The 461373-nt window shown below is 37.2% G+C and carries 427 protein-coding genes, 7 tRNA genes, 11 pseudogenes and 2 CRISPR repeat arrays (2 of these 447 only partly in view); of the genes and pseudogenes, 168 read left to right on the top strand and 277 right to left on the bottom strand.

Features of this window, described 5'->3' with window-relative positions:
* The 3 genes from metE to dxs all read right to left on the bottom strand — a co-directional run.
* A protein-coding gene (metE, locus tag OOL07_RS03410) for a 5-methyltetrahydropteroyltriglutamate--homocysteine S-methyltransferase (protein WP_264695021.1) crosses the window boundary here: on the bottom strand, window positions 1–2233 show its 5' portion. It extends 41 nt beyond the left edge of the window; 2233 of the gene's 2274 nt are visible here — the first part of the coding sequence; it begins with the start codon at window positions 2231–2233; the stop codon falls past the left edge of the window.
* A gap of 118 nt (window positions 2234–2351) precedes the next feature.
* Window positions 2352–3665, bottom strand: a complete 1314-nt coding sequence (locus tag OOL07_RS03405; RefSeq protein WP_264695020.1) for a DUF1295 domain-containing protein — start codon at window positions 3663–3665, stop codon at window positions 2352–2354.
* Between the two features lie 107 nt (window positions 3666–3772).
* The gene (dxs, locus tag OOL07_RS03400) at window positions 3773–5698 is read right to left on the bottom strand and encodes a 1-deoxy-D-xylulose-5-phosphate synthase (protein ID WP_264695019.1); all 1926 of its coding nucleotides are present in this window, start codon (window positions 5696–5698) and stop codon (window positions 3773–3775) included.
* Window positions 5699–5876: 178 nt separating this feature from the next.
* Between dxs and ispH the strand changes: the two genes are divergently transcribed.
* The 7 genes from ispH to lpxA (OOL07_RS03365) all read left to right on the top strand — a co-directional run bounded on the left by ispH (window position 5877) and on the right by lpxA (OOL07_RS03365) (window position 14356).
* Entirely contained in the window at window positions 5877–6824 is a 948-nt protein-coding gene (ispH, locus tag OOL07_RS03395) for a 4-hydroxy-3-methylbut-2-enyl diphosphate reductase (protein WP_264695018.1), read from the top strand.
* Window positions 6825–6850: 26 nt separating this feature from the next.
* Window positions 6851–7969 carry an adenosyl-hopene transferase HpnH gene (gene hpnH / locus OOL07_RS03390; protein WP_264695017.1) on the top strand — a complete coding sequence of 373 codons (1119 nt, stop codon included), beginning with the start codon at window positions 6851–6853 and terminating at the stop codon, window positions 7967–7969.
* Between the two features lie 107 nt (window positions 7970–8076).
* Entirely contained in the window at window positions 8077–8712 is a 636-nt protein-coding gene (locus OOL07_RS03385; protein ID WP_264695016.1) for an ABC transporter substrate-binding protein, read from the top strand.
* Window positions 8713–8739: 27 nt separating this feature from the next.
* Window positions 8740–11454: an MMPL family transporter gene (locus OOL07_RS03380; RefSeq protein ID WP_264695015.1), complete on the top strand. Its 2715-nt coding sequence runs from the start codon at window positions 8740–8742 to the stop codon at window positions 11452–11454.
* A 119-nt stretch (window positions 11455–11573) separates the two neighbouring features.
* Window positions 11574–12719: a flavodoxin/ferredoxin-dependent (E)-4-hydroxy-3-methylbut-2-enyl-diphosphate synthase gene (locus OOL07_RS03375; RefSeq protein ID WP_264696317.1), complete on the top strand. Its 1146-nt coding sequence runs from the start codon at window positions 11574–11576 to the stop codon at window positions 12717–12719.
* Window positions 12720–12738: 19 nt separating this feature from the next.
* Window positions 12739–13527 carry a hydroxyacylglutathione hydrolase gene (locus OOL07_RS03370; protein WP_264695014.1) on the top strand — a complete coding sequence of 263 codons (789 nt, stop codon included), beginning with the start codon at window positions 12739–12741 and terminating at the stop codon, window positions 13525–13527.
* 43 nt (window positions 13528–13570) lie between these two features.
* The gene (lpxA, locus tag OOL07_RS03365; protein WP_264695013.1) at window positions 13571–14356 is read left to right on the top strand and encodes an acyl-ACP--UDP-N-acetylglucosamine O-acyltransferase; all 786 of its coding nucleotides are present in this window, start codon (window positions 13571–13573) and stop codon (window positions 14354–14356) included.
* A 6-nt stretch (window positions 14357–14362) separates the two neighbouring features.
* Here the strand turns inward: lpxA (OOL07_RS03365) and lpxB are convergent, their stop codons facing one another.
* From lpxB to OOL07_RS03345, 4 genes are read right to left on the bottom strand one after another with little or no spacing between them, the layout of a single operon-like run.
* Window positions 14363–15517 (bottom strand): lipid-A-disaccharide synthase, encoded by a 1155-nt coding sequence (lpxB, locus tag OOL07_RS03360; RefSeq protein ID WP_264695012.1) that lies wholly within the window; start codon window positions 15515–15517, stop codon window positions 14363–14365.
* Window positions 15507–16610, bottom strand: a complete 1104-nt coding sequence (locus tag OOL07_RS03355; protein ID WP_413774101.1) for a DegT/DnrJ/EryC1/StrS family aminotransferase — start codon at window positions 16608–16610, stop codon at window positions 15507–15509. The genes lpxB and OOL07_RS03355 overlap by 11 nt, the downstream gene beginning before the upstream one ends.
* A 32-nt stretch (window positions 16611–16642) precedes the next feature.
* Window positions 16643–17590 carry a Gfo/Idh/MocA family protein gene (locus OOL07_RS03350; protein ID WP_264695011.1) on the bottom strand — a complete coding sequence of 316 codons (948 nt, stop codon included), beginning with the start codon at window positions 17588–17590 and terminating at the stop codon, window positions 16643–16645.
* A 16-nt stretch (window positions 17591–17606) separates the two neighbouring features.
* Complete coding sequence (locus tag OOL07_RS03345; protein ID WP_264695010.1) at window positions 17607–18365, bottom strand: alpha/beta fold hydrolase; 759 nt, start codon at window positions 18363–18365, stop codon at window positions 17607–17609.
* A 91-nt stretch (window positions 18366–18456) separates the two neighbouring features.
* On the opposite strand from OOL07_RS03345, the gene OOL07_RS03340 reads away from it, so the two are divergent.
* The 5 genes from OOL07_RS03340 to OOL07_RS03320 are packed head-to-tail and all read left to right on the top strand — an operon-like array spanning window position 18457 to window position 23395.
* Entirely contained in the window at window positions 18457–19116 is a 660-nt protein-coding gene (locus OOL07_RS03340) for a DedA family protein (RefSeq protein ID WP_264695009.1), read from the top strand.
* Window positions 19117–19139: 23 nt separating this feature from the next.
* The gene (locus OOL07_RS03335; protein ID WP_264695008.1) at window positions 19140–20348 is read left to right on the top strand and encodes an efflux RND transporter periplasmic adaptor subunit; all 1209 of its coding nucleotides are present in this window, start codon (window positions 19140–19142) and stop codon (window positions 20346–20348) included.
* A gap of 11 nt (window positions 20349–20359) precedes the next feature.
* Window positions 20360–21025: an ABC transporter ATP-binding protein gene (locus OOL07_RS03330; protein WP_264695007.1), complete on the top strand. Its 666-nt coding sequence runs from the start codon at window positions 20360–20362 to the stop codon at window positions 21023–21025.
* Window positions 21026–21047: 22 nt separating this feature from the next.
* A complete protein-coding gene (locus tag OOL07_RS03325; protein WP_264695006.1) occupies window positions 21048–22214 on the top strand; it encodes an ABC transporter permease in 1167 nt (388 codons plus the stop codon).
* Window positions 22215–22228: 14 nt separating this feature from the next.
* Window positions 22229–23395, top strand: coding sequence for an ABC transporter permease (locus tag OOL07_RS03320; protein ID WP_264695005.1), 1167 nt, complete (start codon window positions 22229–22231; stop codon window positions 23393–23395).
* Between the two features lie 22 nt (window positions 23396–23417).
* Here the strand turns inward: OOL07_RS03320 and OOL07_RS03315 are convergent, their stop codons facing one another.
* Complete coding sequence (locus OOL07_RS03315) at window positions 23418–23933, bottom strand: hypothetical protein (protein WP_264695004.1); 516 nt, start codon at window positions 23931–23933, stop codon at window positions 23418–23420.
* 196 nt (window positions 23934–24129) lie between these two features.
* Between OOL07_RS03315 and relB the strand changes: the two genes are divergently transcribed.
* Together relB and OOL07_RS03305 are read left to right on the top strand one after the other, a co-directional pair.
* Entirely contained in the window at window positions 24130–24354 is a 225-nt protein-coding gene (gene relB / locus OOL07_RS03310; RefSeq protein WP_264695003.1) for a type II toxin-antitoxin system RelB family antitoxin, read from the top strand.
* A pseudogene (locus OOL07_RS03305) lies at window positions 24338–24541 on the top strand (type II toxin-antitoxin system RelE family toxin); the annotation flags it as partial. The gene relB and the pseudogene OOL07_RS03305, both read left to right, overlap by 17 nt.
* A gap of 71 nt (window positions 24542–24612) precedes the next feature.
* Window positions 24613–25721: direct repeats of the CRISPR family, unit length 28 nt; unit sequence TTTCTAAACCGCCTATCCGGCGGTGAAC.
* Window positions 25722–25900: 179 nt separating this feature from the next.
* Here the strand turns inward: OOL07_RS03305 and OOL07_RS03300 are convergent.
* From OOL07_RS03300 to OOL07_RS03285, 4 genes are read right to left on the bottom strand one after another with little or no spacing between them, the layout of a single operon-like run.
* Window positions 25901–26500 (bottom strand): type I-F CRISPR-associated endoribonuclease Cas6/Csy4, encoded by a 600-nt coding sequence (locus OOL07_RS03300; RefSeq protein WP_264695002.1) that lies wholly within the window; start codon window positions 26498–26500, stop codon window positions 25901–25903.
* 12 nt (window positions 26501–26512) lie between these two features.
* Window positions 26513–27574 (bottom strand): type I-F CRISPR-associated protein Csy3, encoded by a 1062-nt coding sequence (csy3, locus tag OOL07_RS03295; RefSeq protein WP_264695001.1) that lies wholly within the window; start codon window positions 27572–27574, stop codon window positions 26513–26515.
* Window positions 27575–27618: 44 nt separating this feature from the next.
* Window positions 27619–28527: a type I-F CRISPR-associated protein Csy2 gene (locus tag OOL07_RS03290; protein ID WP_264695000.1), complete on the bottom strand. Its 909-nt coding sequence runs from the start codon at window positions 28525–28527 to the stop codon at window positions 27619–27621.
* Window positions 28528–28535: 8 nt separating this feature from the next.
* On the bottom strand, window positions 28536–29903 hold the full coding sequence (locus OOL07_RS03285; RefSeq protein WP_264694999.1) for a type I-F CRISPR-associated protein Csy1: 1368 nt from the start codon (window positions 29901–29903) through the stop codon (window positions 28536–28538).
* A gap of 155 nt (window positions 29904–30058) precedes the next feature.
* On the opposite strand from OOL07_RS03285, the gene cas1f reads away from it, so the two are divergent.
* Together cas1f and OOL07_RS03275 are read left to right on the top strand one after the other, a co-directional pair.
* The gene (gene cas1f / locus OOL07_RS03280; protein ID WP_264694998.1) at window positions 30059–30946 is read left to right on the top strand and encodes a type I-F CRISPR-associated endonuclease Cas1f; all 888 of its coding nucleotides are present in this window, start codon (window positions 30059–30061) and stop codon (window positions 30944–30946) included.
* Entirely contained in the window at window positions 30943–34446 is a 3504-nt protein-coding gene (locus OOL07_RS03275) for a helicase (RefSeq protein ID WP_264694997.1), read from the top strand. The genes cas1f and OOL07_RS03275 overlap by 4 nt, the downstream gene beginning before the upstream one ends.
* 1 nt (window position 34447) lies before the next feature.
* Here the strand turns inward: OOL07_RS03275 and OOL07_RS03270 are convergent, their stop codons facing one another.
* Window positions 34448–35308, bottom strand: a complete 861-nt coding sequence (locus OOL07_RS03270) for a DUF4743 domain-containing protein (protein ID WP_264694996.1) — start codon at window positions 35306–35308, stop codon at window positions 34448–34450.
* A gap of 67 nt (window positions 35309–35375) precedes the next feature.
* Window positions 35376–35579, bottom strand: coding sequence for a hypothetical protein (locus OOL07_RS03265; protein ID WP_264694995.1), 204 nt, complete (start codon window positions 35577–35579; stop codon window positions 35376–35378).
* Window positions 35580–35649: 70 nt separating this feature from the next.
* On the opposite strand from OOL07_RS03265, the gene OOL07_RS03260 reads away from it, so the two are divergent.
* Complete coding sequence (locus tag OOL07_RS03260) at window positions 35650–36504, top strand: RibD family protein (protein WP_264694994.1); 855 nt, start codon at window positions 35650–35652, stop codon at window positions 36502–36504.
* 4 nt (window positions 36505–36508) lie between these two features.
* Here the strand turns inward: OOL07_RS03260 and OOL07_RS03255 are convergent, their stop codons facing one another.
* Window positions 36509–37153 carry a hypothetical protein gene (locus tag OOL07_RS03255; RefSeq protein ID WP_264694993.1) on the bottom strand — a complete coding sequence of 215 codons (645 nt, stop codon included), beginning with the start codon at window positions 37151–37153 and terminating at the stop codon, window positions 36509–36511.
* 23 nt (window positions 37154–37176) lie between these two features.
* Window positions 37177–39093 (bottom strand): DCC1-like thiol-disulfide oxidoreductase family protein, encoded by a 1917-nt coding sequence (locus OOL07_RS03250; protein ID WP_264694992.1) that lies wholly within the window; start codon window positions 39091–39093, stop codon window positions 37177–37179.
* An 86-nt stretch (window positions 39094–39179) separates the two neighbouring features.
* Between OOL07_RS03250 and OOL07_RS03245 the strand changes: the two genes are divergently transcribed.
* From OOL07_RS03245 to OOL07_RS03235, 3 genes are all read left to right on the top strand, one after another.
* Window positions 39180–39842, top strand: a complete 663-nt coding sequence (locus OOL07_RS03245) for an HAD family hydrolase (protein ID WP_264694991.1) — start codon at window positions 39180–39182, stop codon at window positions 39840–39842.
* A gap of 505 nt (window positions 39843–40347) precedes the next feature.
* The gene (locus tag OOL07_RS03240) at window positions 40348–43143 is read left to right on the top strand and encodes a valine--tRNA ligase (protein ID WP_264694990.1); all 2796 of its coding nucleotides are present in this window, start codon (window positions 40348–40350) and stop codon (window positions 43141–43143) included.
* Between the two features lie 21 nt (window positions 43144–43164).
* Window positions 43165–44076 carry an AEC family transporter gene (locus tag OOL07_RS03235; protein WP_264694989.1) on the top strand — a complete coding sequence of 304 codons (912 nt, stop codon included), beginning with the start codon at window positions 43165–43167 and terminating at the stop codon, window positions 44074–44076.
* A gap of 21 nt (window positions 44077–44097) precedes the next feature.
* Here the strand turns inward: OOL07_RS03235 and OOL07_RS03230 are convergent, their stop codons facing one another.
* The 14 genes from OOL07_RS03230 to OOL07_RS03165 form a co-directional block, all read right to left on the bottom strand.
* Complete coding sequence (locus tag OOL07_RS03230; protein ID WP_264694988.1) at window positions 44098–45960, bottom strand: DUF3300 domain-containing protein; 1863 nt, start codon at window positions 45958–45960, stop codon at window positions 44098–44100.
* Window positions 45961–46207: 247 nt separating this feature from the next.
* On the bottom strand, window positions 46208–46618 hold the full coding sequence (locus tag OOL07_RS03225) for a nitrosocyanin (protein WP_264694987.1): 411 nt from the start codon (window positions 46616–46618) through the stop codon (window positions 46208–46210).
* Window positions 46619–46901: 283 nt separating this feature from the next.
* Window positions 46902–47324, bottom strand: coding sequence for a hypothetical protein (locus OOL07_RS03220; protein ID WP_264694986.1), 423 nt, complete (start codon window positions 47322–47324; stop codon window positions 46902–46904).
* A 272-nt stretch (window positions 47325–47596) separates the two neighbouring features.
* A complete protein-coding gene (locus OOL07_RS03215) occupies window positions 47597–48016 on the bottom strand; it encodes a hypothetical protein (RefSeq protein ID WP_264694985.1) in 420 nt (139 codons plus the stop codon).
* Window positions 48017–48107: 91 nt separating this feature from the next.
* Window positions 48108–48779, bottom strand: a complete 672-nt coding sequence (fghA, locus tag OOL07_RS03210) for an S-formylglutathione hydrolase (protein WP_264696315.1) — start codon at window positions 48777–48779, stop codon at window positions 48108–48110.
* A complete protein-coding gene (locus OOL07_RS03205; protein ID WP_264694984.1) occupies window positions 48776–48916 on the bottom strand; it encodes a hypothetical protein in 141 nt (46 codons plus the stop codon). Before OOL07_RS03205 ends, fghA begins: the two co-directional genes overlap by 4 nt.
* Before the next feature lie 23 nt (window positions 48917–48939).
* Window positions 48940–50046: an S-(hydroxymethyl)glutathione dehydrogenase/class III alcohol dehydrogenase gene (locus OOL07_RS03200; protein ID WP_264694983.1), complete on the bottom strand. Its 1107-nt coding sequence runs from the start codon at window positions 50044–50046 to the stop codon at window positions 48940–48942.
* Window positions 50047–50154: 108 nt separating this feature from the next.
* Window positions 50155–52311, bottom strand: coding sequence for a CotH kinase family protein (locus OOL07_RS03195; RefSeq protein ID WP_264694982.1), 2157 nt, complete (start codon window positions 52309–52311; stop codon window positions 50155–50157).
* 102 nt (window positions 52312–52413) lie between these two features.
* A complete protein-coding gene (locus tag OOL07_RS03190) occupies window positions 52414–54573 on the bottom strand; it encodes a CotH kinase family protein (protein ID WP_264694981.1) in 2160 nt (719 codons plus the stop codon).
* Window positions 54570–55385 carry a VTC domain-containing protein gene (locus OOL07_RS03185; protein WP_264694980.1) on the bottom strand — a complete coding sequence of 272 codons (816 nt, stop codon included), beginning with the start codon at window positions 55383–55385 and terminating at the stop codon, window positions 54570–54572. The genes OOL07_RS03190 and OOL07_RS03185 overlap by 4 nt, the downstream gene beginning before the upstream one ends.
* 3 nt (window positions 55386–55388) lie before the next feature.
* A complete protein-coding gene (locus tag OOL07_RS03180; RefSeq protein ID WP_264694979.1) occupies window positions 55389–55961 on the bottom strand; it encodes a DUF4956 domain-containing protein in 573 nt (190 codons plus the stop codon).
* 168 nt (window positions 55962–56129) lie between these two features.
* Complete coding sequence (locus OOL07_RS03175) at window positions 56130–56765, bottom strand: CotH kinase family protein (protein ID WP_264696314.1); 636 nt, start codon at window positions 56763–56765, stop codon at window positions 56130–56132.
* 14 nt (window positions 56766–56779) lie between these two features.
* Window positions 56780–58333, bottom strand: coding sequence for a CotH kinase family protein (locus OOL07_RS03170; protein ID WP_264694978.1), 1554 nt, complete (start codon window positions 58331–58333; stop codon window positions 56780–56782).
* A gap of 119 nt (window positions 58334–58452) precedes the next feature.
* Entirely contained in the window at window positions 58453–60708 is a 2256-nt protein-coding gene (locus tag OOL07_RS03165) for a CotH kinase family protein (protein ID WP_264694977.1), read from the bottom strand.
* A gap of 624 nt (window positions 60709–61332) precedes the next feature.
* Here OOL07_RS03165 and OOL07_RS03160 point away from each other — a divergent pair.
* Window positions 61333–62178 carry an ATPase gene (locus tag OOL07_RS03160; protein ID WP_264694976.1) on the top strand — a complete coding sequence of 282 codons (846 nt, stop codon included), beginning with the start codon at window positions 61333–61335 and terminating at the stop codon, window positions 62176–62178.
* 13 nt (window positions 62179–62191) lie between these two features.
* Window positions 62192–63280: a homoserine O-succinyltransferase MetA gene (gene metA / locus OOL07_RS03155; RefSeq protein ID WP_264694975.1), complete on the top strand. Its 1089-nt coding sequence runs from the start codon at window positions 62192–62194 to the stop codon at window positions 63278–63280.
* On the opposite strand, the gene OOL07_RS03150 is transcribed toward metA, so the two are convergent.
* Window positions 63270–64061 (bottom strand): tetratricopeptide repeat protein, encoded by a 792-nt coding sequence (locus OOL07_RS03150; RefSeq protein WP_264694974.1) that lies wholly within the window; start codon window positions 64059–64061, stop codon window positions 63270–63272. The genes metA and OOL07_RS03150 overlap by 11 nt on opposite strands.
* Before the next feature lie 170 nt (window positions 64062–64231).
* Here OOL07_RS03150 and OOL07_RS03145 point away from each other — a divergent pair, with 170 nt between their 5' ends.
* Window positions 64232–64612 (top strand): hypothetical protein, encoded by a 381-nt coding sequence (locus OOL07_RS03145; RefSeq protein ID WP_264694973.1) that lies wholly within the window; start codon window positions 64232–64234, stop codon window positions 64610–64612.
* An 88-nt stretch (window positions 64613–64700) separates the two neighbouring features.
* Here OOL07_RS03145 and OOL07_RS03140 read toward each other — a convergent pair whose 3' ends face one another.
* Window positions 64701–64934, bottom strand: coding sequence for a hypothetical protein (locus OOL07_RS03140; RefSeq protein ID WP_264694972.1), 234 nt, complete (start codon window positions 64932–64934; stop codon window positions 64701–64703).
* 311 nt (window positions 64935–65245) lie between these two features.
* On the opposite strand from OOL07_RS03140, the gene OOL07_RS03135 reads away from it, so the two are divergent.
* Together OOL07_RS03135 and OOL07_RS03130 are read left to right on the top strand one after the other, a co-directional pair.
* Entirely contained in the window at window positions 65246–66085 is an 840-nt protein-coding gene (locus OOL07_RS03135; RefSeq protein WP_264694971.1) for an arylamine N-acetyltransferase family protein, read from the top strand.
* 83 nt (window positions 66086–66168) lie between these two features.
* Entirely contained in the window at window positions 66169–66528 is a 360-nt protein-coding gene (locus OOL07_RS03130) for a DUF1523 family protein (RefSeq protein ID WP_264694970.1), read from the top strand.
* Here OOL07_RS03130 and OOL07_RS03125 read toward each other — a convergent pair.
* The 5 genes from OOL07_RS03125 to OOL07_RS03105 form a co-directional block, all read right to left on the bottom strand.
* On the bottom strand, window positions 66525–67187 hold the full coding sequence (locus tag OOL07_RS03125; protein WP_264694969.1) for a class I SAM-dependent methyltransferase: 663 nt from the start codon (window positions 67185–67187) through the stop codon (window positions 66525–66527). The genes OOL07_RS03130 and OOL07_RS03125 overlap by 4 nt on opposite strands.
* Window positions 67188–67195: 8 nt before the next feature.
* Entirely contained in the window at window positions 67196–68215 is a 1020-nt protein-coding gene (locus tag OOL07_RS03120; RefSeq protein ID WP_264694968.1) for a ChuX/HutX family heme-like substrate-binding protein, read from the bottom strand.
* 99 nt (window positions 68216–68314) lie between these two features.
* A complete protein-coding gene (locus tag OOL07_RS03115) occupies window positions 68315–69106 on the bottom strand; it encodes an ABC transporter permease (RefSeq protein ID WP_264694967.1) in 792 nt (263 codons plus the stop codon).
* Window positions 69103–69702: an ABC transporter ATP-binding protein gene (locus OOL07_RS03110; protein ID WP_264694966.1), complete on the bottom strand. Its 600-nt coding sequence runs from the start codon at window positions 69700–69702 to the stop codon at window positions 69103–69105. The genes OOL07_RS03115 and OOL07_RS03110 overlap by 4 nt, the downstream gene beginning before the upstream one ends.
* A gap of 11 nt (window positions 69703–69713) precedes the next feature.
* Window positions 69714–70814, bottom strand: coding sequence for a PepSY-associated TM helix domain-containing protein (locus tag OOL07_RS03105; protein ID WP_264694965.1), 1101 nt, complete (start codon window positions 70812–70814; stop codon window positions 69714–69716).
* A gap of 173 nt (window positions 70815–70987) precedes the next feature.
* Between OOL07_RS03105 and OOL07_RS03100 the strand changes: the two genes are divergently transcribed.
* The 3 genes from OOL07_RS03100 to OOL07_RS03090 are packed head-to-tail and all read left to right on the top strand — an operon-like array spanning window position 70988 to window position 76992.
* On the top strand, window positions 70988–72292 hold the full coding sequence (locus OOL07_RS03100; RefSeq protein ID WP_264694964.1) for a TolC family protein: 1305 nt from the start codon (window positions 70988–70990) through the stop codon (window positions 72290–72292).
* A gap of 13 nt (window positions 72293–72305) precedes the next feature.
* Window positions 72306–73829 carry an efflux RND transporter periplasmic adaptor subunit gene (locus OOL07_RS03095; protein WP_264694963.1) on the top strand — a complete coding sequence of 508 codons (1524 nt, stop codon included), beginning with the start codon at window positions 72306–72308 and terminating at the stop codon, window positions 73827–73829.
* Complete coding sequence (locus tag OOL07_RS03090; RefSeq protein ID WP_264694962.1) at window positions 73816–76992, top strand: efflux RND transporter permease subunit; 3177 nt, start codon at window positions 73816–73818, stop codon at window positions 76990–76992. The genes OOL07_RS03095 and OOL07_RS03090 overlap by 14 nt, the downstream gene beginning before the upstream one ends.
* Here OOL07_RS03090 and OOL07_RS03085 read toward each other — a convergent pair.
* Entirely contained in the window at window positions 76975–77382 is a 408-nt protein-coding gene (locus tag OOL07_RS03085) for a DUF4870 domain-containing protein (protein ID WP_264694960.1), read from the bottom strand. The genes OOL07_RS03090 and OOL07_RS03085 overlap by 18 nt on opposite strands.
* A gap of 211 nt (window positions 77383–77593) precedes the next feature.
* Here OOL07_RS03085 and OOL07_RS03080 point away from each other — a divergent pair, with 211 nt between their 5' ends.
* The 5 genes from OOL07_RS03080 (at window position 77594) to OOL07_RS03060 (ending at window position 86158) form a co-directional block, all read left to right on the top strand.
* Entirely contained in the window at window positions 77594–79528 is a 1935-nt protein-coding gene (locus OOL07_RS03080; protein WP_264694958.1) for a cytochrome c/FTR1 family iron permease, read from the top strand.
* A 38-nt stretch (window positions 79529–79566) separates the two neighbouring features.
* Window positions 79567–80076, top strand: a complete 510-nt coding sequence (locus OOL07_RS03075) for a hypothetical protein (RefSeq protein WP_264694957.1) — start codon at window positions 79567–79569, stop codon at window positions 80074–80076.
* An 89-nt stretch (window positions 80077–80165) separates the two neighbouring features.
* The gene (locus OOL07_RS03070; RefSeq protein ID WP_264694956.1) at window positions 80166–81617 is read left to right on the top strand and encodes a TolC family protein; all 1452 of its coding nucleotides are present in this window, start codon (window positions 80166–80168) and stop codon (window positions 81615–81617) included.
* A 4-nt stretch (window positions 81618–81621) separates the two neighbouring features.
* Window positions 81622–82839, top strand: a complete 1218-nt coding sequence (locus OOL07_RS03065; protein WP_264694955.1) for an efflux RND transporter periplasmic adaptor subunit — start codon at window positions 81622–81624, stop codon at window positions 82837–82839.
* A gap of 25 nt (window positions 82840–82864) precedes the next feature.
* Complete coding sequence (locus OOL07_RS03060) at window positions 82865–86158, top strand: efflux RND transporter permease subunit (protein WP_264694954.1); 3294 nt, start codon at window positions 82865–82867, stop codon at window positions 86156–86158.
* On the opposite strand, the gene OOL07_RS03055 is transcribed toward OOL07_RS03060, so the two are convergent.
* From OOL07_RS03055 to OOL07_RS03020, 8 genes are all read right to left on the bottom strand, one after another.
* Window positions 86053–86691, bottom strand: a complete 639-nt coding sequence (locus tag OOL07_RS03055) for a DUF599 domain-containing protein (RefSeq protein ID WP_264694953.1) — start codon at window positions 86689–86691, stop codon at window positions 86053–86055. The genes OOL07_RS03060 and OOL07_RS03055 overlap by 106 nt on opposite strands.
* A gap of 20 nt (window positions 86692–86711) precedes the next feature.
* Window positions 86712–87692 carry a magnesium/cobalt transporter CorA gene (gene corA, locus OOL07_RS03050; protein WP_264696313.1) on the bottom strand — a complete coding sequence of 327 codons (981 nt, stop codon included), beginning with the start codon at window positions 87690–87692 and terminating at the stop codon, window positions 86712–86714.
* A 67-nt stretch (window positions 87693–87759) separates the two neighbouring features.
* Complete coding sequence (locus tag OOL07_RS03045) at window positions 87760–88140, bottom strand: HPF/RaiA family ribosome-associated protein (protein ID WP_264694952.1); 381 nt, start codon at window positions 88138–88140, stop codon at window positions 87760–87762.
* A 176-nt stretch (window positions 88141–88316) separates the two neighbouring features.
* On the bottom strand, window positions 88317–89114 hold the full coding sequence (locus OOL07_RS03040; protein ID WP_264694951.1) for a PEP-CTERM sorting domain-containing protein: 798 nt from the start codon (window positions 89112–89114) through the stop codon (window positions 88317–88319).
* 452 nt (window positions 89115–89566) lie between these two features.
* Window positions 89567–90373, bottom strand: coding sequence for a sterol desaturase family protein (locus tag OOL07_RS03035; protein ID WP_264694950.1), 807 nt, complete (start codon window positions 90371–90373; stop codon window positions 89567–89569).
* 95 nt (window positions 90374–90468) lie between these two features.
* Complete coding sequence (locus OOL07_RS03030; protein WP_264694949.1) at window positions 90469–90738, bottom strand: hypothetical protein; 270 nt, start codon at window positions 90736–90738, stop codon at window positions 90469–90471.
* A gap of 388 nt (window positions 90739–91126) precedes the next feature.
* The gene (locus OOL07_RS03025; protein WP_264694948.1) at window positions 91127–91978 is read right to left on the bottom strand and encodes a DUF642 domain-containing protein; all 852 of its coding nucleotides are present in this window, start codon (window positions 91976–91978) and stop codon (window positions 91127–91129) included.
* 497 nt (window positions 91979–92475) lie between these two features.
* Window positions 92476–93309 (bottom strand): pirin family protein, encoded by an 834-nt coding sequence (locus OOL07_RS03020; RefSeq protein WP_264694947.1) that lies wholly within the window; start codon window positions 93307–93309, stop codon window positions 92476–92478.
* Between the two features lie 244 nt (window positions 93310–93553).
* Between OOL07_RS03020 and OOL07_RS03015 the strand changes: the two genes are divergently transcribed.
* Together OOL07_RS03015 and OOL07_RS03010 are read left to right on the top strand one after the other, a co-directional pair.
* Complete coding sequence (locus tag OOL07_RS03015; protein WP_264694945.1) at window positions 93554–94174, top strand: glutathione S-transferase family protein; 621 nt, start codon at window positions 93554–93556, stop codon at window positions 94172–94174.
* Window positions 94175–94323: 149 nt separating this feature from the next.
* Window positions 94324–94989 (top strand): DUF2959 domain-containing protein, encoded by a 666-nt coding sequence (locus OOL07_RS03010; RefSeq protein WP_264694944.1) that lies wholly within the window; start codon window positions 94324–94326, stop codon window positions 94987–94989.
* Window positions 94990–95051: 62 nt separating this feature from the next.
* Here OOL07_RS03010 and OOL07_RS03005 read toward each other — a convergent pair whose 3' ends face one another.
* The 4 genes from OOL07_RS03005 to OOL07_RS02990 form a co-directional block, all read right to left on the bottom strand.
* On the bottom strand, window positions 95052–95462 hold the full coding sequence (locus tag OOL07_RS03005; protein WP_264694943.1) for a hypothetical protein: 411 nt from the start codon (window positions 95460–95462) through the stop codon (window positions 95052–95054).
* Between the two features lie 132 nt (window positions 95463–95594).
* A complete protein-coding gene (gene cbbX, locus OOL07_RS03000; protein WP_264694942.1) occupies window positions 95595–96500 on the bottom strand; it encodes a CbbX protein in 906 nt (301 codons plus the stop codon).
* A gap of 76 nt (window positions 96501–96576) precedes the next feature.
* A complete protein-coding gene (locus OOL07_RS02995; RefSeq protein ID WP_264694941.1) occupies window positions 96577–97011 on the bottom strand; it encodes a ribulose bisphosphate carboxylase small subunit in 435 nt (144 codons plus the stop codon).
* Window positions 97012–97034: 23 nt separating this feature from the next.
* A complete protein-coding gene (locus OOL07_RS02990; RefSeq protein WP_264694940.1) occupies window positions 97035–98504 on the bottom strand; it encodes a ribulose-bisphosphate carboxylase large subunit in 1470 nt (489 codons plus the stop codon).
* Between the two features lie 399 nt (window positions 98505–98903).
* Between OOL07_RS02990 and OOL07_RS02985 the strand changes: the two genes are divergently transcribed.
* Window positions 98904–99800 (top strand): hypothetical protein, encoded by an 897-nt coding sequence (locus OOL07_RS02985; protein WP_264694939.1) that lies wholly within the window; start codon window positions 98904–98906, stop codon window positions 99798–99800.
* Window positions 99801–99851: 51 nt separating this feature from the next.
* Here OOL07_RS02985 and OOL07_RS02980 read toward each other — a convergent pair whose 3' ends face one another.
* Window positions 99852–100184 carry a hypothetical protein gene (locus tag OOL07_RS02980; RefSeq protein WP_264694938.1) on the bottom strand — a complete coding sequence of 111 codons (333 nt, stop codon included), beginning with the start codon at window positions 100182–100184 and terminating at the stop codon, window positions 99852–99854.
* 122 nt (window positions 100185–100306) lie between these two features.
* Here OOL07_RS02980 and purB point away from each other — a divergent pair, with 122 nt between their 5' ends.
* Window positions 100307–101674, top strand: coding sequence for an adenylosuccinate lyase (gene purB / locus OOL07_RS02975; RefSeq protein WP_264694937.1), 1368 nt, complete (start codon window positions 100307–100309; stop codon window positions 101672–101674).
* 14 nt (window positions 101675–101688) lie between these two features.
* On the opposite strand, the gene OOL07_RS02970 is transcribed toward purB, so the two are convergent.
* Window positions 101689–102906 carry an argininosuccinate synthase gene (locus OOL07_RS02970; protein WP_264694936.1) on the bottom strand — a complete coding sequence of 406 codons (1218 nt, stop codon included), beginning with the start codon at window positions 102904–102906 and terminating at the stop codon, window positions 101689–101691.
* A gap of 68 nt (window positions 102907–102974) precedes the next feature.
* Window positions 102975–103796 (bottom strand): ferritin-like domain-containing protein, encoded by an 822-nt coding sequence (locus tag OOL07_RS02965; RefSeq protein WP_264694935.1) that lies wholly within the window; start codon window positions 103794–103796, stop codon window positions 102975–102977.
* Window positions 103797–103948: 152 nt separating this feature from the next.
* Between OOL07_RS02965 and OOL07_RS02960 the strand changes: the two genes are divergently transcribed.
* Complete coding sequence (locus OOL07_RS02960; protein ID WP_264694934.1) at window positions 103949–104602, top strand: glutathione S-transferase family protein; 654 nt, start codon at window positions 103949–103951, stop codon at window positions 104600–104602.
* Between the two features lie 112 nt (window positions 104603–104714).
* Window positions 104715–105230, top strand: coding sequence for a 3-hydroxyacyl-[acyl-carrier-protein] dehydratase FabA (gene fabA, locus OOL07_RS02955; RefSeq protein ID WP_264694933.1), 516 nt, complete (start codon window positions 104715–104717; stop codon window positions 105228–105230).
* Between the two features lie 85 nt (window positions 105231–105315).
* Here the strand turns inward: fabA and pnp are convergent, their stop codons facing one another.
* The 8 genes from pnp to OOL07_RS02915 all read right to left on the bottom strand — a co-directional run bounded on the left by pnp (window position 105316) and on the right by OOL07_RS02915 (window position 113833).
* Entirely contained in the window at window positions 105316–107403 is a 2088-nt protein-coding gene (pnp, locus tag OOL07_RS02950; protein WP_264694932.1) for a polyribonucleotide nucleotidyltransferase, read from the bottom strand.
* A 69-nt stretch (window positions 107404–107472) separates the two neighbouring features.
* Window positions 107473–107742: a 30S ribosomal protein S15 gene (gene rpsO / locus OOL07_RS02945; protein WP_264694931.1), complete on the bottom strand. Its 270-nt coding sequence runs from the start codon at window positions 107740–107742 to the stop codon at window positions 107473–107475.
* 41 nt (window positions 107743–107783) lie between these two features.
* Window positions 107784–108710: a tRNA pseudouridine(55) synthase TruB gene (gene truB / locus OOL07_RS02940; RefSeq protein ID WP_264694930.1), complete on the bottom strand. Its 927-nt coding sequence runs from the start codon at window positions 108708–108710 to the stop codon at window positions 107784–107786.
* A gap of 4 nt (window positions 108711–108714) precedes the next feature.
* On the bottom strand, window positions 108715–109083 hold the full coding sequence (gene rbfA / locus OOL07_RS02935; RefSeq protein WP_264694929.1) for a 30S ribosome-binding factor RbfA: 369 nt from the start codon (window positions 109081–109083) through the stop codon (window positions 108715–108717).
* A 2-nt stretch (window positions 109084–109085) separates the two neighbouring features.
* Window positions 109086–111689, bottom strand: coding sequence for a translation initiation factor IF-2 (gene infB, locus OOL07_RS02930; protein WP_264694928.1), 2604 nt, complete (start codon window positions 111687–111689; stop codon window positions 109086–109088).
* Between the two features lie 31 nt (window positions 111690–111720).
* Window positions 111721–113211, bottom strand: coding sequence for a transcription termination factor NusA (gene nusA / locus OOL07_RS02925; protein WP_264694927.1), 1491 nt, complete (start codon window positions 113209–113211; stop codon window positions 111721–111723).
* A gap of 18 nt (window positions 113212–113229) precedes the next feature.
* On the bottom strand, window positions 113230–113685 hold the full coding sequence (rimP, locus tag OOL07_RS02920) for a ribosome maturation factor RimP (protein WP_264694926.1): 456 nt from the start codon (window positions 113683–113685) through the stop codon (window positions 113230–113232).
* 71 nt (window positions 113686–113756) lie between these two features.
* Window positions 113757–113833, bottom strand: a tRNA-Met gene (locus OOL07_RS02915).
* A 218-nt stretch (window positions 113834–114051) separates the two neighbouring features.
* On the opposite strand from OOL07_RS02915, the gene OOL07_RS02910 reads away from it, so the two are divergent.
* From OOL07_RS02910 to dapE, 3 genes are read left to right on the top strand one after another with little or no spacing between them, the layout of a single operon-like run.
* Window positions 114052–114939 carry an ATP-binding protein gene (locus tag OOL07_RS02910; protein WP_264694925.1) on the top strand — a complete coding sequence of 296 codons (888 nt, stop codon included), beginning with the start codon at window positions 114052–114054 and terminating at the stop codon, window positions 114937–114939.
* A gap of 22 nt (window positions 114940–114961) precedes the next feature.
* On the top strand, window positions 114962–115783 hold the full coding sequence (dapD, locus tag OOL07_RS02905) for a 2,3,4,5-tetrahydropyridine-2,6-dicarboxylate N-succinyltransferase (RefSeq protein WP_264694924.1): 822 nt from the start codon (window positions 114962–114964) through the stop codon (window positions 115781–115783).
* A 16-nt stretch (window positions 115784–115799) separates the two neighbouring features.
* The gene (gene dapE / locus OOL07_RS02900; protein ID WP_264694923.1) at window positions 115800–116933 is read left to right on the top strand and encodes a succinyl-diaminopimelate desuccinylase; all 1134 of its coding nucleotides are present in this window, start codon (window positions 115800–115802) and stop codon (window positions 116931–116933) included.
* A gap of 4 nt (window positions 116934–116937) precedes the next feature.
* On the opposite strand, the gene OOL07_RS02895 is transcribed toward dapE, so the two are convergent.
* The 3 genes from OOL07_RS02895 to OOL07_RS02885 are packed head-to-tail and all read right to left on the bottom strand — an operon-like array spanning window position 116938 to window position 120361.
* Window positions 116938–117987, bottom strand: a complete 1050-nt coding sequence (locus OOL07_RS02895) for a chorismate transformation FkbO/Hyg5 family protein (protein WP_264694922.1) — start codon at window positions 117985–117987, stop codon at window positions 116938–116940.
* A gap of 22 nt (window positions 117988–118009) precedes the next feature.
* Window positions 118010–119191, bottom strand: a complete 1182-nt coding sequence (locus OOL07_RS02890; RefSeq protein ID WP_264694921.1) for a pyridoxal-phosphate-dependent aminotransferase family protein — start codon at window positions 119189–119191, stop codon at window positions 118010–118012.
* A 57-nt stretch (window positions 119192–119248) separates the two neighbouring features.
* Complete coding sequence (locus OOL07_RS02885; RefSeq protein WP_264694920.1) at window positions 119249–120361, bottom strand: kinase; 1113 nt, start codon at window positions 120359–120361, stop codon at window positions 119249–119251.
* Window positions 120362–120401: 40 nt separating this feature from the next.
* Here OOL07_RS02885 and OOL07_RS02880 point away from each other — a divergent pair, with 40 nt between their 5' ends.
* A complete protein-coding gene (locus tag OOL07_RS02880; protein WP_264694919.1) occupies window positions 120402–121886 on the top strand; it encodes an FAD-linked oxidase C-terminal domain-containing protein in 1485 nt (494 codons plus the stop codon).
* 34 nt (window positions 121887–121920) lie between these two features.
* On the opposite strand, the gene OOL07_RS02875 is transcribed toward OOL07_RS02880, so the two are convergent.
* Window positions 121921–122535, bottom strand: coding sequence for a DUF6655 family protein (locus OOL07_RS02875; RefSeq protein WP_264694918.1), 615 nt, complete (start codon window positions 122533–122535; stop codon window positions 121921–121923).
* A 273-nt stretch (window positions 122536–122808) separates the two neighbouring features.
* Between OOL07_RS02875 and OOL07_RS02870 the strand changes: the two genes are divergently transcribed.
* The 9 genes from OOL07_RS02870 (at window position 122809) to OOL07_RS02830 (ending at window position 134847) form a co-directional block, all read left to right on the top strand.
* Window positions 122809–123861 (top strand): phytoene/squalene synthase family protein, encoded by a 1053-nt coding sequence (locus tag OOL07_RS02870; RefSeq protein WP_264694917.1) that lies wholly within the window; start codon window positions 122809–122811, stop codon window positions 123859–123861.
* Window positions 123862–123896: 35 nt separating this feature from the next.
* Window positions 123897–125828, top strand: coding sequence for a squalene--hopene cyclase (gene shc, locus OOL07_RS02865; RefSeq protein ID WP_264694916.1), 1932 nt, complete (start codon window positions 123897–123899; stop codon window positions 125826–125828).
* Window positions 125822–126592: a phosphorylase family protein gene (locus tag OOL07_RS02860; RefSeq protein WP_264694915.1), complete on the top strand. Its 771-nt coding sequence runs from the start codon at window positions 125822–125824 to the stop codon at window positions 126590–126592. Before shc ends, OOL07_RS02860 begins: the two co-directional genes overlap by 7 nt.
* Window positions 126593–126612: 20 nt before the next feature.
* Entirely contained in the window at window positions 126613–127374 is a 762-nt protein-coding gene (locus tag OOL07_RS02855; RefSeq protein WP_264694914.1) for a phosphocholine cytidylyltransferase family protein, read from the top strand.
* A gap of 8 nt (window positions 127375–127382) precedes the next feature.
* The gene (gene aepX / locus OOL07_RS02850) at window positions 127383–129044 is read left to right on the top strand and encodes a phosphoenolpyruvate mutase (protein WP_264694913.1); all 1662 of its coding nucleotides are present in this window, start codon (window positions 127383–127385) and stop codon (window positions 129042–129044) included.
* Window positions 129045–129063: 19 nt separating this feature from the next.
* Entirely contained in the window at window positions 129064–130212 is a 1149-nt protein-coding gene (aepY, locus tag OOL07_RS02845) for a phosphonopyruvate decarboxylase (RefSeq protein WP_264694912.1), read from the top strand.
* 1 nt (window position 130213) lies between these two features.
* Window positions 130214–131287: a 2-aminoethylphosphonate aminotransferase gene (locus OOL07_RS02840; RefSeq protein ID WP_264694911.1), complete on the top strand. Its 1074-nt coding sequence runs from the start codon at window positions 130214–130216 to the stop codon at window positions 131285–131287.
* A 63-nt stretch (window positions 131288–131350) separates the two neighbouring features.
* Entirely contained in the window at window positions 131351–133999 is a 2649-nt protein-coding gene (pepN, locus tag OOL07_RS02835) for an aminopeptidase N (RefSeq protein ID WP_264694910.1), read from the top strand.
* Window positions 134000–134010: 11 nt separating this feature from the next.
* Window positions 134011–134847, top strand: a complete 837-nt coding sequence (locus tag OOL07_RS02830) for a M48 family metallopeptidase (protein WP_264694909.1) — start codon at window positions 134011–134013, stop codon at window positions 134845–134847.
* A gap of 24 nt (window positions 134848–134871) precedes the next feature.
* A CRISPR array of direct repeats spans window positions 134872–136703; the repeat unit is 28 nt; unit sequence TTTCTAAACCGCCTATTCGGCGGTGAAC.
* 237 nt (window positions 136704–136940) lie between these two features.
* Here the strand turns inward: OOL07_RS02830 and OOL07_RS02825 are convergent.
* Complete coding sequence (locus OOL07_RS02825) at window positions 136941–138683, bottom strand: NADPH-dependent assimilatory sulfite reductase hemoprotein subunit (protein WP_264694908.1); 1743 nt, start codon at window positions 138681–138683, stop codon at window positions 136941–136943.
* 13 nt (window positions 138684–138696) lie between these two features.
* Window positions 138697–140520, bottom strand: a complete 1824-nt coding sequence (locus OOL07_RS02820) for an assimilatory sulfite reductase (NADPH) flavoprotein subunit (protein ID WP_264694907.1) — start codon at window positions 140518–140520, stop codon at window positions 138697–138699.
* 248 nt (window positions 140521–140768) lie between these two features.
* On the opposite strand from OOL07_RS02820, the gene OOL07_RS02815 reads away from it, so the two are divergent.
* From OOL07_RS02815 to OOL07_RS02785, 7 genes are all read left to right on the top strand, one after another.
* Window positions 140769–141041: a DUF2024 family protein gene (locus OOL07_RS02815; RefSeq protein WP_264694906.1), complete on the top strand. Its 273-nt coding sequence runs from the start codon at window positions 140769–140771 to the stop codon at window positions 141039–141041.
* Between the two features lie 128 nt (window positions 141042–141169).
* Window positions 141170–145084, top strand: coding sequence for an ATP-dependent RNA helicase HrpA (hrpA, locus tag OOL07_RS02810; RefSeq protein ID WP_264694905.1), 3915 nt, complete (start codon window positions 141170–141172; stop codon window positions 145082–145084).
* Window positions 145085–145106: 22 nt separating this feature from the next.
* Window positions 145107–147002, top strand: coding sequence for a RelA/SpoT family protein (locus tag OOL07_RS02805; RefSeq protein WP_264694904.1), 1896 nt, complete (start codon window positions 145107–145109; stop codon window positions 147000–147002).
* A gap of 1 nt (window position 147003) precedes the next feature.
* Window positions 147004–147495 carry a YchJ family protein gene (locus OOL07_RS02800; RefSeq protein WP_264694903.1) on the top strand — a complete coding sequence of 164 codons (492 nt, stop codon included), beginning with the start codon at window positions 147004–147006 and terminating at the stop codon, window positions 147493–147495.
* A 149-nt stretch (window positions 147496–147644) separates the two neighbouring features.
* Window positions 147645–148577 carry an HBL/NHE enterotoxin family protein gene (locus tag OOL07_RS02795; protein ID WP_264694902.1) on the top strand — a complete coding sequence of 311 codons (933 nt, stop codon included), beginning with the start codon at window positions 147645–147647 and terminating at the stop codon, window positions 148575–148577.
* A 57-nt stretch (window positions 148578–148634) separates the two neighbouring features.
* Window positions 148635–149936, top strand: coding sequence for a tetratricopeptide repeat protein (locus OOL07_RS02790; protein WP_264694901.1), 1302 nt, complete (start codon window positions 148635–148637; stop codon window positions 149934–149936).
* A gap of 102 nt (window positions 149937–150038) precedes the next feature.
* Window positions 150039–151070 carry a hypothetical protein gene (locus OOL07_RS02785; RefSeq protein WP_264694900.1) on the top strand — a complete coding sequence of 344 codons (1032 nt, stop codon included), beginning with the start codon at window positions 150039–150041 and terminating at the stop codon, window positions 151068–151070.
* Between the two features lie 63 nt (window positions 151071–151133).
* Here the strand turns inward: OOL07_RS02785 and lpdA are convergent, their stop codons facing one another.
* The 3 genes from lpdA to aceE all read right to left on the bottom strand — a co-directional run bounded on the left by lpdA (window position 151134) and on the right by aceE (window position 156640).
* Window positions 151134–152549, bottom strand: coding sequence for a dihydrolipoyl dehydrogenase (gene lpdA, locus OOL07_RS02780; protein ID WP_264694899.1), 1416 nt, complete (start codon window positions 152547–152549; stop codon window positions 151134–151136).
* A gap of 62 nt (window positions 152550–152611) precedes the next feature.
* Window positions 152612–153955, bottom strand: coding sequence for a 2-oxo acid dehydrogenase subunit E2 (locus OOL07_RS02775; RefSeq protein WP_264694898.1), 1344 nt, complete (start codon window positions 153953–153955; stop codon window positions 152612–152614).
* 15 nt (window positions 153956–153970) lie between these two features.
* On the bottom strand, window positions 153971–156640 hold the full coding sequence (aceE, locus tag OOL07_RS02770) for a pyruvate dehydrogenase (acetyl-transferring), homodimeric type (protein ID WP_413774100.1): 2670 nt from the start codon (window positions 156638–156640) through the stop codon (window positions 153971–153973).
* Window positions 156641–156902: 262 nt separating this feature from the next.
* Here aceE and OOL07_RS02765 point away from each other — a divergent pair, with 262 nt between their 5' ends.
* The gene (locus OOL07_RS02765; protein ID WP_264694896.1) at window positions 156903–157931 is read left to right on the top strand and encodes an NF038132 family protein; all 1029 of its coding nucleotides are present in this window, start codon (window positions 156903–156905) and stop codon (window positions 157929–157931) included.
* 61 nt (window positions 157932–157992) lie between these two features.
* On the opposite strand, the gene gdhA is transcribed toward OOL07_RS02765, so the two are convergent.
* From gdhA to OOL07_RS02750, 3 genes are all read right to left on the bottom strand, one after another.
* Window positions 157993–159336: an NADP-specific glutamate dehydrogenase gene (gene gdhA, locus OOL07_RS02760; protein ID WP_264694895.1), complete on the bottom strand. Its 1344-nt coding sequence runs from the start codon at window positions 159334–159336 to the stop codon at window positions 157993–157995.
* A gap of 23 nt (window positions 159337–159359) precedes the next feature.
* Window positions 159360–159436 (bottom strand) — tRNA-Arg (locus tag OOL07_RS02755).
* 55 nt (window positions 159437–159491) lie between these two features.
* Window positions 159492–159568, bottom strand: a tRNA-Pro gene (locus OOL07_RS02750).
* 140 nt (window positions 159569–159708) lie between these two features.
* Between OOL07_RS02750 and folD the strand changes: the two genes are divergently transcribed.
* Window positions 159709–160572 (top strand): bifunctional methylenetetrahydrofolate dehydrogenase/methenyltetrahydrofolate cyclohydrolase FolD, encoded by an 864-nt coding sequence (gene folD, locus OOL07_RS02745; RefSeq protein WP_264694894.1) that lies wholly within the window; start codon window positions 159709–159711, stop codon window positions 160570–160572.
* An 11-nt stretch (window positions 160573–160583) separates the two neighbouring features.
* Here folD and cysS read toward each other — a convergent pair whose 3' ends face one another.
* Entirely contained in the window at window positions 160584–161999 is a 1416-nt protein-coding gene (gene cysS / locus OOL07_RS02740) for a cysteine--tRNA ligase (RefSeq protein WP_264694893.1), read from the bottom strand.
* Window positions 162000–162019: 20 nt separating this feature from the next.
* Complete coding sequence (gene gltX, locus OOL07_RS02735; RefSeq protein ID WP_264694892.1) at window positions 162020–163423, bottom strand: glutamate--tRNA ligase; 1404 nt, start codon at window positions 163421–163423, stop codon at window positions 162020–162022.
* A gap of 110 nt (window positions 163424–163533) precedes the next feature.
* Here gltX and OOL07_RS02730 point away from each other — a divergent pair, with 110 nt between their 5' ends.
* Window positions 163534–164124: a peptidylprolyl isomerase gene (locus tag OOL07_RS02730; protein ID WP_264694891.1), complete on the top strand. Its 591-nt coding sequence runs from the start codon at window positions 163534–163536 to the stop codon at window positions 164122–164124.
* Between the two features lie 16 nt (window positions 164125–164140).
* Window positions 164141–164854: a UDP-2,3-diacylglucosamine diphosphatase gene (gene lpxH, locus OOL07_RS02725; protein ID WP_264694890.1), complete on the top strand. Its 714-nt coding sequence runs from the start codon at window positions 164141–164143 to the stop codon at window positions 164852–164854.
* Here lpxH and OOL07_RS02720 read toward each other — a convergent pair.
* The 9 genes from OOL07_RS02720 to ffh all read right to left on the bottom strand — a co-directional run bounded on the left by OOL07_RS02720 (window position 164851) and on the right by ffh (window position 170910).
* Complete coding sequence (locus OOL07_RS02720; RefSeq protein ID WP_264694889.1) at window positions 164851–165588, bottom strand: DsbC family protein; 738 nt, start codon at window positions 165586–165588, stop codon at window positions 164851–164853. The genes lpxH and OOL07_RS02720 overlap by 4 nt on opposite strands.
* A gap of 21 nt (window positions 165589–165609) precedes the next feature.
* The gene (locus OOL07_RS02715; protein WP_264694888.1) at window positions 165610–166092 is read right to left on the bottom strand and encodes a YajQ family cyclic di-GMP-binding protein; all 483 of its coding nucleotides are present in this window, start codon (window positions 166090–166092) and stop codon (window positions 165610–165612) included.
* Window positions 166093–166142: 50 nt separating this feature from the next.
* Window positions 166143–167066 (bottom strand): site-specific tyrosine recombinase XerD, encoded by a 924-nt coding sequence (xerD, locus tag OOL07_RS02710; protein WP_264694887.1) that lies wholly within the window; start codon window positions 167064–167066, stop codon window positions 166143–166145.
* Entirely contained in the window at window positions 167038–167526 is a 489-nt protein-coding gene (locus OOL07_RS02705; RefSeq protein ID WP_264694886.1) for a methylated-DNA--[protein]-cysteine S-methyltransferase, read from the bottom strand. Before OOL07_RS02705 ends, xerD begins: the two co-directional genes overlap by 29 nt.
* 2 nt (window positions 167527–167528) lie before the next feature.
* On the bottom strand, window positions 167529–167894 hold the full coding sequence (gene rplS, locus OOL07_RS02700) for a 50S ribosomal protein L19 (protein WP_264694885.1): 366 nt from the start codon (window positions 167892–167894) through the stop codon (window positions 167529–167531).
* Entirely contained in the window at window positions 167887–168648 is a 762-nt protein-coding gene (trmD, locus tag OOL07_RS02695; protein WP_264694884.1) for a tRNA (guanosine(37)-N1)-methyltransferase TrmD, read from the bottom strand. Before trmD ends, rplS begins: the two co-directional genes overlap by 8 nt.
* Window positions 168649–168679: 31 nt before the next feature.
* Window positions 168680–169192, bottom strand: a complete 513-nt coding sequence (rimM, locus tag OOL07_RS02690; protein WP_264694883.1) for a ribosome maturation factor RimM — start codon at window positions 169190–169192, stop codon at window positions 168680–168682.
* Window positions 169193–169221: 29 nt separating this feature from the next.
* On the bottom strand, window positions 169222–169476 hold the full coding sequence (rpsP, locus tag OOL07_RS02685) for a 30S ribosomal protein S16 (protein WP_264694882.1): 255 nt from the start codon (window positions 169474–169476) through the stop codon (window positions 169222–169224).
* Window positions 169477–169551: 75 nt separating this feature from the next.
* The gene (gene ffh / locus OOL07_RS02680) at window positions 169552–170910 is read right to left on the bottom strand and encodes a signal recognition particle protein (RefSeq protein WP_264694881.1); all 1359 of its coding nucleotides are present in this window, start codon (window positions 170908–170910) and stop codon (window positions 169552–169554) included.
* A gap of 184 nt (window positions 170911–171094) precedes the next feature.
* Between ffh and OOL07_RS02675 the strand changes: the two genes are divergently transcribed.
* The 4 genes from OOL07_RS02675 to mutY all read left to right on the top strand — a co-directional run bounded on the left by OOL07_RS02675 (window position 171095) and on the right by mutY (window position 179500).
* Window positions 171095–171934, top strand: a complete 840-nt coding sequence (locus OOL07_RS02675; RefSeq protein WP_264694880.1) for a cytochrome C assembly family protein — start codon at window positions 171095–171097, stop codon at window positions 171932–171934.
* A 190-nt stretch (window positions 171935–172124) separates the two neighbouring features.
* A complete protein-coding gene (locus OOL07_RS02670; protein WP_264694879.1) occupies window positions 172125–174419 on the top strand; it encodes an AsmA family protein in 2295 nt (764 codons plus the stop codon).
* 112 nt (window positions 174420–174531) lie between these two features.
* Window positions 174532–178341: an AsmA family protein gene (locus tag OOL07_RS02665; RefSeq protein WP_264694878.1), complete on the top strand. Its 3810-nt coding sequence runs from the start codon at window positions 174532–174534 to the stop codon at window positions 178339–178341.
* Window positions 178342–178411: 70 nt separating this feature from the next.
* Entirely contained in the window at window positions 178412–179500 is a 1089-nt protein-coding gene (gene mutY, locus OOL07_RS02660; protein ID WP_264694877.1) for an A/G-specific adenine glycosylase, read from the top strand.
* Here the strand turns inward: mutY and thiO are convergent.
* The 5 genes from thiO to OOL07_RS02635 form a co-directional block, all read right to left on the bottom strand.
* Window positions 179475–180551: a glycine oxidase ThiO gene (gene thiO / locus OOL07_RS02655; protein WP_264694876.1), complete on the bottom strand. Its 1077-nt coding sequence runs from the start codon at window positions 180549–180551 to the stop codon at window positions 179475–179477. The two genes, mutY and thiO, sit on opposite strands and share 26 nt — an antisense overlap.
* Window positions 180552–180624: 73 nt before the next feature.
* On the bottom strand, window positions 180625–181131 hold the full coding sequence (locus OOL07_RS02650) for a type IV pilus modification PilV family protein (protein WP_264694875.1): 507 nt from the start codon (window positions 181129–181131) through the stop codon (window positions 180625–180627).
* Window positions 181132–182340: a hypothetical protein gene (locus tag OOL07_RS02645; protein ID WP_264694874.1), complete on the bottom strand. Its 1209-nt coding sequence runs from the start codon at window positions 182338–182340 to the stop codon at window positions 181132–181134.
* A gap of 24 nt (window positions 182341–182364) precedes the next feature.
* A complete protein-coding gene (locus OOL07_RS02640; RefSeq protein WP_264694873.1) occupies window positions 182365–182991 on the bottom strand; it encodes a prepilin-type N-terminal cleavage/methylation domain-containing protein in 627 nt (208 codons plus the stop codon).
* Window positions 182992–183005: 14 nt separating this feature from the next.
* A complete protein-coding gene (locus tag OOL07_RS02635; RefSeq protein ID WP_264694871.1) occupies window positions 183006–183581 on the bottom strand; it encodes a GspH/FimT family pseudopilin in 576 nt (191 codons plus the stop codon).
* 136 nt (window positions 183582–183717) lie between these two features.
* Here OOL07_RS02635 and OOL07_RS02630 point away from each other — a divergent pair, with 136 nt between their 5' ends.
* Window positions 183718–184122, top strand: a complete 405-nt coding sequence (locus tag OOL07_RS02630; RefSeq protein WP_264694869.1) for a type IV pilin protein — start codon at window positions 183718–183720, stop codon at window positions 184120–184122.
* A gap of 53 nt (window positions 184123–184175) precedes the next feature.
* On the opposite strand, the gene lspA is transcribed toward OOL07_RS02630, so the two are convergent.
* A complete protein-coding gene (gene lspA / locus OOL07_RS02625) occupies window positions 184176–184634 on the bottom strand; it encodes a signal peptidase II (RefSeq protein ID WP_264694867.1) in 459 nt (152 codons plus the stop codon).
* Window positions 184635–184647: 13 nt separating this feature from the next.
* Window positions 184648–187476, bottom strand: coding sequence for an isoleucine--tRNA ligase (gene ileS, locus OOL07_RS02620; RefSeq protein ID WP_264694865.1), 2829 nt, complete (start codon window positions 187474–187476; stop codon window positions 184648–184650).
* Between the two features lie 100 nt (window positions 187477–187576).
* Here ileS and OOL07_RS02615 point away from each other — a divergent pair, with 100 nt between their 5' ends.
* A complete protein-coding gene (locus tag OOL07_RS02615) occupies window positions 187577–188032 on the top strand; it encodes a hypothetical protein (RefSeq protein ID WP_264694863.1) in 456 nt (151 codons plus the stop codon).
* A 15-nt stretch (window positions 188033–188047) separates the two neighbouring features.
* Window positions 188048–188749 (top strand): DNA/RNA nuclease SfsA, encoded by a 702-nt coding sequence (sfsA, locus tag OOL07_RS02610; protein ID WP_264694861.1) that lies wholly within the window; start codon window positions 188048–188050, stop codon window positions 188747–188749.
* A 1-nt stretch (window position 188750) separates the two neighbouring features.
* Here sfsA and OOL07_RS02605 read toward each other — a convergent pair whose 3' ends face one another.
* The 19 genes from OOL07_RS02605 to OOL07_RS02515 form a co-directional block, all read right to left on the bottom strand.
* Window positions 188751–189863, bottom strand: coding sequence for a glycosyltransferase family 4 protein (locus tag OOL07_RS02605; protein WP_264694859.1), 1113 nt, complete (start codon window positions 189861–189863; stop codon window positions 188751–188753).
* Between the two features lie 21 nt (window positions 189864–189884).
* The gene (locus OOL07_RS02600) at window positions 189885–190649 is read right to left on the bottom strand and encodes a glycosyltransferase (RefSeq protein ID WP_264694857.1); all 765 of its coding nucleotides are present in this window, start codon (window positions 190647–190649) and stop codon (window positions 189885–189887) included.
* A gap of 9 nt (window positions 190650–190658) precedes the next feature.
* A complete protein-coding gene (locus tag OOL07_RS02595) occupies window positions 190659–191591 on the bottom strand; it encodes a GDP-L-fucose synthase family protein (RefSeq protein ID WP_319804039.1) in 933 nt (310 codons plus the stop codon).
* Window positions 191584–192429 carry a glycosyltransferase family 2 protein gene (locus OOL07_RS02590; protein WP_264694853.1) on the bottom strand — a complete coding sequence of 282 codons (846 nt, stop codon included), beginning with the start codon at window positions 192427–192429 and terminating at the stop codon, window positions 191584–191586. The genes OOL07_RS02595 and OOL07_RS02590 overlap by 8 nt, the downstream gene beginning before the upstream one ends.
* A gap of 1 nt (window position 192430) precedes the next feature.
* A complete protein-coding gene (locus tag OOL07_RS02585) occupies window positions 192431–195559 on the bottom strand; it encodes a sulfotransferase (protein WP_264694851.1) in 3129 nt (1042 codons plus the stop codon).
* Window positions 195552–196253: a sulfotransferase family protein gene (locus OOL07_RS02580; RefSeq protein ID WP_264694849.1), complete on the bottom strand. Its 702-nt coding sequence runs from the start codon at window positions 196251–196253 to the stop codon at window positions 195552–195554. Before OOL07_RS02580 ends, OOL07_RS02585 begins: the two co-directional genes overlap by 8 nt.
* The gene (locus tag OOL07_RS02575; protein WP_264694846.1) at window positions 196253–196855 is read right to left on the bottom strand and encodes a sulfotransferase family protein; all 603 of its coding nucleotides are present in this window, start codon (window positions 196853–196855) and stop codon (window positions 196253–196255) included. The genes OOL07_RS02580 and OOL07_RS02575 overlap by 1 nt, the downstream gene beginning before the upstream one ends.
* On the bottom strand, window positions 196852–197481 hold the full coding sequence (locus tag OOL07_RS02570) for a sulfotransferase family protein (RefSeq protein ID WP_264694844.1): 630 nt from the start codon (window positions 197479–197481) through the stop codon (window positions 196852–196854). The genes OOL07_RS02575 and OOL07_RS02570 overlap by 4 nt, the downstream gene beginning before the upstream one ends.
* A 6-nt stretch (window positions 197482–197487) precedes the next feature.
* Window positions 197488–198699, bottom strand: a complete 1212-nt coding sequence (locus OOL07_RS02565) for an ABC transporter ATP-binding protein (protein ID WP_264694842.1) — start codon at window positions 198697–198699, stop codon at window positions 197488–197490.
* A gap of 11 nt (window positions 198700–198710) precedes the next feature.
* Window positions 198711–199514 carry an ABC transporter permease gene (locus OOL07_RS02560; RefSeq protein WP_264694840.1) on the bottom strand — a complete coding sequence of 268 codons (804 nt, stop codon included), beginning with the start codon at window positions 199512–199514 and terminating at the stop codon, window positions 198711–198713.
* Window positions 199515–199531: 17 nt separating this feature from the next.
* Window positions 199532–201079, bottom strand: coding sequence for a fused MFS/spermidine synthase (locus OOL07_RS02555; protein WP_264694839.1), 1548 nt, complete (start codon window positions 201077–201079; stop codon window positions 199532–199534).
* A gap of 30 nt (window positions 201080–201109) precedes the next feature.
* Window positions 201110–202054, bottom strand: coding sequence for an FAD:protein FMN transferase (locus OOL07_RS02550; RefSeq protein WP_264694837.1), 945 nt, complete (start codon window positions 202052–202054; stop codon window positions 201110–201112).
* 11 nt (window positions 202055–202065) lie between these two features.
* Window positions 202066–204708: a DUF3570 domain-containing protein gene (locus OOL07_RS02545; RefSeq protein WP_264694835.1), complete on the bottom strand. Its 2643-nt coding sequence runs from the start codon at window positions 204706–204708 to the stop codon at window positions 202066–202068.
* Between the two features lie 70 nt (window positions 204709–204778).
* A complete protein-coding gene (locus OOL07_RS02540) occupies window positions 204779–205018 on the bottom strand; it encodes a DUF4266 domain-containing protein (RefSeq protein WP_264694833.1) in 240 nt (79 codons plus the stop codon).
* A 20-nt stretch (window positions 205019–205038) separates the two neighbouring features.
* Window positions 205039–205536 carry a TlpA family protein disulfide reductase gene (locus tag OOL07_RS02535; protein ID WP_264694831.1) on the bottom strand — a complete coding sequence of 166 codons (498 nt, stop codon included), beginning with the start codon at window positions 205534–205536 and terminating at the stop codon, window positions 205039–205041.
* Window positions 205537–205553: 17 nt separating this feature from the next.
* Window positions 205554–206000 carry a hypothetical protein gene (locus tag OOL07_RS02530; protein WP_264694829.1) on the bottom strand — a complete coding sequence of 149 codons (447 nt, stop codon included), beginning with the start codon at window positions 205998–206000 and terminating at the stop codon, window positions 205554–205556.
* Between the two features lie 163 nt (window positions 206001–206163).
* Entirely contained in the window at window positions 206164–206616 is a 453-nt protein-coding gene (locus tag OOL07_RS02525; RefSeq protein WP_264694826.1) for a hypothetical protein, read from the bottom strand.
* Between the two features lie 9 nt (window positions 206617–206625).
* On the bottom strand, window positions 206626–207519 hold the full coding sequence (locus OOL07_RS02520; protein ID WP_264694824.1) for a HEAT repeat domain-containing protein: 894 nt from the start codon (window positions 207517–207519) through the stop codon (window positions 206626–206628).
* A gap of 12 nt (window positions 207520–207531) precedes the next feature.
* Window positions 207532–208401 carry a hypothetical protein gene (locus OOL07_RS02515; protein WP_264694822.1) on the bottom strand — a complete coding sequence of 290 codons (870 nt, stop codon included), beginning with the start codon at window positions 208399–208401 and terminating at the stop codon, window positions 207532–207534.
* Window positions 208402–208684: 283 nt separating this feature from the next.
* On the opposite strand from OOL07_RS02515, the pseudogene OOL07_RS02510 reads away from it, so the two are divergent.
* Window positions 208685–209035 (top strand): annotated as a pseudogene (locus OOL07_RS02510) (DUF29 domain-containing protein); the annotation flags it as partial.
* 174 nt (window positions 209036–209209) lie between these two features.
* Entirely contained in the window at window positions 209210–209890 is a 681-nt protein-coding gene (bamJ, locus tag OOL07_RS02505; protein WP_264694820.1) for a BamJ family beta-barrel-assembly machinery protein, read from the top strand.
* A gap of 64 nt (window positions 209891–209954) precedes the next feature.
* On the opposite strand, the gene OOL07_RS02500 is transcribed toward bamJ, so the two are convergent.
* Window positions 209955–210569, bottom strand: coding sequence for an arylesterase (locus OOL07_RS02500; protein ID WP_264694818.1), 615 nt, complete (start codon window positions 210567–210569; stop codon window positions 209955–209957).
* Between OOL07_RS02500 and OOL07_RS02495 the strand changes: the two genes are divergently transcribed.
* Together OOL07_RS02495 and OOL07_RS02490 are read left to right on the top strand one after the other, a co-directional pair.
* The gene (locus OOL07_RS02495) at window positions 210568–211272 is read left to right on the top strand and encodes an ABC transporter ATP-binding protein (RefSeq protein WP_264694815.1); all 705 of its coding nucleotides are present in this window, start codon (window positions 210568–210570) and stop codon (window positions 211270–211272) included. The two genes, OOL07_RS02500 and OOL07_RS02495, sit on opposite strands and share 2 nt — an antisense overlap.
* Before the next feature lie 13 nt (window positions 211273–211285).
* Window positions 211286–213775 (top strand): ABC transporter permease, encoded by a 2490-nt coding sequence (locus OOL07_RS02490; RefSeq protein ID WP_264694813.1) that lies wholly within the window; start codon window positions 211286–211288, stop codon window positions 213773–213775.
* A 97-nt stretch (window positions 213776–213872) separates the two neighbouring features.
* Here the strand turns inward: OOL07_RS02490 and OOL07_RS02485 are convergent, their stop codons facing one another.
* The 12 genes from OOL07_RS02485 to yut all read right to left on the bottom strand — a co-directional run bounded on the left by OOL07_RS02485 (window position 213873) and on the right by yut (window position 224663).
* On the bottom strand, window positions 213873–214481 hold the full coding sequence (locus OOL07_RS02485) for a hypothetical protein (RefSeq protein WP_264694811.1): 609 nt from the start codon (window positions 214479–214481) through the stop codon (window positions 213873–213875).
* A 172-nt stretch (window positions 214482–214653) separates the two neighbouring features.
* Window positions 214654–216792, bottom strand: a complete 2139-nt coding sequence (locus OOL07_RS02480; protein WP_264694808.1) for a TonB-dependent receptor — start codon at window positions 216790–216792, stop codon at window positions 214654–214656.
* Between the two features lie 60 nt (window positions 216793–216852).
* The gene (locus OOL07_RS02475) at window positions 216853–218055 is read right to left on the bottom strand and encodes a hypothetical protein (RefSeq protein ID WP_264694806.1); all 1203 of its coding nucleotides are present in this window, start codon (window positions 218053–218055) and stop codon (window positions 216853–216855) included.
* Between the two features lie 18 nt (window positions 218056–218073).
* Window positions 218074–218658, bottom strand: coding sequence for a HupE/UreJ family protein (locus tag OOL07_RS02470; RefSeq protein WP_264694804.1), 585 nt, complete (start codon window positions 218656–218658; stop codon window positions 218074–218076).
* 12 nt (window positions 218659–218670) lie between these two features.
* Window positions 218671–219285, bottom strand: a complete 615-nt coding sequence (gene ureG / locus OOL07_RS02465) for an urease accessory protein UreG (RefSeq protein ID WP_264694802.1) — start codon at window positions 219283–219285, stop codon at window positions 218671–218673.
* 12 nt (window positions 219286–219297) lie between these two features.
* Complete coding sequence (locus OOL07_RS02460; RefSeq protein WP_264694800.1) at window positions 219298–219972, bottom strand: urease accessory protein UreF; 675 nt, start codon at window positions 219970–219972, stop codon at window positions 219298–219300.
* Entirely contained in the window at window positions 219972–220466 is a 495-nt protein-coding gene (gene ureE, locus OOL07_RS02455; RefSeq protein WP_264694798.1) for an urease accessory protein UreE, read from the bottom strand. Before ureE ends, OOL07_RS02460 begins: the two co-directional genes overlap by 1 nt.
* A 10-nt stretch (window positions 220467–220476) precedes the next feature.
* Window positions 220477–222180, bottom strand: a complete 1704-nt coding sequence (gene ureC, locus OOL07_RS02450; protein ID WP_264694796.1) for an urease subunit alpha — start codon at window positions 222178–222180, stop codon at window positions 220477–220479.
* A complete protein-coding gene (locus OOL07_RS02445) occupies window positions 222177–222482 on the bottom strand; it encodes an urease subunit beta (protein WP_264694795.1) in 306 nt (101 codons plus the stop codon). Before OOL07_RS02445 ends, ureC begins: the two co-directional genes overlap by 4 nt.
* Window positions 222483–222506: 24 nt before the next feature.
* Complete coding sequence (ureA, locus tag OOL07_RS02440; protein ID WP_264694793.1) at window positions 222507–222809, bottom strand: urease subunit gamma; 303 nt, start codon at window positions 222807–222809, stop codon at window positions 222507–222509.
* Window positions 222810–222822: 13 nt separating this feature from the next.
* The gene (locus OOL07_RS02435; RefSeq protein WP_319804020.1) at window positions 222823–223668 is read right to left on the bottom strand and encodes an urease accessory protein UreD; all 846 of its coding nucleotides are present in this window, start codon (window positions 223666–223668) and stop codon (window positions 222823–222825) included.
* Window positions 223668–224663 (bottom strand): urea transporter, encoded by a 996-nt coding sequence (gene yut, locus OOL07_RS02430; protein ID WP_264694792.1) that lies wholly within the window; start codon window positions 224661–224663, stop codon window positions 223668–223670. The genes OOL07_RS02435 and yut overlap by 1 nt, the downstream gene beginning before the upstream one ends.
* Before the next feature lie 137 nt (window positions 224664–224800).
* Between yut and OOL07_RS02425 the strand changes: the two genes are divergently transcribed.
* Entirely contained in the window at window positions 224801–225001 is a 201-nt protein-coding gene (locus tag OOL07_RS02425; protein WP_264694791.1) for a hypothetical protein, read from the top strand.
* 6 nt (window positions 225002–225007) lie between these two features.
* Here OOL07_RS02425 and OOL07_RS02420 read toward each other — a convergent pair whose 3' ends face one another.
* Together OOL07_RS02420 and OOL07_RS02415 are read right to left on the bottom strand one after the other, a co-directional pair.
* Window positions 225008–226522, bottom strand: a complete 1515-nt coding sequence (locus OOL07_RS02420; protein ID WP_264694790.1) for an ABC transporter permease/substrate-binding protein — start codon at window positions 226520–226522, stop codon at window positions 225008–225010.
* On the bottom strand, window positions 226495–227337 hold the full coding sequence (locus tag OOL07_RS02415; protein WP_264694789.1) for an ATP-binding cassette domain-containing protein: 843 nt from the start codon (window positions 227335–227337) through the stop codon (window positions 226495–226497). The genes OOL07_RS02420 and OOL07_RS02415 overlap by 28 nt, the downstream gene beginning before the upstream one ends.
* 170 nt (window positions 227338–227507) lie before the next feature.
* On the opposite strand from OOL07_RS02415, the gene OOL07_RS02410 reads away from it, so the two are divergent.
* From OOL07_RS02410 to OOL07_RS02395, 4 genes are all read left to right on the top strand, one after another.
* On the top strand, window positions 227508–228227 hold the full coding sequence (locus OOL07_RS02410) for a sulfite exporter TauE/SafE family protein (protein ID WP_264694788.1): 720 nt from the start codon (window positions 227508–227510) through the stop codon (window positions 228225–228227).
* A gap of 225 nt (window positions 228228–228452) precedes the next feature.
* Window positions 228453–228989 (top strand): hypothetical protein, encoded by a 537-nt coding sequence (locus tag OOL07_RS02405; RefSeq protein ID WP_264694787.1) that lies wholly within the window; start codon window positions 228453–228455, stop codon window positions 228987–228989.
* Window positions 228990–229305: 316 nt separating this feature from the next.
* Window positions 229306–230265 carry a sigma-54 interaction domain-containing protein gene (locus OOL07_RS02400; RefSeq protein ID WP_264694786.1) on the top strand — a complete coding sequence of 320 codons (960 nt, stop codon included), beginning with the start codon at window positions 229306–229308 and terminating at the stop codon, window positions 230263–230265.
* Window positions 230266–230282: 17 nt separating this feature from the next.
* On the top strand, window positions 230283–230774 hold the full coding sequence (locus OOL07_RS02395) for a DUF411 domain-containing protein (protein WP_264694785.1): 492 nt from the start codon (window positions 230283–230285) through the stop codon (window positions 230772–230774).
* Here OOL07_RS02395 and OOL07_RS02390 read toward each other — a convergent pair.
* From OOL07_RS02390 to OOL07_RS02380, 3 genes are read right to left on the bottom strand one after another with little or no spacing between them, the layout of a single operon-like run.
* Window positions 230771–230989, bottom strand: coding sequence for a GDCCVxC domain-containing (seleno)protein (locus OOL07_RS02390; protein ID WP_264694784.1), 219 nt, complete (start codon window positions 230987–230989; stop codon window positions 230771–230773). The genes OOL07_RS02395 and OOL07_RS02390 overlap by 4 nt on opposite strands.
* Window positions 230990–231853, bottom strand: a complete 864-nt coding sequence (locus OOL07_RS02385; RefSeq protein ID WP_264694783.1) for a YcgL domain-containing protein — start codon at window positions 231851–231853, stop codon at window positions 230990–230992.
* A 56-nt stretch (window positions 231854–231909) separates the two neighbouring features.
* Entirely contained in the window at window positions 231910–233259 is a 1350-nt protein-coding gene (locus OOL07_RS02380) for an alkaline phosphatase family protein (protein WP_264694782.1), read from the bottom strand.
* 158 nt (window positions 233260–233417) lie between these two features.
* Here OOL07_RS02380 and hsdR point away from each other — a divergent pair.
* The 6 genes and pseudogenes from hsdR (at window position 233418) to OOL07_RS02350 (ending at window position 238566) form a co-directional block, all read left to right on the top strand.
* Window positions 233418–235829 (top strand): annotated as a pseudogene (gene hsdR / locus OOL07_RS09250) (EcoAI/FtnUII family type I restriction enzme subunit R).
* A gap of 18 nt (window positions 235830–235847) precedes the next feature.
* Window positions 235848–236075: a hypothetical protein gene (locus OOL07_RS02370; RefSeq protein ID WP_264694781.1), complete on the top strand. Its 228-nt coding sequence runs from the start codon at window positions 235848–235850 to the stop codon at window positions 236073–236075.
* Between the two features lie 110 nt (window positions 236076–236185).
* Window positions 236186–236551, top strand: coding sequence for an HsdM family class I SAM-dependent methyltransferase (locus OOL07_RS02365; RefSeq protein WP_264694779.1), 366 nt, complete (start codon window positions 236186–236188; stop codon window positions 236549–236551).
* Window positions 236530–237261, top strand: a pseudogene (locus OOL07_RS02360) (N-6 DNA methylase). Before OOL07_RS02365 ends, OOL07_RS02360 begins: the two are co-directional and overlap by 22 nt.
* Window positions 237261–237488 carry a restriction endonuclease subunit S domain-containing protein gene (locus tag OOL07_RS02355; RefSeq protein ID WP_264694778.1) on the top strand — a complete coding sequence of 76 codons (228 nt, stop codon included), beginning with the start codon at window positions 237261–237263 and terminating at the stop codon, window positions 237486–237488. Before OOL07_RS02360 ends, OOL07_RS02355 begins: the two are co-directional and overlap by 1 nt.
* 565 nt (window positions 237489–238053) lie before the next feature.
* Complete coding sequence (locus OOL07_RS02350; RefSeq protein ID WP_319804038.1) at window positions 238054–238566, top strand: restriction endonuclease subunit S; 513 nt, start codon at window positions 238054–238056, stop codon at window positions 238564–238566.
* Here OOL07_RS02350 and OOL07_RS02345 read toward each other — a convergent pair.
* From OOL07_RS02345 to msrB, 5 genes and pseudogenes are all read right to left on the bottom strand, one after another.
* Window positions 238548–239282: a DUF4276 family protein gene (locus OOL07_RS02345; protein WP_264694775.1), complete on the bottom strand. Its 735-nt coding sequence runs from the start codon at window positions 239280–239282 to the stop codon at window positions 238548–238550. The two genes, OOL07_RS02350 and OOL07_RS02345, sit on opposite strands and share 19 nt — an antisense overlap.
* Window positions 239246–239608, bottom strand: a pseudogene (locus tag OOL07_RS02340) (AAA family ATPase); the annotation flags it as partial. The gene OOL07_RS02345 and the pseudogene OOL07_RS02340, both read right to left, overlap by 37 nt.
* A gap of 18 nt (window positions 239609–239626) precedes the next feature.
* Window positions 239627–240214, bottom strand: a complete 588-nt coding sequence (locus OOL07_RS02335) for an AAA family ATPase (protein WP_264694774.1) — start codon at window positions 240212–240214, stop codon at window positions 239627–239629.
* 208 nt (window positions 240215–240422) lie between these two features.
* Window positions 240423–241433, bottom strand: coding sequence for an FAD:protein FMN transferase (locus OOL07_RS02330; protein ID WP_264694772.1), 1011 nt, complete (start codon window positions 241431–241433; stop codon window positions 240423–240425).
* Window positions 241434–241832: a peptide-methionine (R)-S-oxide reductase MsrB gene (msrB, locus tag OOL07_RS02325; RefSeq protein ID WP_264694770.1), complete on the bottom strand. Its 399-nt coding sequence runs from the start codon at window positions 241830–241832 to the stop codon at window positions 241434–241436. It lies immediately after the preceding gene.
* A 139-nt stretch (window positions 241833–241971) separates the two neighbouring features.
* On the opposite strand from msrB, the gene OOL07_RS02320 reads away from it, so the two are divergent.
* The 6 genes from OOL07_RS02320 to OOL07_RS02295 all read left to right on the top strand — a co-directional run bounded on the left by OOL07_RS02320 (window position 241972) and on the right by OOL07_RS02295 (window position 247299).
* Window positions 241972–242136: a cysteine hydrolase family protein gene (locus OOL07_RS02320; RefSeq protein ID WP_264694769.1), complete on the top strand. Its 165-nt coding sequence runs from the start codon at window positions 241972–241974 to the stop codon at window positions 242134–242136.
* Window positions 242137–242273: 137 nt separating this feature from the next.
* On the top strand, window positions 242274–242483 hold the full coding sequence (locus OOL07_RS02315) for a hypothetical protein (protein ID WP_264694768.1): 210 nt from the start codon (window positions 242274–242276) through the stop codon (window positions 242481–242483).
* Window positions 242484–242597: 114 nt separating this feature from the next.
* Window positions 242598–243164 (top strand): cysteine hydrolase family protein, encoded by a 567-nt coding sequence (locus OOL07_RS02310; RefSeq protein WP_264694766.1) that lies wholly within the window; start codon window positions 242598–242600, stop codon window positions 243162–243164.
* 226 nt (window positions 243165–243390) lie between these two features.
* Window positions 243391–245220, top strand: coding sequence for an ATP-binding cassette domain-containing protein (locus tag OOL07_RS02305; protein WP_319804037.1), 1830 nt, complete (start codon window positions 243391–243393; stop codon window positions 245218–245220).
* 110 nt (window positions 245221–245330) lie between these two features.
* Window positions 245331–245780 carry an Hsp20/alpha crystallin family protein gene (locus OOL07_RS02300; protein WP_413774099.1) on the top strand — a complete coding sequence of 150 codons (450 nt, stop codon included), beginning with the start codon at window positions 245331–245333 and terminating at the stop codon, window positions 245778–245780.
* Window positions 245781–245868: 88 nt separating this feature from the next.
* Window positions 245869–247299, top strand: a complete 1431-nt coding sequence (locus tag OOL07_RS02295) for a DUF4139 domain-containing protein (protein WP_264694764.1) — start codon at window positions 245869–245871, stop codon at window positions 247297–247299.
* Window positions 247300–247320: 21 nt separating this feature from the next.
* Here OOL07_RS02295 and OOL07_RS02290 read toward each other — a convergent pair whose 3' ends face one another.
* The 3 genes from OOL07_RS02290 to OOL07_RS02280 all read right to left on the bottom strand — a co-directional run bounded on the left by OOL07_RS02290 (window position 247321) and on the right by OOL07_RS02280 (window position 250045).
* The gene (locus OOL07_RS02290) at window positions 247321–248016 is read right to left on the bottom strand and encodes a hypothetical protein (RefSeq protein ID WP_264694762.1); all 696 of its coding nucleotides are present in this window, start codon (window positions 248014–248016) and stop codon (window positions 247321–247323) included.
* Between the two features lie 298 nt (window positions 248017–248314).
* Window positions 248315–249124: a DNA-methyltransferase gene (locus OOL07_RS02285; protein ID WP_264694760.1), complete on the bottom strand. Its 810-nt coding sequence runs from the start codon at window positions 249122–249124 to the stop codon at window positions 248315–248317.
* An 87-nt stretch (window positions 249125–249211) separates the two neighbouring features.
* Window positions 249212–250045: a type II restriction endonuclease gene (locus OOL07_RS02280; protein ID WP_264694759.1), complete on the bottom strand. Its 834-nt coding sequence runs from the start codon at window positions 250043–250045 to the stop codon at window positions 249212–249214.
* 332 nt (window positions 250046–250377) lie between these two features.
* Between OOL07_RS02280 and OOL07_RS02275 the strand changes: the two genes are divergently transcribed.
* A complete protein-coding gene (locus tag OOL07_RS02275; protein ID WP_264694758.1) occupies window positions 250378–250938 on the top strand; it encodes an NADPH-dependent FMN reductase in 561 nt (186 codons plus the stop codon).
* A 317-nt stretch (window positions 250939–251255) separates the two neighbouring features.
* Here OOL07_RS02275 and OOL07_RS02270 read toward each other — a convergent pair whose 3' ends face one another.
* The 4 genes from OOL07_RS02270 to icd form a co-directional block, all read right to left on the bottom strand.
* The gene (locus OOL07_RS02270) at window positions 251256–252485 is read right to left on the bottom strand and encodes a carboxylate--amine ligase (protein WP_264694757.1); all 1230 of its coding nucleotides are present in this window, start codon (window positions 252483–252485) and stop codon (window positions 251256–251258) included.
* Complete coding sequence (locus OOL07_RS02265) at window positions 252482–253108, bottom strand: arsenate reductase/protein-tyrosine-phosphatase family protein (protein ID WP_264694756.1); 627 nt, start codon at window positions 253106–253108, stop codon at window positions 252482–252484. The genes OOL07_RS02270 and OOL07_RS02265 overlap by 4 nt, the downstream gene beginning before the upstream one ends.
* Before the next feature lie 28 nt (window positions 253109–253136).
* Window positions 253137–254102 (bottom strand): polysaccharide deacetylase family protein, encoded by a 966-nt coding sequence (locus tag OOL07_RS02260; protein WP_264694755.1) that lies wholly within the window; start codon window positions 254100–254102, stop codon window positions 253137–253139.
* Between the two features lie 75 nt (window positions 254103–254177).
* Window positions 254178–255434: an NADP-dependent isocitrate dehydrogenase gene (gene icd / locus OOL07_RS02255; RefSeq protein WP_264694753.1), complete on the bottom strand. Its 1257-nt coding sequence runs from the start codon at window positions 255432–255434 to the stop codon at window positions 254178–254180.
* 130 nt (window positions 255435–255564) lie between these two features.
* On the opposite strand from icd, the gene OOL07_RS02250 reads away from it, so the two are divergent.
* From OOL07_RS02250 to corA (OOL07_RS02235), 4 genes are all read left to right on the top strand, one after another.
* A complete protein-coding gene (locus tag OOL07_RS02250) occupies window positions 255565–256956 on the top strand; it encodes a PhoH family protein (protein WP_264694751.1) in 1392 nt (463 codons plus the stop codon).
* 66 nt (window positions 256957–257022) lie between these two features.
* Window positions 257023–257478: a hypothetical protein gene (locus OOL07_RS02245; RefSeq protein WP_264694749.1), complete on the top strand. Its 456-nt coding sequence runs from the start codon at window positions 257023–257025 to the stop codon at window positions 257476–257478.
* A 38-nt stretch (window positions 257479–257516) separates the two neighbouring features.
* Window positions 257517–257768 carry a hypothetical protein gene (locus OOL07_RS02240; RefSeq protein WP_264694747.1) on the top strand — a complete coding sequence of 84 codons (252 nt, stop codon included), beginning with the start codon at window positions 257517–257519 and terminating at the stop codon, window positions 257766–257768.
* A gap of 146 nt (window positions 257769–257914) precedes the next feature.
* A complete protein-coding gene (gene corA / locus OOL07_RS02235) occupies window positions 257915–258874 on the top strand; it encodes a magnesium/cobalt transporter CorA (protein ID WP_264694745.1) in 960 nt (319 codons plus the stop codon).
* Window positions 258875–258921: 47 nt separating this feature from the next.
* Here the strand turns inward: corA (OOL07_RS02235) and OOL07_RS02230 are convergent, their stop codons facing one another.
* The 6 genes from OOL07_RS02230 to OOL07_RS02205 form a co-directional block, all read right to left on the bottom strand.
* On the bottom strand, window positions 258922–259287 hold the full coding sequence (locus tag OOL07_RS02230; RefSeq protein ID WP_264694743.1) for a hypothetical protein: 366 nt from the start codon (window positions 259285–259287) through the stop codon (window positions 258922–258924).
* A gap of 162 nt (window positions 259288–259449) precedes the next feature.
* Window positions 259450–261243 carry a glycoside hydrolase family 15 protein gene (locus tag OOL07_RS02225; protein ID WP_264694742.1) on the bottom strand — a complete coding sequence of 598 codons (1794 nt, stop codon included), beginning with the start codon at window positions 261241–261243 and terminating at the stop codon, window positions 259450–259452.
* Window positions 261244–261379: 136 nt separating this feature from the next.
* The gene (locus OOL07_RS02220) at window positions 261380–262000 is read right to left on the bottom strand and encodes a 2OG-Fe(II) oxygenase (RefSeq protein ID WP_264694741.1); all 621 of its coding nucleotides are present in this window, start codon (window positions 261998–262000) and stop codon (window positions 261380–261382) included.
* Window positions 261990–263003 carry a mitochondrial fission ELM1 family protein gene (locus tag OOL07_RS02215; RefSeq protein ID WP_264694740.1) on the bottom strand — a complete coding sequence of 338 codons (1014 nt, stop codon included), beginning with the start codon at window positions 263001–263003 and terminating at the stop codon, window positions 261990–261992. Before OOL07_RS02215 ends, OOL07_RS02220 begins: the two co-directional genes overlap by 11 nt.
* Window positions 263004–263038: 35 nt before the next feature.
* Entirely contained in the window at window positions 263039–264175 is a 1137-nt protein-coding gene (locus OOL07_RS02210) for an NnrS family protein (protein ID WP_264694737.1), read from the bottom strand.
* A 90-nt stretch (window positions 264176–264265) separates the two neighbouring features.
* On the bottom strand, window positions 264266–264799 hold the full coding sequence (locus OOL07_RS02205; RefSeq protein WP_264696308.1) for an SMI1/KNR4 family protein: 534 nt from the start codon (window positions 264797–264799) through the stop codon (window positions 264266–264268).
* A 163-nt stretch (window positions 264800–264962) separates the two neighbouring features.
* On the opposite strand from OOL07_RS02205, the gene OOL07_RS02200 reads away from it, so the two are divergent.
* A complete protein-coding gene (locus tag OOL07_RS02200; protein WP_264694735.1) occupies window positions 264963–266132 on the top strand; it encodes a YncE family protein in 1170 nt (389 codons plus the stop codon).
* Window positions 266133–266158: 26 nt separating this feature from the next.
* Here OOL07_RS02200 and OOL07_RS02195 read toward each other — a convergent pair whose 3' ends face one another.
* On the bottom strand, window positions 266159–267250 hold the full coding sequence (locus tag OOL07_RS02195; RefSeq protein ID WP_264694733.1) for a LecA/PA-IL family lectin: 1092 nt from the start codon (window positions 267248–267250) through the stop codon (window positions 266159–266161).
* A 108-nt stretch (window positions 267251–267358) separates the two neighbouring features.
* Here OOL07_RS02195 and OOL07_RS02190 point away from each other — a divergent pair, with 108 nt between their 5' ends.
* Entirely contained in the window at window positions 267359–267979 is a 621-nt protein-coding gene (locus OOL07_RS02190; RefSeq protein ID WP_264694731.1) for a DsbA family protein, read from the top strand.
* A 336-nt stretch (window positions 267980–268315) separates the two neighbouring features.
* Window positions 268316–268918, top strand: coding sequence for a tellurite resistance methyltransferase TehB (tehB, locus tag OOL07_RS02185; RefSeq protein ID WP_264694729.1), 603 nt, complete (start codon window positions 268316–268318; stop codon window positions 268916–268918).
* 13 nt (window positions 268919–268931) lie between these two features.
* Here the strand turns inward: tehB and OOL07_RS09300 are convergent.
* The 3 genes and pseudogenes from OOL07_RS09300 to OOL07_RS02175 all read right to left on the bottom strand — a co-directional run.
* Window positions 268932–269111: pseudogene (locus tag OOL07_RS09300) on the bottom strand (hypothetical protein); the annotation flags it as partial.
* A gap of 18 nt (window positions 269112–269129) precedes the next feature.
* Entirely contained in the window at window positions 269130–272207 is a 3078-nt protein-coding gene (locus OOL07_RS02180) for a M20/M25/M40 family metallo-hydrolase (RefSeq protein WP_264694727.1), read from the bottom strand.
* Window positions 272208–272294: 87 nt separating this feature from the next.
* Window positions 272295–273911 (bottom strand): peptide chain release factor 3, encoded by a 1617-nt coding sequence (locus OOL07_RS02175; RefSeq protein ID WP_264694725.1) that lies wholly within the window; start codon window positions 273909–273911, stop codon window positions 272295–272297.
* An 83-nt stretch (window positions 273912–273994) separates the two neighbouring features.
* Between OOL07_RS02175 and dcm the strand changes: the two are divergent.
* A pseudogene (gene dcm, locus OOL07_RS02170) lies at window positions 273995–274402 on the top strand (DNA (cytosine-5-)-methyltransferase).
* Between the two features lie 42 nt (window positions 274403–274444).
* Window positions 274445–274876 (top strand): BsaWI family type II restriction enzyme, encoded by a 432-nt coding sequence (locus OOL07_RS02165; protein ID WP_319804036.1) that lies wholly within the window; start codon window positions 274445–274447, stop codon window positions 274874–274876.
* 43 nt (window positions 274877–274919) lie between these two features.
* On the opposite strand, the gene OOL07_RS02160 is transcribed toward OOL07_RS02165, so the two are convergent.
* From OOL07_RS02160 to OOL07_RS02105, 12 genes are all read right to left on the bottom strand, one after another.
* Window positions 274920–276329: an SEL1-like repeat protein gene (locus OOL07_RS02160; RefSeq protein WP_264694723.1), complete on the bottom strand. Its 1410-nt coding sequence runs from the start codon at window positions 276327–276329 to the stop codon at window positions 274920–274922.
* A 160-nt stretch (window positions 276330–276489) separates the two neighbouring features.
* On the bottom strand, window positions 276490–277818 hold the full coding sequence (locus tag OOL07_RS02155; RefSeq protein WP_264696306.1) for a tetratricopeptide repeat protein: 1329 nt from the start codon (window positions 277816–277818) through the stop codon (window positions 276490–276492).
* Between the two features lie 261 nt (window positions 277819–278079).
* Window positions 278080–278607 carry a hypothetical protein gene (locus OOL07_RS02150; protein ID WP_264694721.1) on the bottom strand — a complete coding sequence of 176 codons (528 nt, stop codon included), beginning with the start codon at window positions 278605–278607 and terminating at the stop codon, window positions 278080–278082.
* 157 nt (window positions 278608–278764) lie between these two features.
* Complete coding sequence (locus OOL07_RS02145) at window positions 278765–278917, bottom strand: hypothetical protein (protein WP_264694719.1); 153 nt, start codon at window positions 278915–278917, stop codon at window positions 278765–278767.
* 435 nt (window positions 278918–279352) lie between these two features.
* Window positions 279353–280003 carry a ribonuclease HII gene (gene rnhB / locus OOL07_RS02140; protein ID WP_264694717.1) on the bottom strand — a complete coding sequence of 217 codons (651 nt, stop codon included), beginning with the start codon at window positions 280001–280003 and terminating at the stop codon, window positions 279353–279355.
* Window positions 279993–281102 carry a bifunctional 3,4-dihydroxy-2-butanone-4-phosphate synthase/GTP cyclohydrolase II gene (gene ribBA, locus OOL07_RS02135; RefSeq protein WP_264694714.1) on the bottom strand — a complete coding sequence of 370 codons (1110 nt, stop codon included), beginning with the start codon at window positions 281100–281102 and terminating at the stop codon, window positions 279993–279995. The genes rnhB and ribBA overlap by 11 nt, the downstream gene beginning before the upstream one ends.
* Window positions 281103–281125: 23 nt before the next feature.
* Window positions 281126–281719, bottom strand: coding sequence for a riboflavin synthase (locus OOL07_RS02130; RefSeq protein WP_264694712.1), 594 nt, complete (start codon window positions 281717–281719; stop codon window positions 281126–281128).
* 12 nt (window positions 281720–281731) lie between these two features.
* Window positions 281732–282841, bottom strand: a complete 1110-nt coding sequence (gene ribD, locus OOL07_RS02125) for a bifunctional diaminohydroxyphosphoribosylaminopyrimidine deaminase/5-amino-6-(5-phosphoribosylamino)uracil reductase RibD (protein ID WP_264694710.1) — start codon at window positions 282839–282841, stop codon at window positions 281732–281734.
* A 27-nt stretch (window positions 282842–282868) separates the two neighbouring features.
* The gene (gene glyA, locus OOL07_RS02120) at window positions 282869–284125 is read right to left on the bottom strand and encodes a serine hydroxymethyltransferase (RefSeq protein ID WP_264694709.1); all 1257 of its coding nucleotides are present in this window, start codon (window positions 284123–284125) and stop codon (window positions 282869–282871) included.
* Window positions 284126–284208: 83 nt separating this feature from the next.
* Window positions 284209–285189: an L-histidine N(alpha)-methyltransferase gene (egtD, locus tag OOL07_RS02115; protein ID WP_264694708.1), complete on the bottom strand. Its 981-nt coding sequence runs from the start codon at window positions 285187–285189 to the stop codon at window positions 284209–284211.
* Window positions 285186–286505 carry an ergothioneine biosynthesis protein EgtB gene (egtB, locus tag OOL07_RS02110; protein ID WP_264694707.1) on the bottom strand — a complete coding sequence of 440 codons (1320 nt, stop codon included), beginning with the start codon at window positions 286503–286505 and terminating at the stop codon, window positions 285186–285188. Before egtB ends, egtD begins: the two co-directional genes overlap by 4 nt.
* 181 nt (window positions 286506–286686) lie before the next feature.
* Window positions 286687–287025: a DUF1820 family protein gene (locus OOL07_RS02105; protein ID WP_264694706.1), complete on the bottom strand. Its 339-nt coding sequence runs from the start codon at window positions 287023–287025 to the stop codon at window positions 286687–286689.
* A 113-nt stretch (window positions 287026–287138) separates the two neighbouring features.
* Here OOL07_RS02105 and OOL07_RS02100 point away from each other — a divergent pair, with 113 nt between their 5' ends.
* Window positions 287139–288101: a 2-hydroxyacid dehydrogenase gene (locus tag OOL07_RS02100; RefSeq protein ID WP_264694703.1), complete on the top strand. Its 963-nt coding sequence runs from the start codon at window positions 287139–287141 to the stop codon at window positions 288099–288101.
* A 48-nt stretch (window positions 288102–288149) separates the two neighbouring features.
* Here the strand turns inward: OOL07_RS02100 and ribF are convergent, their stop codons facing one another.
* Window positions 288150–289088 carry a bifunctional riboflavin kinase/FAD synthetase gene (gene ribF, locus OOL07_RS02095; RefSeq protein ID WP_264694701.1) on the bottom strand — a complete coding sequence of 313 codons (939 nt, stop codon included), beginning with the start codon at window positions 289086–289088 and terminating at the stop codon, window positions 288150–288152.
* Between the two features lie 131 nt (window positions 289089–289219).
* On the opposite strand from ribF, the gene OOL07_RS09245 reads away from it, so the two are divergent.
* The 4 genes from OOL07_RS09245 to folE2 all read left to right on the top strand — a co-directional run bounded on the left by OOL07_RS09245 (window position 289220) and on the right by folE2 (window position 291537).
* A complete protein-coding gene (locus OOL07_RS09245; protein WP_413774119.1) occupies window positions 289220–289321 on the top strand; it encodes an exodeoxyribonuclease VII small subunit in 102 nt (33 codons plus the stop codon).
* Between the two features lie 111 nt (window positions 289322–289432).
* Window positions 289433–290323 carry a (2E,6E)-farnesyl diphosphate synthase gene (ispA, locus tag OOL07_RS02090; protein WP_264694698.1) on the top strand — a complete coding sequence of 297 codons (891 nt, stop codon included), beginning with the start codon at window positions 289433–289435 and terminating at the stop codon, window positions 290321–290323.
* A 22-nt stretch (window positions 290324–290345) separates the two neighbouring features.
* Window positions 290346–290729, top strand: coding sequence for a 6-carboxytetrahydropterin synthase QueD (gene queD / locus OOL07_RS02085; RefSeq protein ID WP_264694696.1), 384 nt, complete (start codon window positions 290346–290348; stop codon window positions 290727–290729).
* Between the two features lie 10 nt (window positions 290730–290739).
* Window positions 290740–291537, top strand: a complete 798-nt coding sequence (folE2, locus tag OOL07_RS02080) for a GTP cyclohydrolase FolE2 (RefSeq protein ID WP_264694694.1) — start codon at window positions 290740–290742, stop codon at window positions 291535–291537.
* Here the strand turns inward: folE2 and der are convergent.
* From der to rpsB, 15 genes are all read right to left on the bottom strand, one after another.
* Window positions 291534–292919 (bottom strand): ribosome biogenesis GTPase Der, encoded by a 1386-nt coding sequence (gene der / locus OOL07_RS02075; protein WP_264694691.1) that lies wholly within the window; start codon window positions 292917–292919, stop codon window positions 291534–291536. The two genes, folE2 and der, sit on opposite strands and share 4 nt — an antisense overlap.
* Window positions 292920–292940: 21 nt before the next feature.
* Window positions 292941–294077 carry an outer membrane protein assembly factor BamB gene (bamB, locus tag OOL07_RS02070; protein ID WP_264694689.1) on the bottom strand — a complete coding sequence of 379 codons (1137 nt, stop codon included), beginning with the start codon at window positions 294075–294077 and terminating at the stop codon, window positions 292941–292943.
* A gap of 164 nt (window positions 294078–294241) precedes the next feature.
* Window positions 294242–294889, bottom strand: coding sequence for a YfgM family protein (locus OOL07_RS02065; RefSeq protein ID WP_264694687.1), 648 nt, complete (start codon window positions 294887–294889; stop codon window positions 294242–294244).
* A gap of 18 nt (window positions 294890–294907) precedes the next feature.
* Window positions 294908–295678: an acyl-ACP--UDP-N-acetylglucosamine O-acyltransferase gene (lpxA, locus tag OOL07_RS02060; protein WP_264694685.1), complete on the bottom strand. Its 771-nt coding sequence runs from the start codon at window positions 295676–295678 to the stop codon at window positions 294908–294910.
* Window positions 295678–296124, bottom strand: coding sequence for a 3-hydroxyacyl-ACP dehydratase FabZ (fabZ, locus tag OOL07_RS02055; protein ID WP_264694683.1), 447 nt, complete (start codon window positions 296122–296124; stop codon window positions 295678–295680). Before fabZ ends, lpxA (OOL07_RS02060) begins: the two co-directional genes overlap by 1 nt.
* A 207-nt stretch (window positions 296125–296331) precedes the next feature.
* Window positions 296332–296802 carry an OmpH/Skp family outer membrane protein gene (locus tag OOL07_RS02050; protein ID WP_264694681.1) on the bottom strand — a complete coding sequence of 157 codons (471 nt, stop codon included), beginning with the start codon at window positions 296800–296802 and terminating at the stop codon, window positions 296332–296334.
* 138 nt (window positions 296803–296940) lie between these two features.
* A complete protein-coding gene (bamA, locus tag OOL07_RS02045; protein ID WP_264694678.1) occupies window positions 296941–299247 on the bottom strand; it encodes an outer membrane protein assembly factor BamA in 2307 nt (768 codons plus the stop codon).
* A 153-nt stretch (window positions 299248–299400) separates the two neighbouring features.
* Window positions 299401–300756, bottom strand: a complete 1356-nt coding sequence (rseP, locus tag OOL07_RS02040) for an RIP metalloprotease RseP (protein ID WP_264694676.1) — start codon at window positions 300754–300756, stop codon at window positions 299401–299403.
* A complete protein-coding gene (ispC, locus tag OOL07_RS02035) occupies window positions 300757–301932 on the bottom strand; it encodes a 1-deoxy-D-xylulose-5-phosphate reductoisomerase (RefSeq protein ID WP_264694674.1) in 1176 nt (391 codons plus the stop codon).
* Window positions 301919–302698: a phosphatidate cytidylyltransferase gene (locus OOL07_RS02030; protein ID WP_264694672.1), complete on the bottom strand. Its 780-nt coding sequence runs from the start codon at window positions 302696–302698 to the stop codon at window positions 301919–301921. Before OOL07_RS02030 ends, ispC begins: the two co-directional genes overlap by 14 nt.
* A gap of 26 nt (window positions 302699–302724) precedes the next feature.
* A complete protein-coding gene (gene uppS / locus OOL07_RS02025) occupies window positions 302725–303486 on the bottom strand; it encodes an undecaprenyl pyrophosphate synthase (protein ID WP_264694670.1) in 762 nt (253 codons plus the stop codon).
* Between the two features lie 18 nt (window positions 303487–303504).
* Window positions 303505–304062: a ribosome recycling factor gene (gene frr / locus OOL07_RS02020; RefSeq protein WP_264694668.1), complete on the bottom strand. Its 558-nt coding sequence runs from the start codon at window positions 304060–304062 to the stop codon at window positions 303505–303507.
* 6 nt (window positions 304063–304068) lie between these two features.
* Window positions 304069–304797 (bottom strand): UMP kinase, encoded by a 729-nt coding sequence (pyrH, locus tag OOL07_RS02015; RefSeq protein ID WP_264694665.1) that lies wholly within the window; start codon window positions 304795–304797, stop codon window positions 304069–304071.
* A gap of 6 nt (window positions 304798–304803) precedes the next feature.
* Window positions 304804–305688 (bottom strand): translation elongation factor Ts, encoded by an 885-nt coding sequence (gene tsf / locus OOL07_RS02010; RefSeq protein ID WP_264694663.1) that lies wholly within the window; start codon window positions 305686–305688, stop codon window positions 304804–304806.
* A gap of 72 nt (window positions 305689–305760) precedes the next feature.
* Complete coding sequence (gene rpsB, locus OOL07_RS02005) at window positions 305761–306561, bottom strand: 30S ribosomal protein S2 (protein ID WP_264694661.1); 801 nt, start codon at window positions 306559–306561, stop codon at window positions 305761–305763.
* Between the two features lie 221 nt (window positions 306562–306782).
* On the opposite strand from rpsB, the gene map reads away from it, so the two are divergent.
* Complete coding sequence (map, locus tag OOL07_RS02000; protein WP_264694659.1) at window positions 306783–307550, top strand: type I methionyl aminopeptidase; 768 nt, start codon at window positions 306783–306785, stop codon at window positions 307548–307550.
* 35 nt (window positions 307551–307585) lie between these two features.
* On the opposite strand, the gene thiL is transcribed toward map, so the two are convergent.
* From thiL to OOL07_RS01935, 13 genes and pseudogenes are all read right to left on the bottom strand, one after another.
* Window positions 307586–309154: a thiamine-phosphate kinase gene (gene thiL, locus OOL07_RS01995; protein ID WP_264694657.1), complete on the bottom strand. Its 1569-nt coding sequence runs from the start codon at window positions 309152–309154 to the stop codon at window positions 307586–307588.
* Window positions 309147–309629: a 6,7-dimethyl-8-ribityllumazine synthase gene (gene ribH / locus OOL07_RS01990; protein ID WP_264694654.1), complete on the bottom strand. Its 483-nt coding sequence runs from the start codon at window positions 309627–309629 to the stop codon at window positions 309147–309149. The genes thiL and ribH overlap by 8 nt, the downstream gene beginning before the upstream one ends.
* Before the next feature lie 63 nt (window positions 309630–309692).
* A complete protein-coding gene (gene cysM / locus OOL07_RS01985) occupies window positions 309693–310583 on the bottom strand; it encodes a cysteine synthase CysM (RefSeq protein WP_264694652.1) in 891 nt (296 codons plus the stop codon).
* Window positions 310584–310595: 12 nt separating this feature from the next.
* Window positions 310596–310796: pseudogene (locus OOL07_RS01980) on the bottom strand (holo-ACP synthase); the annotation flags it as partial.
* Entirely contained in the window at window positions 310796–310978 is a 183-nt protein-coding gene (locus OOL07_RS01975) for a holo-ACP synthase (protein ID WP_264694650.1), read from the bottom strand. The pseudogene OOL07_RS01980 and the gene OOL07_RS01975, both read right to left, overlap by 1 nt.
* Window positions 310975–311712 (bottom strand): pyridoxine 5'-phosphate synthase, encoded by a 738-nt coding sequence (gene pdxJ, locus OOL07_RS01970; protein WP_264694648.1) that lies wholly within the window; start codon window positions 311710–311712, stop codon window positions 310975–310977. Before pdxJ ends, OOL07_RS01975 begins: the two co-directional genes overlap by 4 nt.
* Before the next feature lie 18 nt (window positions 311713–311730).
* The gene (recO, locus tag OOL07_RS01965) at window positions 311731–312453 is read right to left on the bottom strand and encodes a DNA repair protein RecO (protein ID WP_264694646.1); all 723 of its coding nucleotides are present in this window, start codon (window positions 312451–312453) and stop codon (window positions 311731–311733) included.
* Between the two features lie 15 nt (window positions 312454–312468).
* Entirely contained in the window at window positions 312469–313953 is a 1485-nt protein-coding gene (gene lysS / locus OOL07_RS01960) for a lysine--tRNA ligase (protein WP_264694644.1), read from the bottom strand.
* 19 nt (window positions 313954–313972) lie between these two features.
* Window positions 313973–315071 (bottom strand): peptide chain release factor 2 gene (gene prfB, locus OOL07_RS01955; protein WP_264694642.1). Its coding sequence is split into 2 segments (ribosomal slippage): window positions 313973–314995 and window positions 314997–315071, totalling 1098 coding nucleotides; the frame shifts between segments, so codons are not numbered across the junction.
* 24 nt (window positions 315072–315095) lie between these two features.
* Complete coding sequence (locus tag OOL07_RS01950; RefSeq protein ID WP_264694640.1) at window positions 315096–315812, bottom strand: peptidoglycan DD-metalloendopeptidase family protein; 717 nt, start codon at window positions 315810–315812, stop codon at window positions 315096–315098.
* 50 nt (window positions 315813–315862) lie between these two features.
* Window positions 315863–316603, bottom strand: a complete 741-nt coding sequence (surE, locus tag OOL07_RS01945; protein WP_264694637.1) for a 5'/3'-nucleotidase SurE — start codon at window positions 316601–316603, stop codon at window positions 315863–315865.
* Window positions 316584–317492: a UTP--glucose-1-phosphate uridylyltransferase GalU gene (gene galU, locus OOL07_RS01940; protein ID WP_264694636.1), complete on the bottom strand. Its 909-nt coding sequence runs from the start codon at window positions 317490–317492 to the stop codon at window positions 316584–316586. Before galU ends, surE begins: the two co-directional genes overlap by 20 nt.
* A gap of 15 nt (window positions 317493–317507) precedes the next feature.
* On the bottom strand, window positions 317508–319343 hold the full coding sequence (locus tag OOL07_RS01935) for a nucleoside-diphosphate sugar epimerase/dehydratase (protein WP_264694634.1): 1836 nt from the start codon (window positions 319341–319343) through the stop codon (window positions 317508–317510).
* A 255-nt stretch (window positions 319344–319598) separates the two neighbouring features.
* On the opposite strand from OOL07_RS01935, the gene OOL07_RS01930 reads away from it, so the two are divergent.
* The gene (locus OOL07_RS01930) at window positions 319599–319754 is read left to right on the top strand and encodes a class I SAM-dependent methyltransferase (protein WP_264694632.1); all 156 of its coding nucleotides are present in this window, start codon (window positions 319599–319601) and stop codon (window positions 319752–319754) included.
* Between the two features lie 416 nt (window positions 319755–320170).
* Here the strand turns inward: OOL07_RS01930 and cysN are convergent, their stop codons facing one another.
* The 4 genes from cysN to OOL07_RS01910 are packed head-to-tail and all read right to left on the bottom strand — an operon-like array spanning window position 320171 to window position 323901.
* Window positions 320171–321445 (bottom strand): sulfate adenylyltransferase subunit CysN, encoded by a 1275-nt coding sequence (gene cysN, locus OOL07_RS01925; RefSeq protein WP_264694630.1) that lies wholly within the window; start codon window positions 321443–321445, stop codon window positions 320171–320173.
* A 2-nt stretch (window positions 321446–321447) separates the two neighbouring features.
* Window positions 321448–322353: a sulfate adenylyltransferase subunit CysD gene (gene cysD / locus OOL07_RS01920; protein ID WP_264694628.1), complete on the bottom strand. Its 906-nt coding sequence runs from the start codon at window positions 322351–322353 to the stop codon at window positions 321448–321450.
* A gap of 33 nt (window positions 322354–322386) precedes the next feature.
* Complete coding sequence (locus OOL07_RS01915) at window positions 322387–323082, bottom strand: phosphoadenylyl-sulfate reductase (protein ID WP_264694626.1); 696 nt, start codon at window positions 323080–323082, stop codon at window positions 322387–322389.
* An 18-nt stretch (window positions 323083–323100) separates the two neighbouring features.
* Window positions 323101–323901 (bottom strand): sulfite exporter TauE/SafE family protein, encoded by an 801-nt coding sequence (locus OOL07_RS01910; RefSeq protein WP_264694624.1) that lies wholly within the window; start codon window positions 323899–323901, stop codon window positions 323101–323103.
* 117 nt (window positions 323902–324018) lie between these two features.
* Here OOL07_RS01910 and OOL07_RS01905 point away from each other — a divergent pair, with 117 nt between their 5' ends.
* Entirely contained in the window at window positions 324019–324939 is a 921-nt protein-coding gene (locus OOL07_RS01905) for a CysB family HTH-type transcriptional regulator (RefSeq protein ID WP_264694621.1), read from the top strand.
* A gap of 34 nt (window positions 324940–324973) precedes the next feature.
* Window positions 324974–325681, top strand: a complete 708-nt coding sequence (gene ubiG / locus OOL07_RS01900) for a bifunctional 2-polyprenyl-6-hydroxyphenol methylase/3-demethylubiquinol 3-O-methyltransferase UbiG (RefSeq protein WP_264694619.1) — start codon at window positions 324974–324976, stop codon at window positions 325679–325681.
* Here the strand turns inward: ubiG and rplQ are convergent.
* The 45 genes from rplQ to OOL07_RS01675 all read right to left on the bottom strand — a co-directional run bounded on the left by rplQ (window position 325678) and on the right by OOL07_RS01675 (window position 356999).
* The gene (gene rplQ / locus OOL07_RS01895; RefSeq protein ID WP_264694617.1) at window positions 325678–326058 is read right to left on the bottom strand and encodes a 50S ribosomal protein L17; all 381 of its coding nucleotides are present in this window, start codon (window positions 326056–326058) and stop codon (window positions 325678–325680) included. The two genes, ubiG and rplQ, sit on opposite strands and share 4 nt — an antisense overlap.
* Window positions 326059–326083: 25 nt before the next feature.
* Entirely contained in the window at window positions 326084–327070 is a 987-nt protein-coding gene (locus OOL07_RS01890) for a DNA-directed RNA polymerase subunit alpha (RefSeq protein ID WP_264694615.1), read from the bottom strand.
* A 53-nt stretch (window positions 327071–327123) separates the two neighbouring features.
* Window positions 327124–327750 (bottom strand): 30S ribosomal protein S4, encoded by a 627-nt coding sequence (gene rpsD / locus OOL07_RS01885; RefSeq protein ID WP_264694612.1) that lies wholly within the window; start codon window positions 327748–327750, stop codon window positions 327124–327126.
* Window positions 327751–327764: 14 nt separating this feature from the next.
* Window positions 327765–328148: a 30S ribosomal protein S11 gene (gene rpsK, locus OOL07_RS01880; protein WP_264694610.1), complete on the bottom strand. Its 384-nt coding sequence runs from the start codon at window positions 328146–328148 to the stop codon at window positions 327765–327767.
* Window positions 328149–328162: 14 nt separating this feature from the next.
* A complete protein-coding gene (gene rpsM, locus OOL07_RS01875; RefSeq protein ID WP_264694608.1) occupies window positions 328163–328513 on the bottom strand; it encodes a 30S ribosomal protein S13 in 351 nt (116 codons plus the stop codon).
* Between the two features lie 35 nt (window positions 328514–328548).
* Window positions 328549–328662, bottom strand: coding sequence for a 50S ribosomal protein L36 (gene rpmJ, locus OOL07_RS01870; RefSeq protein WP_264694606.1), 114 nt, complete (start codon window positions 328660–328662; stop codon window positions 328549–328551).
* A 45-nt stretch (window positions 328663–328707) separates the two neighbouring features.
* Window positions 328708–330084, bottom strand: coding sequence for a preprotein translocase subunit SecY (secY, locus tag OOL07_RS01865; protein WP_413774098.1), 1377 nt, complete (start codon window positions 330082–330084; stop codon window positions 328708–328710).
* Window positions 330085–330086: 2 nt separating this feature from the next.
* Complete coding sequence (gene rplO, locus OOL07_RS01860) at window positions 330087–330527, bottom strand: 50S ribosomal protein L15 (RefSeq protein ID WP_264694604.1); 441 nt, start codon at window positions 330525–330527, stop codon at window positions 330087–330089.
* A 2-nt stretch (window positions 330528–330529) separates the two neighbouring features.
* The gene (gene rpmD, locus OOL07_RS01855; RefSeq protein WP_264694602.1) at window positions 330530–330718 is read right to left on the bottom strand and encodes a 50S ribosomal protein L30; all 189 of its coding nucleotides are present in this window, start codon (window positions 330716–330718) and stop codon (window positions 330530–330532) included.
* Complete coding sequence (gene rpsE, locus OOL07_RS01850) at window positions 330718–331227, bottom strand: 30S ribosomal protein S5 (RefSeq protein WP_264694600.1); 510 nt, start codon at window positions 331225–331227, stop codon at window positions 330718–330720. Before rpsE ends, rpmD begins: the two co-directional genes overlap by 1 nt.
* A 12-nt stretch (window positions 331228–331239) precedes the next feature.
* Window positions 331240–331587: a 50S ribosomal protein L18 gene (gene rplR / locus OOL07_RS01845; RefSeq protein WP_264694598.1), complete on the bottom strand. Its 348-nt coding sequence runs from the start codon at window positions 331585–331587 to the stop codon at window positions 331240–331242.
* 13 nt (window positions 331588–331600) lie between these two features.
* A complete protein-coding gene (rplF, locus tag OOL07_RS01840; RefSeq protein WP_264694596.1) occupies window positions 331601–332134 on the bottom strand; it encodes a 50S ribosomal protein L6 in 534 nt (177 codons plus the stop codon).
* A 16-nt stretch (window positions 332135–332150) separates the two neighbouring features.
* Window positions 332151–332543: a 30S ribosomal protein S8 gene (gene rpsH / locus OOL07_RS01835; protein ID WP_264694594.1), complete on the bottom strand. Its 393-nt coding sequence runs from the start codon at window positions 332541–332543 to the stop codon at window positions 332151–332153.
* Between the two features lie 41 nt (window positions 332544–332584).
* On the bottom strand, window positions 332585–332890 hold the full coding sequence (gene rpsN, locus OOL07_RS01830) for a 30S ribosomal protein S14 (RefSeq protein ID WP_264694592.1): 306 nt from the start codon (window positions 332888–332890) through the stop codon (window positions 332585–332587).
* A gap of 12 nt (window positions 332891–332902) precedes the next feature.
* On the bottom strand, window positions 332903–333442 hold the full coding sequence (gene rplE / locus OOL07_RS01825) for a 50S ribosomal protein L5 (protein ID WP_264694590.1): 540 nt from the start codon (window positions 333440–333442) through the stop codon (window positions 332903–332905).
* 43 nt (window positions 333443–333485) lie between these two features.
* Window positions 333486–333803, bottom strand: a complete 318-nt coding sequence (gene rplX / locus OOL07_RS01820; protein WP_264694588.1) for a 50S ribosomal protein L24 — start codon at window positions 333801–333803, stop codon at window positions 333486–333488.
* Window positions 333804–333811: 8 nt separating this feature from the next.
* Window positions 333812–334180 carry a 50S ribosomal protein L14 gene (rplN, locus tag OOL07_RS01815; protein ID WP_264694585.1) on the bottom strand — a complete coding sequence of 123 codons (369 nt, stop codon included), beginning with the start codon at window positions 334178–334180 and terminating at the stop codon, window positions 333812–333814.
* A gap of 35 nt (window positions 334181–334215) precedes the next feature.
* Window positions 334216–334470: a 30S ribosomal protein S17 gene (gene rpsQ, locus OOL07_RS01810; protein ID WP_264694583.1), complete on the bottom strand. Its 255-nt coding sequence runs from the start codon at window positions 334468–334470 to the stop codon at window positions 334216–334218.
* 10 nt (window positions 334471–334480) lie between these two features.
* Window positions 334481–334666: a 50S ribosomal protein L29 gene (gene rpmC, locus OOL07_RS01805; RefSeq protein WP_264694580.1), complete on the bottom strand. Its 186-nt coding sequence runs from the start codon at window positions 334664–334666 to the stop codon at window positions 334481–334483.
* Window positions 334666–335079, bottom strand: coding sequence for a 50S ribosomal protein L16 (gene rplP / locus OOL07_RS01800; protein WP_264694578.1), 414 nt, complete (start codon window positions 335077–335079; stop codon window positions 334666–334668). The genes rpmC and rplP overlap by 1 nt, the downstream gene beginning before the upstream one ends.
* Before the next feature lie 14 nt (window positions 335080–335093).
* The gene (rpsC, locus tag OOL07_RS01795; protein WP_264694576.1) at window positions 335094–335762 is read right to left on the bottom strand and encodes a 30S ribosomal protein S3; all 669 of its coding nucleotides are present in this window, start codon (window positions 335760–335762) and stop codon (window positions 335094–335096) included.
* 24 nt (window positions 335763–335786) lie between these two features.
* Window positions 335787–336113 carry a 50S ribosomal protein L22 gene (gene rplV, locus OOL07_RS01790; protein WP_264694574.1) on the bottom strand — a complete coding sequence of 109 codons (327 nt, stop codon included), beginning with the start codon at window positions 336111–336113 and terminating at the stop codon, window positions 335787–335789.
* A gap of 17 nt (window positions 336114–336130) precedes the next feature.
* On the bottom strand, window positions 336131–336403 hold the full coding sequence (gene rpsS / locus OOL07_RS01785) for a 30S ribosomal protein S19 (protein ID WP_264694572.1): 273 nt from the start codon (window positions 336401–336403) through the stop codon (window positions 336131–336133).
* A 24-nt stretch (window positions 336404–336427) separates the two neighbouring features.
* A complete protein-coding gene (gene rplB / locus OOL07_RS01780) occupies window positions 336428–337252 on the bottom strand; it encodes a 50S ribosomal protein L2 (protein ID WP_264694570.1) in 825 nt (274 codons plus the stop codon).
* 30 nt (window positions 337253–337282) lie between these two features.
* A complete protein-coding gene (rplW, locus tag OOL07_RS01775; RefSeq protein ID WP_264694568.1) occupies window positions 337283–337576 on the bottom strand; it encodes a 50S ribosomal protein L23 in 294 nt (97 codons plus the stop codon).
* Window positions 337573–338199 carry a 50S ribosomal protein L4 gene (rplD, locus tag OOL07_RS01770; RefSeq protein ID WP_264694566.1) on the bottom strand — a complete coding sequence of 209 codons (627 nt, stop codon included), beginning with the start codon at window positions 338197–338199 and terminating at the stop codon, window positions 337573–337575. Before rplD ends, rplW begins: the two co-directional genes overlap by 4 nt.
* Window position 338200: 1 nt before the next feature.
* Window positions 338201–338848, bottom strand: a complete 648-nt coding sequence (gene rplC, locus OOL07_RS01765; protein ID WP_264694563.1) for a 50S ribosomal protein L3 — start codon at window positions 338846–338848, stop codon at window positions 338201–338203.
* A gap of 29 nt (window positions 338849–338877) precedes the next feature.
* Complete coding sequence (gene rpsJ, locus OOL07_RS01760) at window positions 338878–339192, bottom strand: 30S ribosomal protein S10 (RefSeq protein ID WP_197744716.1); 315 nt, start codon at window positions 339190–339192, stop codon at window positions 338878–338880.
* Between the two features lie 3 nt (window positions 339193–339195).
* Window positions 339196–340386, bottom strand: coding sequence for an elongation factor Tu (tuf, locus tag OOL07_RS01755; protein WP_264694535.1), 1191 nt, complete (start codon window positions 340384–340386; stop codon window positions 339196–339198).
* 33 nt (window positions 340387–340419) lie between these two features.
* Window positions 340420–342510, bottom strand: coding sequence for an elongation factor G (fusA, locus tag OOL07_RS01750; protein ID WP_264694558.1), 2091 nt, complete (start codon window positions 342508–342510; stop codon window positions 340420–340422).
* 46 nt (window positions 342511–342556) lie between these two features.
* On the bottom strand, window positions 342557–343027 hold the full coding sequence (rpsG, locus tag OOL07_RS01745) for a 30S ribosomal protein S7 (RefSeq protein WP_264694556.1): 471 nt from the start codon (window positions 343025–343027) through the stop codon (window positions 342557–342559).
* 26 nt (window positions 343028–343053) lie between these two features.
* Window positions 343054–343428 (bottom strand): 30S ribosomal protein S12, encoded by a 375-nt coding sequence (gene rpsL, locus OOL07_RS01740; RefSeq protein ID WP_264694554.1) that lies wholly within the window; start codon window positions 343426–343428, stop codon window positions 343054–343056.
* Between the two features lie 93 nt (window positions 343429–343521).
* Complete coding sequence (rpoC, locus tag OOL07_RS01735) at window positions 343522–347772, bottom strand: DNA-directed RNA polymerase subunit beta' (protein ID WP_264694552.1); 4251 nt, start codon at window positions 347770–347772, stop codon at window positions 343522–343524.
* Window positions 347773–347812: 40 nt separating this feature from the next.
* On the bottom strand, window positions 347813–351922 hold the full coding sequence (gene rpoB / locus OOL07_RS01730) for a DNA-directed RNA polymerase subunit beta (RefSeq protein WP_264694550.1): 4110 nt from the start codon (window positions 351920–351922) through the stop codon (window positions 347813–347815).
* Between the two features lie 197 nt (window positions 351923–352119).
* Window positions 352120–352497 carry a 50S ribosomal protein L7/L12 gene (gene rplL, locus OOL07_RS01725; protein ID WP_264694548.1) on the bottom strand — a complete coding sequence of 126 codons (378 nt, stop codon included), beginning with the start codon at window positions 352495–352497 and terminating at the stop codon, window positions 352120–352122.
* A 52-nt stretch (window positions 352498–352549) separates the two neighbouring features.
* Window positions 352550–353074 (bottom strand): 50S ribosomal protein L10, encoded by a 525-nt coding sequence (gene rplJ, locus OOL07_RS01720; RefSeq protein WP_264694546.1) that lies wholly within the window; start codon window positions 353072–353074, stop codon window positions 352550–352552.
* Between the two features lie 83 nt (window positions 353075–353157).
* Window positions 353158–353847 carry a 50S ribosomal protein L1 gene (rplA, locus tag OOL07_RS01715; RefSeq protein WP_264694544.1) on the bottom strand — a complete coding sequence of 230 codons (690 nt, stop codon included), beginning with the start codon at window positions 353845–353847 and terminating at the stop codon, window positions 353158–353160.
* Window positions 353848–353849: 2 nt separating this feature from the next.
* Complete coding sequence (gene rplK / locus OOL07_RS01710) at window positions 353850–354281, bottom strand: 50S ribosomal protein L11 (RefSeq protein WP_264694542.1); 432 nt, start codon at window positions 354279–354281, stop codon at window positions 353850–353852.
* A gap of 65 nt (window positions 354282–354346) precedes the next feature.
* Complete coding sequence (gene nusG / locus OOL07_RS01705; protein WP_264694540.1) at window positions 354347–354901, bottom strand: transcription termination/antitermination protein NusG; 555 nt, start codon at window positions 354899–354901, stop codon at window positions 354347–354349.
* A 1-nt stretch (window position 354902) separates the two neighbouring features.
* A complete protein-coding gene (gene secE, locus OOL07_RS01700; RefSeq protein ID WP_264694537.1) occupies window positions 354903–355250 on the bottom strand; it encodes a preprotein translocase subunit SecE in 348 nt (115 codons plus the stop codon).
* Between the two features lie 94 nt (window positions 355251–355344).
* A tRNA-Trp gene (locus tag OOL07_RS01695) sits at window positions 355345–355420 on the bottom strand.
* Window positions 355421–355446: 26 nt separating this feature from the next.
* Window positions 355447–356637: an elongation factor Tu gene (gene tuf / locus OOL07_RS01690; RefSeq protein ID WP_264694535.1), complete on the bottom strand. Its 1191-nt coding sequence runs from the start codon at window positions 356635–356637 to the stop codon at window positions 355447–355449.
* Between the two features lie 43 nt (window positions 356638–356680).
* Window positions 356681–356756 (bottom strand) — tRNA-Thr (locus OOL07_RS01685).
* Window positions 356757–356821: 65 nt separating this feature from the next.
* Window positions 356822–356895: transfer RNA gene (locus OOL07_RS01680), tRNA-Gly, on the bottom strand.
* 19 nt (window positions 356896–356914) lie between these two features.
* Window positions 356915–356999, bottom strand: a tRNA-Tyr gene (locus OOL07_RS01675).
* 131 nt (window positions 357000–357130) lie between these two features.
* Here OOL07_RS01675 and galE point away from each other — a divergent pair.
* The 7 genes from galE to ubiB are packed head-to-tail and all read left to right on the top strand — an operon-like array spanning window position 357131 to window position 363539.
* A complete protein-coding gene (gene galE, locus OOL07_RS01670) occupies window positions 357131–358120 on the top strand; it encodes a UDP-glucose 4-epimerase GalE (protein ID WP_264694533.1) in 990 nt (329 codons plus the stop codon).
* Between the two features lie 49 nt (window positions 358121–358169).
* Window positions 358170–358709 (top strand): ATP-dependent protease subunit HslV, encoded by a 540-nt coding sequence (gene hslV, locus OOL07_RS01665; RefSeq protein WP_264694531.1) that lies wholly within the window; start codon window positions 358170–358172, stop codon window positions 358707–358709.
* A gap of 15 nt (window positions 358710–358724) precedes the next feature.
* A complete protein-coding gene (hslU, locus tag OOL07_RS01660; RefSeq protein WP_264694529.1) occupies window positions 358725–360050 on the top strand; it encodes an ATP-dependent protease ATPase subunit HslU in 1326 nt (441 codons plus the stop codon).
* A gap of 22 nt (window positions 360051–360072) precedes the next feature.
* Complete coding sequence (locus OOL07_RS01655) at window positions 360073–360459, top strand: gamma-butyrobetaine hydroxylase family protein (RefSeq protein WP_264694527.1); 387 nt, start codon at window positions 360073–360075, stop codon at window positions 360457–360459.
* A gap of 15 nt (window positions 360460–360474) precedes the next feature.
* Entirely contained in the window at window positions 360475–361221 is a 747-nt protein-coding gene (gene ubiE, locus OOL07_RS01650) for a bifunctional demethylmenaquinone methyltransferase/2-methoxy-6-polyprenyl-1,4-benzoquinol methylase UbiE (protein ID WP_264694525.1), read from the top strand.
* A 21-nt stretch (window positions 361222–361242) separates the two neighbouring features.
* Entirely contained in the window at window positions 361243–361854 is a 612-nt protein-coding gene (locus tag OOL07_RS01645) for a ubiquinone biosynthesis accessory factor UbiJ (protein WP_264694524.1), read from the top strand.
* Window positions 361851–363539 carry a ubiquinone biosynthesis regulatory protein kinase UbiB gene (gene ubiB / locus OOL07_RS01640; RefSeq protein WP_264694522.1) on the top strand — a complete coding sequence of 563 codons (1689 nt, stop codon included), beginning with the start codon at window positions 361851–361853 and terminating at the stop codon, window positions 363537–363539. The genes OOL07_RS01645 and ubiB overlap by 4 nt, the downstream gene beginning before the upstream one ends.
* A 2-nt stretch (window positions 363540–363541) precedes the next feature.
* Here ubiB and OOL07_RS01635 read toward each other — a convergent pair whose 3' ends face one another.
* From OOL07_RS01635 to OOL07_RS01625, 3 genes are read right to left on the bottom strand one after another with little or no spacing between them, the layout of a single operon-like run.
* Window positions 363542–364156, bottom strand: coding sequence for a flavin prenyltransferase UbiX (locus OOL07_RS01635; protein ID WP_264694520.1), 615 nt, complete (start codon window positions 364154–364156; stop codon window positions 363542–363544).
* On the bottom strand, window positions 364156–365532 hold the full coding sequence (gene mpl / locus OOL07_RS01630) for a UDP-N-acetylmuramate:L-alanyl-gamma-D-glutamyl-meso-diaminopimelate ligase (protein ID WP_264694518.1): 1377 nt from the start codon (window positions 365530–365532) through the stop codon (window positions 364156–364158). Before mpl ends, OOL07_RS01635 begins: the two co-directional genes overlap by 1 nt.
* 13 nt (window positions 365533–365545) lie before the next feature.
* Window positions 365546–366019: a hypothetical protein gene (locus tag OOL07_RS01625; RefSeq protein WP_264694516.1), complete on the bottom strand. Its 474-nt coding sequence runs from the start codon at window positions 366017–366019 to the stop codon at window positions 365546–365548.
* 215 nt (window positions 366020–366234) lie between these two features.
* Between OOL07_RS01625 and OOL07_RS01620 the strand changes: the two genes are divergently transcribed.
* Window positions 366235–367470, top strand: coding sequence for an SAM-dependent methyltransferase (locus OOL07_RS01620; protein WP_264694514.1), 1236 nt, complete (start codon window positions 366235–366237; stop codon window positions 367468–367470).
* Here OOL07_RS01620 and secD read toward each other — a convergent pair.
* The 3 genes from secD to tgt are packed head-to-tail and all read right to left on the bottom strand — an operon-like array spanning window position 367459 to window position 370821.
* Window positions 367459–369309 carry a protein translocase subunit SecD gene (secD, locus tag OOL07_RS01615; protein WP_264694511.1) on the bottom strand — a complete coding sequence of 617 codons (1851 nt, stop codon included), beginning with the start codon at window positions 369307–369309 and terminating at the stop codon, window positions 367459–367461. The two genes, OOL07_RS01620 and secD, sit on opposite strands and share 12 nt — an antisense overlap.
* Before the next feature lie 17 nt (window positions 369310–369326).
* Window positions 369327–369671: a preprotein translocase subunit YajC gene (gene yajC, locus OOL07_RS01610; RefSeq protein WP_264694509.1), complete on the bottom strand. Its 345-nt coding sequence runs from the start codon at window positions 369669–369671 to the stop codon at window positions 369327–369329.
* 34 nt (window positions 369672–369705) lie between these two features.
* Window positions 369706–370821 carry a tRNA guanosine(34) transglycosylase Tgt gene (tgt, locus tag OOL07_RS01605; RefSeq protein WP_264694507.1) on the bottom strand — a complete coding sequence of 372 codons (1116 nt, stop codon included), beginning with the start codon at window positions 370819–370821 and terminating at the stop codon, window positions 369706–369708.
* A 67-nt stretch (window positions 370822–370888) separates the two neighbouring features.
* Between tgt and pyrF the strand changes: the two genes are divergently transcribed.
* The 3 genes from pyrF to OOL07_RS01590 are packed head-to-tail and all read left to right on the top strand — an operon-like array spanning window position 370889 to window position 373151.
* The gene (gene pyrF / locus OOL07_RS01600; RefSeq protein ID WP_264694505.1) at window positions 370889–371644 is read left to right on the top strand and encodes an orotidine-5'-phosphate decarboxylase; all 756 of its coding nucleotides are present in this window, start codon (window positions 370889–370891) and stop codon (window positions 371642–371644) included.
* Complete coding sequence (locus OOL07_RS01595) at window positions 371641–372285, top strand: hypothetical protein (protein WP_264694503.1); 645 nt, start codon at window positions 371641–371643, stop codon at window positions 372283–372285. Before pyrF ends, OOL07_RS01595 begins: the two co-directional genes overlap by 4 nt.
* Before the next feature lie 20 nt (window positions 372286–372305).
* Entirely contained in the window at window positions 372306–373151 is an 846-nt protein-coding gene (locus OOL07_RS01590; protein WP_264694501.1) for an SDR family NAD(P)-dependent oxidoreductase, read from the top strand.
* On the opposite strand, the gene OOL07_RS01585 is transcribed toward OOL07_RS01590, so the two are convergent.
* The 8 genes from OOL07_RS01585 to OOL07_RS01550 form a co-directional block, all read right to left on the bottom strand.
* Window positions 373152–373535: a SirB2 family protein gene (locus OOL07_RS01585; protein WP_264694499.1), complete on the bottom strand. Its 384-nt coding sequence runs from the start codon at window positions 373533–373535 to the stop codon at window positions 373152–373154.
* 90 nt (window positions 373536–373625) lie between these two features.
* Window positions 373626–376199: an ATP-dependent chaperone ClpB gene (clpB, locus tag OOL07_RS01580; RefSeq protein ID WP_264694497.1), complete on the bottom strand. Its 2574-nt coding sequence runs from the start codon at window positions 376197–376199 to the stop codon at window positions 373626–373628.
* A gap of 142 nt (window positions 376200–376341) precedes the next feature.
* A complete protein-coding gene (locus OOL07_RS01575; protein WP_264694495.1) occupies window positions 376342–376818 on the bottom strand; it encodes a glutathione peroxidase in 477 nt (158 codons plus the stop codon).
* A gap of 32 nt (window positions 376819–376850) precedes the next feature.
* Window positions 376851–377870 carry an Eco57I restriction-modification methylase domain-containing protein gene (locus OOL07_RS01570; RefSeq protein ID WP_264694493.1) on the bottom strand — a complete coding sequence of 340 codons (1020 nt, stop codon included), beginning with the start codon at window positions 377868–377870 and terminating at the stop codon, window positions 376851–376853.
* Window positions 377870–381124 (bottom strand): DEAD/DEAH box helicase family protein, encoded by a 3255-nt coding sequence (locus OOL07_RS01565; protein ID WP_264694490.1) that lies wholly within the window; start codon window positions 381122–381124, stop codon window positions 377870–377872. Before OOL07_RS01565 ends, OOL07_RS01570 begins: the two co-directional genes overlap by 1 nt.
* A 10-nt stretch (window positions 381125–381134) precedes the next feature.
* Entirely contained in the window at window positions 381135–382106 is a 972-nt protein-coding gene (locus OOL07_RS01560; protein ID WP_264694487.1) for a hypothetical protein, read from the bottom strand.
* Between the two features lie 98 nt (window positions 382107–382204).
* Window positions 382205–382888, bottom strand: a complete 684-nt coding sequence (locus OOL07_RS01555) for a lysophospholipid acyltransferase family protein (RefSeq protein ID WP_264694484.1) — start codon at window positions 382886–382888, stop codon at window positions 382205–382207.
* A 22-nt stretch (window positions 382889–382910) separates the two neighbouring features.
* Window positions 382911–383741, bottom strand: a complete 831-nt coding sequence (locus OOL07_RS01550) for a PHP domain-containing protein (RefSeq protein WP_264694482.1) — start codon at window positions 383739–383741, stop codon at window positions 382911–382913.
* 73 nt (window positions 383742–383814) lie between these two features.
* Between OOL07_RS01550 and OOL07_RS01545 the strand changes: the two genes are divergently transcribed.
* Both OOL07_RS01545 and OOL07_RS01540 read left to right on the top strand, forming a co-directional pair.
* On the top strand, window positions 383815–384429 hold the full coding sequence (locus tag OOL07_RS01545; protein ID WP_264694480.1) for a septation protein A: 615 nt from the start codon (window positions 383815–383817) through the stop codon (window positions 384427–384429).
* A gap of 3 nt (window positions 384430–384432) precedes the next feature.
* Complete coding sequence (locus tag OOL07_RS01540; protein ID WP_264694478.1) at window positions 384433–384732, top strand: YciI family protein; 300 nt, start codon at window positions 384433–384435, stop codon at window positions 384730–384732.
* On the opposite strand, the gene OOL07_RS01535 is transcribed toward OOL07_RS01540, so the two are convergent.
* The 6 genes from OOL07_RS01535 to OOL07_RS01510 all read right to left on the bottom strand — a co-directional run bounded on the left by OOL07_RS01535 (window position 384729) and on the right by OOL07_RS01510 (window position 392766).
* Window positions 384729–386156, bottom strand: coding sequence for a sulfatase-like hydrolase/transferase (locus tag OOL07_RS01535; RefSeq protein ID WP_264694476.1), 1428 nt, complete (start codon window positions 386154–386156; stop codon window positions 384729–384731). The genes OOL07_RS01540 and OOL07_RS01535 overlap by 4 nt on opposite strands.
* 21 nt (window positions 386157–386177) lie before the next feature.
* Entirely contained in the window at window positions 386178–386891 is a 714-nt protein-coding gene (gene phoU / locus OOL07_RS01530; RefSeq protein ID WP_264694474.1) for a phosphate signaling complex protein PhoU, read from the bottom strand.
* Between the two features lie 19 nt (window positions 386892–386910).
* Window positions 386911–387768, bottom strand: a complete 858-nt coding sequence (gene pstB, locus OOL07_RS01525) for a phosphate ABC transporter ATP-binding protein PstB (protein WP_264694472.1) — start codon at window positions 387766–387768, stop codon at window positions 386911–386913.
* A gap of 19 nt (window positions 387769–387787) precedes the next feature.
* Entirely contained in the window at window positions 387788–389449 is a 1662-nt protein-coding gene (gene pstA, locus OOL07_RS01520) for a phosphate ABC transporter permease PstA (RefSeq protein WP_264694470.1), read from the bottom strand.
* 11 nt (window positions 389450–389460) lie between these two features.
* On the bottom strand, window positions 389461–391716 hold the full coding sequence (locus tag OOL07_RS01515; protein WP_264694469.1) for an ABC transporter permease subunit: 2256 nt from the start codon (window positions 391714–391716) through the stop codon (window positions 389461–389463).
* A gap of 69 nt (window positions 391717–391785) precedes the next feature.
* Window positions 391786–392766, bottom strand: a complete 981-nt coding sequence (locus tag OOL07_RS01510; RefSeq protein ID WP_264694468.1) for a PstS family phosphate ABC transporter substrate-binding protein — start codon at window positions 392764–392766, stop codon at window positions 391786–391788.
* Between the two features lie 121 nt (window positions 392767–392887).
* On the opposite strand from OOL07_RS01510, the gene OOL07_RS01505 reads away from it, so the two are divergent.
* Together OOL07_RS01505 and OOL07_RS01500 are read left to right on the top strand one after the other, a co-directional pair.
* Window positions 392888–394264, top strand: coding sequence for an OprO/OprP family phosphate-selective porin (locus OOL07_RS01505; RefSeq protein ID WP_264694467.1), 1377 nt, complete (start codon window positions 392888–392890; stop codon window positions 394262–394264).
* A gap of 117 nt (window positions 394265–394381) precedes the next feature.
* The gene (locus OOL07_RS01500) at window positions 394382–395785 is read left to right on the top strand and encodes an OprO/OprP family phosphate-selective porin (protein ID WP_264694466.1); all 1404 of its coding nucleotides are present in this window, start codon (window positions 394382–394384) and stop codon (window positions 395783–395785) included.
* Between the two features lie 4 nt (window positions 395786–395789).
* On the opposite strand, the gene cysQ is transcribed toward OOL07_RS01500, so the two are convergent.
* The 7 genes and pseudogenes from cysQ to OOL07_RS09200 form a co-directional block, all read right to left on the bottom strand.
* Window positions 395790–396629, bottom strand: a complete 840-nt coding sequence (cysQ, locus tag OOL07_RS01495) for a 3'(2'),5'-bisphosphate nucleotidase CysQ (RefSeq protein ID WP_264694465.1) — start codon at window positions 396627–396629, stop codon at window positions 395790–395792.
* A gap of 9 nt (window positions 396630–396638) precedes the next feature.
* The gene (nudE, locus tag OOL07_RS01490) at window positions 396639–397193 is read right to left on the bottom strand and encodes an ADP compounds hydrolase NudE (protein WP_413774117.1); all 555 of its coding nucleotides are present in this window, start codon (window positions 397191–397193) and stop codon (window positions 396639–396641) included.
* Between the two features lie 23 nt (window positions 397194–397216).
* Window positions 397217–398041 carry a M23 family metallopeptidase gene (locus tag OOL07_RS01485; RefSeq protein WP_264694463.1) on the bottom strand — a complete coding sequence of 275 codons (825 nt, stop codon included), beginning with the start codon at window positions 398039–398041 and terminating at the stop codon, window positions 397217–397219.
* Between the two features lie 5 nt (window positions 398042–398046).
* Window positions 398047–398289, bottom strand: a complete 243-nt coding sequence (yidD, locus tag OOL07_RS01480) for a membrane protein insertion efficiency factor YidD (RefSeq protein ID WP_264696304.1) — start codon at window positions 398287–398289, stop codon at window positions 398047–398049.
* A gap of 67 nt (window positions 398290–398356) precedes the next feature.
* Window positions 398357–399007 (bottom strand): outer membrane lipoprotein periplasmic chaperone LolA, encoded by a 651-nt coding sequence (lolA, locus tag OOL07_RS01475; protein WP_264694462.1) that lies wholly within the window; start codon window positions 399005–399007, stop codon window positions 398357–398359.
* Window positions 399008–399018: 11 nt separating this feature from the next.
* Window positions 399019–400497 (bottom strand): annotated as a pseudogene (locus OOL07_RS09205) (DNA translocase FtsK); the annotation flags it as partial.
* A gap of 1239 nt (window positions 400498–401736) precedes the next feature.
* Window positions 401737–402324 (bottom strand): annotated as a pseudogene (locus OOL07_RS09200) (DNA translocase FtsK 4TM domain-containing protein); the annotation flags it as partial.
* A gap of 417 nt (window positions 402325–402741) precedes the next feature.
* On the opposite strand from OOL07_RS09200, the gene trxB reads away from it, so the two are divergent.
* From trxB to ada, 3 genes and pseudogenes are all read left to right on the top strand, one after another.
* Complete coding sequence (gene trxB, locus OOL07_RS01465) at window positions 402742–403704, top strand: thioredoxin-disulfide reductase (protein ID WP_264694460.1); 963 nt, start codon at window positions 402742–402744, stop codon at window positions 403702–403704.
* 314 nt (window positions 403705–404018) lie between these two features.
* Window positions 404019–404408, top strand: a complete 390-nt coding sequence (locus tag OOL07_RS01460) for an ester cyclase (protein ID WP_264694459.1) — start codon at window positions 404019–404021, stop codon at window positions 404406–404408.
* A gap of 333 nt (window positions 404409–404741) precedes the next feature.
* Window positions 404742–405804 (top strand): annotated as a pseudogene (ada, locus tag OOL07_RS01455) (bifunctional DNA-binding transcriptional regulator/O6-methylguanine-DNA methyltransferase Ada).
* A gap of 138 nt (window positions 405805–405942) precedes the next feature.
* Here the strand turns inward: ada and OOL07_RS01450 are convergent.
* On the bottom strand, window positions 405943–407196 hold the full coding sequence (locus tag OOL07_RS01450; RefSeq protein WP_264694458.1) for a M48 family metallopeptidase: 1254 nt from the start codon (window positions 407194–407196) through the stop codon (window positions 405943–405945).
* Between the two features lie 86 nt (window positions 407197–407282).
* Between OOL07_RS01450 and orn the strand changes: the two genes are divergently transcribed.
* Window positions 407283–407837, top strand: coding sequence for an oligoribonuclease (gene orn, locus OOL07_RS01445; RefSeq protein WP_264694457.1), 555 nt, complete (start codon window positions 407283–407285; stop codon window positions 407835–407837).
* A gap of 1 nt (window position 407838) precedes the next feature.
* On the opposite strand, the gene OOL07_RS01440 is transcribed toward orn, so the two are convergent.
* A complete protein-coding gene (locus OOL07_RS01440; protein WP_264694456.1) occupies window positions 407839–408696 on the bottom strand; it encodes a sulfurtransferase in 858 nt (285 codons plus the stop codon).
* A 199-nt stretch (window positions 408697–408895) separates the two neighbouring features.
* On the opposite strand from OOL07_RS01440, the gene OOL07_RS01435 reads away from it, so the two are divergent.
* The 14 genes from OOL07_RS01435 (at window position 408896) to mutL (ending at window position 425936) form a co-directional block, all read left to right on the top strand.
* Complete coding sequence (locus OOL07_RS01435) at window positions 408896–410416, top strand: NAD(P)H-hydrate dehydratase (RefSeq protein ID WP_264694455.1); 1521 nt, start codon at window positions 408896–408898, stop codon at window positions 410414–410416.
* Window positions 410388–410864 (top strand): tRNA (adenosine(37)-N6)-threonylcarbamoyltransferase complex ATPase subunit type 1 TsaE, encoded by a 477-nt coding sequence (gene tsaE / locus OOL07_RS01430; RefSeq protein WP_264694454.1) that lies wholly within the window; start codon window positions 410388–410390, stop codon window positions 410862–410864. Before OOL07_RS01435 ends, tsaE begins: the two co-directional genes overlap by 29 nt.
* A 108-nt stretch (window positions 410865–410972) precedes the next feature.
* The gene (locus OOL07_RS01425; RefSeq protein ID WP_264694453.1) at window positions 410973–412271 is read left to right on the top strand and encodes an N-acetylmuramoyl-L-alanine amidase; all 1299 of its coding nucleotides are present in this window, start codon (window positions 410973–410975) and stop codon (window positions 412269–412271) included.
* 384 nt (window positions 412272–412655) lie between these two features.
* Window positions 412656–413363 (top strand): hypothetical protein, encoded by a 708-nt coding sequence (locus OOL07_RS01420; RefSeq protein WP_264694452.1) that lies wholly within the window; start codon window positions 412656–412658, stop codon window positions 413361–413363.
* Window positions 413364–413365: 2 nt separating this feature from the next.
* On the top strand, window positions 413366–415150 hold the full coding sequence (locus tag OOL07_RS01415; RefSeq protein WP_264694451.1) for a WD40/YVTN/BNR-like repeat-containing protein: 1785 nt from the start codon (window positions 413366–413368) through the stop codon (window positions 415148–415150).
* A gap of 97 nt (window positions 415151–415247) precedes the next feature.
* A complete protein-coding gene (locus OOL07_RS01410) occupies window positions 415248–416795 on the top strand; it encodes a type I restriction-modification system subunit M (RefSeq protein ID WP_264694450.1) in 1548 nt (515 codons plus the stop codon).
* Window positions 416792–417412, top strand: a complete 621-nt coding sequence (fic, locus tag OOL07_RS01405; protein WP_264694449.1) for a protein adenylyltransferase Fic — start codon at window positions 416792–416794, stop codon at window positions 417410–417412. Before OOL07_RS01410 ends, fic begins: the two co-directional genes overlap by 4 nt.
* On the top strand, window positions 417409–418593 hold the full coding sequence (locus OOL07_RS01400; protein WP_264694448.1) for a restriction endonuclease subunit S: 1185 nt from the start codon (window positions 417409–417411) through the stop codon (window positions 418591–418593). Before fic ends, OOL07_RS01400 begins: the two co-directional genes overlap by 4 nt.
* A gap of 316 nt (window positions 418594–418909) precedes the next feature.
* A complete protein-coding gene (locus OOL07_RS01395; protein WP_264694447.1) occupies window positions 418910–419182 on the top strand; it encodes an endonuclease domain-containing protein in 273 nt (90 codons plus the stop codon).
* A gap of 76 nt (window positions 419183–419258) precedes the next feature.
* Window positions 419259–419492 carry a hypothetical protein gene (locus tag OOL07_RS01390; RefSeq protein ID WP_264694446.1) on the top strand — a complete coding sequence of 78 codons (234 nt, stop codon included), beginning with the start codon at window positions 419259–419261 and terminating at the stop codon, window positions 419490–419492.
* The gene (locus OOL07_RS01385; protein WP_264694445.1) at window positions 419476–419895 is read left to right on the top strand and encodes a type II toxin-antitoxin system VapC family toxin; all 420 of its coding nucleotides are present in this window, start codon (window positions 419476–419478) and stop codon (window positions 419893–419895) included. Before OOL07_RS01390 ends, OOL07_RS01385 begins: the two co-directional genes overlap by 17 nt.
* Before the next feature lie 59 nt (window positions 419896–419954).
* A complete protein-coding gene (locus tag OOL07_RS01380; protein ID WP_264694444.1) occupies window positions 419955–422933 on the top strand; it encodes a type I restriction endonuclease subunit R in 2979 nt (992 codons plus the stop codon).
* Between the two features lie 191 nt (window positions 422934–423124).
* On the top strand, window positions 423125–424063 hold the full coding sequence (locus tag OOL07_RS01375) for a hypothetical protein (RefSeq protein WP_264694443.1): 939 nt from the start codon (window positions 423125–423127) through the stop codon (window positions 424061–424063).
* Between the two features lie 175 nt (window positions 424064–424238).
* A complete protein-coding gene (gene mutL / locus OOL07_RS01370) occupies window positions 424239–425936 on the top strand; it encodes a DNA mismatch repair endonuclease MutL (protein WP_264694442.1) in 1698 nt (565 codons plus the stop codon).
* Here mutL and OOL07_RS01365 read toward each other — a convergent pair.
* On the bottom strand, window positions 425926–426849 hold the full coding sequence (locus OOL07_RS01365; RefSeq protein ID WP_264694440.1) for a LysR family transcriptional regulator: 924 nt from the start codon (window positions 426847–426849) through the stop codon (window positions 425926–425928). The genes mutL and OOL07_RS01365 overlap by 11 nt on opposite strands.
* Window positions 426850–426944: 95 nt before the next feature.
* On the opposite strand from OOL07_RS01365, the gene OOL07_RS01360 reads away from it, so the two are divergent.
* From OOL07_RS01360 to trxA, 6 genes are all read left to right on the top strand, one after another.
* Window positions 426945–427736, top strand: coding sequence for a PA14 domain-containing protein (locus tag OOL07_RS01360; RefSeq protein ID WP_264694438.1), 792 nt, complete (start codon window positions 426945–426947; stop codon window positions 427734–427736).
* A 272-nt stretch (window positions 427737–428008) separates the two neighbouring features.
* Window positions 428009–428623 (top strand): hypothetical protein, encoded by a 615-nt coding sequence (locus tag OOL07_RS01355; protein ID WP_264694436.1) that lies wholly within the window; start codon window positions 428009–428011, stop codon window positions 428621–428623.
* Between the two features lies 1 nt (window position 428624).
* The gene (locus tag OOL07_RS01350; RefSeq protein WP_264694434.1) at window positions 428625–429341 is read left to right on the top strand and encodes an MDR/zinc-dependent alcohol dehydrogenase-like family protein; all 717 of its coding nucleotides are present in this window, start codon (window positions 428625–428627) and stop codon (window positions 429339–429341) included.
* Window positions 429342–429413: 72 nt separating this feature from the next.
* A complete protein-coding gene (locus tag OOL07_RS01345) occupies window positions 429414–429761 on the top strand; it encodes a hypothetical protein (RefSeq protein WP_264694431.1) in 348 nt (115 codons plus the stop codon).
* Between the two features lie 99 nt (window positions 429762–429860).
* The gene (locus tag OOL07_RS01340; RefSeq protein ID WP_264694429.1) at window positions 429861–430682 is read left to right on the top strand and encodes a DUF3466 family protein; all 822 of its coding nucleotides are present in this window, start codon (window positions 429861–429863) and stop codon (window positions 430680–430682) included.
* 273 nt (window positions 430683–430955) lie between these two features.
* Window positions 430956–431288 (top strand): thioredoxin TrxA, encoded by a 333-nt coding sequence (gene trxA / locus OOL07_RS01335; protein ID WP_264694427.1) that lies wholly within the window; start codon window positions 430956–430958, stop codon window positions 431286–431288.
* A gap of 37 nt (window positions 431289–431325) precedes the next feature.
* Here the strand turns inward: trxA and OOL07_RS01330 are convergent, their stop codons facing one another.
* Genes OOL07_RS01330 through OOL07_RS01305 form a run of 6 tightly spaced genes read right to left on the bottom strand, consistent with a single transcriptional unit; the run spans window position 431326 to window position 441350 of the window.
* Window positions 431326–432078 carry a lysophospholipid acyltransferase family protein gene (locus tag OOL07_RS01330; protein WP_264694425.1) on the bottom strand — a complete coding sequence of 251 codons (753 nt, stop codon included), beginning with the start codon at window positions 432076–432078 and terminating at the stop codon, window positions 431326–431328.
* A gap of 2 nt (window positions 432079–432080) precedes the next feature.
* The gene (gmhB, locus tag OOL07_RS01325) at window positions 432081–432623 is read right to left on the bottom strand and encodes a D-glycero-beta-D-manno-heptose 1,7-bisphosphate 7-phosphatase (RefSeq protein WP_264694423.1); all 543 of its coding nucleotides are present in this window, start codon (window positions 432621–432623) and stop codon (window positions 432081–432083) included.
* Window positions 432624–432629: 6 nt separating this feature from the next.
* A complete protein-coding gene (gene glyS / locus OOL07_RS01320; protein ID WP_264694421.1) occupies window positions 432630–434705 on the bottom strand; it encodes a glycine--tRNA ligase subunit beta in 2076 nt (691 codons plus the stop codon).
* A 1-nt stretch (window position 434706) separates the two neighbouring features.
* The gene (glyQ, locus tag OOL07_RS01315; RefSeq protein ID WP_264694419.1) at window positions 434707–435642 is read right to left on the bottom strand and encodes a glycine--tRNA ligase subunit alpha; all 936 of its coding nucleotides are present in this window, start codon (window positions 435640–435642) and stop codon (window positions 434707–434709) included.
* Window positions 435643–435675: 33 nt separating this feature from the next.
* Entirely contained in the window at window positions 435676–439494 is a 3819-nt protein-coding gene (locus tag OOL07_RS01310) for a translocation/assembly module TamB domain-containing protein (RefSeq protein WP_264694417.1), read from the bottom strand.
* On the bottom strand, window positions 439491–441350 hold the full coding sequence (locus OOL07_RS01305; RefSeq protein ID WP_264694415.1) for an autotransporter assembly complex protein TamA: 1860 nt from the start codon (window positions 441348–441350) through the stop codon (window positions 439491–439493). Before OOL07_RS01305 ends, OOL07_RS01310 begins: the two co-directional genes overlap by 4 nt.
* A 277-nt stretch (window positions 441351–441627) precedes the next feature.
* Here OOL07_RS01305 and OOL07_RS01300 point away from each other — a divergent pair, with 277 nt between their 5' ends.
* From OOL07_RS01300 to OOL07_RS01230, 15 genes are all read left to right on the top strand, one after another.
* Window positions 441628–442341 carry an energy transducer TonB family protein gene (locus tag OOL07_RS01300; RefSeq protein ID WP_264694413.1) on the top strand — a complete coding sequence of 238 codons (714 nt, stop codon included), beginning with the start codon at window positions 441628–441630 and terminating at the stop codon, window positions 442339–442341.
* Window positions 442342–442362: 21 nt separating this feature from the next.
* Complete coding sequence (locus OOL07_RS01295; protein WP_264694411.1) at window positions 442363–442929, top strand: YqgE/AlgH family protein; 567 nt, start codon at window positions 442363–442365, stop codon at window positions 442927–442929.
* Window positions 442926–443366 (top strand): Holliday junction resolvase RuvX, encoded by a 441-nt coding sequence (ruvX, locus tag OOL07_RS01290; RefSeq protein WP_264694409.1) that lies wholly within the window; start codon window positions 442926–442928, stop codon window positions 443364–443366. The genes OOL07_RS01295 and ruvX overlap by 4 nt, the downstream gene beginning before the upstream one ends.
* Window positions 443367–443433: 67 nt before the next feature.
* Window positions 443434–444375 carry an aspartate carbamoyltransferase catalytic subunit gene (locus OOL07_RS01285; RefSeq protein WP_264694407.1) on the top strand — a complete coding sequence of 314 codons (942 nt, stop codon included), beginning with the start codon at window positions 443434–443436 and terminating at the stop codon, window positions 444373–444375.
* Between the two features lie 19 nt (window positions 444376–444394).
* Complete coding sequence (locus tag OOL07_RS01280; RefSeq protein ID WP_264694406.1) at window positions 444395–445654, top strand: amidohydrolase family protein; 1260 nt, start codon at window positions 444395–444397, stop codon at window positions 445652–445654.
* Window positions 445651–446526 carry a dihydroorotate dehydrogenase electron transfer subunit gene (locus OOL07_RS01275; protein WP_264694404.1) on the top strand — a complete coding sequence of 292 codons (876 nt, stop codon included), beginning with the start codon at window positions 445651–445653 and terminating at the stop codon, window positions 446524–446526. The genes OOL07_RS01280 and OOL07_RS01275 overlap by 4 nt, the downstream gene beginning before the upstream one ends.
* An 87-nt stretch (window positions 446527–446613) precedes the next feature.
* Window positions 446614–447042, top strand: coding sequence for a cupin domain-containing protein (locus OOL07_RS01270; RefSeq protein WP_264694403.1), 429 nt, complete (start codon window positions 446614–446616; stop codon window positions 447040–447042).
* An 87-nt stretch (window positions 447043–447129) separates the two neighbouring features.
* Window positions 447130–448077 (top strand): hypothetical protein, encoded by a 948-nt coding sequence (locus OOL07_RS01265; protein WP_264694402.1) that lies wholly within the window; start codon window positions 447130–447132, stop codon window positions 448075–448077.
* Window positions 448078–448222: 145 nt separating this feature from the next.
* Window positions 448223–448669, top strand: coding sequence for a carboxymuconolactone decarboxylase family protein (locus tag OOL07_RS01260; RefSeq protein WP_264694400.1), 447 nt, complete (start codon window positions 448223–448225; stop codon window positions 448667–448669).
* Between the two features lie 9 nt (window positions 448670–448678).
* Window positions 448679–449770 carry a site-specific DNA-methyltransferase gene (locus tag OOL07_RS01255; RefSeq protein WP_264694398.1) on the top strand — a complete coding sequence of 364 codons (1092 nt, stop codon included), beginning with the start codon at window positions 448679–448681 and terminating at the stop codon, window positions 449768–449770.
* On the top strand, window positions 449767–450642 hold the full coding sequence (locus OOL07_RS01250) for a HinfI family type II restriction enzyme (RefSeq protein WP_264694396.1): 876 nt from the start codon (window positions 449767–449769) through the stop codon (window positions 450640–450642). Before OOL07_RS01255 ends, OOL07_RS01250 begins: the two co-directional genes overlap by 4 nt.
* Before the next feature lie 15 nt (window positions 450643–450657).
* Complete coding sequence (locus OOL07_RS01245; RefSeq protein WP_264694393.1) at window positions 450658–451008, top strand: hypothetical protein; 351 nt, start codon at window positions 450658–450660, stop codon at window positions 451006–451008.
* Between the two features lie 283 nt (window positions 451009–451291).
* Complete coding sequence (locus OOL07_RS01240; RefSeq protein WP_264694391.1) at window positions 451292–451861, top strand: COG4315 family predicted lipoprotein; 570 nt, start codon at window positions 451292–451294, stop codon at window positions 451859–451861.
* 262 nt (window positions 451862–452123) lie between these two features.
* Entirely contained in the window at window positions 452124–452486 is a 363-nt protein-coding gene (locus tag OOL07_RS01235) for a DUF302 domain-containing protein (protein WP_264694389.1), read from the top strand.
* Between the two features lie 103 nt (window positions 452487–452589).
* Window positions 452590–453138 carry a COG4315 family predicted lipoprotein gene (locus tag OOL07_RS01230; protein ID WP_264694387.1) on the top strand — a complete coding sequence of 183 codons (549 nt, stop codon included), beginning with the start codon at window positions 452590–452592 and terminating at the stop codon, window positions 453136–453138.
* Between the two features lie 78 nt (window positions 453139–453216).
* On the opposite strand, the gene uvrA is transcribed toward OOL07_RS01230, so the two are convergent.
* Window positions 453217–458739, bottom strand: coding sequence for an excinuclease ABC subunit UvrA (gene uvrA / locus OOL07_RS01225; protein ID WP_264694385.1), 5523 nt, complete (start codon window positions 458737–458739; stop codon window positions 453217–453219).
* 142 nt (window positions 458740–458881) lie between these two features.
* Between uvrA and OOL07_RS01220 the strand changes: the two genes are divergently transcribed.
* From OOL07_RS01220 to OOL07_RS01205, 4 genes are all read left to right on the top strand, one after another.
* Entirely contained in the window at window positions 458882–459376 is a 495-nt protein-coding gene (locus OOL07_RS01220) for a PH domain-containing protein (protein WP_264694383.1), read from the top strand.
* Window positions 459377–459627: 251 nt separating this feature from the next.
* On the top strand, window positions 459628–460062 hold the full coding sequence (locus tag OOL07_RS01215; protein ID WP_264694380.1) for a hypothetical protein: 435 nt from the start codon (window positions 459628–459630) through the stop codon (window positions 460060–460062).
* A gap of 5 nt (window positions 460063–460067) precedes the next feature.
* On the top strand, window positions 460068–460682 hold the full coding sequence (locus OOL07_RS01210; protein WP_264694378.1) for an exopolysaccharide biosynthesis protein: 615 nt from the start codon (window positions 460068–460070) through the stop codon (window positions 460680–460682).
* Window positions 460683–460692: 10 nt separating this feature from the next.
* Window positions 460693–461373, top strand: the 5' portion of a protein-coding gene (locus OOL07_RS01205) for a DMT family transporter (protein ID WP_264694376.1). It continues 222 nt past the right edge of the window; 681 of the gene's 903 nt are visible here — the first part of the coding sequence; the start codon lies at window positions 460693–460695; its stop codon lies beyond the right edge, outside the window.

The following is a 461373-nucleotide window of genomic DNA, read 5'->3' as shown; positions in this document are numbered from 1 at the left end:
AAGCAGTTTCCACTTCTTCCCAGCCTCGGGTTTTTAGCCCACAATCTGGATTAACCCAAAGCCGCTCTGGTGGTACATATTTTGCTGCTTTTCGCATTAAATCTACAATTTGCTCTGAGGTAGGTACGTTGGGTGAGTGAATATCATAAACACCGGGCCCTACTTCATTAGGATAATTAAAGGTAGCAAAGGCTTGTAATAATTCTCCATCTGAGCGAGAAGTTTCAATAGTAATGACATCCGCATCCATAGCAGCAATGGATGCAATAATATCATTGAATTCTGAATAGCACATATGGGTATGAATTTGAGTGCTATCCTCAACTCCAGCTGCAGAAATTTGGAAACAACGTACTGCCCAATCTAAGTATTTATTCCAATCTGCTTTCCTCAGGGGTAACCCTTCCCTAAAGGCAGGCTCATCAATTTGTATGACTTTAATACCTGCTTTTTCTAAATCTACCACTTCATCTCGAATAGCAAGGGCAATTTGTAAGCATGTATCTGAACGAGGTTGATCGTCCCGTACAAAAGACCACTGTAGAATAGTAACCGGTCCGGTCAGCATTCCTTTAACCCATTTGTTGGTTAGTGATTGAGCATATTTAATCCAATCTACCGTCATAGGATTGGATCGGGCTATGTCTCCATAAATAATGGGTGGTTTAACACAGCGAGAGCCATAACTCTGTACCCATCCATATTGGGTAAATGCAAATCCGTCAAGTTGCTCTCCAAAGTACTCCACCATATCATTACGTTCAGCTTCCCCATGAACTAGCACGTCTAAGCCATATTTTTCCTGCTCGACAATCGCTTTTTTAATCTCTTCTTTCATGTGCATATCATATTCTGCTTCAGAAATGATATTTTTCTTAAATTCTTGTCGTGCTTTACGAATATTAGCTGTTTGAGGGAAAGAACCGATAGTAGTGGTTGGATATGGTGGTAGATTGAGTGCCTCCTTTTGAGCTTTAGCCCGATCGGCATAGGCACTTTGTCGTTGAGTTAATTTATCATTTACTCCAGCTACTCTCTCTCTAACATTGGTTTGATGAGTACGAGTAGATTGACGGCGGCTTTGCTGGGCAGCAGTAGAAACCTGTAAATCATGAACAACAGCCTGTTTACCCTCTGTTAAAGCACGTTTTAGAGTAGCAACTTCTTTAATTTTTTGGGTAGCAAAAGCAAGCCATGATCTTAGTTCATTGTCTAATTTGGATTCTAAACTTAAGTCTGCTGGAGTATGTAGTAAAGAGCAGGATGGGGCTACCCATAAACGATCCCCTAATCGTTCTTTGATAGACTCAAGTGTTTTAAAGCTTGCTTCAAGATCATTGCGCCAAATATTTCGACCATCCACAACACCAGCTGAGAGTATTTTATAAGCAGGGAGTTCATCAAGTACTTTAGTCAGCTGATCTGGAGCACTGGTTAAATCAATATGCAATCCTTCAGTGGGTAAGCGACAAGCAAGCTGGGTATTATCACCTAAAGCTCCAAAATAGGTAGCTAAAAGTATTTTTAATCCTGAATTAACTAACTGAGCATAGGCTTTTTCAAATCCAGCTTTCCAGTCATTAGGTAAGTCTAAAACTAAAATTGGTTCATCAATTTGAACCCACTCTACCCCTTGAGATTTTAATCTTTCTAGTATTTGCCCATAAACTGGCAAAAGTTTATCAAGTAAGGAAAACTTATCAAAATCTTCTCCCTTAGCTTTTCCCAGCCATAAGAAACTTAATGGACCTAGAATTATGGGTTTTACAGGTACACCAAGATTTTGGGCAGCAGTTACTTTCTCAAAAAGCATGTTACTGGATAGAGAAAAATCCTGATGATCTTGAAATTCTGGTACAATGTAGTGATAGTTAGTATTAAACCATTTAGTCATTTCACAGGCAGCCGCTTCTGTACCATGGATACTACGGCCTCTTGCCATTCTAAAATAGGTATCCAGATCTACACCCCCACCTGGGTGACCAAATCGAGGAGGAATTACTCCAAGCAAAACAGACATATCAAGTACATGATCATACCAAGAAAAATCACTCACTGGGATTAGATCCAATCCAGCGTCTTTTTGTCTTTGCCAGTGTAAGTTTTGTAACTCATGACCAATTTTTATCAAATCTTCCTGGCTTAGCTGTCCTTTCCAATAGCTTTCTAAGGCCCATTTCAGCTCTCGCTTATCTCCCATTCTAGGAAATCCTAAATTATGTGCTAAAACCACAAATAAACTCCTATTTGTTATTTAAAGAAATAAATATAGTTTGGCTTAGGTAATTTATTAATTCAATTTAATAATTTTAAGATTAGTATGAATTTTATTCATATTAATGAAGAGAGAGCTATTTTATGAAGAGTAATCGTTTTAATCTTGCAAATAATCCATACTCTGCAATCCATGCAGCGTAGGCACGATAGATTGGATCTTCATTTAAATGCCGCTCTTCGGTAACTGCACGCATATAGTAAATGAAATTTAACACAGCTAATAACATACAATTTCGTACAGCCATCCAAGGGTTATTTATAGGAATAAAGGGAACCCATATAAGCCACCAAGAAATGCTTTTACAAATATAATCCGGATGCTTGCTGTACTTGAAAAGCCCATCTGTAACGATTCCTCGATTGGTTAGATTAGAAAAACGTAATCCAAGGGTTAATATACTTAAAACATGAATAGTAATCATGCTAAGGATCATTAGCCCCCAAATAATCTGTATGTATGGATGATTATGTAACCATGGTCCCCATCCCCAATGATCAGTCTGATAAGGTAACAACTTATCAAGGATAAGGTTGAATGGTGCATAACATATTAGAGTAACTAACCAGCCAAGCGTTGTTGGCTGGACTGTACGAGTGTGGGCATCTAAAATACGAAGAGACATGGTATAACCAATAACAGCAACCATTATATCCACAAGATACAGCCAATGATAAAAAAATGTATACACTGAAAGCCAATGCTTTACTTCCATGCTTTTAAAACTATGAATTGCAGTTTCGAGATTAGCATTCACACCAACCAAATAGCAAAACATTGAAGGTAAGAAAAATCCTTTTATTATCCATCCGCCCCAGTGATGAGCAATACGATTCCAATCGGGGTTTTCTAAACAGCAAAATACAGCTCCAAGATGCCAATAATCATCGTATGGGTCACGTTGCAATCCATCTATCCACCAAAAATAGATAGGGGATAAAATAAGCAGTGGAATCCCGATTATTTTCAATACTTCCCACCAAGGCTGATAGAATGTATCTTGGTATTCTGGAAAAATAAGATAAGCTAATGTAGGCACAGCAAGACTAAATGCAAGACCTACTAATTTAACGAGTACTCGCTGCAATGATGCTTTCCGAGGTTTTAATCCAACTAATCCTGCCGAATCCCGCTGCCAAACTTTAGCAACAAACAAATCATAAGCACTAATAATAGTAGCTATTACTATACAAGCAATGACTCCATTACGAAATGTAGAAAATGGCCACCACCACTGAAGAATAGCTAATATAGCTAATCCTACTGCCAATGCTAAAAAATTAACAGTAAAATTACTTGCTGAAGGAGGTAGAGATATTTTAGGAGTATTTTTGTTTAAGAAGATATTCTCTTTTTGGTTTTTATATTGGAGCTTTTTAAAAAATTCCATTTCTTATCTAAGCTTACTTTAATTTTTTTATATTGGATATTTAGATACTTCTTTGCCGCTTGTGTTAGATTAAGGTAGCAATGAAAGGATGAACCAGATCTGAAATACTAAGAAATAGCTTTAGCTATTTCTTGTGCATTTGATTTCGTATTATTCAGTTTATTTTGGCAAGATTGAATTGCCGATAAGATTCCTTTTGAGTTTAGATCACAACTAGCAAGGATTTCTTCTCTTGAACCATGCTCTTGAAAATAATCAGGAAGCCCCTGATGTAATATTGGAATGAGTATTCCATGTTTTGCTAGGCATTCGCTTACTGCACTTCCAGCACCACCTGCAATAACATTATCTTCTATCGTAACTAATAATTCATGAGTTCTCGCCATTTCTATAATGGCTTTCTCATCAATAGGTTTTACAAATCTCATATTAATTACTGTAGCATTTAATTTTTCCGCTACTTCTAGAGCAGACGTAAGCATGGCACCGAAAGAGAGAATAGCAACATTTGATCCGGAGCGTTTAAGTTCTGATTTACCTAGCGGAATTTGAGTCATTTCTTCTTTTATTTCTATCCCAATTCCTTTTCCTCTAGGGTAACGGACTGCAGCTGGTTGATTGAGCATAAATCCAGTATAAAGCATTTGCCGGCACTCATTTTCATCGGCAGGTGCCATAACAATCATATTCGGAATGCAACGTAGGAAACTTAAATCAAAACTTCCTGCGTGGGTAGGTCCATCAGGACCTACAATACCTGCTCGATCAATAGCAAATAATACGGGTAGGTTTTGAATTGCTACATCATGAATGAGTTGATCATAAGCTCTTTGTAAGAAGGTAGAATAAATAGCTACTACAGGTTTTAAGCCATCACATGCCATTCCTGCAGCTAAAGTAACGCTATGCTGCTCTGCGATACCTACATCGAAGTAGCGCTTCGGAAATTGTTCCGAAAATTTTACAAGCCCTGAACCTTCTCTCATAGCAGGGGTAATTCCTACTAAGCGGCTATCTAAATAAGCCATGTCACAGAGCCATTGACCAAATACTTGAGTATAAGTAAGTGTTGGCTTTGTTTTTGCTACGCTCTTTGGCTTTTCCATGCCTACTTTAGGATCAAAAGGCACTACTGCGTGATAAGTGACTGGATTATTCTCAGCTAATGAATATCCTTTTCCTTTTTTAGTAACAACATGCAGTAACCTAGGCCCGCCTAGTTTATATAGATTACGTAATGTGCTAACCAAGACAGGCAGATCATGCCCATCAATAGGGCCAAAGTAGTTAAACCCCATTTCTTCAAATAGTGTCCCTGGAATAACCATACCTTTTACATGCTCTTCGGTACGCCGGACTAGTTCCCACATGGGTTGAGGCATCCGCTCTAGTACTTTTTTACTACCCTCCCTAACTGTAGCATAAAAACTGCCTGTCATTAACCGGGTAAGGTAACTTGAAAGTGCCCCTACGTTTGGAGAAATAGACATCTCATTGTCATTTAGAATGACTAGCAAATCTGAACCACAAGCTCCTGCATGATCTAAGGCCTCATAGGCCATGCCAGCAGTCATACCTCCATCACCAATAATGGCTACTGCCTTACGGTTACTACCACTTTGATCTGCAGCAATAGCCATACCTAGAGCTGCCCCAATGGAAGTACTAGAGTGTCCTACACCAAAAGTATCATAAGGACTTTCTAATCTAGAAGGAAAAGGTGCTAGCCCATTAAGCTGCCGGATAGTCGTTAATAAATCCTTTCTTCCAGTTAAAATTTTATGAGGATAGGCTTGATGTCCTACGTCCCAAACTAGTCGATCTTCTGGTGTATTAAACACATAATGAAGCGCGATGGTAAGATCTATTACACCTAAGCCTGCGGCGAAGTGACCCCCACTTTGAGAAACTGAATGGAGTAAGAAAGATCGTAATTCCTCAGCAAGTACATGTAATTCTGCTTCTGATAAAGAGCGTATTTGTTCTGGTGTGTGAATACGGTTTAATAAAGGGTAATTTGCTGTAGCAGTCATATTAAAAATTGGTAATCAGGAGGTTTTCGTTCTCTAATTTCAGGGCAATATTGAAGATATTAGACTAATTAATTATAGTAGTCTATGAGTAGATTATTTTGTATATAATATATAAGTTTTTATTTTTATCTAAAGTTAATTATTAACTGTACACTACTAAAGGCAATAGATATAACTTATGGAAGTTACCCTTTCTCAGCCTCGGGGCTTTTGTGCTGGTGTAGTGCGTGCTATTGAAGTTGTTGAGCGTGCATTAGAAATTCATGGTGCGCCTATTTACGTGCTACATGAAATTGTCCATAACCAACATGTGATTCAAGATTTACAGCAAAGAGGAGTTATTTTTACTGAAGATTTAAGCTCTATCCCTTCAGAATCAGTCGTCATTTTCAGTGCCCATGGGGTTGCTACAGCTGTGGTAGAAGCTGCAAAACTTCGTAACTTATACGCAATTAATGCAACTTGTCCGTTAGTCACTAAAGTTCATTTACAAGCTCAAAAATATCACCGTCAAGGAGATGAACTTATAATTATTGGACATGTAGGTCATCCAGAAGTAGAAGGTACTCGTGGACGAGTTAACGGCACTGTTTATATAGTAGAATCTGTTGAAGAAGTTGAAAAATTAGAAGTTAAGGATCCAAAGCGGATCGCTTATGTGACTCAAACCACTTTAAGTATTGATGATACTCGAGATGTGGTAGAAGCACTTAAAAAACGCTTTCCTGATATTAATGGTCCAGGGCTTGATGATATCTGCTATGCGACCCAAAATCGCCAAAATGCAGTTCGAGAAATAAGTAAAGGGATAGATGTCCTTTTAGTCGTAGGAGCACGAAATAGCTCAAATTCTAATCGCCTACGGGAAGTAGGTGAGCAAAATGGGGTTGCTTCTTACCTTATCCAAGATAGCCAAGATATAGATTTCGGTTGGTTTACTCCTCAATCTAGAGTAGGAATTACTGCCGGAGCTTCAACACCAGAAATCCTTGTACGGGAAGTTTTAGATAAATTACAACATTACGGTGTAAGCGAAGTGAAAAATTGGGATGGAGTACAAGAATCTGTAAGCTTCCGCCTACCTTCATCGCTACTCCGATCTGAAAAAGCTACAAATTCCACCTAAACTCTTTGTAGAGGAACAACACAATTATGGGTATACCTTTAATCCAACAATATCGAGTCGGTAAGTATATATTAGAGCAAAAATTGCGGGGCGTAAAACGCTATCCTTTAGTATTAATGCTTGAGCCTCTTTTTCAATGTAATTTAGCTTGTGCTGGTTGCGGAAAAATAGACTACCCCGATGAAACTTTAGCCAAACGCCTAAGTGTTCAAGAGTGTCTTGATGCAGTAGATGAATGTGGTGCTCCTGTTATATCAATCCCTGGAGGGGAACCTCTACTACATAAGGAAATGCCTCAAATCGTTGAAGGTATTATTAAGCGGAAAAAATTTGTATATTTGTGTACCAACGCTCTTCTTTTGTCTAAAAGATTAAAAGATTATACGCCTTCACCTTATCTTACTTTTTCAGTTCACCTAGATGGTTTAAAAGAAGAACATGATGCCTCTGTATGCCAAGATGGCGTATTTGATCGGGCAGTTACAGCAATTAAATTATGTCTTGAACGAGGGTTTAGGGTCACTATAAATTGTACTCTATTTCAAAATGCAGATTCTAAAAAGGTAGCTGAGTTTTTCGATTATTGTATGGGGTTGGGCGTAGAAGGTGTTACTATTTCCCCAGGATATAGCTATGAGCATGCACCTAGGCAGGATATTTTTCTCCAACGGGCTGCAAGTAAGCGTTTATTTAGAGATATTTTCCGTCTTGGTGAAGGACACAAATGGAGATTTAACCAGTCTAGTCTTTTTTTAGATTTTTTAGCGGGAAATCAAAGCTATCAGTGTACTCCTTGGGGTAATCCTACCCGTAATATTTTTGGTTGGCAAAAACCTTGTTATCTGTTCTCAGAAGGGGGATATGCTCCCACATTTAAGGCATTAATGGAGGAGACAGAATGGGAAAGATATGGCACAGGAAATCATCCTAAGTGTGCTAATTGTATGGCTCATTGTGGCTATGAACCTACTGCGGTGAATGATACTGTGGCACATCCTATAAAAGCACTTTCCGTATTTCTGAGAGGTCCTAAATTAAAAGGTCCCTTGGTCCCAGAGCTACCAATTAAGTATTCACAAAAACAAACGGCTTCTCCAACACCAATAGAAACCCATTTATCTCAGAAGGGAGAAGATATATCTTAATATCTCTTTAATTAAGGGATATTTAATTATTGAAACAGGTACAAGATCTGTAGGCTTTAGCTATACCATTAATAACTGTAATTATATACGGAATTAAAAACAGCATTATGAATCGAAAGTTAGTAGGAATGAGGGTTACATCACTATTTATAGGTATTTTGTTTTTGTTAATAACACCCTCAACCTTTGCGGATGCACCTTCTTCAGTTATTGAAAAGTTACAAGCAGAGCTTTTATCTGTAATGAAAAATGCTAAGAAGCTAGGTTTCGATGGTCGCTATAAACAACTTTTACCTGTAGTAACAGAAACTTTAGATATCCCATTCATTGCTCGTTATACCCTTGGATCTTCTTGGAAGTCCCTTACAGATGAGCAGAGTATTCAATTTGTTGATGCATTCCAAATTTTATCTATTTCGGATTACGCACGTCATTTTGATGGTTATAGTAATGAAGAATTTAATATTGAAGGCGAATATCCCCTTAAAAAGGGAGGGATGCGAGTTAGGAGTAGACTAACTAACCATGATGATACTAATGTTATATTTGATTATCTTCTGAGAAACATAGATGGTAACTGGCGTATCGTCAATGTAATTGCTGATGGGGTAAGTGATTTAGCAGTTAGAAGAACTGAATATCGCCAAGTCATTAAAACACAAGGCTATGATGCGTTACTTGATCAGGTTAAAGAAAAAAGTAAGCAGTATCGAGAAGCTGCGATTGCTAAGGAAAGTAAGTAAAATTTTAATATAAAACCATCTTTTATCATGTTTGATCATTTGCCAAGAGAGAAAGAAAATTCTTTTGCTAAGGCTGCTAGTCATTTTGTTACTCGTTTTATTACCCAATGTATTCATGTAGTGTATCGCTTTTCTCTTTGGGTTATCATGTCTACCCTTTTATTCTCAGGGTGGGTGCTTTTTTACGTATCAGGGCATTTAGGTGTAGATATGGATACAGGAAATATCTTGTCTCCAGATCTCCCTTTCCGTATAGCAAGCAAAAATTATGATAAGTTATTTCCTCAATATCAGGATACTTTACTCATCCTTGTTGAGGGGGATATTCCAGAACATACTTGGGACGCTACTAAGCAGCTTACTAACGCACTTGAGAAAAATTCTCTCATTAAAAGTGTTTATGCACCTGAATCAAATGATTTCTTCAAACGCAATGGATTGATGTATCTAGATCTCAAAGATTTAGATAAAGTATCAGATAATCTAGCTGAGGCACAACCGTTTCTAGGTAAATTGACTCAAGATCCCACATTAAATAATTTCTTTGGGATGCTCGATGATATTATTTCTGCAAAACAGAAAAAAGAAACTACTCTTGATTTAGAATCAATTTTCTCCTCTATTAATGAAACTATAGAAAGTACTTTAAAAGGACAGGCTCACTTGCTTTCTTGGCAAGAGCTTATGAATCGAGGATCTTCTTTATCAAAGAGTGGAGAGCGTCAATTTATTATTGTGCAGCCTCAGATGGATTACAGCCAGATGCTGCCTGCAAAGGATGCCATTGATGAGATTAGAGATGTTGCTAAATCTCATCATTTAGATCCTGAACACGGAGTGAGAATACGGCTTACCGGTGATGTAGATCTTGCCCATGAAGAATTAGAAAGTGCTTTAACAGGAAATACCCTTGCTGGGATTTTAGCCCTGATCATGACAGGGACCTTATTATATATAGGGCTTCGATCAATCGCATTTTCACTTACTATTTTATTAGGATTAGTAGTTGGTCTAACCCTTACCGCAGGGTTTGCTGCATTTTATATCGGGCATCTCAATATTATCTCAACTGCGTTTGGTGTACTTTATGTTGGGCTAAGTACCGAATACGATATTCAATTTTGTATGCGCTATCAGCAGCTTGTAAATCAGGGAGCACATAGACTAAAAGCATTGAAAATAACAGCATCTGAAACTGGGATTGCCCTTATATTATGTGCTGTTACTACTATGATTGGCTTTTATTCATTTATCCCTACTAAATTCTCTGGTGTTGCCGAATTAGGCTTAATTGCAGGCACAGGAATGTTTATTAACCTGAGCCTTACCTTGCTTCTCCTTCCTGCCATACTACGCTATTTACCTGTTAAAAATATCTCAAATATCTACGAATCAAAGACCGAAAGTAAATTTAATTTTATATATAGCTGGCCATTACGGTATAGGAAACAAATTCTCTTAGGAGGCTTAATATTAGGGTTAGCAACTCTACCCTTTCTACCTCAAGTAAGGTTTGATTACGATCCGCTTAATTTGCGCAACCCTAATTCAGAATCAGTTTCTACAATAAGAGAGCTGATGAAAACTGAAACTATTCCTATGTGGAGTGCTATTATACTTGCTTCTAATGCGGAAGAGGCTCAAAAAATTGCCTTGCTGGCTAAAAAAATAGACTCAGTAGACAAGGTAATCACTGCTAAAGACTTTATACCTGATGATCAAGAAGAAAAGTTAGAGACCATTGATGATTTAAGTTTACTTGTAGGTCCACTTTTATTAGATGCATCAATAAAGCCAAGTGCTGATCCTGATCCTAAGCAAGTTCTGCCTACCTTAAATACATTTCTTCATACCTTGGATTCTTATTTAAAAGATCCTTCTCCTAAGGATTTTTTAGCAATTCAACGCCTTGAAGAAGATATCCAATATTTGGTTTCTACTATTGAACAGGAAGATCAAGCTACTCAGAAGCAAACGTTGCTTCGTCTAGAACATAACTTATTAGATACGTTGCCTGAAAACTTAAGTCAGCTACAAAACTCTCTAAAAGCTGAAGCAATTACGATGAATATCCTACCCTCTGATCTTAGGGATCGCTGGATTGCAGCAGATGGTACTCATCGAGTAGAAATTTTTCCTACAAAAGATTTTGATATTGATGATCTTCAGTCTTTACGTAGGTTTGTAAATAAAATTCATGAGATATCTCCTAGTGCAACGGGCCCCTTAGTACTTCAGCTTAGATCTGGAGAAGCTATTGTCGATGCTTTACAGCATGCTTTCTCTTATGCACTTATTGCAATTATAGTTGTATTGTTTCTTTTGCTACGTAGCCTTAAAGATGTTCTGTTAGTTTTGGTACCACTTGCACTTGCGGGTTTATTATTAGGTACTACTATGGCTACATTTCATATTTATTTTAATTTTGCTAATGTAGTTGCTTTACCTCTATTACTTGGAGTGGGTGTAGACAGCGGTATTTATATGGTAGAGAGAGTACGACAAGCCCCTAATGATCGAAATGATTTACTTCGTACCAGTACAAGTCGTGCTTTAGTGTTTACTACGTTAACTACTATGTTTAGTCTTGGTAATTTACTTCTAGTTTCTCATCCAGGAATGGCTAGTATGGGATTAATTCTTACTATTGGTATCGTATTTACTCTACTATGTACTTTAATTTTTCTTCCTGCATTACTTACTTCAAATCCAGAGAAATCTACTTCTTTAAGGGGAATATAGACAATTTTTTTATAAACTCTCTAGCTCTCTTAAACAATTTTGATAGCTATATTAGTAACGAACTATTATTTAATAATTCATAAAAGATATTTAAGTTTAAAGGAGCGTAAACCTTGAAAGTGCCACGTAACCCTACTCGAGCTGTTGCTATTGGCAGTATTACTATTGGTGATGGAAATCCAATTGCAGTACAGAGCATGTGTGCTACTCATACACAAAACATTGAGGCGACTACTAAGCAAGTAAGTAATTTAGTTGCAGCAGGAGCAGATATTATTCGTATTGCAGCAGATACAAAAAAAGATGTAGAAGCACTTGCTAAAATTCGCTCTCAAACGAAAGCTAATCTATCTGTTGATCTGCAAGAGAATTACCGTCTTGCTAAAGATGTAGCACCCCATGTAGATAAAATTCGCTATAATCCTGGTCATTTATACCATCATGAAAAGAATAAACCTTGGCAGGACAAAGTAAAATTTCTTGTAGATGTGGCTGGAGAAAATGACTGCGCTATCCGAATTGGAGTAAATGGCGGATCGGTAGATCCAAATAAAGCAGCAGCATTTCCTGAAGGGGATTCTATTTCTCCCATGCTTGCCAGTGCATTTGATCACTGTATATTTTTAGATAATCTAGGGTTTACTCGATATTGTGTTTCTTTAAAGGATTCCGATCCCAGTAAAGTCATCGAGTTAAATAAGCGTTTTGCCGCTGAACGTCCGGATATTCCCCTTCATTTAGGAGTAACAGAGGCAGGCATGCCACCGGATGGAATTATCAAAACCAGAATTGCTTTCGAGCAGCTTATCAGTCGAGGTATTGGAGACACTGTACGAGTCTCTCTTACTTTACCTTTTGATCGTAAAGGTGAGGAGATAGAAGCAGGACGGAAAATTATTGCTGATATTGCTGCAGGACGAGTACGCAGTGTAGTAGACTATGGGCTTAAGAGTTTAAATATTATTAGCTGCCCAAGCTGCTCTCGAGTGGAAAATGAAGCGTTTATCGAGCTAGCTCATGAAGTAAAAGCAATGACAGAATACGCCGCAGACTATGCAGTAACCATTGCAGTGATGGGATGCCGAGTAAATGGTCCTGGCGAGACAGATGATGCAGATCTTGGGCTTTGGTGTGGTCCTAAAGCAGTAAATCTTAAGAAAGGAACGGAAACTTTAGGAAGTTTTCGATACACTGAGATTCTACCTCGGCTAAAACAAGAGCTTGATTTAATTATTGCTGACAAAACTAAATCTCCAGCAAACTAAACTACTTTAAGAGTAGCTCATGATTGTTGAACAGATTTGGACAGGGAATGCCTATCGTAATTTTAATTACCTTATTGCCTGCCCAGAAACGGGTGAAGCTCTTGCTATTGATCCTCTTGACCACATTAAATGTTTAGCAATCGCTAAAAATCATGGATGGCAGATTACCCAAATATTAAATACTCATGAGCATGAAGATCATACAGGAGGTAACCAGAAACTTATTGCTCAAACTAGAGCCAAGTTACTTGCTCATAGTAATGCAAAGAATAAGATTACAGGTATAGATCAAGGATTAAATGCAGGAGATAAAGTTACAGTAGGTAGAACAGTTGAACTGGAAGTGCTAGATACCCCTGGGCATACCCTAAGCCATATTTGTTTATATGCCCATACAGATATCCCTGCTCTCTTTTGTGGTGATACATTGTTTAATGCAGGTGCGGGTAATTGTCACAATGGGGGGAATCCAAGCGTACTTTATCATACGTTTATTAATCAGCTTGCTAAACTTCCCGATAATACTCAGATCTATCCAGGTCACGAGTATATTGTAAATAACCTAAACTTCACTCTCCATTATGAAACTGATAATAAACAAGCAGTTTCCTTATTGCACAAAGTACAGCACCAAAATCCTAGCAGCCCTTTTGTATCTACCCTAGGGCTAGAGAAAGAAATTAACACATTTTTTCGCTTACATAGCTCATCTATTATTAATAGCCTGCAAATAATTTTTCCAGATTTAGCTGATATTAACCCTGAAATCATTTTCTTAAAACTAAGAGAACTAAGAAATACTTGGTAAATTATATCAATAGATCTCCAACTTTTTCAAATCGCCCTACCCTATGAGTATTCACTCCACCGCAATTATTGATCCAAATGCCACGTTAGGAAAAAATGTTACAGTAGGACCATATACAGTTATCCATGCTCCAGTAACAATAGGAGATGGAACAAGTATTAGCTCTCATGTAGTTATTCATTCCTATGTACAGTTAGGCACGCAAAATAAAATTCATAGCCATGTCGTTATTGGCGATCTCCCTCAAGATCTCTCTTTTGATAAAAATATAGAAACATGGGTCTCCATTGGGGATCGTAATATTTTACGAGAAGGAGTGACTATTCATCGATCAACTCACCCAGATCGCCCTACGAAAATAGGAAATGATGGCTATTTCATGGCGTATAGCCATATTGCTCATGACTGCTCTATTGGCAATCATGTCATTTTGACTAATAATGCTTTACTAGGTGGTCATGTAGAAATAGGCAATCGGGCAGTTTTAGGAGGATCAGCGGTCGTACACCAATATGCAAGGATAGGTGCTTACGCAATGGTACAAGGCAATGGCTCGGTAGGCCAAGATGTTTTTCCATATACTATTGTAGGTGGTCATCCAGTGCACCATTACCGATTAAATGTAGTAGGGCTACGTCGTGGCGGTATTCAGGGTCAGCACTATCGAGTATTAGAGCAAGCTTTTTGGCAGTTACGTAATGGTAATAGAGATTTGAGTAATTTAGAGAATACTCCAGAAATTACTTATCTTAGAAATTGGCTTTTAGTGAAATCGAAGCGAGGGTTTCATCGCTTTGCTGTAGAAAAGGAAGATTCAAAAATAAAATAATTAAATCTAAATAGTATTTAGCATCTCTAAAGCAAGATTACTTATACTTATTTGCGATGGTACCTCTAGTCTATCTTTAACTATTTTGAATTTTTTTTTCATAGTCCCAACTTTATCGTTATTGTGTAGCAAATCTAAAATTTCTTTTGCTATTTGATCAGGCGTAGCCTTCGCTTGAATAAGCTCAGTGACTATTCTATCCTCTGCAATAATATTGCACAGTGCAATATACTTTATTTTAACTAATAATCTACCTACCCAATAAGTCAAAGATTTCATTTTATACACCACTACCATAGGAATTCCCATTAAAGCAACTTCTAATGTCACTGTTCCTGAGGCTGCAACGATACCATTACAAGCTACCATCACATCATAAGGGCGATTAGAAATCACTTGAATAGGCACTGTACTCTGTATCAAGAAAGGTGCTAGTTCTGCTTCAGTCAGTGTAGATGCTAAGGGCAACAAGTACTGAGTATTAGGTATCTTTGAAGAGATTTTCTCTGCAGCTTGAATTAATACAGGTAAAATTAGTTTTATTTCACTTTTTCTACTACCGGGAAACAATCCTAAAGTTGGGTAGCGAGATTCTAATCCAAATTTAATTAGTGCTTCATTACGAGTTAAATTGCTTTTTACCTTATTTTTTAAGGGATGACCTACAAAGCAAACAGGAACCCCGGATCGTTCATAAAAGGGTATTTCAAACGGGAAAATGACTGCCATCATATCTACTAGCTTCCCAATTTGATGGACACGATGCTCTCGCCATGCCCATATCTGGGGGCTAATGTAATATAGAACCTTTATCCCTAGCTGTTTTGCAGTTTTAGCAAGTCGTAAATTAAATTCTGGATAATCTATTAAAATTAATAAATCAGGACGGTTTTCTTTAAGAAATTGCCGCATCTTTCGTAATACACTATAAATTTTTCTAAAGTGAGAAAAAATCTCTACTATCCCTACCACTGCTAGGTGGGCTGATTCATGTAATACTTCTACCCCAGCAGCTTTCATATGGGATCCACCAATGCCACAAAAACGAATCGGTTTAGATGAGGTTTCTCGTATTTTAGAGACTAAATCAGCCCCATGATGATCCCCAGAAGCCTCTCCTGCGACAATAGCAACTAACTGTGAATGCTGATCATTTTCCAAGTAACACACCTTGAACAACATTAAGCACTTGCTCTATCTGAGGCTTGCTCATTTCTGGAAAAATAGGTAATGATAAGCATTGTTTAGCAATTTGCTCACTGACTGGAAAATGTACATCTTGATATTTTTGTTTAAAAACAATCTGTTGATGTAATGGAATAGGATAATAAATAGCTGAAGCAATGTGCTGCTCTGTAAATGCTTTCATTATTTCATCTCGATAGGCAGAGAGTAAGGTATATTGATGATATACATGGGTATTTCCCGCTTCTTTATAAGGAGGAATACAATGAGGTAGATTAATAAGTGTTTGTGTATATTGTTGAGCGATTTGGTTTCTTGCTTGATTAAATTGATCAATATATTTTAGTTTGACTCGTAGAATCACTGCTTGTAATTCATCTAAACGGCTATTAAAGCCTAATTCGGTATGATGGTAGCGCTTTGAGCTTCCATGATTTCTCAGTACCCTAAGGTGTTCGGCAATCTCTTCAGAGGAGGTAGTAATAAGTCCCCCATCTCCATAACAGCCTAAATTTTTACTTGGAAAAAAACTAAAACACCCAGTAAATCCTAGCGTGCCTGTTTTTTTTCCATTAATCTCTGCACCAAAAGATTGGGCACAATCCTCTATGATAAGTAACTCATGTTGATCAGCAATTACCTGTAAACGCTCCATATTTGCCCCCTGCCCAAATAAATGGACAGGCAAGATAGCTCGAGTAGCAGGAGTAATCACTGCTTCTATTTGGTTAGTATCTAAGTTAAATGTTTTTTCATCTATATCGACAAATACTGGATGAGCTCCTACATAACAAATAGCCTCTGCTGTAGCAATAAAAGTAAAGGGAGAAGTAATCACCTCATCCCCAGCTTTAATTCCTGCAGCAATGAGTGCTAAATGAAGGGCATCTGTACCAGAAGCAACGCTGATGGCATATTGTGCACCTAAATAAGCTGCTACTTCTTTTTCAAAATCCTCTACATTAGGACCAAGAATAAATTGACCATTAGCTAAAGTGTGTAATACCGCTTCATTAAGTTCTTCCTTAAGCACCTGATACTGTGCTGTTAAATCTACCATGGGTAGCATAGAATATTTTTCTAAATTAATTTTATTTATTTTTAATTTTTAAGTAGCTGACTAATTTGAAGCGCAACCGCAAGTGCTTCTCTACCCTCTTTTCCACTGACTACTGGTTTACCATGTGTGATGATGATCTGTAAAAAAGAATCAATTTCAGACATAATGGCATCACTGCGATCAAAATAATGCACCTTACTAGTAATTTCTGGTATCCCTGGAAAAGCCTCTCTTGTACCTTTACGGAAGATACTTAATTTCTTTTTAAGAAAGTCTACGGAAATATAAGCATCTTTTTGAAAAATTCTCATTTTACGCTGTATTTTCATACTGATTCGACTAGCAGTTACATTAGCAACACAATCATTTTCAAATAAAATCCGAGCATTAGCAATATCTGTATCTCGAGTAAGCACTGATTCTCCATTAGCGCGAATTTCTTTAACAGGTGCATTGACTATGCTTAAAATAATATCAATATCATGAATCATTAAATCCAATATGACACTAACATCTGTTCCTCTAGGATTAAAATGAGCAAGTCTGTGGGACTCAATAAACTTTGGATCGTCAATAAATTCCTTAAGGGCAAGAGTAGTTGCGTTAAACCGCTCTAAGTGCCCTATTTGAAAAATTAATTTATTTTCTTTTGCGATCCGAATGAGATCATCGGCTTGTTCAAGGGTAGGGGTAATAGGTTTCTCTAATAGGACATGGATACCTGCTTCTAGACAGTCTTTAGTTACTTGATAGTGATACTCGGTGGGAACTACAATACTAACTGCATCTACTTTTCCAAATAAATCATGATAATCAGTAAAAACTAGCACACCATATTCCTGAGCAGTACGATGAGCTGAATCATGATCGATATCTACAACAGCAATAAAATCTGAATGAGGTAAGTGGGCATATTTTTGGGCGTGAAATTTCCCTAAATAGCCTACGCCAATGACTGCTGTTCTTATTTTTTCCTGCTTAAAAGTCATTTTGATAAACAAGATATTATTTTAGAAATGCTAGTATAGTCTCTAAAAATAACTTAGGGGAATCAACATGCACCCAATGGCCTGCATTCGGGATAGAGTAGATAGCGCCATAAGGAAACCAGCAATAAATTTCTTGCTCATCACCTGAGGCAATATAGCTAGAATCTTCCCCTTTTATAAACAAACTTTTACCTTTATACGGATGGTTTCCTATAATAGGTGCGCAAATTTCTTGATAATTATTTCTTAAATTAAACAAATTAATACGCCAAAAATAAGATTCTTTGGTTTTCTCTAAATTCATTAATAAAAACTGCCGTACTTTCACATCCATAATTTTTAAAGAAAGCACTTTATCAATCTCAGATCGGCTACTGTAGTGTGAAAGGTCTAATGAAGCTAAGGCATCAAAAATAAAATTATGAGAGGAATTATAAGCCCTAGGAGCAATATCTACTACAATTAAACTGCTTACCTGATCGGGAAAATCTAAGGCACATTGCATCGCAATTTTTCCACCAAAAGAATGGCCAAGTAAAATGGCTGGACTAAAATTATTTTCAATTAGAAAATAAGCAATATCTTGTGCTAAAGTCCGATAGTTAAAAAAATCCTGTGCAGGGGAATAACCATGGTTAGGTAAATCAAGGGTAATCACCTTGAAATCATTTGAAAATTTAGATGCTATACTACGCCAGTTACTCATAGAACCAAATAGACCATGTAAGATAACTAAAGGAACACCTTCCCCTTGAGATTGGTAATGAAATAGCATAAATATATTTTTTCTCTACTTCCTTAATTTAAGCATAAAAATAAATTAGAATTCATCATCATAACTTTAAAAACAATCTCTAATTTCATTTATGTTAAGCCATTCCTTAAGTTTCTTTCTCCATTTCGATACTCACTTAGGTGCCATGCTTGCCCAGTATGGAATATGGGTATATGCCATTTTATTTTTAATCATTTTTATTGAAACTGGTCTAGTGGTTATGCCACTTCTTCCTGGGGATTCTTTACTATTTACCGTAGGTGTTTTTACAGCCCATGAAGATGGATTAAATATATGGATAGCATTTGTTTTACTAATCACTGCTGCTATTTTAGGAGATACGGTTAATTATACTATCGGCAAATTATTTGGACATAAGGTATTAGATTGGCATTTTAGGGGAAAACCGCTAGTTAATCCTAAGCATTTAAATAAAACTCATAATTTTTTTGAACAATATGGAGCAAAAACAATTATTCTAGCCCGCTTTGTTCCTATTGTAAGAACCTTTGCTCCATTTGTTGCTGGTATTGGCTACATGCACTATAGAAAATTTCTTTCCTACAACGTTATTGGCGGTAGTCTATGGGTTCTATTACTTATCTTTGCTGGCTATTGGTTTGGAAATAACACCTTTGTAAAAAATAATTTTGAAAAGGTTATTTTAGGGATTATTTTCCTCTCTATCCTGCCTATGGTGATAGAAATTGCTAGAGCAAAATGGCAGAGAGTAAAAAAACAAGCTAAGTAAAAATACTTTAAATTGACAATTTCATGGAGGAATTAGAAAAGCTAAAAATTGCTCGCCATAGGGATAAAGATAATAAATCTAAAATAAAATATAAATGGTTAGTTATTTTTTCTTTTTTATTCGTTAGCATTTCCTCATTTTTCTACATTCAATTTTTCCATAAAGGAATTAAAGTAAAAATAAGTACCATTTCTCAAGTTTATCCTGCTCAAAATTACACTTTATTCAATGCTACCGGTTATGTAGTGCCTCAAACCAAAGCAGATATTGCCTCTAAAGGTACTGGGCAATTAGAAGTATTAAATGTTGAGGAAGGCGATCATATAAAAAAAGGGGATATTATTGCTCAACTGGAAAATCAAGATGTACTAGCAGCACAAGCTCAAGCCAAAGCTAATATTGCTGTAGCTAAAGCAGGTCTATTGGAAGCTCAAGCAGAATTAGAAAATGCTCAAATCGAGCTGACCAGATTGGTAGGGTTAGCAAAAAGAAAGTTGGCAACCCAGTCTGCCTATGATGCAGCCGAAGCTCGTTATAATACTGCAAAGGCAGCTATACAAAGTGCAGAAGCAACTATTACTGCTACTAAAGCAGCCTATCAGGCTGCTAAAGTTGCTGTAGAGTATACTTTGATCCGTGCTCCCTTTGATGGGGTGATTTTAGAAAAACATGCCGATGTAGGTGATGTGATTGTTCCTCTCTCCCCAGCTACTCAATCCAAAGGAGCAGTGGTTTCTATGGCAGACATGAGTACCTTACAAATAGAAGCAGATGTATCAGAGGCAAACCTGATGCAGGTAGAAATCCACCAACCTTGCCAAATCCAATTTGATGCCTTCCCAGATAAGCGTATTCGTGGTCGTGTCCACATGATTGTTCCTACCGTAGATCGATCTAAGGCTACGGTACTAGTAAAAATTAGCTTTATTGATCAAGATAAGCGGATTTTACCTGATATGAGTGCTAGGGTTTCTTTCTTATCTCAAGCTCTTTCACCTGAAGATTTAACACCTCGTACTGTCATTCCTAAAACAGCCATTGTGACTAAAAACAATCAAAATTATGCCTTTCAGATTCAAGATAATATTGCTCATTTAACCACCCTAATACTAGGAGAAGCTTGGGGAGATTCGGTAGTGCTTAAACAAGGGCTTAACCTAGATGATGAAGTTGTGATTAACCCACCGGAAACCCTTAAAGACAACGCTCGTATTCTTCCTATTACGGATTAGTATCTATTGGTATGGTAGAAATAAAAGGAATCAGTAAATTCTACCAACGGGGTAATCAAACCGTACCTGTCCTTGAAGACATTAATTTAACTATTACTGATGGAGAATTTATTGCTTTGATGGGGCCATCTGGCTCTGGAAAGAGTACTCTACTGAATTTAATAGCGGGGATTGATACCCCAAGCAGCGGACAATTATATGTAGATGGGGTAGATATTGCTACCTTAGCGGAAAAAGATTTGGCACGATGGCGAGCTGAACATGTAGGGTTTATTTTTCAGTTTTATAATTTAATGCCGGTACTTACCGCACTTGAAAATGTGGAGTTACCTTTATCCCTCACTGATTTAACTCGTAAAGAAAGAAAGGAGCACGCTTCCCTAGTACTTACCATTGTTGGACTTAAAGATCGAATGGATCACTATCCTTCTCAACTTTCAGGTGGGCAACAACAACGAGTAGCTATTGCCCGTGCTTTAGTGACTGACCCTACCCTCATTGTTGCCGATGAGCCTACTGGAGATTTAGATAGGGAATCGGCAAAAGACATTCTTAAATTATTACAACAGCTTAATCGGGATTTAGGAAAAACTATTATTATGGTTACCCACGATCAAGCGGCTGCAGATTGTGCTCACTTGGTAAAACATCTAGATAAAGGAGTGCTGAATCAATAATGATTTCTTAGGCTACTTGCTCATGTCCTATTTACTACTACTCATTACCCGTAATGCCTTTCGGCAAAAACTTCGCACCTTACTTACCGTGATTGGGATTGTGATCGCCATTAGTGCTTTTGGTTTACTACGCACCGTAGTAGATGCCTGGTATGGTAAGGCAGAATCTGCTTCAGCTGCTCGCTTAATCACCCGCAATGCTATTTCTCTACTTTTCCCCCTGCCCCTAAGTTATAAAAATAAAATTCAACAAACCAAAGGAGTGTCGACGATTAGTTATTCCGTTTGGTTTGGCGGTATTTATATCAGTGAAAAAAATTTTTTCCCCCAATTTGCCATTGAACCTAGAAGTTATCTTGATCTTTATCCTGAATATGTACTTCCTGTCGATCAGAAAAAAGCCTTCTTTCTTGATCGACAAGGAGTAGTAGCAGGTGAACGATTAGCCAATAAGTATGGTTGGAAAATCGGGGATACGATTCCAATTCGAGGTGTGATTTACCCCGGAAACTGGAATTTTATCCTTCGGGGAATTTATCGAGGAGAGACAAAAGGGGTCGATGAAACCCTATTTATGTTTCATTGGCAGCTTTTAAATGAGCGGATTAAAGAAGGCAAAGCGACCAATGAAAACGTGGATCACGTGGGAATCTATATTATTGGGTTAGAGGATTCTAGCCAAGCAGCTAAAATTTCTCAGGAAATTGATAGTCAATTTAAAAATTCCCCTGCAGAAACTCTCACTGAAACGGAAAAAGTCTTTCAGCTCAGTTTTGTTGCTATGACAGAGGCCATCGTTACCGTGATTAAAATTGTTTCATTTCTAGTGATTATTATCATTATGGCAATTATGGCAAATACCATGGCAATGAGTGCTAGAGAACGAAAACGGGAATATGCTACCTTAAAAGCACTCGGATTCTCTGGCAATTTTATTGCACTATTGGTTTTCGGAGAATCCTTCATTATTGCTATCACGGGAGGTATTTTAGGGCTTATTCTTCTTTATCCCACGGCCCATATTTTTGTCACTAAAATAGGTACTTTCTTTCCTGTCTTTAGGGTAACTACTCAAACTGCTTGGCTTTCTATTGGTGCTGCCATTATGGTAGGACTAAGTGCAGCGGCAATCCCTGCTTGGCGTGGAGCAACTACCCCTATCCTGAGTGGTTTTCGAGATATTGGTTAGCGCCTTCATTTTTCATGAAGATTCCTTTTATCTACATTATTCGTAATCTTTGGACACGCAAGCTCACTGCCCTACTCACTGCTATTGGCATGAGTTTAGTGGTTTTCGTCTTTGCCACTGTACTCATGCTCTCTGCTGGGTTAAAAGAAACCTTGGTCGCTACCGGTAGTCCAGATAACATGATTGTACTTCGCCATGCAGCAGAAACCGAAGTACAAAGTACTATTGATCGAGAGCAAACAGGAATCATTACTAGCTTACCTAAAATAGCTTATAACTCTCAAGGAGAAAGGCTCATTTCAAAAGAGCTCATTGTACTGATTGTGCTCCCTAAAAAAATGACTAGCAAACCCTCTAATGTGACCGTTCGGGGAATTTCTAGTACGGGATTAGCACTGCGCCCCCAAGTTCATCTTATTGAAGGAAGAATGTTTCGCCCCGGAGCAAGTGAAGTCATTGTAGGCAATAAGCTAGCAGAGAGTTTTAGCCGTACTCATGTGGGGGATCAAATTCATCTCGGTATGAATAAATGGACCATTGTGGGTATTTTTGATGGAGGAAAAACAGGATTTAGCTCTGAAGTATGGGGAGATGTCAATCAACTGATGCAAGCCTTTCGCCGTAATGCTTATTCTTCTATAATTTTTAAATTAGCCGATCCTAGTGCTTTTGAGCAAACCAAAACCCTTTTAGAAAGCGACCAACGGTTGACCATTCTAGCAAAGCGAGAAATTACTTTTTATGCTGAACAATCAGAAATGATGTCACGATTTCTGAAAGTCTTAGGAGTATCTTTAAGTATTATTTTCTCTATCGGTGCCATGATTGGTGCTATGATTACCATGTACGCATCTGTGGCAAACCGTACCACAGAGATTGGCACTCTTCGTGCTCTTGGTTTTCCAAGAAGCAGTATTTTATCTGCTTTTCTTCTAGAATCCCTTGCTTTAAGCCTAATTGGTGGTTCAATAGGTTTACTTATAGCTTCATTTATGCAATTCTTCACCATTTCCACCATGAATTGGCAAACCTTCTCAGAACTTGCCTTTAGCTTTATTTTGACAGAGAAAATTATGGGACAAGCCATTATTTTCTCTTTATTTATGGGATTGATCGGTGGATTTTTACCTGCAGTCCGTGCAGCACGGATGAATATCGTAGATTCTCTACGATCTACTTAATCAAATTAATATCATTTCTATTTTAGAAATTGCAGTATTCTTTAAATTTAGGATAATATTCGCTGACCCCACTAATATCAAAGTCCATAGTTAGTCCCTCTACCTGCATGGTGATTTCTGACTTATCTTTCATTTGACGGAGGATGTCCCAAGGAGAATATCTATCCATAGTCCCACGTAATTTTAATAACCCTATATCGTGGCGAACTATATTACTTCCTGATCGCTCTACACGATTATTATCAATTTTATAGACAATATCTCGATATAATTCAGGCTTCTTTCCATCATAAAACCCTGCATAAGCATCATAGGCAAGATAGCTTGTATAAATTACGGTAATCTTTTCATTAAGCAATAAAGTGCTCTCTACCCCATTTTTACTACAATCAAAAATAAGCTCCTCATCCCCATCTTCACTGATTACCCCTATAGAATAGATGGGATAACCTTCCAAAGAATCATTAGCAAGATTATCAACCCATGCTTTTGCTTGAATATGAATGAAGAGGATAGGTATAAAAAACAGTTTTTTCATTACAGTGCTCTATATATTTATTTTTTTAATTAAGTAATTAACCAGTGATTATACAAGTATTTAGGTTAAATATCTTTCATAAGATTCTCCGAACTTTTTGTTCGGCAGTAAATAGGATTGAGCTGTAATTTATCTTTACGTTTTTTTATAATGGGAAATTTATTAGAGTAACAAGATACTTACGAGAGATTAAATAATGATTAAAATTGAATTACCTAAGAATATTGAAACCCGATTAGCAGTGCTTGCTAAGACAACGGGGCACACTGAAGATTATTATATCCGTGAAGCAATCACAGAGTATTTAGATAGCTTAGAGGATCTGCACTTAGCAGAGCAAAGATTAGCAGAGATACGAGCAGGACATGGTCAGTGGCAGAGTTTAGAGGATTTAGAAAAAAACATTGACTTGGAAAATTAAAATTAGTGATAAAGCAATAAGAGAACTAGCCGATCTTGATCGAATCGCAGTTAAAAGAATCATATCTTTTTTACGGAAAAGACTTACTTTACTAGATAACCCCCGTAGTATCGGTCAAATACTTAAAGGATCAAAGTTGGGAAATTTTTGGAAATATCGAGTAGGCAACCACAGAATAATTTGTAATATACAAGATCAAGAGATACAAATCTTAATCCTTCGTATAGGTCACCGTAAAGAAATATATAAAAATAGATAAATTTAAGCTGCCTATCCGGCGGTGAACTAGGTGTCCAAGTCGCTTGTTCGTATTCACTATTTCTAAACCGCCTATCCGGCGGTGAACCAGATACAACTCGTTGCTGCTTCAAAGTTAATTTTCTAAACCGCCTATCCGGCGGTGAACCGATCATGGTTGCTCTACTGTGCAGCGTGTTATTTCTAAACCGCCTATCCGGCGGTGAACTCAGCGATGCCGATTACTCTATCTGCATCCGTTTTCTAAACCGCCTATCCGGCGGTGAACGTGTTAGTCATTCGTTTTTATTCTCCTAATAATTTCTAAACCGCCTATCCGGCGGTGAACGGGAAACTCGAGCAAGCAGATACGTTTCTGAATTTCTAAACCGCCTATCCGGCGGTGAACTTTGCAGAACGAATTTGACACCGAGATGAGGATTTCTAAACCGCCTATCCGGCGGTGAACGGGTAATCGGTTCTACTTGTGTACAGCTTGAATTTCTAAACCGCCTATCCGGCGGTGAACGGGTAATCGGTTCTACTTGTGTACAGCTTGAATTTCTAAACCGCCTATCCGGCGGTGAACTATGTTATGCCCTGATCCTACACCTCACGAGGTTTCTAAACCGCCTATCCGGCGGTGAACAGGGTTAAGTTAGCACTATACTACTTGCTATATTTCTAAACCGCCTATCCGGCGGTGAACGTGAAATTTCAAACCCCTACGACCTTTATGTATTTTCTAAACCGCCTATTCGGCGGTGAACAATTCTAGGGTTATCAAGCACTTAGCGAAATATTTCTAAACCGCCTATCCGGCGGTGAACTAGATTTTTCTACTGTGCTCTTGTATCTTTGATTTCTAAACCGCCTATCCGGCGGTGAACTTATCAGTCACAGAGTGCTAAATGTATGCCCTTTTCTAAACCGCCTATCCGGCGGTGAACTTGTTTCATGCTACAGTCTTTACTACAGCGAATTTCTAAACCGCCTATCCGGCGGTGAACCTCTTTGATTTCATTGAAGAACTAGGATACAATTTCTAAACCGCCTATCCGGCGGTGAACCACCCCATCCCACTTAAGATTATTTATCCATTTTTCTAAACCGCCTATCCGGCGGTGAACAGTAAAAATTGTTAAAGATCCTGTAAAGCTAGTCAAACATAACCCCACGTTTTATCTGAGAATTCGCTTTAAAAGTAGGATCAGCATACTTAAATTTCAATAAAAAACCTTCCTTTTTTTACTAATTATTTAGTTTATTGTTTTTATTACAAAAAATAAATTCCTTAAAATAGGAAAGTTTAAAAGGAAGGAACTGCTGCGTAGCATTCCTTCATCTTTTTTGCAAATCCATAGGTATTAAATTGGCAAAGATCTAAATCAAGCTTTAGTCTTTCTGTACCAATATGGATGGGTAGCTTTTGCCCATTACGCTCTAAAATTAAATAAGGTGGTCGTTTTATCTTCTCCTTTTCTTCAACGTCATTGATGTTGTTTTTTAAATCAATGGGAGATAAGTGGGGTAGGATCCCTCTTTTCCCATTGCGAAGACTCAGTCGTTTTTTAAAGCTATGGGTTGTTTTTTCTGGATCTCGTAGTCGCCGATAGGCTATTTTGTCATGATTTTTGGGTACACTGGCAATGGGGTTAATTAAAATCATATTTCTCTTTTCAAGCTGAAGTAGCCCATCGTTTTGCTCTAACTGAGCTAAATCTTTAGTAACACCAAAACAACGGATGAGTTTGCCCGGCGAGTATTCTTTTAGATCTGGAAATCCTAAAGCAATGTTTAGAGAGTGGGATTTTAAAATGCCATGAATCCGAGTAAATAGTTTGCCTAAGATAAAGTGAGTGTCTTCGGCTATTCCTTGGGCATGAATTTCAATGTATTCTGAAAACATAGCGAAATGCTCCTATTTTTTCTCTTTCTTACTTTCACCACTAAAGACTCCACCTCGAATAAGTACTGCCATAAAATAGTGAATGTTGCCATTGAGATTTTTGGCGTTTGTGGTGTCTTGAAGTTGTTTTTTCAGTTCTTCAGGATTTTTAAGCAGGCTGTAAAAATCTGACTTTTCCTTATCTGGTAAACGTACTGTGGTGGCTTTACGTTTGTCTACTGTGAAAGGATCTACGGCTAAAAGATGATTGGCATGGGCATCTGGATACCAGTTATCAATGGTGCGAATGGCATTACCAATTTTTTGGCTGTGCATAGCAGCGACTTGTTGCCCATTAACCTTGACTGAAAATAGGGTTTTTGATTTCCCCCCCTTTCCCCCTTGAGATCCTTTATCCACAAACTCTTGGCTGGGGTAAACTTCTTGACCATCGCCTATGGTAATTTTAGCAGTAACATCCAAGATAAAAAATGGAATTTTACCACTGAAAGCATCGGCAATATGATGAATCCAAGGTTGGAATTCAGCTATTTTATCTTCAGGTAAATGAGGTTGATCAATAATATCAAAACTAGCTTCTTTTAAATCTTTATGGAAAGGAGCACTTAACATAATAGTACGCTGAGCACCGTAGCGATTACGCCAGAGAAATTTACCATTGATTAAGTTAGCAAAATAACGCTCGGCAAGGACGCTAAATCCTCCTTTTTCTTGATAAAGTGCAGCAATTTCCTCTAGATCATTTCTAAACTCTGGAATATTACAGCTCTCTGGCGCATTGGCATTGGCCAGAAATTTAAGGCTAAAACGTAGGGTAAAAGTATCAGTACCCGATGGCAAATGGCAGCTATCTATCCGTTGGATATTATTATCCCCTGCTAGCATTTGTTTATTAATTGCCTCTTCGTCTTGTTGTTTGTTTCCTTTATAAACACCGCTGTAATTGGCGATGGTACCTAGTACTGTTTTTTCTTGAATTGTTAGGGGATCATTTGGATTAATCCAGAATGTCCCTTCACTGGGGACAATACTGCGGGTGTAATTAAGTAAAGATGGAATTTCTACAGATGGCATAAGTGCTCCTCAATATAAAATGGTTTTTTTCTAAAAACGAATTGTTATTTGGCAGATAAATAGACAGTTTTACTTTCCCGATGGGTTTTCCAATCCCAAAGTAATCCTTGAAGCCAGTTATCATCAGTATCAGAGGTTTCTTTTGAGAAAAGTGGTAGTAACTTACGCACCCAAATAAGTTCTGCAAGACTATGGGCAGGTTCTGCATAGGCATGATTAACTGGATCGCTATCTTTTACACCATGACTGCGATTGGGGCGATCTTGAGGTTCTTCGAGTAATTGATAACCCACACAAGTAGCATAAAGCCAGCCGGGATAGCGACGTTGCTTAGGTTGTTTTTCTGCTGAGTCTGAATCGGTTTCAGGAGGAAACCAAGCTACTGCATCCATGAGGGCTTTAAAAGGATCTTCTTCTTTAGCAATGAGTTCTGCTCGGTCTTTAATAAACCAGCCAGTAGGTAATTGATTCATGGCTTGGGCGAGCTCTTTTATTTTAGAAAAAATTCGAGGCTTTCCTGCTTGAATAATATCTCCTCCAGCAATTCGGCAAGCATATAGTATCTGATTTGCCCTTTGTTCAATCCAAGCATCCATAGCAGATTTATTGCTTACTTCTAATTTAATGACTAAGCTCAAAATAGCGTGACCTTTGAGTTCAGGAATAATCGGCGGATTTATCAAATCGTCTTCATTTGGTTTATTTCCATTGCCTTTGCATAGGGCTAAGGGGTTTTTTGTCAGTCCGTCATAAATTTCCCCTTCATGAAGGCATACGGCAAATCCTTTTAAATCTGTATTGGCTTCTGGTGCATGCTTATCGAGCTCAAAATTAACTAAGCAATCTGCAAATCCAGCAATGGCAGTCAAAGGAAGGGAACACGTTAAGTGGCTACTCTCCCAATTTATATTGGTAATCTTTATCATAGGTAATAATAAATAGTACTGATCCATGCAACCCCCTAGTGGTGTAAATAATTAATTGAACGGTTGAATGCATCTGTAACTAGCTGGTAGAGAGCATCATCTAGTAGAGATTTAAAATAAAAAGTTAGGGCTTGATACGCATCCTTTTGTAATGCTTGGGTAAACTGTTGGTTACTGATAGGCAAGCTATTTAATCCAAGCAAAACATTTACCCAATGAGGTAATTGTTTAGTTTCAAGATTTTCTCTAGCTTTAATTGCATCCGGGTGATGGCTGGCTATCCAGCTTAGAAACTGATCTTGAGCTTCTAATTCTGGAATAAGCCAAGCTGAAATCTTTTTTTCTAACTGATCTAAGTGATCTTGGCGATTACCATAGGTAGTATTCCAATCGATTTCTAACCATTTTTCTAATTTTTCTGCCTCTTTTTTTGCTATAGGCAAAAATAAATAAGGAGCACTTGAGGCAGTCAATTGTTTTAATCGCCGATAATAATTATTATTTAAGTGAGCACTAGGTATAGTCATTTTTAATAAATGTAAATGCCCTCCTAGTTCATTGATTAAACTGCCTGCATTTTGTGGTTTAGTACCCCCTACTTTTAATGAAGAGGTAACAATATATGCTGATTCTTCTCGTAGTTTTTCCCGATATTGTTTGAAAGCAGCTACCATCCTTGTAGCAGATAGGGGGCTTATCACAAGATAGTCATCTCCACCGCAGGTAGGATCAGGAATAAAAATTTGTTTTAGCTGGCGATCTAACGGGGCATCATTAGAGGTACTGAAGTGATTGACTACAGCTTGATGAAAATAATCCCAGTCTTCTGTAGAAATCCCAAGATCTAATAGAATTTGCTTTAAGATTTGATCTTGTCTTGCTACTCGTTCAAGAATGCTAAGAGTTCCCTGAGAGTCTTCATAGGTAAAACTAAGCCATTGATAGTGCGCAACGTAGGCACCATTGCCTGATCCAGAAAGACTTTTAATATTTTCAAGATGGGCAGAAGTCACTAAGCCTAGTTTTTTAGGAGGTGGGATTAGGTTAGTTGCAGTAATTGATCCAGAGCTAATTTTATCGTTACGGGATTTAGGATGATGAGTGCCTATCTCTGTCACTAATGCAGCCCAAATAAATGTTCCCCCAATAGTTTTATCAATAACTTTTGCTCTTAAAGCTTCTTTTGCCCTCTCCTCCATTGCTTGTTCATTAAGCAGTATTTCCCATTCTTTATCAGAAGGGATGTCTCCATAGCAAAGACTTAAAGCAATTTTAAGTAATAAAGGAATTTCATCCTCAGCTATAAAGAGAGGTACACTACTATGTCTTAATAAAATTGCTTTAAAATCTTTAGTAGATTTTTTATCAATGTTAAGATATTGGTTTAAGTTTTCTATAAACATGGGTGATTATAATTATTATACTTTTACAAAAATTGTCATATTATTTAACACTAAATGTCACTTTTTTGTAAAGTTTTTGTCATATATTGACGTAAATTTTCACCTCTCTGATTAGAGAGTTTTTAATAATCAAGCAAATATCTTAGGGTGATTTTATGTCGATTCTTCCATCTCATCGACAAGGACTCTATTATTTAGAGCACTGCCGAATTATGGCAAAAGACGAACGAGTTGTTTATGCCAGAGACGAAAAGGCACTGACTAAATTTTTTTCGATTCCACCAGAAAACACCAATGTTATTTTGCTAGGTAGTGGTACTTCCCTTACCCAAGCAGCTGCTCGATTATTAGCCAGTGCTCAAGTGATGGTAGCTTTTGTAGGCGGTGGCGGTACGCCTTTATTTTTAGCAAGCTTGAATGAATATCGCCCTACCGAGTATTGCCAAGCTTGGATTACTCTATGGCAAGATGAGCATAAACGATTGGGCGCTGCAAAAATTTTTCAAAGAAAACGGGCAGAATTCTTATTAAAGCGATGGTTTAAGATAGCCGATCCAAAGCCTCCTCAATCTGTAGTTGAAGATTTAGCAAGCTATTATCTTTCTCAAATTGAAACTGCAGAGGATACCCAAGCTATCCTTAGCCGAGAGGCTGAATTTGCAAAAAAACTCTATGGCTTGTGGGCACAATGTACTCAAGTAAAAAACTTTACTCGAGATCCGGGTAAACGGGATTATCTAGATCCTTTTAATAGTTATTTAGATCACGGTAATTATTTGGCTTACGGCATTAGTGCCGTAGTGTTATGGGTGTTAGGAATTCCCCATGCACTGCCTTTGATTCATGGTATGACCCGGCGAGGAGCATTGGTCTTTGATGTGGCAGATATCATTAAAGATACTTGCGTGATGCCTATTGCTTTTCAGCAGGCGGCGGCGGGTCAGTCGGATCAGCAAATGCGCCAAGCTTGTATTGCATGGCTAGATCAAAGTGATGCGATTACTTTTCTATTCCAAGCCATTAAAGAGATTACCCAGCGATGATCGTACTTTTTATCAGTGAATGTGAAAAGGCAGCTTGGAAGCGATCTCGGAGAATTCTATCCCACTATGGTACCCAAATTGGACGGCGAACTTGGCTTGCTCGGATGAGCGAAGAAGGGCTTAGGGATATACGCCAAGCCCTCACTAAAACTGCCAGCCGCCATAGTGCCATTGCCTGTCATCGAATTAAAGGTCGTTATCAAACCGAATTAGTGTGGATTGTAGGGAGTCGGCGACATTTTAATTATGATGGCACCTTTTGTTTTAGCTATAGTGCAACCCCTTTACCAAAGGAAGAAGAAACTCCTCCAGCCATTCGTTTATTAAGCCATCTTTGTATTCTAGCTGGGCTTTTTCATGATTTTGGTAAGCATGGAGCTTGCTTTCAGGCAAAACTACGAGATTCTAAAGTTAATCAGAGCGATCCTATTCGCCATGAGCGGCTTTCTTTACTCTTACTTTTACGGATTATTGAGTTACTTTGCCCACCAGTCATCACAGATACACCGGCAATAGAATCGGAGTCTTCACCTGCTCCCCGTCGCCGTAGACGAAATAAGGTAAATTCAAATAGATCTTTGGATCATATTACTGATAATCAATGGCTCAATGCTCTTGCTGATTCAAAAAATGTATACGAAAAACTAAATCAAATTTGGCAAGAAACCCCAGAATCAGCTTGGCAGCATTTAATGCCGAGCGAAGGCAGTACATTACAGCCGCCATGGGGATCTATAAGAGAGGAAGAAAAACAAGGGTTACCTCTCTTATTAAGCGTCTTGTGTTTTCTCATCCTTTCTCATCATAAATTACCCGATGGCCATGAAGAAAGTTTTAGTCCTCTAGAAGAAACTTATTTAAATCAACCTGAATCGATCTTAAAGGGATTAGCTTTAGCAACAGAATATGATCCTGCTTGGCAGCAATCTCCAAAATTAGTTAATGAGATTATAAAACATGCTCGCCGAGCACATTATCTACTAGAAGAGCATGCACTTCCTGTCCATGATTATGCTCTTTGGTATAGTGCAGCACGCTATCATGCTCGTTGTGCACTAGTGCTAGCCGATCATAAAATTTCTAGTACTGCCTCTAAAGAATATGCCATTGACTCCCAATCTAAACAGGGACAACAATGTTTTGCCAACAGTTATCAAGGTCAGCTTAGGCAAACTCTTGCTAGTCATTTAGAACGAGTGGGCAAATTAGCAGGCAGAGGGTTTAATCATTTATCCCAACTTCAGCAAAACAAAAATGCGAAAACAATTGAATATTCTCCGCCTTCATTAAAAAGTCCTATTACGGTAGATGCTTTTAAGTGGCAGCAAGAGGCAGAGCATAAATTACTTAAAGTAGAAAATTTAGAGCAATCCGGTTTTTTTGGTTTGATTATGGCAGAAACTGGATCAGGAAAAACCCGAGGAAACGCTCGAATTCTAGCTGCACTCCATAAGCATGAAAACTACCGCTTTACTGTTGCCCTTGGATTGCGCACTCTAACCTTACAAACGGGGGATGAATATCGTGATGATTTAGGATTTGGCACCCTCAATGAAAGTAAGGATCAGTGTGCGGTGATGGTAGGTGGTGCGTTAACCATTGCCCTTCATGAGTTAGGCAAAGAGCAAGAAAGTATTGACTCTAATCTTACAGAGCAAGAGCAATCAGGAAGAGAGAGTAGCACATTAGATGATGATTTTTATGGCGGGCTAAGTGGCGTATTTGATTATGATCCAGATAGTCCTTGGCCTGAAGAATTAAATGCACCAAATAATCCTAAGCTCAATCATTTACTACAAGTTCCCATCTTAATTTGTACCGTAGATCATTTAATGCCATTTATTCAAAGCCAAAAGGCTTCTGCGGCATTATTGGGATTTCGGCTAGCAAGCTCAGATCTTATTATTGATGAAATTGATAGTTTTTCCACAGAGGACTTACCTGCCCTATTAAAATTAGCCTATGCGGTGGGGTTTAATGGGCGAAAATTATTACTCTCTTCAGCTACGCTACCACCTGCTATTGCTCATAGCTTTTATCAGGCTTATGAGACAGGATTTCATCGTTGGCAACAATTACAAGGCATAAATCCTACGCCTATTGCTTGTGGTTGGTTTAGTCATCATTCGGAACGTATTAAAATCAGTGAGATTAAAGATAAAAAGGATTTCGTAAATCGTCACCAAGGATTTATCGCTAAATTACTAGAAATAAATAAGCAACAGCCTGTACGCCGTCGTTTACATTCTAATTTAGTGCCCATAACAGATAGCCAAAATAAAGCATATCAAAACGTAATGGCTACTTGTTGGGAGTTACATCAGCAATGGAATCAACAAGATCCCACAACAGGTATTCATTACTCCATTGGCTGTGTACGATGGACTAATACTAAACATACTCGAGGGTTTGCCTATTATTGGCTTAACCATGAGTTTGATTTAAACGAACATGTACAGCTTAAGCTCGTTTGTTACCACGCTAAGCATCTGCCCTTAATTCGCCATCATATGGAACAAACTCTCAATAAGTTATTAAAACGTAGTAATCGACAACCCCATGAGGATTCTGATTTTTCTAAAATTCTGAACGCTTGCCAGCAGCAAGGGAAAAAACATTTATTGGTGGTGGTAAGTACTTCGCCCATTTCTGAAGTAGGCCGAGATCATGATTATGATTGGTCTATTGTAGAGCCTAACTCCTATTGGTCTTTAATTCAAATGGCAGGTAGAGTATGGCGGCATCGGCGAGATTTACAGGTCTCTCAAGGGAATATAGGAATGATGAGTCAAACGATGCGAAAATTAGAATATGGAGATCAAGCCTTAGGGTTTAGTTTGCCCGGTCCAGAATCAGGGAAGTTTGCACTAGATCCTAAACAAAGAAATGATCTTTCTCAAGTATTTGATCTTAACGGATTAAAAAAATCTATTGATTCTCGCTTTACTCTTCAAGCTCCAGAGAAGACTGAAGAGAACATAGAGGCAAAGAAGTACTACTATTCCAATATGAGTCAACTTGAACATGGGCAACTCAAAATACTTCTTGAAGATGATCAGGAGGAGAAAAAAGCTATGTATTTTATTGAAGGCAATAACTCCTCCATGATATTTACCCAAAAACATAGTCAGCTTTGCCCTTTTCGTAAAGATAGGAATTTAAATTTACTGTGGTTTGATCCAGAAGAAGAGGAAGGTTGGAGGTACCTTGATCAAGGTGATAAAAAAGGGGTCGTAAAAAAGGAAAAACAAACTAAAGGGATTAATTACCTAGTAAAAGAAATAAATAAATACAGCTCCCTTCATCAATCTTATTTTGATAATAAGGTGCTTAACTGCCATCAGCTCAATGAGGATTGGCGGGCTCAGTTAGCACAAAGGGGGTTAGAAGGTAAATACTATATTACTAACGCGCTCTCTCTTTCCTCTGGAGATGATTTTCAGGGTGGTAAATGCTTAGAATACAATGATTTAATTGGTTGGCAGTTTGTTAAAGAATAATTTAAGTAGATAAAGGAGATCGTAATCCAGAAACCAAATCAAAATACTCAGGATGATCTGGGGTAATGAAGCCATGGCGAATCAGGAAATCAATAATGACAAGATTGCAATTTTTCTTAAATTCATCTGAATGACACACAATATCTGCAACTTTATCCATTGACCATAAATAAAATTCTTCTACTTCCCCATCTTGGCATTGAGGAGTAAAGTCAGCAGGAAGCTCTAAATCGTAACAATAAATAACATCTGGTTTGAGTAATCCTTTGGCTGACTCCACTTGATAAGAAATGTAGCCTACTGGGTAAGCTTGTTTGCTTAGCTCTAAAGGGATACCGGCTTCTTCCCAGCATTCTTTAGCAAGATTATCTGCTAAGGAAATATCATGAGGTAATCCCCCTGCTACCATATTATCTAGCTTATTTGAATCACTCCATTTGTTTTTAGCACGTCGACCCACCCAGATTTTTAGTTGCCCTTGATCTCTAACAAAGCCATTTAAATGCTGACCAAAAGCTTTTATTCCAAAATGAGGGATTACCCCTCTATCAATAGTAAACAATGCTTTTTTTCGAGAAGAAGATGTGACTGGATAAGCTTCTTGGCGTAAATTAGGAATCACTCCTTTTTCTACCAAAGATTGGGAAACTTCAGCCATTGCTTGAGTCTTAGCGATAAAAGAATCAAGTGTAGGGTTTAGAGAAACTGCAACCGAAGAGACTGTAAATAATTTTGGCCAAGTCTTAAGTATTTCAGCAAAATCATGTTTTAGCTGGCCTACTTTGAGTCCATTCACATAAAAGGAACGAAAGTTGGATAGAGAATACTGATTACAGTCTAGAATGTGTTGTAAGTAACTCATAAAATAAAGGATCAGTTTTAGCTTAAGTGCTCATGGGTAGAATTTTTTATTTATAAGCTAATATAGTTTAATCTATATTCTGAGTAAAGAAACTAAGTCTACCTAACCCTAGCATAGCCTGATCAAACCCTAGTTTATTAGAAGAGGGTTGATAGGCTTGAGTATTTGTTACGTAATTATTTTTTGAATTCTCTCCCGTTAAATCTAAATCTGTGCATAGTTGTTGTAGTTCAGCGCACAGTGCTTCTACCATTTCTTTATCTACACTCATTTTCTAATCCTTTATTATCTATGTTTAAAATGTAAGTAAGTAGATATTAACAAAAATTGTCATATCAATCATGAATTCTAGCAAAAATTGTCATAACCAGCTAATAAAAATTTTTCCTGATTTCAGTGAGAGTATATCGCTAGAAAATCTTTTCTTACATCAAAATTTACGAAAATTAGGTAGCAATTTACGTCCATTTGTTTATGCAAATTTTATTACTAGCTTAGATGGAAGAATCTCCTTAGTGCATTCTAAAACTAAAGCACATGTCGTACCAGAAGCAATTGGGAATAAAAGAGATTGGCGTTTGTTTCAAGAGCTGGCTGCTCAAGCCGATGGCATACTGGTCAGTGGGCGTTATATGCGACAGTTAGCACAAAATACAGCCCAAGATGGATTCCCTATCAGTACAAAATCAAGCTACCAAGATTTGATTAAATGGAGAGTATCTCAAGGACTATCACCACAACCTGCCATTATTATTATCAGTAGTAGCCTTGATTTTACCCTTTCAGAAAAACTATTAGATTCTGATCGATCGATTTATGTTGCTACTGGATCTGATGGGAATTTAGAAAAAATACAAAAATTAGAAGAAAAAGGGGCTCGTATTATTATTGCAGGTAGTGGTGCTCAAGTGAAAGGTCAACAACTCATTACTATGTTAGGGCAAATAGGGATGAAAACCATTTATATGGCAGCTGGATCCCAAGTATTTCATACTTTAGTTAAGAATAACCAAATTGACCGTCTTTATCTTACCCATGCTTTGAAACTGCTAGGTGGTACTGATTTTGATACCCTTTTAACAGGAAAGCAACTCATTATTCCTACAGAATTTAAGCTCCATGCTTTATATTACGATAGTAAAATCAATGAAAATGAAATAAACCAACTCTTTGCGATTTATGACCGATGTTCGTAGTATTTTATATATCTTTCTTTGTAGGTGGGTTTTCTTGTAAATTCTTTTGCAGATCATTAAATAATTTATTTAATTCGTTGGTTATTCCATTTAATCGATCTTTAAACTCAGGCATTTGGGTATTGAGCTTTTCCCGCATAGTTCTCAGCTTTTCCTCCATAGCAGGTAAGGATTGCTGTAATTTATCAACCGAATCATTTAGGTTTTTTCCAAACACATCACTTAAATTCTGAAAGTTTCCAAGTAAATTAGTAAGCTCACGAGCTTCAGTTACTACTCCTATTGATTCTCTATAGAGAACCTTCCACGTTCTACCTTCTTGAATAAGCACAGTAATTGTAGGAATTTCTGTAGTTTTTTGAGTTTTTTCATCTATTAAAGTAATGGTTGTCTTAATTTTTGCCTCATCATCTTCAAGAGTTACCCCTTTGTCTAGCTTAAAGTTTGAGATACTAGGTAGTGGCGATGTGATTTCACCTTCTTTGATAGATTGAGCAGCAGTATATTTAGCCAACGATTTTTCATCATCTGATTTTATAGCTGCCCAAAATTTTTCAGCCACTTCCTGTTGAGGCATTTTTGTAGCACTAAAAGCTATAATGGGAAGACACAAGAGTAAAGATAAAATAAAATTTAATATAGATTTCATTGTGTTATTTTTAATAGGAGATGTTATAAGGATTCTATATTGATCCCTGAGTTAAACTTAATTTCCATCACTTGCTGTTTCCAAACCACTTTACCAATATCTACCCAAGGTTGTTTTATATTTTTATTTCGCAAATCTTTTTCCCAATGCTCTAAAAGTACTGCTATATTCTTTGCTTTAATAATAAAGACTGCATCCTGTAAATCAGCTCCTATGCTAGGTCCCCAAAATGCAGTAACCTTACCAACAAATTTATGAAGACGATAAGCATTAATATGGGGCGTAACTGCTACATTAGCCCACATAGACTGAACTCTTCCCCAGTTAGGAGCAACCAATCGTCCTTCTTGATTAACAAAGGGTAGCCATTGCTCCTTACCTTCTTTATCTAAGTAAGTAAGAGCTAAAATATGGTTGTAGTCTTGAAGATGATCGTGGAGATAAAAAGCATGGGGAGTAATTCCTAAAAAAGCATTAGATAGGGCAAGGATTTGATTGCTGATTTGAGAGGCTAGCTGTCCTATTTCTTCGGTAGCTTTAATATTTAAACGGTAAAAAACACCATAATGAATAGAGCTATTGAGTTGTAATAACAGAATAAGTACTAAGAATTTAGTAATCCTAGTAGACTGTTTTTGCTCTGTTTTTCCATAACGATCATATAACCTATCAATAAAAGAACTCTTTTTTTCAGTTTTATTTAAAGGTAATAAACATTGCTCATCACAGGTAATCCGAGCACGATTATCTGCTATCCTCCGATATATCCAGCTTCCTATATGATAAATACCAGGGATACTTATTATCCAGCCTAAAGGTGCGGTATATTTCATCGCTTTAAAAATCTGAATATAGGTATCGATTCCAAAATAAACTTGGTTATGGGAATCGATACTATAAAGATCTTTAAGAAGCTGATCTTCTGTAAATTGACTGATTTGTGGATATGACTCTCGATGATCCTGCAACCCCTTGAAAGAAACCCCATTGAATCCATCAAAGTGATGAATAATGATAGCGGTACGATTACATAAGGGGCAGTTTTGATCATATAAAACAGTAAGTTCTGAGCTATTAAATTGAGCCCAAGTTTTAATCTTTCGCCACCAAGCAAAAGGCACCATCAGGCAATAGTGGGCAAGCATAGCAAAGCCAAAGGGATAAATATTCAGGGTAAAAATAATCCCTAAATGAAGAGCTGATCCATAAATCAGCACAGGGACACGAAAAATACGGAAATAGCAGATAAAAATAAAGAGAAATTCAAAAATAATAATGGAATAGCTTATGAGTTTTTGTAGCCCCTCAAAGTTTAATAGCCAGTTCATATTGAGGGCAGAAATATAATAAGGCATGATGGCAGGTGCCCATGCTCCAAGTCCATTTTGCCATTGGGGTGCAAAAAATTTATGAATATCAGAATCTAAATAAACTAGCCCAACAGAAATGACCAAGGGCAGGTAATAGCTTAAAACCGAGGTGGTTTGGAGCGGAATATAGTGATTTTTAGGGGTAGAAAGACTTAATTTAGCTCTTAAATTATCTAGAGATAACCCTCTTTCTGCAGGTAGAAAAAGTAACAGAAACCCTGTACCAATCATTAATTGATCAAAGCCACCATCAAAGTTACGCCACATGGGGGTAAAGATAGTAAAAATGACCCAGAAAAAATAATTAACTCCAGCTGCAAATCGAGTACGATAGCCCAATATTAAAAAGAGTGCAGCAAACCCCCAGAGTAATAAAAATAGATGAATAGTAGGAGAGGCAATTTCCACATTTGGAGTAGGATCAAAAATAAGACTACGAAAGTAATAAAGAAAAGCAACTTCTTGAAAAATTACTAACCCTAAAAAAATACGAAAAACAGCAAGCCCAGTGATGGGTACTTGTTTTTGGAGTCCTTGGAAAATGGCAGAGCGTAGTTTTTGATATAACATAAGGAAATGGTAAGAATGAATAAGCAATCTATCTTTTCAAAAAATACTCACTATCATAATACATTAGCCAGAATACCCTTAAAAGAATGAACAAAATAAGCGAAATTATTCATCAATGCCACATCAAAGCAGCTATTTTCGATTTAGATGGCACCATTATTGATAATAATGACTATCATTTAGAGAGCTGGCTTATCTCTTTAAAAAATAAGGGAGTATCCATGACTAAATCCTTTTTTAAGGAGCATCTGAGCGGAAAAACCAATAAAGATACTTTAGAGATTGTATTTAATCGTAAAATGCCAGCCGATGAAGCAATAGCACTTACCCTTGAAAAAGAGGAAATTTATCAAAAAATACATCAACCTCATATTAAGGAAGTATCAGGGCTTACTTCGATTCTAAATTTTCTTAGAGAAAGGCAAATAAAACTGGCTATTGCTACCTCAGGGATACTTACTAATATTAATTTTATGTTTGACCATTTGCCTATCAGGCAATATTTTGAAGAGGTAGTTTATAGTGCAGATATTCAGAGAGGAAAGCCTGATCCTGAAATTTATCTTTTAACTGCTCAAAAATTAAATGTCGCTTCTCAATATTGTTTAGTCTTTGAAGCCTCCATTGCAGGGATTACCTCTGGGCAAGCAGCAGGAATGAAAGTGGTAGCATTAACCACAACTAACACTAAAGAGGAATTATCTGAAGCAGATTATATTGTAAAAGATTTCGCTAGATTATTGTATTAAGCTCTGTCCTTATGCTAAGGGGAGGGATTAATTCTATTTTTCAAGCTATACCATGAATAGTAATACAACAAAATAAATATCCCTAAAGAAAAGGGAATGACAGCTAAATATTTATAAGTAATGGAATAAGCAATTATAGAATCATCAATTTCTAAGAATTCTATGACCATCCAGTAGGAATTAGCACTAATCCAGAAAATAACGGCAAGATTATGGCATAACTCTGCAAATATATTTCTGGTATGCAGAGTAATAATTATTGCGGCTATTAGGGTTGGGAAAATCATCGCAATTCCTAACGGTTTCCAGATCAAACACCAGCTAATATCCTTAAAAAGCCAGAATAAAATATGTAGATTCTCTAGCTTTCTAAACTTAAGAGGAATCGAATAAGTAGATATAGGTTCTTCCACGGCACTATACACCTTAATAGAGGCAAAATAAATTAAATAATATTTTCTATTTCTAAAATTTTTTAACTACTTTATTTAGCAATTTATACTTCATGGATAAAAGTTATCACCCACAAGAAATTGAACAGCGTTGGTATCAACTTTGGGAAGAAAAAGGCTATTTTACTCCCCAAGGAGAGGGTACACCCTATTGTATTATGATCCCCCCCCCTAATGTGACAGGTCATCTTCATATGGGTCATGCCTTTCAGGATACCTTGATGGATATTTTAATTCGCTACCATCGAATGAAGGGAAATAATACCTTATGGCAAGTAGGAACGGACCATGCAGGCATTGCTACTCAAATGGTAGTAGAAAGGCAGCTCAATAAAGAAGGAAAAACTCGTCATGATTTAGGTCGAGAGCATTTTACCCAACGTATTTGGGAATGGAAAGCCCAATCAGGAGGCACTATTACTCGCCAGCTTCGTCGTATGGGGGCTTCAGCAGATTGGGGGCAAGAACGCTTTACTATGGATGAAAGCTTATCTCGAGCAGTCGCTACTGTTTTTGAGCAGCTTTTTGATGAAGGGCTTATTTATCGAGGCAAACGGCTAGTTAACTGGGATCCGGTGCTCCATACTGCTATTTCTGATCTAGAAGTACTTTCAGAAGAAGAACAAGGTCATCTTTGGCATATGCGTTATCCTCTTACTGAAAGCAGTGGCTATATGATTGTGGCGACTACTCGCCCAGAGACTATGCTTGGGGACGTAGCTGTAGCCGTTCACCCAGAAGATCCTCGCTATCAAGATCTTATTGGAAAAACCCTAACTCTTCCTCTTACCAATCGGGTGATTCCTATTATTGGAGATAGCTATGTAGATCCAGAATTTGGTAGTGGTTGCGTCAAGATCACTCCAGCTCATGATTTCAATGACTATGAGGTATGGCAGCGGCATCAAGATAAATTATCTACTCAGCCCCATAGAGGATTAATTAATATCTTTACTATAGATGCTCATATTAGTGCCGATTCACTTATTCCTAAAAGATACCAAGGATTAGACCGGCTTGAGGCAAGAAAGCAGATTGTTGCAGATTTAGAGAATGCTGAGCTTTTAGAAAAAATTGAAGATCACAAATTGATGGTACCTCGTAGTGATCGCTCCCAAGCGGTGGTTGAGCCTTATCTAACAGATCAATGGTTTGTAAATGCTAAAATACTGGCAGCACCTGCAATTAAGGCAGTCAAAGAAGAAAAAATAAAGTTTGTTCCTGAAAATTGGAGCAAAATTTATTTTCAATGGATGGAAAATATTCAGGATTGGTGTATCTCTCGACAAATTTGGTGGGGGCATCGCATTCCTGCTTGGTATGATTCTCAAGGTAAAGTCTATGTAGCCGCTAGTGAAGAAAAAGTAAGGGAAAAATATCGTCTCTCTAGCAATTTTGTGCTTATCCAAGATGAGGATGTGCTAGATACTTGGTTTTCTTCTGCCTTATGGCCCTTCTCTACTCTAGGCTGGCCTGAAGATACGGAACAGCTTCGCTCTTTTTATCCCACCAGCGTATTGATTACAGGCTTCGACATTATTTTCTTCTGGGTAGCCCGGATGATTATGATGGGACTTAAATTTACAGGGCAAGTTCCTTTTAAAGAAGTATATATTCACGGTCTAGTGCGAGATTCAGAAGGGCAGAAAATGTCCAAATCTAAAGGCAATGTGCTCGATCCTTTAGATTTAATTGATGGGATCGATTTAGAATCCCTGCTTGCCAAGCGTACCACAGGGTTAATGCAGCCAGCTCTTGCTAAAGGTATTGAAAAAGCAACTAAAAAAGAATTTCCTCAAGGTATTCCTGCTTTTGGCTGTGATGCACTACGGTTTACTTTTGCTATTTTAGCTACAGGTGGGCGAGACATTCGCTTTGATTTAGGACGCATTGAAGGCTATCGTAATTTTTGTAATAAACTCTGGAATGCCGCTCGCTTTGTATTAATGAATGTGGATTCAAATGTTACCTATTCTGGGCAAGAAATTATCTTAGGTATGCCAGAGCAGTGGATTTATTCCCGCTTTCAGCTGACTATCCAGCAAGTTACTGATAGTTTTGCAACCTATCGTTTTGATCATGGTGCTCAAGCACTCTATGATTTTACTTGGAATGAATATTGCGATTGGTATTTAGAATTTGCCAAACCTATTTTAAATAGCCCTGAAACTTCTGAGGTGCAAAAGCAAGGCACTCGCCAAACTTTAATCGAAATTTTAGAAACTCTATTACGTTTACTCCATCCTATTATTCCTTTTATTACTGAAGAAATATGGCAGCAGGTTTCTCCTTTATCTACTCATCAGGGGGAAACTATTATGAAGCAGTCCTACCCTACAGCAAACCCTAACCAAATTAATCAAAATGCGATTGAAGAGATTAACTGGGTGATTGCCTTTATTACTGAAGTACGCTCAATTCGCTCCCAAATGAATGTTTCACCTAATAAGCAAGTACCTATTTTGCTCCAATCTAAGATAGAGAGCGATCAGATTAAAGTAGATTCTCATGATTCGTTATTAAAAACGTTAGCTAAGATAGATTCTATTCATTGGCTAAATGAGGAAGCTCCTCCCCCTTCTGCAACCGCTTTAATAGGTAATCTTGAAATTTTTATCCCTTTAGCCGGACTAATCGATGCTCAAGCAGAGTTGGCAAGGTTAGATCGGGAGATGGAAAAAATCCGTAAAATCCTAGCACAGATTCAAAATAAACTAGCCAATACTAATTATGTTGAACGAGCACCTGCTGAAGTGGTGGCAAAAGAACGGCAAAAAGCAGAAGAACTTGTAGTATCTCTAAAAGCGATAGAAGAGCAGCACACTAAAATAGCAGCACTCAAAACTTAGTTTTTTAATTCTATATATTTAATGTCAAATTTAATTCTACTTTTCTTATGCCTTTTACTAGGGTTTTTGTTAAGAAAATTTAAAATTTCATCAGAAGAAACCCCAATCGTATTAAATCAATATGTCATATATATCGCCTTACCTATGATGGCACTATATTATCTGCCAAATATTACGGTAAGTCCGAAGTTACTCTTCCCTGTAAGTGTTGCTTGGATAGGGTTTGTTTTTGCTTGGCTATTTTTTACTTTACTAGGTAAGAAACTCAATTGGTCTCGAAACCTGATAGGTGCACTCATTCTCACCAGTGGCTTAGGGAATACCTCTTTTGTAGGTATTCCTGTTATTAGTGCTCTTTATGGGGCAGAGGGATTACAAACGCTTATTATGGTAGATCTTCCAGGATCTTTTGTGGTGCTATCTACTCTAGGAATTATGGTTGCCACCATTCATTCCGAAGGAGGAGCTAATTTTTTTCAAATTGGAAAAGCGGTTTTTAAATTTCCACCTTTCTTGGTTTTTTTAATTGGTTTTACTATGGCACTCTTTGGCTGGCATTTTCCAGAAGTCATTAAGGGTGCTATTAAACCGTTAGCGGATACAGTAGCTCCTATTGCTTTAATTTCTGTAGGCTATCAGTTAAAAATAGAATTAGAAAGTGGGTATTGGCGTTATATTTCTATTGGCTTATTTGTTAAATTAATTTTAATTCCACTTACCATCTATAGTGTTTATAAATTTGTATTTAACCAATCAGGAATCCCTTTTGAAGTTAGCGTTATGGAAGCTGCTACTGGGCCTATGATTACTGGATCTATTATTGCAATCTCCTATGGGCTACGCCCTAACTTAAGCTCTATGATAGTGGGCATCGGAATACTCACCTCTTTTATAACCATGGCTGGTTGGTACTTCATATTAAAGCTGGGATAAAGCTAGTTTAAGTTACTTAAACTAGCGTCCTCTGCCCCAAACACTAGCACCTCTGCCACCAGCATCAGCAGGTGCATTTCCCATTCCTCCACTGCCATTATTGAATGAAGGTGTCGATCCAAATCCACGATTACCACTGTTAAACGAGGGGGCTGCTCTAAATCCTCCTGATCTCATTTGTGGTGCTGGCTGCCTTATCATAGGTGCAGATCTTTGAATTGTCTGAGGATCCGCCTCTCTATTATTCATTGGTCTTTGGGTGTTTTGATTAAATTGAGGTACTTGCTGCTGATTTGTCACGCTAGGCATAGATCTAGGTATAGACGCATTAGATCGTGGGGCTGAGATATTATTGCGATTAAATTGGGGAATACGCTCGGTTGCAGATCTAGGTGGTGTAATTATTTGAGGAGCAAGTCGTGTTCCATCACTACTCTGAATATTTCTATTAAAGTTAGGCACTTGCTGCTGGTTCGTTATGGTAGGTGAAGATCTTTGAATAGTCTGAGGATTAAATTGTTGGTGGCTACCAATTTCAGGTCTTTGGATGTTATTACGATTAAATTGGGGAATACGTTCGGTTGCAGATCTAGGCGGTGTTATCGTTTGAGGAGCAAGCCGTGACCCGCTACTATTCTGAATATTTCTATTAAAGCTAGGCACCTGCTGCCCTTCTATAGAGGGAGGAGTATTTCCCTGAATAGATCTAGGGGCAATAGGTTGACGATTGTTGGTAGTAGGTTTTTGAATATTACGATCAAACTGAGGAATTTGCTGGTTTGTGGTCGAAGGTACAGATCTTTGTATTGCTTGAGGAGCAACACGTCCACCATTATTTAATAACTTTCCTTGAGCATCTTTATTTAAGCTTGGGATTTGTTGACCATTTACAGAAGGCGTACTTCTTTGTATCGCACTTGGGGCTAATTGATTTCCTCTGCTGCCTGCACCCGTAAAAGACCTTCCGCCGTTACTACGATTATTAAGATTAGGAATAGTGCGATCTCTTACTGAAGGGGTATATCTTTGTCCGCCACCTTTATAAGGGATTCTATTGCGATCATACCCGTCAAGCCGCCCATAACTACGATGGTGCCACCTCATAGGTCCCCTATGACTACCATAACCATAGAGTCCATAGGGATAATAAAAACTATTAAAATAGGCTATTTGTGAATAGCCATACACCCAGTTAATTCCGCCAAAAAAGAATCCAGCCCCAATAGAAATTCCAACCCCTCCCCAGGCGAAACCACCCCCCCAGCCAGGGTATAGTCCATAACTAGGCCAAGGATTCCACCAGATAGGTGGATAAGAAGGCCACCACCAAGGACCATATACTATGGATGGATTATAGTAAGGGACATAGACAACTTCAGGATTAGGTGACTGAACAATGATGGTTTGCGCTTTTGTGCTTACCTGATATTTATCATTAGATTTTAAATTACCCGCTTCTTTTGCTTTTTTGCGGAGGTATTGAACCCGATCCCATAATTCTTTTTCTTGATTTATAAACGCATAACCTAATCGTTGTACCCAATCTAGATTATCGTTCATGGTAGATAGGATTTGAGGGAAAGCCACTATGGATTTTACGCTTGGATCCCAGTCTCTATTTTCAACTGCCCTCACTGCCGCTGATCCTTCTAAAGTAGGATTTTCACTTGACCACTTAGCAGCCTCACTAATCGCAGTAGGATAAGTAGAAGCCATCAGTAGCTGGGCTAATAAGCTATCGGGATAAAGAGCGATAGGTGCTAATATTTGATCAAGCTCTTCAGTAGTAAAAGCCTCATTTTCTCCAGCACTAACAGATGGAGAGAAAATTAAAGCAAAAAATATAATTACCATTGTATAAAATAAGTTCGCTTTAACTTTCATAGTACTTTCCCTTATATATTTGTATTTTTGAAGGGGATCATCAAAATAAATATTAAGGCTGCCGAATTAAATTAACCTTAATAATTATTTCTTATGGTTTTAGAGGTGTTTAACCGCTAGTTTAGGATTATTAATCTCTATGTAGTAGGGATTAAATTAACTTGGCTTGATAAGCATAAATAAAAAGAGGCGGTAATATATTACCGCCTCTAATTAAGAGTAGTATTGTACTATACTAAATTTAAGATTAGTCTTCTACTACATTTAAAGAACCGGGTAGGTGAATTCCTTTAGGATGGAGATGGCACCAAATGGTGAAAGCGCCTGTCTTATTTGCAGTTAAATTAATTGTTGCTTTTTCTCCAGCTTTAATGGTTTCTTTAATGCCATAAGCATCAATAGCAAATCCTTCACTAATAGGAGACTTGTTGTCTACGGTAATTTTAACGGTATCACCTTTATGTACTACAAGACCAGCAGGTTCGTTGAGTACATGGAATTCACGAATATTCTTAATAGTTACTCCTTCTACTTTGAGCTCTGGAATATTGATATCATCAGCTTCCATTACTACCGTGAAATCAACTTCCTTTGCTTGAGCAGCACCTACAAATAATGCACTTAAAAAACCAATTAATATTGCTTTAGTTATTTTCATAACTTAATATTCCTCAACCTAAAATTAACAAAAATTTATTATTAAAAACTAAGAGTTATTTCTAACCAAGCTAGAAATAAAGCATAGTTAGCTTTATTACTATATGAATAAAGATTTTTACCCAAATACTTTAGAGAGTAAGTATAGTAATGTCAATCAATATTGACCTATCCTAAATAGGGTTAGGTCTATTTTAGATTCATAAATTAAAGGGATATCCACGCTAATACCTCACTTTAAGCCGAATATCCCTTTAATTCTTATTCTAAAATAAACTACTTCATTAAGTACGATGTCCTTCTAAATTCCGGTTACGGCGAAGTAATTGATCAACCCAGTTACCTATCTTATCAAAAATAGCGGTTATCATAGACGCTCCTTCACCCAAGTGCCAAGATTCGGCATGGGCTAGCCGCACTCCTCCTAATTGATCCTCAATGGAGCGATAATGGTGTTTCATGGCTTCTAAATGGGTATGAAATTCTCTCTCAAATTCCTTGTGACCATCGATAATATTGTGCTCTAGTTGCAGGAATCTCTGATTAAATTCTAGTAATTTTAGCTCTAGATTTTCAATTTTTTCTCTATGAACTGCTCGCTTATCTTGATTACTACCTATATTTAGATTTTGTTCAAGTTGATCGATATCTTGTCCCAATTTTGCTAATTCTCTTCCTGATTCAATTAACCTTTCTTCAATATTCATGGCTCTACCCTCCCGGATAAAATAATTTAAAAAGGTATTTAGAATACATCTATTAATGTACTCCACCTTTCCAGGTAAAGAAAGAGAAATTTTTAACTTTTATGAAAAACTAAAATACATTAAGTCTTAAGCTACTTAATACTTAAATATAAGTATTAAATTTTTATTGCAGAAACGATTGTAATCCTATAAATTAAGAACAAGGGATGCTTATGTTAATAACTAAAAATATAGAAATTAAGGCATCCCTTTATCGATTTTATGATTTAAAGCTAGGTATGATGTTCAAGCTTGCGATCACGGCGAAATAGATGAGTCACCCATTGGCCAATACCGTCAAATATTGCTGTACCAATAGGTAAATTCTCGCCTAAATTCCATGATTCCGCATGAGCTAAATGGACATCTCCTAGCTTATTCTCAAAATGGTGATGACGATGTTTAATCTCTTCTAAGTGGGTATGAAATTCCTTTTCAAATTTCTTGTGTCCGCAAACGATACTACTTTCCAACTGTAAGAATTGATGTTTAAATTCCTTTAATTTTATTTCTAGTTGCTCAATTCTTTCTCCGTGTACGACTCGCTCGTGTCTGTTTTTCCCTATATTAATATTTTGCTCGAGCAGCTCTAAATCCTGCCCTATCCTTGTAAGCTCTCTTCCCGCATCTATTAGTCTCTCTTTAATATTCATTAATTATGCCCTCCTGAAATAATAATTAAATAAAGGCACTTATAAAAGTAGACCAATTTTTTTAAATTAAAAGAAAAATATAATAAAAAAATTAGCGGTTGGAAAAAATATCTAAGTGATGCTTCATATGATCGATAATAAACGTGCTGACAAAATAATAGCCATGATCATAATTTTTATGGTATCTCAAAGTAAGCGGCTGATTTACTACTTTACAAGCGGTTTCTAAACGATCTGGGCATAGTTCTGATAAAAATTCATCATTTAATCCTTGATCAATAAGAGGCTCTGGCATCCGATAACCATCTTCAATTAATGCAGTGGCATCATATCTACGCCAAAGTTGGCGATTTTCTCCCAGATAATGGCTAAATGCTTTTTGCCCCAATGATGAATAAATAGGGGCAGCAAGAGGTGAAAAAGCTGAAACAGAGCAGTATAATTTTGGATGCTTTAAAGCACCATGACCACCTATGGAATGTCCCCAAATTCCTACTTTATTACTATCTACCGGAAATTCTTTAAGTACAAGTGCATAGAGTTCTTGAGTGATATAGCTTTCCATCTTAAAATGTTGAGACCATGGGTTTTGAATAGCATCCAAGTAAAATCCAGCCCCTGCTCCTAAATCCCAGCTATCAGTTTCGCCAATAATTCCTGTTTGTCTCGGGCTGGTATCCGTACTAACCAGTATAATGCCATATTCTGCAGCTAACCGTTGTGCCCCCGCCTTAATCATAAAGGTTTCTTCTGTACTCGTTATACAGGTACTGGACCTTTTTTTGCTTGGGGTGGTATGTAAGCAGAAAATCGCATGGGTAACCCAATCACTTTAGATTGATGCTGATAATAGTATTGAGTACCACCAAAACAAGCATGGGAACTACAAACTTCTAGCATAATATTCCTCCAATACTATTTGATTAATAAACTACCACTGCTCGAATTGATTTACCTGCTTTCATTAAATCAAAGCCTTCATTAATATCCTCTAGTGCTAAGGTATGGGTAATCAAAGAATCGATATTAATCTTTCCTTCCATATACCAATCTACAATTTTAGGTACATCGGTTCGACCTCTTGCACCTCCAAAGGCAGATCCTTCCCATTTTCGCCCAGTAACCAATTGGAATGGACGGGTGCTAATTTCAGCCCCTGCAGGAGCTACGCCAATAATAATACTTCGCCCCCACCCTTTATGCGTGCATTCTAGTGCCTGGCGCATGACTTGAGTATTACCAATACACTCAAAACTATAATCTGCTCCGCCACTGGTGAGTTGAATAATAGTATCTACTACATTTTCAATTTTATTAGGATTAACAAAATCAGTCATCCCAAATTGACGAGCCATCATTTCTCGATTTGGATTAGTATCAATACCAATAATCTTATTAGCCCCTACCATTTTGGCACCTTGAATCACATTCAACCCAATGCCACCTAATCCAAAGACAGCTACATTAGCCCCCGTTTCTACCTGAGCAGTAAAGACCACTGCCCCAATTCCAGTGGTTACTCCGCAGCCGATATAACATACCTTATCAAAAGGAGCATCCTGCCGAATTTTAGCCAAAGCAATTTCTGGGATCACACTATAATTTGAGAAAGTAGAGGTGCCCATATAGTGGAATATAGATTTATCTTTAAAAGAGAATCGAGCAGTGCCATCAGGCATTAATCCTTGCCCCTGAGTCTGGCGAATAGCTTGGCAAAGATTGGTTTTTTTAGATAAACAAAACTTACATTCACGACATTCTGGAGTGTACAAGGGAATGACGTGATCCCCTATTTTGAGGGATTTCACTCCTGCACCCACTTCCACCACTACCCCAGCACCTTCATGACCAAGTATAGAAGGAAAAAGTCCTTCAGGATCGGATCCAGAAAGGGTGTAATAGTCTGTATGGCAAATACCTGTAGCTTTAAGCTCTACTAATACTTCACCCTCCTTAGGACCTGAAAGTTCGATATTTTCAACTACAAGAGGTTTATTTGCCTCCCAAGCAATCGCAGCACGTGTTTTCATGGGTAGTAACTCCTATAAATTTTTCAACAAAGGAATGACTAAGTGTACCTTATAAGGGTTAGGCTTTTAATGGGGGAGAATTTATAGCGTTCGCCTATAAAGGGAAAATTAATTTTCCCTCTCAAATACGGCAACAAGCTTTATATTAGATTTTGGCTGTAACGCTAAAATAGGATGAATCATCTGTGCTTGAGTAAGCCCTTCTCCTTGCCAATGACTAAATTGATAGCCAGATTTAGGAATAGCCTCTAGTTTAAGAGGTAGCTGTTTAAAATACTTACCTTGCCAAGGCAAAGCTAAAACATCTTCCATAAATATGGCAGAATCAGTTGCTGCTATTGGCTTTGTTAATTCATTGTCCTTTAACCCTAACTGAAGCGTATTTACTGTAACTATCCCAGAAGCAGAATCATTGACATCTACTTTAACTTGATAAGTATTATCCAGCTTAAAAAAATCTTGTAGTTGTTCGTACTGAATAGCAGGACGCTGACGAGCAAATCCAATCATAAGATTAATACTATTTTTCCATTCCTCCATACTAGGTGGATATTTCCAGCGTTCAATGTGAAGCAGAATGTCTTTTTCTACTTCTTTTTTCGTATTTTCTATAATTTTTACCATTCGCTCTGGTACGAAAGTGGTATTCATTAAATCGCTAAACCTAGTAATAAATCGTTCTTTAAACTCAGGACTTTTAAGTAAAGTGGAGAACATGAAGGTAAAGGGGTATCGCTCAGAATCGGTAACAGTCGCTCTTTCTAATGATTTATTATTTATTTTCAGAAAAGCGGCATCTAAATCATATATTAGCCAGCGATACCTTCCATCAGAAGTTAGATTATTTTCTACAGCCTTACCTAAATATTTCCAAAAGGCATAGTTATTTTGAGGCCAATCCGTGTTGGCTAAAAAGATCTCGGCAATATAATAATCAATAAAGCTCTCTACATCGATATAGTTTTGAGCAAAATCTAAATTTTGATTTTCTTTTTGCTCAAAGGCTTGGTTAAGTTTATTCCACTCTTCAAAATTTCCTTTTAAAAGCGAAGGGAGATCTTCGTTCGTGGGGACTTCATTATTGGCTTTGTTGAATAATATCTCTATTTTTTTTCGATGGGCTAAATGATAGAAGTGACTAACATAGCGATTATCTTTGGCATCTCTGATATTTCTAATCCCATAATATTCTCCATTCAAGAAGATATTACGATAGCCATAGGAATGTTGGGTACCAAAAGATAATCCTTCTGTGATTCTTTGGGCTGCGGTATCAGTAACAAAATTGCTCGATCTGATAATTCCATGAGGTATCCCATCATGTCTAAAATTTAACCGTAACCCGGTTAACCTCTCTCCATTAGGGACAAAACCTTTTAACGATTGGTTTTCCTCTAAGTAGACCCTAAAGCTCTTATATGAATCCATTCGAGAACCATTACCATGGATTTTTAATTCTACATTTAAACTAGGGGATAATTGATTTTGGTTAAGCTGCTCCATAGCAGCATTTTTTCTTGTAGCGACTTTATCTTTTCTATGCCAATTAGCCGGTGTACTACTTGCCCGAGAAGGTTTAAGTTGCTCTGGTTCAGTGGCTAACCACTCATCATAATCACGACCTACAACAAATATCCCTTCATCGTAGCCAAATAAATCTTTCTCTGGCACAGTCAAAGCGATAATAGGCAAGTGAAACTCTTCTTGACTGCCAATAAAAAAAGTATGGGTAATCATCGGGCTTTTTACTCCAGCCTCATTGACAGCAATAGCACGTACTGGAGTACCTTTAATTATTCTGTTTGTATTATTTGAGCCCTGATTTTTTTGAGGAAAATAATCTGGTTTTTCATCAAAGGTAGTAGAAATTTGAGAAATTCTATCAGGCTCATTTGTTCTATCTTTGATAAGAATGGGTTGGCTATATTGATAGGTTTTATAACGATGGTATAGAAAGTTATCTTTAGGTTTATTAGGTGGTTGCTCATAGTTATTTTTATAGCGATAGGTACTACCCTTTAAGTTGTTGGGATCAGGCTCTGATCCATCTAGGGTGTAATAAATGGTGATGTTGTTATCTGGATGGCTTAGGGTAAGGGTAAAGTCTTCTTTGTAAAATCCTGAAGGTTGAGAAAAGATAACTTCGTTAGGGGTTGTTGGGTTTTTCTCTAGGCTGGCTTGTGCAGTTGTGTCTGCTTTTAGAGATGCTATGTTAAACAGGCTATATATACTTATCAGTAATAGCGCTTGTATTCTAGAGTTCATAATACAGTGGGGTAATTTTGTGAATTAGTTTCTAATGCTAGCTAGATAGTGACTATACAGATCGATCCCCTAAAGATTACTGGTTTCGCTCTCTACTATTATTTACTGTACATAGTTCACTTTTTCAAACATGGCAACAAGCTTTATATTAGATTTTGGCTGTAACGCTAAAATAGGATTAATTGCTTGTTCTTGAGTAAATCCCTCTCCTTGCCAATGACTAAATTGATAGCCAAGTTTAGGAATAGCCTCTAGTTTAAGGGGTAATTCTTTAAAATACCTACCCTGCCAAGGAAAAGCCAGTACTTGCTCCATTAATATAGCAGCACTACTTGCTGCCACTGGCTTTGTTAATTCATTATCCTTTAATCCTAACTGAAGCGTATTGACTTTTACTGTCCCTGCAGCTTGATCATTTATAGCTACCTTAAGCTGATAAGTATCGTCTAGCTTGAAAAAATCCTGTAGCTGTTGATATTGAATAGCTGGACGCTCTCGAGCAAAATTAACCATAATGTTAATATTATCTTGCCAAGCTTCTATGCTAATAGGAGATTTCCAGCGTTTAATGTGAAGTAGGACATCTTTTTCTACTTCTTGTTTCATATTTTCAATCACCCTAACCATTCGATCAGGAACAAACGTGGTATTCATTAAATCGCTAAATCGAGTAATAAATCGCTCTTTAAACTCAGGATTTTTAAGTAACGTAGAAAATATAAAGGTAAATAGATATTGCCGATCATTAATATCAGTAGTCTTTTCTAAAGAATTAGTATTACTTTCTCTGAAAGTAGCATCTAAATCATAAATAAGCCAACGATACCTACCATCTGCGATAGGGTTATTCTCACGATTCTTCCCTGAGTATTTCCAAAAAGCATAATTATTATCTAGCCAGTCTCTATTAGCCAGATAAATTTCAGCGATATAGTAATCAATAAAGCTGTTGATATCGATATATTTTTGGGCAAAGTTTATATTTTGATTTTCTTTTTGTTCAAAGGCTTGGTTAATTTTCCTCCATTCTTGAAAACTTCCTTTTAGAATAGGGAGATGATATTCATTATTAGGAATTTCATTATTGGATCTATTAAAGAGTAATTCTATTTTTTTTCTATGATTCAAGTGGTAAAAATGGTGAATATAGCGAGTATCTTTTACATCTTGGATATTTCTAATGCCATAATATTCTCCATTTAAGAAGATATTCCGATAGCCGTAGGAGTTTTGGGTACCAAAGGATAATCCTGCTATGATTCTTTGAGCTGCAGTATCTGTGATAAAAGTAATAAAATTATTTGTTTTACGTTTTCCTACCTTAAAATTAAAACGTAATTCTTTTAAAGAACTACCATTGGGGACAAAGTGTGCTAAGGATTGATATCTACCTAAATAGATCCTAAAGCTCTTGTCTCGATTCATTCGAGATCCATTTCCATGAATACTTATTTTTACATCTAAATTCGGTGATTCTTGGTTTAAATTAAGCTGCTCCATAGCAGCATTTTTTCTTGTAGCGACTTTATCTTTTCTATGCCAATTAGCCGGTGTACTACTTGCCCGAGAAGGTTTAAGTTGCTCTGGTTCAGTGGCTAACCACTCATCATAATCACGACCTACAACAAATATCCCTTCATCGTAGCCAAATAAATCTTTCTCTGGCACAGTCAAAGCGATAATAGGCAAGTGAAACTCTTCTTGACTGCCAATAAAAAAAGTATGGGTAATCATCGGGCTTTTTACTCCAGCCTCATTGACAGCAATAGCACGTACTGGAGTACCTTTAATTATTCTGTTTGTATTATTTGAGCCCTGATTTTTTTGAGGAAAATAATCTGGTTTTTCATCAAAGGTAGTAGAAATTTGAGAAATTCTATCAGGCTCATTTGTTCTATCTTTGATAAGAATGGGTTGGCTATATTGATAGGTTTTATAACGATGGTATAGAAAGTTATCTTTAGGTTTATTAGGTGGTTGCTCATAGTTATTTTTATAGCGATAGGTACTACCCTTTAAGTTGTTGGGATCAGGCTCTGATCCATCTAGGGTGTAATAAATGGTGATGTTGTTATCTGGATGGCTTAGGGTAAGGGTAAAGTCTTCTTTGTAAAATCCTGAAGGTTGAGAAAAGATAACTTCGTTAGGGGTTGTTGGGTTTTTCTCTAGGCTGGCTTGTGCAGTTGTGTCTGCTTTTAGAGATGCTATGTTAAACAGGCTATATATACTTATCAGTAATAGCGCTTGTATTCTAGAGTTCATGAAGGGGGCTTTACGGATAGAGATATATGTTTAAAACTATCCATAGGTTTATGAAACGCTCGGCGAATAGTTGGGGTAAATTGAGTGTTTTTATGAGTTAATTTAAGCAAACTTACACCTATGCTATATTTTGAGCATTTACTTACAGGGCGATAATGATTGTGTTGTAACCAACGATCTACGCTACTGCGTCCTGTAGTAGATTTTACTTCAATAATATACCGATTGAAGGGTAGGTTATCCTTTTGTTGTTCAAAGGTAAAAAGAAGCTGATGATCTACCGTAATTCGCTCAACACTCTCTTTTGCAACTAGGGTTAAGCGTAGATAACTATTTTGAATACTTGGAATAAAATCATTAGCTAATGTGTAAGCATAATGTTGGTATATTTTTTCACTAAGAAACCTGAACAATGCTTCAGGTAATCTCTTTGTTTGATAAGTTTCTATATCGATAGGTAGTCGATATTTATAAGTAATACTTCGAGCTTCCCTAATTTTTACCTCGAAGAAAAATAAATTACTTTCTAGGTAATAGCGAAAACGCACCTTAAAACGTTTACGTCGATCTTTATTGTGATCGTAAAAAGTACGTAAATTTGGGCTATCCCAATAAATATTATGATAGGTAAAATCTCTAATCTTATTGATTTCTAATATGCAAAAATCATTTTGCATCGCCTCTAGAAAAATAATAAGCGTATTTGTGTCTAAAACATACTTGTTATTAGCACGCTGCATTAATTCAGCACGATCTTTTAGCTCAGCTAAGCTAATTCCTGTAAAGCCTTGAAGAGTATTTTTAAACTCCATAGCTTATGAAATTTTGTAGCTAATTTCTATTTTTACAACTTCAGTCACATAATTTATAGAAAGGACTTTTGCAGAAATTACTTCTACATTAAGTCGTTGCGATAATTCTTTATATAAGAGTTCAGATTCAGCCAGAATATTTTGCGGGATAGAATCTAAAGTAACGTTGATCTGTCCGGTATAACGGAATATCTTAGGGTGGTCTACTAAATAGACTAATCCTAATACAATAGTTAGTATTGTAATTACAAAGCTAAAGCTAGCCCCCCCTATTGAGGTAATAACCGCAATAGAGATACCACCGAAAAAGTAAGCAATACTGGATTTATCTATTGCCTCAGATCGTAAATTAAATAAGGCGAGAATCGCAAATAAACCAAAACCTGCCGCAATACTAAAATCTACATTAGATAAGATAGAAAGAACACCAAAAGTGAAAGTATTAAATAAAGCTGCAGCCAGGGTAATTTCTTTATTTTTGTACCGTGGCCAAAACATACCAAACAGTAAAATAGCTACTGCTAGGGTATTTATAGTGAAACTGATTAAAAGTTTAATAAATTCAGCTTCTAACATAATATTTTTTTCATTAAATTTATATAAAATTAAGTAAGAGGGAGAGAATCTATTCTACTCTACTAATTCCTAATATTATAATAAATAGAGGGACTCAAAGTGCTTATATATAAAAAATTACTGGTTTTGCTCTCTACTATTATTTGTTTAAATATAAATAGAATATAATCAATTCACTTTCTCGAACACGGCGACAAGTTTTATATTAGATTGTGGCAGTAACTCTAAAATAGAATTGATTATTTGCTCTTGACTAAGCCCCTCTCCCTGCCAATAGCTAAATTGATAGCCAAGTTTAGGAATAGCCTCTAGTTTGAGCGGTAAATCCTGAAAATATTTACCTTGCCAAGGAAATGCCAAAACATCTTCCATCAGAGTAGGTAAATGACTAGCTGCTACTGGTTTTGTTAATTCATTATCTTTTAACCCTAAGTGAAGTGTATTAATTTTTATCGATCCAAACCCTGGATCATTTACATCTACCTTAAGCTGATAAATACTACTTAGTTTGAAAAAATCTTGTAGCTGCTGGTATTGAATAGCTGGACGTTCTCGAGCAAAATTAACCATATTTGATACATCACTTTTCCAGTCGTTTATATTACGAGATTTCCAGCGCTTAATGTGAAGTGGGACATCTTTTTCTACTTCTTGTTTCGTATTTTCAATAATCTTAACCATTCGCTCAGGGACAAAGGTAGTATTCATTAAATCGCTAAACCGAGTAATAAATTGTTCTTTGAATTCTAAGTTATTTAGCAGAGAACGAAATATAGAAGTAAATAAGTATTGTTGGGTGCGAATATCAATAGCCTTTTCTAGATAATTAGTATTAATATCTTTGAAAGTCTTTGAGTAGCATCTAAATCATAAATAAGCCAACGATACCTACCATCTGAGGTAGAGCTGTTTTGATTATACTTTCCTAAGTATTTCCAAAAAGCATAATTATTATCTGGCCAGTCTTTATTAGCTAGAAAAATTTCAGCAACATAATAATCAATAAAGCTGTTGATATCGATATATTTTTGAGCAAAATCTATATTTTGATTCTCTTTTTGATTAAAGGCTTGGTTAAGGTCTTTCCATTCTTGGAAGTCCCCTTTTAAAATAGGAGGTAAATCCTTATTAGTTGGAGTTTCATTATCGGCTTTATTAAAGAGCAATTGTATTTTTTTCTTATGCGGCAGATGGTAGAAATAGCGAATATAGCGAGTATCTTTTACATCTCGTATATTTCTAACGCCATAGTACTCTCCATTTAAAAAGATATTTCGATAACCATAAGAGCTTTGGGTACCAAAAGATAATCCTTCTACTATCCTTTGTGCTGCAGCGTCAAGAATAAAGTTATTGCTTACTCTAAAATTAAAATTTAGTCCTTTTAAATCTTCCCCATTAGGGGTGAAACCCACCAAGGATTGATTTTTCTTTAAATAAATTCTAAAACTTTTATCAAATGCACTACGGGAACTATTCCCCTGTAGTTTTAATTGTGTGTCTAAAGAAAGTGATATTTGATCTAGATTAAGTGGCTCTAAAGTTGCGGGCTTTCTATTGGTAGATTTACCTTCTCTACGCCAGTTAGCTGGTGTACTATCAGATCTAGAGGGTTTTAATCTTTCAGGATTAGAGCTTAGCCATTCATCATAATCTTTACCTGCGACAAATATTCCCTCGTCGTAATCAAATAAATCCTTCTCTGGAACAGTTAAAGCAATAATAGGTAGATGAAATTCTTCTCGGTTACCAATAAAGAAAGTATGGGTAGTAATCGGGCTTTTTATTCCAAATTCATTAACCGCAATTGCCCTGAATGGTGTACCTTTATAGCCATGCTTTTTTAAAGTAATTAAGGGTAAAGGAATCGTTTCTTTATGGGTTATTATATTTATTTTTTCAACAATTCTATTGACTTCATATACCCCCCAAGGCTGAGGAAAATAAAAGGGCCATTTATCTGTTGTGGTAGAAATTTGAGAAATTCTATCAGGCTCATTTGTTCTATCTTTGATAAGAATGGGTTGGCTATATTGATAGGTTTTATAACGATGGTATAGAAAGTTATCTTTAGGTTTATTAGGTGGTTGCTCATAGTTATTTTTATAGCGATAGGTACTACCCTTTAAGTTGTTGGGATCAGGCTCTGATCCATCTAGGGTGTAATAAATGGTGATGTTGTTATCTGGATGGCTTAGGGTAAGGGTAAAGTCTTCTTTGTAAAATCCTGAAGGTTGAGAAAAGATAACTTCGTTAGGGGTTGTTGGGTTTTTCTCTAGGCTGGCTTGTGCAGTTGTGTCTGCTTTTAGAGATGCTATGTTAAACAGGCTATATATACTTATCAGTAATAGTGCTTGTATTCTAGAGTTCATAATACAGTGGGGTAATTTTGTGAATTAGAGTCTAACGATTAATGGAGATAGAGCTCTATTATGAGTCCGATATTATAGCCCTAATAAATTTAAAAATTTAGCTTTAAAAGGTAATTAAATCAATTCACTTTCTCGAACACGGCGACAAGTTTTATATTAGATTGTGGCAGTAACTCTAAAATAGAATTGATTATTTGCTCTTGACTAAGCCCCTCTCCCTGCCAATAGCTAAATTGATAGCCAAGTTTAGGAATAGCCTCTAGTTTGAGCGGTAAATCCTGAAAATATTTACCTTGCCAAGGAAATGCCAAAACATCTTCCATCAGAGTAGGTAAATGACTAGCTGCTACTGGTTTTGTTAATTCATTATCTTTTAACCCTAAGTGAAGTGTATTAATTTTTATCGATCCAAACCCTGGATCATTTACATCTACCTTAAGCTGATAAATACTACTTAGTTTGAAAAAATCTTGTAGCTGCTGGTATTGAATAGCTGGACGTTCTCGAGCAAAATTAACCATATTTGATACATCACTTTTCCAGTCGTTTATATTACGAGATTTCCAGCGCTTAATGTGAAGTGGGACATCTTTTTCTACTTCTTGTTTCGTATTTTCAATAATCTTAACCATTCGCTCAGGGACAAAGGTAGTATTCATTAAATCGCTAAACCGAGTAATAAATTGTTCTTTGAATTCTAAGTTATTTAGCAGAGAACGAAATATAGAAGTAAATAAGTATTGTTGGGTGCGAATATCAATAGCCTTTTCTAGATAATTAGTATTAATATCTTTGAAAGTAGCATCTAAATCATAAATAAGCCAACGATACCTACCATCTGAGGTAGAGCTGTTTTGATTATACTTTCCTAAGTATTTCCAAAAAGCATAATTATTATCTGGCCAGTCTTTATTAGCTAGAAAAATTTCAGCAACATAATAATCAATAAAGCTGTTGATATCGATATATTTTTGAGCAAAATCTATATTTTGATTCTCTTTTTGATTAAAGGCTTGGTTAAGGTCTTTCCATTCTTGGAAGTCCCCTTTTAAAATAGGAGGAAGCCTTTTAGTAGTAGAAATTTCATTATTAAATTTATTAAAGAGCAATTGTATTTTTTTCTTATGCGGCAGATGGTAGAAATAGCGAATATAGCGGGTATCTTTTACATCTCGTATATTTCTAACGCCATAGTACTCTCCATTTAAAAAGATATTTCGATAACCATAAGAGCTTTGGGTACCAAAAGATAATCCTTCTACTATCCTTTGTGCCGTAGTATCGGAAATAAAAACAATTCCAGTACTATTAGTACTCTCTCTTCCATCAATTATAAAATTAAAACGTAGTCCTTTTAAATCTTCCCCATTAGGGGTGAAACCCACTAAGGATTGATTTTTCTTTAAATAAATTCTAAAGTTTTTGTCTGTATTTACACGAGAACTGTTGCCATGAATCTTTATCTCTATATTTAAGTTTGGGTATGATTGATTTGAATCAATCTGCTCTAGAGTAGCTTTTATACGTTTACCTTTTCGGCGCCAATTTGCTGGAGCTTTAATATCAGTAATCATCCAATTTGGATCGGTAATAAGCCACTCATCATAATCTTTACCTGCGACAAATATTCCCTCATCGTAATCAAACAAATTTTTTTCTGGTGCGGTGAGTGCGATAATGGGTGAATGAAAAATATTTTTATCCCAGATAAAAAAGGTATGAGTAACTATAGGACTCTTTATCCCTTCTTGACTTACTGCAATAGCTCTAACTGAGGTACCTTTATTACTGTAGTTTTTTGTAGTAATCAGCGGAATAAATGTTTTTGTACCTATAGGGGTTATTTCACCAGTAGTAATTTTGTGAAATTTACGAATTACTCTATTAGGAAAATAATTTATTCTATTAATGACTTTATTAACCTCATACACTCCCCAAGGTTGGGGAAAATAAAAAGGCCATTTATCTGTTGTGGTAGAAATTTGAGAAATTCTATCAGGCTCATTTGTTCTATCTTTGATAAGAATGGGTTGGCTATATTGATAGGTTTTATAACGATGGTATAGAAAGTTATCTTTAGGTTTATTAGGTGGTTGCTCGTAGTTATTTTTATACCGATAGGTACTACCCTTTAAGTTATTGGGATCAGGCTCTGATCCATCTAAGGTGTAATAGATGATTACATTGTTATCTGGATGGCTTAGGGTGAGTGTAAAGTCTTTTTTGTAAAATCCTGAAGGTTGAGAAAAGATAACTTCATGTAGTTCAGTATGCTTAGTCTCTTGTAGGGTTGCAGATGCGTTTACATTTGTTGTATTGAATATAATACTGATGCTTACTATGATTAATAGTAAAGTTTTTATTCTGAAACTCATAGGAGTGGCTTTGAAAATTCTGGTGTATTTTTAGCGAGATTAGCTAATTCATTACAGAGAAGATGTTATTCTCAACGAGTTAACTAGTATGGTCACTGGTAGTTTGAAGAGTAATGCCCATTTTACAGGGTGACACTGAAATCAATAAGGCTCTTCTTGCTATGTATTATAAAGAATTTTTATCTATGATCTAATCTTATACTCTATAGAGATAGAGTCTATTTCATTATTCTATGAATATCCATTTTTTTTCAAGAATTTCCTTAGCAGAATATATAGTTGAGAAATCCTTTAATACTACTAGTTATTAACTTCTATCATTTTTAGGGAAACTACTTTATACGTAAAATTCTACTGCAACAATGATAAGTTAAGTACTGGTAAAGATTGATTTCTCATGATAGATTTTTGGTTAAGATAAGAAATTTATAATAAATTAGCTATAGAAGTCCAATAATAACTATTCAATAGGTTCTTTTTTCATTAAATTATAAGTACTGTATTTCTGAATTTAAGCCCTATTTTTCTATCCTACAACTCAATAATAAGTTGAGTATCTATTACCACATTGGGAACTCATATAATCTTCAATAACATAACAATTGATAGATCAAGTAATATAATATGAAATTTACGGTTAAAAGGTTTAAAGATTGGAAAAATAAGGCAATTACTCTGCTCGGTATGTCCGGGGTAGGGAAAACTTATCTTGCCTCTATGCTCTATAAGCATAATTGGTTTCATTATTCTGGGGATTACCGGATTGGTGCCCGCTATTTAGATGAGTCTATTCTTGATAATATCAAGCAACAAATGATACATATCCCTTTTTTAAGGGATTTACTTCGGTCAGACTCCATTCATATTCGTAATAACATTACCGTAGATAACTTAAGTCCCGTATCTAGTTTTTTAGGAAAATTAGGTAATCCAGAGCTAGGGGGATTAGGATTAAAAGAATTTAAACGCCGGCAAGAATTACACCGGCAAGCAGAAATTGCTGCGATGAAAGATGTGCCTGAGTTTATCCATAAATCTCGCAGTATTTATGGTTACCAGCATTTTATAAATGATGCGGGGGGAAGTATTTCAGAACTAAATGATGCTAGCGTTTTGACTACTCTAGCACAGCATACTTTAATTTTGTATATTAAAACTACTGAAAAAAATGAGCAAGCCCTCATTAAACGTGCTGAAGAATATCCTAAACCTCTCTATTTTAGAGACGATTTTCTAGATGAGCAGCTTGCTCAATATAGTCAAGAAAAAGAGCTCCCATATGTGGCTTTAATAGATCCTGATGAATTTGCTCGTTGGGTCTTTCCTCGCTTATTTTATGCCAGACTCCCACGTTATCAAGCCGTTGCAGATAGTATTGGCTATACTATTACTACAAATGAGCTCGCAGAAGTCAATGATGAAAGAAGTTTTTTACAGTTACTAGAAACCGCAATCGCAAGACAAGCTTAATAATAAACGACCTATGCCTTTAGTTGCTAACTCTGATTTACCCACTTTTGAGCGATTGAGACAAGAGGGGGAAACGATTATTCCCAAGGAAGTAGCTATCCGCCAAGATATTCGTGGTATGCACATTGGATTGTTAAATATGATGCCAGATGCAGCTCTTGCAGCAACTGAGCGACAATTTTTTCGCCTTATTGGAGAGAGTAATCAAATTGCCCAATTTTATCTACATCCTTTTACTCTACCAGAAATTAACCGTAGCCAAGAGGCAACCGAATATATTAAAAAGTACTACCAACCCTTTGAGCAACTTCAAGAAGAAGGATTAGATGCGTTAATCATTACAGGTGCTAATGTTACCCAACCCCAACTTTCTCTTGAACCATTTTGGGAGCCTTTAATTAAGATTATTAATTGGGCTTATGATAATGTCACCTCTACCTTATGTTCCTGTCTTGCAACCCATGCAGTGCTAGAGTTTCGTTATCATCAACCACGTCAAAGACTGCCGGTTAAACGTTGGGGTGTTTTCTCTCATCAGGTTGTGGATCGAAACCACCCTTTAGTTCGGGGGGCAAATACTCGCTTTGATGTGCCCCACTCCCGATTCAATGATATTAGTATGGATCAATTTAAAAAGGCAGGTATTCATATCCTAGCAGAAAGCGAAAAGGGAGGAGTCCATCTGGCAGTTAGCGAAGATCTATTTCGCATTGTATTTTTTCAAGGCCATCCAGAATACGACAGCATTAGTCTGCTAAAAGAATATAAACGTGAAGTATTACGCTTTGTCCATAGACAACGAGAAGATTACCCTCCTTTCCCTAAAAATTATTTTTGCTTAAAAAGCCAAGCAATTTTAGAAGAATATAAAGATCAAATTATCATAGCTAGAGATAATGGTTCATCTATCCCTGATTTTCCCGAATCATTAGTTGTAAACTCTTTAGATAATACATGGCATGACACAGCAGAAACTGTATTAAATAATTGGATTGGTAATGTCTATCAGGTTACTCATCACGATCGCTGCATTCCTTTCAAAGAGGGAGTAAATCCTCATGATCCTTTAGGGTTACGTTGTCGAAATACTGCTATTTCATAGGCAAGCTTGTAGGACTCCATTGTTTTGTTAAAGCAATTGCTTCATCGATTTGTTTTTTTGTCATTTCTTTAGCAATGGAATCTCTAAATTCAGTTGCTTCTTTATTTCCTTGCTCTGCTGCAAGGCTAAGCCAAAAATAAGCCTGTACATTATTTTGGGCAACTCCATAGCCATCGCTATAGAATTCTCCTAGTTTAATTTGAGCCTGTGCTAAACCATGATTGGCTGCTTCTTGATACCACTTAATAGCTTCTTTCAGATCTTCTTCAGCACCATAGCCATTTTCATAGAAATAACCAAGATTGAATTGAGCCTCATAATCTCCATCTTTAGCTGCTTTTTTAAACCAATTGATTGCTATCTCATAATTTTGCGGCACCCCACTTCCTTGGTAGTACATGACTCCTAAATTGAATTTACCATCCATTCCGATTTGTTGAACAAATTTATCAAACCATTGTTCAGCTTTTTTAGTATCTAAGGGTAATCCATGTCCATTAGCATACATTAACCCCATATAATATTGAGCATTTTTATTACCCTTTTCCGCAAGAGGTTTGAGTTCTTTAAGAGCTGTATTGTAATCTTGGCTCTTATAGGCTTTTCTACCCAAATCAAGATGGGCTGAAATTTGCGGATCTTCTTTTTTCTCAATAGGGCTAAGATCTTTAAACTCATAAGTAGGTTCTTGTTCATCAGCTTGAGCAAATGAGAATAGGCTTAGAAATAATATTAAAAATATTATCTTCTGGTGGGTGGAAAATTTTATTGCTTGATACATTAAGCGTGAAATCTCCTGCATGAATTTTTTTAGTATAAAAAAGTAAATTTTTTGCACTTTATGTATAGATTAATTAAACCAAATTAAGTACATTTATCATCCTTGATTTTTTTTAACTCTTCAATTAAATAACCTAGAATTTAAAAATCAATTATATAAAGGGTATAAAAATGAGTATAGATGATAAAGCACTCTGGTATGGATATCTTAATTCTGGAGAGAAAAGTACACCTATTGTTTTAGATTATGAGCTACATACAGGCAGTGATGAAACGATTTATTTATTTAATTTTAAAAAAGGAGCAATTTTAGAATATCGCCGAACTATTGTTGAAGAAAAAATGGAAGAGTTAGATGAAAATGAGGCAGATCTTACTAAAGAGCTAAAGAAAAGCTATTTGGCTGCTAAAGAAAGCTTTAGCCTGCCTAAAATCATTAAAAATATCCAATCGATAGATAAAGGAAAAAATAACTCTGAAGATGAAGATTTAAATGAAATAGATAATTTTTTAAATATAGATGACGAAGAATTCCTTAGAGAAGAAGATTAGGTCAGGAGTTTTAGGACCACCAAACATAAATGCGTATAAATCCCATGTGTTCACATGGGATATACAAAGTTACGCTTGAAATCTATGTTTAATGCCAGATATTAGCATAACCTAAAGCTGATGCTATAAGATAAGCTATACTTGCAAGTGCCATACTTGCCCCTGAAATAACTGCCCAGAAGACCCGCTTTTTAATTCCTAAAATACAAATACCAACACCCACTATTAAAGAGTAAATGGCGGTGACCATCATGATACCTTCATCGGCTCCAGTATCTTGAATACCTACTACATCTTCTGGAGAAGTTTCTCTATAGCGCATTTATTTCCCTCTTTTTTTAAAAAGCATTATTTAGAAAACATAACTAAATATTACACCTTATGCAAGAAAGTAAAAAATAAACTTAAATCTTTAAGAAAGATTTAAACACTTTTAGGCAATTTGTACAGAGATTTATAGCTACCTAAAATACTTAACTGTTAAAATTTCTATACAAACTATTTTTTTCCATAATAATAATTACGGTTTGAGAAATTATCTTTTGCTGTATTAGTATTCTGGATCTTAAATCCTACCAGTTTCTTCTCAAGAAGATTAATATCTAGCTGTGTATTTAAAAACTATTGATCTAAATGAATTTAGAAACCCTAAATAATTACCTAAAGAGAATAAGCTGGCAATACTCAAATCCTACACCAGATTTAGCTACTTTAATTCTGCTGCAAAAACAGCATACCCATCATATTTCTTTTGAAAACCTAAATCCTTTTTTAGGAATCCCAGTAAAATTAGATACTTATTCGCTTCAAAGAAAATTTTTACAAGATCATCGAGGGGGTTACTGTTTCGAGCATAGCCTATTTTTTAAACAAATATTAGAAGCTATAGGCTTTAGAGTAAAAGGGGCGATAGGAAGAGTTTGGAGAAATAATGCAATAGAGGAATCACCTCAAAATCCTAGAACCCATATGATTTTGATAGTAGATATCGATAATACCCTGTTTCATGTAGATGTGGGATTTGGTGGGCTAGTCCCAACGCAACCTTTATTACTGAAATCAAATAGTGTTCAGAAGACTACCCACGAAGATTATAAATTTATCCAAGATAAAGATGAATTCACACTGCTTGCGTTAGTAGAAAACCAGTGGCGTGTTTTATACACATTTAATTTAACACCCCAATATTTTCCTGATTTTGAGATGACAAATTGGTTCACAGCTACCCATCCAAAATCCCTATTTATCAATCATCTTATTGTGGTAAAACGATGTAATAATGGTCACTATGCACTAAAAGATAACAGACTGACTACTTATAACTTCAATAAAGATCCAGAAAGAAAATACTTTGTTTCATCCACAGAAATTAAGGAAGTATTGCAGGATATATTTGCTCTTCCACTTTACAATTTACCGGGGTTAGATGAAAAATTGACCCAAATTATTCATCAAGAGCATCACAAACTGTAGAAAATTGTAATATACTTTAAAGATAATAGTTATTACTTATAATTTATAGTTATTAATACATATTTACTTTTAAGAGTGCTTCAGTGAATACATTAAAGACAGTCTTATTTTCCCTTATCGCTATTATAGCTATCTTATTTTTAAGCTATCAATGGCCGAGAAATGCTATATTTACCGTGGTTAATACTGAAGTAAAACGTACAAATAACAAAGATCAATATCGAATTACTGCGATTAAACAAGCTAATAATAAACAGATGGTTTTTCGGAATGAAGATTCTTTATCTCATTTAAAATTTAATAGTGCAGATATTCAAGGACTAGCTGCTTATGCAGCTCAGGAAAAAACTCCAGTAAAAATACGTTACTATGGCTGGCGATCTAATCTATTTTCTTGGTTTTGGAATGTAACAAAAGTAAAAATTATAAAAGAGAAAGATTAATTTTTAGGAGCAAAAGCCGGTTTTTTTGCAGACCAAAAATTAATTAAGGAAAACCAATACCCCAAAGTTTCCGTTTTTTCAAATCCAGCCTGATTTAGATAATTAGGGATTTCTCCTTTAATATTCGTTGCAATATTAGGAATTATAAGATAAGGCCACAGTACCAACCACCACAAGGAGTATTTAGGCTTTCCAATATCTGCCCCTAAAAATCGTCCATCTGGTCTAAGCACTCGATATATTTCCTGTAACCCTTTTAATTTTAGATCAGTAGGTAAGTGGTGGAACATCAAGCTAGAAAGTACTAGATCAAAAGAGCGATCTGGAAAAGGAAGATTTTCAATAACCTCTAATTTAAATTTAGCAGTACTTTGAAGTTGCAGGGATTTTTTTTGAGCTAAAGAAATCATTTGTGGCGATGGATCAATGCCAATAATTTCACCCGTATCCCCTATTTTCTCAGCAGCTAGTCGAGTAAGTACCCCTGTACCACAGCCTATATCTAACACCTTCATTCCAGCGTTAAGCTGAACATAATTTAAGGTAACTTGACGAAAACTGCTACTTAGTCCTACTAAAGTACATTCAAAATCATAGATATGAGCCTGCCACTTTAATACAGATCCTTTAGTTTTAGGTATCAAATCAGATTTTTCCATTAAAGTTCCTAAATTTTCTCTAAGCTAGTTAATAACCGTTGCCAAATCTTTTTTGTAGTACGTCCATATCCAAGCCGGCTAGAGATCTGAAAAATGAGCGTGCCAAAACGATCATATAAGCTAATGACTGCCCTTTCGTTGTTTCCCTTAAATTTACGAATAATCCATATACTTATTTCTTTTAAAGATCGAATACGGAGAGAAAAACAAGTATCCAAAATAATAATACCGTTTCTAGTTGCTGAATAATATTGAACCTTGCCTTGGTAGGCTTGTATTCCTCCTTGATTATAAGTATGAAATACAACAGGGAGTTTTGATTCTTGCAGTAACCCTAGCATAAATTGTAAATGGACTATAGAAATAGGTATTGCATAATCTGTACCTGCAGATTCTAGCCCTTTAAGCTGGTTTACGCCAAAGTAATGGAAAATTTTGGGTAAATCTTGAAGATCCTGCATTGTTTGCCAACATTGATGTAGTTGGTCTAAGTTTACTTGATTACAATCAGCATAAACTTTACTAGGTAAAGGGGAAATAGATTGGCGAGGAGTTTGATCGGAGCTATGATAATGAGATATTAAGTTTTTATAAGTATATTGATTACTCTTGGAAGTAAGGTATGTTTTATAGACTTCTACCCCATCCCGATCAAAAAATTGTAAGCTCTGAGAAAATTTTCCGTAACTATCCCAATCTTGAACAGCAAATCCATGACGCCAATGATTTAATAGTAGGCATAAACAGGTACTGTTCCCTTGAACGTTTCCTTGATTGCCTAGTAGTGTAGCTTGTTCGTATTGATCAATCTGTCCCTGAATAGCATATGGATTACTCATAACTACTCTTATTTTTCCCAGCTTGGGTAACTCTTGAATTAAATCTTTTAGTCCACTTAGTCGGGTTACTGTACCTCCACATTTTTTAGCTAAAACTTCTACCTCACTTATATTTTTTTGATGCGTAGCACTTTTAAATGTATCTTCTTTTTGTCTTGAAGAGTAAGAAGGGGCGGTCAGAGTAAGCATTTTAAGATAACCTCTTAGTGGTAATTTTATTTCCTTTAAATGATAATGATAATCATTTAATATAAAAAGTCAACTACTAATGGCTCACCCAATAGATAATTAACTAAATCGATCTAGACGCAAGCGATCTCTCGAATCTGTGAGCCAATAAGCTCCCCCAATCACCGCACTCATTGATCCAAAGCCTGTACTACCCGTGATGAAAAACATAATTAATATTTGATATTTTACCGCTTCAGTTGGGTAAACCCCCGCTAATATTTGACCCGTCATCATCCCAGGAAACCACACTAAGCCAGTAGCTGCCATAGCATTAATAGTAGGCATCAACGCACTTTGCAGTGCATTACGGATAATAGGAAGTACAGCTATCCAATAAGTTGCTCCTAAGGCCAGTTGATTCTCAATAGAGATTTTATCTTTGATTAATCCAGAAAAAAGATTATGTAGCCCAAGACTAATTCCAGTCATTGTATTACCTAAGACCATGCCTAGCAGTGGTAATAGGTAGCGTGGATCATACCAAGGATCTGGATGTATGTTTGTAGCTAAGAAAGTGAGTGTTATTAGGCTAGTGGCTAATAATATACTCCCTGCTCCTAAACCATAAAGTCTCCATCCTACCAAACGATGGGTTTGCCGTACTAATATTTCCCAGCCAGCAAAAGCCATCATAATGATGATAATAAAACTTATCCATACTGGAGAATTTAAAGTAAATAGCTTTTTTAGCACAAGGCTAATTATTGCTAGCTGTAGCACCATGCGAAAGCTAGCAATAATTAGAGATCTTTCAAGTTTTAATCCTAAAAAAAAAGATAAACCCCCATTTAGCAATATGAGTATTGAAGCAATTGCTAAATCAAAGTAGCTAGGGGTAATAGAGTTCAAATATTTTCCTCTCGAGTACTACCTTTTTCTAGCCATAAACATCGTTTTGAAATTCGGCAAGCTTGAGCAGGGTTATGAGTCACCCAAAGAATGCTCATACCTGTATCAAGACAGGACATGAGCGTATGTTCTACGGCATAGACACTCTCTGGATCAAGCCCTGAAGTAGGTTCATCTAATAGGAGCACCCGTGGATTTAAAACTAGTGCTCGAATTAAAGCCAGCCGCTGACGTTCACCCGTAGATAGGGATTGTATTGTACGTGCGTAAATAGTCTCCGGTAAATTTAATATCCTTACCCAAGGAAGTGCTGCCTCCCAAGATGAAAAATGCTCAACAACACAGACATTCCACCAACCTAACTCAGGTGATAAATAAATAACTTGTTTTCGCCATTGGTACGCTGGAATAGTCTCTCTCCACTGGTTATCTAGCATTACCCTACCTTCATTTGGATCAAGATCAGCAATAGCTCTTAAGAGTACACTTTTTCCCGACCCTGATGCACCTTGTATGCTAAGACATTCGCTAGAATCAAGTTTAAATGAGCTTGAGGATAATAACCCCGGTCGGCATAGATCATATACGGCAAGCATTAGAATGGTACTTAAGTACTTTTACGCCAATAAGTAATTATTCCGCTTGAGATAAGCCCTAGGGTAATTAGACCTAGAATTGAAATGACCCAAGATCTACCTATTTTTAAAAATTCCCAAGTATGAAACGAGTATAGTGAATAGATCCAGCGGGAAGTGGGTAAAATAACCTTAATAGGCTTGTCTCCATGTAAATAAACTTTCCCATGGTCTTGGAAGCGTAGCTCTACCCAAGTGTGCTTACCTTTAGGGAAATAAATTCGATCTAGGCGTACATCTTTAGAGTAAATCTCTTGCCCTTTTTCAATAGCTTGTACTATTTTAAGAGGTTGATTTATCGCTACTGTACCAATTGAGGGTAGAGGATCTAATCGCTGGCTCAAGGGTTTTTCAAAATTGAGTAACGCACCTAAAATAGCCATAATTCCAATTACTCCACCTAAGGTTAGACCTACTCCTCGATGTAGGCTCCGTAATTTTATTTTCCAAGACTTCCTACGCCAATGATACCCACGGGTAGGGTTACGCCACCAAAGCACAAAACCCATTAACCATAAAAATAATAGAAAAAATCCGCTAGCACTTACAATTATTTTCCCTATTAGCCCAAATGGTTTTCCATGATGTAAAGAATGAATAAAACTAAGCCAGTCTTGATGATTTGCTGGCTGGGATGCAAAAATAAAGCCTGTCGCTGGGTTAATAAAAACTACTTGGTTTTCTCCATCCGCATTTTTAGCTTTTGCAACTACTGCATGCCACAAATTTGAAGAAAGACTAAGTTCGGTAAATTGATACCGAGGGTAATGCTCGTGAATTTTCTCCACTAATGTTTTTGGAGATAAGGAGTGAGTCGCAGGACTATCTAATTTATAGGGAGCAGAAGCATAGCGTAATTGTTGGTAAAAACCTAATAAAATACCCGTTCCTACAATAATGAAAAGAAATAAACTACATAGAATACCTAAGTAACCATGAGCCTTTAAAAGGGTTTTTGTAACTCTCTGGTTGCTGGTTACTCTTGATTGGAGTTGTTTAGAAGCTTGATGGGAAAGTATGATCTCATCGTTTTGAGGTAAGTCATAAGTCGTTTGATAAGTTACTTTTTCCATTGCTTAATAAATCTCCTCTATTTCTATAATTAAGATTAATAATGAGAATCTTTATTATCAGTATAGAAGATAATTATTTTCTGCAATAGCTAGAAATCCATTCATCTATTTTGCTATTTTGGTCCTATTGTTCTATCTTTATTCAGATAATTACAAAATTTCTATTGGATTTTATGGTCCCCAAAAGCCCTATTTTTTTAATATTAGCAATAGGAATATTTGCTCAACTAATTGCTCATCCCCTATACGCTTTACAGGAAGGGTTATCAGAGAGTATCACCATTACCCAGCTTGTAGAGTTAGTGCTTTCTCATAATCCAGGAATCAAGGCACAACAAGCAGCAGTGACCGCAGCAAATTATCGTATTATTCCTTCTGGCAATTTAGACGACCCAACATTAAGTTACTATACAGCACCTGCCACCCTAGGTAATCATCAAAGATTTAGCCAGAAAATTGAGTTTAGCCAATCCCTTCCTTGGCCAGGTAAATTAGCACTTCGCAAACAGGTTGCAGAGGAACAAGCTCAGGAAGCTATTACAGATGAAAATGTCCTACGCTTACAAATGGCAACCGCAGCTAAAACTCTATATGCTGAATGGTTCTATGTACACAAAGCACTTGGTATTAATAAAAAACATCAAAAATTGTTTAAAACTCTACAGCAGGTCAATGAATATCAATATAGAGCAGGGAAATCAGAACAAAAAGATTTTTTACAAGCACAGATGGCTCAAGCTCGACTTAAAGTAAAAGCAGCTACCCTACAACGCAAATTACGGGAAACTCAAGCTCGGATTAATGTGTTATTAAACCGTCCAGTAGAAACCTCTATCCCATCACCCACTGATCTTCATGGTTTAAGTGAATTAACCATACTAAATCAACTTCAACAATCGTCTTTCCGTGAACAGCATCCTGAAATTTTACGAATTTATGCACAGATTACCAGAATAGAGGCACAAAAAGGATTAGCTGAAAAAGATTTTTATCCAGATTTTCAGGCGATAGCCGGCTATAATAATTTTTGGGCAGAACCTAGCCAACGATGGAGTGTCGGTTTAGGAGTTAATCTTCCTATTAATTATGGTAATAAAAGAGGTGCTGCTTTAGATGCAGCTCAAGCTGATCTTAATCGAGCAAGGTGGCAACTTACTGATGAGAAAGAACGCTTACTTGGTCAGCTAGAAATTAGCCAAGCTGCTACAGAAGAGGCTCAGCAAGTTATTCAACTCTATACCAATCAGCTTCTTCCCCTTACTGAAAGTAATCTTAAAACAGCCCAAGCCAATTATCGTACTGGTGCAGGGTTATTCTCAACAGTGGTTGATGCGGAAAACGAACAACTACGTACTGCTGATGAATTAGCCCGAGCAGATGCAGATTATATACGTAGTTTAGCGAATCTGGAGTATTGGTTAGGCGTACCCTTACCTATACTGATAGAGACAAACACAGTAGCAACCGCTAAAGACTAGCTAGCAATATTTTATGGTAAGAAATATTGCTATATGGTTAGTATTGACCATCTTGGCTGTACTAATAATATGGAAGGGCTTCTCTTTTAAAAATTACCAAATAAACCTAGCTTCACCTTCCATTCTACAAAAATATCACTCTGGATCATTACTTGTTGGTATCGATCTTAATCCACAAACTCCCATCGTAGGAGAAAATACACTCACCATTACGATACAGGATAAAAAGTATAAATCTATTAGCTACAGTGTGATTAAAGCAAAAGCCCAAATGCCGGCAATGGGATCTATGGCAAGTATGCAAATACCCATATCTATTCACGAGATCAATTCAGGGCTATATAAGGGTATATTTAAAATCCCTATGGAGGGGAATTGGCCTCTTAGCTTAGAAATTAGTACCCAGAGAGAGCACACTAAATTACGTTTTGATATGACAACGGGTCGATCGGGTCTTACTTTAATTTCAGGTGCATCCCTTACTGAAAAAAAGCATAAAATGGAAGGCATGGAAGGCATGGAAGGCATGGAGGGGATGAAAATGGAGCAACAAAAATCTAGTGCGATTATTATAGACCCTCATCGCCGTCAACTCATTGGGGTAAAAACAACTAAAGCTGAATATCGCCCTTTAATTCGTACTATCCGAGCTTTAGGCCAAGTAACTTATGATGAAACTACCCTCACTGATATTACCTTAAAAGTTGATGCTTGGATTGGAAAAGTATATGCAAATTATATAGGTATTCCAGTTGAAAAAAATACACCCTTATTTACTATTTATAGCCCTGAATTACTCACTGCCCAGCAAGAATATTTAGATCTGAAACGCCAAATACCTCATCACAATGAGTTATCTACTAAAACACTATTAAATGCAGCACACAAACGGCTTTCATTATGGAATATAGAATCTGAGGAAATAAAAGCCTTGGCACAACGAGGTATACCTAATGATTACGTCTCTATCCATGCCTCCCATTCTGGTGTAATTATAGAAAAAAATATTGTTGAGGGGACATCGCAGCAAGCTGGTAAGTTATTAATGCGGATTGCTGATCTTTCTAAAGTTTGGATAGAAGCTGAAATCTACGAAGATGAAATTCCTTTAATTCAAAAAAATACTCCTGCGTTAATCACCTTTCCCTACTTACCTAATCGAGAGTTTCAAGGATACATTGATTATATTTATCCTTATCTTCAAGAAAACGCCCGTACGGGAAAAGTACGCTTAGTATTAGATAATCCTGAAGGAATTTTAAAACCGGGTATGTATGCTCAGGTTAATATTCTTGCTAATTTAGGAAATCGTTTAACTGTTCCTGAGAGTGCAATACTTTTCTCTGGCAATCATCAGATTGTATTTAGAGATCTAGACGATGGGCAATTAGCTCCCGTCGAAGTAAAAACAGGTCAATCTAATAAAGATTATATTGAAATACTCACAGGGTTAAAAGATGGAGACTCAATTATCAGCTCTGGAAATTTTCTTATTTCCTCAGAAACTCAATTAAAAGCAGGTCTTGAGCAGTGGTAAAATCCTTCAGAACATAATGATCCAAAGAATCATTGCTTGGTGTGGAGAAAATTGGCTCTCTACCCTAATAGTAACAACTTTAGTGACTTTTTTAGGCTATCACTCTCTTATCCATGCTCCTTTAGATGCACTTCCTGATCTTTCTGAAACTCAAGTCATTGTTTACACTCAATGGGAGGGACAAAGCCCAGATTTAGTTGAAGATCAAATTACCTACCCTCTTACTACTCTATTTCTTTCCGCTCCTAAAGTCAGCTATGTACGGGGGCAGAGCATGGAAGGGTATTCTTTTATCTACGTTATTTTTGAAGAAAATACAGATATATATTGGGCAAGATCTCGAGTATTAGAATACCTAAATACCACTCAAGCAAAGCTCCCTAAAAATGTACAGCCTACTTTGGGACCAGATGCGACAGGGATTGGTTGGGTATATCAATACGCATTAAGAGATACTAGTGGCACTCACGATCTTTCGGAGCTACGTAGCCTTCAAGATTTTAACCTTCGTTATGCTCTTGCTTCAGTAAATGGTGTAGCAGAAATAGCTTCCATTGGAGGTTATGAAAAAGAATATCAAGTGGATATTGACCCTAATAAATTAGCTGCCTTCAGTATCCCTTTAAATAGAGTAATCAATGCAGTACGAGATTCAAATCAGGAAGTAGGTGGACGAGTACTTGAAATAAGTGGCACTCGACAACTCATCCGTAGTCGAGGATATATTCACTCTATTGAGGATTTAAAAAAAACGGTTTTAGCAATAGATAAAGAAAATATTCCTACTACCTTAAATCAAGTAGCTAGGGTGCATTTAGGACCAGCCTATCAGATAGGGCAAGCAGATTTAAACGGAGAAGGAGTTACCGTAGGTGGCATTGTCATTATGCGTTATGGAGAAAACGCTCTTAATGTGATTAAGGGGGTAAAGCAAAAAATAGAGGAAATTAAAAAAAACTTACCTAAAGAAATTGAAATTATCTCTATCTATGATCGATCTGAGCTGATTAATCGAGCAGTAAATACCTTAAATCATACCTTGATTAAAGAGATAGCTATTGTCTCGCTAGTAATTATTGTTTTTTTACTCCATGTGCCTTCTGCATTAGTAGTGATCATTACCCTACCTATTGCTGTATTGTTAGGGTTTATTCCTATGTATTATCAAAATCTTACTGCCAATATTATGTCTTTAGGAGGGATTGCGGTGGCTATTGGGGCTATGGTAGATGGTGCGATTGCCATGATTGAAAATGTGCATCGTCATTTAGGTCAATGGCAAAATAGTGCTAAAAAAAATCCAACACGTACCCAAGTGATTATTAATGCTTTGCAGGAAGTAGGTCCAAGTATTTTTTTTGCCTTACTTATTATTACTGTTTCCTTTACTCCTATTTTTGCACTTCAAGGGATGGAAGGACGGCTTTTTAAGCCTTTAGCTTTTACCAAAAGCTATGCCATGTTTTTTGCTGCACTGTTATCCATTACTCTAATTCCTGCTTTAGCGGTATTAGTAATAAAAGGGTATATTCCTAATAAGCAGGATTGGTTAAATCAATGGTTAATCACAGGCTATGCCTTTCTCATTCGAGAGATAGTGAAATTAAGATGGATAGTTATAAGCATAACTGGGATTAGCTTAATTGCTATTGTGCCTTTATCTCAATCCCTAGATACAGAGTTTATGCCTCCTTTAAATGAAGGAGCTATTTTATATATGCCCACCTCAGTACCGGGGATGTCTATGCAGGTAGCTACCCAAACTCTACAAACTATGGATCGAGTGCTGAGTCAATTTCCAGAAATAGCGCAGGTGTTCGGAAAGACAGGACGATCTACTAGTCCTACAGACTCTGCCCCCCTTTCTATGTTTGAAATTAATATTCAATTGAAACCTCAAGATCAGTGGTCACAAGGAATGACTTGGGATAAGCTAATTCAAAAAATGGATCAAGCAATGGCATTTCCTGGGATGGCTAATATTTGGTGGATGCCTATTCAAACGAGAATTGAAATGCTCACTACGGGAATTCGCTCTCCGCTTGGCATTAAAGTTTTTGGCTCTGATTTAAACATAATTCAGCAAATTACTACTGAAATTGAGCAAGTTTTAAAAACCGATTCTCGTATTCAGCCTTACACTCGTAATGCTTTTGCAGAGCGTGCCACTGAGGGGTATTTTATAGACTTTGATATTGATCGGGTTAAGGCAGCCCGCTTTGGACTCAATGTAGCTGATGTGGAAAGTGTGATTGCTACGGGTATTGGCGGTAAAGTAGTCTCCCAAACGGTAGAAGGTCGTGAGCGATACAATATTTTAGTACGCTATGAACGATCCTATCGAGATCATCTCCAAACTCTTCAACGAACCCTGATTGATACCCCAAATGGGGCCAAAATTCCTATTTCCCAAGTGGCAGATATTCAATTTCGCACTGGACCAGCAACTATTTATAGTGAAAACGCTCAGCTAATCAGCACGATTACTATAAATGTAGCAGATGATATTGGTATTGTAGATTATGTAGAAAAAGCTAAAGAAATTATTGGCAATAGAGTATCTATCCCTACCGGCTATCATTTGGTATGGGCAGGTCAATTTGAGCACTATACCCATGCCAAGAAAAGCCTTTCTTTACTTGTGCCTCTTACCCTTACGATTATTTTCTTTATGCTCTATCTCCATAGGAAATCTTTGACAGAGACGTTTATTATTATGGGGATTTTACCTTTTTCTTTACTAGGCAGTGTGGGTATTGTTGTTTGGCTTCACTATAAATTAAGTGTAGCAGTTGCCATAGGCATGATTGCTTCAGCAGGTCTAGCAATTGAGTTAGGAATATTAATGATGCTCTATCTTAATATTTCTTATCAAAATTATTGGGATAAGGGAAAGTTAAATAACTGGACTGACCTTATTGATTCAATTGTAGATGGAGCAGCAAAGCGGCTTAGACCTAAACTTATGACTGGTTTTGCCCTTTTTATAGGGCTTATTCCTATCATGTATACCCAAGGTACAGGATCTGAAGTGATGCAACGAATTGCCGCTCCCATGATAGGTGGTGTTATTGTTTCTTTTGTAACAGTATTAATTGTATTTCCTGCAATTTTTTCTATTTGGAAAGGGCAAGAGATAAAAAACTCAGTGAAAAATTCTTAAAGTTAGAGGATAACGATATTGCTCTCCTTGATTGGCTTTAAAAGAGGCAATAATAGTAAAGACTAACCAATAAATTGCCAGCATTACCCATAAAGGTATCGCAATAATCAAACCCAAACCAAAAGTGATGGTAACGAGTAAAAATAAGGCTAAAGAAAAAATACCTAAAGTAATATTAAAGTTAAAAGATTCTTTTCCCTGATCATCTACAAAGGGCATCGTGTTACGCTTAATCAGCCACACGATCAAAGGACCTACAAAACAACCCCATCCTGCGGTAGGACTCGTAAGCAATCCACCAAGAAATGAAGATAAATGAGCCAAAGTTGCCCATAATCGTTCCTCAGGGTTTGGCGTGTTATTACTTATAGCCACATTCATATTATCCATAGCAGTATCACCTACTAGCTTATCTATTTATAATTTAAGATACTTACCATTATATCTACTTATAGTATTTTGTATTTTTCCTCCACGATAAATTAAAAATAATGGTAATTATTATTCATATTTAATTAATCTAATTAAGTTAACTTAATATTTAAGATTAAAATCCTAAAAAAAGGATGGATCAATCTTTATTCAGAAATGAGGAGTTACTATGCAGTGTAGGTTTTTCACATACCCAATTTTTTGGCTAGGGTTACTTAGCTATAGCATTATTAGCTATGGAGCGTTAAACCAACCCGCTCAAAATGCTCTGCATATGTTGGATTACATTAGTGTAGATTACCCTACCTTTGTTCAAAATGAACAAGTACTAGATGATCAGGAGTATCAAGAGCAACAGGAATTTTCCCAAACCGTTGTAAAAACTTTAAAAACCCTCCCTGATAATCCTGAAAAAGATATTCTTCTACAACAAGCACAAAAGCTAGTGATTCAAATAAACAATAAAGAATCTGGAGAAGCTATCACCACAATAGCTAATAAAATCCATGATGATCTTATTCAAGCCTATCATCTTGAGATTGCTCCTAAAAATATACCTGATATTGCGATAGGAAAAACTCTATATCAGGAACACTGTACCAGTTGCCATGGGGTAAGTGGGAATGGAAAAGGTCCTAATGCTGAAAACTTAGATCCGCAACCTACCGATTTCAGAGACAAGATTCGCCAAGATCAACGTAGTATCTATAGCCTATTTAATACCCTAACTTTAGGAGTATCAGGAACGGCTATGCCTAGTTTTCAAGAGAATTTAAGCGAGGATCAACGCTGGGCTATCGCATTTTTTGTCAGCACATTTTCAGCTACTGAGAAAGAAAGAGTTAATGGAAAAACTCTTTGGCAACAAGGAATAAGTAAAGAGATTTTTACTAATCTACAAATCTTAACTAGCCAGACCCCAAAGGAAATAAAAACTCAGTATGGGGAACAAGCTCAGAGTGTTTTAGCTTATTTACGCAGTGATCCTAGCCAAATTAATCGTGGTCAATCTCCATTAGAATTTAGCCAACAACGCCTGAAACAAAGCCTTGAGGCTTACCAACAAAATAACTACCCTAAAGCACAGCAATTGGCTATTGAAGCCTATTTAGAAGGGTTTGAGTTAATCGAAAATAATTTAGATGCCATCAACTCCCAGCTTAGAATCCAAGTTGAACAAGAAATGATGGCCTATCGCCAGATGATTCATAAGAAAGTATCTTTAGATACGTTAGAGCAACAATATGAGTCTTTATATCATCTACTAGAGAAAACCCAGCAGCGCCTACAAGAGACAGAGTTCTCTACTACCGCTGTTGTTTTAAGCGCTTTAACTATCATTGTTCGAGAAGGATTAGAAGCGGTATTAGTCATTGGTGCTCTACTCTCTGTGCTTATCCGTACCCAAAGGCGAGATGGATTGGTTTATGTTCATGCTGGCTGGATCATTGCCTTAATCTTTGGTGGACTTACATGGTTGGCAGCTACCCATTTTATCAAAATTAGTGGAGCAAGCCGTGAAGTTACTGAAGGGATCGCAGCACTCATTGCTATGATTATTCTACTTTATGTAGGATTTTGGCTTCATAGTAAAACTTATGCAGATGGTTGGCAGCGTTTTATTTCTAAACAAGTGCAAGGAGCTTTAAACCAAAGAACCCTTTGGGCACTGGCTTCTTTATCCTTTCTTGCAGTATATCGAGAAGCATTTGAAACTGTATTATTCTACGAAGCACTCCTTACTCAAGTAGGTGCTACGGGAAAAAGTGCGGTACTATGGGGCTTTATTGCAGGTACTGGGTTGCTTATTATTTTAAGCAGTATTATTTTTTACTCAAGCATTCGCCTACCCTTAAAGCTATTTTTTAGTAGCACCTCAGCTATTCTTGCTTTACTCGCTGTAGTATTAGCTGGTAAAGGTATCAGTGCATTACAAGAAGCAGGTTGGGTCTCCCTAGATTCAGTATCTTTCCCAACCATTCCGCTTTTAGGCATATATCCAAGCTGGCAGGGGCTGAGTCTCCAAGGAGTAATATTAGCACTTATTTTCTTAGGATTTTTCTATCAAAATCGAATGGTACAAAACGATAAAGCCGCTCAATAATAAAGATACTCATTAAGTACTCACCATCATTACTAGCCATGTTATTTAGTAAAAATAAAAAACAAGTAATTAGCAAAATATGCCTATTTGTTTATCTGATAAGCTGGCTAGTAAATGCCCAAGTATTACCCTTATTTATAGCAACACTTGGTGATTCTCATCAATTATTTGTAACTCAGCAAAATAATCATTTAGAAATTTCTCTACATCATCCTGGTCATTACGATCAGCGTGAACTAGCTTCTTCATCCATTAATTTAGAGCAAGATTTATTAGATAAATTAATTAATGTATTTGTAGATGAAAACAAGCAAGAAGATCCAGACCATATTTTTTATATTCCTTTAGATAAATCACCCTTTTTAGAAGTAGATAAAATATCTAGTTTTAACCCTACTAAAGCAATTACGGTATTTTTTGCTGCAATCACTCCATTAGTATTTATTATCTATCCAACTAAATATTTATTTACTAGTTTTTTTAGGAAAAAATCTCTAAAGATTTCCTTAACTCCTCCACATCTTGCTACTACAGTATTACAGATTTAGATTGAAAATAAACTTTGTCTACCTAAGTATAATCAATAACGTGTACTTTCTAAGTACCTCTAAATTCAAATCTAGAACTTTATATGGTTTTGAGTGAAAGCATAGAAATGCTTACTAAAAAAATCTCTATCTTACTATTTATAGAATTTATTTTTATATCTACCTTAACTGGGTGTGGTGCGTATTATAGTTCCCGATTCCCCAAAATTGGGTTAGCTTCCGTAAGGGATCAGGAAGTCATTAATGAGAGGGAGATAATTAAAACGCCCCTAGCTCAAGACATTAAAAAAAATTTACAGGAAGATTCTAGTTTTATAATTAATGAGCCAATAGGAAATATTACTTTATCTCAAACATTGGCTTCTGTACTTATGAATAATCCACAGCTTTCTGTATTTTCAAAAGAAATTCGAGCAAGAGAGGCAGAAATTATTCAAGCAGGTTTATTACCAAATCCAGAGTTGCACTTCGACTCAGAAGATCTTGCTAACGATCAGCTCCTACAATTTGGAGATGGTCCCCAAATTATTAGTAGTTTAAGTCAAGTTATCCTCCTTGGGGGAAAACGGATGAAGCGAGTGATTGCAGCTAACCTTACTCGGGATCTTGCCACTTGGGATTATGAAGTGCAGCGAATGAATGTATTAACTCAAGCCTCTAAAAATTTTACTGCCATGCTCAACGCTCAAGAAAAATTGGATCTTGTAAAACAGTTAATGCAACTTGCTGAACAAGTGGTTTATGTTGTTTCTAAGCGAGTTGAAAGAGGAAAAACCTCGCCTGTCGAAGAAACTAAAGCTCGAGTGGCTCTATCTTCTGTACGAATAACACTAATTCACGCAACACAGGATTTTAATGCATCTAAAAAGCGATTAGCAGCACTTTGGGGAAGTACTGATCCTAAATTTGAAAGAATTATAGGTCAGTTTGGAAAAATTGCTCCTATTCCTTCTTTAGAACAATTAACTCAGTTGATTCATCAAAATCCTGATCTTGCTCGCTGGGCTACTGAACTTACTCAGAGGAAAGCTATCGTTGATTTAGAAAAAAGTGAGGCAATTCCAGATATTACTGTGAGTATAGGAGATATACTTTATCCTACCCCAGGGCAAGGAATGAGTAGAAATGTACACGGGCTTGCTGCTGGAATTTCAGTGCCTTTAACTATATTTGATCGTAATCAGGGGAATATTTTAGCAGCATACCATCGTTTAGCTAAAGCTGAAGATGCCCAATATGCTGCTCGAGTACAGATTGTTTCTGATTTGAGTACTGCCTATCAACAATTAGCCAGCGCTCGAGCAGAGGCAATTATTTTAAATACTCAAACTGTCCCAGGGGCACAAAGTGCTTTTGATGCAGCTACTAGAGGGTTTAGTCTAGGTAAATTTGATTTTCTCAGTGTGCTTAATGCCCAACAAACTCTTTTTGATTCTAAAGCCCAATATTTACAGGCACTTACTGAATATCATCAATCTGTCGCAGAGGTAGAACGACTTATTGGAGATCGACTTGAAGCAGCCATGAATCTTGGAGGGTAGTTCTATGAAATATAATACCAAGTATGTTGCAATATTAAGCGTAATTGGAGTAGGTATCATCCTTGGAGTGCTTATATTAAGATCAGGATCTCCTTCAGATTCTGTGTATGATCAACAAAAAATAGAGGATTTTAAAAAAGATTCTCAAAAAGAACAAGGGACAAATAGTAATTACCCTTCTATACATATTACTGCAGAAACACAACAGAAAATAGGTATTCAAATAAAGACTGCTGGTCCTGTAATAATTCAGTCCATCTTAACTCTCCCTGGGGAAATCGAACTTAACCCTAAAAAAGTATCTGATGTAGTCTCTCGGGTGGATGGAATAGCAACTAAAGTCTATAAATTTATAGGCGATAAAGTAATAAAAGATGAGATTCTAGCTATTTTAGAAAGCCAAACATTGGCAGATCTAAGAAGCCAATACTTTGTAGCGTTACGTCAGCTAGATTTTGCTAAAGTAATCGCAGAGCGAGAGGAAATTTTATGGAAAGAAAAAGTTTCTGCAAAACAGGACTATTTAGCAGCAAAAATTGAACTACAGAAAGCAAAAATTTTAGTAGAGGCAGCAACTCAAAAACTCCTTGCTCTAGGCATTCCTAAAGACCAAGTCTTGGATTCTAATATTCCTTATAATCGCTATGAGCTGCGAGCACCTTTCGATGGAGAGGTTATTCAACAAAATCTTGTATTGGGCGAGTCTGCTAGCTCTACCTCAATAGTATTCTCTATTGCCGATCTTTCTACCGTTTGGGGAGAAATCACAATATACACCAGAGACTTGAAAGATATTCAAATCGGTCATTCAGTGATGATTGAAGCTACAGATGCGGGATTTACTACTACTGGTACTGTTTTTTATATTGCCCCCTTAGTAGGGCAAAAAACACGTTCAACAACAGCCTATGTGCAAATCCCTAACCCTGAAGGTTATTGGTATCCTGGTTTATTTATAAATGCCAAAATATCTCATAAAGAAAATCAAACTCCTGTGGCTGTGGATCGTGGTGCAATACAAACCTATCAAGATCATCCAATCATTTTTGTCCAACATGATGGAGATCAATTTGAAGCACGATCAGTAGTTTTAGGCGTAAAGGACGATCAATGGGTTGAAGTACGAGAGGGCCTCTCTGCCGGTGAGTCCTATGTCGCTAGTAATAGTTTTATTCTTAAATCCGAGTTAAATAAGTTCGATACTATGGATGCTGCTGAATAATACTATAAATCAAGAAATCTAAACAATGTTCTCCTACCTATTAAATTTCTCACTCCAGCAAAGATGGTTAGTCATCGCTGTTGTTTTTGCGCTTAGTGCTTTTGGCGTTTTTAGTTTCCAGCATCTACCGATTAGTGCAGTACCTGATATTAGTAACGTCCAAGTGATGGTTGCTACTAATGCCCCAGGTTATTCCCCCTTAGAAACTGAAGAATTAATTACTTTTCCGGTAGAGTTAGCAATGCTAGGAGCTCCTCGGCTTGAAAAAATACGTTCTATCTCAAAGTATGGTCTATCGCAGGTAACGACCATTTTTGAAGATGGCACAGATGTTTATTTTGCACGCCAGCAAATTAATGAGCGTATTCAAGCTGCTACAGCAAATTTACCTCCTGGAATCGTACCTCGCATTGGTCCTATTTCTACTGGGCTAGGGGAAATATTCTTATGGTCCTTAAAGACTACACCTGATGCTCACAAGCCAAATGGCTCTTCTTATAATATTACCGATTTACGTACCCTACTAGATTGGGTAATTAGCCCGCAATTACTGACTACTCCAGGATTGGTAGAAGTAAATAGTATGGGCGGCTATCAGAAAGAATATCATGTGACTCCCGATCCCAAGAAATTAGTTGCCTATGGGCTAAGTTTTCAGGATGTAATCTTGGCACTTACTAATAATAACAATAATATAGGGGCAGGATATATTGAACATAGAGGAGAACAATATCTTATTCGGGTACCTGGGCGAGTACATACTTTGGATGAAATTAGTCATATTCAAGTAGAGCTTTCTCAAGGGATTCCAATTCTTATTAAAGATATTGCTACAGTATTACTAGGCAAGGAGCTGCGTACTGGGGCAGCAACCAAAGATGGTAAAGAAGCAGTAATAGGCATTGCTATGATGCTGATGGGTAAAAATAGCCATGATGTTGCCCACGCAACAAGAAAAAAGCTATTGGAAATAGATTATTCCTTACCTAAAGGGGTGGAAACAGAGCCTTTTTATGATCGCACTATGCTAATCGATAATGCAATTAATACTGTATCTCATAATCTGCTTGAGGGTGCTGCACTTGTTATTATTATCTTAACTTTACTGCTTGGTAATGTCCGTGCTGCTCTCATTGCTGCTACAGTTATTCCTCTTTCTTTATTGTTCACTATTTCTGGAATGACTATTGGCGGAATCAGTGCTAATTTGTTGAGTTTAGGGGCAATCGACTTTGGGGTGATTGTGGATGGGGCAGTGGTCATTGTAGAGAATAGCGTCCGCCATTTAGCAGAGGAGCAACATCGGTTAAAGCGTCCATTAACCTTAGCTGAGCGTATGGAATCAGTTTATAAATCTTCTGAAGAAGCACGACGGGCATTGCTATTTGGGCAGATGATTATTATGGTGGTATACATTCCGATTTTTGCCCTCACTGGGGTGGAAGGTAAAATGTTTCATCCCATGGCACAGACAGTAATTATCGCTCTTTTAGGGGCTATGATTTTTTCAATTACTTTTGTACCTGCAGCTATCGCTCTTTTTATTGGACAATGGGTTTCGGAGAAAGAAAATTTCTTTATGAGCATAGCAAAAAAAGCTTATGTACCCGTACTCAAATTTTCCCTTGAAAACAGATCCCTCATGGTAGTTATTGCTCTCGTTACCGTGATTTTAAGCGGTTTATTAGTGACTCGAGTAGGCACTGAATTTGTACCTAGCCTAGATGAAGGGGATATGTTAATTGCCAATATTCGAATGCCCGGCACCAGCTTGAGTCAATCTATTGAGATGGAAAAGGATTTAGAAAAATTATTATTGTCATTTCCTGAAGTAAAAACCGTTGCTGCTAGAATTGGTACCCCTGCAATAGCCACTGAAGTTATGGGTCCTGAGCGAAGTGATACTTATGTGATGTTAAAACCTCGAGAAGAGTGGCCAAATCCAAAGCTTCTTAAACAAGATTTAGTTGATACCATAGCTAAAAAAGTAGATGCTCTTCCAGGTGCTGCATTTCATGAATATAGCCAGCCAATTCAAGATCGGATGAATATGTTGCTATCTGGGGTAAAGGCAGATGTAGCTATCAAGGTATTTGGAGAGGATCGCTCAATACTATTAGAGACGGCTGATCGTATTGCAGCAATTGTTAAAACTATACCGGGTGCTTCAGACGTACGGGTAGAGCAGGTGACGGGGTTACCTATTTTGAATATAAAAATGAATCAACGAAATTTAGCTCGCTATGGACTCAATAAAGCAGATATTCAAAATCTTGTTCAAGCGGCAACTGGTGGAGTAATCGCTGGGAAAATTTATTTAGGAGATCGACGCTTTAATCTAGTTGTACGACTACCAGAGCAATATCGACAAGATATTTCTGATCTAAGTCGTTTGCCTATTCCCTTGCCTATAAACCCTGTTTCTTCTTCAGAGATTTCTCAACCCTTTTCAGGATTTAGTTTAAGTCTTGGAAAAACTGACTTTAATATTCAGGATAACGATGGAGTGAGCTATATTCCTTTAAGTTCAGTGGCAGAAATAGATATTCATGCAGGACCAAACCAGATTTCCCGAGAGGATACTAAGCGATTAATCGTTGCCACTTTTAATGTTCGGGGTCGAGATATGGGTTCAGTCGTGGCGGAGGCACAAGAAAAAATTAAAGCTAAAATGAAAATTCCTGCAGGTTATTGGGTAACTTGGGGAGGTAATTTCGAGTTGATGATCGCAGCGGCAAAACGGCTTACTATTGTGATTCCTGTCGCACTCCTCCTTGTATTTTTTCTACTATATAGCACTTTTGGTAACTTTAAAGATGGTTTATTAGTCTTTACCGGGATTCCCTTTGCACTCACGGGTGGAATAGTTTCACTTTGGCTACGAGGGATTAACTTATCCATCTCTGCTGGAGTAGGTTTTATCGCCCTCTCTGGGGTAGCTGTTCTTAATGGTCTAGTGATGGTAGCATTTATTAATAAACTCTATAAAGAAGATGGATTATCACTAGAAGATGCTGTTTATCATGGTGCACTTACCCGCCTTCGCCCAGTGCTTATGACAGCACTAGTCGCTTCCTTAGGCTTTATCCCTATGGCATTAGCGGTTAGTGCAGGTGCTGAAGTACAGCGTCCCTTAGCTACCGTAGTGATTGGAGGAATTCTTTCCTCTACTATACTTACTTTATTACTTTTACCTACTTTTTATGCTTGGGCTTACTCAAATCGATCTAGTCTAAAGAGTATAGCAATTAATAGCAGTGAACCTACAAATAGCCATATTGATCCAAATAACCATAGAGATAATGGAATAGAGAAGTAATAACCTCGCATGCCTAAAGTGTAATGATCCGCTCCTCTCTGAAAGATCTTTATTACAGATTCCACACTAATACCTGATTCTTGATGCCCAGAGACTGTAATAATAAAACCTACATGATTATAGTAACGAATAGCCAAGATAAAATTAAAAAAAGCAAAGAAAAAATTGCTGCTTAAAGTGACTAATTTTAAAAACCAAAATCGATTACTAGAATAGCCAAAATAGTCTATGATTTTCGCAAGATCAGGCTGACCTTTTGTCATAAAAGCTACATTTAAAATTCCCAATGCAATTAAAATTGCAGTAGAGGACAATAAAGTGGCTGCCATCGTCCAATTTCTAAGGGTTTGAATAGCAAGTAACGCTTGATTTTCAGCGATAATTTGCTTAACCCATATTTTACGAATCCTGCGAGATAGCCCAATAGCGGTAGATAAGGGCTGATGACGAGTTTTCCAAAGAAGCCAAATATGGTAACCGCTTAATATAATCGCTGCGAGTACAGTAAACCCATAATCCCAGTAAGACATCATGGTTTTTTACTTAAAGTAAGTTAGAACCATTTACGCTTTTTAAAAAATACTAGTAATCCAATCACAATAGAAATCATGACTAGCCACACTATCGGATAGCCATAATGCCATCTTAATTCTGGCATTGCCCAAGGATTATGATTGTTTGACTCAAAATTCATCCCATAAACTCCCACAATAAACGTTAATGGAATAAAGATGGTGGAAATGATAGTCAGTACTCGCATAATCTCATTGGTATGATTACTGATGCTAGAGAGATACAGATCGAGCATATTTCCTGCCATATCTCGATAAGTCTCCAATAGTTCCATGAGCTGGATACTATGATCATAGCAATCTCGAAGATATATTTGGGTATCTGATCTAATTAAATCACTTTCCATATGTAACAATGCGTTAACCACTTCCCTTTGTGGCCAAAATATTCGTCGTAAATGTAATAATTCTCGCTTTAATCGATGTATGTGAGTCAATTCAGTTCGGGTAGGCTGGAATAATAAAATTTCTTCTAAGTTCTCAACCTCTTCTCCTTTACTCTCTAACAAAGGAAAACCCTGATCGATTACAGAGTCAACCAAGGTATAAAAAAGATAATCGATACTGTGTGCTTGAATCGTATTGTTTTTTTTGTGTAATTTTTTTTGAAGTGTTGTAAAGGGGTTATTTACCCCATCACAAAAACTGATTAAATAGTTTTTTCCTAGAAATAACCCTACTCTTCTAATTTTTAAAGTATTGTCTTCAATAGTAGGTAATCCTAGAACAATAAATAATTGCTCTTCATAGGGCTCTATTTTGGGACGCTGTTCTTTTTTAAAAATATCTTCTACCGCTAACGGATGAATATTAAACAATGCCGCAAGGTGCAATAAAGTTTTATAATCTGCTAAATCTTGGATATGAACCCAAACATTCTCAGATTCAAGAATTTTTCCTTGGCATTCAGATACCTCAGAAAACTCCTGCATTTTAAGATGAGATTTCGTATAGTGGGTAATTTGAATAGATTGCAGATTTACAGGCGCCCCAAATAGAAAATTAACCCTAAAAGATTAGGATAAATTATCAGGAAGATTTATCTTGCTCGTCTTCATCAGGTAATATTTTGCTATGCTTTCCCTGATCCCGCTGGCGGCGTACATGATCTTCTAGTTGGCGGCGCATCGCTCGAAAAGAATCTCGAATAGCAATATAGACATCTTCATGGGCATGATTCTTTTCAGGCTCACGACTGACCACAAGCTCTTTTCCCGGAATAGTCAAATCTATCCTTACATGGTAGATATTGCCATGATTGTGGTGTTTATCCCCTTTTTCTACAATCACATGACAGCGAATAATTTCCTCATAGAATTGGTGTAGTTTATCTGCCTGTTCTTTTATATTTTCTTCCACCGCAGGTGAATATTCAGTATCACGAAAAGTTACCTCTAATGGTAATTTCATTCATTACGCTCCAATTTTTAATTTAAATCTTTATATACTATCTAACCTTCCTAATAGTGGGAATATCATAAGAGAATAATTATTTCTTATCTACTGAAATTTCACCATAAAAAAAGGGCATATTACTACGCCCTTATAAATGTGAGGATTAATTTATGAAAAAATAATAAAGATTTCTACCCTAGCGTAACAGCACAGCGGCGGCTTATGAAAGCTAATCCAAACAATCCTGTACCAAATAGCATCATCATAGAAGGCTCTGGCACGCTAGGATTAGCTACCATAGATACATTGGTGAGTAATGCCATAGGAGGAAGCCCACTTGGGGTACCGACAGAAAGAAATGTTAAGGCTTGGCTTGTTGCAGTTGCGGTAAAGGTCATAGTTGCAGACTGCCAACCAGTAAAGCCCTCAGAAGCGTTGTTTAAAAGATCATTACCTGTAGGAATAGTGCTTTGTGCACCATTAGTACCAGTGTATTGTGTATCATCACCAAAAGAAACTTGTAGAAATTCTGTGGTACCACCGGTACGGCTTTGCATTTGAGCTGCACCCCAATCAAAAGTTAGGGTATATTGTTGGCCGGCTGTTAAACCTGTGACTTGTTGGCTAATACTAGATTGGACACCAGCTGTCTGATCACCATCTAGACCTACGAACGAGCCACTCCCACTAGGTGGTGGAGCAACAGGACCCCAGAGCATTTCTTGACCAGTGCTAGTCCATTGTCCAGTAGCATTCATGGTAGTCGCATCTGATGCGCTTGGGTACCAGATCTCATAGCCATCATTTCCAGTCCAATTTGCAATAAAGTTAGATGCTGTATAGCCATTACCGCTTGCAGTACCAAACTGAGTAGGAGTAGTGATACCACCAGCATCAGAAAAATCACCATTTAAAATTAAATTGGCATGGGCACTAGTGGCAAGTACCGTGCTAAAAGCAAGTGCTGTATATATTTTTGATAGTTTCATTGAGATTAACCTCTATATCATTTAGTTACATAAAAAGTTACTTGAGATATAGAGCAACACTCGTGCCATTTACAATATATTACAATATAATTACATACTTAATTATCAATTATAATTGATAACTTATTGATAATATGCGCCTATAAGTACATATTTAGGTATCTATTTTGTCAGTGACGCTCATGGTAACAAAAAGCCAATTATTGAGCTTATTTAAGATAAGATCTAATTATTCATCATAATGATGAGGTTAATATCTTTCTTCTAAGAAAGATATTCTATTGGGTAAGCACGATTGCTTATTTTTGTCAGTATCAATTTTGGGCTATTAGAAAACAGATACCATATATAAAAATACTTAGATAATATATCTAATTGAAAATTATGACTAAAATTTAAAATAAATAAAAAATTAAAATAGAAAATGACTAAAGCTCTTAGAGTTTTTATAGTTAAGAGGTACGGCGGGTAGTTGAAGCGTAAAGATTACGAAAAGGTTTAATGAGTTGGCCAAAAAATGAAACAGGCATAGGAGCATCAATGCCGTACTGAGTAGGCCAGTGTTTAGGGGAAATATAAGTCCCAAAAATATGATCTAAGATAGGTAGCATAGAGGCATAATTTCTATCCCGCTGCCCCATATTAGTATGGTGCCAATGGTGAAAAAAAGGAGAGGCAATAAAATTCTCCAAAAATCCAAAACGCCAGCGGATATTTGCGTGAATAAAAAATCCCCACGTTACCCCAATGACTAAAAACAATGCAGTTACCGTAGATGAATCCCCAGTCAATCCTAAGGAAAGTACAGGTAGAAAAGTACAAATCCGGGTAAAAAGAATATCTACCGGATGAGCACGGGTATTGGTTAAAAAATCTACCTCTTTAGCACTATGATGAATAGCATGAAATCGCCAAAGCAAAGGAACCTTATGAGTCAGACGATGGGCCCAGTAGAAACCTAATTCCCCTACTGTGAGTGATAAAGCAAGGCGAGCACCTCCAGAAAGCCCATTAATGGCTTCATGAATATGGATTGGAATTAGCTGGTAAATAAAGCCGCCCATAATGGCTAAAGGCGGTGTCAGCATGATGCCAGAGACTATTCCATTGACCATATAATAACCAAGATCCACCCAGAATTGAGAGCGAAAAAAAGCTTGTTTCTCAATTTTAAATACGCGCTCTAAGGGAACAAAAATAGCACAGAGTAAAAACAACCAAACAGATAGATGTAAGATGGTAACAGTGAGTTCATTCATAAAATAAGTGATGTTTTATATGAAAAAAGGCTACTTGGAATAGATATTCCAAGTAGCCCCCATCATACAATGGCTTTTTTTAGTAAGGCAAATAGTTATGATAAATCAATGGTACGGCGACGCATAAAGAAGGCTAATCCAAATAACCCAGTCCCAAATAGAGTAACTGTAGCAGATTCTAGCACAGAAGGAGAACCATCATTACTGCTTTTAGAATCAAGCTGCATAGAACCATTGACAGGAATTGAGCTTATCTTAACAGTATCAAAGATATCCCCATTTTGAACTAGAGGAGGAGATATAGCATGTGCACTAGCAAGCATTGTACTCAAAACAAGTGCCACAGATATTTTCGATGATCTCATGGATCCAAGCCTCCTTAAAGTAGTTACATAACTAATTACGTAGCTAAAGCATTGGATAAGACGTAATTTTTATTATTTTATAATCAGCCTAAAGTAAAAATAGGTTATTTCTTTAAAAATTCAAGAAGAAAAAGATTATATAGTAAAGCATTTATACGTTTTGGTAGAGGAAAAATGGCAGGTAAAAAATGAAAAAAAGCAGAATATTAATTTATCGAGAAATTTATACTATTTTTGAAGTCTATCTTCACAGAGAAGGCTAGTAAATTTTATAACCCCTGAAATATAAACAGATATTAGCAATAATAACACCCTCAAGGTATGTACTACTATACGAGAGAAATGGGTTACTAGGGAGTTTTTCCTAGTAACCCATTGAAAATACTGATTATAATAAATTTGCGCTATAGCGACGCATAAAGAAGGCTAATCCAAATAACCCCGTCCCAAATAAAATAATTGCAGCAGGCTCTGGCACATTATTAGGAGGAGTAACATCCGCTACCATAGCTACATTAGCTAATACTGCCATAGGAGGAAGTCCGCCTGGAGTACCTACAGAAAGAAAGCTTAACACTTGGCTAGCACCTTGGGCGGTAAAGGTAAAAGATTGAGATTGCCAGCCAGTGAATCCACCACTAGAATTATCAAGAACAGCTGTAGATTGAGCACCACTTGGGAGAGTCCCACTTGGAGATAGAGGTACATTACCTAGAGAAACTTGAAGCTGCTCAGTAGTTTTTCCAGTACGACCTTGTAGTTGGGCTGCGCCCCAATCAAAGCTAACAGTATAGTTTTGCCCAGCTGTTAATCCATTGATCGTCTGAGAGATAGAAGCTTGAACAGTATTCCCATTAGAAAAGTCTTGATCCTGAGTCTGATCTCCGTCTAACCCGACAAAGGCACCAATATTCATACTAGTTCCATTGGCATCCGTACCTGTCATAGTAGAGTGTAAATTCTGAGCGTTATCTGGAGATGTGCCAGTATCATTAGTAAATTGATTGGCTACTGGTCCGTCAATAGAATCCTGTACGCTAGGATACCAAATGGTATAACCAGTCGCTGTCCAGCCAGCGAGTCCTTGTCCATAAGATGTGGTACCACTATCGCCTACTTGGCTGGCTGTACTATAGGTGGACTGAGAAAAATCTCCATTTGAGACTAAAGGGGCTGCGTGAGCGTTTATTGTAAAAGCTGTACTCAAGGCGAGTGCAGCAGATATTTTCGTTACTTTCATTAATCCAAGTCTCCATAGTGTATTGATACAAAACACTAAAGCGTTGGATAAGATGCACTATTTTGTATTTATTATATCAATTGTCAACTATAGATCATGATCTTAAATAATCAAGGAAGTAGAGAAATTTAACTCAAAAAATTTATTTAAAAGCTAGTTGCAGGCGGAAAATAGGGGAGATTTATTTTTGATAGGAATAAAAAAAGACAGGATATTTTTTTCTGAGCAAAAAAAGGCTCCTAATACACCACGATTAGGAGCCAAAACAAAGGCAATTTATGCTACCTTTGAAAACCATCTTACCAAGTACTTTAGTACTCGATAAAATATAAAGCAATTACCGTGCCAATTTTATCTTAAATAGATTAATCAATTAGTTATGTATTTTATCCCAGAAATACTAGGTATTTTTACTGACCTAAATAGGCAGGTTATGACTAAAAATGTCGTTTTTTGTCATATTGAACTCAGAAAATAAAAATCCCTTATAAAATTTTTTATAAAATACCCGATTGGTAATCTGCAAGTGCCTGTTGGATTTCTTCTTTGCTATTCATGACAAAAGGTCCGTAGCGCACAATAGACTCTTTAAGTGGTTGACCTGCGATAAATAATAATCTGGCAGATTCATCTGTTGTAGTTATGGTGATTGTATTTCCTGAATCAAGCACCGCAAGGGTGCCTTGATTTATCGTTTTAATAGGGTTACCTACTTGAGCAGATCCTACATAAACATAAATAAATGCACTATAGTGATCAAGCAAAGATAAGCTATAGCTAGCTTGAGGTGGTAATTCCATATCCAAATAAATAGGCTGGGTGGTAGGAGCATCTACAGGTCCTTTATAGCCATTGATTTCTCCAGCAATCACTTTTACTTTTACTCCATTTTCTTCAAAAATAGGAATACGCTCTGATTGAATATCTTGATAACGGGGGGCAGTCATCTTATCTTGAGCTGGTAAATTAACCCAAAGCTGAAAACCCCACAATAATCCATCTTCTTGCTCTGGCATCTCTGAATGAACAATACCACGACCTGCTGTCATCCACTGCACATCACCTGCAGTCAACAATCCCTTATTTCCTTGATTATCTTTATGACGCATCCGCCCTGTAAGCATATAAGTGACGGTTTCAAATCCTCGATGAGGGTGATCGGGAAATCCTGCAATATAATCATTTGGATTATCAGATTTAAATTCATCTAATAATAAAAACGGATCTAATTGAAGTAATTGAGATGTACCCATCACTCGATTAATGTGTACTCCGGCACCATCATAAGTGGATCGCCCTTGTACGGTTTGAATGACCTGTCGCTGTTTCATCGCTTTATCCCTTAGCCTAAGAAAATTAAAATGCTATAACATTAAAGTATATGGTACTTAAAGAGTATAAATTCAAGGGATTAAAGACCTTATTAGCCAAGTTTTGTATTTCACTCTATACTTTTATTAAGCTACTTAATAAGTGGCTTCTATTCTGGTTAAACATTCAAAAAGATATTTTTATTGCTTCTTGATGAATATTTAGCCAAAACACATGAATTTGATTTTGGTAAGGAGATTAATAGTGATTAAGCTTTATTATTCACCGGGAGCTTGCTCTTTAGCTTCTCATATTGTGCTTGAGTGGATTGGAGAGTCTTACGGGGCAGAGGCAGTAAAGATTGGTAGTCCACAACTTATTAAATTAAATCCCGCAGGTGCTGTACCGGTATTAGATACAGGAGAAGGCTGGACCTTAACCCAGTCAGGTGCAATTCTTAAGTATTTAACCAATCGTTTTCCTAAATCAAATTTAGGCTCTGACGGTTCTTTACGTGGAAATGCCGAGTTTGATCGTTGGTTGTTATTTATGACGGGGGATTTACATCCTGCTTTCTATCCTTTCTATTTTCCTCAACGCTATACCACTTCTAAGGATGAGGAAGATCTAGAAGTTGTTCGTGCTGCCGCAAGAAAATTAATCGCTAAGCGCTATGAGTTACTCGAAAATCACCTTGATAGTAAAGATCACATTGTAGGCAATAAGCGTACTGCAGTAGATGCCTATGCCCTTCCTATGCTCCAATGGGGCAATAAAGCACTCAAGGATGGGATTAAGCCCTACGCTAACTTACAACGCTTTCATGATACCTTAGTGCAAGATGCTCAAGTGCAACAAGTACTTAAAATTGAAGGATTAGTCTAAAAAATTTAGGGCTATTTTTAAAGTAAATAGCCCTAATATAAAAATTTTTCCCTTTCTATCCATTTTGTTATTATTACTTTAATAGCTTAAATCTAAAAAATTTAAACAATAAGTAAATTGTTACTCTCATAAATCATTTTGTATCCACCATGAATCAAGTTCGCTATTTCAACATTATTATTATCACCTTATTTCTCATGGGTTGTGAGACTGTTTATTACAACACTATGGAAAAATTTGGCGTTCAGAAGCGAGATATTCTTACTAGCCGAGTTGAAAAAGTAAGAGATGCCCAAGTAGACGCTAAAGATCAATTCCAATCAGCTCTCGAACAATTTTCTTCTGTCGTTAATTTTGATGGTGGGGACTTGGAGGTGATGTATAAAAAAATGAATGGAGAGTATGAAGATAGCGAATCAAAAGCTAAAGCAGTCAATAACCGAATTAAATCTGTTGAAAATGTTGCCGATGCCCTATTTGCAGAATGGGAAGGAGAACTAGAGCAGTATAGTAATGCTTCGCTAAAAGCACAAAGCAGGCAGGAACTGATTGAAACTCGAGCACATTACGAAAAGTTGTTGCAATCTATGAAACGGGCCGCAGCAAAAATGAATCCAGTCCTAACTACTTTCCATGATCAAGTGCTTTTTTTAAAGCATAACTTAAATGCAAAAGCGATTGCTTCTTTACAGGGTAGTTTAGATGGAATTAAAACTGATGTGAGCAAATTAGTAAGTGAAATGGAATCTGCGATTGATGAAGCTAATAGCTTTATTCAAACCTATGAAGCTCAAAATAAGAAAGAGAGTAAATAAAATATAAGCTATCTAAAAACGGGCGCTTTAATTAAAGCATATTAGTTTTTTAGTAGAAATAATTAAGCGATAGAGGAAGTCTTTCCTTCTTTGATGGAATGAGGACGTACTTCCTCAAGTTGTTGGGCAAGTGTTTGGCTAAGGTGTTCAATTGCCGATCCCATGATTAATCCTGCGTGCATGTGATAAAAGCTAAGCTTACAGGAGATAGGTTCATGAATCCCTTGCCTATGGCTCGTATCAAAAGAACGCCATGCAAGAATGAGTCGATCTGCATGAAAGCTATCTACGCAGAGCCATTCTTTATTATCTAGGAGCATCAAAAGACCTCGATGCTTAGGTAATGGTATCTGTAGGGGGTTGCTGATTCTTCGTAGTGCTAAGCGAACACGATTAAAATGAACCGCATCAATGGTCTTCGGCATTGTCCGAAGGGGTGATAGTTCGTTGCTGTCATTATCATATATATTCACAACCTACTCCTCCCTATCTATCCTAAATAGCAAAGCTATCTATATTATTAAACGATTATTTCATTTATACCACTTTCTTGAGCTAATGATTATTATTTTTTATCTACAGAAATTAATTATCTTAGTACTTATCTATTTGAAAATACGGCTGGCTCGGATATCTTCTGCTTCAATAGTAATCAAATCAATCTTATTTAATTTTTTACCCCGAGATGCAAATAATCGATTGGCTTGACGAAGACGGGCACGATCAAGGGCGTTACGAATAGATCTAGCATTAGAAAAATGCTCAAGTTTCATTCGTTCTGGAATATATTCTGCAAATGCTTTCTCTCCTTCAGTACTAAAGCGATAATTTTGGTTAGCCAGCATAATTCTAGCAATCGCCATGAGCTCGTCTGGAGTATAATCAGGGAAATCTAGATGGTGGGCAATTCGGGAACGCATTCCTGGGTTACTTAAAAAGAACCGATCCATCTTATCCTTATAGCCTGCGAGAATAACCACGAGATCATCTCGATTATTTTCCATGATTTGCAGTAGGATTTCGATAGATTCTTGGCCATAATCCCGCTCATTTTCTGGCTTATAAAGATAATAAGCTTCATCAATAAACAGCACGCCCCCCATGGCTTTTTTAATAACTTCTTTAGTTTTCGGAGCAGTATGACCGATATATTGACCTACAAGATCATCTCGAGTTACGGTAATTAAATGACCTTCCCGTACATAACCTAGTCTTTTTAAAATTTCCCCCATACGTACAGCAACAGTAGTCTTACCTGTACCTGGATTGCCAGTAAAATTCATATGCAAAGTAGGCGTTTCAGAGAGAAGCTCAAATTGCTTACGTAACCGATCGACTAATAAAAGAGCAGCAATTTCATGGATACGGGTTTTAATAGGTTTTAAACCGATAAGCTCTTTATCTAGCCGATCTAAAACCTCTTGGATATTAGAGGATTTAAATTCAGCATCTAAATCCACCGATGAATTTTCAGCTAAAACCGCACCTGTATTTTTATTATCATGACTCATGATATCTGCTCCTTTGATATCTAACTGAATCACGGGTCTTTTTTATAAGACCCGTGATAAAGAAGTTTAGTAGAAATTAATACCGCTCACCTTCTGGCTTTTGGGCAGAATAACTACTGACGGTATAACGGACTTTACGCCCTTCCCATTCTTGACGTACTAAGCTAAACCCAGGCTCATTCTTAGGACGGTTGACAATATAGGACATAGCAGGAGATTCAGTACCACGAACACTACTATAGGCAGTTACCCGAATATAGTGATTAGGATAAGTTTTACGGCACTCGTTGATCTCCATTAAAATTCCAGCAGGATCTTTAAGATCAAACATAGGTAAGCCAAATAATTCCCAATAGGTGTTACGAGGATGGGGATCGTCGGTGTATTCTATGTTTACTGCCCAATTGTTTTTTAGAGCATATTTAATTTGAGCTAAAATTTGATCGTCAGTTAAATCAGGCAGAAAAGAAAACTGCCCTTGGGTGAGACGATTTCCGTGATTGGTCATCATAATTGAGTATTCTCCTAATCTTATTAAACGCTACCAGTAGCAGTAGGTACAAAGTCTGCAGTATCAGTGGATTCGTAATTGAAGGTAATATCTTTCCAAGTATCTAGAGCAGCTCTAAGGGGTGAACACCATTTAGCAGCAGCTTCAAGAATTTGTGGGCCTTCTTTCATATAGTCACGACCTTCGTTACGGGCCATAATCATGGTCTCAAGAGCAACACGATTAGCAACAGCTCCAGCTTGGATACCTTGTGGGTGACCAATAGTACCGCCACCAAATTGAAGTACCACATCTTCACCAAGATAATGAAGGAGTTGATGCATTTGACCGGCATGGATACCACCGGAAGCAACAGGCATAACCTTGTTTAAAGAAGCCCAATCTTGGTCAAAGAAAATTCCATGTTCAAGGTTTTGTGGAACATAAGTCCCAAGTAGGGTATCGTAGAATCCTTTAGTGATAAGTGGATCACCTTCGAGTTTACCTACCACAGTTCCTGCATGGATATGATCCACCCCTGCCATCCGCATCCATTTGCAGATTACACGGAAATTCATGCCATGATTCTTTTGACGTGAATAGGTGGAGTTACCAGCACGGTGGAGATGGAGAATCATGTCATTCTTACGTGCCCACTTGGCCATAGATTGAATGGCAGTATAGCCAATAACTAGGTCAATCATAATAATGGTAGAGCCTAGTGCTTTAGCAAATTCAGCACGCTCATACATATCTTCCATGGTAGCAGCAGTAACATTAAGGTAATGCCCTTTGACTTCACCAGTAGCAGCAGAGGCTTTGTTTACAGCTTCCATACAGTAAAGGAAGCGATCACGCCAGTGCATGAAAGGCTGGGAGTTAATGTTTTCATCGTCTTTAACGAAGTCAAGACCACCCTTTAGGGCTTCATAGACAACACGACCATAGTTACGGCCAGAAAGACCTAATTTTGGCTTAGTAGTAGCACCAAGCAGTGGACGACCAAACTTATCTAAACGCTCACGCTCTACTACAACACCTGTGGCTGGACCTTGGAAGGTCTTTAAGTAAGCAACAGGAATACGCATATCTTCTAAGCGAAGGGCTTTGACTGCCTTCATGCCAAATACGTTACCAATAATAGAGGCAGTTAAGTTGGCAATAGAGCCGGGCTCAAATAAATCTAAATCATAGGCGATATAAGCAAAATATTGAGCTTCAGTTTTAGTACCTTCTCCAGTGTTAGGTACTTGATCTACTCGGAAAGCTTTTGCACGATAAAGTTCGCAAGCGGTAAGGCGATCAGTCCATACTACCGTCCAAGTAGCGGTAGAAGATTCTCCGGCAACCGCTGCAGCTGCTTCTTCTGCCTCGATCCCTGTTTGAGGGGTAATCCGAAACATAGCGACTATATCAGTATCTTTAACTTGATAGCTTGGTTCCCAATAACCCATATTTTTGTAAGGGATAACACCAGACTTATAACGTTCTTTTCCTTCGGCCATAGTTGCCATAATGTCTATTCTCCGTTAATTAATTAACTAATTAGTAGGTCGCAGCTAAGGATAATAGCTCTTTAACTCAAAACCTAGCCTTTATGTTCCTATAGTTCATCATAAAATGAAACTAAATTTTTTATATTGTCACCATAAGTTTTTATTTATGGTTAGTTTAAAAAATTCCATTTTTTTAATGAATGCAAAATTAGAATTATTTTCAATTAAAATATAGAACTTATTGATTAAGTATCAGATATAATGTGTTTAATCTAATTTTAAGAATAGGTATCTATATCCTGTTTCTTGATCATAAACATGTACCCGTATCTTAGTTATAATGGGGATTTTAAAATTAAGATAGGTATACTATCTAACCGAGTTAAGTTTGTTTTGACTTAATGGAGACTAAAGAGAATGTCCGAGAAAGGAAAATATCGTTCCATTTTTTCACCTGCTTCTCCTGAAGAAATGGAAAAAAACTTTGAAAGTTATTGGGAATATACTCAAGAGCATACTGGGGGGCTTTTAGAAGAAGAAAAAGATTTAGTTAGAAAAAAAGCGAGATTACAATACTTTAAGGATAATCCAGTACGGGCTAAGAACCCTATTGATAAGGAAGCATTCTATCGTAATTATATGAAATTCAAGGATGATCCTAGTAAAGTAGATCGTAAAGTTCTATGGCTTACTAATGTATATAAATTTGCTCGCCATGAATGGGCTGGCATTACAGCTGCTTGGGATGCAGAACCTGTCATGGCAGATTCTAAAAAACTTACCCAGAAAATTAGCCGTCTACATATGGCAGAGGAGTTTTGCCATGCCCGTCTTTTCTATGAGATGTTACAAGTGTTCAACCTAGATAAAGCAGAGTGGGCGCTCTTTGGTCCTTTTACTCAAAAATTCTATTACTATTTTGTTCACCTTCCCGGTCTAATTAAAGATATGCCAGCCTTTAATATGGAGCTTATGGGTACTACTTTTTATAAACATTTAGATGTTTTAATTGATGATGTGTTTGCTGATGAGCCTGAAGCAGCACAACGACTAAGAGAGCTTTTATATGAGATTACTATTGATGAGCTTGCCCACTTAGGCCAGCGGAGAAATTTCCTAAGCCCAATGCAAGTGAAAATCGCAAAAGCAACTACCCCAGCATGGTATCGTTATTTCTTTAGAAGCTGCGTTCCAGAAGGAAAATACTTGTTCAATGTAGAGAAAATGATCCAAGATGGGCTTGATTTTGACTATAGCCTCATGGACGATAAGCTCATCGATCAAAGTTGGGTACCCACTTATTGCCAAGCCTAAGAAGTGAATCTTTAAATTCACTTCTTAAAATAGCTGGGAGAGCTTGTATAGCTAATCATTAGCCAGTAACTGATGATCGCAATTATAAGCTTTCCCATAAGCATAAGGAGATGAATAACTTCTAGGAAGCCGAGTCCATATGATATGCGTTGCATTAAGGTTTGCAGCTTTCTCCAAAGCGATATATTTTGCTTTATTATATTCCTGTCTAGAGATGGTTTTACCCCAGCCTGAAAATCCTTGAACACGACCTAAAAATTCACAACTGCTTACCTCCTGAGATGTTGCTTGCTGGATATCATCTATTTTTCTAGCATAGGAGATTCGCATTGGTAAGATACACATACTTGACAAGAGTAAACTAAAAATAAATAAATAACTCATTCGATTCCTTTTTTATATTAAGTTTCATATCTATTATTTATAAGGATATAAAACGATATTCTTTATATTAGTGCTTTAGTGTAACACCTTAATTTCATATTAAATTTTATTATACACTTTTAATGGATTATTCACTTCTCACTGCCCTCTCTCCTATTGATGGTCGTTATGCTAATAAAGTAGATAGATTACGTCCAATTTTTAGTGAATATGGGTTACTACGCTATCGAGTTATTGTTGAGGTTCAATGGCTAACTTTATTAAGTAGCTGTAATGAAATTCATGAGGTACCCAAATTAAACGAGGAATCTAAGCAATTTCTAGCCTCTATTATTGATAATTTCTCAGAACAGCAGGCACAACGAATTAAAGAGATAGAAACAACCATAAACCATGATGTTAAAGCAGTAGAATATTACTTAAAAGAGCAATTTAAAAATTGTCCTGAATTACTAAATATTAGTGAATTTATCCATTTTGCCTGTACCTCCGAGGATATTAACAATCTTGCTTATGGGTTAATGCTGAAGGATGGGTTAGAACAAGTTATCTTTCCTCAAATGGAATTGCTCATTGGGCAAATTCAGGATCTTACTCATCGCTATCAACAAGTTCCTATGCTTGCACGTACCCATGGTCAACCAGCATCACCTACTACACTGGGTAAAGAAATGGGAAATTTTGCTTACCGCTTATCATTGCAGTATGAAAAGATCAAAGAAATTCCTATTTATGGAAAGATTAATGGGGCAACAGGTAATTACAATGCCCACCAAGTGGCTTACCCTGAAATTAACTGGCTTGAATTAAGCCATGATTTTGTAATTCAGCTAGGGCTTTCTTGGAATAAATACACTACCCAAATTGAGCCTCATGATTACATGGGGGAAGTTTTTCAAGGCATCAGTCGATTTAATACTATTCTGCTTGATTTTTGCCGAGATATTTGGGGATATATTGCATTAGGTTACTTTAAACAAAGAGTAATCGAAAATGAAGTAGGATCCTCTACCATGCCTCATAAAGTCAATCCAATTGATTTTGAAAATGCAGAAGGCAATATCGGTATTGCTAACGCCCTTTTTACCCATCTAGCCGAAAAACTACCTATCTCTCGCTGGCAACGGGATCTCTCTGATTCTACTGTGCTGAGGAATTTAGGGGTAGGGTTTGCCCATTCTTTGGTAGCCTATCAAGCTACCCTTAGAGGGATACAAAAACTAGAAGCCAACCAAATACAAATGGATAACGATCTGGAGGCAAATTGGGAAGTTTTATCTGAGGCAATCCAAACGGTAATGCGTCGCTATGGAATTCCAGAACCCTATGAGAAACTTAAGCAAGTTACTCGAGGGAAAAAAATAACTCAGCACCACCTACAGGAATTTATTGCTAGCTTATATTTACCATTAGATGCTAAAGAGCAACTACTTAAACTCACTCCCCATAATTATATTGGTTATGCAGCACAGCTAGCAAAAGAAATTTAGCTCTACTTTAGACGTTAAGATTGATACTTATTCATTGCTTCAATTCGTAGTCGCAGGGCATTAAGCTTAATAAATCCTTCAGCATCTTGTTGCTTATAAGCGCCTGCATCTTCCTCAAAAGTTGCAATCTGTGGCATAAACAAGCTATGCTCCTTTGATTGCCGTCCTAATACAATCACATTACCTTTATACAATTTTAGAGATACAAGCCCGGTTACAGTGGCTTGAGAAGAATCAATAAGCTGCTGTAATAATTTCCGTTCAGGAGACCACCAATATCCATTGTAAATTAGGCTTGCATACCGAGGCATGAGTTCATCTTTAAGGTGAGCTACTTCCCTATCTAGAGTTAAAGACTCAATTGCTCGATGGGCTTTTAGCATAATGGTACCCCCAGGAGTTTCATAGCAACCTCTGGATTTCATTCCTACATATCTATTTTCCACTAAATCTAACCGCCCGATTCCATGTTTATTTCCTAAGAGATTTAGAGTTTCTAATACTTTAGCAGGACTTAGAGATTCCCTATTAACTTTAATAATATCCCCTTGTCGATACTCAAGCTCTATTTCATCTGGTTGCTCAGGGGCTTTTTCTGGAGAAGTAGTCCAACGCCACATGGATTCTTCAGGAGCACACCAAGGATCTTCTAGCAACCCACCTTCATAGGAAATATGCAATAAATTTGCATCCATAGAATAAGGGGATTTTCCTTTTCGTTTTCCTTCAATAGATATTCCGTGCTGATCTGCATAGGCAAGTAATGTCTCTCTTGATGTTAAGTTCCATTCTCTCCAAGGGGCAATTACTTTAAGATTAGGAGATAGGGCATAAGCTCCCAACTCAAAGCGTACCTGATCATTGCCTTTACCCGTAGCCCCATGTGAAATTGCATCAGCACCAGTTTCATGGGCAATTTCTACTAGTCTTTTAGCGATCAAAGGACGAGCAATAGAGGTACCTAGTAAGTACTCCCCTTCGTATAAAGTATTCGCTCGAAACATAGGAAAAACATAATTCTTAACAAATTCTTCTCGTAAATCTTCAATATAGATTTTTTTTACGTCAAGATTTTCAGCCTTTGTTCGGGCAGGTGCTACTTCTTCACCTTGACCGATGTCTGCAGTGAAAGTAATAACTTCACATTGGTATGTTTCTTGTAACCATTTTAGGATAACGGAGGTATCCAGCCCTCCAGAGTAGGCTAATACAACTTTACGAATAGTAGACATGGGATAGCTATTATCTATATAAAATTATTTAGAGAGTGATTAAGTTTGGTTTATTTTAAACCATTCTTTTATGGTGTACTTAGAATATTCTGATTCTGCACTAGCATCATTAACTCCTGTTTAGAAAATCCTGCCTTAAGTCTTGCATCATAATTAAGTGCCCCCTTAGGGATGCTTTTAAAAAACTGCCTAATCAGACTAGAAAAAGTATCTTCGGGATTTAAATTGCGTATTTTACAAAAATACCGAAACCAATAAGATCCAATAGCGACATGGTTTATCTCATCTCGAAAAATAATTTCCAAAATAGCAATTGCTCTTAGATCTCCTATTGCCCTTAAGCGCTCTATCATACTCGGGGTTACATCTAGCCCCCTTGCTTCCAGCACTCTTGGGACAAGTGCCATCCTAACCATAGGATCATAAGCTGTTTTTTCTGCCATTTCCCAAAGACCATTATGAGCAAGAAAATCTCCATACTGATAGCCTAGTGAATGTAAATGTATATTCAGCAAATAAAAATGATGGGCTTCTTCAGCTGCAACTTGTATCCAATGACTATAGAATGCTTCAGGTAATCCTTGAAAACGGTATATAGCATCCCAAGCTAGATTTATTGCATTGAACTCAATATGTGCGATGGCGTGGATAAAAGCAGCTTTTCCTTCAAGAGAATGTAATTTACGTCGAGATAAGTATTTTGGAGCAACTAAGCGTAAGATCTGAGGTAAGCCTGGAATCAATTGAGCACTATAAGTGGATGGAGAAGAAATAGTTAATTTATCTTCTTTCCAGATCTGTGCTACTTGTTGAGTAGCGTTAATTTTTTCTTCAGGATCGCAAATGGTAAGGCAGTGAAGGGCTGCATCAGCTAGGGATATTCCTTCCATGTTAGAATAAGTACAGTATATTTAAATTTTTACTTAAAAGTAGCGGATACCATCTGAATATATAGTACTGTTATAGAGGAGCATTCTTCTAACGGAAAAATGGAAGTATATAATAAAATTAAGAAATAAAATAATCAGTTAGGGAAAATATTATGCTTGTTTTAGACGCAATTAGCCCAGCACCTAGATGTTTACGTATGTTTCTTTTAGAAAAAAATATTCAATTAGATAGCCAGTTTATTGATGTTATAACTGGGGAAAACCGAGAAACTGAGTATCTATCTATTAATCCTGCAGGGCAAACCCCTAGTTTACAGTTAGATGATGGTAGCTATATTACAGAATCATTAGCAATTGCAGAATACTTAGAAGAGCTCTATCCTCAACCAGTATTAATTGGTAATAACCCAAAGGAACGAGCAGAAACTCGTATGTGGTGGCGACGTGTGGAGCTGAATATTACAGAATTTATTCATAACGCATTTCATTATAGTGAAGGATTAAATCGTTTTAAATCTCGTATTCCTGTTGTTCCAGAGGCTGCACCCGGTTTAAAAATGGTAGCTCAAGATAGAATTCAATGGCTAGATAGTATGATGCATGGTCTTTATTTATGTGGAGATCGTTTTTCAGCAGCGGATATTTGGCTTTATGTCTGGTTAGATTTTGCAAATCAGGTTCAAGTAAACCAACCTATAAATTTTAGCCAATTAAAACACCTATCTAGTTGGTTTGAAGAAATAAGTAAAAGATCAAGTGCTCAATTAAGCCAAAAACCTCTTCATGAAATTAAAAAAAATTCATAAAATATAGCTCTATTCTCATAGTTATGAATTTAATGTAGGTTATTGATTATCCTAGTCTAGAATTCAGTGAAACTATTAATTCGCACTCTCCAATTAAGTAAACATTTATGTAATGGAAAAACCTAATAAGTTTAGCTACGAAAATTTGCTTCAATGCGCCCAAGGCGATATGTTTGGCCTTGGTAATGCACAACTACCATCTCCACCAATGCTTATGGTAGATCGTATCACTCATATCAGTGATAATGGCGGCAAATTTGAAAAAGGGAAAATTATTGCAGAGATGGATATTAAACCTGATTTATGGTTTTTTGACTGCCATTTTAGCGGAGATCCAGTCATGCCAGGATGTTTAGGATTAGATGCCATGTGGCAATTGTTAGGTTTTTATCTCGCTTGGCTAGGGGGATTAGGTCACGGTCGAGCACTAGGATCAGGGGAAGTGAAATTTACGGGACAAGTAACTCCTAAAAATAAACTAGTCACTTATCATATTGATTTAAAAAGAGTAGTAATGCGTAAATTAGTGATGGGAATAGCAGATGGTACTATGTTCGTGGACAATCGTGAAATTTATACTGCTCAGGATCTTCGCGTTGGGCTTTTTACATCAACTGAGAGTTTTTAACTCTACTTAATAATACCAGAGATTCCTTATAGGCATAAGTATAGTTATGCCTATAAGAAAATAAGAGAAACAAACAACTTACTTTTTATTCTTCTTTAATTGCTTTTATACTTAGACGAATTCTGCCTTGCTTATCTACTTCTAAAACTTTTACACGAACTATATCCCCTTCTGAGAGTTTATCACTCACATGATTTACCCTTTCATCTGAAATTTGAGAAATATGAAGTAAGCCATCTTTACCAGGGAGGATAGTCACAAAAGCGCCAAAATCCATTAATCTAGATACTTTTCCCTCATAGATCTTCCCAACTTCTATATCAGAGACAATCTGTTCTACTCTACGCCTTGCTTCTAGTCCATTCGCTTTATCGGTAGAAAATATCTTTACAGTACCATCATCGCTAATATCAATAGTAGCACCTGTTTCTTCAGTTAGAGTACGTATTGTTGCACCACCTTTGCCGATGATGTCTCGAATTTTATCGGGATTAACTTTGAAAGTTACCATTCGAGGAGCATACTCAGACATTTCCCCCCGAGGAGTAGAAATAGCTTTATTCATCTCATTTAAAATATGAAACCGCCCTTCCCTAGCTTGAGATAGAGCAGTACGCATTATCTCTTCGGTAATTCCATCGATTTTTATATCCATTTGCAAGGCTGTTACACCTTTTGCCGTACCCGCTACTTTAAAATCCATATCACCAAGATGATCTTCATCACCAAGAATGTCGCTAAGTACTGCAAACTGACCACCCTCCTTAATTAGCCCCATGGCAATGCCTGCTACAGGAGATTTAATGGGGACACCTGCATCCATCAAAGAAAGGCTTGTACCACATACCGTTGCCATTGAGCTGGAACCATTAGATTCCATAATTTCAGAGACTACCCGGATTACATAAGGAAAATCTATTTCACTAGGTATCACGGCACTAATACTGCGCTTAGCTAGCCTACCATGACCAATTTCTCGCCGTTTTGGTGCACCCACCATACCCACCTCTCCTACACAGAAAGGTGGAAAATTATAATGAAGCATAAACCGCTCTCGGTATTCTCCATCAATAGCATCAATCACTTGAGCGTCTCGCTCAGTGCCTAAGGTGGTAGTTACTAATGCTTGGGTTTCTCCTCGAGTAAAGAGTGCTGAACCATGAGTTCTAGGTAATAGTCCAACCATAATACTAATAGGTCGAACTTCATTTTTATTGCGACCATCAATTCGTTGTTTTCCAGAAATAATTTGCCCTCTTACAAAGTTTTTTTCTAGACGATTAATCGCTACTAATACTTGATCAGAGCCCCATTTTGGGACCTCACCTAGTACGAGTTGTTGTACTATAAGTTCACGTGCCGATGCCAAATTCTCTTGGCGATCCTGTTTTGATTGAATTTGGTAGGCACTTTCTAAATGCTTTTTCCCAATCTCCTCAACTGCTGACTGTAAATCAGTATCCTCTAAAGGTGGTTGCCAATTCCAAGGTGTTTTTCCTATTTCTGCAACTAACTCTGCAATTGCTTGGATCACTCCTTGCATTTCTTGATGACCAAACATCACGGCACCTAACATAATTTCTTCAGGTAATTCTTGTGCTTCTGACTCAACCATAAGCACTGCTTTTGCTGTACCTGCAACTACTAAATCTAGGGCTGATTTTTTAGCCTCGTTAGTGGTTGGATTAATTACGTATTGCCCATCGATATACCCAACCCTTGCAGCTGCAATAGGAGTGCTAAATGGAATACCAGAAATGGCAAGTGCAGTAGATGCGCCGATAATAGCAGGAATATCTGAATCATTTTCTCCATCTGAAGAAAGGACAGTAGCAATCACTTGCACTTCATTAGTGAATCCTTTTGGAAATAAGGGGCGTAGAGGACGATCAATAAGACGAGAAACTAGAGTTTCTTTTTCTGTAGGTCTACCTTCTCGCTTAAAAAATCCACCGGGTATTTTACCAGCAGCATAAGATTTTTCTTGAAAATTTACAGTAAGTGGAAAAAAATCCCGATTTTCACTCACTGCTTTTACACCTACTGCGGTTACTAACACAGTAGTCTCACCATAATGGACAATGACAGATCCAGTAGCTTGCCGTGCCATATAGCCGGTTTCAATAATAAGCGTATGATCGCCATATTCAATTACTTTTTTAACTGGAGTCACATTATAATCCTTATAAATAGTGAATAAATGTTCAAAAGAGAAAATCTATATTTCTTAGAGTGTTTAGTATTAGCGACGTAGTCCAAGCGTGCTAATTAGATCACGGTAACCTTCTAAGTTCTTTCTTTTTAAAAAATCAAGCAGTTTTCTTCTACGGCTTACTGCACGTAATAAGCCTCGTCGTGAATGGTGATCGTGTTTATGTACTTTAAAATGTTCAGAGAGTTGACTAATCCGTTCTGATAGTAGTGCTATCTGCACTTCTGAAGAACCTGTATCGTTTGTGTTATACTGATGTTCTTTGATAATCCGAGCTTTATCTTCGTAACTTAAAGGCATATACTTTCCTATTAATTTCTTAATTTTACTTTAACTAAATGCTAACCATTAGAGGTAAATAATAGCCTATATGGGGCTACTTGGTTACTGTTTACAGCCTTACCTATTCCAAAAAAATCCTTATTATCTTCAACTAAACGTACTAATCCTTGGGGGATCAGCTGAGAAATAAATACTGTTTGTCCCTGCCGGAGGCAATGAGCTAGATGAGGAATAATACTAACTTCAGGTAGGTTTTTAAGAATATCCCTTGGAGGTAAAACTAACGTGTTTAACTGATTATCCATCTCAGCAAGATCTTTCAATTGGGAAAGGGATATCATGTCAACACTATTAAAATTACCTACTTGGATACGCCGAAGCATTGTTGTATGTGCACCACATTCAAGAGCATGGCCAATATCTTCTACTAAAGTACGAATATAAGTTCCTTTAGAACAAAAAACTTCAAGACTTAAATAAGTTTCTGTAGCTTCAGTAAGCTTTATATTATAAATGATAATTTTACGAGGAGATCTTTTAATTTCAATCCCTTGGCGTGCTAGCTTATACAGCGGTTGGCCATGATACTTAATTGCTGAGTACATGGGCGGTATTTGCTCTTGGGCTCCAATAAATCTCTTTAAGGTATTTTCAATAAACTCCCAATCGAAGGTTTTTACCGGAGTTGTTTTTATTATCTCGCCTTCAGCATCTCCTGTAGTAGTTGTTACTCCTAAACGGCAACGGACCAAATAACGCTTATCTGCATCCAAGATAAATTGAGAGAGTTTAGTAGCTTCTCCTAAACAAATAGGCAATAAACCACTTGCCATAGGATCTAAACTCCCCGTATGACCTGCTTTACGTACCTGATAAATTCGTTTTACCTGTTGTAAAGCAGCGTTAGAACTCATCCCTATGGGTTTATCTAATAAAACCATACCATGGATAATACTATGGCTCTTTAATTGATTTTGTTTTTCCATCTATTTATGGTAAATGGTGATTTTCTTTAACTACTTTATCAATTAAAGAGCGTAGGTAATTACCGTGCTCAATGGAATTATCATATAAAAATTTTAAGTTTGGTACTACGCGTAGATCAACTCTTTGGTACAAATTTCTTTTAAAAAATTCTCCTGCTTTATTTAAAACATTTAGCTGAGCGTTAATCCTCGCTTTATCTTGTTCCATAGAGGTAATATATACTTTTGCTTGTTTTAAATCTGGAGAAATATCTACGTAGGAGACAGTAACTAGTTTTATTCTAGGATCTTTTATATTTTTCTGAATCAGTAGTGCTAATTCCCGCTTTAGCAACTCATTGATACGGTGTGTACGTGGGAAATTCTGATTCATTTTTATAGCGTAGGATCTACCTTTATCTTCTCGTATACCTCTATTTGATCCCCTACTTTTACGTCACGATAATCTTTAACTCCAATACCGCATTCAGTACCAGCTCGTACTTCCTGTACGTCTTCTTTAAATCGACGTAAGGACTCTAATTGTCCCTCAAAAATAACGATATTGTCTCTTAGTACTCTAATTGGGTTACTTCGGCGAATAACACCTTCAACAACTAGGGATCCTGCAATAGCCCCAAATTTAGGTGAGCGAAATACATCATCTACTCGAGCAAGACCAATAATACTTTCTTGGTATTCTGGCTCTAACATACCCATGAGTGCTTTTTTAACCTCATCAATAGCATTATAAATAATGCTATAGTAGTGAAGGTCTACTCCTTTCTCTGTAATAGCACGACGTGCTGATGTATCTGCACGGACATTAAAGCCAATAATAATTGCATCGGCTGCAACTGCTAGATTTACATCAGTTTCGTTAATACCACCTACCCCAGCAGTAATTACTTTAACTCTAGCTTTATCTGTAGATAATTGGGTTAGAGAATCAGAGAGTGCCTCTGCCGATCCCTGTACATCTGCTTTAATAATAAGGTGGAGTACTTGAGTTTCTCCAGAATTAACCCTATCGAACATATTTTCAAGTTTTGCTGGATGTTGGCGAGCTAGTTTGTTTTCTCGCTCCTTATTCTGGCGAAATTCTGCAATTTCTCGTGCCTTTTTTTCATCGGAGACAACAATCGCTTCATCTCCTGCATTAGGAGTGCCTGATAAGCCTATAATTTCTACAGGTGTAGAAGGAGTAGCCTCTTCTATCTCAAGCCCAGATTCAGTTAGCATAGCTCGAACCCTACCGGTTTCTATACCGCTTAAGAGTATATCTCCCTTACGAAGGGTACCGTTTTGTACCAGAATAGTTGCTACAGGTCCTTTTCCTTTATCAAGGCGAGATTCGATAATTACTCCTTTTGCTGGTCCTTCAGAGGAAGCTTTAAGCTCCATTATTTCAGCTTGAAGTAAAATAGATTCAATAAGATTGTCTATCCCTACGCCTGTTTTAGCAGAAACAGGTATGAATTGAATATCCCCACCCCAATCCTCGCTGATTACGTTATGATTTGCTAACCCTTGTTTTACTCTATCAGGATCAGCGTCTGGCTTATCAATTTTATTGATTGCAACTACAATAGGTGCTTCTGCTGCTCTTGCGTGTTGGATAGCTTCAATGGTTTGGGGCATCACTCCGTCATCTGCAGCAACAACTAAAACTACAATATCCGTAACTTTAGCTCCTCTAGCACGCATGGCGGTAAATGCAGCATGACCTGGTGTATCAATAAAGGTAATGTCCCCTTTTTCCGAATGTACTTTATAGGCTCCGATATGTTGGGTAATACCCCCTGACTCACTAGAAACTATTTTGGATCGGCGAATGCAATCGAGTAATGATGTTTTTCCATGATCTACATGCCCCATTACCGTTACAACAGGAGCACGTACTTTTTTAATGCCTTGTATGGACTGTTGCTCATGAAGTGTGAGCTCCAATGTATTTTCTTCCAAAAGTTTTGGTTTATGACCCATTTCTTCTACTAGGATCACCGCTGTATCTCGATCTAGTGCTTGATTAATCGTTGCCATAATCCCTAGACGCATAAGATGCTTTACTACTTCAGCAGCTTTTACTGCCATTTTCTGGGCAAGCTCAGCAGCAGTGATTGTTTGTGGGATTACAACTTCTCGGATTATTGGAGTACTTGGTTTTTCAAATCCATGTTTTATGGTGGGTATAGCTTTTTTGGGGCGAGATTTTTTATTTTTTCCAATAAATTTATCAGAACTTAGGGATTGCTCTTTATAACTATGTTTTTCTTTCTTATCTTCATCACTAAATTCCCGGGGATTATCTTTATGATTAGCTTTATCAGATTTATTTTTTTTACTTGCCTTGTTTTTTGAATTTGAAATAGAATCATCTAAAGCAGGGGTAGATAAAGATTTATTATCCTGAGAGTTTGACTTTTCAATATCTGAATTCTCAGTTGATTCTTGCTCTTTAGGCTCGTTTACTTGTTCTAACTTTTCAATAGGCTTAGATACCTCTACTTGATCTACTTTAGTAACTAGCTTAATTTCTTCTTGAAGTGAATCTTGAACTATCTGGGTACTTACTGAATTAGCACTATTCTCCTGAGGTTCTTGAATGGTGGTATTACCCTCTTCGCGATAACGTTCTTGACGCTCTGTTTTTGCCTCTGCAAGGCGTTCTTGTTCTTGCTCTAGGATCACGCTTCGCTTAATATAAGTGCGCTTTTTACGTACCTCAATATTGACACGCTTAGAATGACCACCACTGTTACTAACTTGAATTTCACTATAACTTCGACGTTTTAGTGTAATCTTTTTAGGAACTTTGAACTCTGCACCTATACTCCCTTCTTGTTTTAGATATAGTAATAACTGTGATTTTTGAGACTCAGTTATTAGGCTATTTTCTCCATCCACTTTAATACCGGCTTTATATAGCTGCTCTAATAAATGGTTTATGGGTGTGCCCATAGCACTAGCTAATTGTTGTACCGTCGTTACATCACTCATGTTTCACCTTTTATTTCTTAAGTTTGGTTTGTTACTGTTCATTAGCAAACCAAACTTCTCTAGCTGCCATAATTAAACGAGCGGCCTGTTCTCTATCGACTCCTTTGATTTCAATAAGATCATCTACTGCTTGCTCAGCTAAATCATCCCTCGTGAAAATTCCTGCCATTGCAAATTTATCAGCTAATACTTTATCAATACCTTCTAGTGCTAGGAGATCCTGGCTTGGTTGCGAGGTTTGGGATTCTTCACCGTTCGTTGTACAACTAAGAAGTACATCTCTAGCACGCCCTCTTAGATCCTTCACAATTTCTTGATCAAATTCGTCAATGGCTAGTAGTTCTTGTTCTGGTACATAAGCAATTTCTTCAATGCTAGAAAATCCTTCATGTACTAAAATAGCTGCTATCTCTTCCTCTACATTAAGCTGATCGGTAAATAGTTTCTGTAATACTTCATTTTCTGCTTCTCCGATTTTACCTGCTTCCTGCTCCGTCATTACTTTTAATGACCATCCAGTAAGTTGAGTAGCTAAGCGAATATTTTGCCCACCTCGACCAATTGCTTGAGATAAATTTTCCTCAGCTACCGCAATATCCATACTATGGTTTTCTTCATCTACAACAATAGAGCTAATTTCTGCAGGTGCCATCACATTAATCACAAAATGGGTTGGATCTTCATCCCACAACACAATATCTATTCGTTCTCCTGCTAACTCATTTGAGATTGCTTGTACTCTAGATCCACGCATTCCTACACATGCCCCTATCGGATCAATACGAGATTCATTAGTTTTGACCGCAATTTTAGCTCGAACTCCAGGATCTCTTGCAGCACCTTTAATTTCTATTCTATTTTCGCTAATTTCTGGTACTTCTAATTTAAATAGCTCTATTAAAAGTTCTGGAGCAATACGACTTACCATTAATTGTGGACCTCTTCCTTCGCCACGTACATCTCTAAGGTAGCACCGTAACCTATCTCCAGGGCGTACGGTTTCACGGGGAATCATTTCTTCTCGTAGAATAATACCTTCAGCATTATCTCCAAAATCTAAAATAACATTACCTTGAGTAGTACGCTTTACTACCCCTACCATCATTTTACCTATTTGATTTCTATATATTTCAAAAATTTGAGCTTGCTCTGCTTCTCTAATTTTTTGAACAATAACCTGTTTTGCGGTTTGAGCTGCAATACGACCAAATTCTATAGATCCTATAGGCTCTTCAATAAATTCACCTAATTTAATATTAGGCGCTTGATCTTGTGCCTTACTGAAAGATATCTGTCGATGCGGAAATTCTATGCTTTCTTCATTTTCAACCACTTCCCACACTCTAAAAGACTCATACTCGCCTGTTATCCGATCAATAGCAACGCGTACCGCAATGTCTTCCGAATAGCGTTTTCGGGTTGCCATTACAAGAGCTGCTTCTAGGGCTTGAAAAATTACCTCTTTATTTACGCCTTTCTCATTAGAAACAGCGTCTACTACCATTAATATTTCTTTGTTCATTATTAACCCTAAGTCAACTTAATTTATTTTTGGTACTAAACGCGCTTTTTTTATGTTCGACAATGGAATTTGGAAATCTTTCCCAGTAACTACAATTACAATTTCATCTTCAAGAACAGCTTTTAGTAAGCCCTTTAATTTTTTTTGCCCATCTAAAGACTCATAGAGCGTGATTGAAATGTCATTTGCAATAAATCGAACATAGTGTGCTTTAGTGAAAAGCGGCCGATCAAGCCCAGGAGAAGATACCTCTAGAGTGTAAGATCCCATATTTGGCTTTTCTACATCTAGTAAAGCACTTACTTGATGACTGATATTTTCACAGTCATCTACTGTAATTCCTAAATCTGAATCAATATACACACGTAAGAGGGAATTTTTATGATTGACATGACACTCTATACCTACTAGCTCATAGCCTAAGGTAGTAATAGTTGGCATTATTACAGTATAAATACTTTCCCTATCCCACATATTTAACCATTTAAAACAAAAAAAGGGCCAACGGCCCTATTCTAAATACTACATAACTGATATATATAATGTGGTAGCGGGGGCAGGATTTGAACCTACGACCTTCGGGTTATGAGCCCGACGAGCTGCCAGACTGCTCCACCCCGCATCACTAGTTAGATATAATACTTAATATGATGGTTATTTTCAAGTAGTAAATTGATTAAAGCCAGTTATTTACCTATAGTAATTATTAATTTATTTATAGTAACTAGTAAAATACTTACTGTTTAATTATATTTCTTATTTTTATTATTTAACCTATAGATAGTGGTATCTAAAAATTAAGTAAATTGTAGTTTTTTCTTTATTGATTTGAAAATAACGATGTCCTCAACCACTCAACAACTAATTGATAGAGTATCAGATTTAGTTGATCGTATTGAATATCATTTTTTTCCCCAGGATAGAGCTCTTAATTGGGAATCATCCATTGCTTTCCGCTGGCGAGCCACTCATCTAAGTCATTCAGGTTACTTAGAGCCTATTTCAAATACCCATTCTATTCAGTTAGAGTATTTATGCGGAGTAAATTCCCAAAAACAGCGGTTAATTCAAAACACTCATCAATTTATTTCTGGGTTACCAGCAAATAATGCACTCTTATGGGGTTCTCGAGGTACCGGAAAATCTTCCTTAATTAAAGCTGTTCTCAATAAGTTTGCTCATCAAGGTCTAAGGCTAATTGAAGTGGATAAACATGAATTAATTCATTTACCTGATATTATTGCTCAGGTGATACAACGCCCTGAGTGCTTTATATTATTCTGCGATGATCTCTCATTTGAAGCAGACGATTCTAGCTATAAATCTTTAAAAGCTGTTTTAGATGGCTCTATAGGTACTACTCCAAAAAATGTATTAGTTTATGCTACTTCTAATCGCCGCCATTTACTCCCTGAATATGAGTCAGAAAATCAACAAACACAGCTTATAGATCAAGAAATTCACCACGGAGAAACAGTAGAAGAGAAAATTTCCCTTTCTGATCGATTTGGCCTATGGCTTTCTTTTTACCCTATCAATCAAGAAGGTTACTTGGAAATAGTGCACACTTGGTTAAAATATCATGAGGTAGATTTAAAATTATGGGAAGAAGCAGACAAAGCGGCTCTACAATGGGCCTTAGCCAGAGGTTCAAGAAGCGGGCGTACGGCTTGGCAGTTTGCTCTAGATTTCGCAGGATCTCAACAACTTAAAGATAAAACTAAATAATACTAGGACAACAAATAAATCAATGAGTGATATTCAAACAATTATTGAAGAGGCCTTTGAGCATAGATCTGAAATTAATCCCCATAATGGAGAGGCTAAGGTTAGAAATGCAGTATCAGAAGCACTACAGCTCTTAAATACTGGTCGTGCACGAGTAGCAGAAAAAAAAGAAGGAATATGGCTAGTTAACGAGTGGCTGAAAAAAGCAGTATTACTTTCTTTTCGACTCTCTGATAACTCCCTTATTCAAGGGGGATTTACTCATTATTTTGATAAAGTCCCCCCAAAGTATAATCACTATACTCTTAGTGATTTTCAAAAAGATAATGTAAGAGTCGTTCCACCTGCTACGGTACGTAAGGGTGCTTTTATCGCCCCTAATGTAGTACTGATGCCTTCCTACGTAAATATTGGTGCTTATGTGGATGAAGGCACTATGGTAGATACTTGGGCAACCGTAGGATCTTGTGCCCAAATTGGGAAAAATGTTCACCTCTCTGGCGGTGTGGGTATCGGTGGTGTTCTAGAACCTTTACAAGCCCGACCTACTATTATTGAAGATGATTGTTTTATCGGTGCCCGATCTGAAGTAGTAGAAGGAGTCATTGTTGAGAAAGGATCGGTAATTTCTATGGGCGTATTTATTGGTCAAAGTACAAAAATCCTAAATAGAGCAACCGATGAAATCAGCTATGGACGAATTCCAGAAGGATCTGTGGTTGTTTCTGGTAACCTTCCCTCTAAAGATGGTACTTATAGCCTTTACTGTGCTGTAATTGTAAAGCAGGTAGATGAGAAGACTCGTAGTAAGGTGGGGATTAATGAGTTACTCCGTGATATTTAAATAAAATAATTGAATCATGTCCTCTACTTTAGCACTTACTAAAGAATTGATTGCCTGCCCTTCTATTACCCCTAACGATGCAGGCTGTCAAAAAATCTTGGCTGATCGTCTCGAGAAAATAGGCTTTCATACAGAATATATGCCTTTTGGGAAAGTACAAAATCTTTGGATCTGCCGAGGTAAAAGCTCTCCCCTATTTGTATTCGCAGGCCATACAGATGTAGTGCCTACTGGACCTAAAGAAAAATGGGCAAGCAATCCTTTTACCCCAACAATTAAAGGCGGAATTCTTTATGGTCGTGGAGCAGCAGATATGAAAGGTGGTCTTGCTGCTATGGTAACTGCCTGTGAGCAATTTATTTCTAGCCACCCCGATCACCAAGGAACTATTGCTTTATTGATTACTAGTGATGAAGAAGGAATTGCAGTAGATGGTACTGTTAGGGTAATAGAGGCATTACAAAAGAGAGGAGAAAAAATAGATTTTTGTTTAGTAGGTGAACCGAGCAGTCTTGAGAAAGTAGGTGATCAAATCAAAAATGGTCGTAGAGGATCTCTTAACGGAACTTTAATTATTCATGGTATTCAAGGGCATATCGCCTATCCTCAATTAGCTGATAACCCTATTCATGGCTTTGCAGGAGCGTTATTAGAGCTATGCAATACTCAATGGGATGAGGGCAATGAGGATTTTCCGCCTACCAGCTTTCAAATTTCAAATATTCGTGGTGGTACAGGTGCAACTAATGTCATTCCGGGGGATCTAGAAGTACTATTTAATTTCCGTTATTCTACAGAAGTAACAGATAACGAGCTAAAACACCGAGTAACTGATATCCTCTCTCGCCATCATTTAAAGTATACTATTGATTGGCATCTCTCTGGCTTACCATTTCGTACCCAAGAAAGTGCTACTCTAGCGGCTATAGTTGTAAAAGCAATTAAGGAAATTACTGGTATTGAAACTACACTTTCCACTAGTGGTGGTACATCAGATGGGCGATTCATTGCGCCTACTGGTACACAGGTGATAGAGTTAGGTCCAGTTAATAAAAGTATTCATCAAATTAACGAACATGTAGCCATTGCAGATCTAGATCAATTATCTCAAATCTATGTTCGAATTTTAGAGCTTTTATTGATAGATTAATTATCTATTTTTTTATTTGCTCTCGGTAAAATGCTTCAATTTCTACTAATAATTCTTCTCGGCAAATATCTCCTTGAAGAAAAATCGTAGGCACTGTATTTCCAAGAGCTTCTTTTAAATATTGTGCAATAGGACCTACCTCTACACCTTGTCGAATATAAACTTTTAATAAGCTAAGTTCTTGTAGATTCTTAATATGTAATTGATGGACTTGATTAGCATTTTTTATCAGTGCATGCAAATTGTTTAAGGTTTCTTCCAGTTGGACCAGTGGCTTTCCAATATGCTTAGTTTCATGACCAATAATGCTCGCTGTACCAGAAATATAAAAGTGAATTTCAGAATGCCACCTTTTTAATGTAGCCCGAGAAAAAGAAGGGCTACGAGGAGCATAATAAAATGGGTATCGAAAAGCACTGACTTGTCGTGGGTTTTCTACTCGTTCGCCAGGATTAGTTGCTGCGAGAAAATAAACAAGGGTTTTCCCTGTGCTTGTACCCGTTGCGGTAGCAGCAACTAAAAAACGCTCAAAGTTTGGAAGGGTTTCTAAAGTTCTATGGCGACCCAAGCAAAAAGCCCGATACCGCTCTAAGCCCTCTTCCTCATTATGAATATGAGGTAAATAATTCCATGTTCTTAATAAATATGGATAATTTAAATTTTGTTGACACTCGATGATAGAACGATAGATATGATAAGTAGTTTCATTTAAACTTGAAGTATTATTCTCTTCAATTTGAAGATAGCCAAATAAGATAGAATCGGTTCGACTATACCAAATCCCTCTTTCTTTATCATATCCTGCTTCTAGCCCTTGGGTAGTACGCCAAACCTCAACTGTAGATAATTGTGGTACTTGTAACTCAGGTAAATTAACAGTAATTACTCTAGGATCGTCTATATGAGTTAAATAATCACCAAACCTTATTATGCATAGTATATTTTGCTCACTAAGGATATCTTCGATACAAGCAGGGTTCTCATAGCTTATTTCAAATGGAGCAGAAGGAGTAGAAGTATTACGTGCTTCCTTATTGTGATTAATCACTTCCATCCCTAACCCCTAAGTAGTTTTACTATGCTGCTGCTTTTAAAGAAGCGGCTTTAGTTGCTGCACCTACTTCAATTTTGGCACCTAAATCGCTTAAAATCTTCTCTAAGGCCCCTAGGAAAATTAAGACATTACGTAAGTTAGCACTGTGACCCATTAAACCAACACGCCATATTTTACCTGCCATATCCCCTAGCCCAGCCCCTATTTCTATGCCGTATTGCTGCAATAATTGGGTGCGTACTTTTGCATCATCAATACCTTCAGGAATTTTAATTGCATTGAGCTGAGGAAGGCGATAAGGTTTATCAACAATAAAGGATAATCCCATAGCTTCAATACCCGCTTTGAGTATTTGATGATTACGATTATGCCTTGCCCAAGATTCCTCAATCCCTTCTTCTTGTAAAATAACTAGAGATTCATGCAATCCGTAAAGAGCATTAATAGGTGCTGTATGATGATAGGCTCGTTTTCCTGCTCCACCCCAGTAACTACTGACTAACCCTAAATCTAAAAACCAACTCTGGGTTTTTGTTTTTCGAGTTTTAATTTTTTCTACTGCCCGTGAACTAAAACTTACTGGAGAAAGCCCAGGGGTGCAGGAAAGGCATTTTTGGCTACCTGAATAAATGGCATCAATTTTCCACTCATCTACTTTTACCGGGCTGCCTCCTAAGGAAGTAACTGTATCTACAATAGTAAGACAACCATAGCGGTGAGCAATTTCTACTAAGGTTTTTGCATCTGACTGAGCACCTGTAGAGGTTTCTGCATGGACAAACGCAACCACTTTCGTATCTGGGTGCGCTTTAAGGGTTTCTTCAAGCTTATTTGGATCTACAGGTTTTCCCCAAGTATCTTGTATCATAACTGGGATAGCACCACATCGTTCTACATTTTCTTTCATCCGACCACCAAACACACCATTCTGGCAAACGATGGCTTTATCTCCCGGTTCTAATAAGTTAACAAAACAAGTTTCCATCCCTGCACTCCCAGGAGCAGAGACAGAAAAAGTGAGCTCATTTTGAGTTTGAAAAGTATATTGCAGTAGAGATTTCATCTCATCCATCATGGCAACAAAAAGCGGATCTAAATGACCAATGGTGGGGCGAGACATAGCCTCTAAAATTCGAGGATTTACATCAGATGGACCTGGGCCCAATAAAATTCGAGTAGGGGGGTGAAAAGAAGAAATAGGCATGAATAGGCTCCTAAAGGAAGAATAGTATTACTAAGTATATCTATAATATAAATATCGCTAATTTTTAGCCTGTATTTTTAAAAATACTCTCCGATCATTAATCTCTAATACCATATCAGCATAAGAAGGTACTTCTCTTAACATATATTCAGTTATTCTTTGAAAATGAGCAATAAATCTCTTGATTGCTACTTTGTCCATTATTTTTATTTCTGAGGTACGTTTATTCAGATATCTTTGCTGATTTGAGTGAGCGAGACTCTGTTCTTGTTCCAATCGCTGCTTACATACAGTTTGAAAAGAAGGGATTTTTATAAAAATTAACCTATCTAATAAGGAAAATAATTTAGCATAATCATGATGCAATACTTGGTTTATATAGTGTCGCCATGCACTATCCTTATCTTCTTCAATCTCTAACTGGTTAATAGGGACGATAAGTTGCTGATCAGATTCTGGATGAGTACCTACACACCATCCTTCAAAAATTATAATATCAGGTCGCCCTTGAAAAATAATACCTTCTGCGTCAGGCAGTCTATTATCTAATCCTTTATCAAATTTAGGAAATTGGGTAATTGAGTCCTGATTTGCTGATTTTAAGGATTCTAGTGTCTTTATTGCGAGTATTGTATCATGAGTGCCGGGTACGCCCCGAGTCACAAACAAAGGATGCACTTTTTTAGCTAACTGCTGTCTCTTACCATGAGAAAGATAAAAATCATCCAGTGATAAAGTAGCTACTTTTTGATGAAAATAAGTAGTCAAAATAACTTCCAAAAACCTACTCAAGGTGGATTTCCCCGATCCTTGAGCACCACTTAGCCCTAATACTAAAGGATTTTTCCCTAGCCTTTCTTGTTGCTCTATGATCCACATGGCTATAGGTAAGTGGACCTGCCATAGGGTTTCTAGTGGTGGTATTTGTAATTGATCATGCTTTGCTGAGATAGCACTGTTTAAATGTAGTAATCTAATTTTCTCTTGTATGCTGTGGTAAATAATCTTATTTGATTTATCTGAATTTTTTCCCCACAAAGCGTAGGTATCTAACTCTAAATCTACTAGAGTAGAGCAAATTCCCTCAGAGCAATAAGAGAAAATATCTCTTCCTTCTGCTAATTTCTGAAGCGCATTTATTATATGCGTATTTCTTAGTTCCTCTATCATAGAGTACAGTATAGAATTTATTTTATTTAAAGGTTAAAGATTGTTTACTTCGAAAATCCCCAACCACTCTTTTAATAAGAAAGAACTTATTAAAGAGCTGAGTGCTTTTTTACCTAAAAATGGAATTCTATACAAAGAGGAAGACCTATCTCCTTATGAATGTGATGGGCTTTCTGCCTATCAAATCCTCCCTTGGTTAGTAGTTCTGCCAGAAACGATTGCTCAAATTCAAAAACTTCTTCAGATTTGCAACGTAAATAATATTCCTATTGTGCCTCGAGGGGCAGGAACGGGACTCTCTGGAGGAGCTTTACCTCTAAGCAATGGGGTACTGATTAGCCTTGCTAAGTTTAATCGCATTTTAGCCATTGATCCTCTCAACAGAACAGCTCGGGTACAGCCTGGGGTACGTAACCTTGCTATTTCCGAAGCAGCAGCACCTCATAGACTTTATTACGCACCTGATCCATCCTCTCAGATCGCTTGTACTATTGGGGGTAATGTTGCAGAAAATTCTGGTGGAGTACACTGTTTGAAATATGGATTAACAGTTCATAATGTCCTAGCACTAAAAATCCTCACCATTACTGGTGAACTTATTTCTTTAGGGAGCACTACCCTAGATTATCCTGGTTATGATTTAATATCACTGATGACAGGATCAGAAGGGTTGCTTGGAATAATTATTGAGATCACCGTAAAATTACTCCCTATTCCTGAACAAACTCAATTATTACTCGCTGCTTTTAATACAGTAGAAGAGGCAAGTAAGGCAGTCAGCACTATTTTAAGTGCGGGAATTATTCCTGCTGGATTAGAAATGATGGATCAGCTAGCAATTCAAGCGGCAGAAAATTTTGTTCAAGTAGGCTACCCTAGAAATGTTGCAGCAATTTTACTATGTGAGCTAGATGGAAATGCTACCGAAGTTAGCTATCAATTTGAGCAAGTGAAAAGCTTATTATCTGCTTCAGGTGCTGCAGAGATACGTATTGCAGAAAATAAACAAGAACAGTTAAAGCTATGGAAAGGGCGTAAAGCAGCTTTTCCTGCAGTAGGTCGTATCTCTCCGGATTATTACTGTATGGATGGGACTATTCCACGCAAAAAACTTGCCGAAGTATTAATACAAATTAATAAGCTTTCAGAGGAGTTTAAATTACCTATCGCTAATGTATTTCATGCCGGAGATGGTAATTTACACCCTTTGATTCTTTACGATGGAAGTAAGCCCGGAGAACTAGAGCGAGCAGAACAACTAGGGGCTGAGATTTTAGAGCTTTGTGTTACCGTTGGCGGCGCAATTACCGGTGAACATGGAGTAGGGATTGAGAAAATTAATCAAATGTGTATTCAATTTAGTACTGAAGAGCTTCAACAATTCCATGAAATAAAATCGGCTTTTGATCCTAATAATTTACTTAATCCTGGAAAAGGAATTCCAACACTGCATCGTTGTGCTGAATTTGGTGCAACCCATGTACATCACAATAATTTTGCTTTTCCTGATCTGGAGCGGTTTTGATTGCTTACAAATTAATCCTTATTGATTAAAATTATTAATTTCTAGTTCTTTTATTTCTAAGAGAGAAATCAGTTTCAAACCAATTTTTTTCAGGAACAAAATCATCCCTAAACCAATTACTCACTGGTGTATGCACATGAATATAGTAAGAATCTCCATGAACAGGAACTGAAAAATTTTGTAATTTACCATTCTTGGCACCATAAATAAAAAAAGCTAGCTTAGCAATGCCACGCATATCTGATTTTTTGTAAAATGCTATTTCTGGGGTTTTAAAGGTACCTGCTAAAGGTACCGGAACGGAAAAACTAGGGATACCTATCAACCTCTCAATTTTATCAATAGAAAGTGCCCCTATCCTTGCTTCCATGATCAAATCAGCTTCTTTTTGGTCTGTAATTAGCTGTCCACCTTGTTTAAGTAACTGTGCTTTAATGGCACTAATAGCATATAAAATATCTTGATCTTGATTTCTAATACCAGGTAGCATGCTGGTATCAAACCAAACTTTTGCCCCCGATGGGATATCAAAATTTAACTCTACTACGCTATGATCCACCGCAGTAGAAATAAGTAGTTCTTCTGTAGCTGTTCGTTTAGGAAGAGATCCTTGTACTGTGGTGATACAGCCATTAAATGCTATTAGCATAATGAAGAGTAGCAAAAAAAGCATAATAATTATTTTAAAAAAGATGGATTTTTATTTAAATCCTATTAAATTATTATGAATTTACTTTTAAAACCTCCTTTAATAGTAGAATACTACTACTATTTTTATAATGGATTTATAAAGTATTTTCTATAAAATAGGCATAAAAATATGTATTTCATTTATGATGCTTCATGTAGAATAAGCTGCAATTATATACAAGATTATAATCTGCATTGTTCTTATTGTTTTAAATTTTAAAAGTTAGAGATTATGGATGCTGTTATTGAAGACAAAGTGTATCAAGATAAAATGCTTGTGGATGTTTCCCGCACCTTTGCACTTACAATTCCCCAGCTACCTGATAAACTAAGAGAAGTCGTCGCAAATGGTTATTTATTATGCCGGATTGCAGATACTATTGAAGATGAACCTACCCTGAGCTTAGATCAAAAAAATATATTCTCTAAAGCATTTACTCAAGTAGTCAAGGGAGATAAATCTGCTCAATCTTTTGCTAAAGATCTCTATCCTCTTTTATCCGATCAAATGCTTCCCGCTGAACGGGAGCTCATTCTGAACACCTCTCGAGTTATTCGAGTAACCCATAGTTTTACGCCTCCTCAGCGTGCTGCTCTAGAGCGGTGTGTTCGTATTATGTGCGATGGAATGCCTAGATTTCAAAGATCAGCCAGCTTAAAAGGATTAGAGGACATGATAGCAATGGATAAGTACTGTTATTTCGTTGCTGGTGTGGTAGGTGAAATGCTCACAGAGTTATTTTGTGACTATTCTCCAGAAGTTCACGAAAACTGCGATGGATTACGTAAACTTACCCTCTCTTTTGGGCAAGGCTTACAGATGACCAATATCCTTAAGGATATTTGGGATGATAGGGAACGAGGCGTATGTTGGTTACCTCGTAGTGTATTTGAAAAAGCACATTTTAATCTAGAAGATTTAACACCTAATCAGTACTCCTCCACTTTTGGAGAGGGATTTCAGTATTTGATTAGCATTGCTCATACCCATTTGCAAAATGCTCTAGCTTATACCTTGCTTATTCCGTCTAAAGAAGTAGGTATTCGCCGTTTTTGCCTTTGGGCAATTGGGTTTGCCATTTTAACTTTACGTAAATTACATCATCATCAGGATTTTTCTAGTGGAAATCAGGTTAAAATTTCACGCCGTAGTGTAAAGATAACTATTTTTTTGACCAACCTTGCGGCAAATCATGATAGAGTACTGAAATTTTTATTTAGCCTTGCTGCCAAGGGTATACCTCTTTCCCCTTTAAAAACCCCTCAAATTAGTTACGGTAAATAAATTTAAGGAATTAAACGGATAAGGATTGAACCATCATGGCTCATGCGATTGAAAAAACTATTATAGAACCCACCGAAATGCAATCTAATCATAAATTAGATAGTGCCATATCTCGTGCTAGAGATTACTTATTAAGACAGCAACATAAAGATGGTCACTGGTGTTTTGAGCTAGAAGCAGATTGTACTATCCCTGCTGAATATATTATTTGGACCCACTTTACTGGCGATCTAGAACCAGAGTTAGGGCGTAAATTAGCAGTTTATTTGCGTGAAAAACAAGCTGATCATGGTGGTTGGCCCTTATTTTATGATGGTAAGTTAGATATTAGTTGTTCAGTAAAAGTATATTTTGCTCTTAAACTAGTAGGCGATGATATCAACGCACCTCATATGGTGCGAGCTAGGGAAGCTATTTTAGCCTATGGAGGAGCAGCACGATCTAATGCATTTACTCGTCTTACTTTAGCTATGTTTAAGCAAATTCCTTGGCGAGCAGTCCCTCTTGTGCCTGTGGAAATTATGCTTTTCCCTCGCTGGTTTCCTTTCCACTTAACGAAAGTGGCCTATTGGTCAAGAACTGTAATGGTGCCTTTAGCTATCCTCTATAGCTTAAAAGCTGAAGCAAAAAATCCTAATAAGGTGGATATTCAAGAGCTCTTTACCGTACCTCCTGAAAAGGAGCGTAATTATTTTCCAGCACGATCTCGGGCAAATAAAATACTACTTTATGTAGAGCGTGCGGTTCGGCTGATAGAGCCGATTATTCCATCATTTATACGGAAAAAAGCCCTTAAGAAAGCAGAAACCTGGGTTGTTGAACGAATCAATGGTATTGATGGATTAGGGGCTATTTTCCCAGCAATGGTTAATGCCCATGAGTCCTTAATATTATTAGATTACCCTCTAGATCACCCAATCAGGGTAATTGCTAAAAAATCAATCCAAAATTTAGTTGTAGATCATGGCGAATCAGCTTATTGCCAGCCTTGTGTATCACCTGTTTGGGATACGGGATTAGCTGCTTTAGCACTTCAAGAGGTAGAAAATGGAAGAACTACAAACCAAGTAATTCATGCCCTTGATTGGCTAAAAAGAAAACAGATTTTAGATCACCCAGCAGATTGGCAGGAAATACACCCAAATCTTAAGAGTGGTGGTTGGGCTTTTCAATATAATAATGCTTATTATCCGGACTTAGATGATACTTCAGTAGTTGCTTGGGCGATGGATCAGGCTAATAATTCTGATCGATACGGAGAGTCAATTACCCTTGCTTGCGATTGGCTACGGGGAATGCAATCAAGAAATGGCGGATTTGCCTCATTTGAAACTAATAATATGCATTATTATTTAAATGAAATTCCCTTTGCAGACCATGGTGCCTTACTTGATCCCCCTACCGTAGATGTTACTGCTCGGTGTGTGGCTTTAATGGGGCGGCTGAAACGATCTGAAGATTCAGAATCATTAAAACACGCCCTCTCTTATATACGTAATGAACAAGAACCTAGTGGATCCTGGTTTGGGCGGTGGGGAACCAATTACATTTATGGGACTTGGTCAGTACTCACTGCTTTAGAACAAGTAGGAATCGATCCAAAAGAAGAATTTATTCGCAAAGCAGTTCATTGGCTTCAAGAAGTTCAACGTCCAGATGGAGGTTGGGGTGAGGATAATTATTCTTACTATGACTCGTTTATTGCAGGAACATATAAGGAAAGCACCCCTATCCACACCGCTTGGGCGCTACTTGGGTTAATTGCTGTAGGAGAAGGAAATAGTACTACAGTAAAACGAGGTGTTGAATATTTACTTACTAACCAAGATAAAAACTCTTGGAATCACTTAGCATTTAATGCACCAGGATTTCCTCGGGTTTTCTACCTTAGGTATCACGGCTATGATAAATTTTTCCCACTTTGGGCTTTAGCAAAATACCGCAATTATATTAATAATCTATGCTAGTTGCTTCTGATTTAACTCATGATCCAATAGAAGCTGAGATATTAGCTATTGCTCCTATTGATACGGGAATTATTGCTGCCCTTCCTTCGGAAGGGCGTTGCCTTACTAAAAAGAATCTTTATCCTAAAGAAAGTATTCACTTATCTGAGTCCTTATATTTACAGCTTTCTGGTATGGGATCTGAACGTGCTCAGTTAGCTGCTGAATCTTTCGTAGCAGCAGGTGCTAAAGCTCTAATCAGCTGGGGAGTTGCAGGAGGTTTGGCACCTCATATAAAATCTGGCACCTTGTTACTACCTAAACAAATACGAGTCACTGAAGATGAGATTTACCACACGGATCATGAATGGCGACAGCGCATTATTAATCGCTTAGATTCTCGGCTAACCTTTTCTATCGATGCACTCCACCATACAGAAATTACTCTTGGCTGCCCTGAGACAAAGAACCTTATCTATCATCAAACTCAATGTGTGGCTACAGATATGGAAAGTGCCCCTATTGCTAGTGTTGCAGCTAAAGCAGGTATTCCATTTTTAGTCATCCGTTCGGTAGTTGATCCTGCGCATATGGCTCTACCTAACTCTATATTAAGTACGGTAAATATGGAGGGCAATATCCGTAAACTTGCTTTATTAGCAAATCTATTGAAGTGTCCTAAAGACATTCTAAAACTATGGCAGCTTGCAACCCATTTCCATGCAGCACGTACTACCCTAAGAACAGTAGTTGCTTGTATAGGTCCTGCCCTTTTAGCAGTTTAATCAGTGCTGCCTTTTAGATAGTGCACGCTATTATTTTAGCAGCCGGTCAGGGTAAACGGCTTGCAGGTTGTATTGAGCAGCCTAAATGTTTGTTAAAAATCTGTGAATCAGCTAGTTTACTTGAGCGGCACTTATCTATTCTTGAATATCTAGGTATTCAAAAAATTACTTTTGGCTTAGGGTATCAAGCTGATAAAATTAGGAAAGTACTAGGTAATTATTCTTCCCGTATTCAATTTAATATTGAATATAATCCTTATTTTAATCAAGGTAGTGTAGTCACTCTATGGACACTTAGGGAATATCTTCGCTTAAAAGAAGATATTCTTCTGATGGATGCAGATGTACTTTACGATTATCAAATCTGCCAGCAATTATTACAATCGCCCCATGATAATTGCTTTTTGTTAGATCGCCGGGTTGATATTAATGATGAAGAACCAGTGAAGTTATGCCTTCATCATGGAATTCCTATAGAATTTAGGAAAAATATTTCAAAAAATATTTCCTATGATCTCATCGGTGAATCCGTAGGTTTTTTTCGTTTTTCAGCAGAAATGGCTTCACAATTAGCAGATCGCTGCCAATATTACATAGATCACCAATATTATGATCTGCCTTATGAAGAGGCGATAAGAGATGTATTGTTAGCTAATCTCCAGCGTTTTGGTATTGAGGATATTACAGGGTTACCATGGATAGAGATTGATTTTCCAGAAGACATTATTCGAGCACAACAAATTATCCTTCCGCTTATCCAATCTACGCCAAAAGCTAGTTAAAAAGTTTTATGGATATTCCACTATCTCTTCAAGTCTCCCAAGTTTCAAAGTTTACTCAGTTAAGATCTTTATTAAATTCTCATCAAACAGAATTTTTATTAGAAGCTCATAATGGGTTAAGTGCACGCATTGTAGAAGAAGTTGGATTCAAAGGAATTTGGGCAAGTGGGCTTGCTCTTTCTGCCCAGTTTGGGGTTAGGGATAATAATGAAGCAAGTTGGACTCAAGTAGTAGATATACTAGAGTTCATGTCTGATACCACTCAAATTCCCATTCTACTAGATGGGGATACAGGCTATGGGAATTTTAATAATTTACGGCGATTAGTAAAAAAACTAGAGCAGAGAGAAATCGCTGGCGTATGTATTGAGGATAAGGTTTTCCCTAAGACTAATAGCTTTATTGAGGGAGAAAAACAGCCTTTAGCTGATATCGATGAATTTTGTGGAAAAATTAAAGCAGGTAAGGATTCACAGCGTCATCCAGATTTTTCTATTATTGCACGGGTAGAAGCTCTGATTGCTGGTTGGGGGTTAAGTGAAGCATTACATCGTGCAGAAACCTATCATCAAGCAGGAGCTGATGGTATTTTAATTCATAGCAAACTTTCTCAAGCAGATGAAATTTTAGCATTTACTAAAGAATGGGCTAATCGAGCCCCCTTAATTATTGTACCTACCAAATATTACAGCACACCAACAGAAGTATTTCGTACTGCAAATATCAGTATTGTTATTTGGGCTAACCACCTTATTAGAGCAGCGGCTGCTTCTATGACAAAAATAGCTAAGGAAATTCACAAAACCGAAACTTTAGTTAATATAGAAGATCAGATTGCTTCGGTAAGTGAAATTTTCCATTTACAAGGTGCTGATGAGCTACTTACTGCTGAAAAACGCTATTGTAAGCCATCTGGTGAAATCAATGCAATTGTACTCGCTGCTAGTCAAGGAGAAGGGCTAGAGACAGTTACTAGTGAATATCCCAAGGTTATGCTACCTATTGCAGGCATTCCTTTATTACGGCGTTTAGTAGATAAATTCAAGCATCAGCAGATCAATAACATTACTGTAGTGACTGGTTACAAACCAGAATCTATTACTGTAAAAGGAATTTCTTTAGTACACAATGATACCTATGCTTATAGTAATGAGCTCTACTCTCTTCACTGCGCACTTAAGTCCCTTTCTAGCGACACTATAATTACTTATGGAGATTTACTCTTTCGTAGCTATATTCTGCGGGATTTATCCCATATGTCCGGGGAAATTATTACCGTAGTAGATTCTATGTTTCCTAGTCCGCAAAAAGATCACGTTAAAGATATTGCATTTTGTTCAAAACCAGATGATAGATCTTTATTTAGCCAAGAAGTGAATTTAACTAGAATTGAAACTTACCAGAATAATAAAGAGAGTATCAAGCAACCCAATGGATATTGGGTTGGAATGATACGGGTAGTAGGTGAAGGACGAAATTGGATATTAAGCACACTTCATAATCTAGCAAAGCAGGAAGATTTTTTGCAGCTCACTATTCCAGATTTATTAAATAACTTAATCGATAGAGGTTATCCTATTCGAGTGTTATATATTAATGGGCATTGGTTAGATATCAATAATATTGAGGATTTAACACGAGCTGGAGATTTTGCCCATGGTTATCAATAATTAAAGGAAGCGTATTTCCATGATAGAAACACATGAATTTATCGATCAGGCACAAAAATTTGGCTACCATTCCTATGCTGGAGTACCCTGCTCGTTCTTAACGCCCTTTATTAATCATGTGATTGCTCGAGATGATATAAACTATGTTTCTGCAGCAAATGAGGGAGATGCGGTTGCCATAGCAACAGGGGCTTATTTAGGTGGGCAACCTGCAGTAGCAATGATGCAAAACTCTGGTCTAGGCAATGCAATTAATCCACTGACTTCTCTTAACCATACATTTCGTATTCCCATTTTATTAATTGTGACCCTAAGAGGGGATCCTGATCTTAAGGATGAGCCTCAACATGAGTTAATGGGGCGAATTACGGGTTCTTTATTAGAATCAATGGAAATTCCTTGGGAGTATTTTCCTCAAGAAACTGCACAAATACAACCTGCACTTGAACGTGCTACCCACTATATAAAAGAGCAAAAACGTCCCTATGCTTTAGTAGTACGCAAAGATTCTATTGCTTCTTATGGTGCAAGTGGTGGTATTCCTCATCGAATATTGAGTAAAGAAAAGCCACTAAATTTTCATTCAACTGTTCCAATTCATTCCCGAAGTGAAGTACTTAGCTATCTTCATAGCCAAATACCTAAAGAAAACAGCGTAGTGATTGCCACCACGGGCTATACTGGGCGTGAATTATTTGCTCTAGAAGACAGGGAAAATCAACTATATATGGTAGGTTCCATGGGCTGCGCCTCTTCTCTAGGGCTGGGTATTTCCCTTACTCGTCCAGACTTACAAGTTATTGTGATTGATGGAGATGGTGCTGCCCTAATGCGGATGGGAAACTTTGCGACCGTAGGTACCTATGGGCAACCGAACTTTACCCATATACTATTAGACAATGAAGTACATGATTCTACTGGATCTCAAGCAACTGTATCAGGCAATTTTTCCTTTGCTAATATAGCGAGTAGTTGCGGTTATGAAATGGCATTATCAGGGAATGATTTTACCCTATTGGATCAAATATTTGCCCATAAGACAACTAAAGGTCCTAAGTTTGCTCAAATTAAAATACACTCTGGTACAGTAGATCATCTTCCTCGTCCTAAACTCAGTCCAGAGGAAACTGCTAGGCGATTAATGACCTACATTTCAAAATGTAAATAATATGATTTTACTTAATCCAGGTCCTGTTAATTTAAGTCATCGAGTAAGAGAAGCTTTTTTAGGCCCCGATTTATGCCATCGAGAATCAGAATTTTTTGATCTTCAAGATGAAATCAAAAAACAGTTACTAGCAGCCTATAAGCTTAATCCTGAAAAATGGGCAGCGGTATTACTAAGTGGTTCAGGCACTGCTGCAATAGAGGCAATGATTAGTAGCCTTATTCCTATCCAAGGAAAATTATTAATTATTGAAAATGGAATTTATGGTGAGCGTATTACTAAAATTGCTCAAATTCATAAAATAAAACATACTACACTACCTCATAGCTGGGGAGAAGAAATTAATTTTGATCAGTTAGAACAAACCCTAAAAAAAGATTCTAAAATTACCCATATAGCAGTTATTCATCATGAAACCACCACTGGACGACTCAATTCCTTAGAAATAATTGGTAGAATTTGCCAACAAAAAGGAGTTCAGCTTCTAGTTGATGGAGTAAGCAGCTTTGGTGCTGAATTACTCTCTTTTGATCATTGGGGAATTAGTGGACTTGCTGCTACAGCAAATAAATGCCTCCATGGTGCCCCAGGTGCTGCCTTTGTCATAGTACAACGAGATAGCTTTCCTGAAGTTCCTCCAAAGCGAAGTCTTTATTTAGATTTAGCCTCCTATTGTCAGGAGCAAGATCAGCGAGGCACACCCTTTACTCCTGCAGTGCAGTCTTTTTATGTACTCCTTGAAGCTTTACAGGAATTTATGGACTTAGGTGGTTGGCGTGCTAGAAAAAACCACTATCGGCAACTAGGTAATCTTGTAGAACAAGAATTTAAGCAACTGGGTATTAAACCCCTGCTTTCTCGTAAAGATTCTTCCTGTGTACTACGTTCCTACTATCTTCCAGAAACTCTTGCTTACGAAGCCTTACATGATCAATTAAAAAAACGTGGATTTATTATTTACGCAGGCCAAGGGAAGTTAAATACTAAAATTTTTAGAGTAGCTACTATGGGTGCAATTACTACTCAAGATATGCAACAATTTATTATGGCTGTAAAAAAGATTAAATTTATATAAGTAGTGTTCTTTACCTTAATCTAAGTTCACTATTTATAGTTGTTTTAATTTAAGAGGATAATTATGTCTGAGGGTAAAATTAACAAAACTGTATATTTAAAAGATTATTGTCCCCCAGATTATCAAATTAAAACCGTTCATTTATCTTTTTATCTTGGTGAAGAACACACTAAGGTTCACACTAAGCTGAGTATTACTCGTTCTCTAGGCAAAGAAGCTCCTCTTGTTTTGCATGGAGAAGCGCTTGAATTACTCTCTATTCAATTGAATGGGCAGCTGCTTACAGAAAATAGTTATCAAATAAATTCCGAATTTCTTATCTTACATCAGGTATCTGATCAGTTCATTCTAGAAATAGAAACTAAAATCTATCCTCAAAAGAATACTACTCTTTCAGGGCTTTATGTTTCAGAAGGGAATTTCTGTACCCAGTGTGAGGCAGAAGGATTTCGAAGAATTACTTATTTCCTAGATCGTCCTGATGTCATGGCAACTTATACTACGACCATCATTGGAAATAAGGAAAAATATCCGGTATTACTTTCCAATGGAAATTTAATAGATCAAGGAGATAAAGAACACGGAGAACATTTTGCTACTTGGCAAGATCCCTTTCCAAAACCTTCCTACTTATTTGCTTTAGTGGCAGGTAAGTTATCCAGTATTCAAGATAAATTCACCACTTTATCCGGCCGAGAAGTTAGCTTATCTATTTATGTACAGCCCCATAACATTGAAAAATGTGCTCATGCTATGGCCTCGTTAAAGCGAGCGATGGCTTGGGATGAACAAGCCTACGGTCGAGAATATGATTTAGATAATTATATGATCGTAGCAGTAGATGATTTCAATATGGGTGCTATGGAAAACAAAGGGTTAAATATCTTTAATTCCAAGTTTATCCTAGCGAATCCTGAAACAGCGACTGATACAGATTATCAATATATTGAAGGGGTAATTGGTCATGAGTATTTTCATAACTGGTCTGGTAATCGCATTACTTGCCGAGATTGGTTTCAATTAAGCCTAAAAGAAGGATTTACTGTTTTTCGAGATCAACAATTTAGCGCTAGCCAAAGTGGTGCCGTGGTGAAACGCATTGAAGATGTAAATCGCCTCCGTACTTATCAGTTTCGAGAAGATGCAGGTCCTATGGCACATCCAGTTCGCCCTGAATCCTATGAAGAAATTAATAATTTCTACACCGTTACTATTTATGAAAAAGGAGCAGAAGTGGTACGAATGCTCCATACCTTACTTGGAGAAACTGGTTTTCGTAAAGGCACAGATCTTTACTTTGAACGCCATGATGGACAAGCAGTTACCACCGATGATTTTGTCAAAGCTTTGGAAGATGCTAATCAGGCGAATTTCTTTCAATTTCGCCTTTGGTATAGTCAGGCAGGTACTCCAGAGCTTCATGTTCAAAGTAGTTACGATGTCGATCAGCAAATCTATACCCTAAAAATTAAGCAAATTTGCCCACCTACCCCAGATCAACCCCATAAAAAGCCGTTTCATCTCCCCCTAACAATGGGTTTATTAGATTCTTATGGTAAACATATACCTATAGAGTTAGTAGGGGAAAACTATATTACTGAAGGCATTCGTATTCTTGAACTTAAAAACCAAGAAGAAACCTTTGTTTTTAAAAATATTCCTACTAAACCTATTCCCTCCCTGCTCCGTGGATTTTCTACTCCTGTTAAATTACATTTTGAATTAAGTGATGAAGAACGTTGTTTCTTATTAGCCCATGATAGTGATCCTTTTAATCGTTGGGAGGCAGGGCAACAATTAGCGGTAAAAATAATTTTAAGTCTTACCAAATATTATCAAGAAGAAAAATCCCTTAATGTACCTTCCATTTTTATAGAAGCTATTGCAAAAGTTTTAGAAAATTATCAAACAGATGATCAATCATTTATTGCTCAACTGCTTGTTCTTCCCTCAGAGCATTATCTCTCTGAATTTATGGAAGTAATTGACCCTGAAGCACTTTACCAAGCAAGAACCTTTTTAAGGCAAACACTAGCGCACAGTTTAAAAGATTCTTTTAATACTATTTATCATCGGCTTACTTCAGAAAAACCCTACTCTTTTAACCCACAAGAAGTAGGAAGGCGAGCTTTGTGCAATATATGCCTTGGCTATCTAATGGCATTAGATGAAACAGAAATTCATCAACACTGTTTTCAGCAATTTAAAACAGCAGATAATATGACCGATAGGATTGCTGCTTTAAGCTATCTAGCAGATACAAAAAGCACTGAAAGAGAAGCGGCACTAAGTATGTTTTATGACCAATGGAAACAAGATTCTTTAGTGATGGATAAGTGGCTTAGTATTCAGGCAAGTGCTAAATGTGATGATGCCCTTGAGATAGTAAAACAGCTTACTAGCCACTCAGCCTTTAAACTGACTAATCCTAATAAAGTACGCGCCCTAATTGGAGCATTTTGCCAAAATAATCTTGTGAATTTCCATCATCCCAGTGGGGATGGTTATAAGTTTCTCGGAGAATTTATTCGTAAGCTGGATCCACTCAATCCGCAAATTGCAGCACGTCTTGTCAGTATCTTTAGTTTTTGGAAACGCTACGATTCAAAGCGACAAGTATTAATGAAAGATCAGTTAGAGCAAATCTCTCATAGCCCAAATCTATCTAAGGATATACAGGAAATTACGTTAAAAAGTTTGAAAATGAATTAAATATAATAATAATGAATACAAAATATATTCTTTTCTTTATAGGGTTAATTAGTTTATTAATTGCTGCCTGTACTACCTCACCTACTGGGCGACATCAACTCTCTTTCTATTCAGCAGATGAAATAGCTAAGATGGGAGATGCTTCCTATGAACAAATTAAGAAAGACACCCCAATTTCTAATGATCCAACTATTAATGCCTATGTTCAATGTGTTGTTAATGCGTTGACTACTGTAGTCCCCAAGCCACCTAATGGTGCCGATTGGAAAGTAACGGTATTTAAGGAAGATCAAACCATCAACGCCTTTGCCCTCCCGGGCGGCAATATTGGGGTTTACACTGGGATTCTTCAGACAGCTAAAAATGCCGATCAACTCGCTGCTGTAATTGGTCATGAGTTAGGTCATGTAATTGCAGATCATGGTAATGCACGTATATCCACTCAATACACTACTCAAGCAAGCCTCCAATTAATTCGAGTCATGCTAAGCGGATCTGAGTGGAATGGTCTTGTTGGAAATCAATTAATGGGTTTACTTGGGGTAGGAACACAAGTTGGTATTACTCTACCCTTTAGTCGTGCAGAAGAAAGTGAAGCAGATGTATTAGGGCTTGAATATATGGCTAAAGCAGGTTTTAACCCCCAACAAAGCATTCAACTTTGGAAAAATATGATGACTGCCGATGGTGGAAAAACACCCTCTGAGCTTCTCTCTACCCACCCTTCAAATCAAACTCGTATTGATAACTTAGAAAAGCATATGCCGGCAGCTACTGATCTCTATCAAAAAGCAGCTTCTGAAGGCAAACACCCTAAATGTATTCTTTCTACCACGTCTAAGGGGTAGATTTCTAACCCTTAGAAAACTACCTACCTAAACCGCCTGTTCGGCGGTGAACGTTTCCTCGTTCAACGCAACGCCATCGGTATATTTCTAAACCGCCTATTCGGCGGTGAACCCATCTCAAATAATATTTACAGAACCCAGCAATTTCTAAACCGCCTATTCGGCGGTGAACTTTTTATTGCGAGATTGGGAGTACTAAAGTTTTTTCTAAACCGCCTATTCGGCGGTGAACATGTCACAACCTAATTATTTACAAAACGTTAATTTCTAAACCGCCTATTCGGCGGTGAACAAATAATTATTAACTGGCTTAAGGTAAAACTGTTTCTAAACCGCCTATTCGGCGGTGAACCTCTTCGCCTGTTATAAACGCAGAATTAAATTGTTTCTAAACCGCCTATTCGGCGGTGAACAAAATATTATCATTAGACGGTGTGCAGTTTGATTTCTAAACCGCCTATTCGGCGGTGAACTTCTTTAATCTCGTACTTGATGAAAAATTCTGTTTCTAAACCGCCTATTCGGCGGTGAACCTCCCGGGTTCGCTGATGCTGCAAACATGCAATTTCTAAACCGCCTATTCGGCGGTGAACGTACAAAATTTAGCATTACAGCTACAGGATGATTTCTAAACCGCCTATTCGGCGGTGAACATGTTTCAGAAGTGTTCTGGGTGCAGATTATGTTTCTAAACCGCCTATTCGGCGGTGAACGTGGACTTACAAGAGGCACTACAGCGAGCCAGTTTCTAAACCGCCTATTCGGCGGTGAACAAACCCTCCCTTAATACGTTGGTAGTCACTTAGTTTCTAAACCGCCTATTCGGCGGTGAACTTGATGATGTGGGAAAATCAAAACTTGGTTCAGTTTCTAAACCGCCTATTCGGCGGTGAACGTAGTACGAGATCTGCAATATAACTATTTGCTTTTCTAAACCGCCTATTCGGCGGTGAACTAGTTGGCTGCTGTGGTTGTGGTTTAGATGGTTTTCTAAACCGCCTATTCGGCGGTGAACGCAAAGAAGAAAGGCGGTTACAAGTTGTCAATTTTCTAAACCGCCTATTCGGCGGTGAACGAGGTGAGGGATGAGATCGGGAGCAAGTTTTTATTTCTAAACCGCCTATTCGGCGGTGAACTTAGAGGCTGTATACTCTATTAGGTTGTCGTTTTTCTAAACCGCCTATTCGGCGGTGAACTTAGAGGCTGTATACTCTATTAGGTTGTCGTTTTTCTAAACCGCCTATTCGGCGGTGAACTTAGAGGCTGTATACTCTATTAGGTTGTCGTTTTTCTAAACCGCCTATTCGGCGGTGAACTTTCTCGGCTATCCGCTCCTCCATGGAGAAAGTTTCTAAACCGCCTATTCGGCGGTGAACAAGGTACTACTCCTATTCTAAACGCTTCTAAATTTCTAAACCGCCTATTCGGCGGTGAACAAGCTGTACTTTAGGATGAGCCTCCAATCTTTTTTCTAAACCGCCTATTCGGCGGTGAACGATGGCAGCACTACTCACAACTTATTATCAAATTTCTAAACCGCCTATTCGGCGGTGAACACTCGAGCAGCTATTTCATAGAAGTTTATTTATTTCTAAACCGCCTATTCGGCGGTGAACAAGAGATGATGAGCGGTTGGCAAGAATGGATCTTTCTAAACCGCCTATTCGGCGGTGAACTGTCTAAAAGCACACTCCAAAACGTGTCTATCTTTCTAAACCGCCTATTCGGCGGTGAACATGGGCGTTCTTACTTTGTAGACGTCTATATATTTCTAAACCGCCTATTCGGCGGTGAACACTAATCAAGTAGCAACGCATAAAGGTCGCAATTTCTAAACCGCCTATTCGGCGGTGAACAAATTGTTAAAGATCCTTCAAAAATGATGAAGTTACGCTAGATTATCATAGAAAACCTTCCTCAGATGAGGTAATTTTTAAACTATTGTTTCTACTATATAAAAATCTCAGGCTAAAAAAAGAAGGTTTATAGGGTTTATAGGAAAGGAAAGTAGTGAATCAGAATTAAATCTTTTTTACAAGATAAATAGTTTAAAGGGCAATTTATGAATAATTGCCCTTTTATGTTTTCTTTATTTATGCGGTTTTTGCTGCCTTTGGCTCTGCAGGCTTCTTATTAAAATCTTTTCCTTCTTTAACTTCTTCTACATATTCCATGCGTACGACAAAATTTCCAAAGTATTCCCCTTCATTTCGATCTTGAACGTAATGTTTAAAAATTGGGGTGAGCGTTTCGATAATTTCATCTTCAGTTAAAGAATCTTTATAAAGCTTGTTAAGCCGCTGACCTGCAAATTCAGCACCTAAATAAAGGCTATAGCGACCTAAAGATTTACCTACTAGGGCAATCTCGCTAATATAAGGTCTTCCGCAACCATTGGGGCAACCAGTGACTCGAACTGTAATAGGATCATTTTGTAATCCTACTTGTATCAAAGTTGCTTCTAATTTATCGAGAAAACCGGGCAACATCCGCTCGCTTTCTGCCATGGCCAACCCACAGGTAGGCAGTGCAACACAGGACATAGCATCTTGTCGTACTCGACTAATTTTCTCTGGCATAGGTAGGTGATATTTCTCTACCAATGCTTCTATATTCTTCTTTTCAGCAGGTGGAATGTTTGCAATAGTCAGGTTTTGATTGGTTGTTAGGCGAAAATCTCCTCGATGAATTTTTGCAATTTCTCGAAGGCCTGTCATTAGGGGTTGATCTTCTGTATCTTTAATTCGCCCACTGAGCAAACAGAGATTTAAATGCCAATTTCCTTTAGAATCTTGAACCCAACCAAAAGGATCACTATTACTTTCAAAGTGATAAGACCGAGGGGGTTCTAAATTCCAGCCTAATCTTTGATTAAGCTCTTCTTTAAACCAGTCTATGCTACGGCTATCAATGGTATATTTTAAGCGAGCTTGTTGGCGATCAACACGGTTTCCAAAATCTCTTTGAATTTTAATAATATGCTCAGCGACTTCAAATATTTGATCTAAAGTGCAAAAACCAATGACGCTAGCCAGCCGTGGGTAGGTTTCTGGGACATTATGAGTCATCCCCATTCCTCCCCCAACACTTACATTAAAGCCAACTAAATGATTTCCATCACTTATTGCAATGAGTCCTAAATCTTGAGCAAATACGTCAATATCATTGCTAGGAGGTAAGGCAATCCCTATTTTAAATTTACGAGGGAGATAGGTTTCTCCATATAAAGGTTCTTCTTTTATAGAAGAATTTGCAGAAATTTTTTCCTTATCTAGCCAAATTTCTGGATAGGCACCTGTTTGAGGTAAAAAACGATTACTCAATCGTTTTGCCCAGTCGTAGACTTCTTCATGGCAAACAGAAAGATAAGGATTATTGTGACAAACTACATTACGGTTTACATCCCCACAGGCAGCAATGGTACTTAATCCTGCTTTATTAATCCCAGAAATAGTAGGTTTTAGATTACGTTTGATGACTCCGTGAAATTGAAAAGTTTGGCGAGTGGTAATGCGTAAAGAATGATTAGCATATTTTTGGGCAATTTCATCCAACTGTAACCACTGATGAGCAGTACATACACCACCGGGCATTCGAACGCGCACCATAAAGGAGTAAGCAGGCTCAAGTTTTTGCCGCATTCTTTCTACCCGTAAATCCCGGTTATCTTGCTGATAAGTACCATGAAATTTAAGGAGTTTTATATCATCACTGGTTGCAGAGCCAGTAACGGGGTCGGCTAAACTCTCTAGGATAGTTCCCCGAAGATAGCAACTGTCTCTTTTAAGGGTTTCTTCTGAGCTCAAATTACTTTGTTGCTGTGAGTCCTGAGCCATTGCTCTTACCTCCTTAATATACGTCTCGTTGATAACGCTTATTTTGTTGGAGATCTCGTACATATTCTGTAGCCCTTTCTCGGGAAACATCTCCTTCTTTTTCTATAATCGTTAATAGGGCTTCATGTACATCAGGTGCCATGGATTCTGCATCTCCACATACGTAAAAATAAGCACCTTCTTCTAGCCAAGTATAAATTTCGCTGCTACGTTCCAGCATACGATGCTGTACATAGGTTTTATGAGTATCGTCTCGAGAAAAAGCGACATCAATTTTAGTGAGTAGACCGCTCTTACGGTGCGTGATCCATTCTTGCTGATAGAGAAAATCTGTGTGAAAGTTACGATCTCCGAAAAATAGCCAATTTTTTCCTGATGCTTCTAAAAATTCCCGTTCTTCTAAAAATGCCCTAAAAGGTGCTACACCAGTACCAGGACCTACCATAATCATCGGTGTATCTGAATTTTCTGGAAGATGAAAATTTTTATTACTGTCAATATAAATAGGTACTGTACTATCTTCAGATACCCGTTCTGCTAAAAAAGTGGTCGCAACACCATAGCGAGATCGGCCATAGCTTTTATAATGTACAATCGCAACGGTAAGATGAACCTCATCTGGATTAGCTTGATAACTTGAGGCAATAGAGTAGAGTCTTGGCGGTAACTTTCGAAGCAACCCGATAAATTGATTAGCAGTAATTCCGGTGATAGGATAAGTCTGTACTATATCAATAATTTCTCGCCCGTAAATATATTTCCGAAACCGCTCCCGGTTTTCTTCTTTTAAGAGTTCATCTAATTCTTGAGATTCAGCAAGCGTAGCATATTTTTCTAAAAATGGTCGAGTAATGGTAGTAATTTCATACTCATGGGATAGGGCTTTATCTAATGATATTTCTTCCCCTTTTGTATTAGTAATTTTCTCCTCACAGCTAAAGCCTAAAGTTCCAATTAATTCAGTGACTAATTCAAGGTGATTAGTAGGCACAACCCCTAAGGCATCCCCCGGTTTAAAAGAAAGATTTGAATCCTCTAAAGATAGAGCAATATGCCGTACTTCTTTGCTCGATCCTCGCCCTGTAATCTGAATATTTTCAAGCAATGGTGCTAAGAAAGGATTCTTTTTAGAGTAGGTAGATCCAACATTGTTGGTTACGTTTATGAATGATGGACTAGATACTGATTGAGCTGTAGTAGTAAGTTTTTGTGAAAGCGTTTGTATTATGTTGGCAATCCAAGCATCTGCCTCTTCTTCATAGTCCACATCACAACTGAGACAGTCTAGTATCCGCTTCCCACCTAATGTGTGTAATCTAGAGTCAAAATCATGTCCTGTTTTACAGAAAAATTCATAGCTACTATCTCCAAGGGCAAGCACAGAGAATTCTAACTCTTCTAGCTTAGGTGCTTTGGTACTATGAAGAAATTCATAAAACATCTCTGCATTGTCAGGAGGATCTCCCTCACCATGGGTACTTGCAATAATAAAAAGATAGTGCTCTTTTTTTAACTGCCTAGGCTTATAACTTCCCATACTACAGAGATTTGGAGCAAATCCTGCTTCTGTAAGCTGAGTACATAATTTTTCGGCAAGCTTTTCTGCATTGCCTGTTTGAGAACCAAATAGTACAGTAATAGGATTCGATGTGTTGCTAACAGTAGTTGCGACTATCTGCGAAGCTACACTACCTATGGTTACGGCATTAAGGCCTGCGAGATAACCACTGATCCAAGTTCTCTGTTCTGGAGAAAGATCTCCAATAAGCTGATTTAAAAGTGCAGCTTGTTCCGCAGTGAGTGGACTATTTTGAGCACTAAAAAAATTATTTCCCATGAATAAATGTAAGCTACTACTTAGGTAATTCCTTATCTAAACTGGTATTTAATATACATCTTGTAAGAGAGTAGATTAAAAAATAACAAATATCCCTTATAATGTAAAAGAATAAAAAATTAATTACTATAATTTTTTATTATATAGGTATCTCACAATACTTCTTGCTCATTTTATTAAATAGAATTATCTTCATTAGCAGATAGAAATGTTTATATAACTAATATCTATATAAGGAGTAGCAAGCTATGCAAATTGATGTATATGATACTTATGTAACCACTACAGCAAATAAGCGTCTTCATTTCGATGTTTTCCTTCCTACCGGCAAACCGGAAGAAACAGCACAGCAACACGCATCAGAGTGGCTCAAGAGTATTGGAATTGAAGCCGCCAATATTAAGCAAGAATCCTGTAGATATTGCCATAGTGAAAGTGCAAACCCAAAAGTAAAAGATCATATTCAACAGCATGGGTATTATATATTCCAAATGGAAGGATGTCCCTCTCCAGCTAGATAATTTATTCAACTAACTCATATTTATTTTGCTTATTAGGGCTGAGTTAGCTCCTCTCTCAATTTAGTTTCGTTTTAAAAATGAAGTAACCCTACTTAGTTAGGGTTATTTTTTGCTAAATATTTTCTGCTGTGAGCCTATATCTAGAACAACTGCATCGCTTGAAATCAAAAATTCCCTATTGCATGGGGTATGATCAGCGCCGATTAAAAAACCAACTACAGCGGCTTATAAAAAACGAGCCAAACTCTCAAGACTCTCAGCTAACTTCTATTATTCAAGCCGTTGAACAATCCTACTTTAAAAGAGAGCAACGCCAAAATAATCGTCCTACTCCTATATTTCCTCTGGGACTTCCCATTACTGATCGTAAAGCAGATATTAAAACTGCTATTGAGCAGCACCAAGTCACTATTATATGTGGTGAAACAGGCTCTGGAAAAACAACCCAGCTCCCCAAAATTTGTCTAGAGCTTAATCGTGGAATTTCTGGGATTATTGGTCATACTCAACCTAGACGGATCGCTGCTCGAAGCGTAGCGGCACGCATTGCTGAAGAGTTGGCTAGCCCTTTAGGAGCTTTAGTGGGCTATAAAATACGCTTTCAGGATCGGTTCAATCCCACAGCTTACATTAAGTTAATGACTGATGGGATTTTGCTTGCTGAAACTCAAAAGGATCCTAATTTAAATTACTACGATACCTTAATTATTGATGAGGCTCATGAGCGAAGCCTAAATATTGATTTTTTATTAGGCTATTTAAAACAAATCTTACCTAAGAGACCTGATTTAAAGGTGATTATCACCTCAGCAACTATTGATACTAAAAAATTCTCTGATCATTTTAGCCAAGCACCAATCATTGAGGTATCAGGTCGAAGCTATCCAGTAGAAATTCGCTATTGCCCTTTAGATAGGGAAGCTGAAGATAAAGAAGATCAAGATATTCAACAAGGAATTTTAGCGGGAATTAAAGAATGTACCAAAATAGGGTTAGGTGACATTTTAGTATTTCTGCCCGGAGAGCGAGAAATTCATGAAACAACTACCTTCTTAAAAAAACACCCTACCCTTCACAGCGATGTACTACCTCTCTATGGGCGATTATCTAACACGGCACAAAATCAGATATTTAATCCTATTCAAGGTAAGCGGCGAATCATTTTGGCTACTAATGTAGCTGAAACTTCTTTAACGGTACCTGGCATTCATTATGTAATTGATACAGGTCTTGCTCGCATTAGTCGCTATAGTACAAGGAATAAAGTACAACAACTTCCTATTGAAAAAATATCCCAATCCAGTGCTAATCAGAGAGCAGGTCGATGTGGACGTATTACAGCAGGGGTATGTATTCGTCTTTATAGTGAAATGGATTTCCAAAATCGTCCAGAGTTTACTGATCCAGAAATTTTACGTACTAATCTAGGGTCAGTAATTCTACAAATGAAAGGATTAAAATTAGGCGATCCAGAGGATTTTCCTTTTATTGATCCACCTCCTACTAAAATGATTAACGATGGTCTTCGTTTATTATTAGAGATCGGGGCAATTGATAAAAGCCAAAACCTAACTAAAGTAGGTAAACAACTTATTTGCTTACCTGTAGATCCTAAAATTGGCCGTATCGTTATTGCAGGGGGTGTCTTTCATTGCCTTAAAGAAATACTAATTATTGCTAGTGGCTTAAGTATTCAAGATCCTAGAGAGCGACCCTTAGAGCAGCAGCAAGCAGTAGATATAGCTCATGCCCGTTTTCTTCATGAGCAATCAGATTTTCTCTCTTATCTAAATATTTGGGAAGAATTCCAGCATCAAAAAAGTCAGCTATCCCAAAATAAGCTTCGCACTTATTGTCACAATCACTTTCTATCTTACCTTCGCTTAAAAGAATGGCAAGATACCCATCATCAATTACAAGATCTAGCAACACAAATTGGCTTTTCTATTAATCAAATCCCGGCAGAATATAACATCATTCACCAAGCATTATTAGCTGGATTGCTCACTAATATTGCTTTTAAAACAGAAAAAGAAGAGTACCTAGGCACTCGAAATAGTAAATTACATATTTTTCCCGGATCTGGACAATTTAAGAAAGCACTAAAATGGATTATGGCTGCAGAGTTAGTAGAAACCACTAAACTCTATGCTCGTTGTGTCGCTAAAATTGATCCCCAATGGGTTGAACCCCTTGCCTCTCATCTACTAAAGCATAGTTATTTTAACCCTCATTGGGAAAAGAATCCTGCCCAAGTGATGGTTGATGAGCAAGTAACCCTCTATGGACTAGTCATTGTACCGAAACGGCGAGTGCATTATGGACCTATTAATGCTAAACATTCTCGGGAAATTTTTATTCGAGAAGCACTCATTAACAGTGAATATAAAACTTCTTCTTCTTTTTTTAATCATAATCAAGAACTAATTAATAATATTGAAAACTTAGAACATAAAAATAGAAGGCAAGATATATTAGTCGATGAGGAGGTGCTCTACCAATTTTATGATCAACATATTCCAGCAGATGTTTATAGTGGTACTCGCTTTGAGCATTGGTATCAGCAAGCGAGTAAAGATAATGTAAACTTGCTTTACTTAACAGAGGAAATGCTTATTCGCCGTGATGTGGATGAGATTATTCAAGATAAGTTTCCTGACAAGATTACAATCCAAGGAATACCTTTCGCACTTTCTTATCGGTTTGATCCTAGCCACTCTGAAGATGGTGTGATGGCAGTCGTACCTATTGCAGTACTAAACCAACTCAATAATGAACCATTTCAGTGGCTTGTGCCTGGATTATTAAAAGAAAAAATTATTTTTTTGATAAAATCACTCCCTAAAAATCTACGCCGTTGTTTCGTACCTGTTCCTGATTTTGCCGAATCTTGCTGTCAATCACTTAGCTTTAGAGAGGGTAACTTTTTAGAGGTACTCGCTAATCAATTACGAAAAAAAGCAGGCATAAACATTACAGAAAAAATTTGGGAAGATATCAATTTTCCACCTCATTTGTTGATGGGCTTCCAATTGATAGATGAAAAAAATCAAATACTGGCTACTGGTCGGGATTTGGATGCTTTACAAAAAAAATGGGGGCATAAAGCACAAATTCATTTTGAAAAGGTAAATATTTATCCTGATCAGGAAAAAATTACCCAATGGGATTTTGGAGATCTACCTGAGCACATTGAATTTGAGCAACAAGGATTACCACTTCTTGCTTATCCCGCACTCCAAGATCAAGGAAATTCAGCCTCTTTAATAGTTAAAGATTCAAAAGAAGAAGCAGAAGAAATAACTTCAGTGGGTTTAAGGCGACTCTTCATACTTACTTTAGGCAGCCAAATAAAAACACTAAGGAAAAATTTACCAAAAATTCAGAAAACATGCTTGTACTATACCCATATTCCTCTCTCTCCATGGAGGGATGAACATTCATTTTCTCAGTGTTCTTGCGAGGAATTGAAAGACGAGATGGTTAAAGTAATTATTGATAGAACTTTTCTGACAAATCGCCCCCTAATTCGTAATGAAAAAGAATTTGTCCTACGGCAGGATCAACATAAATCTGATTTATTTTCAACTGCAAATAAATTTTGCCATTTAATTGCAGAAATCTTGAATCAATACCACTTGATTATAAAAACTATAAATAGCTCATCACCTATAGGCTGGCTAGTCAGTATCAATGATATAAAAGAGCAACTTACTTATTTGATTTATCATGGGTTTATCTCTGAAACGCCACCTAATTATTTAGGGTATTTTCCTCGCTACTTAGAGGCGATAAAACTTCGCTATACTAAATTACATCAGGATCCTCAGCGAGATCAGCAGCGATGTAAAGAAATTCTTTCTTTATGGGAAGCTTATCTCAAAAGATGGAAAATCCAGTATAAAGAGGGAAAAATAAGACCTGAATTGACTACCTATCGCTGGATGCTAGAGGAGTATCGTGTTTCTCTTTTTGCTCAAGAACTTGGTACAAGTTGCTCTATTTCTTCTAAGCGACTAAAATCTCTGTGGGAAAAAATTTAATTACCCTAAAATTAAATAAATCATGGTATTAGCATATTCTTATCTTAATACTGTTGACTATCAAGATTCTTCAGACTTTAAAAAAGCGAAAGAATTACTTACCCATTGGATGGGTGTGGATGCTTCTTTAACATCCCAAGGGTATACGTTAGTAGAATTACTCTCTCATTTAAAAGTAGATATAGAAACACAAGTAGCTGGATTTTTACTTCCTGCAGCGGAAAAAGGAGTCATTGACTATCGAGTAACTACCCGTAAACTAGGACTAGTTATTACTCGTTTACTTCAGGGGTCAGAGCATTTTTTAGCACTCAATCATTATTTATATAACAAAAAATCTCCAGAGCAAGTGGAGAAATTCCGCAAAATGCTGCTGGCTATCGTAGAAGATCCTAGAGTAGTGCTGATCGGTTTAGCAAATCACCTATGTTTGCTACGTCAAGCTAAAAACGATACAGAATCGGTACATCAACAATTAGGTCAAGAAACTTTAGATATTTTTGCCCCCCTTGCAAATCGCTTAGGGATTTGGCAGCTTAAGTGGGAACTTGAAGATTTTGCTTTACGATACCTAAATCCTAAAGCTTATAAAGATCTTGCTGGGAAATTAAAAGCACGCCGATCTGACCGTGAACAATACGTTGCCCAAGTTATTGGGCAAATTGAACAAACCCTCGCCCAAGCAAATATCCAAGGAAAGGTCAGTGGTCGACCTAAGCATCTATATAGCATTTGGAAGAAGATGCAGGCAAAGCACCTCGATTTCGAGCAATTATTCGATATACACGCTTTTCGAATTATCGTCCAAGATACTAAATCGTGCTATGCAGCACTGAGTCTAGTCCACAATTTGTGGACTCCTATTACTGAAGAGTTTGATGATTATATTGCTCGTCCTAAGGCGAATGGTTATCGCTCTCTGCACACGGCCGTAAGAGATCATTTAGGAAAGTCCGTGGAAATTCAAATTCGTTCCCTAGAAATGCATCAAGAATCTGAATTAGGAGTAGCTTCCCATTGGCGATATAAAGAGGGATCTAAATCAGATTCTAGTTTTGAACAACGGATTATTTGGCTACGGAGTTTTTTGGAAAAAAAAGAAGAAGGAGAAGAAAATTTAAACCACCACGTATTAGATCAGCTCAAAACTAAAGTATTTGATTATCGGGTGTATGTCTTTACCCCTACAGGACAGGTCATTGATTTACCAGAGGGATCTACCCCTTTAGATTTTGCCTATACTATCCATACAGAAGTAGGACATCGATGCAGGGGGGCTAAAATCAATGGGGTTATTGCACCTCTTACTCAAAAACTCATCAGCGGACAGCAAATTGAAATACTCACCGCTCGAGAAAGTACTCCAAGTAGAGATTGGCTTAATCCGAAGTTAGGGTACTTATACACTACTCAAGCTCGGGCTAAAATTCAACACTGGTTTAAGCTACAAGACCAACCTATTTATATAGACCAAGGGAGGGTTTTGCTTGAGCAAACTCGCCATAGAAATAAATTAAATGAAGTAGATTTAAAGCCTCTATTAAAAAAATTTCACCATCAGAGTGAAGATAATTTATTAGCTGCAATAGGCTATGGCGATATTAGTATTAATCAACTCAATACAGCAATTAAGGAACAAATAACTAAAGTAGAGCTAATAAAATCATCTCCTAGCCGTTCGAGCATGCCCTATAAGAAGAGTTTAGACCAATATAGCATACAAGCCACTGGAATAAGTGACATATCGGCACGAAGAGCAGGTTGCTGCCAACCTATAGTGAAAGATTCAATTATTGGTTATATTACCAAAAATAACGGAGTTGCCGCGCACCGGACTAATTGCATTAACATTATAAAATTATCCTTAGAGCGTCAAAAACGCTTGATCGATGTTTCATGGGTTCAAAGGAAAAAATAAGATGTCAGAAGCACAAATCACCACTCTGTGCCCCTGTAATTCTGGGTTAAATTACCCAGAGTGCTGCGGTGTGTATCACTCTGGAGAAAAGCAAGCATCTACAGCTGAAACATTAATGCGAGCTCGCTATACTGCTTTTGCGATACAAAATAAAGAATATACAATAGCTACTTGGGATAACACTACACGGCCTAAAAAAATAGATTTTCCTAAAAGCGAAACCCAATGGAATCGCTTAGAGATTATTGAAAAGAAAAAAGGGGAAGAAAATGATTCCAAAGGAATTGTTGAATTTAAAGCATATTATTCATTAAATGATAAACAATATGTATTAAATGAAATTAGTCGCTTTAAAAAACAGCAAGGATATTGGTATTATTTAGATGGTAAAGTGAAATCCATTGCCCAACCAGATCAACAAACTAATCTAGGGAAAAATACACCTTGTGCTTGTGGTAGTGGCAAAAAATATAAACGATGTTGTGGGAAATGATTGATTCGGTTCCAACCAATCTTTATTGATCTACTCAAATAGAAGTATGCTATTTAAGTTTCCTTTATTTTAATGCCACCCTTTATAGTTTCTGTAAAACCATTTCTTTTTATGCTAAATTTTATACCTAGTGTACTAGAGTATAAGAAATGACCAGCGAACATAGTAATTTCCAACAACTTTCAATTAGCAAAAAAATACATGGCCAAAATCGCCTATTATTAAATTCTTGCGAGCTCCTTGACTCCTATGTAAGGGTAGTACTTGCTCAAAGACCTTTTGATTTACATATGGTTGATCAGCCTTTACGGGAAATAAGAGATTCTTGTTTTGAGTGGAAAAATAATCTTAATCCTACCCTTGCTCATGCTCGTGACGAATTAGATCAATTTTTAGAGCGTTTTGATGCCCTATACCCCTCTTTAGAAGTACTTACTAACAAGCTAAATCAAAAAGATAATCGTGAAGATCTTATTAGCAATTTACAGAATTTAAAAAGCGAGGCGGAGAGTAAGCAATCTAGCTGGTTAATTCTTTTTGAGAGCTTACAATCTTTTCAAGCAAATATTAAAGTAAAAGATGAGAATCTTAATCAAGCGATTACATCAATAAATATAGTGAGTATTGAAGATAAAGAAGAGATAGACTATCTTCATGCTCATAACCAATCTTTACGTGAACAGATTCACGGAGGAATTGCAATAGATGCTGGTCTAGTAGCAATGCTAATTATCGGTAGCATTATTTTTATTCTTGGCGGGCTAATCGATCTTGATACTAACGGGATGGGCAAAAAGTTTATTCTTTTTGGTGCGACTATTATTACTATTGGGAGTCTTGAAATTCTCCTAGGTGGTATTAGCCATAAAAGAACTATAGATCGACATTCTCGTAACTTAGAGAATATAGTTGCTTATAATCCTCATGAATCTGCTCTTCAAAGAATAAGCGATCAAGTAACTAATTTAGTATATGTCAGCAAAGATGTTGCAGATACTTTAAAAAATATCAATGAAAGTTGGGAGATTCTATATAATGAAATTATTGCCGCCGTAGAGAAAATAAATAATATTGAGCATTAAAGCTAAAGAGCATACATTCAATTAATTTAGTTTTTGATATTAAAAATCTGACGCTAAATGAGTATATTAAGACTTACTTTCACCTTAACTTCCATTCTATTACTCACTTCAACGCTTGGATATGCCAGTCTCCAAGATGGGATGAATGCATTTCATAGTGGAGATTACGAACTAGCTCTAAAAAAACTTGTACCTGAAGCTTCTCAAAATAACCCACGAGCACAGTTTTATTTAGGTGTGATTCATAATTTTGGACTAGGTGTTCCTCAAGACTACAAAGAAGCGGTCAAGTGGTACCAAATGGCCGCTGATCAAGGGGATCCAGAAGCTCAAAATAGTTTGGGTAGAATGTATTTAACTGGTTTAGGTGTGACTTGGAGTTATAGAAAAGCTATGGAATGGTATGAGAAATCTGCACACCAAGGTTATGCAGACTCTCAAAATAGTTTAGGAAAAATGCACTTAGAAGGTAGAACTGTACCTAGGGATGATAAGGAGGCAGCGAGGTGGTTTCAATTAGCTGCTGATCAAGGCAATGTGGAAGCTGAGTCTGTTTTAGGTATGTTATATCTTACAGGGCGTGGGGTGCCAAAAGATGAAGGAAAAGCTATGGGGCTATTTCAAAAAGCTGCTGGTCGAAGTAGTACCAATGCTCAACTCATTTTAAGTAAAATGTTCTATCTTGGGGTAGATGGACTTCAAGATAGTGTACAGACAATAAAACAGCTGCTTCGTGCGGCAGAACATGGGAATATGGATGCCCAGCGTAGCTTAGGTGGTGTCTATTATTTAGGTTTAAAAGTACCTCAAGATTATCAGCAATCAGTAAAATGGTTTCAACTTGCTGCAAGGCAAGGAGATCCGGAAGCTCAATCTATATTGGGATTTCTTTATCTTACGGGACAAGGGGTAGCTAAAGATAATAAGCTTGCGGCTAAGTGGTTTGAATTGGCTGGTGCTCAAGAGGATATTGAAGCACAAAATAGCTTAGGAAGAATGTTCTTAGTCGGAGAAGGTGTTGTGCAAAACGATAAATTGGCAGCAAGATGGTTTCGATTAGCAGCAGAGCAAAATAGTAATGAGGCCCAATTTAATTTAGGGTTATTATACTTGACAGGTCGAGGGGTACCCCAAGACAAGCAAGAATCAGCAAAATGGTTTCGCCTTGCAGCGGATCAAGGTTATGCAGGGGTACAGAATAGTTCTGAAGAAATGTATGCTTTTGGAAATACTGCCATTCCTGAAGGTAAAGCCGCTGCGGCCTATAGTCTTGCCCAATTATTATCTACAGATGCCGATGCACCTCCTGAAGTAAAGCCTAGTAAATTTAATGAAACTTTAGATGCTTATATTAATTAATATCATATAAAGTTTCATTTGCTTCTTGCTTAACTAAAATAGCCAAACTATTATTTGATAAGTAGACTAATTTGTTTTTTTTAATGAGGAGACAGAATAAAAATGCAAGGAGAATCTACAATATCAAGTATTACTACTCAATCTGCTCATATCTCTAGGGTCTGGGGGCTTATTCCTGTATTCATTGCAGCTGCTTATCCGCTTTTTCTGCAAGGATTTCATAGTGTAATAAGCACTTCCGGAAAAGATGAAATTTCCTTTACTACAACTGCAATAATTCTCCTAGGGGCCGCATTTATTGTGCCTATTTTTGGGTTAATATTTGCGATGAAGGGACCTGATTTCGCTAATACACGTAGATTAGCCTATATGGTGGTTACCACACCTGCTTTATATACCTTGCTCGGTACTTTACAAGGGATGGCTCAAAGCCCAATTCCAGATGAGTTAATTTGGTATGTTTTATGGTTTAGCTTTGGAATTTTAGTTATCCTTAATGCTAAGGAAATAAAAAATAAACCCTCAGATCCAGAATTTACCGCTTACTGGAAAGTCATTCATGGACTAAGTGCTACTCTTGTGAGTATTTTTATTTTATTTCATATGGCTAACCATTTTTTCTCTCTCAAAGGTGCTGATACCTATAACGCAGTAATGGAATTGGGTGAGAAGGTATACCGCAATCCTTTTGTTGAACCTATACTTGTTATTTTCTTCTTTTTTCAAATCCTCACTGGAATCCAACTTATGTGGCGTTGGAGTACCAGATCTGTACCTTTTTATCAAAGCTTTCAAGTAGCTTCTGGCATTTATCTTGCCGTTTTTTTGCTAAGCCATTTAAATGCAGTATTTATCTATGCTCGTATTTATTTAAATATTCCCAGTGATTTTGCATTTGCAAGTGGAGCACCTACTGGAATTATTCATGATTCTTGGAATATTAGATTATTTCCTTACTATACCCTGGGTGTATTTTTTGCCCTCTGTCATCTTATGACCGGAATAAGGACAGTAGCATTGGTGAAATATAAATCTCATAGATCGGCTATAGACCGTGTATGGACAGTAATGATACTTGTAAGTGGAATCGCCTCTGGGATTATTATTGCAGGAATGTCTGGGCTGAGAATATAAGAAAGCTAAGTATCTAGGATCTTTCTTGCTAACAAAGCAAGAAAGATCCTAGATCTAAAGATACTACTTCTTTATTGGTCGGTAGATATGAGTGCTTTGACCGAAAAAGACTTCAGCCGATTCCATCACTGTTTCTGAAAGAGTTGGATGAGGATGAATACTTAACTTAATATCAGAGGCAACAGCTGACATTTCTATCGCTAATACAAGCTCCGAAATCAATTCTCCTGCTCCTGGTCCCACAATCCCCGCTCCAAGCACACGTTCTGTTTCAGGATCAATGATTAATTTAGTAAGACCATCGGTACGATCTATAGTGATTGCCCTTCCTGAAGCTGCCCAAGGGAAGCGTGTTACTTGAATTTTTTGCCCTGTTCGCTTTGCCTCTGCTTCTGTTAATCCGCACCAAGCTACTTCTGGATCAGTAAATACGACTGCAGGGATTGCTCTAGGCTCGAACACTGCTTTAAATCCAGCAATAACCTCAGCAGCTACCCGTCCTTCATGACTAGCTTTATGAGCAAGCATAGGCTCACCTACTACATCACCAATAGCAAAAATATCTGGATCATCTGTACGACACTGAGAATCCACTTGAATAAATCCTTTCTGATTTACTTTAACTTGGGTATGTTCAAGACCTGAAATTGCTGAATTAGGTTTACGCCCAATGGCAACTAATATTTTTTCGAAAACCTCTTCTCCAGCAATTAATCCTTCAAAGGAAACCCGAATCCCTTGAGAGTCCTCTTGCATTTGAGCAACTTTTGTCTTCGTTAAAACTCTGTATATCCTTTTTTCAATTTGTTTTGAAAGTATTGCTACTAAGTCACTATCCGCTCCAGGCAACAAGGTCTCTCCCATTTCTACTACGGTCACTTGAGATCCTAAGCTGGCATAAACCGTTGCCATTTCTAGGCCGATGTAGCCACCACCTACTACAAGTAGATTTTTAGGAATACTTTGAAGATCTAACGCAGAAGTAGAATCTAACAATTTCGGGCTTTCAATACTTCCAGGTAACTTAACTGGGTGAGATCCTGTCGCAAGAATAGCATTTTTAAAATTTAATTGTTGATCTCCATTTTTTCCATGTATCTGTAAAGTTTTTTGGGCAATAAATTCTGCTCGACCTTGGATGTAGTTAATTTTTCGCTGCTTAGATAGCTGCCCTACTCCTCCTGTTAATTTATTAACAACCTGTTCTTTCCATGATCTAATCTTATTTACATCTATTTTAGGGTCAGAGAAAGTAACCCCCCAAGTATGTGCTTCTTTTGCTTCATGAATCACTTTAGCTACATGAAGAAGGGCTTTAGATGGAATACATCCTCGATAAAGACACACTCCACCAGGGTTTGGTTCTAGATCAATAAGGGTAACTTCTAAGCCTAAATCTGCTGCCAAAAAAGCAGCTGCATATCCACCTGGACCTCCGCCAATAACAGCTAATTGAGTAGTTTCTGAAACACTAGCCATAGTCATTTCCCCTTATCAATTTATACTTAAATACATATATTTATGGATTTATCTTAGTTGTATTAACCTGACAAGGACAAAAGCATAGGTTCTTCTAAAAGATCGATAATCCAGTGTAAAAAACGTACCGCATCTGCTCCATCAATGACTCGATGATCATAGGAAAGAGAAAGAGGCATGAGTAAGCGGGGCTGAAATTCCCCATCAATATAAACAGGCATCATTTTTGCTCGAGAAATACCAAGAATCGCTACTGCAGGCCAGTTAATAATTGGGGTAAAGTGACTCCCTCCTAATCCGCCTAAATTAGTAATCGTAAAGGTACTTCCTTCCATTTCTTCAGGTGCTAGCTTCCTATTTTTTGCTTTTTCAGCCAATGTAGTCAGCTCTATGGCAATTTCAGTAATATTTTTTAAATTTACATCTCGAATAACTGGCACTAAAAGTCCACGTTCCGTATCTACGGCTACCCCAATATGGTAATACTCTTTATAGATAAGCTCTTTAGTAACTAAATCTAAAGAGGTATTAAAATGAGGGAATGCTTTAAGTGTTGAAGCAACAATCTTTAGTGCAATTGCTGTTAGGGTAAGCTTACCTCCAGACTTTTCTACCCGATCTGTAAGACGCTTTCTTTCTTGCTCAAACTGGGTAATATCTGCATAGTCATGTTGGGTAACATGTGGTGCTGTCCAAGCATGAGTCATATGCTCTGCAGTTTTGTCCCGTATTTTACTAATAGATTCTCGTCTAATAGCACCCCATCGTTCAAATTGTGGAAGTGGGGGAAGAGTAATAGATGATGCGCTAATAGAGGGTTGTGATCGACCAGATAATTGACCGTGCACATATAGTTTTATATCTTCTGCAGAAATTCTTCCGCCTGATCCAGAGCCAGAAATTTGATGAATATCAACGCCAAGCTCTCGGGCTAAACGACGTACAGAAGGTGTAGCAGGTACAGGGATAATATTGCTATTTACAGCTGTTTCTTGTTTTACAGCTACTAGGGAAGACTCAGGTTTAGTAGATGATACTAGTTCAGGTACCGATAGTGTTTGCTCTTGTTCAATACTCTGAGGTGGTGTGGGTTCCTGTGTTTCTTTAACACTGGCATCATTAGGCGTTGGTGTAGGTTCTGGAGCCGCTTTTGATTTTTCAGCACTGCTTCCTTCCTCTACTGTTAATACAGTTTGTCCTATACTAATTTGATCTCCAGTTTTGATATGTATTTCTTTAACTTTGCCACGGATTGAAGAAGGAATTTCAACAACAGCTTTATCTGTCTCAAGCTCTAATACAGGCTGATCTACCTCTAAAAAATCTCCTACAGATACCAAAATTTTAGCTACATCACCAGACTCAACGTTTTCGCCTAATTCTGGAATTTTAAACTCACTTGCCATATTGTCTATCCTTCATTAAGAGATCATAGGGTTAGCTTTGTTTGGATCAATTTCCAAATCCTGAATTGCCTGCTGTACTAAGGTAGGCTTAATTTTTCCTTCTTTAGCCAGTGCTGATAGAGTAGCTATGGTGATAAATCTTGCATCTACTTCAAAGAAATTACGCAATGCCCGACGACCATCGCTACGACCAAATCCATCTGTACCTAAAGAAGTGACTGGTCTAGGGAACCAACGATAAATGGAATCTGGAAGGACTTTTAAATAATCTGAAGTAGCCACAAATACCCCAAGTGCATCCTTTAAACATTGCTCTATATAGGATTGTTTAGGTTTTTCTAAGGGATGAAGCATATTCCAGCGAGTAACTTCATGACCATCCATATAGAGTTCTTTATAACTGGTAATACTCCAAACATCGGCATTGACTTCATACTTTTCCAAAAGAGTTTGGGCATGAAGTACCTCGTTTAAGATAGAGCCACTGCCAAAGAGTTGAGCTTGTAATTTTGCTTTAGGATGATTACCCGATTTTAATCGATACATTCCTTTTAAAATGCCTTCTCGGGAACCTTCCGGCATTTCTGGCATAGCGTAAAGCTCATTTTCTACTGTGAGATAGTAGAAGATGTCTTCTTGCTGTTCATACATACGGTAAATACCATCTTGAATAATCACAGCAATTTCATAAGCATAAGCAGGATCATAGGCTTTTAAATTAGGAACAGAATAGGCGAGCATTTGACTTTGCCCATCTTGATGCTGAAGCCCCTCTCCAGATAATGTAGTACGTCCTGCGGTTGCCCCTACAAAAAAGCCTCGGCAACGCATATCTCCTGCTGCCCAAATTAGATCGCCAATTCTCTGAAACCCAAACATGGAATAATAAGTAAAGAAAGGAATCGTATTGATTCCATGGGTAGCATAGGCTGTGCCTGCTGCAATAAAAGAGGACATAGCACCAGCTTCTGTAATACCTTCTTCTAAAATTTGCCCATCCTTAGCCTCTTTATAATAAAGCAGGGTAGATATATCTACAGGCTCATAGAGTTGGCCTTCATGGGCATAAATCCCGACTTGGCGAAATAAGGATTCCATACCGAAGGTACGAGCTTCATCAGGAATAATAGGGACAATTAATTTGCCCAATTTTGGATCCCTAAGTAATTTGGTCAGAACCCGAACGTAAGCCATGGTTGTCGCCATGGTTCGATTACCCGTACCTTTATAAAACTCACTATAAAACTCTTCGGTAGGTGCTTTAATTGGTTCGCTACGTACTTTGCGCTGTGGCAAATAACCACCAAGGGCTTTTCTCCGATCATGGAGATACTGTAATTCTGGACTATCTTCTGAAGGCTTGTAAAATGGGGCTTGGGCGATTTGCTCATCAGAAATAGGAATGCCAAATCGAGATCTAAAATCACGGAGTTCCTGCTCGTTTAATTTCTTTTGTTGATGAGTAATATTTTTACCCTCGCCTGCTTCTCCCAATCCATAGCCTTTAATGGTTCTTGTTAGAATTACAGTAGGTGATCCTTTATGTTCCACCGCAGCTTTATAAGCAGCATATACTTTCTCAGGATCGTGGCCCCCAGTACGAAGGCGGCAAAGTTGCTCATCAGAAAGGTGTTTAACTAATTCTAGTAAATCTGGATCAGTGCCAAAGAAGTGTTTGCGAATATAATCTCCAGATTCAACCGTATATCTCTGATATTCTCCATCAACTGCCTCTTCCATCCGTTTAACAAGCTTACCTTTGGTATCTGCGGCAAAAAGAGGATCCCAATCACTACCCCAAATGACTTTAATGACATTCCAACCAGCACCACGGAAAATAGCTTCTAGCTCTTGGATAATGCTACTATTTCCACGTACTGGTCCATCTAATCGCTGTAGGTTGCAGTTAATCACAAAAATAAGATTATCAAGCTTTTCTCTAGAGGCGAGGTTAATCGCACCTAAAGTTTCTGGCTCATCGGTTTCACCATCACCAATAAAGGCCCATATTTTATCTTGTGAAGGGGTTTTAAGCCCACGATCTTCAAGATAGCGATTAAATCTAGCTTGATAGATAGACATGATAGGACCTAAGCCCATAGAAACCGTAGGAAATTGCCAAAAATCTGGTAAAAGCCAAGGATGAGGATAGGAAGGTAATCCTCCTTCAGGTTTTAATTCCCTTCTGAAATTTTCTAACTGTTGCTCTGAGAGCCGACCTTCAAGAAAAGCTCTGGAATAATTTCCGGGAGAGGCGTGACCTTGGAAATAAACAATATCACCGCTATGATTTTCTGTTTTACCATGAAAGAAATGGTTAAAACCAATTTCATATAAAGTAGCGATAGAGGCATAGGTGGAAATATGTCCCCCGATACCATCTTCTTCCTTGTTTGCTCTAACCACCATCGCCATAGCATTCCAACGTACTAAACTGCGAATACGCCGCTCAATTTCATAACTTCCGGGGAAAGGAGGCTGTCTATCAGCAGGAATAGTGTTAATGTAAGGTGTATTTGCTAAATAGGGAAGTTGAACTCCTGATTTCAAGGCATGGAGCTGTAGACTACCTAGTAAGCGTTGGGTACGTTTTGAATCTCCTTGTTGGAGTATATATTCTAAAGACTCTAGCCATTCTTGAGTCTCTTGCGTTTCAATATCCTGATCTACTTTTATTTTATCCACTGACATGCCTTTGGCCCCAATTTACGTTAAGGTCATTCTATATAAATAGCTATTTACTCACTAATTATTTATAAAATATGGAGTTTCTAGCATTATACCAGAACTATTCTAGACACTCTTTGATTTAGAAATAAATAATGAGTACACTATCAATTTATCTTTAAATGAAATATCTATATAATATTTAAAGCTAGTATGTATATAAAATTTTAAAAAAATTAAGTATATATACAGGCTTAAAAAATTATTAGGATAAATAAAAATGCATAAAACCATCTTAGAAAAGTTATTAAACAGGTATATTTTTCAAGTTAGTATTTGCCTAATTGGCTTAGGGATGATCAGCCCATCAAACGCAGATCCTATCGCTGATTCTTGGACCTGTTCTGGTCAAATGGCAACTGAAAATCAATTTCGTGGCGATCAATGTGGCACCTTTAGTGGTGGCTCTTTTAGTGATAGCAATGGGAGTTACCCTAGTGGAGATATACCCATACCTGCAGGGGCAAGCTCCTATCAATGGTTAGTGACTCCTTATAATGGTGGAGTAGGCAATAATACCGGAGCACTACCAGGAGTAGATTATTGTGCTAGCGTTTTTGTAGGTGACTGTCCTACAAGTGGTACTACCTTAACTTCATCTACATTTAATATAGGTAGCCAAGGTGGAGAATTAAGCTTTGACTTTAATTACATCACCAGTGATAGTAGTCCATATAATGATTATGGATGGGGGGCAATATTTACAGCTAATGGTGATTTAGCCGCACTATTATTTACTGCAAGAACTCCAGAAAATGCCAGCGAAAATATAGTCCCAGGCTATGGTCTTCCTGAAACAAGCCCGGGTGTAACACTTACTCCTCAAACTACTAAAATTATTCCAGGTACTGCAGTGGCAGTTATACCTCAGCAGCAAGATCCTATGAATGGTGCTCCAAATTGGGCACCCATTTCTGGTGATGGGTATACTGCCAATGATAACTCACTATATTATTGCAATGGAACTGATTCTACTGATACATGCGGTTCGACTGGCTGGATTACTGCTAGCTATGATTTAGGAAATCTTGATCCGGGTAGTTATTATCTTCAAGTTGGAGTAGTGAATTGGACCAATACAAGTTTTCAAAGCGGTGTAGCAATTGCTAATGTTAATATAAGCGAGAACGCAAGCGGAAGTTCATCAATTCCTGAACCTATCACATTAAATTTAATTATTTTAGGTCTATTTGGGATTAGTTATTTCTCTAGTAGAGATAATAGAAAAATACAGTCTATATACTTATAGCGGAAAAATACTCTTAGGGTGTGTAATCCTAAGAGTATTTTCTATCTAGCAACTAGATAGATTAAATAACGCCGAAGGCAAGCATAGCTTCTGCCACCCTGCGAAACCCTAAAATATTGGCCCCTACTACATAATTATTAGAATAGCCATATTTTGCACCAGTTTCAAAACACTCTTGGTGGATGTTCTTCATAATACTATGCAGTCTCTGCTCAACCGTATCAAAAGACCACGAATCCCTACTGGCATTTTGCTGCATTTCTAATGCTGAAGTAGCAACCCCCCCTGCATTCGCCGCTTTTCCTGGCCCATAGGCAATTTTTGCCTCATGAAATACTTTTACCCCACCGGGTGTAGTAGGCATATTCGCCCCTTCACTGATTGCAATACAACCATTTGCAACTAACTTACGTGCAGAATTTTCATCTAGCTCATTTTGAGTGGCACAAGGTAGTGCAATATCGCAGGGGATATCCCAGATATTTCCCCCTTCAATATACTGAGCTTCCTTATGCTCATGGGTATAGAGATGAATTCGTTGTCGCTTGATTTCTTTAATTTCTTTAACTGTAGCTAACTGGATACCTTGAGGATGATAAATTACCCCATTAGAATCAGAGCAAGCAATCACCTTAGCTCCAAAAGCGGTGAGCTTCTCCATAGCGTAAATCGCTACATTTCCAGAACCTGATACAAGGCAGTTTTTTCCTTCAAGGGTTTGACCACGGACTTTAAGCATTTCATCAACAAAGAATACACAGCCATAGCCAGTAGCCTCTTTGCGAGCAAGGGATCCCCCCCACTTTGGATTTTTACCTGTAAGCACCCCAGATTCATAGCTATGGGTAATTCGTTTATACTGACCAAATAAATAACCAATTTCTCTTGCCCCTACCCCAATATCTCCTGCAGGTACGTCAATATTTCCGCCTACATAGGGATAAAGTTCAGTCATAAAACTCTGGCAAAATCGCATGACCTCATTTTCTGATTTTCCTTTAGGATCAAAATCTGAGCCGCCTTTTCCTCCACCTATAGGCATACCGGTAATGGCATTTTTAAATACTTGCTCAAAAGCAAGGAATTTAATCGTACCTAAGTATACTGAAGGATGAAAACGTAGTCCCCCTTTATAAGGACCAAGTAAACTACTAAATCCTACTCTAAAGCCCCGATTAACATGAATTTTCCCTTGATCATCTTGCCAAGGCACTCGAAAAATAACTTGTCGCTCTGGTTCGCAAATTCGTTCTATGATTTTATAATCCACATACTCAGGGTGCTTTTTAAGTACTGGACCTAAAGTTTCAAGAACTTCTTTTACTGCTTGATGAAAATCGGATTCGCCTGAGTTTCGGCGAATAACGTCTTCAAAAATTTTGGAGGTTATAGTTTCTGCTTCCAAGAGTGCTACTCTCTAAATAGGTGTGGCGCGCCTGGCAGGATTCGAACCTGCTACCCTCGGCTTAGAAGGCCGATGCTCTATCCGAGTGAGCTACAGGCGCTGGTTAATAGATGGATAAATTATACAACGAAATAGAGTGTTCAAGCGAAAAAAATTGGTCGGGGTAGAGGGATTTGAACCCCCGACCCTCTGCTCCCAAAGCAGATGCGCTACCAGACTGCGCTATACCCCGAAATATGATGATTAGAAGATGTAACTGGCAATAATATTAAAGCGGTAATAATTCAAATAATCTTGATAACAGTTACATTTATTTCGTGCAATTATAATACATTATACATTGACTATATAGTATATAATTAAATAATTTTTATGAACGCTAAAATCCTCGATGGTAAAGCAGTTGCGGCTACACTGCGAAAAGAGATAAAACAACAAGTTCAAAAAAGAATAAATCTTGGGCTACGCCCACCAGGATTATCAGTCATACTTCTAGGCACTGATCCAGCATCTCAAACCTACGTACGAAGTAAGCGAAAAGCTTGTGAAGAAGTTGGGTTTAAATCTTTAGCCTACGACTTATCAGCAGATACCACCCAGAATGATCTGATTAATCTAATCCATCAGCTTAATGAAAATTTAGAAATTGATGGTATTTTAGTCCAACTCCCTCTTGGAGAGCATATTCGCTCTGAAGAAATTATTGAGAAAATTCATCCTAGTAAAGATGTGGATGGGTTTCACCCTTATAACATAGGACGATTAGCGTTACGAGTACCTACGCTCAGACCCTGCACTTCCTATGGGATTATGACTTTATTAGCTCATACTAGTCGAGATCTGAAAGGGTTAGAAGCGGTTATTATTGGTACCTCCAATATTGTTGGACGACCCATGACTTTAGAACTACTCCTTGCTGGCTGTACTGTTACCAATTGTCATCGCTGGACCAAAGATCTAGCACAGCATGTTTCTAAAGCAGATATTGTGGTTTCTGCAGTGGGTAAAGCTAATTTAATTAAAGGAGAATGGATTAAATCAGGTGCGATTGTGATCGATGTGGGGTTCAGTCGCCAAGCAGATGGCACTCTATCCGGGGATGTGGAATTTGAGGTAGCAAAAGAGCGAGCTGCTTGGATTACTCCAGTACCTGGAGGAGTAGGTCCAATGACGATTGCTACCCTATTACAAAACACCCTCTATGCGGCAGAACAACGGGATAAAAATATTAGCTAAATGGAGTTAACTTAGCTACGTCGCCATAAAGTCTTTGTCACAGTATCTTCAATGGTGATATTCTGCTCTTTTAAAATATCTCTGATTCGATCGGCTTCTGACCAATTTTTATTTTTGCGAGCCTCTATCCTTTGTTGGATAAGTTGTTCTATTTGCTGATCTGAGAGTTGATTTTCTTTTATATGTATTTGTCTTGAATCTCGTAAAAATTCTTCTGGATCTGCATTCAACAACCCTAAAATATTACCCATTAGATATAATGGGTTTGCTAATTCATCTATTTGCTGCGTATCATTTTTTTCTCTGGCATTGTTTAATTCTCGCCTTGTCTCATTTAGCACAGCAAGGGCTTCTGGGGTATTAAAATCATCATCCATGGCTACACAAAAACGAGTCATGAGTGAATGATCCCAAGAATTCAATAGCTTATTTTCTATTTTTGGTACAGGAATACCTCTTAATGCACCATACATACGAGTAAGAGCGTTTTTTGCTGTTTCAAGCTGAGATTCAGAATAATTTAAGGGACTGCGATAATGGCTCGAGAGGATAAAATAACGTAATACTTCTGGATGGTAATGGGATAATACCTCCTCAATAGTGAAAAAATTTCCTAAAGACTTAGACATTTTTTCATCATTAATCCGAACAAAACCATTGTGCATCCAATAGTTTACAAATTTATGCCCAGTGGCTGCCTCACTTTGAGCAATTTCATTTTCATGGTGAGGAAACTGTAAATCCTGCCCTCCCCCATGAATATCAAAAGGAGATCCTAGTTCATAAAGAGACATAGCAGAACATTCAATATGCCATCCTGGTCGACCTAATCCCCAAGGAGAATCCCAAGCAGGTTCATTAGGTTTTGTCATTTTCCAAAGTACAAAATCTAAAGGATTTTTTTTATCCTCATTTACCTCAACCCGTTCTCCTGCTCGCAAATCCTCAAGTTGTTTACCAGAAAGCAACCCATAAGGTTTAAACTGGTGTACATCAAAATATACATCTCCATTTTTTCCTTGATAGGCATAATTTTTTGCTAGTAATTGCCCAATTAGAGTAATAATTTCTGCTATAAATTCAGTGGCTTTAGGTTCTTTATTAGGAGGGATAATTTGAAGCTGATTAGAATTCTTACAGAGATCTTGAATGTATCTAGCAGTTAAAGTTTGAATGTTCTCATTATTTTCACTTGCCCGCTGAATAATTTTATCGTCAATATCCGTAATATTTCTCACATAATTAACTTCAAATCCACTGGTTCTGAGATAGCGAGCCACTATGTCAAAAACAATCATTACCCGAGCATGACCTATATGTGCTCTATCATATACAGTCATACCGCATACATACATTCGCACTTTACCCGGTTCAATAGGGATAAATTTCTCTTTTTTCTTAGTTAAACTATTGTAAATATGCAACATTTATTTATCCTTATGTTTCGCTAAGATATATTCAAGCATTGGGTTAATCTTTGGCGAATTCTTTCAATTCCTATCAATGGAAATAATAAAGCGAGTTCTGGACCATCCAATTCCCCGGTTAGGGCAGCCCGGAGAGGTTGAAAAAGGGCTTTACCTCTAGTCCCTGTAGTGTTTTTTAATTCAGTAATAAATTTTTTAAAATCTAAACCACAGAAATCTATTACTTTAAGTGCTTGGGTAAAAAAAGAGGAATTGGCTTGCGTAATAATTTTTAAAGACTCACTTTCATAGTTTAATTTTTCATCGAAAATAGCAGTAATCCACCGCAACGTATCTTTAGGAAAGAGAATATTAGGTCGTATTGCTTCGATAAATTGTTGGCATTGATCCCTTGGAATTTTTGCCAAAATATCATTTCCTAGCCAATCTTTTAAAGCTTCAAAGTTACTATGAATTAATCCTTCTCGTTGCCAATGGATAAGTTGAGATTCATCAAACCGAGCAGGTGCTTTTCCCAAATTTTCTAGTTTAAATTGATTAGCTAGAGTATCTAAAGATAGAAAATTAGTATCTTCAAAGTGATGCCCTAGCCGAGCTAAATAATTACATAGGGCAAGAGGTAAATAACCCTCTTTCCTAAGCTCAGTAATACTGCGACTACCATGGCGCTTTGATAAAGGAGACCTATCATGACCAATAATTAAGCCAATATGAGCATATTCAGGGATAGGCAATTCAAGGGCTTGAAGTAATAAAATTTGTCGAGGAGTATTGGTTAAATGATCTTCACCACGCAATACATGGGTGACTTCCATTAAAGAATCATCAATCGCATTACTGAAAAAAAACGCAGGTGAGCCATCTGCTCTACGAATAATAAAATCCCCAATATCCTGAGCGGTAAAATACTGCTCTCCCCTTACTAAATCAGTAAATTCTATAATGCTAGAGTTAGGCACTCGAAATCGTAAAGTAGGTTGAATTCCATTAGCTTGCCTACTTTTTATTTCATCTGAACTTAATCGGGCACAGGTACCTGGATAACGTGGAGGCTGGCCTGCGGCAAGCTGACGTTTACGTACTTGCTTTAACTCTTGAGGTGAACAAAAACAAGGATAAGCTAATTCTTTATTTTCTAGTTGATCAAAGTATGATTGGTAGATTTGAGTTCGTTCAGATTGTCGATAAGGGCTATAGCCTCCTCCTACTTCTACACCCTCTTGCCATATTAGATCTAGCCATTTTAGATCCTTCACTAAGGCAGTAATATACTCTTCATCACTTCGTTCTTGATCAGTATCTTCTATGCGTAGTAAAAAGATACCTTGATTAGCACTAGCAAAAAGCACATTAAATAAGGCAGTACGCACATTTCCTAAATGTAATAAGCCACTCGGGCTGGGTGCAAAACGGGTTTTAATCATAAAAAAGCACCATATTAGAAATATATTTTATTAAGTTTTGCTCACCCTACAATATTATTCGTATAATGGAGGGCACAATTTATCGTGAAATTAAATACTATAGGTATCCTATGCATATATTTCAAAGAACATTTATTTTTTTATTATTGGGAATATTTGGATTAACTGCTGAAGCTGGTGGTGGTTCAACCCCAAAATCTTCTCCCCATGTTAAATTAGAGACTAACCTAGGGGATATTATCATTGAGCTTAATCCAGAAAAAGCACCTATTTCAGTTAAAAACTTCCTAAATTATGTAAATGAAGGCTTTTATAATGGCACAATTTTTCACCGAGTCATTAAAAATTTCATGATTCAAGGGGGAGGGTTTGATGAAACGTTTAACCAAAAATCTACCCACTCTCCTATTCAAAACGAAGCAGACAATGGGTTAGCAAATGAAATAGGTACTATTGCCATGGCCCGTACTCCTGATCCAAACTCAGCAACTGCTCAATTTTTTATTAATACTGCAGATAATAAGTTTTTAAACTTTCAAAGCAAAACGACCCAAGGGTGGGGATATGCAGTTTTTGGAAAAGTTACTGAAGGTATAGATATAGTAAGAGCGATTGAAAATACGCCTACAGGCCGCCAAAATGGGTATACAGATGTGCCACTTAAACAAATCATAATTAAGCAAGCATCCGTAATAAATTAATTCATTAAAAATTTTTGTGACCACTTTTTTTATCTCAGATTTACATCTGAGCCCAACAAACCCAAATGCTCAAAAACAAGTTCTAGAATTTCTAGCTAAAGATACGTTTTCTGGAGAAACCCTCTATATTTTAGGGGATTTATTTAACTCTTGGATAGGCGATGATGCACCTACAGATGAGGGTTTGGCTATAGCTCCAGCCCTCCATTGCTTATCAAAAAATAAAGTGCAAGTATATTTCCTTCCAGGGAATCGAGATTTTTTAGTTGGGCAGGAATTTGCAAAAATGAGTGGCTGTCAAATTCTACCTGATCCTACAGTGATTGATCTTTATGGTATCCCAACCTTACTTACCCATGGGGATATACTCTGTACAGATGATAAGATATATCAGAGATCTAAAGCCCGCTTTAGACGTCCCATTATGATTAACACCTATCTCTCTTTACCAAAATCCCAGCGTCAAGCAATAGCCCAAAGAATACAGCAAAAAAGTAGAGAACATACCCAAAGTCAGCCATTAGAAATTATGGATGCAAACCAAAATGCGGTGGAGGAAATCATCCAAAATTACCAAGTGACCCAAATTATCCATGGTCATACCCATCGCCAAGGAATACATGAGTTTTCAATAAACAATAATCCAAAACGAAGAATCGTTTTAGGGGATTGGTTTAATAAAAAAAGTATCCTTGTCTATAATAGAGATAATTTTTCTTTAATTAACTAACTTGCTGAATTAGCATTTTGTTCCAGTAATTTTATTAAAGAGCTTGGACGAATAAATCCCGGAATCATCGTACCATCCTTTAAAATAAAGGTAGGGGTAGCATTTACACCAATTTGTTCGCCTAAGAGAAATTGATCAGCAACAGGATTCGTGCACTGGGTAGTATTTTTTACAGGTTTATCTGCTTTTGCTAAAGTGACTGCTTTTTGCCTATCTTGAGCACACCATACATTAACTGCTTTATCATAGGACGATGAACCGATTCCTGCACGAGGAAAAGCAAGATATCGTACTTTAACCCCAAATTTATTGTATTCATCAATGTGTTGATGCATTTGGCGACAATAGGGGCAATCGATATCAGTGAAGATGCTTACCGTGTATTTATAATCTTTAGGGGTAAAGATAATCATGTCTTTTTCATCCAGTCCATTAATAGCAGCTGCTCGAATCTCTTTTACTCGCTTTTCCGTTAAATTGGTGCGAGTGGCTAAATCAATTATCTGCCCTTGAATAGCATAGTGCCCATCCTGAGTTAGATAAAATATTTGTCCACTTAGTATGACTTCATAAAGATTAGGTATAGAAGTGGGTTTAATACTCTGAGGTTTTGCATCAGGTGCCCATTTTTTTAGGAATTCTTTAATAGAATTTTCCTGCTGCTCATCTGCAGTTCCTAGACTTGAAAAAGTAATTAATATACTTAGGAAGATAATATTAAATATTAAATACATAGAATAAAATTTATGCTTTTATTAATCACGGAAATTAATATATTGCAGAGGTAAGCTGATTTTATATTCTCTTAGAATTGCAATGACTTGCTGTAAATCATCTCGTTTACCGCCAGATACTCTTACCTGATCTCCTTGGATAGTTGATTGTACTTTAAGCTTGCTTTCCTTAATTAATTTAGTAATTTCTTTAGCAATATCCTTATCAATTCCTTGGCGAATTTGAATAGTCTGCCGTGCTCTTTTACCAGAAACTTCCGGCTCTTTAGCCTCTAAACTGTTAACATCAATATTTCGTTTAGCTAATTTAGTATCTAAAATATTACCCATTTGTTGGAGTTGAAATTCATTTTCTGCCTCAAAAATAAGCTCCCCATCTGATTCCTTAATCACGGCATCAGTCCCACGAAAATCAAAACGTGTGCTAATTTCACGATTAGCTTGATCAACTGCATTTTTTAACTCATGTTTGTCTACTTCGGAGACAATATCAAAAGAAGGCATACTATGTTCTCTCTTTCATTAAACCATTTGAAATTAAGTCTATCTTCACTTTACCCACGAGGGTGGTATTGCTGATGAATTTTCTGTAATCTAGTCCTTGCTACATGGGTGTAAATTTGTGTTGTTGATAGATCAGTATGTCCTAACAGTATTTGTACTACTCTTAGATCCGCACCATGGTTTAATAAATGGGTTGCAAATGCATGACGTAGTGTATGGGGAGAAAGTGGCTTACTAATACCTATCTGTTGTGCATAACGTTTAATTAAATACCAAAACCCCTGTCTAGTCATCTCTGCTTTTCGTTGGGTAAGAAATAGAAATTCACTTGCTTGCCCTTTAAGAATTTCTGGGCGAATTTCATCTCTATAACGAGCTAGCCAGCTTAATGCAACTTCTCCTAGCGGTACTAACCGTTCCCGATTACCTTTACCCATTATTCGCACAGCACCTTGGCGAAAGTTAATCTGTGTTAAAGTGAGATTAACCAATTCTGATACTCTTAGTCCTGTAGCATACAATGTCTCCAGCATAGCACGATCCCGCATTCCTAGTGAGCAAGATATATTAGGTGCACTGATTAAAGATTCTACTTCCTCTTCAGTAAGCGAATTTGGCAAGGATCTACCTAATTTAGGGGTCTGGATAAAAGAACTTGGATCACTATCACAAACCTCTTCTCGGACTAAGTAGCGATAAAAGCGCCGTAAACTCGCTACAGTACGAGCGATACTCCGTGGTTTATAATGGCTATCTACTTGATGAAACAAATAATTACGTAAATCTTTTTGTTGTGCATTAAGTATTGTTTTGTTTTGCAGAAATAGCCAATTGAGAAATTGATTTAAATCATAATAATAAGCATATTGGGTATTTTCTGATAACCCTGATTCCCAGCGCAGGGAATCTAAAAAATAGGTAAGATATTTTTGATCATAGCCACGATCAGCCATGCTTAATAGAATACCCTTCATGGCACAATAGCCAAGATTTAATATCTAAGTTAGGTCCTTCTACAGAACCGCTATATCCTCCCAACCCTTGTTGAGATACTATTCGGTGACAAGGAATAAAAATAGGTAATGGATTAGAACGGCAGGCTCCTCCAATAGCTCTGGGACTTGTTTTAAGCTGTTGTGCTAATGCCCCATAGGTTAATGTGGTACCGCTTGGTATAGTACGTAAAGCTTGCCATACTTTTTTTTGAAAGGAAGTGCCTTCAGATAGCATGGGTAAATCAAAATCCATCTGAGGATTTATAAAATATGCTTGAAGTTGTGAGGAAACTTTTTTGGCTAGCGGCGTTGTTGCTATGAAGTCTGGAGTTTCTGGTGATAAAAACGATAAACCAGTTACTCCAGTCTCGCAGGTAGATATACCTAATTTACCCAATGGTGTAGTAAGAACTGCTGCATATCCATGGGCTATATCCATAATTAACTTTTAACAGCAATTTTTTCTTTAATTCGAGCTGCTTTACCTCTTAAATTACGTAAATAATAAAGTTTTGCTCGGCGGACATCTCCCCGTCGTTTTACTTCAATACTAGCAATTGCAGGGCTATGGGTTTGAAAAACCCGTTCTACTCCCTCTCCATAGGAAATTTTCCTTACGGTAAAAGCTGATCCAAGACCACGGTTTCGTTTTGCAATAACGATACCTTCAAATGCTTGAATGCGCTCCCGCTCCCCTTCAATAACGCGTACATTTACTTGTATCGTATCGCCAGGGTTAAAGTCTGGTATATCCTGTCTAAGCTGTGCCGCCTCAATTGCTTCAATAATGCTATTTTTATTACCCATTTTTATATTCTCTATTTTCCTGATATTCCTGAATAAATTCCCTAAGTAAGTCTTCTTGCTCTTGAGTGAGCCTATATGTATTAAATAAATCTGGGCGCTTTACCCACGTTCTCCCTAAAGACTGTTTTAGACGCCAACGATAAATAGCCTGATGATTACCACTAAGTAGTACTGGAGGTACTTGAGAATCCCCAATACTCTCTGGACGAGTATAATGGGGATAATCTAATAATCCATTTATAAAGGAATCCTGATGGGCTGATTCTTCACTGCCTAAAACACCTGGAAGAAGCCGAGTTAAACCATCAATAAGCACCATTGCCGCAAGCTCTCCACCGCTTAATACATAATCTCCAATTGACCACTCTTCATCAACTTCCATTTCTATAAGTCGTTCATCTATACCTTCATAACGACCTGCTATTAGAATAAGTTTATTATATTTTGATAGTGTATTTAGTCCTGATTGATCTAGTTTTTTCCCCTGCGGTGAGAGATAAATTACTCTACACAAATCTCCAAGTTTTAGCCGAGCAGCACAAATGGCATCATGGAGGGGTTGAACACTCATTACCATACCACATCCGCCTCCATAAGGGCGATCATCAACCGTATTATGAAGATTAGGAGAGAAATCTCTTGGATTCCAAAAATCTAGAGTAGAAATCCCTCGCTTGATTGCCCTTCCTACTACACCATACTGTGTTAGTGCACAAAACATCCCAGGAAATAGAGTGATAACACCAAAGTTCATATATTCTATTTTTAAGTGAAATTAAATTTACTTAAAAATCTAAATCCCAATCTACGATAATTACCTTTTTAGTAAGGTCGATTTGCTTTATTGTGGATTCAAGCAAAAAAGGAATATACCGCTCTTGTTCTCCCCTTACTACTAGAACATCATTTGCCCCTGTTTCTAGTAGTTGAACCACCCGACCTAGAATAGATCCAGTAACTGTAACAGCTTCTAATCCAATTAAATCTGCCCAGTAATACTTCCCATATTCTAGAGGGGCTAATTGATCGTGCTTTATCTCAATAGAACAATTTATCCATTGTGCCGCAACATCCCTATCGGTCATTCCTTCTAAGCAAGCTACGACTTTTTTTCCATGGACATGCCCATCTACTAAAGCAAATATCTGCCAGTCGTTATTTGTTTTTAAGTACCAAGGATTATAACTTAGGATATTACTTGGGGGATCGGTATAAGAATAGACTTTTACCCAGCCTCGAACCCCATATAGTCCTGAGATTTTCCCAACTAGAGTATATAGACAAAAATCATCTTTCACTCTATTTGTTGAAATAATCAGATTTAATACTAATTATGATTTTCTTTACTATAGGATTTTACTAATTGAGTTACCCGATCAGAAGGTTGTGCACCTTGAGATAACCAATAATTTACACGTTCTACATCTATTTTTAGTGGAATTTCTCCACCTGTCGCAATAGGATTAAAAAAACCTAATCGTTCAATGTACCGTCCATCTCGTCTATTGCGTTTATCAGTAGCCACAATAGTATAAAAAGGGCGTTTTTTTGCACCACCTCGAGCTAAGCGAATAACTACCATAGATTCATATTCCTAGTAATCTCTAAATAAATTTGTAGATTCTACGCTAACCCAACTTTTTTGAAAAGTATCTATTTAAAATGGTAGCCTAGATGCTGCTTTACTTCCCATACTACTCATTAGTTTTGCAAGCTTTCCCCCCTTAGACATCTTTTTCATCATTTTTTGCATTTGGGTAAATTGTTTGAGTAAACGATTCACATCTTGTACCTGAGTACCCGATCCGGCAGAAATACGCTTTTTTCGAGAACCTTTAATAATTTCTGGCTGGCGACGCTCTTGGAACGTCATAGAATTAATAATCGCCTCTAGTCGAATAAATTCCTTATCATTAATTTTATCTACCGCATTAGCAGGTAGATTCATTGTAGGAAGCTTATCCAAAAGATTAGCAATTCCCCCCATTTTATTCATTTGTTGTAATTGCAGGCGAAAGTCCTCTAGATCGAATCCTTTACCTTTCTTAAGTTTTTTTGCTAATTTTTCTGCTTGCTCTTTATCAACTTGGCGCTCTACCTCTTCAACAAGGCTGAGTACATCCCCCATACCAAGAATACGGGATGCAATCCGATCTGGATGGAATAATTCAAGTGCTGTGGTTTTTTCTCCAAGACCAATAAACTTAATGGGCTTACCAGTAATATGACGGATCGAGAGTGCTGCTCCCCCTCGAGCATCTCCATCTACTTTAGTCAGTACTACACCTGTTAAATCTAGAGCTTCATTAAAAGCACGAGCAGTATTTGCAGCATCCTGCCCAGTCATACTGTCTACGACAAATAAAGTTTCAACTGGAGAAATCGCTTGATGAAGATTTTTAATCTCTGCCATCATCTCATCATCAACATGGAGTCGCCCTGCCGTATCTACAATAAGCACATCAAGCGTTTGGAGCTGCGCCTGTCTAATGGCCCCTCTAGCTATAGTAATTGGGCTTTGATTAGTTTGACTAGGATAAAAATGAACGCCAATTTCATTGGCTAGGGTTTCTAATTGTTGAATTGCGGCAGGTCGATAAATATCAGCACTGGTAACAAGTACTGATTTTTTCTTTTGTTCAGTAAGCCAGCGAGCAAGTTTAGCTACTGTAGTGGTTTTTCCTGAACCTTGTAGCCCAGCCACTAAAATAATCGCAGGAGGGCGGGTGTCTAGTTTCAAGCCCTGAGTAGATTCCCCCATGGTATCTACTAATTCATCGTATACTAGTTTAATAAAGGCTTGCCCAGGGGTAAGACTACCCACAACATCTTGACCTACTGCTCGTTCTTGCACTTTAGCAATAAAATCTCGAACAACGGGTAAAGCAACATCAGCTTCTAATAGGGCAACACGAACTTCCCGTAGGGTATCCTTGATATTTTCATCACTAAGACGTGCCTGCCCTCGCAACCGCTTTAATGTTTGACCAAGACGGTCTGTTAAATTATCAAACATAATATATCCTCTTTAGGGTAAGTTTATTAATATTTTTGGATAATACCTAATTTTGTAGGGAAGTAGAGTAATGCGGAAATCCACTGGAGTAAGTAACCACTTATTTTTAATATAAAGTTAAAAGTAATGTAGTGGTAAAATCTACATCTAGATGACTTAATACTTATTTATATTATGTATTGTTATGCAATTTATATTTTTTGAGACCATCTCAGGGGTGATATGTTATTGTACTGCAAGTATGTTGCTAGTACGTTATTTACTTAGTACAAATACAAAAAATCCAAAAAATAGCCATAAACGACTAGTTAATATCTGTGGGTTTATAGGTGCTATTTTTCATACTCTAGTACTAAGAGATTTTCTTTTTACCCCAGCTGGTATAAATCTAAGTCTCACTAATGCTTTATCTACTGTAGCTTGGTTAATGGCAGCATTGCTAATCATTGCTAGCTTAAGACAACCAGTAGAAAATATGGGGATTGGTATTTACCCTTTTGCAGCAATTGCTTTAGGATTGCAGAATCTATTTCCAGAAAGCCATATTATTATCCCCTATAGTGCTGAATTAAGCACAACAGAAAAACCACTTGAGATTCATATTTTACTTTCTTTCTTTGCCTATAGTCTATGTGCTTTAGCAGCGATGCAGGCTATTTTGCTTGCAGTTCAGGATAACTACCTTCGTAACAAGCGCTTAAGAGGATTTGTGCGTGCTTTTCCTCCCTTGCAAACCATGGAAAGTATTCTATTTCAGCTCCTTACTCTAGGATTTATCCTACTCTCTTTAAGTTTATTTAGTGGCATTATTCCTTTAGAAGATATGTTTGCTCAGCATCTTGCTCATAAAACTGTATTTTCAATTATTGCTTGGTTTGTATTCGGCAATTTATTATGGGGTCGCTGGCGTTTTGGTTGGAGAGGACAAATTGCAATACGTTGGACTTTAAGCGGTTTCTTCTTTCTGATGCTTGCCTATTTTGGAAGCAAACTAGTCCTAGAGCTCATACTTCATCGAGTATAACAAAATAATTTGAAACCTAAGAGTAACACCTACCTAGATAATCATCACCATTTGCACTATAGGTTATAATCGAAAAATTTATTTTAGATAACAGCATAATTGCTGTTGCAGTTACTTAGTACTATTAAATTAGTGGGTTTTTTAAAATTTTCTAAAGTGATTAATCATGTAATCCAAAAAGGATAAAAATATGAAACTGCTAAAGATACTATTTACCACGGTAGGAATACTACTGCTGCTCATTATAATAGCGGCAATTGCAGCCCCATTTATAATCAACCCCAATAACTACAAGCCCCAAATTGCCGAACAAGTCAAAAAAGCCACCGGCAGAGATCTTAGCCTTGGAGGAGACATTAACCTCAGCTTCTTTCCTTGGTTAGGGGCAAAAATAGAAGACATTAGCCTCAGTAACCCACCGGGTTTTAGTCAAAGTCCTTTTGCCAAACTAGATGATATTCAAGTTAAGGTAAAAATCCTTCCCTTATTAAAGAAGGAAATAGAAATAGGTACTGTCATTCTGGATGGATTAGATGTCAATTTAATTAAAAATGCTCAAGGAAAAACCAACTGGGAAGATCTATCTCAGCCTAAGAAAGAAGAGCAGTCTACTAAAGCATCTACAGAGGATGAAGATCAGAGTAAAGATAAAAAATCCTCTATGGCTATTGCAGGGATAACCATTGGTGGGATTAGTATCCAAGATGCTCATATTAGCTACCGAGATGATCAAGAAAAGAAGAGTTACGATATTAATCATTTTAATATCACCAGTGATACTTTAGAGATGGGTAAACCTGCTAATATTGCGTTAAATACAGATTTTAAAGCCAATGATCCCAATATGAGTGGGCATTTGGATTTCGGCGGTACTGTTAACGCCGATTTAGAAAACAAACAATATAGCGTTAAAAATTTAAACTTAAAAACTAATGCCCAAGGAGAGCAATTCGCTAAGCCGGTAAGTGCAAGCATAGGTGCAAGCGGGATTAACGTAAATTTAAATAAAGAAACGCTTTCTCTACAGGATCTCTTGATTGATGCTTTTGGATTAAAACTTAAGGGACAAGCAAGTGGCACTCAAATACTTAGTGGTGGAACTATTAATGGGGAACTTGCCAGTAATCAATTTGATCCAAAACAAATCGCTAATTCTCTAGGTATCGAACTACCACCTACTGCTGATCAAACAGCACTCACTATGATGCAGCTTGGCTTAGTTTTTGGTGCTTCCTCTGATAGTTTTAATGCAAATAAGCTCATTGTTAAATTAGATGAAAGCACTCTTGCGGGGAACGCATCAGTAAAAAATTTTAAACAACCAGCGATTCGTTACAGCCTAGCTTTAGATAAGATTAATGCAGATCGCTACCTTCCTCCAAAAACTGAAAAATCTAAAAAAGAGATACCTGCGGTTTCCTCTTCTTCAGCTACTAAAGATACAAAATCCAAAAACTCTGGAGAGATTCCTGTAGATACTCTTCGAAAACTCAATATTGATGGCCTATTTAAGATAGGTGCACTCGTTATGAATAATCTTCGAATTCAAGATATTCAAATGGGAGTCAATGCTAAAAATGGACTAGTAAAGGTAAGTCCTGTTGCAGCTAAACTCTATGAAGGTACATTTAATACTAATGCAACCGTAGATGCTCGAGGACAAACACCTAAGCTAGCTTTAGATGAGAAACTTGCCAATCTTCAAATTGGTCCCTTACTAAAAGATTATTCTGGAAGAGATACCCTACAAGGAACCACTAATTTAAATGCAAATTTCACTTCAGCTGGAGCTAATTCAGATGCAATTAAAAGTAACTTAAATGGAACTGCTGGATTTTCCGTTGCTGATGGGGTATTCAGAGGCGTAGATGTTTCTAAAATGATTAAGGAAGTAGGCGGTCTTTTATCAGGTGGAGGCGGTGGTTTAGCTTCTTTAGCCTCTGGTGGAGGGATAGCTGCATTAGCCTCTGGTGGTGGACTAAGCTCTTTAAGCTCTTTAGCTTCAGGTGGAGATAGTGATGCAATAACAAAATTTGGCTCTATTAAAGGAACTCTAGCTGCAACAAATGGCGTGGTTGAAAATAATGATCTTGATCTTCAATCGCCTATCTTCCAAGCAAAAGGAAAAGGAACTGCCAATCTAGTTAATGAAAATATTAGCTATCAGCTTGACTTACTTGCTAATGAACTTAAAGGTACAACTATCCCAGTACAGGTGAGTGGTACGCTAAGTCAGCCTAAATATGGCGTAGATATGGCTAGTCTCATGCAAGGACAAGTTGGAAAAGATCTGAAAGGTGGGTTAATGAAAGAGGCAGGAAACCTTATGGGAGGTAAAGGAGGAAGTCCTCTAGGAGGCGTAGGTGATCTTTTAGGTGGTGGCAGCAAAGAATCTGGGAAAGGAGCTTCAGGTGCGATTGATACTATTAAAGGAGAGGCAACCAAAGACATGATTCAAGATAAATTAAAAGGGTTTCTTCCTTAAGAAATAAGAAAATTTATCTAGGGTAGCTTGTATTATTACAGGCTACCCCTTTTTTTTGTAGAATAATAAGAAACAAAGCGTAATTTATGAAACTTATAAAACCAAGGCGCCAATGATGAAACTGCTAAAGATACTATTTACCACGGTAGGAATACTACTGCTGCTCATTATAATAGCGGCAATTGCAGCCCCATTTATAATCAACCCCAATAACTACAAGCCCCAAATTGCCGAACAAGTCAAAAAAGCCACCGGCAGAGATCTTAGCCTTGGAGGAGACATTAACCTCAGCTTCTTTCCTTGGTTAGGGGCAAAAATAGAAGACATTAGCCTCAGTAACCCACCGGGTTTTAGTCAAAGTCCTTTTGCCAAACTAGATGATATTCAAGTTAAGGTAAAAATCCTTCCCTTATTAAAGAAGGAAATAGAAATAGGTACTGTCATTCTGGATGGATTAGATGTCAATTTAATTAAAAATGCTCAAGGAAAAACCAACTGGGAAGATCTATCTCAGCCTAAGAAAGAAGAGCAGTCTACTAAAGCATCTACAGAGGATGAAGATCAGAGTAAAGATAAAAAATCCTCTATGGCTATTGCAGGGATAACCATTGGTGGGATTAGTATCCAAGATGCTCATATTAGCTACCGAGATGATCAAGAAAAGAAGAGTTACGATATTAATCATTTTAATATCACCAGTGATACTTTAGAGATGGGTAAACCTGCTAATATTGCGTTAAATACAGATTTTAAAGCCAATGATCCCAATATGAGTGGGCATTTGGATTTCGGCGGTACTGTTAACGCCGATTTAGATAGTCAATATTATCAAGTTCAAAATACTAACGTAAAACTTACTGCTTCTGGTAGTGGCTTACCAGTACAACAAATTGCACTCCAACTAGGGGCTAACATCGATGCTTTTTTAGCTAAAGAGCAAATCACAATCAATAGTCTAAAACTAACTGGAGATGTTCAGGGAGATCAACCAGTACGATTTTCTTTAGATTCACCTAGAGCTGCTCTACTCAAAAATCGCCTCCTTAAAATAGATGACCTAAAACTTGTAGGCAAAAAAAAACAGCCTCAAGAAGTTTTATTTGCATTAAAGAGTTCTATCATTGGAGATCTAGAAACGAAACGCTATGGGGTTAAAAATTTAGTCCTTAAAGCTCAAGCTCAAAATGAGCAATCCTCCAAACCGATTAATGTTGGTATAGGTACCAGCGGAATTAGTGTGGATCTAAATAAAGAAACCTTAGCTTTGCAAAATCTGTTGGTAGATGCTTTTGGCATAAAGCTTAAGGGGCAAGTTACGGGTACCCAAATACTAGGGGATAAAGCAGTCTTTAACGGTAATCTAGCAAGTAACCAATTCAACCCAAGGCAAATTGCCGATTCCTTAGGAATTACATTATCCCCCACTGCAGATAAAACCGCATTAACTGCAGCACAGCTAGGATTAGGATTTATTGCTTCTAAAACTAGTTTTAATGCTAATAAAGTGGTTGTAAAGCTAGATAGTAGCACTTTGCAAGGAGTTACTTCGGTAAAGAGTTTTAATCAACCTGCTATTCATTATGATTTCACTTTAGATAAGGTAGACACGGATCGTTACCTCCCTCCTAAAATTAAAACAACCCCTACTAAGGAAAAATCCCCTATCGGGGTGCTACGCACCCTTAAAATTAAGGGAGATGTAAGTGCAGGTGCAGTTCCGCTTACTATCGGGAAAACTACACCTGTGAAATTAGGTAGCGATTTTAGCGCCGTTGAACCTAAACTTAATGGGCGATTAGATTTTAGTGGAAACGTTACCCCTACCCAGCAGAATGGCTATCAAATTCAAAACACCTACCTTAAATTAATTAGTAATAGCCCAAAACTACCTATTAAAGCACTGGATTTACAGTTAGGTGCAAACATTATTGCTAATACGGATAAAAAATATTATCAACTTAAAAATACGGACTTAAAACTTACCACATCAGGATCAGCGCTCCCAGTAGATCAAGTAGCACTCCAACTTGGGGCGAATATCGAAGCATTTTTAGCTCAAGAGCAATACACGATTAATAATGTAAAACTCACTAGCCAAGTAAAAGGGGATAAAGAAGCTAACATTAGCTTAGATTCTCCCAATATTTCTTTAGTGAAAAATCAACTTAAAGCTGATAGCCTGAAACTGGCTAGTCAAATAAAGAAACCTCAGAATGCCCAAATTAATTTAACTACTGCGTTAGAGGGGGATCTTGATAAAAAACAATACCATTTTAAAGGATTAAAACTAGATACCAAGGCGCAGGATTCTAAATTTCCTAAACCTGTAAATGCAGGGCTAAGTACTGGTATTGATGTTGACTTAAATAAAGAAACTCTTACGGTACAAAATTTAAATTTAGCTGCGTTGGGGATGAATCTTGCTGGGCAAATTAACGGTACTCAAATTTTAAGTGCTCCCCATATTACAGGGCAGATATCAAGTAATCAGTTTAATTTACGTCAGGTAGCACAAGCTCTTGCCATTGATTTACCACCAACCGCAGATAAATCAGCACTAACTTCTGCTCAAGTAAATTTAGGATTTTTAGCCTCACCTACCAGTCTTGACGCACAACAGCTGACTTTTAAATTAGATGAAAGTACCTTACAAGGATCAGCGTCAATCTATGATTTTGTACATCCTAGAATTCAATCCGATCTCAGTTTAGATAAAATTAATGCTGATCGTTACTTACCTCCGGTAAATAAAAAGCTAGGAGGATCTCCATCAAAAACAGCAAGTGTGAGTACAGCTTCAGATTCAAGTGAACTACCTATTGATACCCTTCGGGCTTTAAATATAAATAGCTCATTTAAAATAGGAGAACTTATTTTTAAAGGGCTACGTACGCAAAATGTTCAAGTAGATTTAGTAGGTAAAGATGGCTTGGTCAGTATTGATCCGATGGCTGCCGATCTTTATCAAGGCTCTTTTAATGGTAATGTGCATTTAGATGTAAGAGGAGCAGTACCTCAACTTTCAACTCAAGAAAAACTTGCTAATGTTCAAGTAGGTCCGCTACTTAAGGATTATTCCGGAAGTACCGCTATTCGAGGTACTACCCATTTTGCATCTAATTTTACTGCTGCTGGTATGTCCTCAGATGCTATGAAACAACACCTTAATGGCTCTGCTGAATTTTCATTTACCGATGGAGCCATTAGGGGGGTGAATATTGTGAAAATGATCCAATCTGGTATTGGTGCTATTGCAGGATTAGCATCAGGAGATTCTCTTAGCCAATCTCTACAATCATTCGCTGCTGCTCCTACTGACAATGGAGAAGAAACTAAATTTAGCTCATTAAAAGGTACACTTTCTGCCGTAGATGGGGTACTGAAAAACTCTGATTTAAACATTCAATCGCCTGCACTAGCAGCAACAGGATTGGGAACAGCAAATCTTGCTAGTGAAAAAGTAGATTATCTATTGAAGGTAACCCTGCCTAGCTTAAAAGATACTACTGTGCCAGTAAAAGTAAGTGGTACCTTAAGTCAATTAAAATATGATGTGGATATGGGTACAGTAATGCAAGGAAAAGCAGGTCAAGCAATTAAGGGTAAGATTGGTAATCTTTTGGGTATCCAGAAGGGAGGAGATGCAGGAGCATCAGATGGTGGCACAAAGAATTTAGGGAAAAGTTTACTAGGAGATATTCTAGGCCAACCAAGTGGTAATCAGGGAAATGCAACACCTGCAGATGCTGGAAACGGTTCAAGCGGAAAACAGGGTTTAGGTCAAAGTATCTTAGGAGACATTCTAGGAGGGCAATCTAACAATCAAGAAAATTCTAATTCAGCTGGCTCAGATGGTAACTCTGATTCAGGAAAGGTGCTAGATAATGCGATCCAAAAAGGAATAAGAGGATTATTTAAATAATTAGCTTCTCCGAAATTTAATTTTTCTTATTGCCCATCCTAATAATTAGGATGGGCATTTTTTCTAGTTCTTGAAACAAGAAAATCTAGTTAGTTTTAGCCAATCACTCCTCGAGTGGTTTGATTCCTACGGGCGTAAACATCTGCCTTGGAAAATAAATCCTACCCCTTATCGAGTATGGGTTTCGGAGATTATGCTTCAGCAAACCCAAGTGACTACTGTAATTTCTTACTATGAGCGTTTTACAAAGCATTTTTCTGATTTATCTTGTCTTGCTCAAGCATCCGTAGATGAAGTTTTAGAACTTTGGGCTGGATTAGGCTATTATGCAAGAGGGCGTAATTTACATCGAGCAGCTCAAATAGCTTGGGATACCTATGGGGAAATTCCTCCTCATTTTGAGGATTTAATAAAACTACCAGGGATTGGCCGATCTACTGCAGGGGCAATTCTAGCGTTAGCATTAAATCAGTCCTATCCTGTTTTAGATGGTAACGTAAAACGGATTCTAACCCGCCAATATGCCATTAATGACTGGTTTGGTCATCCTAGAATTGAAAAGCTGTTATGGCAATATGCTGAAGAGTTACTACCTACTGAACGAGTTGCTGACTATACACAAGCACTCATGGATCTAGGTGCTACGGTTTGTACTCGACAGCGTCCCAAGTGTTCTATTTGCCCCATCAAAGATTCTTGCCAAGCCTATTTTTTAGGAACTCAAGGTAACTATCCTGTACCCAAGCCCCAGAAAAACCCTTTATCTTTGCGGACTACTCAAATGGTGATTTTATCTAATCATCAACAAGAAATATTCCTTGAACATCGCCCTCTTACAGGTATTTGGGGAGGATTATGGAGTTTTCCAGAATGTTCCATAGAAACTAATTTAGAAAGTTGGTGTGAAGATCAGTTTAATTTTAATTATCAGGTAGAAAGTATTAAGAAATTACCTTCTTTACGTCATCGCTTCACTCATTTTATTTTAGATATTTATCCTGTTTTAGTACAAGTGAGCAGCGAACATAATAATATTGCTGAATCGAATCAAAAAACTTGGGTTTCAACTAAAAAAGCATACCAACTGGGACTACCAGCACCTACTTTAAAATTACTTAAAAAGTTAAATGAAGCTAGCGATCTAAAGCATATGGTGTAGGATCTAAAATAGAATCTCGCTGCAAAATAATATCGGTAAGTAATCGAGCAGAAGCAGGTGCTGTTACAATACCATTACGGAAATGCCCTGCGTTAAGATAAAATCCTTCAATATCAGGAACAGCACCAATATAGGGAATGCCACGGGGTGATCCAGGGCGTAACCCTGCCCAGTGGTATACTATAGGTAAAGATTGCAAGCAAGGCATAAAAGAATAGGAAAATTCTTGAAGTTCCTCTTGTGCTCTTTGAGTCGTTGATTTATTAAATCCTTGATGTTCTATGGTACTTCCTGCTAGGATATGCCCGTCCATTCTAGGGATTAAATAATGACCTTGGGCGACAACAATTTTAGAGAGTAATTGAGGATCGCCTTTAAAAGCAATTATCTGACCTCGTACGGGAGTTATAGGAATTTGAATATCAATCGATTCTAAGAACTGACCACTCCAAGCACCTGCAGCAACAACCACTTGACGTACTGGGAATTTTTGGTTTTTTGTAATTATTGCAGCAATAGATCCATTACGAATCAATAATTTAGTAATTTCACAGTTTTCTTTGATGGTTACCCCTAACTTCCTTAAATAAAAGCGTAATCCTTGCATTAATTTTGGGTTACGCACTTGGGCAGTTTTCGGTAAATAGAATCCAGATTCCCCGCTTAACCCATGGGGCCATTGCTCATGGTGTGGCTGAATTAAGGTAGTAGAGATATTCCAGTGATTTGCCCAAGATTGGATTTGCGCTTGTTCAGCTATATCTAACGTGAGCAACCCACATTGTGTCCATTCTGGATCTACCCCACTTTCCTCTCTAATAGTTTGGCAAAGAGTTTGATAGTGCTGCTGGCTCCAAGCAACCAATTGATTGACGGAATCAGGTTCATGCCATGGATAGACAGGAGATAAAATACCACCCCCTGCCCATGAGGCTTCATAGCCTAACTGCCCTCTTTCTAATAGGGTAACTTTAAAACCATTCAGGTGGAGTTCTCGGGCAGTAAGCATACCGATAATGCCTCCCCCAATAATAGTAATCTCTTGATCCACCCTAAAACATCCTAAAAACTCATTATTAGAGAGTTTATTATATAGGATTAGAATTGATGAATGGATTTAACAATTAATTATTGTTACTAAAAAGAGCAGGAATAACCTGAGATTCTCCTGAAAAATTTGGAGCATTAATATTATCTGTCAGTACTATAGATTGATTATCTCCCCAAGTTACAGTTACAGTGGCTTGTTTAAAGTCTGGATAAGATTTACTGGGACAAGAAGAAGCAATTGTGGGATATGGGCAATAATAATTATCTTCAACAGTCCAACTGCGTGCATAAGATATATTATTAATCGTAATATCTGTATCTGCTCCACTTTGGATGTTGACAAATGAATTAGTTGCTCCAGTTAGCTGATTAAAGGATCCTTGCAGATCATCTAACTTTCCTTGGACTAAATTTAAAGCAGTAGTTCGCTGGTTGGTTTCACTACTACTTTGCAATAGTATTCCTTGTAGTTTTGCGGTAGCCACCATCGTAACACTTAAAATAACAATGGTAATCATCAGCTCTACCATCCCTAGCCCTTTTTCCCTAGGAATAGCCTTAAAATATCTTAAGCAACTCATTTAGCCACCATCTATCCAACTATAAGGGACTGATACTAATCCACCGCTGCCAATAGCAATACCTTGGTAGGCTTTTTTCAATATCCCACTGTTATAGGTAAGGTTACCACTGGCAGTAATTGTGCCATTTGCTACCAAGGTACCTTGTACAGAATTTCCAGATGCCGTTATATTTTGATAACTATATAAAAGACCGTTCATTGTTGTATTGCCAGTAATCGTTACATTTCCGGTAGCTATAATAATCACTGGGTTACTTGCAGTACCTAGTGTAACATTATCACTAATGGTGCAATTTCCAGTTATCCAATAAACCCCGCCACTTACTGTCTTATTACCTGACCACTGATTACAATTAGAAAGCTGAGTTGCTTGATTTTGAATGGACTGCGCATTGCTTACTGGCGTATTAAATACATATTGAAATAAATCACTGGGGACAGGAGTAGGAGGTGGGGCACTATTTGAGCCTGAGGGATTATATATATCACCATTAAGAGTAATATTGCCATTTTTTGACACGCCATTTGTGGCAGATAAATCGCCATTAAACGTAATATTACCGCTTGCAGCTATGCTGCTTGTTGATGATATATCACCACCAATAGTAAGGTTACCACTCATCTGTACCGCATTTTTAGCCCAGATCGCCATGGTGCCATCACCAAAGGAGACATTACCACTTAGTGTAATCGCTGATCCTGAAACTAACGGGGCACGCACAGGTCCTGGAATACTAGAGGAAATTAAATACAGTCCACGCTGAACAATTGTTTGACCTCCAGTAGGAGAAGATCCCTGAGTTACTGCAATTATCACGGAAGGATTAGTAATATTTTGTAGTAAAAAGGATTGTTGATTCTGTATTCCTACATTATCGTTTGCTTGATATTTCCAAGAAGGAATATCGTTATATTTTGCTCTCACGCTACAGGGGAATCTTGAATTGCAAGCACGCCATAAAAGATTAGTTGGATCAGCCAGATTTGGATTATTGATAATACTATTAATATCCTGATTAGCAGCTGCATTTGCCGTTGAAAAATTTTGACTCGTACTTAGGCTATTAGATGATATTTTTTGCCCGGTAATATCCATATTGGCAGTGTGCAATGTAGTGACTGCAGTTAATAAAGACATGCCTATAGCCGCAGTTAACGTCACTAGTCCTTTTTGCGAAAAAGCAGGGATTTTTTTTCTTCTTTTCATATTTTTTTATCCTACTTTAAGCTATTAAAAGTATTGATCGTTTCTGACTTTCACAATAGTCTCTAATGTTTTAGAAATCTGAGAATCACTATTAAGCTGTCCCTCTAAAGTGATGCGATATTTCCGTACTTGAACCGTGACACCACTTCCTGTATTCAACGCAGGAGGGCTTAGATCATTAAATTGCAAATTAGTTATATTAAGGGTGCTTTCATCGGTTAAATTTTGCCACCCAGAGCCACTACAGTCTGCCCCCGCTTGGCGTACTTCAACAGCGTTATCACTCGTGTCTAATCGATAGCCAAATTGATTGGCATTAGTAAGGGTTCCGCTCCTATCAAAATCATAACTAAATAAAAGACAGGTCCCATCTGTGCTTACTGTAATTTGAGCAAATGGGTTAGCAGGTACTGTTGTAGTATTGCTAATTAAATTATTAATTGCACCACTCCAATAACCTGCTCGTCTTAGATCCCGGATAATCATTGTCATTACTACATTTAATTCACTATTGAGATAATTAATCTGGGAGGTCGTGTTATTTGCTTTTAAGATAGAACTCATCATTGTCAGCGCTCCACCCATCACGATCATTCCTAAAGCTGAAGAAACCATGAGCTCAACTAAACTAGATCCTTTTTGAAATCCCATTGATCTGAATCTTGCTAGCATGTGGCATACCCTTTAACATTACCTGAGCCACTGGGTGAACAGATGCGTATTCGACCTCCAGAGGCTACTCTGGCTTGTAGTATTTCATTGTATTTTGATTGAAATTGAACCCTTACTGTCCCGGCAGTGCCCCGTTGTGGCGTAAATGAAAATGATTGAGGGGAAACATTTGTGATAGAAATTCCTTTGAAATTAGTGCTATTTATAATGTATGGATTAGTTCCGTCTAGGGTACAAAAATTTGTTCCAGCACTAGTAATAGTACAATCACAAGTAGTAGTTAATGTTGGCTTTGGAGCTAAACCGTAGCACCAATTAGTACTTCCATCCGATTGAACGAAGATACCGACAGGTGTATTTTGATTAATGGTACTGGTACGGGCATACTGCATATCTGAATAGAGTTTTTCAGCTGCAGATTCTAGCCTTTTTAGATCTGATAACTGATTGAAAGCTGGAGCAGCAGTACCGACTAGAACTGCTGTGACTACCATCACAGTAAGTATTTCTGGAAATGTAAAACCAGAATCTTTAGTGTAGGTAGCTATATTAGTATGATGGCATGTCATAAATTATTTTTTTATTATTTATTTTTTATATAACTATTTAATAGATATATTAATATTTAATTATTAATTATGACAATTTTTTTATTAAACCTATTTTTTATCAGCAAGATATGATCTTTTTTTAAGGATGATTAGAATGAAAAAAAATGCTGGATTTACTCTTGTTGAAATACTTATTTCAGCTATTATTTTGATGGTTCTTTCTTCAATTGGGATTTCCTCTTATCTGCAAATTACTCATCAGGGTCGGCGTGCGACTGCAATTGCAACTTTAGCTGAGAATCAGCTTAAGTTAGAAATGTACAAGGCAAAAAATGGATCTTATAGTAATGATCTCTCCCAAATAGGCGGCACTACTGGGGATGATTACTATAACTATAGTATTAGTATCGCAACCAATAATTACATACTGACAGCAACGGCAATATCTGGAACATCTCAACAAAATGATAGTGAAGGTAGTGTTGCATGTACTACACTTACCTTAAATGGACCCGGTTTGGGACCTGGAATGAAAACACCTAGTGCGTGCTGGAGTTAAAAATTTGATAATAGAACAGAGGTTAGAGGCGAAATTGAGGTTAAATTTTCTATCTAAGAGCGTTGTATTAAACTGTTTATAACAAGAAGTGTCACTCCTACTGTAATAGTAGAATCAGCAATATTAAAGGCAGGCCAATGCCAATCCTTATAATATAGATCTATAAAGTCAATAACATATCCATGAATAAATCGATCAATGATATTACCTATAGCACCTCCTAAAATCAGAGAAATAGGTAAGGATTCTTTTAGATTATTATTTTTTGTTTTATATAACCAAATAAGTAGAATACCGCTCACTATTAGGGCAATAACTAAAAAAAACCATCGCTGCCATCCACCTGCATCAGCAAGAAAACTAAAGGCTGCTCCTGGATTATGGGCAAGGGTTAAATTAAAGAAAGGAAATATAGCAACCGGCTGATAAAGAGATAGATTAGTTTCTGCCAAATACTTTGCAATTTGATCGGCCACCACAATGAGTAGAGATATATTTAACCACTTAAACATTCTCTAGCCCATCCTAAGCATAATATCTTTGCTCACCATCACCATCTACATTTTCAATGCAGCGATTACACAATTCTGGGTGAGTAGGCGAAGTACCAAGATCTGCTCGATGGTGCCAGCAACGGATACATTTGGGATAATTTGAAGCTTTGATTGTAATCCATAATTCGGGTACTTCTGTGGCTAAGGCATGCTCAGGTTTTTCTACAAGAGGATAAATTCGAGCATAAGAGGTAATAAGAACAAATCTAAGTTCATCACTAAGTAGCGTAAGTGTTTGGTATAAATTTTCATCTACATAGAGATTCACTTCTGCATCTAAGGAAGAGCCAATCGCCCCTGCTACACGAATCTGTTCTAGTTGTTTTGTAATTGATTCTCGTATTTTTAAAATTATTGCCCAAAATTCTCGATTTTGAGGACTACCATTTTTAATAGGTGTTAGTTCTTTGTACCAAGTAGTAAGAAAAACAGAGGGATCTTTTCTGTTTGGTAGATACTGCCAAATCTCATCGCTCGTAAAGCTTAAAATAGGGGCAAGCCAACGAACAAAGGCTTCCAGAATATGATACATAGCCGTTTGTGCTGATCGTCGAGCTTTATTTTCAGTATTTATAGTATATTGACGGTCTTTAATAATATCTAAATAAATGCCTCCCATATCCACCGTACAGAAATTATGGATTTTCTGGTAAATAAGGTGGAAATTATATTCTTCATAAGCTTGAATAATATCTTGTTGTAATAAATACGCCCGATCCACAGCCCATTGATCTAAGGCAAGCATTTCTACTGCAGAAATTTGATGAGTGTTAGGATCAAAACCATCTAAATTAGCGAGTAAATAACGTGCTGTATTTCTAATACGCCGATAGGAATCGGCAATACGTTTTAAAATTTCATCAGACACACTCATTTCAGCTCGATAATCAGTAGCAGCCACCCACAACCTAAGAATGTCAGCCCCTAAACTGCCTACCACCTGTTGGGGAGCTACCACATTACCTTTGGATTTAGACATTTTCTTTCCTATTGCGTCCACCGTAAATCCATGGGTAAGTACAGATTTATAGGGAGCTTTACCACGGATAGCTACAGAGGTAAGTAAGGAAGATTGAAACCAGCCCCGGTGCTGATCTGAGCCTTCTAAATAAAGATCAGCAGGTACGCTCAGGTTCTCTCTTGTTTCTAATACACAGGAATGAGTTACGCCAGAATCGAACCACACATCCAAAGTATCATTTACTTTCTCATAATCCTTAGCATCATCGCCTAATAAGGTTTCAGGATCTAAGCTAAACCAAGCGTCAATGCCTGATTTTTCTACTAATTGAGCAACTTTTTCTATTAACTCAGATGTATTAGGATGCAACTTACCTGTTTGGGCATGAATAAATAAAGGAATGGGAGTTCCCCAAGTTCGTTGACGAGAAATACACCAATCTGGACGATTTTCTACCATTCCTTCAATCCGTTGCTGTCCCCAACTGGGTAACCAAACTACTTCTTTAATTTGAGCTAGTGCTGCACCTCGTAGATTTTGTTGATCCATGCTAATAAACCACTGAGGGGTTGCTCGAAAAATAATCGGGGTTTTATGGCGCCAACAGTGGGGATAACTATGTCCAATAGATTGTTTGCTAAGAAGTACTTGATTTCCTTCAAGTACTTGAATAATAGCTTCATTGACTTTAAATACCGATTGCCCAGCAAAAAGAGGAGTATCTGGTAAAAAACAGCCGTTACTTCCCACTGGATTGTCAATAGGTAACTGATAGGATTGAGATACTACATAATCATCTTGACCATGGGCAGGGGCAGTATGAACTGCCCCAGTACCCGCCTCTAAATTCACATGATTTCCTAAAATAACGGGGACAATACGAGAATAAAATGGATGTTGTAACTTTATCCCTTCTAGTGCTTTACCCAAACAAGAGGCAACGATCTTACCGCTCTCAATGCCATAACGGGCAAGTGCTTGTTCGTAGAGTTCTGCAGCTAGAATTAAATATGATTTGGTTTGATTTGAATTAACATACTCTATTAATAGGTAGTTCAAATCTGGATTTAAAGCTACTGCTTGGTTTGCAGGTAAAGTCCAAGGGGTAGTGGTCCAAATGACAACACTAATAGGAGTTTTATTCTTAGTCTCTATTTGGAAGCAATGTTGCACTGTTCCAGTGTCAATCACTGGAAAACATACATCAATAGCAAGGGAAGTTTTGTCTTGATATTCTACTTCTGCTTCTGCTAGAGCAGATCCACAATCAATACACCAATGAACCGGCTTTACTCCTTTATATAGATGATCATTCTCAATAACTCTACCTAAGGCTCGAATAATATTTGCTTCAAATCCATAGGCCATAGTAAGATATGGATAATCCCAATCTCCTAATACCCCTAAGCGCTTAAAATCTTCCTGTTGTGTATTCACTTGCTCTTTAGCGTAACTTCGGCATCTCTGGCGAAAATCTTCTGGTGAAATTTTAATTCCAGGTTTACCTGATTTTTTCTCTACATTAAGTTCAATAGGTAATCCATGGCAATCCCAACCAGGGATGTAGGGTGCATCAAATTCGTTTAAAGCTTTTGATTTGATGATAATATCTTTAATAATCTTATTAACAGCATGCCCAATATGAATAGCACCATTAGCATAGGGAGGACCATCATGGAGAATAAATTTTTTCTCCCGATTACGACCTATTTGCCGTAGTTGGTAATAAAGATCCATATTTTGCCAACGTTTTAGCATTTCTGGTTCTCTCTGAGCCAAGTTAGCTTTCATTGGAAAATCAGTTTTAGGAAGATTTAAAGTTTCTTTATATTTCGCCACGATTGGTCTCTAATCTATTATTTTTTATTCTATCTATTATACTGGCGTTATTACTTATCGCCTATGTAAAGTATTTATATAATAAGTAAAGGAATATTTTATGCATCGAAAGCCCTTAGTTTGGCTCTTGCTATTTTTTATATTAGGTATTGCACTTGAGAAAGTAAATGCAGAAGAAGCACTCACTTCTCAGGATATTGACACGGTAGTAGTAAAAGTCACTGGGATAAAGCATGATTACGAGCGGTTTGGCTTAAAAGAAGAGGCACTTGTTAAAGAGATTTCGCAGAGTTTGGAGGACGCTGGGTTTTCTGTGGTAGATAACTATGACGAAGAGCTCACTGCTACTATACTAATTAATCTTAGGTTAATTTCATCTTATTTAGGGTATTCCTATGCTCTATCCGTAAAAATGCTTCTTCCTCACTATCAAGGTAGGCAAGAACCTTTGGTACTTTGGTCTGGTGGTAGCTCTGGGTTTTTAAGAGATCCAGAACTTTCCCGTTTACATGATTATATTATGGAAGAAATTGATAAATTTCTTACTTCTGTTTAATTAGATATTTTTTTCTTGAATTTTCAACAATCACTACTCGCTGGCACCCTTCATCGTCGCTACCAACGATTTCTTGCTGAAGTTGAATTAGCCACTGGTGAGCTCATTACTGCCCACTGCCCTAATACAGGTTCAATGAAAGGATTAGTTGCTGCGGGTACCAAAGTATATATTTCTAAATCTGATAATCTAAAACGAAAATTACCCTATACCTTAGAGTTAATAGATGTAGGTACTAGTTTAGTAGGAGTCCATACAGGGCGAGCTAATGGAATAGTCAAAGAAGCTATTGCTAAGGAAAAGGTATCAGAACTTTTAGGCTATGAAACAATAAGGCAAGAAGTGCCTTATGGGCAAAACTCACGCATTGACTTATTACTAGAAAATCCCGTCGCTCAACAACATTGTTACGTGGAAGTAAAAAATGTAACCCTTAGAGAGGAGAATAATGCACTATTCCCAGATGCAGTAACTGCACGAGGTGCAAAACACTTAGATGAATTGGCTAAAATATGTACTAAAAGTTGTCGTAGCGTTATATTTTACCTGATACAGAGAGAAGATTGTGATTATTTCTCTCCAGCAAATCATATTGATCCAGTCTATGGAGAAAAATTACAGTTTGCGATAACCCAAGGGGTAGAAGTAATAGCCTATAGTTGTCAGCTTACCCCTCAAGCTATTCATATTAATAAACCCGTACCTATTAGATTATAATTTAAGGAGTGCATAATCTCTGATAGAGATGGGCATAAGATCTCGCCATGTGCTTCCCAGTAAATAGTTGCCAATAACGGGCTTCTGCTTTTCCCCCCATTGCTCTTGCAATATCAGGAGAGTTCCAAAGAAATTCCATTGCTTTCCTAAAAGCAGTCGGATCACTAGGCGGTACCACCAATCCTGTTTCATTATGAATATTAATATAGCTAGTACCTGTACCAATTTCGCTAGAAATCATAGGCTTTCCGTACATAGCTCCTTCAAGTAGAGAAATCCCAAAAGCCTCAGATCGAAGATGAGAAGGAAAGACCATAGCTAAGCTAAGCTGAATTAAGGCAACTTTATCTTCATTAGGTAACGTGCCAAGAAAATGGATATTTCTTAATTTTAGAGATTTTGCATGGTGCTTTAAAGAGTGTTCAATAGGTCCTGATCCTACAATCACTACAGAAAAATTAGTGTCTTTCAGGGCATCTAAAAGAATATGCAATCCTTTATAGTAACGGAGCATACCTACAAATAAAAAAAAACCTTCTCCTATTTGATTGCGCCAATAATTTAATTTTGCTGAAGTCACTTGAGGATAAGTATTTTTATCAATACCAATTGGAATAACCTCTGTCTTGCCTCGATATCCGTCGAGTACTTGGCTGGTAGCTAAATAATTAGGTGAGGTAGCAACAATAGCATCAACACGATTTAAAAAAAATTTCATTAAAGGGCGATAAATAGTAAGTAAAAACTTTTGACGAATAATATCCGAATGATAAGTAAGTACCGTAGGTTTTTTTACTGATGAGAGAAAATGAACTATATCCATAAAAGGCCAAGGAAAATGGTAATGGATAATATCTACCTGCTTTGCCAATTCCATAAAGCGAAATAACGCTGCTCGGGAAAAACCAGTAGATGCTATTTGAACGTCACATTTAGCTTGATAGATTAAGTGATTTTCAAGAACTAAAGGTTTTTTACTAGATTCTTGAGCTAAAGTAAGTACTTCAGTATCAATACTGTAGATTGAAACACCCCGTGCTATTTGATAGATAACTTGCTCAACCCCTCCAATGGTTTCTGGAAAATAAGTTTTATAAAAATGTAATACTTTCATTTTCAATTAAAGACAAAATATTTAAACACTGAACCTATTCATGATGCTTTTAAGCCATACTCTATAGGGCCAGAAAAGCCGCCATTTTAAGGGAATTGCTCCATAGTGCTGGTGTACGATTTTTATTGCTTCTTGGTAATGCAATCTAGGCTGAGTGTTAGTTTTCGTTTCAGTATGTACTCTATTCACCGCAATAAATTGATCTATAAAATAAGGGGTGCCAAATTTTCTAAATAACCGCCACCATAGATCATAGTCCATCGCAAGTTGAAACTGATTACTTACCCCCCTTACCTCTTCCCAAGCAGATCGTCTAATCAAAGTTGCAGGCTGAGAGATAATACAACGCAGAGCTAGTCTATTTTCATGAAATGGTTCTACCCATACTGACCGAAAAGTATGATTTTTTTCATAAAAATTCCAGGATCGCCCATAGGCAAAAGGGGCATTTTTAAATTGGGAACTTTGAAGTGCTCTTAATAAAGTAGATAATCCTTTAGGTAAGAGCCAATCATCACTATTAAGCCAGCCGACGAAAGGTGCAGTGCCTTGTACAATACCTTCATTAATAGCTGCAGTTTGTCCCTGATCTGGATAACTACGCCACCCTGCTAAGTAGGATTCCCATTTTTTTATAATTGAAATAGACTGATCTTGGGAACCACCGTCTAATATAAATACTTCAATAGGTAATGATTGACTAAAAATAGATCTTAACGTTTGTTCAAGGTAGCTCCCTTGATTATAGGAAGGAACGGCTAAAGTAATGAGTGGTTTTTGTTTCACCACCCCTATTTAGTGAGAACTATGGGCTAAAAAATCTTGATAAGCAAGAAAAATTCCCTCTTTTAAGCCGATTTTAGCCGACCAGCCAAGAGTTTTTACACGACTAACATCTAGTAACTTACGAGGAGTACCATCCGGTTTTATAATATCAAATACGATTTCTCCCTGAAAGCCAACTACTTCCATTACAATATGAGCAAGTTCTTTAATGGTCATATCTTTACCAGTACCAATATTAAACAATCCATCAGAAGTTTCTTGCTCCATTAAAAATACACAGGCCTCTGCCATATCCTCTACATAGAGAAATTCTCGCATGGGAGTCCCGGTACCCCAAACCACTAATTCTTTGGCTTCACTTAGTTTCGCTTCATGGGTTTTACGAATAAGTGCAGGGAGTACGTGGCTATTGTGTAAATCGTAATTATCATTAGGACCATATAGATTTGTAGGCATAGCCGATACATAATGGGTACCATACTGGCTGTTATAGGCCTCGCACATTTTTATTCCTGCAATTTTTGCGATTGCATAAGGTTCATTGGTTGCTTCTAATGGTCCAGTTAACAAGTAGTCTTCTTTAATTGGTTGAAAGCAGTCTCTTGGATAAATACAACTAGATCCTAAGAAGCATAAGTGCTGTACTCCAGCTAAATAAGCACCGTGGATTAAATTAGACTGAATCGCTATATTTTCATAAATAAACTGGGCACGATAGATGTTATTTGCTTGAATTCCCCCTACCTTTGCTGCGGCAAGAAAAAGATAATCAGGTTTAGTTTCTTGAAGAAAAGTAAATACTTTACCTTGATCTTGTAGGTCTAATTCATGGCGCGTACGAGTAATAATATTTTCATAGCCTTTATTTTGCAAATTCCTGACAATAGCCGAACCCACCATGCCTCGATGACCTGCCACATAGATTTTTTTAGTTTTATTTATCATTATTTTCTTTTCCCCATAATATGGTTATATCAAATCCCGTCCCAGGAGGAAGACCCGGAAAAGATTCCTTTAAACGAAGAAAAACAGCAGACCGTAATTGAACCCAAAGCGGAAAACAATGGCTAGCAATCGAGGAAATCATAGGAGGGAAATAAATACTATGTTCTTTATGTACTTTAGTAATTTCTTCAGCACCAATCGTATCTAATTGAGTAGCAGTTTTACTCTGTTTATGCATTCGAAAAGCTGCTAAAAATCGATTTACTCGTGCAAATCTCCCCTTCTTCATATAGCGTACAAATAACTCATAATCCATCGCAAAGTGATAGCTTGAGTTTATATTCCCCTGTTTTTCAAATAAACTACGACGCCAGAAGCAAGACTCTTGAGGAATTAAATCCCAGCGACTCATAAGCCAATGACTATGGAGCGGTAAAATCCAGTGACCAATCACTTGATTTTTTTCATCAATAATACAGCGATGACCATAAATAAAATCTATTTCTGGATGATTTAAAAAATAATGAGCAACGAAATTAAGCGTTCCAGGAAGTAGTACATCATCACTATTTAAGTAAGCCATGATTTCTCCGGTAGCGTACTCGAATCCTTTAGCTATCGCAGCACTTTGCCCTCCATCAGGTTGAGATTCAAAATGGAAAAATTGTTTTTGGTAAGGGGCAATTTGTTGTAGCGTATTATCGGTGGATCCTCCATCCATAAAGATATATTCTAATTTTGGATAGCGTTGACTGATTATTGAAGCAACTGTATCAGAAACAAAATTTCCTTGATTAAAAGAAGGGGTAACTATAGAAATAGTAGGCAATTTCATATTACCCCTCTCCCTCTTGCATAGCAAAAAAACTATAATCTCCTTTACTTAGCCTATTCCAAAATAGTCGCTGCCAAAAATATACTCGAGCAGCTCTTTGGCTCACTAAAGGAGCAAACTCTATACCGTGGGAAACACTTCCTCCTAACCCTAAGCTATTTTGAATAATAGATAAAGCACTCCAATATGGGTGGGAAAAAGTGTTAAAACAAACAGATTTTAACCCAACTTGTTTGGCAAGTGCATATAATCCTTTTTTAGAGAAAATATAGCGATGATAGGGTGCGTGCCAATGGGCCCAAGTGGGACCAAACCAGTTAATTTGGCGAGAATCTAAATTAGGTGTACTTAGAATTAAAACCCCACTTGGAGCAAGCAATAAACGGAGTTGCCGTAGTACTTGTATGGGATTGTTCATATGTTCTATTGTTTGTCCCATAAAGATTACATCAAACTGATGGGGTTTTGGGATGATTTCAGTGGCTTGTGATCCATGACCTTGCCAAACTAAATGACCTTTTTTACTTGCTATCTCTACAGCTTTAGGATTTGCTTCTAAGCCAGAACCTTGCCAAGGTGTTTTTGTTTTAATTTCATCTAAAAGTTGACCTTCAAAACAGCCTACATCTAGCAATTTAAGTGGTGCTTTAATATCTATTTTGATACTTCTAAGCACTTGAATTAATTCAGCTAAAGTCTGATCTTGCCAAATATAAGGATATACTTTTTCTATGGGTAGGCGTAATAATATTTTTTCCCACCAACACTTTCCATTAAATTGACGATAAGGGGAAGTGCCTTTAGGTTCTTGAATTCCTATTGGAGGACTTGAATAATGCTGTTGATATAGAGCATCCAATTCAGTTTCTAAAATAAGTGGATAAGTAATGGCAATATTATGGCGAGTATCTAAATAAATATGATGAATTTTATCACCTCCAAAGCGCGTATCTGGCGTACTAAATAAAAGCCGCTCTGCTGGCTTATCATCAATAGGACTAATCGCTTGTCCATATTCAGTACCAATTAAGGTAACTACAGGTGGAGGCTGATTTCGAAAATCAATTGGAAAAAATAACCTATTTTTCCTCAATACTCTCCTAGCAATCCATTGGAATAAGCAATAATATTTAGCTTGAAATTCCCAATATAATTTTTGCAGTGAAGAGGCTTGGTGTAGAAAATCATTGCGAGTTTGATCCATTTCTTGACGGTAGGATTCCATATCCTGACTCAATTGTCCTTGATGAACCCGAAAAGTGCTTACATGGTTAGGCTGGCGGATAAATGTAAATTTAGCCGATAGCCTAAGCCAAAGATCATAATCTCCTGCATATTTTAGATCCTTCCTAATTCCCCCCACTTTTTCATAGGCACTTCGCCTGAAAAAAACCCCATCTTGAAAAAGAATATGCCGATTGAGTAACTGGGCAGTATTTATACCTTTAGGTTGATAAATATTTGGATATTTCCAACCATTTACTAACACACAGTCTTCATGGTAAATCACTGTCGCTTTTAAGTGGCTTGCAAAGTAACTACCTACTGCTGTGAATGCTCCTCCCTCTAGTAAGTCATCCCCATTTATATAAGCCAGTATCTCCCCAGTTGCACAAGAGAATCCCTTTGTAATGGCATCATACATTCCTTGATCCGGTTCAGAAATCACTTTATTAATTTCGTTAGGAAAATTTTTATTTTGCTGAAAATCTTTAATAATAGATAAGGTGCTATCTGTAGAGCCTCCATCTACAATAATAAATTCTAAGTAAGGATAATTCTGGCTAAGCACAGAGCTTAAGGTGGCTGTAAGATATTGCTCCCCATTAAGGACTGGAGTAACGATAGAAATTTTAGGTAACGGAGGTAATGGAGAGCCTTGAGCAATTTGGAAAAGTTTTCTTTTAATTAAATCTTTGATTCTGATTTTTATATAAATAAGATCTTCCCGTAGTCGAGTCCTTAACCCTCTATATTCAATAAGTTTGAGTTGGTGATTAAATTTTTCTTTTTCTTTTTGAGCATGTTCAAGTTGATTTTTTTGCTCCTTTTGAATCTGTACAAGTTGAGATTTTAGAAAATCTAGCTCTTTATTTTTATCTTGTAGCTGTTGGCTGATTTGAGTATTTCGTGTTTCTACTGTTTCAATATGAATATCTAATGCTTCGAGTTGCTGAGTTAAGCCCTCGATTTGGGTGCCAAAGACTCCTCTATGTTTGGGATCTGACCAAGAAATACGGCGTTTTTGAATATAATTTTCTGCTACTTCAAATAGTTTTGAAGGCTGTTGTGGATCTAGGGAAATATTAAATTTTTCACATATTTGATCACATTGTTCTCCATAACCCAGTTGGATATAGGTATCTTTACCTAATCCATTAATAAGAATTCCTATTTCATCAGAAGTAAAAACATCTTGGTATGTTCCTATAGATTGAGTATGAATATGGGGTGTATCTAAGATATTTCTATCCCCAAAGAGACTCTCTTTATAAATGGAAGGATCTAAGTTTTGATCTATTTTTTGTTTAGGTAAAGACAGGTAATCAAATATCCGATTTATTTCTGAATCGGGATTAGTCACTAAATTTTCATAAGCTATACCAAGTACTGGGTAGCTTTTAGAAAAAACTAATAAACGGTTAATTCCTAAAATATAATCAAATAAAAATGGGGTATCGTCTTGTTGGCTAATAATTTGGGGTAAATTAACCCCCCAAGATGTTTTAAAAGATGCAGCAATATCTAGTGGATTACGTACTAGTAAGATAAATTTATTTTCAGGTAAAAAACTACTTAGAAATTCTGGAATATGATAATAGCGAGGAGTTTTATCTATAAAAACTTGCTTTCCTACCTCTATTCTTTTTTTTTCATAGATGGCTCGAGCTGCTTGTTTTAAATATTGAGATCGTTGAGATCCCAAAAACTCTGTAGTTGCACCTGTAAGCAGTGATGAATCTGCTGGATGATCAATAGGCACTTTACCTAGTGCTTCTAATCCTAAAAGTAACCAAGGCTCTGGTGGGCAATAAATATCTGGGTGTTGATTAAGTAAACAGGAAAGCAAAGTAGTCCCCGAACGGGGAACACCAAGTAGGAATACTATTGATGGAGGATGATTAGCCATAGGCAAGTAGTTTTAATTTTTGTTGTGTAAAAATATCTATAGCTTGGTGATATAGTGCGTAATCTTGTTGATTTTGTTGTTTAAATTGCTTTGCTAATTTAGGAGAAATTAGATAACTATTCCCCACCCTATTAGGGTTAGCATTTTCCTCTCTTATGGTTAAATTTTTAAACAGAGGAAAAATAATCCTAAGCATTTTTATACTGTCGTTAAAGTGTTCAGTAAGCCCAATAAAATCAAACTGCATTAAAGAAAAACGCCAAAGGAATTTAGCCTGAAAATTTCTATGTTCTTTAGAAAGTAGAAATTGCTCTAAGTCCCAATTTTCTTGAGTAAATTGCTCCCAAACTCTATGCCCTATAACATCCGTTCGTTTCCAGAAAAAAAAATGAGAAATAGCTCGCTGAAGCGGATCACGTAGAAAAGTAATATAGACAGTATTAGGACGTTTCTTAAAATGAATCCCATTGAATTTGGCATATTTTCCTACAAGAAAATGGCCAAAAATTATTTGCTCAGATCTAGGCTTATTTTTAATACTTGTAAATAAACAATCCATATTTCTTTGTAAATTTCCTTTTGCTAAAGGACGATGATAATCAAAGTAAATATTATTGGATTCAGTTTCTTCTGCAATAGCATTTTTTAATGAAGTACCGGCCGCTTTAGGAATATGAACGATGACTGCTTGCATTACTTATGAAATTCATAATTGAAAAGAGTAATATCTTCTTGAAAGCGATCAGCTACTAGATCAATTAATTCTGTATCATAATATTTTATATAATCTTGATGGATTCCTTGGTTGATTTTAGGTAGTTTTTTTGTGGCAAAACCAAGAAATTGGCACAAATTAGAAAAGTCTAGGTCAATTTGTTCGTAGCGTATAATAAAATTAAAATTAGCTTTTAGATCAACCGTATTAGGTAACTGCATAAAATAGCTTATGGGTTGAATTTTATCTAAAGTACGGATAAATGCATCCCGATCCCAGTGGCTACACCCCCGATGAGGAGAAAAATAAAAAGAAATTGCTCGATCCCAAGGATTACGGATGCAAGTAATTTTTCGCTTTTCTTTAAAATTTTCGGTACTTAATACAGCAAAATAATCTGTTAAGGTAGCGTGCTTTATTGTTCCACAAGAACTTACAACCCCAAACCTATGAATCCCATCTTTATCATGACCATTCTTAACTATCCTATCTTCAGAATACTTTCCTAGTATATTTTGGATTGCATTTCCAGCTGTTTTAGGGATATGCACAAAAATAAAATTATAAGCATTACTAATCATAATCTCTGTCTTGAATCATCAAAGCGGTAGCCATGGAGCTTAATTTCGGTAGCAAAAATATCTTGAATTTTCTGAGCTTGTTCCACCGTTAAAATATTTTGGTAAGATCTATAATCGGTACGATACTCAGATTTTGCTTGCACTCCTAAAGATCCATAAAAAGGGATATTTAACTTTTTAAAGATTTTTTCTAATCCTGCAGTTAAATATTCGTAATAAATAATCTTATCTACAATAATTTTTGTAGGATCGCTAGGCTCTGTATATCGAGGAAAATTAATAGGAAACACCCCAGTGGCTAAAAATTCATCAAGGCTTAGATTACCATTAGCTCTAAACTTAGCCATGTGATAATAAGAAATAATTTTATCCCAAGGATTTCGTTCTACACAAAATTTGAAATAATTTTTCCAAGTTCTCTCTCCTATTTGATCTCGAATTTCTGCACTGGTCATACGGTTGTAAAAACCTTCATAGTTTCGGGGAGTATGAGGTGCTACAGCTGGGTAAATAGGGGTAAAAATATCAGAATCAGAGCAAATTTGGGAAAGAAAAACTTCTATGCTAGTGCTTGCGGTTTTTCCATTTTTTATAAAAATAAATTGATATTTATGGGAAATAACCATAAATTACTATGTGCAGGTTAACTGTAAATCATAAAATCCAAGTAAAGCTTTTTCCTTTTGAGAAAATACATCAAAACTTAATGCTCCCGGGATTTTATGTAAAATAAATATATTTTTCTCGCCTTGTTGATCTTCTAATCTTAGGGTTATGAAATACTTTCCCTCATTAAAATAAGCTGGTAATGCCATAGTCAAAGCAATAGGTTGTTGCTCTTTTATAAAACTACTTAAGGGGAACCATTGCCCACCAATACCCACTAAATTTCCAGCTTGAATTACTACAGAGAGAATTGGGGATTTTATTAGGGTATTTAATTGGCAAATGACTGTAAAGGTGACTATATCCCCATAATTAAAAAAAGCTTGATTATTCCCTGTAGTTTTAAAGTGAGCTGAAATGATTTCTCCCTCTTGAGTACCATAGCCTCCTCGGCTTTTCCCCTGGATTGCAGTGGTTTTATTTTTCGTTAAAGTATTTTTAACCTGTTTTGCACGAACATCCATAAAATAGGATTCTGCAATTTGTTCAGCCTCTCCTTCTGCCTTTTTTTGCCCTGTTTCTAAATAAATAGCACGACGACAAAAAGATTTTACTGCACTCATATCATGGGAAACAAACAATAAGGTAACACCTCTAGTAATTAATTCTTGTAAACGGTTGCGGCACTTAAACTGAAATACTGCATCTCCTACTGCTAGGGCCTCATCAATAATTAGAATTTCTGGATCAAGACAAGTAGATACCGCAAAAGCAAGGCGCATAACCATACCTGATGAATAGGTTTTCACGGGCTGATCAACGAAATTACCAATATCTGCGAAATCAGTTATTTCAACAAACCGATTGGAAATTTCATTACGGCTAAATCCTAAAATTGCCCCATTTAAAAAGATATTTTCTCGGCCAGTAAATTCAGGATTAAAACCACTACCCAATTGCAATAAGGCAGCAACTTTACCACGAATAGTAATTCTTCCAGAAGTAGGGCTAAGAGTACCCGCAATGAGTTGGAGCAACGTGCTCTTTCCAGCACCGTTTTGCCCTATAATAGCAACGGATTCCCCAGAGTATATTTCAAAAGAAATATTTTGTAATGCCCAAAACTCCTGATAGAGCTGCTTACGGTTTTTAAACCAAAGCTGAAGTAATCTATCTTGAGGTCGTTGATATAAGTGATAGCACTTGCTTACACTATCCACTTTAATAAGAGGAATCACAAGTATAGCCCTTATAAAATATCTGCAAATCCTGGGCGAACTTTTTGAAACCAAAAGTAGCCTAGTACAGCTATTAAAGAGGCAATGAGCAAATAAACCAAGTAACCCTGAAGTACAAACGAATCTTTATCTAAAAGACAGCTACGTACTTGCTCGATTATATAAGTAAGTGGGTTAATATTTAAAATGGTTTGAAAGGGCTGAGGAACCGCACTGGCTGGGTAAAAAATAGGGGAGAAAAATAAAAGCCCACTACTCATAAAATTTACTAATTGATTTATATCCTTAAAATAGACGGCAGTTGCAGCAATTAACCACCCTAACCCTAGTGTAATAAGGCTTAAAGGGGCAATAAAAAAAGGAATATAAATAATAGAAATTCCAATACCGCCATGAGTCATTGCCCAAGCAGAAATGAGCAATAAGAAACTAATACTGGTATGGAAAAGGCTAGCTCCTAGAGTAACCAGAGGTAAAATTTCAAGGGGGAAGACCACCTGCTTTACATAACTTGGATTCCCTGTAATTAGAAAAGGAGCCCTAGTAATACACTCGGTAAGTAACCCATGGAGGGTAAGCCCTGTAAAAAGCATTAAAGAAAAATCAAAGGTAGTTTCTACTGCCAACCCTTGGCGAGCTTTAAATACTACCCCAAAGACAAAAGTATACATAATGAGAGAAAACAATGGATTTAACAAAGACCATAAAAATCCAGCAAAAGAACCACGGTAGCGCCCCGCAATTTCACTCCATATGAGCTGAAGAATAAGCTCTCTATTTTTTATAAACTGCTTAAATGGAGTAATAAGAAACATAGGGGATATAAAGCTAACTATCTTATTAAAAGATCGGTACCTAACCAATCAATTAAGGTAGATCGATAATAACTTGCTTTTTTAGTTTGTAGCTGTGCTAAGGGGTGGAAATTATCCGTTAATAGGATTCCTTTTGTTTTATCTACTGTAAATAACCGTTGCTTCAGCCAAATACTTTGACTAAGGCTAAGAAATTTTTTATTTAGATAAATAGGACTACTATTAGCTAAAAAAATAAAATCGTTAAAATCTTTACCGGGATCAGAAATAAAAACGGTTTGATGAGGAAAAACCTGATCTATAGTCTTTGCAACAGAGGCAAGGGCAGGATTTTTACCCTCTTCAGCAAAAGCTACAAAATTAAGCACTAACATTCCTTGCTCTGAAAGTAAGGATCGTAATTGAATCAGAGTCTCTACAGTAAGTAAATATTCAGGCTCTGCTCCTCCAGTGAAACAATCATGAATAATTAAGTCATAAGTGTCTTTTAAATGGCGGATTTTATAGCGAGCATCACCTATCATTACTTTTCCGGTAGGAATAAAACCAAAATAATCGGTTGCAGCTTGAGCAACGGCAGAATTAATTTCTAAGGTATCCACTGTAATTCCATATTGGCTTTTAAGTACTGTTGCCATATGCCCTGCTCCCTGTCCTATAAGCAAAGCGTGCTCTACAGAGTGATTCGCTAAGAGAGGAAGTAAAGGGATAATATCTTGATACGCTAGCCTATTTTGGCCATTGTGGATACTAGCTGCCCCAATTATAGAAGAGTCAGTAGCAAGCAAGCGGAGATCTTTCTCTGGCTCATCAATCACCCTTACCCAGCCATATAAACTCTCTTGTGTAGATAAAATTTCAAATAAATGCCCTCCAGGGTATATAGAATTATTGCGATTAGTATTTATTATCCCTAATACTCCAATAGCGACTGCAGTAATAAATATTATGGATAGAAAAAAAATATAAACTTTTGATTTTTTCCTTTCATAAAAAGCCGTAATTCCCGAAAGGATAAATAACACTGCCCCAAGCCCAATTAGAATTTGATAAGATCCTATTCTAGGAAATAAATAAAATCCTAAAAATAAAGTACCTATGACACTCCCCAAGGTACTAATACCGTAAATTGTGCCAGCGCTAGCGCCCACTTTTTCCAATGCAAAGGAAGATAAGCGAATAGTCATAGGGCTGACCATGCCTAAAAAAACTAAGCAAGGGGAAAATAAGATGAATGCACTTAAAAAAGCACCCAGCTGTAACTCAAAAGAATCAGTAGCAAGTAATACAGGGCGAGTAATCCAAGGAATTAAAAAAATACATAAAGCAGCGCATGCAATCACTAGAGATAAGTAGGGTTTTTTAGTTCGATCAGCCCAATAACCCCCAATAAAATACCCTCCAGCAAGTGCCATCATAGTCACTGAAATTAAAGCAGACCAGACATAAAGACTGGCTCCATAAAAAGGGGCAACAATTCGAGTGCCTAATAACTCTACAATCATCACTGCAATTCCTACCAAAAACACGGTGAGATACAACCTTATTTTTTCAGATCTAGGCATGAAGGAATTTTTATAACCTTAATTATTTAGTTAAGAAACTACAGCAACAGCAGATATATTATTATTTTGAATAGGCAATAAGTTATTTAAAGTACCTCCGGTGTTACCTTGAGTATCTACCCAAAAATAAGATAACCCTGAATTTTCAAGCCATTGCTTTCCCTCTTTTTCCTTAAGCATAGCGATGGTTGAAGTGCTGCCAGCTACTACACATAAATCACTGATTACGGTTACCGCAATTAAATGCTGTACTGGCCAGCCTGTTTTGGGATTAAGTATATGACCATAACGAATCCCATTGAATAAAAGGTAGCGCTCATAGTCTCCACTACTGGCAACAGCTCCTTGATGAAGCAACACTTTACGGATTGCTATCCCTTTTTGCTCTGGATGGCGAATTCCAATACACCAAGGATTCCCATCTATCCTTGGACCAATAATTTTAATATCACCCCCTAAATTAACTAATCCTCCTTTAATCCCTGCTTGTTGTGCTAAAGCAGCTACTTTATCTGCGGTATATTCTTTAACAATTCCACCAAAATCTATTTCCATGCCTGCTAAAGGGAATATGAGTACAGGAGGCTCCCACCGTAACTTTTTCCAGCCAATTTTATCTAGTAATACCTGAATTTCTGAGCTACTGGGGATAATTTCTGATTTGAAGTTCCAAGCCCGGCGTAAAATCCCAGAGGTAATATCAAATAACCCATCGCTTTGGGTATAGCAAATAGCTGCATAGTTAAGTAGCCCTTGAGTTTCATAATCCACGGAGATATGCCCTCCAATAGCTGCTACTTGGTTAATTCGAGAAAGAAAACTCTTTGGTTTATAACGGGAATAAAGATTTTCAAGCCGATTTATTTCTTCAATAACTTCGTTGATTGTCCTTTCTGCTTTTATCTTACTTTTTGCATAGATTTGAAGTTCACAAGGACTACCCATAGCCTTGAAAGGATGATGGTAAAGCTTCATAAAGAGAGGGGCTAAAAATCAAAGCCCCAAGTGGCAAATAGGGATCCTGATTTAGCCAGCTGATAGCCATTTACATTTTGATAAACTGGTTGTAACCACTCGAGACTAAGGTGATTACCTCTGAGTGTTCCCTCTTGAATTGCGGCATTAAGACCAAATCCTACATCCCAATATTGTCCTCCGTAATTATAGGTATAGCGATCTGGCATAGCGCCAATAGTTTGCAGTTTTTCTTTAAATCGGCCCTGAACTTCCCCTTGCATGGTATACATACCTCGCATTGAAAAGGAAAGCCAGTTAAATATGTCATAACTCCCCCAAGTCATTGCTTCAAATCGATCGCCTAAAGCATAACCCGAAGCATTTCTTCCATTATGTACAACGCCATCGAGCTGGCTACCCCAAGACCAACGATCTAGATTAGCAGTGTAAGTTAAGCTAGGTAGAAAATCCCAAGTGCCACTGCCAAGCTGCATATCATATTCATAAAATAAGGCTTTAGCAAAATAAGGACTACTTGTATCTGTTTCTTGATCATTTAATGTAAGCCCTGAATGACCAGTAGGAGCACTTAGACCTGTAGTAAGATGAATATGATGCTGTGCTTTTGGTACCATTTGATGAGGAGAATCATATAATCTCCATAGGGAGAGAAATTGAGTATCCCCAATTCCTCCAGTGGCCTCTCTTAAAACACCACTGGGCATAATCATACTACTTTGTCCTGGAAGTACTTGGGGAGCTCCTGGAATATTCTTCATCGGCATCTGCATATCCATAAATGAAGGCATGAGCATCAATGTTACCCAAGAAGTGGGAGCGTACATAAATTCAATCATTTCCATACTCATATCCATGTGCATAGGCACCATAGAGCAGGTTGCCCCATTAGGACCACAACCATTATTCATAATATCAGTTAGACCTACAGGCTGAGTACCATGGAGCATATCTCCTCCACTCGGTGGTTTCCAACCATGATGGGAGTAGCGCATTCCTACCATGAGCTGTCCCGGTTGATCCAACATATGAGCATACATAACCGCAGCAGGTATGTTATGTCCTCCATGCCCACTATGGTTACTACTATGATGATGGCGATTAGATAATATACCGCCAGGTCGTGCTAAAGCACCTAAATCCATATTTATGGAAGCATTGGTAGAATAATAGCTGATATCAGCAAAATTTCCGACACCACCTCCCCCTAGTTTCAAGTCTCCTTGAAGGCGATAATAATTGAAACTTCCTGCAAGAGTAACCCCTTCCATAAATTGCTTACTTAACGATAATCCACCGCTAATTACGCCATAGCCAGATAATCGATAATCGCTTGAAAAATATTGTGGTGTGGGTAAAGCAGCTTGATTGTTTAAAGCATCTTGTAATGATATAGGCGTTTGAGATCCTATAAAATAAGGACTATAAAAATCTGCAGCATTTTGGCTGTAATATCTAACATTAGGTGTAAGTGTCCAACCACGACCTAATGGCTGAGCCCATGAGGCAGCAAAAGTATTAGCACTTATATTCCAAGAATCGTGAAAAAAACTATAATTTAATTTTAGGGCTGCTTTTGGTTTTTCAAAAAAACGAGTATAGCCAAACTTCCAAGTAAACTGATCTCGAAGATCAGGTCGATTATCATAGCGACTATAAGTCCATGCAGTACCTGGGGTAGTTAATGGTACTAAAAAAAGAGCTTCTTTATAGGGATCGGAGTTATAACCATCATTGCGGAGAAAAACAAAATCTGCATTAAAGAAAGAGTTTTTATCTAAAATTTGAGAAACTCCTAGATTAATAGAAAAATCATTTCTTTTTTTATTTGCATAGACAGACCAATCTGGAAAATCTGGGTTGGTCAGAGTTTGCGGATTGACTGGTACGGAAGTAAGTCTAAAGGGGAAGCGATCAGCAGTGATACTATTGTGGGTATAACTCACTCCCCAATTAAATGTGGTATGTTTTCGGTTAAAATCCCATGTTTGTCCAAAGCGAGCGTATTGAGAATGAAAATCTCTTTCATCAGAATCTCCACCACCTAAGTTATAGGTAATATCATCATTCCATCGATAAGATAAGGCAAAATCTCCTTGCTTTCTTGTTTCGGGAGAAGCCTCTGCCATCACATTAATCACTTCTCCTGTCATTAGTTGATCAAAAGTATTAGGGATAGTAGCCTCTCCCTGTCCAGTTTGAGTATCGAAATTAACGATTCCTCCTTTAATATTTAAAAACCCTGAAGCTCCTGATTCTGCATTGGGATTCCATCGAGTAACTGCAGCAGGAGCCGTAGTGATTTGGGTAGCACCAGACCAAGTATCTTGAATAAATTGAGCAATAAAAGTGAGTCGATCAGAGAGATCTACCTGTGCCGATCCATGAATACTATCAATATGAATAGAATTTTTTTTCATTCGAAATTGACTTGGCGTATTATCCCCTTCCGAAAAATGATTATATTGAAAGCTAAAATTCCCCCCTTCAGGATGAAAATTGCTTAGATCCATAAAATCTTCAACAAAATTTGCACCCTGTGCTGAAAGAGTAGCTAATCCAGGTAAAGCAAGTGCTGCAGTAGTAAGTGCTTGTATGGAATAGTTTTTATTTCTTATATCTAACTTGTTGTTTTTTTTATTGGATAACTTCACAGCTGACCTAACAAATAGAGTTAAGGCTTATAAATTGGTAGTAACAAGAATTAAAGTAAGGCTAAATTTCTCAATAACAACCACACCCACCTCCTGTGGTACTACCCCCACCTGCGGCTGCTTCTCTCCCACTTGTTACTTGTTGCTTCCATGAGTCTTGTAATGGTTGAGTACTTGGTGCCATATGAGGCTGGGCAAGATTACCTCGCTCCCATGGTGCTACTTGGCTACAGCCTGATATTTCACTAATTAGAAGTAGGAGTAATGGTAAGGTAAGCTTTATTTGTTTTTTAAGGCTATATTTTTTCATAAGCTGTAAACCTATCCCTACTACTCTTGCAAGGCTTGCTCTACTGCAGCTGTTATTTCTTTAATATCGCTAGTTCTAAAGCCAAGATGGGTATGGGAAATTGTGCCATCCTTATTTAGCACAAAAGAAGAAGGCATTCCTGTAAGGGAAAATGCTTTAGCACATTGCTGATTTGGATCTATGGCTACCTCAAAATCTGCAGGCGTTTGAGTAAGAAATTGTTTAGCATCTTTTAAATGCTCGTCTAAATTAACTGCCAGAATATGCAAGCCTTGTTGGCTATATTTATGATGTAAATTGTTTAAAAATGGAAAAGATTTTAAACAAGGAATACACCAAGAAGCCCAAAAATCTAAATAAACCACTTCTCCTTTTAATTGTTTTAGAGTGATTTGCTCTGAGTTCTCAAGTGAAGAAAAAGAGCAACTGGGTGCTTGCTCATTATTTGTCACACCCAGCCCGCTGATAGGAAAAAAGCTTATTAAGATATATAGAATTCCTAGTTTCCAATATTCCATTATAATATTTAAATGAGTTATTGATCCTGAATAGTAAGTAATGAAGCTCCCGTGTGAGCACCTTCTGCAGATTTACAATGATAAGTCAGATTATAATTCTTAGCTCCACTTTTTAATTTATGAACAAATACATAATAAGTCCCATCGGGACCAGGAACTGCAGCAATTGGCCCAGGTTGATCATCTAATCTGTTTGGATCAGAGGCAGTAGCTGCAGCTTGAGTTTGAGGAAATACGCCAACTGCACTTATTTTTCCACCTCCTGGAGTAGTCGTACCATCATAGATGGAAAGTTCCAACTTACCTGTGGTACCCCCTTGATCTGTGGAACAGAGTACAAAAAAGTAATCAGTTGCTGCTGCATCTTCGCCTAAAGATCCAGTTTGGGTATGTGCAATGGATTGGGTAGTAAAACTCAAAATAAATAAAATACTTGTTATTTTCCAAAAAATAAATTTTTTCATAGTGTGCTCCTATTTACTTATTTTTTTAATAAAATCTAAATAGATAATCTATGTTATCTATTTTGCTATGTTTGTATTAGTTTAAAAAATCGGGATAGGGATAAAATCCTTATCCCGATACACTAGGCAGAGAATAGCAACAAGTATTAATAAATCAAACTTATTACTGATCTTGGATGGTTAGGATAGAGGTGCCGGTATGAGCACCTTCAGACGATTGACAATGGTAAGTTACATTATACTGCTTTACTCCCTCCTTTAGTTTATGAACAAACATATTATAGGTACCATCAGTTCCAGGTTTGAGAAGACTGGAAGGACCACCAGGCATCGGGCTGAATCTATCTGGATCAGAAGCAGTGGTGGCAATATTTCCTGCAGGAAATTCACCAACAACACTTACTTTACCTCCTCCTTGAGTAGTCGTGCCATCAAAAATTTGTAAATAAAGCTGTCCTGTGGTACCTCCCTCATCAGTAGAACATTGCACCATATAATAATCTGTAGCATCTGCCGGATCTCCTAGGGATCCAATTTGATTATGGGCAGTCGCTTGAATAGAAGTCCCTAAAATAAATAAACCAATTATCCCGTTCCAAAGCATAAATTTTCTCATAGCTCACCTCTATTTCTCATACATACCGTTTGATATTTGCTCTAATCTCATTTTTGCAAAATTCTGCACGTTTGGATCTGAATCTTCTAATGCTATCTGAAGTAAATCAGTGTTTTCCGTATGACCTATAGCCATTAGACGTACATTCATATCCTCATCATTTAGAGCTGTGCTTAGTATATGATTAATATTAGGGTTATGGGTCCTAGTTAGACCAAAAATCGCCTGCGCTCTTACTTCAGAACTAGAATCTTGTAATGCAGCTTCCATTACCTCCCTAACAGACTCGTCTCCCTGATGAGTAAGAGCAAGGCGAGCTAAGGCAGCTTTTCTCTGGTTTGGATCGGATGATTGCGAAAGCTCAGCTAAACGATTAATTTCATTTGAAGATAAATTAAGTGTTCCCTCTGAAGACAATTGATACGAAGGATGGCTATTCGTATTTTTCTCTTCATTGCAAAGAGGTAATTGATCTTCAGGGGAATCTTCTTGTAGATTTGCTCTTTTTGAATTCTTATTGAGAATCCATATTTGAGCAAGGTGGGGGGGTAGATGGTCAGTAGCTGTTTGATGTTCATACTGATATACAAGATTAGTATCCTTTCCGAGAGCACATTTCAATACTATAAGCGGCATACCGACACAATTTGCATTTATAAGCCGATCTCCTTCTAAAGCACTATGGATATGTATCCGAGGGTTACTTTGATCTTCAATAATTTTAAGTACTTGCTCTAAGGGAGCTTGAGTGACTTCTAGCTGTATTAGATTACCATCCGCAGTAGATGGTATTTTTTCCCCAAAGCTACTGATCGAATAAGTGAGAAAAATAACAACAAATAATTGCTTTAAGCACATAATCCAAGGCCACAAATTATTTAAAAAATCTATAATTATCCACAAACTCTTTTTTGTTTAAGGCGTAAATCCACTCATAGGTAAGTAGGTGTCTATAGCGTCATCTGAAGGCTCTACTGCAACAATTTGCCCCCCTCCGCAACTCTCAGGCAATGGATTCTTTGCCAAATCACGAGTAATAGTTAAAGTTGGCCAATATCCCAAAGTACCTGTAGCAATTCTATCAGTCTCATTAAATACAGACGTGGTATGGCCAATCCAAATATCATTACGCTGATCATCTGTTCCTTGAGTACACCAATCCACAATACCAATCCGAATATTTAATTGTGTTGCACAAGAGCTTGCTTGAAAAGATACCCCTGCTAATTTAAAAGGAATTACCCCTACTAAATCTAGCTGTAACTCCCCTTCTTGACCTTGAGGAGCAGCATTGTTAGTTGTAGCTGAAGAGGCAGGAAGCCCTGTTACACTTTGTGGTCCCGGTGGAATAGTTAAAGTAGGTATTGAGTAATTAAACGCACGTGTATTACTACTTGAATTACTTAAGTACTGAAACCCACGTACATTACCAAGAGAATCCGTTTGTACTGTATGAACATTAAATACATTCTTATCCTGAATCCCTGTAGGAATAATAGTCAATGCCCCCCCTTCTATTACACTATTAATATCAATAGGCTGTTCTGCATCCCCAGAATTAGATAATACCGTAGCTACAGAATCTGATCCGTTAGGGAAAACAACTGATTCTGCAATCACTGGAATTTTTGGATTGGTTCCAGAGACACAGCCATGATTAATCACGTCAGCAGTGTATAAGGTTGTTCCCTCAATACTACCTTCTTTGATTGTTGTGTGGGCAATAGCTGTTTGACTTAAAACCAGTAATCCAATACGCCCAAATATGAGATAATTTTTATTCATTAATTTTTCCTTTTTTAAATTCAAAATTTCTAATATATATGCGATAAGTATGCCAATTTTAAATAAAAATTTAAAAACAATAGCTTATATAAAATAAATAAATATGTAAGAAAATAATTTTGTTATTTCACAGACTAAGCTAAGAAAATTCAGGGAAATGACTTGTTTTTAATAACACATTAATAGCCTAAAATATAATTAAAAACTAAATCATATTTTTAGGAAAGCTTAAATGAGCACCCATGAAATTGATTTTTATGCTTGAACCTAAGAGACCGCTGCGCTTCTGAAACAGAGAAAATTTACCGAGCTAGATTTGGATGCCTTAATTGAAGAGGTGGAAACTATGTGAAGAAGTGAACGGTGAGAGCTTAAAAACAGATTAAAAGTACTTCTGATGTACTTACTGAAATGGTGGTCCCAACCCACCTATCGAGGAAATCGAGGAAGAAGTTGGCGATCCACTATTTTTACTCAACGAATAGAGCTCAAAAACGTCCTAGATGACAATCCTAGCTTAAGATCTCAATTTACCCATTTTTTAGAAAGTTACGTACTTGGAGTCACTAAAACAGGGTTAGATAAATCTACATTTCCAGCAGCATTTAGTCAAACAGGCTGGCGTTGGAAGTAAATTCTAGATCAGGATTTTTATCCAGACAATTGGCTTATTTCTAGTAAATTAGAATGCATTTTGCAAATTACGATTTAGACTCTTATTTAAGGTTATGCCACTATAGAATAGTTAAAGATAACTAATCTACTTTCAAAAAATCGATCTAATTCTAACAGATAACCACATATGAAAATGCCAAAGCAAATACCATTGTTTTTATTCCTTATTCTTTCCCTTTCTGGCTTAGAAAGCCTGTCTTTTGCAGGGGATTTAGATACCGATAGCCAAAAAATGAGTTATATTATCGGTTACCAGCTTGGTCATAGCATGGAACAGCAAGGAATTACTATAGATAAAAAAGCACTCACACTTGCAATCGATGATGCTGCAAATAAAGTACCCGCGAAAGTAAGCCCAGAGGATGCACAAAAAGTGATGACAGCACTCCAAAAAAAAGAAGCAGAACAAAAAGCACAGCAAGCTAAAACAAATAAAGAACGAGGAGAAGCTTTTCTTAAGGAAAACAAAGCTAAACCCGGTGTAGTCACTTTACCTAGCGGATTGCAATATAAAATTGTAACCGAAGGAAAAGGAAAGATACCTACGGCTAAGGATAAAGTAGAAGTAAATTATCGAGGTACCTTAATTGACGGTACAGAATTTGATAGTTCCTATAGTAGAAATAAACCAGTTACTTTTAAGATAGATCAGGTCATTAAAGGCTGGCAAGAAGCACTATCCCATATGCCAGTAGGTTCTAAATGGCAAGTTTATGTTCCTTCAGATCTTGCTTATGGTCCACAAGGTGCAGGCCATTTTATTGGTCCAGATGAAGCTTTAATTTTTGATATTGAGTTACTTGGAATCAAATAGAAATTGTTAGAAATAGGGGCAGTGATAGATTGTTATTATCACTGCCCTGCTCTCTAGTATCTAGCTATTTTTTTAGTAAGGGTACTAAAGCAGGCCAAACGTTATTTAACATTATTTTTTGAGCCTCAACTTTAGGATGAATGCCATCTTCTTGAATAAGCTCTGGATGGATAGCAATATCCTTTAAAATAAAAGGTGCAAGAGAAATATCATATTCTTTTTCTAATTTAGGAAAGAGTGTTTCAAATGCCTTAGTATATTTAGGTCCATAGTTAGGGGGAATTCTCATTTTTACTAAAAGTATTTGGGTATTCTGTTTTTTAGATTGTTCAATAATTCGAGAAAAATTCTCTTCAATCTCTTTTAAAGAGATGCCCCGTAATCCATCATTACCACCAAGCTCTATAATGATGATCTTAGGTTGATATTTCTCTAACAAATCATGAATACGTGTTAGTGCCCCCCGGGTAGTCTCTCCACTCACGCTGGCATTGACTACTTGATAGGAGTAACTTGCACTTTGCAATCTTTTTTGTAATTGTACGACCCAGCCTTGATCCAAATTAATGCCATAGCCAGCACTTAAACTATCGCCTAAAACTAAAATTGCGGGTTGCACCTGAGCATGAATAGCTATAGGCTGAAGCAGTAAAATAGCGACTAAACTGAATTGAAACATGAAAGATAATTTTATTATTCGCACAGAACACCTCATTAAGCGGGTAGAAACACCAGATAACTACATTTTAACCATTTTAAATGATATTAACTTTTCTCTTGCCTCTTCCCAAGCACTTGCTATTGTAGGCACCTCTGGTTCTGGAAAATCTACCTTACTTGGGTTACTAGCAGGTCTTGATGTACCTAATTCAGGGAGAGTTATTTTAGATGGGGTAGATTTACAAATATTAACTGAAGATGAGCGAGCTAAATTACGTAATGAACGAGTAGGCTTTGTTTTTCAGAATTTCCATCTCTTACCTAACTTAACTGCATTAGAAAATATTATGCTTCCCTTAGAATTAGGTAACCATCCCAAGCCTAGAGAAACCGCCTTAGCTGAAATTAAAGCAGTGGGTCTAGGTCATCGTATTGATCACTATCCTAATCAGCTCTCTGGTGGTGAGCAGCAACGGGTAGCTATTGCCAGAGCCTTTGTTTCTCGACCTAAAATTTTATTTGCTGATGAACCTACCGGAAATCTAGATAATAAAACTAGCAATAAAATATCTGATCTTCTGTTTGAAATGAAGAAAACTTACGGTACAACCCTGGTTTTGGTAACTCATGATAAATCCCTTGCAAAGCGATGTAATCGTACTCTCACCTTAGAAGAAGGTAGGCTGAGTACTTCCTTTTCATGGAATCTGCTTAGATCATAAAAAAATAACTGATATGAAATCTCTCTCCCTCTCTTTTATTACGCTAAAACGAGATTGGTATTCAGGTGAAATTAAACTCATTGCTATTGCTTTAATTATTGCTATCAGTGCGGTAACCACTGTCAATTTTTTTGTAGATCGACTTCAGCAAGCCATAGAAATAGAATCAGGTAGTGCCATAGGTAGCGATCTACTCATCGAATCAGGCACTCCACTATCTTCAGAATTTATAGAAAAAGCAAAACAGCTAAAATTACAAACTACAAACACCCTTTCTTTTCGTACCATGATGTTTGTGGATGATGATTTACAACTAGCAGAAGTCAAGGCTGTAGAGGAATCCTATCCCTTACGAGGGCAGCTAATGATAGGAAATTCTCTTTTTGATCAAGCTACAAAAACTAAAGCAATTCCCTCTTCAGGCGCTGCTTGGCTTGATCCGCAGCTTGCTCAAGCCCTCGATATGGAAGTCGGTGATACCATTGAGTTAGGGGAATCAGCCTTAAAAATCGAAAAAATCCTACTACTTGAACCTGATAGGGGAAATCAAGTCTTTAACATTGCCCCTCGGCTAATGATTAATTTAGCGGATGCAAAGAGTACAGGATTACTATTACCGGGCAGTCAAATCTTCTACCGTGTCTTGTTTGCAGGTGCCCATCAAGATATTCTTAATTATAAAAAATGGGCTAAAAATCATCTTCCTGAAAAAGCAAAAATGATTAGTGTTGATGATCGCCGCTCAAAATTACGATCTGCCCTTGATCGTGCCCGTCAGTTTTTAACCCTTGCAGCACTTACTAGCGTATTTCTAGCTGGAATTGGGATTGCCATTGCGGCAAGGCAATATGCCCTTCGCCATCAAAGTAATAGTGCAATTATACAAGTCTTAGGGGCTACCCAAGGGTTAATCATTCGGATTTATACTTTAGTCATGGTGTGGCTAGGCCTTATTACTGGCTTTATTGGGGGCGGTATTGCTTGGGTTGCCCAACTGGTGCTTTCCCATTACAGCAGCCAGATGTTAGGCAGTGATCTTCCCCCAGCCTCGCTAGTGCCAATTTTTACTGGAGTTTTTACTGGGCTTATTGCTTTACTTAGTTTTGCTCTACCACCCTTACTCCAGCTTAAATCAGTACCTCCCTCTCAAGTATTACGCCATGATGAAGTTGCACTTAGGAAAAATACTTATTTATCTTATTTTGGAGCAATTGTAGCCATTGGAGCATTAGTACCTTGGCAATCTGGCCAGCAAGCATTAATTTTATATTTGCTTATTGGTAGTTTTTTTATTGCTGCTATTTTAACGATAACTTTATGGCTGCTTATTAGAAGCGTAAGAAGATTCCAAGCTAAAAAAGCAGGTATCGGATGGAGCTATGGTTTTGCTAGCATTGCACGAAGAGCTACAAGTAGTACTATTCAAGTGATTGCCTTAGGGTTAGGAATTCTGGTGATGCTACTATTGACTATCGTTCGCACTGATCTGCTTATGAGTTGGCAAGCTGAATTAGCCCCTGATACTCCTAACTACTTTATGATCAACATTCAGCCTGATGAGTTAGGAAAAATAGATCATATTTTCGATCAGTATTATCTAGCCAAACCTCAAATTTACCCTAATATCCAGGGTCGATTAATTGCTATTAACGATGAACCAGTACGATCAGAGCAGTATAAAAATCATCGAGCCCAACACTTAGCTGCCCATGAATTTCACTTAACCTGGACTCACTACCTACAAAAAGACAATAAAATTATTGCCGGGCGTTGGTGGTCAAAACCTGAAGACATGTTTGATCAATTTTCGGTAGAAGAAGAGTTAGCCCATACCTTACATATCCGCCTAGGTGATGATCTCACCTTTCAAATAGATAACCAAAGAGTGACTGCTCCAGTCACCAGCTTACGTTCTATGGAGTGGAATTCATTTAATCCTAACTTTTTTGTCATTGCCTCTCCGGGGCTGCTTGATCCTTACCCAAGTACTTATATGACTAGTTTTTACCTCCCTACAGATAAGAAACCCTTACTCATTGATTTTATAAAAGCATTTCCTAGCGTCACTATTTTAGATGTACAAGCATTAATGGAGCAGCTAAGAATTATTATCAATAAAATTACTTTAGCCGTTGAGTTTATTTTTACCTTTACAGTAGCTGCTGGATTCATTGTATTATTTGCTACCATTCAAGCCACTCATCGAGAGCGGCGTTATGAAAGTGCAGTATTTCGCGCTTTAGGAGCAAGCCGAGGTATTATTTTACGTGCTCTAATTGCTGAATTTACAGCACTAGGAGCACTTGCTGGTACCATTGCTGCTTTAGGTGCAATGATACTAGGTCATTTTGTTTCTGCCCATGTACTTCATATGACCTACCATTTTAATGGTTGGTTACTTATCATTGGATTATTGATGGGAAGTATTGGAGTATGTATTGCTGGATTAATAGGCACTCGCTCTGTGATCAATACCCCACCCCTTGAAACTTTACGGCTTTAAAAGCAAAAAACTCTATATTAAGAATAAATTAATAACTACCTAATTCTTAAGATAGGAGACAATGAAAACGCTGTATTAAAAGGTTAGATAAAAATTTTTATTTATTATTTCTATTGACTATATCTTCCCAGCTAGGTCCTTCATATACCAAGCTGATATAGCTTACTAGATTCACCATTCTTTTAAGGTCAAGGGTAATATGGGCGTTATTATTGCTAAAAGCGGTAGACCATTTATCGCACCACTTACTAGGAAAACACTGAGAGGAGTCATCGAAGTCATCTTTTTCTGAAATAGAAATGGGGTTACCATGTCTCTTCATAAGAAAGTTTTTTAACTCAAAATACTGACTCTCTCCTACTTCCCCATCCTGATCGTTTTGTATAATTTTCGAATACATCATGATTTTCTGTAATCCCCATTTTTTATCAAAAAGAAGTGAATAAGAATCAACACGGATCACAGGGAGCTGTTCAGGTAATTTTCTTGAAGAAAAGATATCAATATTTTCATAGGTTTGAGAATGGCTTAAAGTTGCTCCTAATGCTTTAACTTGCTTTTCAGTCATTCCCCAGCCCAAACCAAAAGGGGTATCCTCCGATAGTACTAAAGAAGTATCATCTGCTGCTAGTAATGGTGCTGCCCAAAAATTTACAGCTACTAAAGTAATGATGAAACAAAGCAATCTAAACTTAGCTTTATTCATTTTTATATTCCTTGTATTCGGTAAGCGTCATTATTTAATTTATGGGTAAATTAGAATTATATACAATCCTAGTTTTACTTATTTGAGCAAAAAGTAAGTTAATAATCTAAAATTAGGCTAAAAATTCTAAGTAAAACCCTTGTTTTTACATTAAGTGAAGTTTCGCTTTTTTCTAAAAGCGATAATAAATATTGCCTCGAAATGCCCGAGGAATAACTGGATGGAATACAGTGCTTGATACGGCAGCTTGCCCTTGGAGTCTATAATCATAAAAGTAGCCAATATCCCAGTCTTTAGCATTGAGTAAATTAAGCACATCTAAAGACACGCTCCACTGCTCGCTTTTATAACCTAATTTTAAATTAACTAAGGTAGTAGGTTTCGCAAAAACATTTTCATTCTTCTCTTCTGTTAGCGGAGAATCACCAAAGTGACGTAAGCGAATGGTGCCAAAAATATTCGGGTTAGTAGGCCAGTTTGCGGTTATTCCTGCACTAATCACCCGTCCCATGGAGTTTGGTACCGCATCTCCATTAATAAACTGAGCTTTTGAGAAAGCAAAATCAGCATCTATAGTGAGCCAATCAAGAGGGCGGTAATAATTACTCCATTCCACCCCATAACGATTACTTTCTCCAGAAGGCTCATTAGTACCCTCGTCCCCATCAAAAACTAATTCAGAATCCATATTGAGATACCATACAGATAAAGTAGTGGTAAGTTTGGGAAGCCAAGTATTTCTCACGCCAACCTCTGCCCCTTTAGTACGAGCTAGCGGTGTTACTGCTTCAATGGGATCTCCAGTTTCAAGATCATGATTTTGAGTTACCCCTCGTGCATCATTACTATGAAAATCATAACCTGCATTTAGAAAATATTCAGTTTTATCCCAAGGACCAAAGATCAGCCCAAATTTTGGGCTAGCAATAAAAGCAGTTACATCTCCAGAATTCTCCGGATGGATTAAACCAGTAACATCAAAATTATAAAGATCTCCTCTCACTCCAATAACTGAACGAATCTTATCTGTCCATGTAATCATATTCTCCCCATACCAACCTACACTACTTTGATACACCCGATCGTTGGATACGGTACTTAATCGCTGACGAGCACGAGTATGAAAGATTCCTACTTCACCAATATGATCATGGCGAAATTGCATACCGATCGTATTAGTAACTGCTTTTCCGTTCCAGTCTAAGAACCAGCTGTGTTTTCCATTCACACCAGTCACCCACCGTCGACCCCTTTGATTAATCTGATCCCCATTAATAGGATCATCTAAAAAATAAGTAAAGTTAGAATATAAGTTGAGATCATAATAATAACCATAGGCATTGACCTCAGTAGTGGTGCTATCCCCATTGCGAAGCCAATTTAATCCTAAAGTATAGCGATCGGTGATACCACCATCGGTAGGATCAATACTTCCATATCGAGATATTAGCCCTTCTTCTACTGCTTGAAGTGGAATTTGATCAGTAGAATTCCAATTAGCGTGATAAGCATGGGCTTTTAATGAAAGTTTTTGTTGATTATCTCCTATCGTATATTTAAATAGCCCTTTGTAAAATCTGGCATCATTAGGCGTAACCCAAGGGCCATTTTGGAATTTAAATTCCCCTGCATAGAGAAAATCTCCACTCCCTACCGTGCTTGAATTAGCTAGTACCGCACGATAATAATCAAATTCTCCTAGTGTAAGAGAGGCAATCCCTTGCGGTAATTTATCAAAAGTACGAAATGCAGCACTACCTGCCGATGAAAAATCCCCCACTGCCGCATAATAAGGTCCTTTTTTATACTCAATATCTTCTACTAATTCTGGAATTAATCCATTCAGATCTAAATAACCTTGACCGTGGGCATGAGAAGGTAAATTTAAGGGAATACCATCAATGCTAGCGGAAAAATCTGTACCATGATCTAAGTTAAAGCCCCGAAGAAAATATTGATTAGCTTTCCCAGGTCCACTATGCTGAGTAACCATCATCCCCGGAATAACTTCTAATAATTCTCCCGGTCTTAATAAGGGACGCTCCTCTAACTGGCGATAACCCACATGGCCTTGAGAAGCAGAGGTAGTAATCCCTGTTAAATCAGCTCCCCGCCCTCCTGTAACTGTAATTTTTTTTAAAGATTTAGTGCTAGTTTCTGCTTCAAATTCAGCTTCAGATTCTGTTTTATTTTCTTTTTTCTTTGAAGAATCTGAAGATAAAGATTCGGCATAGCCTCCATCACTCCATAAAAATAAACTTCCTAAAAGTATCCAAATAGATATTTTTTTAAAAAAACTACGTACTCCCATTAGAGAAAATTATTTAATTTTTTTAATGAAAAATGGAAAATCAGTATATAGATATACTGATTAGCGAAATTGGAATTGGACCCCTAGCCCTATTGCACTAACTTTAGGACCAGAAACTCCAGGCACCCAAACTCTTCCCTTGGTATTAATATCACCGTACTGATAAAAAAGAGAAATGCGGGCATCATGACCATCAATCACATAATTGACTCCTGCTTCAATTTCATCTCGATTTGAACTATTAAAAGGAATATTATCAGTCCATCGTACATAGGGTTGAAATTGACCAATCAGCACTTTTTCTGGGAAAAGATAAAGAGCAGAGGCAGTATAGGCGTTCCCTTCAAAAGTGCAAAAACAGGTAGGATCAGCAAGTGCTGTAGGAGTCAATCCTGGAGCAAAATATTTATATTCTCCGCTGAAAGTAAATACACTTTTACTAGGTAATACTTTTTCTAACAGAATATCCACATCCATCCCTAAGAAATTTGTAGGACTTTGTGCGGTACCTGCCCCGTGGACCTGATATTGAAAGGAGCTGCCTACAGTAAGAATATCTCCTTGTGTACCATAGTAGGTACTACTAAGATAATCTCCGGGGTTTTGCTCCACATTCCAAAAATTATAGCCCACTCGTGCTGCAACTAACGGACTGGTGCCCATATCTTGAAGAGCAAGACCCCGAAATAATCCAAAAATATAAGTAAATCTATTCTCTGGACTTGCTGACCCCCAAATATTCATCCCCGTATCCCGAGCAAACCGCCCATCTATCCGATGTTCGGTAGAAAAATCAGAAGGATAAAAAGCAATTCGTTCAAATTCATAGATACTTTGAAAAAAAGGTCCCGCTAACTCACCCCGATCAGCTGGCGTAATCATTCGCCCTAACCAAACATTAAAGGCACTACTGACTTCAAATTTTAAAATACCGTCTAATACTTGAATATCTGCACTTAGGGCGCAACTAGCGCATTCAGTATTAAATTCAAATTTGATATATTTATGTAGCTGTCCATTGACATAAATACGCCAATTGTTCATTTTTGCACTAGGTGACCATTGGCTTTGAGGAAGATCGCTAATGTCCTTAAAACGAGTTTTTACTCCCCCTCCTATACTGATATTCCGATATTTATCATATTCATAATGAAACCCATCTAAGCCGGGAAATGCCCACCCAAGCTCAGAAACGCCCAGAAAAAATAAGATAAAAAAGAATAATAAGGTATGATGGCAGCAAACGCTGCCATTAAAAATCATTGTTAAAAACGAATTATATTAGGTGGTCAATAGCCACAATCCGGCACCTACAGAAAATACACCTAAAATTCGTGTCAGTGCTGCAAAACGAGTCGGCATAAAATAGGCTAGTCCATAGCCTAAACCATGAAGTAGAGTAGTAGCTAGAACAAAACCCAAGGCAAATCCGATTGGATTGTCCAAAGTGGGAATTTCTATGCCATGGGCATAGCCATGATTAATGGCAAATAATGCGGTAATTCCTATGGAGAAAAATAAAGGTAATCGTATAGCAAGGGCAACGAATAATCCTAGAGCAAGTACAGATACGGCAATGGCATTTTCAATAAATGGTAAAGTGGTATTGAAGTAAATTCCGAGTAATCCTCCTACTAACATAGCGGCTACAAAAGTAACTGGGATAGCTAATCGAGTTTTCCCTTGCTGCTGTGCTGCCCAAAGGCCTATAGCAAGCATCGCCATGAGATGATCAAAACCGGTAAAAGGATGCAAAAAACCATGGGAAAATCCCATAAATTCATGATTAGTATGCCCAGGATGGGCCAAAACTATACTAGAAAACAATAATAGCCCTAAGAAATTAAATAGATAATTGATATTCATTGTTAATTCTCTCTAGTTTATTTTTAATAACCCTTGGTGTTCAATAAATTGGATGATTTCAGCAAGTCCTTGTTCTGATTTTAAATTACTAAAGATAAAAGGCCGCTCTCCTCGCATCTTTTTAGCATCCCGATCCATCACTTCTAAAGAAGCTCCTACTAAGAGGGCAAGATCAATTTTATTGATAACCAGTAAATCAGATTTACAAATTCCGGGCCCTCCTTTACGGGGAATTTTCTCTCCTGCAGCCACATCTATCACATAGATAGTAAGATCAGAAAGCTCTGGGCTAAATGTAGCAGCTAGGTTATCTCCGCCTGATTCCACAAAGATTAGATCCAAATCAGAGAAACGCTGATTTAGCTGAGAAACTGCCTCAAGATTGGCAGAAGCATCTTCTCGAATTGCAGTATGTGGGCATCCTCCTGTTTCTACCCCCATAATCCGATCTGGGCTTAAAGCATTATGATGCACTAAAAATTGTGCATCTTCTTTGGTGTAAATATCATTGGTGACTACTGCAAGGCTATATCGATCATGTAATGCACGGCATAAAGCAAGAGTTAGGGCAGTTTTTCCAGAACCAACTGGACCACCAATCCCTACTCGTAATGGTTGTTTACTCACTTTTTGATTCTCCTAAGAGCGAAATAATCGGCTATATTGAGTTTCATGATTCATTGAGGCAATAGCTAGTCCCCAAGCACCATTTGCCAGCTCATTATCCGTGCAGATCATTGCATGGTGATAAGCTTGATCAAGTGCTGGTAATAACTGAGAGAGTAAGTTTTGAGAAGCTTGCTGACCTAGAGGTAGTGCTTTCATCAGTACAATCAGTTGATTTTCTAACCAACTCCATAACCAAGCAGCAAGTCCATCTTCAGGGGATAAGCTCCAAGCGTACGTTGCGACTGACCAAGAAAGAAAGAAGCTGGGATCTTTAGCATCCAAAATTTTTTGCTCTAGCTCTTTATTGAACCCAGGTAATTGTTTAATTAACTGAGTTAGAGAAAAGCCAAGTTGCTGGGATTCTCCATAGAGTTCTGCTGTTTCTCGGCTTGCTTTATACTCTACTTCCCATTGAGTTAATTCTTCCCATTTGTTATTCGCAATAGCAGTAAGTATTCGAAATAACAAGGGAGCTTCAAAGCAGGAGATATTTAAGGCTAACTGATCAGAGATCCAAACCTTAGCACTTTGAGCATCGTGGACAATATCTTGCTCAATGGCACTTTCTAAGCCTTGAGAATAGCTATAAGCCCCAATGGGAAGTTGAGGGCTTGCTAACCGCAATAGGGACCAAGCCCTATTCATTAATGATCATGAAAGTGATGTAATTTAGCTTCATAGTGAAATTCACCTTGATCTCGATGACTGTGATGGTGTCCTCCTCCGTAAGCCCCAGCTTCCGGCTGATAAGGAGCAATCACTTTAGTTACGCTTACCCCAATGTGAATCAGCATTTCTTCAAGTACATAATCAGAAGGTAGTCGTAACCACCCTTCACCGATTTGAAGCCGAACATGGCGATTGCCTAGATGATAAGCTGCTCTAATTAAATCTAGGGGGTGTTGTGCTTGTACCTCCATAAGATCTTCGGGTTTAGCCTGTATTTCTAATACTAAACCATCGGTAGTACCTAGTTTATCCCCTACGGTAAGAGTAGTGCCTCGTTCAATACGAAAAGCTGCTTCTTGACCATCTGGTAAATGAAAGCGTAATTGACTTCGTTCCCGTTCTTCAAAGGTAAACGCTATCTCTAGGGTAGCTGGTGTTTCTGAAGAGAGATGTTGATCGAATAGTAACATAAGCATTTATCTAAAATAAAAAATAACGCTGTGCCATAGGCAATATGTCTACTGGTTCATACCAAAGTAGTTGCTCATCGGCATGGACCTGATAATTTTGAGGATCTACTTCAATATGAGGGGTAGCGTTGTTATGAATCATATCTTTCTTCCGTAAATTACGAGTATTTCGTACTGCAATTAAAGGTTTTTTTAAACCATAGCGTATTCCAACATCTTCCTCCAAAGCTGCTTGGGAAACAAAAATAAAACTATTGGCAGTGCAGCTACTACCATAGCTGCCAAACATGGGCCGATAATGCACAGGTTGTGGGGTAGGAATTGAGGCATTAGGATCTCCCATAGGGGCAGAAGTAATCACACCGCCTTTAATAATCAAGCTAGGTTTTACCCCAAAGAAAGCAGGTCTCCATAAGACTAAATCTGCCCATTTACCTTTTTCGATAGAACCAATTTCATGGGAAACACCCCAAGTAATGGCAGAATTAATAGTATATTTAGCAATATATCTTTTTACTCGAAAATTATCGTTTCTAGCACTATCCTCTGGTAGTGCTCCTCGTTCATGTTTCATCACAGAAGCGTTTTGCCAAGTACGTAAAATCACTTCCCCTACTCTACCCATAGCTTGGGAATCAGAAGAGTACATACTTAATGCCCCCATATCATGGAGGATACCTTCTGCTGCAATAGTCTCCTGACGAATTCTACTTTCTGCAAAGGCAACATCTTCTGCAATGGCAGGATTTAAATGATGGCAAACCATCAACATATCCAAATGCTCATCTAAGGTATTCACCGTAAAAGGTACCGTTGGGTTAGTGGATGCAGGTAATACATTAGGCTGTCCGCAAGCTTTAATGATATCAGGAGCATGACCACCACCTGCCCCTTCCGTATGATACGTATGAATGGTACGGTCTTTAAAAGCCCCTAAAGTCGCTTCAAGAAAACCTGATTCATTTAAAGTATCGGTATGAATAGCAACTTGTACATCAAATCGATCCGCTACACTTAAGCAATTATCAATCGCTGCAGGGGTACTGCCCCAATCTTCATGGAGCTTAAGCCCAAAGGCACCTGCTCGAATTTGCTCTTCAATAGGAAGGGGTAAGCTTACATTACCTTTACCAGTAAATCCTAAATTCATAGGGAAAGAATCAGCAGCTTGGAGCATCCGTTTAATATGCCAAGGTCCGGGAGTACATGTGGTAGCAAGAGTACCTGTGGCAGGACCTGTACCCCCACCAATCATGGTAGTGATTCCGGAATTCAATGCTTCTTCAATTTGCTGTGGGCAAATAAAATGAATATGGGTATCGATACCGCCAGCAGTTAAAATCATGCCAGTTCCAGAAATTACCTCAGTAGCTGCACCAATAGGTAAATCTACATTGGCTTGAGTATCAGGATTTCCTGAAGCACCGATGCCCGCAATTCGTCCATCTTTAATTCCTACATCTGCTTTAATGATTCCCCAGTAATCAATAATAATTACATTGATGATGACTGTATCCATAACTTCAGCGGTAGGCAGTTGGCTTTGTGCCATCCCATCTCGAATGGATTTTCCTCCTCCGAACTCTACTTCATCTCCATAGGTAGTAAAATCTTTTTCAATTTCAATCCATAAATGAGTATCTGCAAGGCGCACTCGATCCCCTACGGTAGGACCATAAAGATCAGCATAAGCTTGGCGGGATAATTTTTTCATAATGGTCCCATAATCTGGCCATTAAAACCGTAGACATGTCGTCGTCCTACGAATTCCACTAATTCAACAGTACGACTTTGTCCGGGTTCAAACCGTACTGCATTGCCTGAAGGAATATTGAGTTTCATTCCTCGGGCTCGCTCCCTATCGAAAGACAGTGCGCTATTTGCTTCATAAAAATGATAGTGAGATCCTACTTGGATAGGTCGATCTCCTGCGTTAATTACTTTAATAGTTAGGGTGCGACAACCTACATTAAGCTCTATTTCCCCTTTTTCAACTTTAATCTCTCCGGGAATCATCTATACTCCTAATTATTACTTATTTTAATTAATTGGATGATGTACAGTCACTAACTTAGTACCATCAGGAAATAATGCCTCTACCTGAACATCAGGTATCATTTCTGGTACTCCCTCCATGACATCATCCCGGGTAAGTAGTGTGGTGCCATAGTGCATTAATTCTGCAACACTGGCTCCATCTCGAGCTTTTTCTAATATTGCTGCAGAAATATAGGCAATTGCCTCGGGATAATTTAGTTTTAACCCACGAGCACGTCGCCGTTCTGCTACAAGTCCTGCAGTAAAAATTAGTAACTTATCTTTTTCCCGCGCATTAAGCTCCATCGCTATTCCTTTTTTAAGTATTCCAAATTCGAGGAAAACAAACTGAGCGCCCAATTAGTTCTGGGCGTAATATTTCCCATAGAGCAATAAACCAATGTCGAGCCGATTCCGTTTCCTGGCCAAGAAAACGAGCAACGACCAAGCCTATTGGAAGTTGGGTAATCCCACCATAGCCCTCAATAGGGAGATTTCGGCATACTTCCAAAATTTTAGCACTTACTGTTCCTGTTGCAAGTAAAGTACCTGCAATAGGATTACCTGCTAACCCTACTGGAGAGTGAAGTAATAAGCTATTGCCTAAAAACTTCATACGCTCACTCCAAAGCAATTGTTGTTGAAAACGTATTTGAAATCGCTGACGAATTTCTCCTTGAGTGAAAAACTCGTTACTACCAGGGCGACCAAGTGCAAAAATATCCCAAGTAATAAACTTTGAATTTATACCCAACTCAACTATTGTATCTAAATAGGCACGGCATCCTGAGAAAAAAATAGATTCTTGAGGTAACCATTCTAAAGTCGCATTATCTTCGATATAGAGTTTTGTGTTTTGATAAGAAGGATGGGAAGAGTGATACCACCGAGTAGCCCCTGGGTTAGTAATTTGTACAGAAGTATTTCTTCCTGCAGATATATGCATATTCAGGGCATCTCCGCCAGCAATGCCTCCAGGGGGATGAAGTAGAATATGTTGGCATACCTCTGGACCTTCAGGGTAGAGATGTTTTTGTACTCTAAGTGGGCCATGATGGCGACGAAGTGTAGGAACGGTACGATTATTGATCCACTGGTAGCCCAATTCTATTTGGGCAGACCAAGAAAATGGATAAGGCGTAGTGTTTTTTATTTGCCTATTCACTACAAATCATCATGTCGATTTAGATTCTCTTCTGGCGTAGTAGCCTCTGAAGGGGAAATGTATTTTAAACTCTTTACATCCATAGCAACAAGCAGCATAAGCCATGTAACAATTACAAAGGGAAGCGTATAAATAGGTAACCCTAAATGCTGTAAAATAATGTTCAAAGCAAAGCTGATCCAAGTAGTTATTATGGTACCTAAAAGGGTATAAATAAAACTAAATTTGGTTAAATGAATAAATAAGCCCCCTAGAGCAATACTGGTTAAAATTGGATTGTAGCTATGTAATCCTAGCTGAATACTCTCCTCACTCACACCAAACACTATTCCAGTTGCTATGGAAAGCAAAGCACTGGCAAGAGCTAGGATTGCATTAATGCGAGAATTAATTAGAATTCCTAACAAGATAAGATAACCTGCGATTGTACTATCCTGTAGAAAAATCTCGCTAAACCCTTTACTAACACCAATATACCAAGTTTTTATAGTGTAACTTGCCTCACTAATAGAATGATAAGAGGGGGCAGCTATAGGATTTAATGAATTGATATTTCCTATTACGCTTACAAATAACCAAGTACATAAAATAAAAGGCATAGTCAGTGCTGGTAAATTCCATGGGGTAAAAAATCGACTTAATCTAACCATCACTAACGTAGATAAACTCGTGGCAATAATAATATGCAGCCATAGGGTATGATCCATTAACAGATGGTGGCTGCTGGCATAGCTACTTATTCCAATCCCAGCTAGTACCCCATTAAAGCCAAATAAGCCATTTTGAATAAATGATTTATCTACTTTGAGTAATACCGCAGTAAGGGTGCTTATTATAACCCCAACTACAGTAGCTATCCCTGCTATTTTAGAAGCAATAAATAAGCCAACTAAAATCATTAAACCGGATACAGGGTTATTTTGTAGCACTACTTGGCTAATACCACGAAGTAAAATACCTATAGTTTGTACAATTGGGCTAGAAGATAAAGGCATGAATAAATATGTTGAAAATCTAAAGAGTGATAAGTTTATAACAATACGCTTGTTAAAGTAGAATAGAAGCAAATTGCTAAATAATAAACATAGAAGGTAGTTTTAAATTTATTAATATAAAGTGAGGATAAATTAAGATGAGTACAGGACAAGGTAGTGCCGGAAATGTAATTGCAGCTTTATGTAGTTTAGTTGTGCCAGGACTTGGACAGTTATTACAAGCACGTTTGCTAAAAGCAATTATTATGTTTGTGTTATGTGCAATTTTATGGTTTTTTATGCTCGGCTGGATTATTCATATCTGGTCTGTTATTGATGCGGCTATGTTTAAGTCATAAGCTTAATCAAGACAATCCATCAGATACGATATGATGTTCGGCCCAGGTAAATAGCCCTTGTACTAATAAAGCGAGGATTGCTGAAGGAATCGCCCCTTCTAGGATAAGCCCAGTATCATCAAGGCGAATCCCAGTTAAGATAGGCTGTCCATAACCTCCTGCCCCAATTAATGCCCCTAGGGTCGCAGTACCTACATTAATGACCGCTGATGTTTTAATTCCTGCAAGAATAGTACGGGCTGCCATAGGCAGCTCTACTAAGCGTAATCTTGCTTTAGATGGCAGACCTAATGCTTGAGCAGATTCTATAATTTGCAATGGAATACTCTTCAGTCCTGTATGGGTATTGCGGAGAATAGGTAATAGACTATATAAAAATAAAACAATCATTGCCGGTGGTCCACCTACGCCAACTAAAGGTATCATGACAACAAGCATAGCCAGTGCTGGAATAGTTTGAATAATTCCAGCTATTCCTATGATAATATGCCCGAACTTAGGGCGATAAGCTGCAAAGATTCCTAAAGGAATAGCCACAATAATTGCTGCCCCTAAGGAAATTCCTACTAACACTAAGTGTTCATAAGTTCGGTTATATAACCGTTGCCAAAAAGTAGACTGAGTAATTTGATAATTTCCTGTACCAAAATTATTTTTTAAAAAATTAACGGCTACTTGAGAATCAGAAATATGATTTAGCTCTACTTGACTATTCATATCAATCATAGCCTGCTGGCTAATTTTTCCAGTAAGCTGCTCTAAGCTATGAACGATTTTAGGTGATTGCTTAATCAGTGTTAAACGATATAAAAAAACAGCCTTATAATGGGGGAAATAGTGTAGATCATCATTTAACACTTCTAATTTATAGTGTTGGATCTCTGCATCTGTAGCATATATATCAATAACCTGTAGGACATTTTGATCCAGCGCTCGATAGGCAAGATCATGATCTAGGCCACGAACATTTTGTTGAGGTAAATGATAATAGGTTTGTAGCCTTGGCCAGCCATCTTCCCTTGCCATAAATTCACTACTGAAGCCTAAAGTAAGCTCCGGGTGCTGAATTAAATCGGAAATATTTCGAATATTAAGATCTTCTGCAGCTTTACCCACCATGCCTAGTGCATAGGCATTATCAAATCCAAGAGGTTTGGTAATTCCAACTCCTTTTTCCGCAAGTATTTGCTCTAACTCACCTTCTTGGATATGTTGTTGTGCAAAAATTTCGTGGATTAAGGTACCAGTATAATCTGGGTAAATATCAATATCCCCATTTAGCAGCCCACGCCAAAGCACCTGGGATCCTCCTAACTTTTTAAGCTGGGTATTTACTCCTTGATTTTTTAACCATTGAGCGGCTAGATTGGCCAGGACAATAGATTCTGTAAATTTTTTTGCCCCTACTGTTACCGTAGTCTCGGCAAAGCTAATAGAGAAACCTATCCATAATATTAAAACCCACCCTACTCTAGACCATTTTCTACCCTTAATTATGGATGGTAATCTTTTAGTGGGCATTGCTGTATACCAAAGTAGGAAGATGAGCAGTTGTGGCTTGAATGAGAATCTAATGGACATCGCTGCGCTTCGATAAATTGTTTTACGAAAGGATCAGCAGGGTTTTCAAGGAAATCTATTACTGTACCCTCTTGGATAATTTTTCCATCTCTTAAAAGGAGAATATGATCGCTAAAATAAGCAGCTTCCCCAATATCATGGGTGACAAGAATGACTGTTTTATGCAGGGACTGAAAAATTTCTCTTAGTTCAGCTTGCATTTCATAGCGGTTTAATGGATCTAATGCACCTAAAGGTTCATCTAACAGTAATAAGTCTGGGTTTAACATTAAAGCACGCATCAATGCGACTCGTTGACGTTGTCCCCCAGAGAGTTGGACAGGATATCGCTTTAAGGCATCTTCAGGAAATCGGGCAAGTGCAACAAGTTCTCTTAGTCTTTGATCTATCTTATTTTGATCCCAATTTAAATAATTTGCTACCAGTGCAATGTTTTCTTGGGCTGTATAGTGAGGAAATAGCCCTCCTTCTTGAATCACATAGCCCATTTTTTGTCGCTGAGCTAAAATATTCTCTGGGGTAAGTTGAGTACCTTCAAAATAAATACACCCTGAATCTGGAGTAATTAATCCAACTATTAATCGTAATAAAGTGGATTTTCCACACCCACTAGGACCAATTAAAGCTGTAATTTGCCCTTGAGAGATATTTAGAGAGGTATGTTGTATTCCAGCTGTAGTACTATAGGATTTAGAGACATTCTCTAAAATTACAATTGCTTTATCTTCTTTTATCCTCTTTTTTCTGGAAGTCACGAATAGTTAGTATAGAGCTGAAGATTGTTTTAGAATAAATTTTTATTTATTAACTTAACAGATAACAAATAGCTATAGAAAAACACGAGTAATTAGCTTATTAAACTTTTATATACTTTTAAAATATAAACAAAAAACTATTTATTTACTTTACTAGCTTATAAACTTCTGTGAGTTTACTTAACCCACTTTTTGGTACTTCTTTTCTTTTTGCATTTTTCTTAGGGCTACTCAGTGCCCTTCACTGCGTTGCCATGTGTGGGGCAATTATAGGTACGCTAACCTTAAGCCTTCCTAAGGAAGTACGGGAAAATAAAAAACGCCTTATTCCTTTTATTTTTGCTTATAACCTAGGTCGAATTACTAGTTACACTACCATGGGACTCATTACAGGTTTATTGGTTCGATTTTTAGGTGTAATTAGTCATGATATGGTAGTGTTAATCGGTATCTCTGGCCATAGCGTGCTACAAGGAATTTCTTCATTAATTATGCTAGGTACAGGGCTTTATATCGCTGGCTGGTTCCCACGGTTTGCCAAAGTAGATCGACTAGGAGTACCCCTTTGGCGTAAATTAGAACCTTTAGGAAGACGCTTAATTCCAGTACGCAGCCTAAAGCAAGCGTTTATCTTTGGTACAATCTGGGGCTGGTTACCTTGCGGACTTGTTTATAATGCTGTGGCAGTTGCCGCAACTACAGGTAGCGGTTCACGAAGTGCACTGACCATGCTTGCCTTTGGGATGGGAACCCTACCTACTGTCATGAGTATTGGAATTTTTACTCTTTGGATGACCTATCTTGCCAAATTAAAACATCTACGCCATGTGGCTGGACTATTAATGATAGCTATGGCGGTAATTAACTTACTTGCTATTCCCCCATCTTGAATTTTTGATAAGACCAATAACGTATTATTTGGCTCTTAACCTCTTTTAATTTATAAGCTCTTTTACTCTATTCTTCTTTAAATTAAGACACCTTATAATCTAATAAGGTATCATTTTTATTATAATTTTATTTAAAAATAAAATGTTATACTGATTCCTTTATCCAAAAATAGCACTCTATATAAATTTAATAATGATGTCTATATTATGACTAGGAGTAAATAAATGAAAAAAATATTAATGAGCCTATGTTGTTTCCTAGTAAGTACTTATAGCTATGCTTGGGAAGTTAAAAATCCTACTGCTGAAACTGCTGACGGAAGCAAACTTGCCGTATTAGGTGAAAGTATAAATAAGGAGTATCAGTTTTTATTCCACTGTAATGCTAATGCCTTAGCACTAGACGTATATTTTAAGCAGCCTTGGAATCAAACCGAATCTGAGATAGAGCAAAAAGGATTTTTTAAATCGTTAGAGATGATCCCAGGAACAGATAAATTCCATGATGTTCACTACTTTAACTATCGAATTGATAGGGGCAATCTTGAGAGAATGATTCTTCAATTAGATCCAGCGAAAGTAGCTCATAAAGGTAAATTGGTTGGGGGCATGGATTCTTATTGGCCTGAAGATTTAATAAGACAAATCGAAAAACAACAAGGAAAAACCTTAAAGGTAGATGGAGGTGGGGTAACCGATACCTTTCATTTAGATGGAATTTACTTAGTGCGTAAAACTTTGGGTAATCAGTGCAATTTTTAATGAGTTAAATCAAAAAATATGGCTAGCATAGAAAAGTTATGCTAGCCATACTTACCAATAGAATTAATTTTGATCTCGCTAGTAACTAACTATAAAAATCAATAGTTCACTTAGCTTCTCTAAATTACAAGCTAGCACAAGAAACTTTAGGAAATATTTATCTCTACTCTTTATTTTACTAACCAAAATAAATTCTATAAACTTTCGGTTTTTCCTAAAAAAAATACTTTCACTCACCCATCCTATCTAAAAAACTGTACTAGTATATAATTAAAATAGTGAGTAGTTTAACTTTACTAGACAAAAAGGTAGTCAAATGAATGGGTTTAAGGCGCTCATAGGCAGTGCACCTGCTTTTGAAGCATTAATACGTAGCACACAAATGGTAGCTACCACAGATGTTACCGCTTTAATCATTGGAGAGACTGGCACCGGTAAGGAGCTAATGGCCAAAGCTATTCATGTTGAAAGCCACCGATTCCATAAAGTTTTTACTGCAATTAACTGTGCAGCCCTGCCAGATGAGCTTGCTGAATCTGAACTCTTTGGTCACCGTCGTGGTGCATTTTCTGGAGCAACTCATGATCATCTAGGACGCTTACGTGCTAGTGAAGGAGGTACGGTATTCCTTGATGAAGTCAATGAACTCTCTCCTGCTATCCAAGCAAAATTACTTCGTTTTTTAGAATCTGGAGAATGTCAGGCTATTGGAGAAACTCATACCCACCATTGTAATGTGCGAATTATTGCAGCTACAAACTGTGATCTACATCAATGGGTAGAGGAAGGGCGTTTTCGCAAAGATCTCTACTATCGTCTTCATGTGGTACCTTTAGCAATACCTCCTTTGCGAGAACGAAAAGAAGATATTAATCCTTTAATTCATCATTTTTGTAATTTTTTTTCTAGGCAATATAAATTAGCCTCTCCTCAATTTAGCAAAACTGCTTTAAGTATTTTAAATAGCTATCACTGGCCGGGTAATATTCGAGAATTACGAAATTTTTGTGAACGGATAGTCGTATTACTACCGGGTAAGATAATTGAACCGCAAAATCTACCTTTTGAAATGCAAGGAAAAGATTCTTCTATCACCACAAAAGCCCCAATTATCACCTTACCAGAAAATGGGTTAGCTTTAGATCAGGTGGAAATTGAACTAATTCATCAAGCCATTGCTAGAGCACAAGGTAATCGATCTAAAGCAGCAAGGCTTTTAGGAATAAGCAGAGATACTTTATGTTATCGAATGCAAAAACATGCCATTGATATTTAAAAGTGAGGAACAATTTAATGGGATTAATTAATCAACTCAGTTTAAGTATATTACTGTTTACATTAGCTATCACTGCTCATGGGAAAGATAGTATTTGGGATAAATCAAAAGTAGATTACTTTGGTCCATCTAATATCACGGTATATCGAGATCCAGGTTGTGGTTGCTGTGAAGAGTGGATTAAGCATTTAGAAAAAAATAACTTCACTGTAAAAGAAATTAAAACCAATAATGTTCAAGCCATTAAGCAGGAGCAGAATATTGCTCCAGAACTAGCCTCTTGTCACACTGCTATTGTTGAAGGTTATGCTATAGAAGGTCATGTACCTGCTGATGATATTAAGAAATTACTCATAGATAAACCAGAAGGTGTTATCGGTCTTACCGTACCTAGAATGCCTACTGGTACTCCCGGAATGGAAATGGGTAACAGAAAAGATCCTTTTAAAGTACTACAGATCAATAAAGACGGTACCACTCAAACTTTTAGCGAATACTTAAAATATTAAAAGCTTGCAGGATTTGATGCCTGCTTTTTTTGAATAGGCGGGCAAGGTATATCTCCATAACTGCAAAATACACAACAATCCTCTGATTTTGGTTTTAAACTAATCTTGCATTTTTCACAAGTATAGAAATATAAACAGGCATTAGTCGGCATGGTTTCTGTCTTCTGATGCCTACAATGGGGACAAATAATGGTAGATTTATCTGCTATTTCCATCTACGAAGTTCGATACTCACTTTGAGGAATCTGTAGGAAATATCCCTTCTCTCGAATGATATTGATAATCTCTTGAGGATTACCTTGGGCTAAGGGAATATTAGGGTGTAGTTCTAACTCCATTACAAAATTTAGTTTCCCTAATATTTCCATTAATTTTTCTGGTACTTGAGAAAAATCCTCTTTCTTTTTTATATATAAATAACTGCCCTCTTTCTTATAACTGCGATAAATAGCACAAGCTTGTAAAGCCACACCATCTTGATAAGATTCTGGATCTACTTCCATCCATGCCCTAGTGTGCGGAAAAAAATAGGCTAATCCTTCAAGAATAGCGGCACTATAATTCCCATCTAATCCTAGAAAACTACCCCAAGCAATATAAAAGTTTTCTTCCGCCCCTTGAGGCAAAGAATCTAAAACTTCTTGCTGAAGCTCTAGATCAGCGTTACGAACAAGTACACTCTTAAAATGAGTAAATAGAGCTAAATCTTTCTCCTCTCCACCTACAAAAACCACCTGATATTTATCAAGACTGTTTTTTTCTATCAAGTATTGTATAGCCGTTACTTTATTAACTTCTTTCGTACTTCCCCAATCCTGTACTAGATTCCAATGTTTATCTTCAATCTCGCAAATTTCTAATTTTTCGCTTTGAATCAAAAAATTAGGTGTAGGAATCTGATGATCTTCAAGGGTACTTTGAATTAATCCAACAGATTGATCAGTTAAATATGTCAATAAAATTTCTGAATATTGAGCTAAATTCTGTAAATATTTATGGGCAGATTGGTATTTTTCTAGCTCTGCATCCAGTAACAGGGTTTGATCAAAATTAATGCAAAGTAAAATTTTTGGTTTCATTGAATGTTAATAAAAAATATGAATGCTTGGATAAATTACTTCAAGAATTAACCATTTTACAAATTTTTCAAGTAAGAGAGTCCGGGAAATTTTTTAATTGCTCGCTGATAATCATGATCCAATAATCTTTTAGCTGCTGAGAAAAAAGTATGTTGGCTATCCGTATTAGGACTAATTATAGATGGTATTAAAGATGATTTATGAATTGTATCTTGAGGTGGTAGCGAAACATCTATTCTCGGAGAAATAATATCTGAAGTAAGTACTTGAGATGCACTCTGTATTCCTAATTCCTTACGCCGCTTCACCTCATCATTATAGTCCGGAGTACCTGCAAACTTCTCTGATAAGAATTGTAATATGGAAGTATGATCCATCAAACCCTTGTAGACCTTATTAGATGGAATCCATGGAGAGACAAACAGAGCTGGAACCCTAGGACCAGTACTTTCAAAAGCGTTAGTGTAAAGGGATTCAACAGGTACTGGAGAGGGGATCATATTTGGGGGCACATGATCAAAAAATCCCCCATGTTCGTCATAAGCAACGATTAACAAAGATCGTTGCCACTTTTCTGGATTATGGGTTAAAGCAGTATAAACCTCCCTAAGGAAATGCTCCCCAGGTCCTATAGGTGTAGGGGGGTGATTATCATTAGGAATCCAACCAAAATGAATAGGTGAGTCTGTATAAGATGGTTCAATAAAAACAACTTGCGGCATTTTCTCTACAGATTCCTCAACCCAATCCGCTGGTAAATCTTTAAAACTATGAAAATTTGATCCGAGTACATCCTCAAATCGGTCAAATAACGTAAAAAAAGAAAACCCACTATGGTAAACACGCCAGCTAACATGATGAGCATTGAGCCAATCAAAAATAAAGCTGCCGGGAACAATAGGAATAGGGCGAGATTTAGTATCATCAACGGTAGCATAACCACTATAGGCAACAGAACGATTAGGTTGAGTATCGGCAGGCACTGGAGCAAACCAGTTATCACATACTGCATATTGATTAGCAAGAAAACTAGACATAGGTGTATCTATCGGAGAAAGGAACCCCATTGGAGGAGGATTTATCGTTTTGCTTTTTGTTTGCAAATAATAAGCCTCCACAAAACCGCTCATAGAAAATGTATTTCCTTTTTTTGCAAGCTGGGTAGATACCATTGGTCTACTATGGGGTAAATCATAAGGTAAAGGACCATCTTGTAAAGGGAAAGGTCGATATTCTCGGTGATCTAAAAAGTTTGTATAGCTAGGGTTTGTCTCTGCATGTACTAACCCATTGATATCTTTTCGATTACCATACCAAGGCATACTCAAATGCCCAAGCACATTATCAAAGGAGCGGTTTTCCATCATCACAATAATAATGGTTTGGATTTGATCAAGAGCTTTCATAAATACTCCCTATCTAATAGGTTTTGATAGTTTATATATGATCAATAAATATAGTATGTTGTTTGAATAATTTGATAGTTTACAATCCGTTATTTTAGAAAATTAAGAAGTAGAATTTTTAGCCTCATTACATTCTTACCAAGAAGTTTAGACTCTCTATGACTAATAAAAAAGAATTATCTGAACGGGATATTTGCACTAAATATATTACGCCTGCACTGATTCAAGCAGGCTGGGATTGCCAAAAACAAATTAGGGAAGAAGTTGGTTTTACTGCTGGACGGATTTATGTTAAAGGGAATTTAACTACCCGGGGCAAACAAAAACGAGCTGATTATATTCTTTACTATAAACCTAATATCCCAGTAGCAATTATTGAAGTCAAAAACAACAATCATTCTATTAATGCAGGGATTCAGCAAGGGCTAGATTACGCCAGAATTTTAGATATTCCTATGGTATATAGCAGCAATGGGGATAGTTTCCTTGAACACGATCGAACTCTAACCTATGGACAAATAGAGCGGGAAATTCCTTTAAATCAATTCCCTTCACCCGAACAACTTTGGCAACGTTATCAACGCTACCAAAGGATTACCACCCTAGAAGAAGAGCATATTATTGCTCAAGATTACTTCTTTGATGGCACCAAACGCAGTCCACGCTACTATCAGCAAATTGCTATTAATCGTACCGTAGCCGCTATTGCTAAAGGTCAGCAGCGAATCTTACTTACCATGGCAACTGGTACGGGTAAAACCTATACTGCTTTTCAAATTATCTACCGACTATGGAAAGCTGGCATTAAAAAGCGAATCTTATTTTTAGCCGATCGCCACGCCTTAATTGATCAAGCACGACGAGGAGATTTTCGACACTTTAAAGATAAAATGACTGTGATTCAAAATAAAAATATTGATAAATCCTATGAAATTTATCTTGCTCTTTATCAAGGGCTTACTAGCTATGATGAAAACACCGATGCTTTTCGTGAATTTAGCCCTCATTTTTTTGATCTCATTGTGATTGATGAATGCCATCGGGGAAGTGCCGATGAAGACAGTGCTTGGCGAAAAATCCTTGAATATTTCAGCTCTGCTACTCATATTGGGCTTACAGCAACCCCTAAAGAAACCAAAACCATCTCTAGTACGGAATACTTTGGCGATCCTATTTATACCTATTCACTCAAACAAGGAATTCAAGATGGATTTTTAGCACCTTATAAAGTGATACGAGTAGGTTTAAATATAGGTCTAGATGGTTGGCGACCTGAAGCAGGAAAGAAGGACAAAAATAACCAACTGGTAGCAGATCGAATCTACAACCTAAAAGATTATGATCGATTCCTTGTCATTGATGAACGCACCCAAATTATTGCTCAAAAAATCACTGACTACTTCACAAAAACTGGAGATCGATTTGCCAAAACCATTGTATTTTGCGTAGATATTGAGCACGCTGGGCGGATGCGGACTGCTCTAGCCAACGCAAATAGTGATCTTATGGTGCAAAACCCAAAATATGTGATGCAAATCACGGGAGATAACGAAGAAGGCAAGCGAGAATTAGATAATTTTATTAATCCTGAAGAGCGTTACCCTGTAATTGCCACCACCTCCAAACTCATGACCACCGGTATTGATGCTCAAACCTGTAAACTCATTGTGCTAGAGAGCAACATTGGCTCCATGACGGAATTTAAGCAGATTATTGGATGAGGCACTCGAATTAATGAAGGTTTTGGCAAAACCTTTTTTACTATTCTAGATTTTCGCCGAGTTACCGATTTATTTGCCGATCCAGATTTTGATGGAGATCCGGTGCAGATTAAAGAAATGCACCAAACTGATGAGTTTGACACTCCAGAACAAGAAATAGCTAATAGTGCACTTGATCTTGATGAAGATGGGGTAAAAATTCAGTTTTCAAATTTTTATGAAATAGATAAAACAGAAAAACCTACCATCATCAACGATGGAGAGATTGCCGATTCTCCAGCCACCTATGGTAAATGCTATGTCAATGGGGTGAATGTCCAAGTACTCCATGAACGGATTCAGTATATGGATTCCCATGGCAAACTCATTACTGGCAGCTTAAAAGATTACACCAAAGCTAAAGTCAAGGAACATTATCCATCTTTAGATCAATTTTTAACCAAATGGCACAGTGTAGATAAAAAACAAGCCATCATTGATGAACTCATGGAACAAGGAATTATTTTAGATAACTTAAAAGAAGCCATTGGCAAAGAAATGGATCTGTTTGATATGATTTGCTATACCGCTTTTGATCAGCCACCCTTAACTCGTGCCGAACGGGCAAAACAAGTAAAAAAACGAGATTTATTCACCCAATACGGGGAGCAAGCCAGAAAAGTACTAGATGCCCTATTAAATAAATATGCCGATGAAGGCATTGAGTCCATTGAAGATATGAAAATTCTTAAAATTAATCCATTTAACCAGCTCGGTACGCCAATGGAGATTATTCATCTTTTTGGTGGTAAACCTCAATACTTACAAGCTATTGCCCAATTAGAGCACGCCCTTTATCAAGTCGCTTAATTTAAAACAATAAAAATTATGACCAACATTGCCAGTATTGTAAAATCAGCCCGGGACATCATGCGTCAAGACACAGGTACCGGTAGCGATGAACTACGTATCCTCCAACTAGGTTGGATGCTCTTTCTAAAAATCTTCAGTGCTAAGGATGAAGAGCTAGAATTAGTAGATGATAATTACTTATCCCCTATTCCTCCTGAATTCAGTGGGCAGACAATGATGAGGGAATTACCAGTGATGCGCTGATTCAATTTATTGATCAAAAACTGTTCCCTACCCTTGCTAATCTGGACTTATCCACGGCTCACCCCCGTGCCCTATTGGTGCATGAAGTGTTTGCCAATAACTATAACTACATGAAATCGGGGATACATCTCCGCCAAGTGATTAACAAACTCAACCAAATTGACTTTCACAACAGCAAAGATCTCCACCTCTTTGGTCAGATCTATGAAAACTTTCTCAATGAATTACAAAGTACCGGACAGTTGGGGGAATTTTATACTCCCCGAGCCATTACTCAATTTATGGTAGAGATAATCAATCCCCAGCATGGCGAGCTGATGTTAGATCCTGCTTGTGGCACAGGAGGGTTTCTTACCGCAACCATTGACTATCTAAAGCCCAATGCAATACCCCTATCCAACACGAAGCTATCGGGCAGAATATACAAGGCTGGGAATATAAACCTCTGCCCTACATGCTGGCAAACACTAATTTAATTTTACATGACATCATCGCTCCCCAAATTCAATCTAGAGACTCTTTATCTCAACCTCTAGCTGAATACAGCCATCAAGATCGGGTAGATATTATCCTTGCCAATCCTCCTTTTGGTGGGGTGGTATCTAACAACAATGAAAACAACTTCCCCCAAACCTATCGCACCAAAGAATCCGCCGATTTATTTTTAATCCTGATGATTCATTTGCTCAAACCCCATGGGCGAGTTGCAGTAGTACTACCTGATGGATCATTGACTGGCGATGGGGTAAAACAACGAATTCGTCAAAAATTATTAGAAGAATGTAACTTACGTACCATCGTGCGATTGCCTAATTCCGTATTCTAGCCCTACGCTTCAGTAGCCACCAATTTACTCTTTTTCACTAAAGGCGAGCCTACCCAAACCATTTGGTATTACGAACATCCACTCCCGGAAGGATATAAAGCCTATTCTAAAACTAAACCCATTCAGCCCAAAGAATTTGAACCCCTAAAACACTGGTGGAATCATCGGCAAGCCAATGAACAGGCTTGGCAAGTGGATATAAAAACCATCCAAGCCAATGGTTATAACCTAGATATTAAAAATCCTCACCGACCGGAAGTAGAACAGCAACACACCAGCGGGGAATTGTTAAGCCTGATCCAACAGTCCTTAACTCAAAGTCATGAATTATTAGAAAAATTAAAGAAGGAGCTGGGGTAGTGCATCAAACAATTTTAATAGGAGAATTATTTAATATAGAAAAAGGTGAATTACAAAGTACTAAATGTATTGCAGGTAAATATGACTTTATAACAGCAGCAGAGGAATGGAAAACGCACAATGAATATTCACACGAATGTGAGGCTTTAATATTTGCTGCTGCAGCATCTGGATCACTCGGACGAACGCATTATGTAAACGGAAAATTCATCACTAGCGATCTTTGATACATACTCACTCCTAAAAATAAAGAAAAATACTCTCTTAATTTAAGTTTTTACCATTTTATTTTTAATTCTTTACGATCAAATTTAGTTGCTGCTACAAAATCTGGAACATCTAAAGAATCGATAAATCAAAAAAGGGTTAAAGAATATAAAATTCCTTATTTTGATATTGGGTTACAAAATTTTTGGGTCAAGAAGCTTAAAAACACTTATAAGTTTAAAGAATTATTAAAATCCCAACTCATACATCAACAAACGCTAGTTAAAAAACTACGTCAGCAGATTTTACAAGAAGCCATTGAAGGTAAACTTACTGCGGATTGGCGTAGCCAGAATCCTAATATTGAACCTGCCAGCGAGCTGTTAAAGAAAATTACGGCTGAAAAAGAACAACTGATTGCGGCTGGAAAAATCAAAAAACAAAAACCTCTGCCCCCGATTAGCGATGAAGAAAAACCATTTACACTGCCGGAAGGGTGGACGTGGTGCTTCTATGGTGATTCGATGTTAGAAATAGAAGCTGGGCATAGTCCAGTATGTCTAAAATGAATGGGGAGTATTAAAGATTAGTGCAATCTCATGGGGGATTTTTCAAGAGGAAGAAAATAAGAAATTACATCCAAGTATTACCCCCTTTATTGAAAAAGAAGTTAGAACTGGCGATTTTATTATGACACGTGCAAATACTAAAGAATTAGTTGCTAAGAGTGTAATCGTTGAGAAAGTTCGTGAAAAACTTCTTTTAAATGATAAAACATTAAGAGTTAAATTTTCAAAACTCCTAAATATTAGGTTCGCAAATTTCTTTAACAATAGTGAATATTCTAGGAATTACTATATTTCTATTTCTACGGGTACTAGCCCATCGATGAAAAATATTTCAAGAGATAGTATAAAATTGCTACCGTTCCCACTCCCCCCACTCCTAGAACAACAAGTGATTGTCACCAAAGTAGAACAACTCCTTACTTTGTGCGATGAGCTAGAAACCCAAACCAAGCAAAATCAAACCTATGCGGAAAACCTGATGCAAGCAGTACTAAAAGAAGCCTTTAACCCTCAGCAAAAAATCGCTTGATTTTCTGATAGGATTGGCGTAAGTTTTTCCAAACGCTCTAACCATTGGTTAAATAGAGAGCATTCTTTTCTTATGGTATCTATCCCTATTTCTATTGCAGCAGATAATCCATCGGTGGGCTTTCCATAAGCAGGATAGAGTTTTTTAATTTGCTTACTAGGTGCAGTATTTGAGCTATTGTTTATTTCTTCAGGAGAAGAAAATTCTTTTCTAATCTTTTGAAAATTATTAATCAGATTACTACAATTAATTCCTTGTGCTAATTTTTCAGGATCGCTAAATAGTAATCCTTCAAACTCATACATTTGCACATAAAGAATAAATCTCCTAAGAGGTTCTTTATCTAATTTTTCCTCTAGTGCTTTCCGTAAATGATCCAATAAACATTTCGATTTTTCTGCTACTCCACTTTTTGTAACTGCTTCTTTTTTACCAGGAAACTTTTCAGGTAGTCCATAAAAATCAAAAAAAGTTGTAACGTAGCATTTTCTATCGGATAACAAATATCCTCTTATATCAGTGTATAATCGCTCAAATTTAACATTTCCACCCTTATGCCCCGGTTTACCAAGCAAGCGAGGAAAAAGAGAAATACCTTGATGATTAAAGAAAGGCATTAATATTTCTTTTACAAAGGATTCTTCTGTTTGCCCTTCACAGATAATATGAATTCGAGTCATTAATAGGGTTTTCCCCCAAGAATATTCTTCTCCCACAATTCCCCAACAGAATATTCTTCAAGCCAAATTTTAAAATCCTCTTCTTTATGTCGCCTAAATACGCTGCCACCCTCTTCTCGCTCCACAATGATTAAATCATCAATAGAGCATTCATTGACTAAAGGCACTGATTGGGTGGAAATAATGACTTGCATTCGAGTAGCAGCTGATTTTAAAAGAGCACCCAATAGTATAATAGCGTAGGGATGTAAGCCTAATTCAGGCTCATCAATAATGATAGTCGCTGGAGGATCAGGTTGGAGCAGTGCCGTAGTTAAGCAAATAAAACGAATAGAGCCATCGGAGAGTTGGCTAGGATGAAAGGGGTAATCACTGTCTTTTTATTTCCAAAGTAGCCAAATAAATGCTTCTCCTGTTTCTTTTTTTTCAGGTTTGAAAATAAAATCATCAAAAAAAGGAAGAGCAAGACGGATGATTTTACGAATCTGATCTAAAGTTTCAGGCTTTTCTTTAGAAAGCCAATAGAGATAAGCGGCAAGATTAGCCGCATCAGGGCGTAGATATTCATTATCATGGACGGCACAATCACGCCTTACCCCAGCAGTATTGCTGGTATCGTGAAAATGAAATACTTTCCAGCTTGAAATAGAACTATAGCAATAATGGGCTATATTATTTTCAGTATCAGTCTTTAATTCTCGTTTTAAATTTATTTCTTTTAGCTTTACCTCTTTATGACCAGAATCTAATGAAATCCACATTTCATTATAATAAAAGCCAGTAAAAAATAACTGTTCGTTAGCAAAGTAAAAGCTACCTTCATCTGTTAGTTCTAACTCAAATCGATAGCCATTTAACCCAAACTCAACAAATGACTCAAGTTTGTTAGTCTCTTTAATCCCAAAGCTTAAAATCCGATCTGCAGATCCTTGCTTGCTTGTCCATACTTGTAGCCGTTCCTCAACCATTTCTCCCAGCATTCGAAAATATGAAACAAAATTACTTTACCCAGATCCATTGGCACCAATAAGTACATTAAGATTTTTTAATTCAAATTGCTCAAGGGTTTTAATGGATTTAAACCCCTTAATAGTGAGTCTATTTATTGGCTGCCTTGCACTCATATCTTTTATTTTTTAATGTAAAGTATTTTATATCCTCTTATTATTTTAATAGCTACGGAAAATAACTACTGGCTTGTTGTTTTAGACCTTGTTCTGATTGGAGTAAAAATAATACAGCAGTAGGATATATTTCTGCAAACGCAAGCCCTTTTTCTATTCCTAAGACATAAAGCCCGGTAGCGAGTGCATCGGCTTCCATAGCAGTAGTACTCAACACCGTGACTGAGGCAGATTGATAAAGCGTAGGCCAGCCGGTTTCTGGGTTAATAATATGCCCATAGCGACTGTCTTTATAATCAAAATAATTTTGATAATCCCCAGAGGTGGCAATGGCTCCTGAAGTGCACTCAAGGGTGTAAGCAGCTTTAGGGATTCCTGATCTAGGATATTGAATCGCAATTTTCCATGGCTTGCCTTTACCATTGTGCCCCTTAATTCGCTCTTCTCCCCCAATATCTACCAGATAATTATGGATATTTTTAGACTCTAGTAATTCTGCAATTTGATCTACCCCATAGCCTTTGCCAATCCCAGAGAGATCAAGATACATATCTGCCTGTGCTTTTTTTAACGCAGGGGGAGAATTCCTAATATCCAGTAATTCAAAGTTTACTTTTTGCTTTGCTGCTTGAATTTGATCGAACGTTGGAATAGCAGGTGAGTGAATATCGGGACCAAATCCCCAAAGATTCACTAAAGCACCTACCGTAATATCAAATGCCCCTTGAGTAAGTTTGCTAATTTCTTGGGCTTTTTTAATCACAGTCACTAAGGGAGAAGATACAGGGATCCAATCCGTGCTTGAGTTCTGATTAAATTGAGAGAGTTCTGAATCGGCTTGGTAGGTGGATAATAAATGATTAACCGCTGTTAATTGTTGGGTAATTTCATTGACTAAATTCTCAGGATTAAGGTTTGAGGGAAGATCTACTACTTTTATGGTGTAGCCCGTACCCATAGTGGATCCGCCAAACTGAATCAAGTGGTGCTGAGAATCTTGAGTACAGCTGGTGAGTAATCCCCCTAGAAAAATAACGATAGCTGGGATAAGAATAGGATTCACTTAAGAGTCGGTTTTAAAATCTAGGGAAGCAGAATTAATACAATATCTTAGTCCGGTCGGATCAGGACCATCGTTAAACATATGACCTAGATGTGCATCACAACGGGCACAGACTACTTCTACTCGCTTCATTCCATGACTATGATCTGTATGCTCAGTTAAAGCCGTAGTATGAATAGGATCCCAAAAACTAGGCCATCCACTGCCAGATTCATATTTTTGCTCTGAACTAAATAAAGCATTACCACAACAAATACAGTGATAGGTTCCTGTTTTGTGATGATGATAGTATTTACCGGTGAATGGGGGCTCAGTAGCTTTTTCTCGGGCAATATGATACTGCTCTGGAGTCAACTGCGTTTGCCATTCTGCTTTAGATTTAACAACTTTATCCGTCATTTGTTCTACTCCGTGTTTAAGTGAGCATTTATTTATCATTTATACTATAAATATAAAATATATAAATATCCTTATATAAGAAGAGCATAAACGTAATTTACGTTACAGACTTTATAAGCTTATTAGTGAGGGTACTCCAATGAATAAAGCATTATTAGTGATTGATTTACATAATCATTATTTTCCAAATGGGTTAATCCCTTTTGAAGGGACTAGCGATAAGATTGCTAAGAGCATTATACAAACGATTATACGAGCTAAAGAAAAGGGTATTCCTGTTATTTTAATTCAGCATGCTGCTTAGAGATATTACCTTTTTTTAAAAAAGATACGAAAAATACTGAGCTTATTACTGTAATACCAGATGCACGGGTTGTATTAGAAGAGTTTGAAGCATTTGAAGATAGCTTGAAAAATACTATGCTGTTAGAGCTATTAACTATGTTTCAAACAGAGGAAGTATTACTTTGCGGTACGATGAAGCAAAGCTGTATGCATTACATTGAATTTTATAAATCTGCAGAAAAATATAAAATTACAATCCTAACCGATTGCAGTACTATTGTTGATGATATATCGTCCTCGCACGACACTACATTACATAACCTGCTTCATCGAATTTCCCATACATCTTCTCAACAGGTTATATAAATAATTTCCCCTAAGTATGTTGCAACTTCAAGATATTTCTTTACGGCAAGGACAAAAACTGCTCTTTGATCGAGCTGATCTAGCTATTTATCTTGGGCAGAAGGAGAGATTCAAATGAATAAAATACTTTTAGTGATTGATTTACAAAATGATTACTTTCCAGATGGGTTATTTCCCCTCTGGAATACAGATGGAGTGCTTAAAAATATCGTACAAACCATCAAGCAGGCTAAGGAAGAAAATATTCCTGTCATTTTGATTCAGCACATTGCGAACAGTAGCTTAGGGATTGCCCCTTTTTTTAATAAGGGTACACAAGGTGCTGAAATTCATTCTGAGATTCTTGCTGTAGCACCCAATGCTAAAATTGTTATTAAAGAATTTGCAGATAGTTTTGAAAAAACTACGCTTTTAGATATATTAAACGGATTTAGAGCAGATGAATTATTGATTTGCGGTATGATGACTCAAAATTGTATCACCCATACTGCACTTTCAAAATCTGCAGAAAAATATAAAATATCAATCCTAACCGATTGTTGTACTACGATTAGTGAGATGTTACACAATATTGCATTACATGCCCTATCTACCCGGGTAGCCCTTGTGCCTTCTCAAAAGTGTTATAAAAAATGTCAGTTTTTAAGCGTAGATAAATCCCGAATAGCTACTTTTTTCTAACTATTTATAATCTAGATCTTCCCTCCCTTCATAAGGCAAGAATGTAATTTCTTTCCTTTAGATAGTGGTATCTTAGGGCTTAAATCTATCCCTATTTAATTTTTCTTATGTTGCAACTTCAAGATATTTCTTTACGACAAGGACAAAAACTGCTCTTTGATCAAGTTAATTTAGCTATTTATCCCGGTCAGAAAGTAGGACTCATTGGTGCCAAGTTAATTTAGCTATTTATCCCGGTCAGAAAGTAGGACTCATTGGTGCCAATGGTTGTGGTAAATCTAGCCTTTTTAGTTTAATTTTAGGCCATCTTCAGTCGGATCAAGGTGCTCTTACTTATCCTACCCAGTGGATATTAGCCCATGTGGCTCAAGAAACTCCTCAAGTGGTAACCCCAGCTTTGGAATATGTATTAGAGGGGGATCAGGAGCTTCAAACTTTGCAAAAAAAACTATTAGAAGCAGAAAAAAATAATAACGGTAACCTGCAAGGGGAACTACACGGACAAATAGACGCCATTGGAGGGTATACGGCTACAGCAAGAGCAGCAAAACTTATGCACGGCCTAGGCTTTAGCGTAGCTCAAGAATCCCAGCCTGTTTCCTATTTTTCTGGAGGCTGGCGAATGCGGCTTAATTTAGCCCAAGCTTTGATGTGCCGATCTGATTTATTGCTTTTGGATGAGCCTACCAACCACTTAGATTTAGATGCAGTGATTTGGTTAGAAGGCTGGCTTAAGGATTATCCGGGCACTTTATTGCTGATTTCCCACGATCGAGAGTTATTGGATCATAGCATCACCCATATTGCCCATATAGAGCAAAATACGATTAATTACTATCAAGGTAATTACGAGAGCTTTGAAACCCAGCGAAATGCTCAACTGATGCAACAGCAGGCAAATTATGAAAGGCAACAAAAAAATATTGCTCATATCCAAAGTTTTGTAGATAGATTTCGAGCAAAAGCCACTAAAGCACGCCAAGCACAAAGCCGAATTAAAGCACTTGAGCGAATGGCACAGTTAGCCCCTATTCATAGCCATTCTCCTTTTACCTTTACTTTTCGTTCACCAGAAAAACTCCCTACCCCTTTGTTAAATCTAGGGCAAGTCATTATAGGCTACGGGCAACAAGAAATTTTAACCCAAGTTAATTTTAACCTAATGCCTGGGGATCGGATTGGGCTGCTTGGTCCTAATGGGGCAGGAAAATCTACCTTAATTAAATTACTCGCTGGAGTGCTTGCACCAAAAACGGGCACTTTAACCCAAGCCCAAGATTTAAAAATCGGCTATTTTGCTCAACATCAACTAGAGCAGCTTTATTTTGATCAAAGTCCCTTACAACATTTACAAAAACTAAATGCAACCCTATCGGAAAAAGAGGGGCGAAACTTCTTAGGTGGTTTTAACTTTCAAGGAGATCAAGCACTAGCACCTATCCAATCCTTCTCTGGTGGGGAAAAAGCAAGGCTAGCTTTAGCACTTATTGTATATCAACGACCCAATTTGTTACTGCTGGATGAACCGACTAATCACTTAGATTTAGAGATGCAGCAGGCGTTGATTAATGCCCTACAAGAGTTTGAGGGTGCCATGGTGATTGTTTCCCATAATCGCTATTTACTGCGAAGTACTACGGATGGGTTATGGCTAGTTGCCGATCATAAAGTATCTCCATTTGATGGGGATTTAGAAGATTATCAAGATTGGTTAAATAAGAAATCTGTAGGTGCTAATGAAAATAAAACCAAAGGCAGTATTAGTTCCATTAATCGTAAAGATCAAAAACGAGAAGAAGCTAATCAACGGCTTACCCTACAACCGCTACAAAAAAAATTAAAAGCTCTGGAATTATCGTTAGAAAAATTAGCAAAGGAACAAAAAGGGCTTAATCAAATTCTTGCTGATTCTAATCTATATCAAAATCCGCAGCAAAAAGAATATTTGAAAGGGTTATTAATCAAACAAGCAGAACTAAAAGAAAAGCACTCAGGCTTAGAGGGAGATTGGCTTGAAGTGGGCGAAGAAATAGAAAAAATTAAAAATAAGTTATAAAACCCTTGAAATAATTTTAACTACCCCCATATCTATAACTAAGAAGGGGCTGCCACCCCACAAAGAATTTAACTTAGATAAACAACCTTAGATATGAGAGTAAGATAAATATGTCTAAATATTATGCACCTTTTTATACCTTGAATCAATTACAACGAGAAGTAAACCGCTTGTTTGATGCTAGCCCTGCTTGGGGGCAACCCACTCAAGATAGTGCGGAATTTGCTAGTGGTGATTGGCTACCTGCAGTAGATGTAAAAGAAGATGTGGATCGCTTTGTGATTTATGCGGATGTGCCCGGAGTAGAACCTCAAGATATTGAAATTACTTTAGATAATGGAGTATTAACCTTAAAAGGGCAACGTAAAACTTTCCATAGCGAAGAACAACAGGGTTATCGCCGTGCTGAGCGTTCGAGTGGTTCATTTTTACGCCGCTTTACGTTACCTAATACAGTAGATATAGAAAAAGTGAGTGCTAGGTCTGAAAATGGAGTGCTTGAGTTAGTGATACCAAAAAATCAACAGTCTCAAGTGCGTAAAATTACAGTGACCGCTTAAATATAAACTACCCACAACCCCATTTTATCCTTGGTCTTTTGACCAAGGATTTTTTTTATTTTGAGTTTTTTCCGTTAAACTTATAAAGATGAAAAATCCTATCAAATATTTTATTTTTTTTATTCTTTTATTTTTAAGCTTAAGTGGGCAGAGCGTGGAAATCACTAAAACAGATCGGGAAAAACTCTTTATCACTATCTATAATAAGGATATTGCTTTAGTTAGGGATCAACGACAAGTATCTTTAGAGAAAGGAAACAATGTCCTTACTTTTGTAGATATTAGTCCAAGTATCCAGCCTGAATCAGCAATGCTAGTTAGCACTCCTCCTCAATCACAAAAATTTAAAGTGATTGAACACAGTTATGACGAAAATTTACTTAATACGCAAAATTTATTACTTCATTATCTAGGCAAAAAGATAGAAGTGATTGACTCCCAAAATTCTGAAGCTGAAAAGCGAGAAGCTGTCCTATTTGGAATAAGTGATAATTATGGAGAGGTCATTTTAAGTTTTGAAGACGGGCATATAGAAACGGGTATTTCTTCAAATCGGTTGATCTATCCAAGAATCCCAAAAACACTAAAAAACTACCCTACCCTCACTGTTAGTATTGATGCGCAAGAATCAGAAAAGCAATCTATTTCACTTAATTATTTATCCCATGGTTTAAGCTGGAACACAAATTATATTGCTCAGTTAAATCAAGAAGGAAACCAGCTTATGCTGACGGGTAGAACAAATATTACCAATCAGTCTGGAATGGATTATTCGGATTCTCAAGTACAACTGGTTGCTGGGGATATTCATCATTTACCAGCTGTAAGCCAGTATGAAAAACCTCAAATGCGGATGCTAGCACTAGCTAAAACAGATTCTATTTCTCCTCGAGAAGAGCCACTTTCAGATTATCACCTCTATACATTACCTCAAGCAGTTACCCTTAAAAATAACCAAACAAAACAGATTCCTTTATTTGATACCCAGAAAATTTCTGGACATGTCAGTTACGAAATCCATAGCGATTCTCCTCGGTTTTATGATTTTCAAGCTACTACGACTCAAAAACTTCCTGTGATTTCCTACTTTAATTTTGAAAATAGTAAGAAATTAGGACTAGGGATACCATTACCTGTAGGTGTTATGCAATTTTATCAGCCAGACTCTGAAGGTCATCTTCAATTTATTGGCGAAGATCTAATAAACCATACGCCAGAGAATAGTTTAGTTACCTTAAATTTAGGTCATGCTTTTGATATTACGGCTGAGAAAAAGCAGGGAGTTGATTCTAAGGTAGAAAATTATATTTTTGAAACGACTGAAATTACACTATATAACCAGAAGGAAAAACCTATTGAAGTAAAAATAGTGGAGTTTATTCCAGATCTAGATTCTCGAGAAATCCTCTCTGAGAATTATCCCCATCAGCAAGGAATGGCGAATCGTATTTTTTGGCACATTTCTGTACCTGAGCAAGGCAAGGCTTCACTTATTGTGAAGATAAAAATTAAGAAGTAGGGTTTTTTCTAAACTTAATATTTATTTTTTAGGGAAGGTATTTTGGACAGTACTGGCTAAAGTGTGATTCTCTATTTTTTCTAGCTTTCTTAAAGGAGGAATATTTTTTAACATACCCTTGTTTTTCTCAAATTGCCTGTTTCCAATCTCTCCTTTTAAGATATATAGCCGTGCCTTTTCCCATGGGACATTAGAAAATCGACCTACCCCTAGTTTAGGTAACCCTCGCCACATAAAGTGTAAATCTATGCCTGTCTTATTTATTTCATAAAGTGCTTTTGCGAGTCGTTCTTGTATTTCAGGAGTAAATTTAGCTCTTCGCCAATTTTCCCCATAGGCAGGCTTTAAAACTCTTTCAGCAATTGAATTTTTTTTGTCTAAATTTGATTGAATAAGTTGGTAAGCACCTACTGCTGAAGTGCCCAAAGGGTTACCTTTACTATCTACTGCATTAATCCTTCCCTTAGTATTAGGGATGAGTACTTTCCTACCAAATTGAGCTACCTCAGATAGAGTCATATTGGTAATAGGCTTTCTTGAACTGCCATATCTTCCATGACCAAATACTACATTATATGGATTACCTCTATCGGTTCCATGGTAAATATCTCTTTGGGCACTTCTGGTAATTTCCCTCCACTCTGGAGAGACTGGATAAGTTTTAGTAATTGAGTAAAGGTTTGTAAACAACTCTATAGCGATAAACCCTACAGCCATAGTGGTTGCAAGAAGAGCTAATTTTCTCAGTAAAAAAAAAAGCTAACTTCCTTATTAAGTATTTTACAAATCGCATCAATTAAAGTATTAGCTTATATTATGAACATAAGCAATTGCATTTATAATAGATAGAGCAATGCCTATATATTTAACACCATACAGACAAGGCAGGAATCTAGAAATAGAAAACTACTTATCGTTAATTAATATTTATTGCTCATATAGAGTAGCAAACTACTTATGTTGTTCACTCTAAAAAAGATATTAACCAATCTATCTTATGGTTAGTGCTAGGATTTTACTGAATATCACTATTAGAATTTAACTCTTCCAATAGATATTGCTCTAACTCTTTTTTATGACTAAATCCTGCTAGTTTTTGCCGATAATCTACTGCAGTTTGTAGGTTTTCAATTTCTAGCTTTCTGCTTTTACTGATTTCTAAATAAGAATCTTCTTGCTCAATCCCTATGAATTGTCTATTGATTAAATTTGCTGCAACTCCTGTGGTTGAACTTCCAGCAAAGGGATCGAGTATCCAAGCATTTGGTTTAGTGGAGGCTAAAATTAATCTTGTTAGCAAGGATAACGGTTTTTGGGTAGGATGTTTACCGCAAGATTTTTCCCAAGGGGCAATCGCAGGTAATTTCCAAACATCTTTCATTTGCTTATTCCCATTGATTTTTTTCACCAATTCATAGTTAAAACAATGGGGAATTTTTTCGTTTTTTCTTGCCCAAATTACCTGCTCAGTAGAATGAGTAAAATAACGGCAGGAAAAATTAGGGGGAGGATTAGTTTTCTCCCAGGTAATAATATTTAGGATTTTAAAGCCTAGCTCGGTTAGCCTTTGCCCTACTGAGAAAATATTGTGGACGGTGCCACTAATCCAAATGGTAGCGTTCTCATTCATTTTTTCTCGAACCAATGAAAGCCAAGTACGGTTAAATTCATTCATATGATCGATACCGCAGAATTTATCCCATCTTCCTTTATTGACGCTTACAATTTGCCCACTTTGAATGGATAAGCCATCATTAGATAAAAAGTAAGGGGGATCGGCAAACACCATATCAAATTTACGATCAAGCTGAGGCAATAATTTCATGCTATCCCCTTGTAAGAGGGAAAAATTTTTATCTTGGGATACAAAATAAGGTGTGATCATTAAGTAATTATTTAAAAGATAAATAATCTAGGAAAGTTCCTTTTGGATATTTTCAATAAATTCTTTTAAGGTGACTAAGTTATATATGCTTGGAATAGCGTAATAGGCTTCTTCTAATTTATTTTTTGCTGATAGCCAGCCTTGCCCATCAGTGATCCAAACAAATTCATAGTTTGAATATGGTTGAATTTTAGATGCAATTTCAATATAGGATCTGGCAACCTCATTGAGTTTAGAACCCCCTGTATTATAGTAATTAGCTTCAATAAGGTATGTCTTTCTTTTTATATCAATGACAAAATCAAATCGTTTTACATCAGCACCTAAACTAATTATTTCAGGAAATGTAGTGCTACTCACCTCTTTTCTATAAGTAATACCCACTGATTCAAAGTGTTGAGAAATAGTTTTTGACATGCTCTCTCCACCCCTATTTTTTCTAGCGTTAGTATCCAACCCCACTTCAATACCAAATACGTAATCAACTAAATTAGTAATTTCTTTATTTCTAAAAATTTCAGCTAGCCCTGTTTTTTCGAAGTACTCTAGAATAAGCTGTGGAGAGGAAAAGTAATAATCGAGAAAAACAATTTGATCTTTATCTAAAATCCTAGTTTTTTTATCTTTCCGTACTGCAATTAAAATATCTAAAACTTGAAAAGCTTTCGGGTTTTCTTCATATAGGTCATGAATTGCTTCTTCTAAACTTTCTTTACCAATTAAATAATTTAATTGATTTAGCTTTATTGAGACTTTTTCTATATTTCTCCTTACTTTTTCAAAATCAGTAAAGGAATCTAAAGTTGTATTTGTTTCAGAGAGTTGAGATAGAAAAAGTCTAAATTCCTCATTTTTAATCATATCTACTGAATGATTTCTTCTTCAATTTCTGAGTAGGATACTTGGATGGTTCCGCATTGTTATAGTTTCTATCTATATAACGGTAGTCAAATTTCTATAATTTAAATAATGCAAGAATCGGCTATAAAGCCTTACCCCAGTGCATTCATTAATTACATTAATAGAGTGCTCTACTATTTTAAGTAACCTAGTATAAAACCAATTTTAAATTACCTCTTACAATCTTCTTTTTTAGAAAAGCCCTTGTGTTGGGCTTTTTCTTTATTCTCTTATTTATATATAATAAGTATTTATAAATAAACATTTTTTAGGATAAGATATAGAGAAAAAGTATGTCATTACATTTACAGGTAATTATTGCAAGTACACGCCCAGGTCGAATAGGTTCTAAGATAGCTCATTGGTTTGTGGAGTATGCTAAGAAAAATAGTGATTTTACTGTTGAACTAGTAGATTTAGCTGAGTTTAAATTACCTATTTATGATGAATTCGATCATCCAAGAAATAAAAACTATAAACACCAACACACTAAAACCTGGAGTCAAAGTGTAGAAAAGGCTGATGCCTATGTGTTTGTCGCGCCTGAATATAATTATTCACCAACTCCTGCATTAATTAATGCTTTTAATTATGTCTATCAAGAGTGGAATTATAAACCTTGTAGTTTTGTGAGCTATGGAGGAACTTCAGGTGGCTTACGTGCAGCACAAGCTGCTCGCTTACAAGCAACTACATTAAAAATGATGCCCATCCCTGAAGGGGTAAGTATTCCTATGGTAAATACACTGATTAGCGATGATAAATTTCAAACTAATGATCGTATAGATCATTCAGCTAAAGCTGTACTCGATGAGTTACATCGCTGGGCTATTGCATTAAAATCATTGAGATAGCCAGTTTATTTTTTATCTTCCCGTACCGCAATTAAAATACCCAAAATATGAGAGCAGTATTTTGGTTTTCTTCATAGAAATCATTAGTGCTTTGCTTAAATTTTTTTTCCTAATTATGGCTAATTTAAGTCGTGTTCGTTTCAGAGAGTTGAGATAGAAAAGTTTAGAGTTGATCTGGATTGGATAATTTTTTTTAAACCTTAAAATAGGATATCCGAGTAATTCTTGCTAAAGATTTTCAAATAGGGGGCGTATTGCGCCGAAAATTAAGCTTATCGATAATTAGCTAATTCAGAATAGCCATTACAAACTTAATTTTATCTCAATCGATTCCAAAACATATTAAATAAGTCTTGTAAAAATGGGAGTGGATCACGCCAAGACCATACGTAATAGCGAACATTTATCCTAAAAAAATCAGCGAAAAAACGTGCTATCTCAGCAAATGGTTTACGCTGAAATGCAGGATCAGAAACGCGATCAGGCTGGATACAAATCCGCCAAAGGCGTTTTAATTCTGTAAATACCATTCGTGCTCGTAAATTAGTTTTCACTGGAGGCAGCTTGGGTAATTTCTCTCCAATCGCATCTAAATAGGTAATCAATGCAAAACTTGCTCCACTTTGGCTTGCAAGTGGAAAACTACCCCAGAATCGACCATTAATTTCCATTAACCATGAACGATTTGTAAGTGGATCATAGCGGTATTCCACCATAGCAACCCCTTCCCAATCAATCAAATTCAGTAGAGCAATTGATCGCTCTTGTAAATCAGCATGCTTATTCAGAGATAATCCAGTACAAACAGTTGAATACCCTCCTTCTGGTGGCCATTCAGCAAGTCTCATATGCTGGAAGCGGCGTATTGCGTGGTGATTTTTTATAAAGAAGAATTGGCCTAAACCATACCCAGGGCAATACTCTTGAACCATGGGCCACTGACCTAAATCTGAGTAACGCAATAATGCCTTACGTAAATCAGAAGTTGTAACAACATGTTCTGACTTAAGTGTTGATAGCTGAAATTTTTCAAGCGTAGATCTTACAATATGAGGGTTTTTCCATTTTAACACAGCTGAAATTGGAAATTTTTCTACATGATCATCGATATCCGCTAAACTTATTGGCTGCCAAGTATACGGTATTCGTATGCCCACTTTAGTGGCTAGCTCTAGTGTCTGCTCTTTATTAATTACAGCTTGCAATGCAGTGGCTGAAGGTAAGACAGGATGAATTAGCCCTAACTCAGATGTAGGACATTGAGCAAGCCATAATAAATGGTCTTCAGAAGCTGCGATTAAAGGACAACGACCATACACATTCCCTAGTGTGCGTAATAGCTCTAAAAGAGCTTCGCTATGCGGTTGCTGAATTACATGACCTTCTGTTAGCCAGCGCGAACGTAGTCCAATATCATTAGGATTATTTGCAATACCGATGACTCGGATTCCTGCCTGCCCAAGTTCACGAATAATGTGCAATCCAATTTGGAGATCAATTCCAAACACAATACATGGTGGAAAATTACTATAATAAGGTGTACTCATTTTAACGGTATATAAGGTGATTGTACGTAGAGATGGTTAGAGTTATTTAATTGAATTGCCAAACGTTCCACTGCAGAGCGAATTAGGGTAAAACAGCTATAAAAATAATTATCAGATAGAGTATGAGGATCGTGAAGATGAATACGCTTTGGGGCTGACCAAGCACCAAGTAATATAATTTGCTTACGAGGAATGCCAAGCGATATAAGTCGGTTTATATGTCGAACTTCCATAACCAGATATAAATCAGATTGGTTTTGTTCATGATCCATGAAATCAGTAGCAGTATGCTTGGTTAAATCTATCCCCATAATAGAAGCTGTTGCTACCGCTTTTTTATAAGCAGGCACTCCAGTTTCTGTAGCTAATCCTAAGGAAACACAGGACAGTCCTTTAGATTCTCCAACTACTTGAGCAAATGCACTACGGTTAATATTGCCAAGACACACAAATACAAGGCGCTGAATTTTATACCCCGGATTTATATTTGTATATGAGTCGAGCGCTCCAAGTAAAAATTGAGCCGTTGTAAGTAAGTGCCTTACCCATCCTCTTAAACTTCCGTAATTAAAGCAAATCCATCCATACCATTGGTAAAAAGGCTTAAAAAGCGAGGTACGCATAAATATAATTTAGAGTTATTTATAAATTTTAGAGTAAGCGACGAAGGGCTTGCTCGATGTAACGCCTTGTAGTTGCTATTTTTCCTACAACAGGAAGAGGCATATTACAGGGTTCGGGAAAAGTAGATACATCAGCAAAATTCACCGTAGGCATAATAGATCGATTTGCATCTAGGAATCGACAAACGTGAATAAAGCGCTGTGCTACAAAAAAATCGGGAGTATTATGTTTAGGCACCATGAGCTCAAAATTATGAGCAATTAATACAAAAGTATGCCATTGTTTAAGTGCAGCATTTTCAAGTGCTTGAGTAATTTCTTGGGCACTACAGGCACCAATCTGGGCATGCCTATGATGACCGTATCCATCATAAAAACTACTCATTGGTATTAAAGTTAACCCATTGTGCATAAACACCTCATAGGGATTTGCATACACAGGTGCAATATTACTTGGTTGAGATGTTTCCATTTGAGGATTGATACTACTATCAAACTTTAGACCATTCATAGCCACTGCTGAGAAAGTATCGTTATTACAAGAGAAACTACCTGCCCGAAAAGCAACAAGTGGTAAATTACAACCAGCTTCTTGGAGTAAACGAAGACCGTGTTGAATGAGAGTTCGTTGCTCTTCAAGGTTATATTGGGTAAGATGCTGACGCTTACTTGTGACACCTTCAAGTAACGCATTACGTGCTTCATCAGTCCATTCAGGATGTAAATGAAGTTGAACCTCTTGACCAGCGCTCTGAATTAACGTAACAATCTTTGCAAGATATTCAACACCAAAACGAGCAGCGAATAGAGGTTCAACGAAAAATACACCTTTCAGATCGTATTTACTAAGAGTATCAAGAATTTTTGGCAGTGCATACTCTCCTTTAGCTGAGCGACCAAAAATATAACGGTCAAAGCTGGTAGGGAAATCTTGATCTAAGCTATTCCAGCTATTACACCAAACTTCAACATCGAAGGTAAAGAAAACATTCATTAAGATAAGTAGGTATCATATATAATACAAATCGTAGATGGTTAGTTAATTTTTCTAGATAGAATTTTAGCTTAACTACATCCGCCGAATAACTTCTTCCCCAAATTCAGAACAGGAAACTTGAGTCGAACCTTCCATTAAACGAGCAAAATCAATAGTTACCTTTTTGCCCTGAATTGCTCCAGATATTCCTTGAATAATTAAATCTGCCGCTTCACTCCAACTTAAATGACGTAACATCATTTCTGCAGAAAGAATTAAGCTACCTGGATTTAGCAGGTTTTTACCAGCGTATTCTGGGGCAGTACCATGAGTTGCTTCAAAAACCGCTGCCTTATCTCCTATATTCGCACCCGGTGCAATACCAATTCCACCTACTTGAGCAGCCAACGCATCAGAGATATAGTCTCCATTAAGATTTAATGTAGCAATAACATCATAATCTGCGGGGTTAAGTAAAATTTGCTGGAGAAAATTATCAGCAATAGAATCTTTAATGATAATCTCATGACCATTTTTAGGATTTACTAAAGTACACCAAGGTCCTTTTTCTAGGGTAGTAGCATTAAAGGAGGTACGGGCTAATTCATAACCCCAATCTCGAAATGCTCCTTCGGTAAACTTCATAATATTGCCTTTATGCACTAAAGTTACTGAAGATCGATCATTATCGATAGCATACTGTATCGCTTGTCTAATTAACCGTTGAGATCCTTCTTGAGAGACGGGTTTAATTCCAATCCCAGAGCTTTGAGGAAACCGAATTTTGTTTACACCCATTTCTTGTTCAAGGAAAGTAATAATTTTTTTTGCCTCTGGGGATTGAGCAGGCCATTCAATCCCAGCATAAATATCTTCTGTATTTTCACGAAAAATAACCATATTTGTCTGAGTTGGATCAGCTAAAGGGCTAGGAGTTCCGGAAAAATAACGTACTGGTCGAATACATGAATAAAGATCTAAGGTTTGGCGAATTGAGACATTTAAGGAGCGAATCCCTTTGCCTACTGGCGTAGTTAAGGGTCCTTTAATAGATACGACAAAATCACTTAAAGCAGTTAATGTTTCGTCAGGAAGCCACTGGTTCTCTCCATAGATTTGGCACGCTTTTTCACCAGCAAAAATTTCTACCCAAGCAATTTTACGGCTCTTTTTATAGGCTTTAGCAATCGCAGCATCTACAACCTTACGCATGACTGGGGTAATATCCACCCCAATACCATCACCTTCAATAAAAGGAATAAATGGGTAGTTAGGCACATTTAAGCTTAGGTCAGAATTAATTTTTATTAACTTTCCATCACTTGGGCATAAAATTTTATTGTAAGCCATGAAATTTCCTAATTTGTTAATTTTTTTATTTTTTATCTGCTATTACACAATTTTATAGGCTATTTACCACCTAAGCTATAATAGCAAATATACATTACCTGTAAGGCCATGCCCTTAATCTTTCATTTTTATGAATAACCAGATTCAACAAAAGAAGATTTTTATCATTGATACTAGCGTTTTGCTCTATGATCCGAGTGCGATTTTTCGCTTTGGATGCCATGATATTTACTTACCTTTAATAGTCATTAAAGATCTAGAGAGTACAGCACTAGAATTATCTGAAGCAGGTAGAAATGCAAAGCAAAGCATCTACTTTTTAAATGCATTACTTGCCAGTCTAGATTCTTCAGAAAAAATAATGCAAGGAATTGAGCTATCTACAGTAGATCAAAATTGGTATACGAAAAATAATATACCTAAGGGATACCTTTTTTTTCAACCTTTAGCCAGCGATGCGTCTTTATTCTCCACTATTTTAGAGTACGCAAGTGATCTTAAAAAAACACATCCTAACGATAAAATTGTTATTGTCTCTAAAAGTACTGCTCTTAGAGTGTATGCACTTTACTCAAATTTTACAGCTGAAGACTATCATTGTAATAAAGATATAGATGATATTAATTTACTCCACACTGGCTATCTTGAGCTACCTTATGAGTTATGGCAAGGTTGGCAAAAATCCCCCTATACTGATCAAAATACAAAACATCTTGCTTATCAAGTTACAGGTATTCTTGCTAAAGATTGGTACCCGAATCAATTTCTTCATATTCAAGGGGAAAAAAATATTGGTGCCATCGTCCGTAATATAGTAGAGGATACCGCAGTTGTTGAGTTAATCCAAAATTATCAGGATCCAAACTATAGCGTCTGGGGCATCTCAGCTAAAAATCAACAACAAAGCTTTGCTCTTAATTTGCTATTAGATCCAGAAATAGATTTTGTTACTTTATTAGGTCCGGCTGGGACTGGCAAAACCTTACTTGCTCTTGCCGCCGGTCTTACGCAAACGTTAGAAATAAAACGCTACCAAGAGATCATTATGACGAGAATCACAGTACCAGTTGGTGAGGATATTGGGTTTTTACCCGGTACTGAAGAGGAAAAAATGACTCCTTGGATGGGGGCATTGATGGATAATTTAGAAGTGCTCACACAACCAGAGGAAGGAGGTTCTTGGGGAAGATCAGTGACTCATAGTGTGTTGCTAAATCGCATTAAGATTCACTCCTTAAATTTTATGCGAGGTCGTACTTTTCATAATAAATTTATTATCATTGACGAGGCACAAAACTTAACTCCAAAACAAATGAAAACCCTAATTACTCGGACAGGTAATGGTAGCAAGGTGATTTGCCTTGGGAACATCTCTCAAATTGATTCCCCTAATCTAACGCCAGCTACTTCAGGGCTTACTTATACCGTAAAATTTTTTAAACCTTGGAAGCATAGCGGTCATATTACCCTAACGAGAGGAGAGCGTTCTCGACTTGCTGGTTTTGCATCCAATATGCTGTAACTTATGGAGTATACTATTAATAAGGGTTATATTTCTAAATGCCTTAATTTATCTTGGAGGAAAGCAATGAAGACTAAAGTAATGCTTATCCTATTAGCTATATCAACTACTATCTATGGAGATAGTTTTAGTTCCTTAACACCTAAATCAAGTAAATCTATTGATAGTTTACAGTCCATTCAAGCTTTGCAGCCACACAATCCCTATTATTATTATAATCTACGGCCGATTCCTGAACCACCGCCTAATCCTTATGGGCAACCCAGAATTACTAAGAAAGTACCTGTCCCTGTAGATCCTAGAACGGGTAAGTTCCTTGGTAATTTAAACTCTGGCTTATATGATCCTACCACCGCTTATAATCCCTATGGTAGGTTTCGTAGCGAATATAGCCCAGAATCAATTCATAACCCTTATCGAAACTCTACTACTGGTCAGTATAATCTGGGTAGTATTCGTATCCCCTATAGTGTAAATCCTCCTAGAGGTGGAGCGTCTTTTTTTCTAGGTAGAGGCAGGTAGGGTTTATTTTTATCTTAACAAAAGGAGAAGTAGTAAATATGTCCATTGAAGAGTATTTAAGAAGTAGCCCTGATTTAAATCAATTTTGTAGCCAAAATGGCTGGATAGATGATGAAACACTTTGCTATGAATTGATGGAGCAAAACCAGAGGCATGCAGTAATAAATATTCGTTTTGAGGAGATTTTAATGGAGGGATCAGGATGTGTTGCTGCTCGTGTCCCTTGTTATGGAAAATTAAAACTTACCCTAAATGATCAAGGTTATGTGGAGAGTGGTGAGCGTATTTAGGAAGTTTAAAATACAGGAAAGGGTTAACTTATATAATCCTTCCTGTATTTTAAACTATATTTTCATTGCCCATATAGCGTAGTATCAAATACTAGTGTTTTTAAAAAGGAATTAGGAATTACTTGTTCGCATTAAACCAATAAAATATGCTCTATGGATTTGCTTTACATGAACACCGCTTTGAGCGACTACCTCTTGAGGAGAGTATTGCTTCCTTAGAACAAGCTATTTGGATTGATTTATTTCGACCTACTGAAGAGGAACGGCAGCAAGTTGAGTTAATCTATCAACAAAACCTTCCTGCTCATAATGAAATTGAAGAGATTGAAGCGACTGCTCGTTTTTTTGAAGATGAGGGAGGGCTTCATTTACATTCATACTTTTCTCACCGAGAAGAGGGAAAAATTGATTACTCTACCGTAGTATTTACTTTAAGTGATACTCGATTATTTACTCTAAGAGATTATGAATTGCCTGCTTTCCGTATGCTACGGTTTCGAGTACGGAGAGAGCCTGGGCTAATTACTGATGCTGCATCAATTTTACTTGCTTTATTTGAAACTAAACTCGAAGAACTTGCAGATTTACTAGAAGAAATTCATCAGGGATTGGATAAAATTGGCAAACTTATCTTAGAAAAAAATGAAGAAGGAAGTGGTGAAAATCTTGAGCATGCCTTAGATGAATTAGCACGCCACGAAGATCATAATGGTAAAGTTCGCTTATGTTTAATGGATACCCAGCGTGCCTTAACTTTTCTTTTGAGGCGTAGTCATTTAAATGATGATCAAATTAGACGGGTTCGGGAGATTATGCGAGATGTAGACTCCCTACTGCCACATAGTGCTTTTTTATTTGAGAAAATAAATTTTCTTATGGATGCCGCACTAAGTTTTATCAATATAGAACAAAACCGAATTATTAAAATATTTTCGGTAATTGCAATTGTATTTTTCCCTCCTACCTTAATTGCCAGTATTTATGGAATGAATTTTGACATTATGCCAGAAGTTCATTGGAATTTAGGCTATCCTATAGCACTTATTCTCATGCTGCTCTCTAGTATTGCACCTTATCTTTATTTTAAGCGTAAAGGCTGGTTATAGTAGCCCAAAATAAGTGGGCTACCTTAAGCCTAAGCAATAAACTAATATTATTCGTGATAATGGGAAGTAGAGGTCATTAATTTTGCTGCTTTTGCTTGGCAGGTATAGGTAATAGCCGCATCTTCTGTCCACACTTTTGCAATATACGCACTATCATTACTCATTACTATTTTACTAGGTAAGTGCTTTTCTTTAGCCTCACCTATTATTGTGTCTACTTTAGCTTTACAGGAACTAAAGATCATATTTTCATTCTCCATAGTGGCATTACTATCTTGAAGAGGAATTCTACCACTTTCCATAATTTCATTGAGCTCATCGGCTGAATAGTGTTTATCAGCAAATCCAAAAGGAACTAATACTAAATTAGCTACTATCATACTAATAACGAAAGCTAAGGTATGCTGTCTCATTACATTTACTCCTCTTATTACTGTTTATTATATACTCCTTATTATACGGGTATAGAGTATAAATAAAATCAATAAACACTTATCTAACTTAGCTACACTAAATAAAATAGCAGATTGCATCATCTATAGCGATTTAAGATCTCTAACTAGTAAGAATAGAGACTAAGGTTGGGGTACATAACTTTGTAATAGATGATGGGCTGCATCAATTAAACCTACATGGGAGAAAGCCTGAGGAAAATTTCCCAATTGGCGTTTTAAGCCAGGATGATATTCTTCAGCAAGTAATCCTAAATCATTTCGAATAGAGAGTAATCGATTAAATAACACGACTGCATCATTATGACGACCTATTAAGGCATAAGCATCTGCCAGCCAAAAACTACATACAAGGAAAGCACCTTCATTACCACTAAGCCCATCGGTAGATTCTTCTGGGCGATAGCGGAGTACGAATCCATCTTCTATCAACTCTCTCTCTATAGCTTCAACTGTACCGATAAATCTAGGGTCGGTAGGCTCTAAAAAGCCGGTTTTTCCTAATAATAATAAAGAAGCATCTAACCCCGGGTGACCGTAGGTTTGGGTAAATGTATTACGCTCTGAATCATATCCATGGGTAAGAATATCTGTTTTAATTTCTTCTCGAATTTGCTTCCATTTATCTAGAGGGCCTTCTAGACCGAATATCTCTATTGCTTTTACTGCCCTATCAAAAGCAACCCAGCACATCATTTTCGAGTGGGTAAAGTGTCGTTGATCGCTTCGAATTTCCCAAATTCCCTCATCAGGATAGTGCCAATTTTCTTCTAAATTCCTTAACAAAGTACATTGGAATTGCCATGAAGTAGCACTACCGATTTGAGACATTCTTGCTAAATGGGTAGTATTCATAAGCTCCCCATAAATATCGAGCTGTTTTTGTCGGTAAGCACCATTACCAATTCGTACAGGTCGACTATTCTCATAACCTGGTAACCATGGCAACTCTTCTTCTGTCAGCCTGCGCTCTCCCCGCAACCCATACATAATTTGCATTTGCTCGGGATGCCCTGCTGCAGCTCGGAGCAGCCATTCTCTAAATGCCTTTGCCTCATCAATGTATCCGGAACTTAAAAAGGTATGAAGGGCTAAAGCCGAATCTCGAATCCAACAAAAACGGTAGTCCCATTGTCGCTCCCCTCCTATTTCTTCTGGAAGTGAAGTAGTAGGTGCAGCCACTATTCCACCGGTAGGTTGGAAAGTCATTACTTTTAGGGTAATTAGAGAGCGTACAATTGCATCACGCCACTCTGGTGGGACTGAAGCATGAGCGTTATAGCAACGACTAGCCCATTCCTGCCACCAATCTGAGGTCACTGTTAAAGCGGCCCGACTATCACTAATAAACCTCGGTTCTTCTTGGGAAGGATGGTAAGTTAGCGTAAAGGGAACATAACTCCCCTCCGTCACTGTGAAACGAGATCGAGTTTTCATATTTTCCCCATATAGAGGAATAGGCGTGAGTAGCTCTACTGTATCAGGTCCTGAAATTGCTCGAATACCATAGTCTGTTTGCCGTACCCAAGGCACAGTTTCTCCATAACGGAAACGAAGGACAATATCCATTTCCATATCTACTTGTCCTCGGATACCACGGACAATTCGAAGTAACTCTACTTTTTTTTCATTTGTACTTAGGGGCATAAAATCAGTAACACATACTGCCCCAGTTTCTGTTTCAAAAGTCGTTTCTAGAATTGGCGTATTAGGCAGGTAGTGCCGAGTTGTATTTTTAATTTCCTCTTTAGGGGCAATGAGCCAACGACCATGATCTGGAGTACCTAATAAAGCAGCAAAGCATGCATCTGAATCAAAATGTGGTAGACACAGCCAGTCGATAGATCCATCAATCCCAACGAGAGCACAAGAGACCATATTACCAATTAGGCCATAGTCTTCAATTAGCTTACCCATTTAGTCCTCCATTAATAGACAGTGATTCATATTATTATTTTCTAGCTGTAAAATTATAGTTAATAAGCTAAAAATTTTAATAAAAATACTATTTAAGTAAATATATTTAAAGAAACATTAATATATATTAGATTTCTTATCTTATTTTCATTAAGTTTTTAAACTTAAATGAAAGATAGTGTTTAATTAAGGTTTTTCTCGCAACAAATTCACTACTTACCCAGTTAATCTGAACTACCCGGCGAATTCCCTCAAAAGGTAGATGTCCATGCCATGAGTTTTTTGTAACCTTAAAGGCAAGCAGTGTTCCAGCTTGTGGAGAGATTTGCGTAAAGTAATTTTCAATATTTTTTCCATCCATAAGTAACCGCAGCTGCCCTTCTGATGTTTCCCAATGCTCGTTAAGATAAAGTAAGACAGTGATGATTTTTGTTGCACTATCGGTATGGATTGCTCCATCTTTAAAGGCACATTTTCCCCGCACAGTGATGAGCAAAGGGTATTTTTTTAGTGGAATTTTAAATTTTTCCTCTAAAATTTCTTCGAAAAAAGAACTTTTTAATTCTTTAATTAAAGCTAAAAATTTTTCTCTAACCTGAAGTGCTGCTAGAGGATAACTGCCTGGATGGTCAATTGTTGGATAGTCATTATAAATATCTAGTAAATTATTTTTATTAATTAAATCGGTCACAACAAAATGAGAAAAAGGATTTTCTACAACTTCCGTATTAATGAGTTTATTCTGATCAAGAAGCATAGTTTTTCTCCGGATCAATATATAAGTATTTAATTACTTTTGCTGCAATCATTTTAGTTTCATCAAAAGATTGAGTCTTTATTAAGGATTGATTTAGCTTTCCCTTCCACCATTTAATACGATCTAAGTTCTCAAGATTTCGATGAAAGCTTTGAAATTTTTTATCCCTCTTTCCAGGTAGACTCAAAAGATATACGGGGCAATAGGTAGCACAGGCCTCACTAATCATCGAGACACTTTCACAGCTTACTAAGAGAAAATCAGACCAAGCAAGAATTCCAAAATAGGGATTTTCTTCTTTTTCTGTATCCCAAATATAAACCTTTGAGCTAAATTCTTTAAATTCATCCTTTAGTAATTGGATAATTTTTGAATCGGTGCGCCGAGAAGGGGTAATGAATACTGATAGGCTTTGGTAGGTAATTAATGCTTTAAGTTCCTGTATTAATTTTTGTATTATACTTTGATCCCAGTGGTACGCTTTATTATCGCCCCCTAGTAAAATTCCTAAGCGAGGCTGAGAATATTTAGAAAAGAGATAGGAAAAACGATCATGAGCCTGATTTAATTGTTGTTCTGTAACTCGATGGAGTGCACCAATACTATACAATACATTCTCCCCAGTAGCTCGTGCATCATGAGCAGGGGCAATCACCAAATCGAAGTATTTTGCACTAATCACTGGAGATTGTAAGTAGATAATCTTAGCATTACTTTCTTCTTTGACCATAAGGGCAGGTAGGATAGATTTTCGTCCACAGGCAATTACTATATTAGGCCAAGGTGGAGTAAATCCCAATTCTATTTTATTTTGCAAACAGTATTTTTTCCCCATTTGAACGAAAGGACTTATATAGTTCCAAGGAAACCGAAGTTGTACTTGTTTTATGTTATAAGCTACACTCATAGCTTCTGCTAAGCCACGAGCTTGATTTTCCATCCCAATCTTACCATCAGTCATAACCCAAGCACTGAGAGATTGATAGGCAATACTATCTATCATGTTATTTATAATAACTGCTTAAATAAATATTGATTCTAAGAAGGATTAAGCTCTTTATAACTAATTTGAATAAGCTTACAGAATAGAAAAATAAAAGCAACACACCATGCGAGTGCTGAACACCATAAAAATACCATTGTATAGGAAGGCACTAAAGGAGTCGCTAATCGTAATAAGGCAGCTAAACTAATAAGTAACGCAGCTTGCTTAATATCTTTAAAATCCTCTAGCTCTTGTTTACTTCTTTGCAATCGAGTACGTGCCATAATGGTTAAGGTTAAGGTACCTAAAGCACCAATGGTAACGCCATGAATTCCATCAACAATAGGAAAAGGATTACCTGTCGTTTGAATCCAGCCCTTAAGACAAAAACCTAAGGTAAGCCAAGTATAACCTAGCACAGGAATCCACAAATGAGGCTGGTCCATAATACCCCATACTTTCCAGCGGAAGATACGAATCACGATTGCACCGGCAGCCACAAAAGCAAGCACCCCAGAGACCATCGTTGCTTTTGGAATGAGATCAAAAAAAGTCATAGCAATGATAATCACAATAGCGGTTCGCTCAATTTTAGGCTGAACTCTTGCTTCAAGGAAATATCCCTTCCGATAAAAATGCCCAGCAATGCCAGGAGCTAGAATTCGTCCTCCCATAAGAAATAATAATAAGCTAAATAAATCTACGGTAATAAGTAAGATAAATGGGCTAATACCAAAGGGTAGAACATTAATTTCCCCTAGCTGGTAAATCAATTCACAAATCCCCATGGCAATAAATAAAGGACCAAAAACTTTATTTTCTAGTTTCTTAGCTGCTTTTATAAAAGGGGGAGCGATTAGAGAAATAGCAAATCCTACAAAGATTAAATTAGGCAGAATAGAAAGAACCCCTATATTTAGTAAATGTAATGCCCCTAATCGAGCACCAATCCAGCTTAATAACAGTATGCTTATGCTTAGTAGGGAAACTCGGTTAATTAAGTAGCCGCACACTACCGCTAGTCCATAGCCAAACAGCATTTCATGACCATGCCAATGATGATTTGGGAGAGAAACCCATCCTTGTAACACTATCAACCAAGTGGGAATAACAGTTGCGGCAAAAAAGGCAGCAAGGGGGAAGAAAAATATATCTGCTGAAAATAAGCGTTTGGATTTTTGACTGCTCATTACGAGAAGAAATATTAGGTAATGATGATTTATAATTTTTTATGTTGTTACTAACACTAACGGTAGTGTTTATCTACATGAGATTATACGTTAATTCTCTAGTTCTTCTTCATCAATAATGCCAAAATAATCCTCAGAATAGATTAATTGCCCACGAATTAATTTATTTTTGTAATCCTCTATCCATGCTGTAAATGATGAGGCGATCAAAGGGCGAATATCATCATCATGCCACATTCTAATAATTTGCCCGTGGTTACCCTCTTTTGTAGGCACTAAGTCTAGACAATAGTGATTCCCAGAACCATCATAAGTAATAGGAATCCAGCAAGGATGCCACCAATCATTTTTCACTTCTATATCTGGGCTTGATTTAAAATCACCCTCTGAAAAAGCACCCCCATCTAAAAGCTCTTTCCAAACTTTCCATTGATATTCAATGCCTTCAAATGATAGCCACTCTTCACAGTCAATAAAGCTCGGACCCTCTGAGATTTGCCCATTATGAATTTTATAAAATACAATAAAATCATCAGGCAATTGAGCCCCTAACACACTTTCTAAGTGGTGAATTTCCTCATCAGTTACCCCACTATTTAAACTCTCTAAAACATTAGGGGCAATTTCATTTAATTTTGTTTCAATCGCTTGCTAAATTTCTTTCATTATGAACTCATAAATAAGCTTTAAGCTCTAAAGTAGATAGATTATGACTCTCTTTAGCTTACCCTATAATATTTAAACTTTACTGAATCTTGTTTAGCTATTTTAATAAGGAATTTTTATTATGAAACAACGCTCTTTATCTTTAGCGTTAGGAATAACGCTTCTAAGTAGTTTTATCCCCTATGCTCAAGGGGAAATTCTAGCTATGCTCAATTATGAATCAAAACCAGATAATCCGGTACGTAAAGAGGGATTAGCCATTATTGATGTAGATCCTCAATCTGCAAATTTTGGCAAAATGATTATGGATATTCCCCTACCTCATGACTTAGTTGCTCACCATATTTTTTACAATCAAGATTTAAGCAAAGCTTATATCACTGCCCTAGGTAAGAGCACCCTTCATATATTAGATATGAAACAATCTCCTTATCGGATGAAAACAGTAGGGACCCCTACCTGCCAAGTACAAGAAGACATGGTATTTACCAAAGATAATAAAACTTGGTATTTAAGCTGTATGGGATCAAGTACCATTGTAGTAGGAGATGCTACTACAGATAAACCCATTAAAACTATTCAAACCCCACCTTCTGGCAAGCCTTATCTTCGCTACCCCCATGGGTTGGACCTTAATGAAAAAATCGATCGGATTTTAGCTACCAATACTATTCGCCCAGATGGTCAAGAACCGGGGGAGGTAGTGACTGTAATTGAAGCCAGTACCGGGAAAATACTCTCTAATCATAAAGTTTCCCATAAACCTTCTCCTGCAGGAGCTGCACCGGTAGAGGCTATTTTTGTCCCTAATAGTAACCCCCCTCTTGCTTATATTAACAACTGGCTAGATGGAACCACTTGGTCTGCGGTGTGGAATGAAAGCAAGAAAGCATTTGATTTCCAGCAGGTAATTGATTTTGCTCCATTGAAGCAAGCAGTGCCTTTAGAAATTTATCCTAACCCAAAGCAAAACCAGCTTTTTATTACGACCGCAAACCCCGGTTATTTCAATATTTTTGATGTAAAAGATCCTCAAAAACCTAAACTAATTAAAGCAATTGCAGCTGCTCCTGGATCTCATCATGTGGGCTTTTCTCCAGATGGTCATTATGCTTTTGTCCAAAATAGTTTTATTAATTTACCTGAAATGCGCGATGGCTCTATTACAGTGATTGATTTAAAAGAAGGTAAAGCTATTAAACAGATCAATACCTTAAAAAATCAAGGATTTAATCCAAATTGTATTGTGCTTTTACCTCAGTGGATGAAAGACAACCCCATGTCACATTAGAAAGATATAGCAAATGACCCTACCCCCTATTTAGTAGGGGGTAGTGATAAGTAAATTTCCACATTGAAAGTACCAGAATGATTGTTATATGTACCTTTCATACCGTTATAGGCAAATCTTAAAGGTCCACTGTTAGGAATGGTTAAATAATCCACATGCTTACCTACAGTGCGGATATACTTGTTACCAACTTTCATGAGAAGTGCATATGGCACTCCCTCTGGATGAAACAGCTTATTATTTTTTAAACCACCTGTTCTATTTGCATCAGAAGTTTGATTTGGGTTAGATCCGTATTTTACTTTGCCTGAAGCTTTAATTGAAATAATATCTCCCCCTTGTAAGAAAATACCACTATCTTGCCAGCCTTCTTTTGTAGCTAGTATTTTGCATTGCCCAACCTTTCTGATACTGGGGGTTGGTAGCAGGGTTTGACCTAAAATGGGTTGATTTAAAGCCTGTAATTTTTTTGCTGAATCTACGATTTCATCACCATTGACTTGGAAAATTGCTTGAATTTTTGAGAAAGTAATATCAGGCCAATAGGCACTAATATCTAAGGTACGTCTATAGGTAGGAGGATCAACTTCACTAGAGAGATCGTATCTTACATGTTTGTTACCTAAGGTAATGATTAAACGAGATGGATCATGATAATGAGCTATTGTATCTATACTTTGATTAATGCCAATTTGTTCTGCATTTGGAAAAAACTTACTAATGGTACAAACCATATGTAATTTATCAATATTTAGATTATAAATACCCACCTGATCTTTCTTATAAAGCATAAGAAAATTCATATTCTTAACGACTATAGGTAGTATTGCATCTAATGTAGATGAGAATGTTACCCCTTTAAGTCCTGGGAAAAAAGTAGTAATTGATTCTGTTTGTGCAGGTATGTTAGGACGATGTAGGTCAATAACAGCACATTGGTTTTTTTTGAAAAAATAGGCTTTCCCACCCCAGCTCATAGCAGTATCTAAATCTCCATGAAACCCTTGAGGTAACATAGACCAGCCGTCTTTGATTTGTTTGGGATACCCAGTATCTATTTTCACACTATGATTGTCATAGCGAATATATTGATTGCTAAAAAATAAATAGCTTTTCATAAGTAGTACAAAATCTCTTTTTATTTTTAATACTTGGTAAGCGTGTGTACAGGATATATCATCTGCATGACTTCATGCTAATTTAAGTAACTGAATTGATTATTGCTAATGACTATCCTTTACTATATCCACGATCCCATGTGTAGTTGGTATTGGGCATTTCGCCCAATTTGGCTAGAGATCAAAAAGACACTGGAGTGCAAAATTTCCATTGCTTATGTACTTGGTGGACTAGCTCCAGATACAAATGAACCAATGCCTTTTGTGCTACAAAAGAAAATTCAGGGGATTTGGCGAAAAATCCAACAAGAAGTACCTCAAACCCAATTTAATTTTGATTTTTGGACAAAGAATCAGCCCTGTAGATCCACTTATCCTGCCTGTCGTGCAATATTGGCTGCTTTAAATCAAGGAGATCAGTTTGGAGAGGAAATTATATTAAAAATTCAACAAGCTTATTATCTCGAGGCGAGGAATCCATTCAACGAAGCGGTATTAATTGAGCTGTCTGAAGCATTAGGGTTAAATAAAGAGCTATTTTTTCGTGATTTAAATGCTCCAGAAACACAGCAGAAACTGGAACAGCAAATCCAGTTTTGCCAACAATTAAAGATAAGTACTTTTCCTAGTTTAGTGCTACAACATAAAAAACAATACTATTCTATCCTACATCATTATTTAGACTCATCCATCGTATTAGGCACGATAGAATCTATCTTAACTGCTTAATTTAATTGGCTAAACAATTAAAAATCAAATAAATAGTTATCTTTTGTTACTTTAGCAAAAGCATTCGTATCTTATTATTGGACTCATACAAAATGATAATCGTGGACCTTTATTAGGTCCATATACCATAGTAAATTATACCTAACGCAAAGATTTAGATTTTATTTAAAGGTGGGTTTCCTCCTAATATCCTGTCTTTAAATCGTGTTACAGCACAAATGAACATCTGCATCTATGTGTCTCTCCTTATTATTCCCCTAGAAGAATTCTAGGGGTTTTTTTTGCCTTTTATAATGTTAGGATATTCAATTTTCATAGCTAATAAAGGACAAAATCATGATCTCCAATCCTCCTGCTGCCGATTATTTTCAGCAAAAGTATGGAATCACCAAAACTCATTCAGCGGTAGTCTCTGCCGTAGAGCACGTAAAACCTTGTAAAGTTTTAGATTTAGGCTGTGGGCAGGGTCGTAATACTTTATTTCTAGGGTTACTTGGATTTGATGTGACTGCAAGTGACTATAACCCAAGTACAGCTAATGTAATTCATGAAATAGCAAATACTGAAGGATTTAAAATAAAAACTGAAATTTATGATATGAATCAAGCATCCATTGGGGATAACTATGATTTTATCGTAGCTACCGTAGTGTTTATGTTCTTAGAGCCTCAGCAAATACCTACCATTGTTGCCAATATGCAGGAAAAAACAAATCCAGGAGGACACAATTTAATTGTTTCTGCCATGAATACCAAGGATTTTCCTTGCCACATGCCTTTTTCTTTTACGTTTACTGAAGGGGAATTAGCTCAATACTACCAAGGATGGGATCTACTTATTTATGAAGAAGAGGTAGGTTCTATGCATGCTAGAGATGCAGCAGGTAATCCTATTAAGCTGAAATTTGTAACTATGCTTGCAAAAAAACAAGCCGAATAAATTTATTTTAAAATTACCGAGAGATAACTTGGGTAGTCACAGTGTGTTCTAATTTACCTCGTAAGAAAGTTAAGAAAGTTAAGAAAGTAATGACTATGGAATCATTTGCTTTTAGTTTTCCTAAAATTTTAGAAAAATCAGTGAGATTATCGATAGGCTGATGATTGATATTAATAATAATATCTCCTTTTTGTAATTCTGCAGGAGTATCTTAACTCACCCCTGAAAGTCTAACCCCTTCTCCCTTCCAGCTAAAATCTGGCACAGTGCCTAGCGTTACTTTTCTACTAGATTTAGTAAGTGGTAGTGTGGGTTGTATAGTATTTTCTCCTGCTAAAGATTCGTTCCGATTAGCCAAATAATCGATAGCTTCTTTCAACACGGCAGCTACCTTAGTCAGTCCTAGGGAATCTATTTTATCTATCGTATCTGTAGGTCGATGATAATCCCTATGAGCACCCGTAAATAGTTGTACTGCAGGAATTCCTACGTTTATAAAACTATTGTGATCGCTAGAATCTAAATCCTGAGTAACAATCTCTATAGGCACGCCAGTAACATAGCTAGCCCCTTGAAAAATATAAGACCATTCCTTAGCAGAGTGAGTACCCAAAATCAAAAGCTTATTTTTATTTAAACGACCTACTGTATCTAAATTAATCATTGTCATCACGGGCTGAGTTAGGTGATTTACATAATAAGTAGATCCCAATTTTCCTGCTTCTTCTCCAGTAAAAGCAATAAAAGTAAGCGTTCGCTTACCCTGCCATCCAGTGCCTAACGATCGAGCCATTTCTAATATCACTGCCACTCCGCTGGCATTATCATCTGCCCCCGGGTGAATTTTCCCTTCATCTCCTTGATGCATATCTGGCCAACCTTTGCCTAAGTGATCATAATGAGCACCAATCACAATAGTCGGCAGACTTGGATCAGTGCCAGATAAAGTACCAATAATATTACTCAAGGCCATCTCTTTGGCTGCTTGTGGTATATGTTCTATCCACTTTTGTTCAATAGGATTAAATCCAGCTTCTTGAAACGCATTTTCAATATATTTTGCTACTTGCTCTAGTCCTGACGATCCTAGACCCCGACCCTCTTGCTTAGGATCAGCTAGATATTGAATGTCAGCCATCATTTGATCTTGGTTGAATTGGGAAGATAAGGAAATTAAAGATTTTTGTAGTGGTAAGGTAGATTTTATTGCAGATGAGTCTTGAGTAAATAGCACAGACATAGGTGATCGAATCACTGACCATTGCCCCTTCGTTATATTTTCAGGCTCTGAGCCAGCAAATCCTAAATAGCTATACTTCCCATAGTGGGGTAATTTTCGGGTAAGCCCAGGTAGTGCAGCAACATTATCTGTAGCAATCCATACTAAAGTTTGATGTAGGTTATTTTCAGGGCGAGTAGTTACGATTACTGAATGATGTGTTTTATTAAGCATATGGTTTTTAATCTTTACACTATCCACATTTGCTTGATAGGGGTAGCCTTCTAAGGATCGATGAAAAACTGATCGAAACTTATTTTCCCAGCCTAAAAGCCATACCATTTGATCGCTAGGTAGCTTATCAATAGTATTATCCATAACTACCTTAATATTCCTCCCCTCCTGTTGCCAAGTTTCAATTAAATGTTGATAACCTTCTTTTAAAGCAGAAGATGCTGAAGCAGGTAATATAGCCAGTGCAGTTTTAGCCCCAAAGGCTTGGCTTAAGGCGGGAGGAATCTCATTGGAATCTAACCTGCGGAACACATCGAATTGAGGATCAATTTCAAATTTTAAAGGGCGATTAGAAAAAGTAAGCTCAATCCTATGCTCTTTTTTATCAAACTCAATTTGAGTTTGATAGACTTGCTCTGAATTTTCTAAATAAATGGCAGTAGGGATAGCAAGTTGATAAGGTTTTCCCCCTTGGACTTGGGCAATAGTTGCCGTGAGTATATACTTGCCCTCTTTAGGAGTTACTTGAGCAGATTTAATTTTTAATAAAGGTGCTCCAGGACGAGTGATCCATTGATTGAAAAAAGAGTGCAGCGACTGCCCGCTCGTTTTTTCAAAAGACCCTTCTAGATCGCTAAAACCAGCTGGTGCATATTGGTATTGATGATAAAAATTCTGTAGTGCTTTGATAAAAGTTTTATCCCCTAATTTTTGACGAAGCATATGAAACATCATCAAAGTTTTTCCATAGCCAATTGCTTGGCTGGCTGCACTGTCTCGACCCCGAAATTGGGTTAAGGGAAAATCTCGAGATTCTTCTACATAGTCCGTGTATTTTTGTAGGGTTTCTCGCCGATAAGTAACTCCTTCTCCCTGTTGTTCTTTAAGGAGATGATCTGCTAAGTAGGCAGTTAATCCCTCCGTCCAGTTTCCAGAGCCATACTTTAAATAGACTCCATTGCCCCACCAATTATGGAGAATTTCATGAGGATAGGAAGAATGGAGAATAAAAGGGAATCGAATCACATTAGTGCCAAGTAAAGTAAAGGAAGGCATCCCATAGCCGGTTTCCCAAAAATTTTCTACTAAAGCAAATTTTCCGTAGGGATAGGAGCTAATCAGGGATCGATATATTTCCAAGTATTGATTAGTTGCCTCTAAATACTTATGAGCTAAACCAGGATCTGGGTGTTGAAGAAAAGCCATGGTAGTGACTTTCCCATTTTCAGCTTTTCCATCATATTCTGTAAACTGACCTGCAATCAGATAAATTTCTTCTTGAGGATGGTTCTCTTTCCAAATTTCTTGATCATTTTGCTGGGTACGAATACCTTGACTTACTGAATGCCATTTTTGAGGGAGATGAGTAGTTAAGGAAAAAGTAATCAGTCCATCGTTGGCAAATTGTGGATACCAATAACTTCCGCCGGTTAAAAATACCCCCTCTGATGCAATTAAACCTGACGAAGCACTAAAGCTATGGGCATATTCTTGGCTGATCGGTTTAATAGAATGAAAAATTTCACCTTCATAATTTATGGTAAATTCATGCACACCTTTGGGAAAAGTAAGAATGTAATCTTCTGTAAATTCGCTTTCTTTTAGTTTTTTTAATTGAATCTCTGGGCTTTCTAGTTGAGGATTAAGATGATTATGGAGACGAAATGTAATAGGAGATGGGTAAGAATCAGGTAAAGTAATAGTATCAATCGCTTTAAGATGATGACTATCGGGATCTAAATAAATTTCTAGCTGATGGTGTATTTCTTCTGCTTGTAATAACGGAGAGATTACTAAGAAAAGTAAATTAATAAAAATTTTTTGATAAAGTTTCATTTTTAATAATGCTTTTTTATATAGGGCCGATAGAAAAAGCTCTTGAGCGAATATAGAAAGTGCTACCGTATTGGGAATGTTTAAAGGTTAGTTAGAAAAATTCTCTTCCATACCTCCATGTTCCCGAATAGCATGGAATTTAATTTCAGGCCAGCGCTCCATTGTCAATTCAAGATTAACTCTAGTAGGCGCAAGATAGGTTAAATCTCCTGCTCCATCTAAAGCTAGATTAACTTCTGCTTTTGTCCGAAACTCCCCTAATCGTTTTTGATCATTACAAGTTACCCAACGTGCAGTGGTGACTTGGACATTCTCATAGCCACAATCTACATTGTATTCATGTTTTAATCGATGGGCGACCACATCAAATTGAAGTACCCCTACTGCACCTAGAATTAAATCATTTCCTAATAGTGGGCGAAATAGCTGGGTTGCTCCCTCTTCACTAAGTTGTTGTAACCCTTTGAGCAAGGCTTTCATCTTTAGGGGATCCTTAAGGCGAACTCGGCGAAAAAGCTCTGGAGCAAAGTGAGGGATACCAATAAATTGCAAATCTTCTCCTTGAGTAAAAGTATCACCAATTTGGATAGTACCGTGATTATGTAACCCAATAATATCCCCGGGGTAGCCTTCTTCAGCCTGCTCCCGCTCTCCTGCCATAAAAGTTAAAGCATTAGCGATTTGTACATCTCTATTTAATCGTACATGACGAATTTTCATTCCTTTTTGGTAGTTCCCTGAACAGATACGCAAAAATGCTACCCGATCCCGATGCTGAGGATCCATATTAGCCTGGATTTTAAAGACAAACCCACTGAATTTTTCTTCATTAGGATCTACTTCACGGTTTATAGTTGCTCTAGGTTGGGGTTCTGGCGCAGAAGCTACATAGGCATTGAGTAATTCTTCTACTCCAAAATTATTCATCGCTGAACCAAAAAAAACAGGGGTTAATTTACCTGCTAAAAAATCAGCTTGATGAAAAACATGGCTTGCGCCTTTTACTAATTCTATTTCTTCTCGTAATTCTTGAGCTTGAGTTCCTAAGATTTCATCAAGCCGTGGGTTATCTAATCCTTGAATAAGCTCTCCTGTTTTTATTTTTCCTTCATGGGTGCCACTAAAAAGATGAATATTATCTTGGGCTAAATGGAAAATTCCCTTAAATCGTTTTCCCATTCCAATAGGCCAAGTGACTGGGGCACAACGAATTTTTAAAATATCTTCAATCTCATCTAATAGATCAACGGGTTCTCTCCCTTCTCGATCCAATTTATTAATGAAGGTAAGAATAGGAGTACTTCTAAGACGGCATACCTCCATGAGCTTAATGGTTCGTTCTTCTACCCCTTTAGCACTGTCAATCACCATTAAGGCAGAATCCACTGCAGTTAAAGTACGATAAGTGTCTTCAGAAAAATCCGCATGACCTGGGGTGTCTAATAAATTGATAATGCAATCCCGATAAGGAAACTGCATCACAGAAGAAGTGACAGAAATGCCCCGTTGTTTTTCTAACTCCATCCAATCTGAGGTGGCATGGTGGGCTGATTTTTTTGCTTTTACGGTGCCGGCAAGCTGAATGGCACCACCAAAGAGTAGTAATTTTTCAGTTAAAGTAGTTTTTCCTGCATCTGGGTGAGAAATAATAGCAAAGGTTCTTCTTTGTTTAATGGCTTGAATAAGTTCACTGGATGAAAGCATAGATTAAAATAATATAAGTACTCGTTGAGTAAATAGCACCATTTTACATGACGGCTTAGTGGAAGCCCTAATCAAGATAAAATATGAATCCAGCTAATTTTACATTTATTGATTTGTTTGCAGGTATTGGAGGATTTCATCAGGCACTTTCCCATCTTGGAGGAAAATGTGTCCTAGCATCTGATTGGAATGAAAAAGTAAGGCAAACCTATCAAACAAATTATGGTATTACCCCCCTTGGGGATATTCAAAATATAACCTCTGATCAAATCCCAAACTACGATGTATTGTGTGGTGGTTTTCCTTGCTAGCCTTTCTCTATTGCTGGGGTACCAAAGAAAAATTCCTTGGGGAGAAAACATGGGCTTGAGGACGAAGCTCAGGGTAATCTATTCTTTGAGATTATTCGATTAATCCAAATAAAACGACCTCAAATTTTATTTCTAGAAAATATGAAAAATTTACTCTCCCATGATAAAGGCAATACTTAGCGAGCTGTTAAAGCTAAAGAAGCTGGTTTAGTAAAGTCTGATATTTTTATTACTACTAAATTAAAGAGGTTTAAAGATTTAGTAGCTATTCATGTGGATAGAGAAACTCAAAAGCCAGATATGGATTTAGTCCTATATCGAGAAGACAGTCACCATTATCTTAAAGATATAATGATTATTTCTCTTAAAACTTCTTTAAGAGAACGGGCAGGACAAACCTATAAATGGAAGCTGCTACTCGAAATTGCCACTTCAGAAAATGCAATTAAAGAAAAATACAATATAAGCTATCCTTTAAATCAAACTCCCCTTGTTTGTTTTGCTACGGTAAACTTTTATAATGAAATAAATAGCCCACAACATCGAGGGATGTTTAAATTTTTTGATAAATCCTTTATTGGTAAACCTGTAGAATCAGATTTTATTGATCAGCTCTCTTACCTAATAGATTATGCCAATGAAAAGCTGGTATAGAGATAGAGCAAGCAGAGTAGGGTAGAGTATAAATCTAAAGTTTTTAAATTTCTTTAGTCTGTTCTATTTTGTTTTCTTTTCTTAAAAATTGGTTTAAGGCAATTAAAAAATTACCGGGTTCATCCATTTTTTTACTTAAAGTTTTACCTGATTCTATTTCCTCACCAGTAAGAGTTTCAATCAAAGTATCTCTTGCTTCAGCTGCTAGCCCATTTTTCATAGCTGCCCTATTTAAGAAAGTATAAGCAACTATTTTATTAATAGGTATGCCTTTACCCTTAAGATATATTCGCCCAAGTGCAAATTGAGCCCCGATATGTTGCTGCGCAGCAGAAAGGAGGTACCACGGTATCTCTCTTTGGTAATTTTCTCCGCTATCTTGCATCTCAGCATATATTTTCCCAAGCCGATATTGAGCTTCACTATCCCAGCCCCACCCTACCGCAGCAAGGCGATACCAATAAATAGCTTCTTCATAATTTTTCTCTATCCTTTGATCTTTCTCATATATTTCACCTAGAGCAATTTGTGCCTGCACATTACTCCGCTCTGCTGCTTGCTTAAGCCAATAAATAGCCTCATGAGTATTTTGATCAGTACCTTCACCTTTGATATAAAGCATACCAAGAGCGGCTTGAGATTCCGTATCTTTTTGTTCTGCTGCAAGGTGGTACCATTTTAGTGCTTGCTGATAGTCTTGTACCACTCCTAGGCCATTGAAATACATAGAACCAACAATTCTCTGAGCTTCTCTATCTCCCTGATCGGCTGCTTGTCTATACCAGAGAGCGGCCTGTTGATTATCTTGCTCTACCCCTTTACTCTCTAAATATATAGTACCGAGCATTTTTTGAGATTCTAAATCTCCTTGTTCAGCAGCTTTTTGATACCACTTTGTTGCTTCTTCATAATTTTGGTTAATGCCAAGACCTTCCTTATATATACGCCCAAAATTTTTTTGGGCTTCTAAGTGACCTTGTTTTGCTGCAAGCTCATACCAGTGAATCGCTTTTTCTATACTTCTAGAAACACCTACGCCCCATTCATAACTTTCACCAAGGCTATTTTGAGCTTCTGCATATTCTTGATCTGCAGATTTTTGGAGCCATTTAATTGATTCTTCGTAATCAATAAGTGGGGTTACACCCATGTATCCTGTTCCAGAGTAGAGTATCCCTAAAGCATATTGAGCTTCTTGACTACCTTGTTTCGCAGCAAATTCAAACCATTTTACTGCTTCTTCATAATCTTGAGTTACCCCTTGGCCTTGTCCATACATCCATCCTAAAATATATTGAGCCTCTAAATGTCCTTGTTTTGCTGCTTTAGTGTACCAAGCAATTGCTTGATCATAGTTTTGCTCTACTCCTTGGCCTTCAGCATATCGTTGTCCAAGTTTAAACTGGGCCTTTTTATTGCCCCGTTTTGCCATAAACTCGGTGTAATTAAACACTGTATTCCTCGCTAATCCTAAAACTTTATTTTCTAGCTTGAATTAAAATGAATATAAATTCCGTTTTCTAACGAGCAAAATAAACAAAAATACTATATATTATTGAAATAATTTATAATGCTAAGTTTCTTTGCTTTTTCGGGCTAGCTGCAACCCGTTTTTAGTTTGAAATTTCCCCTTCCTCAGTATATTTATCTAAAGCATTAAGTAGGTTCCCCTTCTTAATCATAGCTCTACTCAGCATATCCCCTTCTTTTATTTCATCTTCAGCCATACTCTCTCTAAGAGTACTGAGGGTATCTTCCAATTTTTTCTTTTTACCCTTAGCTATGGTTAATAGCCCATAGGCAACTATTTTATTTTGTTTAACACCTTGGGCATTTAGGTATATTTCTCCAAGATAAGATTGGGCTTTTGAATATCCTTGATCCGCTGCGAGGCGAAACCATTTTATCGCTTCTTTATAATCTTGAGCTATTCCTTGACCTTGCTCATAGAGGAGTCCAAGTCGATATTGAGCCTCTTGATTTAATTCCCAACCCGTTGCTGCAAGTCGATACCAATGAATAGCCTCTTCATAATCTTGTTCCATCCCTTGGCCTTGCTCGTGCATTAATCCCAAATAATATTGAGCTTCAGCAAAGCCTTGTTTTGCAGCTAAATAAAACCACTTAGCACCTTCTTCGTAATCTTGAATTACTCCTTGACCGCTAATATACATGATACCTAAATTAAACTGTGCCTCTGTTTCTCCTTGTTCTGCAGCACTACGACTCCACCTAGCTGCTTCTTCATCATCTCTGATAACACCATGACCTTTTGCATACATTACCCCAAGATTGCTTTGAGCTTTTAAATATCCTTGCTTTGCAGCTTTGAGAAACCATTTCACTGCTTCTTCATAATCTTGACCTATACCGATACCATTTGCATATAAAATACCTAAATTGTATTCCGCTTCAGGTAGTGATTGTTCTGCAGCCCTGCGAGTCCACTTAGCGGATTCTCCATCACTTTGCACTACGCCTTGCCCGTTTGCATATGAAATCCCAAGAAGATACTGGGCCTTACTGTAACCCTGATCAGCTGCAAGCTGTAACCACTTTGCAGCTTCTTCATAGTTTTGCTCCACTCCTTGGCCTTGCTGGTACATGGTACCTAAATTATATTGAGCATCTGGATCGCCCTGATCTGCTGCAAGCCGAAACCATTTAGAAGCCTCTTCATAATTTTGGGTTACTCCTTGCCCTCGCTCATACATTTTTCCAAGATTTTTTTGAGCATTTGAGCTCCGGCGGTTCGCTGCTCTGCGAGTCCATTTTGTAGCCTTCGCTTTGTCTTGTTCTACGCCTAAACCTTCAGCGTACATGATGCCAAGGTTATTTTGAGCTTCTAAATGCCCTTGATAAGCAGCAAGCTGAAACCATTTAAAGGCCTTTTCATAATTTTGTTCAACCCCTTGACCTTTTTGGTACATCACTCCTAAAATATTCTGAGCATCTACGTTTCCTTGTTCTGCTAAAATTTGAAGACTACGAAATGCTTGATGGTAGTCTTTATTCTTATAAGCGGCTTTTGCCTCTTAAAGCTTGGCAATTTTTCAGCTACTGCCCAGCCATTAATTCCATAAATTATGAAAACACATACCATCAATATCTGATATGCTTTTCCGTTCCATAAAAATTGTACTAGTCTTCTACTAAGCACTATAGGTACTATAATTGTTTTTAAAAGACCATGTATTTTAAACTTAGAGTGGTACTTCTGGCACAGGAAGTGCTGTCGATTTCTCCATTACTAGCTTAGCACGAACACATAATGATAGATCACATAGGGCATAACCCCCCCAATTAATAAGTTGCCCCTGTAGCTTAGAATCAAACGATTTAAGCCTTGTTGTTATCTCACAGAATTTATCAGTTATTTTGGAATCCTCGATCATTGAATCTGGAATAATTCCATTATTGTCTTTGTAAAAACTCTTCATTTTCGTCCCAATACCCCAATATGCACCATGTTGCCTTCCCTCTTTGAAATCAGCAACTAGCCAGCGTTTACGTAGAGATTGAACTTGATCCATTAAAATATTAATCACTCGAATTGGCTCTAGTATGCCATGAGGTTTTTTTTCAATCACAAAAGGAGCACATGCATCGCTAACAAGTACGGTATTGATATTTTTTTGTCTAAATATCGCCTCCATTCCCATGTTATCGTAAATTCCACCATCAGTTAGCACAATTCGGCGGCGTAATTCCTTACATTTATATTTAGACATCTCTATCATATAATCACTATTTTTTCATGTTGGCGCATCAGTCTTAAGTATAAAGGGTGAAAAAAGAGGTGGGAAAGCTGTGGATGCTGCTACCACAGTGGCAAGTGGTATATCAGTCATAGATGAATAGCCGATCATGTAATCACGAATACTTGCCTTACCTAAAGCGAAAGCTACGCCCAGTTTGCATATTAGTAGCATAGAAGGTAAAGCGAGGTGCACCTTCACCAGCAACTGGTAAGTCGCATAGTTTAATATTGCCAAATAGCCTACGGCGGTAATAGCCAGAAAGAAAATCACCTGCGGTCATAATTGATAGTAACCCACCCGCAATGGCTAAGTAAATATCAATTGTTCTTGAGAAAAATTTTTGTATAGGTGTAGCAATGATTTCAGAAAAGTTATTCGCACGACCCTCCGAAAATTGCAGCTTTCGCCAACGATTCGCTAGAACGCCAAGTAAAATAGAACCACCTGAGACGCTAGTGATATGATCGAGCTGGCGAGTAGGCCAGCATCATTGAGTCGCCAAAGCGATCTAAGCCCAAATAGTGTTGCTCGATAGTCACCGCCAGAGAGCGATAAACCTATAGTTCTTCCATCAGGCGTCATCTGTAATTATCCTCTTAGTTAAACACTAATAGTACATGTAAAATTTCTATATAGTTTACTAAGCGCATTGATGTTACTAAGAATTTTATCAATTCTATTTTTAGATAAATACAGGAGGATGATTAATAAGATCTTAATTTATAAAACAGTTTTTGATAGGGCGAAAAGAACGTCGATGAATAGGGCAAGGACCAAAATTTTCTAAGGCAGTGAAGTGTGCTTTTGTGGGATAGCCTTTATTAGATTTAAACCCATAGTTTGGATAAATTCGATCAAAATCAACCATCTCTTGATCCCTAGCTACTTTAGCAATGATAGAGGCTGCAGCAATAGGTGTAAACTTTTGATCTCCTTTAATAATTCCTCGAATAGGATAAACACTTACTGGGCAATGTTTACCATCTACAAGGACTAATTTAGGTTTGACTGGTAAAGTAGCAATAGCACGACTCATAGCCAATAAGGTTGCCTGAAAAATATTGATCCGATCTATTTCTTCTCTTTCAGCACGGCCTAAAGACCAACCAATTGCACCTTCTTTAATTTTAGCTGCCAAATCTTCTCGGCGTTTTATGCTTAGCTTTTTTGAATCCCTAATCCCCTCTATCTTTACTTTAGAATCTAAAATCACTGCACCGGCTATTACTGGACCTGCTAAAGGACCACGGCCTACTTCATCTATCCCAGCAATCCAAGTTTGGGGCTGAATGCCTTGTAAGCATTGATAGTCTTCATCATTCAATTGTGCTTTATCACAAATAAGGAAAGATTTTTCAGCTAACATAATCAACAACTTCTAATCCAAACCCCGCTAATCCGTGCATCTTCCGGGGTGCACTCATCACTCGCATTTTTTTAACCCCAAGATCAGTAAGAATTTGGGCACCAATGCCATAGGTTCTTAGCCCTTCTTTTTTAGGGCTATTAGATGCAGATTGGATACCTTGATCTTCCATTTGATAGTTTTTAAGTCGCCGAATAAGATCAATGGTAGATTCTAACTGGTGCAAGATTACGACCACCCCAGATCCAGTTTGATTAATTCGTTCCATTGCATCTCGTAGGGGCCAGCCACAATCCTGACGCTGAACTTGCAAACAATCGCTTAAGGTATCTGCCATATGGACTCGTACTAAAATAGGATCTTCCCTATGAATTTCACCTTTAACTAGAGCAAAATGAAGCTGCCCAGTTACTAAATCCTGATAAGAAAATAGCTGAAAAGTACCCTGTTCAGTAGGTAAGTTACAGATAGCAATTCGAGTTATAGAGCGTTCGTGTTTTAAGCGATAGTGAATTAAATCTGCAACTGTACCTAGTTTTATATTATGTTGTTGCGCAAACAATTCCAAATCAGGGCGGCGTGCCATGGTGCCATCTTCATTAAGAATTTCTACGATAACTGCTGCAGGTTCAAATCCTGCTAATCTTGCAAGATCACAACCTGCTTCTGTATGACCAGATCGAGTAAGTACACCTCCAGAGCGAGCCATGAGTGGAAAAATATGCCCAGGCTGCACTAAATCTTCTGGTTTTGCTTGGGGAGCAACTGCCATTTGTATTGTATGAGCCCGATCAGCAGCAGAAATACCTGTAGTCACACCACTAGCTGCTTCTATAGAAAGCGTAAAATTAGTACTATATTGTGTACCATTGTCTGTTACCATTAAAGGTAAATTTAATTGACGACAACGATCTTCGGTTAAGGTCAGACAAATTAAGCCTCGTCCATAGCGAGCCATAAAATTAATATCTTGTGCTCGTACCTTAGCTGCTGCCATAATCAAATCCCCTTCATTTTCCCGACCTTCATCATCCATGAGGATAACCATCTTACCTTGTTGAAGTTCTTGAATGATAGTTTCAATGTTACTAAGGGACATAGAAGGTAATAAACAATATTTATTTAAGTACGATGGAATAGAGATTCTATATAACGGGCAATGAGATCTACTTCTAAATTAACTTGCTGGCCTATCTTAAACTGGTTAAAAGCGGTTGCTTGTAAAGTATAGGGAATAATATTAATTTCAAAATTATTTTCATATACACAATTTATGGTTAAGCTTACGCCATCCACACAAATAGAGCCTTTTTCTGCAATGTACCGCATCAATTCTTGAGGAGCTTCAATTCTAATAGATGAATTTTCCCCAAGCGAAGTAATACTTCTAATTGCACCTATCCCATCACAATGACCGCTAACTAAGTGTCCCCCCAAGGAAGCTTTTAAAGTAAGTGCAGGCTCCAAATTAACTAGGCTACCTAGGGTTAGATTTCCTAATATTGTACAAGCAAGTGTTTCTGGAGAGAGATCAAAAAATAAAGCTTGAGTATTTTTTTGAACAACCGTTAAACATACTCCACTAACGGCAATACTATCTCCAAGTTCAATAGATGTAATATCTAACTGACGAGTATCAATGCCTAAATATAGTCCTTCTTTCTTTTTCTCATGAGTAGTTACCGTACCTACTGCTTTTATAATCCCAGTAAACATAGGCTTTTCAGTTCAGTTTTTATTAAAATGTATGGTAAATCGCCAATCATCTCCAATAGCTCGAACTTCCTTAATAACTACATCAATAGTATCCTTCATGGTATTAATACCCAATAAATGAAATAAACCTAAAGTGTTATCTCCCATAAGTTTTGGAGCAATATACAATATAAGTTCATCAATTAAACCTGCTTGAAGCAGTGATCCAGCTAATTTGGCACCACATTCTACGTGAAGCTCATTAATTTCTCGTTGTGCTAATACATTCATTAATAGAGCAAGATCTAATTTTTCCTCAAGCAGCGGAATACTGATTACTTCAGCTCCTAAATTACGTAAAATGCCTGCTTTAGGATGAGATGAATCTTCGCAAATGATTAATACGGAACCGGGCAAAGAGAGAATTTTAGCATGTTCAGGTAAGGCAAGTTTTTGATCTAAAATAATACGCAAGGGTTGGCGTTGAAATAACTCAGGAATTTGTTCCCTCAGTTCATCATAGCGTACATTCAAAGAAGGGTTGTCATGGAGTATAGTGCCAATACCTGTTAAGATTCCGGAGCTTCTAGCCCGCCATCGCTGTACATCTCGGCGAGCAGCAGGAGAGGTGATCCAACGACTTTCTCCAGAATCAAGTGCGGTTGCTCCATCTAAACTCATCGCTAGTTTACAGCGCACCCAAGGACGATTTAAAGTAAATCGTTGAATAAATCCTAGATTAAGAATTTTGGCTTCATCAACAAATAACCCATGAGTTACTTCGATACCTGCAGCTCTCAGCTGATCTAATCCTTTACCTGCTATTTTGGGGTTGGGATCTTTGATTGCAACAATAACTCGGCTTATTCCCGCTTGAATGAGTGCTTCAGTACAAGGAGCAGTTCGCCCATAATGACAGCAGGGCTCTAAAGTGACATAACAAGTTGCCTCTCTTGCTTTATCTCCCGCCTGGGCTAAAGCATTAATTTCTGCATGGGGACCTCCAGCTTGTTGATGCCATCCTTCTCCAACAATTTGATCAGATTTTACGATAACGCAGCCAACCCGTGGATTAGGATCGGTTGTATATAGCCCTTGTTTGGCAAGGGCTATAGCTCGTACTAAATAAACACTATCATTCAATTGACAGTAGTAGAATGGATTATTTAGCTAGCTACCGTAGACTGGAAACCGCTTACATAATGCAAGGACTTTTTCTTTTGTTTCATTAATAACTTCTTCGTTCTCAATATCATCCAGCACATCACATACCCAGTTTGCAATTTCTTGTGCTTCTATCTCTTTAAACCCTCGGGTAGTTGTAGCAGCACTACCGATACGAATCCCACTAGTTACAAAAGGTGATTGGGGATCGTTAGGCACTGCATTTTTATTTACGGTAATATTTGCTTTTCCCAAAGCTGCATCTGCCGCTTTTCCGGTAATACCCTTGGCAACTAAATCAACTAAAAATAAATGGCTGTCTGTACCTCCAGAAACCACTTTGTAGCCCCGATCTTGCACAGTTTTTGCCATAATGTGAGCATTACGTACTACTTGATGTTGATAATCTACAAACTCTGGACTCATAGCTTCTTTAAATGCCACTGCCTTAGCTGCAATAATATGCATCAAAGGACCGCCTTGCATTCCGGGGAATACCATAGAGTTTAGTTTTTTCTCAATTTCAGGATTAGCTTTTGCGAGAATTAATCCAGATCGAGGGCCTCTTAAGGTTTTATGGGTAGTACTGGTAGTAATATCTGCAATTTGTACAGGATTAGGATAAATTCCAGCTGCAATCATTCCAGAAGTGTGAGCAATATCAGCAAGAAGATAAGCCCCTACGGAATCGGCAATTTCTCTAAAACGTATCCAGTTTACTACCCGAGAATAGGCAGTAAATCCTGCAATAATCATTTTAGGGCGATGGGTTCTCGCTAGCTCTGCTACCTCATCATAATCAATTAATCCAGTTTCTGGATTAACTCCAAATTGAACCGCATGAAATATTTTTCCAGAAAAATTTACCTTTGCGCCATGGGTTAAATGCCCACCATGAGCAAGACTTAATCCCATAATAGTATCGTGAGGTGCAAGCAAAGCGAGCATCGCTTCAGCATTAGCTTGAGATCCAGAGTGAGGCTGGACATTAGCATAGTCTGCACCAAAGAGTTCTTTAGCTCGATCAATAGCTAATTGCTCTACCATATCAATATATTCACAGCCACCATAGTATCGCTTACCAGGGTAACCTTCAGCATATTTATTAGTGAGTACAGAACCTTGTGCTTCAAGTACCCGAGGACTAACATAGTTTTCGGAGGCGATTAATTCGAGATGCTCTTCTTGACGTCTTAATTCCCCAAAAAGGGCTGTGCTAAGCTCATCATCATAGCCTGCAATATCCATTTTTTTATGGTACATGGTTATCCTATAATAATCTTTTGAAAGATACTATTTTAATTGATTTTTTAGATTTAAATAGTAGTAATTTTTATATTTTAATTCTAAAGATATAAATAATGGACGCTGAATAATTCTTCTTCACCAACCCATACTTGTTTTGGGTAAAATCCTGCGGCTTGTGCTAGTTTTTGAAAATCATCAACGCTATATTTATAAGAGTTCTCTGTATGCACTGTTTCTCCAGCTTGAAATTCAAAGGCATACTCACCTATGGAAACTGTTTGTTTTTTTTGACTTACTAAATGCATTTCCACTCGCCCCTTAGAATCATTATAAAAAGCATTGTGTTTAAAGTTATCTAAGTCAAAATTCCCTTGAAGTTCTCGGTTAATTCTCTTTAATAGGTTTAAGTTAAAAGCAGCAGTGATACCCTGAGAGTCATTATAGGCTGCATTTAATATATCAGTGTCTTTTTTTAAATCTACCCCAATAAGTAACCCACTTCCTTTACCTAGCAAACGAGCAATTTGCTTTAAAAATTGAAGTGCTTCTTGAGGTTCAAAATTACCGATACTGGAACCCGGGAAAAAACCAGATTTTGCATCTTCTTCAAAATTTTTAGGAAGCATAAAAGGGTGAGTGTAATCTGCACAAATAGCATGGATAGCCACTTGCGGATAGTCTTTAGCTAAAATTTTTGCTGAATTAAATAAGTGAGCTTTAGAGATATCAATAGGAAGATAAGCGTCAGGTTGTAGATTATCTAGTAATAGTCTAATTTTTAGACTACTACCACTACCAAATTCCACTAATATGTCACTTACTTCCATGCATTGGACCATCTCCTCCCCATATTTTTCAAGCAATCCAATTTCAGTACGAGTTGGATAGTATTCAGGTAATTGACAGATTGCATCAAAGAGTTGTGATCCTGCTTCATCATAGAAATATTTAGGTGGAATTTGCCTCTGGAGTTTTCCAAGCCCATCTAATATGTCTTCTTGAAATCGTGCTGGGGCTGGATGATAATCATAAAGGATCGGTTTGTTAGAATCTCTTTTAGAAATTGTGGTATAACTCATCTATCCTCCGCTAGTCTAAATCCTGTAAATTGCCAGCGGGCATCAGGGGAAAAAAAATTACGATAAGAAGCTCGCAAATGATTCCTAGAACTGATACAGGATCCACCCCGTAATACCATTTGATTACACATAAACTTACCATTATATTCACCTATAGCTCCAGCAGGAGGCTGATACCTAGGGTAAGGACTATAAGGACTCCTTGTCCATTCCCATACATCACCGAATATTTGGTTAGGTTCCTGAAGATTTTTCGGAGAGGAGATAGGATGTAAAAAACCAGAATCTAAAAAGTTGCCTTGGCAAGGTAATTGTTTTGCGACCACTTCCCATTCTGCTTCTGTAGGTAAGCGATGTCCTGCCCAACGTGCATAGGCATCAGCTTCGTAGTAACTTACATGGCATACTGGATTATCAAGTGAAATAGGCTCTAACCCACTTAAAGTCATATGCCACCAGCTGTTGTCTTCCCTTTGTTCCCAGTATAAAGGGGCTTGCCATCCCTGATCTTTAATAGTGTGCCAACCATCAGATAGCCAGTATTGAGGTTGTTTATACCCTCCTGCTTCAATAAAAGCCAAGTAATCCCCATTAGTAACAAGTTTTGAAGCAAGGCGAAAAGACTGTAAGTATACTTGATGGTTTGGTTTTTCATTGTCATAACAAAAACCATCCCCCTCATAGCCTACTATATATAGCCCCTCTTCATAGAGATGCCATTGGAGTTTTTGCGTTATGGTGGTTTGTTTAATTTCAGTAGAGTTACTATTAATTCGATAAACAGGATGTAAAGGATTGGTAGCAAAAATATGCTTTATATCCGTAAGCAATAATTCTTGATGCTGCTGCTCATGATGAATACCTAATTCCATTAAGGGAGCGATTTCTACTTCCCACTGGAGAGCACTATCCATACTCTCTCCCAATATTTTTATCTTATCATCTACATAGCGACGATATGTATAAATCTCAGCTACAGTAGGACGAGATAATAACCCCCGTTTAGGTCGTAGCCACATTTGCCCAGCAGTCTCATAATAAGAATTAAACAGGTAATGATAGCTAGGATGAAAAGGCTGATAACCTTTAAGGTAGGGAATGAGAATAAACTGCTCAAAAAACCAACTAGTATGAGCTAAATGCCATTTTGGTGGACTAACATCTGGCATAGTTTGAATAATATAATCTTCAATTTCTAGAGGCTGGCAGAGCGTTTCACTTAGCTGGCGTACTTTAGAATAATGAAATATTATTTCATTTCCGTCTTTTCTACTGGCTTGGTTATGCGGTAAATCAGCCGTATTTAGACCAAGCATATTATCCTCCCTATACAACTATTTATTGACTTATTGTTTTTCAGTCTAACTCATAGTGTTATGAGTCGCAAAAAAGCTAAGAACGTAGAAACAAGGATAGATTCTATAAAAATATAATTAAAGCTATATTTTTATATAAGATTTTGGAGAATTAAGGTATAGTATTTTTAGAAAATAAAAATTATTTTTTAGTTTTCCCAGGGGTATGCATTGGAGAAGGGAACATGGCTACATTACCTTCTGATGAAGAGACCTCAGTAATTTTATTTACCCCTTCTTTTTCTACCTCATCTATTCGCACAATAGTATGCATAGGAATATAAGTGCGACTTACTCCTGAAAATTCAGATTTTAAGTGTTCTTCGGTAGGATCTACCACCATGGCAGATTTTTCTCCAAAGATAATCTCCCCTATTTCTATAAACCCATACATAGAACTTTGAGATACTTCACGGGCAAATAATTCATAGAGCTTACCTTGGCTGATAAATTTAATTTTATAGATACGTTTTTTAGTCACTAATTAGAAAACCCCTACTTAAAATTTTTCTTAACCTTTATCTTAACGTAAGATACATAAGGTTCCTACAAAATCAAAAATGTTCTTTTTAAGATTAAGAAATCAGGGATTCTATGATTGGCGTATTTTTAGATCAAGCTACTGTACATCCAGAAGATATTGATTTTTCCCCATTAGAAAATGTGCTTTCTCAATGGTCATACTACCCGATAACTCTCTATGAAAAAGAGATGATTCATAGAATAAAACATGCAGATATTGTAATTACCAATAAAGCCGTTCTGACCGATTCTGTGCTTTTACAGGCAACTCATTTAAAACTCATTTGTATTGCAGCTACTGGTACCAATAATGTTGCATTAGAAACAGCACATCGTCTTGGTGTTCCAGTATGTAATGTACCTAATTATTGTACCGCATCGGTGACTGAGCACGTATTTGCTCTAATTTTAGCTTTAACTAAACGATTAAATTCCCTTACTCAAGCTGTAGTTCACGGTGCATGGCAAAAAAGCCCTCACTTTACCTTACTTGATTTTCCGTGTCGAGAATTGAAAGGAAAAACTTTGGGTATTATAGGTTATGGAGAGCTTGGTAACTCAGTAGCTCGAATTGCACAAGCTTTTGGTATGAACATCCTTATTGCTCAACGAGCTAATAGCCCACTTCAGCCTAACCGTATCTCTTTAAGGGAGTTATTGCCCCAAGTAGATATTTTAAGTTTACATTGCCCTTTAACTGCAAATACACAAGGACTAATTAACAAAGAAGCTTTAGAATTGATGCGATCTGATGCTCTGATTATTAATACTGCTCGAGGAGGTATCATAGACGAGGCAGCTTTAGCTGATGCATTGCGAAATAGAAAATTAGGCGGTGCAGGAATTGATGTATTAAGCCAAGAACCCCCTAAAGACAATCATCCATTGCTTGCTTCTGATATTCCCAATTTAATCCTAACCCCACATGTAGCTTGGAATAGTAGAGAAGCACGGCAATATTTAATTTATCAAGTAGCAGACAATATACGGAGTTTCTTAATGGGCACTCCTAAAAATATTGTAAATGAATATTGATTAAAGGCATAACTTCTAAAGTTTAGAGTATAAAAAGCCAGAATATCTCTATACGTTATAGAGCAAAAATAATTTCCTTGCTGCCTCACAATCTTTATTAATTTGCACCTGCAATTCAGTGAGAGAACAAAATTTCACCTCTTCTCTAATTTGTTGAAGGAAAGTCACTTGAATATGCTGTCCATAAATGTTTTGATTAAAATCAAAAATATGTACTTCCAAAAGAGGCTGAGAGTTATTAAGAGTAGGTCGAATACCAATATTGGCTATTGCTGGTAAAGGATGTTCACTCAATCCAGTGACTGTCACTGTAAATACTCCCTTAAGTGGTGGATTACCCTGAGGAAGTGCAATATTTGCAGTTGGATATCCTAGGGTTCTGCCTAATTGTTGACCATGTCTTACTCGCCCACTAATTTGATAAATACGACCTAGGGATTTTTTTACTTTCTCTAAATCTGCCTTTGCAAGAGCTTGGCGAATTTGAGTACTGCTTACCCGCTGATTATCTACGGTTAAGGTAGCCGTACAGATTACATCAAAACGATAGCGTCTTCCTATTTTTTCTAATAAATTTAGATCTCCTTGACGTTGGTAACCAAAACGAAAATCTTGGCCTACTGCTAAATAACATACTTTGAGCTTTTCTATAATAACTTTCTGCACAAATGCTTGAGCACTTAAGGTAGCTAATTGATGGTTAAAGTGAAGTACAAGTAACCAATCTATCGGAAGATTTTTTAATACTTGTACTTTATCTCTAAAAGAAGTAATCCTTGCAGGTGCCCGCTGAAGATTTAAGAAATTACTAGGAGGAGGCTCAAAGGTAATAATCATAGAGGGGACACGGCGTAATTTTGCTTGCATTGCAAGCTGCTTTACAATCGCCTGGTGCCCTAAATGAACCCCATCAAAATTACCAATAGTTGCTACACCGCCTAAGTGAGCAGCTTTAATATTATGTAATCCTCTAATTATCTTAGCCATAGCTGTGAGTAGTTTCTATGCTTAAAATATGCTATATTTTAGGTTTTTTAGCTAGCCTAGCATTTGGTAGTCATATGCCCTACCCTTTAATATAGTGAACCATTGAATGCTAGCTAAGAAAAATAAATTAAATTTTAAATCTGCACTATAAAGATCTTGAATCTATCGTCTCGCAAATGGAACAAGAAGAAATTCGCTTGGATAAATCCATAAAACTATATGAAAAAAAATAAATTGATCCCAGTTTTGCTAAGAAAAACTCCATAATGCAGACCAGAAAATGCAGGTTTTATAAGAAAAATAAGGAAAAGATTATATCGTAGATTTTCCAAAGGAAGAGCAATATGCAGCATATTAAAGAAAAAATGAAGGTATTCCAAGAACGATCTGCTCACGCTCTAGATCAAATTTTGCCTTTAGTGGAAATCTTACCAAATCGACTTCATGAAGCTATGCGTTATGCAGTGCTAGGGAAAGGTAAAAAAATTCGCCCTTTACTAGTCTACAGTGCAGGAGCCATTTTTGGAGTACCTGAGGAAATTTTAGATACTCCTGCTTGTGCAGTAGAGCTGATTCATACATATTCCTTAGTTCATGACGATTTACCCAGCATGGATAATGATGATCTTCGCCGTGGTCAACCTACATGCCATAAAATGTTTGATGAAGCCACAGCTCTATTAGTAGGAGATTCCCTGCAAACGCTTGCTTTTCAAGTTTTAGCCAATCCAAGCCTAGCGGTACCCTCAGATCATCAAATTAGAATGATCGAATTACTCTCCATTGCTTCAGGATCGTTAGGAATGGCAGGAGGGCAAGCTGTTGATCTAGAATCGGTAGGTAAGCAACTTACTCTTTCAGAATTGGAGACTATTCATACCTTAAAAACCGGTGCCCTAATTCGTGCAAGTGTGTTGCTAGGTGCGTGGTGTTATCCCAAAATTGATACATCTACATTAGAGAAGTTAGATCAATTCGCACTCCGTATTGGGCTTGCTTTTCAAATTCAAGACGATGTATTAGATGTGGAGAGTGATACGGATACATTAGGGAAGCCTCAAGGATCAGATATTGCTAAAGATAAACCCACTTATCCGGCACTGCTTGGGCTGGATCAAGCGAAACAGAAAGCACAAATATTGCTTCATGAAGCAATAGAAATTCTAAAATCTATTGGTGGAACTACTGGGTACTTAGAGTGGCTTGCTCGTTTTATTGTTACTCGTAATTACTAGTTGTACTGTATAGCATTTATTAATGGCAGCAACTTATATTCTTAAAGTTATTACCGATTTTTCTTCTGCTCATACCTTAAGAGGTTACCTTGGGGCATGCCAGAGAATGCATGGTCATAATTGGAAATTAGAGGTGGAGGTGACTGCCAAAGTACTCAACTCCTTAGGAATTGCTATTGATTTTAAAGAAATTAGGCATCATGCTCGTACTTTATGCGCTGAATTAGATCATCAGTATCTCAACGAAATTTCTCCCTTTAATGAAATTAACCCAACCGCAGAGAATATAGCTGCATTTTTTTATCACCGACTAGGAACACAAATTAATAGTGAATATGTATGGGTGAGCAGTATTACGTTGTGGGAAACTGATCGGGCTTGTGTTCGCTATACTGAAGAGCCTTAAAATAAAGGTAATGAATAAAAATCAATCTATTATTAAGGATGTCCACTCTGAGTCAGATAAAAGGAATATTGCTATTCATCAGGTAGGCATTAAAGGTATTCGCTACCCTTTACAAGTTAAAAATCGTAGTGGCAAAATACAGCATACAGTTGCTCAGGTGAATATGTATGTAGGGCTAGCTCAACATTTAAAGGGAGCACATATGTCTCGTTTTGTAGCAGTGCTTAATCAATACCAGGATCCTATTACCCTTAATTTTTTTCAGAATATGCCTCGAGAGATGAAGAACCATCTCCAAGCCGATTCTGGCTATATAGAAATGGAATTCCCCTACTTTATCAATAAACAATCGCCTATTTCTGCACAGCAAAGCTTATTAGACTATCAAGTTTCCCTTATTGGAGAGTCCTATCCAGATCAAGAGCGTATTATAGTTAAAGTGGTAATACCAATAACCAGTCTTTGCCCTTGTTCGAAAGGAATTTCAGACTATGGTGCTCATAACCAACGATCCTATGTAACAGTGCAAGTGCAAATGAAAGATCCATTTTGGATTGAAGATATTATTGAAATAGTAGAACAAGAAGCTTCTTGTGAAATTTTTAGCCTATTAAAGCGCCCAGATGAAAAGTACATCACTGAACGAGCGTATGATAACCCTAAATTTGTAGAGGATATTGTACGAGATATTGCTGCTCAATTTAATTTAAATAAAAAGATCTCTGCTTACACGGTAGAGGTGGAAAATATTGAATCTATCCACAATCATTCCGCCTATGCGAAAATAGATAAATTAAACCCTATCTAGTGGTTAGATTTTCTATCTTTAATAATCCGTTTGCGTTTTTTTAACTGATGCTGAGTGGGTATATTTACTCGATCTTTATAGGGGTTTTCTGTAGTTTTAAATTCTAGTTTGATAGGTGTTCCTACTAGGGAAAACTGATCTCGGAAATACCTTATTAAGTAGCGCTTATAGTGATCTGGTACCGACTCGGTTTGATTACCATGAATGATTATTTTAGGAGGATTCTCTCCTCCTTGGTGAGCGTAGCGTAATTTAATTTGCCGTCCTCTAATTGAAGGTAAAGGATGGGCTGCTGTAGCAGCTGCTAGAGCCTGATTAAGTGCACCCGTAGGCAGGTGACAGTTTGCAGCTCGATAAGCTTCGTCGATAGAAGGAAAAAGTTGATCTACTCCTTTACCATGAAGGGCAGAAATAAAATGAATTCTAGCGAAATCAAGAAAAGGTAATCGCCTCTCTAAATTAGCCTTTAGTCTCTGTTGTTGATAATCTGAAGCCTTATCCCACTTGTTTACAACAATGATTACCGATTTACCACCCTCTAGAATCAACCCTGCTAGATGGATATCTTGTTCTACAAAACTATCACAAGCATCTACTACTAAAACAGCTACTTGAGCTATCTCTATGGTTTCTATTGCTTTTAGAACACTGAATTTTTCAAGAACATCAAATATTTTTGAGCGACGACGGATCCCTGCTGTATCTATTAAAGTATAGAGTTGATGATTTTTAGTAAAAGAGACGGCAATACTATCTCTTGTCGTACCAGGTTCATCAAAAGTAATCATACGCTCTTCGCCTAACAAGCGATTTACTAAGGTAGATTTACCTACATTAGGTCGACCTAGAATAGCAAACTGTATCCCTTTGGTAGAAATAGGTTCATTCTCCTCCTTTTGATCGATGGGAAGCGAATCTACTAATGCATCAACACCTAATCCTTGTTTAGCAGAAATAACTATAGGATTTCCTAATCCCAATTGGTAAAAATCAGTGACTATAGATCGCTGATTTTTCTTCTCTACTTTATTAACAACTAATTTAATAAGTTTTTGGCTATAACGAAGTTGATTTGCAATCATTTCATCTAATGATGATAATCCCTCACTGCCATCGACAAGGAACAATATAATGTTTGCTTCTGTAATAGCAAGTTTTACTTGCTGATTCATTAATTCTGAGATTCCAGAGAGCTGATCGGTTACTCCTCCAGTATCAATGATGAAAAACGCTTGGGTTTTATAGCGAGCAATACCATATTTCCTGTCTCGAGTTACACCGGGCTGATCTACCACTAAAGCATCACGGCTTCGAGTTAAATAATTAAATAAAGTAGATTTTCCTACATTGGGACGACCTATTAAAGCAATTGTTGTTGTCATATAAAGTAGATAAATTAAGAGTTAATTATCTATGATCTGTACTGCACTTAGAATTCCTTTTTCATTAGTCACATAAATTCTATTTTCTACAACTAAAGGAGCATTAATAATTCCTACTTTTTTTACTCGCAACCGAGTAATAAAATGACCATCATCTTTTGACATCCAGTGAAGATATCCTTCGTAATCCCCTACAACCACATAACCATCATAGCTAATAGGAGCGGTTAACCTCCTTCTTAATAGTTTAGACTGCCGCCAAAGAGAGGCACCAGTACGACTATCTAAAGCCCAAACATAGTTATCTATATCTGTAACATACAAATTACTGCCATCTATATTGATACCTGCATAGGAAGACATTTCTCGTGCCCACAAAACATCTCCATTAGTTAGCCATACTGCTGCTATTTTTCCATTATAAGTAACAGTATACGCATAACCGGCATATAATACTGGAGTAGCATTAATATCGGCGAGACGATCAAGCTCAGTTCTACCTCGAGGAATTACAACGCTTTTCTCCCATAATAATTGACCATCATCTAAAGAAAGTGCAATCAGTTTTCCGCCAGGTAACCCAATAATAACTTTATCATTATCAATAACAGGAGCAGCTGTTCCTCGCAGGGTTAAAGAGGGTACGCTATATTGATAAACCCATAAGCGGGATCCATCTTCGGCATTAAGCCCATAAATTTGCCCATCTACTGCTCGAACTACTACTACTCCCTCTTCAACACTCGGGGCTGAAAGTATTTCACTAGACACAGCCTTTTTCCAAAGGACATTACCCTTTTCAGGATCTAATGCAACTACTTCAGCGTTCTCTGTGCCTACTATAATTAGGTGTTCGCCCCCTCCTGCACCAGTAAGGGGTAAATTTAATTTGGTTTCCCATTGGCGTTTTCCAGAAGTACCATCAAAAGCACTAACTTGACCGCTATAATCTGCTGCAATAATTTGATCATCTATGATAAAAGGAGAAAGACGCAAGTAATGACTTTTTGTCCCTTTACCTATTCTCGTAGACCAAAGTATTTTTGCTTTTACTTTAGGAGTAAACTCTTCTAATTCCAAAGGTGGGTCGCTGTAATCCTTTTCTGGAAGATATTGACGGATTGCAGAGCAACCAGCCATAAAGCCTAGAAAAAGCAAGCTAAGGTAGAGTAATTTTTTTCGAAAAATATTTATAGAGAGATTCTAAAATTAAATAGGCGAAAATAAAATTCAATCTAAGGACCAAACACTATAAACTTATGACAAATAGTGGTGTATTTTATACTTTAGAGTGAAAAATTATAAAAACTACCTTCCCTTCTTTAAGATTGTTCTACATCTTTTAATTTTAATTTAAGTATTTGCTGGTATTGTGAGTCTAACTTTGGATTTTGTAATCCTTCTTTATAAGCTTCTTTAGCTTCTTGAATTTTTCCTAGCTTTAAATAAATATCACCACGAGCTTCAGCATAACTAGCAGCAAGATTTTTCGAGTTAATATTTTCTAGGGTATTTAATGCATTATCTAATTGATTATCTGCTAGCAGTAATCTAGCAATTCGCAGATAAATAATTTCTCTAAATTCAGAATCTTTTTCCTTAGTATGTTTTAGTGCCCATTCTAAATGAGAAAGTGCAGTTTTTAAATCTCCTTGTTTCTCATCTTCCTTAGCTAAGATAAGTGCACTAAATAGCCCATAGGAAGTATCACTATAACTCTCTTTAATCCGTCGCGCACTATTGTAAATTTCAGCATCACCTTGCGGAGTTGCTACTGCATTAACGACTAATTGGTAGAGAGCTGAAGCCTCAACAGATTTATTGTATCTATGTATAGCCCAGCTACGTGCTGATAAAAAAGTAATTAAGCTTACTAAAATACCAATTAATATAATACGGTAATTCTCTCGCCACCATTTTTTTATTGCTTCACTATTTTCCCGATCTGATAGGCTAATATTTGAATCCATGTCTATATCCTTCAATCTTTAACGAATAATGCTACGATTAGGTTTTGTCAGAAAATCTAAGAAAATTTGTACTTCTAGACTTTGTTCTGCAAGTTGTTTTATTTCTTGAATAGAATCTTCAAAACGAAGTCCCTGACGATAAAGCAATCTATAAGCGTTACGTAAATTTCGTATCGTACCTTCTTGGAATACAGCACGCCTTAATCCGATAAGATTAATTCCTACTGGTTTTGCCATATGACCGGCAACTAACACATAGGGGGGTACATCTTTATGAACAACACTTGCAATAGAACAAAAGCTATAAGTTCCAATACTGCAAAATTGAGAGACAAGAGCATACCCTCCTAGAGTTGCATAGTCCTCCACAATTACATGCCCAGCTAATGAGGCATTATTGGCAAAGGTAGTATAGTTTCCAATCAGGCAATCATGGGCAATATGCGTATAGGCCATAATCCAGTTATTATCTCCAATACGTGTTACTCCACCACCCTGTACAGTGCCTCGGTTAATGGTGGTATATTCTCTGATTACATTACCATTTCCAATTTCAAGTAGCGTCTCCTCACCATGATATTTTTTGTCCTGCGGTATATCTCCAATAGATGAGAATTGATATATCTTGTTTCCTTCCCCAATAGAGGTAGGACCTTGAATAACCACATGGGGTCCAATCCAGGTTTTAGCACCAATCCGTACCCTCTCTCCGATCACTGAGTATGGACCAATCGTTACAGTTTCGTGTAGTTGAGCACTAGGAGCTATAACTGCATTAGGATCGATCACTAAGAAATTTCCTTATAGGAGCACATAACATCTGCTGATGCTACTAGTTTTCCATCCACAGTCACCTCACCTTTAAATTTCCATAAGCGACGAATATTTCTAGTTAAGACTACTTTTAATAATATTTGATCTCCTGGCACTACAGGATGTTTAAATCGAGCATTATCTATACCTGCAAGGTAATAAATGGCATCACTGGTAGGCAGTGCTTCAGTAGTTTTAAAGGCGAGCATCCCAGTAGCTTGGGCCAGTGCTTCTAAGATCAATACTCCTGGCATAATAGGTAAATCGGGGAAATGACCTTGGAAATAGGGTTCATTATAAGTAACGTTTTTAATAGCAAGCAAAGATTCCCCTGGTACATACTCTATAACCTTATCTATAAGCAGAAAAGGATATCTATGAGGTAGATGTCTAAGTATGTCCTGTATATTTAATGTATCCAATGATAAAACCCTTATAGTTCAATACTAGAATAAAATAGAGTCTAAAAAGATCGAAAGAATAAATGAATAATTTTTAAATTAGATCTATTAAGTATAGACAAACTACCTATCTAGTAATACATAGTGTCTATGTAGTAACGTAAAATGTAAATCGAACTCAATATTTCTATATAAGTAGAACACAATATCTTAACAACTGAATATTTATTACTTTTTAAATTGTGCTTTCATTAGCTTTAGTACATCCTCAGTAATATCTACTTCAGGGCTGGTATAAATTACGCCTTCATAAAGCACAAGATCGTATTTATTTTTTTTAGCCAAATCTACGACAGCTTTTGCAATATCTTCCTGTAGTTTTCTGAACTCTTCATTACGGCGAATATTGTAATCCTCTTCAAAAGTATCTTGGCTACGCTTAAGATCCCGAGTTTTATCCATCACCTCTCGTTTGAGCTTTTCTCTATCAGATTCGCTCATAATAGCGGCGTCCCGATTATATTTTTCCTCTAGTTTTTGAGTTTCTCGCTGCTGTGCAACAAGCTGCCTGTTGCGTGCTTCAAATTCTTTTTTTAATCTGCCTAAAGCAGCTTCTTTGTGCGGTGCTTCATCTAATAATTTAACCGCATTAACTGCACCTATTTTCATTTCAGCGGAGGCTGAAATACTACTTACCATGAGGAAAATGCTTATGAGCATCCTTATTTTAAGTAGCTTAGATTTTATCATGAACACGCTCCATAACATTCTAGTAAAATTAACAAAAAATGAAGTTATTATACTTTAATAAAGATAGGAAAAATATGGCAAAGTATTTTAGAATTGTGTTCCCATAGAAAATTGGAATACTTGAGGAAAATCCCCAGGTTGAGTACGCAGTGCTTTAGCAAGGCTAAAACGTAATGTACCAAAAGGAGAAAGCCACATAGCAGAAATACCTGCAGAATAACGCAGAGTACTTAAGCTTACAGTTTGTCCTTGAGCATACACATTACCTGTGTCTACAAACGCACTCATCCGTAAAGACTTACCTAGTTTATTTTCATTAAGAAAAGGAACAGGAAAAAATACTTCAGCGTTTCCAATAAGCTGAAAATTTCCTCCTAAAGCAAGCCCATCGCTTGTTTTAGGTCCAAGTGTGTTAGGTCTAAACCCGCGTACACTATTAATACCACCTGCATAAAAATTTTCAAAGAAAGGATAAATATGAGTACCACCATAAACACCCCCATATGCAATATCTGCCCGGAGCATTAAAGAAATTGGCTTGGTTCTAGATAAAGGTTGATACCAGCTCTGTTTATAGCCAAACTCATAAAAATGTAAACTACCAATAGGTACTGCAACTTTACCAAAAACATTCTGATACCCTCCTCGAGTAGGGAAAATAGCACTATCTCGCCCATCATGAGCCCAGCCGAAGTTCACACTATATATATCAAAGCTATTTCCTTCGCTTTGAACAAATTGTTCATATTGGATAGGTGAGGTATCAGTAAGACTAATATCCGCATTTTGATAGCCTGCCCCTAAATTAATGTTATCTAATTCATTAATAGGAATTGTGAAAGTTAAATCTGCTCCATAATTTTTACTAGTATAACTAGCTATATTGCCAAATAGTGGGTTAGTTTTGCGATAATAAGCATTAAATCCCCTACTGATTCCATCTTCAGTAAAATAAGGATTGGTATATCCAAAGCTATAAATTGTATTTACATAACTATTATTAAACCCTACGTTGACATATTTACCACTACCTAAAAAGTTTTGTTGTGCAATACTCGTGTTAAAAATAAACCCTTGGGATTGAGAATAACCAATACCTGCAGAAAGAGATCCTGAGGGGTGCTCTTCTACACCAAAATTTACATCTACTTGATCTGTAGTACCTGGAACTGGAACAGTTTCTACATTTACATCTTTAAAATAACCTAAACGCTGGATACGCTCTTTGGAGCGATGAATGAGCTCTGTCGAAATCCAGCCTCCCTCTTGTTGTCGTATCTCACGACGTACGACTTCATCACGAGTTTTAGTATTTCCTGAAATATTCACTCTACGCACATAAGCACGCTTACCAGGATCAATAAAAAAAGTGAGTGTCACTATTTTTTTCTCTTCATCAATCTCTGGCATTGCATTTACATTCGCAAATGCATATCCTTCGTCTCCTAATAAATCTGTAATATTAGTAGTACTTTCTGAAACTGCTTTACGAGAAAAAACATCTCCTGGAGCTACAATCAAGATTTTAAATAAATCTTCAGGGGGAAATACAAATTTTCCTGCTAATTTAACCTTACCAATTTGATACTGATCTCCTTCTGTAATATTAACTACAATAAATACCCTTGTTTTATCAGGGGTAATAGAGACTTGAGTAGAGTTAATAGTGAAGTTAACATAGCCTCGATCTAGGTAATAGGATCGGATAGTTTCTAGATCAGCAGCAAGCTTTTGACGAGAGTATTGATTTTTATGGGTAAGAAAAGAAAGTTTGTTAGATTTTTTAAGCTCTAAGGTTCTAAGTAGTGTTTTTTCCTTAAAAGCATGATTACCCACGATATTAATGCCGCCAATTTTAGCTACAGCTCCTTCTTTAACATCGATAGTAATGCCTACCCGATTACGAGTAAGTGGAGTTACAGTTGTTTTAATTTTTACCCCATATTTCCCTCGACTAAAGTATTGTCGCTGAAGTTCTAATTCTACTTTCTCTAAAATGGAACGATCAAAAACTTGACCTTCAGCAAATCCTATTTGTTGAAGAGCTTTAGTTAGCTGTTCTCCTTTAATCTCTTTATTTCCTGTAAATTTAATACTCGCAATTCCAGGACGTTCAGTAACAATGATTACTAAAACACTACCTTCACGCTCAACTTGAATATCTTTAAAAAATCTAGTTTTAAAAAGATCATGAATAATATTTTTTACTTTCTGGCTATCTACTGTATCCCCTGCTTTGGCAGGAAGATAGTTAAAGACAGTGCCTGCTGAAATTTGCCGTAATCCTTCAATCCGAATATCTTTAATAGTAAATGGCTGAAATTCTGCAAATACAGTAGTAGCAAAAATTAAGCTTATAATAGCAATTTGAATTTGTGCTTTTATAAACTTCAAAATTTATCCCATTTATTTTTAATGTAATACCCATACAGGATTATCTTTTTGGGGATATAACAAACTACTATTTTATAGAGATTTTCTTAGAAGGAGATAGTTAGAAGGATATTAGTGATAATTCTGGTTATTAATTATTAAAATAATTAATAACTAAGAAAATAACCGTACTACATCGTTGTAGAAAGCTAACCCCATTAAAGCAACTAAAAATATTATGCCTATCTGTTGTCCTGTTATTTGTGCACTCTCTGATAGTGGTATTCCACCACGGACAAATTCTATACAGTTATAGAGTAAATGCCCTCCATCTAATACAGGTATGGGTAATAAATTCAACACAGCAAGACTGATACTTACTAACGCAAGAAAATTTAAAAACGAAGTAAACCCAATTTGAACGCTATATCCAGCATATCGTGCAATAGTAATAGGACCACTAATAGATTTAGTAGACGTTTTTCCCAGAAGCATTTTTCCAAACATCATTGCGGTCATGGCCCCAATTTCCCAAGTTTTTTCTAGTGATTTAGGTATTGCCTCTAAAGGATTATATTTTAAAGTTGCCTGTAATTCTTCTGGTAATTTACCCAATGGTTTAGGTGCCACACCAATATGACCTATAAACTCTCCTTGTTCTTCTATAGTCTTAGGTTCTAAACCTAATATTATGTGATCTCCCTTACGATCAATCTCGACACTCAAAATAGTATTAGGGTGGCTGCGTATAAATTGAACCCACTCACTCCAAGAGTGAATAGGATTTCCATTACCTTGCAGAATATAATCTTCAGGCTGAAACCCTGCCCTGGCTGCAGGTTCATCGGGGAACACTTTTCCAATAATAGGTGGGATAGATGGAATTTTAGGGATTATCCCTAATTCATTAAGTATATTTCCAGCTTTCTCTGGATCTGATGAAATTTGATTCAGTGGCAAATTTAATTCATGTACCCCATTTAATCCAGAGAGCGTAATAGGGACTTCAAATCTATGCTGAGAGGCAATAAATAATGCGTGGGTTACTGTATCCCAAGTAGGGGTTGATTTTTTTCCCACAGCGATGATTTCCTCATTCACTTGAATTCCAGCCCTTTCAGCAGGAGTATTAGTAGAGATATGCCCAATAATTGGTTTTATACCCGGAGTACCTAAAACAAAAACGAACCAATAAGCTACTATTGCAAATAGTATATTAGCTACGGGACCAGCAACTACAATTCCATTCCTTACACCTAGCCTTTGACGATTAAAGGCATAAGAAAGTTCCTTTTGCTGTACTTTTCCCTCACGTTCATCAAGCATTTTGACATAGCCACCCAATGGTATTGCGCCTAGTACATATTCAGTTCCATCTGATCCAGATCGTCGCCATAGCGGATAGCCAAACCCTATAGAAAAGCGAATAACTTTAACTCCTGAACGCCGAGCAACCCAAAAATGACCATACTCATGAACAGTAACTAGTACTCCAATTGCAATGATGAAGGCAACTATACTAATTAGCATTTATTTCCACCGATAAATTTGTTCTTCAACTTTCTGCCGCGTTAATGTATCACTTGTTAAAATCGTATCAACTGATTCAGCCGTTGTAGAGGTTATTTCTCCTAATGCCCATTCGATTAAGCGGGGAATATAGGTAAATGGGATCTGATGATCGAGAAATGCTTGTACTGCAACTTCATTAGCTGCATTTAAAATTGTACTACAAGTCCCTCCTTTTTTAAGTGCTGTATAAGCAAGATCTAGGCAAGGAAATTGTTTAAAATCAGGAGGATAAAAAGTGAGTTTGCCTATCTTAAATAGGTCCAAAGGCATTACTCCTGATGCCATGCGATCTGGCCAAGCTAAACCATTAGCAATAGGGGTTCTCATATCTGGGTTGCCTAATTGGGCTAACACAGATCCATCAGCATAATCTACCATAGAGTGAATTACACTTTCTGGGTGAATAACCACTTCAATTTGTTCAGCAGTAGCACCAAATAACCAGTGGGCTTCAATCACTTCTAACCCCTTATTCATCATAGATGCTGAGTCTACTGAAATTTTACGTCCCATATCCCAATTAGGATGAGCACAAGCTTCATCTGGGGTTACAGTTTCTAGCTCTGATGGTTTTTTATTTCTAAATGGACCTCCGGATGCAGTGAGCAGGATACGGCAAATCCCTTTCTGCTCTATAGAACCACTCCTTTGAGGTATACACTGCCAAATGGCATTATGTTCACTATCAATAGGAATTAATTCAGCACTATTTCTTTCAACAGCATTTATAAAGAGCTGACCGCTCATCACTAGAGATTCTTTATTTGCAAGTAATACCCTTTTTCCAGCCTGAGCCGCCGCTAAAGTAGGTAATAATCCTGCAGCACCTACAATAGCTGCCATAACATAATGAGTTTTAGGTGAGGATGCGATTTCTTCTAACTTATGACTACCCGCCTCTACTTCTATTTCCGGAGCTATTTTAGCCAATTTCTGATGCAATTGCTCAGCTGCATCTGGATTTACCATAACTGCTTTTGTAGGGCAAAATTTTAGACACTGCTGATAGAGTTTTTCAACAGAGTTGTTAGCAGAAAGTGCTTCAACTCGATAGCGATCAGGATAGCGAGCAAGCACGTCAAGTGTACTTATACCAATAGATCCTGTTGATCCTAGGATGCTAACTCCAATCATCTAACCGCTCCAATAATAAAAAACCAAAAGTAAATATAGGTACTGCTGCAGTTAAGCTATCAATCCTATCTAAAATACCTCCATGACCAGGTAATAGACTACTGCTATCTTTAACTGCAGCTACCCGCTTAAAAAGACTCTCTAATAGATCGCCTACGATAGAAAATAGTACTGTAGCTAACCCAAGGGCTATAAAAAGCCACCATTTTTTTCCAGAAAATTCAAAAAACTGAGTACTTACCACTAAATATAAACTACATATTATTAGTGCTCCATAGACTCCTTCCCATGTTTTTCCAGGACTAAGCATTGGTGCTAACTTAGTATGTCCAAATTTTCTTCCTGCCATATATGCACCGCTATCAGCTAACCATATGAGAGCAAATAAAAAAAGTACTATATTAGAGCCAATAGTAGGTAAGGAATGAAGGTATATTATGGCTCGCCAAGCTGGAACAAGTATTAAAAATCCAATAACAGATCCCTCCATTTTAGATATAGGATGGGAGATACTTTTCTTTTGAAATGGTTTTATCAAAAGAAGTAAGCAAAAATTCCACCAAATAATACTTATAATTAGTACCCATTGCAGTGGAATAATCCAGCTTATAAGAAGAGAGAGTAAAATAAGTGCAATATAGAGGTACCGATTTTTAGCTGTATAAATCTTAATTAATCCCCCCCATTCCCAAGCACCCATTATAGTGATGATGGCAAATACTAAAGCAAGTGTTTGTGTAGAGAGAAAATATATAGCCCCTATCATCAGGGGTATTAATAAGACAGCGGTTATTAATCTTTGCTTGAGCACGCTGGTTCGGATACTATCTGTTTTGACGTTTGGCCAAATCGACGCTCTCGTCTAGAAAAATCATCAATTGCTAATATCAAATCAGATTCACTAAAATCTGGCCATAAGGTATCCGTAAAATAAAACTCAGTATAAGCTAGCTGCCAGAGCAAAAAATTGCTGATTCGCTTTTCTCCTCCTGTGCGAATAAATAAATCTGGCTCTGAGAATTGCTCTGTAGCCAAATGCTTAGAAAAAAACTCAGAAGTGATCATATCAGGTGAGATTAGATTAGTTTTCACACTTATTGCGATTTGTTTTGCCGCTTGAGTAATATCCCAACGACCCCCATAATTAGCAGCGATTATCAAATTGATTTTTTTATTATTTGCTGTAAGTATTTCTGCACGATTAATTTCTTCTTGTAGGGATTTAGAAAATTTACTACGATCCCCAATAGCCCGAAAGCAAATACCTTGTTTCTGGAACTGGGTTACTTTACTTGAAAGTACCGTTTTAAATAACCCCATCAGTACATCAACTTCTTGTGAAGGTCGGTGCCAGTTTTCACTACTAAATGCAAAAAGAGTGAGTGTTTTTACACCTATTCTAGTACAAATACGAATGACTTTCTCAGCAGCGTCAACGCCTACTTTATGGCCATAAAATCTAGGTTGTTTTCGATTTTCTGCCCAACGCCCATTACCATCCATAATAATGGCAATATGATGAGGTACTTTAGCAAATTCTTTTTGATTCTCCATCCCACAAAAAATAATGGGCTAGACTTCCATTAGATCCCGCTCTTTTATAACCAGAATCTGTTCTACCTCATTGATATACTTATCAGTAATTTTTTGGATAGTTTCTTCAGCGTGCCGTTGATCATCTTCACTGATTTCTTTCTCTTTAACTAGTTCCTTAATTGTATGATTACTATCACGTCTAATATTACGTATTGCAACTCGAGCTGCTTCCGCCTCTTGCTTTACAATACGCACCATATCTCTTCTTCTCTCTTCAGTTAGGGGGGGTAAAGGTACTCTAATCACTACACCAGAGGTTACTGGATTGAGCCCAAGATCAGAAATCATAATTGCTTTTTCAATTGCAGGAACCATTTGTTTTTCCCATGGAGATATGGAAAGAGTCCTAGAATCCTGAACAGAAACATTAGCCACTTGATTAAGTGGCGTGTCTGTTCCATAGTATGAAACCATAATATGGTCTAGCAGACCTGCATGCGCTCGATTAGCACGCAGTTTAGAAAAAGTAAGTTTTAATGTTTCGATACTTTTAACCATTCGATCAGTAGTATCCTTACAAATTTCATTAATCATAATTACTCACTCACTAGTAACTAGGGTTCCTATATTTTCTCCTTGGGTGATGCGAAGTAAATCACCTGTCTTATGAAAGTCAAATACTCGTATTGGTAAGGTATGATCACGACACATAATAATAGCAGTAGCATCCATTACACCTAATTTATGCTCAATAACTTGATCATAAGCTAGCTGAGGAAAAAACTCTGCATTAGGATTCATAAACGGATCTGAAGAATAAATACCATTTACCTTTGTTGCTTTTACCAATAATTCTGCTCCTATCTCGATAGCTCTAAGACTAGCAGCGGTATCTGTGGTAAAAAAAGGGTTACCTGTACCAGCTGCAAAAATTACAATTCGCCCTTTTTCTAAATGACGTACTGCTCGACGACGAATATAATCTTCACACACTTGATTAATACGGATTGCAGACATTACTCGAGAGGCTACATTTAGCTGATCAAGGGAGTTTTGCAGGGCAAGTGCATTCATAACGGTGGCTAACATACCCATATGATCAGCAGTTACTCGATCGATACCTGCATTAGTCAAGCCTGTACCACGAAAAATATTACCTCCACCAATAACTAGCCCAATTTCAATATTTACCTTATTTAGCGTAGATAGTTCTTGAGCAATTTCTTGAACAACTCTAGAATCGATACCGTGCTCTCCTTCTCCTACCAGAGCTTCACCGCTTAGTTTAAGTAAAATACGTCGGTATTTTGGTTTCTTATCTAGAGTCATGGTAATTTAACCTCCTTGAGCTTGATCTCTTACTTCTTCGGCAAAATCACATACTCTTTTTTCAACTCCTTCACCTACTTCAAGACGTATAAATTGTAGAATGTTTGCTTGAGCATTTTTAAGTAATTTTTCAACTTTAATATCAGGATCTTTGATAAAGGGTTGGCCTAATAAAGTTACTTCATTTAAGAATTTTTGTAATCGTCCTTCAACCATTTTTTCAATAATTTCAGGAGATTTATTACTCCCCTCTGATTGGGCAAGAATAATTTCCCGTTCTTTATCTAATACTTCTGTAGAAATATCCTCTTTACTGATTGCCTGAGGTTTACTTGCAGCAATATGCATTGCTATATCTTTTGCAAGATTACTATTGCCTCCTTCCATGGCAACAATTACACCTATTCGATTGCCGTGGGTATAGTACCCTACCGATCCTTTCTTAGATTCAACAACCGAAAAACGGCGCACATTAATATTTTCACCAATCTTTGCAATTAAATTTTGACGAACCTCATCAATGCTTTGACTATTTTCTTCTAAAGGCATTGAAAGTAATTCATCTAAGGTCTTAGGATTAGAAATTAAAACTCTTTGTGCCGTTTTCGCTGCAAACTGACAAAAATCATCATTTTTAGCGACGAAGTCAGTCTCAGAATTTACTTCTATGATTACCGCTTTATGATTATTATTACTAACCTCTATTGTAATAATACCCTCAGCAGCGATTCTGCCTGATTTTTTATCGGCCTTAGCTAATCCTTGTTTTCGCATCCACTCAATAGCAGCATCAATATCACCATGGACCTCTGTTAAGGCTTTCTTACATTCCATCATACCAGCCCCGGTTCGTTCACGTAGTTCTTTAACCTGTATTGCTGTAACCGCCATATAGTTCTACTCTCTCTTAAAACACTTACAATCAAATAGTAAACATAGGTAAAATACTAAAGTAGATGCTATCTATGATGCCATACCACCATCTTTCTCTTCTATAAAAGATCTATCAAATGGCTCTTCCTCATTAAAATCATTCAACTCTACAAATTCATCCTTACTCTCATTTGCACTATGAGTCAGTGATGCAGTACGCCCATCTATAATGGCATCGGCAACGCCTTGAGCATAAAGACGAATCGCTCTGATTGCATCATCATTTCCCGGAATAACATAGTCTACATTTTTAGGATCATTGTTAGTATCTACTACTGCAATAACAGGAATTCCTAATTTAGTTGCTTCATTTACTGCAATACGTTCATGACCCACATCTATGACAAATAAAGCATCAGGAAGGCGATTCATATTTTTAATCCCGCCTAGGCTTCGATCTAGCTTATCTCTATTTCTATGCTTCATTAGCACTTCTTTTTTCTTAAGGCGATCCAAACTACCATCACCAATCATAGCGTCTAAATCATTGAGACGTTTTATTGATTGCCGAACTGTACGGAAATTAGTAAGCATACCGCCAAGCCATCGACGATTTATATAAGGCATACGACAACGCTGGGCTTCTTCTTGTATAACATCTTGAGCTGCACGCTTAGTACCTACAAAAAGGATAGTGCCTCTATTTGAAGCAAGCTGTCCTAGAAAATTCGTAGCTTCAATATAAAGAGGTAATGTTGCCTCTAGATTAATAATATGAATATTATTACGTTTTCCAAAAATGTAAGGGGCCATTTTTGGGTTCCAATAGCGAGATTGATGCCCAAAATGTACACCAACCTCTAGCATTTGTCGCATTGTTACATTTGACATAGTTTTATTCCTCTATAAATTGGGTTATTCTTCCGTATATCCCATACACTGACTTCTAAGAAGCACCCTAGTGATATGTGCCGATATACGTGTAATTTTAGTTCGTGATAAAAGTTTGCATTCTATACTATAAAAAAATATTATGCAGCTCTTATTAACTATCAAAATTATTTCCTTTGCAAGGAATAATCAATACGAGGGAAATCAGCATACTCTAGCTTATGCCAGTCACTATTAAAACTCCAGAGGAGATTGAAAAGATGCGAATCGCCGGTCGCCTTGCAGCTGATGTATTATACATGATTCGTCCTTATATCGTACCAGGAATTACTACTGAAGAGTTAAATAACATTTGCCATGAGTATATAACTAATACACAACAGGCAATTCCAGCTCCTTTAAACTACCATGGATTTCCAAAGTCAATTTGTACTTCAGTAAACTATGTTGTATGCCATGGTATACCCAATAAAAAGCAACTAAAAAAAGGGGATATTATTAATGTTGATATTACCGTTATTAAAGATGGTTACCACGGCGATACAAGTAAAATGTTTTTTGTAGGTGAACCCAGCACCATTGCTAAGCGGATTACACAAATAAGCTATGAATGTATGTGCATTGGCATAGAAATGATAAAACCAGGCGTTTATTTAGGAGATATTGGGCATGCAATTCAAACTTATGCAGAAAATAATAACTATTCTATCGTAAGGGAGTTTTGCGGACATGGAATTGGTCGATTTTTTCATGAAGATCCTCAAGTACTTCACTATGGTATCCCTGGTACTCAACTTAGATTAGAAGAAGGGATGATATTTACCATAGAACCCATGGTAAATGTAGGCAAACGCCATATAAAAGTATTATCGGATAATTGGACAGTAGTGACAAAAGATCATAGTCTTTCTGCCCAATGGGAGCACACTATTTTAGTAACTAGAGATGGATTTGAAGTGCTTACGATAAGACCCGGGGATCATTATTGAAATATAATAAATACCCTACAACATAACCTCTATTATTAAAAATGCTGATAACCCTTAGATTTAGGAGAAAATGGAGTACCGTCACTTCTACAGCAACGTAATCCCTGATTTTCCTCAATAACACCAATAAAAGTACATGGACAATCAAATTCGGATAAAACAGATTCTATAGGTGCATGATCTGGGGCAACAATACAAAGCTCATAATCATCTCCAGCAGTAAGTGCTATCGTAAGCGCTTCATCATGCCCTACAGTGGTTTTAATGAAATTAGAAATAGGAATAGAGTCCACATTAATTGCGGCTCCAACTTTACTTGCAATTAGAATATGTTCCAAATCTGCGATAAGACCATCTGAAATATCTATAGCAGCATGGGCTAAAGGTCGTAAAGTAAGAGCTTCCAAAACTCTAGGTTGTGGCCAATCTAAAGAACGATTAATGTGAGATAATACTTCTTGGGTAGGTACTACCTTACCTAATCTAGCCTGTAGTGCAAGCCCTGCATTACCTAAAGTACCAGTTATATAAATTTTATCTCCTACTTGAGCTTTATCTCGTCTTAATGCTTTCCCTTTAGGAACAAATCCATGGAGTTGTAAGGTAATTGTTAAAATTTCCCCCCGAGTAGTATCTCCCCCAATAAGCTGCACTTTATATTTTTCCAAAAGATTACTTATTCCCTGAGAAAATTGAGTAAGCCATTTAGTATTAGGGGTGGGTATCGTAAGTGCCAAAGTAGCCCAAGCAGGGGTTGCCCCCATTGCTGCTAAATCACTTAACCCTACAGCGAGTGCTTTATGACCTAATGCTTCAGGGTGTGTGCTCTTAGTAAAATGCACACCTTCTATTAAGGTATCTATTGTTAATGCTAACTCATAATTTTCTGGTACAGTTACCAAGGCACAGTCATCTCCGATGCCAAGCGTTACATCTCTTCGAGAATAAGTATTACGGGTAAAAAATTGTTTTATTATAGAAAATTCATCTAGGGGCTCTTGATTAGAGCTAGTAGGATCAGCATCTTTTTCCTTATTATGAGGTATTTCTTGAAATTTTGGTGTTGGTAGGGGAGTACTAGAAGCTAGCTTTTCTGCACTCTCTTGTATCTGTGGATTGATATTCAAATTATTTTGATCTGCTAATAATATTTCATTTTTACTTTGTTGATTTTTTTGTTTTTCAGCTAAATTTTGCTGGCGAGCTACTTTATCTAAGACTGCATTAATATAGCGGTGGCTTTTTTCCGCTCCCAATATTTTCGCTAACTCAGTAGCTTCATTCAGTACTACTCGATAAGGAGTATCGGTACAAAAAAGTAATTCAAAAATTCCCACTCTTAAAATAGCATATTCAATAGGATTAAGAGCATCAATAGACCGATCTAAAAAAGGTCTCATTTGCTCATCTAATTGATTTTTATTTTGGAGTACTCCTTTAAGAATTTTTTCACCATAGTTTTTATCAATACTACCTTGAGATTTATTCTGTTCAAGAATAAAATCTGATAATTCAACTTCATTTAAATTAATATCTTGATCAGTAAGATGCCATTGATAAAGACCTTGCACTGCAGAAATTCTAGCATTTGTTCTTTTAAGCATTGTTAATTTGCCGTAATACACTTGCCATTTCAATAGCAGAAATCACTGCATCTGCACCTTTATTTCCAGCTTTAGTTCCTGCCCTCTCAATGGCTTGCTCAATAGTATTCACCGTCAATACACCAAACCCTATTGGTAAGCTGTACTGCAATGATAATTTGCTTATTCCTTTGCTACACTCTCCTGCTACGTAATCAAAATGGGGAGTAGAACCCCTAATGACTACCCCTAAAGCAATGATCGCATCAAACGCTCCCTGTTTAGCTAATGCTTGTATTCCTAATGGAAGCTCAAATGCACCAGGAACTCTAACTACGGTGATATTCTGAGGATTGCCTCCATGACGAAGTAAAGTGTCAATAGCACTATTCAGTAAATTTGTTACAATAAACTCATTGAACTGTGCAGCAACAATGCCCACTCGTAGATCTTCTGCTGAGTAGCTGCCCACAATTGTTTTTATAGCATCTTTCATAGATATATAATTTACCCAAAAGTAAAGATGGGATATGTTTAAATTAGAGCTTTAGAGGTTTGTCTAGGAAAAAATAGACGTAGAAAGATAGCGGTCCCCTCGATCGCAAACTACAGTCACAATAGTACTATCATGTATTGTTTTAGCTAAACGTAGTGCTGCTGCAACTGCACCACCTGAAGAAATACCAGCAAAAATTCCTTCTTGGCAAGCAAGATTTCGAGTAACTTCCTCTGCTTCTTGCTGAGATATATCAATAATTTCATTAACTGCAGTAGGGTTATAAATCTTGGGTAAATAGGCTTCTGACCAGCGGCGAATTCCAGGGATGCTCGCTCCTTCTATTGGCTGAACTCCAATAATTTTAATTGCTGTATTTTTTTCCTTTAAAAAATGAGAAACACCCATAATCGTTCCTGTCGTGCCCATAGCACTTACAAAATGGGTAATTTTACCTTTTGTAGCCTCCCAAATTTCAGGGCCTGTACTATAGTAGTGGGCATTTGGGTTATCCTCATTGGAAAATTGATCTAATACCTTTCCTTTTCCTTCTGCTTGCATTTTTAATGCAAGATCTCTAGCTCCTTCCATGCCTTCTTGTTGAGATACTAGAATAATTTCAGCCCCAAAAGCTTTCATAATTGATTGACGCTCCATGCTCATATTTTCTGGCATGATAAGAATCATCTTATAACCCTTTATTGCTGTAGCCATTGCAAGGGCAATTCCAGTATTTCCACTGGTAGCTTCAATTAAAGTATCTCCACGTTTAATTTCCCCTCTTTTTTCTGCCTGCTGGATCATATTCATTGCCGGGCGATCCTTAACTGATCCTGCAGGATTATTACCCTCTAGTTTTAGTAAAATCGTGTTGTTATTAGTATTCTCAAATAGCCTTTGTAATTTTACTAAAGGGGTATGACCAATAAAGTGATCTATAGCGGGGTAGTTCATAAGATTATTTCTTCAGTTATTGCATAAAATAACGAATGCAACTGCATAGTCCCTTTCATCTGAAATGGTAAGAAATGATTCTGTAACTTGTAGAGTGTAAACTAATTCTGCTGCTTTCTTTTTCCATTTCAATAAAGGTTGACCTAGTTCTGTATGGGTTACTTCAATATGAGATAAGTATAGATTATTTCTAAAACCAGTACCTAGTGCTTTTACTGCTGCTTCTTTAGCTGCAAACCGTTTAGCAAGAAAGCGAGCATGCTCTTTTTTTTTAAAAAAAACTCATTATATTCGCTTTCGGTTAAAATTCGTTGTGCAAAACGATTCCCATAGCATTCTAGAAGAGATTGAACCCGAGTGATTTGTATAATGTCAGTGCCAATACCAATAATCATAAGCGGGCTGCTTTCATTAGCATTTTCATTTCATTGACAGCATTTTTTATCCCAACAAACAGTGCTTTACTAATGATAGCATGACCAATATTTAATTCCACAATACCAGGAATTGCTGCAATGGGAGTAACATTATGATAATTCAATCCATGGCCTGCATTCACTTGTAGCCCTAACTCCAATCCTCTAGTGACTGCTTGAGTGATTTTCAAAAATTCCTGCTGACGATTTTTTTCTCCTATAGCATCTGCAAAATGCCCAGTATGAATTTCAATGATAGGTGCTTTAGCTTGAGCCGCTGCTTCAATTTGCCTAAAGTCAGGGTCAATAAATAAAGAAACTTTAATTCCAGCCTCTTTTAAACGAGTGCAAGCTTCAGTTACTCGAGGCAACTGACCTATCACATCTAGCCCACCCTCTGTAGTAAGCTCTTCTCTTTTTTCGGGAACAAGACAACAATCCTCAGGGTGATATTGTTCAGCAATTGCTAACATCTCATCTGTGATTGCCATTTCTAAATTCATCTTAGTAAGCAGGATATCTTTTAGTAAAGCCACATCTCTCTCTTGGATATGGCGGCGATCCTCTCGTAAATGTAGCGTAATGCTATCTGCACCCGCTTGCTCTGATTCAATCGCCCCTTGTATTGGATCAGGGTATCTTGTTCCTCTTGCTTGGCGTAGGGTTGCAATATGATCAATATTAACGCCTAAAAAAATAGAATTGGCTTTCACGGATTACTACCCTACTATTTATTCGTGGGTTAGCTGTCTTAGTGCTACTAGCATTGCTCGACTCTTTAGAGGTTTATCTCCCAAGTAAGGAGAGAGTAGCCATCGCAACAAATTTTTTGCCTCCCATACACTTTGTGAGTCTGTAAGCTTCCCATAAGCTAACGAAAGTAAAGTTTGTCCTTTTAATTTCATTCCCTCTATACCATTATTTAGTTCAAACTTACTCGGTCCTTTTTCTATCTGATAACTATACCATTGTTCTGCTTTAATAGGTTGGTGGGTACCTATTTCATATTTTAATAAGGGAGCATATCCTAGATGAATAAGTAAATCTCGCTCAAATAATCGTAATATTGGCTGGTATTGCTCAGAGCATGCAAGTTGCTGTAAAGAACGTGCGTAAATTGAAAATAAAGGTTTAAAAGAATCTTGATAAGATAGCAAACGAAGCAATAATTCATTAAGGTAAAACCCACATATAAGTGGCTCTCCCACCAAATGAATACTGCTACCACTAGCTTCTACTCCAGTTAAAGTAACTAAATTGCTTCGCCCTACCCAAGATATTAATAATGGTTGAAAAGGCTGTAGTAATCCTATTACTTTAGAATTTTTTCTCTTTATCCCTTTAGCAATGAGGCTTACTCGCCCGTAGTCTTCAGTAAAAGATTCAATCAGGGCGCTTGTTTCTCGATAAGGTCGTTGATGAAGTACATAGGCAGGTTGTAGTGTAACCTTCATTCCTATATAAATTGATCAGTGTGGGCGCATATGAGGAAATAACAGTACATCCCGAATAGAGGGTGAGTCAGTCAAAAGCATAACTAAGCGATCAATCCCAATCCCCTCCCCTGCTGTAGGTGGCATACCATACTCTAATGCTCGGATATAATCCTCATCGAACCTCATAGCTTCTTGATCTCCTGCTTCTCGATCTTTAAGCTGATCTTGAAAACGACCTGCTTGATCCTCTGCATCATTTAATTCTGAGAATCCATTAGCAATTTCCCAACCGCCTACAAAAAATTCAAACCGATCAGTGATAAAAGGATCTGCACTATTTCGCCGTGCTAGGGGGGAAACTTCTGTGGGATATGCTGTAATAAAAGTGGGTTCTTTAAGTTTAGATTCCACCGTCTTTTCAAATATTTCTAGTTGAATTTTGCCTAGTCCATAGCTTTTTTGTGTGGAAATATCTAAGAATTTAGCCACCTTCTGAGCATTATCTAAAGATTCTATATCTTCAGTATTAAGCTGAGGATTAAAGTGAAGAATAGATTCTTTTAGAGTCATTCGGTTAAATGGCTTACTAAAATTATAAGATTCTCCCTGATAAGTTATTTGAGTAGAGCCCAGTACCGTTTGGGTAAGCCCTTTTAGCATGGATTCTGTAAAATCCATTAAATCCTCATAAGAAGCATAAGCCTGATAAAACTCTACCATAGTAAATTCTGGATTATGGCGAGTAGAGAGCCCTTCATTCCGAAAGTTGCGATTAAGCTCAAATACTTTCTCAAAACCACCCACTACAAGCCGTTTAAGGTAGAGTTCTGGTGCAATTCGTAAAAACAATTCTAAATCTAAAGCATTATGGAAAGTCACAAAGGGTCGTGCAAGTGCCCCCCCGGGGGTATTTTGCATCATCGGGGTTTCTACTTCGAGAAACCCATGATGTGTTAGATAATTACGAATATAACTAATAATATGACTACGTCGCTGAAATACTTCCCGAGTAGATTCATTCATAATGAGATCTAAGTAGCGCTGGCGATAGCGAATTTCCTGATTGGTTAATCCATGGAATTTTTCAGGTAAGGGGCGTAGAGATTTCGTAAGTAATTGTAAATGTTCTACTCGAATAGAGAGCTCTCCACTTTTAGTTTTCATTAAAATACCTTCAGCACCAATAATATCCCCAAGATCCCATTGTTTAAATTCTTGGTAGATATTTTCCGATAAGCTATCTTTTCGAGCATAAATCTGGATTTTTCCAGACATATCCTGAATATGAGCAAAGCTTGCTTGACCCATCACCCTACGAGTCATCATTCTTCCAGAAATTTTTATCTTAATGGAATCAACAGCAAGGGTTTCAGCATCTTTAGAATCATATTTTTCATATAATTCTTTTGCAGTAGTATTCCTTCTAAAGTCATTAGGAAAAGGATTACCTTGGTTACGTATTTCAGTTAGCTTTGCTCTTCTTTGAGCAATTAGAGTACTTTCTTCTTGTTCTGACATATTTTTATTTTTAAAAATTTTATAATCCGCTTTTAAGGCTCGCCTCAATGAAAATATCTAGATTTCCATCTAATACTGCTTGCGTATTACCCACTTCTATTTGAGTACGTAAATCTTTAATACGGGATTGATCCAATACATAGCTACGAATTTGGCTTCCCCAGCCAATATCTGATTTTGCATCTTCAGCTTCTTGTTTTTGAGCCTCTCGTTTACGCATTTCCAATTCATAGAGTTTTGCTCGAAGTTGAGTCATGGCGTGGGCTTTATTTTGGTGCTGAGATCGCTCACTTTGGCATTGTGCCACTATATTAGTGGGAATGTGAGTAATTCTTACTGCAGAATCGGTGCGATTTACATGTTGTCCACCTGCCCCACTAGCTCGATAGGTATCAATACGCAAATCTGCTGGATTAATTTCAATATCTATTTTGTCATCTAACTCAGGATAAACAAAGGCGGCTGCAAAGGAGGTATGACGACGATTGCCTGAATCAAAAGGGGATTTTCGAACTAGTCGATGTACCCCAGTCTCTGTTCTAAGCCAACCAAATGCATATTCCCCTTTAAAGTGAACGGTAGCACTTTTAATACCTGCTATATCGCCATCAGAGATCTCAGTGATTGTAGTTGCAAAATTATGACTTTCTCCCCAGCGTAAATACATTCTAAGGAGCATATTTGCCCAGTCTTGAGCTTCTGTGCCTCCAGATCCAGCTTGTATATCTAAAAAAGCAGAATGAGAATCCATTTCCCCAGAAAACATTCGACGAAATTCTAATGTCGTAAGCTGTTGCTCTATGTCATCTAACTCTAGGGCTACATCCTGAGCAGTATTTTGATCGTTTTCTTCTAAAGCAAGTTCGAAGAGTTCTTTGGCTTGAAGGGTTTTTTCATCTAACTCGATTAATGGTCCTATAATATTTTGGATTCTAACGCGCTCTTGATTAAGTTTTTGGGCTTGATCAGGCTGATTCCAAATAGCTGGAAGTGCTAATTCCCTATCTAGCTCTATCAATTGTTCTTGTTTTTCTACGAAGTTAAAGATACCCCCTTAAGGATGCTAATCGTTCGGTATAATCATAAATTCTTTGAACGACTATTCCTTTTTCTATCATAAAATCTCCTGGGATAGACTTAAATTAATGGTTAATTTGACGAGTAGTAAGGTACTTTACAGGATCTACTGCTTTATCATTATAACGGATTTCAAAATGAAGCTTAACTTGAGTCGTACCACTAGATCCTAATTTAGCAATTTCTTGCCCTTTCTTAATAAAGCTTCCCTCTTTGACAGTAAGAATTTGATTATGGGCATAAGCACTTAAGAAATTATTCTTATGTTTAAGAATAATTAAATTACCGTATTGAAGCGGACCCATTCCACTATATACTACTTCTCCATCAGCTGCAGCAACTACTGATTGCCCTAACTTTCCTTGAATATCGATTCCTTTATGAATAGGAAGAGTAGAAGAGAAGTGCTGAAGAATTTTACCTTGCGTAGGCCATTGCCAAGCAATATTAGTGAGAGGTTGTTGAGGTTGAGGAGACTGGTTAGAGATATTTTTCTTATTAGAAGAGGCTATTTTTATTTTTTTTGAAGTACCAGTATGGGCTGCTAACTCTTTTGCAGTAGGCACGAGGCGCAATTTTTGACCCGTATAGATAGTATTAGATGAATTAATATTGTTCCACTGAGATAAATTCTCATAATCTATATTGTACTTTCTACCAATTGAAGAGAGCGTATCCCCACGCTTTACAGTGTAATAAGTAGGTGCTTTAATAAAGCTACAAGATTCAATAGCTAGCGTAAAAACAACTACCCATACAAGGTAAAAATTACCAACAGTCAAATTAATAAATGATATGTATGATACCTATTTATTACCTCAGGTTTAACTTTTTAAGCTAACCACTGGGATAATTTATCAAGCATTTTATAGCTAGTTAAATCCACTTGAATAGGTGTAATAGAGACTTCCCCTTGGGAAATTGCATAAAAATCAGTACCCAATCCTGAGTCTTGGCTTTCTCCAGAGGGTCCTACCCAATAAATAGGATGCCCGCTAGGATCAGTATCTCTAATAATGGGACCCGATTGATGTCGGCACCCTAACCGGGTAGCTCTAAACTCTTTAATATCTGCTTTAGATACATCAGGTACATTTACATTAAGAATGGTATCTGCAGGCAGTGGATTTTTTATTATTTTTCTTACGAGTTCACAAGTAACCCAAGCAGCAGTACTAAAATGCTTTGGTTCAGAAGATACTAAAGAGACTGCAATTGAAGGTAGTCCTAAAAACCTTCCTTCCATAGCAGCTGCTACTGTCCCTGAGTAAATTACGTCATCACCTAAATTTGCACCAATATTAATTCCTGAAATTACCATGTCCGGAGGTTCTTTTAGTAGGCCAGTAACTCCTAGATGCACACAATCTGCAGGTGTACCCTCTACTCGATAAAAATTATTTGCTCCAATGCTCACTCGTAAAGGGGTATTTAAAGTGAGTGCATGGCTAGCGCCACTTTGATTCCGGTCAGGGGCAATAACAATAATTTCTGCAATACTAGCTAAGGAATCGGCAAGTGCTTTAATTCCTAGCGATAAATAACCATCATCATTACTTACCAAAATTTTCATCGTTTTCCTCAAAAAAAGAGAGATTATATAAATAGTCTCTAAAATCTTTTCCTAAATCTGCGTGTTTAAGTGCATGCTCTACTGTAGCTTGCAGGTAGCCCTGTTTACTTCCACAATCATAGCGCTTTCCATCAAATTGATAAGCAAATGCATTTTCCTCATTGAGTACTGCTGCTATTGCATCTGTTAACTGTATTTCGCCTCTCGAGTCAAAAGAAGTAACACGTAGGAGTTGTAAAACATGTGGTGTTAAAATATAACGACCTACAACTGCTAGGGTGGAAGGAGCTTGTTCCGGTTTGGGCTTTTCAATAATAGCATCTATTTTATGGACTCTCCCTTCTGAAGAACTAGAGTGAATAATCCCGTATTGATCAGTATGATCAAGGGGGATTTCTTCAACACCAATTAGAGTAGTTTGATATTTATCATACAGTTTTACCATTTGGGTAAGGCATTTATCCCCTTCTGTATCGATAAGATCATCGGCAAGTATTACCGCAAAAGGTTCATCATTGATCACTGGGGCTGCGCAAAGTACCGCATGCCCTAGACCTAGAGCTTCTTCTTGGCGAATATATACACAAGTAACATGACTCGGTATGATATTTCGTACTAGTGTAAGCAATTCTCTTTTATTACGGTGTTCAAGCTCTGTTTCTAATTCATAAGCTTTATCAAAATGATTGGCAATAGATTGTTTATTGCGACCAGTAATAAAAATGATACTGGTAATCCCCGCTTCGATTGCTTCCTCTACAGCATATTGAATAAGAGGCTTATCAACAATAGGTAGCATTTCTTTTGGATTTGCTTTAGTGGCAGGAAGAAATCTAGTACCTAAACCTGCTACTGGAAATATCGCTTTGGTAATAATGGTTTGCTTCATTACTTATTCTCTTAATTATGGGTGAAATTTTAAAACAAAAGAATATAATACTTTTGTTATTTCTTGCTCATCTTCAGTTTGATAAATAGCTTCTAATTTGGGTAATTCTTTTTTTAAGACCTCCCAATTAATAGTATCACTTCGTGCTAATAGGATTTTTGGTATCTGGGTCATAATGGGCGATTCATTGGGATAAAATAATTCCTCATATAATTTTTCTCCAGGTCGTAGCCCCGTATAAGTAATTTTTATTTCTCTATCAATACCTTGATTTGATAGGCGAATCATTTGTTTAGCAAGCTCTGTAACTTTAATAGATTTTCCCATATCAAGTACAAAAATTTCCCCTCCCTTGCCTAATACCGCAGCTTGAGTAATTAGGTGACAGGCCTCAGAGATGGTCATAAAATAACGAGCTACTTCAGGGTGTGTTACAGTCACCGGTCCACCAGATGCAATTTGTGTTTGAAATAGGGGAACAACACTTCCAGTAGAACCTAGTACATTACCAAAACGAACAACAATGAAACGAGTTTTAGGGTAATTACGATTCAGATTTTGGCAAATTAATTCAGATACCCGCTTACTCGCACCCATAATATTCGTAGGATTTACTGCTTTATCCGTAGAAATTAAAACAAAAGTGCCACATGCTGCTTGAGCAGCAGCCTCTGCGATCTGTTGTGTACCTAGTACATTATTTTTCACCGCTTGTCGTGCTTGTTTTTCAAGCAAAGGTACATGCTTATAAGCAGCTGCATGGAAGATAACGTCTGGCTGATGTTGGGTCAAAATTCCCTGTATTCCAGGCTTGTCATATATGTCACATAGATAAACATATAAATTTAATTTTGGAAATTTCTGTATCAATTCTAATTCAATACGGTAAAGTCTATATTCATTATTATCTATAATAATGAGAGCAGTAGGATTTAGAGACGCAAGTTGTATACATAGCTCTGATCCAATAGATCCACCGCCGCCACTGATAAGTAGGGATTTTTTTGAAAAATTTTTTTTAATATCCTTTTTATCTAAAGGAACCTCGTCTCTCCCTAATAAATCATCAATAGCTACCTCTCGTAGAAATTTTACACTCGGTTGATCTAGCAGTTTTCTTAGGCGTGGCAGGGATCGGTATGGAATTTTTGTTTGCTCACACAGTGAAATAATCCGTTCCATTTGAGCACTACTCGCAGAAGGAATTGCAATACAAATAATATCTATAGGAATTTGTGAAACTATTTCAACAAGCTGATCTAGTGTTCCAATGATAGGGATACCTCGTACTTGTCTTCCTGTTAGATCGCTTTGATCATCTAAAAAAGCAATAGGTAAATAATTACCCCCATCAAGCATATCTTTTACTAGCAGATGACCCGCACGACCTGCCCCTAAAATCAATATTTTTTTATAATTAGTATGAGTATCAAAATTAAATCGACGATCTTTCCAAATTCGATAGGTTAGCCGAGGACCTATAAGAAAAAGTAATAAAAAAAGAGGATAAAGTAATAATACGCTTCGAGGTACCCCATTTAAGCGACTAATTAGAAAAAGTACTAAAGTGATAGACAAGGTACCATAGCAAATAGCACGGGTAACATTAATTACATCAGGAATGCTTGTGAAACGCCATATCCCCCGATATACTCCATACCAAATAAAAACTATATTTTGAACAATGATTGTAATAGGCAAAGTGCTTAGACAAGATTGCCAATCCATCCAAGGAGATAGGTTATATCGAGATAAATAACTCACTATCCAAGCAAAACAAATTGCTACCGTATCATATGCAATAACAGTAATTTGCAATTTTTTAAAGAAATTTGGCTTGTTGTGTAGCATTACTGATTCAGTGCTTTGAGTAAAAATATATTATCTGTTGACAGGACTAAAGTTTATGAAAATAAACAAAGTATTATAGTCTTTAGTTAGATAGGCTATAAACAAGTTTAAGAAAATATATAAACGGGGAATATTATGGATCTATAGTTCTGGCATGATCGTTAGCAGAAAGGTGAAATTGGCTTTCACCAAACTACACCTACCTCACTCCTGCAAAAATATTGACCTATATTAAGTACTTCAACTGATACGGAAATGCTTGCGCCTTTATATGGTAAATTTCTTGATTTAGTTCGGTTAGTTTTGCAAAGATATTTTGTAATCGGTGTGGAGACCTCTCGCCTTGCAGTTGAGAAATTTTTTACTGAACATAAATTTTCTCCTAAAATTGAAAAAACACAAAATAGCTAGCTATGCTCTAGTAATATTGAGATTATTAATAGAGATGTATTTGCTTTAAATATATAAAATTTACAAAAGTATAGCGGTGTATTTGATTGCACAGCTCTTATTACTCTATCATCAGGATGTGCTAGCACTATGTTAATGAAATATAGGAAAATTACCATTAGGTTGCTAAGGGTTACTAATCACTCTAGAGTATAAACAAGAAGATCTGGGCAATCCTCCATTCTCAGTACCAGAATCAGAGGTAATGCTTTATTTGAATCTCAATGGAATATTGTGCTCCATGAGCGTCAAGCTATTAGCCTAGATTATTCTGGATTTATTGGCGGGATTAAACAGTTAAATTAAAAAAACGTTGAATAAAATTAGAGTTTATTTCTTATCAGGGTTAAAAATCTCTTACTTACACTGCTAAAAAACTAAACGATCATTCCTGCACCTACAGTCTCATTAGTAAATTCGTTAATTAAAATTAAGCTCCCTATTTCCCTATTGTTATGATAGCTATCAAAAAATAAAGGATTAGCAGTGCGAATTTTAATTTTCCCAATATCATTTAATTCTAAATTTGCTACCTTATCTTTAGATTGGTTTAGAGAAGTAACATCCAATTTAGATTGAATCTCTTTGACAATGCAGCGTACCTCCTTTGTAGTATGCTTCACTATATATTTAGCACCTAATATTAAAGGTACCTCATTAAGCCAACAGACCATTAATTCAATGTCCTGGGAGATTTGCGGTTGATATACAGATTTAACTAACATATCTCCCCGACTAATATCGATATCATCCTCCAAAGTAAACGTAACACACATAGGTGCGAATGCTTCGTCTATTGATCCATCCATTGTATCGATAGATTTAATCTGAGTAGATAACCCTGAAGGAAGAGCAGTAATTTCATCTCCAGGACGGAAAACACCACTACTTACACGTCCAGCATAACCGCGATAATCATGGTATTCATGAGAATGAGGGCGAATCACATATTGGACTGCAAAACGACTATCAGTATGATTATAATCATTACTGATATGAATATTTTCTAGGGTATGTAATAGGGTACTTCCCTGGTACCAAGGCATATTTTTTGATTTTTCAACTACATTATCCCCATAAAAAGCACTAATAGGAATATAGTGAATATCAGGAATATCTAATTTATCTGCAAAATTTTCAAATTCCTTTCTTATTTTCTTAAAAGTCTGCTCTTTATAATCGACTAAATCCATTTTATTTATACACAAAATAAGATGAGGAAGCCTTAAGAGAGAAGAAATTGAAGCATGGCGTCGGGTTTGTTCGCTTACTCCATTACGAGCATCTACAAGTACCATTGCTAAATTAGCAGTAGATGCCCCTGTTACCATATTACGTGTATATTGAATGTGCCCTGGGGTATCTGCGATAATGAATTTTCGTTTTGGCGTAGCAAAGTAACGATAGGCTACATCAATGGTAATTCCTTGCTCACGCTCAGCCCGTAACCCATCTGTAAGCAACGCAAGGTTAATATGCTCGTTTCCATATTGTTGGCTACTTTTCTGTATAGATTCTAATTGATCTTCAAAAATAGATTTTGAATCATAAAGTAAACGACCAATTAATGTACTTTTACCATCATCCACACTACCTGCTGTAGTAAGGCGTAGTAAGTCCATAGTAAGATATTCTGAAGATTCATTCATCATTTTTAAAAATAACCCTGTCTTTTACGATCTTCCATAGCCGATTCTGAACGCTTATCATCTGCTCTACCTCCTCGCTCAGTTACTCTAGCAGCCGCTACCTCTTGAATAATATCTTCAATAGTTATCGCCTCTGATTCTACAACTCCAGTACAGGTCATATCGCCAACTGTTCTGCATCGTACTCTCCGTTGTTCTATAATTTCGCCTTCTACTAAAGTAAGATAGGGTGAATTTGCAAGCAGCATCCTATCTCTCTGAATAATTTCTCGGTTATGACTAAAATAAATACTTGGAATATCTATATTTTCCTGAGCAATATATTGCCATACATCCATTTCAGTCCAGTTACTCAACGGAAAAACTCTAAAATGCTCTCCTACATGTTTATGACCATTAAATAGATTCCATAATTCTGGTCGCTGATTTTTAGGATCCCACTGACCAAACTCATCTCGATGGGAGAAAATCCTCTCTTTAGCTCGAGCTTTCTCCTCATCTCGGCGACCACCGCCAAAAGCAGCATCAACTTTAAATTCTTCAATAGCATCTAATAAAGTTACAGTCTGTAGCTTATTACGGCTCGCATTAACTCCCTTCTCTTCTATCGCTCTCCCTTTATTAATAGAATTTTGTACTGAGCCTATTAGAAGCCTTGCTTGTGTTTTTTCAACTAGTTTATCTCTAAACTCTAAAGTTTCAGGGAAATTGTGCCCAGTATCAATATGTAACAGTGGAAAGGGAATCTTTGTCGGCCAAAATGCCCTTTGAGCAAGATGCACCATCACAATGGAGTCTTTACCGCCAGAAAAAAGTAGCACAGGTCGCTCAAAAGTAGCAGCAACCTCTCGCATAATAAATATAGACTCTGATTCGAGCTGTTTTAAATGAGTTAAATGATATGATTTCATGATACACACTTTACCAATAAATTTTAGGTTATATCAATTTTTATGTAACCCACACTCTTTAGTATCAGCATCTTCCCACCACCAACGTCCAGCACGAATATCCTCACCTACTGTAATTGCTCTGGTACATGGAGCACAGCCTATACTTTCATAACCCCGATCATGGAGTATGTTATAGGGAACATTATATTTTTTAATATAATCCCATACATCATCTCTTGTCCAAGTAATAAGTGGGTTAAATTTTTTAAGCTTATGCTCAGAATCCCATTCTGAGAGAGATAAATCCTTACGAGTAATAGATTGTTCTCTACGCATACCTGTAATCCATGATTTTTTTCCTAATAACGCACGTTTCAGTGGTAACACTTTACGTATGTGGCAACATTTCTTTCGTAACTCCACACTTTGATAGAATCCATTAGGTCCATAGGTTTTAGTGTAGGATTCTACATTTCCTGATTCAGGAAAATAAATATAAATCGGTTGATGATAATATTCCGTAATTTTTTGAATAAGCTCATAAGTTTCTTGAGGTAAGCGACCTGTATCTAAAGTAAATACCTTAATTTCTGGGGCAGATTTGAATATCATATCAATGAGTACCATATCTTCTGCTCCAAAGCTGGATGAGAAACAAGCAGGTGCATAGTTATTTACTATAGACGTAAGCAAAGAAGTTACTTCTATAACCTTGTCTGTTAATAAATTATCCGATTTTAATTTCATCAATAACTTTATATTTACTTAAAGAATAAATTTAATACCAATTAGCATCAGTAAAGTTGAAAGAGTAATCTGTATTACTCTATCTGGAAGACTAATACTAAAGCGGCTGCCTAAATAAACTCCAGGCAAAGATCCTAAAAGAAGATTACTTAAAATATGTATATCTACCGTCCCCAAATGCCAATGTCCTAAGCCAGCAATAATCGTTAAAGGCACTGCATGAGCAATATCAGTTGCTGCTAACTGATTCATATACAAACTAGGATAAAGATATAACAAAGCAACCGATCCTAAAGCACCTGCTCCGATGGAAGACATAGTGACAATAAACCCGAGTATCCAGCCAACAGTAATCGTAATTATCACAATAAAGTTTTTATTTTGTCGAAGACGGTGGATAATCTGTACAAGCTTTGAGGTATGATTAGCTTTTATAGCCTGCTTCAACCAATTTTTCATTGGTAGTGCTAGAGCAGTTAAAATTAATGCTACCCCCAATATCAAATTAATCAAATGAGTAAGTTGTTGATCATCACTTTGAAAGGTTTTTAGAATTTGCAGTGTTATTAAGGTAGAGGGAATACTTCCCAAAGCTAAAAATCCTACAATACGCCACTGAATAGTGTGATGGTACCAATGACTCCACACGCCACCTACCTTAGTAAGGGCAGCAAAGAGTAAATCAGTGCCTACTGCTCTTAGAGGGGAGAGACCAAACCCAAAAATTAGAATAGGAGTCATTAGCGATCCACCTCCCACCCCAGTAAGCCCCACCATAAACCCCACGAATAAGCCAGATACTATATATCCTAGTTCCATACGGTTAATAACAAATAAGTTATTTAATTAAAAATTTACCTAAAATAATAGTATTTAATGTATATTAAATCAAAATATATTGTTCTTTATAGATATAATTTTTTTTTATATGCGATTATGAAACTACAACAACTGAGATCAGTACAAGAGATAGTACGTCGAAAATATAGTGTATCTACCGCTGCTCAAGCACTCCATATGACACAACCCGGTATTAGCAATCAAATACACCAATTGGAGCAAGAGCTTGGTACGCCTATATTTGAGCGTTATGGTAAGCGTCTTATAGGAATGACTCCAGCTGGGGTTTTAATTTTAGGAATGATTGATAAGATTTTATCTGAGGTAGAGAATATTAAGCTAGTAGGGAAGGAGGTAAATAATAAACGTCAAGGTATACTCTCCATTGCAACTACACATACACAAGCAAGATACATTCTACCGCTAATAATTAAGCAATTTAGAACCAGCTATCCTGAGGTCCATTTGAGAATGTTTCAAGGGACACCACAGCAAATTGCTGAAATGGCAGCTAATGGTACAGTAGATTTAGCAATTGCAACGGAATCAATAGGTTTATTTAAAGAATTAGCATTACTACCTTGTTATAGTTGGAATAGATGTGTTATCGTACCACCGGATCACCCGCTACTTTTATGTAACCCTATGACACTAGAGGATATAGCAAAGTATCCTATTATTACTTATATAACTGGCTTTACAGGTCGCTCAAAACTTGATCAAGCATTTATAAATAAAAAAATAACGCCCAATATTATTTTAACTGCAAGCGATGCGGATGTAATTAAAACATACCTTCACTTAGGACTAGGTATTGGTATAATCGCGAAAATGGCATTTAATGCCACTGAAGATGCACCTTTAAAATCAATTGATGCAGAAAATCTATTTGAATCTAGTATTACTTATATAGGAATTCGTCGAGGCTCCTACTTAAGAGGATACGCTTATGATTTTCTAAAGTTATTTACGCCATCACTTACTCATGAAGTGATTGATAAGGCGATATATACATAAAAATATATATACTAACTCCTTAAGGGAATACTGAATGAATAAGCAGCCAGTAAATGTTGATCTTCAAGAAATAGGTAGATTTAATACCCTAGCCCATAATTGGTGGGAACGCGAGGGGGAATTTAGAACACTTCACCACATTAACCCAATACGAGTAAAGTATATTTGCGATCATAGTAATCTAACAGGAAAAGAGGTTTTGGATGTAGGCTGCGGTGGTGGCCTTCTCACTGAGGCTCTAGCTAAACTTGGTTCTAAAGTAACGGGCATAGATCTAGGCTATGATCTTCTTACAGTAGCACGTTTACACGCATTAGAGAGTAGGTTAGATATAGACTATCAGCAGATAAGTGTGGAAGATTTAGCAAGTAAAAAAGCACTATCCTTCGATATTATTACTTGTTTAGAAATGCTAGAACATGTACCTAACCCTGCTAACATTATCCATGCTTGTGCTCAATTACTTAAGCCCGGTGGGGTATTCTTTTTTTCTACGCTTAACCGTACCCTAAAAGGGTATTTATTTGGTATTATCGGCGCAGAATATATAGGGAGAATCATCCCTAAGGGAACTCATGACTATAAGCGTTTTATTATTCCTTGCGAATTAGAATCTTGGTGCCGTCTAGAATGTTTAAATATTAAGGAATTTATAGGGCTACATTATAACCCTATAAGTAAAATTTGTTGGCTAAATAACGACATTAACGTTAATTATATCGGCTATGCTGTCAAAGACTAATCACTATTTTCACCATCACTAGAACGATCCACAAGCTCTACCAAGGCAATAGGAGCATTATCGCCGCTACGAAATCCATTTTTTAATAATCGTAAATAACCGCCTGGGCGTGCTTTGTATCGAGGGGCAAGATCTCTAAATAATTTTGTAACTACATCTCTATCTCTTAATCGAGAAAATGCTAGACGACGATTAGCTACAGTATCCTCTTTTGCTAGTGTAATTAGTGGTTCAGCAATCCTGCGCAGCTCTTTCGCTTTAGGAAGTGTTGTTTGGATCGCTTCATACTTCAATAGTGATACCGACATATTACGAAGCATAGATTCTCTATGTGCAGTTGTTCGATTTAATTTTCTTCCACTATGGCGATGACGCATATAATAACTACTCTTTTTTTAAGGTTTATATTCTAATTATTTCCAATCCCTCAGGAGGCCAATTATCTACTTGCATACCTAATGAAAGACCTCTAGAGGATAGAATTTCTTTTATTTCCATTAAAGATTTCTTTCCTAAATTAGGAGTTTTTAATAGCCCAGATTCCGTTTGCTGGATTAAATCTCCAATATAATAGATATTTTCTGCTTTTAGACAATTTAATGAACGTACTGTTAATTCCAAATCATCTATAGATTGCAACAATATGGGATCAACTTTTCCAAGCTCTTGATTAGTAGAAATGTTCTCTTTATTTTTTAAATCTACAAAAAATGTTAGCTGATCTTGCAGAATTGAAGCAGCCTTTCTTATCGCTTCATCTGGGGAAATTGCACCATTTGTCTCAATTTCAATAATAAGTTTATCTAAATCAGTTCTTTGTTCTACGCGAGCCCTCTCGACATCATATGCAACTTTTCTAATAGGACTAAAAGAAGCATCAAGGGTCAAATAGCCAATTGAGTTATGCTTTTCATTATTTATAGATCGTACAGAAGCTGGTTCATATCCTCTTCCTCGAGCCACTTTTATAATACAAGAAATTTCTCCCGATTCGGTGAGATGAGCAATGATATGTCCAGGGTTAATAACCTCTACGCTATGATCAGTCTTTATATCTCCTGCAGTAACTATTCTAGGTCCTTTCGCATTTAATTCTAAAATAGCTTCATCACAATCATGTAAATTAATTGCTACTTCTTTTAAGTTTAATAAAATTTCTACTATATCTTCTTGGATTCCCTCCTTAGAAGAATATTCATGGAGGATATGATCAATTTGCACCTCAACAATAGCACAGCCAGGCATTGAAGATAGTAAAATTCTTCTTAAGGCATTTCCTAATGTATGCCCAAATCCACGTTCTAGAGGTTCTAATACTACTCTAGCCCTATTATTATTAATGTACTGAACATCTATTATCTTTGGTTTCAGGAAATTAGATGCTAACATAATTTAGGATCAATCTTATTTGAAATAGTTTGATATAGCATATAAATAACATGCTATTTTGAGTAAAGCTCTACTACTAAGTTCTCTTGTATATCAGAAGCTAATTCGCTACGATCAGGAACTCTTCTAAACACCCCTTCCATTTTATTTGGTTCAACGTCAATCCAATCTATATTTGCTCTTGCTTGAGCAATTTCAAGTGCTAATTTTATACGATCTTGCCTCTTAGCTTTTTCCTTTACAATTACTTTATCTTCAATCTGAACCTTATAAGAGGGTATATTCACTTCTTTGCCATTAACAAGGATACTCTTGTGATTAACAAGCTGGCGTGCTTCAGCACGAGTACTCCCGAATCCCATTCTATACACTACATTATCAAGGCGAGATTCTAGAATTTTTAATAGATTTTCCCCAGTAGATCCTCTTAACCTTGTGGCTTCTTTATAGTAAGACCGGAATTGTTTCTCTAAAACACCATACATACGACGCAGTTTTTGTTTCTCTCGTAACTGAGAAGCATAGCCCGATAATCGGCTTTGTTTTGATGTTGATCCATGTTGCCCAGGAATTTGTTGAATCTTGCATTTTGAATCTATAGATCTAATTCCGCTTTTTAAAAAAAGATCTGTTCCTTCACGCCTTGCTTGTTTGAGTTTAGGACCTATATATTTAGCCAAGTTTAACCCTCCTTTTAAACTCTTCGCCTTTTAGGGGGGCGACAACCATTATGGGGAATAGGAGTAATATCTATTATACCTATTATTTTAAAACCTATATTATTCAGAGCTCGTGCAGCTGATTCTCTTCCTGGTCCAGGGCCTTTAATGTACACTTCTACATTTTTCATACCCATTTCTTGAGCAACACGCCCTGCTCTTTCTGCAGCTACTTGTGCAGCAAAAGGCGTACTCTTACGAGAGCCGCGGAAACCACTTCCGCCGGATGTAGCCCATGCTAGAGCGTTTCCTTGACGATCTGAGATTGTAACAATCGTATTGTTAAAAGAAGCATGAATATGCGCAATCCCATCAGCGACAGTTCTTTTAATTTTCTTTTTTACACTTGACTTTGCCATTAATATAAACTCTACTATTTTACCTTTCTAGGTCCCTTCCGTGTTCTTGCATTTGTTTGGGTTCGTTGGCCATGTACTGGAAGATTTTTGCGATGCCTAAGACCTCGATAACAACCTATATCCATCAATCGTTTAATATTCATTGTTACTTCACGGCGTAAATCACCTTCTATAGAATATTTATTCACTTCAGTACGTAGATTTTCTAACTCCTGCTCAGAGAGATCTGTAACTCTTTTTTGCGCAGGAATTCCTACTGAATTACAAATTTTTTGAGCACGAGTATTCCCTATCCCATAAACAGAAGTAAGCGCTATTTTTATGTGTTTATGTACCGGTATATTGATTCCAGCGATACGTGCCATTATTTATCTTACCCTCAATCTATTTATCGTAAGTATTACCCTTGACGTTGTTTATGCCGAGCATCTTTACATATTACCCTTACAACTCTCTTTCTCCGTATAAGCTTACAGCTTTGACAAAGTTTTTTTACAGAAGCTCGAACTTTCATTTATCTAGTTAACTCCCATGGATAGAATATTTGATTTTGCTAGCTCTAGCGTATAATTTGATTTTCAAAAGCACTATTAATATTAATGCCCTTTAACTGGGCCTTTTTCAATAAACTTTCATATTGATGGGATACTAGATGGGCTTGCACTTGGGCTACAAAGTCCATAACTACAACCACAATAATTAACAAGGATGTACCTCCAAAATAAAAGGGTACATTCCAGTACAGAATTAAAAATTCTGGCAAAAGGCATACAGCAGTAATATAAATAGCACCACCTAGAGTAAGCCTCCCCATGACAGTATCAATATATCGAGTAGTATGATCACCTGGGCGTATTCCAGGAATAAAAGCACCAGATTTTTTTAAGTTATCAGCTGTTTCTTTTGGATTAAAAACCAATGCCGTATAAAAAAAGCAGAAGAAAACAATTGCTGCCGCATATAAAATTACATAAATAGGCTGTCCTGGAGACAGAGTAGCTGATAGATCTTTAAGCCATCCCATCCCCTCATTAGAGCTAAACCAGCTTGCTAACGTAGCTGGAAATAAAATAATACTAGACGCAAATATAGGCGGAATAACTCCAGACATATTTATTTTTAAAGGTAGATGGCTGGTTTGCCCACCATAAGTTTTACCACTAACTTGCTGCCTAGCATAATGCACTGGTATACGCCGCTGTGCACGCTCCATAAAAACCACAAACGCTGTTACTACTAAGGTTAGGGCTAAAAGTACTAGTACAGTAAGTATATGAATCTCTCCAGTTCTTGCTAATTCTAGTGTTCCACCAAGAGCAGATGGTAATCCAGCAACGATTCCAGCAAAAATTATTAATGAAATTCCGTTACCAATACCTCGTTCAGTAATTTGCTCACCAAGCCACATTAAAAATAATGCACCACTAACAAGAGTTAGTACAGCAGTTAATCTAAATAAAATACCTGGGTCAATTACTACAGACATACCACTTACTTGTTGTGATTCTAAAGCAACTGCCACCCCTATGGACTGTATAGTCGCTAAAAGCAAGGTGCCATAACGAGTATATTGAGTAATTTTTCTACGTCCTGATGCACCTTCTTTTTTCAACTGCTCCAGTTTAGGATGAACCGTTGTTAGTAACTGCATAATAATAGATGCAGATATATAAGGCATAATCCCTAGAGCAAATACTGATAGACGTCTTAGAGCACCGCCAGAGAACATGTTAAACATGTCCAAGATTGTACCTTGTTGTTGCTCAAACAGTGCAGAAAGTGCGCTTGGATCAACACCGGGTACAGGAATAAAAGTACCTATTCTATAAACTAATAGAGCACCTAGCACGAAAAAGAGTTTACGGCGCAAGCCATCAAATTTACTGAATTTATCTCCAGCTCGAGAAGATTTTGCTTTACGGCTATGCTTTGCCACTATTATTCCTTTTCATTAACTTTACCGCCTAATTTTTCGATTGCTAGGCGTGCACCCATGGATACTTGAATACCATCAAGAGTTACTGCCTTATCAATTTTTCCAGATGCTATAACCTTGACTTTTTTAGTTCGCTTTGAAATTAAACCAGAACGAATGAGACTATCAATACTTAATACATCAGTATCTATTTTTGAAATTTGATCCAACCTAAGCTCAGCGGAATCTCTAGCACTAAGAGATACGAACCCTATCTTAGGAAGACGCCTCTGAATAGGTAACTGCCCTCCTTCGAAGCCAACTTTGTGATATCCTCCTGCTCTTGCTTTCTGTCCCTTATGACCACGTCCGCAAGTTTTACCCAAACCTGATCCTATACCTCTGCCAAGTCGAGTTCTTTTCTGTTTAGTGCCTAATATAAATGAAAGGGTATTTAATCTCATAGCTAATTATCATTGATTTTAATTAGATAGGAAATTTCTTTTATCATTCCTCTATTCTCCGGAGTATCATAAACAGTAGTTGGTTTCCCTATACGGCGTAATCCTAAACCAATAGCACATTTTTTATGCCGCTCTAACCTACCGATCAGGCTTTTCACAAGTACTACTTGAATTTTATTTTTGTTATCCATTATTCACTGAAAATCTCTTGAAGATCTTTTCCTCGCTTTTGAGCGATACTTATAGGGCTTGCCATATGAGAAAGGCCAAGAATAGTAGATCTAACAATATTAATCGGGTTTGTTGATCCAATACATTTTGCTAAAACATTATGTATACCAACAACTTCAAAAACTGCTCGCATGGCTCCCCCAGCAATAATTCCGGTTCCTTGGGGAGCTGGCTGCATATAAATTTTAGCAGCACCGTAACTAGCAGTTAGGGGATACTGCAAGGTTCCCTCTTTTAGAGAGACTGAAACCATATTCTTTTTTGCATCTTCTAATGCTTTTTGAATAGCAGCAGGAACTTCTTTAGCTTTTCCCTGCCCGAATCCCACTCTACCCTTACCATCACCAACTACAGTTAGTGCTGAAAAACCAAACTGGCGACCACCTTTTACAACCTTAGCAACTCGTCTTACAGCTACTAGTTTTTCTAATAGACTACCTTCTAGCTCCTTATGTTCTATTTGCCTCATTAATATAACCTTTTAAAACTGTAATCCATTTTCACGAGCTGAATTTGCTAACGATTCTACTCGACCATGATATTTATAACCAGATCTATCAAAAGCAACCCTATATATACCCTTTTCTATAGCTCTCTCAGCGATAATTTTACCCACAATCAAAGCAGCGGATTTATTTCCTGTATATTCTACTTGCTGCTTAATCACTGATTCAACGGTAGAAGCGCTAGCAACAACTTCCCCCGATTTAGTGATTTGAGCATAGATATGCTTAGGTGTACGATGAACTGCTAACCTAATTGCTTCTTGCTTACGTATCTTAAATCTTGTATTGGCCGCTCTTCTTAATCTTGCTTTCTTCTTATTCACGCTACACCTTAGACTATTTCTTTTTAGCTTCCTTACGTATAATCACTTCATTTATATAACGAATTCCTTTGCCTTTATAAGGCTCAGGAGGTCTAAAATTACGTATGTCAGCTGCAACTTGCCCAACTTTCCTTTTGTCAGCACCTTTTATCTGGATCTCAGTTGGATTTGGTACTTCGATTGTAATTCCTTCAGGAGAAATAAACTCAACAGGGTGGGAATAACCCAAATTAAGTGCCAAATTCTTTCCCTGAAGCTGTGCACGATAACCAACTCCAACTAAGTGTAACCCTACAACAAACCCTTGATTTACTCCATATATCATATTACTTATTAAGGCTCTTAGGGTACCGCTTAAAGACTCTGAATATTTTTCAGATTGTTTTGGGCTACAATATAATGCTGTTTCTTTATGCACTATATCTACTAATTCATGAATTGGCAAAGAAAGAAGGCCGTTTTTACCCTCTATTTTAATCTCTCGATCTGTTAATTTAACACCAACATTACTAGGGATTAGTATAGGATTATTAGCTACTCTAGACATTAACTCATCCTCATTTCTATGAAACGTAGCATAATATTTCGCCTCCTATTCCCTTAGATCTTGCTGCTTTGTCAGTCATAACCCCGTTGGAAGTAGAAATGATAGCAATCCCTAAACCTCCACAAACTTTAGGGAGATTATTCTTATCTTTATATATGCGCAGACCGGGGGTACTCACTCTCTTGATTTCTCCAATAACTGGAAATCCTTTATAATACTTTAGATCTATAACTAAGGTTGGCTTCACACTATCAGTTAACTGATAATCTTTTATATAACCTTCAATCTTTAATAAGTGTGCAATATTTTTCTTTAGTTTCGAAAAAGGCATGTCTATTTTTAACTTGCCAACCCTCTGACCGTTGCGTAACCTTGTTAGCATATCCGAAATTGGATCTGTCATACTCATGACGAACTTACTCTTAATTATTCTACAAAACTATAAATAATTTACCAACTAGCTTTAGTTAAGCCAGGGATATCCCCACGCATTGCGATTTCTCTTAACTTATTACGCGACAAAGAAAATCTACGCACGTAACCATGGGGTCTCCCTGTTAAATAACAACGATTTCTCTGACGAGAAGGAGACGAATCCCTTGGCAAAGTGCGAAACTTATTTGTAGCATTTCTTCGCTCTTCTAATGAAAGAGAAGTATCATTTATTCTTTCTTTTAATTCTAAACGTTTTACCGTATATTTCTTTGCTATTCTAACCCTTTTTAGCTCACGGTTAATCATACATTTCTTTGACATTATATTCTCCCATTAACCTTTAAAAGGAAAGCTAAACGCCTTTAAGAGAGCTCGACCTTCATTATCTGTTCTCGCTGTGGTTGTAATGGTAATATTCATACCTCGTATAGTATCTATCTGATCATAGTCAATTTCCGGAAATATAATCTGCTCTCGTATACCCATATTATAATTTCCTCTACCATCAAAGGATTTCGCATCAAACCCACGAAAATCTCTAATTCTAGGAATTGCAATATTAATTAATCTATCTAGAAAATCATACATTTTTGCTTGGCGTAAGGTTACTTTACACCCAATAGGCCAGTCCTCACGAATCTTAAATCCTGCTACTGATTTTCTTGCTAATGTAAGAATTGGCTTTTGCCCAGAAATTTTTTGCATGTCATTACTAGCATGCTCCAAAACACTTTTATTCCCAACTCCTTCACCTACTCCCATATTCAGAGTAATCTTCTCTATACGGGGGACAGCCATAACAGAGCTATACTCAAATTGATTCTTCAGATTGTGGACCACTGTGGAATAATAGTATTCTTGTAATCTAGCCATACTTGATTTTCTAAAAACTAAATATTATTAATCGGTAGAAGTATTAAGGATCTATGGATTCGCCACTAGTCTTTAAATACCGTACCTTACGGTCATCTCCTTTGTTTTTAAATCCAACTCTACTTCCTCGGCCAGCTATAGTATCATATATCATAACATTAGAGACGTGGATTGATCCTTCTTTTTCAAGAATTCCTCCAGGATCTCCTGCAGCCATATTCGGTCGCTTATGTTTTTTCAAAATATTGACGCCTTCAACAACTATATAATCATTATCTAGTATATGCAAAACCTTCCCTAACTTCCCTTTATCCTTACCTGAAATAACTATAATTTGATCACTTTTTTTTATTCTGCGCATTGCTACTCCTAGAGCACTTCCGGGGCTAAAGATATGATTCGCATAAAATTCCCAGATCTAAGCTCGCGTGTTACTGGCCCAAATACTCTAGTACCTATAGGCTGCATTTGATTGTTTAATAACACTGCAGCATTAGTATCGAAACGAACTATCGACCCATCCGATCGGCGAATTCCTTTTTTCGTTCGTACAATTACAGCAGTATAAGTATCCCCCTTTTTCACTTTACCACGAGGAATAGCATCTTTTACAGTAACCTTAATAATATCCCCAATCCCAGCATACCGCCGCTTTGACCCACCCAATACCTTAATGCAAACAAGTTTTTTAGCACCACTATTGTCTGCTGTTTCTAGGCTAGTTTGCATTTGAATCATCTAGTCCCCCTAAATTTAGCACTGCAAAAAATAAGCTAACGAGCACGTTCTAGTATACTCACTAGCTGCCAAGATTTCGTTTTAGATAAAGGCTTAACTGAGGTTATAGATACTGTATCTCCAATAGCACAATCATTATTTTCATCATGAGCATGCAGCTTATTAGAGCGCCTTATATATTTTTTATATAAAGGATGTGGAATTTTACGCTCGATGACAACAGTTATTGTTTTATCCATCCTATTACTAACTACCTGCCCAGTGATAGTACGAAAATTTTCGTTATTCATAATATTAATATTAATACTTTTCACCTAAAACAGTTTTAATTCTTGCAATATCCCTGCGAACTCTCTTCATCTCGCTATTCTTAGATAATTGATTTGTTCCATTCTGAATACGCAATTTAAATTGTTCTCGTAGAAGGTTTAAAAGATCGCTTCTTAATATATCGACTGCCTTTAGGCGTAAGTCCTGAGCTTTCATCACATAATTGTCCGTGTAACAAACATGGTTTTAATCGGTAATTTAGCAGCTGCTAATTCAAAAGCTCTCCTTGCTATGTCTTCTTGGACACCCTCCATTTCATAAAGCACTCTACCAGGCTGTATATTCATAGCCCAATACTCTACATTACCCTTTCCTTTCCCTTGCCGTACTTCAAGAGGCTTCTTAGTTATGGGTTTGTCAGGAAATACTCGAATCCATACTTTTCCACCACGCTTGATGTACCTTGTCATAGCCCGCCTAGCAGATTCAATCTGGCGTGCTGTAATTTGCCCCCTGCCAACAGCTTTTAATCCATAATCCCCGAAAGATACGATGGATCCTCGAGAAGCACTTCCTCTATTCCTGCCTTTTTGTTGCTTACGAAATTTAGTTCTCTTTGGCTGTAGCATTTTATTATCTCAAATTACTTTATATTTTCTTCTCTTACAGAATTATTGCTTTGTTGCTCGAATATCTCTCCTTTAAATATCCAAACCTTTACCCCAAGAATTCCATAGGTAGTCTTTGCTTCAGAAAACCCATAATCTATATCAGCCCGCAAAGTATGTAAAGGTATTCTACCTTCTTTATACCATTCGCTACGAGCGATTTCTGCACCATTTAAACGACCGGATACTTTTATCCTAACACCTTGTGCACCAACTCTCATGGCATTAGTCACAGCTCTCTTCATTGCTCTACGGAACATAATTCTACGCTCTAGCTGCTGTGCTATACTTATAGCAACAAGAGTAGAGTCTAATTCTGGTTTTCGTATTTCTTGAATATTAATATGGACCGGTATACCCATTATACTGGCAACTTCTTGGCGTAAAACATTAATATCCTCCCCCTTTTTTCCAATTACTATTCCTGGTCTTGCTGTATGGATAGTAATCCTAGCGCTCCGTGCTGGTCGATCAATATGAATATTGCTAACAAGGGCATTTGCTAGTTTTTTAGATAAATAGCTACGTACAGCTAAGTCGTTACTTAGTAATTCACCGAATTGATTACCACTAGCATACCACTTCGAGTTCCAATCTCTAATAATACCCAAACGGATGCCAATAGGGTGAACCTTCTGTCCCATTCTGATTAAACTCCTATTAAATTATTACTCTGCAACAGTTATTTTGACGTGGCAAGAACGTTTAAGTATTCGGTTAATCCTACCTCTTGCTCTTGCTCGAGTTCGTTTCATGGTAGGACCTACATTTACTATGATTTCTGAAATCTTTAAATTATCAATATCAGATCCATCATTATGCTCAGCATTTGCAACTACTGAATCCAGCAATTTTTTTATAACAGCTCCAGATTTTTTATGACTAAAATTTAAAACCTCTAGTGCCTTATCTATAGATAAACCTCTAATTTGATCTGCAACTAGTCGGCATTTTTGGGGAGATATTCTTACATATTTTAATACTGCTGTAGCCATAATAACTTAATACCTTATTATTTTGTCTTCCTATCTGCCGCATGTCCTTTAAAAGTTCGAGTCGGCGAAAATTCCCCTAACTTATGCCCAACCATATTTTCTGTAATTAATACTGGGACATGCTGTCTACCATTATGGACTGCAATAGTTAACCCTACCATTTCTGGAATTATCATTGATCGCCGGGACCATGTCTTAATAGGCTTTCTATTTTGAGATGAAACTGCTTGCTCAATTTTTCTCTGTAAATGAATATCAATAAAAGGTCCTTTCTTGATCGAACGTGGCATAGCTAATCTATATTCTCCTCTGATCTATTTTTTACGCCGATGCACAATAAAGGCTTCAGTACGTTTATTAGAGCGGGTCTTGTAACCTTTGGTTGAGATTCCCCAAGGGCTAACAGGGTGTCTACCCCCTGATGTTCTTCCTTCTCCTCCACCATGAGGGTGATCTACAGGATTCATGGCGACTCCACGAACTGTAGGCCGTCTTCCTCTTCTTCGTTGAGCACCAGCTTTCCCAAGAGAGCGCAGCCCGTGACTACCATTACTTACTTCTCCAATTGTTGCATAGCATTCGGAAGATACTCTTCGTATTTCTCCTGATCTTAGTCGTAAAGTAATGTATTCCCCTTCACGAGCTACAATTTGACATGAGGAACCAGCACTTCTAGCTATTTGTGCCCCTTTACCTAGTTTTAATTCAACACAATGGATAAAAGTACCTACAGGAATATTTCGTAAAGGAAGGCTATTTCCATCTCGTATAGATGCTTCTCGCCCTGAACTTATTGTATCCCCTACTTTAAGATTCTTAGGAGCAATAATATATCGCTTTTCTCCATCTAAATAACACACTAATGCAATATGTGCACTACGATTTGGATCGTATTCTATTCTTTCTATACGACCTAAAATACCAAATTTATCCCTCTTAAAATCAATAAGCCGATATAACTGTTTGTGTCCGCCACCTCTATGACGAACAGTTATTCTGCCTAAATTATTTCGCCCGCCGCTCCGGGTTTTTTTAGTAGTTAGAGGTATATATGGTCTCCCTTTATACAGATTAGGGGTCACTACTTTTACAGTGAATCTCTGTCCAGGAGATGTAGGATTAACTTCTATTGTTGGCATATTATCCTCTTTAGTTCTAGAAAATATTTATTAAACACCTGTAAAATCAATATCATATCCAGAACGAAGTGATACATACGCTTTTTTCCAATCACTCCGATAACCCATATAGCGTCCAGATTTTTTACGTTTCCCTTTAATTAGTACAGTATGAACTTTGCTAACTTTAACACTAAATAATAGTTCAATAGCACTTTTTATTTCCCTTTTAGTAGAACTCTTTTGCACTTTAAAAACTATCTGATTATATTTCTCAGCCACAAAAGTGCTTTTTTCAGAAAGTAAAGGAGTTAAGATAGTTTTAGTTAATTTTTCCTCGTTCATGAAAAATCTCTCTCAATACAACGTAAAGCACTATACGTAGCTAACACACCATTAAACTTTACTAGATCGTAAGGGTTAATCTCTTTTACACTACAAATAGTAACTGCAGGTATATTTCTAGCTGATAACTCTAAGTTACGATCACTTTTAGAAGTGACTATTAATAAAGTATCCCAATTGAGGGGTGCAAGTAAATTTATAAGATTTTTAGTTTTTATTTCCGGTAGAGAGATACATTCATCATTAACTACTTGTAACCTATCCTGCCGTACTAACTCAGAAAGAATAGAGCACATAGCCCCCCTATACATTTTTTTATTCAATTTCTGAGCATAGTCTTTTGGTTTAGCAGCAAATACTTTGCCGCCCCCGCGCCATAATGGACTTCTAATAGTTCCAGCTCTAGCACGCCCGGTACCTTTTTGACGAAAAGGTTTTATACCCCCACCACGTACTTCAGATCTAGTTTTCTGCGCTTTTGTTCCAGAACGACTTCTCACTAAATAGGTAAGAATAGCCTGAGAAACAAGAGCTTTATTCAAAGCATTAGAAAAAACAGAATCTGAGATCTGTATAATATTCTGATCAGAGCCCCCTATAGAGTTTTGTACAGCAAAATCCATTTTATCCTCTATTACTCTTAATTGCTGGTTTAACTAACACTTCGCCTCCTGCTAATCCTGGAATTGCTCCTTTTAAAAGCAGTAACTGACTATCTTGACTAATCTGCACTATTTCCAAATTTTGTATGGTTCGTTTGACATTACCCATCTGCCCAGCCATTTTTTTCCCCTTAAAAACTCGACCAGGAGTTTGGCATTGACCAATAGAACCTGGAGAACGGTGGGACAACGAATTACCGTGGCTAGCCTTACCGCCTCTAAAGTGGTAACGACGGATTACACCAGAGAAACCATGGCCCTTAGTATTTCCTGTAACATCAACCTTTTGCCCTAGTTTTAAGAAATCTACTTCTAATAATCCACCTAGCTTAATTCCTGCCTCTTCTTCGCTAGATATACAAAATTCATATAATTTTTTTCCAGCCTTATCTATACCCGCTTTAGCAAGATGCCTTTTTAATGATTTATTGGTATTACGATACTTATCCTCTTCTACAAGTACTTGTATAGCACGATAAGAATCTTTTTCCAACGATTTTACTTGAGAGACCCAGGTGGGAATAAGTTTTATAATTGTCACAGGTATAGATTTATTTTCGCTAAATACCCGAGACATACCTACTTTTCTCCCGATTACTCCAAATGCCATTTGTATATCCCCACCACAATAATAAGCGTTTAGGTTAATTTAATCTGAACATCTACACCAGCCGCTAGATCCAGTTTCATCAGAGCATCAACTGTTTTCTCTGTAGGATCAACAATATCCATTAGACGTTTATGGGTTCTAATTTCATACTGATCCCGAGCGTCCTTATTCACATGGGGAGATATAAGTATAGTAAATCGCTCTTTACGCGTAGGTAGAGGAATAGGACCACGAATATGTGCACCAGTACGTTTTGCCGTATCTACAATTTCCTTAGTAGATTGATCAATTAAATGATGATCAAAGGACTTTAATCTTATCCTAATAGTCTGTTGTTTATTCATAGGTTACTCAATAACTTTACTGACGACACCTGCACCCACAGTGCGACCACCCTCTCTAACAGCAAAACGTAATCCTTCTTCCATAGCAATAGGTGCAATTAAGCTGACTGTGACCTGAATATTATCTCCAGGCATTACCATTTCCACCCCTTCTGCTAAATCAACTGCTCCTGTTACATCAGTAGTCCTAAAGTAAAACTGAGGTCTATACCCTGTAAAAAATGGTGTATGACGCCCACCTTCCTCTTTTGAAAGAATATATACTTCAGCTTGAAATTTAGTGTGTGGTGTAATCGTCCCAGGCTTTGCTAAAACTTGCCCACGCTCTACATCCTCTCTTTTCGTTCCACGAAGTAATATACCTACATTATCTCCCGCCCTGCCTTCATCCAGCAGTTTACGGAACATTTCTACTCCCGTGCAAATAGTCTTCTGTGTCGCCTTTATTCCTACAATTTCTATTTCATCACCTACTTTTACAATCCCTCGTTCAGCTCTACCTGTCACAACAGTACCACGACCTGAAATAGAAAATACATCTTCTATAGGCATTAGGAAAGGTTGATCTATTGCTCTTTGTGGCTCTGGAAAATAAGAATCCATTGCTTCCACTAGCTTTATAATAGCAGGCATGCCTATGTCACTTTCATCTCCCTCTAGAGCCTTTAAAGCACTACCTACTACAATAGGAACCTCATCTCCTGGAAATTGATAGCTATCAAGAAGTTCTCTAACTTCCATTTCCACTAATTCCAATAACTCCGGATCATCTACCATGTCCGCTTTATTTAGAAAAACCATTATGTTAGGCACACCTACCTGGCGAGCAAGTAAGATATGTTCTCTAGTTTGTGGCATTGGACCATCTGCTGCCGATACTACAAGAATAGCTCCGTCCATTTGAGCTGCTCCTGTAATCATATTCTTTACGTAATCTGCATGTCCAGGACAATCAACATGTGCATAGTGACGAGCCCCACTTTCATACTCTACATGGGAAGTGGCAATCGTTATCCCACGCTCCCTTTCTTCCGGAGCATTGTCAATCTGATCGTAGGCTTTGGCTTCTCCACCATACTTCGCCGAAAGAGTCTTCGTCAATGCCGCTGTCAGTGTGGTCTTCCCGTGATCTACGTGACCAATCGTCCCTACATTTACATGGGGCTTCTTTCTTTCAAATTTCGCCTTGGACACAAACTATCTCTCCTACTAAAACTGTTATATAAATCAAGACTTTTTTATAATTGCTTCTGCAATATTAGCTGGGGCTTCATTATATTTTGAAAATTCCATTGTATAAGTAGCACGCCCTTGAGTAGCTGATCGGAGATCAGTAGCGTAGCCGAACATCTCTGCTAATGGCACTTCCGCTCGAATAATCTTCCCACTTGGAGAATCTTCCATCCCTTGCACAATTCCACGTCGACGATTAAGATCTCCCATTACATCTCCCATATACTCTTCAGGAGTTACAGCTTCTATTTTCATAATAGGCTCAAGCAATATAGGGCTCGCGTTTCTAATACCTTCCTTAAAAGCCATTGATCCAGCAATCTTAAAAGCCATTTCACTTGAATCTACATCATGATAAGAGCCATCATACAGAGCAACTCTTACATCCACTACTGGATACCCAGCTATTACTCCATTTTCTATTTGCTCTTTTATTCCTTTATCAACAGCGGGGATAAATTCTTTAGGGATAGTACCTCCAACGATCTGGTTGCTAAACTCATATCCCTTTCCCCGCTCTTGGGGCTCAATTCGAATCCAGACATGACCATATTGACCACGTCCTCCACTTTGACGAACAAATTTACCTTCTTGTTCTACGGATTTTTTAATTGTTTCACGATAAGCAACTTGGGGAGCGCCTACATTGGCTTCTACTTTAAACTCTCGTCTCATCCGATCTACAATAATATCTAGGTGTAACTCTCCCATACCCGCTATTATCGTTTGACCAGTTTCTTCATCGCTTCTAACTCTAAACGATGGATCCTCTTTAGCCAGCTTATTCAAAGCTAAGGACATTTTCTCTTGATCTGTTTTCGTTTTAGGTTCAATTGCTACAGAGATTACTGGTTCTGGAAATTCCATTTTCTCAAGAAGAATAGGGTGATCTAGATCACATAGAGTATCCCCCGTAGTAACATTCTTCAACCCAACAGCAGCTGCAATATCACCTGCTCTTACTTCTTTAATTTCTTCTCGGCTATTAGCATGCATCTGAAGAACTCGCCCGATACGTTCTTTGTTTTCAGAAGCAGAATTATAAACTGTATCTCCTGAATTTAAAATTCCAGAATAAACACGAAAAAAAGTAAGATTACCTACATAGGGATCGGAGGCAACCTTAAATGCTAGGGCGGAAAATGGTTTATCATCAGAGGCACTTCGGCTATCCTCATCACCCTTAGGATTCAAACCTTTAATTGCTAAAATATCGGATGGTGCAGGCATGAAGTAAAGTATCGCATCTAAAACTGCCTGAACCCCTTTATTTTTAAAGGCTGATCCACATAAAACTGGCACTATCTCATTATTTAGAACTCGGTAACGAAGCCCTTTAATAATTTCTTTAAACTCTAGATCGCCTGATTCCAAATACTTCTCCATGAGTTCTTCAGAAGATTCAGCAGCGGACTCTATTAATTTCTCGTGATACTCTTGACAGATAGAGCTAAGATCATCTGGAATCTCTTTTTCTTGAAAGGTCATTCCTTTTGTAGATTCATCCCAATAAATCGCTCTCATTTTAACTAGATCAACGATTCCTTGAAACTCATCTTCAGCACCGATCGGGATTTGAATAGGCACTGGAAACGCCCCTAACCGAGTACGAATCTGATTAACCACTCTAAGAAAATTAGCCCCTTGACGATCCATTTTATTTATAAAGGCTAGTCTAGGCACTTTATACTTATTAGCCTGTCTCCAAACAGTCTCTGATTGTGGCTCTACTCCACCTACCGCACAAAAAACAGCAACCGCACCATCTAATACTCTAAGAGATCTTTCTACTTCAATGGTAAAATCTACGTGACCTGGAGTATCAATAATATTGATACGGTGCTCAGGAAATTGTTTTTCCATGCCCTGCCAAAAACAAGTTGTGGCAGCAGAAGTAATTGTAATCCCTCGCTCCTGTTCTTGTTCCATCCAATCCATAGTAGCTGCCCCCTCATGAACTTCACCAAGTTTATGAGAGACTCCTGTATAGTATAAAATACGCTCAGTAGTGGTAGTCTTACCAGCATCAATATGAGCCATTATTCCAATATTCCGATAACGTTCAATAGGTGTTTTACGTGCCACAGCTACTACTTATTTAATTTATTTAGTTTATTGAGCTATATCCAACTTACCATCGATAGTGAGCAAAAGCCTTATTTGCCTCAGCCATACGGTGAGTATCTTCCCGCTTTTTAACGGCGGCTCCTTTGCCATCATAAGCATCAAGAAACTCTCCAGCCAAACGAAGATCCATGGATTTTTCATTACGCTTACGTGCCGCCCCTACTAGCCATCGCATAGCTAATGTAGATCGTCTATCTGGACGAACCTCTATTGGGATCTGATAAGTCGCTCCTCCTACCCTTCTAGACTTCACCTCCACTAACGGCTGAACATTCTCCAGTGCCTTTTCTAGAACAGATATTGGCTCCTGTTTTAATTTTTCAGCTGCAGTGTCGATAGCATTATATATTATTTTTTCTGCTATAGATTTTTTACCATCTAACATAAGAATGGCAATAAATTTAGTTATACTTACTTTCCCATACTTTGGATCTGGTAAAATTTCTCTTTTAGAAATAACCCGCTTTCTTGGCATTAATAATTCACCTAACTATATTGATATTACCCTTTTGCCCGTTTTGTCCCATACTTAGATCTACCACGACGCCGATCAGCTACCCCAGCTGTATCTAGTGATCCTCTAACAGTATGGTATCGTACTCCAGGCAAATCTTTAACACGCCCTCCTCTAATTAAAACTACGGAATGTTCTTGTAAATTATGCCCCTCGCCACCAATATAAGAGGTAACTTCCATCCCGCTAGTCAACCGTACACGAGCTACTTTACGTAAAGCTGAATTAGGTTTTTTAGGAGTTGTAGTATATACCCTAGTACAAACCCCCCTTCTTTGGGGGCAAGCCTGTAATGCGGGTACATTATTCTTCTTCTTCTGTTGTACTCGTGGTTTACGAACTAATTGATTTATTGTAGCCATGCATTAAAGATACTCGAAGTAACCATTTGTTAGATAACTAATATATAGCCCTAATCTCAAAGGTACTAATTTTAATAGTTAAATACGATATAGTCAAGTACTAGTATCGATATTGAATAGCTGTTTTTTTAAATTTTCATTAGATGGTTTAATTAGTGATTTTATAGATAATCTATTCTTTTTCTTTTTATCCTTCTCTGCATGATGAGCTAACCCAGTTCCAGCTGGAATTAGACGACCTACAATAATATTTTCTTTTAAACCTCGTAAATAATCATACTTTCCAGAAATGGCTGATTCTGTAAGCACACGGGTTGTCTCTTGAAAAGAAGCAGCTGAGATGAAAGATTCTGTAGCTAAAGAAGCTTTGGTAATGCCTAAAAGTACAGGCTCGTATTGTGCAGGTAGTTTACCCGAATCTTTTATTTTCTCATTTTCTTCTAATAATTTAGATTTATCTATATGCTCTCCTTTTAAGAAGGAAGTATCTCCAGGATCTGTAATCTCTACCTTACGAAGCATTTGGCAAACGATTACCTCAATATGCTTATCATTAATTTTTACTCCTTGTAATCGATAAACATCTTGAACTTCATTGACGATATAGCGAGTTAAAGCTTCTACCCCTCTTAAACGTAAGATATCGTGAGGTGATGGCGGACCATCTACAATTACTTCGCCTTTTTCAACATGCTCACCTTCAAAAATACCAATTTGGCGCCATTTTGGTATAAGCTCTTCATGCTGAATCATTAGAGAATCACTACCTTCTTGTCGCTCATCACTTGTATTATCTTGATCTATTTTTGTCCTAGTGATGAGTAATCTTTGTTTTCCTTTGGTTTCTTTACCATAACTTACAATCCCTGAAATTTCTGCGAGAATTGCGGAATCTTTAGGTTTTCTGGCTTCAAATAGATCTGCAACCCTAGGTAATCCTCCTGTAATATCGCGATTCTTACTTGACTCTTGAGGTAATCGTGCTAATACATCTCCAACGCCAACAATAGTGTCTGTCTCTACTAACACAATAGCACCTACAGGCAAGTAATAATGGGCAGGAATATCAGTCCCTGCTAAGCATAAATCATTCCCCGCTTTATCCACTAATTTAATCATAGGGCGTGATTCTTTAGAAACTGTGCTGCCTCGATGTTTATAATCGAGTACTACAAGATTAGTGATACCTGTAATTTCATCAACTTGTCTCTCTACAGTGGTACCTTCTATGAAGCTCTGTAATTGAACTTTACCTGATACCTCTGTAATGATAGGGTGGGTGTGAGGGTCCCAAGTTGCGATAACTTGACCGGATTCAACCGAATCTCCATTTTCTACTGATAATTCTGCTCCATAAGGAATTTTATAGCGTTCCCTATCTCGATCTTGATCATCAACAATATACACTTCACCAGATCTAGACACAGCAACATATCGCCCACTTATATGTTGAACTCTTTTAACATTTTTTAAACGAACATTACCTTTATACTTCACTTCAATACTACTTGTAGTTACTGTTCTTGAAGCTGCCCCCCCAATATGAAAAGTGCGCATTGTAAGCTGTGTACCGGGTTCACCGATAGACTGTGCAGCAATTACACCAACAGCTTCACCAATATTCACAAGATGACCTCGTCCTAAATCTCGACCATAGCAGGTAGCGCATACCCCATAATTAGTTTGACAAGTAATAGGAGAACGAACTTTTACTATATCTACTCCTAAACTTTCGAGATGTTCAACCCATGTTTCATCAAGTAAAGTGCCTGCTGGAATTAAAGTGCTACTAGTTCCTAGATCATGGATATCTAAGGCCAATACCCGTCCAAGTACTTGATCTCTTAAAGGTTCAACAATATCCCCCCCTTCTATTACAGGAGATATATAGATACCATCTTTCGTGCCACAGTCGTGTTCTATGACTACTAAATCCTGAGCAACATCTACCAATCTTCGTGTTAAGTATCCAGAATTTGCGGTTTTCAGTGCGGTATCCGCAAGACCTTTACGTGCTCCATGGGTAGAAATAAAGTACTGTAGAATATTTAATCCTTCTCGAAAATTAGCAGTAATTGGTGTTTCAATAATTGAACCGTCAGGTTTCGCCATTAATCCACGCATACCTGCAAGCTGCCTTATTTGAGCAGCAGATCCACGAGCCCCCGAATCAGCCATCATATAGATCGAGTTAAAGGACTGTTGCTTAGTGATATTACCTTGAAAATCCTTTACCTCCTCATTTCCAAGGCGATTCATCATCGCTTTAGCTACTTGATCGTTAGTATGGGACCATATATCTACTACTTTATTATATCGCTCACCGTTAGTAACTAATCCCGAAGCATATTGATCTTCAATTTCTTTTACTTCTCTCTCTGCTTTATCTAGAATAGCTTGTTTTTCATCAGGCACAACCATATCATCGATACCAATGGAAATACCACTGAGTGTTGCTTGACGAAATCCTAGATACATAAGCTGATCGGCAAAAACAACCGTTGTCTTTAGATCTAGATATCGATAACAAGTATTAACTAATTTTGAAATTTCCTTCTTAGTCATATTTTTATTGACTAAATCGAAAGGTAGTCCCTCGGGTAATAATTCTGAAAGCAATGCTCTACCCACTGTAGTAGAAACTATTTTTTTAGTTTTTTCACTTAAATTAAACCTATTTGACTCAACGATGCGTAATTGAATTTTCGCATGGAGATCAACTACATTAGTTTCATAAGCACGCCTTACCTCACTAGTGTCGGCGAATACCATACCTTCACCTTTTGCATTAATCCGCTTACAAGTCATGTAGTAAAGACCTAAAACTACATCTTGAGTAGGCACAATAATAGGCTCTCCATTTGCAGGAGATAAAATATTATTGGTTGACATCATGAGGGCTCGAGCTTCTAATTGAGACTCTAGAGAGAGAGGCACATGCACTGCCATCTGATCCCCATCAAAATCAGCATTAAAGGCTACACAAACTAAAGGATGTAATTGAATTGCTTTACCTTCGATTAATATTGGTTCGAATGCTTGAATACCTAATCGATGTAGAGTAGGTGCTCGATTAAGCATAACTGGATGCTCCCGGATCACCTCTTCCAATATGTCCCATACTTCAGGAGTCTCGCGCTCTATTAGTTTTTTAGCTGCCTGAATACTATTTGCGAATCCAGATCGCTCTAGCTTACCAAGAATAAAAGGTTTAAATAACTCTAGTGCCATTTTTTTAGGTAACCCACACTGGTGTAACTTTAAGGTGGGACCTACAACAATAACCGAACGGCCTGAATAATCCACTCGCTTTCCTAAGAGATTTTGACGGAACCGACCTTGCTTTCCTTTAATCATATCAGCTAAGGATTTTAAAGGCAGTTTATTATTACCTGTAATGGCTTTACCACGGCGACCATTATCTAAAAGAGCATCAACAGACTCTTGTAGCATACGCTTCTCATTACGTACAATAATATCCGGAGCATTTAGTTCTAATAAACGTTTAAGTCTATTATTTCGATTAATAACCCGTCGATATAAATCGTTTAAATCAGAGGTAGCAAAACGCCCACCCTCCAAAGGAACTAGCGGTCTTAAATCTGGAGGAAGCACAGGTAAAACTTCCATAATCATCCATTCAGGACGGTTGCCAGAACCAATAAAAGATTCAATTAATTTTAGTCGCTTAGTTAATTTTTTTGTTTTAGTATCAGAGCCTGTACTACTAATTTCCTCTCTTAGTTTTTTGGCTTCTTCTTTCAAATCGAGAGTTTTCAGCATAATCTGGATTGCTTCTGCTCCCATTCGGGCATCAAATTCATCCCCATAATCTTCAATTGCTTGAAGATAAGCTTCATCAGATAAAATCTGCCCCTTTTCCAAAGAAGTCATTCCTGGATCAATCACTATCGAAGACTCAAAGTAAAGAACTCGTTCAATATCACGAAGGGTAAAGTCTAAAAGTAGACTAATTCTAGATGGTAAAGATTTTAAAAACCAAATATGAGCAACTGGGCTAGCCAGCTCGATATGACCCATACGTTCTCTACGAGAAGCAGCTAGAGTAACCTCTACCCCACATTTTTCACAGACAACTCCTCTATGTTTAAGGCGTTTGTATTTACCGCATAAACACTCATGATCTTTAATAGGGCCAAAAATTTTCGCACAAAAAAGCCCATCTCTTTCCGGCTTAAAGGTTCGATAATTAATCGTTTCAGGTTTTTTTACTTCTCCATAAGACCATGCTCTAACTATATCTGGAGAGGCTAAGCCGGCACGTATGGAATCAAACTCTTCTGCATGGCTTTGCTGTTTAAGCAAATTTAATAAACCTCTCATATATATCTCTCCATTATCATAAGCGGGGCTATAATGATTACTATGATATTCCTTTATTTCTACGTTTTAATTCAATATCAATTCCTAAAGCACGTACTTCCTTTACAAGTACATTGAAGGATTCTGGTATGTTTGCCTCCATCTGATAATTATCATCTACAATATTTTTATAAATTTTAGTTCGACCGCTCATATCATCTGATTTTACAGTAAGCATTTCCTGTAGAGTATATGCAGCTCCATAAGACTCAAGTGCCCAAACTTCCATTTCTCCAAACCGTTGTCCACCAAATTGAGCTTTTCCACCTAAAGGCTGCTGAGTAACTAAGCTATAAGGGCCTGTTGATCTAGCATGCATCTTATCATCAACTAAATGGTTTAGCTTTAGCATATGCATATACCCTATAGTAATTGGGCGTGTAAAAGCCTCCCCTGTTCGTCCATCATAGAGGGTAGTTTGTCCACTTGTAGGTAGTCCAGCAAGCTTTAACATATTCTTAATATCTTCTTCAGAAGCTCCATCAAATACAGGAGTTCCCATAGGGACTCCACTAGATAAGTTGTATGCTAGCTCTAAGAGCTCTTGATCGTTTAAAGAGTTAATATCCTCTTTTTTACCACCAGTGTTATAGATTTGTTCTAAAAAGCCACGGAGTTTTAAGAGATCTAACTTCTCTGAATTAAGAATATCTTTAATTTTATTACCGAGCTCTTTAGCAGCCCATCCTAAATGAGCTTCTAGAATTTGCCCAATATTCATTCTGGAAGGAACCCCTAAGGGATTAAGCACCATATCTATAGGAGTACCATCTGCCATATAAGGCATATCCTCTATCGGTACAATAGTTGAGATTACCCCTTTATTTCCGTGGCGACCCGCTACTTTATCGCCTGGTTGAGCACGGCGTTTCACCGCTAGAGATACCTTGACCATTTTTTGTACTCCCGGAGGTAAATCATGCCCAGAAATTAGTTTAATGCGTTGCTGTTCTAAATTCTTATCTGCTATAGATCTTAATTCCTTCAATTGAGTTAAGGTAGATTTAATTTGATGATTAGATTCTTCATCGTTTAATTTAATATCAAACCATTGTTTTTTAGGTAAGGTTTTAAGATTGTCCGCAGTGATTTTTATTTCTGATAATAGGGCACCTACCTCTGTTTTGGTAGTTTTTCCTAGTAGGATTTGCTCCAAACGTTGATAAATATCAGTTTCTATAATTCGAAACTCATCTTCTAGATCTTTTTTTATCTTAGCAAGCTCCATTTCTTCAATGGATAAAACTCTGGAATCCTTTGCTACACCATCACGTGTGAATACTTGAACACCAATAACTGTGCCATGTATTCCAGAAGGTACACGCAAAGAAGTATCCTTTACTTCAGAGGCTTTTTCACCAAAAATGGCACGTAATAGTTTTTCTTCAGGTGTAAGTTGTGTTTCTCCTTTTGGAGTTATTTTACCTACTAAAATATCACCAGGACTTACTTCTGCTCCAATATATACAACACCCACTTCATCTAATTTAGATAGAGCTGCCTCATTTACATTAGGTATATCACTGCTAATTTCTTCTGTACCTAATTTAGTATCCCGAGCTAAACAAATAAGCTCCTCTATATGAATTGAAGTAAATCTGTCCTCCTCTAATACCTTCTCTGAAATAAGAATAGAATCCTCAAAGTTATATCCATTCCATGGCATAAAGGCTACGAGTAAGTTTTGACCCAACGCAAGTTCACCCATATTCGTTGAGGGACCATCTGCTAAAACATCCCCCGCATTTACTATATCCCCTGGCTTAACTAAGGGTCTCTGGTTAATACAAGTATTTTGATTAGAACGAGCATACTTAGTCAGATTATAGATATCTACACCTCGTTGTTGATCCAATTTTGATTCCTGGCTATTCGCTCTTACCACAATCCTCGTAGAATCAACAAAATCCACAGTACCAGCACGATTAGCAGTAATCATTACACCCGAATCTCGTGCTACTACCCGCTCCATTCCTGTGCCTACTAAGGGTGCCTCCGATCTTAAAGTAGGCACTGCTTGTCGCTGCATATTAGAACCCATTAAAGCTCGATTTGCATCATCGTGTTCTAAAAAGGGAATTAAAGATGCTGCTGCAGATACTATTTGTTTTGGAGAAACATCAATATATTGAACTTTCTCTGGTGGTAAAAGAGTAAACTCGTTTTTATATCGACAAGATACCAGCGTATCCGATAGATCACTTCTTTTGCTAATAGTAGCATTAGCTTGAGCAATAACATATTCCCCCTCTTCAATTGCTGATAAGTAATCAATTTCTTCAGTTACTTTTCCTTTTATAACTTTTCGATATGGCGTTTCTATAAACCCATACCGATTAGTTCTAGCATAAATTGATAAGGAACTAATTAAACCAATATTAGGACCTTCCGGTGTTTCAATAGGACACACTCGGCCATAATGAGTAGGATGCACGTCGCGCACTTCAAACCCTGCTCGCTCTCTAGCAAGCCCGCCTGGTCCTAGAGCTGATATTCTTCTCTTATGAGTTATCTCTGATAAAGGGTTATTTTGATCCATAAATTGTGAAAGCTGATTTGAACCAAAAAATTCTTTAATTGCTGCAGATACTGGTTTTGCATTGATTAATTCTTGAGGTGTCAGCCCCTCTGATTCAGCAAGACCCAACCGTTCTCTTACTACTCGCTCTACACGTATTAAACCAATGCGAAACTGATTCTCAGCCATTTCACCAACACTACGTATCCTGCGATTACCCAAGTGATCAATATCATCTACACTACCTAACCCATTACGAATTTTGATGAGCTCTTTAATAACATCAACAATATCTTCTTTTGATAGTGTTCCGGGACCAGTACTACTCTCTCTTCCAAGATGGCGGTTAAATTTCATTCGCCCTACTGCAGAGAGATCATAACGTTCAGAATTAAAAAATAAATTCTGAAAGAGATTTTGAGCGGCTTCTTTTGTGGGAGGCTCTCCAGGCCGCATCATTCGATAAATTTCTATCTGTGCCTCTAGAGTTGAGTTAGTGTAATCTAGTTGTAGCGTATCTGAAATAAATGAACCTTGATCTAGATCATTGGTATAAATAAGATGAAAATCCAAGATATTAACACTTTTTATAGTATCTAATAGCTCAACTGTAATTTTACTATTTGCTTTAGCTAAAATTTCTCCAGTATCTGAGTCGATAATATCTCGAGCTAATGTTTTTCCTATTAAAAATTCTTTAGTAGATTCAGGGATAGTTAGTGCGTTTATTTTTGCCTTTTCTATTTTTTTAATATGTACTGATGTAATCCTCCGATCAGCCTCAACAACTACTCTTCCGCTCTGATCTTTAATATCAAAAGAAAAAGTCTCTCCTCGAAGTTTTTGGGGCACTAAATCCAATATATAGCTTGAATTTTGGTAATGAACAGCAATTACCTCAAAAAATAAATTAAGTATTGTTTCAGTACTATAGCCAAGTGCCCGTAATAATATTGTGATTAGTAACTTACGCCTGCGATCTATACGAGCGTACAAACAATCTTTTAGATCAAACTCAAAATCTAACCAAGAACCACGGTAAGGAATTATTCTAGCTGAAAAAAGCAATTTTCCAGAAGAATGCGTCTTCCCTTTATCATGCTCAAATACAATCCCAGGTGAGCGGTGTAATTGAGAAACAATAACCCGCTCAGTTCCATTAATGATAAAATTACCTTTTGGTGTCATCATGGGAATTTCACCCATGTAAACTTCCTGCTCTTTTATATCTTTAACTATTTGCTCATTTGCAGAAACTTCCTTATCATAAAGGACAAGGCGTAAATTAACTCGTAATGGTGCCGCATAGGTTAATCCACGAGTGTAACACTCTTTAATATTGAAAAGCGGAGATCCAAGAGAATAACTGACGTAATGTAATTCAGCATACCCAGTATAGCTTTTAATTGGAAATACATTTTCAAATACAGCATGCAACCCCTTATTATCTCTTTTCTCTGAAGATATATCTTTCTGTAAAAAATCTGAAAAAGAATTAATTTGTGTTGCTAGTAGGTTAGGTATATCTAATATACTATAGAGTTTACTAAAATCCTTGCGAATGCGTTTCTTCTCAGTTAGCGAGTAAGACATTTCAATTACCCTATTTGGCGCTTATATAAAAATCAATACCTAACCCTAGAAAATCCAGAATTAGGTGTCTCTATTGTGAAAAACATCTAAAAAAGAAAAAGGCTGGTAAATACTTACCAGCCTTTTTAAATGGAGAAAGTAAAAATCATAGACTATATATAGATTATATATCTAAGCTATAGCTACAAGATTCTTTACTATTTGATTTCGATAGCAGCACCAGCTTCTTCAAGCTGCTTTTTAATATTCTCTGCTTCTTCTTTGGAAGATCCTTCCTTCACTGTAGATGGGGCACCCTCCACCATATCTTTAGCTTCTTTAAGACCCAAGCCTGTAATAGCACGTATCACTTTAATAACCTGTACTTTATTTGAGCCGAAGTTAGACAAAATTACATCAAATTCTGTTTTCTCTTCAGCTTTAGCTTCTACCCCCGCTCCTGCGGGTGCAGCCACTGCTACTGGTGCAGCAGCACTTACTCCAAATTTTTCCTCCATTGCTTCGATTAACTCGACTACATCCATGACAGTCATGTTTGCAATTGTTTCTAAAATTTCTTCTTTTGCTACAGCCATTTTCTACTCCGTCGATCTTCCTGATTATAAATTACAACTTATACTAAATTAGTTATTCTTTTTTCTGATCTCGAACAGCAGCGGTAGCACGTGCTAATTTTGCTACTGGTTCAACTAATGTACGAACAAATTTGCTAATTGGTCCCTCTAGAACTCCCATTAACATAGCAATTGCCTGATCTTTAGTAGGCATATCTGCTAGAGAATTAATAGCCTCAGAAGGTAATAGTTTTCCTCTAAGAGCACCTGATTTTATTTTTAATCGATTGTACTCTTTGTTAGAATCTCGTATTACCCGAGCAGCAGCACTAGGTTCTTCAAGTGAAAACGCAAATATTAAAGGACCTTTTAATTCTGAATTTATGCATTCAAAATCAGTCCCCGCTAAAGCTCGAGCTACCAGAGTATTGCGTATTACCCGCAAATAAACATTTTTTTGGCGAGCCAATACCCTTATTTTTGTTATCTCAGAAACTGTTAGCCCACGGTACTCGGCTGTAACTATAGAATGAGCTTGGGAGGCAATATTTGCAATTTCAGTAACGATTGTCTGTTTTGCTTCCAGATTAAGACTCAAATTCAACTATCTCCTTTGATGTTAGATAATATAAAATAATACCCGCTCTAAGCTATTTCCCTTAACTATCTAATACATAACAATTACAAACTACTTTGATCTATAGCTAATCCCGGTCCCATAGTTGTCGATAAAGCTAATTTCTTTAAATAAATTCCTTTAGAAGAAGATGGCTTTAATTTTATTAAATCCTCAACCAAGACCTTTAAATTAGCCTTAAGCGAGTTCATATCAAAGGATACCTTACCTATTGAGCAATGTATAATTCCTGCCTTATCAATTCTATAGCGAACTTGACCAGACTTGGCTTTTATAATTGCATCGGCTATATCATTAGTAACTGTTCCTACTTTTGGGTTTGGCATTAACCCTCGAGGTCCTAAGATAGTACCCAATTGACCTACTATACGCATTGCATCTGGAGATGCAATAATAACATTAAAAGGTATTTGACCTAATTTAATTGTTTCTGCTAAATCTTCAAGTCCAACTGCATCTGCACCAGCTTCTTTTGCTATATCGACATTAGCTCCTTGGGTAAATACGCCTACTTTTACTATTTTTCCAGTTCCATGGGGGAGTACAGTTGCACCACGAACTACTTGATCTGATTTTCTTGGATCTACACCAAGAATAATAGCTGTGTCTATAGATTCCCCAAACTTTACTTTAGAATTCTCTTTAAGCAGGCTTAGTGCTTCATCTACTGAGTAAAGCTTTCTGGGATCTACTAATTTATTAATCTCTTTTAATCTTCTACCTATTTTAGCCATTCCTAAGTACCCTCTACCTCTAATCCCATACTACGAGCACTCCCTGCTACTGTTCGAATGGCCGCTCCTTGGCTAGCTGCAGTTAAATCAGGCATTTTAGTTTTAGCAATTTCTTCTATCTGTGATAAATTTACTTTGCCAACCTTATCACTATTAGGACGACTACTCCCAGAGCTTACTCCTGCTGCTTTCTTTAGAAGTACAGACACAGGAGGGGTTTTAGTTATAAAAGTAAAGCTACGATCAGAATATACTGTAATAACTACTGGAATAGGCATCCCTTGCTCTAAACCTTGAGTCTGAGCGTTAAACGTTTTGCAAAATTCCATAATATTAACGCCTTTCTGCCCTAGAGCAGGCCCTACTGGTGGGCTTGGATTTGCTTGACCAGCCCGCACCTGCAATTTAATGTAAGCTTCTATTTTTTTTGCCATAACTCATCTTTTAATGATTGTTCATCGTGTATTAAAATTCGATAAACCACAAATTACAAAGTAACCTAACTACTAGTGCTATTCTTCTCAACCTGCCTAAATTCAAGCTCAACTGGAGTTGATCTACCGAATATTAGCACAGCAACTCGTAATTTGCTTTTCTCGTAATTCACTTCCTCAACTACGCCGTTAAAATCTGCAAAGGGACCATTAATAACACGTACCACTTCTCCTGGCTGGAATGGGATTTTTGGCTTAGGTTGAGCAGCCATTTCTTGTATTTGATTCAAAATCTTTTGAGCCTCAGAGTCCATAATAGGTACCGGTTTATCACTAGATCCTCCAATAAACCCTAATACTTTTGGAATACTCTTTACCAAGTGCCAGGTCTCATCATCCATTACCATATGGGTCAAAATATACCCAGGAAAAAACTTACGTTCGCTCTTCCTTTTTTTTCCCTCTCTTACTTCTATAACCTCTTCAGTAGGCACTAAAATTTCGCCAAATTTCTCCTGCATACTATGGCGAGCAATACGCTCCTGAAGTATTTTTTTTACCTGCTGTTCTAATCCAGAAAATACATGTATTACATACCACTGCTTATAGTTACCAGACACACTAGGCTCCTTGTCCAGTTAATAACCGAACAGCCCACATAAGTAATGAATCGAATAGCCACAGTATGCTTGCCACAACAATTACCATAAGTAGCACAATCAAGGTAGTCTGAACTGTCTCCTGCCTTGCTGGCCAAGTAATTTTACGGAATTCTATCTGGGTGTCCCGCATAATTCCCACCACTGATCGTCCACGATCAGTGTTCACCATTACTAGTAAGGATGCGATAAAACCAATAAGCAATATTACTATGCGTATAGAAATAGGCTGATTGCTAAAATAATAAAACACCCCTATAGTTAGGGTTAACAGTAGAAACGCAAATATAAATTTAGCGGTATCAGTCATGAATACTCACAGAATATAAATTAAAGGCACTATTCTACTAACAATATTAAAATCATGCTAGTATTTAGTTAGCCATAATCTTAAATTGAAATTGTGGCAGGTCAGGAGGGAATCGAACCCCCAACCTGCGGTTTTGGAGACCGCTGCTCTGCCAATTGAGCTACTGACCTATGCATTTAAAAAAAATTTAATCTAATTACTCAATAACTTTACTGACGACACCTGCACCCACAGTGCGACCACCCTCTCTAACAGCAAAACGTAATCCTTCTTCCATAGCAATAGGTGCAATTAAGCTGACTGTGACCTGAATATTATCTCCAGGCATTACCATTTCCACCCCTTCTGCTAAATCAACTGCTCCTGTTACATCAGTAGTCCTAAAGTAAAACTGAGGTCTATACCCTGTAAAAAATGGTGTATGACGCCCACCTTCCTCTTTTGAAAGAATATATACTTCAGCTTGAAATTTAGTGTGTGGTGTAATCGTCCCAGGCTTTGCTAAAACTTGCCCACGCTCTACATCCTCTCTTTTCGTTCCACGAAGTAATATACCTACATTATCTCCCGCCCTGCCTTCATCCAGCAGTTTACGGAACATTTCTACTCCCGTGCAAATAGTCTTCTGTGTCGCCTTTATTCCTACAATTTCTATTTCATCACCTACTTTTACAATCCCTCGTTCAGCTCTACCTGTCACAACAGTACCACGACCTGAAATAGAAAATACATCTTCTATAGGCATTAGGAAAGGTTGATCTATTGCTCTTTGTGGCTCTGGAAAATAAGAATCCATTGCTTCCACTAGCTTTATAATAGCAGGCATGCCTATGTCACTTTCATCTCCCTCTAGAGCCTTTAAAGCACTACCTACTACAATAGGAACCTCATCTCCTGGAAATTGATAGCTATCAAGAAGTTCTCTAACTTCCATTTCCACTAATTCCAATAACTCCGGATCATCTACCATGTCCGCTTTATTTAGAAAAACCATTATGTTAGGCACACCTACCTGGCGAGCAAGTAAGATATGTTCTCTAGTTTGTGGCATTGGACCATCTGCTGCCGATACTACAAGAATAGCTCCGTCCATTTGAGCTGCTCCTGTAATCATATTCTTTACGTAATCTGCATGTCCAGGACAATCAACATGTGCATAGTGACGAGCCCCACTTTCATACTCTACATGGGAAGTGGCAATCGTTATCCCACGCTCCCTTTCTTCCGGAGCATTGTCAATCTGATCGTAGGCTTTGGCTTCTCCACCATACTTCGCCGAAAGAGTCTTCGTCAATGCCGCTGTCAGTGTGGTCTTCCCGTGATCTACGTGACCAATCGTCCCTACATTTACATGGGGCTTCTTTCTTTCAAATTTCGCCTTGGACATAATAAATTCCTAAAACACCTATAAACACAAACTATTCTAATGCTGGAGCCCACAACCGGATTTGAACCGGTGACCTCTTCCTTACCAAGGAAGTGCTCTACCGACTGAGCTATGTGGGCAATTGCCTATCATTATCCAGTAACCCTAGCAACTAACCTTAACTCTAAAATAGATAAGATAGTTTTGGAGCGGGCGATGGGAATCGGACCCACATCATCAGCTTGGAAGGCTGAGGTTCTACCACTAAACTACGCCCGCTATTATAACACTATAAACATGGTGGAGGGGGGAGGATTCGAACCTCCGAAGGCGGAGCCGTCAGATTTACAGTCTGATCCCTTTGGCCACTCGGGAACCCCTCCCAATGCAAACTTATAATTCTCTTTTTTTTAAGCTAAAATGTCAATATAAATAATTCAACTAATCTAGTTAATTACTATTTAAACGTTATGATTAGCCATATACTAACTTATATCTTAATTTTAAAAATTTTATGGAAAAGGGAATATTAGTTACTGGAGGTGCAGGATATATTGGTAGCCACGTTGTTCTGCAGCTAGTAGAAACATATTCTACTGTAGTTATTCTCGATAACCTTTCAACAGGTTTTGCAGATGCAGTAATTGGTGCCAAGCTGATTATTGGAAATGTTAAAAATCAGTACTTAGTAAAAAATATCCTTAAAGAGTATTCTATTGATACGGTGCTACATTTTGCAGCTCACACCATTGTACCAGAATCTGTTTCTAACCCTCTTAAATATTATGCTAACAATACTTGTGCTACACGAAACCTTTTAGAATGTTGTGTTGAAGAAGGTGTAAAAAACTTTGTATTTTCATCCACAGCAGCAGCCTATGGTATTCCATCTACGCCAACTGTTACTGAAGATACACCAACAAATCCTATAAATCCCTATGGCTCTTCCAAGCTTATGAGTGAATGGATGTTACAGGACTTATCTCAGGCAGCTCACCTTAATTATGTTATTCTACGCTATTTTAATGTAGCCGGTTCTGATCCTCGAGGTCGCATTGGTCAATCCACTCGGAATGCCACCTTGTTAATTAAAGCTGCTTGCGAAGTAGCGGTGGGTAAAAGGGAAAGTATTCATATTTTTGGGGTAGATTATTCAACCCCAGATGGTACAGGAATTCGAGACTATATCCATGTAGAAGATTTAGCTAAAGCTCATTTACTTGCTCTAGATTATTTAAGATCAGGAGGACAATCAATTCTCCTTAATTGTGGTTATGGTCATGGCTATAGTGTGCGTGAAGTGCTTGATTCTGTACAACGAGTATGCGGGAAACCAATAAAAATTATTGAATCCCCTCGTCGGCTTGGAGATCCTCCTCAGCTTATTGCTATAGCTGATAAGATAAGAGATACTTTGGGATGGATACCCCAGTGTGACAATTTAGATTTTATCGTAAAAACATCCTTAGATTGGGAACAAAAACTCTTACTTAAAGATCATTAGTTTAGTACTCTAGACTACTACCTATCATGTAATTTAGGAGTATATATATTTGGAATATTTTCATGGCACGACCATCCTTTCGGTACGGCGTCAAGGACGAGTCATAATTGGCGGTGATGGGCAGGTGAGTATGAATAGCATTATTATGAAAGGAAATGCCCGTAAAGTACGACGTTTATATCATAACCAAGTAATCGCTGGATTTGCTGGAGGTACTGCTGACGCATTTACGTTATTCGAACGATTTGAAGCTAAATTAGAAAAATATCAAGGTAATTTAGTTCGTGCAGCAGTAGAGCTCGCTAAAGATTGGCGCTCTGATCGATCTTTAAGACGGCTTGAAGCACTACTTGCTATCGCAGATCATCAAACATCTTATATTATTTCGGGCAATGGGGATGTAATCGAGCCTGAGGATGATCTTATTGCTATTGGATCAGGTGGTCCCTATGCGCAATCTGCAGCACGAGCTTTATTAGAAAATACTGATTTAAATGCAAGAGAGATTGTTGAAAAAGCTATGGCAATTGCGGCTAATATTTGTATCTACACTAATACTTGCTTAACTATTGAAGAACTCTCAAACTGATCACTCATACTATTTATGTTTGAACTTACTCCACGCCAAATTGTTCAGGAATTAGATAAACATATTATTGGGCAAGCGGCGGCAAAGCGTGCAGTGGCTATTGCACTTCGTAATCGATGGCGTAGACAACAAGTCACAGAGGATCTCCGTGGTGAGATTACCCCCAAAAATATTCTTATGATCGGATCTACTGGAATAGGAAAAACGGAGATAGCGCGCCGTTTAGCAAAGCTTGCCGATGCACCATTTATTAAGGTTGAAGCTACTAAATTTACAGAAGTAGGTTATGTAGGGCGAGATGTAGACTCAATTATTCGAGATTTAGTAGATATCGCTATTAAAATGCTTCGTGAGCAAGAAATTTCTAAAGTATATTATCGTGCTCAAGATTCTGCTGAAGAGAAAGTACTTGATTCCTTACTTCCAACTCCAAGAACTGCAGTTTCAGAATCAAGAGAAGAAGAATCAAATACTCGGCAGAAATTCCGTAAAATGCTTCGGGAAGGGAAATTAGATGAAAAAGAAATAGAAATCGATTTACCTATCACATCTACGGGAGTTGAAATCATGGCCCCCCCTGGCATGGAAGAAATGACAAGCCAGCTTCAAAGTTTATTTCAAAACCTAAATGGATCTCGCACTAAAAAAAAGAAACTAAGGGTAAAAGAAGCCTTTAAACTACTAACTAAAGAGGAGGCAGGAAAATTAGTCAATGATGAAGACTTAAAAGTACGTGCTATAAAGAGCGTAGAGCAAGACGGGATTGTATTTTTGGATGAAATTGATAAAATTGCAAAGCGTTCTGAATTTTCAGGTACCGACGTCTCAAGAGAGGGAGTGCAACGAGATTTACTACCTTTGATCGAGGGAAGTTCAGTTTCTACAAAATATGGCATAGTTAAAACCGATTATATTTTATTCATCGCCTCTGGCGCTTTCCACCTTGCTAAGCCTTCAGATCTTATTCCGGAAATACAAGGGCGTTTACCCATACGGGTAGAATTAAATGCACTTACTATTGATGATTTTATTCGTATCTTAACTGAACCAAAGGCCTCGCTTACTGAACAGTACATAGCATTGCTAAGAACTGAAGGTATTTCTTTAACTTTTTCTAAAGATGGGATTGAACAGATCGCCCATATGGCTTGGCATATCAATGAGCGTACTGAGAATATTGGTGCTCGACGTCTCCATACTATTATGGAACGTCTATTAGAAAGTCTCTCTTTTGAATCTGAAGACTGTATAAATAAGGAAATAGTTATTGATTCTCATTATGTAAATAGCCAACTTGGAGATTTAATAAAAGACGAAGATTTATCTCGCTATATTTTATAAAGTAAAGTCTTCTTTCTAGTCTATGATAATTTCCCACCCAATTCCTACTATTATTAGATTACATCGTAATTCATGTATTCTTGAACTTGAATTTGATGACGGAGCTAAGTACTTATTGCCATGTGAATTTCTAAGAATATATTCTCCTTCAGCAGAAGTACAAGGTCATGGTAGTGAACAAAGAGTATTACTGATTGGTAAGGAGTCAGTAATGATTAAAAATATCGAATCGGTTGGAAACTATGCGATTAGATTATATTTCAGTGATGGTCATAGTACTGGACTCTATTCTTGGAAATACTTATATGAACTTGGAGAAAAGCAGGATCAGCTGTGGCAAGATTATTTAGACCGATTACAGACAGTAGGCTATACACGGAAAGATTCCAAAACTAAAAACGATGACTGATAAATAAGGGCTGTAATGGAGCAAAAACAAACCACTCATTTTGGCTTTCAAGAAGTAGCTATAGAGGAGAAAGCTCAACGAGTAGCTGAAGTTTTTCACTCAGTTGCTAATCGCTATGATGTAATGAATGATCTTATGTCTTTAGGTGTTCATCGGGTTTGGAAGCGTTTTGCTATTGAATTAAGCAATATCCGTCCGGGAATGCAGATTTTGGATGTAGCGAGTGGTACTGGAGATATTGCAAAGCTATTTTCTGATCGATTAGGTAAGAGTGGGCATATTTTCCTCACTGATATTAATTCTAGCATGCTTGCAAATGGTCGAAAACGATTAATTAATTTAGGAAAAATCGGAAACCTAAGCTATACACAGGCTAATGCTGAGTCTTTACCATTTCCCAACAATTATTTTGACCGAATTACTATAGCATTTGGATTACGTAATGTAACAAATAAACTAGCAGCTCTACAATCTATGTACCGAGTATTAAAACCAGGAGGGCAGTTATTAATTTTAGAATTCTCAAAACCCACGCCGTGGGTAACTCCTATTTATGATAAATATTCTTTCTGGATACTCCCCCAACTTGGTAAATTCATTACTGGAGATGCAGATAGTTATCGCTATTTAGTAGAATCCATTCGTAAACACCCTGATCAAAACACATTAAAGGAATTAATGTATTCTGTAGGCTTTGATCATTGTACATTCTATAATCTGAGTCAAGGTATTGTAGCACTTCATAAAGGTTACAAATATTAATATTAGCCAAGGGATATAATTGTGTCTACGCCTTCTATTTTATTGGGACCAATTGCTACGATTATTAATAATATTCTACAACAGCACCCTAATTACAACCAACGGCTAATAAATCTTTCTGGAAAATACCTAAAAGTTGAGCTGACAGATCTCCAAATTGAAATTTTCATTAAAATCACTCCAAGTAATATAGAGTTAAGTACTTCCACAGAAGCTATACCAAAAGCTACCCTATCTGGGAAAACTTCGGCTTTCTTAAAAGCAGCAATTTCCTATATTCAAGCTCCTGAGATTCCTTTTACAGGCGATATTCAAATCCATGGAGATGTAGAATTTATCCAGCAGCTTAAGCAGTTTGTTCAAGAATCTAACTTAGATTGGGAAGAAATACTCTCCAAATACACAGGAGATATTTTAGCCTACCAAATTGGCAGTAACATACGATACGCTAAATCTTGGGGTAGTAGTACAGTAAAAGCATTAGGCCAAAGTCTAACTGAATATTTGCATGAAGAAATACAATTATTACCTAATCATGGAGAAGTTATTCATTTTCTGGATACGGTAGATCACCTGCGTGCTCAGTTAAATAGGTTAGAAGCTAGAATTCAACGATTAATGCATCAGCTATGAAACTGTATCAATTTTTTCGCCTCTTTTATATTAACTGGACTTTATTACGCCATGGGCTTGATGAAATTATTCTTGCTACCCATTTATTTCGCCCCATACGTTTTCTAGCATACATCCTTCCGGGTCGCTGGCGTAAAACAGTTTCTAGCGCCCCTAGAGGAGTACGTATCCGGAGAGCTTTAGAAGATTTAGGTCCTATTTTTGTAAAGCTTGGGCAAATACTTTCTACTCGTTATGACCTACTGCCGAGTGATATTACTGATGAGCTTTCCTTGCTGCAAGATCGAGTTGCCCCTTTTCCTTATGATCAAGCTAAAAAAATTATCGAAGCAGCTTATGGGCAACTTATTGCAAAGATATTTATATCTTTTGATAGCCAACACCTAGCTTCTGCCTCAATTGCTCAAGTTTATGGAGCAGTACTCAAGGATGGCACTAAAGTAGTTGTTAAAGTAGTAAGACCAGGGATTAAACGCATCATCCAAAGTGATATAGAGCTTTTACATATTCTTGCTGGGTTAGCGGAGAAATACTGGTCTGAAGGCCCTCGACTTCATCCTCGTGGTGTAGTAGCAGAGCTAGAAAAAGTCTTATACGATGAGCTTGATATGATTCGAGAAGGTGCTTCTGCTTCTCAATTAAAGCGTAATTTCACTGGATCGGCTAACCTTTATGTGCCTACGATTTATTGGGACTATACCCGATCCAATGTGTTAGTGATGGAACGAGTATATGGCATTCCTGTTGGAGATATTAAAAAACTTCAACACCATGAAATAAATTTTCAACGATTAGCGGAAACTGGAGTTGAAATATTTTTTACCCAGGTATTTCAGCATAGTTTTTTTCATGCAGATATGCATCCAGGGAATATTTTAGTTTCTACTAAAAATCCTGAAAATCCTTCCTATATCGCAATCGATTTTGGGATTATGGGTACATTAGGAACAGAGGATCAGCACTATCTTGCTGAAAATTTTCTTGCCTTTTTTAACCATGATTATCGACGAGTAGCTGAGCTTCATGTAGATGCTGGCTGGGTAGCATCTGATACTCGGGTAGATGAGTTTGAATCTGCAATTCGCAGTGTTTGTGAGCCTATTTTCGATCGTCCATTAAAAGATATTTCCTTTGGTCAGTTTTTAGTACGCTTATTTCAAACTGCTCGTAGGTTTCACATGGAAGTACAACCTCAGCTAGTTTTATTACAAAAAACCTTGCTTAGTATTGAAAGTCTAGGTCGTAGTCTTTATCCAGATTTAGATCTATGGAAAACAGGAAAACCCATTTTAGAACGATGGATGAATCAGCAGACAGGCCCCTATGCAGCCTATAGTGCATTAAAAACGAATATGCCAAGGTGGGCGAATACCCTTCCCGAGATTCCTCTATTAACCTATGAGGTAATTAAGCAAGCTAGCAAGGGTCATTTACGTATCCGATTAGCACCTGAAGATCTTAGTGTATTAAATCAAGAAATACGTAGAGCAAGTTTAAGAGTGACTACTGCAGTAGTTGGTGCAGCTTTATTACTTGGGTCAGCAGTGATTTATAGTGTAAATAACACAGTACCTATTATATGGGAAGAAATCCCCCTTCTAAGCTGGCTATTTGCTGGTATAGGTTTGGTATTCATCACCATTGCTTGGCGTTCAAAACGAAGTATAAAACACAATATAGATTAAAATTAATTCTCTCCCCAGCGGGCGAGTAGCTGATGAGGAATTTCTGCATGATCTAAAATGCGTGCTACGATATAATCTATCAATTCTCCAATATGTTGTGGTTGATGGTAGAACCCGGGATTTGCTGGAAGGACAACAGTACCTAATCGTGCTAGCGTAAGCATATTCTCTAAGTGGATTGCTGAAAAAGGAGTTTCTCTAGGCACTAGAATTAATTTTCGCTGCTCCTTAATCATTACATCAGCTGCTCGCTCAATCAAATTATCATTAGCGCCTCGGGCAATTGCAGAAATAGCACCTACAGTACAAGGGCATACTATCATGGTCGGAATACAATGAGATCCACTCGCTAAAGGAGAGGTCCATTGATTTTCACTATAACAATGAATTAATTCTAGTGCTACTGAAAAATAATTTGCTAAATATCTTTGCAGATCTTTTGAACGAGAGGGAAGCCGCAGATCCGTTTCCATGGCAACCACAGTATAAGCTGCACGAGAAATCATTAAATGCACAGTAATGCCTGCTTTCAGCAAACACTCCAATAACCTTAATCCATAACTGATTCCTGAGGCACCGGTCATCGCTAAAGCAATTTCCTTACTAGAGTTATACACTAGGAGTTTTTTGCTTTAAGCACAGTGAGTAATCGTTGATGAAGGTTATCAAATCCACGATTACTCATAATAACAATATGATCTCCAAACTTGGCTTGCACTGATAAATAATCAACAATTTTTTGGGTGCTATTTGTAATTAATAATTCTTTGCCTTCTAAATCATGCTTTACTGAATCTAAAGACCAAGAAAGGCCCTCAGGATAGTAAATTACTATTTGTTCTGCTTGTGCCAGAGCAGAAGCCAAGCTATCTTGATAAATACCTAGTTTCATAGAATTAGAACCTAGTTCAAGTATTGTAATTACTCGATTCTTTCCTATTTTTGCACGTAGCCCATGAAGGGTTGCTTTAATTGCTGTAGGGTGATGAGCAAAATCATCATAAAGAGTAATTCCACCTACTTCACCGTATATTTCTAAGCGTCTTTTTACCCCTTGAAATCGTGCAAGTGCGAGGCAAGATTGATGAATAGATACTCCGATATGAAGTGCTGCCCTAATCGCAGCAAGTGCATTATTTACATTGTGATGCCCTAATAGTTGCCAGCTAACTTGCCCTTGATAAATATCATTATTCCAGACTTCAAAACTACTACCATCACCATTAATAATATGGGCAGTAAGATCATGTTTTTCCTTGTTCGTAGAAAAATAAGTAACAGGAGTCCAGCACCCCATATTAAGCACTTCATTCAAAGCAGAATTACCTTGAGGCATAATAATTAGACCATTATTTGCTACAGTACGTATTAGATAATGTACCTGCTGCTGAATTGCTTTTAAATTCGGAAAAATATCTCCATGATCATATTCCAAGTTATTTAAAATGAGTGTTTGAGGGTGATAGTGGATAAACTTAGAGCGTTTATCAAAAAATGCAGTATCATACTCATCTGCTTCAATCACAAAATAAGGATTTCGACCTAATCGAGCAGAATTATTTAAATTTTTACAAATTCCCCCAATAAGATACCCAGGGTTGCGTTCGGTATATTCTAATATCCAAGCAAGAAGACTACTCGTAGTTGTTTTCCCATGAGTGCCTGCTACCGCTAATACCCATCGGTTTCTTAAAATGCAATCTGCAAGCCATTGGGGTCCTGAAGTATAAGGTATTTTTTGAGCTAAAATATACTCTACTGCAGGATTACCTCGAGATAGAGCATTACCTATGACAACTAAATCAGGTGCTGGTTGTAATTGTGCAAAATCATAGTCTTCATAAGCAGAAATACCTGCAGCTGCTAACTGATCGCTCATAGGAGGATAGATATTATGATCTGATCCTGTCACATGAAAGCCAGATTCCTGAGCTAGAAGAGCAAGCCCTGCCATAAAAGTGCCGCCTATTCCTAGTATATGAATGTGTTTCATAGAAATAAGCCAGCTATGTTGACAATGGAAATATAAAGCCCATCAGTTTAACTGAAATTGAAATATAAACTATAGTAATCAGAATTCCCATAGTCAGGGATACTGAAAGAGCATCACGAAAGATATACGCCTTTATCATGGCACTCCATACCATATGCCCAGCTAAAAGTGACAACACAAAATCGGGTGAAAACCCGGCTTGTTGAGTTGATTTTTTCAAATATATTAACAGAGGAAATACTAAGATTTTGATAATTACTCCAGATCCTACTAAAGCAATTAAAGTTTGCAGTAATCGATACTGATAGCCTCGTACTGTAAGTAACCCCCAAGTTACTCCTATAACAAATACAATATCAATCAATACAGAAAGCACTCCTTGCATAGGAGATAAATGTAATAAAGAAATAAGCCACCCTACTCCTACATAAATTCCTAGCACTTGATAAAGTACTCGCCTTGAGGCAGGAGCATCTGAGGGGCCCATTTTAAACAGGCATAAATTTGTAAAATATTTTATAAGCATTGATTTTAAGTGGGTACTATGACATCTCTCTCTAAAGTAACTTATTATTTATCTAATAAAAAGTAAAGTAAGGAATGGTTAATCTATCCTTGATTAGCAAGGATAGAGAATTATATTTTTTTTATAAAAGTATCATGCTAATCTCTATTTATTGTATCAGCCTCATGGTAAAAAAAATGGAACAAACTCCTTTAGCGACGCAAGAAGTAACAAAAGGTGCTAGCCAGTGGCTAATTACCAAAATCAAATCCCTAATCAAGGATGTCCCTGTAGATGTTACTTTATGGGATAAAAGGCATATTTTGGGTGGAATTCAACCTGCCACTACCCATATTACAGTTCATAGTCGAATTGCTTTGCTTAAAATCCTTATTGATCCGGAGTTATATGTGGGTGAAGCGTATGTAGCCGGTAAACTTATTATCGAAGGAGATCTAGTTACCCTAATTAAATTTTGGGGTAGTCAGGATGTTAATGATCATCCTAGATTAGGATATCAAATTCGTAAACTGATTTTTGATGCAAGAGCAAATACTCTGTCTCGAGCTAAGGGGTATATTCATCATCATTATGATATTAGTAATGATTTCTATAAGCTCTGGCTGGATGAAAATATGTCCTATACTTGTGCTTATTTTCCAGATCCTAATATGGAGCTAGAAGCGGCACAAATAGCAAAAATGGAGCATATTTGTAGAAAATTAGAACTTAAGTCTGGAGAAAAAGTGGTAGAAGCAGGCTGTGGCTGGGGTGCTCTAGCCATCTATATGGCTAAGCATTATGGAGTAAATGTTCAAGCCTACAATATTTCTAAAGAACAACTTACCTATGCTCGAGAGCAGGCTAAAATAGCAGGAATCAGTGATAAAGTTCAATTTGTTGAGGATGATTATCGCAATATTTCGAGCAAATTTGATGCTTTTGTCTCTGTAGGGATGTTAGAGCACGTAGGTAAAGCCTGTTATCCAGAGATGGGATCGGTGATTCATCGGAGTTTAACTCCAGAAGGACGAGGATTACTACATTTTATTGGTCGCAACTATCCTCGTCATATTAACCGCTGGATACGCCGGCATATTTTTCCTGGAGCTTACCCTCCAACCCTATGTGAAGTCATTTCAGATATCTTTGAGCCATGGAATTTCTCAGTAACAGACATTGAAAACCTTAGACTTCACTATGCAAAAACACTTGAGAATTGGTTAGAGCGTTTTGAAAAACAAACCGATCGGGTAAAAGAGATGTTTGATGAACGGTTTATACGAGCATGGCGGCTTTATCTTGCTGGCTCTGAAGCCTCTTTTTTAAGCAGCCGATTACAATTATTTCAAGTCACTTTTACCCAAGGTACGAATAATAATTTAACTTGGAATCGTAACCACCTCTACCAAATGAATGGATCAAATGTGTAATTTAGTGCTACGGCGACCTCCATAAATAAAATTAACAACAGAGCGAGTACCGATAATTGCAGTAAACATAGAGGTTAAAATCCCTAAGGATAGGGTGACTGCAAATCCTTTAATAGGACCACTACCAATCCCAAATAGTACTAACCCAGCAATCAGGGTTGTTAAATTTGAGTCAGCAATGGATGCAAAAGCATTGCTATAACCTGCATCAATACTATTTTGCGGGCTATTTCCATTACGAAGCTCTTCACGAATTCGTTCAAAAATAAGTACATTAGCATCTACTGCCATGCCCACTGTAAGCACAATCCCTGCGATACCAGGCATCGTTAAAGTAGCTTGTAATAAAGAAAGTAAGGCAACCAGTAAAATTACATTAGTTGCTAAGGCAAGATTTGCAATTACACCAAAAACTTGATAGTACATCGCCATAAATATAAAGACGACCAAAAAAGCAACTAAAACGGAACGAATCCCTTTATCAATATTATCTTGTCCTAAGCTTGGTCCTATAGTGCGTTCCTCTACAATATCTGTAGGTGCAGCTAATGCTCCTGCCCGTAATAAAAGTGCTAGATTGCGCGCCTCTTCTGTCGAATCAAGCCCTGTAATTTGAAACCGTTTGCTAAGCTGATCTCGAATAGTAGCAATATTAATGACTTCTGCTACTTGCCGATGTACTTTGACTGGATTGCCATCAGTATCTGTTTTATTTTCCACTTTTGTTTCAATAAATACTACTGCCATTGGTTTGCCGATATTTTGACCAGTAATTTTACTGAAAGAGCGAGCACCTTGTCCATCTAAAGTAACGTATACTGCAGGACTACTGGTTTGCTGGTCAATCCCAGAAGAAGCGTCTGTAATATGACTTCCTGTTAAAATTGTTCTTTTTTGTAATAAGACAGATCCGCCATCTCGTTCATAATACACCCTAGAGCCTGCAGGTATTCTCCCTTCTGTGGCAGCATGGGTAGTATCTACAAGATGAAATTCAAGGGTTGCTGTTGCACCTAAAATTTCCTTAGCTCGGGCAGGATCTTGTACTCCAGGTAGCTCTACTACGATATAATTTTGTCCTTGCCGTTGAATAGTAGGCTCGGTTACACCAAGTTCATTAATGCGATTACGTAGAGTGGTGATATTTTGCTGAACAGCTAATCGCCTAGTTTCTGCCTTCTCTTTCTCGTCTATAATGGCTTTTAGTCTATGGGATTGGTCTTCATCTATGGGCTGTAGCTGAAGTTGAATATATTGATTATGAATTAATTTTTGTGCTTCATCCCGTTGTGCTACTTCCCGAAATTTTATTTCTACCCCTCCCCCGTTAATTCGTCCGATACTCAGGTAGCGTATTTTTTTCTCCCGTAATAGGGTACGAAAATCCTCTACATAGCGAGTTTCTGCTTGCCGTAAAGCAGCATCCATATCCACTTCCATAAGAAAGTGCACACCACCTCTTAAATCTAACCCTAAACTCATAGGTAATGCACCTATTGCACTTAACCATTTAGGTGTTGTAGGTGCTAAATACAATGCTACCGAATAGCCATCGCCTAATTTCTCTCGAAGAGTGTCTTGAGCTTTAAGTTGGGTATCTGAGTTTGGAAATAAAATTGAAAGTCGCTTATCCTCCAAATGAACAGATTGATAATCTAAGCTCTGCTCTTTAAGAGTTTGTTCTATTTCAGCAACCAGTTTTGGTTCTAAATCACTGCCTCGTGTAGCTAGAATCTGTAAAGCAGGGATGTCACCAAATAGATTTGGTAAAGCATAAAGTGTACCTACAGATACTACAAAAATAACTAATAAATTTTTCCAAAGGGGATATCGATTCATCGGGAATTTAAGTTTTCTTACAGTTTTTCAAGAGTGCCTTTAGGCAGCACAGCATTTACAGAGGAGCGGCGTACCTTAATATTAACACCCTCGCTAATTTCTAAAATAACAGAATTATCTGAAAGCTCTATTAAACGACCCATAATACCACTATCAATCATTACTTCATCCCCTGCTTTTAACCCTTCTAAAAGCTTAGTATGCTCTTTTGCACGTTTTTGTTGGGGGCGAACTAAGAAAAAGTAAAACAGGAGTAATAGGGATGCAAAAAAGAAAAGGTTAAATAACAATCCAGGAGGTTGAGGTGCTGCTTGTTCTTGTGCCCAAGCAGAAGAAATAAAAAAATCTAAAATAGAAGGCATTGCCGCATAATCTCCAAAAAAAATAAAAGATTGATTATCTCACAGAGACTCTCTCTTGCCCACGATCAGCATAAAATTTAGTAATAAATCCTGTTAATTTATTTTGTTCAATTGCATCTCGTAAATTCTTCATAAGAAATTGATAATAATATAAGTTATGAATAGTATTTAATCGTGCCCCTAGCATCTCATGGCTTTTATCTAAATGATGTAAATAAGATCTGCTATAGTGCTGACAAGTATAACAACCACAATCTTCATCTAAAGGACGAGTATCATTACGGTAAACGCTATTTCGAATCCGAATAATTCCTTTTTCCACAAATAAGTAGCCATTACGAGCATTGCGGGTAGGCATAACACAATCAAACATATCTATACCTTGACTCACTGCCTCTACAATATCTTCTGGTCGACCTACTCCCATTAGATAACGAGGTTTATTCACAAGCATTTTAGGGGCAATATGTGCGAGTACCTCTAGCATCATCTCTTTAGGTTCTCCCACAGATAATCCTCCTATGGCATAACCATCAAAGCCAATCTCTACTAATCCTTCTAAAGATTCCTCTCTTAAATCCGAATACATCCCCCCTTGAATAATACCAAATAATGCCCCAGAGGATTCACCATAAGCTATGTAGGATCGTTTAGCCCACCGTAAAGAGAGTTGCATTGATTCATAGACTATTTTTTTATCAGCAGGGTAAGTAGTGCACTCATCAAAGATCATCACAATATCGGATCCTAAACCCTTTTGTATTGTAATGGACTGTTCAGGACCAAGAAAAATTTTAGTGCCATCAATCGGTGATCGAAAATGAACACCTTCCTCACTAATCTGCCTCATAGTGCCTAAACTCCACACCTGAAATCCTCCAGAATCAGTAAGAATAGGTCGATCCCAATGAATAAATTGATGTAGCCCCCCATGATCTTTCACTATATTTACACCGGGTCGGAGCATAAGGTGAAAGGTATTACCAAGAATAATTTCAGCACCTAAGGTTCGTAACTCCTCAGGACTGATTCCTTTTACTGCACCGTAAGTACCTACTGGCATAAATGTAGGGGTTTCAATAGTACCTCGTGGAAGCCTAAGCTGCCCTTTTCTAGCAGGACCAGATGTAGCTAATAATTCAAATTCCATTTAATTGATTTTGATTACTACCCCTTTTGAGGGCTAAGATAATATTAACTATTAATCATATATTACGATGAATTTAAGTAAACCCTTGATCATGGCAAACAAGTTAAAAATGACTACTAGAGTATCTCCAATTATTATTGCTTTAGATTATTCAGATACTAGCCAAGCTCTGAGTTTGATAGATCAGCTAGATCCTATTCGATGCCAAGTCAAAGTAGGTAAAGAATTATTTACCTTAGCAGGGCCCCAGTTTATTAGAGCTTTAGTAAATCGAGGGTTTAAAATTTTTTTAGATTTAAAATTTCATGATATTCCTAATACAGTTGCACGGGCTTGTACTATCGCAGCTGAGCTTGGAGTGTGGATGATTAATGTCCATGCTTTAGGGGGAAAAACAATGCTTATCGCTGCTCGAGAAGCATTGGCGCAATACTCCCAAGCTCCCTTACTCACTGCGGTTAGCCTTTTGACTAGTGTGGATTCTACCACGCTAAAGCAAATTGGTTTATCAGGAACTATTGAAGAAAATGGCTTGCGATTAGCACAACTTGCCTATGAATCTGAATTAGATGGAATTATTTGTTCCGGGTTAGAAGCTCCACTATTCCGCCAATCTTTTGGTAGAAATTTTTTGTTAGTCACCCCAGGAGTACGCCCAGTAGGTACTCAATCAGGTGATCAAAAAAGAGTGCTTACCCCAAAGCAAGCGATGACAAATGGATCAGATTATCTTGTAATTGGCCGTCCTATTACTCAAGCTAAAAATCCTATGGGAGTTTTAGAAGCAATTGAGTTAGAAATAAATACGGAAATAAAACTATGAATAAAAAACTAAATATTTTATCAGGAATAATAATATTTACAGGGATTTTTCTACAACCCTCATCTATAGTAGCCAAGCCTCAGCCAGTAAATATTGATAAGCAGTTACCCAGCTATTCTGGAATAGTACAGCAATATGTTTTAAATACTAAAGGAGAAATTGATGGTTTAATTCTAAAAGAAGGTATGGAAATCATCATACCCTCTCATCTATCTGCAGTGCTGGCTTATTCTATACATCCTAATGACAAAGTTATTGTTTATGGTGTAAAAGAAGCAGATGCTCCCCTTGTTGAGGCACTCTTAATTGAGAATCAAACCAATGGGAAGAAAGTCATCATTGATCTTGAAAATAAAAAAAAGAAAATAAATTATGTAAAAATTGAAGATGAAGTACGCATGGTTTTACATGGATCTCGAGGAGAGATAGAAGGAGCACTACTAAATGATGGAACAATCATACGTTTACTTCCATCCCAATTTCACCAATTTGGCGAGCTAATCCATCAAGGAGAATCTTTGTTTATTGAAGGAAGTAAAATTGAAAGTGTTTTGGGTCAAGTGATTGAAGTAAAAAAGCTTGGTACGTCAAAAAATAAATTAAAATCAGTTCCAGTAACGCCATTTTTCTACGGACAATAAATAACAAAACAAATTTAAAGATGACTACTAAATCAGTATTAATTACAGGATGTTCCAGTGGAATTGGTCATTGTACCGCTTTAGGACTTAAAGCAAGAGGTTACCGGGTATTTGCTACAGCTCGTAAAAAGCAAGATATTAAAAGCCTAGCTGATAAAGGATTAGAAGCTATATATTTAGATCTTGCAAAGAGTGCTTCAATTATTGAAGCAGCCAACCTAGTACTTTCAAAAACTGAAGGAAAGCTCTATGGACTATTCAATAATGCTGCTTACGGTCAGCCGGGTGCAGTAGAAGATTTAAAAAGAGAAGTATTACAAGCACAATTTGAAGCCAATGTATTTGGTACCCAGGAGCTTACTAATTATTTAATTCCTGCCATGCGTAAACAAAAAGAAGGCAGGATTATTTATAATAGCTCCATCCTTGGATTTATTAGTATGCCCTATCGAGGCGCTTATAATGCAAGTAAATATGCTCTTGAAGGGCTTGCCGATACTTTGCGCCTTGAATTACATGGAAGCGGTATTCAAGTTTCTTTAATTGAACCAGGTCCTATAATCAGTAAATTTAAAGACAATGCAGTTCAAAAATATTTTGAGCATATTAATTCAAAAGCCAGCCCCCACTACCAAACTTACCAACATATAAAACAGCGCTTACAAAAAGAAGGGCCTACCCAACCGTTTACCCTTCCTCCAGAGGCAGTATTAAAAAGAGTGATTCATGCTCTAGAATCTCCTCAACCTAAAGTACGTTACTATGTTACCGTACCTACCTACGCATTTGCTTTTTTTAAACGGATACTCCCTCATCGAGCACTGGATAGTTTACTTCGCTGGGCTGCTGAAAAAGAGAATAGGTAATTAACCCCATGGGATGGGATGTTTACTATGAGCTACTGCTACAATATAGAAAAATAGGGCATAAGAGATAAATAACGCCATTATCCTTAGTGATTTAGTCCGTCCTCGAGTTAAGGCAATAGCTCCAAAGACGATATAGCCGATGAGGGCTAGTACTTTAGCGGTAAGCCAACTATTGACAAAAGGGTATTGATCGATAATAAAGGTTAAACGAATAGCACTAGCAAGTAAGATAGTATCAATAATAGGAGGAATTACTTTAACCCAAAGCTTTTTGAGCAGTTCTGGAGAAGATAACATCCACCAAGCACGAATTGTAAAAGAAATAAAAGTAATGACTACAAAAGCAATGTGTATATGTTTAAAAAGATGATAGGAATCCATGATAGAAAATTATTCTGTTTTAGAAAAAATGATGCTAAAAATCCGTCAATCCCTTTATAGGATCTTTAGCAATTTTTAATATTACTCCGTTTAGCTACTAAAACGAAAATGATCGCCTTCGATGGTTACCTTAATCGTATCACCAGCCTTAATTTTTCCAGAAAGAATTTCTTGAGCAAGGGGGTTTTCAAGTTCTTGCTGAATAGCTCTTTTTAAAGGTCTTGCTCCGTAAACTGGATCAAAGCCAATTTCAGAAATTTTAGTCAACACGTTATCTGGAAGCGATAGCTGCATATCCTGCTCTGCCAAGCGTTGTTGTAAGTAAGCAATTTGAATTTTAGTAATTGCTAGCAGTTGATTCTGTTGCAGTGGATGAAATACTACCACATCATCAATCCGATTAATAAATTCAGGGCGGAAATGCTGACCTACAATTTCCATTACTGCCTTTTTCATTTGTGGATAATTTTCTTCCCCTATCATCTCTTGAATCACTTGAGATCCCAAGTTAGAAGTCATTATCACAATGGTATTGCGAAAATCTACCGTGCGACCATGGCTATCGGTTAACCTGCCATCATCCAATACTTGCAACAAAATATTAAATACATCTGGATGAGCTTTTTCTACCTCATCTAATAAAACTACAGAATAAGGTTTACGCCGTACAGCTTCTGTAAGATAACCACCTTCTTCAAACCCTACGTAACCGGGAGGAGCACCAATGAGTCGAGCCACTGAATGCTTTTCCATAAATTCGGACATATCTACCCGAACCATAGCTTCTTCAGTATCAAATAAAAATTCAGATAAAGCTTTACATAGTTCCGTTTTTCCTACTCCAGTAGGACCTAAAAATAAAAATGATCCATTAGGACGGTTAGGATTGGATAATCCAGCACGGGATCGGCGAATCGCATTACTTACCGTCTCAACTGCTTCTTTCTGTCCGATAACTCGTTGCTGTAATGCTTCCTCCATTTTTAACAGCTTGTCCCGTTCCCCCTCCAACATTTTAGAGACAGGAATCCCCGTCCACTTAGAAACTACTTCTGCAATTTCCTCATCTGTCACTTTATTTCGTAATAGTTTAAAATCATGATGCTCTACAGCAGTAGCTGTGCTAAGCTGTTTTTGTAACTCTGGAATCAGCCCATACTGTAATTCTGACATTCGAGCTAAATCCCCAGCTCGATGGGCAGTTTCAAGATCTAAACGAGCTTGTTCTAATTTTTCCTTAATCCCTTGTGCACCAGTAAGGGTAGCTTTTTCTGCTTTCCAGACTTCTTCTAAATCTGCATATTCTTTCTCTAATCCGCTTAAATCAGTTTTCAACGCTTCTAACCGTTTTTTAGAAGCCTCATCGGTTTCCTTTTTTAAGGCTTCTCGCTCAATTTTTAATTGAATAATCCGACGTTCTAAGCGATCCATAGGCTCTGGCTTAGAATCGATTTCCATCCGAATCCGACTGGCTGCCTCATCAATCAAATCAATAGCTTTATCTGGTAGCTTTCGATCGGAAATATACCGATGAGATAAAGTAGCTGCTGCAACAATCGCCGGATCTATAATTTCAACCCCATGGTGGACTTCATAACGCTCATTTAATCCTCTTAAAATAGCAATGGTATCCTCTACACTCGGTTCATCAACTAGTACCCGTTGGAATCTCCGCTCAAGGGCAGCATCTTTTTCAATATATTGGCGATATTCATCTAAAGTGGTAGCCCCAATACAGTGTAATTCTCCACGAGCTAAGGCAGGTTTGAGCATATTACCTGCATCCATGGAGCCCTCTGCTTTACCAGCCCCAACCATGGTATGAAGTTCATCAATAAATAAAATAATTGTGCCCTCTGCTTTGCTCACATCTTTCAGCACGGCTTTTAACCGCTCTTCAAATTCTCCTCGGAATTTTGCCCCTGCAATGAGTGCCCCCATATCCAAAGAGAGCAGCCGCCTATTTTTAAGCCCCTCAGGCACTTCTCCATTAATAATTCGTTGTGCAAGACCTTCTACAATCGCTGTTTTTCCAACCCCGGGTTCACCAATCAGCACTGGATTATTTTTAGTTCGCCTCTGTAGTACTTGAATAGTACGGCGAATTTCATCATCTCGCCCAATTACCGGATCAATTTTCCCTTGCTCAGCACGAGCGGTCAGATCGATAGTATATTTTTCTAAGGCTTGGCGCTGCTCTTCTGCACCCGGATCGTTGACTTTTTGCCCGCCTCGAATCGAATCAATTGCCCCTTCAATGGCTTTTTTACTGCCATTATTTTTACGCAATAACTCTCCAAGTTGTCCCTTATCTTCTGCTACTGCAAGAATAAATAATTCACTAGAAATGTACTGATCTTGTCGTTGCTGGGCTAGTTTGTCGGTCACATTCAGCAATCTGGCTAAATCTTGAGAAACATGAATTTCTCCCGGAGTACCATGTACTTGAGGAATTTTCTGTAAAGCATTATTGAGCTGGGTATGAAAATTACTTACATTAACCCCTGCCTGCATTAGCAATGGGGAGGCAGTACCTCCCTGCTGTTCTAATAAGGAAATCATTACATGCAGAGGCTCTAAATACTGATGGTCATGTTTTAAAGCAAGACTCTGGGCATCTCCCAGTGCTTCCTGAAATTTAGAAGTGAATTTATCTTGACGCATAATCTGTGCTCCTCCCAAAAATTTTACTTTCTATTAATATGGGGGTTTAGTAGATGAATTTAAAGACTAAAAAATAATAATAATTCCTAATTTTATTAAATATTTTTTAAATAAATTCAAAATACTAAGAAGGTAAATAAAATTAAAGTAATTTTTCAATATCCTTCTTTAAAGATTCAGGGGTATTAATGGGTGCATACCGTTCTACCACTTTTCCAGTACGATCTACCAAAAATTTAGTAAAATTCCATTTAATCCCTTTAGATCCTAAAATACCCGACTGCTGGCTTTTCAAATATTGATACAAAGGATGGGTATTGCCTCCATTGACTTCAATTTTTGAGAAAAGTGGAAAACTCACGTCATAGGTAGTAGAACAAAACGATTGAATTTCAGCTTCACTGCCCGGTTCTTGACTGCCAAACTGATTACAAGGAAACCCAAGAATTTCTAATCCTTGATCTTTATATTGCTGATAAAGTGCCTCTAAACCTTTATATTGAGGGGTAAACCCACATTTACTTGCTGTGTTTACAATCAATAATACCTTGCCTTGATATTCATTAAGGGATTTGCTCTGCCCATCAATGGTGGTCACTTCATAATCATAAATATTCATTGAGATTTACTACCTAATTTAAATAATAGTTTTTAATCCATCATTTTGACTTTAGACTCAATAAAATCTATTTCATTTTGATCTAAACCATATTTTTGATAAAGCTGTTGATCAATTTCAGCAATAGATTTGTTCCAATCAATATCAGAATTTGGGGTAAAATCTTGGAGAGGGACATATTTCCATTTGTCCTTAGGATTATCTTGGGTAATCTTTAAAATGCCAAGCATGGTGCGAGCAAATTTAGATTTAACATATTTAAGGGCATTTTGTGCCTCTAACTCGTTATCAAAAGCACCAATAGAAATAAAGGTTTCAGTAACCCCGATTAGGGGGGTGCTCAGCACCTCACCAATAGCTCCTGAACCATTAGCTTTGGGTAAAATTACTTTAAACTTTTCAAATCCAAATGGATTATTAAGAAAATCTTTTCTAATAAATTTATAGACACGTTGCATCTTTTCTAAACCTAGAACTTTGACATACTCATGACCGTCATTAGGCTTATTATCAAAAAAAATAATATTATTCAAAATTTTGAAAGCCCCTGAGCCGACATCATTTTTATGCCCTTTTGATTGTAGCCCTTCAATTTCAGGGTATTCTTGATGGACTAATTCGGTTAGCCTATAAATCCCACGACCTGTAATTATGTTCTCAAGAGATTTAAAATCTGTTTTATTTTCAACTTTGTGCAGAATACTTTGCAGTTCTTCAAAGCTTGTAAATACTCCAATTTTTCCAAATTCCTTATTGGCATCACGGTACAAAATAGCTATACCACCTTTAATATCTGTATTAGGGAAAACTTTAGCTGAATTTTGCTCGTAGTAAGTAACCTTAATATGCGGATCGGTCAGCATTTTTTGATTCCAGTTTTTATCTGTACTCCCCGCATTGAATAAAAAACGAGCTGGGGAAATTAAGCAGTATTTGGTACCTATCTTTTCAGCTAATTCATAAAAATAATTGTAAATAGGCATATCTTTTGTACTTTCACCTTTCGCATTTTCCTGATACGGTGGATTACCTACCACTACATCAAATTTCATCACTTATACCCTCCAAATAATTCATCGCATTTAGCTTCAAAATTACCCTGCCCTTTGGAATCTTTAGCATAAGGAGTGGTATCCAAACAAACCACATGAGAATCATTGATATTTTTTGCTTTTTCATCAAAACCAAAGATAAAATTCCGAGCAATGTTATAAATAATCTCGCTAGGAGCAAAGCCATAAATTTGATTTTCTAAAATATGCTTTAACCGTGCATCCGAATCTGGTATTTGTTTTTCTAAACCCACATAGAGTCGTTTTACAATCTCGGTGAGATATAAGCCAGATTTCACATACAAATCAGCAAAGGTTTTCTCTGGGTTTTTAAACACTTCTGGATCTTCTTCTTCCAGTTTATCTATCATCATTTTCACCACTTTTTTTGGAGTAAAAATTTGATTAGTTTTCTGGGAGGGAATGTAGTCAAAAATATCCTCAGTTTGGCTTTCATCAAAATAATTGGCAAGTTCTGCCCGTTTGTTTAAAAATGTTTGCACCGACTGATCAAAAACCGCTTCATCAAAAAAATGATAAATATCTCGTAAGATTCTAAATCGATCTAAAGTAATCCCAGTTACTTCTTTAAATACCGCATCTTTAATCGTTTGATCAAAATTGGCAAGCGTAGTGGTAGGTGTTCCATAAGCCATTAAAAAAGAGGGAATAGTACGGGCAAAACCTCGGAGTCGGGCACGCACATTATCTTCAACATGATTTTTCTTTTTTTCTTCAGCTTTTTGTAATATGGATTGTGTGAATTGTTGTGCTAATTCTGGAGTTTTTGTTTCAACAATTGTGGTTACTTGTTTTTTAAATTCTGCTTCAAGCTGCTGTTGTTTAGCTTCATAATCCGCTTTGGCTTCTGCTATTTTTGTTGCATCGTGCTGTGATTCGGCAACAATCTTTTGATACTTAACTTTGGCTTCTTTATGTTTAATTTTGGTCTGCTCTTGCACCACTGTAACTTCTCGGGCAATCGTATTGGCAGATTGCTGTACCACTTGTTCAGCAATTTTTGCAGTTAACCCCTGTTCTTTTGCTAAATCCTTAATTATTTCTTGGGTGTAATTTTTAAAAGTATCTTCAATCACTTTTAATAGATTATTTTCAGTACTACTATCCATTGCTTGTACAACAGTAGATTGAATATCTCCATAAACTTTCTCACCAAAACGAGCATCAGTTTTTGCAATAACAATCTCCTGATCAACTATAGCTTTACCATCTTTATCTACTTGAACACCTTGGGTATCAATGGGTTCATCGATTTGGCGAGGTACAGTTTTACCGATTTCGACAGGATTAAGCTGTTCTAAAATTTCTTTTACTTCCGATGAGGCAAAAATCCCTGAGATATTTTGAAAGAGCAGATTAGACATAAAACCACGGCGAACCACTTCTTGGGCTTTGATGGTCTTGGGAATAGTTAAAATTTGACTCACATCCAGTTCGATCATCTCCCCTTGCTGATCTTCGGCAATCACTGGGAAGAAATTTAACAGCTGTTTAATATTATCTTTACGATCATCTGTGGTGCCGCCACCATTGGTAGTTTTACCAGATAAGTTATTGGCAAACTCATCATAAATCATTAAAGTTCGCTCAGGAGCAAAATCAAATACATAGGCATTTTCTTTTTGATGCCTTTGCCCATCGGTCGAATAACTCCATGGGTTTTGTGCTCGAAATGCTGCTTGCATATAAAGACTGGGGGATTTCATGTTGGATAACATCAACACCCCTGTCCATTCAGGCACGGTAACCCCTGTGGTGAGTTGCCCAACAGATAGGGTAATGGTTTTTTCCTTCTTTTTGATTGCATCACGAACTCGGTCAAGAGAAGGTTGATTATCATCATCATGACCACGCCCATCACCAGCTGCCAGTATAATTTCATAATTTTCAAATACTGGATGGTTTTGTAATAATGTTTGTAACGCTTTGGCACTGGCAACCCAATTCAAAAGCCAAAAAGTGTGCTTTAATTCATCTCGTAATGCCTTGGTTGAAAAGGGGTATTTTTCATTTTTAGAAAGGGTATCTAACCATTTTTTTACTTCAGTTTCATGGATAAATTTACCTTTCTCATCAGTGTCAAAAAATTCATTGAGATCAAAGGCAAAATCGATATTTTTCCCATTAATACCTACTCCTTTATTCACCTCATCGGTAATCATTTGACTCATTTGATAGGAAAACAAATTAAGGCGAGGTAATCGCTGGTAGGGATTATCTTCTTCTAAGCTATTCCATTTTGCTTTAGCGTTTTGTTCGTCTGCATAACTCCAGTTGTAAATTGCATCTTGATCAAATTTGCCAGAAGCAACAGCTTTAAATGGGGTGCCAGATAAATGCAAGGTGAAATTCCGCTTGATATTATCAAACGCTATTTCTGTCTTAAAGGTATCCACCCCTTCATGGGGTTCATCTACCACCAGTAAATCCCATTCCATCTCTTTTACCCATGATAATTTATCGTGGATACCACCAAAGGAAATTGCGCCTTTTAAATCCTGCAATGAGATAAAAGCAAGGATACGCTTTTTACCATTGGCATGCTGATCAAGAAATTTATCACGAGTCATTACAGGACGATCTTTCAATGAATCGTTGGTAGATACAAACGCAAAATCTGTTTGCCATCCAATGAATTTTTCAAAATCATCAAACCAAGCATTTGCAATAGCTGGACGATTGGTGACAATCAAGACTTTGGTTGCATCTAATTGGCGTGCAAAATCATAAGTAGTGAGCGTCTTACCAAATCGAGGTTTAGCATTCCATAAAAATTCACCCTGAGGATGGTTTTTAGCATATTTTAATGTTTGCTCAACTGCCTCTTCCTGCTCTGGGCGTAACTGGTAGGTTAGTTTTTCTTTGATTTGTGTAAGATTCTGATTCTTGAAGTCATTAAAATCAGCAAGAGATTTTTCAGGCGTACCGTTATAGAAAAACCACTCAGTTTTTGGACACTGCTTAATTTGTTTGCAGTTACGTAAATAAGTGTGAAATTGCTTATCTTTAAACCAGTCGCCTGATTTAAATTGTGCTGGTTCTGACCATAATTTATGATATTTCAAATCAATGGCAGCAGTTTTAGTTTGCTCTTTAATCCGTTCATCAACATTTTGACGCTCGATGTAGCCTATTTTGATCCAGCCGTTTTTACCTGAGATAGAGGGTAAGGTGTAGGCATAAATTTGTGGATGAACTAACTTTGTGGTTTTAATTGTGGTGTTATCATTCATAGTTATTTTGTTATTTCATATTGTGATCGAAAAACTCCATTTTCCCTGTGTTCCAGTTCTTAATTTTTACTCTCTCCCCTGATTTTATGATCCATTGTTCTTTTAATTCTTCGTCATTGAAGAAACTCATTTGTTGCTGAGTGATTTTTTCTCGTTTTTCTGAAAGAGGGATAATGTACTTTAATCCATCCATCTGAAATACGTTATAGCTAATAATTTCCGCGATATTTTTATATAAATCGTAGATTGGCTCTTCATGCCATTTAGCAAAATAATAATCATGATAGGTGTAGAGTAAGTTTTCTCGTGCTAATAAAAGAGAATCACCGTTCCATTCAAAGCCATAGCTTGCTTTATAAGCTTTTTCAACCCATTGTTGCCATTGAGTCTTATCATTAACTTCAGCATTAATACGCTGTAATTTTCGATCCATAAAACCAACACGATCTGTAAGAGATATGATTTCCCCTGTTTCCATATCGTAGCGTGTTGCCATATAAGGTGCTTCACCACAGGCAGTTTCTAACCAAGTACGTTTGATATAAGTTTCTAAATCATCATTAAGGTAATTTTGTTCAATGATGTCATTTTGTTTTTTTATGATCCGGGTTGGGGTAAAAATTTCTGCTTTTGACTTTGTGCGCTCTTTTTGAAGTGTACGTGACTTCAAAGCACGGGGGATAATGATTTGATTCATGGGACCAGTGATCAACTCTAATCTTATTTGAGCCGTTACTGCATAGTCTTTTTTACTGTATTGGAGATAATTTTCATTTGCCCAAATGATATTTTTCTTTTTTTTAGTTGTAGATGTGGTTCGATCCGTTAAAAGAATATCGACAATATCAGGAAGCTGACTTCGTATCGTGTTTTGTAAGATACTAGAAGAGCGGCATTGAGCATCTATTTCTTGATTTTTGAATGTACCAAGATTTTTATCTTGAACAAAAGGAAGTTCAAAAAGCATATCAGACCGGCTCATACTCAAAGTGATAACTAGGGTAGAGTATTAAATAAATGGTTAGTATTCGCTTGCTAATTTAATCAGCTCTTTAACGCAGTGTTAGGCAGTACTGCATTTTATATTCCCTGAATAGCTTGAGATATTTGAGCCAAGCACTGATCTGGAGAAAGAGATTGGCTAAAAATGGGGTCATAGTGATGTAAAGTAACCTGACTTCTTTGGAATAAGGCGCCCATGACTTGTCCTTGTCCTTTTACTCCTTTGATATGCACAGGATAAATGGGTACTTGAGTGTGGGTCGCTAGCCAAATCGCTCCTTTTTTTAAGGGAGCAGGTGAATCGCTCGGTAAACGGATTTTACCTTGGGGGAATAAAGCAATCACCTCTCCTGCTTGAAGGGCTAATAGTGCTGCTTTTAGGGCTTTTTCTGGCTTGGTTTCCCGATCTACTGGAATACATTTCATTCCTTTAAAGAGCCATTGAAATCCTCTTCTTTCGTATTCCTCTCTAGCAATTAGAAATCGCAGGGGGCGAGTGCTAACGGAAATTAAAAGCTGGGGATCTAGCCCCGAGATGTGATTGGCGACAATTAAGACTCCCCCTGTTTCAGGTAAGGGAAGTAGCTTAGGATTAAGCCTATGGAATTTACGGCAATAGATCCGATTTAAGCCATCTAAATAGTTTAATAGGATACTGCCCCAATCTGCCCTATTTGCGTTTTTACAGGCTTGAAGCCCATAAATAATCCCCCAAGCAATAAGAAATCCTAAAACACTTAATAACCACCAAATACTCACCATTATTGTTGTTTTAAATTTATATTTAATGCCATAGTTCCCACACGGGCTGGCAGTTTTTAGGAAATGGAGGGATACGCCCTAGGTCAATTTTTTTAGTATTTTGAGAGCCGTGGTAATCCGAACCGCAGGAGCCTACAAAGTTAAGTTTATTTGCTATATCTACTAAAAAATCAGTGGAATCTAAAGGCTGGCTACCTGAAATCACCTCTAAACCCATCCCTCCTTGTGCTTTAAATTCTTCAAGAAATTGGATAAGCTGTGGTCGAGTTAATCTGTAGCGGGCAGGATGAGCAACTACCGAAACTCCCCCTGCTTCATGAATCAAAGTGAGCACCTGTTCCAAGGAAGCCCAGTGTTCAACTGTATGACCCGGCTTGCCCTGTACTAGATAGTGGTTAAAAATATCTTGAATACTCTTACCATAACCTTGTGCGAGTAGAAAACGAGCAAAGTGAGTCCGGCTTAAAGTGTTACCTTGGGAATATTTTAATGCACCTTCTAGAGCACCGATAATGCCTGATTGCTCCAGATGATCGGCAATTTTATGACCCCGTTTATTTCGATATGATCTTAAAGTACTTAATCCTTCTTGGAGTTGCTTGTTTTCAGGATCAATGTTTAAGCCTAGAACGTGAATAGTATGATCATGCCAAGTTACTGAAATCTCAACCCCATTAATGAGATTAAGACCTAAGTCTTTGGCAGTGATCTGAGCCTTAGCCAAACCTGCGGTACAATCATGATCTGTTAAAGCAAGGGTATTTACCCCTTGGCGTACTGCGTGTTCTATGAGCTGAGATGGCGTTAATGTGCCGTCAGATTCGGTAGAGTGGGTATGTAAATCGTAAATCATAATGGTGATTAGCTAGAGTGTGTTTTATAAGATACGTATAATTAGCAGAATATATATCTTGTAGGATGAATAGATGAAGTTATTATTTGATTTTTTCCCAGTATTGCTATTTTTTGGAGCCTATAAACTCTATGATAAATTACCTCCTGAAATTTTAGATAAATTAGAGCATATTCCTTTTTTAAATTTATCCCCAGGTGATTCGGAAAACGCTATTTTAATTGCTACTGTTGTGGCTATTTTAGCCTCTGGATTACAAGTAGGTCTTTACTTTCTGAAACATGGTCGAGTAGAAACCATGTATCTAGTGACTCTAGGATTACTCGTAGTATTAGGCGGCGCCACCTTGATTTTTCATGATCCTACCTTTATTAAGTGGAAACCTACGGTAGTCAATTGGTTATTTGGTACTGCTTTTCTAGCCAGCCAATTTTTTATGAAAAAACCATTGATTCAGCGAATGATGAGTTCTGCTGTTTCCTTACCCTCTCCTATCTGGAAGCGGCTTAATCTTGCTTGGATAATTTTTTTCTTCATCTCAGGATCTGCTAACCTTTATGTAGCCTATCATTTTTCAGAATCTACTTGGGTAAATTTTAAACTGTTTGGAATGTTAGGGCTAACTATGTTATTTGTAGTTGGGCAGGCTTTTTATTTAACTAAATATCTTGAACCATCAGAGGAGTAATTTATGCTATATGCTATTGTTGGGCAAGACAGAGAGTCTAGCCTTGAGCTTCGCCGAAAAATACGACCAGCTCATTTAGATCGAATTCAAACCTTAAAAGAAGAGGGGCGTTTAGTATTAGCTGGACCTTTCCCAGCGATTGATGCAGAAGATCCAGGTGAATCAGGATTTACGGGCAGCTTAATCGTAGCAGAGTTTTCTTCCTTAGAAGAAGCACAAGCTTGGGCCAATGGAGATCCGTTTTTGCTCGAAGGAGTTTATACGCAAGTGATGGTAAAACCATTTAAACATGTTTTACCTTAAATTTGAAATTTATCTTTGCTCTGATCCTTAATGCGAAAGTGCATCCAGGAAACCCTATCATCTTCAAGATATTTTTGAAATTCCTTAGAATCAAAAATTCTGGGTTGATGATCCCCAATAATAATTACTTCTACACCTGCCATGGTATCTTTATCTAAAATTTGAGCTAAATCATCAAAAAATTGAGTATGGAGTTTTACCATACGACAAGTTTCGCTTTTTTCTGGAATTTTATAAACAGCACAGTTAAAAATATCCTTATGGAGATCCCGTAAATCATAAAGAGGATGGGTATTTAAAGTAAGATAATAGACAAAGCGTTTTTTATTATCTTCAAATACATGAGAAAGATAGTTACTTATGATTTCCCGATCGCATATACCAGGAAATGAATAACATTGGGTTTGCCAGTCATTAGTTTCTTTAAAGTGGCTTTTTTCAAAACCTGCCCGTGGATACCAATAGAGTCGATCATACATAAGCCCTGTTGAACCATGAATGGATATAGTCTGGTAGCCATGATTGGCAAGCTTCCAAGGAAGGCAATCTTTAAATCCTTGAATTAAAGGTTTTAAATTATAGTGATGGGTATCTAAACCACAGAGCTCTTGTAATTCGGCTCGAACCGTAGAAAATCTACTGGCTAAAGTTCCCTGTTCTAACCAGTCAAACTGATTAGATTGATTTAACAAAGGGGCAATCATTGCTTTTTGAATTTGAGAGTCTTTCATTACACCCCAAGACTCGGCAATAATTAATAATAATTTTTTGTTAAGGGAATTAGGAGAAGTCTCTACCCAATTATGAGTTTGCCCTTTAAATCCAACTTGAAATAAGGGATCTGCCGGAGCATAAAAATTATCTATGAAAGAAATGAGATGGGTACTAATAAAGAAATACCCTTGGCTATCGATAATCTTATTGCTCGTTGAATAAAATGCATCTGCTTCTCTAAAGGAAGGTTGCAATGCATAGGCTTGGTAAACAGTAAAACTTAAAAGTAGTGCAGCAAGTGCAACAACAGGTTTTATCTTATGGCTAAATTTAAAAAATAGATAAACAAACCCAATAATAGTAAATAGTATGACTACAGCACTCAACTGCCAAATAAGTGCAGCATAGGGCAGCATACTCAACAAATAGTTAATATCTTGAATCCGAACAAACGGAAAAATTAAGCCGCCTATGGCAAGAAAATCAAAGGAAAGTGCAGTAGCAAAAAATAAATAAGCAATGGGTTTGAAACGAGTAGCAAATAGAGCCCCTGCAATAAAATAATCTAAATTAAAAATAGGTCGGGCTACATGGAATTTAAGCGAAATACCCCAAAATAAAAAATTTGGAACAATAATGAGCCCAATAGTAAATAAAATAGAAGAAATATGGGGTAGATAATTAATATGCTTCTTTTGAGGATTAATCACTAACTCCCTATTAATATCATATTATTTATCGTAGACAATTTGCTCTATATCTTCTAATCCAGCATGGCGTACGTCCTTACCTTTCACAAGGTAAATCACATATTCGCAAATATTGCGCACATGATCGCCAATTCGCTCTAAAGCTCTCCCTACCCAAAGCAGTTCTACTGCCCAAGAAATATTTCTTGGATCCTCGATCATATAAGTAATTAGCTGGCGGAGAATCCCTTCATATTGGGCATCCACTTGAGGATCTTTAGTAGCTACTTCAAGTGCCATTTCCATATCCATTTTTTTAAAAGCTTCCAAAGAATCATAAAGCATAGCTAGGGTATAGTTTGCTAAGGATTTTATGGATTCATAAATATTGGAGGGGGTATCCCATTTTGAGGATCGAATTGCTGCACGGCTAACACGCTCTGCTCCATCTCCAATTCGTTCTAAATCGGCAATTATTTTAATAACTGCAATGACAAGGCGTAAATCACTAGCTGCGGGCTGACGGCAGGCAAGAATCTGAGTGCACTCCTCATCAATAGAGATATCCATAGCATCTACTTGATATTCGTTACTAATCACTTTCCTAGCTTGCTCTGCATCCCCCTTGACTAAAGATTCAACCGATTCTGATACCTGTTGAGCGACAAATTGTCCCATTAACAATACTCGAGTACGAATACCCTCTAACTCTCTATCATATTGTCTAGAGGTATGGGGAGAGGTGATATAGGGCATAAATTCTCCTTACTTGTTATTATCCATAGCGGCCTGTGATGTAATCTTCAGTTTGCTTTTTTTTAGGGTTTGTAAATAGGGTACCTGTATCACTAAATTCTACTAATTCACCAAGGTATAAAAAAGCAGTGTAATCCGATACTCTAGCTGCCTGTTGCATGCTATGGGTAACAATTACAATAGTATATTCACTTTTTAATTTAAAAATGAGCTCCTCAATCTTTAAGGTGGAAATTGGATCCAAGGCAGAAGCAGGCTCATCTAATAACAGCACTTCTGGTTCTATAGCAATTGCTCTGGCAATTACTAATCGCTGCTGTTGCCCTCCTGAAAGCCCCATGGCATTATCATGGATCCGATCTTTAACTTCATCCCATAATGCAGCACTGATAAGAGATTTTTCTACCACTTCATCTAGGAGCTTTTGTTTTTTTATTCCTTGCAGTCGTAACCCATAGGCTACATTTTCATAGATAGATTTTGGAAAGGGGTTAGGTTTCTGAAAGACCATCCCTACTTGGCGACGTAAATCTGCAACATTAATGGTTTTATCATAAATATCTTGACCATGGAGCGATACCCTGCCTTCAATACGTACCCCTTGTATTAAATCGTTCATTCGATTAAAACATCGTAGTAACGTAGATTTTCCACACCCACTAGGACCAATAAATGCAGTTACTCTCTGTTCGGGGAGAGTCATATTAATTTCTTTAAGTGCATGAGTATCTCTATAATAGAGATTAAATGATTCAACGCGCAAGCAAGGTTTTTCTTTTACAAGGCTTAACCGTTTAATAGCACTTTGGCCAATTAAAGTAGGATCAATTTTATTTTTATATTGATGAAATTCTGAGGAATTTTCTTTTATATTCATAATGATCAGTTTACTTAACTCAAGTCTCTGCTGTATGATATCGCTCACGTAACCGGTTACGTATAATAATTGCAGTCAAGTTTAACCCTACAATAATGAGCACTAATAGAAAAGCAGTAGCATATACAAGGGGTTGTACTGCATCTATATTTGGACTTTGAAAGCCTACATCATAAATATGAAATCCTAGGTGCATAAATTCACGATTAAGATGGATAAAAGGAAACTCTTCATCTAGAGGTAAAGTTGGTGCAAAGCTTACTACACCAACAAGCATAAGCGGTGCGACCTCTCCAGCGGCCCTTGCAACTGCAAGAATAAGCCCTGTAATCATAGCTGGGGCAGCCATAGGCAACACAGTACGCCATAGAGTTTCTGCCTGAGTGGCTCCTAGTGCTAAACTTCCTTCTCGAATTGAGCGAGGTATTCTTGATAACCCTTCTTCCGTAGTGACAATGACTACAGGTACGGTTAAAATCGCTAAGGTTAAAGAAGCCCAAAGTAACCCAGGGGTACCAAAGGTAGGTGCGGGTAATGCCTCAGGAAAAAACCATTGATCAATATTTCCACCTAAAAAATAAACAAAAAACCCAAGCCCAAATATTCCATAAACAATAGAAGGAACCCCTGCTAGATTATTCACAGCGATCCGTACAATACGTACCAGTAGACCCTGTGTTGCATATTCATGTAAGTAAATGGCAGCAAGTACTCCAAAAGGAGTTACTAAAATAGACATAATAAGTGCCATTGCTATGGTGCCAAAAATAGCAGGAAATACGCCACCTTCAGTGTTTGCTTCTCGTGGATCTTTAGCAATAAAATCGTAAATCTTTTGGAGCGAATAGTTAACTCTCTGCCCTATTCCCATTTGATTAGGATGATACAGATGAATAATTTTTGAGAGCGGAATATTAATCAGTTGCCCATCGGCAATTTCAAGTATTAATTCATCTCGCTTATTTTTTTGGTAGAGGTTATTTAATTTCTTTTCTACCTCTTGATATTTCCGCTGGAGATCTTGGGATTTCACTTCAATTTCACTATAGATCGCTTTATCAATAGCTCCTTGGATTTGAAGCTTCCTACGATAGAGTCTCAGTGTTTCTAAGCGGCTATTAATAATATTAATTTCATGTTTTTTTATATGGACAACTTGATCAGTAAGTATATGGGATCTGGCTAATTTTTCCTGAAGGACACTCCATAGTTTATTGGTTTCTTTTATTTCTGCAATAATTTTCCCATGCTCTTTAATGGCTTTAACATAACCATAAGCATTTCCCCATTCTTGACGCTCTATTGCAACTAAATCTTTGGGGTAACTCTGATCTTTAATTTTATTATTTGAAATCCAAACAAAATCGCGGTTAAAAAAATCCCGATTTCCTAAGTTAAGTAACTCTCTAGTGTTTACATCTGTTTCATTAAATATTGAAATCCCTATATTCTCTGATTGATCTAAATTGTCTTGTGTTTGATTGATGATTTCTCCAATATATCGGATTGCTTCTCCGTTTTCCTGAATATAGCTAATTTCTACTACCTTTTTAGGCCAAAAATTTCCTATACTATTTATAAAAAGCAAAGTGATTAGCCCCAATATCATTACTACGCTGATGCTAACCGCACCTGCTGCAAGCCAAATCCACGGACTACCAGATTTAAACCATGTTTTCATATATCATATACCTATAAAGTACTATATCTTGCCCTTAATTTCTGACGAACAATCTCAGCAAGCGTATTAAAAGTAAAAGTAATGATAAATAAAAGTAGTGCTGCAAGAAAAAGAATACGATAGTGGATACTGCCTACTTCAGCCTCTGGAATCTCCACGGCAATATTAGCAGAAAGTGTACGCATTCCTTGAAAAGGATTGAAATCCATAATTGGCGTATTTCCAGCTGCCATAAGCACAATCATTGTCTCCCCTATGGTACGACCAAAACCAATCATAATTGCAGAGAAAATTCCAGGACTAGCAGTAAGTAATACGACTCGAATGAGGGTTTGCCAAGGAGTTGCTCCCAGTGCTAAAGAACCAGTAGTTAAATGTTTAGGTACACTGAAAATTGCATCTTCAGAAATAGAAAAAATAAGCGGAATCGTAGTAAATCCCATAGCAATTCCAATAATCAGTGCATTACGTTGATTATAGAGAATTCCAAAATGACTAGAAATCCACTGAGATATGTCCCCATTAAATAGAATTGTCTCTAATGGTTTATTAAGCGATAGTGCTAAAAACCCTACTCCTACTATAATAGGAACTAGAAAAAATATTTCCCAGCCATTCTGAATCCATTGTGGTAACCAGGTGAATCTATATTGCCAATAATAAGCAAAAATAAGTATAGTAATGACTAGTAATAAAGGAAAAATAAATAGACTAAGTAAATTCTCCTCTACTATAGGAGCTAGCCATATTCCCGCAACAAGCCCTAAGATTACTGTAGGTAGTGCTGCCATAGTTTCAATAGCAGGCTTAATAGCTCTACGCATTTTAGCACCCATAAAATAGGCCACATAAATGGCTGCCATAATTGCAATGGGAATAGAAAAAATCATGGCATAGAAAACAGCCTTAAATGTACCAAATAAAAGAGGGGTTAGGCTAAATTTTGGTTCAAAAATATTGCTAGTTGATGAAGACTGCCAAATAAACTCGGGTGCTTGCCTATCTTCATACCAGATTTTGCCCCATAAGCTTTGCCAAGAAAACTCTGGATATGGGTTATCTATATCTAAGAAGAAAATCCTATTTTTAGAATCAGCAGCTAATAGCCTATCTCCCTTTAAAGAAAGGTGGGCTGATTTTAAAGGAAGATGGGTAATCTGTATTACTTTAAGTGTTTTATGCCCTGTTGCATGGTACAAACCAATGTAACCTTGAGTATCTATTGTAAAAAACACTTTGCGTTTATATGCAGAAATAATTGCCTGAATAGGTGCATGTTGATCATTAAATACTCTAATTTTAGAGAGTACTGGTTGGTTATCGTTATTTTTTACGGGAAACCATTGGCTAATTTGACCTAAAGAATCGCCAACTAGGAAAGAGATCTCTCCAGCCAAAGATGCGAATGCAGTAATTTTAGAATCTTCTGGAACAGCTCTTACTCTTTGAATAAGTTGAGGATTTTCCCATTCTTTAATTTGATAGATATTTAAATAACCTTGAGAATCCGCTAGATATAGCACTTGCTGAAGGGAATTTATAATAATATGGGTCACAATTAATGGGTTTAAATCAATAACTGTAGTTACCCCTGTAGGGGCTCGATCCAGCCCATTTAAGTGCTGAGAGAAATAAGTTAAAACAAGCCGGCTATCTTCGGTAACTGCAGCAACGATAACTTGTTCTTTATCAGCTTGGATATCTACTAAATTGAGAGATCGGTATTCAGGATCAATTTGAATAGGGACGGGACCTAAGGGATAGGTAATTTCAGGTGTGTTATTACTATCTGCATCGATGGTAGTATAATTGGGATAAAAAATAATTCCTTTACCATTAGATAATCCATAAATGCTTATTTTGCTTGTATGACTTGCAGCGAAACTGGTTATCTTAATTTCTATATTCTTAGGAGCAGGAATCTGAATTTTTTTAAGGATTTCCTCATTTTTAATAGAAAAGAAGGCTCCTTGCCCCTGATTATTTAATTGAAGTCCGATGGCATTATCTTCACTCATTCCTAGATAAGAGATGGTCTGAGGATAATCAAGGTGCACTTCTTTAAATTTTATCTGCGGTGCATAAAATAAAGGAGTAACTATATAGAGCAGATAAAAGAAAATAAGGGTTACTATAACAATAATGCTAATACCGCCAAAAACAATATAGTAACGTGCTAGTTTATCTTTAAAGATACGCCAGCGACTAAACTTTGTAGTAAATGAAGGAGGAATAAGATGTGCTTTATCCCTTGAATTAGATATCATCGCTTAAGGGTGAATATTAAATTTATGTAATTGAATAATTATCTCTAGTTTTGTTAAAACTAATCTCTATTATTCTGTATTTAGCTTAGTAAGCTCTTGGTCAATAATAATGCTATTTAAAGGAGTGTATCCCCCTTTAGTAACAAGTTGCTGCCCTGTTTTTGATAAAATCATTTTAAGAAATTCTGCCTCTAATGGAGGTAAATTCTGGTGAGGAGGTTTATTTACATAAATATAGAGAAATCTGGCTAAGGGATATTGACCTGTGATCGCATTTTCTGAAGTAGCTGCTATGAAGGGGGCACCTGTATGTACTGCTAACGCAACAGGATGCACACCTATAGAGTTATAGCCGATCCCTGAATAGCCAATTCCATTAAGAGAGGCAGAAACTCCCTGAACTACTGATCCTGATCCTGGCTGTTCATTAACTTCATTCTTAAAATCCCCTCCACAAAGTACTTCTTCTTTAAAATAACCATAAGTACCAGAGGCTGAATTTCTTCCAAAAAGCTGAATACCTCGGGTTGCCCATTTATTTGTAAGCCCAATTTGTTCCCAATGAGTAATATTCTTAGGATAACCACATTTACGTGTCGCTGAAAATATAGCATCTACTTGATCTAGAGTCATTCTTCTAATAGGGTTATCCTTATTGACATAGACTGCCATAGCATCTATAGCAACTCGAATCATAAGTGGATCGTAGCCATATTTCTCTTTGAAGGCAGATATTTCTCCTTCTTTCATTTTACGACTCATGGGTCCAAAATTAGCGGTACTTTCAATGAGTGCAGGAGGGGCTGCTGAAGATCCAGGAATTTGAGATTGAACATTCACACCAGGATAGTATTCTTTAAATTTTTCAGCCCAAAACGCCATTAGCCCTGCTAAGGTATCTGATCCAATCGAGGATAAGTTACCCGTGATTCCACTCGATTTTATATATCCTTTTAATTGAGGATCCAATTGTATCTGCTCAGCAAACAAGTCTGTACTAAGAAATACATATAAAAACAACCCTATAGCTAGATATAAGCTTTGTCTCATATTTGTGGGAAAAATTTATGTTTTTTTTTGGCTATTCTAAACTATGTTTATATAAAGTAAATTTTGCTTATTAGTAACATATTCTTAGCACAATTGCACTTATAAGAGAAAAGAAAATATTTTGTATATTCAAATAAAAAACCATTTTATCTGTATCGCTTTTTTAGGGATAGTAGCTCAATTTGCCACTATTTTTACTCATGCTGGGATACTTGATATATCTTCAAAAAAAGTAATCAACACTCAAAAAAAAACTAATAAGGCTAATGGCAAAGAAAGATTTCAGCAAAAAAAACAAGAAAAAACAGCGGAAAATTTCCACCCTATTACTACTGAAATAGATAATGGCGGTTTTAGAGCAAAATCAGCTGATGGTAATTTCATTTTAGATTTAGGAGGAAGAGTTCAAATAGATTTTACTTCTTTAAGTGGAGTCCAGAATTTGGACACAACTCGAGGAGATCTACGACGATTAAGATTAAATGTGACAGGCACTTTATATAAAGTTTGGGATTATCGATTTGAAGCTGATTTTGGCGGTAATGATTTTACCAATGATTTTGGGATTAATAATCCAGTGCTTACTTATGGGTTTTTTAAATTTACCGGGTTTCAGCCTGTAAATCTTATTTTCGGCTATCAAAAAGTACCAGTAAGCATGGAATCTATGGTAGGGAGTAACTGGACTACCTTCCAAGATCGATCTCTTGCAAACTCACTGATTAACAATGAAGCTATTGGTCGACGTCGCTTAGGTTTGGTATTAGAGGCTTCAGGAGAACAAGGGACACACTGGACTGCACAAACTGGTTTTTATGGTGCTGGTTTTTCTAATATTGGGCAATCTACAGAAAATTGGGGTACTTCAGGAAGGGTTACCTTTGCTCCTATTGCAGAGCCTGGTCAGGTCATTCACATAGGTAGTTCCACTTATTACCGTAATTTTACTAAAAGTCCTAGTCTTGATTTTTCAGTGAGTCCAGAATCTCATTTGTCTCCTAATTTTATTGGGACAAATTTACTACTAGGAGCACAGAATACCCTATTGTTACAAGGTGAATTATCTACTGTGTGGGGAGCTTTTCATGCCCAGAGTGAATATTTTTATACCCAAATTGAGCGTAAACGTAGTTTATCTCAATTAAACTTTAATGGTTGGTACGCCCAAGCAGGCTATTTCTTAACAGGAGAAAGTCGTAATTATATTCCTCGCAAAGGAATTTATGGACAAACTAATCTTAATCACCCTATGGATCAAGACGGTTGGGGTGCTTGGGAAATTGCTGCTCGCTATAGTGCCATCAATTTAAATAGCCGAGGAGTACATGGTGGGGAAGAAAATAATTTTACGTTTGGGATAAATTGGTGGACAACACATAATACCTTGCTTAGAGCAAACTATGTGCACGCTATAGCAAATAGTTACAATCTATCAGGGCGATCTAATAAAAAATTTAATGCGGATATATTTATGATGCGTGCACAGTTGAATTTTTAAAACTTCTACTCGAAAAACAGTAGACTACTTACTTCTACCCCATCATCTATCTTATTTCTTTACTTTTCTAAATTATCCGGTTAGTATGCCCGGAAATTAACTTAGGAACTGCTTCTTATGAGCAATAAGCGCACATTAAAAATTAGTAATATTTTGATTTATAAAATAATTTTTAGCAGCTCATTATTATCTGCTGCATATGGTGAAGAAAATAAAAGCAATAAAATTTTGGATCTTAAGCCACTTACTAGAAAAGAAAAAATAAAAGATAGGCAAGAAAAAACTAGCAATGAAAGCAACCTAACCATGGGGTTAAGTAAAACAGGTTGGGAGATAAAAACCAATGATGGCTACTGGCGGCTCACTATTGGTGGATTTGAACAGGGGGGTGGGCAGATTAATTTTAACACTGGGAATGCTTCCGATCCTGCCATTAAAAATGGTGCTGCTCCTCGTCGAACCCGTATTCGTTTAGATGGGGTTTTATACAGGGATTTTGGCTATAAATTTGAATATGACTTTGTCCGCACAGTCAATCAGCTTGCTATTGCAAATATTACTGAATCTTGGGTAAGCTACACTCATCTAGATCCGGTTACTTTTAAAATTGGACAAATTAAAGAACCTCTTACTTTAATTAGCTCTACTAGTGATCGTTACTTAGAGTTTATTGAACGACCTTTATTTGCTAATGCTTTTATTGAAAATCCTAATCCTTATAAATTAGGTATTAGTATAGATGCCCATGACACTCGATGGACTACCCGAGCAGCACTCCAGACTCAAAATACAGGCTTAGGGATTGGAATCTTTGAAGATACTCGCTACCAAGTTGGTGGACGAATTACTGGTCTTCCTATTTACTATAATTCAACTCAACTACTTCACTTAGGAATATCAGGTAGTTCCACTTGGGTAAGAAATAGAGTCAATCCTGCCGGTCTGCTGGCAAACCCCCCTCTTACCTATTCTTCACAGCCCTTTGGAAATGTAGATCGTACCCCATGGACAAATACGGGACCACTAACGGCAGGTGATAGAGCCCTAGAAAATGTAATACGGCTTGGGGCTGAATTATCTGTAGTTTCAGGGCCGTTTTCTTTTCAGGGAGAATATATGCAGGCTCGTTTAGCTGGCATAGGTTACTCTAATGCTGATGTGTTGGCGGGTTATTATGGTACTTTTAGTTATTTTTTTACAGGAGAGTCTCGGGCTTATGATCAAAAAATTGGTGCGTTTACTCGTGTAGAACCCAAAAGAGACGTTGGTTATGGTGGCTGGGGGGCATGGGAAGTAGCAATACGCTGGGATCAGTTAAGCATGAATACACCCCACGTACATGGCGGTGATACCCAAATGGTAGAAATTGGACTGAACTGGCATTTAAACCCTCACATTAAACTCATGGCAGACTATGGTTATGTGGTGAATGAAGTTGCACCTGAAACTAACCCAGCGATTGCTAAGTTTAATGGACTTCATCCCAGTATTTTAGAGTTTCGAGCACAAGTAGATTTTTGAAAATTTATATACTGTTATTATTTTTCAGATCATCTGGGATAAATTGCTGCCAATAACTAATATCCGCTGCAACAGTTAAAAAATAAGGATTAAGCAAAGAATCTTTTATGTTATAGCGTAACACTTCTCCTTTTAGATCAATGACTGCCCCCCCTGATTCTTCTACAATACATTGGGCAGCTCCAGTATCCCACTCAGAAGTTAATCCAAATCGTGGATAAATGTCAGCCTTTCCTTCAGCAACTAAGCAAAACTTTAAAGAGCTACCCATAGCAACAAGGTGGTGTTCTTTAATGTCTTGAAGAAAAACTTCTAAATATTTATCAGTATGGGAACGACTTCCTGCCACTTGTACAGGAACTCCATGAACCCTAGATTTAGTTTTTAATCTAGTTATTTTTCCTTTTTTTCTCTGAAAAGCACCACACCCTTTTGCTGCATAATATAATTGATCTAATGCAGGTGCATACACTACTCCTAAAATAGGCTGATTATTTTCTATTAAAGCAATATTGACGGTAAATTCTCCACTACCTTTAATAAACTCTTTAGTGCCATCTAAGGGATCAACTAGCCAATATCTTTGCCAAGTAGAACGCTCTGAAAAAGGTATTTCTTTAGATTCTTCAGATAAGATAGGTATCATCTGTGTTAGGGCTTCTAATCCTTGAACGATCGTTTTATGTGCTGCAAGATCTGCTTCTGTGAGTGGAGAGTAATCTTCTTTATGGGCTACCGTAAATCCTTTACGATAAATAGTAAGGATTTTTTCGCCGGCTGATTTACTAATATCAATAATTGAATCCATTAATTCAATAGGTGTACTTGGTATATTTAAAAGCATAATAATTTATTATTTATTGAATCTTTCTTTAATCATAAACAAGGCTGCAATACTACGTGCTTCAGTACAATCTTGCCTTTCAATCAAATCAGTTAATTTTGATAATTTCCAAGGAACTACTTCAATTTCTTCAGGTTCATCTCCATCACGGTGCTCTTCGTATAAATCTTCTGCTAAAACTACGTGAATATGATGGCTCATATAACCAGGGGCTAAAGTAAAAGAAGTTAAATAAGTAAGTCGGTGAGCACCATAGCCTACTTCTTCCATAATTTCTCGGTTTGCTGCAGCGAGTAAATCTTCTTCTGCTTCAACATGCCCTTTGGGTAAGGCAAGTTCATAGCGTTCAGTACCTACTGCGTATTCTCGAATGAGTAATACGGTTTTTCGATCCAACATAGGAACAATTAAAACGGCACTACGAGGACTGCCTTTAAGTCGCTCATAATAAGTTTCTACTCCATTTGAAAAATGCAAATTAACACGCTCTACGTGAAAAAGCCTTGTTTTAGCGATGGTCTCAGTAGTTATTATTTTTGGATCGGGTCGATTTTTATTTACCACATTATTTTTCACAAAAAGAAAATTTATTTTTTATTTATTTCCCCCATAGGTGGAACTAAAAACTGCGGGTCAAGACGGGTTTGAAATAAGTTAATTCTCCAGTCTAAATGAGCTCCCGTAACTCTCCCTGTAGTACCTATTTTAGCAATAGGTGCACCCTGTTCTATCCGATTTCCTTTTTTTACTAAGATCTGCTGTAAATGCAAAAATGCAGAAGATAATCCATAGCCATGATCAAGAATAAGTGTTCCTCCGGATAGAAACATATTCGGATGAGCTAGAGTGACTATCCCAGCTGCAGGTGCCTTTACTAAAGTACCTGCAGGAGCAGCAATATCTACTCCATAGTGGGGTGTTTTAGGTTTACCGTTTAAAATTCTCTGACTACCATAAACACCGGTAATAGATCCTTTGGCAGGCCAAATAAATCCAGTTAAAAAATCAGTACGATGGTCATTGGTTGTTCTTGCTTTTCTTACAAGTGCTGCCTCTTCTTGAATGCGGGAGAGATGATTATTATTGGGGGTTACTTTGCTTTCAGAAATTCCATTAATTCGCTGAATCTTATATTCTCGCTGGATAATATTAAGCTTTTTAATTTCTTTTGTACCGTCAGGTAAAATTATTTTAAGTACTATATCTTGCTTTGCATCACGACCAAATCCAAGTAGAAATAGCCCATTTTCTGATATTTGTATGGGTTGATTATCAAGAAATACTTGTGCATTAGACTCTGTGTGCCCTATTATCAGCCCCCCTTGGGTTAAAGATCCTTTTAACTCAACTGCCCATCCTAGTTGGAGTGATAACCCCCAAATTAAAAATATTCTAAGTAAGTGAGAAAACACTATTTTTACTCATGAGAAGAAAATGGATATTTTTTTACATCAGGTACCGGATCAAGACCACCTGGATGAAAGGGGTGGCAGCGTAAAATACGTTTTAACCCTAGCCAGCTTCCATAAAACCCACCGTAGCGTAGAATTGCCTCTAGAGTATATTCAGAGCAAGAAGGGTAGTATCGACAATGATTACCAATAAAAGGGCTAATTGCATACCGATAGATATTAATTAGGACTAGTAAAATTCTTTTTATCACTATCTAGGGTTGCAATATGAATAGTAGAATTAGAGATAATCTATTTTCTAGCTTAAAAAAATTTTTACTCGTCATAAATTACATCTGCTTCTTCTGGAGGAGTAAAGCTAAATGTACCATCCTCGAATGAGAGACCTATTTTTATATTATAAAAATAGAGTTGAGTCACTTGGTTTAAGTTATCATAGAGCTTCATTTCCCGTAAATTTTTTCTTTGAAATCCTAATAATAACCGCTTAAAGGCACTTTCTTGATTTTGAGGAATGATCTCTATCCAAGCTAGATTATCTTCAGAAGGAAGCGCATTAACTTGATATTCATTTTCTGGTAATTCATTTCCTGCCAGTAAAAGCGCAGGTGCATCTCCTAAAGCTTGATTTAGACTTTTTACGGTGACTTGTTCTAACTCTCTATCGTAAAACCAAATTTTACTTCCATCTGCTATGATAAGCTGTGTAGATGGTTCTTTATAATCCCAACGGAATTTTCCTGGTCGTTGTAGAGAAAAAACTCCTTGGCTTTTTTCTATAACCTCCTCTTCCTCATTTAATACAGTTTGATTGAATTCTGCAACAAGGGTTTGGGTTTTTGTTAAAAAAGATTCTAAGTTTCTTTTTGGATCTGCAGCCATCGCCCTAATAGGCAGCATAGTTATGCCAATAAGCAAAATAATAACTAGATTTTGCTTAGATAACTGTAATTTTTTAATATGCATTTGAATAAAAATTATTCCGGTGGAGGAGGAGCAAGCACTTCTCGATTACCATTTGCTTGCATTGGACCTACAATTCCAGTTTGCTCCATTGTTTCAACTAGCCGAGCTGCCCGATTATACCCAATCCTTAACCTTCTTTGTACCCCTGAAACTGAAGCTCGCTGGGTTTCAGTTACTATGCGTACTGCTTCATCATAGAGGGGATCATCTTCAGAATCACTACCATTTGCTCCGGAACTACCCTCTCTAAATTCTGGGACTCCTTGGGTAATTTCTTCTATATATTTAGGTGTGCCTTGTTGTTTTATAAATCCAACTACTTCATGTATTTCGTGATCATCAACAAATGCACCATGTATTCGTTCTGGCACCGCTGTACCTGGGGGGAGATAAAGCATATCCCCTTGACCTAAAAGTTGTTCAGCTCCTGTTTGATCAAGGATTGTTCTAGAATCAATTCTAGATGAAACTTGAAATGCAATACGAGTAGGAATATTAGCTTTAATTAACCCAGTGATAACATCTACAGAGGGTCTTTGGGTTGCTAAAATTAAGTGAATTCCAGCAGCTCGTGCTTTTTGGGCTAATCGTGCAATAGACTCCTCTACTTTTTTACCTACAACCATCATCATATCTGCAAGTTCATCAATAACTACGACGATCATTGGTAATGGTTCAAGTAATGGAGCCCCATCATTGCTATTTAGATGTGATGGATGTAAAGGGTTTGCTAAAGGTTGGTTAGCTTGAATAGCACTTTTTACTTTATGGTTAAACCCTGCTAAGTTACGCACACCTAGTGCTGCCATAAGGCGGTAACGACGCTCCATTTCAGTAACACACCAACGCAGTGCATTTCCTGCCTCACTCATGTCAATCACAACAGGTGCAAGCAGATGGGGAATACCCTCGTAGACTGAGAGTTCTAGCATTTTAGGATCAATGAGAATAAGCCGTACCATATCAGGTGTCATCCTATAGATCAGGCTTAAAATCATGGTATTAATTGCCACTGATTTTCCAGATCCTGTAGTTCCTGCTACTAATAAATGGGGCATTTTAGTAAGATCCACTGTGACTGGATTTCCAGTAATATCTTTCCCTAGGGCAAGGGTTAAAGAGCCTTCCCGAATACTAGAATCAATACAAGATAAAACTTCAGAGAGATAGACAATTTCTCGGACTTCATTAGGGATTTCTAAACCTACTACCGGTTTTCCAGGTACAACTTCTACTACACGAACACTAAGTACTGAAAGGGCACGAGCTAAATCTTTAGCCAGCCCTGAAATTCTGCTGACTTTTACTCCTGGAGCAGGTTGTAATTCAAAACTAGTAATTACTGGTCCTGGATATGCATCAACTACTTGTACTTCAACCCCAAAATCACTTAAATTCTCCTCTACTTGGCGAGAAAGTACTTCAAGCTCTTCCTCGGAATATCCTTTTTGTGAAGCAGAGGGTTTATCTAATAAAGATAAAGGAGGTAACGTATTATTTAAGTTAGATAAAGAAAAAGATACCCCAGAATTTTGGTCCTGCCTCTTAAACTTCGACTGAAAATTTACTACTTCTACTGCTGTTTCTTTTAAGTGTGAGTCTAATGGATTTTCCTGAATATGAGGCACTGTTTCATTAAGAGAATTACTACTATTTACCTTTAACTCTACTACTGTAGATCTTTGGTTTTGTTGCGGAGGTTGAGTTGATTCTATAGGCTGATTTCGGATTATATCTTCATGGGAAGTAGGAGTAATTTTTTTATTTTGAAGAGATATTGCTCTAAATGGATTACCATTATTTACCCCTAACCCAGTTGAGATTGGTCTTTGAACTTGTTGTGATTGAACTGATTCACGTGGTTTGTGCCTAGATATATCAGTGTTGGATGAGATAATCTCCTGAAAATGAGATGATATTTCGTTAGTAGAATTACTATTGTTTGCCTTTAAGCCCACTGCCGTAATTCTTTGATTTTGCTGTAAAGTGTGAGGTTGGCCTGATTCTATTGATCGCTGTTGGATTACATTTGTATGGGTAGGGAGAGTATTCCGGTTTTGAGAGGGTACCTCTTTAACAGGGTGATTATTAGGTATTGGTTTTTGTATGGTATTGCTGTTGATTCCTAAATTTGGATTAAATTTAAACCTAGTACTAGTCAGCCTATCAGTATAGGGTATCCCCCCTGTATTTATATTTGCGGAATTTGTTGCGTTTTTATGCTCATACGTTTCTAATTCAGATTGATTCTGTATATTTATATCTTCTGTAGATATTTGATTCACTGAATCTATATTCTCTCGATCTCCTATTCCTTCAGAGAGAGAGGGATTTGCTACTTGCTGAGATGATGGATCGCTATCTGTTTTTATAGAATGATCCTCAGAAGTTATTGGAGGATCTGATATCAGTGTAGCTGTCTCTGCTTGGGAATTTTCTCTTGTATTAGAATTGGAAGAAATACTAACCTTAGCAGGTGGAGATTGATTTTTACTTTCGGCAGTCGTATTTAACCCTTGACCTATATTAGTGTTTATGGCTGCTTGATTTTCTCCGTCTAAGGTAGGTTCAATGCGATCTTTATTACTAAGTACTTTCTCAGGAGATTCAAAAATAGGTATTTTGAATAGCTGAGTTCTATGCGTTATTTTTTTAACACTCTCCATTTTTTCTGGAAAAAATTTATGCTTATTTTCTATAGTTTTAAGAATAAAACCGCCAGTTTTATCCATTACTTGAAGCCAAGAAAATGGAATAAACCAGCTAATTCCAGTAAAAAAGAATCCTAATAGAATTACCGTTGTGCCTAAAAAACCAACTATAGAATCTAGGCTATGCTGAAGCGTAACACCTAATAATCCCCCTTCTACATTAGGTAAGGATCCAGCAGGAATATTTGAAAAATACTGAGCAGCTAAACCAGATATGGCCCCTAGAGTTAAAATAAATCCTATAACTCTAAATAACCAAGAGTAGATGAGGTATTTTTTTTGGCAAACTTTACGTTTACTTAATGCGAAAAGCCCAGTATATGTCATTGCCATGGGTAGCAAATAGGCAGGATGTCCCATTAAATAATAAAGAAGGTCTGCTAGCCATGCTCCTACTTTTCCTCCACTATTATGAGCACTTTGTTCGGCGTTTCCCGTATGAGACCAACTAGGATCGCTGGGTGTGTAGGTGAGTAAACAAATAAAGAGATAAGCAGCTATTGCAAGAGAGGCAATAAATATCCCCTCTTTAACCCGATGATTAATATGCAAACTGATAGGTATACGATTTCTAGAACGCTTGGTGATGGTAGAGGCTTGAGCCATAACAAAAACAACCTATTTTTATATAAAGCAACACTTATTGTTTCTAGCTATTCAAACTTTAATAAATTTACTTTTTTACATTTATTTTAGATACCTAAATAAATAAAAAATTTAAATCAAAATAAAGTAAATTCAAGAGAACTAGTCAAGAATTTCACCTTGTTTTAGAATGTGGGCTATATATAGCCAAATAAGATAGGAATTAAAATCTCTCATATTTAGAGACCATAAAATAGCTATGGGGGTTCATCTGAACCTAATTGTTTATTATAGCAATCTCAGTTTGTTACACAATAACTTGAATTTAATCTTTTCTACTATGTACACCCTTAATACCGTATTCTGAATATAATTAAAATCTGGCTATTAATATCATTATAGCTATAGAAAAATAAAAAACCTTAAATGGAGTTATCCATGTCTGAGAAAATTAAGCATTGCCGTTTACTTATTTTAGGATCTGGTCCAGCCGGCTATACTGCTGCTGTTTATGCCGCTCGTGCTGCTCTTGATCCAGTATTAATTTCTGGTTTAGAACAGGGGGGGCAGCTGACAACCACGACTGATGTTGATAATTGGCCAGGGGATGATCAAGGAGTTCAAGGACCAGATTTAATGGAGCGAATGCGTAAGCATGCAGAACGTTTTGGTACTCAAATTGTGCATGATCAAATAGTTAAAACTGATTTTTCTAAAAAACCTTTTACATTAACGGGAGATTCTGGTGTTTATACTGCAGATGCAGTCATTATTGCTACTGGTGCTTCTGCAAAATACCTTGGCCTGCCCTCAGAACAAACTTATATGGGGTGTGGTGTTTCTGCTTGTGCCACCTGTGATGGGTTTTTCTATCGTAACAAACCTGTAGCAGTTGTAGGCGGTGGTAACACAGCAGTGGAAGAAGCTCTTTATCTTGCTAATATCGCCAGTCATGTTTATGTCATCCATCGCCGAGATTCTTTTAGATCTGAAAAGATTCTAGCAAATCGACTCCTACAAAAATCAGAGAAAGGTAATGTAACTATTCATTGGAATCATACTCTAAAAGAAGTACTAGGAGATGATGCTGGAGTCACAGGGGTATACATTGAAGATACGCTAAACCATAAACTTACTGAAATACCCGTCCATGGGGTATTTATTGCCATTGGTCATAAACCTAATACGGATATTTTCCAAGGGCAGCTTGAGATGGAACATGGCTATCTTCTAGTACAAGGAGGTAGACGGGGATTTGCAACTCAGACTAGTGTTCCGGGAGTGTTTGCAGCAGGTGATGTGATGGACTCAGTTTACCAACAAGCAGTTACCTCTGCGGGAGCAGGATGTATGGCTGCTTTAGACGCTGATAAATATTTAGATAGCCTAACTCACTCATAATACTTAATACTTATTAAACAAATAATTCTAGTCCTTAATCAGGGGCTAGGAGTGTCTTTTGAAGCCAGAATCTTTTTGTAGCAAAAAATGCTCTTTTAATGTTCATTCTAAATTTTTAAGCTGATATAAACAGCAAGAATCGGAGTGTTAAACAGCAACTAGGTATATATATTTTTGTTTAGATAGTTAATTAATTTTAATGATCTGGATAAAAATGTTAATGTTCATGAGGATTTTTTAAATGAGTAAAGAAGAGCAAAATAAAGCTATTGTCAGTCGCTGGTTTACCGAATTCTAGGGTGTAAATTTTAATATTGCAGTTATTAGATGAGATTGCCGCACCTGATATGCTAAGTAAGTATTCACTGCATTATCCTTGCCGTGGTCGTGAACCTATAAAAGCCTTTATAACTGACTTTCGTGCTGCATTCCCTGATCTCAATTTTTGGTGCACGGCTAATTTAATTGCAGAAGGAGATTATGTAGTGGGTCAATGGGAAGGTGGTGGCACTCATACAGGTCCCGAGTTTTCTGATTTTACCGTTGGTGGATTGCCTACTGCAACTGGTCGCAAAATGCATTTCAGTGGTACTTCAGTATTGAAAGTAGTTAATGGTCAAATTCTAGAAGAAATTGGCTATGATGATGGAGTGACTGCACTTACTCAACTTAGTCTGATCACACCAGAACAAAAAATTTCATAAATTACTTAGAATATTAAAAGAATGCCAGCTATTTCAAGCTGGCATTTTTGCCTATTTTCTATCGCTTACCAAAAATATATTTCCTTATATTCTCTCCTATAAGCTCTTCAGAGTTAACAGCTTACACGTCACAAGTGTTAGAAATAATTATTCCTAAAGAATTAAAAGATAGTAAATAACAGCTTTATATATACTGTTAAATAAATAGGTAATTTATTTAATTTTTCAAAATACAGCGATAGTTTTAGAAATTTAATTGCAAGAAACAGAGTGCTTGCGACTGAGTTTCACATTATTTTAGCTCTTGTCATTAACAATAACAGGACTGATGAAATGAAGTTGGCTATTGCTTATGAAACTGAGGATGAACGCTGGGCAGCTATACAAACACGAGACGCTGCCGCTGATGGTCATTTTGTTTACGCAGTGCGTACTACAGGGGTATATTGTCAGCCAAGCTCGGCAGCACGGCTACCTAGGCGTAAAAATGTAGAATTTTTTAATACCCCAGAAGCCGCTGAAGCGGCAGGTTATCGTTGTAGTCTCCGTATTAATAGTGATCAGATTAAAACAACTATGCAACACACTGTATTGATCGCTCGTGCTTGCCGTATCATCGAAACATCAGAGACACCACTTCAGCTAGACAGGTTGGCAGCTAGGATAGGGTTAAGCCCATATTATTTTCATCGTTTATTCAAGACTGAAACTGGGCTAACCCCTAAAGCGTATAGTTCAGCATATCGATCTAGCAAGCTACGCAAAGAACTCCGTAGATCGAACTCATCCATTACGAATGCTATTTATAATGCAGGTTTTAATTCTAATAGCCGATTCTATGAATTCTCAGATCGATTATTGGGAATGCGACCAAGGGACTATCGAGCGGGAGGTAATGGTGTAATTATTCGTTTTGCAGTGGGGCAATGTTCATTAGGAGCTATCCTAGTAGCCCAGAGTCAACGTGGTATTTGTACTATTTTACTAGGAGATGATCCAAATACGCTTGTGTACGATTTACAAGATCAATTTCCTAAGGCTGAAATTATAGGTTGTGATAACCAATTTGAGCAATTAGTAGCCAAAGTTGTAGGGTTTATTGAAGCACCTTCAATTGGATTACATCTACCATTAGATATTCAAGGTACTGCCTTTCAGGAGCGTGTCTGGAGTGCCCTACGTAAGATTCCTTTAGGTACTACTGTTAGTTATACGGAGATTGCAAAACGTATTGGTTTGCCCAAAGCAGTACGTGCCGTTGCTAATGCCTGCGCAAAAAACCATTGCTATAGCTATTCCATGCCATCGTGTAATACGACTGAATGGTGATCTTACGGGCTATCGTTGGGGTATAGATCGTAAGCGTGAATTGTTACGTCGTGAAGCTCAAGTTTAGAACGATGATTATAAATGAAAATCTATTAGTAATGAGAAAATACAAAAAATTACTAAGAAAATAAAAAGAGCAATTTTCTAGCTTACTAGCCTAAAGAAAGATCGCTCTTTTTATTTACCATGTTTCTGGCAGAATCTATTAAGCAGTTTTTACTTCATAAGCCTGCAGATGAGCAAGACGAATCGGGGCTGGTGGATGAGAGTCGTAAATAGCTGAATGAATCGGATCAGGTGTCAGCGTATTAGCGTTTTCTTTATAGAGCTTTACGAGTGCTTGTGCTAAGTCTTGGCTATTGGCAGTCTTTGCTGCAAAATCATCAGCTTCAAACTCATAGCGACGAGACATATAAGTCAATATAGGATGCAAAAAGAAGCTTAAGATAGGCACAATAATCATAAATAAAACCAGTGCCATATAGGTAGATGGATGACTTATTCCTAAGCTCTGATAAAAAGTAGGCTGATCGCTTAGCCAACCTAATAGAGCTAATCCTCCTAAACTAAGTAAGGACATTACCACTATATTTTTAACAATATGGCGGCATTTAAAATGTCCTAACTCATGAGCAAGTACAGCTTCAATTTGTTCAGGAGTTAAAGATTCTAATAAAGTATCGAAAAATACAATCCGTTTATTACTTCCTAGTCCAGTAAAATAGGCATTACCATGCCCCGATCTACGAGAGCCATCCATAATAAAAATCCCTTGGCTTTTAAAGCCACAACGAGTAAGTAAATCCTCCACCCTACTTCTAAGCTCTTCATCTTCCAAAGGAGTAAATTTATTAAAAAATGGAGCAATAAATGCGGGATAAGCCCACATCATGAGTAAAGAAAAACTAAGCCAAGCTAACCAAAGATAAAGCCACCAGTGATCTCCCATATGCCCCATCAGCCAAAGTGCACCAAACGTCACAGGTACACCAATAGCAAGCATTAATACGCTTTGCTTGATGAGATCTTGAAAAAATATTGCCGCAGTCATTCGGTTGAATCCAAATTTTTGCTCAAGAACAAAGGTACGATAAATACTGATGGGCAAATCTATTAAAGTACCGATTAAGCCAAAACTAATGAGTACTGCAACTCCTGTGGAAATTTCTCCCCACCCACGTGCTTGCCAAAAATGATCTAACCACTCTAAGCCCCCGCCTAAAGTCCAAACTAAAACAATAAGCACATCTAAAACCCCATTAATCATGCTTACTTTAAGTTTAGCTACCGTATAATCGGCTGCCTTTTGATGTTCTGCAAGGGAAATATGCTCTTCAAAAAGCTGGGGTACTTGCTCCCGATGATTTACTACATGATAAAACTGACGGCGGGCGAGCCATAACTCTACCCCTAACATGATACAAATAATGACAACAAATAATGAGCTATAGATAGTCATGGCAGTAATTCTTTGGCTAAGTCTATTTAAAAACGGCTTCTGTTAGAATGTAACACAATTATTATACTATTACAGGTAATTGATTCATGGCTCAAGATCCAAGTAATTTAATCTGGATAGATTTAGAAATGAGCGGTCTAAATACCACACAAGATATGATTTTAGAAATCGCCACAGTGGTTACCGACAAACATCTTAATGTGCTCGCAGAAGGTCCAGTATTTGCTATTTATCAAGAAGACAATGTTTTAAATAGGATGGATGAGTGGAATACCAAACAGCATGGAAAATCTGGATTAACCGATCGGGTACGTAATAGTACCATTAATGAGCAAATGGCAGAGGAGCAAACCCTAGCGTTTCTCAGTGAATATACCTTACCCAATAGTTCTCCCATGTGCGGCAACAGCATTTGCCAAGATCGGCGATTTTTAGCCCGCCATATGCAAAAGCTAGAATCTTACTTTCATTACCGTAATTTAGATGTGAGTACGATTAAGGAGCTTGCAAAACGCTGGGTACCAGAAATCCCTAAGGGATTTAAAAAAGGCAGTGCCCATCTTGCCCTAGCTGATATTCATGAATCTATTCAAGAGCTCACCTATTATCGTACTCACTTTATTCGATTACCCGAATCTTAAATTAGCCTGTAGTAACTGGGTTTTCTGGATCGCTGGTCCAACCACTCCAAGAAGGTGCATATAATTTAGATCCGTGGAGTCCTGCAATTTCCATTGCCAATAGATTTTGGCAAGCAAATACACCTGACCCACAGGAATGAACTATGGTACTTGGATCCCGATCTCCTACCAATTTTAGAAAATCTCCTCGTAAATGGGATGATGTACAAAAGTGCTTGTCTTCTTGTAAATTCTCTGCTGCAAAACGATGCACTGCACCGGGAATATGACCGGGAACTGGATCTGCATTATTTTTACCTAAGAATCGATCTTGAGGGCGTGCGTCAACAACACATACCTCATGATTATCCACCGCACGACGGAGATTTTGAGTAAAGATGGCTTTATTAAGATCAAATACCACCGGGGCAATCTGAGTAGAAGTACGTTCTATTGTTCCTGACTCAGCAGGATGTCCGGCTTTTTGATAAGCAGAAAATCCTCCATCTAAAATTCGTACTGGCACATTCATCCAGTGCATGATCCACCATAGCCTAGCTGCTGCTAACATAGCCCCTGAATCATCATAGGCGATTACAGAAAGATCTGGATTCCAGCCCCAACTACTTAGGGTTACTGCCCATTGTTCAGCACTCGGTAAGGGTTGTTTTCCTAACAAATCCTTCCCTTGTTTGGAAAGATCAGAGAGCTGATTATTTAAATGAGCATAAACTGCCCCTGGGATATGAGCAGAAAGATAACTTTGATAACCTTCTTCTGGAGCAGCAGGATTAAATCTACAATCTACAATCAGAAGTTGATCTTTATTTTGAATTTGAGCAAATTCGTCAATATTAATTAAGGGTGTTTTGTGATTCATAGGAGTTTTTAGTGATGAAGTAATACATATATATTAAAGATAACCTTAATAATTCTACGCAACAAAAATGAATAACGCTAATTAGACCCTATCTATTTCAAGATTTTCCTAAGTAATTATATAATTAGGAATTAACCCTACTTTAATTACTTATTTCTTTAATAAAAATCAATAGTTTATTTAAAAAATTAAGATAAAAATGGAGTTTTTACCCTTCGCCCTATATAAAGTGCATCAAGTACGTCAATTAGATCAATACGCTATTGAACAGCTAAAAATTCCTAGTATTACCCTCATGGAGCGTGCAGGGGTTGTTGCTCTTAAACAATTACGGAAGCATTGGCCCTATGCGCGGCGGATCGTTGTGGTGTGTGGGTCAGGTAATAATGGTGGAGATGGCTATATACTCGCTCGTCTCGCCCATGAAATGGGTCTTTATATTATTTTATGTCAAATAGGCGATGGTAGTAAGCTCAATGCAGATGCCCTTCAGGCAAAGCAAAGTTTTATTAATAGAGGCATCCCTATCCTTCCCTTTCACCCTCAATATCTTAAATGTAGCGATGTTATTGTAGATGCTATTTTTGGCACAGGAATTAATCGGGAAATTACTGGAATGTGGGCAAAGGCAATTCACGGGATTAATAGTTTTGATCATCCTGTACTTTCCATAGATATTCCCTCTGGGCTTTGCGGCGATACAGGAAATATATTAGGAGTTGCGGTAAAAGCTAATTTAACTGTAAGCCTAATAGGCCTTAAGCAAGGCATGTTCACTTATTTAGGATCTAATCATTGTGGTAAAGTCAGTTTTGATTCCTTACAATTGCCAGATTGTGCCTATAAAAGTATCACCCCTGAAGTATATCGCTTAAACCTTCAAAAAGAATTGTCTGTTCTTCCATTTCGTATACCTTCTGGACATAAGGGTTCCTATGGCCACGTGCTTATTATAGGTGGTGAAGAAGGTATGTCTGGAGCAGTGCGTATGGCTGGAGAAGCCGCCTACCGAGTAGGTGCAGGTTTAGTCAGTATTGCTACTCGTAAATCTCATGCTATTTTGCTTAATTTAACTCGCCCTGAACTTATGTGCCATGGGGTAGAAAACATAGAACAGTTAACACCTTTATTAAACAAAGCGACTGTTATTATTATTGGACCTGGATTAGGACAAAGTGCTTGGTCCCAAATGATGTTTCATCAAATTTTAAATGTTTCTTCTCGCCCTTTAGTAGTCGATGCAGATGCCTTAAATTTACTTGCTAAAAATCCTGTAAAACATGACCATTGGGTGATAACCCCCCATCCTGCCGAGGCAGGACGGTTGTTAAATAACAGTACGCTAGAAATCCAGCAAGATAGATTTACTGCTGCTCGTACCTTACAGCAACGCTATGGAGGTGTAAGTATTCTTAAAGGAAATGGCACATTAGTCTGTGGAGAAAATCAACCCCTAGGCTTATCTACTGCAGGTAATCCAGGTATGGCAACAGGAGGGATGGGGGATGTGCTCTCGGGGGTGATTGGTGGTTTACTTGCCCAAGGACTAACCTTAATAGAAGCTGCTCGTCTAGGGGTATTGCTCCATGGTACGGCTGGAGATCAAGTCGCACAAATTCATGGAGAGCGAGGACTTATGGCAAGCGATCTCATGCCCTATTTACAACACCTAGTTAACTTAAAAGTAGTCAATGAATCTCACTATCAATTTAGCGACTGAGCAAGATACCCTAAAGCTGGGAGGAAATCTTGCAACAGAATACAAAACAAAAAAAGGAGGTTTAATTATTTTTCTGATTGGCGAGTTAGGAGCAGGAAAAACCACATTAACTCGTGGCTTTTTAACTGCGTTAGGGCATGAAGGAATTGTAAAAAGCCCCACTTACGCTCTTGTTGAATCCTACACCTTAAATCACGATTTGAACGTATATCATTTTGATTTCTATCGCCTATCTAATTCGAGAGAATTAGAATTTATCGGTATTGAGGATTATTTTAACCAACAAGCAATTTGTCTAATTGAATGGCCCGAATATGCCCAAGACCAGATTCCCCTCCCTGATCTTCAAATTCACTTAACGTATACAGAGATAGAAGGCAGATTAGCTTCCTTACAAGCACATACAGCTAAAGGAAGTATTTTATTAGATGGTATGGTACACTGCTAAAACCTAATAAGTTAAGATAACAAAACCATCTATCTATCTAATAAATAAATATATATTCTGGTTTTTTAATTAACCTTCGATAATTTTAAAGGCTATCCTAAAATTCCAATGTCTAAGTTTTTACTAAAAAAAATAGGCTGGCTATTTACTTTATTTTTAGCAACCACTTCTATAGCACTCTCTGCCACTCAAATAGAAGGAATGCGGGTATGGTCTGCTACAGAAAAAACGAGGCTGGTTTTTGATTTAAACACCACTGCTGAATATCGAATGTTCACTTTAACCCAACCAGATCGGGTTGTGATTGATATTGCAGATACCTACTTAAAACAACCTCTACCTCAAAATAATTTTGATAACGGATTGGTTTATGGAGTACGAAGCGATAGGAAAAATAATGGTATTTTACGTATTGTCCTCGATTTAAATCAGACAGCTACTTATAGTAGTTACTTACTTAGGCCTTATAAAAATTTAGGCTATCGATTAGTCATTGATCTCACCCAAACTGGTCCTAAAAAAGTAATCACTCAGTCTAAAACCCTTAAAGTCTCCACTACTACACAATCTATATTGATTGCCATTGATGCAGGTCATGGAGGGGAAGATCCGGGTGCTATTGGTGCTAAAAAAAGTAAAGAAAAAGATATTGTACTAGCCATTGCTAAAAAACTTGCCCAGTTAGTCGATCAAGAACCGGGAATGGAACCCCTGATGATCAGAAATAGTGACTATTACGTAGGGCTATATGATCGAATCAAAAAGGCACGGCAAGCCAAAGCTAATTTATTTATCTCTATCCATGCCGATGCTTTTTTACATCCTAGAGCCCAAGGCGCTTCGGTGTTTACCCTTTCAGAGCAGGGAGCTAGCAATGCTGCTGCTCGCTATTTAGCCCAAAAAGAAAATGAATCCGATCTTATTGGTGGGGTGCAAATCAAAGGTAAAGATAATTCGGTCGCACATCTTTTACTAGATTTATCCCAAACTTCCTCTAGGCAAGCGAGCTTAAAGGCGGCGAGCAATATTCTTACCCAACTTCAAAAAGTAGGCACAGTGCATAGCACAAACGTCCAACATGCTGGTTTTGCTGTCCTTAAATCTCCTGATATCCCTTCTATACTAGTAGAAACTGCATTTATCTCTAATCCCGCAGAAGAAAGAAAACTCAATAACCCGAACCAGCAACTACAAATCGCTCAAGCCATTATGAATGGGATTCGGGCTTATTTTTATCATAACCCCTTACCCAAGACTCTTCTTGTTCAACGTCAACATATAATTGCTCCCGGAGAGACCCTTTCAGGGCTAGCACAGCGATATGAAGTAAGCTTAAATGAACTTCGATTAGCCAATGGCATTAAGGGGGATTTTATTAATCGAGGGGATACTTTACTAATTCCTTAATTAAAGTAAAAAATTTACTAGAATTATTTCTTGCAATACAAATATTTTGTACTACCTTTAAGGCATTTAACTTTTTTAAAAAGTGCTAGAATGACCTAGAGACGATTCATTTACTCCGGAGGTAAATAAAATGATATTTTCTAGGTACACTCTTTTCCTCATTGGGATGCTGATAGCTGCTCCCCCATATGCTTTGCCCTTGATGCACAGACAGACTCCAAGCCAACCGTCTATATCCAACAAGATGAAGAAACAGGGCAATTTTTTAGAATTAAGCTAGATTTTGATCCTAAAAATAATACTTATGATGTAACCCGAGCTAATGTAGATCAAGCTGAACTTGATGAATTAAAAGCGGCTGGGTTTCAAATTGGCATACTGCCTTTGCAAGAGCCAGATAAGCTAGACAATTATAGTACTCAATCAAGTGGGCCTAATGAATCTGAACAGAAATGCCCCATACCTACTAATTTTACGATTTATGGAGATTCATCAGGGCAGGTTTTTGGTAATTATTATTGCCTTACGACGACCACTTCTAATACTGTAAACACCCAGTGGGTTGGGTTTAATTTTTATACCAGTACCAACTACGGAACACAGCAACAGCCAACCCACAATATTATTGTGCCTTTCTTTAAACAAGTCCTCCATGGTTGGGGAGCTTTCTTTGGGAATAACTCGCAATCTAGTGATGGATGTGGTGCAAATATGACTTTTACTACCCAGATTGAAGGCCGGGCACAAACTGGCTTACCTACTGTGCCTCAGTCTCAAGATTGGCAGAGTAAAACTTATAATGGTCCTAATAGCTGCGGGGCTGAACTACAGCCATATCATTCTTATCATATGGATATCCAAGCAAATAATAATACTTGGGTGGCTTATCAAGTTCAAGAATACCAAAATGGCAACTTAGTTACAGTAACTCCTTGGAAACAATTACAGGTTCTTGTTCCGGGACAAAAGTGGAATCCACCAATTTTAGCCCCAAATTTAGATTTTAGTGCTAAAGGCTTATTTATTGGCTCAGTACCGGGGGGCAGTAACTGGACAATTTATATTAGTAATTTTAGCTATGGATGGTTTTAATCATGATTAAACCTAATAAATTTATCCTAGCCTTAAGCATTATATTTGGTAGTTTATTTTCTGTACCCACTAGCCAAGCATCTCAATGGCACTTGTTATGCCCTGAACAAGACTCCTGTATTTATCCGAATCTTTTTACGGGAATTTTATCAGATCTATTAAACCCAGCTATAGTACCCTTTATAGGTACTCAAAATACTTGGCTACAGTACTCTACAGAAAATATGGGAAATGGTTTCTTTCGTCCTCAAGGGCTATTTTCAATCCATCCTCCTAATGTTGTTGCCGATATGTTAATCCCTATCCAGCAACCCACTACTGGGAATCCTTACCCTTTTTCTCAGCTATCTGATTACGGTGCTATTGAAAGTCAAAACGGAGATATCCTTGCACTAGGATTTTATCAAGTTATACACTATTCTCCTTCAGGAGAATTCATTGATGCGGTCAATTATGATCCTCAGATTGACATATCAAATCCAGCCTCTATTGATACCGGTAACTTTGTATTTAGCGGTCCTCTGTTACGACTTAGAGACACCACCCTTTTTACATTGATGTTTGTGGGTGATCAACGTATTTATTCCAGCACTGATGAAGGGCAGACTTGGAAAAAGACACCTACCAGCTATGTCAATGAACAAGGAGAAAAAGCGAATTTCCCCATTGGTGGCAATTGCTACAATTTATCTCTGAATCCAGAAAATACCGGACTATGGGCGATTGTGGATAAACGCTATAAAGAAATAAAAAATTATCCTTCGCTACTTTGGGAATCCACCGACCTAGGAGCCACTTGGACTCCGGTAGACAATGGTAGCTTTCCCGAAAAAACCGTACGAGTGGTATTAGATCCCAATAACCCTCAAACTGCCTACGCCCTGTCCAACCAAGGTTTATACCAAAGCCTAGATCGGGGCATCTCTTGGCAGCCTACCACCTTAACCCAACCCGTTCATGGACTTGCTTTTGTCTCGCAAAATCCCCCATTAAAACCTATGATGGTAGCAGGGACCGATACTGGCGTCATGATTGGTACTGATCCTTTAGGCGATTGGCAAGGAATGAACCAAGGATTATTAAATATTCCTCATAGTGTGACCAATGCCCATGGGTTACTGGTTGCCGTGAGTGCTGCCGGCTATTTTACTTGTGCTGATCTGGATTGTTTTGGATTGGGGCAGGCAGTACCTGAAGGATTACCTACTACAGCTCGTGCATTTCGTATTGATGCGATAGATGCCAGCAATACAGAGACTACTTTCGATCAGGCACATACGGTAACGGTTACTGAATTTTATAACTCCAATATTGATCAATACTTTATGACCACCGATCCAGAAGCGATGGGGGCATCAGGGGTTGCAGGTGCTGGTTGGGCACCTACCGGACAGAGCTTTACTGCGTGGAGTATCTTAGGTAGTAGTGTGGGTGCTTATGTGTGTCAGTTTTATGGATCCCTCAATCCCGGACCTAATAGTCATTATTGGACGATTTCTCCTGCTGAATGTAATCAGTTGTTAGATACGCAAGCCCAAACGCCAGATAATGTGCCTCGGTGGAATTTTGAGAAGTATCCCTTTATGGCTATTCCTGCTCAAATCACTGATGGAACTCAGGCTTGTCCTGATTCTTATACTCCAATATACCATGCCTATAATAATGGTCCTGCTCAAGGCAAAGAGTCTGGTTTTCGTTATGTCACTGATCGTTCAGTACTTGAGCCCCTATTTAATGAGGGTTGGATCGATGCCGGTATCGCTTTTTGTGGGGCTGGCACTTCTTAGGGAATTAATATTAATACTTTCTAAGTTATATTAAGGGGTTTTTATAGCCCCTTATTTTTTGAATAATTAAAATTAAAAATTTACAGGAATCCTATCCATGACCAGTACCCAACAGCGAGCAGCTTTACAACGGCAAATTTGGCAAATTGCCAATGATGTGCGAGGTTCGGTAGATGGATGGGATTTTAAGCAATATGTACTGGGTACCCTATTTTATCGTTTTATTAGCGAACACTTTGCGGATTACATGGAAGCGGGGGATGAAACTATTCATTATGCTCAGATAACTGATGAGGTGATTACTCCAGCAATTAAAGATGATGCCGTTAAAACCAAAGGCTTTTTTATTTATCCGAACCAGCTCTTTGAAAATGTTGCCAATCGTGCGAGTGAAAATGAGTGCTTAAATACGGATTTAGCCCATATCTTCAAAGCCATTGAAAGCTCTGCCCATAGCTATCCATCTGAACTGACCATTAAAGGGTTATTTGCTGATTTTGATACTACCAGTAATCGCTTAGGCAATACAGTTACAGATAAAAACAAGCGTTTAGCTGATGTTATTCGGGGAATAGCAAAATTAGATTTTGGTAAATTTCACCAGAATCAAATTGATCTCTTTGGGGATTCTTATGAATATTTAATTTCCAACTATGCTGCCAGTGCAGGTAAATCCGGCGGCGAGTTTTTTACCCCCCAAAATGTGTCTAAACTCATCGCTCAATTAGCAATAGATAACCAAACTACCCTCAATAAAATTTATGATCCGGCTGCTGGATCTGGCTCTTTATTGTTACAAGTGCAAAAGCAATTCCCTACCCATATTGAAGAGGGATTTTTTGGGCAAGAAATTAACCACACCACCTATAATCTGGCTCGAATGAATCTGTTTTTGCACAATATCAATTACGATAAATTCAATATTGCCCTAGGTAATACTTTAACCAATCCCCAATTTAGAGAACAAAAACCTTTTGATGCCATTGTCTCCAATCCTCCCTACTCCCTCAAATGGATTGGTAGCGATGATCCCACTTTGATTAATGATGATCGTTTTGCCCCTGCTGGGGTGCTTGCTCCTAAATCAAAAGCCGATTTTGCCTTTGTGCTCCATGCCTTACATTATCTTTCCAACAAAGGGCGAGCGGTGATTGTCTGTTTTCCTGGTATTTTTTATCGAAGCGGTGCAGAGCAAAAAATCCGCCAATATTTGGTAGATCATAACACCATTGAAACCATCATTGCCCTTGCGCCAAACTTGTTTTATGGCACCAGTATTGCGGTAAATATTCTGGTACTTTCCAAATGCAAAACCGATCATAAAACTCAATTTATTGATGCCAGCAAACTCTTTAAAAAAGAGACCAATAATAATGTGCTGACCGATGAACATATCCAAAAAATTATGGAAGTGTTTGCAAGTAAGGAACCTATTAATCACTTTGCCAGCACAGTAGAGAACAGCATCATTGCACAGAATGATTATAATCTTGCCGTCAATTCCTATGTGGAAGCACAAGATACTCGAGAAGTGATTGATATTACCCAAGTCAACAAAGAATTAAAAACAACTGTGGCTAAAATTAGCCAATTACGCAGTGAGATTGACAACATTGTGGCAGAAATTGAAGGCACCGGGGTATGAAAAAACGACCCCTTACTTTAGAAAACAAATTAAACATCACGGATCAAGCAGAATTAGCAAGGGTTGAAGAGAAAATCAGTAAACAAAAAGCCAAACAGCTCTTTGACTCTGGGGATATGCACAAAGCAGAAATAGGCACCTTTGCAGGACTAGCCTTTATCCATGCCTACTTATTTAGTGATATTTATGATTTTGCTGGAAAAATTAGAGAAGTAAACCTAGCTAAAGGTCACTTTCGCTTTGCCCCTGTGATGTATTTATCCCAATCCCTAAAACATATTGATACCATGCCCCAAAGTAATTTTGAGGAAATTATTGAAAAATATGTGGAAATGAATGTGGCACATCCTTTTCGAGAAGGCAATGGAAGAGCCAGCCGTATTTGGCTTGATTTAATGCTAAAGGCAGAAATCAAGCAAGTGATTGATTGGAATCTGGTGGATAAAACTGATTATCTGTTAGCCATGGAACGTAGCCCCATTAAAGATATTGAAATTAAATTTCTTCTCAAACAAGTGCTCACAGACAAAATCAATGATCGGACTTTATTTATGAAAGGGATTGATGTGAGCTATTACTATGAAGGCTATCACAGCTTTAAAACAGAGGAGCTATGATTCCAGCTACCTTATTAGAACGGATTAAAAATAGCTCGGTGGAGTGGAAAGCTTTGGGAGAGATCAGTGAATTAATTCGAGGGCATGGATTACCTAAAAATGTTTTCTCCGAAAGTGGCATACCTGCAATCCATTATGGGCAAATTTATACTTACTATGGGTTATCAACAGAAAAAACAATTTCGTTTGTAACCCATGAAACAGCTTTAAAGCTTAGAAAAGTAAACTATGGAGATGTAATTATTACAAATACAAGCGAGAATCTTGAAGATGTTGGTAAGTCATTAGTTTATCTAGGTAAAGAACAGGCAGTTACTGGAGGTCACGCTACTATATTAAAACCAAAACAAAGTATATTAGGAAAATATTTTGCCTACTGGACGCAAATTAATGATTTTTATAAGAAAAAAATTAAATTTACTAAAGGTACAAAGGTTATAGATTTATCAACAGGGGATTTAGCAAAAATAATAATACCCCTCCCTCCCCTTGATATTCAAAATGAAATTGTCCATATCTTAGATACTTTTACAGAACTCACTACAGAACTCACCGCAGAACGCAACGCACGGCAAAAGCAGTACCAATATTATCGAGATTTATTATTAAGCGAGCAGGAACTAGCTAAAATAGGATTTGAATGGAAAACGCTGGGGGAGATAGCGAAGAACTTAGATTCAATGCGGCAACCTATAACAAACGGATTAAGAAAAGCTGGTGAAATACCATATTGTGGCGCATCAGGCGTTATAGATTATGTAGATAATTACATTTTTGATGGAGATTATTTATTAATTTCTGAAGATGGAGCTAATCTAGTAGTTAGAAAAACACCTATTGCTTTTAGTATTAGTGGAAAAAGCTGGGTTAATAACCATGTACACGTTTTAGAATTTGAGACTTATGCAGAACGCCGCTTTGTCGAAATTTATCTCAATAGTATTGATTTAGCGCCATATATTTCTGGAGCAGCACAACCAAAATTAAATCAACAAAATTTGAATAGTATAAAAATCCCCCTCCCTTCTCTCTCCGAGCAAGCTAGAATTGTTGCCATTTTAGATCAATTTGATACCCTCACCCATTCTATTACTGAAGGCTTACCTCGGGAAATTAAACTACGCCAACAACAATATGAATATTATCGAGATGTGCTGCTCAGTTTTCCTACCCCCACCTAACCTCCCCCTAGCAGGGGGAGGGATTAATAAAATATAACTACCTCTGAATAGGGGGAGGAACTGAATAAAACATACTCCCCTTAGATAGGAAGAGGGATTAATAAAAGTATTACTCGCTTAATGAAAGGGTAGATTATATTCTACGTTTCACTAACAATCCTATTCCCTCCCCTTAAGTGAGGGGAGGGTTAGGGTGGGGTAAAAAACCATGAATAAGATTTTCAATAAACTACAGTATAAAGAACGTCGCCAAACATTACGCCGTAACCCAACCGAGCCAGAAAAACGCATATGGCAAGTACTACGGAATAAATAGATGGGAGTAAAGTTTCGCAGACAATACGGCATTGCTCATTACATTATTGATTTTTATTGTCCGGAGCTGAAGTTAGCCATAGAAGTAGATGGGGAAAACCATTTTTCAGAAACTGCCCAAGTTTATGATAAAACGAGAAATCACTATCTAGAGTCATTGGGTATCCTTACTCTTCGATTTAACAATGATGAAATCATGAATAATATGGAGGGTGTTTATTACCGCATTCAGCAACAAATTCGACCATCTACAAAAAAGGCATTTAGCTTTTAATATGTATTAAAATAATACATATTCATTTGATACATATTAAAATACGACTCGCTTAACTGTAAGAAAAAATTTTGCATTGGATGCTGAGGCTGTTAAAAATGCTGAAGGGGTTTTAAAACAAAAACAGGTGAGCTTTACTGAAGTAATCAATCTGTACTTTAAAGCAATTTCCAAAGACGCATCTATTTTGGATCAGGTTGAAAAAATTGCCACTCAGCGTACCGGGGGATTTATCGGGCTATTAAATAATCAAGTCGGAGATATGGAATTTAAGCAAATGAAAAAAATACATCATGAAGATATTTCTTGATACCAATATTTGCTTAGATTTACTTGATAATAGCCGTCAAAACGCACCATCATCTATTAAATGGTACATGGAGAATAAAAATGAAGATACGTTGGATTTTTATTTTTCAGGGGATTTCATTACCACCTTTTATTATGTTCTTACTCAGAAGAAAAAAATAAAATCTGCCTTAGTGATTGAAGCAATTAACCAGCTTTGTAAAGAGGTTATTCCAATTTATCTAGTGCATAGTGATTTCTTAATTGCCCAGCAGTATTTTTTTAAACATAGGTTTGATGATCTTGAAGATTTAATCATTCTGCACAGTGCAATAAGAGAGTCTTGCAGTAAATTCATGACAAATGATAAAAAATTATTGAATCTCAAAAAATTAGCCTCAGTAGAAATTTTAAAACCTAAATAATTTCTACTTTCCAAAAACAAACTGCCCCTTTTAGGCATGTTTCACCTCAATAAAAAACCATGAATACCTATAAAACCATCGCTGAATCTAAGCACTTTATTATTCTGGAAAAGTACCAAAAACTAGCTCGAGTAAGTGAAGCATATCAATCGGAATATCACTTAGAAAATGAGCTAATTCAAGATTTAAAAAATCAAGGTTATGAATATTTATCTGATATAACCACCCCAGAGCAATTGCTTGCCAATGTACGGGTACAGATTCAAAATTTAAACCAAATCCAATTTACTGACAAAGAATGGGAACGTTTTGTTTCAGAATATTTAAATAGACCCAATGATACGCTGGTTGAGAAAACCCGCAAAATTCATGAGGATTATATTTATGATTTTGTGTTTGATGATGGGCATATTCAAAATATCTATTTGTTAGATAAAAAGCAGATTACTCGTAATAAAGTGCAAGTGATTCGCCAATTTATCCAAACGGGCAGTTATACCAATCGCTATGATGTCACTATTCTTATCAATGGCTTGCCTCTAGTTCAGGTGGAGCTGAAAAAACGTGGGGTAGCCCTTCGAGAGGCACTTAATCAAATTCATCGCTATCGTAACGAAAGCTTAAATGGGGAAAATTCCCTCTTTAAGTATCTACAAATCTTTGTGATCTCTAATGGTACGGATACTCGCTATTTTGCCAATACTACCCAGAGAGATAAAAATAGCTATGATTTTACCATGCACTGGGCAACAGCAGATAACAGTTTAATTAAGGATTTAAAGGATTTCACAGGGACTTTTTTTGAAAAAAATGTCCTGCTTAATGTGTTGATTCGTTATTGTGTATTTGATGTAAATAATACTTTGCTGATTATGCGTCCTTATCAGATTGCAGCGACTGAGAGGATTTTATGGAAAATCAAAAGTGCCTATGAAGGAAAGTATTGGCATTCCTCCCAAGGCGGTGGTTATATCTGGCATACCACCGGATCAGGTAAAACCTTAACCAGCTTTAAAGTAGCACGGCTAGCAACTGAGTTGGATTTTATTGATAAGGTGTTTTTTGTGGTGGATCGAAAAGATCTAGATTACCAAACTATGAAAGAATATCAGCGATTTTCCCCCGATAGTGTCAATGGCTCTGAAAATACTGCTGGGTTAAAACGTAACTTAGAGAGAGATGATAATAAAATTATTGTTACCACGATCCAAAAGCTTAATAACTTGATGAAGGCAGAAAAGGATCTGCCTATTTATCAACGCCATGTGGTTTTTATTTTTGATGAAGCCCATCGAAGTCGGTTTGGTGAGGCACAAAAAAATCTAAGGCGAAAGTTTAAAAAATATTATCAGTTTGGTTTTACTGGTACCCCTATTTTTCCTGAAAACGCTTTAGGAGCAGAAACTACTGAAAGCGTGTTTGGTCATCGACTGCATGCCTATGTGATTACCGATGCGATTCGAGATGAAAAGGTATTGAAATTTAAAGTAGATTATAACGATGTGCGGCCAAAATTTAAGGCAATAGAACAGGAGCAAGATGAGAAAAAACTCAGTGGTGCAGAAAATAAAGAAGCCCTACTCCATCCTGAAAGGATTAAAGAGATCTCACGGTATATTTTAAATAACTTTCAGCAAAAAACTCATCGCCTAAACGCTAGAGGTAAAGGATTTAATGCTCTGTTTGCTGTTAGTAGTGTAGATGCGGCAAAAAGTTACTATGAAACCCTGTATCAGTTACAAAAAGAACATGCTCGTCCCTTAAAAATTGCGACTATTTTCTCCTTTGCCCCTAATGAATCCCAAGATGCTATTGGGGATATTGTAGATGAAGGTTTTGAACCTACTGCCATGAAGAGGAGTGCTAAGGAATTTTTAGGGAGCGCCATTGATGACTACAACAAATTGTTTAAAACTAATTATGGTGTGGAGAGCACAGAGTTTCAAAATTATTATCGTGATTTAGCCAAGCGGGTGAAAGATCAGGAAATTGATTTGCTAATTGTGGTAGGGATGTTTTTAACTGGATTTGATGCTCCCACGTTAAACACTTTGTTTGTAGATAAAAACCTACGTTATCATGGGTTAATTCAAGCCTATTCCCGCACTAACCGTATTTATGATGCCACCAAAACTTTTGGTAATATCATCACTTTTCGTGATTTAGAGCAATCCACTATTGATGCAATTACCCTTTTTGGTGATAACCATACTCAGACTGATGAAATCACGATAGAAAAGGATAAAAAAGAGTTTGTAAAATTATTTGGGGAGTGTTTACGTGTTGATAATGTCCTGCAAAGCTATGATAGTTTTGCCGCCTTGCAAGACTTGCAAAATTTAGATTTAACAAATCAGGCTGCTGTAAAGGAATTTAAAGCCCAATATTATTTAAGTGATGACGATTTAGCTCAAATGCGAGCAGTTAAGATGCCTTCGAATCGGATGATTCAAGATTATCGCTCAATTTATCATGATATTCGAGATTGGTTACATCGAGAAAAATCGAGCCAAGATCAAGCAAAATCAACAATAGATTGGGATGATGTGGTATTTGAAGTAGAGTTACTTAAATCTCAAGAAATTAATTTAGATTATATTTTAGAGCTGCTCTTTAATTATTATCAAAAAACCCAAAATAAATCTACTTTGACCGAAGAGGCACGCCGTTTAATTCGTACCAGTATAGGTCATCGTGCTAAAGAAGATTTACTAATAGATTTTATCAATCAAACTAATTTAGAAACTATTTCAGATAAAGCAGGTATTATTGAAGCTTTTTTCTCATTTGCTCAAGCCGAGCAAAAGCGTGAGGCAGAAATTCTTATTGATTTTGAAGGATTAACTATAGATGCTGCTAAGCACTATCTTAATGCTTCTCTAAAACGGGGATATGCAAGCGAGAATGGCACAGAACTCAATGAGATATTGCCTAAAATAAGTCCTCTTAACCCTCAATACTTGGCCAAAAAACAAAGTGTTTTTCAGAAAATAACAGAATTTGTTGAAAAATTTAGAGGAATTGGAGGCAGAGTTTAAGTATGTATAACTCAATGCCCTAATTATATTTAACAAAAATAATAGGTTATAAAAACTAATAAATTACGATATATTACTAACCATTATATTTATAAAAATGCACCATCTCATTTTTAGGAAAAGTACTCTTATGGTGTCAAAAATAATAGAGAATAAATGCCTCTATAAACAAAATATAAGAGAAATAAAAAATGAGTAAAGCTAAATTTTTTATCAGTATTTTTTTACTGGGGTTATCTATTTATACCCAAGCTGCATCTTCTTTATCTCCTTTTGCTCCAGAAAATGGGTTTTATGTTGCTAACCAGCCTACCAATGCGTTTAGGGGGATTAATATTGAAATTCAGAATAATACGATATTTGTATCTAAGTTCAATGTAGATAGTACTTGGACCAGTGGAAGTAGTTCATTTCAACAGGGCACTGCTACTGTCCAAATGGTTAAAACTAACCCAGATAATACCACTATCCCTGAAGGGATAGACACTTATACTATTGACAATAATGGCAATCTATCTATCAATAATATCGGTATTCAACGGCTTAATTTTAAGTATGGCACGGATAACTTAAATTCACTCATCGGAATATGGTCAGTTGCCAGCTCATCACCTCCACCAAATTCATTTAACAACAGTGGCTTTATTATTTTAAGCCAGGAATATAACGATCCCAATACTAATACCGCTATGATTATGGGAGGTGATATTAATAAATCCAATATTATTGGTTTTGCCGCTGCCCCTTCTCTATCCTTAGGCAATAATACTTATATCGGTGTCAGTGGTAGTGGAAATACCAGTAGATTTTTTATAGTAAAGCTCTATGGGCTTAACCATATGGTGGGTTTTGTAAGCCCTGAGGGAGCACCTATTGTATTTATTAATGCAGATGATTTTTTAAGTAGTGCTTCTTTCTTTGCTGCAACCCGTATGTATGATATTGGTACTAACTTAAGTAATGAACTTGGTTTTACTACGCTAGTCAATAATATCTTTACGAGCACGCCGCATAGTCAATTAAGCGTTTTGATGGCTCAAATTAACGCCTTATCTAGCCAAATACAAGCGGCCATCCCGAATGGTCAATTTAGTAATTTACTTTCTAAACTTAGTAATGGGAATCAATAGTTATTACTTAGATGATAGAGGTCTGGGATTGTATACAAATTATTAAATTTTAATAAAAATATTAAATCTATTTTTGATTCGCATTGCTACTTTTTAGTAGAATTTTATATATCTCCATTCTTTGAAATACCCTACTACTTGATTCTTCTACCTTAATCAGCTAGCTTCCATAATCATGGATAGCATCACCCCAAGAATTCAATACCTTTCACCTAGTCTAGCCAGTCGGCTCGCTGCAGGGGAAGTAATTGAGCGACCGGCCTCCGTACTGAAAGAATTGGTGGAAAACGCTTTAGATGCTAAAGCTCGACATATTTATATTGATTGCGAAGAAGGAGGAATTAATTTAATCCGTGTTCGTGATGATGGTTGTGGGATTCATCCAGAGGATTTACCACTTGCTTTAGCTTCCAGAACTACGAGTAAAATTACTCAAGAAGAGGATTTACTTGATATTCATACCCTAGGATTTCGGGGTGAAGCCCTTGCGAGCATTGATACAGTTTCTCATTTATCTTTAAGCTCTTGTATTCCTAATGAAGATCATGGCTGGAAAATTGATACCGATAAATCTATTCGACCTATTGCTCATCCAGTGGGTACCACTGTTGAGATGCGGAATTTATTCTATAATCTTCCAGCTCGGCGTAAATTTCTACGAAGTGAAAAATCAGAATTTCTCCGACTAAAAAAGATTTTAGCTCAACTTGCTTTAAGTGATTTCCAAGTAGGCATTAAAGCCCACCATAATGGAAAGCTCATCTATCACCTTCCCTCTCGAAAGAACTCTATAGAGTACGAAAAACGAATCGTTGAAGTTTGCGGGCAATCCTTTTTTCAAAATAGTATTTACATTGAAGAAGAAATTGGTGAATTACGATTATGGGGTTGGTTAGGTAGGCCTGAATTTTCTAGAAAACAAAATACATTGCAGTATTTTTATGTTAATCAACGTATGGTTCAAGATAGGGTGCTAGGTCATGGAGTACGGCAAGCTTATGCCAAAATTCTTCCTCAAAGCTGTACTCCAGCTTATGTGCTTTATTTAAAATTACCTACGGATCAAGTAGATGTAAATGTCCATCCTACTAAAAGTGAAGTACGGCTTACTCAAGGCTGGCAAATTCATAATTTTATAGTAGCTATACTTACTGATGCTCTTAAGGAAGAAAAATCATCAAAGAAGTTTAAATATTTTTCACCATCTTATGGGATTCCCCCCACTGATCATAAGGTAGCAGATAACGCACCTATCTATTTGCTTCAGCCGTTACCATCTGAGAATGATGATTCCCTATTTGGTCAAGCTAAAGAAATAATATTAAAACGCTACTTATTAGTAGAAAAACCAACAGAGCTAACCATTATTCACATCCCTTTAGCTCAAACCTATCTTCTACAAAAAAAGCTATATGAGTTATATGCTCAAGGAAATATTACTAAAAAGCCTTTGCTTTTTCCCTTAACTTTAAAAGTATCTATTGAACAGGCAGAATGGGTAGAAAGTAATAAAGATAGCTTATTTGAAGCAGGGTTTGATTTATCCCGATTAGGAGAAGATTTAATTATCCTGAGGGAAGCTATAAGCATCATGAAAGGATTAGATTTTAAAGCATTTTTAGCTACCCTACTTCCTAAATTTATCCAGCAAAACCAAGAAGAATTAAATCTAACTTTAATGCAGGATTTAGTTATAAATACTATTACTCCTAATCTACTTTCTGATCTTTCATTTTTCTCGCAGCTAGAAATGGATAGTTTTCTTCAGGAATTAGTAAGTTATTTTCAACGAGATCCCAGTCCAAAAATAAAGTTTTGGCGAGCAATATCTAAACGAGAAATAGATTCTTGGTTTATTCTAGCTAAGGATTAATTTGAAAAGTAGTACCATTAATTAACTCCTTTGATTCTTGAATCACTAAATCCTTAAACGTTTGCTGCAATGCAGTAAATCGCTTGTTTATCCGATGAACTATATACCAGTGCCGCATAATGGGAAAAGAATCTACATCCAAGATGATCAATCGTTTTAAAGCAAGCTCTTTCTCTAAGGTATGTTGAGAAACAACGCCTAACCCAAAACCTGCCTGTACCGCTTGCTTAATGGCTTCATTGTTGCTGATTTCAATAGAAGAAGGAATTGCAGTATTTAGTTTGGAGAAAAATAATTCCATTGCACTGCGAGTACCCGATCCACGCTCTCGTAAAATGAAAGTTTCTTTAAGTAAAAATTCTAAAGGGATTTTCTTTTTTTTAGCTAGTGGATGATGAGATGGAGCTACTACAACTAGGGGATTTTCCATGAAAGGCTCTGCAATAATTTCTTCGTTATCTGGAGGTTTTCCCATTATCACCATATCTACCGTGTTTTCATCTAGGCGTCTTAATAAGCTCTCCCGGTTTGCCACATCCAAGCTGATATTGGCTTTAGGGAATCGCTGACGAAAACAGCCTAACAAGTAGAGGGCAAAATAAGTAGCGGTAGTAGCCACCGCAATGGTCAAGGTTCCCTGATTACCTCCCTTAATTTCCCATAGAATATCTTTTGCCTCATTGAGTTCCCGAAACATATTCTGACTATAGTGATATAGCTCTTTACCTGCCTCGGTGAGAAAAACCTTTTTTCCGATCTGCTCGAATAGCTCTAACCCAATATGATCTTCTAATTGTCTTATCTGCATAGAAACGGCAGGTTGACTTAAAAATAACTCTTCTGCTGCTCGGGTATAGCTTAAATTTCGAGCGACCGATTCAAAGATACTAAGCTGACGAAAGGTAAAGTGCATAGATTTTTTATATTAAAAATATGGTTTTTGAGGAAAAATATCTTAAGCTATGAGTACTTTAATAAAAATTAAACCATCTCCTTAAAGGATTAGTTATGAAAACACTAACTTTTTTCTTAATTAAATTTTGTATCTACACTAGCTTTTTATTCACCGTGGCTGTGTTAGCAGCCCCTTTATCTTTAAACATTAATTATTATACGATTAGTAAAAACGATCCTGATGCTAACCATCTAAGTTCTGGTGTTGTGGATAATGAAGTCCAAGCCCACTTAGGGGAGCATGGCCTGCCGGTTTTAAATACACCAGAGTTTGGTTGTACTTCTAATTGCTTCTCACTTCTAAACGGACCGTCTAATCTTCTCCCAAGTGGGGAAATTACCTATTGGGCTCCAGATTTTAATGAATATGTTACGCAGACAGGATCAGGGGTTGTGGAATTGCCTTTTGATAAAACCTCTTTTTTTCCTCCAAATGGAACTGGAGATAGTGATTTTAATGGGTTTCAAGCTGCTAAATTGTTTGGGGATCTGATTGTACCAGATGGGGTATCAGAGAGTATTTCTTTTACAGTTGGTGCTGATGATATGGCATTTGTATATCTTGACGGTAACATAGTATGCGACCTTGGAGGTATTCATGCACTATCCCCTGGTACTTGTATTAGCTCAGAGATTGGGGCTGGTACTCATACGCTTGATGTCTTTTATACTGATATAAACATTTCTCAAGCTGGATTAAACTTTGGAATTAACACTAATAATATTACAGTGACACCAACACCTAATCCTGGTACGTTCATGTTATTAGGATCAGGACTTATTATTTTTAGCTTTTTCCCTATTCGAAAAAACTTTAGTACTAATCATACTAGTGCTTATTATTAAAAGAACAAATTAGTATTTAATGACATCGTTGCAGAGTAATTACCTCTATCACCATACTGGCTAGTTACTGCTAGCCAGTAGTATGAATTTTTTCATTTAATCTTTATCCTCTCTGACCTCACTGCTTAATCCTCGCTAGAGTCTTGCATTTTTGAAAATACCTTAATTAGTTTTTATACTATCGGTTTTTGCTATAACTCTAGCTAAACTTAAGATTATTCTATCTCTTTAAAATAAAAATATTTAATCTCAAAAACAAAATGGAGCACTATATGAAATCTACGATATATAAAATAATTCTATTATATTTTTTAATTATCTCTTCAATTCAAGCTGCACCGCCTCAATATAAAATAGTCCCTTTAGGGGAGGATATTAATTATATATATGCCGTTAGTAATAGTGGTTTAATACTTTTAGGTACCTCGTCTTATCCTAATGTATTACTTCGAGACTTGGATGGGACTTTACATGATATCAGCCCATTACAGCCTATCGTGGTTAATGATAGTGGGGTAACTGCAGGGGTAAGAATGGTACCTCTTGACATAGACCTTCCTGGTCAATTACCCGATGATCATGCTCCTATTTATGTCAGCCATGTTTTTCTAAGAGAAGCCAATGGTACTTTGATTGATCTTAGCGAAAAAAACCCAGATGGTCCTAGTAATGGCAACCCATTGGCTATTAATAATAAAGGACAGCTAGTTGGTTTTTTTGATACCCAGCTCCTTAGTGATATTGTCGATGGGTATCGAGTTTATAACTCTACGAATAAAGGATTTGTGGGAGATATTAATGGTCTGGCAGATATTGGAACTCTTTTTCCTATGGGAAATTATAGCGTAAATAATCTTAGTATTAATGATGAGGGGCAGCTATACTGATTTGAATACACATAAAGGTTATTCTTTTATTGCTAACCCTCAAAGTGGGCAATTTACTACATTTGATCCTTCGATTATTTGGAATGTAGTTAATATTAATAATCAAGGGCAAATACTCGGTCTTAGCTATGACGGAGAAAGTCAAAGCCAGTATTATACTACCACGTTTGATTTTCAATCTAGCACTACTACTCGGCTTAGCACACCCTCTGGAGCATCAGGTATTTACCCTCATACTATTAATAATCAGGGAATTATAATAGGACAATTTGCCCGAAGAAATCCTAATATTGTAGGAGGATCTGAATTTTTTGGCTTTGTAGGCAATGCCCAGGAAGGAATCTATGATTTAAATGATTTAGTTACAGGTATTCCAAGTGGAGATCATATTAATGAAGCTTATGGCATTACAGAATCAGGTGAGATAGTCGTTAGCACAACCAATGCAGATTCTACTAGTATGGGCTATTTTTTACTTACTCCCACCTCTTTAGGATCAGAGTGTACATCTGTAAACCCTAGCAATAGAACAAGTATAGATACGAAAGGAAGAATTATTCCTAATAATATTAATCAATTTCCTACCCTCAGCAACTCTCAAATAGGCAATCGTGCCAATTTGAATGCAGGACTTGAGAGACTCGCACCCCATCTTATGGAATCTCAAGGGGTTACTCCTAATAGTCTCCCCACAAACCCAGTTCAAAATTGTCCTTAAATTTAATCCAAATTTATTCATACAAAAATCTCTGGGCTAACCTGCCCAAAGAATGATAACAAAGAGCACACTATGAAACTCTACTTTCTATTTCGAGTAGTTACTTTATCCTTATTAATGACTACTACTGTTTATGCGATCCCAGCTCAATATCAAGTCATTGATTTAGGTACTGAGAAAATTGCTGCCAGCATGAGTGATAATGGATTAATTGCAGAAGTGGGCGCTGACCCTAGGCTTCCCTCGCCAGTTCCAACGATTCGTAACTTAGATGGCACAATTGAAAGCCTAAATGCTTTGCAGTGGGGATCAAATAAAAAAATAAAAGTTACGCTCAGCAGTAACATGGAAGGTGAAGCTGCACTTTTTAATGTCCTTACAACAATTAATAATAGTGGTTCAGTTGCAGGGACTTTTTAGCTCGCTTCTTTTTTTAATATAAACTACCCTACAAATCACGCTTTTATAGGGGGGAATAATTTTTTTGTTGATTTAAACCAGTTAGCTGATCCTCAAAGTATGGGTATACCCGCCCCGAATATTCAAAATACAAAGGCTGATGGATCGCAACCCCCTCAAGGATCTGTATTTAATAGCCAAGTAGTAGATATGAATAACCAAGGGCAAGTAGTAGGTTTTTATAACTATGGTGTCTCTGATAATACCCGTAACCCAAAGGGATTCATTGGCGATTCCCATGGTATCAAAGACTTAAATACTGTTCTGCCTTTGGAAAAAAATTACTCTTTACCATTTATGGTTAGAATTAATGATCAAGGGCAAATTGCAGGAGTATATATTGATTCTGAGAAATTCTCACAGCTTGATTCAAGCGCTAGCTTTGAAACTATCGCATCAGTATATCATGCCTTTATTACTGATCCTTCCGATCAGAGCAAGTTAGTTCTTTTAGATGCAAAGAGTCTATCTTTGTCTACGCCTACCTATATTTCCCATATCTTTGGTCTAAATAACCAAGGACAAATTATTGGCATCCTTAATAATGGATCTGCTTTTATTGGAAACATTCAATCAGAAATTACTCTACTTACTTCATCCTCTAGACCTGATAGTTTTATTACCCCAAGTGCAATCAGTGATTCTGGGCAGGTGGTAGGATCCTTTCAGTTTGCAGATAATCAAGCTTTTTTTGGTTATAGCCAGCATGGCTTTGTTAGCGGTGAGGGTGGAAAAATTTATGATTTAAACGATTTTATTATAGGAGGAAGTAATTACGTTATTGGCAGCGCCATAGGTATTGATAACAGTGGGCAAATTCTTACGGGGGGGAGGTCTTCTGCTGGTTCCAGTTTCAGCACCCTCTTCAGAATGTACAAGTAGAAACACTACTTTTAGAGAAAGTATAGATACAAAAGGAAGGATTATTCCTAATAATATTAGCCAATTTCCTACTCTTAGCATAATATTAGCCAATTTCCTACTCTTAGCAATTTTCAAACAGGTAATCTTGCAAATTTTAATGCAGGAATTGAAATGCTTGCACCTCACCTAATAGAAGATCAAGAAACAGTTAATTAATCAAATTCAAGACTGTCCTTAATTTCTGTATAATAAAAAACTAATATCTCTAAATTGAACGGAGTTGCATTTGTAATGAGTCAAATTGTAGCGGTAACTGATTCTACTTTTGAGCAAGAAGTGCTTAAATCCAGCCTACCTGCTCTTGTAGATTACTGGGCTGAGTGGTGTGGTCCTTGTAAGGCGATTGCCCCTATTTTAGAAGAAATAGCTAAGGACTATGCAGGTAAGGTCAAAATTTGTAAATTAAATATTGATGAAAACCCAGCTACCCCGCCAAAATATGGTATTCGAGGTATTCCTACCTTAATGCTGTTTAAAAATGGGAAAGTAGATGCTACTAAGGTGGGATTATTATCCAAACCTGAGCTAGCTAAGCTGTTAGATAGCCATTTAGAAGAATCTTAGATTAGTTTAAATAGATAGTAAGTGATTTAATTACTTACTATCTATCATTACTAGGTGGATCAATTAATTTCATAGTTTCTGCCACCCAACTATAAGCAGCTTGGTTGATCTCATCTACAGTTTTCTCTTTAGTTTCAATCATTGGGCCAATAATTACATCAATAATCCCAGGGTATTTAATAAATCCTCTTTTTGGCCAAAAATACCCAGCATTATGAGCAACGGGAATCACTGGATAGCCTGTTGCTTGGGCAAGGCTTGCTCCCCCAACCTTAAATTTACCCATCTCTCCCGGTGGCATTCGAGTGCCTTCTGGGAATACCACAACCCAACGACCTGCTTCAAGCCGTTGTTTACCTTGCTCTATAATTTGGTTTAGTGCTTTTCTGCCTGCTTTGCGGTCAATGGCAATCGGATCAAGTAAGGCTAATCCCCAGCCAAAAAAGGGGATCCACAACAAGCTTTTTCTAAGTACCCAAATCTGGGGTGGAAAAATACGTTGTAGAGCAATGGTTTCCCAAGCAGACTGATGTTTACAAAAAACAACAGCTGGACCCAGAGGAATATGTTCAAATCCTTGTACTCGAAAATCCAGGTTGCATATTTTTTTTAATAACCAAAAATTAACTCGCCCCCACTGAATGAGAAAACCATAGCGCTGGGTAAAAGAGAAAGGAGCTAAGCATAATCCTCCAAAAGCAAATACGATAGTAGAAATAGCTTGCCCAATTGTAAAAACTAATGAGCGTAGAAATAGCTCACTTTGAGAAGGCTGGTTTGATAGCAGCATAACTATGGGGTAGTTGCTAATAAACTGCTAACTGCAGAAGATAAATCATCGTAGCACGGAATACCTTGAGGTAATTCCTTACTATTTTCGGTGATGCTTCCTTTCCCAGTACGTACTAAAATAGGGGCTGCACCTGCACTTTGAGCTGCTTGAATATCCCTTATGGAATCGCCAATGGCTGGTAAATCCACTAATTGAAGACGCAATCGTTGGCTTAAGTCTTGAAATAAACCTGGTTTAGGTTTACGACAACTGCAATTTTCTTCTGGAAGATGGGGGCAAAATAAAATAGCTTCAATAGTTCCTCCCATTTGAGTTAGGAGTTGATACATTTTATTATGAATGCGATAAAGATCAGAGATATCAAAGAGTCCTCGAGCAATACCAGATTGGTTGGTGATAATTACTACCCGATAACCTGCTTGATTAAGCCGTACAATGGCCTCTAAACTACCCGGAATGGGTATCCATTCCTCTGGGGATTTAATGTATTTATCAGAATCCTTATTTATAACCCCATCCCGATCTAAAATAATTAGCCCCATAATAAATTAAATTTGTAATTGAGAAATATCTGCAATTTTTAAGAATAAAATCTGCATTTGGTTAAGTAGTGCCAAGCGATTGATTCGCAGTGTGGAATCCTCTACCATTACCATAATACTATCAAAAAATTGATTAATAGGCTGGTGTAAGTTTGCTAGCTCCTGTAAAGCTAGACTATATTCTCTATTTTTTAATAGAGGTGTAATTCTCTGATCTAGGTTAAAGATATGTTGTGCTAAATCCTGCTCAGCCTTCTCTTTCAGCCATTGAGAATCAACTTGTTTCGGAATTCCTTCTTCGCTTTTACGCAATATATTTCTCACCCGTTTATTTGCTTCTGACAGAGCTTGAGCTTCAGGTAATTTAACAAACTGGGTAACTGCTTCAAGTCGCTGGTGAATGTCGAGTAAATTATTTAGCTTAAGTACTAACACCGATTCAATTACATCATTAGTAAACCCTATATCTAAATAATAACTTCTTAAACGTTCTAAAATATACTCATAGATTTGATCTACAGTAGTTTCATTTTTTATTAAAATTCCTTGATAGGACTGGTAACTTACTTTTAACAAATAAATTAAATCTAGATTTAATTTATTTTCTATCATAACTCGGATGATCCCTAGTGCCGCACGACGCAAGCCATAAGGATCTTTATCACCACTAGGTAATATATCAATCCCAAAAAATCCTATTAAGCTATCTAATCGATCAGCAAGACTAAGTGCACAACCAGTCGGGGTTTGAGGCAAATTATCTCCTGCAAAGCGAGGGAGGTATTGCTCCTTTAGTGCAATCGCTACTGATTCAGGTTCCCGATCATGAAGGGCATAATAATAACCCATTGTGCCTTGTAACTCAGGAAATTCCATTACCATTTGGGTAACTAAATCACATTTAGATAGCAGCCCAGATCGCTTTGCCCAATCTTCATTGCTACTCGTTTCCTGAGTAATTGTGGCAGCTAAGTGAGAGATCCGCTCTGTTTTTTCAAAAATACTACCTAATTTTTCTTGAAAAGTAATTTTTTTAAGTTGATCTCTACGGGAGATTAAAGGGGTTTTGCAATCGGTAGTATAGAAAAAATCTGCATCGGCAAGACGTGGGCGAATTACCCTTTCATTACCAGCAATTATCATAGCCGGATTTTGGCCCTCTATATTAGCTACGGTAATAAAGTAAGGGAGTAAATTATGATTTTTATCTTCCACTGGAAAGTATTTCTGATTGCCTTCCATAGTGGCAATTAATGCTTCTCTTGGTAAAGAGAGGAATGTTGAATCAAACTTTCCCCATAAAGCAACAGGCCATTCCACTAATGCAGTAACTTCATTTAATAGGGATTCTGCTATGAGTGGGATTCCATTTAGGGATTGAGCTATTACTTCAACTTGAGTGATAATCATTGCACGCCGTTTAGCAAAATCAGCAATGACTTTACCTTGAAATGCTAATACGTCCTCATATTCACTAGGGTAGTGTAGTGCTAATGGTTTAGGGTTGTGGAATCGATGTCCCCTTGTGTTCTTATCTGCAGTAATGTTAAACAAAGTGGTAGGGATAACCTCGCTACCAAAAAGTAGCACAAGCCAATGGACAGGTCGAATAAATTCTATTTCAAGATCGCCCCAACACATAGGTTTTGGCATAGATAATGCTTTAAGGCTTTCAGCAATAATTTCAGGAAATAACGCTTGGGTTGCAGATCCTTTTTGCGACTTTCGGTAAATTAGCCAAGTGCCTTTTTCATTTTTTAATTGCTCTAAATCATTCACAGCTACTCCGCAACTTTGAGCAAACCCTTGAGCAGCAGGAGTAGGTTGATTATTTTTAAAAGCAGCAGCCAAAACAGGACCTCGGCGCTCTAGTATCCAATCAGGTTGGGATACTGCAAGATTCTTTACTAGAACTGCAAGTCGCCTAGGGGATCCATAATTTTTTATCTCTTCATAGGATAATTTTGCTTCTTGTAATTTTTTACCTAAAGCACTCGCAAGTTCTTCTGAAAATTTAAGTAAAGACTTGGGGGGTAATTCTTCTGTTCCTATTTCTACAAGAAGATCACGAACTTCAATCATGTTAGCCCTCTCCTTTCTCTATCAGCATAGGAAATCCTAAAAATTCCCTTCGGGCAAAATATGATTCTGCTACCGCACAAGCAAGCGTGCGAACTCGGAAAATATAGCGCTGGCGTTCTGTCACAGAAATGGCATGACGAGAATCTAAAAGATTAAAGGTATGAGAAGCCTTCAGTACCATCTCATAGGCAGGTAGAGGTAATTGAGCTTCAATAAGCCGTTTGCTTTCAGATTCGTAGTGATCAAACCATGTAAATAAGTATTCTGTATTTGCCTGTTCAAAATTATAGGTGGACATTTCAACTTCATTTTGATGGAACACATCACCATAGGTGATCTGTCCTTGAGGACTATCCGACCATATTAAATCGTAAACATTATTTATATTTTGTAAATACATGGCGATCCGCTCTAAGCCATAGGTAATTTCTCCGGTCACTGGTTTACATCCTAGACCACCTACTTGCTGAAAATAAGTAAATTGAGTAACCTCCATACCATTAAGCCAGACTTCCCAGCCAAGCCCCCAAGCACCAAGACTTGGCGATTCCCAATTATCCTCAACGAAGCGAATATCATGGATTAGGGGGGAAATACCTAACATATTCAATGAATCTAAATATAAATTTTGAATTTCAAGAGGTGAGGGTTTAAGTACGACTTGAAATTGGTAGTAATGCTGGAGGCGATTAGGATTATTACCATAGCGACCATCCGTGGGGCGACGTGAAGGTTGAACATAAGCAGATCGCCAAGGTTCCGGACCGATTGCTCGTAAAAATGTACCTGGATGAAAAGTGCCGGCACCTACTTCTAAATCATAGGGCTGTAATACTGCACAACCCTGATCGGCCCAATATTGCTGTAACCGAAAAATTAACTCCTGAAAAGTAGTAGGTGTTTTCACTAAATCAGGTTGATAAGTGCTATTAGCCAATAAATTTCCCTCAACTTTTAATATTATTTTTTATTATCGCTCTAAATCAAATAACAAATCGCCACCACTTTCCATACCTGTCTCCGCTTGTAACCTTAATAATCTATTTAGAGTATAACGAATACGAAAAGCATTAAATCGTTCAAGAATACCTACCCCATAACCAATATATAGCCGAGGAGAGATATGTTTACCTAGCATAAACGCAGCACTTTGATTCACACCGGGCATGGTGTTTTCAACCCCAACATCATCAATAATTCCTAATTTATCAAGCCCTGTTATTTTACTTAATCCCTTTGCTAAAAAGCCACCACCCGCAAGTCCAAGGGAAGTGGCTGTTTTTTCCATTAGCTGACTTCGATCAAGACCGGCATTACTACCATTTGATAAGGGTCTGCCCATTACAAGGTAGGATAAAATATCACTTTGATTCATAGGTGGTTCAGAGAACAAAGTAGGTTCAGGTGCTGTAGCAAGTCCATGGATTCTTATCCCAGCTGTAACACGATCTGAATCAATGATTCGTACTGCCTCTATGTTTAGTTGAGGTTTATCAATAGGACCTGAAAAAATAAGCAATCCACGACGGATTTCAAGCTCTTGTCCGTAAGCTTTATATTGTGATTTATTTGTTAAATTAATCTGTCCATTAGCTTGGGTAAAGGATCCAGGAGTATCTGTAACTAATACATTACCTGCAATGTCTCCCTTGAAGCCAAATCCCTGTACAACTACCTTATCCCCTAGGATTGCCCTTACTTTAGCGTAAATGGGCATATTTTCTAATTTTTCTTCCAGATTTTCTTCTTTGGAGACAATGACTACATCTCTAGAGCCGGCTATTCCACCTCTTGTTTTAATATCTTTAATGATAATATTGGCTTCAGGAACAAGTACCTCTCCATCTACATGAATTTCCTGTTCCTCAAGTCCAAGGTTTAAATTTGGGGAAATGAGTACATGAATTTCAGGAGTATTCATAGCTTCAAACCCCTTCCCTGAAATATTTAGGTGAGCACGTAAATTATCAGAATCCAAATAACTTTGACCTGTTAAGGCAAGTTGACCTTTTCCAGAAGTGACTCCCCCATTGAGTAATAGATTTTTACCTCGTGCATCTAGTTGCAAATGAAGATTAGTAAGCACTAAATTTAGGTTATTAATTTGAGCTGCTCCTTCTTTCAGGATTGCGTGCCCTAAAATTTCAGGGGATTCTAGATTCCCTTTTAGATTGAGATCCAGGTTAAATTGCCCATGGACTTCCTCAACCTCAGGTATTAAAGCTTCTAAAAACGTAAGATCGGTAAAAGCCATAAAGATTCTGCCATCTAGAGGCAATTCATTGAGAGAAGAAAAATCTATTGGGGCAGGCGGTAAATGAAATACAGCATTGATCGGAGTAGCACTTGGTTCATCAAGTAAGAGTTTTAAACTTGCCTTTCCCTGATTTTCTCCCAGATTGAGTTTAGTAGTTAGCCCTCGATGGGTAAAAGTTAGTTTTTCTCCTTCTGGGTTAATTTGGGTAATTTCTCCTGGAGAAGCAACTAAATGCCCACTAGCGTAAATTAATTGGGATTTTGTACCTTTAATATGAGTAGATCCTTCTATGGTGCCCATGATTGAGGTATGTTTTGGTAAAAATGAAGTAAAAGTAGTTAGGGATAAATCAGCGATATTAAATCCTGCATCCCAGGGTTTATCTGGCTGCCAATTACCATTAAGACAAAGTTGTGCCTTTTCTTGTTGCCAACACCATGGTGCTAATTGAGCACTTTGATCAGTGAGTATCAAAGAAGTAGGTTTTACTGTGTTCCAATGCCCTATTAAAGAATCAGTAATTTGCCCTTTATAAATTTGCCCTTGCCAGAGAAATTTTTCTTCATTCCAAGATCCCAGAAATGATAAATCTAAAGAGCGATCAGTAGAATCTAAATTTATATTTACGTAATGTTTCTGGGGTATTCCTCCACCTTGGAGCACTAAAGATTTAATAGCTTCATTTGCAGCATATATATTTTTTGCTTCAACAATTAGCTTTGATTGTTGCTTCCCTGTAGGGTCTATGTTTCCATCTGCATTAATTCTCCCTAGCTGGAAATTTTGATACTCTAATAGAGATCCTTGAAGTGTTAGGATAACTTCGGGAAAGGTAGGATACCCTCCTAAATAGCCTTTTGCTGTAATATTTCCTTTTGCCTCTGGTAATAGCTGAGAGAGATCATGGGAAATCAGTTGCCAATTTAAATTTAAATGATCACCTATTGTGCCCGTAGCAGCAAGCTTTGAATCCCCTGAATGTAATGTTAAATCTTTAAGAGTTAGTAGCATATTTTCTACTTGAATCTGACCTTGAGCATGAATAGGATAACTCCTTAAAGACCCAGAAAAATCCTGAATTTCTACTACAGCACTCTTTTGGTTAGAATCCTGTAATGCTCCATGGGTATCAATTTTGAAATGAAGCGATCCCGGCCATTTTACCCATTGAATTCCTGGATTAATCTCTTTACTAGTTATATTTAAATCCCAATTTATATCGGGCTTCCAGGCAATTTTCCCTTGAGTAGTGACTGTGCCTGAGAGTAATTTACCTGCTAGAGGGTTAATATTAAGTTGTTCGGTATTCCCTGTACCATCTAAAGACCATTGGCTTTCTGGTATTTCCTGACCAGATAACGTTGTATTAGCTGTTAAGCGATAATTATCTGGCACCCCTTGTAAGTTGAGATCTCCCTCTTTACTTGCAAATGTAGTCTCTCCAACGAGGGGCCACGCTAAATCTTGCCAATGTCCTCGTATTGCAACTTGTGGTTGTTCTCCCTGAGATACAATATGACCATGGAGCGTAAAATACCCTTGGGTTTCTTTTTGATCTAGATCAAGCTGTTCGATAATCCAATGCCCCTTGGATTGTTGTTCCCCTTTTAGTGCACCTTGTACATGCCCAAATTCCGATCCAGCTGCTTGAAAAGATGCTTGAACTTTAAATTTATTTAAATTACCCGCACTTTTTAGATGTAAATCCAATTGTGCTTTAGGTGTTTGAGGAAATAGTTTTTGAATTTCTAATTCTGAAACTTCAAGAGCAGCAACCCAGCCTAAATCATGCAAAGGATCAGATAATCTTCCTTTAAGTTGAGACTGAAAGGGGCTTTGGGTAGTTTGGTAAATAGTAAGCTGTGCTAAATCTCCTCTTAAAGCATCTTTACCTGCAATTTTTCCTATATCCGGTATGGATATTTCCCATTGAGCTATTAGATTCAAGGGGTAATTTTTTTGTGGTGTAATGATACCGCTTGTTTTGATATATCCTTGATGGGATGAGATCTCAAGTGTGTCTAATTTTAAAGCTTGTTGTTCGAACTTTCCTTTTAAAGCTATTGTATTAATCAGTTGAGGAGATGAGCCTAAAGACTCAATTTTAATATTTCGAACTTGGGCATCTTTTACTGCTATCTTTAATGGTAATTTAATTTGAGGAAGGCTAATGTTTTTGTTTGAATCATCAGGAGAGGAATTTGAATGGGTTTGGTGCCAGTGAATATTCTTAGCCCATAATTTATCTACCCAGAAAGTAGCTTCTAGTAACATCGCAGGATTCCAAACAAAAATAAGCTGATCTACCGTCAGGTCAAAATCCGAACTAAAATAACTAACTTCAGTTAAAGTTAACTTTCTAGCCAAAGATCCTTCTATTTTTCCTATTTGAAATGTCCTAGAAATTTGATGAGTTATTTGTGCAAACAGCCACTGAGTGCCAGATTCAGTAGTCACCAAATAAGCAATGCTACCTATAACTAATAGGAAAAAGAATAAAATAAAAAAACTTAGTTTTTGAATTAACCTCACAAATCGGGACCTAGATAGAAATGAAGACGAATATGATCCCCTGGTCTTGTCACTGCATAAGCTAAATCTAAATGAACAGGACCAATAGGAGAAAGCCAGCGTACCCCAACACCAGCACCTTGCTGTACATCTAAGTTAAACCCAGTAAATGCATTTCCTGCATCGTAAAACCCTGCAATAAGCCATTTGTCTAAAAACCGATAATCGTACTCGATACTACCCACAAGTAGATTTTTTCCACCAATAACTTGGCCATTTTCATTTTTAGGGCCTATTGCCTCAAAATTATAGCCTCGGATCGTGTTGTCTCCACCAGTAAAATACCTTATTGAGGGAGGAAGTTTAGAGAAATTAGGTGCCCATGTCACCCCTGCATTGCCTCGAAATAAAAAACGGCTTCGCTCTCCGATACTATGAATAAATTTACCTTCCGCAGTAGCTTGGACAAAACTACTGGTAGAGCCTGCATAGCTAGAGGCACCACTGACTTCCACGTTAAACCGGTAACCTTTACGAGGATAAACAAAATTATCTGCCTCTGTATGAAACCAACTAATACCAGGGGTAAGTAAATAGGAAAGGCCAGAATCTCCTCCATCATATCTTTTCCCCATATTTAAAAATCCCGCTAATCCACCAGCAACCCCTGAGATATGATATCGTTCCCTACGAAAATCTAAAAATGCAGTACGCTGCCAACCATTTGATAATGCAGCAATATGACGAATACCAATTTGACCAATCTCATCATCGCTAGTGACTGTCATCCGCCTTCCGTAGCTAGAATCAATTCTAAATTGATCTGTACGAGGATCGCCAACTGGAATGGCGTAACCTAGATTAAAGACTTGATTAATTGTAGAGGCTCGTATCCCAAAGCTAAATTTATGACCATGTTCATTAACATAGCGATCTTCCCAACCTATATTGAATCGAGGGCCGGTGTTTGTACCAAAGCCTGCTCCAGCAGAATAGTGATGATGGGTATTTGCGGTTAAATAAACAAAAATAGGAACTTCTAAATTTACTGCTCTCTCTGGGCAGGGCTCTACTTCCACCTCAGAGTAATAATTACTGTCAATCAATGCACTTTGGAGATCAGCTAAACTTGCATTTTTATAAGGATCCCCTTCTTTAAAACGAATATAGCGCACTAATAATTCTGACTCTATTATTCCTTTTTTACTGGGAATTTCTTGTGTTTCAACCCCATCCTCACATTGCTGCATTGTGCGGTCATTAATAAATTCTACTTGACCAAAGCGATAACGAGATCCTGTATCAAAGTGTAAAACTGGGGTTGCAAGGTAGGTTTTTAAATTAATTTGTAGTCTTTGCTGGGTAAATTTTGCATCAAAATAACCATGTTCATGGGCTAGTTTTTGTAGCTCATCTTTTCCTTTTTCATAACTTGCTTGGCTGAGTGGATCGTTTTCCTTAATAGGAAAATCTTTCTTTAAATTCTGAAATAAAGTGTCTTTAGCTCCATCACCTAAAATTTCTAAGTCGATTACCCCTACTTTTATTCTAGGTCCTGGATTTATAAGATAGCGAGCCTCCCATGCGTTATTATTATGCTCCTTTAGTTCAGCATCAATTTTAGCTTTGTAGTAACCATAAACCTCAAGTGCAGATTTAATTTCATTAGGTCCTTTGTGATGAAGATAATGTACTTGCCTTTTTGACAGATCAGTATCTTCTTTTTGATGAGCAATAGTGAGATACGCCATTACATTTTTTAATGCCTCTCCCTCTACTCCTTCTACATTTACATGAATAGTAGTAGCGGACCAAGCAGGCTTAGCAATAAAAAAAAAGAGTAATAATATTACTAAGGTGGTGTATCTAAAGTGCATAATCATATAAAAATCTTTGTTAGGAGATTTTTGTTTTTCATTTATATTTGGGTTTTATTCTTAATAAAGTATTTTACTATCAATTTGTTATTGAACAATAATAGATTAATCTTTAAATAAAAAGTTTATTGATATGTTTATGGAGCTAATAGCGTTACTTTATAGATACCCTCTTAGGGTAGGCATAGTTATTTCTCTGTTAATACATATAGCTATTATTTTAAATTTAAGGCAAATCAATAATTACCCTATTGGATTAAAAAAAAACTCATCCCCAATGCTAAACTTAACCTTGATTACTCCAGTCAAAAGAGAGCTACCTCCTTCTACGCCGAAAACAGTACCTAAAAAACAAAAAGTAAAACCAGTACCCACTTATAAAAAAAATACTCCTAATACATCCCCTACAAAGCCTATATCTCAAAAAATATTACCTAAACCCTCTACACCCCGTAATCATTCTCAAAAAAACGTATCTCACCTCCCAAACTCAGCAATAAAATCTGGTTCTTCTCAAGAAAAAAATTCTAAAGTAGAAATTAAATCGAACACGATTAGAGATCACGTCACCTCTACTGAAAATCTAGTTGCCCATTTAGATCAGCATATTATTGATGAAGAACACACAGATGGACTCCGCAGGCGGTATATTAGTTCAAGCACAAAACTATATGCTGCAACCTCTTATTTAGATTCTTGGCGAAAAAAAGTAGAGCGGGTGGGTAGGCTAAGTTATCCAGAAGAAGCGAAACGACAAGGTTTATCAGGCCAACTCGTCCTTTCTGTAGATCTTAACCCTAATGGTACAGTAGCTAATATTACCATACGAAAATCCTCTGGACATAAAGCTTTAGATAAAGCAGCGGTTCAAATTGTCCATTTAGCTGCCCCTTTTGCTAAAGTACCTAAATCTCTATTGGAAGGCTATGATATACTTACAATTACTCGGACATGGACATTTGGAAGTGCCAAATATTTTAGCTCTAACTAAACCTAAAATAGGTAGGTTATTATGAAAATAGAAGGTTACCTTTGTAATCATTTCCTAATTGCTATGCCTACCCTAACGGATATTAATTTTTCTCGAACAGTCGCGCTGATTTGTGAGCACAATGAAAATGGCGCGATGGGCATCGTAATTAATCGCCCTTTAAATATTGATTTAAATAAATTATTACAACAAATAAAAGTAAAAGAACAACACGAAAAAGTACAGGGTACGGCACCCATATGTTTGGGCGGACCCATGGGGCAAAACCAAGGGTTTGTTATGCATAATCCTGTAGGCGAATGGGAAACTACGCTAAAAATCGGTGACACTTTAGGATTAACTACCTCTTATGATATTGTCGATGCAATTGCACAAGGAAAAGGACCATCGCAAGCACTGATTGCACTGGGGTATGCAGGTTGGAGCTCTCATCAATTGGAGCAAGAATTAGTAGAAAATTCTTGGTTAAGTGTACCGGCTGATAATCAAATTATTTTTGATATTCCCTATGAACAACGGTGGGAAGCTGCTGCTGCGCTGATAGGTGTTAATTTTTCTAATCTCTCTGGAGAAATTGGGCATGCATGAGTTATATTAAAACTCCTAAATCTGTTACTCGACCCAGAGTTGTACTTGGTTTCGATTTTGGTTTGAGTTATATCGGGGTCGCTGTAGGACAGGAGATTACTTATACTGCAAATCCACTCACCACCTTGAGGGCTCGTAATGGTACCCCCAATTGGGATCAAGTCACTCAACTTATAGAACAGTGGAGCCCGGATTTACTTGTAGTAGGTCTACCTCTTAATATGGACCAATCTGAACAGCCACTTACTCATGCAGCTTTTCATTTTGGAAATCGTCTTCAAGGTCGTTATGGATTAACGGTAGAGTGGATTGATGAGCGTTTATCAACGGTTGAGGCTTGGGAGCAAGTAAATTATAAATCTAGCCCAAAAGGGCATCATTGCATTGATCAGTTGGCTGCACAATGTATTTTACAAACTTGGCTAAGAGAGCAATAAATTTCTATACTGCTCTATTTTCTTTAGATCTAAAAATGAAATAATTAATAGCTATCTTGTAGATTCCATGAATAGCATTCAGATAAGTAGTGGAGGGAAATTACGCCATTTTTTAACTATTCAAGGGTTAAATAAAGATATTTTATTACAAATTCTTGATACTGCAGATCATTTTTTAAATACATTACAAAACAATAGTAAAATCCCCTTACTCGAGGGTAAAACAATCGTTAATCTGTTTTTTGAAAATAGTACACGTACTTTAAGTACATTTGAAATAGCAGCCAAATGTTTATCTGCAGACGTTATTAATTTTAATATTCGTACTTCATCTACCCAGAAGGGAGAGAGCTTATTAGATACCCTATCTAGTCTTAATGCGATGCGTTGTAATATGTTTATTGTACGACACCCAGATAGTGGATCTGCCCATTTTCTTGCTTCTCATGCACCTCAGCATGTAAATGTTATTAATGCTGGAGATGGATGTCATGCCCATCCTTCCCAAGCGATGTTAGATATGCTTACTATTCGCCGCCATAAAGCTACTTTTTCTGATCTTAGAGTAGCTATTGTTGGAGATCTTCTTCATTCCCGGGTAGCACGCTCAGAAATTCAAGCACTTAAAATTTTAGGAGTCCGAGAAATTAGAGCAATTGGACCACGCACTCTTTTACCTCAGAGCATGGATGCTTTAGGGATTAATATCTTTCATGAGATGGAGTCAGGCTTAAGAGATGTAGATGTAGTTATTATGCTACGTCTTCAACAAGAACGAATGCAAAGTGCATTATTGCCAAGTTTGCAAGAGTATTTCCGACTCTATGGACTAACAGAGGAAAAACTTGCTGTTGCAAAACCAGATGCGATTGTAATGCATCCAGGTCCTATTAATCGTGGTGTCGAAATTGAATCTACGATTGCAGATGGACCTCGCTCAGTAATACTAGAACAAGTAAGCCATGGCATTCCTATACGAATGGCAATTATTGCGATGACGCAAGGTTAGTACCATAAAATATAAATAAATGGGTATTGCAATTATAGGGGGGCGATTGATTGATCCTCTCAATCAGATAGATGCGCTCCAAGATGTTTACATTACAAATGGCAAAATAGCGGCAATTGGTGCTGCACCTGAATATTTTCCAATTGAGCAGACAATTAATGCTGAGGATAAAGTTGTATGCCCTAGTTTTGTAGATCTAAGAGCAAAGCTATGGGGAACATATCCAATACAAGCGATTCAAACGGAAATATTAGCAGCAGCTAAAGGGGGAGTCACTACAGTATGTGGTATACCCGATATTAAACAAGGCAATACCCTTTTTTCCCAAATTTTACAGGAATTTAGTCCAATTCAAATTGTTCCTCTTGGAATTCTTACCCAAGACTTTAAGGGATTACAACTGACAGAAATGGCTGGACTCAGTAAATTAGGCTACGGTGGTGTTACTAATGGATTAGTACCTATCGAAAATACTCAACTATTAAATAATGCATTATCCTACGCAGCCACTCTAGGATTAAAAGTGTTTTTATATCCTAGGGATGCTTGGTTAGGTATTGATGGTTATTGTCATGAAGGAGTAATAAGTGCAAGATTAGGTCTTAAAGGAATCCCCGAAACTGCAGAAACCATTGCTTTAGCTAGAGATTTACAACTTGTTGAACAAACTGGCGTTCAAGCTCATTTTTGCAATCTCTCAACTAAAAAATCTGTGCAGATGATTAAAGCAGCTCAAATAAAAGGATTACCAGTAACAGCAGATGTCACTGCCTATCATCTTCATTTAACGGAACACGATATAGGTGAATTTGATAGCCAATGCCACACCATACCACCTTTACGATCTCCGCTAGATCGGGATGGGTTACAACAGGGATTGCAAGAAGGTATACTTAGTGGCATTTGCTCTGATCATCAGCCTTGCAGCATAGATGCAAAGCTTGGTCCATTTGCGAGAACTAAACCAGGTATCTCTGGACTAGAAACTCTGCTTCCCCTGTGTCTTAGGCTAGTGCAGGAAGATATTCTCACATTAAATGAAGTAATTGCCTACTTAACTTATCGCCCAGCACAAATCCTTGGCATTGATACTGGTCATTTAGCTTGTGGTCAACTAGCTAATGTGTGCATCTTTGATCCAGACTATCAATGGGTGCTTAATCCAGCAGAAATGGTGAGCTATGGGAAAAATACCCCATTTGGTGGCTGGAAATTCCAAGGAATCGTCACCCATACCTTAGTAGCAGGTGAGGTAATTTATAAGGCAACACTATCATGAGTTTAAAATCCCATCGAAATACTATTTTTGTAGAAGAAGCTAAAATTCTAGCTCATGATACTTATCAGAGCAATCAGCATGTACTTTGGGTATCTGCACCAGAAATTGCTGCCCGTGCCACCCCAGGTAGTTTTGCCCATATTCAATGCGATTCTAGTTTGCCTATGCGTCGTCCTATTTCTATTATGCGTGCCGATCCTAAGCGAGGTTGGTTAGAGTTTTTCTATAAAGTAGTAGGTATAGGCACTCAGCTATTAGCTAAAAAGGTAGTAGGAGAAACTATTAATCTTATGGGTCCTATTGGACAGCCCTTTCAACTTGATTCTAAATATTCTCGCCCTTTGCTTCTTGGTGGAGGTGTAGGGATTCCTCCTATGATATTCTTAGCCGATCTCCTTCGCCATAATACCCATTACAAACCTCTTGTATTAATGGGATCAGAAATTCCATTTCCCTTTCAGCAAAAACCTTCCCAATATATAGTGTCTGGTCTACCTAGTGAGGTCATTGGAGCTATGCCCTTATTAGAAAATTGGAAAATCCCAAATCGACTCGCAAGCCTTCAGGGATATCCGGGTTGTTATGAAGGTTATGTCACAGATCTAGCTCGACTTTGGTTAACATCCCTTTCCACTCCTCAAAGACAGGAAATTGCCCTTTATGCTTGTGGCCCTCACCCCATGCTAGCAGCTACTGCAAAACTCGCTAATGAATTTAATCTTCCTTGTCAAGTATCTTTAGAAGAATTTATGGCTTGTGGGATAGGTGGCTGTGCTGGCTGTACTGTAAAGGTACACACAGAACAAGGAGTAGCTATGAAACGAGTATGTGTTGATGGGCCTGTTTTTGATGCAAAATCGGTATTTATCTAGAAATATATCTAACTGATTATCTAGCCTTTCCTAAATATTAGCTTACACTGTACAGCTGTTAAAGCCTAACTACTTTAGGAGAGCGTAATGAGAGAGGTATTTACTATATTTATCTTAGGTTTTATTACAGTTGTTAGTGCTAAAGAAGCTAACCATGAAACCCTAGCCATTAACAAATTATTAACACCAATTTTATCTGGTAGCACGATCAATGAAAAAGAAGCTCAAGCGACTATGTTAGAGCTTACCTATGCCCCAGGAGCTAGCACCCCACCCCATCACCATGCTGGAGCAGGATTAATTTATGTAATAGAGGGTGATTATAAATCTAAAATATCGAATCAGCCTTTAAAAACCTATCATCAAGGAGAAGCTTTTTTTGAGCCTGCTGGAAGTGTTCATGAGATTTCTGCTAATGCCAGTACTGAAAAACCAGTGAAATTTTTAGTCATCTTTTTTACAGAGCAAAATAAAACCCCGCTTACCACCATGGAAGAGCCAATCTCTAATTATTAATAGTAATTATTCTGGAAATAGCTGGTTATATACTTTACTTACTAAGTTATTTACTTTCATTTTGTATTATTTATAGGAAATCAGATAGTGAGCAATATATTTAGAATTTTAGGATTAGCTGTCCTTTTAATGATAAAACCACTTTTTGCCGCAATGCCAGAGAATGGTTGGTGGTGGAATCCGTCTCAAAGTGGAACTGGCTATAACCTTGAAGTGCAAAATAGTACTGTATTTGCGGCATTATTTATCTATGACAATAATGGCAATCCTACTTGGTATTCTGGGGCTGGGACTATTACCCAAAATTCAACTCAGAATAGCAGTAGCACCACTATTGCTTTACAACAATCTACAGGTGGTCCTTGCCTAGGTTGTACTTATACAAAACCTCAAACAAGTGCTACAGGCAAACAACTTCTGTTAACTTTTAATGCCGATGGATCGACAGCTACTGCTACGGTAGATGGGGTAACTACAGCATTACAGCGGATGAATTTTGCCTATGGACATGGAGCTCAAATACTTGTAGGTGCTTGGACAGTGGTAAGTTTGCCTGTCCCTGGTGCATCAGGGGAGCTGCCTAATAACTCAGGAGTCAGTAATTATATTGTGTGCAGTAGTGTTAATGATCAAGGTGGGATAAGTTGTACTGATATAGCTGGCGATGCAATTACAATTACTCCTACAGCTGATGGAAGCGGAAATTATCAAGCTTTACTTCCAATTCCTAATGAGAGTAATAGTATTGCAGTAAAACTTAGACTCCAAGGATTAAACCAACTAGAAGGTGTGGCCACTATTGTCCCCTCTGGTGCTGATGCAGATACTATTAACAGCGCATTACAAAATGCTGGATCCTTAGCTCGTGGTTTTAGAGATGAAAGTGTAAATCCCTCTTTAATTGCGCCACCTTCAAGTACGCCAGCACCTTCTGATCAAAATAGCAGTAACAATCAAAGTTTTACTTCTCAAGCAGGAAGTGCACTCACAGGTACCTTCAATGATGTTAAATCATTTTTTCTAAATACTTTTTAACGCTTATAGAAAAAGCAAGTAACTACGTAGATAGCTGACAGGTTACTTGCTTTTTTTCGCTATTACTCATAGCTATATCCCTCTGCATGTAGCTTTTTGATCCTGCTAAATTTTCTATATTCACTTGCCGTGAAGGAGCGACTCTATGTTTATTAAACGTGCTAATTATTACCAGCATAATTTAAAAGCAATTCAGGCATTATTTGCCACCAATCAGCATATTGAATCTATTGATAAAAAACTCCGGGCATTAGTAGAGCTTAGAATTTCTCAAATCAATGGCTGTGCCTACTGTGTCGATATGCACGCTCAGCAAGCTCGAGAAGCTGGGGAGGGCCAGCAGAGATTAGATTGTCTGCCCGTGTGGCGAGAATCTCATTTTTTCACTCAAGCAGAATGTGCAGCATTTGCGTGGGCAGAGTCTGTCACTCATATTTCAACTACTCGAACACCAGATGAAATATATCAAGAATTACATCAACATTTTTCTGAACAAGAAATTGTAGATTTAACGTTAATTATTTCTATGATGAATATGTGGAACCGAATTGCTATTAGCCTACGGCGATTACCTGAATTAAAATCAAAATAGCCATGAATAATGAATAATTTACTACCTATAAATACTATTATTCAGGGAAATTGTATTGAAGTACTCAAAACTTTTCCTGAAAAATCTATCGATCTTATTTTCGCTGACCCTCCCTATAATCTGCAGCTTCAAAATGAATTATTCCGACCTAATCAAACCCAAGTAGAGGGTGTAACAGATTATTGGGATCAATTCGATAGCTTTGCCGAGTACGACACTTTCACTAGAAACTGGCTAGATGAATGCCGACGAGTATTAAAAGATCAGGGTACTCTTTGGGTGATTGGCTCTTATCATAATATTTTTCGAGTAGGTACTCACCTTATAGATTTAGGTTATTGGATTTTAAATGATGTGATTTGGTATAAAACCAATCCTATGCCTAATTTTCGAGGTACTCGCTTTCAAAATGCAACAGAAACACTTATTTGGGCAAAAAAATCAGAGCACCAAAAAAAGTATACGTTTAATTATCAGGGAATGAAGAATTTTAATGAAGATAAACAAATGCCTAATGTATGGCAGATTCCCCTATGCACTGGAGCAGAACGGATTAAAATTAATGGAAAGAAAGCCCACTCTACTCAAAAGCCAGAAGCCCTACTTTACCGTGTAATTCTTTCATCTAGCAATCCTAACGATATTGTTGTAGATCCTTTTTTTGGCTCAGGTACGACAGGGGCAGTAGCTAAAAAGCTACAACGTAATTATATTGGCATCGAACTAGAATCTCACTATATCAAAATTGCTCAAAGTAGAATAAACAGTATTTCTGAAGCTTTACTCTCTGAGTCTGCACTGACTACCCCATCAAAGAGAACTGCCCCACGGATAAGTATTGGTCAACTCATAGAGGCTCAATATTTGCAGATTGGTCAAATCCTATTTTCTAAAAACCGCCAAATTAAAGCGATACTTAAGGCGGATTCTCATCTGTTATGGGATAAAGCCTCTGGATCTATTCATCAAATTGCTGCTGCCGCACAAGGACAAACTGCCTTTAACGGTTGGGATTATTGGTACTATGAAGACGCTAATCATGAGTTAATTAGCATTGATACCCTACGAGAAAAGTATCGAAAAGAACAAGAATTACTATGAATGATTTTGATTCTAAGACTATTGTTCGAGATACGGTGATTCAGATCATTGATAATAGCATTACAGAAAAGAATATTCAGAAAGCCCTTTCAATTCATAAGGAAAAAGTACACTTTATACCTGCTCACTACCTAGTATTTAGTGGATTACTTCAATCGCTCAATATAAAGTTTGGATATTTTATTGAAAAGCTAATCAGTCAAATTATTGAGAGCGATCCTAAAATAGAGCTATTACTTAATTCAGGTGAGAGAGTAAAACAACAAATCACAAAAGAGACCGATAGTCTAATTGATAAATACATTACTGAAAGACAACAGGCTGAAAGCCCTGATCGCTGTGATGATCTTTTCCAAGCATTACAAACGAAGATTTTTAGAGTAGAAACTCAAAACAATAGCAAACAAATTTCCTCAAAAACACAAGATGTTGATTCTCTTTTTAAAACACCTACAAGACAAATCATCTATTTAGAAATTAAATATAATGATGATCACGATACAGGCAAATTTATTGATATTAATCGTAAGTTTTTAAAAACTTACGCAGGATTAATCAATTATCTAAATATTAAAAATATTCAAGAATTAAAACCCATTCTTTATTATTTTAACTCTACTAAAAGATGGGGACCTGTTTACGTTCCATCTTCTAATATATATAGAGGTAGGAGACTATTTGAGGAATATTTTAGTATTTTATTTGATGAAATCCATGAAAGCTTACTTAACTTAGGACAGGATAAAGAAATTATTCGTAAATTCGATGACCTTTATGAAAAAATTAAGTCTAATGAACAGGTAAGTTTTTTCTTAAAAACATACTTACTTAATTTCCTTGCTATACCAATAGATATAAGGCTAATAAGTTAGATGGAGGTTCAGAGTATGAAAAACCCTGCTGCTTATAGTGGTGTTATAGCACTCGCTTTATTCCTTGCTTGGGGGTCAGTACAGACCTTATCTGCTGCCGAAAAATCCCTGTATGGTACTTATTTTACTGGTATGAGTGGAGAAAATAGTCTTTATACCTCCCAAACAGATGAACAAGATAAAGCAAATCATCATTACAAGTATTACAGAGAGTGTAATACAGACAAAAGGTGCAATAAAGTTTGGAAACCAGTAATTAGTTCTGGATCACATGCTAAAAGCAATAGCTCCTTTTTCAGTAATATTCAACACGATAAGAATAGGAGAGCACATATAAATTCATTGATGTTGCTCACAAATTTTTAAAAACTTATGTAGAATTAATTAATTATCTAAGCATTAAAAATATTTAAGAATAAGAACCTATTTTTTATTATTTTAATCCCACCAAAAGATGGGAACCTATATGTAGATTACACCTTCTAATGTATATAGATAAAAGGCTATTTAATGAATGTTTCAGTAGTTCATAATAGTTAGGTCAAGATAAGGAGGTTATAAGTTTTCTCTTAGAGAGATACTTATTATTTTCACTTCCTTGTTGTATCACATAGATACAAGGCTAATAAGTTAAACGGAGGTTCATCATATGAAAAATTCTGTTACTTATAGTGCTCAAGGTGCTATAGCACTCATCTTATTCCTTAGCTGGGGATCAGCACAAGCTCTATCTACTGCCGAGAAATCCCCGTATGGTACTTACCTTACTGATATAAATGGAGGAAATAGTCTATATATTTCTCAATCAGATGAACAAGGTAAAGCAAGCCATTGTTATAGAAGGTGTAATAAAGTTTGGAGACCAGTAATTAATTCTGGGTCAAATGATCAAATCAATAGTTCTTTTTTAGGTCTAAATAATTATTTTTTAAGTAATATTCAATATGGTAAGGATGGAGGGATGCATATTGCCTATGATCATAATGCACTTCCTAAAGCCGATAAAAAAGTAAACAAATTTTTACTGGGTACAATTATACGTGCGGATGGTTTAATACAAATCACCTATAATGGCTGGCCCCTATATTATTATTTAAATGATTTTGGCCCTAATGATACCCATGGGCAAGGTAGAATTAGTCTGGGTTCTAAATGGGCTTTAGTAACTCCTGAAGGCAAAGCTATAGATACGCCGATAACAGTCTCTTCTCGTTATTAATGATTATCTTTACATAATTCCTAAAAATGGCATGCTGGCATTTAGCCAGTGTGCCATTTCATCTAGTAGAAAGATATTTCTTTAACCAGCCAAATAGTAAAAGCTAAGATAGCTTAGATGAGTTTTATGAAAAAACTTATATTTATAGTAACTATATCCTTTTTTTGCTTATATGCTAAAACACAACAGAATATGACTGAAATCATAAATGAGAAGCAAGGATTGGTTACGTTAACTGGTCTGTCCTCTCCTGAAAAAAACGATGAACTATATTAAAACGCTTCTAAGAGAAGAAGGATTTCATATTTTTACAATTATTGATCATAGTGCAAGTGCGAAAAAGCATGGAAGAGAGCTTAATCCTACGCAGCTCATTATTTTTGGAAACCCTAAAACGGGTGGTACAGGGTTAATGGAAGAAAACCAAACGATTGGTATTGATTTACCTGCTAAAATTTTAGTTTGGAGGGACAATGAAGGGATTACCCATATTACTTATAACGACATGCAATGGATAGCCAATCGGCATCATTTTACGGATAAAAATATAGATATTATTAACAGACTAAATAAAGTCATCTCTGAAATTTGTATGAAAGCATCTAAGTATATCTCTGAAAAATAACAATTTTTAAAAGATGTATTTTTTATAAATTTTTCTTGATATTTGTTATTTTCCCACTATCCTTGTAAGTATAAAACGAATAAATTAGGCGGAGGGTAGTGATATGAAGAGTCATGATTTACTTAAATATCAGACGATTACAGCTTTTACTTTATTGCTTATTTGGGGGGTTACAGCACAGGCACTATCCACTGCTGAAAAGTCCCCATATGGTGTTTATCTCATAGATATGAATGGAGGAAATAGTCTTTATATTTCACAAGCGGATAAACAAGGAAAAACAAGTAATTGCTACGGAGAATGTTCAAAAACTTGGATGCCGGTGACCACTGAATCTAAAGCAGGTGATGAGGTTGATAACTCCCTCTTAAGCAGTATTAAATATACAAAAGATGGTATGTGGGTTGTTTATGGCACTGATACTAGCCCTAAAAATGGAAAAATTAATCCCTCTCTGTTAGGCACAATTCAACGTAAAGATGGTCTTACTCAGGTAACTTATAATGGTTGGCCACTTTACTATCATGCTCAAGATCTTGGTCCTTATGATACTTATGGGCAAAATAAGGAAAGTTTTGGTGCTAGGTGGCACTTGATGAATCCTAGCGGTAAAGCTGTAGGATCTCCTGTAACTGCCTCTATTCACCAATAGCCGTACAATTAAATTAGGCATGCTGGCTTTAAATTAAAAGCTAGCGTGCTGTTTAGATGTGAAAACGTTTAATAAGCTTTATAAAGATTTTGCCAGAAATTGAGCAGTATAACTTTTAGAGGCAGAAGAAATGATATCCTTAGGAGTTCCATAGGCGGTAACCTCTCCACCTGCATTTCCTCCCTCTGGTCCTAGGTCAATAATCCAGTCCGTCTCAGCAATAACATCTAAATTATGTTCAATAATAACTACAGTATTTCCTGTATCAATGAGTTGATGTAGCACTTCAACAAGCTTAGCCACATCTGCCATATGCAAACCAATAGTAGGCTCATCTAAAACATATAAGATATGTTGATTTGCTTTGGGATTTTTCCTAGCTAATTCTGCAACTAGCTTAATTCGCTGAGCTTCTCCACCACTTAGGGTAGGGCTAGCTTGTCCTAATTCTAAATAACCTAGTCCTATTCTCTGAAGTAGAGCTAATGGTGGATAAATTTTAGGATGAGCAGCAAAAAATGAGGTGGCCTCATCCACGTTCATTTTTAAAATTTCACCAATATTTTTATCCTTGTACCGTACCGTTAAAGTTTCTGAAACAAAGCGATCTCCATGGCACACTTCGCAAGGAATAATCACATCAGGTAAAAAGCTCATTTCAATTTTTTTGATACCTTGCCCATTACATTCTTGGCAACAACCTTCTTTTACATTAAAAGAAAAACGACTTGGGCTATAACCTCGTATTTTTGCCGCAGGAGTTTCTGAAAAAAGATAACGAATATCATCCCAAAACCCAATATAAGTTGCTAAGCAAGATCGAGGGGTTTTACCAATAGGGGTTTGATCTACTTCTATTACTTGATTGATACTTTCCCATCCCTGAATATGGTGACAACCATAGAAGGGCGGATCAGGATCTTTATTTTTTCCGTTATTTTGTAATTTTTTCTGGAGATTTTTATAAAGTATTTGCCGAACTAAGGTGCTCTTACCACTACCACTTACTCCAGTAACACCCACTAAGCACTCTAAAGGAAAATCTATATCTATATTTTTTAAATTATGGAGATTAGCCCCTCTGATCTTAATCCAATGGGATATAGATCGTTGCTTTTTTTGAATAGCATTTTTTACTGAATGATTTAAATAATGTGCTGTTAAAGATTTTTTATGAGCTAAAAGCGTATTTAAATCACCTGCTACCATTATTTGCCCACCATTAATTCCACCATTAGGTCCTAAATCAATAATGTGATCTGCTCTACGAATCGCAGTCTCATCATGCTCTACCATCACTATGGTATTACCTTTTTGCTTAAGCTGATTTAAGGTATTTAGCAACATTTCATTATCCCGGGGATGGAGTCCAATAGTGGGTTCATCTAAGATATAACACACTCCTTGTAAGCTCGATCCTAGTTGTGCAGCTAAGCGAATTCGTTGTGCTTCTCCTCCGCTTAATGTGGGTGCTGATCGATCTAGAGCTATATAGGCAAGATCTACTTGGCTTAAAAAAATGAGTCGAGCTCTGATTTCAGGCAGTATATCCTGGGCAATGGTAGCTTCTCTTCTGTTTAATTTGATCGTTTGAAAGAAAACTTCGGCTTCAGCTATAGATAACTTTGTAATTTCCGCAATATTTTTATCTCGAAAGCGTACCGATAGGGCTTCTGAATTAAGACGTTGTCCATCACATACAGAACAAATAGCGATAGCATCATAGAATTCTTTTTTCAATTGATCCTCATCTGGATCTAAATCTTCTAGCCCGCTACCTTGGCAATGAATACAGTAGCCGTGTTTAGAGTTGTATGAAAAAAGACGAGGATCTAATTCATTAAAACTACGATGACAAGTAGGACAAGAGCGGTTTATAGAATAAATAGCATATTTATTTTCGATTGATGATAATTGCTCTAGCTGTGCAGTTAAGCATACTTTAACCATACCATGCCCTAAAGATAGTACTTGTTTTAATAGGGCAGTTAATTGAGCATCATTTTTTGTGCTGATTACTATGCTACCTACAGGTAACCGAATCGTATGCTCTTTAAATCGATCAAGGCGAGGCCAATTTTCTGTAGGAATAAGCACTTCATCTACTTGTAAGTGGGGAAAGCTTTTATTCGCTGCCCATTTTGCCAGATCTGTATAGTAGCCTTTTCGTGCAGTTACCAATGGGGCAAGCAGCGTAATAGTCTGATTTTGGTAATTCTTAATAATTTGATCCTTAATTGTTAATAAGTTTTGAGATTCAATAGGAATTTGGCAATCAGGACAATATTGTTTTCCTAGTTTTACAAATAGTAATCGTAAAAAATGGTAAATTTCAGTTAAAGTAGCCACAGTACTTTTTATGCCGCCTCGACTAGTACGTTGTTCAATGGCTACGGTAGGAGGAATACCATAAATGGCATCCACATTAGGACGAGGAGCAGGTTGCACAAATTGGCGAGCATAAGCATTTAGGGATTCTAAATAACGCCGTTGACCTTCAGCGAACAAAATATCAAAAGCAAGGGTGCTTTTTCCTGATCCAGAAACACCTGTAATTACAGTAAGTTTGTTTCTAGGAATATCTGCATCAATACCTTTCAAATTACATTCATAAGCATGATGGATATGGATGGAAGTAGATTGCTGTTTTTTAAAATCAGAACTAGGTAAATAAGTGATTGCTGACTCGGCTACTTTAGCCAATTCTATAGACTCTTGCTGATATTCCTTTAGTGCTTTGCCGGTATGATTATTCTGAGCATGGATAATTTCAGTAGGCCTGCCTGTAAAAAGAATCTTGCCACCTTTTTCTCCCCCTTCAGGTCCTAAATCAATCAGCCAATCTGCTGCTTGGATTACGTCTAAATTGTGCTCAATCACTATAAGAGAATGCTCTTCTGCTAAGAGTTTCCGGAACACTTTAATCAGGGTAGCAATATCATCAAAGTGTAGTCCTGTAGTAGGCTCATCTAATAAAAATAAAATAGGGCGAGAATTTTTTTTATAATTTTTGGCTTTAGCTAGATATCCAGCCAATTTTAGCCGCTGAGATTCACCCCCACTTAGTGTAGGTAGGGGCTGGCCTAGCTTTACATAACCTAAGCCCACAGTTTGTAAAGGCTCTATTTTTTTTAAAATTTCTTGGCTGTTAGCAAAAAAACCTATTGCCTCTGTTATAGTTAGATCAAGAATGTCTGCAATAGACTTACTCTCTTCACTTGTAGGGGAAGATAAGGTGATTTCAAGTATTTCTGGACGAAATCGATGGCCATTACATTCTTGGCAGCGAATATAGACATCGCTTAAGAACTGCATTTCTACATGTTCAAATCCAGATCCATTACAAGCAGAGCAACGCCCTGTACCGCTATTAAAACTAAAGGTGGTAGGACTATAGCCTCGCTCTTGTGCTAAAGGCTCTTGAGCAAAAATTTTTCGCAAAGGCTCTAAAGCACCTACATAGCTAATAGGATTAGATCGGGTTGTTTTACCAATAGCAGATTGATCTACTAATATTAATTCTTGGAAGAATTCATAACCTGTAACTGATTGGCAATTCCTTAAGGAATCTCCTGTCTTGCCTTGAAATATGCACCATTCCTGATAAAGCACTTCTTGAATTAAGGTAGATTTGCCTGAACCACTTATGCCAGTAATACACACTAAGCGGTTTAAAGGAATCTTAACGTCGATGTTTTTAAGATTATTTGCTTGAGCACCTAAAATTTCTAAGTAATGCTTAGATTCTCGTTTTTTAGAATCAGAGGATAGGAATCTAATTTTCTTTCTACCCGCTAAGTAATCACCTGTAAGGGATATTTTGGCTTCCATGAGTTGATGAGGTGTACCAAAAAAAACTTTTTCCCCTCCATGCTCTCCAGGACCTGGTCCTAAATCCAAAATGCGATCAGAGGCTTTCATAATTTGTGCATCATGCTCTACTACGAGTAAAGAATTACCCGAATCTCTTAGTCTCTGAAGGATACGAATGATACGACCTGTATCTCTTGCATGCAGACCAATACTTGGCTCATCTAGAACAAATAAAGTATTTACTAAAGAAGTGCCTAGTGCTGTAGTTAAATTAATCCTTTGTACTTCACCACCACTTAGGGTGCGAGATTGTCGATCTAAACTTAGATAGCCTACCCCTACTTCCATTAAATAACTTAAGCGGGATCGTATTTCAGTAAGAAGCAGTTTAAGTGATTCATCCATAGAATGAGATAAGTTAAGATTTTGGAAAAACTGCTGGCAACGATCAATAGGGAGAGAGAGTAAATCACGAATAGTCAGTCCTGGGAGTACTTGCCATTGTGAGAGAGAAAGGATTACTTGATGAGGTTTAAATCTCTTGGATCTATCGAGCACTTCATCTGCGTTTGCTCGAGTACCAAGCCGCCATAAGAACGCTTCAGATTTTAAGCGAGCACCTTGGCAATCTGGACATATATGGTAGGTACGGTACTTTGCAAGCAGTACCCGAATATGCATTTTATAGCTTTTACTCTCTAGCCAGCTAAAAAAGCCACGAACCCCATACCATTGATTATCTTCCCATGCTCCATCTCCCTTTAGTACCCAATCTTGTTGATCTTGAGTCAATTCTTCCCAAGGAATATCTATAGGAATATTTTGTTGGCTAGCAAATCGAATTAGATCTTCTTGGCATTCTGCATAATTTTTTGTTTGCCAAGGTTTAATAGCTCCTTCGGCAAGAGTTTTTTGTTGATCTGGAATTACTAAACCATAATCTATTCCTATGGTTCGCCCAAATCCTCGGCAGGTCTCACAAGCACCTAGAGGAGAATTAAAAGAGAATTGATTAGAAGAAGGTTCTTGATAAGAAAGATTACAATGAGGACAATGAAGATATATGGAAAAATACCAAGGAGATAAGGGTTGTTTTTTCTCATTTAGGGGATAGATAGCAATATGACCTTGCCCATATTTAAATCCAGCTTCTAAAGATTCTAGAATACGGCTACGTTGGATGGTACCAAGTAATACTCTATCTTGAATAACTTCTAATATATGTTCTGTTTGGCTATGAATTTGAGTATAGCCTTGTTTTAGAAGTTGGGTTTTAATTTCATCCGTAGAAGAGTGGTTTGGGATATTAATTTTAAACGTAATTAGAATTCTAGTTTTATAATCTGGACTAGAGTGTAAGGTAAACAGCTGATCATATACTTTCTCTGGAGTGTCTTTTTGTACTTGTTTTCCGCACCCTTGGCAATAGAGCTGAGCAGCTTTAGCAAATAAGAGCTTAAGGTGATCATTAAGCTCAGTCATAGTTCCTACCGTAGACCGGGAAGTACGAATAGGATTGACTTGATCAATGGCAATTGCAGGGGGTACTCCATCAATATAATCTACTTGAGGCTTATCCATTCGATCAAGGAATTGGCGGGCGTAGGGAGAGAAAGTCTCTACATAGCGTCGTTGACCTTCTGCATAAATAGTATCAAAAGCTAGAGAGGATTTTCCTGATCCGCTTACCCCAGTGACTACAATAAGCTCATTTAAGGGAAGTTCTAAATCTAAGCTTTTAAGATTGTTTTGTCTTGCCCCTCTAACCGTAATAGAATTCTTAGCCATAAAAATCTATTTATTTTTTATAGATCGCATCAATATTATTGTGAATATGCTAAAGCACTGTATCTTTTTTAATTTATACTAATTTAATTAAAAATTATTCTTATTGTAGAACCATTATTCACAGCAGCTAGGAAAAATAACGATGAATGAAGAAACTAAAGTTTGGTCTGGTAGTCAATCCCAAATTGTCAACTTCGGTACTTATATTATTTGTAGTTTAATTCCTCCCATTGCAGTAGGTGTAGTTTTTTATTTAAAGCTAACTTCTTCTGTGCCAGCAATTAGTGCGGCAGCAGGAATTGGTGCTATTGCAATTCTATATTCATTTTGGTGCTTTCTTGAAACTAAAAGCCAGTATTACGAACTAACTTCCCAACGGTTGAAATCTCATAACGGGGTTTTTTCTCGAAAAATTGAAGAATTAGAGCTCTATAGAGTGCGGGATACAGAGCTCTATCAGTCATTCTTTGAAAGAATTTTTGGATTAGGCACAATTACTATTATTTCTACAGATGCAACCACACCTACTTCTCTAATTGAGGGAATTAAAGGAGCTGAAGCACTAAGGGAGCAAATTAGACATTATGTAGAAGAATGCAGAACAAACAAAGAAGTTAAAATGAGAGAGATGGAATAGTTTTTTAGCAATTTTTGTTTTTTTATATGCCCGTAAATTACTATTGCGGGCATATTTATATATGTAAAATTTTAAACAATTATAAGAAGCTGGGTTTCCGTAGAAACTCCATTTCGTAACCAAGATAGAATCTCTAGACCTATTTTACTTAGATGTGTAGGGGCTAGTTCGTTTATTGTATTATCTCTTAGTTTATGACTAGTTTTTACCTATGGGGTATCTAGTCTATTTTCTCCAAAAGAGATGAAATAGTGGAAATATGCAAACAATACAATCCAAGAAGGGTATGTAAGAAAAAGAGCAAAAACACTAGAAAGTTTCTACCAGAGACTATTACTAATATAAAATTAAACCCCAATCAAAAATTATTTGTTATTGGTGCTAAAAGCTTTGGCGAATCTATGAACGCTAGAAAATTATTCTATTTAGGGGAAGAAAAGCGGAAAAATCTACGCCAAAAAATGATAGATAGGAAATCATCTATTAACACGGTAATGAAAAATGAATTACCTCCTGAAGTCTTTATTAATCAAATTAAAATCATTTACGGAGATAACGAAAAGTGTCCTATAGTAACACCCAAAGATGATCTTATCTCTTGGGATGGTAATCATTTAACTATAGAAGGTGTTAAATATATTGGAGACAAACTATTTCAAGAATTAGCCCTTTCTCAAGCTAAATAATATTAGTGCAACCGCTGCTTATACAAAAACTTAGGAAAGTTGTAGAAAAATTACCCTCAGATCATTTCACCTTAATTGAAACCCAGAATTTAATAGGAAAAGAAGGGTTAATATACTTTGTTTTACTACTTTCTCTGATCTTTATCATCCCTATCTCTATCCCTGGAATGGGTGCAGTGTGTGGTATGGTAATTTTATCTATTGGGATAAGCCTTTTTTTTGACCATCCTCTATGGTTACCTAAATCTATTAGAAATAAACTTATTTCTACAAAAGCACTTTCTACTGCTTTAGAGTACAGTTTAGTATGGCTAAACTATTTAGTAAGAATTAGCCACCCTTATCGCTTAAGTTGGTTAACTACTAAAAGAATCTTATACAAAATACATAACTTTGCTCTAATTTTAGGAGCTGTTCTACTGATTTTGCCTCTTGGTTTTATTCCCCTCAGTAATACTTTACCGGGATTTGCACTATTTTGTTTAGCTGTAGGATTACTCCAATGTGATGGGGTTTTTATTCTCTTAGGTTATTTAATTAATATTATTACTATAATTTATTTTGCCATGTTTATAGTGATAGGAAAAAAAATGCTTTACGAGGCTATTCAATATTTTTGAGCTGCTGCTAATGAATTTATCTCTTAGTAATATTAGAAAAATACCAAACCAAGTTAGCTCAATCCTTGCATTAGTTGTTTTAACATTTATTTGGGGATATGGCTGGGTTGTCGTGAAACAAGCACTGATTTGGTGTGCTCCAGTAGAGTTTGCTGCGCTACGCTCTATCGTTGGTGGATTATTCTTATTTCTTATTCTTTTTCTAAAAAAAAACACGTTAAAGCCAGTACATATTAAACCTATGCTTTGGCTCTCTTTATTACAAACCGTAGGGTTTATGGGTAGTGGTGCCTTAGCCCTTGTAGAGGGTAGTGTAGGAAAAAGTGCAGTACTTGTGTATACCATGCCTCTATGGGCTATTATTTTTGCGGCACATTTTTTAAAAGAACCTATTTATAAATTACAGTGGCTAGCACTTGGTATTGCAGGGATAGGTTTAATTGGCATTATTGATCCTTGGGAAACTCACTTTACCTTGGTAAGTACCCTACTTGCTTTAATTGCTGGGTTATTGTGGGGAGTAAGTGTCATTATAAGTAAAGAAATAAAATTAAATAATACTGCAGAACTTATTAATATTAATGCTTGGCAGATGTTTATTGGTGGTCTAGCGTTAGAAACGTTCTCCTATTTCATAGGAGAATCTATTCCAATTTGGAGCAGTGCTTTTTTATGGGCATTAGCTTATAAC

This window comes from Candidatus Nitrosacidococcus sp. I8 (assembly GCF_945836005.1).
Classification (GTDB): Bacteria; Pseudomonadota; Gammaproteobacteria; order Nitrosococcales; family Nitrosococcaceae; genus Nitrosacidococcus.
The sequence above is the reverse complement of the archived record's forward strand: the minus strand, read 5'-3'. Positions and strand labels throughout refer to the sequence as shown.

Excerpts from the sequence above, each read along its gene's own strand:
- OOL07_RS03405 (WP_264695020.1), bottom strand. The coding sequence starts at position 3,665 with ATGGAATTTTTTAAAAAGCTCCAATATAAAAACCAAAAAGAGAATATC.
- dxs (WP_264695019.1), bottom strand. The coding sequence starts at position 5,698 with ATGACTGCTACAGCAAATTACCCTTTATTAAACCGTATTCACACACCA.
- ispH (WP_264695018.1), top strand. The coding sequence starts at position 5,877 with ATGGAAGTTACCCTTTCTCAGCCTCGGGGCTTTTGTGCTGGTGTAGTG.
- hpnH (WP_264695017.1), top strand. The coding sequence starts at position 6,851 with ATGGGTATACCTTTAATCCAACAATATCGAGTCGGTAAGTATATATTA.
- OOL07_RS03385 (WP_264695016.1), top strand. The coding sequence starts at position 8,077 with ATGAATCGAAAGTTAGTAGGAATGAGGGTTACATCACTATTTATAGGT.
- OOL07_RS03380 (WP_264695015.1), top strand. The coding sequence starts at position 8,740 with ATGTTTGATCATTTGCCAAGAGAGAAAGAAAATTCTTTTGCTAAGGCT.
- OOL07_RS03370 (WP_264695014.1), top strand. The coding sequence starts at position 12,739 with ATGATTGTTGAACAGATTTGGACAGGGAATGCCTATCGTAATTTTAAT.
- lpxA (WP_264695013.1), top strand. The coding sequence starts at position 13,571 with ATGAGTATTCACTCCACCGCAATTATTGATCCAAATGCCACGTTAGGA.
- OOL07_RS03355 (WP_413774101.1), bottom strand. The coding sequence starts at position 16,610 with ATGCTACCCATGGTAGATTTAACAGCACAGTATCAGGTGCTTAAGGAA.
- OOL07_RS03350 (WP_264695011.1), bottom strand. The coding sequence starts at position 17,590 with ATGACTTTTAAGCAGGAAAAAATAAGAACAGCAGTCATTGGCGTAGGC.
- OOL07_RS03345 (WP_264695010.1), bottom strand. The coding sequence starts at position 18,365 with ATGCTATTTCATTACCAATCTCAAGGGGAAGGTGTTCCTTTAGTTATC.
- OOL07_RS03340 (WP_264695009.1), top strand. The coding sequence starts at position 18,457 with ATGTTAAGCCATTCCTTAAGTTTCTTTCTCCATTTCGATACTCACTTA.
- OOL07_RS03335 (WP_264695008.1), top strand. The coding sequence starts at position 19,140 with ATGGAGGAATTAGAAAAGCTAAAAATTGCTCGCCATAGGGATAAAGAT.
- OOL07_RS03330 (WP_264695007.1), top strand. The coding sequence starts at position 20,360 with ATGGTAGAAATAAAAGGAATCAGTAAATTCTACCAACGGGGTAATCAA.
- OOL07_RS03325 (WP_264695006.1), top strand. The coding sequence starts at position 21,048 with ATGTCCTATTTACTACTACTCATTACCCGTAATGCCTTTCGGCAAAAA.
- OOL07_RS03320 (WP_264695005.1), top strand. The coding sequence starts at position 22,229 with ATGAAGATTCCTTTTATCTACATTATTCGTAATCTTTGGACACGCAAG.
- OOL07_RS03315 (WP_264695004.1), bottom strand. The coding sequence starts at position 23,933 with ATGAAAAAACTGTTTTTTATACCTATCCTCTTCATTCATATTCAAGCA.
- relB (WP_264695003.1), top strand. The coding sequence starts at position 24,130 with ATGATTAAAATTGAATTACCTAAGAATATTGAAACCCGATTAGCAGTG.
- OOL07_RS03300 (WP_264695002.1), bottom strand. The coding sequence starts at position 26,500 with ATGTTTTCAGAATACATTGAAATTCATGCCCAAGGAATAGCCGAAGAC.
- csy3 (WP_264695001.1), bottom strand. The coding sequence starts at position 27,574 with ATGCCATCTGTAGAAATTCCATCTTTACTTAATTACACCCGCAGTATT.
- OOL07_RS03290 (WP_264695000.1), bottom strand. The coding sequence starts at position 28,527 with ATGGATCAGTACTATTTATTATTACCTATGATAAAGATTACCAATATA.
- OOL07_RS03285 (WP_264694999.1), bottom strand. The coding sequence starts at position 29,903 with ATGTTTATAGAAAACTTAAACCAATATCTTAACATTGATAAAAAATCT.
- cas1f (WP_264694998.1), top strand. The coding sequence starts at position 30,059 with ATGTCGATTCTTCCATCTCATCGACAAGGACTCTATTATTTAGAGCAC.
- OOL07_RS03275 (WP_264694997.1), top strand. The coding sequence starts at position 30,943 with ATGATCGTACTTTTTATCAGTGAATGTGAAAAGGCAGCTTGGAAGCGA.
- OOL07_RS03270 (WP_264694996.1), bottom strand. The coding sequence starts at position 35,308 with ATGAGTTACTTACAACACATTCTAGACTGTAATCAGTATTCTCTATCC.
- OOL07_RS03265 (WP_264694995.1), bottom strand. The coding sequence starts at position 35,579 with ATGAGTGTAGATAAAGAAATGGTAGAAGCACTGTGCGCTGAACTACAA.
- OOL07_RS03260 (WP_264694994.1), top strand. The coding sequence starts at position 35,650 with ATGAATTCTAGCAAAAATTGTCATAACCAGCTAATAAAAATTTTTCCT.
- OOL07_RS03255 (WP_264694993.1), bottom strand. The coding sequence starts at position 37,153 with ATGAAATCTATATTAAATTTTATTTTATCTTTACTCTTGTGTCTTCCC.
- OOL07_RS03250 (WP_264694992.1), bottom strand. The coding sequence starts at position 39,093 with ATGTTATATCAAAAACTACGCTCTGCCATTTTCCAAGGACTCCAAAAA.
- OOL07_RS03245 (WP_264694991.1), top strand. The coding sequence starts at position 39,180 with ATGAACAAAATAAGCGAAATTATTCATCAATGCCACATCAAAGCAGCT.
- OOL07_RS03240 (WP_264694990.1), top strand. The coding sequence starts at position 40,348 with ATGGATAAAAGTTATCACCCACAAGAAATTGAACAGCGTTGGTATCAA.
- OOL07_RS03235 (WP_264694989.1), top strand. The coding sequence starts at position 43,165 with ATGTCAAATTTAATTCTACTTTTCTTATGCCTTTTACTAGGGTTTTTG.
- OOL07_RS03230 (WP_264694988.1), bottom strand. The coding sequence starts at position 45,960 with ATGAAAGTTAAAGCGAACTTATTTTATACAATGGTAATTATATTTTTT.
- OOL07_RS03225 (WP_264694987.1), bottom strand. The coding sequence starts at position 46,618 with ATGAAAATAACTAAAGCAATATTAATTGGTTTTTTAAGTGCATTATTT.
- OOL07_RS03220 (WP_264694986.1), bottom strand. The coding sequence starts at position 47,324 with ATGAATATTGAAGAAAGGTTAATTGAATCAGGAAGAGAATTAGCAAAA.
- OOL07_RS03215 (WP_264694985.1), bottom strand. The coding sequence starts at position 48,016 with ATGAATATTAAAGAGAGACTAATAGATGCGGGAAGAGAGCTTACAAGG.
- OOL07_RS03205 (WP_264694984.1), bottom strand. The coding sequence starts at position 48,916 with ATGCTAGAAGTTTGTAGTTCCCATGCTTGTTTTGGTGGTACTCAATAC.
- OOL07_RS03200 (WP_264694983.1), bottom strand. The coding sequence starts at position 50,046 with ATGAAAACACGTGCTGCGATTGCTTGGGAGGCAAATAAACCTCTTGTA.
- OOL07_RS03195 (WP_264694982.1), bottom strand. The coding sequence starts at position 52,311 with ATGAACTCTAGAATACAAGCGCTATTACTGATAAGTATATATAGCCTG.
- OOL07_RS03190 (WP_264694981.1), bottom strand. The coding sequence starts at position 54,573 with ATGAACTCTAGAATACAAGCGCTATTACTGATAAGTATATATAGCCTG.
- OOL07_RS03185 (WP_264694980.1), bottom strand. The coding sequence starts at position 55,385 with ATGGAGTTTAAAAATACTCTTCAAGGCTTTACAGGAATTAGCTTAGCT.
- OOL07_RS03180 (WP_264694979.1), bottom strand. The coding sequence starts at position 55,961 with ATGTTAGAAGCTGAATTTATTAAACTTTTAATCAGTTTCACTATAAAT.
- OOL07_RS03170 (WP_264694978.1), bottom strand. The coding sequence starts at position 58,333 with ATGAACTCTAGAATACAAGCACTATTACTGATAAGTATATATAGCCTG.
- OOL07_RS03165 (WP_264694977.1), bottom strand. The coding sequence starts at position 60,708 with ATGAGTTTCAGAATAAAAACTTTACTATTAATCATAGTAAGCATCAGT.
- OOL07_RS03160 (WP_264694976.1), top strand. The coding sequence starts at position 61,333 with ATGAAATTTACGGTTAAAAGGTTTAAAGATTGGAAAAATAAGGCAATT.
- metA (WP_264694975.1), top strand. The coding sequence starts at position 62,192 with ATGCCTTTAGTTGCTAACTCTGATTTACCCACTTTTGAGCGATTGAGA.
- OOL07_RS03150 (WP_264694974.1), bottom strand. The coding sequence starts at position 64,061 with ATGTATCAAGCAATAAAATTTTCCACCCACCAGAAGATAATATTTTTA.
- OOL07_RS03145 (WP_264694973.1), top strand. The coding sequence starts at position 64,232 with ATGAGTATAGATGATAAAGCACTCTGGTATGGATATCTTAATTCTGGA.
- OOL07_RS03140 (WP_264694972.1), bottom strand. The coding sequence starts at position 64,934 with ATGCGCTATAGAGAAACTTCTCCAGAAGATGTAGTAGGTATTCAAGAT.
- OOL07_RS03135 (WP_264694971.1), top strand. The coding sequence starts at position 65,246 with ATGAATTTAGAAACCCTAAATAATTACCTAAAGAGAATAAGCTGGCAA.
- OOL07_RS03125 (WP_264694969.1), bottom strand. The coding sequence starts at position 67,187 with ATGGAAAAATCTGATTTGATACCTAAAACTAAAGGATCTGTATTAAAG.
- OOL07_RS03120 (WP_264694968.1), bottom strand. The coding sequence starts at position 68,215 with ATGCTTACTCTGACCGCCCCTTCTTACTCTTCAAGACAAAAAGAAGAT.
- OOL07_RS03110 (WP_264694966.1), bottom strand. The coding sequence starts at position 69,702 with ATGCTTGCCGTATATGATCTATGCCGACCGGGGTTATTATCCTCAAGC.
- OOL07_RS03105 (WP_264694965.1), bottom strand. The coding sequence starts at position 70,814 with ATGGAAAAAGTAACTTATCAAACGACTTATGACTTACCTCAAAACGAT.
- OOL07_RS03100 (WP_264694964.1), top strand. The coding sequence starts at position 70,988 with ATGGTCCCCAAAAGCCCTATTTTTTTAATATTAGCAATAGGAATATTT.
- OOL07_RS03095 (WP_264694963.1), top strand. The coding sequence starts at position 72,306 with ATGGTAAGAAATATTGCTATATGGTTAGTATTGACCATCTTGGCTGTA.
- OOL07_RS03085 (WP_264694960.1), bottom strand. The coding sequence starts at position 77,382 with ATGGATAATATGAATGTGGCTATAAGTAATAACACGCCAAACCCTGAG.
- OOL07_RS03080 (WP_264694958.1), top strand. The coding sequence starts at position 77,594 with ATGCAGTGTAGGTTTTTCACATACCCAATTTTTTGGCTAGGGTTACTT.
- OOL07_RS03075 (WP_264694957.1), top strand. The coding sequence starts at position 79,567 with ATGTTATTTAGTAAAAATAAAAAACAAGTAATTAGCAAAATATGCCTA.
- OOL07_RS03065 (WP_264694955.1), top strand. The coding sequence starts at position 81,622 with ATGAAATATAATACCAAGTATGTTGCAATATTAAGCGTAATTGGAGTA.
- OOL07_RS03060 (WP_264694954.1), top strand. The coding sequence starts at position 82,865 with ATGTTCTCCTACCTATTAAATTTCTCACTCCAGCAAAGATGGTTAGTC.
- OOL07_RS03055 (WP_264694953.1), bottom strand. The coding sequence starts at position 86,691 with ATGATGTCTTACTGGGATTATGGGTTTACTGTACTCGCAGCGATTATA.
- OOL07_RS03045 (WP_264694952.1), bottom strand. The coding sequence starts at position 88,140 with ATGAAATTACCATTAGAGGTAACTTTTCGTGATACTGAATATTCACCT.
- OOL07_RS03040 (WP_264694951.1), bottom strand. The coding sequence starts at position 89,114 with ATGAAACTATCAAAAATATATACAGCACTTGCTTTTAGCACGGTACTT.
- OOL07_RS03035 (WP_264694950.1), bottom strand. The coding sequence starts at position 90,373 with ATGAATGAACTCACTGTTACCATCTTACATCTATCTGTTTGGTTGTTT.
- OOL07_RS03030 (WP_264694949.1), bottom strand. The coding sequence starts at position 90,738 with ATGAGATCATCGAAAATATCTGTGGCACTTGTTTTGAGTACAATGCTT.
- OOL07_RS03025 (WP_264694948.1), bottom strand. The coding sequence starts at position 91,978 with ATGAAAGTAACGAAAATATCTGCTGCACTCGCCTTGAGTACAGCTTTT.
- OOL07_RS03020 (WP_264694947.1), bottom strand. The coding sequence starts at position 93,309 with ATGAAACAGCGACAGGTCATTCAAACCGTACAAGGGCGATCCACTTAT.
- OOL07_RS03010 (WP_264694944.1), top strand. The coding sequence starts at position 94,324 with ATGAATCAAGTTCGCTATTTCAACATTATTATTATCACCTTATTTCTC.
- cbbX (WP_264694942.1), bottom strand. The coding sequence starts at position 96,500 with ATGAGTCATGATAATAAAAATACAGGTGCGGTTTTAGCTGAAAATTCA.
- OOL07_RS02995 (WP_264694941.1), bottom strand. The coding sequence starts at position 97,011 with ATGATGACCAATCACGGAAATCGTCTCACCCAAGGGCAGTTTTCTTTT.
- OOL07_RS02990 (WP_264694940.1), bottom strand. The coding sequence starts at position 98,504 with ATGGCAACTATGGCCGAAGGAAAAGAACGTTATAAGTCTGGTGTTATC.
- OOL07_RS02985 (WP_264694939.1), top strand. The coding sequence starts at position 98,904 with ATGTCCGAGAAAGGAAAATATCGTTCCATTTTTTCACCTGCTTCTCCT.
- OOL07_RS02980 (WP_264694938.1), bottom strand. The coding sequence starts at position 100,184 with ATGAGTTATTTATTTATTTTTAGTTTACTCTTGTCAAGTATGTGTATC.
- purB (WP_264694937.1), top strand. The coding sequence starts at position 100,307 with ATGGATTATTCACTTCTCACTGCCCTCTCTCCTATTGATGGTCGTTAT.
- OOL07_RS02970 (WP_264694936.1), bottom strand. The coding sequence starts at position 102,906 with ATGTCTACTATTCGTAAAGTTGTATTAGCCTACTCTGGAGGGCTGGAT.
- OOL07_RS02965 (WP_264694935.1), bottom strand. The coding sequence starts at position 103,796 with ATGGAAGGAATATCCCTAGCTGATGCAGCCCTTCACTGCCTTACCATT.
- OOL07_RS02960 (WP_264694934.1), top strand. The coding sequence starts at position 103,949 with ATGCTTGTTTTAGACGCAATTAGCCCAGCACCTAGATGTTTACGTATG.
- fabA (WP_264694933.1), top strand. The coding sequence starts at position 104,715 with ATGGAAAAACCTAATAAGTTTAGCTACGAAAATTTGCTTCAATGCGCC.
- rpsO (WP_264694931.1), bottom strand. The coding sequence starts at position 107,742 with ATGCCTTTAAGTTACGAAGATAAAGCTCGGATTATCAAAGAACATCAG.
- truB (WP_264694930.1), bottom strand. The coding sequence starts at position 108,710 with ATGGAAAAACAAAATCAATTAAAGAGCCATAGTATTATCCATGGTATG.
- rbfA (WP_264694929.1), bottom strand. The coding sequence starts at position 109,083 with ATGAATCAGAATTTCCCACGTACACACCGTATCAATGAGTTGCTAAAG.
- infB (WP_264694928.1), bottom strand. The coding sequence starts at position 111,689 with ATGAGTGATGTAACGACGGTACAACAATTAGCTAGTGCTATGGGCACA.
- nusA (WP_264694927.1), bottom strand. The coding sequence starts at position 113,211 with ATGAACAAAGAAATATTAATGGTAGTAGACGCTGTTTCTAATGAGAAA.
- rimP (WP_264694926.1), bottom strand. The coding sequence starts at position 113,685 with ATGTGGGATAGGGAAAGTATTTATACTGTAATAATGCCAACTATTACT.
- OOL07_RS02910 (WP_264694925.1), top strand. The coding sequence starts at position 114,052 with ATGTCCTCAACCACTCAACAACTAATTGATAGAGTATCAGATTTAGTT.
- dapD (WP_264694924.1), top strand. The coding sequence starts at position 114,962 with ATGAGTGATATTCAAACAATTATTGAAGAGGCCTTTGAGCATAGATCT.
- dapE (WP_264694923.1), top strand. The coding sequence starts at position 115,800 with ATGTCCTCTACTTTAGCACTTACTAAAGAATTGATTGCCTGCCCTTCT.
- OOL07_RS02895 (WP_264694922.1), bottom strand. The coding sequence starts at position 117,987 with ATGGAAGTGATTAATCACAATAAGGAAGCACGTAATACTTCTACTCCT.
- OOL07_RS02890 (WP_264694921.1), bottom strand. The coding sequence starts at position 119,191 with ATGCCTATTTCTTCTTTTCACCCCCCTACTCGAATTTTATTGGGCCCA.
- OOL07_RS02885 (WP_264694920.1), bottom strand. The coding sequence starts at position 120,361 with ATGATAGAGGAACTAAGAAATACGCATATAATAAATGCGCTTCAGAAA.
- OOL07_RS02875 (WP_264694918.1), bottom strand. The coding sequence starts at position 122,535 with ATGCTAATAGCATTTAATGGCTGTATCACCACAGTACAAGGATCTCTT.
- OOL07_RS02870 (WP_264694917.1), top strand. The coding sequence starts at position 122,809 with ATGGATGCTGTTATTGAAGACAAAGTGTATCAAGATAAAATGCTTGTG.
- shc (WP_264694916.1), top strand. The coding sequence starts at position 123,897 with ATGGCTCATGCGATTGAAAAAACTATTATAGAACCCACCGAAATGCAA.
- OOL07_RS02860 (WP_264694915.1), top strand. The coding sequence starts at position 125,822 with ATGCTAGTTGCTTCTGATTTAACTCATGATCCAATAGAAGCTGAGATA.
- aepX (WP_264694913.1), top strand. The coding sequence starts at position 127,383 with ATGGATATTCCACTATCTCTTCAAGTCTCCCAAGTTTCAAAGTTTACT.
- aepY (WP_264694912.1), top strand. The coding sequence starts at position 129,064 with ATGATAGAAACACATGAATTTATCGATCAGGCACAAAAATTTGGCTAC.
- OOL07_RS02840 (WP_264694911.1), top strand. The coding sequence starts at position 130,214 with ATGATTTTACTTAATCCAGGTCCTGTTAATTTAAGTCATCGAGTAAGA.
- pepN (WP_264694910.1), top strand. The coding sequence starts at position 131,351 with ATGTCTGAGGGTAAAATTAACAAAACTGTATATTTAAAAGATTATTGT.
- OOL07_RS02830 (WP_264694909.1), top strand. The coding sequence starts at position 134,011 with ATGAATACAAAATATATTCTTTTCTTTATAGGGTTAATTAGTTTATTA.
- OOL07_RS02825 (WP_264694908.1), bottom strand. The coding sequence starts at position 138,683 with ATGGCTCAGGACTCACAGCAACAAAGTAATTTGAGCTCAGAAGAAACC.
- OOL07_RS02820 (WP_264694907.1), bottom strand. The coding sequence starts at position 140,520 with ATGGGAAATAATTTTTTTAGTGCTCAAAATAGTCCACTCACTGCGGAA.
- OOL07_RS02815 (WP_264694906.1), top strand. The coding sequence starts at position 140,769 with ATGCAAATTGATGTATATGATACTTATGTAACCACTACAGCAAATAAG.
- OOL07_RS02805 (WP_264694904.1), top strand. The coding sequence starts at position 145,107 with ATGGTATTAGCATATTCTTATCTTAATACTGTTGACTATCAAGATTCT.
- OOL07_RS02800 (WP_264694903.1), top strand. The coding sequence starts at position 147,004 with ATGTCAGAAGCACAAATCACCACTCTGTGCCCCTGTAATTCTGGGTTA.
- OOL07_RS02795 (WP_264694902.1), top strand. The coding sequence starts at position 147,645 with ATGACCAGCGAACATAGTAATTTCCAACAACTTTCAATTAGCAAAAAA.
- OOL07_RS02790 (WP_264694901.1), top strand. The coding sequence starts at position 148,635 with ATGAGTATATTAAGACTTACTTTCACCTTAACTTCCATTCTATTACTC.
- OOL07_RS02785 (WP_264694900.1), top strand. The coding sequence starts at position 150,039 with ATGCAAGGAGAATCTACAATATCAAGTATTACTACTCAATCTGCTCAT.
- lpdA (WP_264694899.1), bottom strand. The coding sequence starts at position 152,549 with ATGGCTAGTGTTTCAGAAACTACTCAATTAGCTGTTATTGGCGGAGGT.
- OOL07_RS02775 (WP_264694898.1), bottom strand. The coding sequence starts at position 153,955 with ATGGCAAGTGAGTTTAAAATTCCAGAATTAGGCGAAAACGTTGAGTCT.
- OOL07_RS02765 (WP_264694896.1), top strand. The coding sequence starts at position 156,903 with ATGCATAAAACCATCTTAGAAAAGTTATTAAACAGGTATATTTTTCAA.
- folD (WP_264694894.1), top strand. The coding sequence starts at position 159,709 with ATGAACGCTAAAATCCTCGATGGTAAAGCAGTTGCGGCTACACTGCGA.
- cysS (WP_264694893.1), bottom strand. The coding sequence starts at position 161,999 with ATGTTGCATATTTACAATAGTTTAACTAAGAAAAAAGAGAAATTTATC.
- gltX (WP_264694892.1), bottom strand. The coding sequence starts at position 163,423 with ATGATTAAAACCCGTTTTGCACCCAGCCCGAGTGGCTTATTACATTTA.
- OOL07_RS02730 (WP_264694891.1), top strand. The coding sequence starts at position 163,534 with ATGCATATATTTCAAAGAACATTTATTTTTTTATTATTGGGAATATTT.
- OOL07_RS02720 (WP_264694889.1), bottom strand. The coding sequence starts at position 165,588 with ATGTATTTAATATTTAATATTATCTTCCTAAGTATATTAATTACTTTT.
- OOL07_RS02715 (WP_264694888.1), bottom strand. The coding sequence starts at position 166,092 with ATGCCTTCTTTTGATATTGTCTCCGAAGTAGACAAACATGAGTTAAAA.
- xerD (WP_264694887.1), bottom strand. The coding sequence starts at position 167,066 with ATGAAGGGTATTCTATTAAGCATGGCTGATCGTGGCTATGATCAAAAA.
- OOL07_RS02705 (WP_264694886.1), bottom strand. The coding sequence starts at position 167,526 with ATGGATATAGCCCATGGATATGCAGCAGTTCTTACTACACCATTGGGT.
- rplS (WP_264694885.1), bottom strand. The coding sequence starts at position 167,894 with ATGGGTAATAAAAATAGCATTATTGAAGCAATTGAGGCGGCACAGCTT.
- trmD (WP_264694884.1), bottom strand. The coding sequence starts at position 168,648 with ATGAACTTTGGTGTTATCACTCTATTTCCTGGGATGTTTTGTGCACTA.
- rpsP (WP_264694882.1), bottom strand. The coding sequence starts at position 169,476 with ATGGTAGTTATTCGCTTAGCTCGAGGTGGTGCAAAAAAACGCCCTTTT.
- ffh (WP_264694881.1), bottom strand. The coding sequence starts at position 170,910 with ATGTTTGATAATTTAACAGACCGTCTTGGTCAAACATTAAAGCGGTTG.
- OOL07_RS02675 (WP_264694880.1), top strand. The coding sequence starts at position 171,095 with ATGCAATTTATATTTTTTGAGACCATCTCAGGGGTGATATGTTATTGT.
- OOL07_RS02670 (WP_264694879.1), top strand. The coding sequence starts at position 172,125 with ATGAAACTGCTAAAGATACTATTTACCACGGTAGGAATACTACTGCTG.
- OOL07_RS02665 (WP_264694878.1), top strand. The coding sequence starts at position 174,532 with ATGATGAAACTGCTAAAGATACTATTTACCACGGTAGGAATACTACTG.
- OOL07_RS02650 (WP_264694875.1), bottom strand. The coding sequence starts at position 181,131 with ATGAGTTGCTTAAGATATTTTAAGGCTATTCCTAGGGAAAAAGGGCTA.
- OOL07_RS02645 (WP_264694874.1), bottom strand. The coding sequence starts at position 182,340 with ATGAAAAGAAGAAAAAAAATCCCTGCTTTTTCGCAAAAAGGACTAGTG.
- OOL07_RS02640 (WP_264694873.1), bottom strand. The coding sequence starts at position 182,991 with ATGGGATTTCAAAAAGGATCTAGTTTAGTTGAGCTCATGGTTTCTTCA.
- OOL07_RS02635 (WP_264694871.1), bottom strand. The coding sequence starts at position 183,581 with ATGACATGCCATCATACTAATATAGCTACCTACACTAAAGATTCTGGT.
- OOL07_RS02630 (WP_264694869.1), top strand. The coding sequence starts at position 183,718 with ATGAAAAAAAATGCTGGATTTACTCTTGTTGAAATACTTATTTCAGCT.
- lspA (WP_264694867.1), bottom strand. The coding sequence starts at position 184,634 with ATGTTTAAGTGGTTAAATATATCTCTACTCATTGTGGTGGCCGATCAA.
- OOL07_RS02615 (WP_264694863.1), top strand. The coding sequence starts at position 187,577 with ATGCATCGAAAGCCCTTAGTTTGGCTCTTGCTATTTTTTATATTAGGT.
- OOL07_RS02605 (WP_264694859.1), bottom strand. The coding sequence starts at position 189,863 with ATGAAAGTATTACATTTTTATAAAACTTATTTTCCAGAAACCATTGGA.
- OOL07_RS02590 (WP_264694853.1), bottom strand. The coding sequence starts at position 192,429 with ATGAAATTGCCTACTATTTCTATAGTTACCCCTTCTTTTAATCAAGGA.
- OOL07_RS02585 (WP_264694851.1), bottom strand. The coding sequence starts at position 195,559 with ATGGCTAATCATCCTCCATCAATAGTATTCCTACTTGGTGTTCCCCGT.
- OOL07_RS02580 (WP_264694849.1), bottom strand. The coding sequence starts at position 196,253 with ATGCAAGCAGTCATCGTTCATATTCCTAAAGCGGCCGGTACTTCATTA.
- OOL07_RS02575 (WP_264694846.1), bottom strand. The coding sequence starts at position 196,855 with ATGATTAGTAATGCTTATAATTTTATTTTTGTGCATATCCCTAAAACA.
- OOL07_RS02570 (WP_264694844.1), bottom strand. The coding sequence starts at position 197,481 with ATGGTTATTTCCCATAAATATCAATTTATTTTTATAAAAAATGGAAAA.
- OOL07_RS02560 (WP_264694840.1), bottom strand. The coding sequence starts at position 199,514 with ATGTTTCTTATTACTCCATTTAAGCAGTTTATAAAAAATAGAGAGCTT.
- OOL07_RS02555 (WP_264694839.1), bottom strand. The coding sequence starts at position 201,079 with ATGCCTAGATCTGAAAAAATAAGGTTGTATCTCACCGTGTTTTTGGTA.
- OOL07_RS02550 (WP_264694837.1), bottom strand. The coding sequence starts at position 202,054 with ATGAAGCTTTACCATCATCCTTTCAAGGCTATGGGTAGTCCTTGTGAA.
- OOL07_RS02540 (WP_264694833.1), bottom strand. The coding sequence starts at position 205,018 with ATGAAAAAATATAGCCTTAAAAAACAAATAAAGCTTACCTTACCATTA.
- OOL07_RS02535 (WP_264694831.1), bottom strand. The coding sequence starts at position 205,536 with ATGGAATATTGGAAACTAGGAATTCTATATATCTTAATAAGCTTTTTT.
- OOL07_RS02530 (WP_264694829.1), bottom strand. The coding sequence starts at position 206,000 with ATGAAAAAATTTATTTTTTGGAAAATAACAAGTATTTTATTTATTTTG.
- OOL07_RS02525 (WP_264694826.1), bottom strand. The coding sequence starts at position 206,616 with ATGAGAAAATTTATGCTTTGGAACGGGATAATTGGTTTATTTATTTTA.
- OOL07_RS02515 (WP_264694822.1), bottom strand. The coding sequence starts at position 208,401 with ATGAATAAAAATTATCTCATATTTGGGCGTATTGGATTACTGGTTTTA.
- bamJ (WP_264694820.1), top strand. The coding sequence starts at position 209,210 with ATGCCAAAGCAAATACCATTGTTTTTATTCCTTATTCTTTCCCTTTCT.
- OOL07_RS02495 (WP_264694815.1), top strand. The coding sequence starts at position 210,568 with ATGAAAGATAATTTTATTATTCGCACAGAACACCTCATTAAGCGGGTA.
- OOL07_RS02500 (WP_264694818.1), bottom strand. The coding sequence starts at position 210,569 with ATGTTTCAATTCAGTTTAGTCGCTATTTTACTGCTTCAGCCTATAGCT.
- OOL07_RS02490 (WP_264694813.1), top strand. The coding sequence starts at position 211,286 with ATGAAATCTCTCTCCCTCTCTTTTATTACGCTAAAACGAGATTGGTAT.
- OOL07_RS02485 (WP_264694811.1), bottom strand. The coding sequence starts at position 214,481 with ATGAATAAAGCTAAGTTTAGATTGCTTTGTTTCATCATTACTTTAGTA.
- OOL07_RS02480 (WP_264694808.1), bottom strand. The coding sequence starts at position 216,792 with ATGGGAGTACGTAGTTTTTTTAAAAAAATATCTATTTGGATACTTTTA.
- OOL07_RS02475 (WP_264694806.1), bottom strand. The coding sequence starts at position 218,055 with ATGATTTTTAATGGCAGCGTTTGCTGCCATCATACCTTATTATTCTTT.
- OOL07_RS02470 (WP_264694804.1), bottom strand. The coding sequence starts at position 218,658 with ATGAATATCAATTATCTATTTAATTTCTTAGGGCTATTATTGTTTTCT.
- OOL07_RS02460 (WP_264694800.1), bottom strand. The coding sequence starts at position 219,972 with ATGAATAGGGCTTGGTCCCTATTGCGGTTAGCAAGCCCTCAACTTCCC.
- ureE (WP_264694798.1), bottom strand. The coding sequence starts at position 220,466 with ATGTTACTATTCGATCAACATCTCTCTTCAGAAACACCAGCTACCCTA.
- ureC (WP_264694796.1), bottom strand. The coding sequence starts at position 222,180 with ATGAAAAAATTATCCCGCCAAGCTTATGCTGATCTTTATGGTCCTACC.
- OOL07_RS02445 (WP_264694795.1), bottom strand. The coding sequence starts at position 222,482 with ATGATTCCCGGAGAGATTAAAGTTGAAAAAGGGGAAATAGAGCTTAAT.
- ureA (WP_264694793.1), bottom strand. The coding sequence starts at position 222,809 with ATGGAGCTTAATGCGCGGGAAAAAGATAAGTTACTAATTTTTACTGCA.
- yut (WP_264694792.1), bottom strand. The coding sequence starts at position 224,663 with ATGCCTTTATCTTCTAGCCCAATTGTACAAACTATAGGTATTTTACTT.
- OOL07_RS02425 (WP_264694791.1), top strand. The coding sequence starts at position 224,801 with ATGAGTACAGGACAAGGTAGTGCCGGAAATGTAATTGCAGCTTTATGT.
- OOL07_RS02420 (WP_264694790.1), bottom strand. The coding sequence starts at position 226,522 with ATGCCCACTAAAAGATTACCATCCATAATTAAGGGTAGAAAATGGTCT.
- OOL07_RS02405 (WP_264694787.1), top strand. The coding sequence starts at position 228,453 with ATGAAAAAAATATTAATGAGCCTATGTTGTTTCCTAGTAAGTACTTAT.
- OOL07_RS02400 (WP_264694786.1), top strand. The coding sequence starts at position 229,306 with ATGAATGGGTTTAAGGCGCTCATAGGCAGTGCACCTGCTTTTGAAGCA.
- OOL07_RS02395 (WP_264694785.1), top strand. The coding sequence starts at position 230,283 with ATGGGATTAATTAATCAACTCAGTTTAAGTATATTACTGTTTACATTA.
- OOL07_RS02390 (WP_264694784.1), bottom strand. The coding sequence starts at position 230,989 with ATGGAAATAGCAGATAAATCTACCATTATTTGTCCCCATTGTAGGCAT.
- OOL07_RS02385 (WP_264694783.1), bottom strand. The coding sequence starts at position 231,853 with ATGAAACCAAAAATTTTACTTTGCATTAATTTTGATCAAACCCTGTTA.
- OOL07_RS02380 (WP_264694782.1), bottom strand. The coding sequence starts at position 233,259 with ATGAAAGCTCTTGATCAAATCCAAACCATTATTATTGTGATGATGGAA.
- OOL07_RS02370 (WP_264694781.1), top strand. The coding sequence starts at position 235,848 with ATGACCAACATTGCCAGTATTGTAAAATCAGCCCGGGACATCATGCGT.
- OOL07_RS02365 (WP_264694779.1), top strand. The coding sequence starts at position 236,186 with ATGAAATCGGGGATACATCTCCGCCAAGTGATTAACAAACTCAACCAA.
- OOL07_RS02335 (WP_264694774.1), bottom strand. The coding sequence starts at position 240,214 with ATGGTTGAGGAACGGCTACAAGTATGGACAAGCAAGCAAGGATCTGCA.
- msrB (WP_264694770.1), bottom strand. The coding sequence starts at position 241,832 with ATGACGGATAAAGTTGTTAAATCTAAAGCAGAATGGCAAACGCAGTTG.
- OOL07_RS02320 (WP_264694769.1), top strand. The coding sequence starts at position 241,972 with ATGAATAAAGCATTATTAGTGATTGATTTACATAATCATTATTTTCCA.
- OOL07_RS02315 (WP_264694768.1), top strand. The coding sequence starts at position 242,274 with ATGTTTCAAACAGAGGAAGTATTACTTTGCGGTACGATGAAGCAAAGC.
- OOL07_RS02310 (WP_264694766.1), top strand. The coding sequence starts at position 242,598 with ATGAATAAAATACTTTTAGTGATTGATTTACAAAATGATTACTTTCCA.
- OOL07_RS02300 (WP_413774099.1), top strand. The coding sequence starts at position 245,331 with ATGTCTAAATATTATGCACCTTTTTATACCTTGAATCAATTACAACGA.
- OOL07_RS02295 (WP_264694764.1), top strand. The coding sequence starts at position 245,869 with ATGAAAAATCCTATCAAATATTTTATTTTTTTTATTCTTTTATTTTTA.
- OOL07_RS02290 (WP_264694762.1), bottom strand. The coding sequence starts at position 248,016 with ATGGCTGTAGGGTTTATCGCTATAGAGTTGTTTACAAACCTTTACTCA.
- OOL07_RS02285 (WP_264694760.1), bottom strand. The coding sequence starts at position 249,124 with ATGAAATTATTGCCTCAGCTTGATCGTAAATTTGATATGGTGTTTGCC.
- OOL07_RS02280 (WP_264694759.1), bottom strand. The coding sequence starts at position 250,045 with ATGATTAAAAATGAGGAATTTAGACTTTTTCTATCTCAACTCTCTGAA.
- OOL07_RS02275 (WP_264694758.1), top strand. The coding sequence starts at position 250,378 with ATGTCATTACATTTACAGGTAATTATTGCAAGTACACGCCCAGGTCGA.
- OOL07_RS02270 (WP_264694757.1), bottom strand. The coding sequence starts at position 252,485 with ATGAGTACACCTTATTATAGTAATTTTCCACCATGTATTGTGTTTGGA.
- OOL07_RS02265 (WP_264694756.1), bottom strand. The coding sequence starts at position 253,108 with ATGCGTACCTCGCTTTTTAAGCCTTTTTACCAATGGTATGGATGGATT.
- OOL07_RS02260 (WP_264694755.1), bottom strand. The coding sequence starts at position 254,102 with ATGAATGTTTTCTTTACCTTCGATGTTGAAGTTTGGTGTAATAGCTGG.
- icd (WP_264694753.1), bottom strand. The coding sequence starts at position 255,434 with ATGGCTTACAATAAAATTTTATGCCCAAGTGATGGAAAGTTAATAAAA.
- OOL07_RS02250 (WP_264694751.1), top strand. The coding sequence starts at position 255,565 with ATGAATAACCAGATTCAACAAAAGAAGATTTTTATCATTGATACTAGC.
- OOL07_RS02245 (WP_264694749.1), top strand. The coding sequence starts at position 257,023 with ATGAAGACTAAAGTAATGCTTATCCTATTAGCTATATCAACTACTATC.
- OOL07_RS02240 (WP_264694747.1), top strand. The coding sequence starts at position 257,517 with ATGTCCATTGAAGAGTATTTAAGAAGTAGCCCTGATTTAAATCAATTT.
- corA (WP_264694745.1), top strand. The coding sequence starts at position 257,915 with ATGCTCTATGGATTTGCTTTACATGAACACCGCTTTGAGCGACTACCT.
- OOL07_RS02230 (WP_264694743.1), bottom strand. The coding sequence starts at position 259,287 with ATGAGACAGCATACCTTAGCTTTCGTTATTAGTATGATAGTAGCTAAT.
- OOL07_RS02225 (WP_264694742.1), bottom strand. The coding sequence starts at position 261,243 with ATGGGTAAGCTAATTGAAGACTATGGCCTAATTGGTAATATGGTCTCT.
- OOL07_RS02220 (WP_264694741.1), bottom strand. The coding sequence starts at position 262,000 with ATGCTTCTTGATCAGAATAAACTCATTAATACGGAAGTTGTAGAAAAT.
- OOL07_RS02215 (WP_264694740.1), bottom strand. The coding sequence starts at position 263,003 with ATGATAGATAGTATTGCCTATCAATCTCTCAGTGCTTGGGTTATGACT.
- OOL07_RS02210 (WP_264694737.1), bottom strand. The coding sequence starts at position 264,175 with ATGAGCAGTCAAAAATCCAAACGCTTATTTTCAGCAGATATATTTTTC.
- OOL07_RS02200 (WP_264694735.1), top strand. The coding sequence starts at position 264,963 with ATGAAACAACGCTCTTTATCTTTAGCGTTAGGAATAACGCTTCTAAGT.
- OOL07_RS02195 (WP_264694733.1), bottom strand. The coding sequence starts at position 267,250 with ATGAAAAGCTATTTATTTTTTAGCAATCAATATATTCGCTATGACAAT.
- OOL07_RS02190 (WP_264694731.1), top strand. The coding sequence starts at position 267,359 with ATGACTATCCTTTACTATATCCACGATCCCATGTGTAGTTGGTATTGG.
- tehB (WP_264694729.1), top strand. The coding sequence starts at position 268,316 with ATGATCTCCAATCCTCCTGCTGCCGATTATTTTCAGCAAAAGTATGGA.
- OOL07_RS02180 (WP_264694727.1), bottom strand. The coding sequence starts at position 272,207 with ATGAAACTTTATCAAAAAATTTTTATTAATTTACTTTTCTTAGTAATC.
- OOL07_RS02175 (WP_264694725.1), bottom strand. The coding sequence starts at position 273,911 with ATGCTTTCATCCAGTGAACTTATTCAAGCCATTAAACAAAGAAGAACC.
- OOL07_RS02150 (WP_264694721.1), bottom strand. The coding sequence starts at position 278,607 with ATGTCTAAATATAAATGTAAGGAATTACGCCGCCGAATTGTGCTAACT.
- OOL07_RS02145 (WP_264694719.1), bottom strand. The coding sequence starts at position 278,917 with ATGACCGCAGGTGATTTTCTTTCTGGCTATTACCGCCGTAGGCTATTT.
- rnhB (WP_264694717.1), bottom strand. The coding sequence starts at position 280,003 with ATGTTAGCTGAAAAATCTTTCCTTATTTGTGATAAAGCACAATTGAAT.
- ribBA (WP_264694714.1), bottom strand. The coding sequence starts at position 281,102 with ATGTCCCTTAGTAACATTGAAACTATCATTCAAGAACTTCAACAAGGT.
- OOL07_RS02130 (WP_264694712.1), bottom strand. The coding sequence starts at position 281,719 with ATGTTTACTGGGATTATAAAAGCAGTAGGTACGGTAACTACTCATGAG.
- glyA (WP_264694709.1), bottom strand. The coding sequence starts at position 284,125 with ATGTACCATAAAAAAATGGATATTGCAGGCTATGATGATGAGCTTAGC.
- egtD (WP_264694708.1), bottom strand. The coding sequence starts at position 285,189 with ATGAGTTATACCACAATTTCTAAAAGAGATTCTAACAAACCGATCCTT.
- egtB (WP_264694707.1), bottom strand. The coding sequence starts at position 286,505 with ATGCTTGGTCTAAATACGGCTGATTTACCGCATAACCAAGCCAGTAGA.
- OOL07_RS02100 (WP_264694703.1), top strand. The coding sequence starts at position 287,139 with ATGATTGGCGTATTTTTAGATCAAGCTACTGTACATCCAGAAGATATT.
- ribF (WP_264694701.1), bottom strand. The coding sequence starts at position 289,088 with ATGGCTAAGATAATTAGAGGATTACATAATATTAAAGCTGCTCACTTA.
- ispA (WP_264694698.1), top strand. The coding sequence starts at position 289,433 with ATGCAGCATATTAAAGAAAAAATGAAGGTATTCCAAGAACGATCTGCT.
- queD (WP_264694696.1), top strand. The coding sequence starts at position 290,346 with ATGGCAGCAACTTATATTCTTAAAGTTATTACCGATTTTTCTTCTGCT.
- folE2 (WP_264694694.1), top strand. The coding sequence starts at position 290,740 with ATGAATAAAAATCAATCTATTATTAAGGATGTCCACTCTGAGTCAGAT.
- der (WP_264694691.1), bottom strand. The coding sequence starts at position 292,919 with ATGACAACAACAATTGCTTTAATAGGTCGTCCCAATGTAGGAAAATCT.
- OOL07_RS02065 (WP_264694687.1), bottom strand. The coding sequence starts at position 294,889 with ATGGATTCAAATATTAGCCTATCAGATCGGGAAAATAGTGAAGCAATA.
- OOL07_RS02050 (WP_264694681.1), bottom strand. The coding sequence starts at position 296,802 with ATGGTAAGTAGTATTTCAGCCTCCGCTGAAATGAAAATAGGTGCAGTT.
- rseP (WP_264694676.1), bottom strand. The coding sequence starts at position 300,756 with ATGCTAATTAGTATAGTTGCCTTCATCATTGCAATTGGAGTACTAGTT.
- ispC (WP_264694674.1), bottom strand. The coding sequence starts at position 301,932 with ATGATTGGAGTTAGCATCCTAGGATCAACAGGATCTATTGGTATAAGT.
- OOL07_RS02030 (WP_264694672.1), bottom strand. The coding sequence starts at position 302,698 with ATGATAGGGGCTATATATTTTCTCTCTACACAAACACTTGCTTTAGTA.
- uppS (WP_264694670.1), bottom strand. The coding sequence starts at position 303,486 with ATGGAGAATCAAAAAGAATTTGCTAAAGTACCTCATCATATTGCCATT.
- frr (WP_264694668.1), bottom strand. The coding sequence starts at position 304,062 with ATGATTAATGAAATTTGTAAGGATACTACTGATCGAATGGTTAAAAGT.
- pyrH (WP_264694665.1), bottom strand. The coding sequence starts at position 304,797 with ATGACTCTAGATAAGAAACCAAAATACCGACGTATTTTACTTAAACTA.
- tsf (WP_264694663.1), bottom strand. The coding sequence starts at position 305,688 with ATGGCGGTTACAGCAATACAGGTTAAAGAACTACGTGAACGAACCGGG.
- rpsB (WP_264694661.1), bottom strand. The coding sequence starts at position 306,561 with ATGTCAAATGTAACAATGCGACAAATGCTAGAGGTTGGTGTACATTTT.
- map (WP_264694659.1), top strand. The coding sequence starts at position 306,783 with ATGCCAGTCACTATTAAAACTCCAGAGGAGATTGAAAAGATGCGAATC.
- thiL (WP_264694657.1), bottom strand. The coding sequence starts at position 309,154 with ATGCTTAAAAGAACAAATGCTAGAATTTCTGCAGTGCAAGGTCTTTAT.
- ribH (WP_264694654.1), bottom strand. The coding sequence starts at position 309,629 with ATGAAAGATGCTATAAAAACAATTGTGGGCAGCTACTCAGCAGAAGAT.
- cysM (WP_264694652.1), bottom strand. The coding sequence starts at position 310,583 with ATGAACTACCCCGCTATAGATCACTTTATTGGTCATACCCCTTTAGTA.
- OOL07_RS01975 (WP_264694650.1), bottom strand. The coding sequence starts at position 310,978 with ATGATTATTGGTATTGGCACTGACATTATACAAATCACTCGGGTTCAA.
- recO (WP_264694646.1), bottom strand. The coding sequence starts at position 312,453 with ATGAAGGTTACACTACAACCTGCCTATGTACTTCATCAACGACCTTAT.
- lysS (WP_264694644.1), bottom strand. The coding sequence starts at position 313,953 with ATGTCAGAACAAGAAGAAAGTACTCTAATTGCTCAAAGAAGAGCAAAG.
- surE (WP_264694637.1), bottom strand. The coding sequence starts at position 316,603 with ATGAAAATTTTGGTAAGTAATGATGATGGTTATTTATCGCTAGGAATT.
- galU (WP_264694636.1), bottom strand. The coding sequence starts at position 317,492 with ATGAAGCAAACCATTATTACCAAAGCGATATTTCCAGTAGCAGGTTTA.
- OOL07_RS01935 (WP_264694634.1), bottom strand. The coding sequence starts at position 319,343 with ATGCTACACAACAAGCCAAATTTCTTTAAAAAATTGCAAATTACTGTT.
- OOL07_RS01930 (WP_264694632.1), top strand. The coding sequence starts at position 319,599 with ATGCTTGCGCCTTTATATGGTAAATTTCTTGATTTAGTTCGGTTAGTT.
- cysN (WP_264694630.1), bottom strand. The coding sequence starts at position 321,445 with ATGATGAATGAATCTTCAGAATATCTTACTATGGACTTACTACGCCTT.
- cysD (WP_264694628.1), bottom strand. The coding sequence starts at position 322,353 with ATGAAATCATATCATTTAACTCATTTAAAACAGCTCGAATCAGAGTCT.
- OOL07_RS01915 (WP_264694626.1), bottom strand. The coding sequence starts at position 323,082 with ATGAAATTAAAATCGGATAATTTATTAACAGACAAGGTTATAGAAGTA.
- OOL07_RS01910 (WP_264694624.1), bottom strand. The coding sequence starts at position 323,901 with ATGGAACTAGGATATATAGTATCTGGCTTATTCGTGGGGTTTATGGTG.
- OOL07_RS01905 (WP_264694621.1), top strand. The coding sequence starts at position 324,019 with ATGAAACTACAACAACTGAGATCAGTACAAGAGATAGTACGTCGAAAA.
- ubiG (WP_264694619.1), top strand. The coding sequence starts at position 324,974 with ATGAATAAGCAGCCAGTAAATGTTGATCTTCAAGAAATAGGTAGATTT.
- rplQ (WP_264694617.1), bottom strand. The coding sequence starts at position 326,058 with ATGCGTCATCGCCATAGTGGAAGAAAATTAAATCGAACAACTGCACAT.
- OOL07_RS01890 (WP_264694615.1), bottom strand. The coding sequence starts at position 327,070 with ATGTTAGCATCTAATTTCCTGAAACCAAAGATAATAGATGTTCAGTAC.
- rpsK (WP_264694610.1), bottom strand. The coding sequence starts at position 328,148 with ATGGCAAAGTCAAGTGTAAAAAAGAAAATTAAAAGAACTGTCGCTGAT.
- rpsM (WP_264694608.1), bottom strand. The coding sequence starts at position 328,513 with ATGGCACGTATCGCTGGAATCAATATACCGGTACATAAACACATAAAA.
- rpmJ (WP_264694606.1), bottom strand. The coding sequence starts at position 328,662 with ATGAAAGTTCGAGCTTCTGTAAAAAAACTTTGTCAAAGCTGTAAGCTT.
- rplO (WP_264694604.1), bottom strand. The coding sequence starts at position 330,527 with ATGAGATTAAATACCCTTTCATTTATATTAGGCACTAAACAGAAAAGA.
- rpmD (WP_264694602.1), bottom strand. The coding sequence starts at position 330,718 with ATGGATAACAAAAATAAAATTCAAGTAGTACTTGTGAAAAGCCTGATC.
- rpsE (WP_264694600.1), bottom strand. The coding sequence starts at position 331,227 with ATGAGGCAAATAGAACATAAGGAGCTAGAAGGTAGTCTATTAGAAAAA.
- rplF (WP_264694596.1), bottom strand. The coding sequence starts at position 332,134 with ATGTCTAGAGTAGCTAATAATCCTATACTAATCCCTAGTAATGTTGGT.
- rpsH (WP_264694594.1), bottom strand. The coding sequence starts at position 332,543 with ATGAGTATGACAGATCCAATTTCGGATATGCTAACAAGGTTACGCAAC.
- rpsN (WP_264694592.1), bottom strand. The coding sequence starts at position 332,890 with ATGTCAAAGAAATGTATGATTAACCGTGAGCTAAAAAGGGTTAGAATA.
- rplE (WP_264694590.1), bottom strand. The coding sequence starts at position 333,442 with ATGGCTAGATTACAAGAATACTATTATTCCACAGTGGTCCACAATCTG.
- rplX (WP_264694588.1), bottom strand. The coding sequence starts at position 333,803 with ATGCGCAGAATAAAAAAAAGTGATCAAATTATAGTTATTTCAGGTAAG.
- rplN (WP_264694585.1), bottom strand. The coding sequence starts at position 334,180 with ATGATTCAAATGCAAACTAGCCTAGAAACAGCAGACAATAGTGGTGCT.
- rpsQ (WP_264694583.1), bottom strand. The coding sequence starts at position 334,470 with ATGAATAACGAAAATTTTCGTACTATCACTGGGCAGGTAGTTAGTAAT.
- rpmC (WP_264694580.1), bottom strand. The coding sequence starts at position 334,666 with ATGAAAGCTCAGGACTTACGCCTAAAGGCAGTCGATATATTAAGAAGC.
- rplP (WP_264694578.1), bottom strand. The coding sequence starts at position 335,079 with ATGCTACAGCCAAAGAGAACTAAATTTCGTAAGCAACAAAAAGGCAGG.
- rpsC (WP_264694576.1), bottom strand. The coding sequence starts at position 335,762 with ATGGGACAGAAGGTTCACCCTATTGGCATCCGTTTGGGTATTATTAGA.
- rplV (WP_264694574.1), bottom strand. The coding sequence starts at position 336,113 with ATGGCTACAGCAGTATTAAAATATGTAAGAATATCTCCCCAAAAATGC.
- rpsS (WP_264694572.1), bottom strand. The coding sequence starts at position 336,403 with ATGCCACGTTCGATCAAGAAAGGACCTTTTATTGATATTCATTTACAG.
- rplB (WP_264694570.1), bottom strand. The coding sequence starts at position 337,252 with ATGCCAACAATAGAAGTTAATCCTACATCTCCTGGACAGAGATTCACT.
- rplW (WP_264694568.1), bottom strand. The coding sequence starts at position 337,576 with ATGAACGAGGAAAAATTAACTAAAACTATCTTAACTCCTTTACTTTCT.
- rplD (WP_264694566.1), bottom strand. The coding sequence starts at position 338,199 with ATGGATTTTGCTGTACAAAACTCTATAGGGGGCTCTGATCAGAATATT.
- rplC (WP_264694563.1), bottom strand. The coding sequence starts at position 338,848 with ATGGCATTTGGAGTAATCGGGAGAAAAGTAGGTATGTCTCGGGTATTT.
- rpsJ (WP_197744716.1), bottom strand. The coding sequence starts at position 339,192 with ATGAATAAACAACAGACTATTAGGATAAGATTAAAGTCCTTTGATCAT.
- rpsG (WP_264694556.1), bottom strand. The coding sequence starts at position 343,027 with ATGCCAAGAAAGCGGGTTATTTCTAAAAGAGAAATTTTACCAGATCCA.
- rpsL (WP_264694554.1), bottom strand. The coding sequence starts at position 343,428 with ATGGCTACAATAAATCAATTAGTTCGTAAACCACGAGTACAACAGAAG.
- rpoC (WP_264694552.1), bottom strand. The coding sequence starts at position 347,772 with ATGAGAGGTTTATTAAATTTGCTTAAACAGCAAAGCCATGCAGAAGAG.
- rpoB (WP_264694550.1), bottom strand. The coding sequence starts at position 351,922 with ATGTCTTACTCGCTAACTGAGAAGAAACGCATTCGCAAGGATTTTAGT.
- rplL (WP_264694548.1), bottom strand. The coding sequence starts at position 352,497 with ATGGCTGTAGCAAAAGAAGAAATTTTAGAAACAATTGCAAACATGACT.
- rplA (WP_264694544.1), bottom strand. The coding sequence starts at position 353,847 with ATGGCTAAAATAGGTAGAAGATTAAAAGAGATTAATAAATTAGTAGAT.
- rplK (WP_264694542.1), bottom strand. The coding sequence starts at position 354,281 with ATGGCAAAAAAAATAGAAGCTTACATTAAATTGCAGGTGCGGGCTGGT.
- secE (WP_264694537.1), bottom strand. The coding sequence starts at position 355,250 with ATGACTGATACCGCTAAATTTATATTTGCGTTTCTACTGTTAACCCTA.
- tuf (WP_264694535.1), bottom strand. The coding sequence starts at position 356,637 with ATGTCCAAGGCGAAATTTGAAAGAAAGAAGCCCCATGTAAATGTAGGG.
- galE (WP_264694533.1), top strand. The coding sequence starts at position 357,131 with ATGGAAAAGGGAATATTAGTTACTGGAGGTGCAGGATATATTGGTAGC.
- hslU (WP_264694529.1), top strand. The coding sequence starts at position 358,725 with ATGTTTGAACTTACTCCACGCCAAATTGTTCAGGAATTAGATAAACAT.
- OOL07_RS01655 (WP_264694527.1), top strand. The coding sequence starts at position 360,073 with ATGATAATTTCCCACCCAATTCCTACTATTATTAGATTACATCGTAAT.
- ubiE (WP_264694525.1), top strand. The coding sequence starts at position 360,475 with ATGGAGCAAAAACAAACCACTCATTTTGGCTTTCAAGAAGTAGCTATA.
- ubiB (WP_264694522.1), top strand. The coding sequence starts at position 361,851 with ATGAAACTGTATCAATTTTTTCGCCTCTTTTATATTAACTGGACTTTA.
- mpl (WP_264694518.1), bottom strand. The coding sequence starts at position 365,532 with ATGAAACACATTCATATACTAGGAATAGGCGGCACTTTTATGGCAGGG.
- OOL07_RS01625 (WP_264694516.1), bottom strand. The coding sequence starts at position 366,019 with ATGGGCCCCTCAGATGCTCCTGCCTCAAGGCGAGTACTTTATCAAGTG.
- OOL07_RS01620 (WP_264694514.1), top strand. The coding sequence starts at position 366,235 with ATGGAACAAACTCCTTTAGCGACGCAAGAAGTAACAAAAGGTGCTAGC.
- secD (WP_264694511.1), bottom strand. The coding sequence starts at position 369,309 with ATGAATCGATATCCCCTTTGGAAAAATTTATTAGTTATTTTTGTAGTA.
- yajC (WP_264694509.1), bottom strand. The coding sequence starts at position 369,671 with ATGCCTTCTATTTTAGATTTTTTTATTTCTTCTGCTTGGGCACAAGAA.
- tgt (WP_264694507.1), bottom strand. The coding sequence starts at position 370,821 with ATGGAATTTGAATTATTAGCTACATCTGGTCCTGCTAGAAAAGGGCAG.
- pyrF (WP_264694505.1), top strand. The coding sequence starts at position 370,889 with ATGAATTTAAGTAAACCCTTGATCATGGCAAACAAGTTAAAAATGACT.
- OOL07_RS01595 (WP_264694503.1), top strand. The coding sequence starts at position 371,641 with ATGAATAAAAAACTAAATATTTTATCAGGAATAATAATATTTACAGGG.
- OOL07_RS01590 (WP_264694501.1), top strand. The coding sequence starts at position 372,306 with ATGACTACTAAATCAGTATTAATTACAGGATGTTCCAGTGGAATTGGT.
- OOL07_RS01585 (WP_264694499.1), bottom strand. The coding sequence starts at position 373,535 with ATGGATTCCTATCATCTTTTTAAACATATACACATTGCTTTTGTAGTC.
- clpB (WP_264694497.1), bottom strand. The coding sequence starts at position 376,199 with ATGCGTCAAGATAAATTCACTTCTAAATTTCAGGAAGCACTGGGAGAT.
- OOL07_RS01575 (WP_264694495.1), bottom strand. The coding sequence starts at position 376,818 with ATGAATATTTATGATTATGAAGTGACCACCATTGATGGGCAGAGCAAA.
- OOL07_RS01570 (WP_264694493.1), bottom strand. The coding sequence starts at position 377,870 with ATGAAATTTGATGTAGTGGTAGGTAATCCACCGTATCAGGAAAATGCG.
- OOL07_RS01565 (WP_264694490.1), bottom strand. The coding sequence starts at position 381,124 with ATGAATGATAACACCACAATTAAAACCACAAAGTTAGTTCATCCACAA.
- OOL07_RS01560 (WP_264694487.1), bottom strand. The coding sequence starts at position 382,106 with ATGAGCCGGTCTGATATGCTTTTTGAACTTCCTTTTGTTCAAGATAAA.
- OOL07_RS01555 (WP_264694484.1), bottom strand. The coding sequence starts at position 382,888 with ATGGTGAGTATTTGGTGGTTATTAAGTGTTTTAGGATTTCTTATTGCT.
- OOL07_RS01550 (WP_264694482.1), bottom strand. The coding sequence starts at position 383,741 with ATGATTTACGATTTACATACCCACTCTACCGAATCTGACGGCACATTA.
- OOL07_RS01545 (WP_264694480.1), top strand. The coding sequence starts at position 383,815 with ATGAAGTTATTATTTGATTTTTTCCCAGTATTGCTATTTTTTGGAGCC.
- OOL07_RS01540 (WP_264694478.1), top strand. The coding sequence starts at position 384,433 with ATGCTATATGCTATTGTTGGGCAAGACAGAGAGTCTAGCCTTGAGCTT.
- phoU (WP_264694474.1), bottom strand. The coding sequence starts at position 386,891 with ATGCCCTATATCACCTCTCCCCATACCTCTAGACAATATGATAGAGAG.
- pstB (WP_264694472.1), bottom strand. The coding sequence starts at position 387,768 with ATGAATATAAAAGAAAATTCCTCAGAATTTCATCAATATAAAAATAAA.
- pstA (WP_264694470.1), bottom strand. The coding sequence starts at position 389,449 with ATGAAAACATGGTTTAAATCTGGTAGTCCGTGGATTTGGCTTGCAGCA.
- OOL07_RS01515 (WP_264694469.1), bottom strand. The coding sequence starts at position 391,716 with ATGATATCTAATTCAAGGGATAAAGCACATCTTATTCCTCCTTCATTT.
- OOL07_RS01510 (WP_264694468.1), bottom strand. The coding sequence starts at position 392,766 with ATGAGACAAAGCTTATATCTAGCTATAGGGTTGTTTTTATATGTATTT.
- OOL07_RS01500 (WP_264694466.1), top strand. The coding sequence starts at position 394,382 with ATGAGCAATAAGCGCACATTAAAAATTAGTAATATTTTGATTTATAAA.
- cysQ (WP_264694465.1), bottom strand. The coding sequence starts at position 396,629 with ATGCTTTTAAATATACCAAGTACACCTATTGAATTAATGGATTCAATT.
- lolA (WP_264694462.1), bottom strand. The coding sequence starts at position 399,007 with ATGCATATTAAAAAATTACAGTTATCTAAGCAAAATCTAGTTATTATT.
- trxB (WP_264694460.1), top strand. The coding sequence starts at position 402,742 with ATGTCTGAGAAAATTAAGCATTGCCGTTTACTTATTTTAGGATCTGGT.
- OOL07_RS01450 (WP_264694458.1), bottom strand. The coding sequence starts at position 407,196 with ATGACTATCTATAGCTCATTATTTGTTGTCATTATTTGTATCATGTTA.
- orn (WP_264694457.1), top strand. The coding sequence starts at position 407,283 with ATGGCTCAAGATCCAAGTAATTTAATCTGGATAGATTTAGAAATGAGC.
- OOL07_RS01440 (WP_264694456.1), bottom strand. The coding sequence starts at position 408,696 with ATGAATCACAAAACACCCTTAATTAATATTGACGAATTTGCTCAAATT.
- OOL07_RS01435 (WP_264694455.1), top strand. The coding sequence starts at position 408,896 with ATGGAGTTTTTACCCTTCGCCCTATATAAAGTGCATCAAGTACGTCAA.
- tsaE (WP_264694454.1), top strand. The coding sequence starts at position 410,388 with ATGAATCTCACTATCAATTTAGCGACTGAGCAAGATACCCTAAAGCTG.
- OOL07_RS01425 (WP_264694453.1), top strand. The coding sequence starts at position 410,973 with ATGTCTAAGTTTTTACTAAAAAAAATAGGCTGGCTATTTACTTTATTT.
- OOL07_RS01415 (WP_264694451.1), top strand. The coding sequence starts at position 413,366 with ATGATTAAACCTAATAAATTTATCCTAGCCTTAAGCATTATATTTGGT.
- OOL07_RS01410 (WP_264694450.1), top strand. The coding sequence starts at position 415,248 with ATGACCAGTACCCAACAGCGAGCAGCTTTACAACGGCAAATTTGGCAA.
- fic (WP_264694449.1), top strand. The coding sequence starts at position 416,792 with ATGAAAAAACGACCCCTTACTTTAGAAAACAAATTAAACATCACGGAT.
- OOL07_RS01400 (WP_264694448.1), top strand. The coding sequence starts at position 417,409 with ATGATTCCAGCTACCTTATTAGAACGGATTAAAAATAGCTCGGTGGAG.
- OOL07_RS01395 (WP_264694447.1), top strand. The coding sequence starts at position 418,910 with ATGGGAGTAAAGTTTCGCAGACAATACGGCATTGCTCATTACATTATT.
- OOL07_RS01385 (WP_264694445.1), top strand. The coding sequence starts at position 419,476 with ATGAAGATATTTCTTGATACCAATATTTGCTTAGATTTACTTGATAAT.
- OOL07_RS01380 (WP_264694444.1), top strand. The coding sequence starts at position 419,955 with ATGAATACCTATAAAACCATCGCTGAATCTAAGCACTTTATTATTCTG.
- OOL07_RS01375 (WP_264694443.1), top strand. The coding sequence starts at position 423,125 with ATGAGTAAAGCTAAATTTTTTATCAGTATTTTTTTACTGGGGTTATCT.
- mutL (WP_264694442.1), top strand. The coding sequence starts at position 424,239 with ATGGATAGCATCACCCCAAGAATTCAATACCTTTCACCTAGTCTAGCC.
- OOL07_RS01365 (WP_264694440.1), bottom strand. The coding sequence starts at position 426,849 with ATGCACTTTACCTTTCGTCAGCTTAGTATCTTTGAATCGGTCGCTCGA.
- OOL07_RS01360 (WP_264694438.1), top strand. The coding sequence starts at position 426,945 with ATGAAAACACTAACTTTTTTCTTAATTAAATTTTGTATCTACACTAGC.
- OOL07_RS01355 (WP_264694436.1), top strand. The coding sequence starts at position 428,009 with ATGAAATCTACGATATATAAAATAATTCTATTATATTTTTTAATTATC.
- OOL07_RS01345 (WP_264694431.1), top strand. The coding sequence starts at position 429,414 with ATGAAACTCTACTTTCTATTTCGAGTAGTTACTTTATCCTTATTAATG.
- OOL07_RS01340 (WP_264694429.1), top strand. The coding sequence starts at position 429,861 with ATGGGTATACCCGCCCCGAATATTCAAAATACAAAGGCTGATGGATCG.
- trxA (WP_264694427.1), top strand. The coding sequence starts at position 430,956 with ATGAGTCAAATTGTAGCGGTAACTGATTCTACTTTTGAGCAAGAAGTG.
- OOL07_RS01330 (WP_264694425.1), bottom strand. The coding sequence starts at position 432,078 with ATGCTGCTATCAAACCAGCCTTCTCAAAGTGAGCTATTTCTACGCTCA.
- gmhB (WP_264694423.1), bottom strand. The coding sequence starts at position 432,623 with ATGGGGCTAATTATTTTAGATCGGGATGGGGTTATAAATAAGGATTCT.
- glyS (WP_264694421.1), bottom strand. The coding sequence starts at position 434,705 with ATGATTGAAGTTCGTGATCTTCTTGTAGAAATAGGAACAGAAGAATTA.
- OOL07_RS01305 (WP_264694415.1), bottom strand. The coding sequence starts at position 441,350 with ATGCACTTTAGATACACCACCTTAGTAATATTATTACTCTTTTTTTTT.
- OOL07_RS01300 (WP_264694413.1), top strand. The coding sequence starts at position 441,628 with ATGCTAAACTTAACCTTGATTACTCCAGTCAAAAGAGAGCTACCTCCT.
- OOL07_RS01295 (WP_264694411.1), top strand. The coding sequence starts at position 442,363 with ATGAAAATAGAAGGTTACCTTTGTAATCATTTCCTAATTGCTATGCCT.
- ruvX (WP_264694409.1), top strand. The coding sequence starts at position 442,926 with ATGAGTTATATTAAAACTCCTAAATCTGTTACTCGACCCAGAGTTGTA.
- OOL07_RS01285 (WP_264694407.1), top strand. The coding sequence starts at position 443,434 with ATGAATAGCATTCAGATAAGTAGTGGAGGGAAATTACGCCATTTTTTA.
- OOL07_RS01280 (WP_264694406.1), top strand. The coding sequence starts at position 444,395 with ATGGGTATTGCAATTATAGGGGGGCGATTGATTGATCCTCTCAATCAG.
- OOL07_RS01275 (WP_264694404.1), top strand. The coding sequence starts at position 445,651 with ATGAGTTTAAAATCCCATCGAAATACTATTTTTGTAGAAGAAGCTAAA.
- OOL07_RS01270 (WP_264694403.1), top strand. The coding sequence starts at position 446,614 with ATGAGAGAGGTATTTACTATATTTATCTTAGGTTTTATTACAGTTGTT.
- OOL07_RS01260 (WP_264694400.1), top strand. The coding sequence starts at position 448,223 with ATGTTTATTAAACGTGCTAATTATTACCAGCATAATTTAAAAGCAATT.
- OOL07_RS01255 (WP_264694398.1), top strand. The coding sequence starts at position 448,679 with ATGAATAATTTACTACCTATAAATACTATTATTCAGGGAAATTGTATT.
- OOL07_RS01250 (WP_264694396.1), top strand. The coding sequence starts at position 449,767 with ATGAATGATTTTGATTCTAAGACTATTGTTCGAGATACGGTGATTCAG.
- OOL07_RS01245 (WP_264694393.1), top strand. The coding sequence starts at position 450,658 with ATGAAAAACCCTGCTGCTTATAGTGGTGTTATAGCACTCGCTTTATTC.
- OOL07_RS01240 (WP_264694391.1), top strand. The coding sequence starts at position 451,292 with ATGAAAAATTCTGTTACTTATAGTGCTCAAGGTGCTATAGCACTCATC.
- OOL07_RS01235 (WP_264694389.1), top strand. The coding sequence starts at position 452,124 with ATGAACTATATTAAAACGCTTCTAAGAGAAGAAGGATTTCATATTTTT.
- OOL07_RS01230 (WP_264694387.1), top strand. The coding sequence starts at position 452,590 with ATGAAGAGTCATGATTTACTTAAATATCAGACGATTACAGCTTTTACT.
- uvrA (WP_264694385.1), bottom strand. The coding sequence starts at position 458,739 with ATGGCTAAGAATTCTATTACGGTTAGAGGGGCAAGACAAAACAATCTT.
- OOL07_RS01220 (WP_264694383.1), top strand. The coding sequence starts at position 458,882 with ATGAATGAAGAAACTAAAGTTTGGTCTGGTAGTCAATCCCAAATTGTC.